Below are 450,449 nucleotides of genomic sequence, written 5' to 3' on the forward strand. Positions count from 1 at the left end.
AGGCACACCGGCGATGCTATTGGACGAGCGAGCGCACATCCCACACCCATACGCCGCCGGTGTATTGCGGCTGGACGTCGAGCAGCTCGGTGACCGTGCTGCGCAGGGCGACGGTGTTCTTGCTCGGCGGAAGTACCACGACGTCGGCTTCCCAGAAGCTCATGTCCTGCGCCGCCTGGCTGCGCTGATCGGCGGTGATCTCGGGGACGGTGCCGGAGTCGTAGACCGAGCCGAGCAGCAGCGCCGTCGGGCGATCGACGGCACCGTACTTGGCGACCTTCTCTTCCTGATCGCTCGGTCCGACGAAGTATCCGGCGGCAAGCGTGAAGCCCATGTCCGCGTCCATCTGCCAACGCAGCGGCCGGGCGTCCTCGGGCCGTGGGAGAGGGACGGTGACGACGGAACCGTCGTCGACGTAGTTCTGCCAATCGCCGTCGGCGAAGAACCGAGGTGTGGGGGATTTGTCGACGGTGACCAGCGGCGTCGGGATCAGCGGAACGAGGGCGAGGGCGAGTCCGGCGATCCAGAATGCCGGCAACGGCCGTAGTCCGTTGCGGAACGTCCGATCGGTGGCCAGGACGAGCAACAGAGCCAGCGCAGGGACCGCGCCGAGGGCGAAGCGGGTCTCGAGGACGGATTCGACGAGTGGGTATTCGGCGAGTTTCGTCCACGGCAGGGTGATGCCGGTGTCGTTCTTGCCGATCATCAGCGTCGCGCCGAGCGAGAGCACGCTCATGACGATGGCCGTGGCAGCCGCGGCTCTGGCGCAGGCAACACGCCACATCCACACTGCCGCCACGAGGCACAGCACGAGCAGCGGCCAGCCGAAGTAGGCGTTCTCCTCGGTGGCGTTGATCCGTACGTTCTGCCCCGGGGTGGCGACGCCACCGATGGATTGCGTCGGGAACTGGAACAGGGCTTTGGCGTCGTTGCCCATCGGGCCGTGTTCGAGGAAAGAATACGACTGCGGTCCGAAGAACTGCCACCACAGCGGCAACGCGACGATGGCCAGCGCGATGCTCGCCGACACCGCGAGTCGGGGTACGGCATTGCGGACGGCCGGCCACAGGGAACGCGGCCGGGACAGGTAGTAGACGACGGCGAAGATGGCGAACGACATCGCGAAGATCAGCAGCGGTTCCTCGCCGAGCAGGATCTGCAGCGCGACGATCAAGCCGAGTCCGACGGTGTTCTTGGTGGTTCCGCCGCCGTGTGCGATGCGGGTGACCAGCATCGCGATGACCGGGAGCAGGAACAGCACCACGAAGTTGGGGTGGCCGTTGGCATGGGAGATGGCACCGGGCGCGAAGCCGCACAGTGCGCCGCCCATCGCGGCGGCACCCTTGGACGCGTTCAGCTGACGCGAGAACAGCCAGTACCAGGCGAACGACGTGCCGGCGAGACCGGCGGTGAGGGCGATCGCCCAGGTGACGGTGGGTCCGAACAACAGCGTGATCGGAGCGAGCGGGATGGAGATGCCGAACATCGCCGTGTTCGCCATCAGATTCACCCCGAGCGGGTAATTCTGCAGGTCACTGGACAGTGGATTGTCCAGATGCGCGACGGCATGGGCAGCGACGGAGAAGAACCACTCCCACATCGTCTGGTCCTGGCCGCTGTTGTAGAGGTAGCCACCGTTCAGATTGCGCCACTGGCCCTGCAGGACGTACACGGCGGCGATCAGAAATCCGACGGCCGCCGCGAGGTCGCCACGCCCGACGCCGGAGTGTCGAGCCGGTGCCGTGGTCGGCCGCCGCTCGAGAACGCTCTGGTCGTGGGTGGTCATCGCGTCGAGGTTACAGAAAGATCACGGTCGGCGAAAACTCGAACGTGCTGGGTCACACCGGCTTGAGTGCGACGCCGCCCCACCCGTATGTACAGATCAGTCACCGATCCAGGTGGCCACGTTCGTCACGTCTGCCCGTTCGGTTCGGAACGAGTTGATCGGGTGCTCCAGGTCGGCGTATCCGAACGAGATGCCGAGCACGATGCGCCGGTGCTCCGGTATGTCGAAGTAGTCGTGCAGAAAATCGGAGTACGACGCGAGGGCGGCCTGTGGGGCGGTTGCGATGCCGAGGCTGTGTGCGCTGAGCAGAAAGGTGTTGACGTACAGACCGCAGTCGATCGCTCCGTACTCGCCGAGATCGGCCTCGGTGGTGATCACGGCGACGTGTGGCGCATCGAAGAAGTCGAAGTTGCGGAGCATCTGAGCAAGGGCACGCGGATCCCCCTTCTCGATGCCGACACTGTCGTAGAGCTGCAGTCCGCACGCACGGCGACGGTCGCGATAGTCGCCGGCGTACTGGGTGGGGAAGGGGATGTCACTCTGCACGGGGCCGCCGCCGCGGACGTGGTCCTGGAGTGTCCGGCGGAAGCGGTCTGTCCCTACCCCTTCCGTCACGATGACCTGCCACGGCTGGGTGTTGCACCACGACGGTGTGCGCTGGCTCAGCGCGAGCACACGCTCGATATCGCCGCGTGGCACTGCATCCTGCCGGAACTGTCGGCACGTCCAGCGTTCTTCGAGAATTCCGGCGAGTGCCGAGAATTGCTGCCCTCGATCGTCTGTCACAGCGTCCATGTACACCCCTGGTCTCATTTCGAGACTACAAAGTAGCAGCAATAGTCTCGTTTCGAGACTGCTGGGTAAGGTCGACGGTATGCGTCACGCGGAGCTGGCCGATGTGCCCTGCTCGATTTCGAGGTCTCTGTCCGTTCTGGGTGACCGGTGGACACTGGTGATTCTGAAGTGGTCGTTCGCAGGGGTTCGCCGTTTCAACCACTTCCAGAGCGCCATGGGGATCTCACGAAGTCGGCTGCAGGATCGACTCGACCGCCTCGTCGAGCACGACATTCTCTCCAAGGTGCAGACCGATTCCACCTACGCGGAATACCGGCTGACCCGCAAGGGTCACGACATCTATCCGATTCTGATGGCCTTCAAGGACTGGGGCGACGCGTACATGGCACCCGACGGTGTCCCCGTGCACTACACGCACCGCGACTGTGGGGGCAACGCACACGTGAGGCTCGAGTGTGACTCGTGCGGCGATGAGATCACGGCTCGTCAGGTGCTGCCGGCGCCTGCCGCGGGTAACCCGCTTGCGCCGTGACGTACTCGGCCTGCGGCCGCGGTCTCGATCCGGCGCGCGCAGCGATTATGCAGTGCGTACGACCAGTGCGAAGGGCCCGATATCGGTCACCGTGAAGCGTGGATCCTCGAACAGTGACTCGGGGAAGGTGACGGTGTAGCGCCGCACATTCGGATCGTTCGGGTAGACGTCCTCCGCCAGTCTCAAGGTGTAGCCGTCGGCGCCGCGGCGGAACAGGAAGGCGTCGGGGGCGCGCCACTGGCTGGTGTCGAGCGCCTCGATCATCTGGTCGGGAGTCTCGAGCTCGGTCCACCGCTCGATGGCGTCGGCCCGCTGATCGAACTGCGCCAGTGGATTGGCGTAGTGCGACGTCAGTCCTTGGAATCCGAAGTACGGGTAGTAGCTCAGGAACGAGGTGTCCGCAGTGAGCAAGACGGTTTCGTCGCGCGGTCGACCGGTCTGTTCGGTCAGGGCGTCGTCGACCTCGCGGTAGTACGAGACGGCGCTCGGCGGACGCATATCGGCACGGTTGCCATCACCGTCGGTGTCGGAGTACGCGACGGTGATCTCGCTCTGCAGTACCTGGGGGATGTTCTGCGCGAAGGCCATTGCGCCGATGGTCGCGACGACGACGGCAGCGATGCGGAACTTCGGGGGCTCGTTGATGGCCTGGTAGATCGCGTGGCTGCCTTCGAGGAATCCGAAAACGCCTGCGCTGCCGAGCAATACGATGAGAACCGCTTCGAGTCGGAACGAGAGCAGTGTGGTGCCCGCAGCCGTGGCTGCCATCGACAGCAACGTCCACAGGTAGACCGCCACGACGCCGACTCCGAGTGCCTGTGCTCGACGCGACGACGAGAAACGTACTGCCACCCATACCGTTCCGATGAGGCACAGAATGCCCATCATCGAGAACTCGAACATCGGGAACGGAAGCGTTGCACCGGATTCGGGCAGGTAGTGCAGTGCGGTGCCCGATGTGGACGGTGCGCCGCGGAGGAAGTCGACGAGATACGGCAGCCATACCGTCGCCGCTATGAGGCCCGAGATGACGGCGATCGCAGCCACTTTGATTGCGATGGGAATCAAGGCCCGCCAGGTCTTGCGCTCGCGGTAGGAGAGAACGGCGGCGAACAAGGCCATCAGCACGACGGTGAACGCGGCCAGACCCAGGTACAGGGTGTAGAACGTCGCGGCCAGACCGAGGAACAGGCCGGTACCGATTACCGCTCCCCAGCCGCCTGCTGCGCGTCCCCCCGTGGGGATGAATGTCCCATTCTTGCCGTCTGACCGACTGAATGCCACATTGATCCCGACGGGCCGATGCAACGCGCCCCAGGCCAGGAGCAATGCCGGGGCGAACAGCAGCACGATGACGGCGCTGTAGGCCTCGGGGGAGGCGTAGGCGACGACCAATGCAGTCGTGACAGCGCTGACGGCGACAGCCCAGTCGCTGCGGATCAGGGCCTTCCACAGTACGAAAGCGACCACCGACGTGACGGCAAGCAGTCCGATTGCGTACGGCTTGAACACTTCCCAGCCGTCCATACCCAGCAGGTTGCCGACCCGTCCACCGAGCCAGAACCAACCGGCGGGGTAGAAGGGTGGGATGTCGGCGTACGTCATGTCGCGCAACGACGCCGAATCCGTCAGACGCGTCAGGTATTCGGTGCGAAACTCCTGGTCGACGGAGATGCCGAACAGGTACAGCTTGGTTGCCGCCAAGGGCATTCCGAGGGTGACGGTGACGAAGCCGGACAGCCCGACCCACGCCGAGACTCGAGCGATCCACGGCCACTTGCGTATTCGGTACAGGCAGATCGACGACGCGAACAGAGCCGCGGCTACCACCTGGCCCAAAGTTGTCAGAGCGCGAGTGACGTTGGACGAGTTGAACGCCGGCCACTGAACCAGTGAGAAGGCGTACAGCCCGACCGTCGCCACCACGACTGCGACGAGCGCACCGAGAACGATCTCCCCGACGGCAGAGGCGGTTCTGCGAGCCGGTGCAACCCCGTCAGTCATCGAGATCAGATGGGCAGCTTGCGGAAGATCGGCCGCGGCACGTGTCGCAGCACCATCATCACCAGACGCCACGGTGCGGGAGTCCAGATGAGCGGGGTGCCCTTGCGCGATGCATTCACCGCGAGCTTCGCGATGACCTCCTTGTCGACGGTCATCGGCGCTTCCTTGACGTGGGCGCTGAACTTGGTGCGCACCATGCCCGGACGAACGACCGTGACCCGAGGACCGAACTCGCGCAACGCTTCTCCGAGTCCGAGGTAGAAACCGTCGAGACCGGCCTTGGTGGAGCCGTAGACGAAGTTCGAGCGACGGACCCGCTCGCCTGCCACCGAGGACATGACGATGATGCGGCCGTACGCCTGCGCCTTCATCTTCTCGCCCAGCAGTACGCCGACCGACACGGATGCGGTGTAGTTGATGTTCGCGGCCAGGACGGCCTTGCGCTGGTCCTGCCAGAGCTGCTCGGCATCGAAGTCGACGGCGAAGGCGACGATCGCGACGTCGACGTCACCCTTGGCCCAGGCCGCGTCGATGACCTTCGGATGCGACGCGGTGTCGAGTGCGTCGAAGTCGATGACGTCCACGGACTTCGCGCCCTTGGCGGTCAGCTGTGCAACGGCACTCTCGCGCAGCGGATCGTTGGGCAGCGCAGCGAGAACGACGCGTGCCGGAGACTTCGACAGGTACTCCTCGGTGATCGCGAGACCGATCTCGCTGGTGCCACCCAGAACGAGAATCGTCTGTGGGTTACCTACGGCGTCTATCGTCACAGCAGCTCCAGCCTTCTGGCCATATCGGAGGCGAAAACGCCTGTGGGGTCTACAGATCGACGAACCTTGATCCATTCGTCGATCCGCGGGTACATCGAGTGGAACGTCTCGGCGTCGGTGCGCGAATCCTTCGCGGTGTACAGACGACCGCCGAACTCGAGCACACGCTTGTCGAGTTCGCGGACGAACTCGTTCAGGCCCGGCTTGATCGGGAAGTCCACGCAGATGTTCCAGCCTGGAATCGGAAAGCTCAGTGGCGCTTTGTTTCCCGGCCCGAACAGCTTGAACACGTTGAGGAACGAGTAGTGCCCCGACTTCTGGATGTCGACGATGATCTTCTTGAACTCGTCGACGGCCTCCGGCGGCACCACGAACTGGTACTGCAGAAATCCCTTGGAGCCGTAGGCGCGGTTCCACTCACTGAACATGTCGAGTGGGTGGTAGAACGCTGTCAGGGACTGAACCTTGTTCCGATAGTTGCCGGCCTTGCGGTACCAGGCCTCGCCGACGGCGGAGAACGTGTACTTGTTGGCGAGCCCGTTCGGAAAGATATCGGGGAACTTCACGAGCGGCTTGGCGTTGAAGCGCAGCGGATCCTTCTGCAGCTTCTCGGGAAGCTGGTCGAGGCGCGCCAACGATCCACGTGAGAGAGCTGCGCGGCCGAGCTTGGGGGGCGGAGCGACGGCGTCGAACCAGGCGCTCGAGTAGTCGTAGTTGTTCTCACTGCCGTCGCTGTGCAGGGCAATGGTCTCGTCGAGGGTGCTGGTGACGTCGCCGTCGGCGATGAAGTAGGCCGTTTCCGTGGGCGTCATCTCGATCGTCGCGCGCAGGATGATGCCGGTCAGGCCGTTGCCGCCGACCGTCGCCCAGAAGAGCTTGGCGTTCTTGCCCGTCGGCGTCAGGTGGCGGATCTGACCGTCCGCGGTGAGCAGTTCCATCGAGCGGACGTGGTTACCGAAGCTGCCCGCGCTGTGGTGGTTCTTGCCGTGGATGTCCGTGCCGATCGCTCCACCGATGGTGACCTGACGGGTACCAGGAAGCACCGGAACCCACAGACCGAACGGCAGTGCAGCACGCATCAGTTGGTCGAGGTTGACGCCACCGTCGACGTCGACGATGCGCGTCGACGCGTCGATGCTGTGAATGCCGTTGAGGGCATTCATGTCGATGACGAGTCCGCCGGAGTTCTGCGCGTTGTCGCCGTAGGAGCGGCCGAGGCCGCGGGCGATGACGCCGCGTCGGAGGTAAGCCGGCTTGGAGTCGTTCTGCTCGGCGACCTGCTTGACCGCGTTCGCGATGAGCTCGGGGTCGGAGGTCGAGAGCACCTCGCCGGTGGAGGGCGCAGTGCGGCCCCAACCAGTGAGTGTGCGGGTCTGCGTGGGTAGCGGCGCAGTGTTCCCGGCCTGTGGTTCCAGGGGGAAGAGTGCGTCGTCGGCTGTCGTGGACATCGCTCAAGAGGGTACCCGCATTGCGATAGCAGCTAATGTCAGTCCTCGTGTCCACCCCTGATCGCTCCATCGAAGACGGCTCCGGGAACGACGACTGGTCGCCCGAGGACGACGAGCTGCAGCATCACGTCCCGCTGCCCGTCGAGCTGCCACTGACCGAGAACATCGCCGACGCGGCCCTCGATCTCAAGACGCAGGTGGTGCGGTTCTTGGCGACGGGTGTGCTGTCGGCGATCGTCGATCAAGGCGTCAATCTGATCCTGCATTTCGTGTTCGGCGTCGGGGTGACTCTGGCCAAGGCGATCGGGTTCGTGCTCGGCACCACCACGGCGTATCTGATCAACCGTCGGTGGACGTTCAACGCGGCACCGTCCCGGGCCCGGTTCCTCGCCGTCGTCGCACTGTACGGGGTCACCTTCGCCGTCCAGGTCGGCATCTACACCTGGCTCTACCAGGTTCTTCCCGACGGCTTCTGGTACGCCAACGTGGCTTTCGTCGTCGCGCAGGGAACGGCGACGGTCATCAACTTCCTGGTGCAGCGGTTCGTGATCTTCAAAATTCGGTAACTGTTGTGGGGCGCTGAGTTTCCTTGATCCCGGGCCGAAGTCCTGGTTCAATATGGCCTCAGGAGGGGAGTATCCCCCAGCAGCATCGTCGTCACCACGGCCCGGCAATCCGGGCCCGGCGAGCGGCCCACGTCGGGCGGGAGAGACCTCCAGTTCACAGAACTGGAGGTTGTCATGTCCGTTCCATTTTGGGCTTGGGTGGCAGTACTCGGCTTCATCGTCGCCATGCTTGCGGTCGATTTGTTCGCCCATCGGCGAGCACACGTCATCGGAGTGCGCGAAGCGGCTGTCTGGTCCGGTATCTGGGTCGCTTTCGGCGTTGGATTCGGAGTACTGATCTGGGCCACCGCCGGTGCCGAGTTCGGCCAGCAGTACTTCGCCGGCTACCTGATCGAGAAGTCGCTGGCGGTCGACAACGTGTTCGTGTGGGCCATCATCTTCACGTATTTCGCGGTGCCCAGGGAGTTGCAACACCGCGTCCTGTTCTTCGGCGTACTCGGTGCGCTGGTCTTTCGTGGCATCTTCATCGCCGGGGGATCTGCCCTCATCGCCAGCTTCAGCGCGGTGCTCTACCTCTTCGCTGCCTTCTTGATCTTCACCGGATACCGCATGGTGCGTCAGCGCAACGAGCATCTCGATCCCGAACAGTCTCGTACGCTGCGGTTCTTCCGTCGCTACGTTCCCATGACCGACGCGTTCTACGGGCAGAAGTTCGTGGTGCGCATCGGGGGCGTTGCGTTGGCCACTCCGCTGTTGGCGGTGCTGGTCCTCGTCGAAGTCACCGACATCGTCTTCGCTGTCGATTCCATCCCGGCGATCTTCGCCGTCACCGACATCCCCTTCCTGGTGTTCACCGCCAACGCATTCGCCATTCTCGGACTGCGGGCGATGTACTTTCTGCTCGCGGACCTGATGCACCGATTCGTGTACCTGAAGGTGGGACTGGCGTTGGTCCTCATCTGGGTCGGCATCAAGATGGCACTCAAGGTCGACGTGTTCTACATCCCCACCGCCGTCTCGCTCGGTGTCATCTCGTCGATTCTCGCGATCTCCGTGATACTCAGTTTGCGAGCCACCCGAGGGCAGGATGCGCACCCGCAGGTCGACCAGTCGGCGTCTCCGTTCCGGACGGCGACGGAAACGGAACTTGCTGCGGCTCAACCTTTGTGGAGCACGCGCGGTCGACGGAAAGACCGTCTGTAGCCTTCGCATCGGGTGTTGGGGCGACGCCGCACAACCGCGGTGTCGCCCCAACAACGACCAACTCAGAAGGTGGGCAGGTTTCCTGCTTCGAGGGCTTCGGTGAGGGTGGGGGCGGCTTTGTCTTTGGCGGAGAGCTCGTAGGTGAGAGGCGATCCGTCGCGGCCGGTGGTGGGCCAGTCGATGCCCAGGGCGGGGTCGAGGGGGTTGATGTCGCGGTCCAGTGCCGGGGTGTATTCGAGGCCGCACAGGTACATGACGGTGGAGTTGTCTTTCAACGACAAGATGGCGTGCCCGAGGCCTTCGGAGAGGAACACTGCTTTGCGGTCGATGTCGTCGATCAGCACGCTGTCCCATTGCCCGAACGTCGGGGAGCCGACGCGTAGGTCGACGATGACGTCGAGGAACGCTCCGCGGGCGCAGGTGACGTATTTCGCTTGCCCGGGTGGGTTGGTGGTGAAGTGGATTCCGCGCAGCACGCCGGCGGCGGAGACCGAGCAGTTCGCCTGCTTCAGATCCAGGGCTCGCCCGGTCGTTTCCTCGAAGAGACTCGCTTTGAACCATTCGAAGAACACGCCGCGGTCGTCGCCGAACTGGCGTGGGGTGTATTCGTAGGCGCCGGATATTTTCAGTTCACGAAAGGTCATCTGTTTCCTCGGTCGATCAGGTCGAGCAGGTAGCGGCCGTAGCCGGATTTGACGAGTGTCTCGGCGCGGGCGCGTAGTTCGTCGTCGGTGATGAATCCTCGTCGCCAGGCGACTTCTTCGGGGGATCCGATCTTGAGTCCTTGGCGTTGTTCGATGGTGCGCACGTAGTTGGAGGCGTCGAGGAGGGAGTCGAAGGTGCCGGTGTCGAGCCAGGCGGTGCCGCGGGGCAGGACTTCGACCTGGAGGCGGCCGGCGTCGAGGTAGTGGCGGTTGACGTCGGTGATCTCGTATTCGCCGCGGGCGGAGGGTTGCAGGTCGCGGGCGATGGCGATGACGTCGTTGTCGTAGAAGTACAGGCCGGGGACGGCGTAGTTCGATTTCGGGGCGGCCGGTTTCTCCTCGAGGGAGATGGCTTTGCGGTTGTCGTCGAATTCGATGACGCCGTAGGCGGTGGGGTCGGAGACCTCGTAGGCGAAGACGGCTCCGCCGTCGATGGTGTCGAAGCGTGAGAGTTGGGTGCCCAGGCCGGGGCCGTAGAAGATGTTGTCGCCGAGCACCAGGGCGGCGGAGTCGGTGCCGATGTGCTCGGCTCCGAGGACGAAGGCTTGGGCGAGGCCGTTGGGTTCGTGTTGGACCTGGTAGGTCAAGGAGATGCCGAATTGGGAGCCGTCGCCGAGCAGGCGCGTGAATTGGTCGGCGTCCTGGGGTGTGGTGATGATGAGGATCTCGCGGATGCCGGCGAGGATCAGGGTCGAGAGTGGGTAGTAGATCATCGGTTTGTCGTAGACCGGGACCAGCTGTTTGCTCACTCCCATCGTGATCGGATGAAGCCGTGAGCCCGTGCCGCCCGCCAGAATGATTCCCCGCATGAGCCCGAAGTCTTCCAGACCCTCCGATCACCCGCTCGGTTGTGTCGGCCTTCACTCCCACGGGATTCGATAGGGCTGAGACGGGGCTTCGGTCGTCGATGTCGGCCATTCCGACGGCCACACGATCAGCGGATCGGCTGTGAGCTCGTCCACCTCCGGAGGCAGCGGATTCGCGTCCACCTGGATTCGTTCCCAACTGCATTCACCCGACGCGACGCGGCGTGCGTAGTGGATCAGGTCGGCCGACGCTCGCGGTGAGGACGCCACGCGGGCCAGTAGTTCCGTTGTGACGGTCCGGGTTTTCAGGTCTGCGTTCGAGGCGCGTGTACGCATGGCTTCGAGCTCTACGCAGGTTGCCATCAGTCGGTCGTAGGCAGCGCGGGCGTGCGGAGGCAGGGACTCGATCATGCGTCCCTCCATGGTTCGTCGCCGGTGCCGACGGAGAAGTCCTCGTCCGGTGTGTCGAGTACCGGTCGGATATCCGCGGTCTTGCCCGCTTCGACGGCTTGCTTGCCGTCGTCGAGGAGGTCGTTCAGCGGTCGCAGTGTGTCGTCGATCTGCTGGCCCACCTGGCCTTCGGGGTCGCCGAGCGCGTCGAGGAACCCGCCGAAGTCGTCGACCACCTGCTCGATCTTCACAATGAGATCCTTGGTCAGATCCATTGCCGTCAAGCATATTTCGATGATGCTCTCCACCTGCCATGCAGTGCCGACCACCGGCACTTTCTTGAGCACGACCTTCAACGCACCGCGGGCGTTGTCGAGGGCCACTTCGGACTCGAGCAATTCGACGATCTTGCGGACCACTGCCAGCGCTGCGCCACGAAGTTGCTCGGCGATGGCTGTACAGATTGCGGCGATCGTTCGGCCGGCATGCCCTTCCCATCGCATTGCGGCGAGTTGTCGGTCGGCATAGTCGGTGAATGCCTGTGCGGCTGCACCGTTCCAGTGACCGTCGACGCGACGTACTCCTGCAGCCAACGACTCGGCTGCGGCTTCCATGGCGTCGCCCGCAATCTGGTACGCCTGACCGATTCGACGGATTTCGTTCCAGTTGCCGGTGACAGGAATGGTCGCTTCGCGTAGCGGACTCCACCCGGAGAGTTCGAAGATCGTTCGGTCGATCTCGCCGAGCCACTCGGAGGCATCGGCGAGCACGTCGCGGATGTCGTCGATGGCGGGATTGGTTGGAGGATAATCGATTCCGTGAGGATGACCGTAGTCAGCGGCACCGTCGAATTCGTCTACATGCCCGGCCGCGGCGTGATCCGAACTCCCGCGGTCGCTGCCGGGTAGCGGTGGCACAGATGTGTGGGCGTTGAGCAGGTCGCAATTCTTTCGATCTTGATCGGCATACAACCAGGCAGCTTTGTTCAGCTCGGCCCCCATCTCGCCGCAGTTGGCCGACAGGTGAACGTGTCGGGTGCGGGTCATCTCTTGGAAGCGCGCGATATACGGACGCAGCTTCTTCAGAATCTCTCCGACCACGTTCTCGCCGAGGCCGGCGTTGTCGAGTAGATAGTGGTGACTGGCCAGGGTATCGGCACCGATGCGATCGAGAAGATTACCGAGACCGGCGATTTCGGATGTTTTCGCCGCGAGCTGTTCGGTCATTCCGCCGAGCTCTTCCGTAGTGAGGAGATGAGGTCTTCGACGTCTTCGTCGGTCAGTGCGTTCTCGACATCACGGTCGGCAAGCACGACGAAGACCGCGACCTCTGCGGTGGCGAAACCGGTAGTCGTGACGACGTCGAATGTCGCGCGGGGAGGAGGGCAGTACGGCGAATCCGGTATGTCTTCCACCAGGGCTGTGTAATGGACAGCCGGAGCTCCGTCGATCTGCAGATACTTGGGGTCCCCGATCCGAACGGTGGGTTCCAAAGACCCATCTTCGTTGGTGAAGATCATCGACGCTTTCTGCACTTCTCGATAGGCGAGGACAGTCAAGTCACCGGCACGGCGACCGGTCATTCCGCTGATTGCCGAAGACTCGAACTCACCGCCTTCGCAATCGAATCGACCGTGAAGACCCATTGCGCCGTACGTTGCGGTCGACCCGTCCTCACCGACCCACTCCGAGAATCCGTCGTTCCAATTCTCCCAGTCAGCCGGAATGTCGTAAGTCCACCCGAACTTGGTGGCGATGGGCTGCGGCTGCCCGTCGGGTACCTCGATTTGCGGTGGCGGGCGTTCCATCGACGGAAAACCCGGCGGCAATGGCGGCGGCACTGTCGTCGAGCCCGTGGGTCTGGGTGACACCGGTGGCAGAGTCCGTACACCCTCGTACGGTTCCGGCACTTGCGGAGCCAGCTGCGGAATTGCCCACATGAGCCCGAACAGCAGCGTTATCAGTGCCGCGAGACGGACAAGAATTTTTCCCAGACCCATTGACGTACTCCCCCCGAAGTCGAACAGAAGCTAGCACGCGCGCCCGACAAGAACGGCCCGCACGACCCTCCACCGGTAAAGTGCCTGTTCATGAGAATTCTCGTCACGGGTGGGGCCGGGTTCATCGGCGCGAACTTCGTACATCAGACCCTCGCGCAGCGTCCCGACTCCCAGGTCACCGTGCTCGACAAGCTCACCTACGCCGGCAACAAGGCCTCCCTGGACCCCGTTGCCGATCGCATCGACTTCGTGCACGGCGACATCGCCGACGCCGATCTCGTCGACCGACTCGTCCGCGAGACCGATCTCGTCGTCCACTTCGCCGCCGAATCCCACAACGACAATTCGTTGACCGACCCGTGGCCGTTCGTGCACACCAACGTCATCGGCACCACCACGTTGCTCAACGCGGTCCGCGAGCACGACGTCCGCTACCACCACATCTCCACCGATGAGGTCTACGGCGACCTCGAACTCGACGATCCGGCGAGATTCACCGAATCGACCCCGTACAACCCGTCGAGCCCGTACTCCTCGACCAAGGCGTCGAGCGATCTGCTGGTCCGCGCGTGGACCCGATCGTTCGGGGTCCGTTCCACCATCTCGAACTGCTCCAACAACTACGGCCCGTATCAGCACGTGGAGAAGTTCATCCCGCGTCAGATCACCAACATCCTCAGCGGCTCACGCCCCAAGCTCTACGGCGCCGGGCAGAACGTGCGCGACTGGATCCACGTCGACGACCACAACAGCGCCGTCTGGGCCATCATCGACGGCGGCCGCATCGGCGAGACCTACCTCATCGGAGCCGACGGCGAAGCCAACAACCGCACCGTCCTCGAAGCGATCCTCGAAGAAACCGGCAACGCACCCGACGCCTTCGATTTCGTCACCGACCGCCCCGGCCACGACCTGCGCTACGCCATCGACTCCACCAAACTCCGCACCGAATTGGGTTGGACACCAACCTATGTCGACTTCCGCGCAGGGTTGAAAGCGACCGTCGACTGGTACCGCGACAACGAGCAGTGGTGGCGACCGCAGAAGGACGCCACCGAGGCCGTCTATGCGACGAAGGAGTCCGTACTGCCTTAGCTGCTGCGCGACATCCGATGTCGCAGCAGCAGGTACACGGCGCGCCGCATGAACGAGGTCATGAGTGCCTTGGCGTTGCCGATGCGAACGTCACTGTCGGACAACAACGTCGGGTCGCTCGCCTGGAGGGAGCGGTGGAAGTCGGCGGCCTGACGGGCCTGCTGGGTGGCGAGCTCGACGCTCCACTGTCCCGAGTTGATGCGAAACGACGCCAGCGGCTGGGGAATGGCAACGATGTCGCCGCGCAGCGCTACGGCGATGAAGGTGGCCTGGTCGATCAGGTACGGATGACTGTTGTCCCACAGTCCGACTGCGCGCAGTTCCGAGAGCTTCATCATGACGCCGCCGGGTTCACCGAAGATGTTGGCTCCGGCCCGAACTGCTGTTCTCGCGGCCACTCGACCCGACGTCTTTCCCTGTAGTCCGCCGAGTCCGCGCGCGGCGATGACGGTTTTGCTGTTGGCGTCGATCAACGTGCGTTGCGCGGCGACGAGTACCGCGGTCGGATGGGCGTCGAAAGCCTGTACCTGGGCGGCGAGCGCGGTGCGGTGGATGGTGTCGTCACCGCACACGAGTTTGATCAGCTCGCCCGATGCTTCCTCGGTGACGCGATTCCAGTTGGCCTGTGCCCCGCCGCCCGCGGGTGTGGTGAGGAGTCGAATGCGTGGATCGTCGTACTTCTGGGCAACGGCCAGGGTGCCGTCGGTCGACGAGTGGTCGGCAATGACCAGCTCGAAGTCCGTGAACGTCTGGGCGAGAATCGAATCGATGGTCTCGGCCAGGTATTCGGCGTTGTTGTACGCCGGGACGACGACGGATACTCGGGGTGTCATGGTGTGGGGTCCTGGCTCTTTCTGCGAAACGAGAAGTCGCGGTAGCCGAAGAAGCTGACGACTGCCATCACTGCTGTGACGACCAATTGGGAAGGGATGGGCGGGAAGTGGAACACCGAGACGGCGAGGGTCATCAGTGAGATGTTGGCGAGGAACGCTCCGAAGTTGACCACGAAGAACCGGAGCAGATCTCTGAAGAAGTGCCCGCGAACGCGAAACACGAGGTAGCGATACATCGCGAATGCGCACAGTACGTTGCAGAGATACCCGAGCACGATGGCGGCGTGGTAGCCGTATCGCTCGCCGATCAGCAACTGCCACACGATGAACCATGCGGTGCCCAGTGCGGTGTTGACGCCGCCGACGAGCAGAAATGCGATCTTCTGATTCTTGACGATGCGCATCAGTGGTCCCGGTGCACCGTTCATGCCGGCCGGAGGCGCGGGAGTCTGCGGTTCGGTCATCGGCCCACCGCCAGTGCCTGACGCGTCGCGAACAGGGTCGAGGCGATACCCGCAGGCAGTGTGCGGTGGGTGCGTCGATCGATCTGCGGCCAGACGGTCGACCGCAGTCGTAGGTCGCGTCCTTGGAACGCCGCGAGGGGAGAGGCGGCAAGCACTACGTTGGGGCGTCGACGAAAGACCGTTCGGCAGGCGCCGAGAATGGAACCGATGGTGACGGCCTCACCCGAGGCGAAGATCTTGACGGTCGGCGCGATACGTCGTTCGGCGGAGACGGCGAGGGCGTCGGCCACCATTTCGGCGGCGTCGCTGACGTAGAGGTAATCGCGCAGGGTGTCCATGGGGACGTAGATCGACACCGGTGAGGCCATCAGGTATCCGCGGCACAGGTGCGAGATCAACCCCTGAGGTTTCGCGAGATTCTGTCCCGGGCCGTAGAGGTTGGCGAACCGGCCGACGACAACGTTCACCCCGGTGCGGATGCCGAATTCGGTCGCGACCGACTCGGACTGCAGTTTCGCGAAACCGTAGTCACCCAACGGGATCGGCGGTGTTTCTTCGTCGTGGGGGGCTCCCGGTGCGCCGGCGTAGACGCCTCCGGCAGACGACGCGAGAAACACCGTTCCGGTGTCCGCGCGGTCCGCAGCGACGGACTCGACCCGGGCCAGTACGGTCCGGATCAGATCGTTCTCTTCGGCGAATTGTGCTGCGCTGGTGCCGTTCACGCCGGCTCCGGCGGCCCAGACGACGTTCCACGCGCCGGTCCGGAAGGAGTCGAAGAAGGCCGAACAGCGTTGTAGCAGAGTTTCTTCGGCCAGTGATCGGTCGGACCACGGGATTGCACTGGTGTGCACGTGATGTCCGCGTCGTCGAGCTTCCCGCGTCACCGATGCGCCGAGCAGTCCGCCGCTGCCGACGACCCAGGTGTGCGTCGCGTTCACGCCGGCGGTGCGGGATCGGTCGATGGTTCGGTGCGTCCGAGCGGCCCGTTTCCAGGGTCGGTCACGATCAGGTAGGGCGGCTTGCCCATGGCGGTCTTGACGTTGACGCCGACGTACTCGGCCACCACTCCGAGTGAGAACAGGGTGGCTCCGAAGCCGAACAGCAGGATCACCATCGTCGATGCCCAGCCTCGCACTTCGGCACCGGAATCGAAGACGAAGTACGACACCAGCACGTAGGCGACGAGAACGAGGCCCAGTAGCGCGAAGGCGATGCCGATGAAGGACACCAGTCGCAGACCTTTGGTGCCGCTGGAGAGCACCATGCGCCAGAAGTGCGACAGAAGCGTCCGCAGTCGGTATCCCGATCGACGGTCCACTTCTTCTCGCAGGGCCACCGGGCTCGTCGTGACGTCGCCTGCAATCCACCCGAGTGCGATGTCGAGGTATGCCTCGGAGCCGGCGTAGGCGGCAACGGATCGACCGACTTCGCCGAGGACCAGGCGGTAGCTCTGGTAGTCGACGGTGTTGTCTCCGGCCAGAGCCTTGGCGATGAGCCACTTCGCTCCGCGTGATGCGGCGTTGCGCCAGAGTCCGTGCGGTGCGACGTTCGTCGGCTTGGCGTAGACGACGGTGGATTGCCGGTCGAGGGCGGTATCGAGCATGCCGCCGATCGCGGCCGGGTCATGCTGGCCGTCCTCGTCCATCGTGACGATCCACTCGCCGCCGCTCGATGCCATGCCGGCGAGGGTGGCGGGGTGTTGGCCGAAGTTACGACTGAGCCACACGCCACGAACGAACGTATGCGCCTCGGTCAGCTGCCGGATCACGGCTGCGGAGTTGTCGGGTCCGTGGTCGAACACGAGGAGAACTTCTTCGACGATCATCGGCCGCCCGAGGGGCGTGTGGGTGACCTGCGTCAACGGGATGATCTCGTCCATCAGCGCGCTGAGCGTCCGTTCGCCCTGGTAGACCGGAACCACGATGGAGATGCGGTCCGGAGCAGCAGCGTCGGACGTCACGAGGTCTGACCCTATCTGCTGGACGTCGTACTGCCGAACTCCGGCGCGGAGGGGCGTCGACGTCGTCGAACATCGAGTACGACCAGGCCGATCAGCACCATCACCCCACCGGCCATGGCAGCGAGTCCGAGTCGTTCACCGGGCGGCCGGAAGGTGAGTTCCAGGTCCGCTGCGTCGGTGCCGGGCGGCAGGTCGACGTACAGGAAGATATCGGCCAGGCCCTTCGTCTGCAGCGGCTCACCGTTCAGAGTGGCGGTGTAGCCGGGCCAGGCCAACCGCGAGAAGACGACGCTGCCACCGGCGGGCGCGGAGACGGTGACGTGCTCGGAGTCCGCGTCGGACGAGATCGGGTCGGCGGAGGCGTTCACCGTCGCTACGACGCGTCCCGACGCGGCAGGAATCAATCCATCGACGCGTTCGAGGACGTAGACCTGCCGAGCGGAGTCGGGGGTGGGCGCGGTGACCCACTGCCAGCCTGCGGGCGCGGCCTCCCTCTCGGCCAGCGGATACTGCAGTTTCTGCAGTACGACGCGGTCGAGCTGCATCAGATCGGCATAGGTCTTGCCGGTGTACGGCTCGATCTCGAAGAGCCGGTCGAAGGCGTCGGTGCAGGTCGAACCCTCGTGCTCGAAGCACAGCAGGTTTGCGAAATCGAGGTAGCCGACGGGGGTGTAGGCGTTGACGTAGTCCAGGCCCATCACCTTGGCGGAGTTGCCGTAGACCTGCGAGTGCCACGGCAGTTGCGGGTCGTCGGGCCCGTCGGCTTCGGTCTCGGTCAGCGCACGACTGCCGAGCTGCAGCGTCGAGCCCTGCCACTGCGGGAACTGCGCCTTGGCCTCGGACTGCGAGGTGGGGAGCCACCATTTGGCGAACGGCGGTTGGTATCCGGCCACCTGGTACATCGCGATCGGCGCGATCGTGACCAGGATGAGCGCGGCGGTGGCCCGGGTGGAGAAGCGGTGGGCGAGCAGCAGGGCGAGTGCGCCGACCAGCAGGATCGCGAGCGCAGCAACGATGTGGCGGCCGAAGAACTCCGGACCCGACGAGCCGGCACGCAGCAGCAACACCAGCGTCAGCAGGCCGGCGGCGAGCAATCGGGGCCGCAGCTTGTCCAGAGTTCCGTATCGGCTGATCAGGGTGACGACGAGGATCAACGCGACGATGGCGACGAAGGGGAGGATGCGCGCGGGCCAGCGGATGGGGCCGATGTCGCTGGGGCCCGCGGTGAAGACCAGCGCGAACGCCAACAGAATCAGTGGTGCGGCCAGCTCACGCAAGGCCGCGGGCACCCGACGCCACGCGATGAACGCGAGCGCAGGGACGAGGAACCAGGCGATGTAGGTGACCGGGGCTTCGGTGGTCTCGCCTGCCCACGATTCGATGCTGGTCACGGCCGTCGGGATGCTGGCGGTCAACGATTCCGACCACGGTGCCGTCAGGAAGTTGTCGTTGAACGTTCCCTCGTCACCGCTGCGCCAGGTGACCGCGGAGGTCAGTACTCCCGGCAGGAAGGTGACGGCCCCGCAGGCTGCCGCGGCGATGCCGACGCTGCACACCTTCAGCGCCGGAGGCCACAGGCGCTGGAACAACCGTTCGCCGATCGCGACCGAGCCGATCATGACGCCGGCCATGACCGCGGCGTGGACGTATCCCACGCTGATGGCCAGGTAGAGGAACACGAACGGCACGACGGGACCGCTGTGGCCGCGGGCGTACTTCACCGAGCTCGCCCACGCGTTGGTGATGTACGCGGTGCCGATGAGGGCCGTCACCCACGAGGTGTTCTCGAAGAAGAGGGTGAAGCCGACGAACGGTGCGCTTGCGCCTGCGACGGCGGCCCAGTTGGCGCGTGCCCCGTAGACGAGCGCGACGCGGTACACACCCCAGGCCAGCAGGATCGAGAAGCCGAGTTTGACGACCGTCGCGAGCAGGACCAGGTTGTCGATCGAGGGCGAGACGTAGTTGATCGCCATCTGCACCGGGTTCCACAGTCCGCCCTGGCCTTCGACGGGATAGTTGCCCGCCATCCACTGATCGAGCACGAGGGACGGGAAGTGACCGTCGCGCATGATGCGCCCGAGTTGAAGCCAGTTGGGGATGGCACCGGATTCGGTGTCGTCGATGTAGAAGAAGCGAGGGTCGACGCTGAGCACCAAGAGATAGCCCAACACGACGACGGCAGCAATTGCCGCTCCCCAAACGAGGCGCTCTCGTCTGCTGTCGGGCAGGGAGCTGCTCGCGATCTGGGTATCCGTGGTGGGCAAGGGTCAACTCCGTGAGTTCGGGCAAAGACACCCGACTGTAGCTGTCGTCTTGCTCCCGAGCCGAAACGCCGACGCATGCACCACGCAGATGTCCGCAGGAAAGCGGCTATTGCGAGTGACCACTCTCTAAGTTATGGTTTCGTCATTCTATGACGGAGGTCACATGAACCCGAACATTCCTTTCGATGTCGTCATCGCCGGCGGAACCGTGTACGACGGATCCGGCGGCCCGGGAGTTCGGGCGGATGTGGGCATCGTCGACGGCGTCGTGCGGGCCGTGTCGTCCACTCCTCTCGAGCCGAGCGCGACGACCGAGGTGGTCGATGCCACCGGCAAGTGGGTCACGCCGGGCTTCGTGGACGTACACACCCATTACGACGCAGAGGTGTTGGTCGGGCCGGGTCTCGAAGAATCCGTCCGGCACGGGGTCACGACTGTTCTCCTGGGCAACTGTTCGTTGTCGACGCTCTATTCCACTCCGGTCGACATTGCGGACCTGTTCAGTCGGGTCGAGGCGCTGCCGCGCGATCATGTGCTCAAGGCAGTCGATGCGCACAAAAATTGGAACAGTCCCGACGAGTACATCGCAGCCCTCGAGCGCCTGCCTCTCGGGCCCAATATTGCTGCATTGGTGGGTCATTCGGATCTACGGGCGCATGTCATGGGGCTCGACCGCTCGACCGACCGCAGTCAGAAGCCCACCCGCGAAGAATGGCGTGCCATGTCCGACGCGCTCGAGAAGGCGCTCGATGCCGGGCTGCTCGGAATGTCGACCATGACGAACCCGTGGGACAAGTTGGACGGCGATCGATACCGGTCTCGTTCGTTGCCGTCCTCGTATGCGCGGTGGAGCGAATTCCGTTCTCTGCACAAGATTCTGCGTCGACGCGGTCGGCTGTTGCAGAGCATTCCGAACCTGAACACCAAGTACGACATGTTGTTCTTCCTCGCCTCGGCCACCGGGGTCGGCCGCACTCCGCTCAAGATCTCGCTGCTGGCGGCGGCCGATGCCAAGGCGTCGCCGTGGATCCATCGCGTCTTCGGCCCGCTCGCCCGGATGGTCAACGGCCCGGGCAAGGGGCAGTTCCGCTGGCAGCACCTCCCCACTACGTTCGACGTGTATTCCGACGGCATCGATCTCGTGGTGTTCGAGGAGTTCGGCTCGGGCCGCGCCGCGCTGCATCTGCGAGAAGAGTTGGGCCGCAACGAGTTGCTGTCCGACGAGGCGTACCGCCGCTGGTTCCGTGCCGACTTCGAGAAGAAGTTCAGCTCGCGCGTGTGGCATCGGGACTTCGCCGACGCCGAGATCACCGAGTGCCCCGACGCCTCGGTCGTCGGAAAGAACATCGCGGAGGTCGCGGCCGAACGTGGTGTGCACGTGGTGGACGCGTTCCTCGATCTGGTGGTCGAGCACGGCCGAAAGTTGCGCTGGCACACGACGGTTGCCAATCACCGCAAGCGGCAGATGGACAAGCTGATCAATCAGCCCGGGGTGACCGTTGGTTTCTCCGATGCCGGCGCTCATCTGCGCAACATGGCGTTCTACAACTTCGGCATTCGGTTGCTGCACCGCGTGCACGACGCGCGAAACGATCGCCGGCCGTTCATGACCGTCGAGAAGGCCGTGCACAAGCTCAGCGGCGAACTGGCCGACTTCTACGGTGTCGACGCCGGGCACCTGCGGGTGGGGGACCGTGCCGATATCGTCGTGATCGACCCGGAGGGCCTGAACGAGGATGTCCTGGCCTATCGCGAGGAGACCATGCCGGAATTCGGTGGCCTGAGCCGCATGGTCAATCGCAACGACCGAGCGGTCACCGCCACTCTGGTCGCGGGCCGAGTGGTGTTCTCCGGCGGCACCTTTGCGCCCTGGTTCGGTGTGTCGGAGCGGGCCGGTAGCTTCCTGCGGGCAGGCACTCCCACCGCCCCGCGACGCCGGGAGCGTGTGTGAGTGGCGAGTCAACAACAGCGCCGAACCGAGACCATCGGAAAACTGCTCGACGCGACTATCGCATCGTTGTGCGAGAAGGGTTACGCCGCAACCAGTGTCAGTGAAATCGTCAGCCGGGCCGGGGTGTCGTCCGGGGCCATGTTTCGGCATTTCGACACCAGGCTCGACCTGATCGTCGCCGCAGCCGACGAGGTTCGTCGACGTCAGTTCGAGGAGTTTCGCCGCGGCCTGTCCGGTTTCGGCAGTGCGTCCATCGAGCACTGTCTCGAACTGCTCAGAGCAGCGTGCCGCGCCCCGATCAACGGGGCCTGGTACGAGCTGTTGACCGCCGCCCGCAGCGACGACGAGCTGCGAGAGAGACTGCAGCCGTTCACCGTTCGATATCACGAGCAGATCGCCGAACTTGCTCGTGCGCTTCCCGTTGCCGGCGTGATCGATCCGCAGCATCTGGAAACGGTGGTCTTCAGTGTCGTCCACCTGCTCGACGGCGAGGCGTTGGCAGCCGTGGTTCATCCGCAGCCCGAGCAGGAAGCCATGCGGCTGAAGATGATTGCCCACCTGCTGCGCGGCGGCGCACTGCATGCCCTGACCGACGCGGGATGACCCACTGGACGGTACGCATCGCCGGTGCCGAGCTTCCCGTCTTCGAATACGGGGACCCGGCGGCTGAGTCCACAGTGCTGCTGGTGCACGGCTATCCCGACAACCGTCACGTGTTCGATCCGCTGATCACCGCGCTGGGTGACGCGGTCCGGGTGATCGCCTACGACACACGAGGCAGCGGAGCGTCCGTGCTGGAGCCCGCGGCAGACGTCGCCATCGAGCAGCTGGCGCGGGACGCCTTCGCGGTGGTCGAGTCGATTCCGGGCCTCACCGGCAAGGTGCACGTCTTCGCCCACGACTGGGGGTCGGTCCAGATGTGGGAGGCGATGGCCTCGCCTCGGGCGAGCACCGCATTCGCGTCGTACACGTCGGTGTCCGGGCCCAGTCTGGATCATCTGCGGCAGGTGGCGCGGGCGCGGTCGGTCCGGCCGCATCGGTGGCCGTCACTGGTGGGACAGTTGGCCAGGTCCTGGTACGTCTTCGGGTTTCACGTGCCCGTCCTGCGATCGCGAGTACCGGCTCTGCTGGCCCGACTGCAGGCCGAGGGCGAGCCGACCCCGACGGCGGCCGACCAACAGCGCGGCATCGCGCTGTACCGGGCCAACGTGCTGCGGCGTGTGCTCCGTGGACCCGATCCGCGGTGCTTCGTCCCGACCACCGTGGTGGTCCCGACACACGACCCGATGCTGTCGACGAACCTCACCGAGGGTCTCGATCGGTGGATCCCCGACCTGCGCGTCGTTCACGTCGAGGCGGGCCACTGGTGGCCGTACACGCACCCGGCCGACGCCGCTCGGGTGCTGCTGGAGAGGGTGCGGGAAGGGGAGTAGGTGGCGGGCAGTGCGGCGAGCGTCGGACGGATCGGCCGTGGGCTGTGCAACCATGGTCAGTGGTCTTCTTCTCGGTACGGCCACACCTGTGATCGCTCGAACTGTCACTACTCGAACTGGATGGGGTATTTCTCGGTATGGACGGCACTGCTCTCGATCGTCTCGGTTCCTCGGACGTGCCGGCTACCGCCGGCGGTGACGACACGGCCGAACTGACAGTTCAGAGGCTTCTGTTCGACGGCCCGTCGCCCCTGGTCAGCGCAGACATGTACAGCGAGGTCCGCAAGGGCAACGCCGAGCGCACCCGCACCGGTGTCCGGATCGCCAAGCGCAGCGTCGTACATACCAACAGCTACTTCGGACGGTTCCCGGCCAGCTACTGGCAGCGGTGGACCACCGTCACCGAGGTGGTGTTCCGGGCGACCGTCGCCGGTGCCGGCCGGATCGATCTGGTGGCCACGGACTACAAGGGTCACGAGCGCACGATGGCCAGCACAACGGTCGATTCCGCGAACGCGTCGACTCAGTTGGCCGTTCCCGTCGCCACCACGCAGTTCCTCGACGGCGGCGCACTGTTCGTTCGTTTCACCACGACGTCGAGCGAGCTGTCGGTACAGGACGCGGAGTGGACCGTCGCCGCTCCCGAGAAGTTGCGACCCACCTCGGTGGTGATCTGCACGTTCAACCGCGCCGACGACTGCGCCAACACCGTCGCAGCAATGGCCGACGACCCGATCGCTCTGCTCGGCGTCGACAACGTCTACGTCGTCGATCAGGGCACCGATCAGGTGCAGACGCGCGAGAAGTTCCAGCGCGTCGCGGCCGAACTGGGCGACAAGCTCGTCTACATCACGCAGCCCAACCTCGGCGGCGCGGGCGGATTCACTCGCGGGCTCTACGAGGTGCAGGGCAAGGGCGGCGATCCGGCCAACGTGATCTTCATGGACGACGACGTGCTGTGCGAGCCCGAGGCGATCGTGCGCATGAACTCGTTCGCAAACATGACCGTCGAGCCGGCGATCATCGGCGCCCAGATGCTGTACCTGCTGCACCCCGACCGCGTGCACGTCGGTGCCGAGGTGGCCAACCTGCAGAAGCTCGAGGCCGGAGTCCACGTCAAGAACGCGGTATCGGACAAGAGCGCATTCAAGCGCAAGCGTCAGCAGGACGTCCGCGTCGACGCCGGATACAACGGCTGGTGGTCGTGCCTCATCCCGTCGGAGATCGTCGGGCAGGTCGGCTACCCGTTGCCGCTGTTCTTCCAGTGGGACGACATCGAGTACGGATACCGTTCGCGCGCAAACGGATTCGCCACCGTCACGCTGCCGGGCGCAGCGGTGTGGCACGCCGACTTCGCGTGGAAGGACTGGGACGAGTGGCACCGCTACTTCAACCTGCGCAACGGCATGATCACCGCCGCCCTGCACATCGAACTCGACGGTAAGACGCTCGCCAAGCAGCTGTTCACCGACCTGCTTCGCTACCTGGTGTCGATGCAGTATGGCATGGCGTACACGCTGATCAAGTCCGTCGAGGACTTCCTGGCCGGTCCGGAACATCTGCTCGACGGCGGCATGGACGCGGCCGGTTCCATTCGGCGCGAGCGCGCAGCGTACGGAGAAACCAAGCGGCACAACGCCAACGACGTACCGGGGGTGCGTCCGGCCGACATGTTCATCACCCCGGCCGGCCCGCACCCGAAGAAGAGCATGGAATTCGCCGTGCTCGCCAAGCGCGTCCTCAACCAGTGGCGCGGCACGGTGGATCCGGGCCCCGTTTCCATCTCGGCCGACGACGCGCACTGGTGGCACGTCTCGCTGTTCTCCCACGCGATCGTCACCGACCGCTCGCAAGAGGGCGTCCGAGTTCGCAAGCGCAACAAGGCACATGCCGTCGAGCTGCTCAAGCGCGGGGTGTCGGCACTCAAGCGTCTGCGCACCGAGACACCCGCCGTGGCAGCGTCGTACCGCGCCGCCGTCCCACAGCTGACGAGCCGCGAGAACTGGGCTCGTCTCTACGGGCAGTAGCTAGTTCGACCGGACCTTGGGTGCCGTGCGAATCCGTACGACGACCTGTTCGTTGTCGGCGGTGTACCCGAGGTAGTCGAATTCGGTGCCGGTGCGTGCGACGAATTCCGTCCACGCCCGGTACTCGTGGTTGCGCCAGCCGGGGAAGTTGAAGTACTCGTCGAACACGATGACGGTGCCCACTGCGAGTCGATCGGCCACGAGGTCCAGCACGGTGACCGTCGACGAGTACAGGTCGGCGTCGAGGTGCAGGAAGGCCAATTTCTCGTGGTGGCCCTTCAGGAATCCCGGCAGCGAATCCTCGAACAGCCCCGGGACGATCTGTGCGCCGGGCACTTCGGGGATCGTGTCCTGCTCGAAGAGTCCCTTCGGAAAGCCCGTACGCCAGGTCTCGGGTAGGCCGGAGAACACGTCGAATCCGGCGACGACGGTGATGTCCTTACGCGACGCCAATTCCTCGGCGATGATCTCGAGCGTCGTCCCGCTGGCCACTCCGAACTCGAGCGCCATGCCGCGGATGGAGACCTCACCGAGTGCGAATCGCAGCGTGGCGTGCGGCCGCAGGAAGGTCGGGGCCTCCGGCATCATCTCTTCGGCGAACTCTGCGCTCTGGGCGGCGGCTTCGACGTCGGAAGCGTACGGAATGTCGCGACGCATCCGCATTTCGAGACCGCGAATGAAGGCGTGCAAATCGTCGATCTCACGTCGTTGACGTTCGAGGACGTCGAGCAATTTCGCTTGCTGATCGCTGGTCTGCTCGGCCAGCTGCGCGGTCTGCTGCGCCAGAACCTCACCGATTGCTCGTTGAAGTTTTTCTCGAGCCGACGACTTGATGCGATCCGCGAGCTTCCGAGGTTCCGTCATGGGCACACGGTAGCTGGTGAGGACGCGTTCGCAAACACGTCAGGGCTTGCGAAAGTGCTCTCGACGGCCGAGTCCGCGCAACCGGAACCACTCCGCCAGACCGCGAGGATTCCTGGTGGTGATCAGGAAGAACCAGGTGAAGCGAATCCACTCCTGCGGCAACAGCTTTCGCATACCAGGCTGCGACATCAGGTAACCGCGGTTGCGGTAGGTGAAGTACCGCTTGGTCGCATCCTCCGGGTACTGCGTGTGCATCCGCCCACCGAGGATCGGCTTGAACTCCTCGGCCCCGTTCGGGTGCACGTACGCGGCCGTGAGACACGTTCCGAACTTCAGGCCCGAGCGCTGCAATCGGCGGTGTACTTCCACCTCGTCGCCGCGCACGAACAGACGCAGATCCGGCACGCCGACCGCGTCGATCGTCGACGCCTTGAACAGTGCTCCGTTGAACAACGATGCGATGCCTTCGAGCAGATCGTCGTCCGGATTCTCCGGGTCGATCAACTCCGAGCGAAGACGACGCCACTCGACGCCGCGTCGCAGCGGAAACGCCAAGCGATCCGGATCCTCGATGTCACAGACGACGGGGGAGACCTCGTCCAGTCCGTGCGCGAGCGCGCAGTCGTAGAGGGTCTCGAGCACCTTCGGGCCCTCGGGGCGGCCGTCGTCGTCGGCGAGAAACACCCAATCCGCACCGAGCGAGAGCGCATACAGAATGCCGAGCGCGAATCCGCCTGCGCCACCCAGGTTGTGCTGCGAGCCGAGGTACGTCGTCGGCAGGGCCGTCGACCCCACCAACTCACGCACGGCCGGCTCGTTCGCATTGTCGACGACGACCAGATGATCGAGCGGACGCGTCTGGGCACCGATCACGTCCAACGACACAGCCAACAACTCACGCCGCTTGTGCGTGACGATGACCCCGACAATCTTGTCAGGCATCGGTTTGCCCATCAGGTCCGTCTTCCCGCTCGATCTCTTTCAGGATCTGCGCGACGTGGTCTCCGGCGTCGTCGCCGTCGTATGCCCTCACCACGTCCTCGATGCCGCCCTGCTGGCGAATCTGGCCGTGATCGATCCACATCGCGGTGTCGCACAGCTGAGCCAGGAATTCGTTGGAGTGGCTGGCGAACACCAGGATTCCCGAGCGCTTCACCAACTGCTGCAGTCGGTGCCGGGCCTTCTTCATGAACTCCGCGTCGACGGCACCGATGCCCTCGTCGAGCAGCAGGATTTCCGGGTCGATGCTGGTGACGACGCCCATCGCGACGCGCACCCGCATACCCGTGGAGTAGGTGCGCAACGGCATGTCGAGGTAGTCACCGAGTTCGGTGAAGTCGGCGATCTCGTCCATCTTCGCGAGCATCTGCTTGCGCGTCTGGCCGAGGAACAGGCCGCGGATGATGATGTTCTCGTAACCGGAGATCTCCGGGTCCATACCGACGCCCAGATCGAACACCGGCGCGACGCGGCCGCGAATGGTGGCGCTGCCTCGCGTCGGCTCGTAGATGCCCGAGAGCAGCCGCAGCAGCGTCGACTTGCCCGCGCCGTTGTGACCCACCAGTCCGACGCGATCGCCGTCCTTCAGGTTCATCGTGATGTTCTTGAGGGCTTCGACGACGACGACGTCGGAGGAGTTCCGGTCGATGGCACCGCCGGCTTTGCCGAGAAATGCCTTCTTCAGTGACCGCGTCTTGGCGTCGAAGATCGGGAAGTCGACGCACGCGTCATGGGTATCGATGCTGATGGACAACTGCTGACCCCTAAACCCAGTAGGGCACGCGGGCCCGGTACTTCTTGAGAGCGAGAATGGCCAGCGCCCATCCGACGACGGTGAACCCGAGCACGATGTACCAGTGGTACGCCTGCTGGTCCTCGCCGATCAGAGGGGCGCGGATGATGTCCAGGTAGTGGAAGAGCGGGTTGATCTCGACGAGCTTGGCGCGTTTCGCGGCCTCGCCGCCCATCTGCACGAGTCCCGATGTGGTCCACACGATCGGCGTCATGAAGAACATCAGCGTGACGAAGCTGCCGAGGATCGGGGCGATGTCGCGGTAGCGGGTGGCGATGATGCCGAAGAGGATCGACACCCACACCGCGTTGAGCAGAATCAGGACCAGCGCCGGAATCGCGAAAATCACGGTCCAGTGCAGTCCGCCGGGCGGCCAGAAGATCGCGATGATGATCACGTAGATCAGCAGGTTGTGGCCGAGCAGCAGGAGCTGACGCCACACCAGGCGATACACGTGCACGCTGAGCGCACTGGGCAGCTGCTTGATCAGACCCTCGTTGGCGACGAAGACGTCTCCGCCCTCGAGAATCGCGGCACTGATGAGGTTCCAGATGATCAGGCCGACCGTGACGTGCGGCAGGAACTCGCGCAGATCGATGTCGAGAAGCACCGAATACAGCAGGCCCATGGCGATGGCCTGCACGCCGGTGGCGATGGTGATCCAGAACGGGCCGATCACCGACCGTCGATAGCGCTGCTTGATGTCCTGCCAGCCGAGATGCAGCCACAGCTCACGCTGGTTGAAACCGGTCCGCAGATCGCCGAACGCGCGCCGATAAGTCTGTGAGTCCGAAACCGGAGCAGGCATCTGTTCTCCTGCCTCGCTCTCGGGATCCTTCGCTGGTGCCGACACGACGGTCGACACTACCTGCAATCGACCATGCAGCTCATTTTGCAAGCGTGTGTGTGGTGTTACAGGTACTGGCCGGTACCGCTGCCGTGGCCGCCGCCCGGTGTGGGCATGACACCGGGAGGCAATGCGCCTTGACGCATCTGCTCGAGTTGGGCCCGTGCGGCCATCTGCTGAGCGAAGAGTGCCGTCTGGATGCCGTGGAACAGTCCTTCGAGCCAGCCGACGAGCTGAGCCTGCGCGATCCGCAGTTCGGCGTCGGTGGGCACGACGTCCTCGCCGAACGGCAGCACCAGACGCTCGAGCTCGTCGCGCAGCTCCGGGGCCAAGCCCTGCTCGAGCTCCTGGATGGACGATTTGTGGATTTCCTTGAGCCGGTTGCGGCTGGCGTCGTCGAGAGGTGCCGCGCGCACTTCTTCGAGCAGCTGCTTGATCATCGTGCCGATGCGCATCACCTTGGCGGGCTGTTCCACCATCTCCGAGAGGTCCGATCCGTCGGACGACTCCTCGTTGGCCGCCGAGCCGGAAGCGCGGGCTGCAGCAGCGGTGGCTTCCTCGCGGCTCAGTGCGAGTGGCTCTCCGTTGGGGCCGATCACGACGACATGATCGCCGGGTGCATTGTTCGACTCGGATTGCGTCATGCATCCATCTTTACGCGTCGCCTGCCGTTGCGCGATCGACAGGGGCGATTATCCTGGTTCGGTCGTTCGCAACCGGGGTGTCAGGAGGATCGAAGCGTGCGTTGTTGGCTGCCGTTCCCTGGGGAAACGGGACGTGAAACACACCCTCGGCGGGTCGGCGCTTAGAGTGTCCGGCATGGGGTACGACGTCGCACGGGTCAGAGGGTCCATTCCCTCCCTCGGCGACGGGTGGATTCATTTGGACCCTCAGCTGGGAATGCTGATTCCGGATCGCGTGTCGACGGCCGTCTCCACGGCGTTCCGGCACAGTGCGTCCAATCATTCGGCCGGCAACATTGCCGCCAAGCGGAGTGCTGCTCTGCTCGAATCCGCCCGCGTCGCAATCGCAGATCTGGTCGGTGCCTATCCGTCCGGGGTGGTCATCGGACCGGACCGGGCGACGCTGCTGTCGTGGCTCGCCGATTCTCTGAGCTCCCGGCTCGGGCTGGGAACCGGCCTGGTGCTCTCGCGTCTGGACGAGGAAGCCAACGTCGCGCCGTGGCTGCGGGTCGCCAGCCGAACCGGCGCACACGTGCGCTGGGCCGAGGTCGAGATCGATACGTGCGAGCTGCCCACGTGGCAGTTCGAGGAACTCATCACCTCCACCACCCGGCTCGTCGCGGTCACCGCGGCGTCGCCGATCGTGGGTAGCGCTCCCGACGTTCGCGTCGCGGCCGATCTGGTCCACGAGGTCGGTGGACTCATCGTCGTCGATGCCGCCGGAGCAGCCCCCTACGCACACGTCGACATCAAGGAACTCGGAGCCGACGTCGTCGCGATCGACGCGGCCGCGTGGGGTGGGCCGTCGGTGGGTGCGCTGATCTTCCGCGATCCGACACTGCTCGACCAGTTGCCGTCGATGTCGCTGAACCCGTCGGCGAAGGGGCCCGAGCGGCTCGAGGTCAGTGGTCATCAGTACGCGCTGCTGGCCGGTGTCGTGTCGTCCATCGACTACCTGGCCAACCTCGACGACGCAGCGACGGGCACCCGACGTGAGCGGCTGGAGCTGTCGATCGGGTCGCTGCAGCACTATCAGGATCGGCTCTTCGAGCATCTGATGGCTGCGCTCGCCACCCTCGACCACGTCATGGTGCTCGGCACTGCGCCCACGCGTATCCCGACCGTCAGCTTCACCGTCGACGGTATGCCCGCGGTGAAGGTGTCCGAGCAACTTGCGCAGGCTCGAATCGGCAGCGTCAGCGGGGTCCACGGTGGCAGTCGTCTGCTCGACGCCCTGGGCGTCAACGACGAAGGTGGTGCCGTCACCATCGGACTCGCTCCTTACACCACCCGGTACGAGATCGATCAGCTCGTGAAAGCTCTCGCTGCGCTCGCCCTGTGAGAGCGGCTGCGCCGCACGTGCACGGAACTTCGTAGCCCACTACGAAGTTCCACGCACGACCCTCGGACGCACATCACTGCACGCGCAGGATGACCTTCCCGATCGTCTCGGCGTCGTCGAGCATCCGATGGCCTTGTGCTGCTTCGGTTATCGGGATTTCGGCATGCACGACGGCGGTGACGCGGCCCTCGGAGATCATCGGCCACAGGTGCGCGGTCATGTCGGCGACGATGTCGGCTTTGCTCGACGGTCCGGTCTCGGGGCGTCCACGCAATCCGGCCGCGTGTACCGAGCCGCGCTTGGCGAGGAGCTTGCCGAAGTTCAGCTCCCCCTTCACTCCTCCCTGCATTCCGATGGTGATGACGGTGCCGTCCATGGCGAGGGCATCGAGGTTTCGGTCGAGGTATTTTGCGCCCATGTTGTCCAGGATCAGGTCGGCTCCGTGATCGTTTGTCTGTGAACGGATTTCGGTGACGAAGTCTTGGTTCTTGTAGTCGATGAGGATGTCTGCACCGAGGTCCGCGCACATGTCCAGCTTGTACTTGGATCCGGCGGTCACGGCGACGGTGACGCCCATCTGTTTCGCGACCTGGATTGCGTGCGTACCGATTCCGCTGCCGCCGCCGTGGATCAGCAGTACTTGGCCCGAACGCATGTGCGCATCCATCACCAGGTTGGACCACACCGTGGACGCGACCTCCGGAAGTGCTGCTGCCACATGGAGATCGAGGCCCGCAGGGATCGGGAACAGCTGGGTGGCAGGCACGGCGACCTGCTCGGCGTACCCGCCACCTGCCAGAAGCGCGCAGACCCTGTCGCCGACGTTCCAGCCGCTGACGCCGTCACCGAGCTCGGAAATGATTCCCGAGCACTCGAGACCGAGGATCTCGCTGGCACCCGGGGGCGGCGGGTAGTTGCCCTGACGCTGCATCAGATCGGCACGGTTGACGGCGGTGGCGGAGACGTCGACGATCACCTGTCCGCGGGCCGGTCGTGGATCGGGAACCTCGGTCCACTCCATGACGTCGGGATCGCCGAATTCTTTCAGTGTGATTGCACGCATGCATCCATGATGCGCCACCGCTGTCGCAGGCGCTTTACAGGTCCCAGAGGTTGATGCCGAAGTCGCCGGCGTGACTGTCGATCTGTTCGAGTTCGGCGTCGGAGAAGTCCAGATTGTCCAGCGCCGCGACGTTGTTCTCGAGCTGCTCGACGCTCGATGCGCCGATCAGTACCGACGTCACTCGCCGGTCGCGCAGCGCCCAACTCAGTGCGAGCTGCGCCAGTGACTGACCGCGGGCCGACGCGATGTCGTTCAGTGCGCGAAGGTGCCCGATATGGTCGTCGGTGAGCCAGTCCGGGTTCAGTGACTTGCCCTGTGCTGCGCGCGAATCCGTGGGAATGCCGTCGAGGTACTTGTCGGTGAGCATGCCTTGGGCGAGGGGAGAGAATGCGATGACGCCTGCGCCGATCGCGTCGAGGGTGCCCAGCAGTTCGGGCTCGATCCACCGGTTGACCATCGAGTAGCTGGGCTGATGAATCAGCAACGGAACGCCGGCGTCGGCGAGCAGATCCGCCATCTTCTGCGTGCCTTCGGGCTTGTACGAGCTGATGCCCGCGTACAGGGCCTTCCCCTGTTGAACGGCGCTGATCAGCGCGCCGGCTGTTTCTTCGATGGGGGTGTCGTGGTCGGGGCGGTGGCTGTAGAAGATGTCGACGTGGTCGAGTCGCATGCGCGCCAACGATTGGTCCAGTGAGGACAGCAGGTACTTGCGGGAGCCCCCGAAGCCGTACGGGCCGGGCCACATGTCCCATCCCGCTTTGCTGGAGATGATCAGTTCGTCGCGGTAGCCGGCGAAGTCCTCGGAGAAGATGCGGCCGAAGTTCTTCTCGGCGCTTCCGTACGGCGGACCGTAGTTGTTCGCCAAGTCGAAGTGGTTGATTCCCAGATCGAAGGCGCGACGAAGAATCGAGCGCTGCTTCATCAGTGGAACGTCGTCGCCGAAGTTGTGCCACAGGCCCAGCGACACCGCCGGCAGTACCGGCCCACGCGATCCCACTCTGCGATACGACATGGATTCGTAGCGATCGGCGGCGGCAACGTACGGAGGGTCGATGTAGGGATCTGTCATAACTCGACCCTAGGTCTCATCGGCGAATCGGACCCCGAACCACGGCAAGCTACTCGTGAGTAGATTTCCTGCCTAAGATGACTCGCGTGACGGCCGAATTAGCCATTGGTCCCGGGGGGGACCCGCAGTGGCTCGACACTGCGGAAATGAGAGCTTGGCGTGCCTATGTCGACGGCGGTCAACGATTGATGGAGGTATTGAACAGGGATCTACAGGACAAGCACGACCTGTCGATGGCGGAGTACCGCATTCTGGTGATGCTGTCCGAGGCGGACGACGGCTCCATCCGCATGAGCGAGTTGGCCGACGGGGTTCTATCCTCCCGAAGTCGCCTCACCCACCAGATCAGGCGGATGGAAGTCCAGGACATGGTGCGCCGCAGTACCTGCGCGCACGACGGCCGTGGCGTCCTCGCCGTCATCACCGAGGAAGGTCGACGACGACTGACGGAGGCGGCACCCACGCACGTCCGCAGCGTCCGGCAACATCTGGTCGATCTCCTCACCCCGACCGAACTCGAGGTCCTGGGCGACATCTTCCAGAAGGTGGACGCCGCAATAGACGCATCGGCAACCCGACCCCGACGCTGACAGACCGGCAACGAGGGGCGATTGGGCCGGTGCCGCCCCGGCCGTTAAGATCGCACACGGAAGCGTGGCAGAGCGGCCCAATGCACTCGCCTTGAAAGCGAGAGACGTGTAAAAGCGTCCGGGGGTTCAAATCCCTCCGCTTCCGCCATATGTCGATTGATCGAGCCCGGTCCGCCCGCGAGGGTGGGGCCGGGTTTTATCGTGGTGCATTCCTGTCGTCTGCCTCACACGCCGAACCGACGTCAGCGCTCGGTGTATCGCCGGATCCAGCTCGATAGCCGCCCACCCCGGGTCTGCTGACGCCCATCTAAATCAACCGAAGAACGAGACAATCGATCAATGAAACACACTGCGAAAGTCCGAGTTTCGGATAGTGAGATGCGATTGGCCCAGCAAGTCTCCCTGGATTTGATCTGGCCTCCCAGCGGTGTTCCAGGATTCGTGTATTTCGGCGACGGAGGAGCACTGATCAAGACTGGAATCTCGGGAGGGTTCGTGAGCGTCGAGCTAGAAGTGCTCGGAAGTGAACCTGATCTGAATCTCGCCCCGTGGGAAGACGTCGACGAGGGTGACCTGGCAACCAAGGCCGGAGGCATACGTCTGTCAGCAGGTATGGAGGTCACGAACTGGATACCCGGAGGCAACGAGGGCCTGACGGCTCGACATCCAGCGCTCCACCGGGTTCGGGTCAGCGCCGCAGGCAGAAGCAAGAACCGCGACTTGGTGATAGTTGGCGATGGACCTGTCGAGTCGTACTCGATCGAGATCTGGCCGGTGTCATCCGTATCGGCATCGACCGTCCGCAAGCGCTCGTCGGGCTGTTAGGGCTCGGAGTATTTTGGCTCACAGCCTGGGTCGGTGTGGGACTTTTCCATCGACGCAGATGTCGAGTGCTCGCAGGAAGGCTGCCGACGGGCTGGCATCAATACCGGTTCAATGGGTACTACCTGCCAATGAGCGAAGCAGCGCGGCGCAACGACGGCGACAACGAGGGGCCTCTGGAAGAGGAGCTCGAGGAGAGTTTCGACGCTGTCGTCACCGAAGGTGGTGAGCGATTGCACCGCACCGTACGCACCGTGCTGATCACCGGACTCTTCGGCGGACTCGAGGTCGCTCTGGGGGTGATGGCGTACCTGGCGGTGCTGGACGAGACCGGCAGTCACCTGCTGGCGGGCCTGGCGTTCGGAATCGGCCTGGTGGCCATCTATCTCGCACACGGTGAGCTGTTCACCGAGGATTTCCTGATGCCGATCGCAGCGATTGCGGCCCGCAACGGCACGCCTGCGCAGCTTGCGAAGTTGTGGGTCGGGACGCTGCTCGCGAATCTGCTCGGCGGTTGGTTCGTGATGTGGTTGATCGCGCACGCGTTTCCGCAATGGCTCGAAGTGTTGTCCGAGTCGGCGCATCATTTCGTCTACGCACCCTTGGATCTTCAGTCGATCTGCCTCGCTGTTCTCGGTGGCAGCACGATGACACTGCTGACCCGCATGCAGCAGGGAACCGAATCCGACGTGGCGCGGATCATCGCCGCCATGGCGGCGGGTTTTCTGTTGGCCGGATTGCAGTTGTTCCACTCGGTCCTGGATTCCCTGCTGATCTTCGGGGCCATCCACGCAGGAGCGGATGTGAGCTACCGCGAGTGGATCGAATGGTTCGGATACACAGTGCTGTTCAACATCATCGGCGGCGTCGTGTTGGTCACGGCGCTGCGCTTGGTGCGCACGAAGGAACTCGTGAAGTCCGAGCGTGACCAGAATTCTGAGTAGTGATCGGAGCCGAGAGTCATGGACTTCAGTTCTGCACCCAACGCTCCAGGCTGCGCCGAGTCTCGAAGCGTCGTACAGCTTTCGAGATCGGGTCGATGAATTCGATTGCACTGGCGAGTAATTGGAGTGGAGCTGTGAAATCGTCGACGGCTCGGCCGGTTGCCGTCGGGTAGAGATCGTCACCCAGGATGGGGATGCCCAACGAGTTCATGTGCAGACGTAGCTGGTGGGTTCGTCCCGTCGACGGTGTCAGCCGGTACCGTCCGATGCCCTCGCGGTGGTCCAAGAGTTCGACGACGGTGTGCGCGTTGGGTTCTCCGGTCACTTCGCGTGCAGTGAACTGGCCCTTGTCCGAGACGATTCGACTGCGTACCTCGGTAGGCAGGATGAGCGACGGTTCGTAGGCCGCGATGGCCTCGTACTCCTTGCGGACCTTCCGATCCTGAAACAACGTCTGATACGCCCCGCGAAGTGTCGGATCGACGACGAACAGCACCAGGCCGGCGGTGACGCGATCGAGTCGATGAGCAGGCACCAGCTGCGGAAGGCCGAGTTCGAGGCGCAGGCGCACCAGCGCGGTCTGCAGAATATGGCCGCCGCGCGGGATCGTCGGCAGAAAGTGCGGTTTGTCGATCACCAATATGACGTCGTCCTGGTGCACGATCGAGATATCGAATGGCACAACGGTTTCCGTCGGCAGGTCGCGGTGGAACCAGACAGCCTCGCCGGGGACGTACGGCGCATCAGCGGATACAGGCCCGCCCATGTCGACGACCTCACCCGCAGCGAGCATCTCGTCGATGCGTCCCGGCGAGATCCGTTGCTCGGTCGCCGTCAGGAACTCGCGGACGGTGGGCCATTTCCCGTCCTCGGGCATTCGGACGCGTGCGGGGTCGAGACCGTAGCGCTTCGCCAGGGGCGGTTGCTGGCGTCGTCTCACCGAGCGAGCGTATCCGCCCGCCGAGATCGCACTTGTGCAGACAATCGAAAGTGATTCACCTACACAAGTGCGAACTCGCTACTCGCAGCCGATGCCGTCGTTGTCGCGGTCGAGGTGGGGGCCGTAGCCGTACTCGTCGCGGTAGACCGGTGCAGCTCCGGCGTCGCGGGCGGCGTCGCAGTTCTGGTACTGGAACCCACCGTTGGGCCGGGGCGCGGGGGCGGGTGCACCCTGCGGTGCGGGCGGGGGAGCGAAAGCAGGCGGCGGCGGAAGGATGCAGAACTGAGCCGAGCCGGCACCGCACAGGAAATCGGTGATCGGATCCGCCGAAGCGAGGGCGGGGGTGGTGACCATGGCTGCCGCAGCGATCGCGCTTCCGATGCCGATTCTGACCAGCAGATTCTTCGTCTTCATGTTGCTCCAATTCGAGGGGGTGCGATGGAGCTTCCTCGACGGATCCTTGAACTGTCAACGAAGTCATTCGCGCGACCGACAGCCGCGCTGAGCAGGGCGGCACCGAAACGCGCAGGGTCGACGCGTTTGGAAACCGTCACGAGCGCGTATTTACGAACGTATGAGCGAAAACGAGCAGGTCAACCAGAACCCCGAGAAGGATCCCGACGACTGGGTCACCGGCGACGAGCCGATGACCGGTCCGCAGAAGAGCTACCTGAGCACCCTCGCTCAGGAAGCAGGGGAGGAAGTTCCCGACGACCTGAACAAGGCGCAGGCATCGGAAATGATCGACAAGTTGCAGGGTGAAACCGGCCGCGGTTGAGCCTGCTCCGTCAGAAGTCCACTCGATGTGACATCGACCCCCGAAAAGTCCACCGAATGTCACATTGAGTGCCTTCCGAAGCACCTCCCGGTGGCAGCATCCGACCAGGTAGACCGTTATTTCTTCGGTACATGTAACAAAGGATTACGCAGACTTTTGTACCCGGGATTTCGCGGCTACTGTGAGCGGACCCACAGCCCTCGGCGTGTCTGCGTCGCGGTGGGTACGTTGTGGAACGGATGTTGTTTGTGTTGCGCCCGCGAGGGTGCGCCTGGGGAGGATGGCAGATCAGATGCACCGTCGTGTGTTGGCAGTAGCGGGGGCTGCGCTGGCTGTGTCCTTGCTGTCGTCGGGTATCGCCGGAGCGCAGCCGCTTCCGGGTACCGGCAGTGCCGATGGTGGCGGGGCGGCACCTGGCATACAGGCGCAGTCGTTGCCGACGGCAGCGGCTCGTATCGACCGAGTCGACATGTTGACTCCGCGTCGTGCGGCCGTGTGGGTCGATTCGCCGGCCATGGGTCGGGCGATTCAGGTGCAGGTTCTTCTTCCGGCCGCGCAGGCCGTGTCCCGTCCGACGCTCTACATGCTCGACGGGGTCAGTGCCGGCAAGGAATCCGATTACAAGGAAAGCACCTGGACGCAGAAGACCGACATCGTCGATTTCTTCGCCGACAAGCAGGTCAATGTGGTGTTGCCGGTCGGTGGATCGAGTAGCTACTACACCGACTGGAATGTGCCCGACCCCGTTCTGGGCGTCAACAAGTGGGAGACGTTCCTGACGGCGGAGTTGCCGCCGCTTATCGACGCGCGGTTCTCCGGTAACGGCACCAATGCCATCGGCGGTGTGTCGATGGGTGCCCAGGCCGCGATGGATCTCATCACGCGTCACCCCGATCTCTACACCGGAGTGGCCGGTTTGAGCGGGTGCTACGACAATTCGCAGAACAACCTCAAGGACGCCGTGCGCGCCACGGTCGCCACCAACGGCGGCAACGCCACCAACATGTGGGGCGAGAACGCCGACGCGAAGTGGATCGAACACGATCCGTCACGCAACGCAGAAGCCTTGCGCGGCAAGGACGTCTACGTGTCCGTCGGCACCGGCCTACCCGGCCCGTACGAGCTGGGCCCCGGCGGCGGTGGTGTGCAGGAGGCTGCGATGGGCGGACCGCTCGAAGCTGCAGCGCTGTACTGCACCACGCTCTTCGACACACGCCTGCGCTCGATCGACATACCGGCCACCTTCACCTACCGCCCGTACGGCATTCATCAGTGGCCGTACTGGCAGGACGATCTCCGTGAATCCTGGCCGACGCTCGAGCGCGCGCTAGGACTGTAGAGCGAACTTCAGAAACGCGTCGTTCTCGTGCGGGTCGCCGATGGTGACCCGCACTCCGTCGTTTCCGTAGGAACGCAACAGCACGCCCTGTTCGGCTGCGCCCGAGGCGAATTCACCCGAACGCTCGCCCAGCGGCAGCCAGATGAAATTGGACTGGGATACGCCCACGTCGTAGCCACCCGAGACCAGGGCGTCGCGTACTCGATCACGTTCGGCGATCAGCGCATCGGTCCGGGCCAGTAATTCGGCCGAGGCTTCGAGCGACGCGAGAGCCGCCTGCTGAGCGATCGTGCTGACGGCGAACGCAATTCGAACCTTCGACAGTGCCGTGATCACCTCGGGATCGGCCACGGCGTAGCCCACCCGCAGACCCGCGAGGCCGTACGCCTTCGAGAACGTCCGCAGCACGATCACGTTGCGCCGACCGCGAGCGATCTCCACCCCATCGGTGTGATTGCCTGCCGCGTCGGGCCGGGTGTACTCGAAGTAGGCCTCGTCGAGGACGACGAGGACGTTCGGCGGTACCGCGTCGAGAAAGGCCACGAGCTTGTCGCGCTGAACGACGGTTCCGCTCGGGTTGTTCGGGTTGCAGACGAAGATGAGTCGGGTGCGCTCGGTGATGGCGTCGAGCATCGCGTCGAGATCGTGCACGTGGTCCGACGTCAGCGGCACCTGAACGGGCGTCGCTCCCGTCACCCGGACGATGATCGGATAGGCCTCGAACGAGCGCCACGCGAAGACAACTTCGTCGCCGGGGCCACAGGTGATCTGGACGACCTCCTGGCACAACGCGACCGAGCCGTTTCCGGCGGCCACGTTCTCCGGAGCCACTCCGAGCTTCTTCGCCAACGACTCGACGAGCGCTGTCGCGCGGATGTCGGGGTAGCGATTGACGCCGCCGGCTGCTTCCGCGATTGCCTCACGGACACTCGGCATCGGGCCCTGTGTCGTTTCGTTACTCGCCAGCTTGATCGCACCGGGAAAGCTGCGGCCGGGTACGTAAGCGGGGATGGCGTCGAGGTCGGGGCGGATGTGCACGGTCACGTCAGTCATTATGCGCCGACCCTGTCGGTAGTCGACTTCTGCCTGTCCGCGTCAAAGCTGTGCAGGACGGCCGCGATCGTCCTATCTTCGTACAGTATGTCGGGAACTTTCAGCGACTTCGCAGTCCTTCGGTCCGCCCCCGCGCCCACAGTCGGCGCGGACGACGAGGTGGATACGGCCGCATCGAAACCCGTCTCGCAGGAGAAAGTGCCGTTGACGGCCGTCGAGCCCGATGGGTCACCGCGCGGCGGGATCGTCGTGTTGCACGAGGCCAGGGAGATACCCGAGTCGCTGAAAGATCTCCTGCGCGCGCTCGCGTTGGAAGGGTGGCTGGCGGTAGCGCCGGACCTGTTCCATCGGGGGCACGGCGACGACAAGGAAGTGTTCGGCGACGACCTCTTCGCCGATTTCGACGCCACCTCCGACTGGCTCGTCCAGCGCGGGGTGTACTCCGATTGCATCGGCGTCATCGGATTCGACGATGCCGGAACGGCCGCGTTGATCGTGGCCACCAGCCGTCCGGTCGGAGCGGCGGTCAGTGTCGCCGCAGCAGGGATCGTGGAGCCGCTCAATGCGGACGCCATCGCATTGGTCGACGCCGCGCCCAAGCTGCAGGCGCCGTGGCTCGGCCTCTACGGCGAGAACGACCCCCACACCCCACCCGAACACATCGAAGCCCTTCGCGATGCCGCCACGCGCGCCTCAGTGGCCACGAACGTCGTCAGCTACTCCGGTGTGGAGCATCGCGCCGATCATCCTCGGGAACAGCCGGGCAGCAGCGACGACACCGACCCCGCCGAGGCCGCTCTCGTCGATGCGCAGACGCGCATCTTCGACTGGTTCGACAGCTTCATGCGTTGACGAGCAACAAGCATCTTTTACGCGAACGCCGCGCGAACCTGGGGCGTCGACCAGCCGTTTTGCCTTCTGGCCCCAGCCGTGTGTAATCTCTTTCCTCGGCGGTCCGAGAGGGCCGGCAGCCTAGGAGGCGTGCCAGAGCGGCCGAATGGGAGTCACTGCTAATGACTTGACCCTTCACCGGGTCCGGAGGTTCAAATCCTCTCGCCTCCGCCACGCTGATCCGCAAGGATCGGCACGTCGGTTCTTCGGAACCGACACAACTGAACATGCGCCCGTAGCTCAACGGATAGAGCACTTGACTACGGATCAAGAGGTTAGGGGTTCGAATCCCTTCGGGCGCACAATAAAACATCCCCCCGCCAGCATAGATGCAGGTGGGGGGATGTTCTCGTTGTAGGGCAAACAGGCCCCACGACACGGAATCGACACGGAATGGATTGAGTAGCCATGACCGCAGCACAACCGAATGACCCGGTACGCACAACCGAGGGCGGCGAAGCGGGAGCAATGCGCAGCGAGGATGCCGGCGCGATCAACGTCGAGGTATTCGCTTGGGCAGCCGAGAAGAACGCAGACGGAAGCAGGGATCGCGTCATCATGCGATTTACCCCATCGCACGCGCGGAACCTCGCCGCACAGATCCTCGGCAGTGCCAAGGCCTTAGAGAAGGAAGTGCCCGGCCGCTGACGGTGGCCGGCGTCGGTCTGGGGGTGGCTCTGCGGATGAGGCCGCCCCCATCTGCCTGTCGTCCTGGTAGTCGCACGACGGTGCCGCTGATGGTTAGGCGTGGGGGTGTGACGGCGAGGTCGATGTCGGCCCAGCGGATTGCGAGTACTTCTCCGATTCGGACGCCAGTAGCGAACAGATGTCGGCGAAGTCGAGGAGGCCGGTTGTGCGGGGGCGGCCGGTGTTGGGTGCTGCTTCTCAGAGTCGGATGCGTTCGCGGAGGGCTCTGAGTTCGTCGAGGCCGATGGCTCGGACGTTCTTCTTGCTGCCGGGGATGGTGGCGATTTCTCGGACGGGGTTGGTGGGTGGGGCGTCGTGGCGGACGGCTATGCCGAGGATGCCGGCGAGGTCGACTTTGATCCGTCGGGCTTTGGCGGGGTGTTGGGTGGCGATGCTTTTGACGTGGCGGTCGATGCGGCTGGTGGTGCATTCGCGGATTCGGAGGTTGCCGATGGCGGGGGCGATTGTCTTCTCGATATCCAGGCGGTACTGCTCGATGGTTTGAGGGAAGCGTCTGGCGTCTTGGCCGATTTCGACGCTTTGGCGGGCAACGGACCTCAAACGCGCCGAACAGCCGCAGTGGCTCGCGCGCAGCCGCATTCCCGCGCCGCCACCAGCCTCCTCGTCGGCGACGAAGGCATCGGCAAGTCGCTGTTCTGGACCTGGCTCGCTGGCCACATCACCAATGGCACACCATCAGACGACTTCGGCATCCCCGCCCGAGCGCCGCAAGACGTACTCGTCATCGTCACCGAAGACGAGTGGTCCACCACCGTCCGGCCACGTCTCGAAATCGTTGGCGCAGACTTAAACCGCATCACCGTCGTCTGCGCCGACGCAGACGGCTCCGGCGCATCGGTATTACCCCGCGACATGCACGTCCTCACAGCCAGCACAATCCGGCCTGCACTCATCGTCATCGTCCCCGAGAAGGCGAACAGCGCAGGCAAGGTCGACGCCACCCGATTCCAGATCACCGCCTCTAACTACTTCGCACCCACATCCGACGAAGACGGATGCGTCCCCCAGCTGACCCCGCTCGGCGACAGCGGCCAGACCATGCGCAAACACCTCGCAGACGCACACGCTGAAGTGACAGGCGAGGACGGTGAAGATGAAAGGGCTATGCCGTGAAGTGGCTCCGCCAGTACTTGGAGCTCGAAGGACCGGAGGTTCGCTCGGCCGACGTCAAGCGTGAAGCGCGCAACGCTGGTATCCCCGAGCGCACCCTCGCGCGCGCCCGAAAAGACCTGTCAGTCAATGTCGGCTACTACGGATCTCCACCCATCACGAAGTGGTCCCTCACTGAGATGACACTGCGAAGCACGGCCTAGTGCGCACCCGGCCTGGGTTCCGAACAGTCCCGCCAAGAGTCCTACTTCTAGACGATTATCGCGCCCCTACGGCCGCTCTTCTCCTCCTCGGGTGCCGGATCTTCGACACGCAACCAGTGCCCGGGGCCGAACACCGTCACCACGACGCCTGGCTCAGTCACTATGAGCGAACCCGAGGGGTCCAGCCGGTAGACACTGTCCTCGAATACGGTGGTGCCCCACCCGCTACGACCTTGCACGGTTACTTTGAACTTCTTCTGTTCTGTAGTCATACCGCCCAGTCTGACAATGGGCACCGACAGGTAAACGGACTGTTGGCCTGCTTTTACGCTGAGTCGTGCGCCACACGGTCCGTGAGCATGTGGGTTTTTCGAGCGACGGACCTGGGCATACCAGTACTTATCGGCGGGAAGTAACGCGAAATACAGCACGGTCGATCAAATAGTTACTTAGGCTGTCGCGATTGTCGCTAGGCTTGTCGTAGTCATGACATACAGTTCCGCCACGTCACACTCACTTCGCCCGTATCCAAACTCAACACCACTACTTACTTGCACCACGTACCCAAGCGCCACGCACCCAGATCTGAGGAGGTCGATTCCATTGCCGAACGCATGTGACGTCGCCGCACACATCCTCAAGGCGCAACCTGCCGGCTCGATGTCAGCTCTTCGGTTGCAGAAGCTTGTGTACTACGCACAAGCATGGAATTTGGTGGCGCATGACGAAGCCCTCTTCGACAACCGCATCGAGGCGTGGCAGTACGGGCCGGTTGTTAACGACGTGTATCAACTGCACCGTAGGCAAAACACAGTCACGGTCGCGGACCTGGAACCATCCTGCTCTCAGGAACCGCTGAGCGAGGAACAGGCAGCGTTGGTCGACGCCGTCGTCGAATCATTCCGCGACATGTACGACTCGACCATCGTCGATGTTGTTCACGGAGAGTCCCCCTGGGCGACGGCCTGGAAGTCACGCAATGAGGGATACGACGACGTTATTACTAACGACGCCATGAAGCACTTCTACGCGCAACTCTCTGCTACACCGGCAGAGCGTCGTGGTCGGTCTCGCGTGCCCAAAATACCGTGTTCCCGCGTCACGTATGTCTCAAGCGACGAGCTGGACGCCATCGATAGTGCAGAAGAGCAAGACCTCACTGCGTTCCTGATGGCGTTGACCAGCGCGCGCAAGCGCGAATGATCCCTTGGACGGGGATCGAACCACTAGCTGATACCCATCACCTTGACGACTTCACTTGCGGTAATGGGGACATGGACAAGTGGTTTCGAGGTTCCGCCCGAGATGCTATGACGCGTGGGTCCTGCACCACCTCTGTGTTGGTCGATGACGACCGTGATGTCGTTGGGTTTTTCGCACTCGTGAACGCGACCCTTCGGACAATGGATCTAACCCGCAAGCTTGGGGGCACGGGCACGGATCCCAGCAAGTCTGACGTTCACTCCTCCTTGCTTATCGCACGACTCGGGTTACACGACAAGCACCGCAAAAAGGGCTACGGGGTGGGTGTTGTTCTTGAGGCAATCGCTATGTGCGTCCAGATCCATCAGACCGGGGCGGCGACGCGGTACATCATGATCGACGCCAAAGACGAGGGGCTGGCCGAGTGGTATGCGTCCGCCGAGATCGGCTTCACCCGTTTGAGCGCCGTACCGTTGCGCCTTGTCATGAAGATGTCTGAAGCCGTGCGTCGCGTTGAAGCCGCCCGATCGCTCTAGAAATTCTGGCCGCCCAACAAGAATGGGCTGACAATCCTCATGTCATGGCCCCACGGCCTCCCCTTCATCCCAACCGGGCCCGGCGCAACCATCATCTACGCATCCACACCGATGGCCGCAGCGATGAACCTTCTCCCCGGCGCAGCCCTCACCGGCAACCCACCCCTCATACCCACCAATCCCAGCACACCCGGCCGCATCTACTGACGAGGCACTCGACCCTCCTGAAACGCTCGCGCCTGCAATCGCTACCGCGATCGAGGCGTCAAACCATCAGCAGCGTGGGCCACCGGGAACCGCTTCCCGTGCTCCAACACCGCGAGCACCGCCTTGATCTCTCCTATCGCCCAATTCAAACGACGCTCCCGAGCCGCCAACTCAGCCTCACGCCGATCTAACGCCTCCGACTTGTCGACGGACGAAACCGACGACTGATGCAGCGTCGCCACATCAACCCCCAGAAACTCCGCCACATCCACCCGACGCCACTTCAACGGCGACGTCGGCCCACCCAACTTCAACGCCCTCGAATACAGCGGATGATCCCGATTCCCACGAATCGTCTGCGGAGCCACACACAACGAATCCCCAAGCTCCCGAATCCCCATCAACGCCGGATTCGCAGTCACCGAACCGCCAACATCGACGCCGCCCACGCCAACACGATGCCTAAGCCCAAGGACACAGGACCGGCCCATCGCACCCACGCGCTCGGTTCCTTCGCCGCCTTCGTGTACCCGATCACCTCATCGAGGCGGACCCAAGCAGCCCGAGCACGCATATCGATCTCAACCATCGGCGCGATCATCGACGCCCAAATAGGGTCACCACTCGCCAACTCCAAGGCATGCGGCCCCGCATCATCAGGAATCTCGTCGTACACCTTCGAGATCGTCCGCAGATTCCGCTCGAACACAGCATCCCGCTGGTGTGCCCTCCGCAGATCCCGCACCACCAAACCAACACCCACCAACTGGAACACCCCAGCCACGCTATACAGCCAGAACAGACCCGCGTTCGACCGCACGAGATCCCACATATCCACCACGGCACCCTTTCTCGTAGACAAGTCCGAGCGACATAGTCAGGTAACGTCCCGGAAAGACGAAACCCGGCCTGATTCCAGCAGGCCGGGTGTCGCGTCTTAGGCGAAGAGCTGGGGCCTATTTGCGGCCCTTCCGTACAAGGTCACGAGCAGCCGCATCGTTAAGCATGGCACCAGTCTGCTTCTCGTACTGACGCTTTACATCAGCCATCGCAACCGACTCACTACCACCCGACGGCACCTTCACCTCTGCCGTTTACCGCTTCTCCAAATCCCGCATCGCCTTCGCATTCAGGGTGACCTTTGGAGCCATAGCGCAACCACCTTCCGTAACCGGGCCGACTTTCTGTCGACCACCAGTTCGATACAACAGCCGAACATCGACAAACCACCCAAAGCCCCTCGGCGTGTCGCCAACCAAGCCACCAGTTGGCGCAACTGGCAAAACTGGCATAACTACAGGTCACAGAGTGATGCCAGTGGCACAACTAGAACAGAAAGAACACAACTAGCTGTGCCAAACACCGACACTTGGCACAACCCCATGACCAGCAAATATGCCAGCTGTGCCAGCTACGCCAACCAACAGACGCATGGACCGAAACCCACCGAAACCTCGGTGTCTGTTCGGGTTGCTAACGATGGTGAAATGATGCGCACGGGCTGTTGACCCGTGACATGTTTCCGACACGGAATTAACTACTTCTGTCCGAATCCAACTGAATCGTTCTGGGGCGATGATCGGGCGTTTTTCCTGGCAGAGTGCTGGATGGTAAACGTACTTGAAGTGACTCGAAGAGGCTGCTTGCTAACAAGAGGTTAGGGGTTCGAATCCCTTCGGGCGCACAGAAGAAGAAGCCCCGAATTGCAGCGATGCGGTTCGGGGCTTTTTCGTCGAGTATCCGAGCTGCGGCCGGCTCGGCATCTGGTTTGTCTAGAACTCGATCCCGAATTCTCGGATTTTTCGGTAGATCGTGGCCCGTGACATTCCGAGGGCATCGGCGGCGGCCTGTTTGTTCCCACCGTTTTCCTCGAGGCTGCGCACTATTGCGTCTCTGTTCATTGCCTCTATCGGGGTGAGGGTTCTGCGGCTCACCGCTCGGACGGACGGTGGCAGCTTGTCTGCCTCGACGACCCCTGAACGTTGACTCTGCACGACCTCCTGGAGCACGTCGCGGAGCTGTCCGACATTGCCGGGCCAGCTGTATTTGGTCAGCTGGCGGACCGCAGCCGCCGACAGTGACAGCTCCTGACCGCGACTGACTTGGCGCAGTAGGTAGGGAATCAATTTGTGGAGGTCTTCGATGCGGTGTCGAAGGGCGGGTACGTGCACGGTGTGGCCGAAGAAGGGGAGTATCAGGGCCTCGCTTCCGGCGCTCTGCGTACAGGTTCCGATGGTGGCTCCCATCCATCCGGCGTGTTCGCGCCCCTGAATCAGGCTCGCGATCTCTTGCTGGACAGAGTTCGGAACCAGGTCGAGGTCGCGAATGATGACGCTGAATTCGTCCTGTTCGATCTCGGTTTCGAGCGCCCGCATCCCTGCGTCCCCGTCGGCGAGTTCGGCTGCGGTGACGAAGTGTGTGCGACTGGAAATATGCTGTTGCGCCGCAGCTTTGAGGACCGCGAATCGGCCCGAGCCGGATTCGCCTGCCACCACGGCCCATTCGTGCCTGCGGACGCACTGCGACACGTCTCGGGTCGCGCGCCTCCACGATGCGCTGTCTCCCACGATGCCGGGCAGCGACCTGATGCCCTCGATGGCTATCGTCGCCGGACCGGCTGTGTCGTTGAGGTAGGCGTGGTACACCGCCACGCCGTGTCGAGGCGCAAGGGCGTCGTCGTGGAACGGCGACAACCTGACGGTCTGCCCACCGGGCAGGGTCAGCAGATACTTGCTGTTGTCGGTGTGGACGCTCAGATCGACTGCGTGCTCGAGCAAGGCGGCTTGGTCTTGCGGGGTGAGGGCATTGCGTAGCTTGCGATTGAGTAGGACGATGTCGTCGCCGAGTGCCAGAACTCCGACCTGTTGGGATCGCCGGCACGCTTTGAGATAGGTGTTGAGCAGAGCGGTCTGCTCCTGACTCGATTGAGACAGCAGTCGACCTTCGATCTGTGCCGTCGCCGATTGCGCAAGTGTCACCAGGAGTGGAGCTCCGTCGTCGATCCACCCGGTCACGTCGAGAACTCCGACGACGAGGCCGGATATGGGATGAACGATGGGGACGCCGGCGCACACCAACCCGCCCAAGCTCTCGACGTAGTGTTCGGCTCCGTAGACCAGAGTCGGTTTGCGAGTCTCGAGCGCTGTGCCGATGCCGTTGGTTCCGGCATATTCTTCCGAGTAGCTGAAGCCCGGTGCGAGATTGACGTTGTCCAAGTTGTCCAACAGTGGCTTGCTACCGGCCACGCGGTCCAACACCACACCGTCGGCCGAGGTGAGGATCACCGAAATCGGCTCGTCCACCAAACCTGTTGCGAGCTGGCGAAGTACGGGCGCTGCGGCGACGACGAGAGGGCTGTCCAAGTCGGGTTCGCGAACGAAGGGCAGGTGCAGAATGTCGGGTTGGATGTTCAGTGCGCGCGATCGTTCCCACGAGAACGAGATCTGGTCTCGGACCGCGTCGTCGAACTCGTTCTCTACGAAGAACTTGTCACGCGCTCTCGAGAGATCGCGTGCGCCCTGTCTTGCCAAAGCCGCCACCTACCCACAACAATCGAGGAAACTCAATTACCGCCTGCGCGTGAATGATTCGGCGTAGGTGTTCTGCGGGGATCGAGTCTACCCGTCGAAAAGCGTGGCGTCTGCGGTTTTTGACACTCGGTTGCGGCAGGCGCCTCGGGGCCGATATGAATGCCGGTCAGAACTCGCAGCACGACTCGAAGGTCGTGATCGGTCAGCTCGCCGCGCGGATCCAATGAGGACATCATGGTTGTCTCCTTGGTGCGTCTCGGGGATCGGCGTCCTCACTGCGATGCCGACCCCCGAGTAGCGTGAAACTCGTTGGGTTTCAGTAGATGTTCGAGGGGCGGACCATTCCTTCGGCGAGATCGCCGAATCCGGGGGCCATGATCGCGCCCGGGTTGCCGAATACCTCTTCCACCACTGCGGTTTCGGTGGTGATCAGCAGCGCTGCAATGGAAGCCGCACTTTCGAGCGCCGCACGCGTCACTTTGAAGGGATCGATCACTCCGTCGTCGAACATGTCTCCGTATTCGCCGGTGAGCGCATTGAAGCCATGGCCCAGTGGCAGTCCGGACACGATCTCCACGACGTCGTCGCCTTCGTAGCCGGCGTTGATGGCGATCCATCGAAGTGGTTCGGTGAGCGCTTTGCGGACCACTTCGGCACCGATCGCCTGGTCTCCGGTCAGCTCCAACTCGCCGAGGGCGCGATGGGACTGCGCCAACGCGGTACCCCCGCCGGAGACGATCCCGGATTCCAGAGCTGCTCGAGACGCTGCCAGGGCGTCCTCGACACGCAGCATGCGTTCCTTGAGCTCGACACTGGTGGCCCCGCCTACCTTGACCACGGCCACCCGGCCGGTCAGTCGTGCGATCCGCTGCTCGAGGCTGTCCCGGTCGCCGTCGATCTTGGAGCGCTCGAATTGCGACTCGAGCTGAGCCACGCGCGCGTCGAGCAGCTTGGGATCGCCCCGGCCGCCGACAATGGTGGTCGAGTGCTCGGTGACGGTGATGCGGTCGCACGAGCCCAGTTGGTCGAGCGAGACCTCGAACAGTTCGAGGCCGGTGTCCTTGGCGATGACCTGACCCCCGAGTGACACGGCCAAATCTTGGAGTTCTGCGACGCGGCGATGTCCGAAGCCCGGTGCTCGCACCACGACGGACAGCATCGTGTTGTGCATGTTCCCACCGACCAACAGCTGCAGCGCCGGTCCATCGACGTCCTCGGCGATGACGACCAGGGGACGATCTGCTCGCTTTGCGGCTTCGATGCTCGGCATGATGTCCTGGACCTGATTGATCTTCTTGTTGGTCAACAGAATGACCGGATTTTCGTGGACGGCTTCTGCACGCTCGTGATCGGTGATCATGTAGCCGGAAATGAACCCGTGATCGAACTCGATGCCGTCGACCACGTCGACCGACATCCCGAGAGTGTCGCTTTCCTCGGTGGTGACGATGCCCGACTTACCCACGTACTCCACGGCTTTGGCCACGCACTGGCCGATGGCGTCGTCGTCGCTGGCCGCCAGTGTCGCGATGCGCTCGAGGTCTGCATTGCCGACCACCTCGACGGCTTGAGCGCGCAAGGAATCGACGACGGCCGAGACTGCGGTCTCGATGCCTCGGCGCAGACGCATCGGGTTGGCACCGGCGTCCACTGCTCGCAGCCCCTCCCGCACCATCGCTTGGGCGAGCACGGTGGCAGTGGTGGTTCCGTCGCCGACCACTCCGTTCGTCTTCATCGCCACCTCTTTGACCAGCTGCGCACCCATGTTCGCAAACGGGTTGCTGAGCTGAATCTCTTTTGCGATGGTGACGCCGTCGTTGGTGATAGTCGGTGGGCCCGTGAGCTTCTCGAGCACGGCGTTGCGCCCCTTCGGGCCCAGAGTCACCTTGACCGCGTCGGCGAGTGCGTTGACGCCTTGCTCCAGTAAAGCGCGCGCCTCGGTGTTGAACCGTAGTTCTTTGGCCATGACGTATTCCCTTCGAGTGGTGTGATGTGCGGTCGGTTCGGTTCACGGGGTCAGAGCGTGGACTGTCCGGACGAATGTCGAAGCCCTCTTCGTTCTTCCGGCATCATGGGTTTGCCGCTCTCGTCCACGAAGACGCGACTGTTGGGACAGATGCTCAGCCCGAGTGCGCTCCGCCGTCGCAACAACGCTGTGGTGTGTGTTTCGCCTCTGATATCGCGGAGTGTCAGGGAACGAACACGATCGGTACCTTCTCCGGTGCGAGCCAGATGCTCAGCGATCGAACGATCCAGAACCGCGAAGTATGCTTCGAGACAGGCAGTCTCGTGTTGGTCGACGTCGGTTTCGTACATCTTCGAATCTCCCACTCGTGTCGGTTCGGGGCTGCGCATCGATGGCCGGCGCTCGATCGGCCGAAGCGAGGTCAGGGCCGTTCGGCGAGATCGAACCCGATGTACTTGGCGGCGTCCTCGGGGCTGGCGAAGAGCATCGTCTTGTCGTCGAGGTGCACCATGCGGCCGTAATGCGTCGAGCTGATCTCCTCGAAGACCGACCCGTCGAATTCCTGGCCGAGTGCATCGGTCAGCTCGTCGTAGTCGAACGAGAGGAGTTTCGTGCCGTCGACGCGGATCATCGAGGGATACTCGGTGAGCTCGACGCCGTCCTTGTCACCCATCACCTCGGCAACCACACGTCCGACCGGCGTGTTCATCAGCGTCACGCCGCACTTGTTGGAGAACTCCGTGTCCGATCCGAAATGCATGGTCATAGTGCCAACTCCTGCGGGATGTCGAGGCCGAGTGATTCGAGCAGAACGGTGAATTTGGCGATCGCCGCGTCCAAGCTGGTCGCGAACGTCACGGCCTTGTCCGCGGGCTGCGACCAGATGGGTTGCAATGCGCGTGCGGCGGCGAGACATCTCGGTACCCACAGCGACATCCACTCGCCGAACAGTGCGCGATTGGCTTCGCCGTGTTCCGGGTCGTGTGTGAGCAGCTGGAACAGCGTCCGGGTGTAGTTGAGGTCGCGGTCGTAGTCGTGCTCGCCGGTACCGACGATGGTCGGGGTGATGTAGTCGCCGTTGCGGGCGGAAATCTGCATCACCAGTTCGGTGCGGAACAGGGAGCCGACGAGCTGCTCGAAGACGATGTTGGTTGCGAAGAGCAATTCGCACCAATCCGGTACAGCCGTAAGCTGTTCCACGACCTCACGTGTCGGCTGCCACTCGGGTGCGCTCTTCCACACCTCCATGTGGGCCGAACCGTCGAAGGAGACATCGGCTTCGGACAGATCGAGATTGAACAATGCGAGATCCTGTGCGAACCGCATCTTGTGGGCGGCGTTCACCGCAACGGCCGTGTTGATCATGTTCGTCGGCCCCGAACGCTGAATGGACGTGAACACATGCAGTGCCAGTCCATTTTCCGCGTGCATCCACGCCCCGACGTTCCGCTCGATGAACTTCAGCCACGGAGTGTTCCAGCCGGCGTAGGCACGGGCCCGCTTGGCGTTGCTCAGACACAGCTCGACCTGATGCACGACCGCGGAATTGTTGCGGAAGATCGTCTGGTCCCATTCTTCGTTGGGATCGAGAAATTGGTGCCAGTTCGAGGATTTCGCGACCGTCCACTCCTGTGGGTAACCGCCCGGGCCGTCGCCGAAGCCGTAGATCCACCCTTGCGTGAGGTGCCGATCCGGGTCCGGCTGAACGTCGACGGTCACGTCCTCGTACATCGTGGCCCGACGTTTGGCCGGTGTGTAGTAGCTGTACGTACGGCTCCTCGAACTGGGGAACTCCTTGGCTCCGGCCTCGGAATCGGTGAATTCGATTGTGGGGAAGCTGCGTTGCTTCGGCTCCGTCGTGGCAGTCGAGTCTGTGGTGGCAGTCATGTCTGGCCTCTCGGTTGAGGTAGGGGCTGGTGTTCGTGGTGCGCGTGCCCGGTCTCGGCGGTGAACTAGTCGAAGGCAGGGCTGGTGAACTTGTCGAAGAAGATCTGGTCCGTCGGCGTTCCGCACACGTCGAGGAGGTCCAACGCAGCGTCGACCATCGGGGGAGGTCCGCACAGGTAGACCTCGGCTTTGGCGATGTAGGGCTCGAGACGACGTACGACGTCGGTGACGTTTCCCTCTTCGATCGACAAGGATCCCGAGGATGCGACTCCCGCTGCGTCGGATACGCACGCCACGAAAGTGAAGTCGACCAAACCTGCACCGAGGGAGATGATCTCGTCGACGTAGAACAAGTCGGCCGGGGTTCTCGCGCCGTAGTAGAAGTGCACGGGACGGGTGTTGCCGGACTCGCTCATGTGCCGGACCAGCGACAGGACGGGTGCCATGCCGGCACCACCGCCGATGCAGACCACCGGCAGGACGTGACCGTCCTTGAGGGTCGAGGAGCCGTACGGGCCGGTCAGGGAAATGCTGTCGCCGACCGAAATTCCGCCGTCCAGCAAGGCTGCGAATACGCCGCCCGGATATTTCTTGATGAGGAATTCGACCTGGTTCGGCGTAGACGGTGTCGACGCCATGGAGAAGGATCTGAACTCGTCGGTGCCGGGGATCTGCAGATCGGCGTATTGGCCGGGTTTGAACTCGAACACCTCGGGCTCGATCGGTTCGAGGCGTAGGGCCACGATGTCGGCGGTGACCGACTCGACCGAGACTACGCGGGTGGTGACGTTCTGAATCGGAATTCCACCGAGTAGTTCGTCTTCGTCAAAATTGAGCAGCTCGATGGTGCAATCACTGTAAGCCTTTGTGCGACAGAGTAGTACGAAACCCTCGTCCTGTTCTGCCTCGTTGCACGCGAAAGTGGAGTGGCCCTCCATCTGAATGTCTCCGTCGAGAACGAACGACTTGCACGCCGAGCAACGTCCTTCGCGACAGCCGTGCATCAGGTGGATTCCTTGTCGGAAGGCCGCGTCGAGAATGTGTTCGTCCTCTCGGACTTCCATCTCGATGTCGACCGGGTCGAACGTGATTCGGTGTGTGTCGGCCACGAGGGGTTCTCCTGAATCGAAAGAAAGTGATCGTGCTGGATGCGGTGGGCAGCGCCCGTGATCGGCCGCTGCCCACCGAGTCTGTGATCAGGCAGGCATGGTCGCGCCGGCTCGGTACGCGGCGATGTGTGCGTTCCGCTCCGATTCGGTCATCTGGTTCAGCAACACGTTCGGGCTCTGGAAGGTGTTCCCGCGGACATCGTCGAGTGTCCACATCTTCTTCGGATCCAGATCGAGATGTGGCTGACCGACGAGCGTCTTGCCGTCGTCGCGGACGTAGCCGAGATCGGAGACGATGTCGGCGAGATCCTTGCCGTGGTGCAGTGTCTCCCATTCACGGAAACCGGTGAGACGACCCATGTTCGGCGTCTCCTTGCCCTCGTACTCGCCGCGGAAGGCAACTGCGTCGGTCCAGTAGCACGTCTCCGAACAGTAAGTGCGCCACTGGTTGTCGACCTTCTCGACCACCATGTCCTCGCGGATGAGGGCCGGCACCATGCACGTCCAGCAGCGGTGCGGGTACTGGTAGCCGACGTCCTCGAATGCGATCGGCTTGTTGATCCCCGGGTACGCGAGCCGGTTGTACTCCTCCCACCACTTGCCGTACTTGCTGTACCAGCCGGGGTACTTGTGCTCGAACCACTCGAAGTCCGTGTCGGTCATGGTGTCGATGCGCCAGTAGTTGACCGGCCAACCGGTGGCGAAGAATCGCGCGACCTCGTGCACGTAGCCCTTGTTCGTGATCCGGTTCCACGCTTCTTCGACCAAGTCGTGGGGGATCGTCAGGCCGTACTTCTCGAGCGGGATCAGGTAGCTGCGGTAGTAGTCGTCGTAGATCCACCGCTGCCACATCTCGGCGTAGCTTTCGCGGTCCTTGCGTCGATCCTTGGTGCCGTACTCGATGAAGGTGCCGATGGCCGCGTCGACGACGCAGTGGTTGTTCCACCAGGCGTAACGCAGATCGCGTTCCAGGAGCGGACGATTCCGCTCGTCGGCGAGGGCCATGAGCAGAATCGAGTACCCGTTCGAGATGTGCCGTGATTCGTCGGATTGCACCGAGTGGAACACCGTCGGCAACAGGTAGTCGCCGTTGGCGGCGGCCTCGTCCGGCATGGCCACGAACAAGGTGTTGGTGAACGCCGTCTCCGCCACCACCGTCAGATAGATATTTGCCGCCGTGATGGCATCACCGGTGATGAAGCCCTCGCCGAACTGCCTGCCGATTGTGCCCGCATAGTTGTTCGCGAACGCCTTCTCGGTCATATCGAAGCCGGCCGGGTCGATGTAGTTGTTCATGTACAGCTTCTTGAGATTCATCTGAATCGTCGAGTGACGCACCTCGTCGATCATCTGAACGGCAAGACCGTTGTGGATCTCGGGGTTCGGCACGGCGTCGATCGCCATCGGCATCGCACGGGCCGCCGAAATCTCGGGGAACGGAATGATCGAGAGGAACAACTTCTGCCACTCGAGCCAGCGTTGCTGGACCTGGCGGAACATGTTGCCGCGAATGGCACCGTCCATCGCGCCGTACACGCGGTTGTCCTTCTCCTCCTCCATGGGGAAGTAGGACCGCATGATCTGCTTGAGTGGGTCCTTCTTGGGTGCTTTCTCGAACGTGTAGTCCGTGCCGAAGCGAGTAGCAGGGGTAGCGAACGTGGGTTCCCACGTCAGCTCCGAAATCTTCGCGTGTGCCTTGGTAAGGCTTTGCCTACTCAATGTGCGCCTCCTGGATGCGAGGTCGGCAGGGGTTGTCGACCTTCTCGGGAAGATGTGCACATGATTGAACACCGTGATCTACGTCTCATCCGTCTCAGTTTGAGATTTGTGGCACTCATTGTGCGGCCTGGTAGACGGCGTAGAGATCGGTCGAAAGTGCACCCATGGAAACAAACCGAACGTAAGGTGTGGTTGTCTTGCCGAGGAGGGCACGTGAGTTTTGGATCAGGCAGAACGGCGACTGTGAGCGAGTCGGATGCTCAGGCTTCGCCGTTGTTCATCCCGCTGTTGTTCATCTCGGTGCTCTTCGTCGGTGCGTTGCCGTTCTACGTTCGGCAACCGGTCGTCGGCGGTGAGTCGGTGTCGGGTCCGGCGTGGTTCGGCGGTGCGCACCTCGTAGAACCAGCAGCCGATGTCTACTGGCTGTGCGCTCTGTCGGTGTGCATCGGGGCCGTCGCGGTCTACTGCGTGTGGAGCGAACGTCGATCGGGCGTCGCCATGCATGTTCGGCTGTGGCTCGTTGCGAGTCTCGGATTGTCGAGTGCAACAGCAGTTTTCGTGCAAAACGGAATGATGTTCTACGTGGGTAACATGACGATTCGAGGATTGTTGCGCCCTTACTGGCGATATCGATCGCGGTCCTGGTGTGGGGTGTCGGCCTGCGGTCGCGGTTGCTGGTGGCAATCGGTGTTGTCGCCGTTGCTGCGAGTCTGGTGTCCAACCTCTACAACGTCGAGAATCTCGTGCCGCGGGAGTGGGCACTGGACCCCCGCTTCGGTCTGTGGCCGAACATCGTGCTGACCGCAGCGGTGTTCGCGGTCGGAGCAGTGGGGTCGGGGTTTGCCGAACGGTCCCGGCGGTAAAGCCTGCAACGCAGCGTGACCCGGGCGATGGGGGTCGTCGCCGGCGGTGGACACTGGCAGGATGGCCAGCCCAGGTGACCCGAAGTCGGTGTGGACGACAGTCTCGGTGATCGTCGGCACCGTGGCAGCAGGCGTCGTAGTCGCCGGTCTTCTCCACGATCCGCAACCCGACGCCGTGTCGATACCCGGCTGTGCGGAGGTCATTCAGCCCGAGGACATGCAGAGAATCAACTACGCCATTGTCGGACCGGATTCCGCCCCGGCGGGGTTCGACGCAGCAGCCAAGTCGGCCGCTTTGGCGCGAGCCCTTCCCGCCGGGACCACGGTAGAACCCGATGCCATGTTCCCACCGCTGACATTCGACTTCAACGCCTCTGCGTACGGGCGTATCTCGCTGGGCGGAGCCGTGGGTGACCTGAACGTGAGGCTGTCGACATCCGACCAATCTGCCGGTCCATGTTTTGCCGGTTACGTCGATGAGCGTCGGACACTGAGTGACGGCACAGTCGTCGATCTGAGATCATCCGAAAGAGGCAGTCGCGTAGAGGTATACGGGACCGACGGCAGCATCGTCGATGTATCCGCCGACCCTATGTTGACGGTCCAGCAAGTGACCGACATTGCGATGACGCCCGGTCTTCGCTGGAATTCCTAGGCCCCTTGACCGTCGTACCTTGCACGCCGGTGTCGGCACTGCCCCAACAAGTCCGACCCCGCCGCAATGTCTGCGACGGGGTAGGGCACATTCGCGTGTATCTACGCGCGGGCGACCAGCTTTCCTGCGATTCCCGACAAGATTTCGGTCGGCCTCTGCTGCTCACCCTGCTGAGCACCCAGCACCACGAGGGTTCCGGTCAGGACCGGCAATGCCCACTGGAGGTACTTCAATTGCTTCTGTGCTGCGGCGGCCTCGCGTGGGGTGCCTGCTGACGGCTCGGTTGCCGAATCGATCGAATGGCCCTGAGCCTTGGTCGTTTTCGCGCCGAGAACGCCGCTGTACGCGGTGGCGGCGAGGGCGGCCCCGGTAACGGCGATCTTCAAGTTGGTGTTGGCGGTGACACCCTGCTGATGACGAGCACGACCGCGGTTGGCCATGAGTATGCCTGCGCCGCCGATGAGATGTGCACCGATGGCCGCGGCGTTGTCCGGAGCCCATTTCGCCCACCCTGCCGCGGCAACCTGTGCGCGGTCTCGCGGATCCTGCACCGCAGTGGCAGCACCGTTGACGCCCACGGCACCCATGAGCGAGCCGCCGAACCAGGCAGCAGCACCGAGATCGTGTAGCGAACGGATGAGGGTATTTCTGTTGGACATTTGAGGATCCTTCGGTTGTGTGCGCTGCTCCGATCGCGAAACGCGCGATATAACAGAGGTTTTGGCGGCCGCGTGAACGGCTCCTTGTCCATCGGTTACCCGCGTGAGCAGTTTCCACACCTGGGCCCCGCGCCGATTCGCGTTGGAATGCTGGTCGTTCCAGCCCTATTGCTGTCGTACCGGGGGGGCTGAGGCGTGTTCAGGTTCGATGGCGCGAAAAGTTACCCGCCGATCAGAGGAGGCGGGGTGTGCTCGTACATCTCGCTGAATGTCGCGTCGTCCAATGTCATCACGTGATTCGATGCAGTGACGACCATCCAGCTACCCACGTCGGCGATCACGTGCCCGATCTCGACCGCGCCACCGTAGTTGGCCGCGTCGAGTCCCTTGGTCTCGAGCCAGGTCACGACGTCGTCGGCGTTGGTTCCATCGACGCGGACCGCCTCCACCGGAGAACCGGTGTAGGCCCGTGGAGTGGAGCCGGTTCTCCACCGTTCGTAGTTACTGTTCACCACGGATGCGCCCTCCTCGCTCTTCGGCTCCGACGGCGTTCATTGCGCGTCGTCCTCTTCCTCGCCTTCCGCCTGATCCGGTTGCGTGCCGGCGTTCTGCGTGAGGTTGGCCGGGTCCGCATCCGGATCCTGGCCGGGGTCGTATGGGTCCGTCGAATTCTGTGGACTGTTTTCACTGGTCATACTGCAGCTCTACCCGCGCGGAACGTGCTCGAGCGGCACTCGGTCGTTTGATTCGATCCGGACCGGATATCTCGATGTCGAGGTAAAGCCACCGACTTCGTCACCCGAAAGGACCGACCGTGAACGACACCGCCGATCGACTGCAAGCTCTGTACGACAGCACCCCCGATGCACGACTCGTTCTGGTGGAGGGCGAACTCGTGCTCGATGTCCCGGAAAAGTCCGGCGACGAGTCGCAGGACGACGTCGCTGTTGTTGTTGTGACCCGAGCAGCGTTGACGGAGCGTCTGCAGGACGCCGGCGGCTTCTCCCGCGCGGCGTTGGAAGACTTCGCCCCGGTCGTCGATGACATCGCTGCAAAGTTGGGCGCATGAGTTACCTGCATTCACCCCGTAGCGAGAACCGACACAGCAGGGGGTGAATTCCATGTCCGTCCTAGATCTCGCGCGACGCAGTCGAGATGCGCGGCGCGCTGACGACAGCAGATTCTCCGAACTCCGCACTGTATCGACGCACTTGCTGGGTCTGCCTTTTCGCGGCCTCTCGGCCGTGCGGAACGCCCGGGCTTTTCATCCGGACGGGGTGAGTTTCAGTGGCTCCCTCGAACGACTGTTGCCGGACCGATACGGAATCCCGTTGCGTTCCTGCGAGGTGACCGTGCGAATCTCGAAGGGGATCGGTATTCCCGCAGGCCTCCCCGATGTCGCCGGGGTAGCGATCCGGGTCCCACCGCTCGAGGTCGGGGCAACCCCGTGGGATCTGTTGCTCGCCGGCTCGGCGACCGGAGTGGTAGGACGTATGGTGCCGTGGCCGTCGACGTCGTGGAACGACGCGCATCTGTCGTCTCTGATGCCGGTGAAGTACCAGGGCAGGATGTGGTGGTTGCGTGCACGGCTGACCCGCCCGCAGATGAACGGGATGAGCGTCGCGGACGTTCGACAAGCGATCGACGACCACGGTGTGAGCCTGGTTCTCGAACATGCTTGTGGTACAGCTGCGTTCGAGCCACTGGCCGTCGTTCACTCGACGACAATTCTGCAACCGTCCGAAGAGATCGACGCGTTCGATCCGGTGATGAACAGTCCTGCGTCGGTGCGCCCCCAGCCGGAGTGGCTCCGCAACCTGAGACTGTCGGCGTATCGCAATTCTCGCGCAGGGCGAGGTGTCGACAACGTCCGCAGAGGCGACAGAGGACGTCCCACCTGAGTGAACGAAACACATCGGCAAGCCTCTGCCGATGTGTTTCGTCCTCGAACTCCCGTCAGGCGTTCAGAGCAGTGAGCCGACCAGTCCGCCGTCCAGAACGAGGCTGCTCCCCGTGCACCACGACGACTGCTGCGATGCGAAGAACGCGACCGCCGCTGCTACTTCCTCCGGTGTGCCGTAGCGCCCTTGTTTGTCGGCGATGAGGGTGTCGAACCCTCCCTCCGGTAGCCCCAGAGCTGCCTCGAATTCGGGGGCTGCCGTGGTGACCAGGGCGGTGTCGATGAACCCCGGCAGCACAGCGTTGACTCGAACACCCTGCGCTCTGAACTCCGTTGCGGCGGTTTCGGTCAGATTTCTCACCGCGGCCTTGCTGGCGGCGTAGGGCGCGAGCAGCGCCGAACCTGCCGTCGCGGTGATCGAGCTGATGGTGACGATGGAGCCGCCGCCGGATGCTGCGATCGAGGGTGCGGCATATCGGATGGTCAGGAACACGCCATCGAGGTTGACTGCGGTGGTGCGCCGCCAATCGGCGTACGACATCTGTGCGATCGCTCTGACCTCGCCGACGCCGGCATTCGGAATTGCTATGTGCAGGTTGCCGAAGTGTTCGACGGTCTGCTCGACGAGAGATCGAACCTGATGCTCGTCGGTGACGTCTGTCGCGACAGCGATCGCACCGTCGATCGACGACGCCACCTGGCGAGCGGCGTCGAGATCGATGTCGGAGACGACCACCTGTGCACCGTCGGAGGCCAGTCGCCGCGCGATGGCGGCACCGAGGCCTGCCCCGGCACCGGTGACGAGTGCGACCTTGCCGTGGAGAGATTCGTCGATTGGCATTGTGTTCGGTCCTTCCGTGGGAAAGCAGAGGTGGTGCCTTCTCGCTGACGACAGAGAAGACGAAAGGGTATTGCTGTGTCGCTGTTTCAGCGCTTAAGAAGGTCATCCAGAGCTCGTCGCGCTGCATTCAGTCCCGCCATGCCGTGTGCACCGGGTCCGGGGGGAGTTGCCGCCGAGCACAGATAGAACCCCGGCGTACCCGTGCGGTACGGGTCTCGGCCGGGCCGTGGTCCGAGGAGCAATTGTGTCGGTGACGACGTACCGCACAGAATGTCGCCGCCGACGAAATTCGCGTTTCCTTCGGCGAAGCTCTGCGGAGACGTGTTGACGGTCTCCACAATTCGCGAACGCAGGCCCGGTGCGAACTGTTCGATGCGGTCGATCACGACGTCGGTGACATCGTGGTCGAGGCCGGCGGGAACATGGGCGTATGCGTACAGCGGTACGACGTCTCCGTCCGCGCGCTGAGGATCTGCGACAAACTGCTGCCCGACGAGGACGAACGGCCGATCGGGCATTCGTCCTGCAGCAACGGCCGCCTCGGCTGCGATGGTGTCCTCGGCGCTACCTCCCACGTGCACAGTGCCGGCCTGCGCGACCCTGGGGTCGGTCCACGGGACTCCACCGCGCACCGCGAGGTCGACCTTGAACGCAGCCGGTCCGTGCCGAAACCTGTTGTAGGAGCGACGTGTACGCACCGGCAACTCTGTGCTGAGAATGTCCGACACTGCCGACGGACTCGTGTCGAAGATCGTGATGTCCGACGTCGGCAGATCTGCTCGCGAGCGCACCCTGGTCGAGGTGTGCACGACGGTGCCCAGGTCGAGGAGTGCGGAGTGCATGGCCTGTGAAATCGCTGCGGTTCCGCCCGCCGCCACCGGCCACCCGTTGTGGTGGCCGGCGGTCAGAATTCCCACTCCGATTGCGGAGGAGAACACTTCGGTCAACGGCCGCATCGCGTGTGCCGCGGCTCCGACGAACAGTGCGCGCGCCTGCGGAGTGGAGAACATCCGTGACAACAGTGCAGCGGGCAGCGCAGTCGGCGCACCGAATCTCGCCAGCAGCAGTGGGTGTCGGGGTAGGTGCACGACCGGTCCGAGTAGGTCTGCGGACAGTCTGTCGTACGACGACGACGGTTGTCCGAACAGTGCCTTCCATCGTTTGCCGTCCGCACCCAGGCCCACAGCAGTCTCGTTTACCGATTGATGGAGCAGCGCTGCCGCGTCGTCGAGAAGCGGATGTGCACAATCGATCTCGGGCCACCGCCACGTCAGTCCGTGTTGCGCGAGACCGGCGAGGGCAGGTGAACCCACCGCCATCGGATGGAAACCGGCACAGTGATCGACGAGCAGATCGACGGTGGTGAAAGGCCGGTGGCTACGGGTGCCGCCGCCGATCTCGCTCTCCGCCTCCAGCACGGTGACGTGTATGCCGTCGCGTGCCAGAGCAAGTGCAGCGGCAAGCCCGTTCGGGCCGCTGCCCACTATCGTCGCGGATCGCGTCATGATGTCGATTCTCCAGCACCGGCCGTCGCTGACGACGCCTCTGGTGCCGAGTGTCGAGCGGTTGTCGAGTCTGCGCGACGCCGCCACGTCACCGACATGGGGATGGGGCCGTCGGGTAGCCACGGCTGGGCGGACACCGCGTCGTCGACGTTCCACGTACCGGTTTCGATCACGCCGAGGGCGGCATCGATGAGTTTGTAGGACTGCGTCTTTCGATGGATGGGCTGCGATTCGACCCACGCCACCACGAGCTCGCCCGGCTCGAAGTTGCAGCGTCGCTGAATCGCTGCGATGAGGGAGGCGTCGTGCAGGTGGCCGTCGCCGAAGTTGAAGCCGAGAATCGAGTTGCAGGCGAATTCGCCTTCACGCACCGTCCATCGATCGATGTCGGGAACGTTGCGGATCAGAAGCGAGAACAATCCGCGACCCTGACTGTGCATCGAGCGCCATGCGATGGTCTGTTGCATCGTGATCTCGGCGACGGCAGGCGGGTAACCCATGGCTTCGAGCTGTCGTACCTGATTGCGGGTGGGGCGCACGATCTGATCGAGCTTGTCCTCGGCACCCGGTGCGAACGCCCACAGACCGGAGGCCCAGTTGCCCGCGTACTGGCGCATCGAGGGCGTGAAGGCCACGAGGTCCGGTCGTAGGTTGCCCAGAACCGGGAAGAAGAACAAGCACACCAGCGCTGTCGCCACGAACCACGGGGAGGCGTCGAAGATCGAGAATCCCTGTCCTGCAGGATGTCCGACGAAGAGGAACACCGCTGTGTAGGCGAACAACAGATTCCACTCCAGCGGCACCGCCAGCGGGAACGTCGAGATGATGAACAGGTGGAATGCCACCATGAGAAGTGCTCCGACGAGTGCGACGGTCGTGTTGGTGGTGAGCAGCAACACGACCGGTACTGCGATCTCGACGGTGGTGCCCAATACGTGCGCGATCAACTTGGCCGTTGCCGAGGGGCGAATGTCGTCCGGGAAATTCCGGTAGTGCTTACGCCTGGCCCAGCGCGTGGGAATGCAGGGGCTGTTCGAGACCATGGGCGGAACGACGTTGGCGAAATGCGCACCGAATTTCGAGATGCCGGCCCCGACCCACACCGAGAAGATGAGCAGTTTCAGTCCGACGACGAGGTCGACGATGGCGTTGTCACCGAGGATTCCCACGAGACCGAACAGGACTATCGCAGGACCGTACTGCTCGGCGCGGGCAGCGATGAAGATGGTCTTGTCACGAAGGCCCACAACGATGGTGAGCAAGACCGGCGCGATCGCCCAGCGTGGATCGACGAGGTTGCCGATGCCCTCGGGCAGGATCGAGGCAAATGCACCGGGCGGTGTTCCGGGCGCGATGACGGGTACGAACAGACTCACCAGGAGCGCGAGATACAGCACGACGTCCAGCGGCGTCCTGGTGTCACCCGAGGTGAACGGCACCTTGCCCGGCCACGGAGGCATCCGCACAGTCCCCGGTTTCGCCCAGAACAGGATTCCGCCTGTCATCGGCTTGAACTTGCCGGCGATCGGTCCCCATGACCCCGCGAGTCCGACGGTTTCGAGCAGCATCGTCCAGTAGACCAACTTCTGGTAGACGATCATGTCGTCCCACCACGAGTCGACGTCCCACGGCATCCCGACGCCGGAAGTCAGTGTTGCCAGAGTCAGGCCGATCCCGATGTAGAGCACCAGAAGCTTGACGACGTAGGTGGTGGGGATGACCTTCGGCGAGCCGAAGCCGTAGTCGACCCAATGCAGTGCAAGGGTTTTCACTCGTTCCAGCAGGGGCCGGTCGAGGAAGGTTTCGAGGTCGACAGGTGGAAACTGTCCGTTCTTGAATCCCATGAGTGAGCTTTCTGTAGCGAGCGCTGAGGATGAAGGAGCAGGAGTCAGCCCTTTCGCCCGAGGCTCGGGTCGCGGTGACGCAACCATCGGACTGTGTCCTGCACCACAGAAAGCTACGGGGTTCCTATCGGCGGTCCCAATGGTTCGCCGACCCGAGGCTCACCTTCGTTTTTGTGACGCCGACACAAAGTGCACACTCAAGAGAGGATCCGAGCCCCGAGCCACTGACATGCGGTGAGGGCAACCTCGACGGCGAGTCGGTCGTCGGACAGTGGCCGGGGGAGCAGCTTCTCGGCGTTGTCGACGCGGTAGCGAATCGAGTTCTTGTGCATCGTCATCACCGCAGCCGCCGCGGAGAGGCTCCGTTCGCACGCGAGGTAGATCCGCAACGTGGTGCGCAATCGTTCGGCATGTGTGGTGTCGGCGGCCAACTGCGGTCCCAACACGGTCAGGACCCAGGCCTGCAATGCCGACGGGTCGCGAGCGCACAGGTCCACCACGGCCAACCCGGGGTCGTCGTAGCGTTCGATCGTTCGTCCTCGGCCACCCAGAACGGCCACGTGATGGGCGCGCTGAGCCTGCCGGTGGGATGTGACGAACCCGGCCGCGTCGAGTCCGATGGCCCCGGCCGCCAACAGGGGTGCGTCCTCGGTCCGCGGTCGAGTGTTGATGCGATCGAGAACGACGGCGAGATCTGTGTCGTTCGATGGAATCTGAATCCATCCCCACGCGGTAGCGCCGTCGCGTCCGACCACTAGGGGAGGGGCCGGACTGTCCAAGTCCGCCGCCAGAGCGCGGATGGTGGTGGTGAACCTGCGCATCCGGTCGCCGCGAACGGCGGACTCGCCGACCCAGGCCACGACGGCCAGGTGTCGTCCGCGCAGTCGGTACCCGGTCACTCGCTCGACGACATCCACCGACCCCTTGCCGTTCAGGAGATCGAGTACCGCATCGAGTCGAGCATTCTCGCGGTCCGCCAGCCAGGACTCCCGCTCGGTCTCGTACACCGCGGCCACCCGTTGCGAGATCCAGTCGATGTAGTCGAACACCGAATCGACGATCACGCGGTGCGCTTCCATCCGGACCGGGTCCGGCGCGGCCAGCGACATCGAGGTCTCGAACGCTCGATCGAGCAGAAATTGCTGTCCGAGTCGATAGGCGCGAACCAAGGCATTGACCGGCACGCCCCACTGAGCCAGGCGGCGCGCATATTCGATGGCCGCCGCCGGCGGCTCGAATCCGGCACCGCCGATGTCGTGCTGCAGAGCGTGCAGGATGGTGTCGACGTTGCCCTCGATACTCGATCCCAGCAGCTCGATCAGCGATGGTTCGTTGTTCAGTTCCGTGATGCGCGACGCGAGTGTCGTGCGCATCTGCGCCACGACATCTGCCAGCCGGGCATTGAGGTGCGCGGCAACCGCGGCCACGTGAGTGCGCACCGCCTCGGCGGAGGCGGGCGAGATGTCGGCAGGTGTCGGCACGGGTGTTCCTTTTCGTTTCGGGCTACAAATAATCCGCGGGTTTTTGTGCTGCTGGACCGAAGTCTTTCAAATGGGCAATCCGTAACCTACGTCACATGCTGCCAATTCTCGACGCCTCCTCGCCGGTTCTGCAGGCCATGTACCGCCGGATCGACAACGACCCGGACGGCGCGTGTCTGTCCGACGACTCCACTCGGTTGAGCAATGCCGAGTTCGGGCTCGAAGTCGACTCGGTTGCCGCCGAACTCGTCGACGCAGGGGTGGGAGCGGGTGATGTGGTTGCAGTCTTGCTCCCGAATCGCATCGACATCATCACCACGATGTTCGCGGCATGGGTGCTGGGAGCAACGTTGACTCCCGTCAATCCCGCACTCACCGACGACGAGGTGCGCTATCAACTCGAGGACTCGACCGCCCGCGTGCTCGTCGGTAGCGAGCGAGCCTGCACTCTCGGACGCGCACAGGGTATTTCGTTCATCGACGTGGATTCTCGCGCCCGTCGTCCCCGGACGTCGCAGATCGACGGCACGCATCGTGGAGCGGGGCCTGCCGACAGCTCGGCCCCTGCCTTGATCGTCTACACCTCGGGAACGACGGGGCGACCGAAGGGCTGTGTGCTGACTCATCGCAACGTCGACCGGATGAGCGCCGCGATCGTGACGGCCTGCGAATTGACCGATGCCGATACGAGCCTGTTGGTACTTCCGCTTTTCCACTGCAACGGACTCGTCGTCGGCTCGGTCGCTCCGCTGCGAGCCGGCGGACGTGTGCACATCGCCCCACGTTTCTCGCCGGACACGTTCTGGGACAACGTGGAGACTGTCCGGCCCACCTACTTCTCCGCAGTGCCCACCATGTACTCACTGTTAGCGGACCGCGGATCGACCGACCGCGACATCTCGTCGCTTCGATTCGTCATCTGTGGAGCGGCGCCCATGCCTGCCGGCCTGATCGCGTCGTTCGAATCGATCTTCGGCGTGCCGGTCGTCGAAGGGTACGGCCTGTCGGAATGCACTGTGGCGGCAACGATCAACCCGCCGAACGGGATTCGAAAGCCGGGCACGGTCGGCATCGCGCTACCCGGTATCGACATTGCGATCGATACACCCGACGGTCCGAGCTCCCTTCCTGGCCGGACCGGTGAAGTGTTGGTGAGCGGCGAGACGGTCATGCAGGGATACCTGGGCCTGCCGGACGTGACCGCAAAGACCATTCGAGAGGGGTGGTTGCACACCGGCGACATCGGAGTCCTCGACGAGGACGGCTATCTCGTCTTGGTGGATCGACTCAAGGACATGATCATTCGCGGCGGCGAGAACATCGCGCCGAGCGAAATCGAACATGTCCTGCAATCCCATCCCGACGTCCTGGAAGTGGCCGTCGTCGGCGAGGCGCATCCGGTCTACGGGGAGGTGCCCGTCGCACACGTCGTGGCACGAGCCGGTCGCAGTATCTCGGTCGACGAGCTGGACGCGCACTGCGCGCGGAGCCTGGCCAAGTTCAAGCGACCGAGTCGGACAGTCGTCCACGACGCTCTACCGAAGAACTCCGTCGGAAAGATCGCGAAAAAGGAGCTCGGCGCGTAGTCCGACCCGGCCCGCCGCTACCGGGCGGGACGGTCGCGGTCACATGGACGAGGCCGCGAAGGTCAGGAACACGACGAACAATCCGATGCCACCGAGCGCCGCACCGATCACGGCGTCGCGACCGTTGGACGCGTCGCCCTCGACTGCGCGGCCGAGACCGATCCAGCCACTGACCACCGCGATCACTCCGGCCGGGATGGTCACGAAGTCTCCGACGAACGGCACGAACGCGCAGACGACTGCGACGATGCCCGCAATCAACGCCAGGTTTCCGGCTCCGTCACGGAACATCGACTGGGAAGCGGACTTACGTTTCACCGAGTCTCCAATCGAGTGCAGCGCGAACGCGGCGATCGAACCTGTCAGCGCGGGTAGACGATGATGCCGACTCCATAGTAGATACCCAACGGATCTTGGCGTCGGCAACTTGTCACCTGCTGTTTCGGTCCCTACGTGCGAAGACCGGGTCGGCTTGGGAACGGCGGGAGGTGATCCAAGACGGGTCGAGCACGTTTTCGATAGTGGTGCAGAGGGATTCGTCGAACACGACTACTCGATCGGCTATTCGCCACTCGTTGTCCCGTCTTTCGAGGCGGTCCACGTATCGGCATTTCACGGTCGTCAAGACCTGCGTCGACGATCCGATCTCGGGTTCTTGCCGCAAGTAGCACAGGCAGTAGGACTCGACGTCGGCCACCTGTTCGCAAGGTTTCAGATCGATGATGACGTTGGTTATGAAGTGCATCGAGCTGTCGATGGTTCGATGACGAAGCTCGATGTCCTCGATCAGACCGTCGATCGTGCCGATATAGCCCCCGTGGTGGTCGACGGCGTCAGGGAAATAGCACCTTCTCAGGCTCTCGAAGTCCTTGCGGTCTACAGCCCGGGCGTATCGATACAGCACCTCGGTGATCGCCACTCGGTCTTCACTCGACATCAGCAACCAGCTTTCAACTCGTTGGTAATGCGGTGGTAGATCCCGCCGGAGGTCAGGCCACCGTCGACGACAATTTCTGTGCCGGTAATGTATTGCGATGAATCCGACAGCAGGAACGCGACCGATTCTGCGATTTCTTCGGCGTCGGCGACGCGCCCCGCGGGTACCGATTGCAGGCTTGTCTCTACGAAAGCCGTTGAGCCGGAATGCAGTAATGGTGTGTCGACCAGGCCGGGGTGGATCGAGTTAACTCGAACTCCGTATTCGGCGAACTCGAGTGCTCCTACCTTCGACAGGCCACGCACCCCCCATTTGCTCGCGCCGTATCCCGCTGCGAAATAGCCGAGCATCCCGGCGATCGAGGACACGTTGACGATAGAGCCACCGCCACCCTGTTTCAGAAGTGGCGCACAGGCTTTCATTCCATAGAATACCGAGCTCAGATTTATGTTCATGACGCGGCGCCAGTCGTCGACGGTCGTCTCCTCGATCCCAGCTCGGTGACTGACACCGGCGTTGTTGACCAGTCCGTCGAGGGCACCATCGGATGTCTCGATCGATTTCGCCAGTTCGGTCCACGAGTGCGGTTCGGTAACGTCGAGCTGATAGAACTCCGCTCGGCCACCGGCATCGATGATGCCCTTCACGACGGCGTCACCTGTGGCCGTGGAGATGTCGGTGACCCAGACCTTTGCTCCCCGGGCTGCGAGCATCTCCGATTCGACGCGGCCCATGCCGCTCCCTGCACCGGTGACGACGATCGTCTTGTTCTCGAAGTTCATACGAGGGGGCCTCTCACTCGGTTTTCAGTTCGGTCCCCTTCGTCTCGGTCACGAAGAAGACCGTGGCGAAGGTGACGACGGCGCAGAACACGAAGTAGCCGGCGGGTGCGAGCGGGTTTCCGGTGAGCGAGATCAGGTACGTCGCGATGAAAGGCGCTGTGCCACCGAGCAACATGTTGGTGGTGTTGTTGCCCAATGCCAGACCGGTGTACCTCACCGATGTCTTGAGCATTTCCACGTACGTCACGTACGAGGCACCGTTGACGACGGATACCGCGATGAACAACACCGACTGTCCGACGACGGCCTGCCACAGTGTGCCGCCGGCCATCATCATGAACATGGGGACACCGAGAACGATGGCTGCGAAGCTACCCGCGAACAGAACGGGCTTCCGGCCGTACCTGTCGGCCATGTAGCCCGAGATGGGCAGGGTGATCACTCCGAGAACCAAGGCGAGCGAGGTCGACAGAAACGCTGCCTGCGAGGTCTGGCCGCCCTCGGTCCTGAGGTACGTAGCAGCATAGACCGAGGCGATGTAGTAGCCACCCGTGATGAGCGCGCCGAGCAGGATGATCTTCACGACGCTGCCGCCGGAGGTGCTCAGTAGCTCCGAGATAGGAAGCTTCTTCGTCTCTCCCTTGTCCTCGAGTTCCTTGAATTCCGGAGTGTCGTCGAGACGGTTCCTGATCCAGATGCCGACGCCGCCGATCACGAGGCTGAGAAGGAACGGGATTCGCCATGCCCAGGACAGGATCTGTTCGTCGGTGAACACCGAGTTCAGTGCCAGCGCGCAGAGTGAGGCAAGCAGGGACCCGATATATGTTCCGGTGTTGACCATCGACGTCTGGGTCGCTCGCCACCGTGTCGGCGCGGACTCGGACACGAATGCGTTCGCGCCTCCGAGTTCACCACCGGCAGCGAATCCCTGAAGGCATCTGCACAGGACGAGAACCGAGGTGGCCCAAACTCCCAGCGTGACGTACGTGGGGAGCAGTCCGATTCCGGCGGTTGCGATCACCATCAGCAGGATGGTCCAGGACAACGCATTCTTGCGGCCGTACTTGTCGCCTATGTGTCCGAAGAAGATTCCGCCTGGAACTCGCAGGAAGAAGGCGACGGCGAACGCCGCGAAGGTACCGAGAAGTGCGGCCGTCGGATCGTCGGAGACGAAGAACAGCGCGGCGATGGTGGTGGCCATGTAGCCGTAGATGCCGAAGTCGTAGTACTCGACGACGGTTCCGACGACGGCGGCTCGGATGACGGTCAAGGGAGATTGTGGCGGGTTCGTCCCGGGGGTTCGTGCGTCCGACTCGGGCTGCGCGGCGCGATCGTTCGTAGTCATCGGTGTCCTCGAGGTCAGGGGGTCAGGCCGTCAGCGGCTGAGCGTCGACGGTGTGAAGGGCAGCGTTTCGACCGGCAATCCGGCCCATGGTCAAGGCATTCGCCACAGCGTTGCCGCCACCGACGTACCGCTGCCCGAGAACTCCGGCTCCAGCCTCGCCTGCGGCGAACAGGCCGGGCACGCGGGTGCCACGTGTTGTCAACACAGCGGAATCGGAATCGATCTCCAAACCTGCATGTGTGCAGACCAATTCGGCGGGAAGGATGCGTGCGGCATAGAAGGGGGCGGTCCCGATGGGTTCGGGATTCGATGTGCTGCCCTTGTTCTTCAATGTCCGATGGCGAAGAAAGTCAGGATCCTCGCCATGGGGCAGATGAGCATTCCATCGCTCGATCGTGAAATCGAGAGCTCTGGCAGGCACGGCCATGAGCTCGGCCAGCTCCGTGAGGGTGGCTGCGCGAAGCGTTCGGCCGGAGTCTGCCTCGTCCTGGATGCGATCGGGTGCCCAATCAGCATATCCTGCAGGAAGATTCTGCCGTGCGTGATCGTCGAAGACCATCCACGCCGAGCCGCCCTGGGCCTCGATGATTCCAGTCGAGACCGCATACGAGGCGTCTTCGTCCATGAATCGACGTCCCGCGGCGTTGACGTGGATGCGTGATTTCGGGGGAAACCCGGACTGCCAGTGGTGGTAGCGCTGAAAGTAGACGGTGGGCAGCATGAGTCCCCATCCGTCACCGGTTACCGACGCGTCCACCGATTGCGCGTAGCGAAGATGGTCACCGCGACTGCCCTCGGCTGCAACGACGAAAAGTGAGGAACCCGCGCGGTTGGCAGCCGGGTAGTGAATATCGACAAGCGCTGGGTCTCGGGCAAAGCCTCCCGAGGCCACGACCACTGCCGCAGAACGGAGTTCGACGTCATCGGCAACGACTCCCACGACCCGCTCTTGCTCGATCAGTAGCGCTTGGACACGGGTGTCGAGAACAACCTCGATTCCGTGCCTGCGCCGCGCGGCGTCCAGAACCTGAACGAGGCCGAAGCCCTGGTCTTTCGGAACATGGCCTCGCCAGATGTCCTCGACGCCTGCTTGGCTCAAACCTGGTTGGTGTGCGTTGCCGGATATCCGGGCGGGAATGTCCAATCCGAGTTCGAGCAGCCACTCCAGTGTCGGTCCTGCCTGCTCGCAGAAGGTCCGGATCAGACCGGGTTTGAGCATCCACTGATTGAGATCCATGTAGTGCTGGAAGTACTTCTCGGCGCTGTCGTCGATCCCGAGTGCGCGCTGAACGCTGGTCGCTGCCGCAGTGAACAATCCGGCCGACAGGGCCGTCGATCCGCCCAGTTCCTTGCGAGCCTCGAAAAGAATGACGGATGCGCCGTTCTCGGCCGCTGTCACAGCGGCTGCGAGCCCCGCGCCGCCGCCACCGATGACGATGACGTCGTAGTCGGTGTCAGACATGACGTGATCCGCCGTCGACCGCAATGCTGTGTCCGGTCACGTAGCGAGCACTGTCCGACAGGAGGAACAGAAGCGGCCCGAAGACTTCCTCCGGTGCTCCCAGTCTGTGCAAGGGAACCGAATCGAGTGCTGTGGCGAGCGCTGCCGGATCTTCCTGCACCCACCGAGTCATTTCGGTGTCGATGTAGCCGGGTGCGATGGAGTTGACGCGAATGCCGAGGTCACCGAACTCGACGGCGAGGGACTCCGTGAGGTGAGCAACTGCTGCTTTGGACGTGCAGTAGGCGCCGCGGCCCTTGCGGACACGAAGTGCGGACACCGAGGACATGTTGACAATTGCGCCGCCCCCGCGCATGTGGCGAGCCGCTGCCTGCGAACCGAACAGCACACCTTCGACATTCACGCTGAGCGTGGCACTCATCTGCTCCGGGGTGATGTCCGCTGCGTACGCGAACGGGAAGATCCCCGCGTTGTTGATCCAGAAGTCGATCCGTCCGAATTCGGCAAGGGCAGTTCGGGCGAGGGTTTCGTGATCGTCGGAGACGGTGACGTCGGCTCGAGCGCCGATGATCGTGCCGGGCTGCTCGACCAGCGAGTCGGTGACCAGCTCCGTAGTGAGTTGCTCGGCTGTCTCCTTCATCCGAGCGTCGTTGATGTCGGCACCGACGACGTGTACACCGCGCGCCGCAAGTCCCTTGGCGAACACCGATCCCATTCCCTGGGCGGCCCCAGTGACGACAGCCACCTTGCCCGACAGTTCGGGGTAGACCGCAGTCATCGTGCGATCGACGACGCGTCCTGGATTGGGGTTGTTCATGGTGTTCTCCTCATGCAAAAGATCTCGATCGGGTTTACGAAGCGGTGTGTGGGGACACCTTGCGGTGGCCGGAATCACTGTGCGATAATCGCACGCAGTGTGCGATTCATATCGAACTGTAGGTGGTCCACCTCACACTCGTCAATAGGGGGCGACTCATGACCAATGCCGATTCAGGTCGCAGGGACGGCACGGACGCCGTGTCCATCGATTCAGGTATGTCGAAAACGCTGCACCACGGCCTCGCCGTGCTCGAGCTCCTGGCCGAACATCCGAACGGCTTGTCCATCACGGAGATCGCCGACGGAATCGGTGTGCACCGCACCGTCGCTCACCGTCTGGTCCGCACCCTCGAGGCTCATCGTCTGTGCCGGCGAGACGATTTCAAGCGAATTGCTCTCGGGGCCGGGCTCGTGGCACTCGCGGAACCTGTCGAGCAAGATCTGCGGACCGTGGCGCGCCCCGTTCTCGAAGAACTGGCAGACCAGTTGGGAGCGACTGTCCATCTCGTGGTTCGCGAAAATGCAACGGAAGTACGGGCATTGATGGTCGTAGAGCCCCGGGGCGCGAAAGTGCACGTGGCATTTCGTGGGGGGCAGGTCGATCCGATCGACCGGGGATCCGCCGGCCTGGCAATGCTCGCGTCATTGCCTGCGGCGGATGGGGAACGCGCAGAAGTGACGAAGGCACGACGCGTCGGATATGCGGTCACCCACGGCGAAGTGATTCCCTCGGTCGGCGGGGTATCCGCCGTGGTGCCGGGTCACCGCGGGGACGCCGTGGCGAGCGTGGGTGCGTCGGTGTTCGAGATCGACGACGAAGAGCAACTCGGTGCGGCCGTCGTCGCTGCGGCGGCGCGGTTGGGGCGTCTGCTTCGTTAGCCGGTGGTTGGGAGTCGTGTCAGGCGTCGTCGCGAGACACAGTCCTGTATTGGATGCGCCACCGATCGTCCACTCTTACAACACGATCCCGGACCGACGTGAATCGGAGGAGCCGGGTCTCGCCACCACGCGGTGTTGCCATAATCTGGAGGTAGCAGTCGACTGTCAGTTCGTCGACGCTCACGAGATCGACGGCAATGTTCGTGATGACGTGCCGATGCCTCTCGTTCGCCTCGGCCGCGCTGTCGAAGAAGCGTTGGGCGAAGGCGGTCAGCTGGTCGCTACCGACCTGGGGCTCGGGGTAACTGGGCGAATCGAAGACGCCGTCTGCGGTGAATGTCTCCGCCCATTCCGTCGCACGTCCGGAATCGATTGCGTGGCTCTGCCTGCCGTACAGGAGTTGAACATCGGCAACGGTTGTCGAGTCGGGATCGGGCATAGACGGCTCCTTCGGTGCGCTATTCGCACGGATGGTGCGTATAGGTGCGACGTTACGTTTCGGTCCGTTCGGCCGTCGAGTCAGGGGTGCCCTCACGCGGTGGCGACCTCGTTCGTGGCCGCCGTGGATACCACCCGTACCGCCGTGCTCGCGACCTCGAAACATATACCGGCTCCAACGAATTCGACGTCGAAGACCCAGGTGAGTGAGGTTGCCCCGGCACTCGCGAGCGCATCGGCGGTGGTGCGGGCGTGGGTGATGGAGGCGCTGCGGGTCGACACGTCAGGTTCGGTCTTTAACGGCCTGGTCACGGAGGATATCGATCTGAAGGTCGGCGAACGGGTGGTGCGGCTTCATCGAAACACGCTGAGAATGCCGAACATTAATGCCGTTCATGCCCTGAGTGGGCCAACATTCGATACTGCGAGGCTACTGAACGCGCATGGGGCAGTAGTCGATTTAACAAGGTGATGCGATTCGGCAAGGGCCCGAGGTCTTGCCCGGGGAAGTCGTTCGCGTTGTCGATGATCGCCGTTTTCGTCGCCGCGTTCCTGCGTGCGTACCCGGACGCTCACCTCGACCCGACGCAGTACGACAACCGCTACCCGATCCATACGTCCTCCGAACACGGCCTGTAAGTCGAACTTCGCACATGACCCGAATGGTCAGGGGTTGGGCGTGCTCTTGCGAACGCGGTAGTTGTGCCATGCCTGTGCCGCCAGGGGTGCCCCGATCAAGACGCAGGCGATGATCGGCAATGAAATCGGCCACGGAATCGACAGGTTGTTCGCCGCCAACAGGGCACCGGACAGCGCCATCGACGCGCCGACAGTCTCCAGTAAGTCGACCTTGCGCGGCCGGACCGGCGGGAGTCCCATCCACGGGATGCGTCGACCGGCGTTCTCTCGCGACACCCGTCGCGCCGCCGCGACGGAGAGTGCGGCTCCGACGACAAAAAGGCAGACTCCGGCGACGACGGCCCAGTCGTGACCTCCGTCGATCCACATCGACGCCAGGTACAGCGCCGGGCCGCTGATATAGGCACCCCACACCTTCCATCGAGGTGCAGCCTCGCGCTCGTCCCGTTGCACGTCGACCGGCCGCATCGGCTGCAGGGGCTCCATGTCTCGACCCTCCCATACCGCGGCTCTTGACCGGTCCCTGCGACTCACCGTACCCTGACCGACAGTTGATATATCAGAATCGCAGCGGCCCGCCGAACCGAGGAATCGAAAGTATGACCACAGCGCTCAAGATCGACGGAACCGCGGTCAGCGCGATCGTCAAGGACGATCTGCGATACCGCGTCGAACGGCTCGCCCAGCAGGGGATTCGGCCCGGTCTGGGCACGATTCTGGTGGGCGACGATCCGGGTAGCCGTTCCTATGTCGCGGCGAAGCATCGCGACTGCGCCGAGGTGGGACTGCATTCGATTCAGGTCCGGTTGCCTGCAACCGCGAGTCAGCAGGAGATCGAAGATGCCGTGCACGCTCTCAACGAGGATCCCGAGTGCACCGGGTTCATCGTTCAGTTGCCGCTGCCCTCGCACATCGACACCCATCGGGTGATCGAGCTGATCGATCCTCGCAAGGATGCCGACGGGCTGCATCCGACCAATTTGGGTCGGCTCGTACTCGGCATGGACGGGCCGCTGCCCTGCACCCCACGCGGGATATTGGAACTGCTTCGGCACCACGATGTTCCGATCACCGGTGCTCGCTTCTGCATCATCGGATGTGGAATCACGGTGGGTCGTCCGCTCGGCTTGATGCTGACGCGTCGCAGCGAACACGCCACCGTGACGATGTGTCACGAGGCGACGGTGGACACCGCCGCGCACACTCGGGCCGCCGACGTGGTCATCGCGGCAGCGGGTGTTGCGCATCTGGTGCAACCGGACTGGATCAGTGCCGGAGCCACGGTGTTGTCGGTGGGAATCACCCGTACCGTCGAGGGCATCCTCGGCGATGTGCACCCCGGCGTCGAGCACATTGCGGGGCGGCTCAGTGGAGCCACCGGCGGGGTCGGGCCGATGACCAGGGCGATGCTGTTGACGAACGTGGTGGAGTGCGCGGAGGCCGCTCAGGCCGAGGGGATGAAGGACTCCCGATAGCCCATTTTTTCGCTGATCTCGGCGGCGGCGGCCAGCACGTCTGGGACGATGGCCCGCATTCTGGTCTCGTCGAAGCGGTAGACCGGTCCCGAGATGCTCAGCGCGGCGGTCGTCTTGCCGGTGTAGTCGAGAATCGGGGCTGCGATGGCGTTGAGTCCGGTCTCGAACTCTTCGACGACGACGGCGTATCCGAGGGATACCGCAGCATCGAGTTCGGCAGTGAGACCGGCTTTGGTGGTGAGCGTGTGCTCGGTGTACCGGTGGAGGTCGAGTCCGTCCACGACGTCCTGACGCGTATCGGAGTCGAGGGCAGCCAGCAACACCTTGCCGCTCGCGGTGGCGTGCAGCGGTGTCTGCTCCCCGATCCAGTTGTGGGTTCCCACCGAACTCGGCCCGCGGGCCTGGTCCAGGTGGACCGCTGTATTGGACCGCAGCACAGCGATATTGACCGTTTCGCCGAGCTTGCCGGCGAGGCGTTCACAGACCGCGTGGCCGTATTCGGTGATCTCCAGACGCTCGGGCACGGCCGCCGCGAGCCGGAGGACTCCGAGGCTGAGCCGGTACTTGCCGCGATTGTGCGTCTGCATCACCATGTCGTGTTCTTCGAGCGACGCCAGCAGCCTCGACACCGTGGATTTGTGCACACCGATCTCGGTGGCGATGGCGCTCACGCCGGCCTCTCCGAGCCGTGCCACGACCTCGAGCACCCGAAATGCGCGGTCGACGGACTGGACGCCACCCTCGGGGGCACGTGTCGAATCGTCGCTGGCCACCCCCGCGACTATACGTAACAGGCACTTGGCCGTGGTGTTGCCCCTCGAAGCGTGGCCCGAGTCGGCGATCTAGATGACGGCGCGCACCGCGTCGTCGAACTCGGTCACGTGTGCTCGGGCGATGGTCGCGGCCTTCTCGGCATCCCCGGCCGCGATGGCGCGCAGCAGCTCGGTGTGCGTCCCCACATGGTCGGCCAGGGGAGGCAGACGATCCATGAACAACCAGAAGATTCTCGTCGCGAGATTGTTGTAGCGAATCAATGCGTCTTCGAGAACCGGGTTGGCCGCCAGCCGGTAGACGGTGCGATGCACTTCGGCGTCCCAGTTGATCAGGTCGTATTGGCTCGGCGGCGTCGCCTCGAACTTCTCGGTGCGGTCGGCCATGCCCAGCAGAACTTGGCGTTGGGTTGCGGTAGCCGCGGTGGCGGCCTTCGCTGCGGCCAGTGGCTCGAGCCGCTGGCGGATTTCGGAGATGTCGCCCAGATCGGCGACGTCGATGGCCGTGGCAAAAGTGCCGCGGCGGGCGTGCGAGATGACGAGGCGCTCGTACTCGAGCCGCTTGAGAGCTTCCCGTACCGGCGTGCGTCCAACGCCCAGCTCGGCGGACAACGCCGATTCGACGACGGCCTCACCCGGCTTGATGGTCAGCATGATCAGTTTGTCGCGGATAGCCGAGTAAGCGACGTCGGCCATCGTCGCTCCGGGTTCGCCCGGCACCCCCGACGATCCGGGGGCGCCCGGCGATGCGACCTCGACACTCATGGTTACCGATCCTATCGGCACCGAGTGCGGGGCAGCGTGCGGTCAGGCCTCGATGCGGTTCTTCAGCCAGTCGTGGAAGATGCCGATGTGGTGTTCGCTGCCCACCAGCACTCCGCCGTCGCGGTACTTACGTGAGCTCATGGCGGGCTGGCAGCGTTCGCACGCCTCGAAGTCCTGCAGATTGACGCGGTGGAACAACTCCACCGATTTCTGCAGATCCCGTCCCGATGCGACGACGCCGGGCAGGTACAGCCAATCGCATTCCACCAGAGTGCGATCGGCGGCAAGTGGATACATCCGATGGATGATCACGTGATCCGGGACGAGGTTGACGAACACCTGTGGCCGGACGGTGATGGCGTAGTAGCGCCGGTCCTGTTCGGGTGCGATTCCGGGAATGGAGTCGTGTCCCTCGGAACCGTCGAGCGTGAATCCCTTGACGGATTCCCCGAATTCGGCCCCGTGGCCCACGTAGTACTGGGCGGCGTAACCGTCGGCGAATTCGGGAAGTACCTCGGTCAGCTCGGGGTGGATGGTGGCGCAGTGGTAGCACTCCATGAAGTTCTCGATGATGAGCTTCCAGTTGGCCTTGACGTCGTAGCTCACGCGGCGGCCGAGACCGAGGTCTTCGATCTTGTAGCGGTCGATCGACTCGACGTCGCCGAGTCGATCACGGATGTCCTGCACGACAGTGGTATCGAAGGAGGCCGGATTGTCGCTGAGATTGACCCAGACGTACCCGAGCCATTCCTCGACCGACACCGACGCCAGGCCGTAGCGAACCCGATCGATATCGGGCATCTTGGTGAGATTCGGTGCTGCGATGAGCTTTCCGTCGAGATCGTAGGTCCAGGCGTGGTACGGACACTGGAACGATCGCTTGACTTCGCCCTTGTCCTCCATGCAGATTCGAGCACCGCGGTGCGCGCACACGTTCAGGTAGGCCTTGATCGCCCCGGTTCGGGTGCGCGTCACGATGACACTTTCGCGGCCGATCTGCACGGTGCGGAAGGCACCGGGCTTGTCCAGATCGGCGGCACGGACCGCGCAGATCCACAGTTCCTCGAAGATCTTCTCCTGCTCGAGCTCGAAGATGGCCGGATCGGTGTAGTAGCGACCGGGAAGGGTGGAGATGAGGCTTTCGGGCAGGGGAAGGGAGGTTGCGGGCGGCGTGGTGTCGGGAATGGTGGTCAAGGGGTCCTCCGTACGTGGCCGATCTTGTGGATCGGTGACGAGACGTCAACTGGGGTAATGGAATACGACGGGTGGAGCAGCGGCCTGGGTGATTTCAGACCGCGCGAGCGGGAGCCGAGAGCTGTCGGCGCCAGCGGGTGAACAATCGAACTTGATTGACACCGAGTACACCGACCGGAAGTCCGTCGGATCGATACACGGCGAGGAAACTCCCGAGTTCGGGCGAACCCTCTTCGATGGTGCATTCACTGTCCGGTCCGGCGGTGCCGGCGAACTGAATACGTGACCCGTACTGGTCGGACCAGAAATACGGAGGTTTGACGTGTTGGCCGCCGTAACTGCCCGAGAGCAGGGTGGCCACTGCAACGGTGGGTCGTTCGGACGCCCCGGCCCAATGCTCGACGCGTCGGTGGACGCCGGTCGAATCCAGCCATGCGGCGCAGTCGCCGACTGCGACCACTCCGGGTACGGCGGTCGCGCCGCCGCCGTCGCACAGGATTCCGTTGCCCAGCGCGAGTCCGCTGGTGCCGAGCCAGTCGATGTTCGGAATGCCGCCGATGCCGACAACCACGACGTCGGCGTCGAGGAGTCGGCCGTCCGCGAGGCGAACGCCCGTCACTCGGTCGGTGCCGGTCAGGCCGTCGACGGCGATTCCGCAGATCAACGTGGTGCCGTTGTCGCGGTGCAGATTTCCCACCGCGCTACCCAATCGTGCACCGAGTGGCCCGGCGAGCGGTGACGGGGCGGCTTCGACGATGGTGACCTCGAGGCTCAACTTCCTTGCGGTGGAAGCTACTTCGGCTCCGATGAAGCCTGCGCCGATGACGACGAGACGTGCGCCGGGCGTGAGATCTGCACGCAGCCGGTCGGCGTCGTCGATCGTACGCAATACGTGCACACCGGTGAGGTGATCGGTACCGGGAAGCGATCGCGCGCGTGAGCCGGTGGCGAGTACGACGCCGTCGGAGGTCAGCTCGGCACCGTCGTCGAGAGTGACGGTGCGACGCGATGGATCGAGGGCGGTGGCCGTGCGGCCCAGAATCCAGGTGGCGTCGAGGTTTTCGTCGTCGGGTTCGAGGGCGAGAGTGCTCACGTCCACGTCGCCGGCGAGGTATTCCTTCGACAGGGGAGGGCGGTCGTAGGGTCGATGGCTCTCGGCACCGACGATGGTGACGGAGCCGTCGAACCCGGCCGCCCGCAGTGCACGCGCGGAGCACAGGCCTGCCAGGGAGGCTCCGACGATGGTGACGCTCTTCATGAATGTCCCTCGGCGGCCAACCGGCTGCGAACGTCGGGAGGAAGATTGGGGGCCGCGGTGCTGAGCTCTACGTAGACGACGCCGTCCTCGACGACGACGGTGTGCGTGCGGACAGGCAACTTGGCGGGCGGAGCGTCGACAGCACCGGTACGCAGGTCGAAGGTGGACGCGTGGAGCGGGCATTCGACCGCGCACCCTTCGAGCCAGCCGTCGGCGAGCGACGCGTCCTGATGCGTACAGGTGTCATCGATCGCGAACAGCTCACCGTCCTCGGTGTGGAACACCGCCACGGGAGGGGTGGTGTCGACACGCAGAGCTTCGCCGCCGGGGAGATCGGCCAAGGAACACACCTTGAGCATTCGGATCCTTTCTGTATCGCTATGCGGAACACGTCTTACTTCCCGCAACAACAGTGTGAACATCGCCACAAGAGTGTGTCAATAGGTGACGGCACTTTTCATACACGCGAAACACGACGTAACCGGAACCGGACAAACCATGCGTTGTACCAGCTGAGCAGGTGGTTAGCCCGTGCAATGACATGCGTGGCCGGTGCCGCATCCGCCCGACTCGATGATGCCCCCGACGTCGGAATACGTCGAGGGCACCATGAAACAAAACGCTACCGACGGGTAAAGAGGCCCACTTTGATATATCAGAGGTGTCGAGCCGCAGCGCACGGGCTCGAGTCACCGGAAGCGGCCACCTTCTCGACCCGCAACTGCCCACTCACAGGACCACCACCGAACGCAGCACCGTGCCCTGATGCATCTTCTCGAACGCCGCCTCGATATCACCGAGACCGATCCGTTCGGTGACGAACTTCTCGAGCGGCAACCGGCCCTGCTCGTACAGATCGACCAACATCGGAAAATCCCGCTCCGGTAGGCAATCGCCGTACCACGACGACTTCAACGACCCACCCCGGGAGAAGAAATCGATCAACGGCATCTCGACGGTCATCTCCGGCGTCGGCACCCCGACGAGGACGACGGTCCCGGCGAGATCGCGGGCGTAGAACGCCTGCTTCCAGGTTTCCGGGCGGCCGACGGCATCGATGACCACATCCGCCCCGAATCCACCGGTGAGCTCTTGGATGGCCTCGACGGCATCGACCTGCGAGGCATCGACAGTGTGGGTGGCGCCGAGTTCGAGAGCCCAGTCGAGTTTTTTCTTGTCGCGGTCGACGGCGATGATCGTCGATGCCCCCGCCAGGCGGGCCCCGGCGATCGCGGCATCGCCGACACCGCCGCACCCGATCACGGCGACGGAATCCCCGCGGGAGACGTGGCCGGTGTTCATCGCCGCACCGAGTCCGGCCATCACCCCGCACCCGAGCAAACCCACGACCGCCGGATCGGAGTCCGGGTCGACTTTGGTGCACTGGCCTTCGTGGACGAGGGTCTTGTCGGCGAACGCCCCGATCCCCAACGCCGGGGAGAGTTCGGTGCCGTCGGCGAGAGTCATCTTCTGCGACGCATTGTGGGTGTCGAAGCAGTACCAGGGGGTGCCTTTCTTGCAGGCTCGGCATTCCCCGCACACCGCACGCCAGTTCAACACCACGAAATCGCCGACCTCGACATGAGTGACAGCGTCGCCGATGGTTTCGACGGTGCCTGCGGCTTCGTGGCCGAGCAGGAACGGGAACTCGTCGTTGATGCCGCCCTCGCGGTAATGCAGATCGGTATGACACACCCCGCACGCGGCGATGGTGACCACGACATCGTTCGGGCCGGGATCGGGAATGGTGATCGTCTCGATCGAGACGGGCTCGCCTTTGCTCTTGGCGACGACGGCGCGGACCTGCTGCGGCATGGTTGGTACTCCTGAGTGAAGTGAAGGAGCGGCGTTCAAGGCCGCCGACGGTGGTGGAATAGGCTTAATATATCAGTTACCGGACAGTATCGAATGTTAAAAGCGAGTATCGAATTCGGACAACTTTTGGCATTTGAAATTGCGTAGATGCTGTTCAGAGGCGTTGTCCGTTTCGAAAATCCGTGATGAACGCGTCGAAATGACCAGCCATCTATTGACATAGACCCTGGGTCGGCTCAGTCTTGTTCGAGTCCAAACAAATCGTAGTTGCGCAGAGAGCAACGAGTCGCGCACCTATCCGACCACCCACGCTGCGTGCACGGGCGACACACCTATTCGGCGAGAGCCGGAGGGAGAACGATGTGACAACGAACAGCAAACCCCGGGGCGACAAAACTCGCGTCGATGCACCCGAGAAACATGCCCCTCATCATTACGGCCCCCTCGAGGTCTACCACCACGGAGAGGAGGGCAAGCCGCGCACCGACAAGGTGGTGTTCGGTATCACCGCCGCCATCGTGATCGCGATTCTGGCATGGGGCATCCTCGGCACCGAGAACATGAAGTCCGTCAACGCGTCGGTACTCGACTGGGTCGTGACCAACGTCGGCTGGCTGTTCATCTTCTCGGCCACCGGGTTCGTGATCTTCGCGCTGTGGCTCGCGCTCAGTCGCTACGGAAAGATTCCGCTCGGCAAAGACGGTGAGAAGCCCGAATTCAACACCGTCAGCTGGATCGCAATGATGTTCAGCGCCGGCATGGGAATCGGATTGATCTTCTGGGGAGTGGCCGAGCCCCTCACTCATTTCGTCACCCCGCCGCCCGGAATCACCGATTCCACAGTGGGAACGGCACTCTCGACGGCCATCTTCCACTGGGGACTGCACCCCTGGTCGATGTATGCGGTGGTCGGATTGTCCATCGCCTACGGCACCTACCGGATGGGCCGCAAGCAGCTCATCAGCTCCTCGTTCATTCCGCTGATCGGTCGCCGCGCCGAAGGCCCCATCGGCAAGGTCATCGACATTCTGGCGATCTTCGCCACGATGTTCGGCACCGCGGCATCCCTCGGCCTCGGCGCACTCCAGATCGGTTCCGGTATCGAGGTTCTCGGCTGGGTCAACCAAGCGGGGACGCTTCTGCTCGTGGCTGTCGTCGCCATCCTGACACTTGCGTTCGTGGCCTCGGCAGTGTCCGGGGTTTCCAAGGGAATTCAGTGGCTGTCGAACATCAACATGGTGCTGGCTCTCGTGCTTGCGATCTTCGTGTTCGTCGCGGGCCCCACGGTCCTGATCCTGAATCTGCTGCCCACCACTCTCGGCGACTACGCCGCGCACATCGCCGGCATGTCGGCGCGCTCGGCGGCATCCGGTGGCCCCGAGACCGAGTCCTGGCTTTCGTCCTGGACGATCTTCTACTGGGCCTGGTGGATCTCGTGGACCCCCTTCGTCGGTATGTTCCTCGCTCGCATCAGTCGCGGCCGCACCATCCGCCAGTTCGTCATCGGCGTCATTCTCATCCCTACGTCGGTGAGCTTGGTCTGGTTCTCGATCTTCGGTGGAGCGGCAATCGGCGAGCAGCAGAAGGGAACAGAGGATCTGGTGGCCCTGGGCAAGCCGGAGTCGCAGCTGTTCGCGGTTCTCGACCACTTCCCGTTGGCCGGCATCTCGTCGGTGTTGGTGATGGTCTTGGTGGGCATCTTCTTCGTCAGTGGTGCCGACGCTGCCTCGATCGTGATGGGCACGCTGTCGCAACGGGGCACCCTGGATCCGTCCCGTGGGGTCGTCGCCTTCTGGGGTGTCGTCACCGGCGGCATCGCGATCCTGATGCTGTGGACGGGAGGTTCGGACGCCCTCAACGGGTTGCAGACGATGACCATCATCGTGGCGGCACCGTTCGTGCTGGTGATGATCGGTACGTGTGTCTCGCTGTACAAGGACGTCACGAACGATCCGTTCATCGTCAAGAACCCCAAGGCCCCGCCGAAAGTCAAGGCCGGCAAGTGAAGTGAGCGATGGTGCGGGACGTGAAACTATGCGTCCCGCACCATCGGTATTTCGGGGGTTGACCACATCCATCCCTGCCCATACTCTTGATATATCAATCTCTGGTTAGTTGTCGTGCAGGCCGTGGACCGCTTCGGCCGAGCTCCATCTCTCCACCCCGATACGGAAGGACCACCATGGGTTCACCGAGAGTTGTCATCATCGGCGCCGGCATAGTCGGTACCAACGTGGCCGACGAGCTCACCGCACGCGGTTGGGATCGCATCACCGTGCTGGATCAGGGGCCGCTCCCTCTCACGGGTGGATCCACCTCGCACGCACCGGGTCTGGTGTTCCAGACCAATGCATCCAAGACCATGACCGAACTCGCCCGATACACGGTCGAGAAGTTCATGGGCCTCGAGGTGGACGGGCAGTGGTGCTTCAATCAGCTCGGCGGCCTCGAAGTGGCCACCACCGAGGAGCGACTGGCCGACCTGCATCGCAAGCAGGGCTGGGCCACGTCCTGGGGCATCGAAGGATCGGTCATCGACCCGTCCGAATGCGCCAAACTGCATCCGCTGATCGACCGTTCGCGAGTTCTCGGCGGTCTGTACGTCGAGACCGACGGTCTTGCCAAAGCGTCCCGTGCCGTCGTGGCACTCACCCGTCGCGCAGAATCGCGCGGAGCGGTGTTCCGTGGTTCCACCAAGGTCATCGGAATCGAACAGACGGGTGGCCGCGTCACAGGTGTGGCAACCGACAACGGCGTCATCGAGGCCGACATCGTGGTGTCCTGCGCCGGCTTCTGGGGCCCCGATGTGGGCGAACTGGTCGGCATGAAGGTGCCGCTGCTGCCCTTGGCGCACCAGTACGCCAAGACCGATCAGATCCCGGAACTGGTGGGACGCAACACCGAAGCGGCCGAGGCCGGCATGCCCATTCTTCGTCATCAGGATCAGGACCTGTACTTCCGCGAGCACGTCGACCGTCTCGGCATCGGAACCTACGCGCACCGCCCGATGCCCGTCGACACCAAGACCCTGCCCGGCGGAGACGGTGTGTCCGACGAGGCGATGCCGTCCATGCTCGACTTCACGCAGGAGGACTTCGCCCCGTCGTGGGAGCAGTCCAAGCTCCTCTTGCCCTGCCTCGAGACCGCCAAGATCGACCACGGCTTCAACGGAGTCTTCTCGTTCACCCCCGACGGCGGACCGCTGCTCGGTGAATCCCCGGACGTCAAGGGCTTCTGGATCGCCGAGGCCGTGTGGGTGACGCACTCGGCCGGAGTCGGCCGGGCCATCGCACAGTTGCTGGTCGACGGACGCTCCGAGGTGGAGCTCCACGGATGCGACGTCAACCGCTTCGAGGATTTCCAGCTCGATCCCTCGTACGTCAGCGAAACCTCGCAGCAGAACTTCGTCGAGATTTACGACGTGCTGCATCCCTCGCAGCCGCGGTTGTCCCCGCGTGACGTTCGGGTCAGTCCCTTCAACGCGCGGCAGCATCAGCTCGGTGCCGTGTTCCTCGAAGGCGGCGGGTGGGAACGCCCGCACTGGTACGAGGCCAATGCCGATCTGGTGCACCAGCTTCCCGCCGAGTGGCAGCCGCCCGAGCGCGACGAGTGGGCGTCGATGTTCCATTCGCCCATTGCCGCGGCCGAGGCGTGGAAGACCCGTACGTCCGTCGCCATGTACGACATGACCCCGCTCAAGCGGCTACGCGTACGCGGACCCGGTGCGCTGGCACTGTTGGAGGGATTGACGTCCGGCAAGATGGACAAGTCCGTCGGGGCCGTCACGTACACGCTGGCTCTCGACGAGAAGGGCGGCGTCCGAAGCGATCTCACCGTGGCGCGGTTGTCTGCCGACGAGTTCCAGGTCGGAGCCAACGGCAACCTCGACTTCGATTACCTCCGCCGTGAAGCACCGAGTGACGGCAGCGTCACCGTCGACGACATCACCGGATCCACGTGCTGCATCGGCCTGTGGGGTCCGCATGCCCGCGAGGTCGTCGAGAAGCTCACCCAGGACGACTTCTCGAACGAGAACTTCAAGTACTTCCGCTGCAAGCAGGTTCGTATCGGGGGAGTGCCCGTCACGGCGATGCGATTGTCGTACGTGGGCGAGCTCGGGTGGGAGCTGTACACCACCGCCGATTACGGCCAGCGACTGTGGGACATGTTGTGGCAGGCCGGTTCCGAGTTCGGGATCATCGCCGGCGGGCGCGCTGCATTCAACAGCCTGCGCATGGAGAAGGGCTACCGGTCGTGGGGTTCGGACATGACCACCGAGCACAATCCCTACGAGGCAGGTCTCGGCTTCGCAGTGCGCCCCCAGAAGGGCGAATTCCGCGGCCGCGACGCCGTACTCGAGATGTCCGACGACACCGTCTCCAAGAAGTTGGTCTGCCTGAAGATCGACGACGGCACGTCGGTGGTACTCGGCCACGAGCCGGTCCTGGTGGACGGCGAACCCGCCGGTTACGTCACCAGCGCCTCGTTCGGGCACACCGTCGGTGCGCCGATCGCCTACGCCTGGGTTCCTGCCGGTAGCGCAGAACCCGGTGCAGCAGTACAGATTCGATACTTCGATCGGCTCGTGTCCGCCACCGTCGTGGCCGAGCCCCTCGTCGACCCCGAGATGGCCAAGATCCGCAGCTGACGACCCACCAGTACCAGGAGATTCGATGACCGAGAACTTCACCCTCACGCTCAGCTGCGGCCAGCGGCCGGGCATCGTCCGGGCCGTCAGTGCGTTCCTCTTCGACAACGACTGCGACATCGCCGAACACCAACAGTTCGACGACTCCACGGACGGCTCGTTCTTCCTTCGCACCTCGTTCGTGGCCAGCGGTGCCACCGACATCGAGAAGCTGACGGACAGCTTCCGCGAGGTGGCCGACCGATTCGCGATGACGTACACCTTCAACGGCTGCAGCCAGCCGCGCGTGCTCGTCATGGTGTCCAAGATGGGACATTGCCTCAACGATCTCATCTTCCGTTGGCGCTCACAGAATCTCGGCGGCGAACTGGTGGCCGTGGTGAGCAATCACGAGGTGCTGCGGCCGATGGCCGAGGCTGCCGGGCTGCCGTTCGTCCACGTTCCCGTCACCCCGGGAACCAAGGCCGAGGCCGAGCAACGCCTGCTCGACCTCGTCGCCGAGTACGAGGTCGACCTGGTGGTGCTGGCCCGCTACATGCAGGTGCTCTCCGACGAGACGTGTCGAGCGCTGCACGGCAAGGCGATCAACATCCATCACTCGTTCCTGCCCGGCTTCAAGGGCGCGAAGCCCTACCACCAGGCATTCGACCGGGGCGTCAAGCAGGTCGGAGCGACGGCGCACTACGTCACCCCCGACCTGGACGAGGGCCCGATCATCGAGCAGCAGGTCATTCGTATCGACCACACTCACGACCCGTCTCGTCTGGCCACCGTCGGACAGGACGCAGAGGCACTCGCACTCTCGCGAGCGGTCCGCTGGCACTGCGAGAATCGCGTCCTGCTGCACGGACACCGGACGGTCATCTTCAGCTGAGCCGACACGCACGAGGGGCCCGTACCGAATCGGTACGGGCCCCTCGACGTTGTGTGGCGGTGGAGAAAGTTCTCGGCCTCTAGCACTCCACGAAGTTCACCGGCACGTTGATCGCGAGGCCGCCGCTGGAGGTCTCCTTGTACTTCGAGTGCATGTCGGCCCCGGTGGACCGCATCGTCTCGATCACCTGGTCCAGGCTGACGCGGTGGGTACCGTTGCCGCGCAATGCCATCCGAGCGGCGTTGATAGCCTTGCCTGCCGAGATGGCGTTGCGTTCGATGCACGGAATCTGCACCAGTCCGCCGATGGGGTCGCACGTGAGACCGAGGCTGTGCTCCATCGCGATCTCGGCGGCGTTCTCCACCTGTTCGGGTGTGCCGCCCAGTACCTCGGCCAGACCGGCTGCGGCCATCGACGCTGCCGAACCCACCTCGCCCTGGCAACCCACTTCGGCACCGGAGATCGACGCCATCTCCTTGTAGAGCGATCCGATCGCGCCGGCGGTGAGCAGAAAACGCACTGTGCTGCCGTCGGGATCGGCGACCCCTGCCGCGGTGTAGCGGGTCGCGTAGTGCAGCACGGCCGGGATGATGCCGGCTGCGCCGTTGGTGGGTGCTGTGACGATTCGTCCGCCCGACGCGTTCTCCTCGTTGACGGCGAGTGCGACGAGATTGACCCAGTCCTCGGCGAATTCGCTCGAACGGTTCGGATCCTCGGCATCGAGCCGCAGGAACCAGTCCCGTGCTCGACGCCGCACTCCCAGGGCGCCGGGAAGGTAGCCGTCGCGGGAGATGCCGCGAACCTCGCACTCGACCATGACGTCACGGATGTGCAGCAACGCGTCCCGAATCTCCTCGTGTGTGCGGCGTTCGAGCTCGACCTCGGTCATGACGTCACTGATGCTGCAGCGCCGACGTTCACAGAGCTGAAGTAGTTCCTTGGCCGACGCGAATCCGTTCGCGGAGGCGAGGGGTGCGACGGCCTCGACGCTTTCGGCCTCGGTCACCACGAAGCCGCCACCGACGGAGAAATACACCTCGCTGTGTAGTTCGGTCGAATCCGTTGCGCGGGCAGTCAGTTTCATCCCGTTGGGGTGGAACGGCAGTACCGTCAACGGACGCAGCACGATGTCGTCGACCGCCAGGTCGATCTCTCGGTGACCACCGAAGACGATTCGGCCGGTGGCCGCCATCGATGCCTGCCGTTCTTCCATGACCTCGGTCGTGATGGTCTCGGGCGCATGGCCTTCCAGCCCCAGCAGTACGGCGGTCATGGTGCCGTGGCCGGCTCCGGTCGCGGCCAACGAGCCGTACAGATCGACCGCCAGCTCTCGAACGTCGTCGAACGCAGACATGGTTCGCAGATCGTCGACGAATCGGGCGGCCGCGCGCATCGGTCCGACGGTGTGCGAACTCGAGGGGCCGACTCCGACGGAGAAGAGGTCGAACACACTGATGGTCATGAGGTCGTCCGCACTGCGCCGGTCGGCTCGCGCATGGTCAGGTCGTCGAACGACGAGGCCGCGGGAGTCAGGACCGCGAACAGCCAGCCGGCACCGAGCGGATCGGCAGCGACGAGCGACGGGTCCTCGCGCACAGCGGGGTTGACGATCGTGACCATGCCGCTCGCCGGGGCGTACACCGTGACCGAGCCGGCGGAGGTGTGGATAGTGCCGCACGCATCACCGGCGGCGAGCACGGTACGTACCGACGGAAGATCGACGCCGATAATGTCGACCGCGTCGGCCAACGCTGCCGGCGTCACCCCCACACGGCTCGGAGTCTGGGCCGGTGAACCGAACGGGTCGACGGCCATCCAACCGTGCTCGGCGCTGAAGAGCCGACGGGCGGAGGAGAGGGATGCGGTCATGAGGTGGCCTCGGCATTCGTCGTGGATTGACCTGGGTGTGAGGGCAGTACGTCGAGCGACCGCACTGCCCGCATCACGGCCAGTGCGTCGATGGTGGCGGCGACGTCGTGAACCCGCAGGAGTGACGCCCCGTTCTGGGCCGCGAAGATCGCGGCGGCGAGTGATCCGGCGAGTCGGCCGTCGACCTCTCGTCCGGTGATGGCACCGATCATGCCCTTCCGCGACAGACCCGCCATGATCGGTCGCCCGGAAGCGGTGAGCGCCCGAAGGCCCTGCAGCAGTGTCAGATTGTGCTCGAGAGTCTTTCCGAATCCGAATCCGGGATCGACCAGGATGCGGTACGCCGGGATTCCGGCTCGGATGCATTCGGCAGCCCGGTCGTCGAGGAACTCGCACACCTCTGCGGTGACGTCGCCGTAGCGAGGGGAATTCTGCATCGTCGACGGCTCGCCCAGCATGTGCGTCAGGCATACCGCAACGTCCAGTTCGGCAGCTGCGGCGAGTGCGCCCGGAAGACGAAGAGCACGAACGTCATTGATGACGCTCGCCCCGGCGCGTACAGCCTCTCGCATCACCTCTGGCCGTGAGGTGTCGACCGACAGCGGTGTCGAGGTAAGTCTGGACAGGGCGTCGATCACCGCTACGACTCGTTCGATCTCCTCGTCGACGGTGGGTGGGGTTGCCCCCGGCCGGGTCGACTCACCGCCGATGTCGAGCAGTTCGGCACCCTCGTCGACCATCGACAGCGCATGCGCCACAGCACGATCCGAGTCCAGGAACATGCCACCGTCGGAGAACGAATCCGGGGTGACGTTGACGATCCCGCAGACGACGGGATGTGAGGTCGTCAACCGGGTCAGCAGTCGGTCGCGGGCATCGGCTGACCGGGTTGCCGTGGAGACGGTCGTGAGCACTGTGGTCACCTGTTCTCTCGCGCTAGTCCAACGGGACGATCAGACGTCGGTGTATTCCTCGGCCGCGTCGGTCAGCCAGGCTGCGAGATAGCGTGCGAACGACGAGCGCACGAGGATACGATAGTCCGTTCCGGTGTCGTCACAGGCAATGAGAATCATGCCTGCCATCGCCAGCATGGTCTGTACCGTCGACCCGGCCGGGAAGACGCGAGGGTGCAGATCGATCGAGCACCCCTTCGCCAACACGTCGCGGGCCCTGGAACCGCTCAGCCGCAGACTGGTTCGCTGTGCGGACACATCGGTTGCCGCACCGCGATGCTCACGAACGGCCGAGCCGAGACGGTGTTCGAGTTCGACCGGATCGAGGCCCGCCCCGATGATCAGCCACTCCTCCGGGCCGAGCCAGATCGCGGTGGTGTTCGCGCCCTCGGCAACGCGTCCGGGGCCGGGCAGCTCCGTGCCGAGCTCGGTCGAGGCAGCGGCACCGCCCGGCCCGCTCGGGTCGACCCACAGGTCGATCCCGGCCAGGAACGGCTCCTCCACGATGCGGACAGCAGACGAGTCCGGCAGAACTGTTTCTGCGAGTGGGCTTCTGGCGGCGAGTCGGTCAGCCATCACGGCGGTTACCTTCCGGGTCGACGAGTACGGAGCCGGTGACTTCCACGGCGACGAGGGTGTCGCCCACCGGGACGTGCAGGATGTCGCCGAGTCGGTCACGCCCGGCCTCGAGCAGGGCCAGCCCGAACGGCCTGCCCAATTCTGCGCTGGCGTAACTCGACGTGACGTGGCCGAGCATCGGAACCGGAAGCTCGGGGAGGACGCCGCTCTCGGAGTGCTCGATGATCTGCGAGCCCTCGGGGAGGACGGTCTCCCGATCGACGGGCAGGAGCCCGACGAACTGCTTGCGCAACGGGTTCCGGTTCTCGGCACGGTCGAACGAGCGCTTTCCGATGAAGTCGAGCTTCTTCTTCGATACCGCCCAGCTCATACCGAGGTCCTGTGGGGTGACGGTCCCGTCGGTGTCCTGGCCGACGATCGGGTAGCCCTTCTCGGCCCGCAGCACGTGCATGGTCTCGGTGCCGTAGGGGGTGATGCCGTACTTCTCGCCCGCATCGATCAGCCGCGACCACAGTGCGTGGGCGTGCCAAGAATCGATGTTCACTTCGAAGGCCAGTTCACCGGAGAAGCTGATGCGCGCCACGCGTACCGGCACACCGTCGACCGAGGCGTCACGCCAGGCCATGAACGGGAACGCCTCGTTGGAGACGTCGAGCTCGGGGAAGATCTCGCCGACGAGGTCGCGGGAGCGCGGTCCGACGACGGGGAACGTGGCCCACTGCTCGGTCACCGACGTCAGCCGAACCGCGAGGTGCGGCCATTCGGTCTGCAGCCACTCCTCCATCCAGTCGAGCATTCCTGCTGCGCCGCCCGTGGTGGTGAACACCTGGAATCGGTCGTCCGCCAACCGCATCACGGTGCCGTCGTCGATCACCATGCCGTCGGCACCGCACATCACGCCGTAGCGAACCATGCCGACCTTCAAGTTGCTCATCATGTTCGTGTAGAACATGTCCAGCACCACACCGGCGTCGGGGCCCTGTACGTCGATCTTGCCCAGTGTCGAACCGTCGAGCATGCCGACGCTCGCACGCACGGCCGCGCACTCGCGGAGCACGGCGTCGTGCATCTCCTCGCCGGCTAGCGGGTAGTAGCGGGGCCGCTTCCACTGTCCGACGTCCTCGAAGACCGCGCCGCGGGCGACGTGCCAATCATGCACTGCAGTAACCCGTTCCGGGTCGAAGGCCATGCCGCGGTTGCGGCCGGCCAACGCCGCGAACGCCACCGGGGTGTACGGCGGTCGGAAGGTGGTGGTGCCCAGGTTCTCCACCGGCTTGTCGAGCAGCTCCGCCACGATGCCCGAGGACACCACACCGGAGGTCTTGCCCTGATCGTGCGCGGTGCCGATCGTGGTGTAGCGCTTGATGTGTTCCATCGACGACATGCCTGCACCGACGGCGCGGACCAGATCGGCCACCGTCGCGTCTCGCTGCACGTCGACGAACTGGCTGTCGGCTCCGAAGTCGTCGCGCACCCGCCACAGCACCAGTGACTCGGTGATCGGCACGGATTCGGGTGCTGGAGGCGGTGTTTCGGTGATGTCGAAGCCGAGACGGGTCAGCACACCTGCCGCGGCCGAGTTGCCGTCGCGGAGGCATCCTGCCAGATCGAACACTCCCGAGGCCGATCCGGCTACGCTGATGCCCTCGACGTCGTCCGCCGGGACGAACGCACCGAGTTCGCCGTCGTAGCGCAGCTTTCCGCGGGCCTGGCTGAACAGGTGGACGGCGGGGTTCCAGCCACCGCTGACGAGCAGTACGTCGCACGCCACGGTGTCGGTGGCACCGTCGGCACCGGTCACCAATGCATGAGTGACGCGGGTGTCGCCGCGGGTGCCGGATACGACGCTGCCGGTGCGCACCTCGATACCGCGCTCGCGGCACGGGCCGAGCCAGTGTTCCGGTGCCTCGGAGCGGGCATCGACGATGCGCGCGATGCGGACCCCGGCGTCGTGCACATCGACGGCTGCCTTGTACGCGCTGTCGTTGGTGGTGAACACCACGGCCTCGGTTCCTACCGTCACGCCGTAGCGATGCAGGAACGTACGTGCACTGTGCGCCAACATGATTCCGGGTCGGTCGTTGTCGGTGAAGACGACGGGCCGCTCGTGGGCGCCGGTGGCCACCAGGATGTGACGCGAGCGAATACGCCAGACTCGCTGACGGCTCAGCGCTGCAGGAGCTTCCAAGCCCAGGTGATCGGTGCGACGCTCGAGGGCGAGCACGAAGCCGTCGTCGTAGGAACCGAACGCGGTGGTGCGGCGCAGCAACGTCACGTCGGGGAAGGTCGACAAGTCGGCCACCGCGTCGGCAACCCAGTCCAGGGCCGGCCGTCCGTCGATGACGTCGTCGGAGCCGAGCAGGGAGCCGCCGAATTCACTCTGATCGTCGACGACGACCACGCGAGCGCCACTGCGGGCGGCGACCAGAGCGGCCGTCAGACCGGCCGGGCCGGCGCCGACGACCAACAGGTCGGCGTGGGCGTGCGTGGCGTCGTACTTGGCGGAGTCGGAGATCTCGGCGAGACGCCCCTGTCCGGGGATGCCCCGAGCGACCAGGCCGTCGTACAGCTCGATCGTCGTGGCGAGCAGCATCGGCTCGGGGAACGGCTCCTCGATCTGTACGAGTCCGCCGGTGTCCTCGGCCCATGCAGCGGTGAATCCACGGGGCCTGCCGAGCTTGATGCTGGTGGTCACCTGATGAATACCGTTGGCGAGCAACGCAGATGCCAGCGTGTCGCCCGGGTGGCCCTGCAGGGCCGAGCCGCCGAACGTGAAGTCGAAGGTGCTCGTGCGGTCGATGCGGCCGCCGGATGCGGTGCGGAATGCGGTCATGGGTTCACCGGCTTCGGGTCGTCGAGGCGATAGACACTGTGGATTCGATAGGTGGCGGTGTCCCGCACGGCGTTGAACCAACGCCGACAGCCCGCGCTGTGGCTCCACCGTTCCGCAAAGAGCCCCTTGGGGTTGTCGCGGAAGAACACGAAGTGCGCCCACTGTTCGTCGGTCAGAGCCGAGGGATCCTCGGGGTAGGCGATGTGCGCCTGGCCGCCGTAGTGGAACTCGGTCTCTTCTCGACTCCCGCACCACGGGCATTCGATCAATTGCATTGCCACTCCAAGATTTCTCGTTCGGGTGCTGCGTGTGTCGGGGCGGAGAAACTAGTGAGCCACGCCTGCGGCACCGTGCTCGTCCACCAGCGCGCCGGTGACGAATCGGTCCAGACTGAACGGTGCGATGTACTCGTGGACCTCGTCGTTGGCGATGGTGTCGGCCAGGCACCAACCGGCACCGGGGGTGGCCTTGAATCCGCCTGTACCCCAACCGCAATTGAGGAACACGTTGTCGAACGGCGTGCGTCCGACGATGGGGGAGGCATCGGGGCAGACGTCCACGATGCCGGCCCAGGTGCGCAGCAGGTGCGCGCGAGCGAAGACGGGGAACAACTCGACTGCAGCTGCCATCTGCCGTTCGATGATGTGGAACGCACCGCGCTGGCCGTAGCCGTTGTAGGAGTCGACGCCCGCACCCATCACCAGTTCGCCCTTGTGGGCCTGAGAGACGTACACGTGCACGGCATTCGACATGACGACCGTGGGATGCACGGGCTCGAGCAACTCCGAGACGAGGGCCTGCAGCGGATGGCTCTGCAGCGGAGTCTTGATGCCGAGCATGTCCGTCAGCGTCGAGGTGTGCCCGGCTGCGCACAGCGCGACCTGGCCGGTGGCGATGTCGCCACGCGTGGTCTTGACCCCGGTGACGCGGTTGCCGTCGGTGGTGAAGCCGGTGACCTCACAGTTCTGGATGATGTCGATACCGGCCGCGTCGGCGCGTCGGGCAAATCCCCAGGCGACGTAGTCGTGCTTGGCGATGCCGGCGCGTGGCTGGTACGTCGCACCGAGCACCGGGTAGCGAATGTCGCTGGAGATGTTGACGATCGGGCACAGCTTCTTGACCTCGTCGGGGTCGACCCACTGAGCGTCGATGCCGTTGAGTCGGTTGGCCTCGACGCGTCGCACGCTGTCGCGCACGTCCTGCAGACTGTGCGCGAGGTTGAGGACGCCGCGCTGGCTGAACAGGATGGGGTAGTCGAGGTCGTCGGCGAGCCCTTCCCACAGCTTCAGCGAGTGCTCGTAGATGCGCGCGCTCTCGTCCCACAGGTAGTTGGACCGGATGAGGGTGGTGTTGCGCGCCATGTTTCCGCCGGCGAGCCACCCCTTCTCCAGCACAGCCACATTGGTGATGCCGTGGTTCTTGGCGAGGTAGTGCGCGGTGGCCAGGCCGTGTCCGCCGCCGCCGATGATCACGACGTCGTACGACTTCTTCGGCTCGGGGTTGCGCCACAGGAAGTCCGGGTGGTCGGGCAGATGTGCGCCCGGAGGGGTTACGGGGGCGGTCATCGGTAGCCTTCCGTCAGGTCGGAGTAGAGGGGGAACTGCGCGGCGACGGCTTCGACCCGGATTCGCAGTGCATCGAGTCCGCGGTCGTCGGTGTCGGGACGCAACGCGTGGGCGATGACGTCGGAGACCTCGGCGAAGGCCGTGGCGTCCAGGCCGCGGGTCGCGAGGGCCGGGGTGCCGATGCGGACTCCGGAGCTCACCATGGGTGGCCGTGGATCGAACGGAACTGCGTTGCGGTTCACGGTGATTCCGACGTGATGGAGTCTGTCCTCGGCCTGCTTGCCGTCCAGTTCGGACTTGCGCAGGTCCACGAGAACGAGGTGGACGTCGGTGCCGCCCGAGACCACGTCGATGCCTGCGGCTGCTGCGTCGTCGGTCAACAGTCGATCGGCCAAGATCTTCGCGCCTTCGAGGGTGCGCTGCTGCCGTTCCCGAAAGTCCTCTTCTGCAGCAAGTTTGAAGGCGACGGCCTTGCCGGCGATGACGTGTTCGAGGGGCCCGCCCTGCTGACCGGGAAAGACCGAGGAGTTGAACTTCTTCGCCAGCGCGGCGTCGTTGGTGATGATGACGCCGCCGCGCGGTCCGCCGAGCGTCTTGTGCGTCGTCGAGGTGACCACGTGCGCGTGCGGTACCGGTGACGGGTGCAGTCCGGCGGCGACCAGGCCGGCGAAGTGCGCCATGTCCACCATCAGGTAGGCACCGACTTCGTCTGCGATGCGGCGGAATTCGGCGAAGTCGAGGTGGCGCGGGTAGGCGGACCAACCGGCCATGATCAGCTTGGGACGGTGCTCGTGGGCGAGGCGCTCCACCTCTGCCATGTCGACGAGATGGTCGTCTTCGCGGACGTGGTAGGCCGAGACGTCGTACAGCTTGCCGGAGAAGTTCAGCTTCATGCCGTGCGTGAGGTGTCCGCCGTGGGCGAGTGCGAGACCGAGAATCGAATCGCCCGGCTGCAGCAGTGCCGCCATGGCAGCGGCATTGGCCTGCGCACCGGAGTGCGGCTGCACGTTGGCGAACGACGATCCGAACAAGGCGTTGAGCCGGTCGATCGCGAGTTGCTCGATGACGTCGACGTTTTCGCATCCGCCGTAGTAGCGCCGGCCGGGGTAGCCCTCGGCGTACTTGTTCGTCAGTACCGAACCCTGCGCCTGCATGACGGCCAAGGGTGCGAAGTTCTCGCTCGCGATCATTTCGAGGGTGTTCTGCTGGCGGCCGAGCTCGGCACTGATCGCGCGGTGCACCTCGGGGTCGAGATCGGCGAGTACTCGGTTCGTCACGCCTCTCGGGTGCGGTGCCGTCGCTGTCGGTGCGAAGTCCTGCGTCAAGATGGCCGCCCTTCTGGAAGATCAATGATCTGGAACTGATATATCAAGATGCCAATAGAGTAAGATCACAAAGCAGAGCCGTCAAGGGCGGGGCGTCGACCGGGAGTGAGCAGACAAGATGACGATCGAAATTCAGCCGGTGATGGATGCAACGCAGTTTGTCGGAACCAACGCCGATCGAGCCTACGAAATAGTGCGTGAGCAGCTGATCATGTTGGAAATTCGTCCCGGTGAACCGATCAACGACGACCGCCTGGCCGAGCAATTGGGGCTGGGGCGCACACCGATTCGTGAGGGTCTGAAACGACTCGAACGTGAGCGCCTCGTCGTCGCGTATCCCCGACGCGGAACCTTCGCGACCGCCGTCGACATGACCGACCTGGCCAACATCTCGGAGATCCGCAAGCAGCTCGAGCCGGCGGCCTCGGCTCGTGCGGCGCGGACCGCGACACGGGCGGCTCGAGACCGGCTGGCCGAGCTCGCGGCCTCCATCGCGAGCATCGACGACACCGACGATTCACGCGAGGTGCTGCGCAAAGATGTTGCGGTGCATCGAGAGATCTATCGGGCGTCGGGCAATCCTCACCTCGAAGACATTCTGGTCAGCCTCGACGCGCACGCCACGCGCATCTGGTGCCTGTTTCTCGACCGACTGCCTAACGTGGCCGGCCATGTCCGTGAGCACGTCGTGTTGCTGCAGGCGATCATCGACGGCGATGCGGACACCGCGGCCGAACTGACCCTCGAACACGTCACCGGCTTCGAGAACGCCATCAGGGAACTGCTGTAGTCGCAGCTGCGATGCGCTCGGCCGCACCGCGCAATGCGGTCGAGATGGCATACATCGCCGGGGTGTACTGACGCCTGGCGAGTGACGCGATGTAGATGACGCGCGTCGGTACCCGATCCGTGTCGGGGAAGTCGATGGTGGTGACGTCGGGTCGATGGTGAATGACCGACAACCCGGGCACCATTGCGATGCCGACACCGGCAGCCACCATGGCCTCGATCTCCTGATAGTCGTGTGCCTCGTAGACGACGTCGGGCTCGAATCCTGCTACGCGACAACTGCGATAGAGAACTTCGGCAGCCGGGTGGTCGTTGCTGCGGATGATCCATCGTGCGTCACGAAGATCGTGCAGCGACACATCGTGCTGCACCCGATCGTCGTCGATCGGCAGCAGCAGCACGGTCGGGTCTTCCATCAGCGGCTCGAGTGACAGTGATCGTTCGGCCTCTTCCGTCCAGGCATAGCTCCACAGCAGCGCCAGGTCGATTTCGCTCGAATGCAGCATGTCGAGCAACTGCGGGCGCACCGCCGATCGCACGCGGACGTCCACACCGGGCCATCGTGAGTGATAGTCCTTCAGCGCGTCCGAGAGCAGCGACGCGCTGACCGTGGGAAACGAGCCGAGTCGAACCGAACCGCGTTCGAGCCCTCGGATCGCTTCGAGGTCGCCGCTCGCGGCGCGCATCTCCCGTCGAAACAGCCGGGCGCGGCTGGTGAGGATTTCGCCGGCTTCGGTGAGTTGTACGCCGCGTGGCAGGCGGGTCAACACCGGTTGTTTGATGCCGTGTTCGAGTTTGCTGATGCGTTGGGACGCCGCGGAGGGCGTCATGTTCGCTCGTTCGGCACCTGCGGTCAGTGAGCCGGCCTCGGCGATGTCGAGAAGAAGAAACAACGTCACGACGTCGAACGTGTGGTTCATACGGATATCTTTCAGCTCAGCTAAACGACCAGGTAGCAAAACGATATTGTCCTAAAAGGCCGGCGTCAATAATGTGACAGGGACAACGTTCGAGTGCGGATGTAACCGAGCACTTACCAGCCACCTGAAAGACGCCCATGACCTCCATCGAGATCCTCCCGCTCATCGCATTGGTTGCGATGTTCGTGATCGCAACCTTCTTCCCGATCAACATCGGCATCCTCGGCTTCATCGGTGCCTTCGTGGTCGGGTACTTCGCACTGGGATTCGACGACAAGGAAATCCTGAACGAGTTCCCCAGCTCGATCGTGTTGACCATCGTCGGCGTCACCTACTTCTTCGGTATGGCCAAACGCAACGGCACCATCGATCTGTTGGTCAACAGCTGCATCAGAGCGGTGCACGGCCGGGTGACGGTCGTTCCGTGGGTGTTCTTCTTCGTCGCCTCGGTCCTGACTGCACTCGGTACCTTCAGCCCCGCCGCGGTGGCGCTGATCGTGCCTGCCGCAATGGCGTTCGCAGCTCGAACCGGCATGAGCCCGCTGGTCATGGGCATCATGGTGATCAACGGTGCCCATGCAGGCGCGTTCTCCCCGATCTCCGTCTCCGGTGTACTGGTTCGCGACATCGTCGAGAACAACGGCCTCGCCCTGAACCCGTGGACGCTGTTCTTCGCCAGCTACGGCATCAACCTGCTGCTCTCGGTGCTGACGGTTGTCGGCTACGCAGCCCTGGCCCGCATGAAGGGCTTCGAGTACACCGCAACGGGGTCCACCGATCCCGCTCCCGGTAGCGGCCCCGTCGGCGGAACGCCGGTCAAGACGTCCGTCCCCACCGGCGGCGGTACCGGCGGCGGCAGCTCGGCAGGCGGCAGCACCCAGGTGCTCACTCGTCCGACCACAACTACACTGGTCGACGCCCCGGCCCCGGTCACGTTCGTCCAGAAGCTCACGCTCTTCCTCATCGGCGCACTCCTGGTACTCGTTCTCGTACTGCACCTGCCGATCAGCTTCATTGCCATCGGAGCCGGAGCGGTTCTGGCGTTCACGGATCTGAAGAAGCAGAACGAGGCCATCGCAGACATCAGCTGGTCGACGGTTCTGCTGGTCGCCGGCATGGTCACCTACATCTCCATCCTGCAAGAAGTGGGCACCATCGATCACCTGGCCGAAATGGCGATCACCATCGGTGCTCCGATCATCGTGGCCATCGTGCTCTGCTACGTCATCGGCATCACCTCGGCGTTCGCGTCCTCCACCGCTCTGCTGGCCGCCGTCATTCCGCTGGCCATGCCGCTGCTGGGAACCGGTGCACTGCCGGTCGTCGGAGTCGTCGCTGCTCTGGCCATCTCGGCCACCGTCGTCGATGTCTCGCCCTTCTCCACCAACGGTGCGCTCGTGCTGGCCAACGCGCAGAACATCGAGCGCCCGCGCTTCTACCGTCAACTGCTGCTCAATGCAGGGATCGTCGTCGCTATCGCGCCGGCCCTGTGCTGGTTGATCCTGGTGGTCGTGCCCGAGCTGTTCTGACCGGGACGCTTGCGTTAAGCGCTCCTGCACGGCCTGAACATATTTCGTAATTGTGCTTGACCATCCTCTGTCGCAGGGTGGAAGCATCGGATCCTGATCGGAAGGCACACCAGATGTTCACTCTTCGTGGAACGTGGATGCGTGGAGGCACCAGCAAGTGCTGGCTGTTCAACGCGGTCGACATCGACCCGTACATCGCCGACGCCGGCGGTCTCGACAACATCCTGACCGCGGCCTTCGGATCGGGTGACCCGCGTCAGCTCGACGGGGTCGGGGGCGGCAGCTCCACCACCTCCAAGGCCGCCATCGTGCGACGCTCCAGCGCAGCCGGTATCGATGTCGACTACCTGTTCGCTCAGGTCGCCATCGAGAACCGCACCGTGGAGTGGGGCAGCAACTGTGGAAACTGTGCGACGGCAATCGGCCTCTACGCCGTGCAGACCGGTCTCGTCGCCGTGGACGACCACGTCACCGTGGTCCGGATGCGCAACGAGAACACCGGCGCAATTCTGGCGGCGGAGATTGCGACCCCCGGCGGACGCATTCCTGCCGAGGGCGACGCGTCCGTCCCCGGCACCACGGCTCTCGGCGTCCCGGTGGGGTTGACCTTCACCGATCCGGCCTCGGATCGAGTGACGATGCTTCCCACCGGTGCCGAGGTCGATCGAGTCGCTCTCGGCGGCAACGAGTTCCGCGGAACGTTCGTTCGGGCGGGCGCACCCGCCGCATTGTTCGACGCCGCCGATTTCGGATTGACCGGGTCGGAGCCCAACGATGTCGTCGCCGCTCACGTCCCCACTCTGATCGCGCTACGCCGACAGGCCGCTCTGCGGATGGGGCTGAGCAAGCCCGAAGAACCTGTTTCGCATGCCATTCCGAAGGTCGGGATCGTCGGCCCGCCGCGGGAGTACGTGACGACGACGGGTGAGCACGTTGCCTCCGCCGACTACGACATCTCGGTACGCATGCTCTCGATGATGGCTCCGCACCCGGCGATCGGACTGACTTCCGCGGTGGCCGTGGCCGCAGCGGCGACGGTCATCGGTGGGGTCGTCACCGCCAACGCAGGGTCCGGCCGTCCAGGAACAATTCGGATCGGCACCGCCGCGGGAGTGCTCGAGGTCGACTACACGGTGGACGGCAACGGGTTACTTCAATCGGTCACCCTGCACCGCGCAGTGCGACGCATCGCCACCGCAGACCTCTTCGTAGTGCCGATGCCGGCTCTGGTCGGTGCGCACGCGTTCTGAGCAGCTTCCCTCGTGCGCGTTTTGCGTACCTGGAGGCGCGCAAAACGCGCACGACGGTAGCTACACACCACCGAGGACCGCGTCGACCAGACTTTCTGCGTAGACGCGGTCCTCGGTGTCGCCTCGATCGGCATCGGTGTGATGCGAGAAGATGACATGGCTGAGAACCGCTCCTGTCACCAGTTCGAGAATCCTGGTGGTATCGGCCGACTCGGGTAATTCGCCCCGTTTCTGGGCTCGGTGCACGATCAGCCGGGCCGCAACCAGTCGGCTTCGGTTGAGTGTGTCGATCATGTGCCCGAGTAGGTCGGGGTGCACCCGCGCATCGAGGGCGACGCGCAGGCTGACGAGACCGGCCGTTCCTCGGTAGCCCTGCAGAAGCTGCACCGCCAATTCGACGAGATCCGCCCGCAGGTTGCCGAGGTCGATCGGTGTCGCGAGCGGACTTCGAGCTTCGAGCGCATCGACGACCAAGGCCCCCTTCGATTCCCAGCGTCGGTAGAGCGCCGCCCTGCCGACGGACGCGCGGCGGGCAACGGCGTCGAGCGTGAAACCCGACCAGCCTTTCTCCCAGTAGACCTCGAGCACTGCGTCGTAGACGCGGTCCTCCAGATCAGGATCACGCGGCCTACCCCGTCGGCTCCTGGTTTTGTCGGTCACCCAGGGATTGTGACACCTACCCGGCATTGCGGACAATCTGTGTCTGTAATAGGTTCCCGGTCATGAGTTCAGTACGCCACGAGGCGTCGACGGTGGATCCGAGACGTGTTCCGGTGATCGTGGCTATCGGTGAGACAAGCGGCCGCGGCGAACCCATGGGCGTCGAACCCATGGAACTGATCACGCGCGCTGCCACCGAGGCACTCCAGGATTCGCCGACGTCGGAGCCGTGGATTCGCAGAGCGGACAGCATCACGTTCTGCCACATCGCCAGCTGGGCTTACGCCAGTCCCGCCGCTGCGCTGGCCCGTAGATTCGGTGCCACCCCCACAGATGTGTTCGACGCGCCGATCGGTGGCCAGTGGCCCGCGCGCCTTCTCGATCGCGCAGCCTCGCGCATTGCGTCCGGGGAGTCGACGGTAGCGGTGATCGCGGGCGGTGAAGCGCAGGCCTCGATGGGTGCCTTGGTCAAGGCCGGGCGAGAGCCCGTGCGGGATGGGGGATGGAGCGCGGACCCGGGAGGTCCGCCCACCTTCGACCTCGATCAACTCGGAAGTGCCGCAATGCAAGACGCCGGACTGATCACTCCGGTTCGGATCTATCCCTTGTTCGAGAGCCGCTTCAGATTCGAGGCCGGACTGGATCCGGAGTCTCGACTGGCCGAGTGCAGCGACCTGTATGCGGAGTTTTCCGTTGTCGCCCAGAAGAACCCGTACTCGTGGAACGGGCGAGTGCGGACGGCTGCCGACATCGGCACGCCGTCGCCGAAGAACCGCATCGTGTGCGAGCCGTATCCGTTGTCGATGAACGCCATGCCCTTCGTCGACCAGGCAGCGTGCATCGTGGTGACCAGCTTGGCCGAAGCCCGAGAACGCGGTGTTCCCGAGGGCGACATCGTGTTCGTCTGGGGTGGTGCGGGTGCCGAGGATTCGGTCGACATTCTCGACCGCAGCGATTTCGGCCGGTCTCCAGCGATGGAGGATGCGATGGACCGAGCCTTGCGCGCCGCAGAGATCGGAGTCGAACAACTCGACGCGGTCGACGTGTACAGCTGCTTCCCGATCGTGCCGACCCTCGCCACCCGACACCTCGGAACGCCGAAATCATTGGTACCCAGTGTGACCGGTGGTCATTCGTCCTTCGGTGGTCCCCTCAGTAGTCATTCGCTGCATTCGATCACCGCATCCGTCCGCGAGATTCGCGGCGGCAAGAACTGCGCACTGGTGCACGCGAACGGTGGCTATATGACGTATCACCACTCGGTGCTGCTCGGTGGCGACCAGCACCCACAGGGCTACGTAGGAAATCCCGAACCCGCAGTGCTGACGCCGGATTCACCGCCTCGTGCACCTGTACAGGACGGGACTCTCGTGGTGGAGACAGTGTCCGTCGAGCATTCTCGGCAGCAGGAACCGAACCAGGCGTTCCTCGTCGCGAGAGACGAACGCGGACGACGCGTCGCCGCACAGACGGCACCCGGGGACACGGCCAGCGCCCGTGCGCTGTCCCTGTATCGAACCGACCCGGCACGCGAAATCATCGGGACCACAGTCACTGTCGACACCATCGAGGGGAACATCCGTGTCCGAAGCAGCTAGCACCGAACCTGTCGTACTGACCAGGCGGGAAGGTCACGTACTCGTCGTCACCATCAACCGACCGCGAGCTGCCAACAGCATCGACGCCCGCGTGCACACGTTGCTCGGGGAGGCGTGGGAGTCCGCCGAGGCAGATCGAGACATCCGAGCCATCGTCCTGACCGGCGCGGGATCGGCGACTTTCTGTGGCGGTGCCGATCTGAAGGCCCTCGGCACCGGAGGACCCGGCGCGGTGACCCCGCCCGAGACCGAGCACTGGGGGTTCGCCGGCATTGTGCAACACCCGATCTCGGTCCCGGTCATCGCGGCCGTGAACGGGTCGGCGATGGGAGGAGGAACCGAGATCGCGCTGGTCTCGGACATGGTCGTCGCGTCGGACACGGCAGTGTTCGGCCTGCCCGAGATCCGGCGTGGTCTCATCGCTGGTGCAGGTGGCGCTTTTCGGCTGATGTCCGCGGTGCCGGAACACATTGCCCTGGAGATGATCTTGACCGGACAGCCGATCTCCGCGCAGGAAGCCGCACGGTGGGGATTGGTCAACAGAGTTGTGGCCCCGACCGAGGTCCTCGACACCGCCCTCGAACTCGCTCGGCTCTGTGCTGAAGGCGCTCCGCTGGCGGTGCGCGCATCCAAGCGTCTGGCCCGACGTATCACCGACGGTGCCATCGCGCACGAGAAAGATTCGTGGGCACAGAACCGTCAGGAATTGGATCGACTCACCACCACGCAGGACGTCGTCGAAGGAATCACCGCATTCCTACAGAAACGCGATCCGACATGGACCGCGCAGTGAACGCACGGCCGTGAGCGTGGGAAATCCAAGCTTTACTCAGGCGGTTGCAGTGCGGGAGGCACCGTCGAAAGCCGAGTGATCCTCCCGCAGTGTTCCTCTATCGGGCAGTGACCTGCTCGTGCTCGTCGCTTGTGGGATTCTCGGTCCAGGGATTGGCTTCCCAGGCGAAATTCAGTCCGAAGACGACGCCCGCACCGACCAGAACCATCGATGCGGCTCGCCAGAGCGGGATGTCCCCGCCGACGCCCCAGAGAATTGCCAGCGCGACGATGGCACCCACGACCGGGCTCAATATCGCGCGTGTGGTGGCGTTCATGAAGTGCCTCCTGATTGTTGTCGTCCGGGCGGCTCGTTCGAGGTCGATTGAGCTCTCCGTTACGTACCAGAAGTAACGATAATGGAGCCGAAGGTTCCACGCACCCGCGTGGTCGGCTTTCGCAACCAGGCGCTCGAGCCCGCGAACAGCTGCTGGGCCGAAAGCGGAATGGAAGGCCGAGGGGCCAGTAGCTACGTACCCAGGTTCTGTGATCGCATGACCCCATACGTACCTCGACATCCACCCGACTGATCACCGTGATCGCGGCGGCAACGTTGACGGCAGGCGTCGCGTGCTCCTCGACGACCACTACCGAGCCACCGCAATCCGCAGCGAGTACATCTCGGACCACGACCGATCAGGCCATGGCCGAACAGTCATATTCTCAGCTCGAGGCGAGGGACAGCGCTCGGCTCGGCGTCAGCGCACTCGATCTCACGTCCGGATCCATCCAGAGTTATCGCGGTGACGAACGTTTCGCGTTCTGCTCGACGTTCAAGGTGTACGCCGTCGGTGCCGTACTCGCTGCCGTCGACGCAGGCAGGCTGCAGCTGACCGACACCAGAACAATCGCCGCAGAGGACAAGGTGCCCGAGTCGGCCGTCGATTGGGCACCCGGCTCGGTCGTCACCCTCGCAGATCTCGCCTCCGCAGCGTTGACGAAGAGCGACAACACATCCGGCAATCTGCTGATACGTGAAGCAGGTGGCACAGCGGCGCTCACCGACTTCGCGCGATCGCTCGGCGACACCGAATTTCGCCTTGATCGCACCGAGCCGGAGTTGAACACGGCCATCCCGGACGACCCTCGGGACACCACAACTCCGAACTCGATGGCCGCCGGCTACCGGACCCTGCTCGACGGCGACGCACTGACGCAGGCATCACGACAGCAGTTGCTGGACTGGATGGCGGGCAACCAAACCTCCACGGCCCGCTTCCGCGCGGGCATTCCCCCGCAGTGGACGTCGGCCGACAAGACCGGAACCGGTAGCTACGGTGTCTCCAACGACGCGGGTCTGGTGCTAGGACCCGAAGGTCAGAAGATTCTGCTCGTCGTCCTCAGTGCTACGACGTCGGGTGCGGAGGACTCACCGGCCATGAACGCCCTTGTCGCCGATACGACTCGGACGGTCGTCGAACAGCTGGATTGACGTCAGTTCTCGGATCGGCGGACGGCGTCGACGAGGGGTACGAGGTCCGGTTCACGTGCTGCTTCGTCGAGGGCCTCACGCAGGGCCGCGTCGTTGGTCGGCCGCGCTGCCTCGAGCAGAGCCAGGCCTTCGTCACTGACGTCGGTGTAGATGCCGCGGCGGTCGGTGGGGCAGAGGTACCGGGTGAGCAGCCCGCGGTCCTCGAGGCGGGTGACCAGACGGGTCGTTGCACTATGGCTCAGGACGACGGCGTCGGCCACCTGCTTCATCTGCAGGTGTCCGCCCACCCCGTCGTGCTGACGTGCCAGGACGTCGAGCAGCCAATACTCGCGAGCGCTGAGGTTGTGGCCGGCCTGCAGAGCCTTCTCGATGCGGCTCTCGATGCGACCGTGCAGGACCGACAACGCCAGCCAGTTCTGGGCCAGCGCCGTCAGGGCGGGGTCCTTCGCCGTCATTGCTGCGCCTTCCGTGCCGATGCTCGTACAGCCACCGTACAGCGCCTGCCGTTAATCGGCGTCTGCAACTACATCGGTCGGCGGGCGACGATGCGTCGAGCATGCGCCAGCACCGGTGCGTCCACCATCTGACCTCGGAAGGCGAACACCCCGCGATTGTGCTCGACGGCGTCGAGTACGGCTGTGGCCCAGTCCATTTCCTCGACCGTGGGCGCATAGGCCTCGCGAATGACGGGGATGTGGCTGGGGTGGATGGCCACTTTGCCGTCGAAGCCCACGGCTACAGCGTCGTCGGCCTCGGAGCGCACCCCGTCGAGATCGGGGATGTCGAGGTAGACCGAATCGAGCGCGAACAGTCCCCGCGCCTTGGCGGCCAGCAATGTCTGCGATCGAACATGCTGTGCGACATCGCGGTAGCGGCCGTCGCCCAGTCGACTCGAATTCCCGCCCATCGCAGCGACCAGATCCTCGGCACCCCACATGGCACCGATGGCATTGTCGGCTGCGAGTGCGTCGAACACCGTCATCGCCCCGAGGGGGGATTCGATCAGTGCGACGACATTCAGTGAGGCCAGAGCTGTTATCTGAGCGGCAGATTCACACTTGGGCAACATGACGGTCGTGTACTCGGTGCGCTGCAACGCGTCGAGGTCGGCGGCCTGGTCCTCGGTGCCGTGTGCATTGACTCGAACGATGGTGCGCGACGGGTCCAGCGGTGTCGACACCACGGACTCGCGAGCGCCGGCTTTGTCCGCGGCACCGACAGCGTCCTCGAGATCCAGAATGACGACATCGGCTCGGGCCGCTGCCTTCTCGTATCGCTCGGGTCGATCAGCGGGACAGAACAGCCACGCCGGGCCAGGGGGAATCCAGGTCATGACGCGTCGTCCTCGGGTCGCATCCGGACGAGAGTCTTGCGGACGGCAATCGCTACGACGTCACCGTGTTGATTTCGACCGGTGTGGGTGAACGTCACGATTCCCTCGCCGGGGCGGGACTTGGATTCGCGCTTGTCCGAGATCACCGTCTCCGCGTAGAGGGTGTCGCCGTGAAACAGCGGCTTCGGGAAGGAGACCTCGGAGAAGCCGAGATTGGCGACAATCGTGCCCTGGGTCAGCTGCGTCACCGACAATCCGACGAGGGTGGACACGGTGAACATCGAATTCACCAGCCGTTGACCGAAAGATGTTGTCTCACTGTAGGCGGCATCGAGATGCAGGGCCTGGGTGTTCATCGTCTGTGTGGTGAACGATGTGTTGTCGGCCTCGGTGATGGTCCGTCCGGGGCGATGTTCGTAGACGGTACCGAGCTTCATCTCCTCGAACCACAGGCCGCGTTGCCGAATGCGCTTGTCGCTCATAGCCCCAGGCTCCGCGCGATGAGCATCAGCTGAACCTCGGTGGTGCCTTCACCGATTTCGAGGATCTTGCTGTCGCGGTAGTGACGGGCGACGACATATTCGTTCATGAACCCGTAGCCGCCGTGAATCTGCGTCGCGTCGCGGGCGTTGTCCATCGCAGCCTCGGAGGCCACGAGCTTGGCGATGGACGCGGCCTTCTTGAAAGGCTTGCCCGCCAACATCAGTGCCGCCGCGTCGTAGTACGCCGTCCGCGCGGTGTGTGCGCGTGCCTCCATGCGGGCGATCTTGAACGAGATCGCCTGATTGCGGGCAATCGGAGCGCCGAATGCCTCGCGCTCCTTGGCGTACTTGACGCTCTCGTCGACGCAACCCTGAGCCGCACCGACCGATACGGCAGCAATGGCGATCCGGCCCTCGTCGAGGATGTGCAGGAAGTTCGCGTACCCGCGGCCTTCCTGGCCGAGCAGGTTCTCCTGCGGGACTCGTACATCGGTGAAGCTGAGCGGGTGTGTGTCCGAGGCATTCCAGCCGACCTTGTTGTACGCCGCTTCGGCCACGAACCCGGGCGTGTCGGTGGGCACCAGGATCGACGAGATCTGCTTGCGTCCTGTTGTCTCGTCGACGCCGGTCACAGCGGTGACGGTCACGAGTTCGGTGATGTCGGTGCCGGAGTTGGTGATGAACTGCTTGCTGCCGTTGATGATCCAGTCACCGCCGTCGCGCTTGGCGGTGGTCTTGGTGCCGCCCGCGTCGCTACCGGCACCCGGCTCGGTCAACCCGAAGGCAGCCAGTGCCTTGCCTGCAGTGAGCTTGGGCAGCCACTGCTGCTTCTGCTCGTCGTTGCCGAAGCGGTAGACGGGCATGGCTCCGAGCGAGACGCCTGCCTCGAGTGTCACCGCGACGCTCTGATCGACCTTGCCGAGCTCTTCGAGTGCCAGGCACAGGGCGAAGTAGTCGCCGCCCATGCCGCCGTACTCCTCGGGGAAGGGCAGACCGAAGAGGCCCATCTCGGCCATCCCTGCGACCACCTCGTACGGAAAGGAGTGCTCGGCATCGTGTTTCGCCGAGACCGGCGCGACGACGGTGCGGGTGAAGTCCGCCACGGATTTGACCAGTTGCTGGTATTCGTCGGGCAGATTGGACGACGACAGATGTTCGGTCATGACTTGTCCTCTTCGGTGTCGGTGGGAACGATGCGGGCGAGGACCTGGTCGACGCGGACCTGATCTCCTACTGCGACTGTGAGTTCGACGGTGCCGTCGATGGGCGTGGTCAAGGTGTGTTCCATCTTCATCGCCTCGACGACGACGATGGCCGTGCCTGCGGTGACGGCGCTGCCGGAGGTCGTTCCGATCGCGATGATGGAACCCGGCATCGGCGAGAGGATCTCTGCGTCACCGGACTGCGTGTCGTCCTCGCGCACATTGGGTTCGGCGATTCGATCGATTCTCCAGGTGCCGCGTGAGCTGGATACCCAGGTGGACGATTCGTTTCGGGCCACGGTCATCGACTCGCGTCGATCGTCGAGAACGAGGTCGATGGAATCCTCGATAGCGGAGGCTCGCAGTCGGCGCGGTTCTTCGTCGTCGTCGACGACGACCGTCGCCGCATCGAGTGTCCCGGTGATGGACACGTGCGCGGTTCGAGTGCCGGACGTCAGCCGGAGCTGGAACGGTGCGTGCGCTCCCACCCGCCATCCCGACGGCATTCCCCAGATGTCCTGGCCCGCCTCCTGCCACGTGTCGAGCCAGGCGACGGTGGCTGCGGCGATCATCGCCTCGTCCGGGGCGTCGGCGGCAACGAAATCCTCGACGCGGCGGTCCAGTAGGCCGGTGTCGAGATTGCCGGCACGGACCTCGGTGTCGGCGAGCAGGAATCGAGCGAACTCGGTGTTGGTGACGACGCCGAGTACCGAGGTATCGGCCAGGGCACGATCCAGGCTGCGCAGCGCTGTGCTGCGATCGGGGCCGTGTGCGATGACTTTCGAGAGCATGGGGTCGTAATTGCTGCCCACCTCGGTGCCGACGGCGAGACCGGAGTCGACGCGGATGCCCGTGCCGGTGGGCTCGCGCAACCCGACGACGGTGCCGCCGGTCGGGAGGAATCCGCGGCCGGGATCCTCGGCGTAGACGCGCGCCTCGATGGCGTGTCCGGTCAGTCGAATATCGTTCTGACTCAGCGTCAGTGACTCGCCGGCGGCGATCCTGACCTGCCACTCCACGAGGTCGATGCCCGTGACCATCTCGGTCACCGGGTGTTCCACCTGTAGTCGAGTGTTCATCTCCATGAAGAAGAAGTCATCGGGGTGGTCGGCGGAGACGATGAACTCCACGGTGCCGGCACCGGAGTAGTCGACGCTGCGAGCGGTGTTGCAGGCAGCCTCGCCGATACGCGCTCGGGTCTGCGCGTCGAGCAGTGGGGACGGCGCTTCTTCGATGACCTTCTGATGGCGTCGCTGCAGGCTGCATTCGCGCTCACCGAGGTGGATGACGTTGCCGTGACCGTCGGCGAGGATCTGCACCTCGATGTGCCGGGGCCGCAACACGAATCGCTCGAGGAACAGCGTGCCGTCGCCGAACGAGGAGGCCGCCTCGCGGCGGGCACTGGCCAGCGCGGCAGGCAGATCCTCGGCGCGCTCGACCAGACGCATGCCCTTGCCGCCGCCACCCGCGGACGGTTTGACCAGGACCGGGAATCCGACGTCGGGTGCACCGGCGATCAGGTCGTCGTCGGATAGTCCCGGTCGCGAGATGCCGGGTACAACCGGGACACCGAAGGCGCTGACCGCGGCCTTGGCGGCGATCTTGTCGCCCATCACCTCGATGGCCTTCTCCGGCGGCCCGAGGAAGGCGATTCCGGCTTCGACGCAGGCCGCAGCAAAGTGGGAGTTCTCCGAGAGGAAGCCGTAGCCGGGGTGAATTCCCTGTGCGCCGGTGGCTTTCGCGGCGGCGATCACCTTGTCGATGTCGAGGTAGCTCTCGCGTGCGCTGGCAGGGCCGAGTCGTACCGCGGTATCGGCTTCGCGGACGTGCCGGGCGTCGGCGTCCGGATCGCTGTAGACGGCGACGGTCCGAATGCCCATGCGGCGCAACGTTCGAGCGACGCGTACCGCGATCTCACCGCGGTTGGCGATCAGAATGGTGTCCAACATCGTGGTCATCTCTCTCACATCCGGAAAACGCCGTAGGAGACCGGCTCGAGCGGCGCATTGGCGCATGCCGAGAGTGCCAGTCCGAGAACAGTTCTGGTGTCGGCGGGGTCGATGATGCCGTCATCCCACAGCCGGGCCGTCGAATAGTAGGGGTTGCCCTGACCTTCGTACTGATCTCGAATCGGTGCCTTGAAGGCCTCCTGGTCTTGCTCCGACCACGGATTACCCGACGCATCCAGTTGGTCACCTCGGACGGTGGCAAGGACGGACGCGGCCTGTTCACCGCCCATCACCGAGATTCGCGCGTTCGGCCACATGAACAGGAAGCGCGGGGAATACGCTCTGCCGCACATGGAGTAGTTGCCTGCACCGTACGAGCCGCCGATGACGACGGTGATCTTCGGAACGCGGGCGCAGGCCACTGCGGTGACCATCTTCGCGCCGTGCTTGGCGATGCCGCCGGCTTCGTAGTCTCGGCCGACCATGAAGCCGGTGATGTTCTGCAAGAACACCAGTGGGATGCTGCGCTTGTCGCAGAGTTCGATGAAATGCGCGCCCTTCATCGCAGATTCGGCGAACAGCACACCGTTGTTGGCGATGATCCCGACGGGATGGCCGTGGAGGCGGGCGAATCCGGTGACGAGTGTCTTGCCGTATTCGGCTTTGAACTCGTCGAATTCGCCTGCGTCGACCACCCGGGTGATCACCTCTCGCACGTCGTACGGGGTGCGTGGGTCGGTGGGGACTACGTCGTAGATCTCGCTCTGGTCGACGATCGGGTCGCGGGTGGGAACGACATCCCATGGCCGCGGCGTGCGGGGCCCGAGGGTGGAGACGATCTTCCGGGCGCGGCGCAATGCGTCGCGGTCGTCGTCTGCCAGATGGTCGGTGACTCCGGAGACCTTCGAGTGCAGGTCTCCGCCACCGAGTTCCTCGGCGGTGACGACCTCGCCGGTCGCAGCTTTCACCAGGGGCGGGCCGCCGAGGAAGATGGTTCCCTGATTCTTGACGATGATGGCCTCGTCGCTCATTGCAGGCACGTATGCCCCGCCCGCGGTGCAGGAGCCCATCACGGCGGCGATCTGCGCAATTCCCTTGGCGCTCATCGTCGCCTGGTTGAAGAAGATGCGTCCGAAGTGGTCGCGGTCAGGAAATACCTCGTCCTGACGCGGCAGGAATGCGCCACCGGAGTCGACGAGGTAGATGCACGGCAGTGTGTTCTGCAGGGCGATCTCCTGCGCGCGCAGATGCTTCTTCACCGTCATCGGGTAGTACGTGCCGCCTTTGACGGTGGCGTCGTTGGCAATGATGATGCACTCTCGACCGGCCACGCGACCGATGCCTGCGATCACGCCTGCCCCGGGGCACTCGTCGTCGTACAGGCCGTTGGCAGCCAGCGGTGCGATCTCGAGGAACGGGCTACCCGGATCCAACAGCTCGTCGACCCGGTCGCGGGGGAGCAGCTTGCCGCGGGCGATGTGCCGTTCCCGGGACTTCTCGCTACCGCCGAGTGCTGCCACGGCGAGCTTCTGGGAGAGCTGCTGCGTGAGTAGCTGATGATCTGCGCGGTTGGCAGCGGTATCGATCGCCATGAGATGCACGCCTTCAGGGGTTGGACGTCGGTGTCACACAGGGTTCAGTTAATGGTTGATAACTGACATGATAGTAAACTACGATTAACCGAGAGTCCAGGTTCGAGGGGGTGGCAGTGCAGGAGATCGAGGTCAAGCCGGCCACTGTGCGTGAGCAACGCAAAGCCGAACGTCGGCAGCAACTGCTCGATGCCGCGGCATCGCTGTTCGCCGAACGCGGGTTCGCGTCGGTGCGGCTCGAGGATCTGGGTGCAGCCGTCGGCATCAGTGGACCGGCCGTCTATCGCCACTTCCCGAACAAGGAGGCGGTGCTCGTCGAACTGATGGTCGGAATCTCGGAGTATCTGCTCGACGGCGGTCGCGAGGTGGTCGGCTCGCGGAAGGTCGATGAGGAGACGGTGTCGGCCCTGGTCGACTTCCACCTCGACTTCGCTTTCGAGACACCGGCTTTCATTCGGATTCAGGATCGCGACCTGCAGAGCCTCCCTGAGGGGGCGCGACGCAAGGTGCGCCGCATGCAGCGCGAGTACGTGGAACTGTGGGTGGCGACCCTGTGTGCCGTCGACCCGGAACTGAACGAGGCCGATGCGCGCACCACGGCGCACGCGGTGTTCGGACTCATCAACTCCACGCCCTACAGCGCGGGCCGCACGCCGTCGCGCAATGCTCGACCGGTGCTTCGAGCAATGGCATTGGCGGCATTGGGGGTATTGCACTGATCTCAGCGCCCACAATTCGACTACGTAAGCGGGATTCCGCCTGCAGATACGAATAGTGGGCGCTGAGGTCACCTCTGCGCCGCGCACAGGAAGAGCAAATCGTCGTTATCGGAGACAATGATCGACATGACGACCCAACTTTCGCCCGTCGAGATCGGCCGACGGCAGAGTCGATTCACTCGTGACGAGGTGCCGCGACTGCTGGCGATGGCCGGCTTCATCGCCGCTCTGCATGTGATCGGTTGGGGGCTGTTCACCCACTACGACTCGATTCCCAGCATCCACGGCCTCACCGGAGCCGACGGCACTCTCGTCTACGCAGGAGCCGGCGTACTGGCGTACACCCTCGGTCTCAGGCATGCGTTCGACGCCGATCACATCGCCGCCATCGACGACACCACCCGCTTTCTGCTGCAGAAGGGTAAGCGGCCGTTGGCCGTCGGGCTGTTCTTCTCGCTCGGGCATTCGACGGTCGTGTTCGTCTTCGTCGCTGCGATTGCGTTCGTCGCGTCGCAGGCGACGGCGTTTCAGGACGCGTTCGCCGGGGTCGGCGGCATCATCGGCACGTTGGTGTCGGGAACCTTCCTGTACCTCATCGCCGCGCTGAACATCGCGGTCCTCGCCGGCATCGTCGGAGTCTGGCGGCGCGCGAAACGCGGTGACGTCACCGAGGCCGGGCTCGACGAGCTGTTGGCCAAGCGCGGCTTGATGAATCGACTGTTCCGGGGCCGCTACGACAAGATGATCAACCATTCGTGGCAGATGTACCCGCTCGGCTTGCTGTTCGGACTCGGTTTCGACACCGCGACTCAGGTCGGTCTACTCGCGATCGCCGGCACCACCGCTATCGCCGGCGGGCTCCCGCCGATGGCCATCATCGCGCTGCCGGTCCTGTTTGCGGCGGGCATGACGACGATGGACACGATCGACGGCATCTTCATGTCCAAGGCGTACGGCTGGGCGTTCGTGACACCGGTCCGCAAGATCTACTACAACATGACGATGACGGGCCTGTCGGTCTTCGTTGCGTTGGTGATCGGGACGGTCCAGCTGCTGACGCTGCTTGCCGAGCAGTTCGAGCTGACCGGTGGCCTGTGGGACGCACTGGCCGTCATCGACCTCAACCTCGCGGGCCAACTCGTCGTCGGCACGTTTTTCGTTGTCTGGATCGGCGCGGTCGTGTATTACAAGGTGGCGCGCATCGACGAACGCGGTGGCGCACACTCGAACGCAACGGAGACCCAGTGATTGCTCGTCGTCGGATCGGTGCCCTTGCTGTAGTTACGGCGCTGGCGTCGAGCATGGCTTCTGGCCTGCTGACCGCCCCTGCCTCCGCAGCGCCGACGATCACCCAGAACATCGGCGATGTCGTCTCCAGTCGCGCTCTACCGCAAGAATTCTGGATCCCCGGCTCGTCCTCGGCCGAGGTGCTCACCTACGTCACCACCGACACGTTCGGCGAGAAGGCCCTGAGCACCGGCACCGTCTTCCTTCCTCAGGGCACTGCGCCCGAGGGCGGTTGGCCGGTGATCTCGTGGGCTCACGGCACCTCCGGGCTCGGTGACTCGTGCGCGCCCTCGGTCGCGGGACCGGCGCTGGCCGAACGAGATCTGCCGTACCTCGGTAACTGGCTCGCGCAGGGCTACGCCGTTGTGGCCAGTGACTATGCCGGCCTCGGCACCGAAGGATTGCAGGCATATCTGGACGGGCGGACCACGGCGCACAACGTGGTCGACATGGTGAAGGCAGGCCGCAACTACAGCGATCAACTCTCGCGCAAGTGGGTGACGGTCGGTCAGTCCCAGGGCGGCGGCGCAGCGATCTACACCGCGCGCTACGCGACCGAATTCGGTGGACCGGATCTGGACTATCGCGGCGCAGTGGGCACCGGGACTCCCGCGTACATCGAGAAGCTCGTCTCGATCGGTGGACCGGGGATGCCGCCGGTGGCGCTCCCGGCCGGTCTGACCGCGTACGTCGCGTACATCGCTGCTGCTCTTCGCTATTCGCACCCCGAGCTAGGCCTGGACAATATCCTCACTCCCGCCGGAAAGAAATACGCGGATCTGGCCGAGACGGCCTGTGTCGCGGACCTCGAGGAGCAGCTCGAGGGCGTCAAGGTCGGTGATTTCTTCACTGCGCCGTTGACCAGCCTGCCGAATTTCACCGCAGTACTCGACGACTACATGGCCATGCCCGAGGCCGGCTTCGACAAGCCGTTCTTCGTGGGCCACGGACTGCGGGACACCGACGTCCCGTTCCCGACCACCGCCGCCTACGTCGCCAGGCTCACCGCCAACGGTCAGCCGGTGACGTTCCGGCCCTACGACGCCGATCACAGCGGAGCGCTCGTCCAATCACAGGCCGACACTATTCCGTTCGTCGCAGGGCTGTTCCGCTAGGTCACCGGTTGCTTGGTGGGCAGTCCGTACGCCCGGGCGGTGAACTTCTCGAGCACGGTGCGCGGCAGCAGTCGCTGCGCCATGAACACCGCGGGAGCGTTGCTGCCGACGGAATAGAGGGGTCGAGTCTTCTTGTCCTCGACGGCTTTCAGGACCGTCTCGGCCACGGTGTCCGCGGAGATACCCTGTGCCTCTTTGGCGTCGAGGTGCGAGATCACCGTTGTGAAGTCGCGGAGGTACGGTGAATGCGGTCCGCAGTACTTCGTGCGGCGGGCGGAGAGTCCGGTGGCGATGGAGCCGGGTTCGACGGTGGTGATGTCCACCCCGTAGGGCGCGAGCTCGAAGCGGGCCGCCGTCGAGAAGCCCTTGATCGCTGCCTTGGTCGCGGCGTACGACGAGCGATAGGCCAACGGGAAGCTGGCCAGCATCGAGCCGATGTTGACGACCTTGCCCCGACGGCGTTCGCGCATCCCCGGCAGCACGGCTTGCATGAGCTCGACGGCACCGAACACGTTGAGCTGGAACAGCCGGGTGACCGCCTCGATCGGGAGTTCCTCGACGGGGCCGCACTGGCTTTCGCCCGCATTGTTGATCAGAACATCGATCTCCACGCCGGCAAGTCCGTCGACGAACGTCCGGATGGAGTCCGGGTCGGTCAGATCGAGATCTCGGTACTCGACCCCGGGGATGGGGTCGACCACGGTGGAACAACTGCGGCTCGTGCCGATGACGCGGTAGCCGCGAGCGAGCAGTAGTTCGGCGACAGCTTGGCCGATACCGGACGTGGCTCCGGTGACAAGTGCGGTGTTCATCTACGCCTCTTCGTTGCGGTGTTTCTGGTTCTCGGGGTGGCGACTGCCGCCGTGGGAGTGGTTCGATCGATTCGTCGCAACCTGGTGCTCGGAACTCGGGTGTGCAAGGCCGGCACCGACTTACCCGCCGCCATGACGGTTCGGTCCGGTCGTACGACAGCCGCTACCGCGTGACCGCGCCGTAACCACAGTCCGAGCTCGGAGGAGGCCGCGACCTCGACGACGACAGCGCCACGACGATCGACCTCGCGTCGCTGTTCGACGGTCAACGGGGTCGTCGAGACGAAGAGAAACTGTCCCGGCGCGATGCTGTCCAGTCGGGTGCCGTTGTCCAGGGAGCTGTTGGGGCACAGCGCGCCTACCACCGAACGGATCTGCGCGGCCGGACGCCGGACGAAATCGGAACGGGTGAGCGGAGGAGTGGCGCTGTCGGACACCTTCGCTCCGATGAGGGGCAGGTGGCCGAGAGCCGGTGCGAGCGTGGTGCGCAGAATTCCGGTCAGCTGACTGCCGCCGGTCATCGCCCAGCCCATGGCGACGGCCATCCGAATCATGGTTGTGGCATGGGCCTTTCGCTCGATTTCGTAACTGTCGAGTGCCGAATCGGAGACGTGCCCATCCAGGGCCCCGACGATCTTCCAGACCAGGTTGCGCGCATCGCGCAGACCCGCGCCCATTCCCTGTCCGATGAACGGTGGAGTCAAGTGCGCCGCGTCGCCGAGGACGAACACGCGTCGATCCCGCCAGCTATCGGCGACCTGCGCCCGAAATGTGTACTCGGCGCTCCGAATCAGCTCCATCGAGGGGTCGTCGACGTGCCGCAGCCACGGCGCTATGAGCGGCCGGACGGCGGCGAGATCCTCGAACTCGTCGAGGGTTTCGCCGTCGAGCATCCGAAATTCCCAGCGGTAGCGGGTGGAACCGATCCGCATGTACGTGGCGGACCGTTCGGAGTCGCACACCTGGTGAACGCCGTCCCATTGACCGAGTTCGGCATCGGTGGCGATATCGATCACCAACCACCGTTGCGCGAACCCGAGGTCCTCCATCTTCGACCCGATGGACCGGCGCACGATGCTGTTGGCACCGTCGCAGCCCAGTACGTAATCCGCGGTCACCCAGTGTGGGGTTCCGTCCTCGGTGGATGTGTACGACACTCGGGCGGCATCTTTCAGGTTCTGCACGTCGGTGATCTCGCACCCGCCGCGCATCTCGATCGTGTCGTATCGGGCGACGTGCGTGCGCATGAGGCGCTCGAGGTCCGGTTGATCGAACATGTTCGCCTGGGGGTAGCCGTGCGGTCTGTCGTCGGGATCGCGCTCGAACTCGGCCAGGGTGCGCAGATTTTTGGTGCACAGTCGCAGCCCGCGGCCGGGACGTGAGATGCCGGCGAAATCCTCCGCGACACCGATGTCGTGCAGAATTCGGTACACCTCGTCGTCGAGATGTACTGCGCGCGGCTGCGGATAGACGTCGGCCCAGCGATCGAGCACCAGGCAGGGGATGCCGTACTGCGCCAACAGCAGAGTGGCCGTCATGCCCGTCGGGCCGGATCCGACGATGACCACCGGGTGGTGGGTGCCGTCGGATCCGCGTTCGGTCATCGGTACGAGACCCGGGTGCGCTGCACTCCCAGGTCGAGGGATCCGTCGGGGGTGGAGCACGTCAGTTCGAGAACGTCGCCGTCCTGCAGGAAGTCGGGATTCTTGGCCTGCTTCTTGAAGAACACCTTCCACTTGAGCGCCGGCGGGATCAGAGATCCGATCATCTCGATCGGCTTGGCCGGAGCCTTCAGCGCAGTACCACCGGGAGTGCCGGTGAGCAGCAGATCGCCCGCGTCGAGCCGCTGGAAATTGCTCAGCGCCTTCAGCGATTCGACGGGACGGTAGATCATGTCGGCCACGGTACTGTCCTGTCGCACAGTCCCGTTGACGCGCAGTGTCAGAGTCAGCTCGCCGAACCGGTCGAATTCTCCGGCCTCGAGAAGGAGCAGTCGTGGGCCGACCGGCGTGAACGTGGGGTACGACTTGCCCTCGTAGAACTGGGTTTTCGGTAGTTGGACGTCTCGCGCAGACACGTCGTTGGTGATGACGAGTCCGGCGACGTACTCGGCCACGTTGGTGGCGTCGACCTTGGTGCCGACGGTCAGCGTCTTGCCGAACACGAGGCCGATCTCGATTTCGTAGTCGAGGAGTTTCACGTGCGTCGGCTTGACGATGTCGTCGGTGGGGCCGCTGATCGAACCGGACGTCTTCCGAAAGAACGTCAGTGGCACCGTGTCGGGGTTCATTCCCGAGTCCTTGACGTGCGAGACGAAATTGGTCATGTTCGCCACTACCCGGCACGGTGCGGTGACCGGGGAGAGGAGCGAAAGCGTCTCCACTGCAACCACATCGGTGCCGGTACGCGCTGCGTCCACAGCGGCGCGATCGGCGAGAAGCTCGGCGGTCGTGGTTGCCGACGTGTCGATGCGCGACGCCCCGGCCGGGGTCTCGACCCACCAGGCGTCGGCGGTGCGTAGTACAGCGATGCTCATGAGGAAGCCACTTTCATCAGGCCACGAAGGCGTTCGGTGTCGAACTCGTTGTCGGTGCGTAGGGAGGACAGGATCGATTTGAGCTCGTACAGAGAGGCTTTGCTCGGGGCGATACCGAGAAAGTCCTTCGATGCCGTTGGGCCCCACTGGGCGAGGCCGGATGCCGTCATCGGTGCCCAGCCAGGTTCGAGCGAGCTGTCGAACATGTCGCCGTCGCTGAAATGCTCTACCAGGAAACCGTCGGGATCACGCCAGTAGTCGAAGATCTGACTGCCCTGGATGTGTCTGCCGATGCCCCAGGAGTGCTTGTACCCACGCTCGGTGAGGAATTCGCCACCGGCGGCGATGGCGTCGATGTCGGTCACCTGGTACGCCGAGTGCACGTAGCGGTTCGACGGGCCGAGAGTCATGGCGAGAGTGTGGTGATCGGACGGGATGCTGCCCCGATCGCAGCGGATGAAGCTCATCACCGGTCCGCGGTCGCGTTGGCCGTCGTAGTAGAGGAAATCGCTGACGATCAGACCCAGGTGGTGCAGGTACCAGTTCAGGTTCTCCAGGTAGTCCACTCGCTGCAGCACCACGTGCCCGAGCCGTTGGACGCGCGCGGGCTGACGCGGGGGCCTCTGGGTGGCGTTGATCCGGTTGCGTGGATCGCCGAAGTTGTAGGTGTGCGCGTCCTGGCCCGGGAGTTCGGGATGTTCGGTGTAGCCCGACACGATCTGCACAGGCTGCCCGCCCGGATCGGTCAGAGTGACGGCGATGCCGCCGAGTGTGTCGGGTAGCCGGTGCACCTGCTGCCCGGTGGCATCGGCGAGGCGGACGACGTCGGCGTCCTCGGCGGCAGCGAACGCCGCGCCGACGAACCGCGTTCGTCTGCCGCGTCGGATGATCACGCACGGCGACCCGACGTGCGTGCCGCGCAGGTGAATCTCCTCGGACGTGCGCAGTGAGACGGTGAAACCGAACGCCACCGCGAATGCCTCGGCCTTGGCCAGGTCGGGTTTGCGGAACTCGAGCCACGCGATGTCGCGCACCTTGATGATCGGGTCGGCGGCTTTTCCCGGGTGTTCGCCTGGAAGCGCGCCCTGATCCACATGCATGTTCTTGTGGCCGTCGACGTCGTGTCCCATCAGCCCTCCCTCGTTGGTGACACTATCGTCACCTATGACTAATCGGTCAGTCAAGAGTGTTGACAAATTCGTCAGCGGTGAGGAAGGGTCAAGGCGGCGACAAATGCACTCAGGAGTAGGGACCATGACCGAAACCCCGAATCGCCTCGAGCGACGCAAAGCGCGCACGCGCGGTGCCCTGATCTCTGCCGCGCAGAGCTTCATAGCCCGCGGCGAATTGCACGTGCCGATTGCCGAGATCACTCAGGCCGCAGACGTCGGCATGGGGTCGTTCTACAACCATTTCGAGAGCCGAGAGCAGCTGTTCCAGGCTGCGGTCGACGGTGCCCTCGAGCTGTTGGGCATCTACCTGGACTCGTTGAGCGACGACGAGGACGATCCCGCAGAAGCGTTCACCCGGTCGTTCCGCATCGCAGGCCGACTGTTCCGGCAACAACCGGATCTGAGCCGAGTGCTCATCCACTCCGGGCCGGAGTTGATCACCTCGAAGCACGGTCTCGGTCCGCGGGCCTCGCGCGACATCGAAGCCGGAGTACTGACCGGGCACTTCCGCGTGCAGGACACCCAGCTGGCTCTGGCTCTGGCAGCGGGGGCACTGCTGGGCATGGGGCAACTACTGCTCGAACAGCCGGAACGTAGCGACGTCGATGCCGTCGACAACATGGCGCACAGCGTGCTGCTCGCCCTCGGAATGTCCGATGCGGATGCGCGCGAGCTGTGTTCGCGAACCCTGCCTCCGCTGGACGCGGTTCCCAGCGTCGACGCGTAAGGGGCCCGTCCGGGTGTCAGTGCGCCCGGCTGTGTTCGAGGTCGCGAATGATATCGCCGACTGCGTTGTCACGCAGTAGCTTCCACTCCAGGATCGGGTTGAGGATCCCACGGAACCAGAAGTACGGTGCCCACACTGCAGGGGCGATCAGCCGTGCTCGACGCGTACGGACCGCGTCGACCAGGAGGTCCGCCGCCCGTGGGGACGGGAGTCGACGGCTCAACGGCCAGGGGAGAAAAGCACCGATCCGCTGGCCCATCGGATCGTTGTCGAGGGTGTGGCGCGCCAGATCGGTGTCGACCACCCCGAAGTACGCCAGACCGGCCGATGCACCGACCGCGGCGAGTTCGATGCGTAGCGCGCGGCCCAGTTGTTCCACGGCGGCCTTGCTGACCATGTAGGCAGACCCGCCCATGCCGGGAGTGAATGCAGCACAGGACGATACGAGCAGAATGTGCCCACCACTGGTCACGATCTCGTCCGCCGCGGCGCGGACGATGGTGAGCACACCGCCGAAGTTGACCGCCATGACGGAGTCGAACACCGCGCGGTCGACGGTCCTGATGGTGGCAGGCGGCGGTGTGATGCCGGCGTTGGCGATCACGATGTCGATCCCGCCGAAGGCGCGCACCGTCGCCTGCACGCACTCCGTCATCGCCTCCGGATCCGTGACGTCCCCGGTCAACAGCAACACCCGTGCAGCGCCCGCCGCGTCGGTCGGGAAGCGAAGATCCACCACTGCCACGGATGCACCGGCGGCCACCAGTTTTGCTACGGTCGCGGCACCGATGCCGCGTGCACCGCCGGTCACCAGTGCGACCTTGCCGGTGAGGTCCATGTGGTTCCTCATGCGGACTCCTCGGTGACGGCGAGTGTGCCCGGCACATCGACAGTGGCACTGCGGCAGGAATAGTGGTCGAGTTCGATGGCCGACATACGACGGGTGAAGTTGCGTACCGAACCCGGCCAGTAGGTGACGTTGCGGCCCGATGGGCTCAGGTAGTAGCTGCTGCACCCACCCGAGTTCCACACCGAACCGGCCAACCGTTCGTCCGTGTAGTCCGCGAATTCCGTCTGTGCAGTGCGGGTGACGTCGATTGCGGCCAAGCTTTTGTCGTCCATCGCCCGCAGTGCTGCGAGAACGTAGTTCACCTGTGCTTCGATGGTGACGACCTGCGAGGTGTACACCACCGAGTTGGGGCCGAGCACCATGAAGAAGTTCGGAAAGCCGTGCACCGTCGTCCCTCGATACGACGACATCTCTCCGTCGGGCCAGGTCTGCGCCAACGACCGACCGCCACGACCGACGATGCGCCGAAAGCCTGAATGCCCGGCGACGGTGAAACCTGTTCCGAGAACGATGGTGTCGACCTCGTGGACCGTTCCGTCGGTCGTGACGACGCCCTCGGGCACGACGCGGGAGATGGCGGTGGTCTCGACGGTGACGTTGTCGCGGCACAGGGCGGGGTAGAACTTGTTCGAGAACGTCGGCCGCTTGCAGCCGAATGTGTAGGTGGGAGTCAGCTTCTCGCGGAGTACGGGATCCTTCACCTGTCTGCGTAGGTGAGCCCGGCCCAGTGCGGTCAACGGCGTCAGCAGGGCGCGGTGCCGAATCAGGCCGGGTACCAGAGCTTCCTGGAACAGATCGAACGTACGACGCATGGCGCGCTGAGCCGCCGGAAACTTCCTCAGCGCGGATCTGCCGGACTCGGAGATGGGACGGTCCGGGTGGGGAAGGATCCACGTGGGCGTGCGTTGAAAGAGCGTCAGATGTGCGGCCGACGGAGCGAGTCGGGGTACGAACTGCACCGCCGATGCGCCGGTGCCGATGACGGCGAGACGCTTACCCTCGGCCGAATGGTCATGGTTCCAGCGGGCCGAATGAAAGACGTTGCCTCCGAACGATTCCAGACCGTCGATACTGGGAGTGGCGGGTTCACTGAACGGGCCGAGGGCTCCGATCAGAATCCGAGAAGTCCATGTTCCGCCGCTCGTTCGCACGATCCAACGCGCCCGGTCGTCGTCCCACGTCGCGTCGAGCACCTCGTGTCCGAACCGGATTCGATTCCGGATACCGAACCGGTCGGTGCAGTCGTTGAGGTACTGCTCGATCTCGGGCTGCAGTGGATACAGGCGGGTCCAGTCCGGGTTGGGTGCGAACGAGAACGAATACAGCGCCGAGGGAATGTCGCACTGGGCGCCGGGATAGGTGTTCACGTGCCACGTCCCGCCGACCGCACTGTCACGCTCGAAGATCAAGAAGTCGCCGCGGCCTTCCTGTTCGAGCCTGATCGCAGCTCCGAGACCGCCGAAGCCGGCACCGATGATGGCGACGTCGATGTGCGCCGCGGCAGAGTCGTTGTCGGTCATGATGTGTGGCTCCTTCTACAGATCGAGAACGACGACGTCGCCGTCGACCGCGGCGCGTGACACGCACAGGGTGAGTGAGTTCTCGCGTTCGATGCTGCTCAGCACGCGATCGCGATGGTCGACGCGTCCGCCGGTGAGGCCGACGACGCAGGCACCGCAGAAACCTTGGCGGCAGGAGAACGGCTGATCGGGACGGACTCGTCGGAGGGCGTCGAGGGCGGTCTCCTGTGCGCCGACTTCGACGGTGTCGCCGGACCGTGCGAGCTTCAGCACGAACGGACGGCCGTCGACCACGGGGGCGGGCGCGAACAGCTCGGTGTGGAACTCCCGAACCGCGGTACTTCGGGTGGCCTCCTCGCGCAGCCGGCGCGAGAGTGCCGCGGGGCCGCAGACGTACAGGGCCGAGGATCCCGTCCCGAGATCGACGATGTCCGACGGACTCGGAAGTCCTTCCACGTCATCGGTTTTGATGATCACGTGACCGCGGGAGGTGAGCGCGGACTGCTGCAGTTCGGCGACGAACGGCAGGCTCGCACGAGATCTTCCGTGGTAGTAGAGGGTCCACCGTGTGCCGTCGGCGACGGCACGCTCGATCATGGACTGAATGGGCGTGATGCCGATGCCGGCCGCGACGAACAAGTAGTGCTCGGCGGCGGCCATGGGAAATGCGTTGCGGGGTCCACGGACTCGGAGGGTGTCTCCTGGAACGAGACCGTGTATCTCGGTGGAGGCCGTGCCGCCGGGGATCCTGCGGACACCGATGCGATACCGATCTCCTCCTGCCGGCCGACCTGCGAGCGAGTACTGCCGAACCGAGCCGGCCGGTGTGGTCACGTCGATGTGTGCACCGGGCAACCAGGTCGGCATTGCGCTCCCGTCGCTGCGACGCAGTAGAAGTGAGCGCACGTCCTCGGCCTCGTCGACGATCTCGTCGATGGTGGTCTCGAATTCGTATCCGATGCATCGGCGCGGTCGCGCCGGGGAGAGGGCGGTCACGACGGACGAGTCGGTGACCAGTCTTGCGTACACCCGAGACGCCGCAGCGATGGCTCGGAGGCCACGGCCGGGGTCGGTCACCGTGATCTCACCCAGATGGCTGTGCCTCGAGGCTGTTTCGGTGGTCACTGCTGTGCCGCCAGTGCCGCGGGTGACGTCGCCAGGTATCGCACGGCCTTGTCGATGTCGCCCATCTTGGATGGGTGAAAACCCGGTCGGATGTACAGGGCGAGTTGGACGAACAGAAACGACAGGCCAGGTATCAGTTGCTTGCGGGATGCTCGTGCGAAGGCGAGAGGCCAGGGGGTGCGAAGTCGGCGCTTCCCGGTGCGCGGGGTGGCTACCGAGTTCTTGTACAGGTACGCGGCGGTGCTGAACCAGAGCACGGCCAACCCCGCGCTGGCTATCACCGCGGTGCGGGCGCGGCGAAACGCACCCCCGTCGACGTACTGGAATGCGTCGAAGGCAACGTTGCGGTGTTCTAGTTCCTCGGCCCCGTGCCAGCGAAGCAGGTCCAGCATCGTCGGATCGACACCGAGGCGATCGAATTCGGTGTTGTCCAACAGCCATTCGCCCACTACTGCGGTGAAATGTTCGGCTGCGGCGTAGATCCCGAGGCGCTCGTTCAGCCACGCTTTGCCCGCGCGGCCGGTGAGGCCGTGATCGCCGAACACCACGCCCACCGCGAATCGAATGCGCTGCAGGATCGGCTCGATGTCGACTCCGTGCGCGACGAGGTACGTACGAAAGCTCTCGTGCGAGGACGCGTGCGTGGCTTCTTGTCCGACGAAACCGACGACCTCCTCGTGCAGTCTGCGGTCGTCGATGTACGGAAGCGCGAGGGCGAACACATCGGCCATCGCCCGTTCGCCCTCGGGCAGCACCAGGTGCATCACGTTCCAGAAGTGCGTGGCGTACCACTCGTGCGGAATGTACTGCAGCGGAACGCCGGTCCAGTCGAACGTCACTGCGCGGGCCACGATCGCGTAGGACTCGTCCAGGTGGCGCGCGTTCGGGTCGATCGCTCGGTCACGAGACATTCGAGCTCCATTCGTCGAAATGCTGATGAGGTGATGCTACATAGCAACAGATAGTGTTGCAATGTTGCATTCAATCATCGAGGGTGCCGTTAGGATCGGACGATGCATCCAGACGGTGACGACGGGCCGATCCTCGATGCCGCGTTGGAGTTGTTCGGCGAGGTCGGCATCCCCAGAACGACCATCGGGGACGTAGCCAAGCGCGCCAAGATCAACCGGGTGACGGTCTATCGCCGCATCGGATCCAAGGACGAGCTGGTGCGCGCGGTCATGGCACGTGAGTCGACGAGACTGTTCGTCGCGGTGGCGGCAGCGGCCGCCGAACAATCGTCTCGGGCGGATCGTGCCGCGCACGGATTCGCGACGACGATCGAGTCGGTGCGAACCAATCCCGTCCTGCTCAAGATGTTCGACTCCGAGAGTGCGTTGGTACTCGAACAGTTGACGACCAATGCGTCGACCCTGCTCGCGTCTGCAATAGACGCTGCCGCCCAGATCGCCCGGGGAGGGCTGGACTCGGACAGTTTCGCGGTACCCGACGCCCCGGAAATCGTGGTCCGCGTCGTGCATTCGATTCTGCTGACTCCGGCAGCCGGCGCTGCACTCGAGACGTACGACGATCTGCTGGCCTTCGCGCACCGGAGCATCGTGCCGTTGCTTGTCGGCGGTGACCACCGCGGCTAGAAGTTAGGCTAGGCTGCCCAGTTATGCCTCGATTCTTCGTGTTCCACGGCCGTGCAACCGGCCGGATGAGACGTTCCGCCTCTGCTGGGCTGTACACGCTCGTCGGCGCACTCTCTCTGGCTCTGGTCGGATGCTCGAGCGCCACGTCGGAACCGTCCGGTCCAGCCGAGGCCGCCGGCACCAGGACGGTGCAGGACTACTTCGGCTCGGTCGAGGTTCCCGAGCGACCCGCCCGGGTCGTCGCCGCCGACCCCATCTCACTGGCACTGATGCTGTCGCTCGAGGTGAATCCCGTGGCCGCGTCCTTCAACCCGCTGGCGCTACCCGCGCACGTCGACGAGCGCATCGGCGACATCGCGAACATTGCGGGTGAGGGTGGCGGCTTCGATCCCAACGTCGAGGGAATTCTGGCTCAGGACCCCGACCTGATCGTGGTGGTCGCCGGGTACGACGGCGAAGGCGAGAAGGCCTGGAACAAGGAGATCTACGACAAGCTCGCGGCCAGCGGAGTGCCGACCTACGGCTTCGCCTACAACGACGGGGTGTCGCTCGAGGATGTCTCGCACGGGGTAGCGGCCGTAGGGGATGCGCTCGGAAAGCAGAGCCAGGCAACGGACCTCATGCAGGGGCTGGCCGATCGCATGGCCGCGCTGAAGCAGCGGGTTGCCGACGCGGGCCTGGCCGACAAGCCGGTCTCCGCTGTTCGATTGAGCGAGCGTGGGGAGTACTCGATTCGCGTCGGCACGGGTGAGAGCATCGCCTTCCGCGGTGTGGGCATGGCGCAGCCCGAGGGCCAGCAGGATCCCAGTGTGTTCCGTATCGACATCACCGACGAGACGCTGAACATTCTGAACTCCGCCGACACCCTGTTCGTGTACACCGACCAGGGTGCCGACAGTGAACGGGACGCGATCAGTGCTGCACCGCTGTGGTCGACACTGCCTGCGGTGCAGCAGAATCGGGTGCACTGGGTCTCGGCGAGCGTGTGGAATTCGTCGGACCCGATCGGCCTGAACAGGATCATGGACGACATCGAAACGATGTTCGTCGAGCCGGCAGAGCAGAGCTGAACGCCCTGTCATGGCCGGTCGACGTGACGAGGGTGGATATCTCACCGCACGGGTAGTCCAATCGAAACGATTGTCACCGTCGCTGATTCGCGTCGTGTTCGATGCTTCCGCTGCACGCGGGTTCGAGTCGAGCGGAGTGCCCGACGAAATCGTGCACCTGTACTTTCCGGCCGACGGAGAGGACGTACCGCCCGAGATGACCCGACGCGACGGCGTTCTCGCGCACCATGACGACGTGGTTCGTGAATGCCGCAACTACACCGTCCGGTGCTGGGACGAGAACCGGATCACGATCGACTTCGTGGACCACGTCGGCGGCGTGGCCGCGGACTGGGCTCGCTCGGCCGAGCCGGGTACGGCGCTGGGGATGTGGGGAACACGGTCGTGGTACGAGCCGCCCGCCGACACGGAGTGGATGTTGTTGATCGCCGATCTACCGGGGCTACCCGCTCTGTGCCGTGCGCTCGAGCAGCTGCCTGCCGAACTGCGCGCGCATGCGATCGTCGAGGTGGCTCACGACGACGACGTGTTAGACGTTCGATCGGCGGCCTCGGTGACGATGGACTGGAGGGTGGCCGGAAACGGGCGCGCACCATCGCAACTCGACGATGCTGTGCGCACGTTCCGAGTTCCGGCAGGAAACGGGTACGTCTGGTTCGGCGGGGAGGCGTCGGCGGGTAGAGGCGTACGTAAGTACTTCCGCTGTGAGGTCGGCTTCCCTGCTAGCCGCATGGCCATCGTCGGCTACTGGCGAGACGACAAGGAAGCATGGATCGAACGCTATGAGAGAGTGGCCGATTCACTGATCGACGACTACGAGCGCATCGCGTCCGCTGGCATGGGTGAGGCCGAGGCCGAGATCCACTGGGACGAGATTCTCGAGCGCGCCGGACTGTGACTCAGGGACTCGTCGGACGAGCATTCACCGTCGCGTGATCACAGAACTGCGTCGGCCGATTCCTTGGCCACGTAGGCGTCACGCAGGTCGCGCTTGAGGATTTTGCCTGCCCCACTCATGGGGAGAGCGGTGACGAACTCGATGGTGCGCGGAGTCTTGTACCCGGCAACGTAGCTGCGGGTGTGCTCGCGCAGTTCGGCGGTAGTGGGTGAGAGCCCCTCGGCCAGAACGACACACGCATGTACGCGCTCGCCCCACTCCTCGTCGGGCACACCGATCACAGCGCAGGCCAACACTGCGGGATGCAGGCTCAACGCGCTTTCCACCTCGGCGCTGTAGACGTTCTCTCCGCCGGTGATGATCATGTCCTTGAGACGATCGACGACGAACAGGAAGCCGTCGGAGTCGAGGTAGCCGACGTCGCCGGTGTGCATCCATCCGTCACGAACGGCAGCTGCAGTCTCTTCCGGCTTGTTCCAGTAACCCAGCATCACGTGTCCACCGCGGACACAGATTTCGCCGACCGCGCCTGTGGGCATCTGCTCGTTGTCGGGTCCGAGAATCTGGATCTCGGAGTGCGGGGCCGCACGTCCGGCCGAGCCGATGCGTTTGCCCACATGGTGTTCGGGCCACAGCAGCGACGCGACCGGCGCAAGTTCCGTCATGCCGTAGGCCTGCGTGAGGCGGGCCTGTGGAAGCCTGGCGAGGGTCCGCTCGAGAACACCGGCGGAGATGGGGGATCCTCCGTAGAGCACACGGCTCAGTGACGAGGTGTCGAACTCGCTCAACGTGGGGTGGTCGACGAGCAGCTGAATCATGGTGGGAACCAGCAACACATCGGTGACGGAGTGCTGTGCGATCGCGCCCAGTACCGCTGTCGGTTCGAAGAACGGAACCATGACATGGGTGCCACCGAGCATGACCTGCCCTACCCATGCAGCCAGATCGGCGAGGTGGAACATCGGTGCGGCGTGGAGCAGTACCGACGCATCGTCGAGCAGCTGTCCGGTGGCCACCGTCCCCAGGCCGGACGTCACCAGATTCGCGTGGGAGAGCATGACGCCCTTGGGGAATCCGGTGGTGCCGCCGGTGTAGAAGAGGCCGGCCAGGGCGTCGCCGCTGCGTCGTACATCGGGGACGGGATCGTGGGATGCCACCAGGTCCTCGTACGAGACCATGCCGTCGGGGGTGGAACCGTCCCCGCAGTAGACGACGGTCGCCAAGTCGGGACACGACGCGCGTAGAGCCGGAACCATTGCGCCGAAGGTGTCGTCGACGATCAGAACCTTGGTCCGAGAGTCGTTGAGTGCATACGCAACTTCGACGGGTGACCACCGAATGTTGACGGGATTGAGCACGGCATCGGCCCACGGGACCGCAAGCAGGTACTCGGAGTAGCGGTCACTGTTGAACGCCAGCATTGCCACTCGATCGCCGCTCTGGACTCCGACGGAATGCAGACCGGCCGCGAACCTCGCCACACGATCGATCTGTTCCGAGAAGGTGCGCACGCGATCGCCGAACACCGTTGCAGCGCGATCTGGCGTGGTGACTGCGGAGCGATGGAGGCCTTGAGTGAGATACATGGCGAGGTCCCTTGTGCGAGAGGGGGCGCGGTACGCCCGAGTGAATACGGCCACAGTTCCACCTTGTTGGCGTGGTGTCAATAGCGAAGTCGTGGGTGATGGACGGGATGTGAACCGTGAAAAGGATTGCCCAGCTACCGTTCTGGGGCGTTGTCGAGAGAGCGTGCGGTGGAGAGAACGGTGACGAGCACGTCTGTCAGAAGTGTTTCCACCTGGTCCCGGGTCAGCGTGCCGCGCACCAGCCACTCGCGACCTGCCGCCTTCACCATGCCGCCGAACGCCCGCACTGCCGACGTTGCGATGCGTCTGTCGCCGCGGTGTGTCTCGAAAGCCGTTGCGTCCAAGACGCGCTCGGCGGCAAGGTCGTCCGCCTCGTCCAGAATCTGCGCCACCTGTTCGTCCACGCCCGAGCCGCTCGCCACCGACACCCACGCCGTTCCGTGTGCCTCGATGACGCCCACCAGCCAGTGCACACTCCCGCGAGCCCTCTCCTCGACCGAGCCCGTGGGCAAGTGCACGTCCTCGATCGGCGGCACGGTGACCAGGAAACGAACACACTCGAGGTACAGATCCCGTTTGCTGCCGATGTAGTGATGAATGAGCCCGCGTGCAACACCCGCAGCCGCAGCCACGTCGGCCATGGAGACCTCGGCGTACGGCTTGTCGCCGAACAAGCGAACGGCGGCGGCCAGGATCTGGGTCCGTCGCTCGTCCGGTTCCAGTCGATTCCACTTGGGTGTGCTTGCAGCCGGCATGGTTGTCATGATCGCACCGAACCGAGCGAGCGCGATCTCAGAGGTACCGCTCGGTGCGCGCTCGCAGCGATGCCGGTACGACGAACCTGTCGCCGTATCGCGCCCGCAACTCGTCGGCTCGGTGCACGAATCCCGGGAGACCGCCGTCGAACTGATTGACGAACTGCAGCACACCGCCGGTCCAGGCAGGGAAGCCGATACCCAGAATGGAACCGATATTGGCGTCGGCGACGGTTCGGAGAACGCCCTCGTCGAGGCATGCGACCGAATCCAGCGATTGGGCGACGAGCATGCGATCCATCATGTCCTCGAACGGAATTCCGTGATCAGGGCGGTGGTAGTGCTCCACCAGGCCCGGCCAGAGCCTGACCTTGCTGCCGTCCTCGGCGTACTCGTAGAACCCGCGCCCCGCCTTGCGGCCCGGACGGTCGAACTCGTCGACGAGGCGATCGACCAGGGCGTACGAATTCGAGACGATCCAGGGGCGACCGTCGGCGCGAGCGGCCTCGGCCATGCCCTCGCGGATGTGCCGCGACAGGGTCAACGAAATCTCGTCCATCAGAGCCAGTGCGCCGGACGGGTAGCCGGCCTGGAGTGCGGCCTGCTCGACGGTGGCCGGATGCACGCCCTCCGCGACCAGCGAGATCGCCTCGTCCATGAATCGGCCGATGACGCGGGTGGTGAAGAAGCCGTGACTGTCGCCGACGACGATGGGTGTCTTGCCGATCAGGCGGACGAAGTCGAATGCGCGGGCAAGAGCGGAATCACTGGTGTGTTCTCCCACCACTATCTCCACCAACGGCATCTTGTCGACGGGGGAGAAGAAGTGCGTGCCGATGAAGTCGCCGGTCCGCGAAACAGACTGCGAGAGTGCGGTGATGGGGAGGGTGGAGGTGTTCGAGCACAGCAGCGCGTCGGCGGTCAGGTACTTGTCGACGTCCTCGAAAGCACCCTGCTTGACGGCGGGATCCTCGAACACTGCCTCGACGACCAGGTCGCAACCCTCGGCGTCCGCCGCGTCGGAGCTGGGGGTGATGAGCGCGAGCACCGCATCGGCATCGACCTGGCTTGCGCGGCCTTTCGCGACAGCTTTACCGAGAACCGAACGTGCATGACTCTTCCCGCGCTCGGCGGATTCGATCGAGACATCACGGAGGATCACCGGAACCCCGGCCGAGGCGACGACGTAGGCGATGGCGGCACCCATCATTCCGGCCCCGATCACCAGCACTTTCTCGGGAACTCGATGTGGTTCGGCCGGAGGGCGGGAAGCGCCTTTGGTGATGGAGCCGAGATCGAAGAACATCGACTGGATCAGGTTGCCCGAGATCGGCCCGCAGGCGAGCGACGTGCAGTAGCGGGTTTCGACGAGCGAGGCGGCGTCGAAGTCGAGTACCGATCCTTCCACTGCCGCGGCAACCACTGCGATGGGGGCAGGCATCGGCGCGCCCTTGACCTGTTTACGCACTGTTGCCGTGAGTGCCGGCAGCTGCGCGGCCACAGCCGGTGCTGACGCCGTACCGCCGAGGATCGTGAATCCCGCCCTGTCCCAGGGCTGGAGGGCCCCGGGATTGGCGGTGATCCATGAACGTGCCTGCGCCATCATCTGCTCGTGGGTGTCGACGACCTCGTCGATGAGTCCGAGTTCGAGGGCCTGCGCCGGCCGATATCGCTGGCCCTGGCCCACCACCTGTGTCAGAGCCTTGACGATGCCGAACATCCGAACCGTTCGGGTGACGCCACCGGCCCCGGGCAGCAACCCGAGGGTCACCTCGGGCAGCCCGAAGCGAGCCTTGCTGTTGTTCAGCGCAATTCGATGGTGGCAGGCCAGGGCGATCTCGAAGCCGCCGCCGAGTGCGGTGCCGCCCAGTGCGGCCACGACCGGCTTGCCGAGCGTCTCGAGCCGCCGAAACTTGTCCTTCGTGAAATCGAGCGCACCTGCGATGGCTGCATGGTCGGACGGACCGGCGTCGCGCAGCAATTCCAGGTCGCCGCCGGAGAAGAACGAATCCTTGCCCGACGTGACGATGATGCCGTCGAACGCATCGAGGTTGGTCTCGAGCCAGTCGACGGTGCGCTCGAGCGATTCACCGAATGCCGCGTTCATGGTGTTCGTGGAATGCGCAGGATCGTCGATCGTCAGCACGACGATACGGTCTAAGCCGATCTCGCCGGTGATGGTGGAAGTGTGCAGTGCGGCTGGGCTGTTCATCGGATCCTCGGGTCGGTGCGGGTTCTACAGAGAGCGAGAGATGAGGTCTTTCATGACTTCGTTGGCACCGGCGTAGATGCGGGCGATGCGACCGTCGACGAACATGCGGGCGATGGGGTATTCCTCCATGTAGCCGTAGCCGCCGAAGAGTTGCAGGCAGCGGTCGACCACCTCGAATTGCCGATCGGTGGTCCAGTACTTGACCATCGCGGCCGTCGTCACGTCCAGTGAACCCGAAATATGTTGGGCCACTGCGTCGTCGACGAAGGTGCGGACGACGCGTCCGATGGTGGCGCATTCGGCGAGCTCGAACTTGGTGTTCTGCAGGTCGAACAGTGTCTTGCCGAACGCGTTTCGTGTCTTGGTGTAGTCGACGGTCTGCTGGACGGCGGCCTCGATCATCGCGGCCGCAGCGATACCGCAGATCAGCCGTTCCTGGGGAAGCTGCTGCATCAACTGCGCGAAGCCGCGACCTTCTTCACCCAGGAGGTTGGCAGCCGGAATACGTAGACCGTCGAAGCTGAGTTCTGCTGTGTCCTGGCCTTTCTGGCCGATCTTGTGCAGTACCCGGCCGCGGTGGAAGCCTTCGGTGTCGTCGGAGACCTCGGCCACGAGCAGCGATAGCCCACGGGCTCCGGCGGCCGGATCGGTCTTGGCGGCGATGATGATCAGATCGCAGTGAGCTCCGTTGGAGATGAACGTCTTTCCGCCCGTGACCACGTATTCGTCCCCGTCGCGCACCGCGCGGGTGGTGATGCCCTGGAGGTCGGATCCGGTGCCCGGTTCGGTCATCGCGATCGCGCCGATCCACTCGCCGGAGCACAGCTTCGGAAGCCAGCGCTGCTTCTTCTCCTCGGGCGCGTACGCAAGGATGTAATGCGGAACAATGCCGCTGTGCACACCCAACTGCATGGCCGAGTCGCCTGCGCGGACCTGCTCCTCGAACAGCACCGCCTCGTGGCGGAAGTCGCCGCCGCCTCCGCCGTACCGCTGGGGTATCGACATTCCCAGGAGTCCATGGTTGCCCGCACTCCGGTAGACCTCGCGGCTGGGGCGTCCGGCCGTCGCGAATTCCTCGCGGTGCGGCGCGACCTCCTTCTCGAAGAAGCTGCGGGCGAGCTGTCGGACGTCGGCGAGCTCGGTGGTGACGTCGTCGGTGCGGTCTGCGAGTGCAGTCATGGAGGGTCCTCGGGTCGGAGCGTACGACGCGTTGTTGGCGCTTTGCCAATAACGATGCACCGACGTGGCCACGGATGTCAACCATGTGCTGTGGCGGGTGAGTTCTCTAGCTGTCCGCGGAGCGGAGTAGCGCTACGTCCGAGACGAGGCGGATGTGCTCGGCCATCGCGCGTCCGGCCTCGATCGAATTCTGTTGTCGCACAGCGTCGGCGATGCGGCGGTGGTGTTCCAATGAAGTCTGCGGACGGTTCGACTGCGACAATGATTCGATTCGAGTTTCGCGGATCAGGCCGGCGATTTCGCCCATGAGGCGGGCGAGTAGCGGCGAGTGTGCGGCCTCGGTGATGGCGTGATGGAACAGCTCGTCGCCGGAGTCGCCGCGATTTCCGTCGGTGATCTCCGAGGCCATCACCGACAGGGCGTGGTCGATCGCCGCCATTTCGGCGTCGCTGCGGCGGATTGCGGCGAGCTCGGCGAGTTTGACCTCGAGTGCCTCACGGGCTTCGATCACCTCGGGCAGGCGATCGGCGTGCTCGCGCAGGGCGCGAATGGCCATGTCCCCCACGGGCCGTCGCACGAGTACCGCTCCGTCGCCGTGGCGCACGGCCAGTATGCCCTGTACTTCGAGTGCGACGAGGGCCTGACTCAGTGAGGCTCTGCTGACGCCGAGGTGACCCGCCAGTTCACGCTCGGGCGGGAGTCGATCGCCGGGCTTCATGTCGCGATCGGCGATGTGTTTGCACAGCTGCTCCACGATGACCTCGTACAGCCGTGGTCGGGTCACCGGGCGAATTTGCTCAGCCACTGTGTCACTCGCTCTCTGCTCCTCTGGACCCCCACCTTAACCGTCGGTAGGCAGTGGCCCGGGTCATAGCAACTGTTGACAAGTGATCCACTTCACTGGTTCAGTCTGTAAAGACTCAGTGGCTAGTCCAATTGGCCACGGAACCCGAGCGCCCGCTCGGGGGACAACCTCAGACGAACCGGAGACCTTCGATGTCGACCGAGTTGATACCCATCATTGCGCTCGTCGTCATGTTCCTCGCTGCGACCGTGTTCCCGGTGAACATGGGCGCGCTGGGGTTCGTGGCGGCGTTCTTCGTCGGAACCATTGCCGTGGGCATGGGCACCGACGACATCATCGCCGGCTTCCCGAGCAGCTTGTTCCTGACGCTCGTCGGTATCACCTACCTCTTCGCGATCGCCCAGAACAACGGCACGGTCGACCTCCTGGTCCGCGGTGCGGTGCGGCTGGTCGGTGGCCGGGTCGCCCTGATTCCGTGGGTCATGTTCGGTATCACCGGCGTGCTGACCTCAATCGGAGCGCTGGGACCGGCAGCCGTGGCGATCGTCGCACCGATCGCACTCGGCTTCGCGGCGCGGTACAAGATCAATGCCCTGCTCATGGGCATGATGGTCATTCACGGCGCACAGGCGGGCGGGTTCTCGCCGATCAGCATCTACGGCGTCACGGTCAACAACATCGCTCAGAAGGCGGGTCTGGTCAACAGCCCACTCACCTTGTTCCTGGGCAGCATGCTGTTCAACGCGGCAATCGGTGCGTTGCTGTTCATGTTCCTGGGCGGACGTGCACTTCTCGGACGTAGCGTGCACGACGAGGACGGCACCCGCCCCGAGGGAGATTCGGGCGGAGTAGGCGGGGGCGGCTCGAGAACTGTCATGCGCGGATTCGGATCGTCGACGCCCAAGCCGTCCGGTCAGACGGTCACGGTCGAGAACGCGCCACCCCTGGCCACCGCCGTCAAGGCCATCACGTTCGATCAGATCCTCACGCTCGTCGGGCTGGCCTCGCTGGCGTTGTTCTCACTCGTCCTCGATCTCGATGTCGGCTTCGTGTCGATGACGGTCGCCGTGGTCCTCGCCCTGGCGTCGCCCAAGGCTCAGAAGGGTGCGATCAACCAGATCAGCTGGTCGACGGTACTGCTCATCGGTGGCGTGCTGACGTTCGTCGGCGTGCTGCAGGAAGCCGGCACGGTCGAGTACGTCGGTGATGCGGTTGCCGGCATCGGTATTCCGCTGCTCGTGGCTCTGTTGCTGTGCTACATCGGTGCCATCGTGTCGGCGTTCGCGTCGTCGACGGCCATCCTCGGTGTCACCATCCCACTGGCCGTTCCGTTCCTGCTCGCCGGCGAGGTCGGTGCCATCGGTGTCATCGTGGCCCTGTCCATCGCCTCGACGATCGTCGATGTCAGTCCCTTCTCCACCAACGGCGCTCTGGTGCTGGCCAACGCCCAGGACATCGATCGGGACGTCTTCTACAAGCAGATCCTGAAATACAGCGCGTTGGTCGTCGTCGTCGGCCCGTTGATCGCCTGGGCGGTACTGGTCGTGCCCGGCTGGCTCTAGCTCTCGAGCTGCGCGGACGTCCGAGAACTCGATCTTGACTTCCCCGCGGATCGCTGGTCCAATGAAATTGGCTAGGCCACTGAGTCAATATGCCAATTGCCACCCCTCATCGCTTTCGACGTAAGGATCAATTCGATGCCCCTCAACACGACAGGCAGAACCGGACCGCTCGACGGCACCGTGGTGGTGGATCTGACGCGCGCCCTGGCCGGCCCGCACGCGGCGATGATGCTCGGAGATCTCGGCGCGGACATCATCAAGGTCGAGACCCCCAAGGGCGGCGACGACACCCGGGTGTGGGGCCCGCCTTTCGTCACCCCGCGTGACGCGGAGCGCGAATCGACGTACTTCCTTTCGGCCAACCGCAACAAGCGGTCGATCGCGCTCGACCTCAAAACCGACGATGGCCGAAAAGCGTTGGAGCGCATGATCGAACGCGCGGATGTTCTGCTCGAGAACTTCCGCACGGGAGTGCTCGATCGGCTCGGCTTCTCGCCCGAGCGCATCGCTGAGATCAACCCGCGCACGGTCGTGCTGTCGATCAGTGGATTCGGACACGACGGCCCCGAGGGTGGCCGGTCCGGCTACGACCAGATCGCTCAGGGCGAGGCCGGGTTGATGTCGTTCACCGGCTCCGGCCCCGACGATGTTCAGCGCGTGGGGGTTCCGATCGCGGACCTGCTGGCCGGAATGTACGGAGCCTTCGGCGTTCTCGCTGCGCTGCGCGAGCGCGACCGCACCGGCCGCGGCAAGGTGGTTCGAACGTCGTTGCTGGCCAGCGTCGTCGGGGTGCATGCATTCCAAGGCACCAAGTGGACCGTCGCAGGCGAGATCGGTGAGGCGCAGGGCAACCACCACCCGTCGATCTGTCCGTACGGCCTCTTTCCCACTTCCGATGGAGCCGTGCAGATCTCGGTAGGCAGCGAGGGTCTGTGGCATCGCTTCTGTGAGGGCTTCGGTATCGATCCCGACCTCGAGGGCATGGCGACCAACCCGCAACGCGTCGACAGTCGGGATGACGTCGTCGAACTCGTGTCCAAGATCTTCCGCACCTACGAGACCGAGCCGTTGTTGGCACTTCTCGACGAAATCGGTGTTCCCGCAGGCAAAGTGCGTAATGTGCAAGAAGTGTACGAGTGGGAGCAGACCAAGTCTCAGGGCCTGCTCATCGACGTCGAGCACGAGACGCTGGGCACGGTGACCCTGCCCGGGCCGCCGCTGCGATTCTTCGAATCCGACGGCACGGAGGTCACCGAGAACCGGCATCTGGCACCGCCGGTTCTCGGAGCCGACGACGAACTCGTCCGCGACTGGTTGAAAGAAGCGGTCCGATGACGAGGATGACCGCGCTCGAACTCCTCGATCTGGTGATCGATCCCGGAAGTTTCGAGTCGTGGGACAGCCCGGCTGCCGACTACGTCATCGACGACGAGTACGCGAACGAACTGGCTGCGGCGCGTGAGAAGACGGGTCTCGACGAATCCGTTCTCACCGGATCCGCGACCGTGCGCGGACGCACGGCGGCAATCCTGTTGGGCGAGTTCGCCTTTCTGGCTGGATCCATCGGAGTGGCCGCCGGTGAACGTTTGGTCAGCGCGGTGCACCGATCCACCGCCGAGCGGCTTCCACTGCTCGCGTTGCCGACCTCGGGTGGAACGCGCATGCAGGAGGGCACCGTCGCGTTTCTGCAGATGGTCAAGATCACCGCGGCGATCACCGCACACAAGGCGGCGAATCTGCCGTACATCGTCTATCTGCGGCACCCCACCACCGGCGGCGTCTTCGCATCCTGGGGATCGCTCGGTCACGTCACCGTTGCCGAGCCCGGTGCGCTCGTCGGATTTCTCGGCCCCCGTGTCTACGAGGCGTTGTACGACGCGAAATTCCCCGCCGGCGTGCAGACCTCGGAGAACCTGCAGGCGCACGGACTCATCGACGCCATCCGTCCGCCCGAGCAGCTCGGTGAGATCGTCGACCGGGCACTACGCATCATGACCGACGTGCCGTCGTGTCGCGTCCGGCATTCCGATGCCCTCGAGTGGGAGATCGAGGACGTGCCGGCATGGACCTCGATTCTGGCCTCGCGCAGGAGCGATCGGCCGGGGGTGCGCGAATTGCTGTTCAACACAGCGGCAGACGTGTTACCGCTCAACGGAACCGGTCAGGGCGAGTCCGATCCGGGCCTCATTCTGGCGCTCGTCCGGTTCGGCGACATGCCGTGCGTTCTGCTCGGCCAGGACCGGAGGAGCCAGACGACGAAGACGCCACTCGGCCCCGCGGCTCTGCGTGAGGCCCGACGCGGCATGCGGCTGGCGCAGGATTTGAAGCTTCCCCTCGTCACCGTCATCGATACTGCAGGCGCAGCGCTCTCCAAGGAGGCGGAGGAAGGCGGCCTGGCCGGCGAGATAGCACGGTGCATCGCAGATATGGTCGACCTCGAAACCCCCACGCTCTCCTTGCTGTTGGGGCAGGGAACCGGCGGCGGTGCCCTTGCGTTGGTGCCCGCGGATCGAGTTCTCGCTGCTCAGCACGCCTGGCTCTCGCCGTTGCCGCCCGAGGGTGCCTCGGCCATCGTGCATCGCGACACCACCCACGCCGCCGAGATGGCGACCAAGCAGGGAGTGCGCTCGCTCGATCTCTTCCGGGCCGGTGTCGTCGACATCATCGTTCCCGAGTTGCCCGACGCCGCAGACGAATCACAGCAGTTCTGCGATCGAGTGGGCGCGGTATTGCACCGAGAACTTGCCGAGCTGATCGCTCAGGACCCCTCGATGCGGATGATCGCGCGCGAAAAGCGTTTCAATCGAATCGGTTTTGCGGCTGCCGCTGTGTGATATCCGCCGAGCTCGAAGTTATGGACGGATTTCAGGCCGAATGTGTCCATAACTTCGAGTTCGGCGAGAATCAGGACTCGAGCCAGGCGGCGAAAGTAGTAGTGGACAGTTCGGCCCCATCGCCTGGAACCAGTTCACGGCCGTGCAACAGTGCGCCGAAGTACGGAGCCTGGTCGTCGGCGACGACGGTTCTGCTGTCGCCGCGTGCCTTCAGACCTCTTTCAACGAACTCGTTGAGCCCGAACGCTTCCGGGCCTCCGATCTCGATCGTCTCGTTACGCGGTGCCTCGAGAGCGACACGAGCGACAACGGTCGAAACGTCGTGTGCCGCGATCGGCTGGACGAGACCCGAGCTCAACCGGACTTCGTCGCCCGTCGTCGCGCCCTGTGCGATGGCGGAGAAGAACTCGAAGAACTGCGTTGCGCGCACGAGGGTGTACGGAATCGACGATGCGCGAATCAGTTTCTCTTGAGCCACCTTTGCGCGCAAGTAGCCGCTGGCGGGCAGTCGGTCGTTGCCGACCACGGACAGTGCAACGTGGTGCTGCACGCCCGCACTCGCTTCGGCTGCGAGGATGTTGGTCGTCGCGCGTGTGAAGAAGTCCAACACGGCCGCGTCCTCGAACGACGGTGAATTCGAGACGTCGACAACGATATTCGCACTGACGAGAGCATCGGCCAGGCCCTCGCCGGTCAGAGTATTCACACCGGACTTGGGCGACGCCGCTATCGCATCGTGACCGTGCTCGGTCAACATGCTCACAACTGCAGAACCTATGAGGCCGGTTCCGCCGATGACAACGATCTTCATGAGAATCCTCTCTTCGCCGCAGGAGGGGTGCCTGCGAGACGAGCCGGTCAACTCTTGTCTGCTGCCGGTCGCAGTGTTGACAGGGCAGCGCTCCGATCTGTGACACCTAGCGCGGCAGCGCGTGCAGCTTGTCCGGATTCATCACCCACAGGACGGTCCCGATCCCGTCCTCGGTGGCATCGATCGTCAGCAGCGTGGTCACCGTCGACTCACGAACGATCAGTACGGCAGCCCTTCCGTTGACCTGGATGAACGACGTCGTGGTTCCTATCCAGAAATGCGAGGAGAACGCCGCAACGAATGCGGCGACTCGGCTGCGTCCGACAATGGGTATTCGGGCTGCAGCCTTCACCTTGCCGCCGCCGTCGGACAGGCTCACTACGTCCTGCGCAAGAATCTTTTCCAGAGCGGCCAGATCGCCCCCCTTGGCTGCGGCGAGAAAGGCGTCGAGCAGTCGATGATGGCGGTCGGAATCGACAGGGGTCGGACGAGCGTCGGCCACATGTCTGCGGGCGCGCGTCACCAGTTGACGCGCGTTGGCTTCGGTTGTCTCCACTATGTCGGCGATCTGGCCGTACGGATAGTCGAATGCTTCCCGGAGAACGTACGCGGCTCGCTCACGAGCCGGAAGTCGTTCCAGCACAACAAGAACGGCAAGCTCGACCGTGGCGTCGTTGTCTGCCACCGTCGCCGGATCGGCTCGGGTGTCGATCGGTTCGGGCAGCCACGGGCCGACGTACGACTCCCGCCGCACCCGCGCCGACTGCGTGACGTTGATGGCCAGGCGTGTCGTGACGGTGGTGAGGAAGGCGAGTGAATTACGGACGGTGGTGCGGTCGGTGGCGTGCCACTTCAGCCAGACATCCTGCACCACATCTTCGGCCTCGGCGGCGCTGCCCAGCATGCGATAGGCAATCCCGAACAATCGCGGGCGTGCCAGCTCGAATGCGGCGGTGCCGTCGTCGGTCATCGGCCTGGTCTCACTCTCTGTCTCGTGGGGACACTATCGTCCTTGGGGTGGCTGGCAATGCTCGGGACCCCGGAGTCTCGGTGGCTGCGCGCCTGCTGGCCCTGCTCGGTGTGTTCGACGAGAAAGCTCCGTCGCTGACCTTGACCGACCTGGCCGCCGGTGCCGACCTACCCATCGCCACTGCGCATCGGCTGGTGCGAGAACTGGTGGAGTGGGGCGCGTTGGTCCGGGGCGACGACGGGCGCTACGTCGTCGGTAGGCGGTTGTGGAAGCTGGGCTTGCTCGCACCCGATCAGTCCGATCTCCGCGATATCGCGTCACCGTTTCTGCACGACATCTACGGAGCGACCCTTGCGACGGTGCACCTGGCCATCCGCGACGGGTGCGAAGTGCTCTATCTCGACAGGTTGGCCGGCCACGCATCGGTTCCCGCGGTCAGTCGCGTCGGTGTTCGGCTGCCGCTGCACGCCACCGGCGTCGGCAAAGTCCTGCTGGCGTACGCGCCGCGGGAGGTGCAGGAGCAGGTGATGCGCTCCCTGGATCGCCTCACCCCGTACACGGTGACGCATCCTGGGCAGCTGGAGAGCGAGCTGCGTCGAGTGCGTCGCGAGGGCTTCGCGCAGACGGTCGAGGAGATGACACTCGGTGCGTGTTCGGTGGCTGTGCCGGTCCATGCCGGCGACAGTGTGGTCGCCGCATTGGGAATCGTGGTTCCCAAGCTGGGCCGCGATCGAGTGAGACTGGTTGCCGCACTTCAGGTTGCGGCCCACGGGATCGGACGAAGTCTTGGCGGGTAGTCGGCCGTTTTCACTGAGTGGAAGTGCGGTCTTGTTCGGGTCGAGATCCCGGGGTCTACTGCTTGCATGCGTACACAGGTTGCCATCATCGGTGCAGGGCCCGCGGGTCTGCTGCTGTCCCACCTGCTCGACGAGCAGGGGATCGACTCCATTCTGATCGAGTCACGTACTCAGGAATACGTGCTCTCCCGAATCCGGGCCGGAGTCCTCGAACACTCGACGGTCCAGTTGCTCGACGAACACGGGCTCGGTGAGCGTCTGCACCGCGAGGGCGACGAGCATCGAGGCATCTACCTGCAGTGGCCGGAAGAGCGGCACCACATCGACTTTCGAGATCTCGTCGACCGGAGTGTCTGGGTGTACGGGCAAACGGAGGTCACCAAGGACCTCGTGGTGGCACGCGAGAAGGCCGGCCAACAGATCTACTACGACGTCTCCGATACCGCGTTGCATGACGTCGAGTCCGACGCACCGTTCGTCACCTTCACCGATGCGTCGGGCAGCCCGGTGCGGATCGATGCCGACGTCATCGCCGGCTGCGACGGTTCCTTCGGGCCGAGCCGGGCGGCCATGCCCGATTCGGTGCGCAACACCTGGGAAAGGGTCTATCCCTACTCCTGGCTCGGGGTGCTCGCCGATGTCGCCCCCTCGACCGACGAACTGATCTATGCCTGGCACCAGGACGGCTTCGCGATGCACTCGATGCGGTCGTCGACGGTCAGCCGGCTGTATCTGCAGGTACCGAACGGAACCGATATCGACACGTGGTCCGACGACCGCATCTGGGATGCGTTGGCGTCCAGGCTCGGTCACGGTCAGGACGGGTGGACTCTGAACCCCGGACCCATCACCGAGAAGAGCGTGTTGCCGATGCGCAGCTACGTGCAGACACCGATGAGACACGGCAACCTGTACCTGGCCGGCGACGCCGCACACATCGTGCCGCCCACCGGGGCGAAGGGTCTCAATCTCGCGGTAGCCGACGTGGCTCTGCTCGCGCCTGCCCTGGCGCAGAAGCTGAAGGGGAACGATTCGCGGGCCGCAGACAGCTACAGCGACGACGCCCTTCGACGCGTCTGGCGCTGCACGCATTTCTCGTGGTGGATGACGACGATGCTGCATACCGGCGACGACCCCTTCGACGCGCAATTGCAACTCTCGCAACTGAAATGGGTGGCGTCCAGCGAGGCGGGTGCCATGGGACTGGCGGAGAACTACGCCGGATTGCCGATCGGATTCTGATCGGCGGGCGGCGTGTGTACCGCAATGATTTGATCGCTCCGACTTATCAATGAGCTGCAAATAGGTCTTTGTCATCAATGGATTGCGGGCTTACTGTGGGCAGGGTCACGCCTGAGCGTGGTACGAACCGACAGGAGGCACTCGATGGAACTGAGGCATCTTCATCAGTTCGTCGCCGTGGCCGAGACCTGTCACTTCGGTCAGGCGGCCAAACGTCTGCATCTGGCGCAGCCGGCGTTGTCTCAGTCGGTCCGACAGCTCGAGGCCGAACTGGGCGTCACCCTGCTCACCCGAACCACGCGTCAAGTGAGCCTGACTCCGGCGGGGGAGTTCTTCTACCGCGAGACCGTCCGCAACCTCGACAATCTCGAACGCAGCAACCGCGGTGTCCGACGCATCGCCGATGGCCGGTACGGGTTGGTACGTATCGGCTTCACCGGCACGGCGGCATTCGATCAGCTGCCGCCGATCGCCCGTGCGATCAAGCAGCGCCTTCCCGGGATCGCGCTCGAAATTCACGGGGATCTGTTGACCCCCGCTCAGGTGGAGGGATTGCGGTCGGAGCAGCTCGACGTCGCGGTTCTGCGGCCACCCGTGGCAGGTGACGACCTCGTCGTACGCACCATCACCACCGAGTCGCTGCTGCTTGCGGTGCCCGTCGATCACCGGTACGCCACCGAGGCAGCGCTCGGTATGGCCGACCTCATGTACGAGGACTTCGTGATGTACGCGGACACGCATTCGGTGATGAACGACGCCGTGGTGCGTAGTTGTCGCGCAGCGGGTTTCAGTCCTCGTCGTGAACACGAAGCCCCGGACACCTCGGTTCTGCTGGCGCTCGTCGCGGCCGGGTTGGGTGTGGCATTGGTTCCCGAATCCGTCCGCGCTCTGCAGTTGAACGGCGTCTTGTTCCGCGACATCGCCGGAGCGAGCACGATAGACCTGGCATTGGCGTGGCACCGCGACCGACCGTCGGCACTCGTCGATGCGCTGGTCGCAGCGTTGGAGGACGCGGGAGTGCTCCCTCCGCTCGAACTATCCGTACCGCCTGCTCAGTCGAAGGACACGTTGTGAAAATCGTTTCTGTGGAGGCTATCCCGTACTCGATTCCGTATCGAAAGCCGCTGAAGTTCGCCAGCGGCGAGGTCGATGCCGCCGACCACGTTCTCGTACGCGTTCATACCGACGACGGTGTCGTCGGAGTCGCCGACGCTCCGCCTCGGCCGTTCACGTACGGCGAGACCCAGCGCGGGGTGGTGGCGGTAATCGAGACCCTGTTCGCGCCGGCCGTCGTGGGACTGCCGCTCACCTCGAGGGAGGTGGTCAATGCCAAACTTGCTCGTACAGTGGGTAATCCGGTTGCCAAATCTGCCGTGGACATGGCCATCTGGGATGCGCTCGGGCAGACACTCGACCTACCCGTTACCGAACTCCTCGGCGGCTACACCGACCGTATGCGGGTGAGCCACATGCTCGGATTCGACACGCCTGCAGCGATGGTCGACGAGGCGAGTCGGATGCGAGAGACATACGGCATCGGAGTCTTCAAGGTCAAAGTCGGGCGAAGGCCCGTAGAGCTCGACACCGCCGTGGTCCGCGCACTGCGAGAGGGGCTCGGTGAGACGGTCGAACTGTACGTCGACGGCAATCGCGGATGGACCGCTGCCGAATCTGCGCGTGCCATGAAAGAGATGTCGGATCTGGGGCTCACTCTTGCCGAGGAACTGTGCCCGGCCGACGACGTCCTCGGGCGTCGTTGGCTGGTACAGCAACTCGATGTTCCGTTCGTTGCCGACGAATCGGCGACGACCCCGTCGGAGGTCACTCGCGAGATCCTCGGTGGGTCCGCAACGGCCGTCAGTATCAAGACCGCTCGCACCGGATTCACCCGCTCGCTCCGCACTCATCACCTGTGCGAAGGGCTCGGTGTCGACGTGGTGATGGGAAACCAGATCGACGGCCAGCTCGGCACAGCCTGCACCGTCGCCTTCGGCGCGGCCTTCGACCTCACCTCACGCCGAGCAGGCGAGCTGTCGAACTTCCTCGACATGAGCGACGACCTGCTGACCGAAAGCCTCGTCATCCGCGACGGCGAACTGCACGTACTGCCGGGCTCGGGCCTCGGCGTGCGTATCGACCCCGACAAACTCGCGAAATACCGCACCGACCACTGATCTTCAGCCCCCAAGAACGCAACTGTGAGCCAAGGAGTTCTCCATGAGCATCGACCACGCACCCTCGACGGAATCCGCTACCGAGGTGGCCACCGCAGCCGCGTCGGGGGCGAACGCCACCGAGCGTTTCACCTCCGACAAGCAGGCAGCCGCCGACACCCCGCCGGAGCGAGTCAGTCTGCTTGCTCGACAGGTCATTTCGGCAATCCATGACACGATTCGCGAACACAAGGTCACATACGACGAGTACAACGCCCTCAAGGCCTGGCTGATCAACGTCGGTCAGACCGGTGAGTGGCCGCTGTTCCTCGACGTCTGGGTAGAGCACGTCGTCGAAGAAGTTGCCGGCGAAACCCGTGAAGGCAGCAAGGGCACCATCGAAGGTCCGTACTACGTTCCAAATGCCCCGGAACTCGGGTCGGCCGCGATCCTGCCCACTCGCGACGGCGAACAGGGCACACCGCTGCTGTTCCAAGGTCAGGTCACGAGCGTCGACGGTAGCCCGCTGCCGCATGCGGTCATCGAGATCTGGCACGCCGATTCCGACGGCTTCTACTCGCAGTTCGCGCCCGGAATCCCGGAGTGGAATCTGCGCGGCACGGTCACGGCAGACGATCAGGGCAACTTCTGGATCCACACGATGAAGCCCGCCCCGTACCAGATCCCGACCGACGGGGCCTGCGGCAAGCTGATCTCCGCGGCCGGCTGGCACCCGTGGCGTCCTGCACACCTGCACCTCAAAGTTGCGGCTGCCGGGCATCAGCAGATCACCACCCAGCTCTATTTCCCGGGCGACGCACACAACGACGACGACGTCGCCAACGCCGTCAAGCCCGAACTGATCCTCGATCCTCGGGAAGTCGACGGCGGCCAAGAAGTGACGTACAACTTCGTACTCGACAAGGGCTGAGCCATATGCTTTTTGCCGTGAAGATGCACGTCGCATTGCCGCAGGACCTCGATGCGGACGTACGAGCGGACACCCTCTCCAGGGAGAAGGCGTACTCGCAGCAACTGCAGCGGGATGGGGAGTGGGTGAGCATCTGGCGCATCGTCGGCCAGTACTCCAACCTCAGCATCTTCGATGTCCGGGACAACGAGCGGCTCCACGAAATCCTGTGGAATCTCCCACTGTTCCCGTACATGACGATCGAGGTGTCCCCGCTCGCGCAACACCCGTCGGACATTTCCGCGGGGTGATCGACCCCGCCGAACTCGAAGTTGGGGACGGAATATCCGCAGAATCCGTCCCTAACTGCGAGTTCGCGGGAAGATCCGGTCGACGACGCGTTCGGCGATCAGCTCATGCGTCGACTGGTCGGGGTGCAGCCTATCCGGCAACGGGTGGTCCTCGACATCGTTGTCTCCGTACAGTTCTCGGCCGTCCAGGTAATGAAGGTGGGGGTCCGCGGTGGCGCGCTCGGACACGATGCGGGCGAGTTCCTCGCGGATCACGGTCAGAGTCAGCTTTCCGGCACGCACCTCGGCGGGATCACCCGTCGCTGCGAATTTCACCGTGCCCGATGCCAAGGCCGCCGGATCGAATGCACCTGGGCCGGGGGTGTTCTCGTGGATGGGGCACAGGAGCGCGGAGATCACGAACAGTGGGGTGTGGGGGTGACCATCGCGGATGGTGTCGAGAAATCCGTGCACCGCGGAGGTGAATGCGCGTAGCCGCATCACGTCGGAGTTGACGAGGTTGATTCCGATCTCGAGGCTGATGAGGTCGGCGGGCGCGTCCCGAATGGCCGTCGCTACGAAGTGATCGAGCAGTGCGCTTCCGCCGAAACCCAGATTGCGCAGTTGCACACCGGCTGTCGCGGCGGCGAGGGCCGTCCAGGTGGTGCTGGGCCCTGTGGCGTTGGACCCCTGACTGATGGAGCTGCCGTAGTCGATCCAGATCGGTCGGGTGTCGACGACGGGTGAGACAGCGGCGTCGGTACGCAGCGCGACCAGCTCGATGATTTCGTTGTGCGGCAACCAGATTTCGACGTGTTTGTCGGTTGCGGACAGCCCGGAGAACCGCGCGACACCAGTCGGCTCGACCTGATCGGTGACCGACCCCGTCGCCATGTCGATGGTCGTGGTGATGCCACCCGTCGTCGAAACGCGCTCGATGAGGACGCCGTCGATTCGCAGGTCGAACAGCCCGGCCGGCCGCGGCGGGAGGCCCAGGAATGTGCGACGGGTCGCCACCGCCTCGATCTCGATGATGGTGGCGGTCGTGGTGAAGACCAACCGAACTCCGGACGGCTGAGATTCCGCCATCGTGAGCTGGGGGTCGGTGAAGCGCTGACGAGCTGCGCGTGGCAGGCGATGAGGAAGCACGCCGTTGTCGGTTCGTTCCAGCTCGGCCGCGCCGTGCAGAAGTGTGTCGGAGATGTCGGTAGTGATCATGGTGGTCTCGATCTGTGGAGTGTCGGGCTGAGGTAAGGGCAGCTGGCGCACCTGCCTTCCTATATGAACCGTATATTTGCCTAATGCATTTAGGCAAACCGTTTCGCACACGGATTGGCCGCACGTAATTAAGGTGGCCACATGCGCATCGACGAGTATCGGACGTACGACGGCCTCGGGCTGGCCGAGTTGGTCTCCACAGGCGATGTCACCCCGCGTGAACTTCTCGATTGCGCACTGGAGCAGGCGAAGTCGGTGAACCCGGGTCTCAACGCGATCGTGCGCCCGATGCGCGAGGAGGCCGAGCAGCGGCTGGCCGGAACGCTGGAAGGCCCGTTCGCCGGGGTGCCGTTTCTGATCAAGGACCTGTCGCAGGATTACGCGGGGCTGCCCACGTCCAGTGGTTCGCGCGCACTCACCGAGCTGCCGATGCCCGAACACGCGACGGTGGTTCAGCGCTGGCTCGACGCCGGCCTGGTCATCTTCGGTAAGACGAACACCCCGGAGTTCGGTGCCAAGGGAATCACCGAGCCGGCAGTGTTCGGCCCGGCTCGAAACCCGTGGGACCGCAGCAGAACTCCCGGTGGTTCGTCGGGTGGCTCCGCCGCGGCGGTCGCGGCCGGGATCGCGCCGGTGGCGGGAGCGAACGACGGCGGCGGCTCGATCCGCATTCCGGCGGCCTGCTGTGGACTCGTCGGGCTCAAGCCCGGCCGCGGGCTGGTGCCGTCGGGACCGACGTTCGGCGAGCCGATGCACGGGGCCGCAGTACAGGGCGTGGTGTCGAGATCGGTCCGCGACACCGCCGCGATGCTCGATGTACTCGCCGGTGGTGAGCCGACGTCGGGATACTCGTCGACGCCGCCGCCCGACGGGTTCCTGTCTCGGATGGACACCGACCCGCGGCCGTTACGGATCGGCATGTACGCCGCGACCTCGGTGAATCCGTCTCCGGCCCCGGAGGCGATCGCTGCGATGGAATCGGCGGCAACGACGCTCGGCGAACTGGGCCATACCGTCGAACTCCTCGAGGCCCCGCCGTTCGACGACGCGGCGCTCAACCGCGAATTCCTGCTCGCCTGGTTCACGTACCTGGCGTGGGAAATGGAAGAGGTCAAGCGCAGAACCGGGTGCGGTGACGACGCATTCGAGCGGGACACCCGAATCATGGCCGCGCTCGGCCGATCCGCGAGCGGAGTCGACTACCTCGATGCGGTGGAGGGACGACACGTGCACGTGCGGGCCCTGGCCACCTACTTCGAGACGTACGACCTGCTGCTGACCCCGACTCTGGCCGAGCTGCCCCCGAAGATCGGGGCGTTCGAGCTCGCGAAGCCGCTGCAGTTGGCATCGGACTTGCTGTTGCGCAGCCGAACTGCGGGAATGCTCAAGTACACCGGCATCGTGGATCAAATGATCGACGAGAACATCTCGTGGATCCCGTACACCCAGACCGCCAACGTCACCGGGCGTCCCGCCCTGTCCGTTCCGCTGCACTGGACGAGCTCAGGTCTGCCCATGGGCGCACACTTTCTCGCCCCGCTGGGCGGGGAGGGGCTGCTCGTCCAACTCGCAGCGCAGTTGGAACGAGCAGTGCCCTGGGCTCATCGCTACAGCGACATCGGCTGACAGCTACATCAGCTGACAGACATCGACACCGGCTAGCGGGTCGCTCCGAGCTGGACCTTGCCTGCGATGCCGGACGGACGCTGTCGCACGGTGCCGTCGACGATGTCGACGACTCCGCCTGCCCAGTCGGGATCGGTGTCGGCTGCGGCCTGAGGATCGGCGTGTGCGTCCGTACCTTCCTCGGCTGCCACCGTGATGGAGCGTTCCAAGGCCTCCCGCACACTGAGCAACGTCGTATCCGGTTCTGCGAACACGTCCGTCGCGGCATTACCGCGTCGCACGACCATGTCGTGGGTCAGGCTCTCCACCAAAGAGATCACGGTGCCGGGCGGCATCGCGGTGATGACTGCGACCGCGCGGCCGACCAGCCCCGTCGGCAGCAGTGGCACCGGAATCTGTGCTCGGCGCAGACCGGCGACGCTGCCGTACGCCTGCAGGAGTTCCGGGTAGCTCATCGTCTCGGTGCCGCCGATGTCGAACGATCCGGGACGGGCTGTATCGCCGAGGGCGCGGGCGATGATGGCGACGACGTCCACGACGGCGATCGGCTGCACCTGCCTCCGCATCCACGTCGGAATCGGCGTCACCGGCAGTCGCTCGGTCATGCGTCGCACCAACTCGAACGACGTCGATCCGGAACCGAGGATGATGGCGGCCCGGAGGACGGTGGCATCGACGGAACTGTCGAGGAACGCCTCCTCGACCTGCAGCCGTGAGCGCAGGTGATCCGACAGTGGAGTGCCGTCGTCGGGAATCAGACCGGACAGGTAGACGATTCGTTGGAGCCCGTTGCGTTCCGCGGCAGCGGCCATCGACTGCGCGGCGTGGCGATCCTTCTCGACGAAATCGCCCTCGTCCATCGAGTGGACCAGGTAGACCACCGCGTCGACGTTCTCGGTAGCGGAGTCGAAGCTGTCGTGGTCGTCGAGGTCGAAGTGCACAGCCGTCACGTGCGCACCCCAGGCGAAGCGCGACTTCTTCTTGGGGTCACGCATCGCGGCGTGTACCTCGTGGCCCTGTTCGAGAAGCACGGGGATCAGCCGAGATCCGATGTATCCGGTTGCGCCGGTGACCAGCACTCGCATGAGATTCTCGTTTCTGTAGACAGGGGTCATACCCTGTCCGGGCAGTCTCACTCCCCGCTTCCGGTGCCGGATGACACACTGTGCAGGTGAGTGCGCGCATCAGGAACAACGTGAAAGTCGTCGGAGCTGCCGACGGCCCGGTCGTGATGCTGGCGCACGGCTTCGGCTGCGACCAGACGTTGTGGCGAGGCGTCACCGAGATCCTGGCTTCGCGATTCCGGATCGTCCTGTTCGACCACGTGGGGGCCGGGGCATCGGACCCGGCGGCCTGGGACGCCGAGAGATACGCCCACATGAGCACGTACGCCGCCGACATCGTCGAGATAGCGCAGGAACTCGACCTGACCGACGTCACGTTGGTCGGTCACTCGGTGGCGTCGATGATGGGGGTGCTGGCCGCCACCGCTGCGCCCGATCGATTCACCAAGCTGATTCTGCTGACTCCGTCCCCCCGGTACATCGACGACGGCGACTACCGCGGCGGCTTCAGTGCAGAGGACATCGAGGAACTGCTCGAATCGCTGGACAGCAACTACCTCGGCTGGTCCGCATCGATGGCATCGGTGGTCGTGAACGCACCCGATCGACCGGAACTCGAGAACATGTGGACCGCGAGCGTGTGCCGAACCGATCCGGCGTGCGCACGGGTGTTCGCCCGCACCACCTTTCTGTCCGACAATCGGGCGGATCTGCCTGGAGTACCGGTGCCGACGTTGATCATCGACAGTGCGCGCGACTCGCTCGCACCGCCTCAGGTCGGCCGGTTCGTGCACGAACAGATCCCGGGGAGCGTCCGCATCACGCTCGACGTCAGTGGCCATTGCCCGCAGATCACCGCACCCGAACTGACGGCCGAGACCATCGCGGACTTCGTGAGACCGTCGTGATCGATGACCTCGACGTCGAGGACCTGTACGAGAATGCGCCATGCGGGTACCTGTCCGTACGCCCCGACATGCGGATCGCGCGACTGAACTCGACGCTGGCAACCTGGCTGGGCTTCGAGGTCGACGCGCTGGTCGGCACCGACTTCGGGGAGCTGCTCACCGTCGGTGGACGCATTCACTACGAGACCCACTTCGGGCCGATGCTGTTGATGAACGGCAAGCTCGACGGCATTGCACTGGACCTGGTGACGGCGGATCGTCGACGGCTGCCGGTGTTCATCACGGCGAACGTCAAGATCGACGCAGCGGGCCGGCCGGTACTGATCCGCATCACGGCGCTCGACGCTCGCGATCGCCGTACCTACGAGCGCGAATTGCTGCAATCACGCACGCGTGCAGAACTGTTGGCCAAGACGCTGCAGCGGTCGCTGTTGCCGCCCGCACTGCTACCGCCGTCGGGGATGACCGCCGCGGCGCACTACCGGGCAGCGTCCCGCGACGAGGTGGGTGGCGACTTCTACGACCTGTTTCCGTTGTCCGACGACTGCTGGGGCTTCTTTCTCGGCGACGTCTGTGGCAAAGGTGCATCGGCGGCCGCTGTGACGTCGCTGACGCGGTACACGTTGCGCGCGGCAGCGGTGTACGACGAGAACCCCGTCGCGGTGATGCAGAATCTGGATTCTGTTCTGCGGCAAGAGTTTCGGGACGCCAATGCGCAGTTCTGCACCGCAGTCTTCGGCATTCTGAGCCGAACGGACACCGGATTCGAGGTATCGATGGCCAGTGGCGGGCACCCCCCACCGCTGGTCCTTCGTGCCGACGGAACCGCCCACTACGTGCCCATGACGGGCGGCCAGCTGATCGGAATACTTCGGCACGCTCGCTTCGTTCCGGCGACCGTCACGCTCGAAGCAGGGGACACCCTGATGCTCTACAGCGACGGTCTCACCGAAGCGCGAGTCGGCCGGGGCCGATACGACGACGACGGTGCCCTGCTGGAATTCGCGACGGCGCACGCTCCGGCGACTCCGGCAGCGATCGTCGACGATCTGCGGTTGCTGCTGCGCAGCTTCGGCGACGGGCTGGCCGACGACGCCGCCGTGATGGCGCTGGGCGTATCCCCGGGCCCCGACTCAGTCGAGAGCAGCGAGGGCTGACGCCAGGTCGGCGTGCAGGGTGAATTCCTGATCCAAGCCCATCAGCTTGATGGGCCGGCTGGTGGTCGGTCCGTCGGCGACGACCGAGAACGACAGGGACTCTCCGTGATCCTGTTGCGCCGTCGCGAGAACGGTCATGGCCGCCGAGGCCAGGAACGACACTCCGCTCAGGTCGACGATCAGTGCAGCCGGGCCGGTCGCGGTCTGTGCGGTGATGGCCTCGGACAGTGCCGGCGCGGTGGTGACGTCGAGCTCGCCCGCTACCGAGATGACGGCCGCGCGCCCGTCGTTGGAGGACTGGATCGAGAATCCTGCGGCGTTCGTGTCGACTGGCATCTGTACTCCTGAATCGTTACCCGCCGCGCTCGTCGACGGGGGATGCGGACCATTCAATCAGGCGGTGTCAGCGGAGCGTGACCTGAGTTCCTCGAAGCGCAGGCGCGCCCACCGTCGTGGTCCAGGAGGGGACGGCCTCCGGTGCGATTCCGGTGGCACCGCCGTAGATGACGGCCAGGGTCTGCTGCTCGGTGACCGAGCCCGCGTACGAGGCGGGAACAGGAGAGAGCTGCGGAGCCGAGAGCACCGGGATGTTCTGTTCGCCCGGGTTTCTGGTCGGTACCTGGTACGAGCCGTCGTTCATGGACCCACCCGGATACTGCGGGAAGTACTCGCCCGCATTGCGGTCGAGGGGGGTGTAGCAGCTCGGTCCGCGGGTCTGCTCGAACAACCGCGGCTCGTCCTGGTTCGGCAGGTATCGACCCTTCGGGTTGACGAACGGCATCGAGACGTTGATGCCGGGATACTCGTCGCCGACGCCGGTGACGATTCTGCCGCGACGGGCCCCTTCGGCGAACTGCGCGACCGTGCAACCCAGGGCGGGCGAGAACTCGGCCAGCACTTCGAGTGCCTCGCGCGAATTGGCGGCGAGACCGATCAGCTGCGTCGAGTTCGCCTCGAGAAAGCCGGCCGTCGTATTCGAGGCGGATGTCACCGACGTGTACAGCGTCGCGAGCGCGGATTGCTTCTCGACGACGGTGTTGCCGGTGGTCCGCAGATTGTCCAGAGCGCTGACCAACTCGGGAGCTGCATCGGCGTAGGTCTGGGAGAAGTCCGCCAATCCGCGTAGGTCCTGCTGGATGGCGGGGAGTTCGGTGTTCAGTCCGGAGAAGATGTTCTCCAGTCGATCGATCGTCAGGCCCAGCTGTTCTCCGCGGCCGCTGAGCCCCTGTGCCAGTGCGCCGAGGGTGTTCGAGAGATCCTGTGGCGGCACGGCTTGGAGCAACGGCAGCAGGCCGTCGAGCAATTGCCCCACCTCGATGGCATTTCCGCTGCGATCCTGCTTCAGCACGGTGCCCTCGGTGATGGGCGAACCGGGCTTGCCGTCCGGCGGAATCAACGCGACGTACCGCTCACCGAAGAGAGTCTTGGGCAGCAGGCGAGCCGTGACGTTCGAGGGGATCATCGGCGCTTTGTCCGGCTCGATCGCCAGTTCCGAGGTGACGACGCCGTCGGTGGTCGTAGCCGATCGGACCTCGCCGACGATCATGCCGCGCACCTTGACGTCGGCATTGCGGGGCAGCGCGTTGCCGACGCTGTCGGTCTCGAGGGAGACGGTCACGACGTCGACGAAGGTCTTGTTGTACGAGGTGACACTCCACCCGACGAACACCACGATGAGCACGACCAGTCCGATTCCGAGGAGACGGTTCTGCACCGGCGAAGGGGCGCCGGTCATGCGACGGTCTGTGCGACAACAGCAGTCATGACGCGAACCTTAGTGCTACATAGAGTCACACTTACTGCTCCGACGCCCCTTCTGAGATGCACCTATCAGTGCCCGGGTGATGCGATACAGATCACACACAGTCGGTGTGTCAGTCTGCGATCAGTTGCGTCGACGAGAACCAGCCGTCTCCGCCGCGTTCGCGCTGACGACCGATGACGTATCGGCCGGGTGCAATTCCGGTGGCCCCGTGTTCGGGGTGAATGAGGTAGGCGGTCTCCGAGTTGCTCAGGATGCCCAGAGCGAGGCGTCGAACGTCGTGCACCGGACTCGACCACGTGCATCCGCGGCCGTCGGCGACGAGGCTGTGCGGATTGCCGCCCGCCGCACTGCGGAGTAGTTCGATGCCGGACAACGGCACGGTCTCGTGTCGTGTCCGTTCGGTGGTGACGACGATGTCGTCGAGTACGGCGAGCGGGACGACGATCAGATCTCCCTGGGCCTGCGACCCGTTGACGACGGGCACCGATATCTCCTTGTCGAGGTAGTCGAAGACATCCAGACCGGTGCGGTCGGTGAGAGTGGACAGCGTGATGTTCGAGTTCATGGGGTCACCTGTGGTTGGTCGTTGGGGTGGGTAGTTGTGGTGTGGGTATCGATGGACTTCGTGCGGAGTCACGTACGGCGGAGGAGCCGGGCGTAGTCGGCTCCGGCCAGACCGTAGGTCCAGCCTGCCGCGTCGATGGCGGAGGTGAAGGCGGCGGGGACCCGCAGGCCGTAGCGGCGACGCCGGCCATCGCGTTCACGGGAACCGTTGACGGCGAGCAGAATTCGTCCCCCGTCCTGCCAGCCCTCCGGTGCTGCGTACAGCTCCAGGGTGCAGCCCGGGTTCCCCGGATCCTGGCCGGCGTCGACAAGACGTAGGCCCGCCTGCTCCAGATAGGTGTCCCAGCCGATTCGTTCGATGGCGCTTCGTCGCACTTCGACGTTGCGTTCGACAGTGATGCGGTCGACCGTCGGGTCGCGGATGACCCAGCTCGGAACGACGGTGCCGCTCAGTACGTGGACCGCGCTGCCGTCGGCGAACTCCACGGCCGGCCCGTCCGAATTACGCAGTCGCACTTCACCGTGCGGCGAATCGGGCAACGGTTCGACGTGTACTGCGGTGGGCCGTTCGGCCATCACTGCGATGTTCTCGAACGCCCACCACCACCCCGTCGACTCGATGAGGGCGGTTTGGACGTCGAGTAGTTCGACGTCCTCGAAAGAGAACCGGGCGAGGCCGTGGCGACGGAAAGCGTCGTAGTAGGCGACGCGATGGGCTTCTTGTTGGCCGTACCAGGTGATGGAGCCGACCGGGCGGGGAGTGGTCGTGCGGATGGCAGTGGCAATTCCGTCGAACAGGCTGGTGTGCAACGACGCACGGACGGTCCGGTCGATGATGGGATCCGGGCTGATCCCGGCGAGGGCCGCCTCGATCGGGGTACCGCGGGCGACGATGCCGCGGACTCGAAAGTCGTTGCTGCCGTTGGTTGTGCTCCACCGGTCTTCCCGCGGCCATTCGATGTGGCGGCGCTCGATGATGCGGTCCATGCGGTGTCGGGAGTCGGACAACATGGTCGCGATCGCGGCGTCCACCTCGGTGCCGGCGGTGGATATCGACGGTGTTCTCGCCAAGTGTCTGCCGGCGATGAAGGTCGCTGCAGCCCGAGGCGACGGCACCCAATGGAACTCGGGCTCGTCGAACCCGGCAGATCGATACAGTTGTGCCACAGCATGTTCCGCGACAGGTCTGTCGGCTGGGCCGGCTTTCAGTCCGTAATCGAGCCACCGGTCGCGTTGCGCACAGACCGCGCGGATGTCTTCGGCGTAGGAATCGGGATCTTCGGAGAATGTGCCTCGACGGGGGAATGTCGACGGCATCGGCACGGCGCTCACTTCGGTGAGGCGGTGTCCGCCTTTCCTGTTGTCATGAACCAAGAGTGACACGAGATTCGGCCGAGCGCAAGGGTTGCCCACGTGCGCGGAAGTTCGTAGCAGGGGTCGAGTTTCCACTCACATGGGTCAGCGCGAGCGCAACACCAATTTCGCGGCGCTGATGTCGTCGATCACCAGATCGGTGATCAGGCCACCGCGCAGTGCGGCGGTCAGGGCGTCGAGTTTGGACTCTCCCGCCACGATGGCGACTCTGCGCGGGACGGCCTTGAGTCGGTCGAGGCTCGGCCCACTCGATCTGTCGTTCAACGCAATTCGGTTGTAGCTGCCGTCGGATCGGAGGAACACCGTGGCGATGTCGCCGACGACGCCGTCACGTTGCAGCTCGGCTCTGTCCTCGCGTTCGAGATAGCCGGCGCTGTAGACGTGACTCGGAACGGCTCCGCTCATGACGCCGATGCTGAAGACAGCGAGGTTCATGCGATCCTGAAGTTCGAGCACGCGCCTGATGCTGCGCTCGCGCCACAGGTGCTGCCTCGTTTCCGGGTAGTCGAAGAATGCCGGGACCGGAAATCCCTGTGCCGCAGCCCCGTACGCGTCGGCGAACGTCCGGATGATGTCGGTGGCATACGAGACACCCGTGGTGCGCATATTGGCCGCCCCGTTCAGTTGCACCACGCTCGAGTTGTGGGTTCGTTTGGGGGCGAGCTTGCGGCTGACGGCGCTGACGGTGGTTCCCCAGGCGACGCCCATCACCATGTCCGACTCGAAGAACGATGTCAGCAGTCGGCCGGCGAAGGTCGCGACCCGATCGAGACGCTGCAGTTCGTCGACCGTCTCCGCGACCGGCACCACGTGTGCACGAATGTCGTACAGATCGGCGAATGCACGCTCGATCCGCGGTGCCTGACCGAGTGGGGTGGAGATCTTGATTTCCACCAGTCCCGACGCCCGCGCGAACGTGATGAGTCGTGAGACTGTCGAACGAGATACGCCCAGCTCACGGCCGATGGCCGCCATCGTCATGTCCTGGAAGTAGTACAGCCGCGCCGCCTGGGTGGCATGGCCGGTCCGCAGGTCGGATTCGGGAGTGATGCCGGTGTCCGTCACCGGCACCAGTGTACGACCGAATTGCACATATGTGCATCAGCTGTGAAACGCAGTGCAGGCCGTCTACCGTGGCAAATGGCACGCAATGTGGCGTGTATCACTGACTGTGTGGAGGCTGAAAGATGGCACGTAAGGAACCGGAATGGGGGCTACCGGCGCACATGGCCGCGGAGTTCGCCGGAACCATGATTCTCATTCTGTTCGGTGTCGGCGTCGTCGCTCAGGTGGTCTCGGGTGGTGAGTCCGGCAGCCTCGGCGGTCACGACTCGATCGCCTGGGCGTGGGGGCTGGGCGTGATGTTCGGTATCTATGTCGCGGGCCGTATCACCGGCGCGCACCTCAATCCCGCGGTGACCATCACGTTCGCACTCTTCCGAGGATTCAGCTGGAAGATGGTTGCGCCGTACATTCTCGCGCAGACCGCAGGTGCCTTCGTGGCCGCGCTGCTGGTGCGCTGGAACTACAACGACATGATCAACGCGGTCGACCCCGGGCACACCACCGCCACCCAGACCATCTTCTCGACACTGCCCGGTAACGGGACACTGCCGGTGAGTGTGTCCTCGGCGCTGATCGACCAGATCATCGGTACCGCCATTCTGCTGTTCCTCATCGTGGCCGTGACCGATTCGCTCGGCACCGCACCGATGGCCAACATGGCTCCCCTGATCGTGGGCCTCATCGTCGTCGCCATCGGATTCGCCTGGGCCACCAACGCCGGCTACGCGATCAACCCGGCTCGAGATTTCGGACCTCGCCTGGCGTCGTACATCACGGGCTACGGTGGAGCGTGGCGAGATCAATACGGCGGCCTGTACTTCTGGGTGCCGATCGTCGGACCTCTCGTAGGTGGACCGATAGGAGTGTTCCTGTACGACCTGTTGATCGGGAAGAACCTACGCAAACAAGAAGGTTCGACGCCCGAGCCGCCATCACGACTCCCAGCAGACACCCAGACCACAGGAGAGAAGCCATGACCGAGTTCGCAGGAAAGTACGTCGCCGCGATCGATCAGGGAACCACGTCCTCACGCTGCATGATCTTCGATCACGCGGGCACCGTCGTCGCCGTCGATCAGAAGGAACACCAGCAGATCTTCCCGCAGGCCGGTTGGGTCGAGCACGACGCGTCGGAGATCTGGGACAACGTGCGCGCCGTCGCGGCCGGTGCCATGGCCGCAGCGGATCTGACGCGCGAGGACATCGCCGCAGTCGGTATCACCAACCAGCGTGAGACGGCACTGGTGTGGGATCGCGAGACGGGCAAGCCGATCTACAACGCGATCGTCTGGCAGGACACCCGTACCGATCGCATCGCGACCGCACTCGGCGGCGGTGATGCCAACAAGTACACCGCCAAGACCGGTCTACCGTTGGCCACCTACTTCTCCGGGCCGAAGATCAAGTGGATTCTCGACAACGTCGACGGTGCACGGGCCAAAGCCGAAGCGGGAGAGCTGTGTTTCGGCAACATGGACACCTGGGTGCTGTGGAACATGACCGGCGGAACCGACGGCGGATTGCACTACACCGATCCGACCAACGCGTCGCGCACGTTGCTGATGGATCTCGACACCCTGCAGTGGGACGAGGGCATCTGCGCCGACATGGGCATTCCGATGTCGATGCTGCCCGAGATCAGGTCGAGTTCCGAGGTGTACGGCACCGGCCGTGAACGCGGACCGTTCCGCGGTGTGCCGATCTCCGGAATTCTGGGCGACCAGCAGGCGGCCACGTTCGGACAGGCCTGCCTGTCTCCCGGTGAGGCCAAGAACACCTACGGCACAGGCAATTTCGTGCTGCTCAACACCGGCACCGAGAAGGTCATGAGCAAGAACGGCCTGCTCACCACCGTCTGCTACAAGATCGGCGACCAGCCGACGGTGTACGCGCTCGAAGGCTCGATCGCGGTGACGGGTTCGCTCGTGCAGTGGCTGCGGGACAACCTCGGCATGATCTCCTCGGCTGCGGACATCGAGACCGATGCGCGTTCGGTGGACGACAACGGCGGCGCGTACTTCGTGCCCGCGTTCTCGGGTCTGTTCGCTCCGCACTGGCGTGCCGATGCTCGCGGTGCCATCGTGGGATTGACGCGATTCGTCAACAAGGGCCACCTGGCCCGTGCCGTACTCGAAGCCACCGCGTACCAGACGCGTGAGGTCATCGAGGCCATGAACGCCGACTCCGGCGTCGACCTCGAGGTGCTCAAGGTCGACGGCGGAATGGTCGTCAACGAATTGTTGATGCAGTTCCAGTCCGACATCCTGAACGTCGACGTGGTGCGGCCCGTCGTAGCCGAAACCACCGCTCTCGGAGCGGCATACGCGGCAGGCCTTGCCGTCGGGTACTGGGCGAGCGAGGACGACATTCGCCAGAACTGGGCCGAGGACAAGACATGGACACCGTCCATGGACGAAGACCAGCGGGCAAAGCTGTACGCCGGCTGGAAGAAGGCAGTGACACGTACTCTCGATTGGGTTGATGAAGAATGAGTTCCACCACAACGGCTTTGAGTCCAACCGCGCGCGCCGAGGCGATCGCACGGATGGAAGCCGAAGAGCTGGACATCCTGGTGATCGGCGGCGGCGTCGTCGGCGCGGGAACGGCTCTCGACGCGGTGACGCGTGGTCTGAAGGTCGGACTGCTCGAAGCACGCGACTATGCGGCCGGCACGTCCAGTCGCTCGAGCAAGCTGTTCCACGGCGGTCTGCGGTACCTCGAACAGTTCAACTTCTCGCTGGTGTTCGAGGCCCTCAAAGAGCGCTCGCTCGTGCTGAACACGTTGTGCCCGCACCTCGCTCGGCCGGTCCCGTTCATCTATCCGCTCGAAAAGGTGATCGACCGTCCGTACGTGGGGCTCGGTATCGGCGTGTACGACGTCATGGGTGCCGGACGCGGCGTACCAAGTCATCACAAGCATCTCGGTAAGAAGAAGACGCTCGAATCCTTCCCTTCGGGTAAGCGGTCGGCGATTCGCGGTGCGGTGAAGTTCTACGAGGGCCAGGTCGACGACGCTCGGCACACGATGATGATTGCGCGGACCGCGGCCGCCTATGGGGCGTTGTGCGCCAACAGCACTCGCGTCACGGGCTTCCTTCGGGAGGACGACAAGGTCGTCGGTGTCGTGGCGAGCGATCTGGAAACGGGTCGTTCGTTCGAGGTGCGTGCCAAGCAGGTCATCAATGCCGCGGGTGTCTGGACCGACGAGGTCCAGCAGATGGTCGGCGGGCGTGGGCAGTTCCAGGTTCGCGCATCCAAGGGCGTGCACCTGGTGGTGCCCCGCAACCGCATCAACAGCGCCACGGGCATCATCACGCGCACCGAGAAGAGCCTGCTCTTCGTCATCCCGTGGGGAAGCCATTGGGTCATCGGCACCACCGATACCGACTGGAAGCTCGATCTCGCTCACCCGGCCGCGAGCCAGAGCGACATCGACTACATCCTGGGGCACGTGAACAAGCTGCTGGCCGATCCACTGGACCGCGCCGATGTCGTCGGGGTCTACGCAGGTCTGCGGCCGTTGCTGTTCGGAGAATCCGACTCCACCAGCACGCTCTCCCGCGAGCATGCGGTGTCCAGCCCGGTGCGAGGACTGACCGTCATCGCCGGTGGCAAGTACACCACCTACCGCGTGATGGCCAAGGACGCAGTGGATGCTGCGGTGCACGGGCTCGAACGCACAGTGCCCAAGTGTGTCACCGAGAACATCCCACTCGTCGGGGCCGACGGCTACCTCGGGGCGTACAACTCCCGCAATCTGACGGCCGAACGCACCGGCATGCGGGTCTCACGCGTCGAGCATCTGTTGGGTCGGTACGGCACCTTGATGGGTGAGGTGCTGGATCTGATCGACGCCGATCCCGAACTCGGGAAGCCTCTCGACAGCGCACCGGAGTACTTGAAGGCCGAGGTCGTCTATGCCGCGAGTCACGAAGGCGCGCAGCATCTCGAGGACATCCTCACCCGGCGCACCCGCATCTCCATCGAGGTTCCCGATCGTGGTGAAGCAGCAGCCGAGGAAGTGGCTCGGCTGGTGGCTCCGATTCTCGGCTGGGACGATCAGCACCGGGCCGAGGAGATCGAGCACTACCGTCTTCGTGTTCTGGCGGAACGGGATTCACAGCAACAGCCCGATGACGAGACCGCCGACGCGGCCAGGCTCGGGGCACCGGACGTGCGTGCCGGGGTGAGCTGACCCACAGCGGTTCGGTGAGGTAGCGCCGCAGGGTCGGGATCGGTGGTTGTGTTTTCCGATCCTGCGGCCGCGTTCCTCGTCACGCTGCGCGACGAGCTGCAGTGGAACTCGTCTGTCTTCCTGGGCGCTACGAGCCGTTCATGTCGATGCTGGACGGTGAAGGGCATGCAGCTCACCCGTCGATCCCTCCTCAGATATGCCGCTCTCGGTGCCGCTGCCACGCCTGTCCTGGCGTGCAGCCCGGCGTTGGTTCGCACCCGGCCGATGCTGACACACGGCGTCGCCAGCGGTGATGTGCGTGCCGACGGAGCGCTGGTGTGGGCACGTTCCGATACTCCGGCGACGATGATCGTCGACACGTCCGCGACGGACTCGTTCTCCTCGGTGAGGACGATGCGCGGGCCACTGCTGACCCCGCAGTCGGACGGCACGGGAGTGCTGCGCCTGACCGGATTGCCTGCGGGACAGAAGGTTCATTACCGCGTCACGCTCGAGGGCGAGGACGGCGCGACGTCGGAACCCGTCACCGGAATGTTCTCCACAGCTCCTGACGGCCCATCCGACATCCGCCTGTTGTGGGGTGGCGACACCGCAGGCCAGGGTTACGGCATCAACCCCGACATCGGCGGTATGACCATCTTCTCGGCGATGGCCGACAGGCAACCGGATCTGTTCCTGCACAGCGGCGATGTGATCTATGCGGACGGCCCGCTCGAGGAGCGCGTGACACTTCCCGACGGCCGAATCTGGCGAAACACCATGAGCGAGGCCAAGTCCAAGGTCGCCGAGACGCTCGACGAGTACCGCGGCCAATACGCCTACAATCTCACCGACGACAACTACCGCCGCTTCAATTCGTCTGTCGCCCAGATGGTCCAGTGGGACGATCACGAAACCGTCAACAACTGGTATCCCGGTGAGATCCTCGACCTGGAGCAATACACGGTGAAGGATGTGGACCTGCTGTCGCAGAGAGCGTTGCAGGCGTTTCACGAGTGGTTGCCCATCGCGCCCACAGAAGCCGTCGACGGCCGGGTGTACCGCAAGATCGCCTACGGGCCGCTGCTCGACGTCTTCGTCCTCGACATGCGCACGTACAAGGATGCGAACGGTGCGAACACTGCTGCGTCAGGGGAGATCCTCGGCTCGGCGCAGCGTCAGTGGTTGATCGCGGAGCTGTCCCGCTCCACCGCGACGTGGAAGATCATCGCGAACGACCTGCCCCTCGGACTCGTCGTTCCTGACGGGAAGGACGCGCAGGAAGGCGTCGGCAACGGCGACCCCGGTGCGCCGCTGGGTCGTGAGACCGACATCGCGCAGGTGCTCACCGCGATCGACCGGAACGACGTCACCGGCACCGTCTGGCTCACCGCCGACGTGCATTACACAGCAGCGCATCACTATTCGCCGGAGCGGGCGGCCTACCAGGAATTTCGCGAGTTCTGGGAGTTCGTCAGTGGGCCGCTCAACGCCGGCGCGTTCGGCCCCAACGACTTGGACGGCACCTTCGGCCCGGAGGCAGTGTTCGTGCACGCGCCACCGGAGCCGAACGCGTCGCCACTCGACGCGTTTCAGCATTTCGGTGAGGTGCGCATCGACGGGGACTCGCGCGATCTGACCGTCAACCTCTGCGACGCGACCGGGGCCGTGCTGTTCACGAAGGTACTGCCTGCCGCCTGATCGCTCGGGTCCGTCGGGGTCAGGTCGGCGAGAGCGACTGCACTCGAACGGACATCGTCCGCCGTACCGACAGCGGCCCCGCCGTCCTCGTCCGGCCCGACGGATACATCGCGTGGGCCGGACGCTCCGAATCGGAGGAGTGGCTACAGATTCTCGAACAATGGACCGATCAGCCCTGCAGCAACGTGAACGAATGCTCGCGAATCAGAATGGACGGCCCGCCCGCCTCGTACGCCTGATCCGGATCACTCGACGTCGACTGACTCCACTTGCCCTCTGGCAGCGTGAATTCGACTGTCGCAGGTGAGGCGTTGACCATCCAGGCGAACGCAGCGTCTTTCTCGCCCGCACGCATCAGGATGAGAATGCTGTGTGCGTTGCCGTCGGACCAATCCTCGTCGACCATCTTTTGACCGTCGGCGCGGTAGAAGTCGACCGTATCGGGTCCTGCCCCGTCCTCCTCGGAATCGCTGTCGTGCCGGAACCAGGTGGGACGCAACGCCGGATGCTCGTCGCGCAGCGAGATCAGTTGGGTGGTGAAGTCGACGAGATCCTGATCGACCGTGCTCCAATCGAACCAGGAGACCTCGTTGTCCTGGCAGTACGCGTTGTTGTTGCCGTTCTGCGTTCGGCCCAGTTCGTCGCCGCCGAGGATCATCGGGACGCCGGCCGAAAGGAGCAGTGTGGCAAGGTGATTACGCTGCTGGCGGGCGCGGAGTGCGTTGACGCCCTCGTCGTCGGTCGGGCCCTCGGCGCCACATCCCCACGAACGGTTGTCGGATTCGCCGTCCTGGCTGTCCTCGCCGTTCTCCTCGTTGTGCTTCTCGTCGTAGGAATTGAGGTCGGCCAGGGTGAAGCCGTCGTGGGCGGTGATGAAGTTGACACTCGCCAAGGTTGGGCGCCGGGTGCTCTCGTACACGTCGGGGCTGCCGGTGACACGTTGCGCCAGAGCGGACAACGCGCCGTCCTCGCCGCGCCAGAAGTCACGAACGTCGTCGCGGAACTTACCGTTCCACTCCGACCACCGGGCCGGGAACCCGCCCACCTGGTAGCCCTGGGTGTCCCAGGGCTCGGCGATGAGTTTGACCGGCGCGAGCGTCGGATCCTGGTGTACGAGATCGAGGAACGCGCTGTGGACGTCGAGGCCGGAGTCCTGACGGGTCAGGGTGCTCGCGAGATCGAAACGGAATCCGTCGACGTGCATCTCCGTGACCCAGTACCGCAGCGAGTCCATGATCAGGCCCAGCGCCGCGGGATGTCCGACGTTGAGGCTGTTGCCGGTGCCCGTGGTGTCGTAGTAGGCGCTGCGGTCGTCGTCGACGAGTCGGTAGTGCGAGCCGTTGTCGATTCCTTTGAGCGACAACGTCGGTCCCAGGTGGTTGCCCTCGGCTGTGTGGTTGTAGACGACGTCGAGGATGACCTCGATACCGGCCTCGTGCATCGCCTTGACCAGTGCCTTGAATTCGTCCACCTGACCGCCGGTGTCGCCGGTGCTGGCGTACTCGTTGTGCGGGGCGAAGAAGCCGATGGAGTTGTAGCCCCAGTAGTTTCGGCGGCCCTCTTCGAGCAGGTGTGAGTCCTGGACGAACTGATGAATGGGCAACAGCTCCACTGCAGTGACGCCGATACGCTTCAAGTGCGCGATCGCGGCGGGGTGGGCCAGCCCGGCGTATGTTCCTCGAATGTCCTCGGGAACATCGGGATTGGTGGCAGTGAAGCCCTTCACGTGGACCTCGTAGACGACGGTCCGGTCCAGTGGAGTGCGCGGTGCCTCGTCGCCGGTCCAATCGAAGTTCGATTGCACTGCAACGGAATACGGCATGTGCGGTGCGGAGTCCTCGTCGTTGCGGGTCTCCGGCTCTGCATGCAGATGCGAGAACACCGACTCGTTCCAGTCGACCTGGCCGGTGACGGCCGTGGCGTACGGGTCGAGCAGTAGCTTCGCCGGGTTGTGACGCAGTCCCGAGGCGGGATCCCACGGGCCGTCGACGCGGAGACCGTATCGCGTTCCCGGCGTGACATCGGGCACCAGATCGTGGAAGACGTGACCGGTGCGAAGCGTCAACGGTGTTGTACTGCGCTCTGTTCCGTCGTCGTTCATCACGACGACGGACACCGAGTCGGCTGTTTCGGAGTAGACGGCGAGGTTGGCACCGTCGTCGGACAGACGCGAGACGCCCAGGGGATACGGGAGACTGGATGAGGTGGGCATGAGCGGTCGATTACCCCCGGCGCAGGTGAGCGAAACGCTTGCCCACCTGGCGCTCGGATAGAATCGACGAGGAGTTTGCGCCCGTCCTTGACCTACGGCCGCATGTGACTAAGGACGAGGCCATGAATCCCGCAGTACCCGATCCCGGTTCGGCTCGGCTCGACGAGCTGTTTCCCGGTGACAATGCCACCGAGGCTCGGTTTCGCGAGCTGGATTGGAGCTCCACGGAGCTGGGACCGGTGGAGCAATGGCCGTACGAATTGATCGCGGCCATCCGCACGGTCATCCCGTCGACCATCCCGATGTTGATCTGGTGGGGGCCGCACCTGGTCCAGATCTTCAACCACTCGTACACCGATTTTCTCGGTGACAAGTTTCCCGCCGCCGCAGCGCAGCCGGCCAGGGACTGCTGGGCAGAGATCTGGGACGAGATCGGCGCATTGGCCCATCAGGTCGTCGACGGCGGCACTGCGGTGCACGGTGCTCGCCAACGGTTCATGATGAATCGGTACGGGTTCCTCGAAGAGACGTACTGGACCTTCTCGTACAGTCCGATTCACGGTCCCGAGCGCGCGGTCCTCGGCGTGTTCGTCGCGACGTCGGAGGTCACCCAACAGCTGCTCGGCGAACGCCGCATGCAGGCGTTGCTGAGTCTGGGCACGCTGACGGGCAACGACACCGACGGTGCCGTGGACATCTGCCGTGCGGCAGTGGGCGTGCTCGCGGCCGAAGCGTCGGAGTTCCCCCTCGTCGCCGGTTACCTCCGCGAAGATCTGAATGCGGACGGCCCGGTGGAGTGTGTCGTGACCGGCGGCGACGCCGGGTACGACGCTGCGACGTGGGAGTGCGCCGACATCTCTCGCGTTGCCGACGGCACGGTCGCCTGCGCGACCGTGCAGGTGGACGGCAACGTTCCGCAGGCCGTCGTCGTGCCGTTGACGATGGCCGGTCGGGTACAGCCGGTCGGGGCGCTGTTGATCGGAGTGAGCAGCCATCGGGTGATCGACGATGCCTTCACCTCGTTCTGCGTCGTCGTCGCCGAACGCCTGTCCACCGCATTGACGGCCTCGCACGCGTTCGAGATGGAGCGCAGCCGGGTGGCGGCCTTGGCCGACGCCGATGCTGCGAAGACTCGGCTGCTCGAGAACGTCGGGCATGAATTCCGCACCCCGCTGACGCTGCTGACGGGCCCGCTCGATTCGGTACGCGAGAACGCTGCTTCGGTGCTGGATGCGAACGACCGCGAATCACTCGACGTCGTTCATCGCGCGTCGATGCGGCTGCGCAGGTTGGTGGACGACCTGCTCGACATCGTCAATGCCGAGGCCGGCCGACTCGTCTCTCGACTCGAGCCGGTGAACCTCGGCTCGGTGACACGCGATTGCGCGACGATGTTCTCGGCCGTCGCGTCGGCGCAGGGGCTCGAGCTCGTCGTGGATGCGGCCGAGGACGTCGTGGTCCTGACCGACGCCGAAATGTGGTCGAAGGTGGTATTCAACCTCGTCGCCAACGCCGTCAAGTACACCCCGGCCGGACGGGTGTCGGTTCGTCTGGTCGCGGACGAGACCACCGTTCGGCTCGTGGTCGCAGACACCGGACTGGGAATTCCGGCCGAGGACCTGCCTCGAATCTTCGACCGGTTCCACCGCGTCGAGAGAGAAGGCGCGCACAGCATCGAAGGGTCCGGAATCGGGCTTGCCCTGGTGACGGACTTGCTGACCGCCTTGAACGGGCGCATCGACGTCGACAGCGACGTGGGCCGGGGGACTACCTTCACCGTGCAGGTGCCGCGGTTGCCCGCAGAAGCTGCCGCTGTCGATCGACCCGGCGCTCCGGCCGATCCGATCTCGGCGATCTTCCCCTCGATCGAGCCCGTTCCCGAGACGACCGATCGCGCCGACGTCCTGCTCGTCGAGGACAACGTCGACATGCGCAACTACCTCGCGCGCCTGCTGACCGACGAAGGGTGGTCCGTCTCGACAGCGGGGGACATCGAGACCGCTCTCGATCGTGCCCGAGCGATGCTGCCGGGGCTCGTGCTCTCCGATGTCATGCTGCCGGGGCGCAGTGGTCTCGATCTGGTGGACGACATCCGCGGCGACGCCGATTTGAGGCGAGTACCGGTCATCTTGCTGACCGCTCGTGCGGGAACTGATTTTGTGCTCGACGGACTCGGACGCGGTGCCGACGATTACATCGTCAAGCCGTTCCACGACCGAGAACTCGTCGCGCGCGTTCGCGTGCACCTCGAACTGTCACGGATGCGCGAGCAGCTGATCGCCGAGAGCGGCAATCAGGCCGCGACACTGCGTACGGCGCTCGAGACCCGCGGCACGATCGGCCGAGCCGTCGGCATCCTCATGTCGGTGTACCGCATCGACGCCGACGCCGCGTTCACGCAATTGACCGAACTCTCACAGAACACCAACCGCAAGACGCGGGATCTGGCCGTCATGATCGCCGACGACTTCACCGCAGGCCTCGCCCGCGAGCACTGACCGGGCGGTCAGTGGTTGCGGCGGTAGTTCTCGCGTTCGCGTTCGAGTTCCGCCGTTTTCTTCTCGCTTTTCAGGTCGGCGGGCAGTCCGTGAATCTCGAGACGACGGGCGCGGTTCTGGTCCATGTATGCGGCGGTGTAGAACAGCGCGAGCAGCAGGGCCAACAGGACCATCGAGGCACGTAACCAGATCGCGCCGGGAAAGAGCACGAAGAACCCGATGAAGATGGGAAGGAACGGGATCATCGAGCGCAGGATGTGACGCGGTGTCGCGCCGGGGCCGACGAGGTCGCGTCGAACCCAATCCTGCATGGGGTCGGGGAGTTTGCGGCCCAGGACGGCGTAGCCCAACCATTGGCCGGCGTTCGGACGGGTGCGCTGGGGTCGTGCGCTCATGTCAGTGCTCCTGCTGCGATCGCCGCGTCGTTGACGCGAGTGAGGACGCGGCGCAACTGCTCCAGTTCGTCGAGTGACGCACCGAGTCTCGCCACGACCGCGGATGGAATCTTTTCTGCCTCGGCGCGGAGAGCGGCTCCGGCGGGGGTGAGGGATACGAGCAGAATGCGCTCGTCTTCCGTGCTGCGTGTGCGAGTGAGCAGGCCCATCGATTCCAGACGCTTCAGCAGGGGAGACAGGGTGGGCGAGTCGAGTTGCAGCGCTGAGCCGATCGCTTTGACCGACATCGGCGACTCGCCCCACAAGGCCAACATCACCAGATACTGCGGATGGGTCAGGCCCATCGGTTCGAGCAAAGGCCGATACACCGACAGCACAGCCCGGTTGGTGACGGCCAGGGCGAAGCAGACCTGGCGATCGAGCGCGAGTGGATCCTCGGTGGTGGTCACGCTGGCCAGAGTATCAGAATTGATTAGTGCACGAATTGTTCGTGTGCGACTCAAAGGGCGAAAAAGGGCGGAGGTACAGGTTCGCCACCTCGATCGGGTATCGAGTCTGCGTCAGTGGTGAAAGTTTGCCCACAACGTGTTACCGGGCGCGCAATTGTGCAATGCTGCACCTCGATTCACCCTTACCGTGATAATCCCGAGAGGATCGCCATGCGTCGCCGACGCATCTCCACCACTGTCTTCGTCGCAGCGTTGTCCCTGTCGATCGCCTCGGGAGGTATCGCATCCGCCGAGCCGGCTGCCCCCTCCGCCCGCATCGTCGACACCGTCCTGACATCCGACACGCTGCGCACGCTGAAGGTCGACTCACCCGCTATGGGGGCCGTCGTCGAAGTGCAGGTGCTCACACCCGCGGCGAAAAGCGGACCGCGTCCGACGCTGTACATGCTCAGCGGCATCGGCGAAGAGGATCCGCACAACAGCATGTGGTTGCGGAAGGGGCAGGCAGCGGAGTTCTTCGCCGACAAGAACGTCAACGTCGTCCTGCCGTTGGCCGGGCCAGGAAGCTTCTACACCGACTGGCAGCGCGACGACCCGAAACTCGGCCGCTACCAGTGGGAAACGTTTCTCACCGAGGAACTGCCTCCGCTGATCGATGCGGCCGTGGACGGCAACGGCCGCAACGCGATAGCGGGACTGTCGATGGGCGCACAATCGGCGATGATGCTCGCCGCACGTAACCCGGATGTGTACTCCGGCGTGGCGTCGTACAGCGGCTGCTTCGCGTCCGCCGAGCCGTTGGGCCAGGCCAGTATTCGAGCCATCGTCGGGGCATTCGGCGGCAATGCCGACAACATGTGGGGCGGACCCTTCGATCCTGCGTGGGCCGAACATGATTCGGTGGCCAACGCCGAAAGTCTGCGCGGTACCGATGTCTACGTGTCGGTGGGAACCGGAGCACCCGGACGACACGAAAGCTTCGACACGGCAGCGGGATGGGACAGGGTGGTGGTCGGTGGCCTCATCGAGGTCGGGTCGAACTACTGCACACACCGACTTGCGGATCGGCTCGGCCAGTTGAACATTCCTGCAACGTTCGACTTCACCGAGACCGGAACGCACTCGTGGCCGTACTGGGTGGAGCAGCTACCGAAGAGTTGGCCGACCCTCGCCGGATCCCTCGGTATCTCGGGCTGACACTCGGTATCTCGGGCCGATTGCTCAGTGGGTCCATGGGCAGTCGAGAGGCTTCGTCAGGCCGAGGTGCTTCTCGACTCGCGTCACCGACTCGTCTCGGAGACGGCCGTAGATCCGGTACGGGTCGTGCAGGGTCCGTCCCAGAACGCTTTCCATCGCCTCCGCATCGAAGGCTGCCGCGGTGTTGTCGGAATTGCGGGTGCCGTCGGATTCGAGATTGGACCTGAAGATGCCCGCCGCCGACTTGGGCAGGAAGTCCTCGTACACGATCGGGTCGGCCGCGAGAACACCCGACCTGACCAGATCGACGAGGCCACCGTCCCGGTCTGCAGCGGACGGGTTGGTCCCGGTGACTCGAAAGGTGAAGTAGGCGAGGTCTTCTGCCATCCACTGTGTCTCGTCGTCCGGCACCAGCGACGACCACAGTGCGGACGCGTCCTCAGGTTCCTCGGTATCGAGTCGATCCAGATACTCGTCGTAGCGACGTCGTCCGAGTGCGGTAGCTGCCGCGCCCCTGGCTTCGACCTCGCCGAACCGCACCCGCAGATGGCCGGGTTCGACGTTGCCGTTCTCGTCGAGAAACATCCGCTGCTCGTCCAGCGCTCGGAACGACGTCTGGCGCAACAACAATCCAGGACCGGACGTACGAGGAGGCCCCTGGATGGTGTCGATCATTGCCACCCCGCGCTCTCCCATACGGCGATGCAGAAGATCGATGTCCAGAACCCTCGGTGTCAGATGATTGATGTGGGTGGAGGAGACACCACCGATGTCGGCGGCCACCGCCGAGACTGCCTCGAGTTCGCGATACCACGCTCTGTCGACAGGGTCGGTCGACAACGCGAACGCCGCCGTCGCGAGGTCCAGAAAGGTAGCGGACTCCTCCGCTGCGAGGCCGTTGCCCCTCTCGCACGTGGCTGCCAGCTCGAGCAGTAGCGGAGGGAACAGTGTTCTGCGGTCGAGGAATTCCGTCAGGCGACGGCCGAGATCCGGGTCGAAGAACCGTCGATCCGACGCCACCAGCATCGAGGTGAAGATCCGGAACGGGTTGATCGCCAGCTCGGCCGGATCGATCGGCCGGAACGCTGTCGACACCACCGGAATCGAACTCGACGCAGTGTCACGCAGATCGTAGAAACCCACCGGATACATTCCCATGGCACCGAATATCAGTGCTACCTGCGACATCTCACGTGCATTGCCGACACGAATCGCCCCGTGTCGCTCGGCGGTGACGCGATCGATGGAGCCGAAACGTTCCGCATCGGCACCCACGTTGCGCATCGTCTCGGCATTGATCGACGCGGTGACATCCAACAGCGTCGTGTACGCGGGAACCTCCCGCCCGTACAGAGCCGACAGACGAAGGGCGAACTGCGCTCGCAATTGCGTCGGTGTCACGTTCACCACCTCATACTGCGCCTTTCGGTGCCGACACGGAACCCGTTCGGCTGTCTGCTGCCTTCTCGCGACTGTGCGCATCTACCGCACAATGTGTGCGCGATCACACAAGACCGGCACGTTCGCCCGGGAGCAGTCTGGAGCAGACATGCGAGAGGTGCCTGCACACGGCACCGAGAAGGAGCGAAAACACATGACCGCAGTACAGGAATCGGCCGCACCGTCGCTGCCGACCGGCACCGCCACCGAGCTCTACATCGCGGGGCAGTGGCACGGCGCATCCGACGCAGGCACGTTCACCGACATCGATCCGACGACGGAACAACCCCTGGCGGAGATTGCCGCAGCCACCGCGTCGGACGTGGACGCAGCAGTGCGTGCGGCCCGTGCCCAGCTCGGCGGCGAGTGGGGTGCAACGCCCGGAGCGGTCCGCGGACAGCTCCTCAATCGAGTTGCGGACCTGATCGAGCGGGACGGGGACCTGCTGGCGACGTTGGAGGCCCTCGACGTCGGGAAGCCCGTCGGGCAGCCGGCCATGCTCGACATACCCAATGCCGCAGCGACGTTCCGGCACTTCGCCGGGTGGGCCGACAAGATCACCGGAAGTTCCATCCCCACTGCGGGATACTTCGGTCAGCCCACGCACTCCTACACCGTGCGTGAGCCCGTCGGCGTGATCGGCATGATCGTCCCCTGGAACACACCGTTGATGATCGCCGCGTGGAAGCTGGCCCCGGCACTGGCCGCCGGAAACACGATGGTGGTCAAGCCGCCGGAGGATGCGCCGCTGTCGATTCTGCATCTCGCTCGACTCATCGCCGAGGCCGGAATCCCGGCGGGGGTGGTCAATGTCGTTCCAGGACTGGGCGATGTGACCGGTGACGCTCTGGTCGGTCATCCTGATGTCGACAAGATCAGCTTCACCGGCAGCCCTCGAGTCGGCAAGCTCATCGCGAAGAAGGCCGCCGACACGTTCAAGAGGACGACGCTCGAGCTCGGCGGCAAGTCTCCGCAGATCATTCTCCAGGACGCGGACCTGGAGGCCGCGATCAACGGCACCGCGATGGGCCTGTTCTTCAACCAGGGACAGGTGTGCGCCGCCGGTACCCGTGTGCTGGTGCACCGTTCGCTGTACTCCCAGGTGGTGGACGGATTGTCGGCGGCTGCGTCCGCACAAGTTCTCGGCGACCCGTTCGATCCGTCGACGACGATGGGTGCGCTCGTCAACGCGACCCAACGCGACAGTGTGCTCGGCTACATCCAGGCCGGACGCGACGGCGGGGCTCGTGTGGCCGCTGGTGGCGGTCGACCCGACCGCGCCGGTTTCTTCGTCGAGCCGACCATCTTCGCCGATGCGAACAACGACATGAAGATCGCCCAGGAGGAGATATTCGGGCCCGTCGGAACGGTCATCCCGTTCGATACGGCGGACGAGGCCATCACGATCGCCAACGCGACGACATACGGTCTGGCCGCGTCGATCTGGACTCGTGACGTGTCGCGAGCGCATTCGTTGGCCGGGCGGGTTCGATCCGGCGCGGTGTGGGTGAACGGATGGGCGGCCATCGATCCCGCCCTGCCGTGGGGTGGCATGAAATCGAGTGGCACGGGACGGGAATTGGGTTGGGCTGGAATAGAAGCCAACACCGAAGAGAAGGTCGTCACCGTAGTTCTGTAGCCCGACTCCCGCGTGCAGCAACGAAACAGCAAGGACTGACATGCCGAAGAAATCGACCGACTACCTCGTCGTCGGAGCAGGATCAGCAGGAAGCGTCATCGCCAGGAGGCTCCTCGACGCAGGCCACACCGTCCACGTCATCGAGGCCGGTCCCGTGGACACCGATCCGGCGATCCACTCACCGCAGGGCTGGCCGACGCTGTTGGGCGGACCGCAGGACTGGGGACTGTTCACCACCCCGCAGAAGCACGCCAACGATCGGCGAATCTTCTGGCCACGCGGACGCGTTCTCGGTGGCAGCTCGTCCCTCAACGGAATGATCTACGTACGTGGGCATTCCAGCGATTACGACGGGTGGGCATCGGCCAGCGGCGACGCCGGATGGTCGTGGGAGAACGTGCTGCCGCTGTTCAAGCGTTCGGAGTCACACGAACTCGGTGCCAACGAGTTTCACGGCGGCGACGGGCCACTGCCGGTGTCGATCATGGGTACCCCGCACCCCTTGGCGGCGGCGTTCGTCGACGCGGCCGTCGAACATGGTCACAAACTGATCGACGACTTCAACGCCGACGAGATGGTCGGTGCCGGCTACAACCACACCACCACGCGCGACGGTGAGCGGATGAGCGCCTGGAAGAGCTTCGTCGGCCCGGTGCTCGACAATCCCGACTTGACGGTGACCACCGGTGCTCTCGTGCACCGAGTGGTGCTCGAGAACGGCCGAGCGGTGGGCATCGAATACAGCCGCGGAGATGGCGAGCTGGAGCGAGCGTTCGCCGATCACGAGGTCATCCTGTGCGGCGGAGCCCTCGGCTCTCCGAAGACCCTGCTGCTCAGTGGAATCGGGCCGTCCAGACATTTGGCTGAACTGGGAATCGACACCGTCGTCGACCTGCCGGGCGTCGGCGAGAACCTGCACGACCATTTGCTGCTCAGCAACATCTACGAGTCCCTCGAGCCGCTCGCAGCCGGTACCAACAACCTGCTCGAAGCGCAGCTGTACGCCCGCAGTACCGGATGGGCCGGCGCTGCACCCGATTTGCAGCCCCTGTTCATGCACATCCCCTACCCCGCCGACGGATACCCGGTGCCGGAGAACGGCTACACGATCGCTCCGGGAATCGTGGCTCCGCGTTCACGCGGCACGCTGCGATTGGCGTCCTCGGATCCGAATGAATTGCCGCTGGCGGATCCGAACATCCTGGCCGATCCGTACGACCTCGAAGCGATGGTCGACGCGGTGGAGATCTGCCGGGAGATCGGTGCCTCCGATGTCTTCGCGCCGTGGCGTAAAGCGGAGGTGGTACCGGGACCGAGCGCCCGCACCCGCGACGACCTGCGGGCGTACGTCCGACAGACTGCCGGTACGTACCACCACCAGGTCGGAACCTGCAAGATGGGAGCCGAGTCGGACTCCGATGCCGTTGTCGGAGCCGACCTTCGGGTCCGCGGGGTCGATGGATTGCGGGTGGCGGACGCGTCGATCATGCCCACGGTGCCGTCGGGCAACACCAACGCGCCGTCCATCATGGTCGGTGAGCGGGCCTCGGATCTGATCCTCGGAAAGTAGTTCGTGGTCGGGTGAGGGCGGCGTGCGCTCTCACCCGGCGCGGTACTCCCGCGGCGACATGCCGTACGTCTCCTTGAACAGCTTCGAGAAGTTCGAGGAATCGATCAAACCGTGACGCGCACAGACGGTTCCGATACTGTCTGCGGCGAAACGAGGGTCACGCAGGTCGCGGTGGCACCTCTCCAGACGCCTGGATCTGATCCAGCCGGCCACCGTGCGACCGTCCTGCTCGAAGAGCTTCTGCAAGTAACGCGTCGAAATATGCAGGTGCGCAGCGAGAGACGCCGTGGACAGTGTCGGATCGGACAGCTGAGATTCGACGAGACTCTTGGCCTCGATCAGGAGTGTGGATCCCGGCGCATCGTGGGGAGCCGCGTCGTCGAGAGCGGCGCAGAGCAAATCGAGGACGGCGTTCTCGAGCATCGGTGTCGTCGGCAATGTGCCGTCGGCGGCGTTGCGACGCAAATTGAACAGGAACGGCGACACCAGCGCGCCGACGCCGTGATCGCCCTCGATGCGACGCGCGGCAACGGTCGTCAAGTCACGGGAATCGATGCGGAGCGCGTCGCGTGGAAACATCACCACGAACATCTCGAAGTCCCCGGCGAAGTGCAGATCGTAAGGGGCACTGGTGTCGTAGACCGCGAAGTCGCCAGGATGGAGCACGGCCTCGCGCTCGTTCTGGACGATCGTGCCGCACCCCGTCAGTTGCAGACCCACCTTGATCGATCCGGGGTCGGACCGCCGGATGGTCGCGCGTGTGCGCCTGACGTCGACCTCCCGGCCGGTCACCTCGCTCAGTTGCAGCGCCCCGAGCGTCGACGACACCAGCGTGCCCTGGAACGACGACGGCCCGGTGGACACAGCGTCGAGCGGCACGAACGCCGTCGAGACGTTCTCGCGCCATTGCTCGAAATCCTGTGCCACCGGGCTCATGTCATACGGTCGGACGGTTGTCGATCAGACGACGGGCCTTACCGATGGAACGCTCGAGGGCCGCCGGTGCAACGACGTCGACCGCGACGCTGACGCCGATCCGGTCCTTGACCAGCTTCTTCAGCGTTGCTGCGGCAATCGGATGCGTGTCGAGCGCGGCATCGGGTCGGGCTTCGACGAGGACGGTCAGTGAGTCCATGCGTCCGGCTCGCTCGAGCACGCACTGGAACTGCGGTGCCAGAACGGGAACCGTCAGGATCAGCTCCTCGATCTGCGTCGGGAAGAGATTGACTCCGCGCAGAATGATCATGTCGTCGGTGCGGCCGGTGACCTTCTGCATCCGACGCATCGTGCGAGCCGTGCCCGGTAGCAGTCGCGTCAGATCGCGCGTGCGGTAGCGGATGATCGGCATCGCTTCCTTGGACAGGGACGTGAACACCAATTCACCCTCCTCGCCGTCGGGCAGAACCTCGCCGGTCACCGGGTCGATGACCTCCGGGTAGAAATGATCCTCCCAGATGTGAAGTCCGTCCTTGGTTTCGACGCATTCCATCGCGACGCCCGGTCCCATGACCTCGGACAGGCCGTAGATGTCGACGGCGTCCATGTCGAGAGTCTTCTCGATCTCCTTGCGCATCTCCTCGGTCCAGGGCTCAGCGCCGAAGACGCCGGTTTTCAGCGAGGTCTTCGCCGGGTCGATGCCCTTCTTGACCATCGCGTCGACAATCGTGAGCATGTACGACGGCGTGACCATGATGGCGTCGGGCTCGAAGTCCTCGATGAGCTGGATCTGACGATCGGTCATGCCACCGGACATCGGAATCACCGTGCAGCCCAGTCGTTCTGCGCCGTAGTGCGCGCCGAGTCCGCCCGTGAAGAGACCGTAGCCGTAGGCCACGTGCACCTTGTCCGAGGGCTTGACACCACCGGCCCGAAGGCTGCGCGCGATGAGGTCGGCCCAGTTGCTGATGTCGTTCGCGGTGTATCCGACGACGGTGGGACGGCCGGTGGTGCCCGAGGACGCGTGGATGCGCGAGACCTTGTCCTGCGGCACCGCGAACATGCCGAACGGGTAGTTCTCCCGCAGGTCCTTCTTGGCGGTGAACGGGAACTTCGCCAGATCCGACAGATCTTTCAGATCGGTCGGATGCACCCCGGCGTCGTCGAATGCCTTCGTGTAGTGCGGAACGTTGTCGTACGCGTGCTGCAGCGACCATCGCAGGCGCTCCAACTGCAGCGTGGAAATGCGGTCCCGAGAGGCGAACTCGATGTCGGGGGTATCGGTGGGGGCGGACAGCACACTGGTCATGATCGGTCTCTCGTGGTCTCAGGCGTCGAAGTCGACGGTGACGGTGTCGCTGAGTGGGAAGGTTTGGCAGGTGAGCACGAAGCCGGCATCGACCTCGTTGTCTTCCAATGCATAGTTACGACGCATGTCGACCTCTCCGAAGGTCACCTTCGCGCGGCAGGTGCCGCACACTCCGCCCTTGCATGCGAAGGGGAGGTCCGAGCGCAGCTGCTCGGCCGAATCGAGAATCGACTCGTCCTGCGGCAAAGCGCCTTTCACCTCGCGGCCATCGAGGATGATCGTGACCTCACTGCTGGGGCCGGTGATACCGGGCTCGCGGTGCTGCTCCTGCGGCGGCGGTACGTCGTCGACGTAGAACAGTTCGTGGTGAATGCTGCTCTTCGCGACGCCGAGTTCCTTCAGAACGTCCTGGGCATCGTTCACCATCCCGAACGGACCGCACAACCAGAAGTGGTCGATGTCCGGGGTTGCGACGACGGTGTCGAGTATCTCGCGTAGCCGGCCGGCATCGAGCCTGCCGCTGAACAATTCGACTTCCCGTGGCTCGCGAGACAGCACGTGAATGACGTCGAATCGACTGCCGTACTGATCCTTCAGGTCGGCGATCTCCTCGGCGAACATCACCGTTCGCGTCCGTCGATTGCCGTACAGCAGAACCACTTCGGAGTCGGGATTCGCCAGAACGGACGCCGCAATCGACAACATCGGGGTGATACCGGAACCGGCGGCGATGAGCACGTGCCTGCCGGCCTGGGCCGGATCGGCGTGAAAGGTGCCGCTCGGGCCCTGCACGTCGATGCGGTCGCCTGCTTTGACGTCGTGAACGAGCCAGGAGGAGAACAGACCGTCGGACACCTCACGGACACCGACGCGGGGACGCGCACCCGCCGGGGCGCAGATGGAGTAGGAGCGGCGGTGCTGGACGCCGTCGACGGTGCGGCTGAGCATCAGTGACTGGCCCGGTCGAAAGTCGAACTCTTCGCGCAATTCTTCCGGGACGTCGAACGTGACGGCAACGGCGTCGTCGCAGAGCGATTCCACGTCGGCAACGGTCAGTGAATGAAAAGGTTTGTTGCGTACATTCTTCTGAACGGGCTCGGCGGTGACGGTCATCAGATTTCCTTCACGTGGTCGAAGGGCTCCAGGCAGTCGTCGCACCGGTACTGGGCTTTGCAGAGGGTGGCGCCGAACTCGGACGTGAGCCGGGTGTTGCGCGAGCTGCACTGCGGGCAGGTGAGCTGACGGGGTTTGACGGTCAAGGTCAGCGGCACCGGGCCGGATGTACGTTCCGGGGCCGGACCCGGAGTGGAGTAGCCGGTCTCGCGCAGCTTGCGCAGGCCCTCCTCGGAGATCCAGTCGGTACTCCATGCCGGCGTCAGGCTGGTGACGATCTCGACATCCGCGTAGCCGTGGTCCTGAAGCTTGTGAGCGATGTCGTCCCGCATCGTCGCCATGGCGGGGCAGCCGGAGTACGTCGGAGTGATCGTGACGAGCACGCTGCCGTTCTCGCGTACCTCGACGTCGCGCAGGACGCCGAGGTCGTCGAGGGTGAGCAGCGGCATCTCCGGATCCATGACGGTAGCTGCGATTTCGCGTGCGGTTCGTTGAAGTGTGGTCACCAGACTCCCTCCGGATGGGCCCTCGCCACGACCTGCATCTCGGCGATCAGTGGACCGAAGGCCTCGGTGTGAATGCCGCGACGACCACCGCGGCCGCCGATGGTGCCCACGGACTTGCCCTCGGGTGCCTCCAGCTCCGCGGCGTGCAGCACCTGTGCGAGAACCGAATCGAACTCGTCGCGAACATCGCGAGGGTCGACGGCGACACCGACCTTCGCGAGTGCGATCTCCTCGTCCGTCGGGATGAACAATTCCGAGACGTACGGCCAGATCCGAGTCACGGCGTCGCGGACGCGTCGCTTCGATTCGTCCGTGCCGCAGCCCAGGGTGACGACCCAGCGTGCCGCGTAATCGCGATGGTACGTCAGCTCTTTGACGCCCTTGTTCGCAACTGCGGCAAGGACGGGATCACGGGATTCCTGCAGGCGGGTGAAGACGGCGAGCCGCCACGTCGAGAACACCAGCAGCCGAACCAGCGACTTCGCGAAGTCGCCGTTGTCGAGCTCGGTGAGCCGAACGTTGCGGAAGTCGGCCTCGTCGCGAAAGAACGCCAGCGCATCCTCGGCGGGTGCGGGTGAAGTGTCCGAGATGAACGGCACCACCGTCGGATCGGCTTTCGCGGCGCGGGCCAGTAGCAGCCGGGCCTGGCCGAGGAGATCGAGGCCGACGTTCGCCAGCGCCACCTCTTCTTCCAGTTCCGGTGCGCGAGTGCTCCATTCGGCGAGGCGCTGGGAGCTGATCAGCGCATCGTCACCGAGCATGAGGCAGTACGCGGCAAGGGCTTTCAGGTCGACGTCGTCGGGAACGGTGGTATCGACGCCGGCGAGTGGGTCGTCGAAACTCGTCCCGAATGCCCACTGCCCGTGCGAGTCCTCGTCGACGAGGCCCTCGTAGGCGCTGTCGTGATCGGTCATGAGTGCTTGTCCTCTGGGAGTGTGGGTCTCACATGTGGGGAACGTTGTCGGGGATCTCGTAGAACGTCGGGTGGCGGTAGACCTTGTCGCCACTCGGCGCAAAGAACGGATCCTTCTCCGACGGTGAGGACGCGACGATCGAGTTGGACGGAACCACCCAGATGCTGACGCCTTCGTTGCGGCGGGTGTAGACGTCGCGAGCATGCCGCAGGGCCATGTGGTCGTCGGCGGCGTGGAGTGATCCGACGTGTACGTGGTTCAGGCCGCGCTTGCCGCGGAGGAACACCTCGTACAACGGCCAATCGGCTTTGACCGCTTCCCTTTTCGGCTCGACCGGAACACCCTCGGTGGGCACTGCGCCGTGGCCGCCCTCGGCGGTGAACTGGGCCTCTTCAGGGCGTGTCATGATGCTGCGTTCCTTTCGGCGAATGCGGTTGCGGCCTCACGGACCCAGGCTCCGCCGTCGTGGGCTGCTCGACGGTTCGCGATGCGCTCGACGTTGGAGGCGCCGTTGCCCTTGATCACCTGCATGAATTCGGACCAGTCGGGCTCACCGAAATCGTGTGACTTGCGCTCCTCGTTCCACTTCAGGTCGGGGTCGGGGAACGTGACTCCGAGTGCCTTCGCCTGCGGGATCGACATGTCGACGAAGCGTTGGCGCAGTTCGTCGTTGGTGTGGCGCTTGATGCCCCACTTCATGGACTGCTCGGTGTTGGGGGACTCGTCGTCCGGCGGGCCGAACATCATCAGTGCCGGCCACCACCATCGGTTGACGGATTCCTGGACCATGGCACGCTGTTCGTCGGTGCCGCGCATCATCGTGGCCAGCAGCTCGTAGCCCTGACGCTGGTGGAAGGATTCTTCCTTGCAGACACGGATCATCGCGCGCGCGTAGGGCCCGAAGCTGCTGCGGCACAGCGGAACCTGGTTGCAGATCGCTGCGCCGTCGACCAGCCAGCCGATGGTGCCCACGTCGGCGTACGTCAGGGTGGGGTAGTTGAAGATCGAGGAGTACTTCTGCTTGCCCTCGATGAGCTTGACCGTCAGGTCGGCGCGGTCCGCTCCGAGGGTTTCGGCAGCAGAGTAGAGGTAGAGGCCGTGACCGGCTTCGTCCTGCACCTTGGCCATCAGGATCGCCTTGCGGCGCAACGACGGTGCGCGGGTGAGCCAGTTGCCCTCCGGCTGCATGCCGATGATCTCGGAGTGCGCATGCTGGGCGATCTGGCGGATGAGCGACTTGCGGTAGCCGTCCGGCATCCAGTCGCGGGGCTCGACGCGCTGCTCGTGGGCAATGGTCTCGTCGAACCCGTCCTGCAGCGTTTCGGTGGACAGGGTGTTTGACGTGGTCATAAGTCCTACTTTCATTACCGAATGATCGGTTGGTAACCAGTATGCATCGAAGTGACCCCGGGCACAAGAGCGGCTTCGCCGCACGTGCGTGAAAGTTCGTAGCAGGGGTCGAGTTTCCACTCACATGCCGACGAAGGAGGCTCTCTTCTTCGCGAGGAAAGCATCGACGGCGGCCTTGTGGTCGGCGGTCTGTCCCAGAGCGGTCTGCGCCTGCGCCTCGCGGTCCAGGGCGTCGGACAGTCCGGACCGCGCGATCAGTGATTTGACCTGCTTGTACGCCAGGGTGGGTCCCGCAGCGAGCGTTGTGGCCAGCGTGCGCGCGGTCTCGAGAACGTCGGCATCGTCGACGACGCGATGCACCAGACCCCAGTCGAGAGCCTGCGCAGCGGTGACCTTGTCTCCGAGCAGCATCAGTCCCGCGGCCCGGCTCGCGCCCAGTGCGTCGACCAACGTGTAGCTCAACCCCGAGTCGCTGGCCAATCCGATGCCGGTGAACGCCGTGGCGAACGACGACTTGGTGCCGGCGACGCGGATGTCTCCGGCGAGTGCGATCCCGAGACCCGCACCGACACACGCGCCGGGGATGGCCACGACGATCGGCACCTCGAGCGCTGCGAGCCCTCGGATGACCGGGTTGTAATGCTCACCGACGGTATCCATCGCCGTGGCCGGGTCGGCTTCGAGCGCGGTGACGTGCTCGCCGAGGTCCTGGCCGACGCAGAAGTTCTTGCCCTCCGCGGTGATGAGCACCGCGCGCACACTGGGTGCGGCGGCGTTCTGCACTGCAGACATCAGGCCGACTTTCGTCATGACGTCGAGGGCGTTGTGTGCCTCGGAGCGCGCGAGGGTGATGGTCGCCAGGCCGTCGGTGACGTCGAACCGTACCGTCATGCGTTCGTCCAATCGTGAAAGCCGCGACCGGACTTGCGTCCGATGTCGCCGCGAGCAACCATGTCTCGCAACAACTGCGGGGGAGTGAACCTGTCGCCGAGGGTCGACGCCAGGTGTTCTGCGATGGCGAGCCGAACGTCCAACCCGACAAGGTCGGTGGACCGCAACGGCCCCATCGGATGCTTGTAGCCGAGTTCCACGGCGCGGTCGATCGATTCGGCGTCGGCGACGCCTTCCTCCAACATCCGGATGGCCTCGAGCCCGAGGCAGACGCCGAGCCGCGAGGTCGCGAAGCCGGGGGAGTCGTTGACAAGAACCTCGGTTTTGCCGAGCAGCGACACCCACTGTTGCACTCGCTGCACGACGTCTGCAGAGGTGGCCGGGGCGCGCACGATCTCGACGAGGGTCGACGCCGGAACCGGGTTGAAGAAGTGCATCCCGATGAAGCGGCTCGGATCGCTCAATGCTGCGCCGAGTTCCGCGATGGAGATCGAGCTCGTGTTCGACGCGATGACCGTGTCGGGCCCGGCGATCTTGTCGACGAGAGCCAGTACCTCGACCTTGAGCGACGGAATCTCGGGCACCGCTTCGACCACCAGGTCCAGGTCGGCAGGAAGATCCGAGGGGCCGGCGACGGTGGAGACCCGGGCGAGAATCGCAGCGGGGTCCTCGCCGAGCTTGCCGCGCTCGTGCGCCCGGTCCAGCCCGGTCGAGACTCGTCCGAGGGCTGCAGTCTGGTCGGCTGCTTCGGCGATGACGACGCTCGAGCCGAGGGCCGCGAACACCTGGGCAATACCTGCACCCATGCGGCCACCACCGACAACAGCTACTTTCACAGGAACTGTCATTTCTTCTTCTCCAGAAATGCCGTCATCCGGCGTTGTTTGTCTTCGGTCTCGAACAGAACAGCCTGCGCGATGTCGTCGGCCCACGGGTGCGAACCGGGTGCATCGAGAATCCTTTTCGTCAGCTTCAGGGCCAGTGGGGCTTGTCTCGCAATGCGATCCGCGAGGGAATGCGCTGCAGTCAACGGCTCGTCGACGACGTCCAGCACCAGGCCGCACCGAAGTGCCACCTCTGCGTCCAGTGTCCGGCCACCGAGAAGCACCTGCTTCGCTACGGACACGCCCACCAGCGTCGGTAACCGGTAGCTGGCCCCGGCGGCAGCCATGATGCCCAGTCCCGGTTCGGGATTGCCGAACACGGCCGTCGGCGACGCGATGCGAATGTCGCAGGCGTAGGACAGTTCGGCTCCGCCGCCGAGCGCGTATCCGCGGACGGCTGCAATCGTCGGCAGGGGGAGTGCGGCGATGCGATCGAACAGGTTTCGGTTGATGCCGCGCAGTGCGTCGTCGCGAGTGCGGGCCCGCAACTGGTTGATGTCGGCACCGCCGGCAAAATGCTCGCCTGCTCCGGTCAGGATCACGATCCTGGGATCCTGCTCCACGAGCGCGCACACCTCGTGCAGCTCGCCGATCATGTCGGAATCGATCGCATTGCGCTGCTTCTCGCGACTCAGGGTGACAACAACGCGGTCCGCTAATTCCTCCACGACAAGCGTATTCACGGTGCCTCGATCAACATCGACACGCCTTGCCCGACGCCGACGCACAGTGTCGCGAGCCCACGGGAGGCCTTCTCGCGTTCCATCCGGCCCAACAGCGTCAACAGAATTCGAGCACCCGACGAGCCGAGAGGGTGTCCGAGGGCGATGGCCCCGCCGTCGGCATTGACGATGTTCTCGTCGAGCTTCAGCTGGCGGATGACGCCGAGGGACTGTGCGGCGAAGGCCTCGTTGAGTTCGACGGCACCGAGGTCGTCGATCGACCATCCCGCGCGAGTGAGCGCCTTCTGCGTGGACGGGACCGGCCCGAGTCCCATGATGTGGGGCGCGATGCCGGCGCTCGCGCTGGTGACGATGCGTCCGCGCATCTCGAGGCCATACTTGTTCACGGCTTCTTCCGAGGCCACCACCAATGCCGATGCCCCGTCTGTGAATGGCGACGAGGTGCCGGCGGTGACGATGCCGTCCTTGCGGAAGACGGTCTTCAGGGTGCCGAGCTTGTTCAGAGTGGTTCCGCGGCGCGGCGTCTCGTCCTCGGTGACATCGCCGTTCTTGGTCGTGACGGGCACGATCTCGTCGGCGAAGCGTCCGGCATCCTGGGCGGCGACGGCACGCTGCTGACTGCGGAAGGCGAAGGCGTCGGACTCTTCACGGGTGATGCCCTCGCTGAGCGCGACCTCTTCGGCGGTCTCGCCCATCGACAGGGTGATCTTGGGGTCGGTGCCCGCGTCGTGCGCTGCGAAGGTCGGGTTGGTGAATCGCCAGCCGAGGGAGGTATCGAAGATCTCGCCGGGCTTGGCCCACGCCGTCCCGGGCTTGGCCATGACCCATGGCGCGCGCGTCATGGACTCGACGCCACCGGCGACGATGATGTCGGCCTCACCGCTGCGAATGGTGCTCGCGGCGTTGGCCACTGCGGTCAGTCCGCTCGCGCACAGGCGATTGACGGTATATCCCGGCACCGACTGGGGCAGACCTGCGAGCAGAACCGCCATTCTGGCCACATCGCGATTGTCCTCGCCTGCCTGGTTGGCCGCACCCAGAATCACCTCGTCGATTCGATCGACGGGTACGCCCGCTCTGCGGACCGCTTCGGCCACGACCAGCCCGGCGAGATCGTCGGGGCGCACCGAGGCCAGGGCACCGCCGTAGCGCCCGTGCGGGGTACGTGCGCCGGCCACGAGAAATACTTCGCCCACTTCGAAACTCCTTCGTCGGTTGCGTCATTAATAACCGAACATTCGGTCGTTTGGCAAGGTCTGCTGCCCGTGGTGCTGTGGAATCGTCCGCCGACTGCGAAGATGTGGCAATGACAACCGCACGCGTGCCGCGCAAGACCGGACAGCCAGGGCGGCCGGGATACGACCTGGATTCCCTCTTGGCCGTGGCGGTCAAGGTCTTCAACGACCGTGGGTACGACGGCACCAGCATGGAGATTCTGGCGAAGCGGCTCGGTATCACCAAGTCGTCGATCTACCACCACGTATCGGGCAAGTCCGAGTTGCTCGAACTCGCGCTGTCGCGGGCTCTCAATGCGCTGTTCGCCGTGACGACCGAGGATCGGGCGACCACCGGGCGGTACATCGACCGGCTCGAATACCTGGTGCGTCGCAGCGTCGACATCTTGTGCGCGGAGTTGCCCTACGTGACGCTGCTGCTGCGGGTGCGGGGCAACACCGACGTCGAGCGGCGCGCTCTCGCCCGCAGGCGCGAATTCGACACGTTCGTCACCGGGCTCGTCGTCGCCGCCGCCGAGGAGGGCGACCTGCGTCCCGGTGTCGACCCGGCTCTGGCGTCCAAGCTCGTCTTCGGCACGGTCAACTCGCTCATCGAGTGGTACCGCCCGCGCACCGGCGGATCCGTCGAGGAATTGGCCGACGCCGTGGTCGCGCTGACCTTCGACGGCTTGCGCCGCACGTAGCAACGCAAGTCTTGACTTCTCGGCGTTCGGCGGCGATGGTAATTACCGACCGAACGTACGGTGAGATGGAGGCGTTGTGAGCAGACTTCTGGAAAGCTATGCCCAGGGCACGTGGTATTCCGCGACCGACGAGGGAACGCCGCTGATGAGCGCCGTCGACGGCAGTGAGATCGCCCGGGTGTCGTCCAGTGGTCTCGACGTCGCAGGCATGGTCGACTACGCCCGCACCGTCGGAGGGCCCGCGCTCGCAGCCCTGACGTTCCACGAGCGTGCAGCCCTGCTCAAGCAACTGGGGCTGACGCTGCTGGCCGGCAAGGAGGAGTTCTACCAACTCTCCCGGCACACCGGAGCCACCACCCGCGATTCCGGCGTGGACATCGACGGCGGTTTCGGCACCGTGCTGAGCTATGCGAGCAAGGCTCGACGTGAACTCCCCAACGAGACGGTCTACCTCGACGGCGCCATCGAGCAGCTCGGCAAGAAGGGCACTTTCCTCGGTCAGCACATCTACACCTCCCGGCGCGGCGTCGCCGTGCAGATCAACGCGTACAACTTCCCCGTCTGGGGCTTCCTCGAAAAGCTGGCACCCGCGTTCATCGCGGGCGTGCCCTCGATCGTCAAGCCCGCCAGTCAAACTGCGTACCTGACCGAGCTTGTCTTCCGTCGGATCATCGAGTCGGGGTTGCTGCCCGAGGGGTCGGTTCAGTTGCTGTGTGGCAGTGCCCGCGGTGTCCTCGACCACCTCGGCGGCCAGGACTCGGTGGCCTTCACCGGATCGGCCGATACCGCTGCAACCCTGCGCTCACACCCCAACGTCGTCGGCGAGGGACTCCATTTCACGGCGGAAGCCGATTCTCTCAACGCGTCCATCCTGGGTTCCGATGTGTCACAGAGTGATCCGGAGTTCGATCTGTTCGTCAAAGGTGTCTTCACCGAGATGACATCCAAAGCCGGCCAGAAGTGCACGGCCATCCGCCGCGTGCTGGTGCCGCAGGACTCGGTCGAACCCGTCATCGAGGCGCTCAAGGCCAAGCTCGACAAGGTCGTCGTCGGTGACCCGCAGGACGACGGCGTCACCATGGGTGCACTCGCCAGCATCGACCAGCGCGACGAGGTCCTCAAATCCATTCGTGGACTGATCAAGTCAGCCACCGTCGTCTTCGGTGATCCCGAGACCGTGGATTCACGGCCCGGTGCCTTCATGGCACCGGTCCTGTTAAAGGCCGGCGACAAGAGCGCACCCGAACCGCACGAGATCGAGGCATTCGGGCCCGTCTCCACCGTCATCGGTTACGACAGCACCGCAGACCTGCTCGACCTCGTCGCCCGCGGAAAGGGCTCTCTGGTCGCATCTCTGGTGACCAAAGATTCGGCCATCGCGCGCGAGATCGTCCTGGGCATCGCTCCGTACCACGGGCGCATCCTGGTCCTGAATTCCGAGGACGCCAAGGAATCGACCGGTCACGGTTCGCCGCTACCGGTACTGGTGCACGGCGGACCCGGCCGCGCAGGCGGTGGTGAAGAACTCGGCGGTATCCGCGGCGTCCTGCACCACATGCAGCGCACCGCAATTCAGGGAACCCCGGACGTTCTGACGGCCATCGGCAACAAGTGGGTGACCGGCGCGAAGCAGACGACCGGCGACGTGCACCCGTTCCGCAAGAACCTGGGCGAGCTGAAACTGGGCGACACCATCATCGGTGGCCCACGACAGGTCACCCGCGCCGACATCGATCACTTCGCGGAATTCACCGGCGACACCTTCTATGCACACACCGATCCCGAAGCGGCAGCCGCCAATCCACTGTTCGGCGGCATTGTCGCGCACGGTTACCTGGTGGTTTCGCTGGCCGCAGGGTTGTTCGTCGACCCGGCCCCTGGCCCCGTCCTGGCGAACTTCGGCGTCGACAGTCTGCGCTTCCTGACGCCGGTCAAGGCCGAGGATTCGTTGACTGTGACGCTGACCGCCAAGCTCATCACTCCGCGTCAGAGTGCCGATTACGGCGAGGTGCGGTGGGATGCAGTGGTCGTCAACCAGGACGGCGATCCCGTAGCAACCTACGACGTGCTCACCCTGGTCGCGAAGCCCGAGGCCGCGTCATGAGCGTACGAGTAGCCGTCTGTTACGGGATGCCCGAGGACACTGCCGCATTCGATCGTCACTACGCAGAGGTGCACGTGCCCCTCGCGCGTGCAGTCCCCGGTTTGGTCGATTTCACCTGGGGCACCCTCGATTCGCTCGCCGATTCACCGCCGCCGTACTACGCGATCGCCAGCCTGTACTTCGCGGACGAGGCGTCGCTGAAGGCAGGATTGGCTTCGCTCGAGATGAAAGCGGCAGGCAAGGACCTGCGGAACTTCGCAACCGGCGGCGTCACAATGTTCACCCAGAACGAGCAGTCGGTGCTGCAGCCGTGAGCGATTCGCCTATTGCGCGGGAGATGTTCGAGGTCGACGCCGCGTCCCGCAAGCTCGGTATCGAACTGATCGAGCTGTCACCCGGTCACGCGAGAATGTCGATGGTCGTGACCGAGGACATGGTCAACGGTTACGCCATCACACACGGCGGATACGTCTTCCTGCTTGCGGATACGACGTTCGCTATGTCCTGCAACTCGCACGAGGATTCGGCCGTCGCTGCCCGATGCGACATCCGGTACCTCCGTCCCACGAAGGTCGGTGACGTCCTCGTCGCCGACGCCGTCGAGCGTGCGAGGTTCGGCCGCAACGGTATCTACGACGTGTCGGTGACGTGCCGAGACGAGCTGATCGCCGAATTCCGAGGCGACAGTCGCACGATAGCGCGCTAGCGATCCGGCACGTGGAAGTACTGTGAGTCGGTGACCACTGCAGACCTGTCGGCGCTGGCAGACGCCACCGCCACTGCGGTGGGTGGTGCTGTGTCGGTGATGGATCCGCAGGGCTATGTGGTGGCGTATTCGTCGGTGCCGGGGCAGCCGATCGACGACGTGCGACGCGACGGCATTCTGGGCAAGCAGGTCCCGGCTCGATACATGGTGCATCACATCGATCCGGACTTCCGGCGCAGCTCGACCGTGCACGTCGTCGATGTGGCCGGTGCGCTACCGCGTCTGGCAGTGGCGGTTTCGGTCGACAGGGAGTACCTCGGCTCCATCTGGTGCATTGCGTCCGGTGTCGGCATCCGTCCGCCGGCCCCTGCGGCAGTGGCTGCATTGACGCGTGCGGCCGCAGCTGCAGTGCCGTTGTTGTCGGCTCGACATCATCCGGCCGATGCCGACAATCCCAGGGTGCGTGCGTTACTGACCGATCCCGAGGTCGTCACTACGCCGGGAAAGCGCTACGCCGTTCTGGCCGCAGAAGTGGAGTCGCCGCGAGCGCAGAAAATGTTGGTGCAGCTCGCTGGTCTGCTGCAGCTCACGTTCGGCAACGCGGGCGACTCCGGATGCATCGTCGACGGGAACACCGTCCTGCTGGTGGTGGAGTCCGACGACGAACGCGCATTCGCTGCGGAGGCAGAGGAGGTTCGACGACGCGCAGAGGCGGCCTTCGGTGCTGCGGTGAGCTTCGCGATCGGTGGCCCGGACGCCCGTCCCGCGATAGCGCTCAAGCATGCTCACTGGGTACTCGACGCGATCGAAACGGGCGCACAGACAACGACATTCGAGCATAATCGCGTATCGGTCACTCTTCGGAGAGCGGGTGAGGCGCTGTCCGAGGTGTCGCTCGCCTTGCCTGCCGTCGAACGGATGCTGTCCTGCGATGCCTCGGAAGGTACGGAATACGCTGCGACGGTGCTGGCGTTGTTGGCACACGAATCCAACGTCGCTGCCGCGTCTGCGTCGCTGTACCTGCACCCCAATACCTTTCGCTACCGACTCCGGCGTACCAAGGAGTTGTTCGGTCTCGATCTCGACGACGTGGACACCCGTTTACTGGTGTGGATGTCGCTGCGGCTCACGATCGGGCGGTGAGGACCTTCCCTGGGTTGAGCAGGTAATGCGGGTCGAGCAGTTCCTTGATGCCGCGCTGCAGTTCCGCTGCAACAGAATCGAGTTCGGTCTCGAGAAGATCGCGTTTGAGCAGGCCGACGCCGTGCTCACCGGTAATGGTCCCGCCCAGAGAGAGGGCGAATGCCGCGATCTCGTCGAACGCGCGGTGTGCCTTGACCAACGATGACGGGTCCATCGGGTCGACGATGACTGTCGGATGGATGTTGCCGTCCCCTGCGTGGCCGACGACGCCGATGACGATGCCGATGCGCTCGGCGATGCGTCCCACCTCGTCGATCATCGTGGCGAGCTGCGAAATAGGAACGGACACATCGTCGACCAACGGTGAGCCGAGACGCTCGAGTGCCGGGTACGCCAGTCGACGGGCCTGCACGAGCTGCTCCGATTCGACCTCGTCCTCGGCAACGGCTACATCGGTTGCCCCGGCTGCGGTGCACAGTGCGGCGATGGCTTCGAGCTCCTGCACAGAGCCTGCGCCGATATCGGACTGAGCGATCAGCACGGCCGCGGCGTCGGTGCCGAAGTCCATCCGGGCGTACGCGTCGATCGCGGCGATGGTGGTGCGGTCCAGCAACTCGAACAGGCTCGGAGTGATACCGGCGGCCCGGATCTGCGTCACCGCTTCACCGGCCGCGACAGTCGACGGGAAGGTCGCGGCCATGGTCAGCGGAGTGGCAGCCGGAAAGTCGAGTCCTACGGTTGCTTCGGTGATGATTCCGAGTGTGCCTTCGGATCCGACGAACAGTTCGGCCAGGGAAAGCCCGGCCACGCCTTTGACGGTGCGTCGACCGACGAACGTGGCGCGCCCGTCGGCGAGTACGACGCGCAGACCACGGACGAACCGTGCTGTGACGCCGTATTTCACGCAGCACAGACCGCCGGCGTTGGTGGCGATGTTGCCGCCGATGGTCGACGCCTCCCAGCTGGACGGGTCGGGGAGGTACGTCAATCCCTGCTGCAGGGCAGCATCTTTCAGCTCTTTGTTCGTGACACCGGGTTGCACGACGGCGGTGCGGTTGACGACGTCCAACTCGACGATCTTGTTCATCCGCCGGGTGTTGAGGGCAATGGCTCCGACGCTGGCGTTCGCGGCTCCCGCCAGGCCGGTCAATGCGCCTTGCGGTACCACGGGAATGCGATGTGCCGATGCGATTTTCATGATCGCCTGTACGTCCGATTCGGTGCTCGGTAGCACTGCCGCCAGGGGTAGGGCGGATTCGCACAGAGCGGCGGCGTCGTGCCGGAAGCTTTGCAGGATGTCCGGGTCGGTCACCACCGCGTCGGCGCCGAGGGCGCGCATCAGTTCGTCGATGACCGGCGAATGGAGAACGAGGGTGGTCGGAGCAGCCATGGATTCGAGTATGTCGGGTGGCGCTGTCGATGTCTGCGTCGTTTCGGACGAAGCACGAGGTCTCGATCGGTAGTTTCCGACGAAGTGTGGGCAGGGCCTTGTTATGCACGCGACCACCTTGACAAACTACGGTGGCGCCGGTCACAGTAATTACCGACCGAATGGACGGTGAGTTTTATCCGGTTCGTCGGTTACCTGAATCCGCCGCTGTTCATACCCCACGTCACTCCGAACTGTCGCTCGCTCTCACGAGCGCCGGAGCCCGAACGAAACGAGATCGTCGATGACAACACAGGTCGAGACGCCCACCGGGGTGTCGCGTGAGCATCGCCGCGCCGCGATGGCCAGCATGGTCGGAACCACCGTCGAGTGGTACGACTTCTTCATCTACGCGCAGGCCGCGTCGTTGATCTTCGCTCAGCTGTTCTTCGCGCCCATGGGCTCGTCCGGACAGCTGGTCGCCTACGTGACCATCGGTATCAGCTTCGTGTTCCGTCCTCTCGGGGCCATCGTCGCGGGGTACTTCGGCGACAAGATCGGTCGCAAGAAGGTCCTCATCGCGACCCTCACCCTCATGGGCGCGGCCACCGTCGGAATGGGACTGCTGCCCACGTACGCGACCATCGGCATCTGGGCTCCGATCATCCTGATCGTGTTGCGCATCCTGCAGGGATTCTCGACCGGCGGCGAATGGGGCGGCGCGGCATTGATGGCCGTCGAGCACGCGCCGAAGGGCAAGCGTGGAATCTACGGTGCGGCAACCCAGATGGGTGTTCCTCTCGGCATGCTCATTGCGGTGGGAACGTTGGCACTGTGCACCGGTTTGCTCAGCGAAGAGCAGTTCGAGGCCTGGGGCTGGCGTATCCCGTTCCTCATCAGCTTCGTGCTGATCCTGGTCGGCTTCTACATCCGACGCCGCGTCGAAGAGACCCCGGTGTTCAAGGAGCTCGCAGAACGCAAGGAGCGCAACCACACTCCCGTTCGTGCACTGTGGCGTACCAACAAGAAGCAGGTCATGCTCGCCGCGCTGTCGTTCGTCGGCAACAACGGCAACGGTTACATCATCGTCGGTGGCTTCATCGTCGCGTACTCGACGAGGGAGCACGGGCTCGCACGTGTGGACGTGTTGGTGGCCAGTCTGTTCGCGGCTCTCGTGTGGGGTGTGTTCACCCTGCTCGGTGCGTATCTGTCCGACCGCTACTCCCGGACCGCCATCATGAACCTGGGCAACGCGTCGATGGTGTTGTGTGCCATCCCGTTCTTCCTGCTCGTCGATACCGGTGAGCTGCAGTGGATCTACGTGGCCCTCGGACTCTTCGCCGTCGGACTCGGCCTCGCCTACGGACCACAGCCGGCGCTGTACGCCGAAATGTTCCCCGCAGCAGTCCGATTCAGTGGAGCATCCATCGGCTACGCCATCGGCACCGTGCTCGGTGGAGCCTTCGTCCCGACGATCTCCGAGGCACTGTTCAAGGGAACCGGTACCTCGATGTCGATCTCGATCTACCTGATGATCCTGGCGGCGATCTCGTTCATCGCGACCTCGCGCATCAAGAACCGACGCGACGAGGATCTGAACGTCTGACCCAACGACGACGACAGCCCCGCAACCAGCCGAGTTGCGGGGCTGTCGTCGCGTATGTGGCCCAGACGGTGTTCGCTCCGCGTGAGCTCAACTGACCTGTGGTGCAGCCTCTTTGCCCCATTGCTCGAGTGCGACAATTGCGTCACGCAGGGCGAGACCTCTTTCGGTCAGCGCGTACGCGCGAGTGTTGTGCCGAAGGGGGAGACGGGTCAACACTCCTGCCGTTTCGAGTTCGCGCAGCCGGGTAGCGAGCATGTTCGTCGGCACTCCGAGGTCGCGCTGCAGATCGCCGTACCGTTGCGGTTCCTCGAGCAGTCGCTCGACAATAAGAAGTGCCCACCGGGCACCGACGATGTCGAGGGCGGCGGCGAGGTCGCTCATTCGGCCGTATCGGTGTCCGGCTTCATCCAGAACGGCGAGTAGTGGTAGCCGTCGAGGTCGTCGAACTGCCGTTGATACATGAAGGCGTAGTCATCGATGTCTCCGATGCGTCCACCGGCAGCACCGGCCCGCTCGGTGAGCTCGTCGACCGCCTCGCGACTACCGAGGTCGAACGAGACGGTGACCTTCGACGGGGTGTCGGGTCCGCCGATCAGCTCCTCGGTGCCACCCACGCTCGCATACATCTCGCGGCTTCCGAGCATGACGTACTGCCCCGGTGTGATGGCGAAGCACGACACGTTGTGGTCGGACATCTCGGGGTTGAGCGTCCAGCCGAGGGCTGTGTAGAAGGCGGTTGCGCGCTCGACATTCTCGACGGGACAGGTGATGAACAGGCTCATGCAGTGATACTTGCAAAATGCAAGCTGGCAGTCAAGGGTCGTGCCCGCTGACCGTTTGGCATGTCACCGTGTTGGCCTCGAGTAATCGATGATGCAGTTTCAGTGGGAGAGAGTGAGTACGGCTTTCCCTCCGGGCAATTCGCGTCGCCTCATCAGTTCGATGACATGAATGAGTTCCGACCAGTCGACGCTGTACCCGGGTGTCGGATCGAGGCGGCCGTCGGCGGCCAAGCCCACGAGCAATTCGAGGTCCTCGCGTTCGGGGTACGCGACTGCATACGACATGTAGTTGGTGATCGTTGCGCCCTCGTGACCCATGAACGAGAACACATCGAGCTCGGCCTTGCTACCAGAACTGTTGCCGATCATTACCAGCGTGCCACGGGGTGCCAGCACGGACAGTGCCGCTTCGAGTACTGCGCCGCCAACTGATTCGATAATCAGATCGAAGGGACCTGATGCATCCGACGGTGTAGTAGTGACCTCGGTTGCTCCGAGTTCGATCAGTTCGCTGGCTTCGTTCTCGCCGGCTGTCGTGGTCGCTGTGACCGACGCACCTGCGGCACTTGCCAATTGGATCTGAAATCGACCCACGCCGCCGTTGGCGCCGGTGATCAGGACCTTGCGTCCCAGGAGGTCGCCACCCATACGCACAGTGCGTAGCGCGGTCAGCCCCGCCATTGGTAGAGCGGCAGCGATGTTGGTGCCCAACGTATCCGGGAGGACTGCCATTCGGTCGGTGCGCACGGCTGCGAGTTCGGACCATCCGGCTCCGTCGACCATTCCGACAATGGGTGTGCCTGCTTTGGGTCCGCTCCCGTCTGCGGCCGCATCGATCACGACGCCACTGATGTCCTGGCCGGGTCGCCAGCCGTGGCCCCTCGCGGCCATGAGGGAGAGTTCCCCGCGGTTGACAGAGAACGAATGGATCTGCACGAGAGCCTCATCGGCGGCCGGCTTCGGATCTTCGGCTTCGAGGCGTTGGATGGGAGTATCAGAGTCAGGGGTGTTGATCGTCGTGTACATCGGCGTATCCGATCTCGTCGTGTGGTCACACCGCGAGGGTGTGAATCTGTACGACGACGAGTCAACGCCGATCCGTCGGTGTGAACCAGAATCAATTCGTGCACTCAGCGTTCACGAAAAACAATCGGAGGTCAGATGCGGGCGCACGCTTCGGCCAGGGCGTCGACGAGTGTGGTCCGTTCTCGTACCGCCAACCACATCTGCACGGCCATGCCAGGATCGGTCACGGGCCGGAAGGTGACGCGTTCGGTCGACAGCGCTTGTGCTGAGCCCTCGTACATCGCTGTCCACGATGGTGGTCCCGAGCCGAGTTCGAGCACTGTCGCTTGTAGATCTCGGAATGGAACTCCCGTGGCCGGCTCGAACCCGGCGTCCGCACAAGCACGGAGCACGGTGGCGGCGAAGGCGGGGTTCTGCTCGGACGGAATCAGACGCAGCGGAAGGTCCGCCAGATCAGATAGCGTGAGATCGGGTTTGGAAGCCAGTGGGTGGCGCGTGGGAATCGCAACGACGATCCGGTCGAACCACGCCGGAGTCATCTCCAGATCGTGATCGTTCCTGGGCAGGCGAACAAGTGCGGCGTCGAGTGCTCCCGAACGAACAGCGTCGAGTTGCTCCCACACCTGCCCGATTTCCAGTGTGACGAGCAGATCGGGAAACTGAGTTCCAAGGTGGTCCAGCACCAGATCGACGCGAGTGCCCGAGCCTCCAGCTATCCCCAGTCGCAGGTGTGGTGGCCCGTCCGGCTCATCGGAGCGAGATTGCACAGTCGCCGCGGCGTGTGCCACCGCGTCGAGCACTGCATGAGCCTCCGGGACCAGCCTGCACCCGGCGGGGGTGAGTGTCACCTGACGTTTGGACCGGTCGAACAACGGCTGACCCAGCTCGTGTTCGAGTCTTCGAATCTGTTGACTGACCACGGCCTGGACCACGTGCAATCGTTCCGCCGAACGGGCGAAATGCAGTTCCTCGGCGACCACTAGAAAGTATCTGAGCTGCTTGATCTCCATGTCGAAACCGCCCCCTGCTCGGACCCCGCGTTCATAGAACCTACCGATCAGTATCCATTGTGTCCTGCTCGTCCGCCGGATGGAAAGACATCGACCACCAATGCTCAGCTATGCGCGTGCAACGGCCTACCCGAGAGCGCCATCATTGCCTCACCGAATGCTTCGTTCTGAGTGGGGTGGGCGTGCACGAAGCTACCGACCTCCGATGGCAGTGCTTCCCATGCCACCGCGAGTTGTGCCTCGCCGATCAATTCGCCCACGCGGTCACCGACGAGGTGGACACCCACAACAGGGCCGTCCTCACGTGCGCGAATAACCTTGACTCCGCCCGCGGTGGCGAGGATGCGGCTCTTGCCGTTGCCGCCGAGGTCGTAGACCACAGAGGTCACGGTGCCGTACTTTTCCTCCGCGGCCTTCTCGGTGAGACCGACCGACGCCACCTCCGGATGCGAATAGGTCACGCGCGGAACGAGATCGCCGTCGATACGTGCCGGCGCAAGTCCGCCAATGTGTTCGGCAACGAACATGCCGTGCTGGAATCCGCGGTGAGCCAACTGATATCCGGCCACGATGTCGCCGACGGCATAGACGCCGTCTGCGGTGGTGAGCAGATTGTCGTCGACAGAGACGAAGCCGCGTTCGGTGGCGATGCCTTGCTCGGCCAGCCCGAGGCCATCGGTGCGGGGGCCGCGTCCGACGGAGACGAGCACGAGATCCGCCGAGAGGGTGTCTCCGGAGGACAGCGACACCGCGACGTCGTCGGACGACTCGGTGACTGTCTCGACCTTGGTGCCGGTACGAATGTCGATGCCGCGCTTGCGCAGAGCCTTGGTGAGCTGCTTCGAGGACCATTCGTCCTCACCCGGAACGATGCGATCGAGTGCCTCGACGACGGTGACCTTGGCTCCGAAAGATGCCCAGATACTGGCGAATTCGATACCGATGACACCGCCGCCGAGCACGACGACAGACTCGGGGATACGGTCGAGCGACAGTGCACTGTCACTGGTGAGCACACGTGGGCCCAGTTCCATACCGGGGATGGTGCGCGAATACGACCCGGTGGCGAGAACCAGTGAAGCCCCGGTGATGCGTCGCCCATCGACTTCGACGGTGCGAGGACCGACCAGCTGACCACGGCCCGAGACGATCTCGATTCCCGGACGTTTCAACAAGCCTTGCAGTCCGGAATACAAGCCTGCGACCACACTGCGCTGATAGCCCAGTGCCGCAGGCATATCCACACCTGTGAGCGATGCCGTGACGCCTACGTGCGCCGCACCGCGGACCGCGTCGGCCACCTCGGCGGTGTGCAGCAGAGCCTTGGTGGGGATACATCCACGGTGCAGGCATGTGCCGCCGAGCTTGTCCTCCTCGACCAATGCGACCGTCAGGCCGAGTTGCTCGGCGCGCAGGGCGCAGGAGTACCCACCTGATCCGCCACCGAGGATGAGAACGTCGACGTCGCTCATCGGACGGATCCCAATGCAACGACGGGGTTCTCGACGAAATCGGCCACGGTGCGCAAGAAACCACCGGCCACTCCGCCGTCGCACACGCGGTGATCGAACGCCAATGACAGCTGCGCAACCTTGCGGACGGCCAATTGGCCGTCGACCACCCACGGGCGGTCGATGATGCGTCCGATGCCAAGGATCGCGGCTTCGGGATGGTTGATGATCGCGGCCGAGCCGTCGACCCCGAAAACTCCGTAGTTATTCAGCGTGAATGTTCCACCGCTCAGCCGGGCTGCGGGCAGGGAGCCGGTTCGCGCGAGTTCGGTCAGCTCGGCCAGCCGCTCGGAGAGTTCCTTCAGGTCGGCCTTGTCGGCCTGCGGCACAACGGGAACCATGAGTCCACGATCGGTCTGCGCGGCAATGCCGAGTCCGACGTTCTCGTACCGCAGGATCTCGCCCGCGGCGGTGTCGACGGTGCTGTTGAGCTCGGGGAACTTGGACAGCGCGATCATCGTCAGCTTTGCCAGCACCGCTAGCAGCGTCACCTTCACGCCGTCGATGGATGCGTCGAGGTCACGTCGGGCTTGCAGCAGAGCCGTCGCGTCGACGTCGACCCAGACGGTCGCCTCGGGAATTTCCGCACGACTGCGAGAGAGTTTATCGGCGATGGTCTTACGAATCCCGGTGATCGGGATTCGAGTGACGCCCTCGGCGCTGGGAGTGCTCGAGGACAGTGCCCGTTCCACGTCCGCGCGGGTGATGACCCCATGACTGCCGGCGACATCGATAGACGCCAGATCCAACCCACCTTGCAGCGCCATGCTGCGAACGATGGGGGAGAGCACCTTCGGTGCATGTGAGTGGAAATTCGTAGCCTGGGTCGAGTTTCCACTCACGTGCGGAGCTCTTTTTCGACGGCCGGTCGGGCCGTGTCCCGTGCCGTAGCCGATCAGCACATTGCCCGAACCGGCGCGTTCTTCCTCGCGGTAACGCTCGTGGGCAGCAGGCGTATCGGCGACGGCACCGCCGGTGATGCTGATCAAGGGTGCGCCGACGGCGAGTGAGGTGCCCTCGGCCGCATGCAGTTCGCCGACAACACCCTCGAAGGGGCAGGGTACCTCCACGGACGCTTTGGCCGTCTCTACTTCGACGACGACCTGATCGATGGTGACGGTATCGCCGGGCTTGACCTTCCACTCCACGATCTCGGCCTCGGTCAGTCCTTCACCGAGGTCGGGGAGCAGGAATACCTGCATGCTCATACCGTGACCGCCTTGCTGAGGTCGGGCGCGTCGTTCCACTGCAGTCGGTCGATGGCATCGAGAACACGGTCGGCGGACGGCAGGTGAAAGTGCTCGAGTTTCGGTGCCGGGTAGGGAATGTCGAGTCCGGTCACCCGTAGTACCGGCGCGTGCAGGTGGTGGAAGCAGCGCTCGGAGACGCGCGAGGCGATCTCCGCGGCGACGCCGGAAAACCCCTGCGCTTCCTGAATCACGATGCAGCGTCCGGTCTTCCGTACCGAGGCTGCGACGGTTTCGTCGTCGAACGGATTGATCGACCGCAGATCGATCACCTCGACGCTCCGGCCGTCCTCGGCTGCGAACTCTGCGGCCTGCATGGCCACCGACACGGTGGGTCCGTAGGCGAGAAGCGTGACGTCGGTACCGGCACGACGCACGACGGCGGTGCCGATCGGCTCGGTCTTGGTCAGCTCGATGTCGTCCTTGGAGAAGTACAGCCGCTTCGGTTCGAGAAAGATCACCGGATCCGGATCGGCGATGGCATCACGCATCAGCGAGTACGCGTCGGCGACGGTGGACGGCGAGACGACTTTCAGGCCCGGGGTGTGGGCGTAGTACGCCTCGGACGAGTCGCAGTGATGTTCGACGCCGCCGATACCTCCCGCGAACGGGATGCGGATGACCATCGGCGCGGTGAGTAATCCGCGAGTTCTGTTGCGCAGCTTGGCAACATGGGACACGATCTGCTCGAAAGCTGGGTAGGCGAAGGCGTCGAACTGCATCTCGACGACGGGCTTGTAGCCCGACATCGCCATCCCGATCGCGAATCCGACGATGCCCGACTCCGCGAGCGGGGTGTCGAAGCAACGATCGTCACCGAAGTCTCGGGTCAGTCCGTCGGTGACGCGAAAGACGCCGCCGAGCGTGCCGACATCCTCGCCGAAGACGACGACCTTCTCGTCCTCGGTCAACGCGTCGCGCAGGGCGGCGTTCAGGGCTCCGGCCATGGTCATCGTGGTCATGACAGTTCTCCTGCTGCGATCTCGGCGGCGACCCGGTTTCGCTGTTCGATCAGGCCGGGGGTGGGGGAGGAGTAGACGAACCGGAACAGATCCTCGGGGTCGACGTCCTGCTCGACGTTCATGCCCGCGCGAAGTGCCGCGGCATCGGCGTCGGCCGATACCGTCATCTGTTCGCGCAGATCGTCGGTGAGCAGACCCTGGGCTTCGAGGTAAGATTCGAGGCGCGAGAGCGGATCTCGGGCCAACCACCCTTCCACCTCGTCTGCCTTGCGGTAGCGCGTGGCGTCGTCGGCATTGGTGTGGGCGTCCATGCGGTAGGTGTGCGCCTCGACGACCACCGGTCCTTTGCCTGCTCGGACGTACTTCACTGCCTCGTCCATCACGGCCATCATGGCGATCGGGTCGTTGCCGTCGACCTGCTCGCTGCCGATGCCGTAGCCGACACCCTTGTGCGACAACGACGGAGCTGCAGTCTGACGCGCGAGGGGAACGCTGATGGCGAAGCCGTTGTTCTGCACCAGGAAGATCACCGGAGCACGAAACACCGCGGCGAAGTTCAGGGCCTCGTGGAAGTCGCCCTCACTGGTCGCTCCGTCGCCGCAGAACGCGAGGGCGATGGTGTCTCGTCCCTGCTTGGCCTCGGCGTAGGCGAAGCCGGTCGCGTGCAGCAATTGTGTTGCCAGAGGCGTGCATTGCGGGGCGACCTTGTAGGCGGTGGGGTCGTAACCGCAGTGCCAGTAGCCGGCGAGCATACCGAGCAACTCCACCTGGTCGACGCCTCGCGCGGCGAGAGCCATCGAGTCACGGTACGTCGGAAACATCCAGTCCTGCTCACCCAGGCAGAGGGCGGCCGCGATCTGGCAGGCCTCCTGTCCGCGCGAGGACGGGTACACCGCGAGCCGACCCTGCTTGGTCAATGCCGTTGCCTGCTGGTCGAATCGGCGACCGTGGACCATCGATCGGTACATCTCGAGCAAGCGTTCGTTCGACGGGTGTGCGTAGCGGGCGGCACTGTCCACGCCCGTCCCATCGGGTGCGAGGTACTGCACGGGACGATCGGCAGGCATGAACTGTTGGTAGGACGTTGCCGGAACCTTCTCGACGGTCGTCATGGGGCACTCTCCTGAGATCGGCTTGTAGGGCGATTCTGGCCGATTCGGTGAGGAAGAAGTCCGCTGGTCGTAGAATTGCAGACACATGGCTACCGATCGCGACGTAGACATGAAATGTGTCCGACCGGCGCACTGAACCACGAGGTAGGAGCGGACGAATGGACGACGTCTCGAGACGTGTGGAATTGGACGACACGGATCGTCGCATCCTCGCCGAGCTGACTGCCGACGGGCGGGTCTCGATGCGGGTGCTGGCCGATCGTTTGAATCTCTCTCGGGCACATACCTATACACGGGTGGACAGGCTCAAGGATGCGGGTGTCATCGAACGGTTCACCGTGCAGGTGGATCACGCGGCGTCCGGGCTAGGGACCTCGGCGTTCATCGCGTTGTCGATCCGTCAGGATTCGTGGCGCAGTGTGTCCGAGGGGTTGCGGTCGATGGAATTCGTCGACCACTTCAGTTTGCTCGGAGGGGATTTCGACGTGCTGGTACTCATCAGGACTCCCGACAACGAGAGTCTGCGGCAAGTCGTGCTGGAGGGCCTGCAATCGCTCGACGGCGTCCGGGCGACGCGCACGTGGTTGATCTTCGACGAGGACCGAGGTGGTCTGGGACGAACTGCGCCGCCCACCGAACGCTGACAGTGGGCGGCGTCGTTCGGGGTACGGGTCAGAAGTTGCCGCGAGCGTCCTGCTCACGTTCGATGGCCTCGAACAGTGCCTTGAAGTTTCCGATGCCGAAGCCGAGCGAGCCGTGGCGTTCGATCATCTCGAAGAACACCGTCGGGCGATCGACCAGCGGCTTGGTGAAGATCTGCAGTAGGTACCCGTCCTCGTCTCGGTCGACGAGAATTCCGCGCTTCTGCAACTCTTCGATCGGCACTCGGACCTTACCGATACGGGCTCGCAGTGCGGGATCCTCGTAGTACGAATCAGGAGTGGCGAGAAATTCGACGCCCGCCGCGCGCAGCGCATCGACCGAAGACAGGATGTCGTTGGTCGCCAGCGCCAGATGCTGTGCGCCCGGGCCGCGGTAGAAATCCAGGTACTCGTCGATCTGTGAGCGCTTCTTCGCGATGGCCGGCTCGTTCAGCGGGAACTTCACTCGGTGGTTGCCGTTGGAGACGACCTTGCTCATCAAGGCCGAGTAATCGGTGGCGATGTCGGCCCCGACGAACTCGGCCATGTTCGTGAAGCCCATGACGCGGTGGTAGAAGTCGACCCACTCGTCCATTTTACCGAGCTCGACATTGCCGACCACGTGATCGAGAGCCTGGAAGATGCGCTTGGGAGCGCCTTCCGGTCGCTGCAACGTCGACGTGCGTGGCGCATAACCGGGTAGGTAGGTGCCGGTATAGCGGGAGCGGTCGACCAACGTGTGTCGGGTGTCGCCGTAGGTCGCGATGGCCGCGGTGCGGACCGTGCCGTGCTCGTCGGACATGTCGGTCGGCTCTTGTAGGACGCGCGCGCCCTGGGCTCGCGCATGCTCGATGCATCGGTCGACATCGGGTACGGCCAGCGCGATGTCGATGACGCCGTCGCCGTGGCGCGTGTGGTGTGCCACCAGTTCGCTGTCGGGGTCGACGGCTCCCTTGATGACGAAACGCACTGCGCCGGACTTGAGCACGTACGCGTGGTGGTCACGTTGGCCGGTCGTCGGGCCCGAGTACGCAACGAGCTCCATGCCGAAGGCGGACTGGAAGAAGTGCGCGGTCTGCGTCGCGTTGCCGACCACCCACACGATCGCGTCCCAGCCACTGACCGGGAAGGGGTCGCGCTTGTCGTCGTACTCCACGAGTCCGACGAGCTGTCGAAGCTGATCGGCGTCGAGATCGGCGAGCTTCTCGTCGTCGTTGAGGATGTTGTCGAGGCTCATGAAAGCTCCTGGTTGGTCCGAGTGAGGCACACTGTTCCGCCCAGCCCAACATCGCGGTGCAGGGGAGTCAATCGACGCCTGAATAGCTGTCCGTGCTGTGCAGATAGGGCAGGTTGTTCCGCACTTTGCTATACGATTCGTATAGCAAAGTGGAGGTGCGTCATGGAATCGACGTTGGACGAATTGGACCGGGCGATGCTCGCTGCGCTGCACGACAATTCGCGGATCGGCGTGCTCGAGCTGTCGCGAACGCTCGGTGTTGCACGTGCGACTGTGTCGGCCCGCCTGCAGCGATTGGAGGACAGCGGTGTCATCACCGGCTATCAGCCTCGAATCGGTTTGGCAGCAGCCGGTTACGGCGTGCAGGCGTTCGTCACATTGGAGATTGCCCAGGGTGCACTCGGTGACGTCGTCGCCGTCCTGGAGCAGATACCCGGAGTGTTGGAGGCATTCGCGACAACCGGCGTCGGCGATGTGTTGTGCCGGGTCGCCGCGGCGTCTCATGACGATCTGCAGCGGACGTTGATCGCGCTCAATCAATCTCGCACGATCGCGCGGTCGACCAGTGTTGTCGTACTCTCGGAATTGGTCGAGTTCCGGGCACTGCCACTGCTCAACAGCGCCGAGTCCGATCGAACCCCCAGAGCCCCCGCATACAGACGGACGCGCGAGTGATAGGCCTCAGGCCGGAACGATCCGGCCACGTACGTCGCCGAACCCGATGCGCGCACCGTTCGGCCCCGGAGCGCTGGCGGCGATAATGACGTCGTCGCCGTCCTCGAGGAACGTCCGGGTCTCCGATCCGAGTGACACCGGTTCCTTACCACCCCAGGTGAGTTCGATGAAGGCACCGCGCTGATTCTTCTCGGGTCCCGAGATGGTGCCCGACGCGAACAGGTCACCGGTTCGGGATGTCGCGCCGTTGCTGGTCTCGTGAGCCAGCATCTGGGCCGGCGACCAATGCATCGAACTGTACGGCGGACGGGATACGACGTGGCCGTTCCACGTGACGGACAGATCGATATCGAGTGCCCAGGAACGAGATTCGCGGAGGTGTTCGAGTGGCGCGGGGTCCTGAGTCGGCGTCGACACCCGAGCCTGTTCCAACGCGAGCAAGGGGACCACCCACGGTGAGATGGACGTCGCGAAACTTTTGCCGAGGTTCGGGCCCAGCGGCACGTACTCCCAGGCCTGGATGTCGCGAGCAGACCAGTCGTTGACGATGACGGCACCGAACACGTGCTCGGAGAAGTGATCCGGCGAGATGGGGCCATCTGCCGGAATGCCGACGACGAAGCCCATCTCGGCTTCGATGTCCAGTCGCCGACTCGGACCGAACGTGGGTGACGCCTCGTCGGGTGCCTTGCGTTGACCGTTCGGACGCTTGACATCTGTACCGGACACGACAACCGTCCCTGCCCGGCCGTGATACGCCACGGGCAGGTGCTTCCAATTCGGTAGCAGCGGTTCGGCATCGGGACGAAAGAGTCGACCGAGATTGGACGCGTGGTGCTCGGACGCGTAGAAGTCCACGTAGTCCGCAACTTCGAACGGCAGGTGCATCGTGACGTCGGAAACCGAGACGATCGCTTCCGCGGTGGTCGTGTCACTGACGATCATGGCGGTGACGGACTCGCGGACCTCGACCCACCGACTGCGGCCGCGCGCCATGAAAGCATTGAGGCTGGGCGAGGCGAAATCCGAATCGTTCAGAGCGACAAACAGATCGATCACATTGTCGCCGTAGCGGACTCCGACTCGAGCGTCCGAACCAGGAGTACTGAAAATGCCGTAAGGAAGGTTGTCGATTCCGAACTCGGAGTCGGCGGGGATGTCGATGTGCGTCATGAACGGCGCGCTCCTTGGTTCACTGAGGTGGGACGAGTCCGAGGCGGACGAGGTCGTCCAGGGGTTCGCGGATGCTGCAGGTGCCGAACGATGCGAAGGCGCGTTGACCCTCGATCCCGGCGACGAGACCGGCGAGGACGTCGGCGTCCCGGATTGCCAGGATCTTCTCGAGCTCACCGACGCGTGCGCCGCTGTGTGCGGTCTGCGCCGCGAGGATCACGTTGAGGAAGCCGTGTTGCTCGAAACCGTTGTGGGGATCGGTGTTACGGGCGGCATGGTGCAGACCCGCGGTGGCTTTGAAGTGGACCTCGCGTTGTGCCGCCTCGTAGATGGACGCGGCAAGCTCCCGCTCGTCCGGGTACTCGTCGGCCGTGACGCCGCCGGTCCTGAATTTGGCGCGATACCCGAACTCGTCGACTGCGTCGAAGATGTCGTCTCGTCGGGAGTCTCGGGGGATTTCGACATAGATGTCGATGTCCTGAGTGATGTTGCGCAAGGCGTCGATGTTCGTGCCGTCGGGTACGGCCACTTCGACGGCAACGACCGTCACGCCGGCGGTGCGGTCGGCGACCCGCAGGCCTGCCTCTACGCTGCCCGGGCCTGCAGGTGCGGTCAGCGCGACCTCCATCCGAGCGCCCAGGACGAGCTCGTTCACCCGGTCCATCGGAACGACCAACGGGCCGACGAGGTCTGCGAAAGAACTCGCCCGGTACTCGAGATGTTGTGCTGCAGCAACATCGAGTGGTGCATTGCCGGGAGGGAAGGCAGCGGCGTCGTCGCACAGGCGATGGAAGAACTTCGGGATCATCGGTTCGGCCCCCGGCCTGCCCACGTCCACGCGTACCCGGTGTCCTCGCACGCGAGCGCTCCTTCACCGAGTTCGAGGGGGCGGAAGGTATCGACCATGACGGCCAGTTCGTCGAAGAACTCGGCACCGATACTGCGTTCGTAGGCACCGGGTTGCGGACCGTGAGCATGACCGCCCGGATGCACCGAGATCGATCCCTGGCCGATTCCGGAACCCTTGCGGGCCTCGTAGTCGCCGCCGACGTAGAACATGATCTCGTCGGAGTCGACGTTGGAGTGGTAGTACGGCACCGGAATTGCTAGCGGGTGGTAGTCGACCTTGCGCGGAACGAAATTACAGATCACGAAGTTGGCCCCCTCGAATGCCTGATGCGCAGGCGGCGGTTGATGCACACGGCCGGTGATCGGTTCGTAGTCGGAGATGTTGAACGTGTACGGATACAGGCAGCCGTCCCACCCCACTACGTCGAACGGGTGTTGCGGGTAGACGTAGCGGGTTCCGACGATGCCCGTCGAACCACGGTGCTTGACAAGCACTTCGATGTCTTCGCCGTCGGCGAGTAGAGGCTCGGTGGGGCCGTGCAGATCGCGTTCGCAGTAGGGAGCGTTCTCGAGCAACTGGCCGTACTTCGACAGGAACCGCTTCGGTGGAGCGATGTGACTATTGGCCTCGATGGCGTAGGCGCGCAGGGTGCCGTCGGGAATCCAACGGTGCGTCGTCGCGCGCGGAATGAGCACGTAGTCACCCTGCCGTGCCTGCAGCGCCCCGAACACCGTTTCGACGGTGGCAGAACCGGATTCGACGTAGACCATCTCGTCACCGATCGAATTGCGATACAGCGGAGAGGCTTTCGAGGCGACCACATACGAGAGTCGAACATCGGCGTTGCCCAGAACGAGGCGTCGGCCGGTGGCGACGTCGGTGTCCGCCACCGTGGATTCGGGAAACAGCTCGTGCAACTTCAGGTGCCGCGGCACGAGCGGATGGTTGGGCGTCGTCGATTGATCGGGGAGGTCCCAGACCGTGGCATCGACGATGGCCGACGGTATGTGGCGGTGGTACAGCAGAGACGAGTCCGAGGAGAAGCCCTCTTCGCCCATCAGCTCCTCGTAATAGAGGTTGCCGTCGGGAGTTCGGTGCTGGGTGTGCCGCTTCGGCGGAACCGATCCGAGCTGCCGGTAGTAGGCCACGTGCTCTCTCCTGAGTTCTGTCACCGCTTGTAGTAAAGACATTAACTACTTTGACGTGATCTACGCAACCTTCAGTTGCGCCCCCGTACGTCGAACTGGCTGCGGTTGGTGATCAGTTTGGTCAACAGCATCACCAGGATTCGCTGTTCGGGTTCGGTGAGTGCGCTGGCCCATGCGTTCTCCCGTTCGTTCTGTTCGGCGAACGCCGCGACCATCTCATCGTGCCCCAGCGCGGTCAGGGCGAGGCGCACCGAACGTCCGTCCTTCTCGTCGGGCGTGCTGGCGAGCAGGCCGCCGGAGATGAGTGTCTTGGACAGGTTCGACACTGCGGCGCGGCTCATGCCGGTCAGTTCGGCTGCTCGTCGCGGCTCGATCGGGCCGGCGAGCCACGTGACGAACATCAGCCGAAACGATGACCACGACCAGCCTCTGGGGCGATGAACCGTCGACTCGAGGTCGTACGTGACGATGTTCGACGCTCGGTTCAGTGTCAGCAGAACCTCGGTGGCCAGCTGATGCTCGAACCCGTACTCCCGGGCCAGTGTGTTGTTGGCAGTGTCGATGAACGACCAGAAATCGGGCTCGGGTGCGTCGGTCACGGATTCACTGTAGCCACGATCTCATCTGATCAATACCTGTATCACTTCAGTATGCGCAATTCATGTCTCATCCCGGAGGGGTCATGATGGACCCATGAGCTCGAAGAACCTGTTCGGCGGCCCCCGCACCCTGCTGATCGTGGCAGCAGTGGTCATCGTGATCGCACTCGTCGCTGCCGCCGCGACCCTGATCGTCCGCGCCGTGCTCGGACCGCCTGAGGGGGAGAACAAGTTCGAGATCCAGGGTTACTCTCTCGTACAGGTCGATCCCCAGGTCAGCGAGCTCGCGCTCGCCACACGCTAGCCGACTCTGCACCGACCTGCGGGTCGTGTGTCTGCTGAAAATTTCGCCCGCCGCGCGCGAATGTGCGCAGCGGGTACCTCGTGTTCGGGAACAGGCTCGCCGATCCACTCGCAGTCCCGTACGAAGATCATGTTCGACGCCACCGCGTCGGCGCTGTGATCTTCCCGCAGTGGGCCGGAAATTCGGCCGAGGAAGTACTCGCCGTGCTCGGTTCGTGTCCAGACGAAAGATCCGTCCGCGACCTGCTCGAAACGCTCGACCCGTCGTAGCGAGCGTTCGTCGTTCGCCGACATGCCGCAGAGTCCGTAGGTGAGGGCACGCTCGACGCCATTCGGCATCGGGGCGCGATAGACGGCGTCCGGCATACAGCCGAGAGTATCGATGCTGGCCGGAATGCCCAATGGGTGCTAAGTTGAAGATTCAACTTAGGTACTTCGAAGGACCCGCCATGACTTCTGTGATGAACCCGCCCGTCGCGGGTGCCGCATTCGATGCGTTTCTCGCCGACGCAGCACCCGCGAGCCGGTCGCAGCAGATGTGGACCCCACACGACGGGCCGATGCCCGCGCTGTACATCAGTCACGGTGCACCCCCGGTGTTCGACGACGCGCTCTGGATGAACGAACTCTTCACCTGGTCGCAGTCGATGCCCAAGCCGAAGGCGATCCTGATCGTCAGCGCACACTGGGAAGAGGCCCCGTTGAGCCTGTCCGCGACGGCTGCGGCGACACCACTCGTCTACGACTTCGGTGGATTTGCCCAGCGTTACTACTCGATGGAATACCGGACTCCCGACGCTCAGGCGCTGGCTGCACGGGTGGCCGCGGCCATTCCGGCGTCGGAGAACCTGCATCGGCACACCGCGCGCGGACTCGATCACGGTGCCTGGGTGCCGCTGAAGGTCATGTATCCCTACGCCGATGTCCCGGTTCTGCAATTGAGCCTGCCGACGCACGCCCCCGATCGGCTGATGGCGATAGGCGCTGCGCTGAAGGAACTTCGGGCCGAGGGTGTGTTGGTCATCGGTTCCGGGTTCATGACCCACGGACTGCCGTTCCTGTCCCGGGAGAATTTCGCTACGAACACCGTGCCGACGTGGTCCGAGGACTTCGACCTCTGGGCTGCCGACGCCTTGTCTCGCGGTGACGTCGGGACTCTCGCCGACTTCCGCAGTGCCGCACCGGGAATGCCGTACGCGCACCCCACTGTCGAACATTTCACGCCGTTGTTCGTCACCCTCGGTGCCGCCGAGAATCCGGAAGCTCCGGTGACGACGGCCATCACCGGCTTCCAGTTCGGTTTGGCGAAGCGATCTTTCGCCGTCGCGTGACGAACGGGAACTAATCCGTGCAATTGGGCTCGATTCAGTTCTGAATCTTTTTCGGTTTGGGGATTGTTATCCACGCCACTTCGCTCTACAGTTCTGAGCACCATCTCGGACATCGGTGTCCAAGATTGTCGGATGCGCTGTACGAAATGTCGCCGGGCGCGCGTCCTGTGGACCCCGTTGTCCGGCGCGAAGGAGTACAGCCGTGTCTTCTGCCCGATCTTGGACGCTGCGGGTAGCGATCGGTGTGGCGACCGTAGCCGCCGCCGTTGCCGCTACGACCAGCCCCGCTTCCGCTGCACCCGATTCCAGCGGTCCGGCCGGTGTGGAGGTTCAGCCGCCTCTGCCGCCGCTCACGTGGCCGAAGATTCCCGAGTTCGACACCGACTTCTACCTTCCTTCCTCCGACGTGGTGGCAGCGGCCGCGCCGGGCCAGATCATCGCCGCACGGCCCGTCGAGCTGGCTACTCTGAACGTGATTCCCACGCAGGTCGACGCCTGGCAATTGTCGTTCCGGTCCAACAACGGGCGCGACGAGCCGATTGCCGCCGTGACCACGGTCATCAAGCCGCGGGGAGTGCCTGCGGCACCGCGTCCGTTGATCTCCATCCAGGTAGCCGAGGATTCTCTCGCGGCCTACTGCGCTCCGTCGTACGCGATGCGAGCGGGTGCCATCCCCTGGCCGGTGACCGGCGCGGTGACGTCGGGCGCTCAATTCCTCGAAGTGCAGGCGGCGTTGGCGCAAGGATGGGCGGTGTCGGTACCCGATCATCAAGGCCCGAACAATTCGTTCGCCGCCGGGCCGGTCGCCGGTCGGATCACACTCGACGGCATCCGAGCTGCCGAGAATTTCGCGCCGATGCAGTTGGCCGGGGAGGCCACCAAGGTGGGGATGAGCGGCTACTCCGGTGGCGCGATCGCCACCGGGCACGCAGCAGAACTGGCCGAAAACTACGCCCCTGAGCTCGATATCGTCGGAGTCACCGAGGGCGGCACCCCGGCCGAACTCGGGGCATTGGTCGACAACGCGAACAACACCCTGGGATCGGGCATCGTCGCCGCCGGCATCATCGGTGCCAGCCGCGAGAGTCCCGAGTTGGCCGCCTTCATCGACGAACACGTCGACCCGTTCGGTAGAACGTTGTTCGCGGCCAAGGACAACCTTTGTGTCGGCTACTCGTCGGCGCTGCTGCCGTTCGTCAACCTGAAAGGCTTGCTGCACACCGACGGCGACCCGATCCAGCAACCGGTGGTGAAGAAGGCCCTGTCCGCGATGCAGCTCGGCCGCACCACTCCGAACATGCCGCTCTACGTCTACCATTCCAACCCGGACTGGCTGGTGCCGATCGGGCCGGTCAACGCGATGGTCGAGTCGTACTGCAGCCGTCTGGGTGCCGACGTCACGTACACCCGCGATCATTTCAGTGAGCACATCAGCTTGGAGCTGATCGCTTTTCCGAGTGCGGTGTTGTGGATGCGCGACCGATTTGCCGGTGTTCCGGTGGAACCGGGTTGCCGGACGAACGATGTCGGCTCGATGGCGCTCGACACGCGTGCACACCCGACGTTCGTCGCGGCCGTCGGCGAGAAAATCGCCGGATTGTTCGGGAAGCCGATCGGGTCGTGATGGAACCGATCAGCGGGGCTGCGAGCGGTGCGTCGCCTGTAGACTCCCTCGGTGACTGTCGCCGATGATCAGGGCCGCATCTACGCCGGACGATCCTCCGCTGTTCGGAAAGCCGATCGACGAGCTCGGTTCTTGCACGCGGCTATCGAGGTCATCGGGGGACGCGGGTACGCCGCCACCTCGGTGGCGGACATCTGCGCCGCGGCCGGCCTCGCGCGCAGTCAGTTCTACAGTGAGTTCGCCAACCGTGAGGCGCTGCTCGTGGACGTCTACGACCTGATCCAAGACGACGCGCTGGCCGCCGTCGTCGCCGCACTCGACGAGCAGGTCGACCGCGACCGTCGCTCTCTGGTCGTCGCAGCGATGACGGCCCTGGTCGGATCGATCGGTGGTGACCCACGTCGGGCGCGCATCTCTTATCTGGAGATGCTGGGTGTCAGCGATGCCGTCGAACAGCATCGGACGCGCCGTCGTGCGCAGTGGGTGGAGTTCTTCGAGAACACCCTGCGCTCGGAAGTCGGTTCCGATTTCGTTCCCCCGGGTGGATACCGCTTGGCCGCAACGGCATTCCTCGGTGCGCTCACCGAGATCGTCTCCGACTGGTCCCGCACTGCTCCGCCTCGTCCACCTATCGAGCAGATCGTGGACACGATGGTTGCCGTCCTGGCAGCGTTCGTTCCGGACCTGAACTGAACTGCAGCCGGCCGCGCAATACAGTGGACCGATGACAGACGCCACCGGTCCGCTCGCAGGCCTCGTGGTCGCGGACTTCTCTCGTGTGCTCGCCGGACCGTACGCGACGATGATGCTCGGCGACATGGGCGCAGACGTGATCAAGATCGAGCGGCCCGGCAGCGGCGACGACACCCGATTGTGGGGTCCGCCGTACGATTCTGCCGGTACCGCAACGTATTTCAACTCGGTCAATCGGAACAAGACGTCTCGGTTCATCGACCTGCAGTCCGAGAGCGGTGTGGCCGAGGCCCGTGAGATCGTCGCGGGCGCAGACATCGTGATCGAGAACTTCCGCGCCGGAACGATGGACCGGCTCGGTCTCGGCTATTCGGCTGTCGCGCAGACGAACCCTGGCCTGATCTACTGCTCGATCACCGGTTTCGGTACCGGCGGCGGTGCTGCTCTTCCTGGATACGATCTGGTGGTCCAAGCCGTCGGCGGGCTGATGAGCGTCACCGGCCCCGACGCATCCACGCCGACGAAAGTGGGCGTGGCGATGGTCGATATCGTCACCGGTCTGCACGCGCTGAGCGGAATCCTTGCCGCACTGCATCATCGATCGAACACCGGTGCGGGTCAGCGGGTGCACACCTCGCTGATGGCGTCGGTACTGTCCGCACTCAGCAATCAGTCGGCGGCCTACCTCGGGGCGGGCACCGTGCCGGTTCCAATGGGCAACAAGCATCCGTCGTTGGTGCCGTACGAGGTGTTCGAGACCGCCGATCGACCGCTTGCGTTGGCCGTGGGCAACGATCGGCAATTTCAGGCGCTGGTCGACGTGCTGGGTACCCCGGATGTGGCTGCGGATCAACGCTTCTCGTCCAATTCTGCTCGCGTCGAACATCGAGATCAGTTGGTCGACATCCTGAACTCGGCGTTGCGGACGCGTACTGCGGACGAATGGTATCGAGAACTGATGGCCCGCAACGTTCCCGCCGGGCCGGTCAATTCCATCGAGGAGGCATTCGCGTTCGCGCAGTCGTTGGGTCTCGAACCACGCATCGAGGTTCCCGGGGCAGTGGCCGAGGGCGTCCGAAATCCAGTGGATTTCTCGGCGACCCCGGTGAACTACCGGCTGCCGCCCCCGCCGGCCGGCTGAGCCCGTGCGTGGTGGTCCTGCAACTTGTGCTCCACTCCAGGGCTCGAGTCGGCGAATCCCCGGCATGCAACCTCTTCAGTGGAGCAATAGTTGCAGAGGCAGTAACTCGCTGCGCTAGTTCAGCGCCCACTTCACCGACACGGACACGCTGACGGTCTGCTGTCCCGGTTCGATGGGCACTGCCGTGTCGAACGAAGCGGAGTCGCGAAAGCTCGTCGGCTGTTCCTGACCGGTGATCGACTCGGTGATCGACAGAACGTCACCGAGTTCGCCGCCTGCGAGCGACGCATACTGCTCGGCGCGATCGCGGGCGTCGGCGAACGCCCTGGACCGGGCATCGGTGATCAGCTCGGAATCGTCGTCGATCTTGAACGAGACCCCGGAGATTCGGGTCGCGTTGCCACCGGCGGAGGTGGCGTCGCCCAGGACTGCAGACGCCTTCGACAGGTCGCGCACCGTGACCTGCAACGTGTTGGTGGCCTGATATCCGGAGATCGCCGAGGTGCCGCCCGGCAGAGCTCCGGAGTACTGCGGATCGATCGACACCTGCTGCGTCTGAATGTCCTCGCGTGCGACGCCGGCGGCAATCACTGCGTCGGTCACCTCGGTAACCGCAGCATTGGCCTGTTCGATGGCGGCAGTGACGTCCTCGGCTGTGGCCTGAACGCCGATCTGAGTCGTCAACGTGTCCGGTGCACCCTGGACTTCGCCCACTCCGTTGACGTTCACTCCGGGAGGTCCGTCCGGGGACGTGGCCGCTGGACTGCTGCAGCCTGCGGTCAGGGCCACGGCCAACACCAGGGCCGATGCGCACGATCCGATCGTCCATCGATTTCGGTTCACCGCCGTAGTGTCCACCATTGCAGGTGAATTGGGAAGGCTCAGGTCTTGCGATACTCGGCGTCGAACGTCACGGTCACCTCGTCTGCCACCTTCATGGCTCCGAACATCTGCGAATACGGCGTGATCTTGTAATCCGTTTGACGCACAGTAGTTTCGGAACCGATCTGCCATCTGTCGCCGGAGTCGGTGACGTCCACGTCCACGGTGATCTCCTTCGAGACACCGTGTATCTCGACTGTTCCGGCCAACCGATATCCGGCGGCGACGGCAGTGATCTCCTCCGAACGAAATCGAATTGTCGGGTATCGGTTGGCATCGAAGGTCTTGAGTGCGTTGGCTTTTGCCACGATCTTCTCCGGCCCGATCAGCGGTGTCAGTCCGCCCTCACCGTGGATCACCTCGAGTGAGCCGACCTCGGCGGTCAGTGACACCGCGGTGGGGGCGTCCCCGGACCACTCGACCGTCGCGGTCCAGGAGGTCACCGCAATCGTGAGTCGATGCCCCATCTTGGATGCCCTTCCGGTGACATCCGTCCTAACAGCCAACTGCCCGCCGTCCGATGCGTCGAAAGCCCAGGTCTCGGTGGTCATCTTCGCGACTGTAGACGCGCGGCGGCCCGGCAGCTCACCGAAGCCGACAATGGAGGCTTAGTGTGAAGGAATGTTCTCCAATTCTCCTCGAACATTCGTCGCCGACGCCCTCCGCGGCTTCGTGGCCGCCACCGACGACGTCACCTGGCACGCCGATCCCGGATTCCTCACCCGTCGCTATCGCATCTCCGACGGTCAAGTCGCGCTGCTGTCCGGTGGCGGATCGGGCCACGAGCCGATGCATGCCGGATTCATCGGTCGCGGCATGCTCACCGGCGCGTGCCCCGGCCTGGTGTTCACGTCACCGAACGCCCTCCAAGTACACGAGGCATCCAAGGCCGTGGACTCCGGCGGCGGAGTGGTGCACATCGTGAAGAACTACACCGGCGACGTGATGAACTTCAAGATCGCCCGAGAGTTGTTGCAGGAAGACGGTATTGCGGCCGATGTTGTTCTCGTCGATGACGACGTGGCCAGCGAGAGCGAGGACGGCCCGGGTCGCCGTGGCACTGCCGCGACCATCGTCGTCGAAAAGGTGTGCGGCGCAGCGGCAGAACGCGGCGACAGCCTGCAGGCGGTGGTCGCGCTGGGGCGTCGAACAGCGGAGAACGCGCGCAGTATGGCGGTCGCATTGAACCCGCCGACGCTACCGGGTGCCGACGGGCCGTCGTTCGAATTGCCCAAGGAGGAAATCGAACTCGGCATCGGTATCCACGGTGAGCGCGGCACCGACCGGGTGTCCCGGCTGCCTGCTCAGGAGGTCGTCGAGAAGCTGACCGACCCTATCGTGAGCTCGCTCGGATTGAACTCGGGCGAATCGGTGATCGCCATCGTCAACGGGCTCGGCGCAACGCATCCGCTCGAACTGCATCTGCTGTTCGGGGAACTCTCGGAGTACCTCGCGGGTAAGGGCATCGAGATAACCCGCTCACTCGTCGGAAGTTTTGTCACCGCGCTCAACATGGGCGGAGCGTCCATCACTCTGGTGCGCGCCGACGACGAGATGCTCGAACTCTGGGACGCCCCCACCGATGCGCCCGGTTGGCCCAACGCACAGAGCCAAGGCGCGAAACCGGTGGGCGAGCGCGGCGCATTCGGGCCGACGTTCTCGCCGTCCGACACCGGAGAGAAGTCGGCATTCGTCTCGGAGTGGATCGGGTCGTGGGCCCAGCGGGTACTCGACGAGGAGCCCGCGCTGACCGAATTGGATCGCAAAGCGGGCGACGGCGACTTCGGAACCAACATGGTGGCCGCACTGGAACAACTCGACCTCGACGCGATCAAGGAAACCTACTCGGCAGCAACGGTATTCGAAGCCGTGAGCGAGGCCTACCTCGGCCACGCTGGCGGTACGTCCGGCGCACTGTTCGGTATCTGGTTCCGCCAGTTCTACCGAACGATGCTCGAATCCGAGTCATCTGCCGCGGCCGTCGCAGCGGCCGCGCGGGCCGGACTGGACAGCATCACCGAACTCGGTGGAGCCCGCGTGGGCGACAAGACGATGATCGACGCCATTGCCCCGGCTGTCGACGCGCTCGAGAAGGACGGCGGCACCCTGCAGGATGCCGCCGACGCCGCGAATACCGGAGCCGAATCGACCAAGGACATCACCGCCAACCGGGGCCGCGCCAGCTATGTCGGTGAGGCCGCGCGAGGCGTCGTCGACCCCGGTGCGTTGGTCATGGCCTGGTTCTTCGAGGCAGCAGCTAGTTCTACTCCAGCGAGCTGAGAAACACCGCCGCGATCGCTTCGAGGCCGGCCTGATCGTCGGCGTCGAAGCGATCGGGTATCGGGCTGTCCAGATCGAAGACACCGATCAGTTTCTCGCCCTGGTACAGCGGAACGACGACCTCGGAGCGAGTGTTGGCATCGCACGCGATGTGGCCGGGAAAGGCATGAACGTCGGCCACTCGCTGTGTCTCGCGGGTGGTCGCGGCAGCGCCGCAGACCCCTTTGCTCAGCGCGATCCGAACACAGGCAGGCTGGCCCTGGAACGGGCCGACCACCAGTTCGGTGCCGTCGAACAGGTAGAAGCCGACCCAATTGACCTCGGGCAGAGCGTGATAGACCAACGCGGAAAGATTGGCGGCGTTGGCGATCAGGTTGGATTCCTCGTAGACGAGGCCCCTGGCCTGCTCGGCGAGCTGCTGGTACTGCTCTGCCTTGGACCCGTTCAGTGCTGTCGCGGTGAAGGACATGCGCCGAGTCTAAGCGCACACCCCAGCACCACCAGATACGCCGACATCCCGCCCACCTGCACCCGCTGAGCGATGCCGAGGCCGTGATCGCCAGGAAGGTTGTCGGCGATCATCAGCCACGCCGTGGCCAGGGCCGTGACGGCCAGCACCGCGACACCGAGCGTCCGAAGCAGGGGATAGGCCCGATAGCGGAATGCGGCGAGCGTGAACGCGATCATGACCGTGAAAATCGCGAACACCGCGATGGTGCTCGTCAGAGCGTGAAGATGATGAAGCTGTGGGAACAACCCGCTGGGCTCGATCGGACAGCTCGGATCATCGGCGGCCACACACTCGAGTGGCAGTTTCGCGTCGGCGATGGTGGCGATACCGAAGATGCCCGACGCCACCCAGCCGGTGACGACGAGCCGTCGGCGAGGGCTGACGAGGAAACCGAGCACGGCGGCGAGGATCATCAGCGAACCCGTGACCACGTCTGCGGTGGAGAAGAATTCACGATACGGCTGATCGCGGGCATCGAGTTCGCTGAGGAACGACCGGGCCGGGTCGAGCCCGGTGTCGAGGAAGAATTCGGCCACCCACGCGGAGTACAGCACCCCGGCGAGGATCAGAAACACCACCGCGATTACTCGGCGGATATCCACACCTTCGGTTTTCGAGCGCACCGACCAAGGCTAACCAGTGAGCTCGTCGGCAGCTGCCACCGCCAGCGCGACGGCGGAGTCGCAGTCGTCCGCCATGACGGACAGCTCGGGAACCGTGCGGGCGTAACGCGCGGCCGAGTCCTCGTTATCGGGCAGGCCGAGAACGGGGTTGCCCAACACGATGTCGGCCGAACACACCGAATCCGAGTCGCGAGTCTCGACGGTGTAACCGCCCTGCCGGATCTTCTCGCGATCTGTCGAACGCAAGTCGCTGTCGTCGTAGGTGAGCGCGACGTCGAGCAGTACCAGGTTGTCCTCGAACGTTGCCGACGACGCCTCGAAGTGGCAGCCGTACGGATCCGCGGCAGGGTTCCAGCGGTCGACCGTCCAGGTCTCGGGCAGATGCTCCAGAACGCTGCACGGATCCTTCGTGGCCAACGGCAGGTTGTACCTGGAATCGGCACGTAGTGGTGGATCGCTCACGAGGCCGAGTGCGGTCTCGGTGACGGATTTCGCTGCACTGCAGGCGTCTCCGTCAGCAAGATAGACGTCGATCGTGGCGAAACTACGACCCGATTCGGTGAGCACATCGTCCATGGGCCCGGAGGTGGTGCCATCGAACTCGTCGCGAAGCGGGAAGCTGACGCGACACGTCCCTCGGGAGGCGTCGTCGAGGTACACCTGTTCGTCTCCGATCGTGACTTGCTCGAAGTTCGGGTCGGCCGGCGTCGGCTGGTATCCGTTCAGCTTGATCGACACGGAGTCCGTGGCGTCCGATCGCCCAGGGTTGACTTCTGCCGAGCAGCTACTCAGTTCGCCGTCCGGTCGGAGCTGCACCACGGTGCCGAGGGCGGTGAGGTCGTCCTCGGTGAGGAAGCCGCAGGGATCGAGGCTGCGGACGAAGGCCGCCGAGTCGGCCAGATAGCGGTCTGCCTCCGACATCTCGAATCCGTACCGGTTCTGCTCCGTCGGCGACGCACTGCCGGCGGGGAACGCGCTGCCGAGCAACACCACCGCGCATCCACTGGTCGATACCGACATCGCCGCTGCCATCGCCGCAAGCACCCAACTTTTACGCACTGTCCTCATCCCCCGACTCGAATCGACCGATCATCAGGTTGGACGCGCGGGGAGTGCTGTGGGTTTCAGTCGGTCACTATCGGATCTACAGCAAGATCATCGACGACGCGTTGGGCGGCGACGACCGGGTCCTCGTGTTCCCAGATCCGCACGACGCGCCAGCCTTCCTCGATCAGGCGGGTGTCGGTGTCGCGGTCGCGGGCCACGTTGGCAGCCAGCTTGTCGGCCCACCACTGGGCGTTGTTGCGTGGTTTCGTCGCGTGGACGGGGCAACTGTGCCAGAAGCAGCCGTCGACGTAGACCGCCACTTTGCGTCGGGGAAACACCAGATCTGCTCGACGCCGCATGCCCTTCAGCGGAGCACGGTCGACGAAATAGCGCAGTCCTCGTCGGTGCAACTCACGACGCAGCGCCACTTCCGGTTTGGTGTCGCGGCGACGCTGCTTACTGAGCCGTGCACTGGTTTTCGCGTCGGTGACGAGACGTGTCGCGCTCACACCGACACTCGTTGCGTGTACCCACCCATGCGCTCGAGGTGGGCGTCGAGGTCGTCGAGAAAGCCGTCGGCGAAGCGGAGGTTGCCGGCTCGCGCGCGCTTGAGGAACCCGGCCGTGGCTCGCGCCGACAGCAGGGTGGAGTCGTCCAGGAAGTCGATCAGGTCCTCGGGCGGTTCGTGCACCGGTATGGTCGACACGGTCACCTTGAAGCTCGCGCGGTCTCGGCCCCACGCGGCCGCGGGCCAGGCCTGACCGGGCAGCAATGCGGTGTCGCCTGCGACGTCGTAGGGCTTCGGGTCGTCGAGTGCACCGGCCACCCACGACGCCATCCGCACACTGACGGCATTGCCGACGAGCTTCCAGCGATGCCCGGTACGCACTCCGGCGCGCTCGACCGCGGGCAGCGTCCAGTCCGGATCGAACCCCTGCAGCCGCTCGGCCCCGATGATGCCGGGCGTGACGATCTCCCCGGACGGCAACCGCACGGCCGGCGGACTGGCGATGCCGAGGGACGAACCGCCCTTGAGGGTGGGGACGGCGTTGACGGCCCAGCCCAGTCCGCGGGTGCCCTCGGTCCAGTAGAAGCCGCAGGGCGCAGTACTCGGATCGCCGTCGGGCAACGGCCCGGCATCCTGCGAGAACAGCACCTCACGCGGATCGTCGGTGCGCGAGGCCAGCATCACCACGCGCTGTCGACGCTGCGGCAACCCGAACGCACGGGCGTCGACGACGCGGTAGGCCCACATGTAGCCGAGGTCCTCTAGCGCGTCGGTGATGTGTCGCATCGCTGCGCCACGTCCGAGTTGCAGCATGAACGGCACGTTCTCCATCAACAGCCACCGCGGGCCGCGGCGACGTGAGACCAGCCGGAACACCTCGTCGACCAGCCCGGAGCGAGCCCCGGTGATGCCTGCGGTCCGTCCGGCCTGGGAGAGGTCCTGGCAGGGGAAGCCGGCAGCAACGAGCTCGGTGCCGGTGGGCAGGCTGCGCAGCGTGGTGACGTCGGTGTGCAGCGGAACGTTCGGCATGCGCGCCGACAGCACCGCGCCGGCACCCGGATCGATCTCGCACAACAGCTGAGTCGTCCACCCTGCCTCGGCCAACCCCAGCTCGAGCCCGCCGATACCGGCGAACAACCCGACCATCGACCGTGTGCTCACGTGTGCCCTTCTCTCGCCCGACGGGTTCACGTTACTCGAGACTCGGTGTGCTGAGCGTCGGTCGAACTTGACCTCGACCGTGCTCGAGGTTCCACACTGGAATGCGCGCCGCCGAAAATCGGTTGGAAACTGAGCCTGAGCAATGAAATCATTCGGGCACCGCAATAAGGAGAACAACACGTGTCCACGGGTGTGCTCGACCCCGAAGCCCCAACCGTCGTTGAGTCGAACCCGAATGCTGCGCGGACACCCACGTCGCTGCAGCGTTTCGCGCCGTTCCTGGCCCCGTACAAGTGGTTCTACATCGGCTCCATCGTGGTCTCGCTCATCGCTACCCTGACCGGCCTCGTCATTCCGCTGGTGATGCAACGCGTCATCGACGGGCCCATCGCCGACCGCAACTTTTCCGCGGTGTGGTGGCCCGCGGCGCTGATCCTGCTGCTCGGCACCATCGACGCGGCCGGCATCTGGGTGCGTCGATACCTGGTGTCCCGCCCGTCGAGCCAATTCGAGATCAGTGCTCGGGCAACGGTATTCGACAAGCTGCAACGGCTGTCGGTCGCGGCGCACGAGAGTTGGGAATCGGGTCAGCTGCTCTCCCGTGCCATCGCCGATCTCGGGTCGCTGCGCCGGTTCATGGCGTTCATCGGCCCGTTCATCATCATCAATGCCGTCACGCTCGTCGTGGGTATCGGCGTATTGCTCGTTCAAGCATGGCAATTGGGTCTGATCATGTTGGTGACATCGATTCCGTTGGTGATCGCCTGCACCAGGTTCGAGACGCTGTACCGCGTCGTCGCGCGTGATGCTCAGGACCAAGCGGGTGACGTGACGACAACGGTCGAGGAGTCCATCCAGGGCATCCGTGTTCTGAAGGCGTTCGGGCGAAGTGCGCACTTGGGCAAGCAGTTTCTGCGTCAGGCCTACACTCTTCGCGGCACCGAGCTGAAGAAGGTGCGCTATCTCGCGATCATCTGGGCGGTGATCGTCGGACTGCAGCCGATCACCATCGGCGCGATTCTGGCCGTGGGGACCTACTCGATCGTGCAGGGCACGATGACGGTCGGCACGCTCGTCGCTGCCATCGCCATCGTCACGTTCCTGCTGTGGCCGATCGAATCCTTCGGATACCTGCTGGCGGAGTTGAACAACGCGCGGACCGCGGCGGATCGTTACTGGGAGATCATCGACACCCCGGAGACCGTGACGGATCCGGACAACCCCGTCGAATTGCCCGACAAGATCCGTGGCCGAGTGCAGTTCGACCGCGTCGGATTCACCTTTCCCGACGCGTCCTCGCCGCTGCTCACCGATGTCAGTTTCGTCGTCGAGCCGGGGGAAACCGTTGCGCTCGTCGGCAACACCGGCAGCGGAAAGACGGCACTGACGAACCTCGTTCCTCGTTTGTTCGACGCCACCGAGGGCACCATTTCGATCGACGGTATCGACGTGGCGTCGATGCGGCTGGCCGATCTGCGCTCGATCGTGTCGGTGGCGTTCGAGGATCCGGTGCTGTTCTCGGCCAGTGCGCGAGAGAACATCGCGCTCGGCTCTCCCGATGCATCCGATGCCGAGGTCACCGAGGCGCTGGAGATCGCGCACGCAACGGAATTCGTCGACCGGCTGCCGTGGGGCCTGGCCACGCGCATCGGTGAGCAGGGTATGAGTTTGTCGGGCGGGCAGCGGCAGCGACTCGCATTGGCCCGTGCGGTGCTGGGCAAGCCGCGGGTGCTGGTGCTCGACGACCCGCTCTCGGCACTCGACGTGGACACCGAAGCGAAAGTGCAGAAGGAATTGCGGCGCGTGTTGGCGCATTCGACGACGTTGCTGGTGGCTCACCGACCGTCGACTGCAGCGTTGGCCGACCGGGTGCTGTATCTGGAGAACGGAAGAATTGTGGAGCAGGGAACGCACGAGGGACTGCTGGCGTCGTCGCCGCGGTACCGCGACGTCATGGGGTCGATCCATGGCTGAGCAGACCGCAACCGCAGACTGGCGGGGAGTGGGCGGCGAGGACTCGGAGGTCGACGCCACCGGAAACCTGGTGCTGGCCGGACGTTCTCGGCGGTTGCTCGCCTCGCTGGTGCGCCCGTACAAGAAGCAGGCCCTGCTGTCTTTCGTCATCATCCTGATCGACAACATCACCTATGTGGCCGGCCCGCTGTTCGTCGCCTACGCCCTCGATAGCGGCGTCGGTGCTGCCGGACAGGGTGATTGGGGTCCGCTGCTGTGGGCCGTGGGCGGATACACCGGCTTCGGCCTGCTCGGAATGTTCACCACCTACGCGTTTCTCACCGTCTCGGGCCGGCTCAGTCAGAACATTCTCTACGACCTGCGTGGACGCGTGTTCGACCACGCGCAGAAACTCAGTCTGTCGTTCCACGAGAAATACACGTCGGGACGGTTGATCTCGCGGTTGACCAGTGACGTGGAGTCGTTGCAGACACTGCTCGAAAGTGCGCTCAACGACGCGTTGACGGCCATCCTGTCGATGGTCTCGATTGCCGTCATCCTCGTGTATCTCGATGTTCCGATGGCGATGATCGTGCTCGCCGGCTTCGTACCGCTGGTGCTCGTCACCCGGTGGTCACAGCGACGCCAACGCCAGGGATACCGTCGAACACGGGTGGCGATCGCGCGTGTGGTGGTTCATTTCGTGGAGTCGATGGGCGGAATCCGTGCCGTACAGGTCTTTCGGCGTGAAGGTCGCAACGACGCGATTCTCGAGACCGAGGACTCGGAGTACCGGGACGCCACCACCGCGGCCCTGCGCGGCATGGCGAGCTACACCGGAATCGTTCGGTGGATCGGCAACGTCACTCTGGCGATCATCCTGGTGTTCGGTAGCTGGCGAGTGATCAACGGCCACATGGACGTCGGCGTGCTCGCCGCGTACGTGCTGTACCTTCGCCGGTTCTACGGCCCACTCGACGAGCTGGCGATGGTGTTCAACGCCTACCAGTCGGCCGCGGCTGCGCTGGAGAAGATCTCCGGCGTACTCGAGGAAGAGTCGTCGGTGGTTGCCCCGAAGAACCCGGTGTCGATCGGAACGGTGAAGGGAGACATCACGTTCGACGACGTGCACTTCTCCTACGGCACCGAGCGCGTCGTGCTGCCGGAGTTCTCGCTGCACGTGCCGGCGGGTCAGGTGGTTGCCATGGTCGGTGCGACCGGAGCCGGAAAGTCGACGTTGGCAAAGCTGTTGGCGCGCTTCTACGATCCGACCGCCGGATCCGTGCGACTCGACGGCATCGACATGCGCGACATCTCCGACGAGGACCTGCGCCGCAACGTCGTCATGGTGACACAGGAATCGTTCCTGTTCTCCGGCTCGGTGGCCGACAACATCCGCCTCGGACGTCCCGACGCGACGGACGCCGAGGTCCGCGCTGCCGCCGAGGCCGTCGGACTGACCGAGTTCATCGCCTCGCTCCCCGAAGGGATCGATACCGACGTGCGTAAGCGCGGAGGCCGATTGTCCTCGGGCCAAAGGCAATTGGTGGCCTTTGCGAGGGTGTTCCTCGCTGCGCCGTCGGTGATCGTGCTCGACGAGGCGACGTCGAGTCTCGACATCCCGAGCGAGCGGTTGGTGCAGCGCGCACTCGAAACGATTCTGCAGGGCCGGACGGCGTTGATCATCGCGCACCGCTTGTCGACGGTGGCCATCGCGGACCGCGTCCTCGTCATGGCGGACGGCAACATCGTCGAGGACGGAACCCCGGCGGACCTCATTGCGGGAGAGGGCCGCTTCGCACACCTGCACGAGGCGTGGGAGGACTCGCTCGTCTAGGTCCAGGGGGTGATCGGCGGCTTGACCCACATGATCTTCTCGTCGGCGTGCTGGGGCGTCGCCCCGTCGTGACCCGGGTGCTCGGCCGCCCAGGCGGATTTGCGGTCGAGCAACTCGGCCACGATGGTCCACGTTTCCATCGTGCTCGGTGGATGCAGGTCCGCTGCGCGGGCCAGTTTTCGACGGGTGGCGTCGGGAAGATCGAGCAGTTCCGCGCCGCTGATGCCGCGCTCCCAGACGTAGCGCGCCAGAGCGGTGGCCTTGTCCTGTCGGCTCTTCGCGGCCTGCTCGGAATGCGCGAAATCGAACTGGCCGCCGCCTGGGTTCCCTGTCGTCACGGCCATCACCTTAGTAATCGTGAGCGAAATCGACAGGGCCCGGCCGCTGTAAGGCGTCGCACACGGTGGCGGGCCAGAAGTCGACGTCGACGGGGGTCAGCCGAGGCCGAGCGCAGCATGAACGGCCGGGTCGGTGCAAAGAAAAGTCGCGTCCGCTTGTTCTACAGGGGGCCCTGTCGCATACCGTAGGACCCGTGATCACTCAAGCATCGGGTGCAGAGCACGTCTCCGTTCCCGCAACCGCCACCACCGACGCGAAATCCTGGCCCTCGATCCTGACGTGGCGAGCGCACGACGTTCCCCGCATGGAGTCCGTGCGGGTCCAGCTTTCCGGCAACCGCATCAAAGCTGCCGGACGCATCATCGGTGCCGCCTGCAGTGATCATCCCGCGTTCAGTGCGTCGTACGACCTGGTGACCGACGAATACGGCGTCACCAAGAGGCTCTCGGTGCGCACCTCGCTCGCGTCGGGCGACCGGCAGGCCTCGGTCAGCCGCGACGACGAGGGCTACTGGATGGTGGAGAACTCCGCCAACCACCAGCGCTCGACCTACAGCGGTGCCCTCGACGTCGACATGGTGCTCAGCCCGTTCTTCAACACCCTGCCGATCCGACGATTCGGTCTGCACACCCAGGTCCAGGACCTCGAGGTGCCGACGGTCTACGTCAACCTCCTCGATCTGAGCATCCAGGAAGCGACCTTGACCTACAGCAGCGGCGCGCACGGTATCCACGTCATCTCGCCGGTCTCGACATCGTCGGTGACGGTCGACGCCGACGGCTTCGTCGTCGACTACCCCGGACTCGCCGAGCGGATTTGACGCACGACGCCACCGCGTCGCCCCGCGTCCTGCAGGTTCTCGCGCCACCCCGGCTCGCCCGGGGTGACGTCGGTGATGTCGAATCGCTGATGCTGCTCGTACTGCAGTCGCGCCGCATGTCCGGCGTCGACCAGCGTTTCGGTCGAGTGCTGGTCCAATTTTTCGCGCGCTGCGGTGAGCGCATGCAGCGCCTCGTCGAGCGCGGTCCGTAGCGCGGTCGAGTTGCCCTCGGTCATCGCACGGACGAGAGTCGGTGCCGAGGACGCCACCCGGGTGCCGTCTCGAAACGACCCCGCGGCGAGCCCGAGCGCCAACGGCCCGCCCGCGGCCCCGACGATCGCTAACGCCTCGGCCAGCAGATGCGGTAGGTGCGAGATGCGGGCGACGGCACTGTCGTGCTCGACGCTGCCGGCCGGAACGACCACCGAACCGCAGTCCAGGGCCAGCTGGGCCACCCGCACCCACACGTCCGCGTCGACACCGGGGTCCGTGGACACCACCCAGACAGCGTCGGCGAACAGTGCCGGGTCCGTCGCCGACCAGCCCGAGTGGTTGGTACCCGCCATCGGATGGCCGCCGACATAGCGGGCCCGTAGTCCGCGAGCAGCGACGGCCGCGGCAACCTCGGCCTTGACACTCACCACGTCGGTGATCGGGGCGGCGGGTGCGTGCTCGGCGATGGCCTGCAGCACGGAGTCGACGGCAGGCATCGGAACGGCGATGACGATCAGCGCATCCTCATCTGCAGCCCTGGTCAGAACGGTTGTCAGATCGGTGCCGACGTCATAGCCATCGTCCGCAGCCCCGGCAATCGCGTCGGCCGATCGGTTCCAGCCCCACACCCGGCGACCGGCGTCGTGCGCCGCCCGCAGAATCGACCCACCGATCAGTCCCAGACCGAGAACGCACACCGAAGAAGAAGTCACCCGATCAGATTGGCACAGGTGGGTGACTTCCAAGGGAGGTGGACTTCGAATACCGGCACCTACCGGACTACCGTTGCGCACATGGCCGCACAGCGCGCGAACAACAACCGTGCCTCCGCATCGGAGTACGACGACCTCGAAGGATTCGGCGTTGCAGTTGTCCGAGAGGACGGCAAGTGGACCGTGACGCCACTGTCCGACGACGCACTGACCAGCCTGTCGGCAGCAGAGACCGAATTGCGTGAACTACGCAGCTCGGGAGCGGTGTTCGGACTGCTCGACGTGGACGAGGAATTCTTCGTCATCCTGCGTCCCGCACCCAACGGCACCCGCCTACTGCTGTCCGACGCGGTCGCCGCCGTCGACTACGAAATCGCCGCCGATGTCCTCGACGCACTCAACATCGAGATCCCCGACGTCGACCCCGACGAACTCGACGACATCGAACCCTACGAGGAAGGCGACCTCGCTCTCCTCGCCGACCTGGGCCTGCCCGAGGCAGTCCTGGGCATCATCGTCGCCGAGACCGACGACTACCCGGACGAACAACTGCAATCGATCGCCGAGCGGCTGGGCTTCGAGGACGAATTCGCCGCAGCGGTGAACAAGCTGCGGCGGTAACCGATGCCGCTGCCCGACGCGGACATGATCCGCGCAGCGCTGTCGGCCGCAGCCGAGTCATCGGACGCCGACGTCCCCGTCGGAGCCGTCGTGTACGACGCGTCGGGACGTGAGATCGCGCGAGCCTGCAATGCGCGGGAGGCGTCGGGCGACCCCACTGCGCACGCCGAAGTGCTCGCATTGCGTCGAGCAGCCGCCGTCCACGGAGATGGCTGGCGACTCGAAAACTGCACTCTTGCAGTCACTTTGGAACCCTGCACGATGTGCGCCGGTGCCCTCGTTGCTGCCCGCGTCGGCACCGTGGTGTTCGGAGCCTGGGAACCGAAAACCGGGGCCGTCGGCTCGCTGTGGGACGTTGTCCGAGACCGTCGACTCACCCACCGCCCACAGGTGCGCGGGGGAGTGTTGGAAGCCGAGTGCGCCGAAGTGCTGACGCAATTCTTCGCCCGTCAGAGATAACGATCTCGTCACGGGGTGGCCGGAACGTCCAACATTGGGGAGGGTGGAGGGCAGGGCGCAACGCTGCGCTCCGAACTTGCGAAGGAGACACTCATGGGACTCGACGACAAGATCTCGAACAAGACCGAAGACCTCGGCGGCAAGGCAAAAGAAGCCGCAGGTTCGGCAACCGGAGACAGGGACCTCGAAGCAGAGGGCAAGGGCGATCAGACCTCCGCCGCATTCAAAGACGGTGCCGAGAAGGTCAAGGACGCGGCCTCGAACATCAAGGATAAGCTCACCGGCAAGTAGTTGCCGGAGTGCAGCCTGCGGAATGACCCAATGGATGCGCTCTGAGCAGGCGATTTAGCCTCAGGCCGTCATTCCGGTACAGTCTTCTGCGGTGGCGTGTCCGAGCGGCCTAAGGAGCACGCCTCGAAAGCGTGTGAGGGTTCACCCCCTCCGAGGGTTCAAATCCCTCCGCCACCGCCAAAACTCCCCACCCGATCCGTCGGGTGGGGAGTTTTTTTGTGCGCGGGGTGGGGTGGCTGGGTGTTGCTCAACAAACGCGTGCGCATTTGTCAGACGCGAGCGTATTTGCCACCGATTCGGGGTCTACTTCGCGCGCACCTGGCAAACGCGCGCGCGTTTGCGGGATCACCAGGGCCCGGGCGGGGTGGGGTGGCTGGGTGTTGCTCGGCAAACGCGCGCGCATTTGTCAGACGCGAGCGAATTTGCCATCGATTCGGGGTCTATTTCGCGCGCACCTAGCAAACGCGCGCGCGTTTGCGGCGGTAGAGGGGCGGCGACCGACTCAGACGCTCAGCATTGCCCCGCGCCCGCGGCGTCGAGTCCCCGCAGAATTTCGCCTTGATCGGCCTCGGGCACCGTGGACCAACTCGGCGCGGTGGTCATTTCGCTGCGCAGACCCTCGACCGACTTCGCGCGATCGGAGATCCCGGTTTGTTCGAGTGCATCGATGGACGGCAGAAACTGGGTGCAGGTCTGCTGGTACAGCGCTTCGCCGGTGACGCCCGAGGTTGGGGCATCGGGTTCAGCGGCAGGCGGAGCCTCGGGGATCGGAGTGTCGGCAGGAGCGGGTGCCGGTGCGTCGAGTGTGGTGCTGGCGGGGACTGTTGTGGAAGCCGCGGCAGACGTCGTCGTGCTGGCCTGAACGGACGTGGTCGACGCGTTCTCGGTCGACGCGTCGTCGCCGCATCCGGCTACCGAGGTGGCCACGATCAGCCCGAGCAATCCGGTCGCGATCTTTCGTTTCATCGCCACTGTGTACCACCTGCGGCTCAGAGCAGTGTCTGCGCGCGCCCGGTGATGGTGCTCAGTGCGGTGGACCAGGCGATGTGCTTGGGGTCCAGGAACGCTCCGTGTCCGGCTCCGGGCAGTACGACCAGCTCGGGGTCCGTGCTACCTGCGCGGGTGGCGGCGTCGACGTACACGCGGCTCTGGTTCACCGACACGGTCTGGTCCGCATCACCGTGCAGCGCGGTCAACGGGACGTCGAGCGGGAGGTATTCGATGGGGGAGGCGATCTTGTATCGACCGGGAACGTCGTTGGGCATGCCGCCGAGGAATGCGGGCACGAACTTGTCGTTGCCGATGTTCGCCGCCCGTTTCATGTCGAACACCCCGGCCATGATGGTGGCACTGCGCGGTCGGATTCTGGGGTCCGCTCCCGGCGCGTCGATCGGCATCAGGTGACGCGCAGCGACCCACGCGGCCAGCTGTCCGCCGGCCGAATGTCCGGCGACATGCACTCGATCGAGGTCGAGTCGCCCGTCGGCGGCGTTCTGTACGACGGTTGCCAGTGCCTCGGTGGCGTCGTCGACGTCGGTGAGGGTGTTGGCCCAATTGTTCGGACCGCGCCGATACTCGACGTTCCACACGGCGATGCCTTGGTCTGCGATGGCCTTGGACATCTGCTGGAAGTACGACAGATCGAGGTTCTCCTGCCATCCACCGCCGTGGATCATCACCACCACAGGCAGTGACGTCGCAGTGTTGGCAGGGAGATACAGGTCTCCGATGTTGTCGGGTTGGTACCCGTACTTCAGCCGGATCGGATCTCCGGTCGGTCCCGAAACAGGTTGCAGTGCAGCCGAATACGTCTCTGCTGTGCTCGGTGAGGATTTGGTGTCCGTGGAACTGCAGCCGACCAGCGTGACAGCGAGCAGGCCGGACAGGAAGTGGCGACGATTCACGTGCCCTGAGCCGTCCAATCGAGCAGCTCGGACAGCGACCAGGTGTTGATGACGCGATCGGCGGGAACGCCTTGGGCTTCGGCGCGGACACAGCCGTAGCCCTGCCAGTCGAGCTGGCCCGGTGCGTGTGCGTCGGTATCGATGGAGAAGAGGCAGTCGCGTTCGAGGGCGATGTCGATCAGGCGCTCGGGCGGGTCCTGGCGTTCGGGCCTGGCGTTGATCTCCACCGCGGTGCCGAACTGTCGGCATCCCTCGAACACCACCGGGGCGTCGAACGTCGACTCTGGCCGCTTTCCCCGGCCGCCCTCGACCAGTCGGCCGGTGCAGTGACCGAGTACGTCGACGTGCGGATTCGCGATGGCGGTGACCATGCGTTTCGTCATCGCCACAGAATCGGCCCGCAGATTCGAGTGCACGCTGGCCACCACCACGTCCAGCTCGGCGAGCAATCCCTCGTCCTGATCCAGCGAGCCGTCGTCGAGGATGTCCACTTCGATTCCGGTGAGGATGCGGAACGGCGCGAGTTGCTCGTTGAGCTCGGCGATGATGTCGAGTTGTTTTCGCAGACGCTCAGCGCTGAGCCCGTTGGCGACCTTGAGCCGCGGTGAATGATCGGTCAGCGCGCAGTACTCGTGCCCGAGGTTCTTGGCGGTGCGCATCATCTCGTCGATGGGGCTGCCGCCGTCGGACCAATTGGAGTGGGTGTGCAGGTCGCCTTTGAGCGCTGCCCGTAGTGCGTTGTTGCCGATGGGTTCTGCGGCATCGCGTTGCTCCGCCAGGTAGTCCGGAACGTCCTGGGTCAGCGCCTGCCGGATGATCAGCGAGGTCTTGGCACCGATTCCGGCCAACGACGACCAGCTGTCCGCCTTCTGGTGCTCGGATCGTTGTGAAGGAGAGAGTGATTCGACGACATCGGCGGCTCGGCGGTAGGCCTTGACGCGATGGGTGTCCGAGCGCGAACGCTCGAGCCAGAAGCCGATCTCACGAAGTGCCTCCACCGGATCCATGAACTCCATTGTGCCTGGCACCACCGACACCTGCGCACGGGGTAATCGGACAAAATTCTCAGGGAGTTGCCAGGTCGCTCACTCCCCATGGGCTTGAAGCTGCAACTATCATCGTCGGTCATGACCAAGAAATGGTGGACAGTCGGCGTCGTGGTCGTAGTGCTCGTGGCCCTCGGGCTGTATCTCGGCCCCAAGATCTACGCGTCCTTCCAGGAGGACGACGCTCCGGCGGCGACCGTCGACACCTCCGGTGCGCAGGCCGCCACCACCGACGATCTGAACGGCACCTGGACGGTGACGGCAGGCGATGCGTCGAACAAGACCGCGGCCGGCTACACCGTCGACGAGGTGCTCAACGGATCGGACGTGACCGTCGTCGGGTCGACGCCCGAGGTGAGCGGCTCGGTGACCGTGGCAGATAATTCGTTGACCGCCGGTGAGGTTGTGGTGCAGACCAATTCGATCACCACCGACAGTGACCGTCGAGACGGTCAGTTCCGCGGCAACATCTTCGACACCGCGACATATCCGACGGCGACGTTCACCATCGACCAGCCCGTCGACCTCTCGTCGTTGCCCAAGGACGGCACCACCCAAACCGTCACGGCGGAAGGCACATTGACGCTCAAGGATCAGACGCGTCCGGTGTCGGTCGAGATGGAGGTGCTGCAGTCCGGTGACACGCTCATCGCGTCGGGCGCAATCCCGACGACGTGGTCGGACTACGGCATCGAGCCGCCGTCGCTCGGATTCGTGACCGTCGAGGGCTCGGGAACCGTCGACTTCCTGATCAATCTGAGTCGGCAGTAGCCCGTTCTCGTGGGGCCGCCGGTGTCCATCCCGGCGGTCCGACGACGTATCCGACGCGTTCCCTCCATGACCTCGATGCCGCGACATCTCGTGCGATGTTGCGGTATTCGTGTGTTTGGAGCGTCCAGATGTTGAACGTGTCGACGGGTTTGGTCAGTCCGTAATTCGGTCGCTGCACTTCGTCGGCGTAGCTGCCGAACAGGCGGTCCCAGACGATGAGGATGCCGCCGTAGTTCTTGTCGAGGTACTGCGGATCGCGACCGTGATGAACGCGGTGGTGAGAAGGCGTGTTGAAGACGAACTCGAACGGTCGCGGCAACTTGTCGATCCGCTCGGTGTGTACCCAGAACTGGTAGACGAGATTGATCGAGAAGCCCACGAACACCATCCACGGTGGCATCCCCAGCAGCGGCAGCGGCAGCCACATGATGATCTCGCCGCTGTTGTTCCACTTCTGCCGCAGCGCCGCGGCGAAGTTGAAGTACTCGCTCGAATGGTGAGCCTGATGGGTCGCCCAGATCAGTCGGGTTCGGTGTGCGATGCGGTGGTAGCCGTAGAACAGCAGATCGACGCCCAGGATCAGGATGACCCACGTGTACCAGGCATCGGCGGGTAGATGCCACGGCGCGATGTAGACGTAGATGGCCGTGTAGCCGATCAGGGCCAGCGCTTTCCACGCAGTCGTGGTTGCGATCGAAACCAAACCCATGCTCAGGCTCGCCCGTGCGTCCCGGGCCGAATAAGCGCCGGGGGTTCCGTCTTCGAGTTTCTTCGCCGCGATCCACTCGATCGTCAGCAGTAGAGCGAACGCGGGGACGGCCAGGGCAACCGGATCCCGCAGCGGTTCGGGTAGCGAGTTCCACGCCGATGCGAGTTGGTCCCTCATGTGACGGCCTTCCGTGCGTGACACTGCTGGTCGAAGTGTAACGCCAGTATGGTGATCGTAGTCTCGAGACGTGAAAATTCGTAGCCGCCGTTCCGGGGATATGGCGTTCTGTGTTTCCGTGTTGGCCGCCGTGCACGAGGCAGACGGGTATCCCGCACTGTGGCCCGAGGATCCGGCCGCCTGGTTGCACTCGGCAACGCAGGTCGCCGCATGGGTAGCGGAGTCGAATGACCGGATCGTCGGCCACCTGGCACTCGACCTGGTCGACGACGGGCTGATGGTCTCGCGATTGTTCGTTCGTCCCGAGTGCCGGGGCACGGGCGCAGCCGCGGCCTTGTTGGACGCCGCAGTGGCGTATGCGGCAGAACGGTCCGTTGCTATCGAACTGGACGTGGAGCAGGGCTCGGCTGCGGCGATTGCGTTCTACGAGAAGTCGGGTTGGATCAGGACCGGTACCGCGCCCGCGGACTGGGTGTTGCCCGACGGGCGCAGAGCCGTCGAACATCGGTACGTACCCGGTCGCTAATTTCCTATCGAAATGATAGGAATTGAATCGTGCACATCACGGCGAAAGCGGACTACGCGGTGCGGACTCTCGTCGAGCTCGCCGCGGTCGGCGGCCGAGCACCCGCCAAGGCCGAGGCGCTTGCCGCCGCTCAAGGGATACCGCACAAATTTCTCGAGTCGGTGCTCTCCGACCTGCGTCGCGCCGAGTTGGTGCGAAGTAGAAGGGGACCCGACGGCGGATACTGGCTCGCGCGGGAGGCGTCGAACATTTCCGTCGCGGACGTGATGCGTGCCGTCGAGGGGCCGCTCGCATCGGTGCGCGGGCAACGGCCCGAGGATGCGCAGTACGCCGGTCCCGCCGAGCCGTTGACGCGGGTGTGGCTGGCCGTCCGGGTCAATCTGCGTGCGGTTCTCGAATCCGTATCGCTGGCGGACATCGTCGACGACGACCTCCCGGATTTCGTCGGAGAGCTGATCAGCGAGCCGACCGCATGGTCCCGTCGATGACCTGAGTCACAGTCGGCCGCAGATGTGGCGCGGTCGTCAATATTGCACAGCTCTGCAAACTTGCCGAGCTGTGCAACTTCCGTATGTTGGACAGGGTGACCACCCCGACCGGCCTTCGCGATCAGAAGAAGGCAGCCACCCGCGACGCCCTCGGCATTGCCGCAGTCCGTCTGGGAAAAGAGCACGGACTCGATGCCGTGACGGCCGACGCCATCGCACACGAAGCCGGAGTGTCGACCCGAACGTTCCACAACTACTTCTCCAACAAGGAAGAAGCGGTACTCCACAACATCGAGGCCTCGGCTCTGGAATGGTTCGAGCTGCTCCGCGCCAGACCCGAAGCCGAACCCATCTGGGATTCGTTGCAGCACATCGCCGTCAACCTCGTCGCCGACCCCGGCCGCGACCTCGACGACACATTCGCCGCAGCACGACTCATCGAGGCCAACCCGGCGCTGATGGCACGCAAGCTCGAAATGCACCACTCGCTCACCCGCAAACTCGGCGAGGCAATCGCTGAGCGCACCGGAACCGATATCGATTCCGACCTCTACCCCAACCTGCTGCAAATGGCAGTCGGCGGTGCCGTGACCGCCGCACTGAACCTGTGGATCAACGACCCCGGCGGAGAGAACACTCCGAAAGCGCTTGTGGAGAACGCATTTCAACAACTCCGCGCCGGAATCCCCGAGCCTGTGGGTCATTCCGCAGGCTCCACTCCCGCGCCCGAATCTCGCCAGCACGTATCCGATAACAACCGAGGAGCCTGACAGTGGCCACCTATCTGTACCGAATCGGCAGATTCGCCTACCGCCGCAAGGGGGTCGTCCTCGGCCTCTGGCTCGTCATTCTGATCCTGGCCGGAGTGGGCGCAGCCACGCTGTCCGCGCCTACCGTCAACTCGTTCAGTATCCCCGGAACGCCTGCTCAGGCTGCATTGGATCTGCAGAAGGAACGATTCGGCGGAGCCGAGGATCCCCTTCAGGCCGTCAACGCCGAGTACGTGTTCCAGGCACCCGACGGTCAGTCGCTCGATACCCCGCAGTACACCTCGGCCATCGACGCCACGATCGCCGAGATCGAGAAGGTCGATGCGGCCAAGCCGGCGGAAGGTGCTCCGCCGCTTGCCGATCCGGTCGAGGCGAACAAGGCCATCGTGCAGCAGTACACCGACGCAGCCGCCGAGGCAGGAACGCCGGCCGACAAGGTGGCAGCCGACGCGGCAGCCACGTCGCCGTTGAGCCCCAACGGCAACGTCGGCACCGTCACGGTTCCGATCAACGTCGAGCTGGCCGACGTCACCGACGCGATTCGCAGCGATCTCGATGCCGCGGCGCAACCCGCGCGTGACGCAGGACTGACCGTCATCCTCGGTGGCACCGTCGCCCAGGAGAACCCGTCGCCCGGTGGAAGTTCGGAGATCGTCGGTCTGGCCGTCGCCGCCATCGTGCTTCTCATCATGTTCGGCTCGGCCGCCGCTGCCAGCCTGCCGCTGATCACCGCGATCGTCGGTATCGGTATTTCGAGTCTGGCCATCACGACGGCCTCCGGGTTCGCGAGCCTGTCCTCGTTCACGCCGATTCTCGCGATCATGATCGGTCTTGCCGTCGCGATCGACTACTCGCTCTTCATCCTCGCGCGGTACCGGCACGAGCTCACGCTCACCGACAACCGCGAAGAAGCAGTCGGTCGAGCGGTCGGTACCGCCGGATCGGCCGTCGTGTTCGCCGGCGCGACCGTGCTCATCGCCCTCGTCGCCCTGCGCGTCGTCGGCATCCCGTTCCTGTCGCAGATGGGTCTGGCAGCAGGCTTCGCGGTGTTCATCGCGGTACTCATCGCCCTGACGTTCCTGCCTGCCATGCTGGGCGTCTACAAGGGCAAGGCCTTCGCGGGCAAGCTCAAGTTCGTCAACACCACCGACCCGGAGGACCCGAACGCAACCCCCACCAACGGTCTTCGGTGGGCACGGTTCCTGGTCAAGAAGCCGATCCTCGGCCTCGTCGGAGGCATCGTGCTGCTCGGTGTCATTGCGGGCCCGACCACCGGGCTGTCTCTGGCTCTCCCGTCGATCGCCACCTCGGACCCGTCCACGCCTGCCCGTCAGGCCTACGACATCACCGAAAAGGCATTCGGGCCGGGACGTAACGGACCGCTGCTCGTCATCGCCGACGCGTCCGACGTCGCCGAGGCAGACCGCACCGCGTCCTTCGGCAAGGTCATCGAGACGATCACCGCACAATCCGACGTCACGAATGCGCAGATCGTCGCCGTCAACCCGGCGGGTGACACCGCGCAGATACTCGTCACCCCGTCGAGCACACCCAACAGTGACCAGACGAAGGCGCTCGTGACCAACCTGCGCGATGCCGAGAGCGGATTGCAGGAAAGCTCGGGCGTCTCCTACGGAGTGACGGGCGAAACCGCGATCGGGATCGACATCTCGGAGCGGCTGCAGAGCGCGCTGATTCCGTATCTGGCCGTGGTCGTCGGACTGGCGTTCGTGCTGCTGATGCTGGTGTTCCGCTCGATTCTGGTGCCGCTGACGGCAACGGTCGGGTTCCTGCTCAGCGTGCTCGCCACCTTCGGTGCGACGGTGTTCATCTTCCAAGAGGGCGGGCTCGGCATCATTTCCAACCCGCAGCCGATCGTCAGCTTCATGCCGATCTTCCTCATCGGTGTGGTGTTCGGCCTCGCGATGGACTACCAGGTGTTCCTCGTCTCGCGCATGCGTGAGGAGTTCGTGCACGGCGCGGCCGCCAAGGACGCCGTCGTCAACGGCTTCAAGTACGGCGCACGCGTGGTCACCTCGGCAGCGGTCATCATGATCTCGGTGTTCGCCGCGTTCATCGCCGAGCCGGACTCGTTCATCAAGTCCATCGGCTTCGCATTGGCCGCGGCCGTCTTCTTCGACGCGTTCGTCGTGCGTATGGTGCTGATTCCGTCGGTGATGGCGCTACTGGGCGACAAAGCCTGGTGGTTGCCGAAGTGGCTGGACAAGATCCTGCCCAACGTCGACATCGAAGGGGCCAAGCTGAAGACGGCCCCGGAGAAGCGCGCGTAGTACTCGCGTCGCAGCTGAGAGGCCGAAGATTGCTCGTAATACTCGAAACGGAGAGACTGTTATCCATGTGTACGAGTAATCTTCGGTCATCATGCTGATCCCCCTTCTGCGTAGGTTTCTCGCCCCGTACAAGCTGCCGATTCTCTGCTTGGTGCTGCTGCAGCTGATCGCCACCCTCGCCGCGTTGTTCCTCCCGAGTCTCAACGCGGACATCATCGACAACGGTGTGACCGTCGGCGACACCGGCTACATCCTGTCCGCCGGCGGCGTCATGCTGTTGATCTCGGCAGTACAGATCATCAGCTCTGCCGCAGCGGTGTTCCTCGGTGCACGCACGGCCATGAGTGTCGGACGCGACCTTCGCGGAGCAATCCTCGAACGCGTCGGGACGTTCTCCGCCCGCGAGGTCGGAAAATTCGGTGCTCCGTCACTGATCACGCGCAACACCAACGACGTGCAGCAGGTGCAGTTGGTGATCATCATGGGATTCACCATCGTGGTGATGGCTCCCATCATGTGCATCGGCGGCATCGTGATGTCGCTACGCGAGGACATCGGCCTGTCGTGGATCCTGCTCATCGCCGTGCCCGGCCTCGCACTCGCGATGGGCCTGATCATCGTTCGTATGGTGCCGGCCTTCCGCTCCATGCAGAAGCGCATCGACGCGGTCAATCGCGTACTACGCGAACAGATCACCGGTATTCGCGTCGTGCGGGCGTTCGTTCGCGAACAGTTCGAGGTCGACCGTTTCGGCGCAGCCAACACCTCGTTGACCGAGACGGCACTCAAGGTCGGCCGGCTGATGGCCCTGATGTTTCCGACCGTCATGCTCATCAGCAACGTCACCAGTGTCGCCGTCATCTGGTTCGGTGGTCATGCCATCGACAACGGCACGATGCAGATCGGTTCGCTCACTGCGCTTCTGAGCTACATCATGCTCATCCTGATGTCGGTGATGATGGCGTCGTTCATCGCGATGATGGTGCCGCGCGCATCGGTCTGCGCCGATCGCATCAGCGAGGTTCTGGCCACCGAATCCTCGGTGGTGTTGCCCGAGAATCCCCGGACGTTCGTGTCCTCACCGGGCACGGTCGAGCTCGTCGGGGCCGAATTCTCCTATCCCGGAGCCGAATACCCGGTGCTGTGCGGGGTGAATCTGACTGCCGAGGCAGGCAAGGTCACCGCCATCATCGGCGGCACCGGATCGGGTAAATCGACTCTCGTCAATCTGATTCCACGGCTGATGGACGTCACCGGCGGCCAGGTGCGGGTCGGCGGTGTCGACATTCGCGAACTCGATCTGGACCTGCTGCGATCCGAGATCGGATTCGTGCCGCAGAAGCCGTACCTGTTCTCCGGCACCATCGCCAGCAATCTGCGGTACGGCAAGGCCGACGCCACCGACGCGGAACTGTGGGAGGCGCTCGAGATCGCCCAGGGAGCCGACTTCGTGCGCGCGATGCCCGACGGCCTCGAGACTGCCGTCGCGCAGGGCGGCACCACCGTGTCGGGCGGGCAGCGTCAACGACTGGCCATTGCCCGGGCGCTGGTACGCAAACCCAAGATCTACTTGTTCGACGATTCCTTCTCCGCTCTCGACCTCACTACCGACGCGAAACTGCGTGCGGCGCTGCGGCCGGTGACGCGAGATGCATGCATGATCGTTGTGGCTCAACGGGTGTCGACCATCGTCGACGCCGACCAGATACTCGTGCTCGACGACGGAAAGCCGGTGGGCGTGGGTAACCACGAGCAACTGATGGCCACCTGCCCCACCTACGCCGAGATCGTCGACTCGCAGCGGCAAGTTGCAGGTGCACTGTGACCGACACCGACACCACCAAGGATTCCGCAGCCAAGCCCTCTTTGGAGAAGAAGAAGGGCGGCCGCGTCGCGAAGGCACTGCCGGCCACGAAAGCCAAGAACTTCAAGGGCTCGTTCAAACGCGTCATCGGTTTGCTCGCTCCGGAACGATTCCTGCTGAGCCTCATGCTCGTGCTGGGAATCGTCAGCGTCGTCCTCAGCGTCGCTGCGCCGACCGTCCTCGGGCATGCGACCAACCTCATCTTCAACGGAGTCGTCGGCGGAGATCTCGAACCGGGGCAGACGAAAGAACAAGCGGTCGACGGCCTTCGGGCCGCCGGTAACGACACCGTCGCCGATCTCGTCTCGGGCATGGACGTGACGCCCGGTGCGGGAATCGATTTCGGTGCCGTCGGAACGGTGTTGCTCTGGGTTCTCGCACTGTACGTAGTGTCTGCACTGCTGGCATGGGCTCAGGGCTACATCCTCAACATCGCGCTGCAGCGTCGAATTCTGTTGCTGCGCGGCAGCGTCGAGGCCAAGGTGCATCGCCTGCCGCTGCAGTACTTCGACAACAATGCCCGAGGCGAGACGCTCAGCCGCGTCACCAACGACATCGACAACGTCTCGACCAGCCTGCAGCAGACACTGAGCCAGCTCATCACCGGCATCCTGACCGTGCTCGGCATCCTCGGCGTGATGATCTGGATCTCGCCGTTGCTCGCTCTGGTTGCGCTGCTGACGATCCCGGCCTCGTTCCTGGTGACCGCGCTGATCGCCAAGAGGTCGCAGCCGCACTTCGTGGCGCAGTGGAAGCACACCGGCAAGCTCAACGCGCAGATCGAAGAGACCTACACCGGCCACGAGATCGTCAAGGCGTTCGGCCGCCAGGCGGAGGTGGAACGCGAGTTCGGTGACCGCAACGAGAAGCTCTTCCAAGCGGGCTTCCGGGCGCAGTTCATCTCCGGTCTGATCATGCCGATCATCATGTTCCTCGGAAACATCAACTACGTCGTCGTCGCCGTCGTGGGCGGTCTTCGCGTGGCGTCGGGAACACTGAGCCTCGGCGAAGTGCAGGCGTTCATTCAGTATTCGCGGCAGTTCACGCAGCCGCTGTCGCAGGTCGGCGCGATGATCAACCTGATTCAGTCCGGAGTCGCGTCCGCCGAACGCATCTTCGAGGTGCTCGACGCCGACGAGGAAGACCCCGACGTCGTTCCTGCGTCCAGCCCGACGGAGCGCCGCGGACGCGTCGTGTTCGACGACGTCTCGTTCAGTTACTCGCCGGAGCAGCCGCTCATCCAGAATCTGTCGCTCACCGCGGATCCGGGACATCTGGTGGCGATCGTCGGACCGACCGGTGCCGGCAAGACCACACTGGTCAACCTGATCATGCGGTTCTACGAGATCGATTCCGGCCGAATCACACTCGATGGCGTCGACACCCGCAAGATGACGCGCGACGAGTTGCGTTCACGAACCGGCATGGTGTTGCAGGACACCTGGTTGTTCGGCGGCACCATCCGCGACAACATCGCCTACGGTGACCCGACCGCCAGCGAGGAAGAGATCCTCGAGGCGGCTCGGGTGAGCTACGTCGACAAGTTCGTGCATTCGCTGCCCGACGGATACGACACGATCATCGACGAGGAGGGCAACAACGTCAGCGCCGGTGAGAAGCAGCTCATCACCATCGCCCGTGCCTTCCTGGCCAAGCCGCTGATCCTGATCCTCGACGAGGCCACCAGCTCGGTGGACACTCGCACCGAGCTGTTGGTGCAGAAGGCGACGGCAGCGCTGCGCAACGACCGCACCAGTTTTGTTATCGCGCATCGTCTCTCGACCATCCGTGACGCCGACACCATCGTCGTGATGGAAAACGGCAGCATCGTCGAGCAGGGCAATCACGAGGAATTGCTCGAGGCCAAGGGTGCGTATTACCGGCTTTACAGCAGTTAGGCGGCTGGCGCCGCACGTGAGTGGAAAATCGTAGTGGGCTACGAATTTCCACTCACAAGCGGCGAAGCCGCATACTGACGCGGTGAGTTCTTCCAATTTCGGCTTCGATATCGGCACCCGGCTCGACGGTGAGCTCGGCCGCACCGGCACCATCCACACCCCGCACGGCGACATCGCCACCCCGGCGTTCATTGCGGTGGGGACGAAGGCGACCGTCAAAGCAGTGCTGCCGGAGGCGATGAAGGAACTCGGCGCTCAGGCGGTACTGGCCAACGCGTATCACCTGTACCTGCAGCCGGGCTCGGACATCGTCGACGAGGCCGGCGGCCTGGGCAAATTCATGAACTGGGACGGGCCCACGTTCACCGACAGCGGCGGCTTCCAGGTGATGTCCCTCGGTGTCGGGTTCAAGAAGGTCATCTCGATGGACGCCTCACGGGTGGAGTCCGACGACGTCATCGCCGAGGGCAAGGAGCGATTGGCCCACGTCGACGACGACGGAGTCACGTTCAAGTCCCATCTCGACGGCTCGAAGCATCGATTCACTCCCGAGGTGTCGATGCAGATTCAGCATCGGCTCGGCGCCGACATCATGTTCGCGTTCGACGAGCTGACCACGCTGATGAATACCCGCGGGTATCAGGAGAAGTCGGTCGACCGCACCCAGGCATGGGCGAAGCGATGCGTCCTCGAACACGAACGCCTCACCGTCGAACGTGCCGACAAGCCGTACCAGGCGCTGTTCGGAGTGGTGCAGGGAGCGCAGTACGAGGACCTGCGACGCAAAGCCGCGCACGACCTCGAGACCATCACGGGGGACACGGGCCGTGGGTTCGACGGCTACGGAATCGGCGGCGCACTCGAGAAGCAGAACCTCGGCACCATCACTCGGTGGGTGAACGAGGAACTGCCCGAACACAAGCCGCGGCACATGCTCGGTATCAGCGAGCCGGACGATTTCTTTACCGCCATCGAGAACGGCGCCGACACCTTCGATTGCGTCAATCCCTCACGGGTAGCGCGCAATGCGGCGATCTACGTGCCGACGGGCCGCTTCAACATCAACACCGCCAAGCATCGGCGCGACTTCACCCCGATCGACGAGAACTGCGACTGCTACACCTGCGCGCACTACACCAAGGCGTACATCCACCACTTGTTCAAGGCCAAGGAGATGCTCGCCTCGACGCTGTGCACGATTCACAACGAGCGATTCACGGTCAAGCTGGTCGACGACATCCGTGCTTCTATCGAGCAGCAGCGATTCACCGAGTTCAAGACGGAGTATCTGGGCCGGTTCTATGCGTCGAAGACTGCCTGAGCTGATCCTCCAGCTCCGAAATGCGCTGCAGTAGTTCGGTTTCCCGCTCGGCAGCTTTGCGCTGGTACACCTCGGACAGGTCCGCGAGATACGCCGCGTCGTAGCGCGGGATGATGCTGCGCGTGCAGTTCCAGTCGAATGCCTCGACATCGATGACGACGCTGCGTTCGCAGGTGGCGGCGACGGTCAGGTCACCGATCTTTTTGAGTCGCTCCAGTAGTTCGGGATCGTCCGCGGCCTCGATCGTACGTGCCCGTCCGTAGAGCTTGAGTCGTTGCCGCAGAGGGTAATTCACGAGGAAGATCGCGACGCGGTCGTCATGGTCCAGATTGGCTGCCGTCACGTACTGATGGTTGCCGGCGAAATCGGCGAAACCGAGAGTGTGGTCGTCGAGTACCTGCAGGAACCCCTTCGGCCCACTTCGGTACTGGATGTAGGGCCACCCGGACTCGGTGACGGTGGCGATCTGGAACTGATCCAGGGCTCGGATCATCGCTTTCTCGCGATCGTCGAGCGGCATCGGGCCGTCGTCGGGTCGCTCGGTCTGCGAGCCGTAGGCGGTGTAACTGCCGTCGACCTGCTGCCGCGCAATCGCGGCAGGTCCGAACATCAAGTGGTGATAGTGGTTGTTCGGCGGCACGTACCGACCCTACGACAATCCGGCCTGTGTGCCCCTCGTGGGAATCGACGTGTCAGAGGCCGCCGCAATAATCCGATACGCCTGATGTTGGGGAATCACGCACAATGGACCAGTGTCCATACAAGACTTACGTGGCAGGAGGTGATGACGACGACCACTCAGTTCGAGTTTCGTTTGAAGAACATCGACGCACCCGAGGGCGAGATGGACGCCGACCAGCTGATCGCACTTGTTCAAAGTCTGAAAGCGGTCGCAATGAACATCGGTCGGATCGAGACCGATGCCGACCGACTGGGGCGCGCGCCCGCACGAGTTCATCGCGTCGCGAATTTGGTCGTCGGGCTGGCTCCCGGCAGCACAAGACTGCTTGTTCGTCGAGCAGGCGCTGGTTCGACCGCATTGGAGTTCGATCTGGCGGATGAGAGAGCTTTCGACGACGAGTTCGAGAGATTGGTCATGTCGATCGGCTTGGATGAGCGACCGGATTGGGTGAATGACTCCCTGTCGAATGCGGCGGGCGCGTTGGCTGCGGCGCTTCGACACGCCGCCCCAGAAGTTGAGTTCAAGGCCGATGGGCAACTGCGCCAAGCGTTCACTACCGCTGAATTGCGTTCTGCCACGTGGGAACTCCCTACAGAAGTATCCTCCGCGCCCACTGTTTTCGTCGGTCGCCTGTACTCCGCGAATCTCCACACGCATCGTCTGCAGGTGCAGGACGATGTCGGCAATCAAATCGCGCTTCCTGGCGTGGCTGAGGATGAAGAAGTCGGTCCGCTGCTCGGCAGATACGTAATGGTGACCGGTTCCCCGGAATCCGGTGCGGATGGACGAGTAGGAAGGCTGCTGAACGCGACGATTATTGCACTTCCTGATCCGATCGCTCCGGGGTTGCCCGAACCGGCATCTCTAGGAGAGATACTCGTTGGTGCTGCCGGCCTGGAACCCGGCGGAATCGACGGCGTGAGCGACGACGAAGCTGATGCGTTCTTCGGCGCAATTGGCCTATGACACTTCCGTCGGGTTCGGGAACCGTACTGATCGATACCGATGTGTTCAGCATCTTGTTCATCGACCCGACTAGAGCTGCGAATCGTGGTCTTCCTGTCGATAGACTGCGCGCGCGACTGGCAGGGCTCCAGATCGTCATCGCGTTTCAGACGCGGGCGGAGGTGCTCGCTGGTGCTTTGTCGGCGAACTGGGGTGAACGCAAGATCGCCGGCGTCGAGGCAAAACTCGATTCAGCCCCTACCGTCTCCATCGACCGCGAGGTCGTCAACGCGTATGCAGCTCTGACGGCTGAGTGCAAGCGGACGGGCCACGCGCTTCACGCCAAAGTTCACACCGGCGATCGCTGGATTGCTGCGTGTGCAATATCGAAGGGTGCGCCGTTGCTCAGCCTCGACGGGATCTATTCGGGGGCTCCGAACTTGTCCGTTCTCAGTCCATGAGGCTCGGCTCCCACGAAAGTCCTGCCTGCTCGTTGCCTCCCGCCTGAAAGGCAAGATCCTCCACTATCCCGCAGCCTCGAGAATGTCGGTCAACGCGTCGATCAGGGCCACGATTCGGGCCGACGGCGGCCTACCGCGCATCGTGTGAATTTCGGCCCGGCGCTGAGCGAACACCGGATGCACGAGGGGGATGTACGTCAGGCCCGATTTGCGGTCACCACCCAGGTCGCTGACGAGTGCGACGCCGTCGCTCGAGCGAGCGAACTCCAGTATCGGAGCCAGCCGTTCGCATTGCAGACCGACGTGGGGTGAGAGTCCCTCCAGACGGATTCCGGCGTCGAACAATTCGCGTTGACTCGATCCGGTGGTCGACAGAGCGAGGGGATACGTGCAGATATCGGCCAGATCGACGCTGGCTCGGTCGCTGAGCGGGTGGCCGGGCGCGACGACGGCGCAGATGGGCACGGTGACGGAATGTTCGACCGTCACGTCGGTTCGGCGACCCAGCGAGAAGGTGACCGCGACGTCCGCGCGGGCATCGACCACCCGTCGGCTGGCCTCGTCCGGCCCGACCACGTCGAGGGTGAACGTGACCGACGGGCGAGTCCGATGGACCGACGCCATGGCCCGTGGGACGACGGACTGCGAGAAACCTTCGGTGCAGGCGACGGTGACGCTGCCGTGTTCGGTGGCGTCGACGCTGCGTATTTCGGCGATGAGAGTGGACGATTCCACTTCGTGTCTGCGCGCGTGGGCGAGGAGCCGATGGCCCGCTTCGGTGAGCGTCATTCCCCGGGCATGTCGTGCGAAGAGTGGCACTCCGATGTCACGTTCGAGCTTGGCGATCTGTCTGCTGACCGCCGACGCGGCCAGATGTTGCGTTGCGGCCGCCTCGGTGACGGACCCGGTTCGCGCTACTTCGCAGAAGTACGTCAGCGCAGAGGGCATCAGATGCAACGACATCACCCCTTCTTTCACAGCACTGTCACGGCGGTGACACGCGATTGTCATGGAGCTCATGTCGGTCCTAGCGTTGCTTCTGAGGCAACGCAGGGAGCGTCAATCGGCAATGGTGTAGACGGTATCGGGCTCGCTACTGTCAGGCGAACACCAGGCCGACGACGAGGGAGATTCGATGAACCGCGAGCATGTGATCGCGCAGGCCCAGGACTTCTACGATTCGGGTGCGTTCCATCGTGAACTCTCCGAGCTCGTGTCCGTCCCCTCGGAAAGTCAGTCGACGGCCGGCCGAGTTGCGTTGTCGGCATATCTCCAGGATCTGCTCGTGCCGAGGCTCGAGGCACTCGGGTGTGCAGTCGAGACCTATCCCAATCCGGTCGAGGAGGGTGGTCCCTTCCTGATCGCCACCCGTCACGAGGCCCCCGAACTGCCGACCGTGCTCTGTTACGGCCACGCCGACGTGGTTCTGGGCATGGCCGAGGACTGGTCGGACGGATTGTCGCCGTGGACTCTCGTCGAGCGGGACGGCCGGCTCTACGGGCGCGGAACGGCCGACAACAAGGGTCAGCATCTGGTGAACCTCGCGGCACTGCGGACGATTCTCGACGTCCGCGGATCGTTGGGATTCAACCTGACGCTGTTGTTCGAGACCGGTGAGGAGATCGGCTCACCCGGACTCGAGCAATTCGTGTCGGATCACCGAGGCGAACTCGCTGCCGACGTGCTGATCGCCTCGGACGGACCACGCCTCGACGCCCAGACGCCCACACTGTTTCTCGGTGCCCGTGGGGGCGTGGACTTCGACCTCGTCGTCGACCTACGTGAGCGCGGCTACCATTCGGGCAACTGGGGCGGACTGCTCCGCAACCCCGCGACCACCCTGGCCGGTGCTATCGGGACGCTTGTCGACGGACACGGCCGTATCCAGCTCGACAGCCTCGTGCCCGAGCACATTCCCGAGTCCGTCGTCGATGCGCTCAGAAGTATCGAGGTCGGACGCACCCCGGGTGATCCGGTGGTCGACTCCGGCTGGTCGGTGACCGAATTGTCGCCTGCAGAGCGGGTTTTCGGGTGGAACACTCTCGAAGTGATCGCTATGAACGCTGGCAACATTCTCGAACCGGTCAATGCGATTCCGGGCCAGGCGCGAGCGCGGTTGCAGCTGCGGTACGTAGTCGGGACCGACCTCGACGATCTCGGCGTGCGGCTACGACGACACCTCGACGCGCATGGTTACCCGATGGTCGCCGTTGAACTCGGCATCTCGTTTCCTGCGAGCCGAACGGACCCGAACGACCCCTGGGTTCGCACGGTCGCCCAGTCGGTCGAGCGCACAGTCGGTTCCCCAGTCACCGTGCTGCCCAACATCGGTGGGTCCCTGCCCAATCACGTGTTCACCGACACCCTCGGAATTCCGACGGTCTGGATGCCGCACTCCTACCCGGGATGCCGTCAACATGCACCCGACGAACACATGCTGGCTTCCATCGCTCGTGAAGGTCTCGCGATGGCCGCCGGCCTGTTTTACGACATCGGCAATGTCGCCGGTGGTCATGACGCACCGCTCGAATCCGCCAGCGCCTCGCGCTCCTGAACACCACCGGAGAAACCGACATGTCCACTGCACACGTTCATCGAACTCCCGATCGTGACGACGCGGGTGAAGCCGTTGTGTCCGTGAAGAATCCGGTCCGCGCCATCGCTGCCGCGACCATCGGCAACGCTCTCGAGTGGTTCGACATCGCCATCTATGCGCTGTTCGCCATCTACATCGGGCAGAACTTCTTTCCCTCCGCGGACCCCGGCGTGCAATTGGTGCAGACGTTCGCGGTCTTCGGGGTCTCGTATCTGATTCGCCCCCTCGGCGGACTGATCCTCGGCTCCTACGCAGACCGGAAAGGGCGAAAGAAGGCTCTGGTGATGAGCATTCGCCTGATGGTGCTCGGCACCGCGTTGATCGCCTTCATGCCCAACTACGACGACATCGGCATCCTCGCCCCGATCGGCATCATCGTCGCGCGCCTGATTCAGGGTTTCGCTGCGGGCGGCGAATTCGGCGCGGCCACATCCTTTCTCGTCGAACAGAACGGCAAGCGCCGCGGATTCTTCGGCAGCTTCCAGTTCGCCAGCCAGGGACTGGCTACGCTGATGGCGGCCTCGTTCGCCGCCGGATTGACCGCGGTGTTGTCCGAGGCCAGCATGGTCGACTGGGGTTGGCGAGTGCCGTTCGTCTTCGGGCTCATGGTGGGCCCAGTGGGATGGTTCATCCGACGCCACGTCGACGAATCACCGGCCGTCGTCGCCGCGTCGGACACCCCGAAATCGCCTGTGCGCGATCTGTTTCGGAATCAGTGGGGCGGGATTCTCATCGCCGGCGGTGTGCTGGTGGTGTCCACTGCGCTGAACTTCATCCTGCAGTACCTGCCGACCTTCGGTATCAAGCAACTGGGACTGAACAATTCGCTGTCGTTCGTCGCACTGATGATTACCGGCGTCATCCTGACGGTGGTGACACCGTTCGTCGGCCAGCTGTCCGACAAGGTGGGACGCATCAAGATCATGTTGCCGTCGGCGATCGCGATCGGCGTCAGCGTCGTCCCGCTCTTCATGTGGCTCATCGCGGTGCCGTCGTTCCTCACCCTGGCGCTCGTCATGACCGTGCTCGGATTGCTGAAGGCGCTGTACTTCGGTGCGCTGCCGTCGGTGATGTCCGACGCGTTCCCGGTCCATTCGCGGGCCACCGGCCTGTCGTTCGGATACAACGTCACCACGGCGATCTTCGGTGGATTCACTCCGACCATCGCGGCCGCTCTGGTGGCCGCGACCGGTCAGGCGGTGTCCCCGGGCTACTACATCCTGGCGGTGTCTCTGGTCAGCATCGCTGCGCTGATCGGTGCCGTACGGATTCGCGGCATTCGCTAGCTTACAGATGTCTAGCGGTCGGCATGTTGATGTAATACGCTGATCTCATCAGCCCACCACCTCGAGGACGATCCATGAGCGTCGAAGCGAACACCCGGAAGATCGAGAAGAGCGTCGTCACCGATTTCAGTGACCGCATGAGCTACGGGTCCTACCTCGACCTCGATACGCTGCTCAGCGCTCAGAAGCCGGTGAGCACCCCCGAGCATCACGACGAACTGCTGTTCATCATCCAGCACCAGACCACCGAGCTGTGGCTCAAGCTGGTGCTGCACGAGACCCTCGCCGCGCGAGCCGCATTCGATGCCGACGACATCGGTACCGCACTCAAATGCGTGGCCCGGGTGAAGCACATCCAGAAGACGCTGACCGAGCAGTGGTCGGTACTGGCCACTCTGACGCCGACGGAGTACTCGCAGTTCCGCGACTTCCTCGGCAACTCCTCGGGGTTCCAGTCGTATCAGTACCGGGCCGTGGAGTTCGTGCTGGGCAACAAGAACGCGGGCATGCTGACGGTCTTCGAGTCCGATCCTGCTGCGCATGAGCTGCTTTCGACCCTGTTGCGCGAGCCCAGCCTGTACGACGCCTTCTGGCGGTCGTTGGCGCGGCAGGGGTACGACGTACCGGCATCGGCCCTCGACCGTGACGTCACTGCGGCGTACACGTTCAACGAGGACCTGATGCCGCTGATCAAGTTCGTCTACGAGAACCACACCGAACATTGGGCGGTGTACGAGGCATTCGAGGAGCTCGTCGACCTGGAGGAGAACTTTCAGCTCTGGCGCTTCCGCCACATGCGCACGGTGCTACGCACCATCGGAATGAAGAGCGGGACGGGAGGGTCGAGCGGTGTCGGGTTCTTACAGAAAGCACTCGAACTCACGTTCTTCCCCGAATTGCTCGCTGTGAGAACGGAGATCGGTCGATGATGGAACGTGCAGTCGAACTCGATAACAAGGACCCGCTCCGGAGCTATCGCGACAAGTTCCTCGGTAGTGACGACCCGTCGATCACCGCATATCTCGACGGAAACTCGCTGGGCCGGCCCACCAAGGCGAGCGTCGAACGCATCAATGCCTTCATGACCGACGCCTGGGGTGGACGCCTGATCCGCGGCTGGGACGAGCAGTGGTTCGATCTCCCCGTCACCATCGGCGACGCCCTGGCCGACGCCACCCTCGGGGCAGCGCCCGGGCAGACCACCATCGGCGATTCGACGACGGTACTGCTGTACAAGCTGGCGCGGGCGGCGATCGCCATGCGGCCCGGCCGCACCGAGATCGTCATCGACCGCGACAACTTCCCGACCGACCGATACCTGCTCGAAGGTATTGCGGCCGAGATGAATATGACCCTGCGATGGATCGAGACGGACCGCCGCGGAGGCATCGAACCGGAACAACTCGCCAAGGTGGTGGGGGAGAACACCGCCCTGGTGGTGATCACCCACGTCGCCTACCGCTCCGGCTTCCTTGTCGACGTGGCCGAGGCGACGCGTATCACGCACGAAGCCGGCGCACTGATGCTGTTGGACGTGTGCCATTCCGTCGGTTCGGTGCCGCTCGAATTCGATTCGTGGGGAGTCGATCTGGCAGTCGGGTGCACCTACAAGTACCTCAACGGAGGTCCGGGATCGCCGGCCTTCGCGTACGTGCGCAGTGATCTTCTGGCCGACTTCGTGCAGCCGATCTGGGGCTGGATGGGCCGGGCCGATCCGTTCGAGATGGCGCAGGGTTACGTTCCGGCACAGGGTATTCGACGCGTCATCAGCGGCACGCCATCGGTGTTCGGGATGATCGCGATGCAGGACACCATCGAGATGATCGCCGAGGTGGGTATGGACGCGATCCGTGCGAAGTCCGTTGCGCTCACCGAGTACGCCCTCGAACTCGTGCGCGAGATGCTGGTACCGCTCGGGGTGGAGATCGCCTCACCCGAGGATTCGAATCGGCGCGGTGGTCACGTCACCATCGACCATCCCGAGTTCAAGGCCATCACTGCTCGGATGTGGGAGCAGGGTGTCATCCCGGATTACCGAGCGCCACACGGTATTCGGCTGGGGTTGAGCCCGCTGAGTACCTCCTATCGAGAGGTGTACCTGGGTATCGTGGCGATTCGTGACGAACTCCGCGCCTAGCACCGCCGGGGCCATCCTCGACGACTTCGAGTCTCGTCCAGGTAGCGCCACCTCTTTGGTGCGCACGGTGCTCGGAGCCTACGTTCGGCCTCTCGGCGGGTGGTTCGCCATCGCCGATTTCGTCGTCTGGATGGACACGCTGGGAGTGCCACCGGAGAGCACGCGCATTGCGGTGACGAGGTTGAAGAAGAAGGGCGTCGTCGAATCCGCCAATCGTGAGGGCCGCACCGGCTATCGGATCACCGAGCAGGCCGACGCAATGTTCGCTCGGGGAGACGGCCGGATCTTCGGCTTCCGGCGGATGGCCGACGGCGATCCATTTCGGTTGATCTCGTTCACCATTCCCGAGACGCAACGGGCGGCTCGGCACCAGCTGAGGCGTCGGCTCACGTCGATAGGTTGTGGGACCGTCTCACCAGGATTGTGGATCGCGCCCGAATATCTCGCGGCGGAGGCCATTGCCATCGTCGAGGCGTTGGAGTTGTCGCAGTACGTCACGACGTTCGTCGCGTCCGAGGTCGCGCCTCCCGGCACGCTGCGCGAAAGTGCTGAGCAGTGGTGGGATCTCGCCGGAATTGCCAATCGGCATCGGGCATTTCTCGACGCTTTCGACGGCGGGTCGCCGGCGCGGAACCCGCGCGACGCGTTTGTCACATTCGTGCCGTTGCTCGACGAATGGCGCGTCATTCCCTACGTCGACCCGGGTCTTCCGCCGTGCATGACGCCGGAGGACTGGCCGGGCACCCGGGCCGTCGCCACGTTCGAGACGGCCCGGGAGCGCTACTTCGATCTGAGTATGGAATGGGTCGCGTTCTAGCGATCCTGGTACGACGGCTCGCGCTTTTTGATGTACGAGATGACGCGGTACGTGATGGGCATGACGATGACCTCGGCCAGCGTCTTCCACAGGAATCCGACGATGACGTAATTGATGAAGTCGGTCCACGTGGTGATGCCGATGACTCCGGCGGCGATGGAGCAGAAGATCAGGGTGTCGAAGAATTCGCCGACGATGGTCGAGCCGATCAGTCGCGCCCACAGGTGCTTTTCCTTGGTGCGTTCCTTGATCTTGACCAGCACGACGGAGTTGAGGAGCTGCCCGACGGTGTACCCGGCGAGACCGGCGAGGACCAGTCGGGGGACGACGCCGACGACGCTTTCGAGCGCGGCCTGGTTCTCGTAGAACGAGGCAGCGGGAAGTTCGATGGCGATCCAGAAGCACACGGACGTGAGCAACAGGGAGCCGAATCCGAGGTAGATCGCGCGGCGCGTGGCTTTGAAGCCGTAGACCTCGCTGAGCACGTCGCCGAGGATGTAGGCGAGGGGGAACAGAAAGAATGCGCCGTCGGTGTTGATCGGCAGGATTTGGAACGGTCCGAGCATGACGTCGGACGAGGCGAAGAAGGCGACACCTTTGCTGGCGGCCACATTCGAGATCAGCAGCGTCGCGACGAACAAAGCGACGATGGTGGGGTAGTAACCCCGGCTGATGTGAGCGAACGTGGCCTGCCCAGACTCGGCGCCGCCCTCAGGGGCGGTGTGTTGGGTAGTAGTCACCTGACAATCCAAGCACCGAGACGACGATGGGCGCGAATCCCAGGGTGGGGGATTCGCGCCCATCGAGGCGGATTACAGGTCAGGCGACGTTGCCACGCACCGTGACGCGGTAGGCGTAGGTACCGGCGATGATCGTGATCGGAATGCTCGCCAGCAGGCCGATGCCGAGGAGGAGACCGCCGACGATGTTGATGCCGACCAGGGCGAGTGCGAGCACGAAAAGGGTCCCACCGTTCGAGGCAATCGCCTGAGCGCTCGCCTTGATAGCGGGAATCGGCTCGTCGCCGCGGTCGATGACGAACTGGAAGGTCCACCACGTGAAGAACGTGATGACGATGCCGGGGATGATCAGCAGGACGAAGCCGATGCTGGTTGCAATGCCGACGAGGATGCCGGCGATGATGACGGCGGCAACATTGCCGAACTGGAAGAAGGACCCGAACGCGGGCTTGACCCCGTCCACCTCATGCAGCGCGCCGCGAACGAGTGCCGCCTGGATGAGGAGTGAGACGACACCGATGATGACGCTGAAGATCAAGCTGAAGACGATGTTGTTGGAGCTCAACACGTAGTTCAGTACGACCTGGATGACCGCGGCGATCAGGACGATGCCGACCCAGACGAGTGCGTTCTGCTTGAACTTCTCGAATCCGTAGCCGATGGCCGTTCCCACGGACAGCTGCGTCGGCATCGGCGAGTTACCGAACGACGGAGGCGGCGGGTAGTTGCCCTGTGGGGGCGGTGGGTAGCCGCCGGGTGGCGGATAGCCGCCTTGCTGGGGATAGTCGCCGGGAGGAGGCGGGTAGTTCCCGGGCGGTGGGTAGTTGCCTTGCGCGGGTGGTGGGTAGTTGCCGGGTGGTGGATAGCCGCCGCCCTGCGGCGGGGGATAACCACCGGGGTTCTGTGGATCCTTGTCGGGGTCGTAGCCGCCTGAGGTCATGGTGTCCTTCTCCCTCGGGATAAGTTTGTCGCGGTCACTGTACGTCCGATTCGTGCGCAGTTGGGTTCTGTGGCGTTGCGACGTGATCTCGATTTTGTCAGGGCGTTCAGAGATTCGAGGGGTCGAACACCCACGGTTCGCGCGGTACCAGCCTCGGCTTCCACCGCTCCAGCAGTTCCTCGGCGTTCTTCACGTCCGGTACACCGAGGGAAGCGGTGATGAGCGCCCACGCATCGGGCCGTTCGCGCAGTGTGACCGCGCCGTCCCGTTTGGCCAGACGCTTGCCCTCGACGTTCAGTGCGAGGGGGACGTGGACGTACGTCGCGGGTGTCAGGCCCAGGAGTTGAGCGAGGTAGCCCTGCCGTGGCGCGGACGTGAGAAGGTCGTCTCCGCGCACGATCTGGTCTACGCCCTGCGCGCCATCGTCGACGACGACGGCGAGGTTGTAGGCGGGCACACCGTCGGATCGACGCAGGACGAAGTCGTCGACCTGGCCTCGAAACAGGCCGTGCAGCTGGTCGACGATGGTGAATTCGGTTGTCTGCGAACGCAATCGGATGGCGGGTGGGCGGTCCTTCGCTGCTCTCTGGTCGGCGGTCAGATTTCGACACGTGCCGGGATATGCGCCGTCGGGAGCATGGGGCGCGGATGCGGCCTGCAGGATTTCCCGACGCGTACAGAAGCATTCGTACGTCAGCCCGGCGGCGGTGAGCGTGCGAATCGTGGCGTCGTAGCTTTCCCGACGCTCGGATTGCCGCATGATGGGCCCGTCCCAGTCGATGCCGATTGCCGCGAGGTCGTCGAGTTGACGTTGCTCCGAGCCGGCTTTCACCCGATCGAGGTCTTCGACGCGCATCACGAAGCGCCGGTCGCTGGAGCGGGCGAAGAGCCAGGCCAGCAGTCCTGTGCGGAGATTGCCGAGATGGAGATCGCCGGAGGGACTGGGAGCGAAGCGTCCGGCGGGCATGGGAACAGCTTAGTTTCAGGGTGTTCATAACTGACCAACCGATTGCGGTATCGGGGTATCGGCCGCGAAGACTTCGGTAGGTGCGGGGCGGCAGTGGCTGACGGGCCCAGGTCGGCTGGGTTGGACCCATGGTCGAGGCTTGCCGGTTCCGCGGTTCTTTCGGCGGCCTTGGTTCGGGTAGGGCGTCGACTTCGGCGTCGACCGATTGTATTGTGCCGGTTGCTTTTTGTCTGCCCCGGATCACGTAGCGGTACACGTATGCAGTGTCGCAACCTTGACAACCCTGACCGAGCGTCGGATGATGCGGGAGTCGATCGACAACGACAATCATGTTCAACAATGGAAGAAGGTATGCGTAATGTCCAACTTCACCGCAACCGATATCGCAGGCGCTCCCACGACGAGCGCACTGCAGGGTGCGACCACGAACTCGATCGTGCACAATCCGTTCGCCTTCGAGGAGATCGAGTCGTCGGCTGCGCAGAGCGCCCCGCAGAGCCCGACCACCAATTCGATCGTGCACAATCCGTTCGCCTTCGAGGACTGACACACGTTCGTGGACAACTGAACTGACACCGAACTACTCACGCCTGTGATCGCGGGCCCACTCTGACGGAGCTTGTCATGCCAAGTATTGCCGCCGGACATCATCTGTATCCGGCTGTCGACGGCACCTGGTTGTGCTCGAGACCGGGAGATCGCTTCGTCCGCCTCAGCGGGCCACCTCATGTGGTGAAACTCCTGCAGGAGTCGGCTCACATGGGGAGGGAAATCGATTTCGACTCGCTCGGCGACGATGCCGACCTGACTCGGCAGCTCATCGCACTACTGGATGAGCGCGGCATTCTTGCGGAGGAGTCGACAGCTTCATCTGTATCGACGGCGTCGTCTGTTCTCGTCGACGGAGACACTCCGATCGCCGAGGCGGTGGCTTCTCTGCTCGAGGACTGCGGCGATGTGACGGTGGGGATTGCAGACGAGGGCTCGGTGTCGACGGCGGACGTCGTGGTCAGCTGCGCTACATGGCTGCCCGACGCCCGCTGGTCGCAATTGCAGAACTGGTGCACTGCCCACCGAACGGCATGGCACCGCTGCCACGCCGAAGGCGAACGCTTCTTCATCGGTCCGCTGTGGTCACCGGCATCGAACAATGCCGACTACCACGACGTCCGGGGTCGCCGTCTCGCCGCGTCCGGTGTCGCCGACCAACTCCTCGATCATTGGCGCTACCTCGACGATCCCCACTCGATCCTGCCTCCCGTTCGGTGGCCCCACCGCAGCGGTATCGCCGTCGTCGCCGGTGTCATCGCCGCCGAGGTGCGCGCATACCTCGCAACGGGCGACACTGCGATCGGCTCGGTGCAACTCGACGTCGACCCGGCATCGGCGCACATCGTTCATCATCCCGTTCTGCCCATCCCGTTTCGGCGCAGCACCGCTACGCTGTGACGAACAGTCCACGATCGCAGCACAACCTGCGCGTGTCGAACGGCGACGGAACGTGTTGCGTCGCAGACATCTACCTTCCCGAGCCAGGATGTTTCCCGGCCACCGCTGTCATCACACGCACGATGTACGGACGATCGCACCACCGCTCCGAAGGCCTCGGCTGGGCGCGCAACGGCTTCGCCTACGTCGTCGCCGACGTACGCGGACGGTACGACTCCGACGGAACCTTCACTCCCTACCACTCGGAACGAGACGACGGCGCAGCACTGGTCGACTTCGTATGCGGTCAACCATGGGCGAACGGCGGCGTCGTCGCATACGGCGGCTCCTACTCCGCCTACACCGCATGGGCGATGGCCGTAGAACGCCCGATCGCGGTCCGGGCGGTGGTGAGCCTGTGTCCCTCGATGGAACTCGCTCGCACCAAATTCGACCCGTCCGGCATTCTGCGCCTGTACGAGCACCTGGGGTGGTGGCTGCAGCACGGCGACGCCCGGGTGAGCCGAACGGACATGCCGGGCAATGCTTTACCCGACCTCGAGTCGTATCTCGCACTTCCGGTCAAGCAGCTACCCGACACCACCGGGGTGCACCTCCCGACGTGGGGCGGGGTACTCGATCGAGGCCCGGACCATCTCGACGACCAACGCATCACCGACAACGAACTGGCTGAATTGACGGTGCCTTCGTTTCACGTCGGAGGGTGGTACGACCTGGTGACCGAGACGTCGATCGCCCATTTCGACCTTGTCGGTTCCAACGTCGAACCCCGCCCGGCCCGGCGGCTGATGATCGGGCCGTGGACCCACGAGCTGTTCGTCGATCCTTCCGGCCGCCACGGCCCGGTCGCGTCGATCGAGTGGGGGAAGATATGCGTGCAGTGGCTGCATTCGGTCCTCGGGCACCGCGCCGCCGAATCCAGATCGGCGTCCGTGTCGATCTTTCACCGGGGGGTCGATACGTGGATCGACAACGAGACACGCGCAGAACCGGAATCGTCGATCCTGCTGTACGCACACGACCGTCGCCGGCTCGAACCCGCGCCCCAGTCCGGCTCAGCCGCACTGTCTTTCGAGTACAACCCCGACGACCCGTACCCCACCATCCCCGCCCACCACGACCGCAGTGCTGTCGTCCGCAGTGACTTCGTCGACTTCACGACCGGCCCGCTGGCAGCCGACCTGCACATCGACGGCATCCCAGAAGCACACCTGACCGCATCGACCACAGCACCGGAAGCCGACTGGGTCGTGCGGCTGCTCCACCGCAGCGCCGGCGGTTCGCTGCACCAAATCGGCTACGCCGTCGCGGTGACCGGTGCCAGCGCCGACGCCGTGCGCGTTCCTCTCTCTCGCACGGCTGTACATCTCGAACGCGGGTCGGAGCTGATCCTGCACATCACCGGCAGCGACTTCCCCGCCCTCACGCGGAACTTGAACAGCGGCAACCGCTACATCGGCACGACAATCGAAAAGGCAACGCAAACAGTGCATGTCGGTGCCACCCGTGCCTTCGTGCGTCTCCCTATCCGACAGGAAAAGCAATGAGCGTTCACGGATCGAGCCTTCATGGATCCCGGCTCGGCGTCCTCACCGGTGTGGGTCCGCTCGAACGAGATGTCGAGCTGCCCAGTGCGTGGGTGGGCTACCGCGCCCATGTCGCATGCATGGATCGGGTCGTCGACTGGGTCGCCGACCCGATCGGCTTCGGTGCCTCGTTCGGAGATCACGGAGCGGCACGTGGTGCCGCGATAGGGGAAGCCGTCGAACGGTACTGCGGCAATGCTGTTCCCCCGCATCTCGACCGTGCGAGCTACCGCGAACTGCGCGCCCGCGGAATCGACGCGCTCGATCCCGGCACCTTCGCGTTGTACTCACCCGAGCAATACGCAAGCCGTGGTTTCCCGTTCGTACCGTTCACGGCCGATACCCCTGTCGAATGGGTCGAAGGCGTTGACATGCACGACGGCCGGGCCGTACGAGCCCCGGCAGGATCGGTCTATCTCAACTACATTCGTGGCTCCCGCACGTTGGAGCCGCCGCTGCACTCGTTGATGTACTCCGGTATCGCCACCGGTACGAGCCGGCAGCGGGCCGAGCAATCCGCCATCGAGGAGCTGCTCGAGCGCGATGCCACAACGATCTGGTGGGCCAGCGGTACCGACGCTCACCGACTCGACGACGGGGGACGGGTCATAGGCCAGATGGGCTGCCCCGCCGAAGGATTCGACCTCGACGTGACTTTGATTCACATCCCGTCGCAATTCGGTGTGCCCGTCGTCGGGGCACTGGTCCGCGACCGTGCCCGCGAACTCGTCGCCTTCGGCAGCGCCTGCCGCGCCACCCCGCATGCCGCTGCGACGAAAGCGCTCGTCGAAGCGCTGGGATCGATGCAACTCTCCCGTCAACTCGCCGACCCGGACAGTGAGACCTGGCAGTCCGTCCGTACCGGCGCGATGCCAGACCACGTCTTCCTTCCGTACCGCGCGGATCGCAACTACCTCGACGCGGCCGGAAAGAACTTCCGCAACCTGGTCGACCTACCCGCCGTCGCACAGCTCTACCAGGACCGGCGCATGCAGGCCGGCACCGCGCTCCTTCGCCTCGAACCTCGCGACCGGGTCGCGATGGACGAGATCCCCGCGGTCACGGGCTCGGTGCGGGAAACCTACCTCGCTGCGCTCGCACGCCACGGCATCGACGCGGTCGTCGTCGATCTCACCACCGACGACATCGCGCAATCCGGTCTGACGGTGGTTCGAGTGCTGACACCCCAACTGGTCGGCAACGGCCCGCCGGCATTCCCGCTCCACGGGTCGCCGCGTCTACTCGAGGTACCCACCGCTCTCGGGTGGAACGTGCACCCGCGCAACAGCTCTGACCTGGTCAGAGTCCCCCTACCGCTTGCCTAGTATTGCTTGCCCTGTGACCGACTGCAACGAGAAGGAAGACATGTACGACGCGTTGGTCGACCCCCGGTTCGGAGTTCTCACCCGACTGGACCCCCGCTGCATTCCCGAGCACTTTCCCTCCTCCTTCGCCCTGACCCACTCCCGTATCAGCGACATCAGCCGATTCAGCGACTGGCCGGCGGACAATTCCGGAGCCGGCTACGGCTTCGGCTCCCCGGACCGCGTGCTGGGCGCAGCAATCGGCGAAGGCGTCGAACGGTACTGCGGCAACCTCGTTCCGGACGGCCTCCGCCGCGGCAGCTACCTCTCTCTGACCGCCGAGGGTGTCGACGCTCTCGACCCCGCCACGGTGTGCCTGTACTCCGCCGAACAGCATGCGGCACCGCGCTTCCCTGCATCCGAGTTCACCGGAAGCCTCGACGTCGAATGGATCGACGGCACCGACCTCTCGACCGGGAGCTCGGTGTGGGTGCCGGCGTCACTGGTGTGGCCCTCGTACTTCGGATCGCGCACACGCCCGGTGGACGAGGACCGCCCGCTGACGAACCCGATCGTCCAGGCAGGTCTCGCCGCGGGCCCCAGCAGTGAATTCGCCTGCTGGGGCGCACTATGCGAAATACTCGAACGTGATGCGATGACACTGTCCTGGTACGGCGGACAAGGCGTTCACGAAGTGTCCGTACCGACGTGGCTACGCCAGTTCGCGAGGGGGCCACAGGGGCGACTCGACACTCGTTTCTATTCGTTCACCACCGAATTCGGCATTCCGGTACTCGGGTCTTTGGTGCATGACCGCTCGACGGAATTTCTGACGCTCGGGATGGGTGTGGGAACAGACGCGGTGCGCGCTGCGGAAAAGGCATACGCCGAAGCCCTGCAACTCCAACTGTTCGTCTCCGAATACGACGACCCGACCTCGGCTTATATGCAGGCAGCGCAGTCACCGACCAGCCCGCTCAAACCCTGGCGCGCTGACCGCGCCTACGGAATGTCCTATCGAAGCGATCGGCGCGATCTGGTCGACTACGTCTGCCACCTCCAGATACACCTCGATCCCGAAGTGCAAGAACAGTTCCGTCGTGAACTTGCCGCCGCCACAATCGGTTCGGTCGACCTGTCGGACCTCGACACGGCCGACGCCGCACCGACAACCGACCGAATCGCGGCATTGGTCAAGGTCTTGAACAGCGCTGGGCACCGTGTCGTCGAAGTCGATGTCACCACCGCGGACGTGAGAGCGGCCGGACTACACGTAGTTCGGGTCGTTGCCACCGGGCTGTATTCGAGCTCGCCGATCGGCCTTCCGTTCCTCGGCGGGAGCCGTATGCCTGCTGCTGTCGCCGCCGCAGCCGCCGCGGGCACCACGCTGCCGACTACGCCCCTCCCACACTGAGACCAACTCCTACACCGACGATTCTTCCAGCCCGGTGATGCGCGGCGGCCCAACAGCCACCAGCATCGTCACTATCGCCGCAGCATCGAGTCCGAGCACCGATTCCGCCGCCGGATCGGAAAAACCCGAGACTGCGCAGCACGCCATGCCCATCGCTGTGGCGGTCAAATACAGATTCTGGACCCCGATGCCGGCATCGACGTGCACCGTGCGGTAGTGGCGCGGTGGGTATTTGGCCAGCGCGACATCCAGCCTTGCAGTCAGAGCGAGGCTCGCCGCCGGCAACGCCGCGAACTCGCTCTGGGCGTACAGCTCGGCCAGTGCAACGGCAGGGTCCACCGCGGACACGAGCTGCAAAGAGTGATCGGCCATGTCGTATCGGTAGATTCCCGGCCGGATGCCGGCGATGCGGGTTGCGAACAGGAACGTGTCGCGGGTGCGGAGGCCGCCTGCGGTCGGTGCCACGCTCAGCGGGTATTCGCGGTCGCCGTAGGCCTCGATCCGGCGTCCGAGTCCGAGCGCAGTACCGAGCAGGGTTCCGACCGAATCCACGCTCAGTTCGCCACTCGGGTCGAAGTCGTACCGCGAACGCCGGGCGTGGACCAGCGCTGTGAACGGCGAGTCGAGTGTGCGTGGCTTCGGGAGGTGAATCCAGGCACCGTTTCGATTCATGGGTCTCTGAGTCGGCGCAGGATCGACTGCGCCGTTGAGCCGATCGTGAATCTCCCTGAGAGAGGCGATCTCCGTGTGCATCAGGGTCGGCTCCTTCACCAGTACGCACAGCCCGAGGTGTCGTCTCCGCACTGTGTTCGCTACAGTATCGACACTGATTGTCATTAACAACTAGCTGTCGGGATGTAGACCTGATGAAACGATCGCCGGCCACTGCGGTGCGCAGCACGGGCGCACCGCCCTTCGCCTCGCCCCAACGCTTTCGCGTGTTGCTGGCGATCTCGGGCTTCGCCATCGTGGTCATCGCGGTGGCGTCGGTCAGCATCGGCGCTGTCACCATCGGACTCGGAGACATCTGGGGTTCGGTCGCCCAACACCTCGGCATGGCGGGCACGCACACCTCGACACCGGTCAACGATCAGATCGTCTGGCAGGTCCGCGTCCCGCGCACAATTCTCGCCATCGTCGTCGGCGCGGGTCTGGCGATAGCGGGCGTGGTCATCCAAGTCGTTGTGCGTAACCCGTTGGGCGACCCCTACCTGATCGGGATCGTGCCGGGCGCGAGCCTGGGCGCAGTTATCGTCATCGTCTTCGGCGCCGGGGTACTCGGCGGCGTATCGCTGTCCGCGGCTGCCTTCATCGGCGGCCTCCTGGCGTTCGCGCTGGTGTTCGTCCTCGCCCGCCGCGGAGGGCAATGGCCACCGACCCGGCTCGTGCTGGCAGGGGTCGCCGTCGGGTACCTCGTCTCCTCGTTCACGTTCTTCTTTCAAACCATCGCCACTCCCAATCAATCTCAGCGCGTGCTGTTCTGGAGTCTCGGTTCGATCGCCGGAGCATCGTGGGCGAGCCTGCTGCTGCCCGCGATCGTCATTGCGGCGGCCACGACGTGGCTGATGTGGAACAGTGCCCGTCTGAACGCCCTGGCTTCCGGCACCGACCTCGGCTACTCCCTCGGCATCGACGTCGCGCGATTCCAAATGACGCTGATGGTGGTGGTGTCGGTCCTGACAGGCGTCATCGTTGCCGAAGTAGGCGGTATCGGGTTCGTCGGCCTGGTCATCCCGCACATAGCGCGACTGCTCGTCGGTGCCGATCACCGCCGCGTCGTCGTCACCGCAACACTGCTCGGCGCATGCTTCCTACCGCTCTCGGACATCGCCGCCCGCGTGCTCCGCGCCCCCGCCGAACTTCCGATCGGGGTGGTCACCTCGGCCATCGGCGCTCCGTTCTTCCTGTACCTGCTGGTCTCCTCCGGGCGGACGGCGAGGGCTCGATGAAACTCGACGCACAGGGCGTCGCCGTCGCCATCGACGGCACCAAGATTCTCACCGACGGCGTAATACACGCCGAATCAGGCTCGATTGTAGGACTTCTCGGACCGAACGGCAGCGGAAAGTCGACGCTGCTACGCACGCTCTACCGGGCCCTCATACCCTCAGGTGGAACGATCGTGCTGGGCGAGGACGACCTTCGCCGCCTCAGCGCTCGTGAATCGGCGACCAGGACTGCGGTTGTCCTGCAGGACGATTCACCGGAATTCGAGTTCACCGCACGGGAGATCATCGAACTCGGACGCATCCCGCACAACACCGGTCTGCGACGCTTCGGCGCGGTCGATGTCGCCGCAGTGGACGCCGCCGTGATGGCCGCCGGGATCGCGCACCTCGTCGACCGTCAGATCTCGACCCTGTCCGGCGGCGAGCGGCAACGCGTCTTCGTAGCTCGGGCCCTCGCGCAACAAGCTCCGATACTGATCCTCGACGAACCCACCAACCACCTCGACATCTCGGCGCAGCTCGACCTCCTCGAACTGCTCACCGCAACCGAAGCCACCGTTGTCGTCGCATTACACGACATCGACCTCGCTGCCGCCTACTGCGACAGCCTGTTCGTCATGAAATCCGGTGCCCTCGTCACCCACGGAACTCCCACCGACGTCTTGACAACGGACATGCTTCGCGAGGTCTACGGCGTCGACTCGGTCATCGCCGTCAACCCGATCACCGGCCGACCCTGCGTCCATTTCGGACCCGCCACCTCGCACCGCCCATCCACCGCGAGCTGCACCGCTACTCAACCCAATTTCGACACCCGCACCGAAAGTAGCCAACCATGAAGATCGCCGTACGAACCGGAACTTGCGTCGCCGCAACCGTTCTCCTACTGTCCGCCTGCTCGAGCGGACAGGCCGAACCCACTGCCGCAGGCACCGAGACCGACAGCGGCACCTCGGCATACCCGGTGACCGTGGCCAGTTGCGGCGTCGACTACACCTACGACGCCCCACCCGAGCGGGTACTCCTCGGAGCTCCGGGAGTCATCGCCACGCTCGATGCACTCGGCGTCGCCGACAGCGCGATCGGATACACCAACGGCAGTTACGCATTCGACGGACTCGACCGATTCTCGGGCCTGACCTCCAACACCGACGACTATGCACCCTCACGCGAATTCCTTATCGGGGCCTCACCGGATCTGTTCCTGTCCAACGACCAAGGGCAACTCGGCGGCCAAGGATCGGCGAGCTCCGATGACCTGACCACTGCAGGCGGCAACCTTTACGTCCTCGGCGAATACTGCCAGAACACGCCCGCGCCCACGACAATCGACGCGGTCTACACCGACGTGGACAACCTCGGCACCATCTACGGCGTCCCGGACAAAGCCGCAGAGGTCGTGACCTCGCTGCGCGATCGCGTCACCGCAGCACGAGCGAAGAACACCGACAGTGCGCCGCTGTCGGCAGCAGTTGTCCAGAGCTTCGACGGTAAGCTCTATGCCTTGAGTGGGTCTTACTACAGCGCAGTGGTCGACGCACTCGGCATGACCAACGAATTCGCCGACATCGACGGCAATTTTGCCGAAATCACTCCCGAAGCAGCCTTGAGCGCTGCACCCGACGTCGTCCTGGTGCAGTACGCCGGATCGGAAGCGGACGCCGCGGCCGCCGTGACAGATATATCGGCTCTGCTCGCGAACTCACCAGCGGTGCGGAACTCCCGGGTGTACCCGCAGAACGAAGCCGACTTCCAGGCTGCCGGAGTCCGCATCGTCGACGCCATCGAGAACACCGCGGACAACGTGTTCGGCAAGTGAGCTCGACGACCGCTCGGACGTCGCTGGGGGCCGCGTTCCGGCTGATGGTGCTCGCGCGCACCGTCGCATGGTTCGGAACTGCCGTCGCGTTGGTCGCCTTCCCGCTCGTCATCTACCGCACCACCGGAAGTGCCGCGGCCACTGCGCTTCTCACCGCTGTCGAATCGGCACCGTACCTGCTGTTCGGGCTGTTCGCCGGTGCCGTTGCCGACCGCTGGCGGCGTCGCCCGACGATGGTCGTCACCGCGCTAGCCGCATGCGCTGCAACGGCATCCATACCGACTGCGTATTGGATGGCGACTCTGTCGACGGCACACGTGTTCGTTGCAGCGTTCGTCAGCGCCGCCGCTATGGTGTTCTTCGACGCCGCCGGCTTCGGTTTGCTGCCCTCACTGGTGCCACGCGCTCGACTGGCCGACGCGGTCGGGCGACAAACTGCGATGGCAACTGTCATCACTATGGCCGGGCCCGCATTGGGTGGTGTGCTTATTGCCGCATCCTCGCCGTTCGCCGCGCTGGCCCTCAACGCGGCCACGTTCGCAGTGACCGCGATCCTGCTTCTGTGGGTACGTGAACCCACATCAGCGCCGCGGACGGAACAACCCCAATTGTGGCGCGATATCGCCAACGGGGTGCGCTTCGTCTACGGTCACCCACTTGTCCGCCTGCTCACCCTGATCGGGACCGGCAACAGTGTGGCCGGCGGCATCATGACCGGCCTGCTCGTCGTCACCGCCGTCGAGCGGTACGGTGTCGACGAGGACGGCGGCGAGTTGGGTCTGTTCTTCGCAGCCCTCGGAGTTGGAACCCTGATCTCGACAGTATTACTACCGCGCCTGTCCCGAAAGTTCACAGCTGGGACGATCGCCATCGCCGGTTTGCTCGTACAAGCAGGCGCGATCAGCGTGTGGATTCTGGCCACCGAACCGGTGCTGGGAGTGTGCGCGTTGGTGATCTTCCAAGCAGCAGCATCGACGGTGATCATCAACGGCATCACCGTCCGCCACCTGGTGACCCCGGACGAACTTCAGGGCCGCGTCAACACCACGGCCCGAATGCTGGCGTGGGGCGGACAACCCATCGGTGCCGGCCTCGCCGGAGCCCTCGTGGGTCCGATCGGCCTGCCCGCAACGCTGTCGCTGGCAGTCGGCGTCATTGCGGCCAACGCCCTGTTCGCGTACCTGTCCTCGCTACGAGCCGTCAGCACACAACTCCACTCGAACAGCCGTTGAGGACCGGACAGGCAGAAAGACGGCTGTGAGAACGGTCAGACCTCGATCGCGAGCCCTGACGACCGGGTTCGAAGACCCGGCCTGCGACACGTCGGATCGAACACCACAAGGGGTAGCTATTTCACCTTACGGCGACCGGTGCGCCCGATCTGCCGACCATCTCAGCGGTATGGGGACTTCGGCCGGCCCCGGACTGCGAGAACTGCGAACAGCCACATCTTCGACCTCAACCCGTGACAAACCTCGCCCCACCCGGAATCTGCAATCCCACGGCGTCCCCGACCCGCACAGCAGATCCCGCCGCCAGCTCCACCTTCAGCACTGTCGATCCCACCGTCACATCGGCGATGCTGCGAAATCCGGTAGGCCTCGAGGCAGAAACAACCCCACGAATCCCGTTGTCATTCAATGTGATCAACTCATGTCGAAGCAGTAGCACGGCACGCCCAGCCGGCAAAGAAACTCCTTCGACCTCCAGCTCCCCGAGCTCGGAGCGATGCACCCCAACCCCGTCCCACTGCCCCTCGATTTCGTTCATCCCACCCATCAGTCGCGACACTGCGAGCGTGCTCGGACGCGTGTAGGCCGTCGCGATATCGGAGTGATGTTCCAGTCGGCCGTCGATGAGTACTGCGACCGAATCGGCCAGCACCGCCGCTTCCTGCTGATCATGGGTGACGAGCAGCAGAGTCTGATCCAACGTCGAACGCAATTCGCGCACCAGGTCGTGCATTTCGGTGCGCAACACCGGGTCGAGCGCACTGAAGGGCTCGTCCAGCAACAACACTCGCGGTGAACCGGCGAGCGAACGCGCCAACGCCACCCGCTGGGCCTGCCCACCCGATACCTCGGACACCGCACGATCTCCAATGTCGCCCAGATGCACCAGGTCGAGGTACTCCCGGGCCCGCTCGCGCGACCGCTTGCGACTCTCCCCGGCAGCGCGGTAGGCGAAGCCGATGTTGTCGAGAACAGACATGTGCGGGAACAACATCGGACGTTGAAACACCATCCCGACGCCGCGGTTCTCGGCCGCAACGCCGTTCACCTCGCGGCCGTCGATGCGCACCGTGCCGGCAGTGGGTGAATCCAGTCCCGCGATGATCCGCAGTGCCGTGCTCTTGCCCGAACCCGACGGCCCCAGAATCGCCGTGCAGGATCCTGGCGGCACGGTGAGATCCAACGAATCCAGAGCCGCAACCGATTGACCGGCATGCACTTTCGTGAGTTCGTGAACGGACAGTTCGACGCTCATCGTGCACTCCTACGACGCAACCGGGCCAGCATGAGCACCAGCAACAGCGGCGGCACCACGGCGGCGACCGACAATGCAGCCACCACCGAATCGTTACCGGTGCCGGCAGCGAAGGAGGCGACGAGAATGGGCACAGTGACCAGTCTGCCGCCACCGATCAACAACGTGATCACGTAGTCGCTCCACGCGACGAGGAACGCGAGCAACGCCGCACCCGCCAACGCCGGAGCCAACAGCGGAATGCGAATACGCCGCAGCACCATGGCATTCGACGCACCGAGAGTGCGTGCCTCCTCCTCGTAGCCGATGTCGTACGCGCCGAACGCCACTCGCATCAGATACGTCGTGTACGGAATGGCCGCGACGGTCAGCAACGCGATCACTGCCACCGTGCTCGGAATGCGCGAGCGCAGCACCAGAACATCGAGCCCCAATGCCACGGCGAACGGGGGCAGGGCCAGCGGTGCGAAGAGAATGCCGGCCACCACAGCGGGGAAGCGCACAGTCCCGTTCACCAGGGCACGAGCGGCCAACGCGCCCAATGGTGTTGCAATGGCGGCGACGGCGAGAGCGAGCAGGGTCGACCGCACGAAAGCATCGACGCCCCCGGCACCGAGGGCGCTGCGGACGCCGTCGAATCCCCATTCCTGCGGAACCGAACCGGGAAACGACCAGCGGTTGCTGACGGCCCACAAGACAATCGGAATCAGCGGCAGCAGGAACCACAGGACCAGGACGGACCTGCCGACAGCGGGAAGAACCCTGTTCACTTCCACCTTGTTCATTTCCACGCTGCCGATCTGCGCAGATAGTGCAGTGCCACCGCGGCCACGACCACCGTGAGAGCGGTGGCGATCGTCGCGGCAGCAGCTGCCTGCGGACGCGTCTGAAGATCGATCGACGTGAACAGGCGAATCGCCATCACCGACAACGGTTCCGGATACGGGCGACCCAGTATGCGGGCCACCTCGTACGAGCCAACCGTGTAGGCGAACGCGATGGCCGCCGACGCGATCAGTGCGGGCCGAGCCAACGGCAGCGTGACCAAACGGAGCCGAGCCCACCGGCCGGCGCCCAAGGTCGCGGCCGTCTCGTCGAATGCCGCTACACGGGTGGCGAGAGTCCCGGCCACGACAACGGCCACGAAAGCCGATTCTTTCCAGGCATATTCGGCGACGACGGCGATCCACCACTTCCCACCGACCAACTCCGGCCAGCCGCCGTCGGTCATGCCGAGAATGCGGGGCAGCATGCCCGAATCCGCCAACAGCAATGCCATCGCGGCGGCACCGATCAGGTGCGGCACCGTGATCGTCAACCCGGCAGCGACCAACGCGGCGCGTCCACCCGACAAGGCCGTCAGTGCCGCGGCAAGCCCGATCACCGTGGCCAATGCCGTCGAGACGATGGCAATCGACAGCGTCAGCACCACCGAGCGCCATAGGTCACCGCCCAGAGCGGAGTACGCGTCGACCGATAGTTCGGGGGTTCCGACCAAAGGCATCAGACCCAGGCTCTGCAGCACCACCGTTCCGAGACCGCCGCCGACGACGACAACGACCAAGACGACGGCGGGGAGGACCGCCGCTGTGCCGCGAAAGCTCCTCGTGGACGCGCTCACTGACCGGCGAGCACGCTTCGACGCCAACCCTCGTCGACCGGCGAGACCCAGTCGGCTGACAGTTCTGGATGCGCGTTGGCCGACAGCTCTTCGTAGGACGGCAGAACCGTCGAACTCGGCAACGCCTCGAACCTGGCGCGGGCGTCATCGGGCAATCGGTCGATATCGAGCACGGTGAACTGGCCCCACACTTCCGGCGTCGCCTTTGCGAGTTGTTGCTCGGGCGACAACGCGAGATTGGCAACCACCTGCGCCGCGGCCGACTTCCCCGACGTCGACGGAATGGCAAGGAAACTCGCATTCCCGACGGTTCCCTCGTCGAGAGTCAGGACGCGGGTCTCCGGCGGGAAGGTGCCGTCGGCGACGAGTTTCGGGAGGGTCGCGGGGCCGTACGTCATAGTCATGTCGACCTGACCTCCGGCGTAGAGGGCGTCGAGCTCGGACGAGGACTGCGGATACGTCGTTCCTTCGCGCCACAATGACGGGGCGAGCTCGTTCAACTGATCGAACAAAGCCGGGGCCAGGCGATCGTAGGAGTCCTGATCGAACTGAGCGGGAACCTCGTCGACGCCGCCGGATTCGTTGACCAGTGCCTCGCGCACAAACACCGAGCCGGTGAAGTCCGGGGGAGCGGGATAGGTGAAGCGGCCCGGGTTCGCGCGCGCCCAGTCGAGGACGCCGTCGAATGTCGTTGGCGGATCGGGGATGGCTGCCGCGTTGTAGACCAGGGTGAATTGCGCTTTGTGCCAGGGTGATTCGCAGTTCTCGACCGGGGTGCCGAAGTCGTCGAGCAACAGCGGATCCTCGGGATCGGTCAGTTCCATGTTCGGCAGATTCTGCGTCCAGCCGCACAGCCATGCCCCGGCCTGCTTGCCGGTGCCGAAGTTCGCGCCGTTGACCCACACCAGGTCCACCTCGCCGTCGGTGACCCCGGCCTGCCGCTCGGACAGGATGCGATTGACGGCATCGGTCGTCGATTCCACCGGCACGCGACGCAATGTGACGCCCTCCGCGGCGGCCGCGGGGGTGAGCACGTCGTCGACGTAGGCATTGCCCTGCTCGTCGCCGCCGTACATCCACAGCGAGACGGTCTGTCCTTGCGCCTGCTGTTCGATCTCGCTCCACGACTGCGCCTCGGCAATCGGTGCTTCCGAATCCGGCGCAGCACAGGAGGTAAGCAGCAGCCCTGCGCTCGCCGCAATCGCCACTGCGCACCGTACTGAACGAATCACCCGGGGGCCTCCAGATCAACCGAAGCAGCCGTCGTCGACGCTGCCCTCACCACCGTAATCGGTCGAATGCGACAACCGCTGAACACGCGGGCACACCGGCCGTGTGCACAATGGATCGTGAACCGTCGGACGAGAGGCACACACCGTGACGCAGGACCGCCCGACGCGTAGTCGCCGCGGCACGACCCTGAAATTGCTCGCGGCTGCCGTGATCGTCATCGCTGTGGTGATCGTGCTGAGCACCGTCGATCTTCCCGATCCGTCGTTCATCCGCGATCGCGTGGCGTCGGCCGGGCCCTGGGGCATCGCGTTGTTCGTCGTGCTCTATGCCGTCCTGTCGGCTACCCCGTTCCCCGCCAGCACGTTGACCATCGCGTCGGGACTGCTGTTCGGGTTGGCGGTGGGCGCGACCGTCGTGGTGTTCGCTGCCACCGCGGGGGCATATCTCGGGTACTGGGGAGCGCGGGCGCTCGGCCGTGGACAGGTGGCCTGCACCGAATGGGACAGGCTTCGCCGGCTCGACGCCATGCTCGGGCGACGGGGACTGCTGTCAGTACTGCTCGTGCGACTGGTGCCGCTGCCGTTCTCCCTGGTCAACTACGCGGCCGGAGTCAGTGCCGTGGGGCAACGTGACTACGTGGTGGGCACCATGATCGGCATCGTGCCCGCGACCGTCGCCTACACCGCGCTCGGTGCCTACGGAACCTCACCGCTGTCGTGGCCGTTCGCCATCGCACTGCTCGCGGTGCTGGCGATCGCGGCCGGCTCGGCCCTGTTGGCACGCCGTCTGGGACTCACCGGTGCAGCCGAATGATCGACAGCTTTCTGCGCCGACACCTCGAAGGCCCACTCGATCGCTGTGCCCGCGCACTCGACCGCCCCGCGATCACACCCGACCGCATCACCGCCGCAGGACTCGTATTGGGCCTGGGTAGCGCACTCGCCGCGGGCCTGCAATTCTGGTTGCTCGCGTTGGTGTTGTGGATCGTCTCCCGAATCGCCGACGGGCTGGACGGGCCTCTCGCGCGTAGGCGTTCCACTACGGGCGGTGCCGGCGGATTCTTCGACATCACCGCCGATTTCGTGGTCTACGGAACGACCGTGGTGGGCGTTGCGGTCGGTGCCTCGGCCGCGTACGACGCCCCCTGGTGGCCGTTCCTGCTGGTGCTGTTGGCGTACTACATCAACGGCACCGCATTTCTTGCGTTCTCCTCGATCGCCGAACGCACCGGTCGCACCATCGACGACGGCCGTTCGCTGTCGTTCCTCGGAGGGTTGGCCGAGGGAGCCGAAACCATTGCAGTACATAGTCTGTGGCTGCTGTTGCCCGGCATCTCGTGGCAGATTGCGGTGGTCTGGGCGGCGGTGGTCGCGGTGAGCTCCACCCAACGGATCATCGCCGGGTATCGCGCCCTCTCCTGATCCACCTGCCCCGGACCTTCGCCAGTGCGGCCGTTGCTCGGGAAATCACCGGAGAACCCAACTGCGCCTTCACGTCCGCGATCGCTGCGTTCCACGGCCCGTCGTTGTACGTCGGATACGGATGGGTGGCCCCGGCGATATCGCGGGTACGCAGGCCCTGCTCGATGGCGATGATCAGCTCCCCGATCGTCTCGCCCGCTCGCGGTCCCACCACGCAGGCCCCGACGATGCGACGCTTGGCGTCGAGCACCAGCGTCGTCGATCCGTTCGTTGCACTCTCGGTGACGGCGCGATCGACGTGGTGGTGGTCGAGTGTCTGCAGCCGCAACCCCCGCTGACGCGCAGTCCGCACATCGATTCCGGCCGAGGCGATCTCGGGATCGGTGAACGTCACCCGCGGAGTCCCCGTCGTACTCACTTTTCGGTTCAGGCCGAGCGCCGCGTTGCTCGCGGCCAGGCTGCCGTGCACACCGGCAGTGTGGGTGAACTGCGGATGGCCGGTGAGATCTCCGGCTGCCCAGATGCGTGGGTTGGTGGTCCGCAGATGCTCGTCGACCCGCACGAATCCGTCGTCGTCCACTTCCACACCGGCCCTGTCCAGCCCGAGCGAAGCGGTTTGTGGGGTCCGTCCGGTGGCGACAAGCACTCGGTCGAAGTCGAGCTCGACACCCGAGTCGGTAGTAGCCGAACCGTCGTCGATGCGCACGACGGCGGTGGAGGTCAGGACGCGCACGCCCTCGTCGGTCAGGGCCTGCGTCAGTATCGACGAGGCCTCAGGGTGCTCGCGGGGAAGGATCGTCGCTGACCGTCCTACAAGGGTGACGTCGGATCCGAGACGCGAGAATGCTTGCGCCATCTCGCAACCCACCGACCCGGCACCGACGATCAGCAGTCGCTGCGGTAAGTCCGTCAGTTCCCACAGGGTGTCGCTGGTCAGGTAGTCCAAGTGCTCGATGCCGTCGATCGCCGGTACTGTGGGATGCGCGCCGGTGGTCACGATCGCCTGGCCGAAATGCAGTAACCGCGCACCGACGCTCACCGTGTTCGGCCCGGTGAAGATCGCGTCGCCGTGGATCACATGTACTCCGGCCTCGGTGAGTGCCTCCGGTGAATCGATCGGCGCGATCTCGGCGATCGACCCGTGCACGTGCTGCATCACGCGTGCAAAATCCACGCGCGGTGGCTCGGTGACGATGCCGAACCGGGACGCGGATCGAACCGTCTGTGCCACCGAGGCCGCCGCGAGCAGGGCCTTCGACGGCACGCATCCGGTCCAGAGGCAGTCGCCGCCGGTGCGGTCCCGCTCGATCAATACGACGCGAACGCCGAAGCCGGCCGCGGTCTTCGCTGCCACGATGCCGGCGGTGCCGCCACCCACCACGACCACATCGGCGCGGCTCTCGGGCACACTCGAAGACGAACGACGAATTCCCATACCTCCCACTATGCCCGCGCCTTGGAGACACCCGAGATGAGACGACCGACCAAGTACACCTTCTCGGCGCGCCTGTACGACGTGATCTCCGCCGAATGGCCGGTGTATCGAGCCGGACGGGAGGCGGCGTTCGAGCTGATGAATCTGCCTGTGGGGAGCCATGTTCTGGATCTCGGCTGCGGGACGGGGCTGAACTTCGCAGGATTGCAGCGGATGATCGGCCCGACCGGATCGATCACCGGAATCGACGCCAGCCCGCAGATGCTCGAACAGGCCCGGCTTCGAGCTGCCCGCGCGGGGTGGATGAATGTCACATTGATCCCCGCCGACGCCACCGCCCTGACGTCCGCCGATCTGGGGGAGCAGGCCCCGTTCGATGCGGCCCTGAGCACTTACGCGCTGTCACTGATGACGCCATGGCAGGCGGCCCTCGAATCGATGATCTCGGCTACACGGGTGGGCGGCGTCGTGGCCGTCGTCGACATGCAGCGGCCCGTCGGACGAGCAACTGCGTGGACGCCGCTCGCGAAGCTTGCGTGTCGACTCGGAGGGGCGGATATCGAGGCGCATCCGTGGACAGCGATGACGCCACTGCTGCAGGATCTTTCGGCCCGCGCTGTCCGCGGAGGCCATATCCAGATTCGCGTCGGGACTGTCAACTCTGGCTCGGCAGAGCCGAGTTCATGAACGGTGGCGTCGAACGGCTCCTCGTCGCGCGAGGTCTGCCTCGTCGAACGGCGATCGAGTCAATTAGTGCGGCCATACCACCAGCGTCCGCGCATCGGGTGCATCGTCACCCGGATATCCGATCGAGCCACTCGGCCAACAACTGCCGCTCCGAATCGCTCAGTACGTCGATGTCGGAAATCGAGGCTCGCAAGGCAATCGCTGCACCGTGCGCAGAGCTTTCGGGATACCGAGGTGTGTCGACGACGATGTGGCGCATGACTGCATCGAACAGCTCGTCGGCGAGTCCGACGTCTCGGCGATCGTGCTGTGTGCCGAGGATGGTCAGGACAGCACCCGTACCCGCGGCATGAATGAGCTCCACCGCGCGCTGCTCGGTGACCCGAAGTCGGCCGGTGCGGGCTATCCGGCGAATCCGTGCCGCGAGAACGGCTTCTCCTTCCCGGACCGCGGGAGAATCGGGCACTCGAGCAGGGTCGCTGAGCAGAGCGAACAAGGTTGGGTTGGCGATCCCGAACTCGATCTGTGCGCGCCATCCGGTTCTCAGATCCTCCACGGGGTCACCGTTCTCGGCGAGCTCATTGTCTGCGATCTCGGACTTCGTGGACACATAGGTGGCCATGACATGTTCGGCGACGGCGTCGAGCAGACCATTCTTATCCCCGAACAATCGGTAGATGGCCGGTGCTTGAACCCCGGCCGACTCGGCGACGCCGCGTGTGGTCACCGCCCCAGGGCCGTTTTCTTGCAGAAGCCGAGCTGCGGCATCGACGATTCGTCGACGTGTGCTGTCTCTGGTGCTCGTCGACGAATCCTTCACGTATCGACGATAACGCACTGTTGCTATCGTTGTGTTTCCGGTGTTAGCTTTTATCTAATTCCATTGATAACAGGAGGTCGTCATGATCGTCATCACCGGAGCTACCGGGGCATTGAACGGTGCCACCGTCGACCATCTACTCGAACTCGTTCACCCCTCGGAGATCGCCGTCGCGGTTCGCGATGTGGCTCGGGCGCAGCGCTTTGCGGATCGTGGCGTGCAGGTGCGTCGAGGCGATTATGACGATTCGGACTCGCTGACGACGGCGTTCGACGGGGCAGACCAGGTGTTGCTCGTCTCGTCCAGCGATCCCGGGGCCGACGCGACAGCGTTGCATCGCAACGCGATCGACGCGGCGGTCGCCGCCGGTGCCGGGCGCATTCTCTATACGAGTCACCAGGGCTCGGGGCTCGACAGTCCGTTCAAGCCTGCGCGCGATCATGCTGCGACCGAGCAGATGTTGGCCGACAGCGGTGTGGCGTGGACGTCGTTACGCAACGGCTTCTACGCACACAGCCTCGATTTCGTCATGGGCGATTGGCGCGAGACCGGCGTTGTATCCATACCCGTGGACGGCCCTGTTTCGTGGACCGACAGAGCGGATTCGGCGGAAGCTGCCGCCGCGATACTCACGTCGGATGGCGCATACGAGGGCCCCACGGTGTTGACGGCCCGCGATGCTCCGACAATGACCGAGGTAGCGGCCATCGCGTCGACAGTCGTGGGTCGAAAGATCGAGGTATCGATCGTGGGTGAGGAGCAGTGGGTCGCCGATCGCGTGGCTGCAGGTGCGAACGAGTTCATGGCTCGCTTCACCCTTGGCATCTTTCTCGCCGCCCACGACGGCCGATTCGCCGGTACCGACCCGCTGTTGGGCGAACTGCTCGGTCGCGAACCACGAACTACGCGTGACTTTCTCGTGTCGAGTGAACGCGCGACGTGACATAGCCGTGCCCGCCGCCGTTGCCTTCAGTTTATCGCTGAGTTGGGGGCTTGCGGCAAGACCCAGTCGGTGGTGCACACTCTTCCGGCTACCGACACGGAGGAATTTCTATGGCAGACATGGCCGACACACCGGAGCGATTTCGCGTGCACGAGTCCGGTGCCTACTTTCATGGCACGAAGGCCGATCTGAAGGCCGGCGATTTCTTGTCTCCCGGCTATCGCTCCAATTACCGTCCCGAGCACATCTCGAACTACATCTACATGACCAAGGTGCTGGACGGTGCCGTGCTCGCGGCCGAGATGGCCGTCGGCGAGGGGCGTCCTCGGGTCTACATCGTCCAGCCGACCGGCAGTGTCGAGGACGATCCGAACGTGACGGACAAGAAGTTCCCCGGCAATCCGACTCATTCCTACCGCAGCGCGGAACCGGTACGCATCGTCGAAGAGACGTCCGAGTGGGTCGGGCATTCGCCCGAATATCTGAACCGGTTTCGTGAAGGTTTGGAGAAGTTGAGGCAGACGGAAACTGCGGTTCTCTACGACTAGCCGGTGAGTTTTCGCTCGTACCGGGGTCCACCCCAGCATGACGACACAGACAGTTTCCGTTCCCGGTGCGACCCTGACGTACGACGTGATCGGCGAACTCGAGCCCGGGGTCACTCCCTTGGTGCTGATCGGCTCACCGATGGATGCGAGCGGGTTCGGGACGTTGGCATCGCACTTCCGCGACCGAGTGGTCGTCACGTACGACCCGAGAAATGTCGGACGCAGTCGACGAGACGACACGACCGCCGCGGTCACCTTCGGCCAGCATGCCGACGACCTGCACGCAGTGCTCACCGCCGTCGGCCATGGGCCGGTCGATGTATTCGCCTCGAGCGGGGGTGCGGTCAATGCGCTGGTACTCGTCAGCAGATACCCGTCCGACGTTCGGATGTTGGTGGCCCACGAACCACCCGCCGGAGGCACCCTGCCGGACCGCGAGAACATCGCGACCGTGTGCGCAAAACATGGTGGCCGCATACGACGCTCACGGCCGCGGTCCGGCCATGGCCCAGTTCATGGCGTTGCTCATGCACGCAGGCCCCATCGACAACACGTTCTTCGATCGCCCGGCACCGGACCCGGCGCAGTTCGGCCTCTCGGCCGAGGACGACGGAACCCGCGACGACGCCCTGCTGTCCAACATGCGAGGCGGCGGAGTCGATTTCGCGCCCGACGTCGACGCAATGCGTGCTGCTCCCACCACGGTCGTGATCGGAGTCGGCGAAGAATCCGGCGGTCCCGAGGACGGTCACATCGCCGCTCGCGCAGCATATTCCACTGCATCGACCCTCGGATCGGAGCCGATCGTCTTTCCCGGTGGCCACTCGGGCTTCCTCGGCGGTGAATTCGGTCAGATGGGAAAGCCGACCGAATTTGCCGAAAAACTTCGGAAAGTATTGAGCTGAAGAAGCTTTCGTCCTACAGAACCAGGAGCAATCATGGGCCTCATCACGTTGGAGCTGTTCGCCACCCTCGACCTCGTCGCGCAATCACCCGGAAGCCCAGAGGAAGACCCCGAGAACTTTCCCTTCGGCGGCTGGCAGGCTCCTCTGCTCGACCAGGTTTCGGGGGCGCAGGTCGCCGCCGCTTACGAGGGCACGGATGCGCTCCTGCTCGGGCGGCGCACCTACGACATCTTCGCCGCGTACTGGCCGCACCAACACGATTCGTTCGCAACGTTGTTCAACACGATCCCGAAATACGTGGCCTCCCGCGGCACACCCGATCTGCTGTGGAACGGTTCGACCCAGCTCGGACCGGACCTGGCCGGAGCCGTGCGTGAGATCCGAGATCGACACGACAATATCAAGGTGGTCGGAAGTCTCGATCTGGTGCAGACCCTGTTGCGCGAGAAGCTCTTCGATCGACTCGATCTGTGGGTGCATCCCATCCTTCTCGGAGTGGGAAAGAAGGTGTTCGCCGACGGCACCGTGCCCAGCAATCTGACGCTGCTCGAGCCACCGGCCGTCGACGGCAAGGGCACCGTCTACCTGCGGTACGGCCTCGACACCGGGACCCCGGACGTCGGCAACATGGACGACGTACTGACCGACTAGATCGGAGGGCAATTCACTTCTTCTGCCGTCGGCTCCCGCCGTGCCAATCCTGTTGCACGCCAACCTCGTCCTCCGTCACCCCCAGTGCCTTCAACTGGGGGAGTTCACGCATGCTGCGCTTCATCTCGGCAAATCCAGGGAATCGTGCGAGTCCGATCACGTTGTCCCACAGCGGTACTGCTTCTTCGTCGCTGGGTAGTCGGCTGATCACCGGGCCGAAGAATGCGACACCGTCCGGCGGCTCGAAAGCGATGATGGGTGTGCCGACGTCCTTTCCGGTCAGCGACAGTGCATGATCGGTTTCGCCCCGGATCTCGTCGTCGATCGTCGAATCATCCAGTGCTGCAGTGTGATGGGTGGGCAGCCCGACTTCCTCGAGGATCGGCCCGAGGAATGCCGCGGTGCCGCGATGTCCGTGGCTCGCTGCGTCGTCGGGCACGATCTCGGTATCGAATATGTGGGTGCCGAGCGCCTCGTACAGCGGCCCGACAGCGTCCGACCCATGCTCACGACGAACAGAGGCAGCGGCCCGCAACAGTCGCAGACCCGCGGTGTGGCCGGCCTCGTACTCGGGTGGGAAATGGGCGTCGTAGTCGATATGGGAGTTGAGCAGGCGAAGCGAGATGAACCGCCAGTCGACGGTGTAGTCGCGCTGGGCCTGAACCTTGCGAACCCATTTGCTGGTCATCCACGCGAACGGGCATACCGGATCGAAATAGAAATCGATATCGGACATCAGGGGACTCTCCTTGTGGGGCGTAGGTTCCGTGCGTTCATTTCTCACCCAGCAGAGCCGAGCGTTGTTCGGTGACCACCGCACGAATTGCGTCGATCACCGCCGACACTTCGGGTCGTCTGAGAGTTTCGGTGCGGGTGACGAGCCAGTAGGTCAGGGTCACCGCGATGGCGTCGGGCAGGATTCGTTGCAGGTCGGGGTGTCGGTCGGCCATGAAACACGGCAACAATCCGATGCCCGCCGAGGCTCGGGTGGCCTCGACGTGGACGAAGACGTTGGTCGACGTCACCGATTCGCGCATCGTCGGAGTGAAGTTGGGGGCCAGATCCAGATCGTCGACGTGCAGCATCGAGTCGATGAAATAGATGAACGGATGCGCGGCGAGGTCGGCCGGCACCTGCGGTGTGCCGTGCTCGTCCACGTAGGTCTGCGACGCGTACAGACCCAGCACGTAGTCGCCGAGTCTGATGGCCTCCGCCCGATGCACCTGCGGTTGTCCGACGACGATCTCGATGTCCAATCCGGACCGTTGCCTCGACGCACGTCTGGTGGTCGCGACGATCTCCACCGACACCAGCGGATGGGTGCGTTGCACGCGAGCAGCCGCGGGAGCTGCGATGTAGGCACTGAAACCGTCCGTGGCCGAAATGCGTACGACGCCCTTCAGCGCACCCGCGTCGCTCGAGACCAGCGTCTGCAGCGCGTTTTCGACGGCCTCGGCAGCGGCGAGTGCGCCGTGCCCCAGTTGGGTCAGTTCCCAACCTCCGCCGGCGCGGGTGAGCACTCGTCCGCCGAGTGTGTCCTCGAGTGCGGCGATGCGTCGGGAGATGGTCGTGTGGTTGATGCCGAGGTCGTCGGCAGCGGAGCTGTAGCGTCCGGTTCGACTGACGGCGAGCAGGACCAGCAGGTCGTCGGCACTGGGAACCTTCCCGTCACCGCGTGTCATGTGTGCAGTTTTGCAGATCGAACCTGCGTCCATGCCTCTTGCGCAGAAAAAGATCTGCACCAATACTCAGACCAACCCCGCTACATGTGTGGTCTGTCACAAACACGAGCACGCAGTGCCGAGCAACACAGGAGAAGCTATGAGCGTCGACCGACCGCTGGCAGAAAGGTCCGAGCCGGACCCCGATGCCACCCCCACGGGCCTGAAGAAGGTCGTCGGAGCATCGATGGCCGGCACCATCGTCGAATGGTACGAGTTCTTTCTCTACGGAACCGCCGCCACACTGGTGTTCAGCAAGATTTTCTTCGCGGCCGGAACCAGTGAGCTCGACGCCATTCTCGCGGCCTTCGTCACCTACGCCGTCGGCTTCGTCGCACGACCCTTGGGCGGCATCGTCTTCGGACACTACGGCGACAAGTACGGCCGAAAGAAGCTGCTGCAGTTCAGCCTCGTCCTCGTCGGTGGTGCCACGTTCCTCATGGGCTGCCTACCGACATTCGAGGCCATCGGCTACTGGGCACCGGCACTGCTGGTCACCCTGCGATTCATTCAGGGCTTCGCCGTCGGCGGCGAATGGGGCGGCGCGGTTCTCCTTGTCGCAGAACATAGTCCGAACAAGAGCCGCGGATTCTGGGCCAGCTGGCCGCAGGCAGGCGTGCCCGCCGGTAACCTCCTCGCCACCGTCGCACTGCTCGTCCTGACGACAACCCTGTCCGACGAAGCGTTCCTCAGCTGGGGCTGGCGCGTCGCGTTCTGGCTCTCTGCCGTCATCGTTTTCGTCGGCTACTACATCCGTACCAAGGTCTCCGACGCCCCGATCTTCCTCGAGGCACACAAGCAGGCCGAGGTCATCAAGGCCGCGTCGTACGGCGTCTTCGAGGTCGTGAAGCGTTACCCGCGTGGCGTATTCACCGCGATGGGTCTGCGCTTCGGTGAGAACGTCATGTACTACCTCGTCGTCACCTTCTCCATCACCTACCTCAAGGTGGAGGTCGGCACCGACACCAGCACGATCCTGTGGTGGATGCTCATCGCCCACGCGATCCACTTCTGCACGATTCCGTTGGTGGGCAGGCTCGCCGACCGCATCGGCCGCCGTCCGGTGTACTTCGCCGGTGCCCTCACCGCGGCAACGTGGGGCTTCTTCGCCTTCCCGATGATGAACAGCGGCCATAACGTCGTCATCCTGCTGGCCATCATCATCGGCCTGATGTTCCACGCCTTCATGTACGCCACGCAGCCGGCCATCATGGCCGAGATGTTCCCGACGCGGATGCGGTATTCCGGTGTGTCCCTCGGCTATCAGGTCACCTCGATCGTCGCCGGCTCGCTGGCCCCGATCATCGCGGTGAAGCTGCTCGACATTTACGGCTCGTCCGTCCCGATCGCGGTGTACCTGGCCGTGGCCTGCGCGATCACCGTGGTTGCCGTCGTCGTAGCCAGGGAGACAAAGGGACTGGCGCTCGAAAGCATCGACATCGCCGACGCCAAGAACTTGGCCACCGAAGCCGAGCTGGCCAAGGCCGGTCTGCTCGATCCGAGTGTAAAGCGGTGACCGACCTGACCGGACGCTCCGCCCTCGTCACCGGGGGAGCGTCCGGTATCGGGGCCGCCTGCGCGCGTGAGCTCGCCGGCCGCGGTGCCCGCGTCACCATCGCCGACGTGAACGACGTCGCAGCAAAGGAATTGGCAGCCGAGCTCGAAGGCGAGGTGTGGTCGGTCGATCTGCTCGACACCGCCGCACTGGACGACCTTCGGCTCGACGTCGACATCCTCGTCAACAATGCGGGTATCCAAACCGTCGCACCGATCGTCGACTTCGACCCCGGCGCGTTCCGCCGCATTCAGACGCTGATGGTGGAGGCACCGTTCCTGCTGATTCGTGCGGCGCTGCCTGGGATGTATGCACGCCGGTTCGGCCGAGTCATCAATCTGTCGTCGGTGCACGGACTGCGGGCATCGGAATTCAAGGTCGCCTACGTCACCGCCAAACACGCACTCGAAGGACTGTCGAAGGTGACAGCCCTCGAAGGTGCCGCGCATGGCGTGACGAGCAACTGCGTCAACCCCGGATACGTCCGCACACCGCTGGTCGAAAAACAGATCGCCGATCAGGCCAAGGCGCACGGGATTCCCGAGAACGAGGTACTGGAGAAAGTTTTGCTGACCGAGGCCGCCATCAAGAGACTCGTCGAACCGGCCGAAGTCGCCTCGCTGGTGGGATGGCTGACGTCCAAGAACGCAGGCATGGTCACCGGGGCGTCGTACACCATGGACGGTGGTTGGTCGGCTCGTTGAATTCGGTGCCGCCCGTCTGCTGCGCCCCCCACTTTGGGATCAATGTGGGTTTCAGTCGCTCAGATTGCAACAAAGTCGCATTCATCCGGATCGGGTCGCCGCACCCCACCGGATGAATGCGGCTTTGTTGCACTCAGACGGACTCGAACGCCCATTGATCCGGAGACGGGTGGGCTGATCGGGAGACGGGTGGGCGCGAGCCGGAGCACCCCTCCCCGAACAGCAAGAAGCCCCCGTGACGTGTCACGGGGGCTTCTTTGGCGGAGGATAGGGGATTTGAACCCCTGAGGGCGTTAACCCAACCCGCGTTCCAGGCGAGCGCCATAGGCCACTAGGCGAATCCTCCGTGGGGGAGCTTACCCGGTTACCCCCACCAACTCCCAAATCGGGAGGCGCGAAGGGTGGTGATGCGTTGCTCGACGGGAGGCGGCTACACTTCCTAACGGATCCCGCGCGGCGCGCATCCTGTGAACTCCCCCAGGGCCGGAAGGCAGCAAGGGTCAATGGGCTCTGCCGGGTGCGCGGGGTCCCCTTTATTTCAGTGACATAGACACTGTCCGGGGAACCCAGTCACCGAGAGGCCGCTCCGCATGCCAGCGCAAACCCAGTTGGGTCTGATGAACCATGAGGAGCTCGCCTCCGAGCACGAGCGGCAGAGCGCGAAGTACACGCAGCTCAAAGCCGAGAATCTGAAGCTGGATCTCACCCGCGGCAAGCCGTCGCCCGAGCAGCTCGATCTCGCTGCCGAGCTGCTGACGCTCCCCGGCGCGGACTACAAGGACGGCAACGGCACCGATTGCCGCAACTACGGTGGCCTTGCGGGTCTGCCGGAATTGCGTGCCATCTTCGGTGAACTGCTCGGCATCCCGGTGAAGAACCTGGTGGCCGGTAACAACGCCAGCCTCGAAATCATGCAGGACCTCGTGGTCTGGGCTCTGCTGCACGGGCTGTCGGATTCGCCACGCCCGTGGTCGGCGGAGCCGAACGTTCGCTTCCTGTGCCCGGCCCCCGGCTACGACCGTCACTTCGCGATCACCGAGAGCTTCGGCATCGAGATGATTACGGTGCCGATGGGTCCCGACGGACCGGACGTGCACGAGATCGCCAACCTGGTGGCGTCGGATCCGCAGATCAAGGGCATGTGGGTGGTGCCGAACTACGCCAACCCCACCGGAGCCGTCTACTCGGAGGAAGTCGTTCGCGCGCTGGCCACCATGCCTGCTGCTGCGCCTGATTTCCGTCTGTTCTGGGACAACGCCTACGCGGTGCATCCGCTGACCGAGGAGTTCGCGCCGTCCTATGACGTCATCGGGATGGCGGCGGAGGCAGGTTTCCCCAATCGTGCGTTCGTGTTCGCGTCGACCTCGAAGGTCACGTTCGCCGGTGCCGGGGTCAGCTTCTTCGGCAGTTCCGAGGAGAACCTCGCGTGGTATCAGAAGCACCTCGGTAAGAAGAGCATCGGCCCGGACAAGCTCAACCAGCTGCGGCACCTGCGTTTCTTCGGTGACGCGGAGGGGGTGCGGGCTCACATGGCCAAGCATCGCGAGATTCTGAAGCCCAAGTTCGCGCTGGTGCAGCAGATCCTCGAGGACCGGCTCGGTGCGTCGAAGATCGCGTCGTGGACCGAGCCCAAGGGCGGCTACTTCATCAGTCTCGATGTGCTCGAAGGCACGGCTGCGCGGTCGATCGCGCTGGCCAAGGATGCCGGAATCGCTCTGACGGCCGCCGGCTCGGCCTTCCCGTACGGAAAAGATCCGGAAGACAAGAACATTCGCCTGGCCCCGAGCTTCCCGTCGCTCGGTGAGCTGGAGAAGTCGATGGACGGCGTCGCAACCTGCGTTCTGCTGGCCGCGACGGAGAAGCTGCTCGAAGGCTGAACGCATGTGAGTGGAAACTCGTAGCAGGCTACGCGGTTCCACTCACATGCGGCGAAGCCGCTCTCAGTGCCGGACGACAACCGCACCTTCGGGGGCCGAGGGCAACGGCCCCTTCTTCAGGAGCGTGGCCGAGAGCACCGCGCCGAGCAGGAAGATGCCCGACGCCCACCAGAAGGTGGTCGTGTAGCTGGCGATCTCGGCATTGGCCTGCAGCAGAGCCGCATCGGTTGCCGTTGCCATGTTGGTGCTGACGTAGCTGGTCGCGGCGTTGGCTGCCACGGTGCTCAGCAGTGCGGTACCGATCGAGCCGCCCACCTGCTGCATGGTGTTCACCGTCGCCGACGCCACACCGGAGTCGTCTGGGGCGACGCCCGAGATTGCGCCCTGCATGGCCGGTGCCATGGTGGCACCGAGTCCGAGACCCATGATGATCAGGCCGGGCAGGATGTGCGTGACGTAGCTGCTGTCCAGATCGATCTGGGTGAGCAGTCCCATACCGATCGACGCGACGACCAGGCCGGTTGTCATCAGGATGCGCGGTCCGAACCGGGGGAGGATCAGTGCCGTCGACAGTGTCGCGGTGAGGATCAGCGACGCGATCATCGGCATGAACGCGAACCCGGTGGTGATCGGGGTGTACTTCAGGGTGCTCTGCAGGTAGTAGGTCAAGAACAGGAACACCGCGAACATGCCTGCTCCGGTGACGAACACCGCGAGGAAGGATCCGGCCCGGGTGCGGTCCAGAACGATGCGCAGCGGCAGCAGAGGGTGTTCGACGCGATTCTGGATGGTCACGAAGACGGCGAGAAGAACGACACCTGCCGCGAGGAAGCCGAGGGTGACGGGGTTGCTCCAGCCGTCGGACTCGGCGTGGGCGAAGCCGTAGACGATCGAGAACAGCGCAGCGGAGACGGCGATCGTTCCGGGGATGTCGAGCTTGGGTCGGACGTCGACCTTGTGCTTGGCCAGGAACAGGAAGGCTCCGACGAAGGCGAGCGCAGCGAAGATCAGGTTGACGTACAGGCTCCAGCGCCAGTTGGCCCACTCGGTGAGCATGCCGCCGAGCAGTAGACCGAGTGCGCCGCCGCCGCCGGCGATGGCACCGAAGATGCCGAAGGCCTTGGCGCGTTCCTTGGTGTCGGTGAAGGTGGTGGCCAACAGTGACAGGGCCGCGGGTGCCAGCAGTGCACCGAAGACGCCCTGACCGGCGCGGGCTGCGACGAGCATGCCGAAGTTGACGGCCGCACCGCCCACTGCCGACATCAGCGCGAAGCCGACAAGGCCGATGAGGAAGGTGTTACGTCGACCGAAGAGGTCGCTCAAGCGTCCACCGAGGAGCAACAGGCTGCCGAACGCGAGTGCGTAGGCGGTGACGACCCAGGAGCGGTCGGCGTTGTCGAAGCCCAGATCGAGCTGGGCGGCGGGGAGTGCGATATTCACGATGGTCGCGTCGAGCACGACCATGAGCTGGGCCAGTCCGAGAGTGGCGAGAATCAACCAGCGATTCCGGTGCGCACGCTCGTCCGCCGGCGTCGTGGTCGACGTTGCGCCGTCCACGTTCTCCGATGAAAGGGTGGTCATGGTGTCCTCGGTTCGACTATGCGGAGGTGTATCCTCCGGTTGTAGGGCAAAGGTAGCAGCTAAGTGGAGGAATGTCCTCCGCTTATCGGGTGAAACGGACATCGAATGAGTGTGAGAGCGGACACAGCGGCATCGAAGCCCCTACGGGCGGATGCCGAACGCAACCGACGCCGCATCGTGGACGCGGCTCGCGAGCTGTTCGCTTCCCGCGGTATCGACATCACGCTCGACGACGTCGCCGCACACGCCAAGGTGGGCGTCGGCACCGTCTATCGCCGCTTCTCGTGCAAGGAAGAGCTCATCGACGGCGTCTTCGAGCAGCGCCTCGAAGGAATGCTCGCCAGTGCCGAACGCGCCCTCGAAGCGGAGGATCCCTGGAGTGGGTTGGTGGGCTTTCTCTCGGACGTATGCGAGGAAATGGCCTCCGACCGCGGGCTCGGTGATGTGGTCCTCGGGTCGGACGAGGGGTGCCGCGGCATCGCGGAGATGCGCCGACGGATCGATCCGTTCTTCGCGAAAATCGTCGATCGCGCCCTCGAATCCGGTCAGCTGCGTCCCGATGTGGCCGTCACCGACTTCTATCCGGTGCTGGGGATGATCGGCTCGACCGTCGAGTTCTCCAGTCATGTCGATCCCGCGAACTGGCGTCGGTACTTCACGGTGCTGCTCGACGGCCTGCGCGGTGATTCGGTACCCCGATCGGAGCTCCCCGGACGTCCCTTCACCGACGACGAAGTGGATACGGCGAAGGCGGCCATGCACGGTCGCCGCCGCTGACTGGTGATTCGTCCAACTTCGGTCTGTACGTTGTGTGCGCCGTCACGTAAGGTGCGTCACGGTAAGTGCTACGCGGGGTAGCGCACACCTGGCAGCAGGTGTTCAGACGTTGGGGGTTCGATTTGCGTTCGACGCGTGTCTTCGGTTCGGCCGTGGCAGTGATGGCAGTGTTCATGGGGGTGACTGCGCCGGCCGTGTCGGCAGCACCGTCGACGGGTTCGACCGTCGAATCCGACTTCTACATTCCGCCGAGCCCGCTGCCTGCCGGCGCGGCGGGCGACGTGATTCGTTCCGAGCCTTCGCATCTCGCGCTGTCGGTGCCGGGCATCGGCGGCACCCTGCCGGGTGAGGCAACCCGAATCATGTACCGCAGCACCGATTCCAACGACGACGCCAACGCTGTCACGGGTACCTACATCGACCCGGCCGCGCCGTGGACCGGTCCGGGGCCGCGCCCGCTCGTGGTGTTGGCACCGGGAACGCAGGGGCAGGGCGATCAGTGCGCGCCGTCCAAGATGCTCAACAACGTCATCACCTACACCCCGCCGCTCGGATTCATGGTCGAGTACGAGGTACTGGCCGCGTATTCGCTTCTCTCCCAGGGCTATGGCGTCGTGATCACCGATTACGAGGGTCTCGGCACGCCGGGCGCGCACACCTATGTGAACCGCGCGTCCGAGGCTCATGCCGTGCTCGACGCGGCCCGCGCAGCTCAGCAGCTGCAGGGCACCAAGATCTCCGGCGACGGCCCGGTCGCGGCCTACGGCTACTCGCAGGGCGGCGGAGCTGCCGCAGCGGCGGCCGAGATCGCCGACGAATACGCCCCGGAACTCGATCTGGTCGGCACCTACGCAGGAGCACCGCCCGCGGATCTGAAGGCGACCCTCGAGCAGGTAGACGGCACCATCCTCACCGGCGTGATCGGCTACACCCTCAACGGCCTGCTCAATTCCGACCCCGGTCTGCAGCCGATCGTCGACGAGAACATCAACGACGCAGGCAAGGCCATGCTCAACCTGGTCGCGAATCAGTGTGTCGGAGAGACGATTCTGAACGTCGGGCTGCACCGCACCAACGAGTACACCAAGACCGGCGAGCCGCTGTCGGTCGTGCTGGACAGGTTGCCCGTCGCGCAGGAAATCCTGGCCAAGAACAAGATCGGCGAACGTACGCCGAATGCCCCGGTGCTGATCCAGTCCGGTACCTCCGACGACATCGTGCCCCACGGTCAGGCCGTCGAACTGGCCGGCGACTGGTGCGGCAAGGGTGCAACAGTGCAGCTCAGTTCCGCGCAGGTCCCGGCTATCGTGCCGGGTTCCGGTGCCGGGCATCTGATCCCGGACATCCTCGGTCTCGGCGAAGCTCAGAGCTGGATCAAGGATCGCTTCTACGGAGTGCCCGCCCCGTCGAATTGCTGATCGGCAACCGATGATGGAACGGCCCGCGCTCACCGAGCGCGGGCCGTTCGGCGTTCCCTCCCATGTCGGCCATCGGTTCGTGTTCAGCAGGCATGACCGACGTCACACCGTCGAGTTCTCCAACGAGCCCACAGCGGTGTGAGGGTGTAGAAGGATGCGCAGCAGGGTACTGCCCTGCAATGCCCTGAGGTTGGGCTGTCGAGCGGTTGGGGTGAGTGAACATGCGGGACAGTTACACGGAGGCGCTCGACACGTTGGCGTCGGAGCTGTCCGAAATGTCGAGAATCGCGGAACGAGCGATGGCTGACGCCACGCGCGCGCTGCTCACCGCCGACATCGTGCTCGCCGAGCAGACGATCGAGTACCGCGAAGAGATCGACACTCTCGCCGTCGAATGGGAACACGAGGCCTTCGCCTTCCTCGCTCGACAGTCACCGGTTGCTCACGATCTGCGCCGTGTCGTATCCGGGATCAACATCGTGGCCGACCTCCAGCGCATGGGTGGACTTGCGGTGCACATCGCCGAGTTGGCCCGCCGCCGTCACCCCGCACATGTGCTGCCGCCCGAGGTCGAGGGCGTGTTCACCGAGATGGGTCGGGTAGCCATCGCTCAAGCGGAGGCGACCCAACGAGTGCTCGAGACGCGGGACGCCGAACTCGCCGCGAGTCTGCGAACGCAGGACGAGGAGATGGACGCACTGCACCGCAGCCTGTTCATGTTGACCTCCGCGCCCGACTGGCCGCACGGTGTACCGGCCGCCGTCGACATCACGTTGCTCGGCCGCTTCTACGAGCGGTATTCCGACCACACCGTCGAGGTCGCGAAACGGGTCATCTTCCTGGTGACCGGAGCTCGCCCCACCGACGAGTCTTAGTCTGCGAGAACCGCTCGGAGATGGCAGGATCGGCACGATGAAACGTGACGTCTCCGCGTACCTCGATGTCGATGTGACCGAGGCCAGCACCCTCGAGTTCCAGATCGCGATCGCGCCGCATCCAGGAACCGAAGTGTGGGAAGCACTCTCGTTCACACTCGACGGCCAGCCCGTCGAAGCGCAGGAAATCAGCGGCGCGCACGGCACCCGCATCCACAAGCTGCACGCCGACGTCGGCAAGCTCGAAGCGTCGTACTCGGCGACGATCTACGGCAACACCGACCCGGCACCGGTGTCCGATTACGACCTGTCGCTGTATCTGCGGCCGAGCCGCTACGCCGAGGCAGACAAGTTCTTCGGTTTCGCAGCAACGGAATTCGGCTCGTACCCGCCGTCGGAGAAGCTGCTCGCCGAGGTGTCGTCCTGGGTGGGAGCTCGGCTGAGCTACGTTCCCGGAAGCAGCGACCCCATCGACGGCGCCGTCGACACCCTCCTCGCCGGTGCCGGAGTGTGCCGCGACTACACCCACCTCGTCGTCGCACTGCTCCGCGCAGTGAACGTGCCCGCTCGACTTGTGGCCGTGTACGCGCCGGGCTGCGATCCGATGGACTTCCACGCAGTTGCCGAAGCCTTCGTCGAAGGACAATGGCGAGTGGTCGACGCCACCTGCCTCGCGCCGCGATCGACCCTGGTGCGCATCGCAACCGGACGCGACGCAGCCGATACCGCATTCCTCGACAATCACGGCGGATCGATCATCCTCAACAGCGCCGTCGTCGGAGCCGTCGTGGATGGGCCGCTGCCCTTCGACGACATCACCCAATTGGTGTCCATCACCTGATCGGGTCGCTACTGCCGGACATGGCAGGATCGAGCCCATGTCTCGCACTCTGAACCTCGTCGGCGATCCGGAGGCCGATGCATTGCTCGCCGAGGATCCGTTCGCGCTGTTGATCGGCATGCTTCTAGATCAGCAGGTGCCGATGGAATCCGCCTTCGCCGGGCCGAAGAAGCTCGTCGACCGCCTCGGTGATCTGAAAGTCGATACCGTCGCCGACGCCGATCCGGACGACTTCGCCGCATTGTGCGCGCAGACCCCGGCCGTGCATCGTTTTCCCGGCTCGATGGCCAAGCGCATCCAGGGACTCGCCGCATTTCTCGTCGAGAACTACGACGGCAAGCCGCAGGAAATCTGGACCCGCGACGACCCCGACGGTGCCGAGGTTCTGAAGCGTCTCAAAGCACTTCCCGGCTATGGCGACCAGAAGGCGCGCATCTTCCTCGCGCTGCTCGGCAAGCAGATGGGCGTGACGCCCGACGGGTGGCGAAAGGCTGCCGGAGCGTACGGCGACGAGGGTGCACGTCGATCCATCGCCGATGTCGTCGACGAGAAGTCCCTGCTCGAGGTACGCGAATTCAAGAAGGCAGCGAAAGCGGCAGCCAAGAACAAATAAGTCTGTCGGTGCCCGTCGGTACGTTGTGGCAGAACTTGCACCGGGGGGACGAGATGACCGAGACGATCGGGACGTACGAGGGGTGGCTGGCCTCGCTCGACGAGGACGCACTGACGGATCTGCTGCGACGTCGACCGGACGTGGCAACCGACCCGCCACCCCGCTCGTTCGGGTTGCTCGCGCAACTGCTCGGCTCGCCCTGGCGGGTGGCGGCGTTACCTCGAAAACTCGACAGAGGTGCGCTCGACCTGCTCGAGTTGTTCGCGCTCATGGAGGATCTCAGCCGCGCCGAGATCGGCCACTGGACGGGCGAGGGAATCTCGAACGAGACGGCGCATATCGATACGGCCCTGAACACGCTGATGGCCTACGGCCTGATCTGGCCGCACACGGCAGAGGGCTCGGACGCGGTCGAGTACCGCCCCGTCGATCTGTCCGGCGTGTTCTCGCACCCATTCGGTCTTGCCCGTAGGCAGCGAAAGTTGTTCTTGCACTGCGCCGTCGAGCAGGACCGACCTGCTTTGTTGACCCGCCTTGGAGTCGACTCCTCGCTCGATCGAGCCGAACGCGCCGACGCCGTCGCGGCCGCGATGACCCCCGAACGTATCCGAGCCTTGTTCGACGACGGCCCGCCCGAGATGCGAGAGATGTTGTCTCGCTTCGTCGATGGACAACCGGCGTCATTGATCTTCGATGTGCCGCCGACCGCAGGTACCGCCGCCTTCGAGCGCGGATTGCTGTATCGATTGGACGGGCATCGCGTCGAGATGCCGTTGGAAGTGAGCATCGCGCTGCGAGGAGACGGGTGGCGATTGCCCATCGAGCTCAGGCCGCCGGAATTCGCCACTCGTGTTCTGTCGCACAATGACTCGCGGCGAGCGCGCTCCATCGCCTTGCTGCAGTTCTGTGAGCACACGCAGGCGTTGTTGACGGCAATCGACACCGATGGCCTGGCAATGATGAAGACCGGTGGCATCAGCACCAAAGAACTCCGTGCGCTGACTTCTCGTCTGGGATTCGCCGACGAGCATCACACCGCGTTGATGCTGATGCTGGCGCGCGAAGCCGGGTTGCTCGCCGACCGGGGAAAGACCGGCGTCGCATTGACCTCGACCTACGAAACCTGGTCGACGAGCTCGCGATCCGAACAGGCGGCAGCATTGTTGGCCGCGTGGTGGTGCTCGCCCTTCACGCCGACCCACCGGGTGCCTCGATCCTCCCAGAAGACCGCGCCGGTACTCAAGAAGATGCTCGACGATCCCGCGGCCGCAGACGTGCGTTCGACTGCCTTGGCGGCTCTTCTGCGCCTCGGCGGATCCGACAGCCCGACGCCGGTGTTGTCCGATCCCGACGAATTCGCCCGCTACCTCGAGTGGCATATTCCGGTCGTCTCGACGAGCGCCGGGTTTGGCCACGTGCGCGCACTCTGGGCCGAGGCCACCCGCCTCGGAGTTCTGGTCGACGGCGCACCGACCGATCTGTGCGCCACCCTGACGGACTTCCGAGTGGGCCGAGACGGCGATCCGCGCCAGATCGCCTCCGCGCTGGCAACGCAGCTACAAGATATGGCCGAATGGGTGCCGTTCTCGGTGCGCCTGTTGCCCGATTCGACCGCAGTGGTCACCGGGCCGCCGAGCACCGAGGTGGCGTCGATACTCGGTGCGGCCGCGCAACCCGAGTCGCGGGAAGTGGCGTCGGTCTGGCGCTTCACGCCGGCGACGATCCGCAACTTCTTCGACACCGGTGGTACCGGTGAGGAGTTGATCGACGCCCTCGCCGAGATGGCCGACACCGACGTTCCCCAAGCCCTGGCCTATACGATCCGAGACTGTTGGCGCACCTACGGCGCACTGGCCGTGCGCAAGATCCCGTGCGCCATCGTCTCCGAGGACGTCGTACTGCTGACGAACATCGAGACGGACGAGGCATTGGCGGTGCTGCAGTTCCAGCGGCTCGCGCCGACAGTCCTGATCAGTTCTGCCACACCCATCGACACTCTCGCGGTGCTGCGCAGGCACGGATACTCCCCGGTGCGGCACTCCGACACCGGTCGGCTCGAGCTGGACAGCGCGACCAGGGTCCGCGCCAACACCACCCGCATCTCGCACCCCGCACCCGCAGCACCACGTCGACGCGAATCACGCGAGCTCGCACGGCTGCTGCAAGCAGGCGACCCCGGCACCGTCGACGACGCACGGGTGCGTTCCGCGCTCAGCCGGCACAGCAGACTGCTGCCACGGGAGCTCGATGCGCTGACCGACGCCGCAGCGCGCGGCGCACCCGTCTCGATCGACTATCAGAACTCCAAAGGCGCAATCGTGCGGCACGCGATCTCGGACGCGCTGCAGGACGGCAACTGGCTACTCGCGCTGTCGACGTCCACCGGCAGCCGGGAAAGCTTCGCGATCATGAACATCAGAGCGGTGTCCGCCGGTCCGCACTGATGCACGATGCAACTCTGTCGTCGGTCGCCGGTACCCTTTCGGGCGTGGCCCTCTACCGGAAGTACCGTCCCGCGACGTTCGCCGAAGTCGTCGGTCAGGAGCACGTCACCGAACCGATCAGCGTGGCGCTCGATTCCAACAGAATCAACCACGCCTATCTCTTCTCAGGCCCTCGTGGCTGCGGAAAGACGTCCTCGGCACGCATCCTCGCCCGATCGCTGAACTGCGCCGAAGGACCGACCTCCACCCCCTGCGGTGTGTGCAACTCCTGCGTCGCACTGGCACCGGGCGGGCCCGGCAACTTCGACGTCGTCGAGATGGACGCAGCCAGCCACGGTGGCGTCGACGATGCACGCGATCTTCGAGACAAAGCCGTGTACGCCCCGGCCGAGTCGCGCTACGTCATCTTCATCATCGACGAGGCGCACATGGTCACCCCGGCCGGCTTCAACGCGCTGCTCAAGGTCGTCGAGGAACCGCCGGAGCACCTGGTCTTCATCTTCGCGACCACCGAGCCCGAGAAGGTGCTCCCCACCATCCGCTCGCGAACCCACCACTACCCGTTCCGACTGCTCGCGCCGTCGACGATGCGCGGCCTGCTCGAGAAGATCTGTGGTCAGGAACAGGTACCGGTCGAGGACGCGGTCTATCCACTCGTTATCCGCGCGGGTGGCGGTTCTCCGCGTGACTCGCTGTCGGTCATGGACCAGTTGCTGGCCGGAGCCGGACCGGAAGGCGTCACCTACCCGCGAGCTCTGTCGCTGCTCGGCGTCACCGACGTCGCGCTGATCGACGAGGCCGTCGACGCCCTGGCCGCGGGAGACGGCGGCGCACTGTTCGGCACCGTCGACAAGGTGATGGACGCGGGCCACGACCCACGTCGCTTCGCCATCGACCTCCTCGATCGCATGCGAGACCTGATCCTGATGAAGGCCGTACCCGACGCCGGTGAACGTGGCCTGGTCGACGTGCCGGGCGACGTCCTCGAACGGCTCCGCGACGAGGCGGACCTGCTCGGCTCGGCGACGCTGACTCGCTACGCCGAAATCGTGCACTCGGGCCTCGGCGAAATGCGAGGGGCCACCGCGCCGCGCCTGCTGCTCGAAGTGATGTGCGCACGGATGCTGCTGCCCTCGGCTTCCGATGCGGAATCGGCGGTGCTGCAGAGGCTCGAACGCGTCGAACGTCGCCTGGACGTCACCCTTCCTGCCGGTGAGCAGGCGGCAGTGGCACAGGCAGCCGCAGACCCGACACGACCACAGCTGCCCGCGACCGACGAGCCTGCACCCTCCGGCCCGCCCCCGGTGAACAAATTCCAGCGACCGTCCCAGCGACAGCCGGCCGCCGAGTCCGCACCCGCGGCACCAGCATCGGCCCCGGCTCCGGCACCTGCGCCTGCGCCTGTCGCGGCACCCGAACCCATGGCGGTCCCGGAAACGTCTCCGGTGCCCGAGCCTGCAGCTCCTGAGCCAGCTCCCGCACCCGAGCCAGCTCCCGCACCCGAGCCGGCTCCGACACCCGAACCAGCTCCGACACCCGAACCAGCTCCGACACCCGAACCGGCTCCGACACCCGAACCGGCTCCAACACCCGAGCCAGCTCCGACACCCGAGCCAGCTCCGACACCCGAACCGGCACCCACACCCGAACCGGCGCGCGAGCCCGCACCGGTCACGACTTCCGCTGCAGCGCAACAGCATTCGGAAACTTCGCTGTCCCATGAGGATTTTCCGCCGGAGCCCGAGGACGAGTACGGACCGGAGCCCGAGCCGGTGTACGAATCCGAGCCCGAGCCTGTCGCGGCACCCGCGGCGGCCTCCAACGAGCCGGATGCGGCGGCCGTCCGCGCGGTGTGGTCCGAGGTGCGAACCAAGGTACGAGAGCGAAGCAGGACCGTCGAGGTGATGTTGTCCGGTGCGTCGGTACGCACCGTCGAGAACGGCACCATCACACTGGGCCACGATTCGGCACCGCTCGCGAAGCGACTCGAAGAACCCCGCAACGCCGACGTCATTCGGGACGCGTTGCGTGACGTGTTCGGCGTCGAATGGTCGGTGGTCTGTCTGGTGGGTGCTGCGGCACCACCGGAACCGTCATCAGCAAAAAAAGATGAACCGGCAGCGAAACCCGCGTCGCTGCCGAAGTTCTCGAGGCCGAGCCAGGCAGGGGCTCCCCGTCCGACGTCGGACGGTTTCGGTTCAGCGGGCGATGGATCGGACGCAGATATTCCGATGCCCGAGGCCCCGGACTATCCCGATGATCCCGAGCCGGTAGGTCCGCCGCCTCCGGAGACGCCGGAGGACGAGGAAGAACTGCTCAAGGCCGCGGCCGAACCCGCGGACCCGTCGGTTCGTCGGGACCCGGAAACGGTCGCCATGGAGCTGCTGGTGAGCGAACTCGGAGCGGTACCGCTCAAGGAGATCTGAGGCTCAGGCGAGCGTGAGATCGTCGGTGTCGACGAATACCAGTCGGCCGCTGTCGAGAGCGACGGCCCAACGCTTGGCGACGGCCCAGTCCCGCGAGGTGCTGTCGGTCGCTTGGACTCCGAAGTCGTCGACGATAGCGCCGGTCTCGTAGGCGTCGGATCCAGAACTGTCGGCTCCGGACTTGTCGTCGTTGCGAGTGCGTACCTTGACGCGAGCGCCCACGGTCGGTTCGTTGTCGGTTTCCATGGTCGGTCTTCTTTCGCCTTCGGTCGATCTGACGCATCGTAATTTCCCATGACGGGGTCGTTCAAACCTGAACCGCATCGTGGGTCATGCGAAACGCTCGTTTCGGTCCTTATGTCGGATCGGTATGCCAACTTACTGTGGCATGAGCTGAGGTCTGTCATGGCCTCGCACCGACGCGATCGGCCGGCACGGCGATCGCGACAAGATCGAGTATGTGGAAGGAACTGCGCGCTGTGACTACAGAGGCATTCATTTACGAGGCCATCAGGACTCCCCGAGGTAAAGGAAAGAACGGCTCCCTGCATTCGGTGAAGCCGATTTCCTTGGTGACCGGGCTGATCGACGAGCTCCGTCGACGTTTCCCCGACATGGACGAGAACCGAATCTCCGACCTCATCCTGGGCGTGGTCTCGCCCGTCGGAGATCAGGGTGCCGACATCGCCCGCACGGCCGTGCTCGCAGCCAAGATGCCCGACACCGTCGGCGGCTTCCAGCTCAACCGCTTCTGCGCGTCGGGCCTCGAGGCCGTCAACCTGGCCGCGCAGAAGGTGCGCTCGGGCTGGGACGAACTGGTCGTTGCCGGCGGCGTCGAGTCGATGTCTCGCGTGCCGATGGGCAGTGACGGCGGCGCATGGGCCATGGACCCGGCCACCAACTACGACACCTACTTCGCCCCGCAGGGCATCGGTGCCGACCTGATCGCCACCATCGAAGGATTCACCCGCGAGGACGTCGACGCGTATGCCGTCCAGTCCCAGGAGCGCGCCGCAGCGGCGTGGTCCGGTGGCTACTTCGCCAAGTCCGTCGTTCCGGTCACCGACCAGAACGGTCTGCTGATCCTCGATCAGGACGAGCACATGCGTCCGGGCAGTACCGTCGAGTCGCTCGGCAAGCTGAACCCGGCATTCACCGGTATCGCGGCCATGGGCGGATTCGACGACGTGGCGCTGCAGAAGTACCACTGGATCGAGAAGATCGATCACGTCCACACCGGCGGAAACAGCTCCGGCATCGTCGACGGCGCAGCCCTCGTCCTCGTCGGCAGCGAGCAGGCGGGCAAGGACCTGAACATGGTCCCGCGCGCCCGCATCGTCGCGACGGCCACCAGTGGTGCCGATACGACGATCATGCTGACCGGACCGACCCCGGCGTCGAAGAAGGTTCTCGCCACCGCCGGCCTGACCGTCGACGACATCGATCTGTTCGAGCTCAACGAGGCGTTCGCTTCCGTGGTGCTGCGTTTCCAGAAGGATCTGAAGATCCCGAACGAGAAGCTCAACGTCAACGGCGGCGCCATCGCCATGGGCCACCCGCTCGGTGCCACCGGAGCCATGATCACCGGCACCGTGCTCGACGAGCTCGAGCGCCGCGGCGGCCGGTACGCCTTGATCACCCTGTGCATCGGCGGCGGCATGGGCGTTGCCACCATCATCGAGCGAGTCTGAGGTAGAACGATGTCTGACAACATGATTCAGTGGGACCAGGACGCCGACGGCATCGTCGTTCTGACGATGGACGACCCCAACCAGGGCGCCAACACGATGAACCAGCTGTACAAGGACTCGATGGGCGCGACGGTCGACCGCCTCGAGGCCGAGAAGGACAGCATCACCGGAGTCGTGCTGACCTCCGCCAAGAAGACGTTCTTCGCCGGCGGCGATCTGCACACCCTCATCGAAGCCAAGCCCGAGGACGCCCAGCGGGTGTTCGACGAGGTCCAGGAAGTCAAGGGACAGCTGCGTCGGCTCGAGAAGCTCGGCAAGCCGGTCGTGTCCGCCATCAACGGTGCGGCACTCGGCGGCGGACTCGAGATCGCTCTCGCAACGCATCACCGCATCGCGGCCGATGTTCCCGGCGTGCAGATCGGTCTGCCCGAGGTCTCGCTCGGCCTCCTGCCCGGCGGCGGCGGCGTTGCCCGCATCACGCGACTGCTCGGCATCCAGACCGGCTTCATGACGGTCCTCGCTCAGGGCACTCGGTTCCGTCCGGCCAAGGCTCTCGAAATCGGTCTGGTTCACGAATTGGTCGGCAGCATCGACGAATTGGTGCCCACCGCCAAGGCATGGATCAAGGCCAACCCCGAGGGTGGCGTCGCACCGTGGGACGTCAAGGGTTACAAGATCCCCGGCGGCACGCCGTCGAACCCGAAGCTCGCGCAGATCCTGCCTGCCTTCCCGTCCAACCTGCGCAAGCAGATCAAGGGCGCACCGATGCCGGCTCCGCGCGCGATTCTCGCTGCGGCGGTGGAGGGTGCGCAGGTCGACTTCGACAATGCGTGCACCATCGAGTCGCGGTACTTCACCGAGTTGGTCACCGGTCTGGTGTCCAAGAACATGATTCAGGCGTTCTTCTTCGACCTGCAGGCGATCAACGCCGGTAAGTCTCGTCCCGACGGCATCGAGAAGACCACCTTCACCAAGGTCGCGGTTCTCGGCGCAGGCATGATGGGCGCGGGCATCGCGTACGTGTGTGCCAAGGCCGGAATCGACGTGGTGCTCAAGGACGTTGCGATCGAGTCGGCGCAGAAGGGCAAGGCGTACTCCGAGGCCATCGAGGCCAAGGCACTCTCGCGTGGCAAGACCACCCAGGAGAAGTCGGACGCTCTGCTCGCACGCATCCACCCGACCGCCGATGCCAAGGACGTCGAAGGTGCCGACCTCGTCATCGAGGCCGTCTTCGAGTCGGAAGAGTTGAAGCAGAAGGTCTTCCAGGAGATCGAGGACCTCGTCGATCCGACGGCGCTGCTCGGTTCCAACACCTCGACGCTGCCCATCACGAGCCTCGCTCAGGGCATCAAGCGTCAGGAAGACTTCATCGGCATCCACTTCTTCTCACCCGTCGACAAGATGCCGCTGGTGGAGATCATTCGCGGCGAGAAGACGTCGGATGCGGCCTTGGCCAAGGCATTCGACCTGGTGCAGCTCATCAAGAAGACGCCGATCGTCGTCAACGACAGTCGTGGATTCTTCACCTCTCGCGTGATCGGTACGTTCATCAACGAGGCCATTGCGATGCTGGGCGAGGGCGTCGAGCCGTCGACCATCGAGCAGGCCGGTCTGCAGGCCGGTTACCCGGCTGCGCCGCTGCAGCTTTCGGACGAGCTCACGCTCAACCTGATGCAGAAGATCCGCAAGGAAACCTACGACGCCATCAAGGCTGCCGGTGGAACGCCTCCGGAGGATCCGGCCGGCGAGGTCATCGACAAGATGGTCGACGAGTTCGAGCGTCCGTCGAAGGCCAAGGGTGCGGGCTTCTACGAGTACGAAGACGGCAAGCGCGCCGGCCTGTGGCCCGGACTGCGTGATGCGTTCAAGTCGGGTTCGGCGGACATCCCGTTCGAGGACCTCAAGGAACGCATGCTGTTCATCGAGGCCATCGAGACGCAGAAGTGCTTCGACGAGGGTGTCCTGAATACCACCGCCGACGCCAACATCGGTTCGATCTTCGGCATCGGCTTCCCGGCATGGACGGGTGGCGTGCACCAGTACGTCGTCGGCTACCCGGGTGGTCAGGCCGGATTCGTCGCTCGCGCGGACGAATTGGCCAAGAAGTACGGAGAGCGCTTCCAGGTTCCGGCCTCGCTGCGCTGACCCCATGTGAGTGGAAACGCGTAGCAGGCTACGAGTTTCCACTCACGTGCGCGTAGCGCTGTCACCCGCGATGCGCGATCAACCTCTCGGCGCCGTCTGTGAATTGTTGCTTCATCAATTCGCAGGCGGCGTCGATGTCGTTTCGAATCAGGGCCGCGATCAGCTCCTCGTGATTGCGCACGGCTGCTCGGCCCCAGTCACGGTCGGTGGCGTAGAGACGGGTCGGGGTATAGCGGGTGGCGTTGTTGAGAAACCACGCCAACTTGGCCGACTCGGCCAGACGGTTCAGCACACGATGGAACTCGAACTCGATGTTCTCGACGTCCTCGGCCTTGCCGTTCTCGACGGCGACCGACAGTGCGTCGGTGAGCTCGGTGAGTCGATCCAGTTCGACCTCGGTGATCTTCGGTGCCGCCCGGCGCACGAGTTCGACCGCGATCTCACCCTGCAGCCAGAAGATGTCGACGATGTCGCTCGGCGTCAGCGCAGACACCACATAGCCGCGGTGGGGGACGAGCTCGACGATGCCCTCACCGCGCAAGGTCAGTAGCGCCTCACGCACCGGGGTGACGCTGACGCCCAGCTGGGCTGCGGTCTCGTCGAGCCGGATGAAGTCTCCCGGACTCACCTCTCCGGACATCACCAGGTGCCGGACGTGGCTGGCGACTTCCTCGGACAACTGCGGCCGTCGCCTCAGAGCCGTCCGCTTGTCTGCCATGTCGAAAAGCCAATCACACCGCGGGCTTGGTCCGGAGCACAACCTTCGCGACGGGTTCGACGACGCGGGCAGCAATCGGCCCCAGGATGGCCATCAGCAGCACGTACGCCGTCGCCAGGGCCGCCAGTTCGCCTTCGACAGCTCCCGCGGCGACGGCCAGTCCGGCGATGACGATGGAGAACTCTCCGCGCGCCACCAGAGCCGCACCGGCGCGTAGTCGTCCCGGCCTGCCGATTCCCTGCCGACCTGCTGCCCACCAGCCCGTCGCGATCTTGGTCGCGGCGGTGGTGACGGCGAGTACGACGGCCCAGCCCAACACGGGCGGGATGGTCGACGGGTCGGTGCCCAGACCGAACACGACGAAGAACATCGCAGCGAACAGGTCGCGTAGGGGTTCGAGGACGCGGGTCGCGTTGTCGGCCGTCGACCCGGAGATCGCGATTCCCAGCAGGAACGCACCGACGGCCGCCGAGACCTGCAGTTCCGACGCGATGCCGGCCACCAGCAGGGCGGACCCGAGGACTTTGAGCAGCATGACCTCACGGTCGGGACTGTCGACGATCGCCGAGACGAATCTGCCGTATTTCAGCGCGACGACCAACACGAAGGTGATGACGAACAGTGAGATGCCGAGGGCTTCGAGTCCGCCGAGGAAGCTGACTCCGCTCAGGACGGCGGTGAGGATCGGGAGGTAGATGGCCATGGCCAGGTCCTCGAACACCAGGATCGACAGCACGACCGGGGTTTCGCGGTTTCCCAGTCGGCCCAGGTCGGTGAGAACTTTGGCAATGATGCCCGACGACGAGATGTACGTGACGCCGCCCATCACGAGCGCCCCGACTCCGCCCCAGCCGAGCAGCAGCGCGACGACGGCACCGGGCGCGAAGTTGAGGACGATGTCGACCAGACCGGCCATCCACGATCGACGCAGGCCGGTGACGAGCTCGGTTGCGGTGTATTCGAGGCCGAGCAGCAGCAACAGCAGGATGACGCCGATTTCGCTGGCGATCTCGCTGAACTCGTCGATGCCGCCGAGGTTGACGAATCCGCCGTTGCCGAAGGCCAGTCCGCCGAGCAGGTAGAACGGGATGGGGGAGACGCCGATCCGGCCGGCGAGACGAGCGAGAAGTCCGAGAACGAAGAACACGGCACCCAGCTCGGTGAGGGCGAGCGCGCTCTCGGCCACGGGTCAGCCCCGACTGATCTCAGGCATTGCCGAGCAACTTGGCTGCTGCGTCCAGTCCGTCCGCGGTGCCGACGGCGACCAGCAGGTCACCTGCGGCGAGCGTGAAGTCGGGGGTGGGTGACGGTTGTACCTGGCCGGCGCGCATGACAGCGACGACGGATACTCCGGTCTTGGTGCGCATGGCGGTGTCGCCGAGTGTGCGGCTGACGAACCGTGAATTCGCGCGAATGGGGAGCTGACGAGTGTTGATTCCGGGGAGATCGCGATGCTCTTCCCCGAGCTGAGCAATGAGTTGCGGCGACCCGAGCAGATTGCCCAGGGCCGCCGCTTCCTCATTGCTCAGGGTGATGGACGCCTGCGTCGCATCGGGGTCGTCCTTGCGCGAAACGATCAACTCGTTCGCGCCGTCCTTGCGGGTGATGACGCCGATGCGGCGCCCGGAAGCGAGGGCAAAATCTTTCCGCACCCCGATTCCGGGCAGCAGGGTCACTTCGACGTTCATGGTCGAAATGCTAGCCCTGCAGGCAACGCGTTATCGCAGGATCAGGCGTGGAGCCTGCAGGAACGACCCGTGAAAATGTGAATCAGGATGCGACGGCAGCGAGCAGCGCTTCGCGCTGGTTTGCGCCGAGGCCGCCGATGCGGCGCGTATCTGCGATGGACAGCTGCTCGAGCAGCTGTGCGGCGCGCACGGATCCAACGCCCGGCAGGGCCTTGATCAGCGCGGACACCTTGGTCTTCTTGACGATCTCGTCGTTCTCCGCCTTGGCGAGGACGTCAGCGACGCTCAGTTCGCCGGACTTGACGGATGCGAGCAGCTTCGACCGCGCAGTGCGTGCCTCGGCCGCCTTGGCCAGCGCCGCGGTGCGCTGTTCCGGTGTCAATACTGGTAAAGCCATGGCCTGTTCTCCTCGATTGTGGTGACCCGTCGCTCGTTGACAGGTCTCGACCCTCTTGCATCGTGCCTGGTGGCTCTTCCAATCTAACCGAACAACACGGGTGTCATTCACGGTCGAACCACCGAACCTCCCTCGCCAGGCTACGTCCTATCCGATTCGGGGTGTGCCCCGACCAGCACTTCGGCCTTCCGGAGCCGGTGTGTGCTGGGTGTTCGACGCCTCGAGCCGGCTCGGTCGGGAGCGGTCGCGTGCGTTTTTCGATGGGCGACGTCGAGTGCCGTGCCGCGGGTTACGGGCAGCGTACCCATATCCGAACGGTCGGTCGGATTGTTATTCTGGCGGCATGATGCGCACCCGAGGACTGCTGGCCGGACTGGCCGCGTCGATGCTCCTGCTCGTCGGCGCGGGTACCGCGGCCGCTGCTCCGATCAACGTTCCGTGGTCACCCGACGACGCGCTCGATTCGGAGGTCAGCTTCGAGTCCGGCGGCGTCACCTTCTACGGCAGCCTCCGCATGCCGGTCGGCGACACCCGCGGCGTGGCCTTGGTGCTGCCGGGCAGCGGGCCGACCGATCGCAACGGGAACTCGGGTGATCTGCACCTGAACACGACCGCATACGTCGCCGACGAGTTGTCCCGACGCGGTATTGCGAGCCTGCGGTTCGACAAGCTCGGGAGCGGCCGCACCGGGCTGGCCGGGGTGGATCCGAACAACCCGCCCGGCTTCGATGCGCAGGTCGACAATGCCGCGGACGCACTGGCTTTCCTGCAGCAGCGCACCGGTGTCGGGGCGGATCGCACGACGGTGATCGGGCACAGCGAGGGCGCACTGACGGCACTGCGCCTGGCCGATGCCGACAGTGCGGCGTTCACCCATGTCGGCCTGCTCGAGCCGTTGTCCATCCGCTACCTCGACCTGCTGACCGCGCAGGTCGATCGCAACATCGGCGAGGCCGTGGCGGTCGGCCAGTTCACCGAGGAGCAGGCCGCGTCGTCGCGGGATCGCTTCGCCCAGGCCGTCGCCGATATTCGCGCGGGACAACCGCTGTCTGCCGAGCCCGACCCGATCGTCGACGGTCTGGGACTGCGGCAGAGCGCCACCTTCCTGCGGGAAGCGGATGCCACGGACCCGGCGGATCTGGCTGCCGCGCTACCGGACTCGTACTCCTCGTTCCTGACCTGCTCGGACAAGGACCTGAACGTGTCCTGCGGCCAGGTCGAGAACGTGCGAGTGGCCCTGGGCCACACCGACCTCCACTTCGCGCACTTCGCCAACAGCTCGCACATGCTGGGCGAGCTCGGCCCGCTGCCCGCCGATCCGAACACTGCCCTGGCACCGCTGCCGCTCTCGGGGGAGTTTCGCGATGCGTTCGGGCGGTGGGTGGACGGACTCTGACCCGTCGAGTTGGCAGTTACGTCGTCGCTACCGGACAACCGCGAATCGGTGATGCGGCCTGGGTGCCCAGATCTTTCGGGCTGTACCCGACGGGATAGCCGGGGTAGGTCTTGTTGCCCGCGTCGGCTGTCGTGCGTGAGTGTTTTCTCGAGGGCAGGAAACGCTCCACGCGGGCCTTGGTCCGCAGCGCCCGCACCGCGGCCCGTTCCAGCGTGGGTGAGCCGGCGGGGAAGCCGAATGCGTTCGCCATCCGATCGTCGAGCAACGCGAACACGCCCTGCCGGACGGCCGGGGTGAGCGCGGCGGGAAACCACGAGCAGTAGAGATCGAGGGTGTAGGTGCCGATGCGACGGTTGTCCTCGCTGAAGCGGAACGTTCGTTCTTCGTAATCGAGCTTGAACTGTGCGAACTCGGTATACGACTCTGGAATGTCCTTGATGCCCATGCGTTTACCCACTTCGCTGTAGAAGTGGAAGGTCGCGAGCCGCTCGTGGGGATGCAGACGACGCCACCCGTAGGTGTCGATCCATTCGATGGGCTCGTAGATGAACGTCGTGAGCACGTACAGCATGTCGTCGTTGGAAATGTCGTACTGGGCGTGCATTCGATTGACCGTCCGCAGTGACTGACGACCTCGTTCGGAGTCGTATCCGTGCTCGACCATTTCCGACATCAGCAGCGAGGTGTCGTCGTACCGCTTCTGCGGTCGCTTCTCGAACTCGCCGGTCCGGGCCAGCAGAGCGGAGATCGTCGGCACGCAATACGTTCGGAACAAGGCGAATTCGAGGGCCCGCTGATAATCCCAGGGGAACTCGTACCCCGCGGTGATCCGGTGAATGGTGTGACAGTCGCGGACCGGGTCGAGTTCCTCGACGCGGCGCAACCACCCGTATCGACCCCGACCCGGCGCGATGTCCATGGTCAGCCTCGTCCGTGGCGAAGTTTGAGCGCCAGCACCGAGAGCTTCATGTTTCGTGCTTTGCGCTTCATCGTCAGCAGATCGATCGGTGCCGCGAAGCCCTGCACAGTCAGTGATTTGACGGTGCTGAATTCACGAAGACCGTCGTCGCCGTGGATGCGCCCGAAGCCCGAGTCGCCCGTTCCGCCGAACGGTAGGGCCGGGACGCCGGCGAAGCCCAGCACCGAATTGACCGTCACGACACCACAATCGAGCTTCTCGGCGGCGCGTCGCCCGACCGCGGTGTCCTTGGTGAACACCGATGCACCCAGACCGTAGGAGGACGCGTTGGCACGGGCGATGGCCTCGTCCAGGTCGCGGACCTTGTTGACGACGACGGTGGGCCCGAACGTCTCCTCGGTGATCGCGGTCGAATCCTCGGGAACGTCGGTGAGGACGACGGGGTCGATGTACGGCCCGTGCAGTGAGTCGAGACCTCCCACCAATGCCGTGCCGCCCTTGGCCAACGCATCCTCGATCTGGCCGCGGACGATGTCGCTCTGCTTGCCCAGCGTCATCGGGCCGTAGGACGAGGTCTTCGATCCACCGGGCTTCAATTCCTTGACCGCCCTGGTGAATTCGACGACGAACCGGTCGTACACCGGGGCGGCGACGTAGATACGTTCGACTCCGGCGCAGGTCTGCCCGGCATTGCCCATCGCGCCGAACGTCGCGAACTCCACGGCCGCAGGGATATCGGCGTCGGCGTCGACGAGCATCGCGTCCTTACCGCCGCACTCGGCGATCAGTGGCGTCAACGACTTCGCGCAGGTGGCCATGACTTTCTTGGCCGTCGCGGTCGAGCCGGTGAACGCGATCTTGTCGACGCCGGCTTCGACCAGGGCGGTGCCGGTGGAACCGTCGCCGGTGATCGTCTGGAACACCGGGTGGGGAGCGGCGAGCGACTGCCACTTCTCGGCCAACCAGACCCCGACACCCGGAGTGAGTTCGCTGGGCTTGAAGACGACGGTGTTGCCTGCGGCGAGGGCGTACGCGATCGACCCCATCGGCGTGTAGAGCGGGTAGTTCCACGGCCCGATGACGCCGACGACGCCGAACGGGCGGTAGCTGACGTAGGCCTTCTGGTTGATGGCGAGCAGACCCGATCCGACCCTGCGCTGTTTCAGGGTCTTGCCGGCGTGGCGCGCCGCCCAATCGATGTGTTCGACGCCCAACATGACTTCCAGCAGGGAGTCCTCGTCCGGCTTGCCGGTTTCGGCGGCGATGACGGCGGCGAGGCTCGCGGCGTCGCGGGCGATCGCGGTCTTGAATTCGAGGAGCCACCGCTTGCGGCCCTCGAATCCCTGCGCGTCCCACCACCGGGCGGCCGAGCGGGCGCGGGCCACGGCGATCTCGACCTCGGCGCCGTCGGCGATCGGGTACGTGGCGAGTGCGAGACCCGTTCTGGGATCGAGGCTTTCGAAGGTGCTCTCGTTCGTTCGTTCGATCTGGTCCGTCACGGGCTCTATCCTCCAGCAGATCGCATCACATATATTTGATGTGATTCAATGTTGTCCAGGACACACTATGCGCCCGCCACCGTTGCAACAACCCCCGCAGCCCCGCTGTGCAGGAGATGTGGAATGAGCCTCGATCTCACACGCACGGCGTCTTCGAAACAGCCGATTGCGCGACGACCGCAGCTGTCCGAGGACGTCGCAGTGAGCATCAGCCGAAGGATCGTCGCCGGTGCGCTGAAGCCGGGGGCGTTCGTCCGCATCGACGAGACCGCAGCCGAGTTGGGAGTCAGTGCCACCCCGGTACGCGAGGCGCTGGTGTCGTTGCGCGGCGAAGGGTTGCTCGAATCGGTCCCGCATCGGGGCTACCGCGTTGTCGAACTGACACGGCAGGACATCGACGACATCTTCTGGTTGCAGGGCACGATCGCCGCGGCCTTGGCCGAGCGGGCATCCCGCCGGGTCACCGCGGAGCATCTCCAGCAGTTGACCACCCTCAACGACGACCTACGCGACGCCGTGACACGCACCGACGCCGATGCCGTCGAACGGTGCGAGTTCGAGTTTCACCGCGCCATCAACAAGATCGCAGGCGGCACCACATTGGCGTGGTTTCTGCTCGGTGCCGTCAAGTACACCCCGACGCATCTACATGCGTCCGACACCGACTGGGGACGACGGGCGGTACGCGGCCACGAGGAATTGATCGAGGCGATGCGTCGAGCCGATCACCGGGCCGCCGGTGAACTGATGCGACATCAGTTCACCGACGCAGCGACCCTGGTTCGATCGTTCAGCTGAGTCCGCTCAGCTCAGGTGATGCGGCTGGGGGTGCGACTTGTGCCCCTCGTCCGAGCCCTCGTTGTCCTGATGACCGTTCGACGTGCCCTGCGCTCCTGTTCCCGCCGGAACCATCGAGATGATCACCGACTTCGAAGTAGGGCAGTTGCTCTGCAGCGCAGTCGAATCCAACGGAATCAGCGGATTGGTCTCGGGGTAGTACGCAGCAGCCGACCCACGCGGGGTGTCGTACTCGACGATGCGGAACGACGGCGCGCACCGTTCCACGTCGTCGTCGTCCCACTTGGTGACGAGATCGACCATGTCGCCGTCGCGGAAGCCGAGCGTCGAGATGTCTTCTCGGTGCACGAAGATGACGCGTCGGCCGTTCTCGATTCCGCGGTAGCGATCGCTGAGGCCGTAGATCGTCGTGTTGAACTGATCGTGGCTGCGCAGCGTCTGCAGAATCAGATGGCCGGACGGAACCTGCAGCACGTCGATCGGCGAGACGGCGAATTCGCCCTTGCCGCTCTTGGTTTCGAACGTCCTGCTGTCGCGAGGGGGATGCGGAAGGACGAAGCCGCCGGGTCGTCGAACATTGACCTCGTACCCTTCGCAACCGGCGACGACGCGCGAGATGTGCGTGCGAATGTTGCGGTAGTCGTCGCGGAAACCCTTCCAATCGAGACCGTATCGATCACCGAGTGTCGCCTCGGCGATTCCGCTGACGATCGCGACCTCCGAGCGCAGGTACGGGCTCGCGGGCTTCAGCGGTCCTCGTGACGAGTGCACCGAGCAGGTGGAGTCCTCCACCGAAATCCATTGCTCACCACTGGCTTGCACGTCCTTCTCGGTGCGTCCGAGGGTCGGCAGAATGAGAGCCGTCTCGCCGCACACGAGATGCGAACGGTTGATCTTCGTGGAGATCTGCACGGTCATGCGCATCTTGCGCAGCGCCTCGAACGTGACGTCGCTGTCGGGCGTCGCCTGTACGAAGTTGCCGCCGAGGCCGAGGAAGAAATGGGCCTTGCCGTCGCGCATGGCGCGGATCGAGTCGACGGTGTCCAAGCCGTGCTCACGGGGCGGCTCGAAGTCGAACTCCGCCGCCATGGCGTCGAGGAAGGCCACCGGAGGGCGCTCCCAGATGCCCATCGTTCGGTCGCCCTGCACGTTCGAGTGGCCACGGACGGGAAGCAAACCGGCACCGGCCTTACCGATGTTTCCTTGCGCGAACGCGAGATTGGTGACTTCCTTGATGGTGGCGACGGCATTGCGATGCTGCGTCAGACCCATCGCCCAGCAGAAGACGGTGGCCTTGGAGTCGCGCAGCATCTCGGCGGCCTCGGTGATCTGCTGCATCGACAGACCGGTGACCTCGGTGACGAGATCGAAATCGACCTCGGCAACGTGTGCCTTCCACTCGTCGAATCCGACGGTGTATTCGCCGAGGAATTCGTGATCGAGGGCGTCCCACTTCACCAACAGCGCCCCGAGGGCCTGGAACAGAGCGAGGTCGCCGTTGAGCTTGATCGGCAGGTGCAGATCCGACAGATCGGTACCGGGACCGACCATGCCGCGCGGGGTCTGGGGGTTCTTGAAGTTCAGCAGTCCCGCTTCGCGAAGGGGATTGATGGACAGAATCTTTGCGCCGTTCTGCTTCGCCAGCTCGAGGGCGGAGAGCATACGCGGGTGATTCGTGCCGGGATTCTGGCCGGCCAGGATGATCAGTTCGGCGTTGTGAACGTCGTCGAGCGTGACGCTGGCCTTGCCGATGCCGATGGATTCCTGCAGCGCGATGGACGTCGACTCGTGACACATGTTGGAGCAGTCGGGCATGTTGTTGGTGCCGAACGACCGAGCGAACAACTGGTAGATGAACGCGGACTCGTTGGACGCACGACCCGAGGTGTAGAAGATGGCCTCGTCCGGGCTGGCCAGGCTCTTCAACTCGTCGCCGATCAGACGGAACGCATCGTCCCATTCGATGGGCTCGTAGTGGCTGCCGCCGGGGAGCTTGATCATCGGATGCGTGATGCGGCCTTGCTGACCCAACCAGTGTTCGGTGTGCGCATCGAGCTCGGCAATGCTGTGCTGCGCGAAGAACTCCGGAGTGGCTCGCGTCGTCGTCGCCTCCTCGGCGACGGCCTTGGCACCGTTCTCGCAGAACTCGGCGGCGTGCCGATGACCCGGATCGGGATCGGGCCACGCGCAGCTCATGCAGTCGAAGCCCTCGGCCTGGTTCAGCTTGAGGAGCGTCTGCGCGGTGCGCTTGGGACCCATGTGTCCCAGCGCGCGCTTCATCGACACCGCGACGGCGGTGGCACCTGCCGCATGGGTCTTCGGCTTCTCGATGTCGAGCTCGGCCTCGTCGACGTCGCTGTCGGTGCGTCTCATGCGGGTCCCTTCGTTGCGTTACCCCCGCCCTCGACCATAGCCGTAGGCTCAGCCGGCGAGGAGTGCGGTCACCAAATCCACGTACTGCTGTTTCGCCGAATCCTGGCTCGTGCCTTCGAGCTTCGCCCAGGCATCGAACTTTGCGCGGTTCACCATGTCCAGCCGTCCGGGACGCTTACCCGTCACGTCTCCGATCGAACCTTGCTTGAAGAGCGAGTACAGGCGCAGCAGATCGTCGTTGCTCGGCTTGGACGTGAGCTTCTTGACGTCAACCTGCGCATCGGCGAACGACTGGTCGAGATCGGACATGAACGAGCTCCTTCGGCTGTAGGTGCCGTCATCCTTGCACGGCGGCCTGCTCGAGGATGCGTATACAGTGCGCGACCAGAGCGTCGCGAGTGGCGTCGAGGGTGCCGTCCAGAAAACCGATGAACAGAGCCGTCAACGCGCCGACGGTTCCGACGGCGACGAGCTGCCGGTCGGCGGACTCGGGTAGCCGGGCACGAACCAGTTCGACGAACCCGGGCAGCAGGTCGAGTCCGCGTCGGCTCAGCGCAGGTTCGGCCAACGGAGCGATCAGCAGCACTCGTCCCATCCGAGGCTCGTCGACGACGATTTCGACGAACGCCCGGACGGGCGCGGCCACGGCGTCCTCCGGTGATGCTCCGGCGACGGCGTCCTCCAGGGCCTCCTGCGCTCGGGCCCCTACCCAGGCGTAGACCGCGCGAACGAACGTGTCGCGATCGGTGAAGCTCTCGTAGAAGTAGCGCTCGGTGAGTCCGGCTGCGCGGCACACGGCGCGGACGTTGACCGCGGGTCCCTCCTGCGCGCCGAGGAGTTCGATCCCGGCGTCGAGCAACGCGTCGTATCGCTTGGATCTGCGCTCTTCCAACTGTTGACTACGCATGTTGTCGAGGCTACTCTGACAACATGCGTAGTCAGTTCGATCGACCCGTCCCACTCGGTCCCGACTCGCTCACCTGGAAGTACTTCGGTGACTGGCGCGGGATGTTGCAGGGCGTGTGGGCGGGGTCGATGCAGAACATGCACCCGGGCCTCGGAGCGGGCGTCGAACAGCATTCGACGTTCTTCGACGAGCGATGGCAGCGCCTCTACCGATCCCTGTATCCGATCGGGGGAGTGGTGTTCGACGGCGACCGCGCCGAGGAAACCGCCCGCCAGGTTCGCGGCTACCACAACGACATCAAGGGAATCGACTCGAAAGGGCGCACGTATCACGCCCTCGATCCCGACACCTTCTATTGGGCACACGCGACGTTCTTCATGGGCACGGTGCTCACCGCCGACCGTTTCATGGGCGGACTGACCGAAACGCAGAAAGTGCAATTGTTCGACGAGCACGTGCAGTGGTATCGGCTCTACGGCATGAGCATGCGATCGGTGCCCGAGACCTGGGCCGAATTCCAGAAGTACTGGGAGCACATGTGCACACACGTGCTGGAAGACAACATGGCTGCACGTGGAGTACTGGATCTGTCCGCGCTCGGCCCGCCGCCGTATGCCTCCTGGCTGCCGGAACGAGGGTGGGCCGTGCTGCGCAGACCGGTGGCATCGTTGTTCGTCTGGATCACCGTCGGGCTCTACGACCCGCCCGTCCGGGAGCTACTGGGATACACGTGGTCGGAGCGGGACGCACGACGGTTCGCGGTGTTCGGCAGGGCGGTGAACCTGGCGTTCGGGCTGGTGCCGCGTCGTCGCCGACTCCATCCGCGCGCCCGAGCCGGCTGGGATCGTGTCGCGGGCCGCAGGCCGGAATCGGCTCCTCTGGTGCACACGCCTGCCCGCAATCTGCCGCCGGCGCAGCGTCGCTCGCACCCGTCGCACTACAGCCCGAAAGTGTAAGTTTCCGGTCTCCGGGTACGACGCGGGTATGTACAACGTCAGAACTGGCAGCGGGTCGCCGCTGGTCCTCGTCCACGGGCTCGGGTCCTCGTACCGCAACTGGGATCCGATCGTCCCGGCACTCGCGGAGCACCGCGAGGTCATCGCCCTCGATCTCCCCGGGTTCGGACGGACACCGCCGCTGGCCGACGTGTCCATCGCGTCGTTGACCGATGCCCTGCGCGCGTACCTCGACAGCGAGGGATTGTCCGACGCCGATCTCGTCGGCAGCTCGATGGGCGCGCGGATGGTCGTCGAGCTGGCTCGGCGGGGTCACCGGGGGTCGATGGTGGCCCTCGATCCGGGCGGCTTCTGGAACGACCGTCAGGTCAAGGTGTTCGGGGCGACCATCACCGCATCGCTGGCGTTGATGAAGCGGGCGCAAGCGCTGGTGCCCTTCCTGGCCGGGAACCCGATCACCAGAACCGCTGCACTGGCGCAGTTCTCGGCCGCGCCGTGGAAATTGCCGAGCGGACTGGTCGAACGGGAGCTGAAGGGCTTCTCTGCCAAGACTTCACCCTCGCTCGACGCCGCTCGCAAGGCACTGATCCACGGGCCCAAGCAGCAGGGTGCCCCGAAAGGTTCCCTGCAGGGGTCGCTGCTCATCGGCTGGGGCCGTCAGGACAAGGTGACGACGCCCAGCCAGGCAGAGGTGGCAATGCAGCGTTTCCCCGACGCCACCCTGCACTGGTTCGACAAATGCGGACACTTCCCGCACTGGGACCAGCCGACCGAAACCGTCCGAGTCATCCTGCGGGCGACCGGTCGCTAGCTCCCATGTGAGTGGAACTTCGACCCCTGCTACGAAGTTCCACTCACAAGGCTCAGCCGTTCCACCACGGACGCAGAGGTACGTCGGCTTGACCTATCGGTCCCAGCTTGACCGCTAGAACCTGGTGCAGCTGAACGACATTGCGCTCGAATCCCAGACGGGACCCGGCCATGTACAGGCCCCAGACACGGGCTGTTCCCTCGCCGGCCTCGGCGACGCACGCATCCCAGTTGTCCACCAGGTTCTGGCACCACCCGGCGAGGGTCAGCGCGTAGTGCTCGCGGAGGTTCTCCTCGTGCCGGACCTCGAGGCCGACGTCCTGGATCTCGGTGATGATGTGACCCGATCCGGTCAGCTCCCCGTCGGGAAAGACGTACCGGTCGATGAAGCTGCCTGCCTTGGCGTGCGCGCGGTTGTCGGGCCGGGTGATCGAGTGGTTCAGCAGTCGACCACCGTCACGCAGCTTGGACTGGATGAACGTGAAGTACGCCGGGTAGTTGCCGACACCGATGTGCTCGGTCAGCCCGATCGACGAGATCGCGTCGAAATTCGTCTCGGGCACGTCGCGGTAATCGGAGAAGCGAACCTCGGCGAGGTCCGACAGCCCCTCGTCTTCGATGGCCTTCTGTGCCCACGAGGCCTGCTCCTGCGAGAGAGTCACACCGATGACCTGAACTCCGCGTCGCGCTGCGTAGCGCACCATCGAACCCCAGCCGCACCCGATGTCGAGCAGCCGATCACCGGGCTGCAGACCCAGTTTGTCGAACACCAACCGATACTTGTTCTCCTGCGCGGCCTCCAGAGACTGCTCGATGTTCTCGAATGCCGCACAGGTGTACGTCATCGAGGGACCGAGGACCATCTCGTAGAACCTGTTGGACACGTCGTAGTGGTGGTGGATCGCTTCGGCATCGCGTGTCTTGGAATGCCGCAGACCCTCCGCGATGCGACGCCACCGTGGAATCGCCTCCTGGGGCGGAGGAGCGATGGGACGCAGCACGTCCCAGCCGAGCGACCGAGCGATCGAGGTCAAGGTCATGGCCGATGGGCGGCGGAAATGGAGCTCGTCGCCCATCAGCGCGAGCAGTTCGTAGGGATCACCGGGATGAACACCGGTGGCCTCCAGGTCGCCGGAGACATAGGCGCGGGCCATGCCGAGATCGCCGGGAGCTGTTGCGAGATAAGTGGTTCCGCGTGGGCTCTTGAGGTTGAGGCCGATCTTGGCATCCTCGGGGCCGGCCACGCTGCCGTCGTACGCGGTGAAACGCAGGGGAATGTTGCCGTCGGAGATCAGCTCGAGGATCTCGGAGATCTTGAGTTTCTGTGGCCCGTTCACCGTGCGATTGCCGGAGTCCTTGAACGTCGTCATTTGCGCTGCACCGCCTTCGAGTACAAATCCAGCAATCGGGATTCGGGATCGTATTTTTTCTTCAGTTCTCTGTATTTCTCGCCGCCGTAGAGAACGGCGAATTCATCCTCGGTGTAGTAAGCGTCCGAGTACAGCGATTTATGCCCCTCGAACTCGGTGACCTTCTTCTCGATGGCGCGGTTCGCGGCACCCTCGGGTCGACCGGGCACGATCGGCACCGACGACCAGAAGCCGATGTTGACGTAGGTGCGCTTGGGCTCGAGCGGGTACAGCGGCCACGGCCGGGATGGATCGGCTCCGGGGGCGGCCGGTTCGCGAAGACGCAAGGGGCACAACCACAACGGCTCGATCGGAATCTCGTCGAGAAACCAGCGTACGAATCCGGCGGTGTGTTCGATGGGAACCTCGACGTCCTGTACGACGCGTTCGCGCGGCGGATTTCCCTTGCGCTTCTCGAGTCGATCGGCGATGTCGTACTTGCGATCGAGGCCGATCAACTTCCAGTAGAAGCTGCTGCGGCGGTACTTGCGCGGCCAGAAGCGTCGGATCCGGGGGTTCTGGGTTCCGAACGCACGCGAGCACCAGAACCAGTCGGTGTCCCACCGCCATAGGTAATCGTGGATGGTGAGCCGATCGGTCTTCGGAGTGTCCGACGAATGCTGGATCGAGCGGTAGAAGATGTCGGCACCGGTGTAGTCGCTGACGGGGCCGGGCTCATCGGTCTGGACCCCGAGAGTGAGGTAGCTTTCGTCGGCGCTGAAGACGACGCCGTCCAGGTACTGAACTTCGATGCCGTCGTACTCACGCCGAGCGACGATGGTGTCCATCGTCGTTTGAAGCGTGTCCAGATCGTGGAATCGCAAGTGGCGCAGGGCAACGAACGGAAGTACCGGCTCGAGTTCGATCTTCAGCCGCGTCGAGTAGCCGAGAGTGCCGTACGAGTTGGGAAAGCCCCAGTACAGGTCCGCGTGCTCGCCCTCGGGTGTTGCCGTGAGGATCTCACCGCTACCGGTGAGGACGTCGATCTCGAGTACCGACTCGTGCGGAAGCCCGCTGCGGAACGACGTCGACTCGATGCCGAGTCCGGTGACCGCGCCGCCGAGGGTGATCGTCTTGAGCTGCGGAACGACGAGAGGGGCGAGGCCGTAGGGCAGCGTCGCGTCGACCAGATCCTCGTACGTGCACATCCCCGCCACGTCGGCGGTGCTAGCCGCGGCATCGACGGTGACGACCTTGCTCAATCCCGAGACGTCGAGTCCCGGCGTCTTCGAGGTCGTCCTGGCCCGAAACAGGTTGGACGTCTTCTTCGCCAGACGCACCGTCGCGTCGGTCGGTATTGCGCGATAGCTGCGAAGCAACTTCTCGACACCCGACCGATGCGCTGCGTAACCGCTCTCCCTCGGTTCTGGCCGTCGTCCGAGAAGAGCATTCACTGAAGCCACGAGTAGACGCTATATCTCGTACTGCTCGGTATCCACCGAAGCTGCCGACGGTCCGGTGAAACTTCACGCAACTGTTGTCGAATCGGCCGGCTAAAACAGAACTATTCGGACAAATGGTTGCATCATGCATGTGTTTTTCGATGACGATTGATCGTATGTGAACCACCTCACACACCCTCGGCGGCAGTGCCGACATCGGGAGCGACGCGAGGCAGGATGGACAACGCAACCCCAATCGACTCGAAGGAGAACGTTCTCGTGGCTCAGGTCAGCGCATCCAGTTCCGCCACCATCGCCACCACACCCGATCAGGTGCTCGCCGCGCTCGCCGACTACGAAACCGTGCGGCCCCGCATCCTTCCCGAGCAGTATCGCGACTACCGGGTGGTGCAGGGCGGACAAGGCGGCGGCACCGTGGCCGAATGGACCCTGCAGGCCACCGAGAAGCGAGTGCGCAACGTGAGCGCCTCCGTCACGGTCTCCGGCTCGACCATCACCGAACGCGACGCCAACTCCTCGATGGTCACCACCTGGACCGTCGCCCCCGAAGGCAACGGGTCCGTCGTCACCACGACGACCGAGTGGGCGGGTGCCGGAGGAATCGGCGGATTCTTCGAGAAGACGTTCGCGCCCCTCGGATTGAAGAAGATCCAGGCCGCGACCCTCGACAACCTGCGCCGCGAGTTGATCTAGACCCGCTCGAAATCCGGCTCTTCGATCAACGCCAACGTGCCGACCACCACGGTGCGCATCGACCACAGAAACATCCCGTCGGGTCCACGGTCGATCGTGTCGTAGGCCCCCGGCAGGGTGTCGAGGTCGGTGCGCGCCGCGATCGCGTCGTCGTACTCACGGTCGCGGCGATCGGCGTTGTACACCATCTGCGCCAACGCAAGTGCATGTTCGCTGACGGTGATGACGGCCCACGTCGCCTGCTTGGAAGTCAGTTCGTAGCGCACTCGATATCGGGTCTGCACGGTGTCGGCCATGCGCAGCGCGTCGACGGAACTGGGAGTCAGTCCGATCAGATACTCGGCGATGCCCGGGTTCTCGAGTACGAGCACCCGCAACGCGGACGAGAGTCCCAGCAACGCGTCGTGCATCGACTCGTCGTCTCCGGGGAGCGGCGGCGACCAGCGTCGCAGGATCTCCTCGGCGACCAGGGCCTTGAGCGCGGTCGGGCCGTCGATGTTGTTGTAGATCGCGACGATCGATACGCCCAGCGCGTCGGCGACCGACTTCACCGTCACCTTGGGCAGCGTCAGCGCGATGCCTGCCTCTGCCATGGTTTCGGGAGTCACTCGGCGCTTGCGAGGGGTCGAGCTCGCCGGCGCGTTCATGCCCTCAGGCTACGTCGGCTCAGAACTGACGGAACGTCAGTCGAGTGTCGAACCCGATCGTGCGGCCGAACGTCTTCCGACACCGTGCGACTACGCTGGAGCTCGCTTCGACCCACGCGAGAGGACGGCACAGTGCAACCCGGTGAACAGCCCGACATGGCCTCGATTCTGCAGCAGGCTCAGCAGATGCAGCAGCAACTGATGGCAGCACAGGCGGAGATCGCCGAAACCGAGGTCACCGGTCAGGCCGGCGGCGGACTCGTCGTGGCGACCGTCAAGGGAACGGGCGAAGTGGTCGGACTAACCATCGACCCCAAGATCGTGGATCCCGACGACGTCGAGACACTGCAGGACCTGGTGATCGGTGCCATCGCCGACGCGTCGAAGGCAGCGCAGAACGTAGCGAGCGAGAAGCTCGGCCCCCTCGCAGGCGGTCTCGGCGGCGGCTCCCTCGGACTACCCGGCTTCTAGGCGAGACGAGTGTACGAAGGTCCCGTACAGGATCTGATCGACGAGCTGGGAAAGTTCCCCGGAGTCGGTCCGAAGAGCGCTCAGCGCATAGCATTTCACCTCCTGGCCGTCGAGCCACCCGAGGTCGATCGCCTCATGCGCGCGCTGCAGCGCATCCGCGACGGCGTGCAGTTCTGCATCGTCTGCGGGACCGTATCGGACAAGGAACTGTGCCGAATCTGCGCCGACTCCCGACGCGACAGGTCCATGATCTGCGTCGTCGAAGAGCCCAAAGACGTTCAGGCCGTGGAACGTACGCGCGAATTCAAAGGCCGGTACCACGTACTCGGCGGAGCGCTCGACCCACTCAACGGAGTGGGCCCCGACCAGCTGCGCATCCGAGAGTTGTTGACCCGCGTGGGAACTCAGGACGACGGCGTCGACGTCACCGAGGTCATCATTGCCACCGACCCCAACACCGAGGGCGAAGCAACGGCTACGTATTTGGTGCGGATGATGCGCGATTTCCCCGGTCTCGCCATCACCCGTCTCGCCTCCGGCCTGCCGATGGGCGGAGACCTCGAATTCGCCGACGAACTGACACTCGGCCGAGCTCTCACCGGCAGGCGTCGTATGTGAGAGCGGCTTCGCCGCACGTGCGTGGAAGTTCGTAGCAGGGGTCGAGTTTCCACTCACGACCCCGTCTATCCACAGCCTGTGGATAGATTCTGACGCGGTCACCGTAAACCGGCCATCCTGAGATACATGAGGACGAGACCGGCGGGTGCCTGGCAGCGACTACTGGACGATCAGCACGGAATCATCACCACGAAACAAATGCACGAGAACGGGGTCAACAAGGACTCCATCGACCACTGTGTGGAAACCGGGCAGTGGCTCCGGGTGTTTCGTGGAGTCATATCGGTGACCAACGGACCGCTGACTCGTGAGATGCAGCTGTCGGCGGCATTGTTGTTCGCGGGCCGGGGAGCGTTGCTCAGCCACACCACCGCCGCTGAGGAGTGGGGGTGGCGGCGGGTCAGTTCTGGGCCGGTTCATCTCACCGTTCCCTACGGGTGCTCGGCAATCAGCAGGCCGCCGACAATGCGACACGCCAAGCAGAACTTCACGTCGGAGAGCAATGAACAAATTCATCCCGGCGTGATCGTGCACCGTTCCCGAGCCATGAGCCACATCGGCGTCGAGACGAATCCGGCGCGAACGAGCGCTGCCGACACGGTGCTGGATCTGACAGTCGCGGAACCGTCGTCGAGGCAGGCGGTGATCACGCTGGTTTCAGCGATGTCATCGGGCGGCGTGAACGTCGCGGCAATGACGCGCAAGATCGAGGTCCGACGGCCGATGCGCTACCTGAAGGCGATTCTGCATACATTGGCTCTCATGCGCGACGGGGTCCATTCTGCGCTGGAGCACCGCTACGTGCTCGATGTCGAACAGGCGCACGGACTTCCGGCCGGGAAGCGACAGGCACCGGTCTTCGTCGACGGCCGTCAACTCTTCGAGGACATTCGTTACGAAATATGCGACCTCATCGTCAGGCTGGACGGCCAGGCTTTCCACTCCGCCAAGCAGCGGCGTTTTCGCGATCGACGACGCGACAATGCCGCGGAATTACGAAACCTGCCGCGGCTGATGTACGGCTGGCACGAAGTGACCGAAGACCCGTGCGGTGTGTACCGCGAAGTCCGCGAGGTGCTGGTCAGAGAGGGATGGAACGACGCGTCGTACCCCTGTGAACGGTGCACGTCGTGAGTGGAAAATCGTAGTGGGCTACGAAGTTTCACTCACGTGCGGCGGAGCCGCTCCCTGCGGAGTTGCGTGACCTCGGGGAGGTCGAGGGGAGCGAGAGTAGTGCCCAGCGCCCGACCGAGTAGGTAGTCCGCCAACTCCGGGTTTCGGGCGAGTACCGGCCCGTGCATGTACGTGCCCAGCACCGAACCCTGTACGACGCCTTCACGTCCGTCGCCGACACCGTTACCCACCCCGTGCGTGACCTTGGCGAGCGGTGCGGCATCAGGCCCGAGTGTCGTTCCGCCGCGATGATTCTCGAATCCACTGAGCTTCTGGGTGAGACCGTCGAGCGTGGGTTCGGTGACGACTTCACCGATGGATCGGGTGGCCTGGGGCGCGGTGGTCACGTCGAAGAGAGAGATGCCGTCTACGCGTTCGCCTGCGGAGGTCTCGTACCAGTGCCCGAGCACCTGGATCGCGGCGCAGATCGCGAGTACCGGCACACCGCGAGCAGCTGCGTTCTGCAGGCCCGGGTATCGGGTGAGGTGACGCGTCGCGAGGCGCTGAGCCGAATCCTCCGCTCCACCAAGGGTGTACACGTCCAACGAATCCGGGACCGGATCGTTGAGCGTGATGTGCACGACCTCGGCGTCGATGTCGCGCATCCGCAGTCGCTGGCGGAGAACGAGGGCATTGCCGTTGTCGCCGTACGTGCCCATGACGTCGGGCAGAACGAGGCCGATCCGAACGGTGGACTCAGACATCCTTGGTCTCCCGTGCCAGTGCGCGACCGAGATCGCGGAACGCGGTGTAGTTGGCCAGCACTTCGACGCGTCCCGGCGGGCAGGATGCGATGGCCTGCAACGGATCTGCGATGGTGGTGTGCTGCGAACCGGCATACAGCAGGCGGACGCCCAGGTCGGTCGCGCGTTCACCGGCCGCGACGACAGCGACGTCCTCGAAGTGCTCGAAACGCACGTCCCACAGCCACGACAGGTCTTCACCGTCGGGAATCTGCCCGTTGACGGCGATGACGAGACCGTCGCACGTGGGATCGATCATCGACAGTGCTTCCTGCCAACCGGCAGGATTCTTGGCCAGAAGCATTCGGACGGAATGCGATCCGTACTGGACGGTGGAGTAACGCCCGGCCACCTCGTCGACTCCCGATGCGGCAGCGACGGCGTCGGCAGGCGTTGCGCCGAGAGTGACGGCTGCAGCCACGGCCTGAGCTGCGTTGCCGCGGTTGGCCTTCCCCGGCAGCGCCAATGTCATCGGTAGAACGAGCCCATCGGGGCCGTAGAGATTCTCGTCGTCGAGCCACCAATCCGGCGTCGGACGCTTGAAATCGCTTCCGGTGCTGTACCAGTGCTCGCCGTCCCAGACGATGGGTTCGCCGGTACGCGGGCAGCTGACGGAGTCGCCGGCCCAGCCGCCGCCCGCGGCGACCCACACGACGTTCGGCGCATCGAATGCCGCCGAGGTGACGAGGACGTCGTCGCAGTTGGCAATGACGACGGTGTCGGGATGACGGGCCAACCCGGCGCGCAGGGCTCGCTCGATCATGTTGATCTCGCCGACACGGTCGAGCTGGTCGCGGCTGAGATTCAGCAGAACGATCGCCGCGGGATCGACGGCGTCGGATACGTGGGGGACGTGGAGTTCGTCGACCTCCAGGGCCGCCAGCTCCGCGTCGAAATGAGCGTGCAATGCCGCGACGATGCCGGCATCCATGTTGGCTCCGTCGGCCTGGGTGGCGACGTCGCCGAGAGTGGCCAGTGCGGCTGCCGTCATCCGCGTCGTGGTCGATTTGCCGTTGGTGCCGGTGACGATGACGGTGCGTCGCCCACGGCCAAGGCCGCCCAGAATGGTCGGATCGATCTTGAGCGCGACCAGACCACCGATCATCGAGCCTTTGCCTCGGCCCGCCTTGCGGGACGCCCACGTCGCCAGCTCCGCCGCGCGTAATGCCACGCGGCCGCGGGCGCCGATACGTCTGCGCTCACCCAGTTCAGCCATCCGCCGAGTCTGGCACAGAAGAGCGTGCAGTTTCACGTCGACGCTTGCTACCCCTCGCTCATTCCGCACGCTCCACTCCCGCCCTCATACCGGTACTTTCTCCAGAACTGGGGTCGGCTTCCTGGCAGCCATTCCGCCCAGGCAGCCGCCGATGACGATCGCTCCGCCGAGCAGGGCCAACAGCGACGGGGTTTCGTCGAGGAACGCCCAGGCACCCGCGATACCGACGACGGGAACCAGCAGCGAGAACGGTGCGACGAGACCGGCCGGGTTGCGGCTCATCAGGATGCTCCACAGGCCGCTTCCCATGATCGTGGCGGGAATCACGATGTACGCCAACGCGACCAGACCGGGCCAGCCCTGCGATCCGAACGAGTCGGCCAGCGCGTGCCAGCCCGTGCTCGGGCCCTCGACGACCGCCGACAGCGCCAACATCGGCACCGGCGGGATGACGGTCATCCACAGCATCAGTGTCATCGGGGAGTTGGATTTGGCCAGTCGGTTTCCGAGATTGCCGAAGGCCCAGCCCAGACCGGCGAGCAGGGTGAGGACGACAGGCAGCAGGGTGGCGTTCTGGGCGCGATCCCACCCGATGAGGACCATGCCGAGGACGGCCACACCGATGCCGATTGCCTGCCTGCGGCTCACGTGTTCGCGTAACAGCAGCGCGCCGAGAATGACGGTGAACGGAGCGGACGACTGCAGGACGAGCGACGCCAATCCGGTGGGCATGCCTGCCGCCATCGCCGCGAACAGGAAGGCGAACTGCAGGAAACCGAAGCCGAAGCCGTAGAGCAACAACCATTTCAGGGGCACCTTCGGTCGCGGAACGAACATCACGACCGGAACTGCGATGACCAGAAAGCGCAGTGCCGCGAAGAAGAAGGGCGGAAAGTGGTCGAGCCCGACGCGGATGGCGAGGAAGTTCAGTCCCCACAGAACGGCGACAGTCAGTCCGAGGAGGCGGTCGCGTGTGGTCATGCCATTTATCGTGACGGGTGCAAACAATCAGCACAATCGAATATATCCGCACCAACAGTTAAGATTTTCTGTATGAATGTGGAGCGGCTCCGGATCCTCGCTGAGCTTGCCGACCGCGGGACCGTTGCATCGGTCGCCGAGGCGATGTCGATGACTCCGTCGGCGGTGTCTCAACAGCTCAAGTTGCTGGCGCGCGAGGCCGGCGTGACATTGCTCGAACCGGACGGGCGCCGGCTGCGCCTCACCGACGCCGGGCGGGCACTGGTACTCAGAACCGACGAGGTTCTCGCTGCCCTCGCCCGCGCCACAGCAGAAATGGATCGTTATCGAGCGTCTCCGCGGGGACGCGTCCGAGTTGCCCTGTTCCCGTCGGGTGCGGCACTGCTGCTGCCCGGGGTCCTGACGCGGTTGGCGGACTCGGACGTCGACATCGATGCGCGCGACGAGGACCTGCCCGCATCCTCGGTGCCCGAGCTACTCGCCGATTACGACGTGGTGCTCACCCACCGAGACGACAGGGCTCCGTCGACGGCGGGTCCACGGATCGAGGTGACGACCCTGATGCGCGAGCCCATCGATCTGGTGTTGCCTCTCGATCACGCACTGGCGCAGCAAGGCTCGATCGATCTGCGAGACCTGATCGACGAGCGGTGGATCAGCGTTCGCGGCGGTTTTCCGGTCGACGACGTGTTGCTTTCCGTGGCCTCGGTGACCGGAGTTCAGCCGCGAGTTGTCCAACGCATCAACGACTTTCGAGTGACCGAAACACTCGTCGCGGCCGGGCACGGAGTGGCGTTGATGCCGCGCTACGCCGTTGTGCATCCGGGCCTGGTACGTCGAGAGCTCGCCGGCGTTCGAGCCGGGCGAATCTACGAACTCGCGACGAGGATGGATGCGCGGCGACTACCCGCGATCGCCGCTGTGCTCGATGCGTTCGGAGCGGAAGCGACGTTCAGGACAGCGCTTTGGCCTTGAGCGTCGTGAACTCGTCCTGATCGATGGTTCCGTTGTCCAGCAACGCCTTTGCGTGTGCGATCTCTTCGGACGCAGATCGACCGGCGACGTGCTTGATGTACTCCTCCTGCTGGTCCTGTGCGTGCTGCAGGGCGGCAACCTGACGCTTGGCCATGTTGCTGCCGTTCACGATGAGGTAGACCAGCGCGGTGAGGAACGGCGCAACGATGAGGAAGAGCACCCACAGGGCTTTGACGAACCCGGATGTCTTGTGGTCCCGAAAAAGATCTCCGATGATCGAGAACATCACCATGAGGTAGGCCACGAAGGCGAACCCGACGATGAGAAGCCAAAGAAAATCCCAGAAAGAATCCATGGCGAACTTCCATTCTCTAAGGTGCCCCGGCGGCTGATTCAGTGTGGCATTTGCGGCACCCCGTGCACACGGGTCTTTGGTCCCTTTCGTCGACCGGAAATCCCAGTGAGCCCCACGTCGACCGCGCCCGCTTTCTTTTCGTGAGGGCCCCACAACGCAACACGCCGCCCACCCCGAAAGGTGAGCGGCGTGTCGTCGAGCAGCGAAGTTACTTCAGCGCGCGGTTCACGGCCGAGACCACAGCGCGCAGTGACGCTGTGGTGATCGAGGTCGCGATGCCGACGCCCCAGACTGTGGTGGCGACACCTGCAGCCGAGGTGACCGAGGCTTCGACGTAGGCGGCGGCCTGGGCGTCGTCGCCTGCGGACAGTGCGTGCTCGGAGTAGTCGAGGACGCTGACGTCGTAACCGATGGTGGACAGCGCGTCGACGAACGAGGCGAGTGGTCCGTTGCCGGAGCCGGAGATTTCCTGCTCGACGCCGTCGACCTTGACCGTGGCGGTGATGGTGTCGGTTCCGCCGTCGATCTCGGCAGCCTGTACCGACTGCTTGATGCGCTCGAGCGGACGGATCGGCGTCAGGTACTCCTCGGCGAAGACGTCCCACATCTCCTTCGGCGAGACCTCGCCGCCCTCACCGTCGGTGATGCGCTGGACTGCCTGGGAGAACTCGATCTGCAGGCGACGCGGCAGGTTCAGCCCGTGATCGGACTTCATGATGTACGCGACGCCGCCCTTGCCGGACTGCGAGTTGACACGGATGACGGCCTCGTAGGTGCGGCCGACATCCTTGGGGTCGATGGGCAGGTACGGCACCTGCCAGGTGATGTCGCCGATGTCCGAACCCTGTTCGTCTGCCGTGACCTTCATGGCATCGAGGCCCTTGTTGATCGCGTCCTGATGGCTGCCCGAGAACGCGGTGTACACCAGGTCGCCGCCGTAGGGGTGGCGCTCGGCGACGGGCAGCTGGTTGCAGTACTCGACCGTGCGGCGAATCTCGTCGATGTTGGAGAAGTCGATCTGCGGATCGACGCCGCGGGTGAACAGGTTCAGGCCGAGCGTGACCAGGCAGACGTTGCCGGTGCGCTCACCGTTGCCGAACAGGCATCCCTCGATGCGATCGGCACCGGCCTGGTAGCCCAGTTCGGCTGCGGCAACACCGGTTCCGCGGTCGTTGTGCGGGTGCAGAGACAGCACGATGCTGTCGCGACGATCGAGGTTGCGGCTCATCCACTCGATCGAGTCGGCGTAGACGTTCGGCGTCGCCATCTCGACGGTGGCCGGCAGGTTCAGGATCAGAGGCTTCTCGGGCGTCGGGTCGATGACGGCGGTGACCGCGTCGCACACCTCTTTGGCGTAGCTGAGTTCGGTGCCGGTGTAGGACTCGGGGGAGTACTCGTAGCGCCAGTCGGTATCGGGGAACTTGGCTGCTTCTTCGAGTACCTTGCGAGCACCGTCGGTCGCGATCTTCTTGATGACGTCACGATCGGCCCGGAACACCACTTTGCGCTGCAGGATCGACGTCGAGTTGTAGAAGTGCACGATGACGCTGCGAGCGCCCTCGCACGCGACGAACGTGCGCTCGATCAGTTCGGGACGGCACTGCGTCAGAACCTGGATGGTGACGTCGTCGGGAATCGCGCCGTCTTCGATGATTTCGCGGACGAAGTCGAAGTCGGTCTGGCTGGCGGACGGGAAGCCGACCTCGATCTGCTTGTAGCCCATCCGGACCAGCAGGTCGAACATCCGGCGCTTGCGCGCGGGGCTCATCGGATCGATCAGTGCCTGGTTGCCGTCGCGCAGATCGACGGCACACCACTGCGGCGTCCGGTCGATGATCTTGTCCGGCCAGGTGCGGTCGGGGAGGGTGACGGGCTCCACTTCCTCGGCGAACGGCCGATAACGGAACGTGGGCATCGAGGAGTTCTTCTGGGTGTTCCACGCAGGCTGGTCGCTGGGCGCGGGCCGTGAGGGCGGGGTGATGGTGCGGGATCCCGAGGTGAATGCGTCGGCTGGTGACATGGTCTTCGTCTCTCCGTACAGATCAGAGCAATGGTGTTCGACCGGCGCAACGAACCCCGCGACGGGAAGCCAGTCTGGTCTCAGACCCCGTCGCGGCTGTTAAGAAGGAGAGCTCGCAGCATGGGGTGAGTGTACTACCGCAGACCGACCGCCTACCCCAGGGTTCGGGAGTCGAATTTTCCGGTCACGGTGTCGTGCCTGCGCTGCCACTGATCGATGTCGTTCGGTCGTCCGACATCGTCCCCGGTCCAACACCGTGCGAGCAGTTCGTATCCGAGATGATCGACCTCTGCATGCCGATCCCAGACTCGATGCGCCCAGCGGCGATCGTTGTGCGCCGCTTCGGCTCCCGCGAGCGCGGCACCGACCAGCTCGAACTGGACATCTCGTCGTAGCTCCATAGTGGCTGACGCCGAAGCTTTTTCGGTTCGGAGGGCCGTCAACAATCGGTCGGTCAACTCCAGAACCCGCCGATCGGACCACAGCAGCGCGCGCCGAAAAGCGCCCGGTAACAACAACCACAGCGCCGCGAAGGCAAGGGCGACGCCCACCGCGGTCTCCACCACCCGATCGACGACGATGCCGCCGAGCGGAGCGCCCGGATGCGAGATGGTGCCCATCAGTAACGCGAGTGGGGTGATGAACGTGACGGCGAGACCGTAATTGCGCGCCACACTGATCTCGATCGCGAACTGCAGCACCATCAACACCACGATCACCGCGAGACCGGTCAGCGGCGAAAGATAGATCGCCGAGAACAGCACCACTCCGGCCAGCGTTCCGCCGAGCCGCTGCATGCCGCGGTACGTCCCGTGCACACGATCCGGCCCCTGCTGGAGCACCAGGACCGCGCCGAGGATCGCCCAATCCGGCCTGCTCAAACCCAGCGCCACACTGATCCCGCCGGCACCTGCCGCCGCGCAGAACACCCGGATCGCCGTGGACGCCGCGTGCGAATCTCGATGCAACGACCGCCTCAACCGATACCCGATGCCCGGACGAGCCAGCGGCAGCTGATCTCGTGGCGATTCCACCGCACTTTCCGGATCCGGGACTGCACCGGCGCGCGCCCTCGTGGCAGCCGCAAACGCGAGATGGGCGTCGAACAGGGTCTGTACCAGCGCGGGGCGCGAGGTCCCGCGCGTCGACCCGGCCTCGTACACCGCGGCCCACGCCGCGTGCAGACGCGAGGCGGCGGTGTGCCGATCGACGACGGACGCCGTCGGCGATGTCGTGTACTTCTCGATCGCCGCCACGGCCGCACCGACGGCGGCCCGTTCGGGACCCCTCGGGTCACGCACCATCCCGGACATCGCGACCACCAGAGCCGACGCCACCCCGATCGCCGCGCACACGGCACCGCGGGTCGCGCTGATGTCGGCGGCAGGGAGGTACGACGCCACCGCGCACACCAGCACGAAGAAGAAGGCTCCGGGCGGGCCGAGTCGCAGCGCTGCCACGACGTAGACCGCGACGAGAGCGAGAACCGACAACACGGTCACCGGGATCATCCGCGCCCACCCGGTCTCGCCGAAGTCGAGGGCGAGCCGACCGGCCGTCGCGCCCAGCCACACCGAGGCCACCAGGGCGGCCCCTGCGGTCAGGACTACCCACCAGCGCGATCGATAGGGGCGGCCTTCGCCGTAGATCACCGCAAAACTGCCGGAGACCACCAGTAGTGCCTCGGTGTGGAATCCGAGCAGCCACGCCAGGATCGCCGGAACACCGAACGCCAGCGCCGAACGCAGTCCACCGGGCCAGCGCCGGCCGACGGCGGGGAGCCCGAAGAGCACCTTCAGGCCTCGAGCCGGCGGTGGTGGGAGATGTTCGGGAACGGTCACTCGAACATGTTAAGGCAGGCGAGAGGCCCTAAAGTCCCAGCTCGGAGCTACCCGGCCCACTGCTCGGGGCATTCGCTCGGTAAGGTGACCCGCGGACAATCGAACGATTGTCGGCTATCCAGCGGAGGTAAAACGCGTGGCTCTCATCGTCCAGAAGTACGGTGGATCGTCGGTGGGGACCGCCGAACGTATCCGACGCGTCGCTGAACGAATCGTCGAGACCAAGAAGGCGGGCAACGACGTTGTCGTCGTCGTATCGGCGATGGGCGACACCACCGACGAACTGCTCGACCTGGCACAGCAGGTGTGCCCGGCCCCGCCTGCTCGCGAGATGGACATGCTGCTCACCTCGGGTGAACGCATCTCCAACGCGCTGGTCGCGATGGCCATCCACTCGCTCGGCGCCGAGGCACGGTCGTTCACCGGTTCCCAGGCAGGCGTCGTCACCACCAGCGTGCACGGCAACGCCAAGATCATCGACGTCACCCCCGGCCGCGTCCGCAGCGCACTCGACGAGGGGTCGATCGTGCTCGTCGCCGGCTTCCAGGGCGTCAGTCAGGACAGCAAGGACGTCACCACGCTCGGTCGTGGTGGGTCCGACACCACCGCCGTCGCGCTCGCCGCGGCCTTGAACGCCGACGTCTGCGAGATCTACACCGACGTCGACGGCATCTTCACCGCAGACCCGCGCATCGTTCCCAACGCACGCCACCTCGAGACCGTCTCGTTCGAGGAGATGCTCGAAATGGCAGCCTGCGGCGCGAAGGTGCTCATGCTGCGCTGCGTCGAATATGCCCGTCGCTACAACGTTCCCGTTCACGTGCGCTCGTCGTACACCACCAAACCCGGAACGATCGTCTCCGGATCTATGGAGGACATTCCAGTGGAAGAAGCAATTCTCACCGGCGTCGCACACGATCGCAGCGAGGCGAAGGTCACCGTCGTCGGTCTGCCCGACACACCGGGCTACGCCGCCAAGGTCTTTCGCGCCGTGGCCGACTCCGAGATCAACATCGACATGGTGTTGCAGAACGTCTCCAAGATCGACACCGGCAAGACCGACATCACCTTCACCTGCCCCAAGGCCGACGGTCCGACGGCCGTGGAGAAGCTCACCAAGCTGCAGGCCGATATCGGCTTCGCGCAGGTGCTCTACGACGACCACATCGGCAAGGTCTCGCTCGTCGGTGCCGGTATGAAGAGCCACCCCGGCGTCACCGCGACGTTCTGTGAGGCCCTCGCCGACGCCGGCATCAACATCGATCTCATCAGCACCTCCGAGATCCGTATCTCGGTGCTGTGCAGCGACACTCAGCTCGACGACGCCGTGCGCGCACTGCACGCCGCCTTCGATCTCGGCGGCGACGAAGAAGCCGTCGTGCACGCAGGAACAGGACGATAGCCATGACCACAGTTGCAGTCGTAGGAGCCACCGGCCAGGTCGGTGCCGTTATGCGAACCCTGTTGGAGGAGCGCAACTTTCCCGCCGACACCGTTCGATTCTTCGCCTCCGCACGCTCGGCGGGCAAGAAGCTGCCGTTCCGCGGCGAGGAGATCATCGTCGAGGACGCGTCCACCGCGGACCTCACCGGTATCGACATCGCTCTGTTCTCGGCCGGTGCCACGCTTTCGCGTGAGCAGGCACCGCGATTCGCTGCCGCAGGCGCCACCGTCATCGACAACTCGTCGGCGTTCCGCAAGGACTCCGATGTGCCGCTGGTGGTCAGCGAGGTCAACCCCGAGGCCGCGAAGAACCCGCCCCGCGGCATCATCGCCAACCCCAACTGCACCACCATGGCCGCCATGCCGGTGCTCAAGGTGTTGCACGACGAAGCCGGCTTGCAGCGGTTGATCGTCTCGAGTTACCAGGCGGTGTCCGGTAGCGGACTCGCCGGCGTCGACGAGCTCGCCACGCAGGCACGCGCCGTCATCGACGACGTCGAAAAACTGGTGCACGACGGTTCGTCGGTCGATTTCCCGGCCCCGAACAAGTACGTCGCGCCCATCGCTTTCAACGTTCTGCCGCTGGCCGGCGCGTTGGTGGACGACGGATCCGGCGAGACCGACGAGGACCAGAAGCTGCGCAACGAATCGCGCAAGATCCTCGGACTGCCCGACCTGCTGGTCAGCGGAACGTGCGTGCGTGTACCGGTCTTCACCGGGCACTCGCTGTCGATCAACGCCGAGTTCGCTTCACCGCTGTCAGTGGAACGCGCTCGTGAACTGCTGGCCTCCGCACCGGGTGTCTCGCTGGTCGACGTACCGACGCCGCTGGAAGCTGCAGGCAAGGACGACTCCCTCGTCGGCCGCATCCGCCAGGATCCGGGCGTCCCCGAGGGCCGCGGACTCGCGCTGTTCGTCTCGGGCGACAACCTGCGTAAGGGTGCCGCGCTCAACACTATTCAGATCGCCGAGCTCCTGGTCTGAGGTCGTGCGCGTTGTGTGTCCCCAGGGGTACGCACAACGCGCACGACGGTCAGTTCAGGCGGTGACCTTCGGCGGAGGCGTCGAAGATGTGCGCATGGGCTTCGTCGATGCGGACGTGAACGCGGTCGCCCTTCTCGGGCGGGCTGCGCCAATCGGCCCGAGCGACAATGGTTTCGGTCCGGCCGTTGATGTCCGCGCGGCCGAACACGAAGGCCTCGGAACCGAGCTCTTCGACGACGTCGATCTCGAGAGCTATTCCGCTGCTTGCGATCTCGATGTGCTCGGGACGAATGCCGAACATCACCTCGGTCGCGGAACCGAGCGTCTGACGTGGGACCGGGACTACCTGATCGGCCAGGCGGACGCCGCCGTCGGTGACCGGAGCGCGGAACAGATTCATCGACGGTGAGCCCATGAACCCGGCGACGAATGCGTTGACCGGGGTTCGGTAGAGCTCACGCGGGGTGGCGCACTGTTGCAGCACACCACCTTTCAGGACGGCGACGCGATCACCCATCGTCATGGCCTCGACCTGATCGTGCGTGACGTAGACCGTCGTCGTGCCGAGCCGACGCTGCAACTGAGCGATCTGCGTCCGCGTCTGAACCCTCAATTTGGCGTCGAGATTGGACAGCGGCTCGTCCATCAAAAACACCTGGGGCTGCCGAACAATGGCGCGCCCCATGGCAACTCGCTGCCGCTGGCCGCCGGAGAGCGCCTTGGGCTTGCGGTCCAGGTACGGCTCGAGGTCGAGTAGCTTGGCGGCCTCCTCGACGCGAGTGCGAATGTCCTCCTTGTTCGCCTTCGCCAGCTTGAGCGCGAACCCCATGTTCTCCGCGACGGTCATGTGGGGGTACAGCGCGTAGTTCTGGAACACCATCGCGATGTCGCGATCCTTGGGTTCGGAATTGGTGACGTCCTTGCCGCCGATGAGGATGCGTCCCGAGTTGACCTCCTCGAGCCCGGCGAGCATCCGGAGCGACGTCGACTTGCCGCACCCGGAGGGGCCGACCAGAACGAGGAACTCACCGTCCTCGATGTGCAGATCGAGCTCGTTCACCGCGGGGGTGTCGGAGCCGGGAAAAAGCCTGGTCGTGCGCTCGAAAGAGATTGTTGCCATGACGAAATAGATCCCTCCACCGGCAGGAACGTGCCGGACGATCCGAGTGTGGGGTGACGGCGGGAGCCGACCAGCACATAGTATGGGCCCCATCACAACCAGGAGGAAGGTGGCCGGGTGAGCGGCTCCGTGTCCAGACGCACCGCCCTACGTGGGCTGGCGGCGGCCGCAGTGGCAGCCGGAGCAGCAGCGATACCCGTGGCGTCGACGACGCGTCGAGCACTGGCCGACGACTTCCTCCGCGGGCAGAGCCCACTGCTGTTCCATTCGCCGCCGCTGACGCCGTTCCGTGACGAGCTACCGCGGTTGCCGCTGATCAGCGGTACCGAGATCTCCCTGGACGCGCACAGCGCCACCCACTCGTTCCACGCCGATCTCAGGCCCGCGCCTACGTTCGGCTACGGCCAGTGCGACTACCTCGGGCCCACCATCGAATCGCAGCAGGGCCAGCCGTGGACGCTGAAGTACTCCAACACCACCGCAGGCAACCCACTCGCCGCCGACGTAGACACCTCGCTGCACGGCATGAGCGAGATGGATCGCACGATGACGCCGACGGCACTGCACCTGCACGGTGCCGTCACCGAACCCGCGAGCGACGGGCACTCCGAGATGCTGGTGCGCCCGGGTGAGTCGATGACGCACAACTTCTCGGGTCTGAACGACGCCGCCGGACTCTGGTACCACGACCACGCCATGTCCATGACACGTATCAACGTGTACGCGGGCCTGCTCGGGATGAACCTCGTCCGTGATCGGTGGGACACCGGCACATCCGACAACGCCCTCGGTCTGCCCTCGGGCGAATTCGAGTTGCCGTTGGTGCTGCAGGAAAAGATCATGAATCCAGACGGCAGCATGAGTATCCGCTCCAATATCACTGTGCCGCAGGGTAAGTGGGAGGGCGGCGGTACCGGCGACGTCGGCGTCGTCAACGGCAAGATCTGGCCGACGATGGAAGTGGCCCGGGGCATGTACCGGCTGCGGCTCGTCAACGCCGGGTCGTACAGCGTGTGGAACCTCTTCTTCACCAACAAGTTACGATTCTGGGTCATCGGAAACGACGGTGGATTACTCGACGCACCGGTGGAGACCACCAGCATCCGGCTCGCACCCGCCGAGCGCGCCGACATCCTCGTCGACTTCGGAGCCGTCGAGGCAGGGGCGTTGGTCGAGTTGCTCAACGACGAGCCGCCGCCGGCGCAGGCCGCGTCGCTCGGAGCCGTCCCGATGCCGATGTTCTGCCAGTTCCGCGTCGCGTCCGCGGTGGGGTTCCGGGGTGGCATGCCGTCGTTGCTGCGCGGGGGAAAGGGGCAGCCGGATCTGTTGCCCGCGTTGCCGACACCCACTTTCTCGCGCACCGTCACCGTCAACCAGCCCTCCGGTGGGCTGAACCTCGACATGACGCTGATGAACCTGAACAACCTGCGGTACTCCGACCCGGACATCGAGATGCCCAAGCAGGGCACCGTGGAGATGTGGAACATCGTCAACACGACGGTCGAGCCGCACCCAATTCACCTGCACCTGGCGCACTTCCGGACGCTGGGACGCATTCCCATCGACCTCGCGGCATACCAACGAGACTTCCCCCGGCCGACGTTCGGCACCAAATGGGCTCCGCCGGTGGAAAAGTTCCTCACCGGCCCCTCGGTGCCGCCGGCCACCTGGGAAGCCGGGTGGAAAGACACCGTCAACACGTACCCGGGCACCGTCACCCAGATTCTGGTCCGATTCCCGACGGCGGACGAACTCGGCTTCGATCCCGACGCCACGTTCGCTGGACCGGCCGCACACCACGGCGGTCACGATATGAGCGGTCACGACATGCCGGCTGCGGGTCCGTCCGAACTGCAGGGGTACATGTGGCACTGCCACATGCTCGACCACGAGGACCACGAAATGATGCTGCGGTACCGCACCGTCGCTCCGTGACGCACGACCCCGAACGTGGTTAGGGTCGCGAGTTGGTTGTGTTCGCCGTCAGGTCGGCCCACACTGACCGTGCCGTGTAAGGCAATGACCGTGCTCGGTCGGTCTTTCTGCCCGTCGGCTGACTGCGACGACTGAACGGACCCAGGCCATGACCAGCGGAACGAAATCCGACCCGTGGGCTCTCACCACCGCCCCCGGCACCTCGGCGTACACCATGTACCGTGATCCCGACCACGAGCCACCTGCCCTCGTGTGCCAGGTGGGGTCGACGACTCTTCGATACCGCATCGAGGCAATCGAAGACCTGCACGGTTGGCTCACCGAACGTGGCGACTGGGTGTTACTCGGTGCCGCTGACGAGAAGAAGCCGGCAGCGCCGGACACGGTCGAAGCGTGGGGGCGCTCGCCGGACAACCCGGTCGGTGGTTGGTACGGGCTCAGGAACGGATACCGCGGCCGCTTCGGCATGTATCTGCCACCGCTACTCGAAGAGCTCGGCCTTGCAGAGCTCACCCACAATGCGCGGAACAACAGCATGCGCGCCTTGTAAGGGGCTCGTTGAAAAAGTCTGTCGGTGGGTGGGTATAGCTTTCGTGGTGTGAAGACATGGGGGGATGTGTTCGAGCTCGGGGACCAGGAATTGGTCTCCGAGCTCGCCGATGTGACCTCCCTCGAAAACGCTCTCGCAGCAAAGAGATTGACGTTGCTCGCCGAGATCGACCGACGCGGCTTGGCGATGAAACTCGGGCACTCGTCCGTCACCCGCTGGTACGCCCGATCGATACGGATCACCGACGGATCCGCCGCCCGCCAGAACGCACTGGGGTACTGGCTGTTCGATCACCCCACCGTGCTCGACGCCCTCGCCGACGGCCGCATCCATGCCGCACACGCCGCCGCCATCGCCGAGGGATACGACGTCGCGCTGGTGGCCGACCCGACGTTGGATCAGGAGCGCCGCGACGGAATTGTCGCCGAACTCCTCGACACCGCGATGCGCAACACCGCGGGGCAGGTGACCTCCCGCGCGCAGGCTTTGGCGCATGCGGCCGCGGACGACGCCCGAGCACGACACGCGGAAGCCGAGAAACAACGCCGAGAGAAAGAACAGCAGGAACAGGAGCGTCGCGCCGCCGACACCGCCACGTCCTCCGACCGACACGGCGACCCGACACCGGATCCGGAACCGCCTGCGCCCGAGCCTGTTCCGCCGACACCTGCACCGCGACCGGTGTCGGAGAACTCGGCACTGAACCGGTTCGACCTGCACCCGCTGGCCAACGGCCGCTTCCAGGTCGGTGGCGACATCGACCTGTTGCTCGCCGAGAAGCTGCTCACCGCTCTGTCGCCGTTGACGGCACCGCGACCAGGTCCCGGCGGGGAGCGCGACCCACGCAGCCCGTCGAAGCGCCGGGCCGATGCACTCGATCAGATCCTCGACCGACACCTCCGCGGCAGCACTCGTGGGTCGGCGGGCGGGTCGCGGGCGTCGGTGCACCTGATCGTTCCCCTGCGGGACTTGCTCGCCCACGGCGCAAACAAGCAAACGGTCAGCACCGCAACGGAATCGGGCGACACCGGTACGGGCGCGGGGAGCTCCTCGAACGGCGGCGACAGCAACGGCTCGCGTCCGCATGGAGTGGCTCGAGGGGATATCGCTGCTCACGGCGAAGCGGCATCCGGATGTGGTGGTGCCGTGCAGAAATGTGTCCCCGAGCCGGGCGACGCGGACTGGCCGTTCCACCTCGACTGGACCGGGCCCATCAGTCGCTTCCTCGCCGAGCTGGTCACCTGCGACGCCGACCTGACCCCCGTCATCGTCGACCACCACGGCGTACCACTCGCGCTCGGACGAACCACCAGACTCGCCTCCGACGACCAACGCATCGCCCTGACCATCCGCGACACCTGCTGCGTCATGTGCGGCCGCCCCGCACAGTGGTGCCAAGCCCACCACATCAGATTCTGGGAACACGGCGGCCCCACCGACATCGACAACCTCGCGCTCGTCTGCGGAGAATGCCACCGCCTCGTCCACCACGGCGACTGGCAGCTGCTGATGGGCGACGACGGACACCCCTACGCCATCCCACCCGAATCCGTCGACCCCAGACAGGAACCCCTCCCCAGCTACCACCGACGAAAACAACGAGCAGCCTGACTCCACGCCGACAGCGGTCCAGCCGATCTATCGGACGGGAGGTACAACCGTGCGGTAGTGCGCCGCGATGTCGCCGGGGGTGGTGAACCAGACGCCGTCGTTGTTGGCGGTCAGGTGCTCGAGTGCAGCACGGAACCGTCGCAGTCGGTAGGGCTGTCCCGTCAGGAAGGTGTGCACGGAGATCGCGAGCACCACCGGTTGCCTTGCCGAGTTCTCCTTCAGCTCGTCGAAGCTTCCGATGATGTTGTGCTCGAACGCTTCTGCGGTCTGATGGTGATGGACGAACATCGGCAGATCGTTGATCTCGTGGGGATACGGGACGCTGAGCAGTGGGCCGCCGCGGGTCTGTAGCCACACCGGTTGGTCGTCGACGGGCCAGTCCAAGGTGTACTGGTAACCGCGCTCCGCGAGGAGGTCCTCGGTGACGCGGCTCGGGTTGGCGCCGGGGCTCATCCATCCTCGGGGCGGCGCTCCCTCGTGTCGCTCGATCGCGGCGGTGACATCCTCGATAGAGCGGCGTTCGGCGTCCTCGTCCTGATCGTTCGGTTGCACGGCATTCGTTCGGCCGTGTGCGACGACCTCGGCGTCGAGTGCTCGGAACGCCGCGGTCAGCTGCGGAGCGTGCTCGTACACCTCGGTGTTGACCAGCAGTGTCGGCCGAATTCCGTACTGCTGCAATGTCTCTGCGATGCGGAAGCCGCCGACGCGATTGCCGTATTCGCGCCAGCCCCAGTTGTACGTGTTGGGTTGGTCCATCGCGGGCGTGTAACCCAGGCCGGGCTGCCCGTCGTCATACGGAAAGTGCTCGCAGTTGACCGCGACATACACCGCGAGACGTGCGCCGCCCGGCCACTCGAACCGAGGCCGATCGACGATGGGGGAGTACTCGAAGCGGCCATGCGAGGGGAGAGCCATGGCCGGGGTATTGCCCGCGGCGAGTCGGCACAAACTGTCGGTCAGTCGGTGTGAGTCGCGACGTCCACCAGGTGGGCGATCTGCGGGTCCCGTGGCTCGAACACTCCGATTGCCGCCAGCTGCGGTGCCAGCTCTTTCAGCGTCGCGATCAGTTCGTCGTGAGCCTCGGTCCCGGGTTCCACGTCGCGGAGCGCGTGCGCATTCGCGACGAACGCCGCCACGGTGCCTTTCCTAATCCGGAGTCCGTCGAACGAGGATCATTCGTTTGAAGTGCGTCCTGGGGACGCACCGAATTGCCGGTCACGGTGGATCTCTTCCGTCGACGTGAGACGTGCCCGCCCCCCCCTGGAACGTGGGTGTGCCCGATATCCGCGCGACGATTGGCTCTCGCGATGGCGGGGTCTTCGCTCGAGATCGGAGTGATGAGCGCAGTTGCGACAAAACTTAAAGTCAGGCTGGACTGTTTGTTGTTTTGACGCTACTGTGCGAAGTGTGACTACCGACACAGAGCTCAGCGACGGCGCGCCTACCCCGCGCCGCACGCAGGCCGAACGCACCGCGGGGACCCGCGCAAAGTTGCTCGATGCAGCCATCGAGTGCCTCGTCGAGCTGGGTTTCTCGAAGACCAGCACGCAGGAGATCGCGCGGCGTGCCGGAGTATCCCGTGGAGCGCAGCTGCACCACTTCCCGACCAAGGAGACGTTGGTGACCGCTGCCGTCGAGCATCTCGTCGACCGCCGCCTGTCCGAGATTCTGGAAGCCGAGCCCGATCCGGAACGCGGACCCGAGATCCTCGTCGACGCGTTCTCGGGCCCGCTGTTCTATGCCGCGCTCGAGCTGTGGGTCGCGGCACGTACCGATCCGGCTCTGCACGAGGCAATGGTTCCGCTCGAGCGCCGCGTCGCCGAGGCCATCCAGAGCGGCGCTCAGATCGTCATGGGTAGCCGCATGTCCACCGAGTCCATCGAGCTCAGCGTCGAGCTGGCACGCGGGCTCGCTGTATCGGCTCTGTTCCGTACCCCCGAAGCCGACGCGCAGCTGCGCGGACGGCTCCTCCCCGTCTGGTCCGAAAAGGTGATGGACTCGTGAATTCTGCACTGCCCCAACAAGTCGACGTGCTCGTCGTCGGAGCCGGTTTCGCCGGCCTCGCCGCGGTGGCGAAGATCCTCGCCGCCGATCCGAGTGCCGACGTGACCGTCATCGAGCGAGCGTCGGAGGTGGGCGGCACATGGCGGGACAACACCTACCCCGGGTGTGCGTGCGATGTCCCGACGTCGTTGTACTCGTTCTCGTTCGCGCCGAGCCCGAAGTGGAGTCACACCTTCGCGCGCCAACCGGAGCTGTTCGACTACCTCCAATCGGTGGTCGAGCGGCTGAACGTGCGGGATCGCATCGTCACCGATTGCGAACTGCTGTCGGCCGATTGGAGTGACGCGGACCAGCGGTGGACCGTGCAGACCTCGAAGGGCGCGGCGAGCGTCAGAGTTCTCATAGCTGCCACCGGCGCACTGTCGACGCCGAAGATCCCGGACGTCCCGGGCATCGACACATTCCAGGGAACTGTGTTCCACTCCGCGACGTGGAACCACGAGCACGATCTCACCGGAGAGCGCGTCGCCGTGATCGGCACTGGAGCGTCGGCGGTGCAGTTCGTGCCCGAGATCGTCGACAAGGCCCAGCGGCTCACCGTCTTTCAGCGCACACCCGCCTGGGTAATCCCACGTCTGGACCGCACCATCGGCCGGGTCGAGCGGACTCTGTACGAGAAGGTCCCCGCGGCTCATCGCGCGGTTCGCGGCATCATCTACGGGTACCGCGAGGCATACGTGACCGTGCTGGCCGACAACCCGTGGATGTTGCCCGCCGTCAAGGCATTCGCGAAGGCCAATCTGAAGCGTCAGGTCAAGAACCCGACGAAGAGGGCGGCTCTGACCCCCGACTACGCACCCGGCTGCAAACGTCTTCTGCTGTCCAACGATTGGCTGCGGACGCTGGATCGACCCGACGTCGACTTGGTGACATCGGGCCTGACGTCGGTGACCGAGAACGGCGTCGTCGACGCGTCGGGCCGCAACTACGAGGTGGACACCATCATCTTCGCGACGGGGTTCACCCCGACCGAACCGCCGGTGTCGCATCTGTTGCGCGGCAGCGATGGTCGTACTCTCGCGGAGCGCTGGGGCGGTAGCCCGCAGGCCCACCTGGGTACCACCGTCGCCGGGTTCCCGAATCTCTTCCTGATGTACGGCCCCAACACCAATCTCGGGCACAGTTCGATCGTCTACATGCTCGAGTCGCAGGCCAATTACGTCGTCTCGGCGCTCAGCGAGATGCGGGACCATCATGCAACCGCCGTCGAGGTATCCGAATCCGCTCAGCAGCAGCACAACTCGTGGGTCGACTCTTCTCTCGACGGCACAGTCTGGAATGCCGGCGGCTGCTCGAGCTGGTACCTCGACGCCAACGGACGCAACTCGACGATGTGGCCCACGTACACGTTCCGGTTCCGCAACAAGACGCGAACGTTCGACACCTCGAATTACCGACTCGTCTCCGACACCCGTGAATCAGACAAGAAGGCGGTTTCCGCATGAGCGACTACGACGTACTGATCATCGGCTCCGGGTTCGGCGGGAGCGTCGCCGCGCTGCGGGCCGTCGAGAAGGGCTACCGGGTGGCGGTGCTGGAATCCGGCCGACGGTTCGCCGATCACGAATTGCCCAAGACCAGTTGGCGTTTGCGTAAGTACCTGTGGGCTCCGGCGCTCGGCTGCTACGGCGTCCAACGTATCCATCTGTTGCCCGACGTGCTGGTGATGGCGGGGGCAGGCGTCGGCGGAGGCTCGCTCAACTACGCCAACACGCTGTACCAGCCGCCGACGAAGTTCTTCGAGGACCCGCAGTGGGGTGCCATCACGGACTGGAAGCGTGAACTGAATCCGTACTACGACCAGGCGCGTCGGATGCTCGGGGTCGAGACGAACCCGACGATCACTGCCTCGGACAAGGTCATGAAGGAGGTCGCCGAGGACATGGGCGTGGGCGACACGTTCACCTCTACTCCGGTGGGCGTCTACTTCGGTGACCGTGGCAAGACTGCACCCGACCCGTTCTTCGGTGGTGCCGGCCCGGAGCGGACCGGGTGCACCGAGTGTGGTTCGTGCATGACGGGTTGCCGCGTCGGCGCGAAGAACACCCTCGTCAAGAATTACCTCTACCTCGCCGAACGTGCAGGCGCACACATCCTTCCGCTGACGACCGTCGTGGACGTCCGCCCGAACGGCAGCGGCTACGACGTCGTGACGCGCCGCACCGGCGGCAAGCTGCGCCGCAAGGAGAAGACGATCACCGCCGATCAGGTGGTCTTCTCGGCCGGCACCTACGGAACGCAGAAGCTCATGCTCGCCGCGAAGGAGAAGGGCTCGTTGCCGCGGCTGTCGAACAAGATCGGTTCGTTGGTACGTACCAACTCCGAGGCCGTACTGGCCGCAACGGCGCGCGGACGCGAGGTCGACTACCACGAGGGAGTGGCGATCACCTCGTCGTTCCACCCGGACGATCACACGCACATCGAACCGGTGCGATACGGCAAGGGCAGCAACGCGATCGGGCTGCTGCAAACCGTTCTCAGTGACGGCGGCGGCAAGGTGCCGCGGATTCTCAAGACGCTCGGAGTGGCGCTGCGTCACCCCGGCGCGGCGGCCCGCAGTCTGTCGGTCCACAGGTGGTCCGAACGCACCGTCATCGCTCTGGTGATGCAGACCGACGACAACTCCCTCGAGCTGGGCTCGAAGAAGGGGCCGTTCGGGCGTCGACTGACGAGTCGGCCCGGGGCGGGCGATCCCCCGCCGCAGTGGATTCCGCAGGGGCACACGGCCATCAGGTTGCTCGCCGACAAGATCGGCGGCGATCCGGGCGGGTCGATCGCCGAGATCGTCAACATTCCGATGACCGCGCACTTCCTCGGCGGCTGCGCCATCGGTGATTCACCGAACACCGGTGTGATCGACGGCTACCAGCGGGTGTACGGGTACGAGGGCTTGCACGTGCTCGACGGGTCTGCCGTCAGCGCCAACCTCGGCGTCAATCCGTCTCTGACCATCACCGCGCAGGCCGAGCGGGCAATGGCGTTGTGGCCCAACAAGGGTGAGCCGGACCGTAGGCCTGCCGTCGGCTCGGGTTATGTCGAGGTGGCACCGGTTCAGCCGTCCAACCCGGTGGTGCCGGTGACCGCGCCGGGCGCGCTGCGCCTGCCGCTGACCGTCGTGGGGAGGGACTCCTGATGTGGAGCGTCGCCGAGTCGGAGACCGAGCGCACCGATTGGCCGGTCAGCCCCGCAGCGCCGTGGCCGGCGAACGTCCGGGCCACGATCTGGTGGCATCGCGCCCGGTCGTCGGATTTCGCTCCCGCCGGCGCGAAGACGTTGCCGATCACGATGTGCATGGTCGTCGACTACATGACGTCACCCGTCGGTCCCTACCGCGAGATACTGGCGAGCCCGGTGTTGCGCCGGGACGTCGGAAAGATTCCGCGCATGTCGGTGCCGTTCATCGCCGTCGATTCCGCGACGTCGGTGCACGGCGGCAGGACCAACTGGCATCTGCCCAAGGTGCTGGCCGAGTTCGACGGCGACGTGCTGAACAAGGCCGGGGTCAGCGGTGGGGACTGGTCGGTGCGGACCGGCTCCCGCGGCTTCGGGCCCGCATTTCCGATGCGCGGATCGATCGGGTTCGCGCAGCCGGTGCCCGGCGGATCGGCTCTGGGCGTCGCGAGCTTGAAGGGGAAAGCCAGGTTGGCCCGAGTGCAGGTGGATGCGTCGGGGCCGACGCTCGATCGCTGGATGCCGTCGGGCACGTATTTCGGGTTGCAGATCGTGTCGGGTTCGATGCGGACGGGTGAGGCGCGGCTGGTGCCCTGACGGCAATCCTTTTCTTGACTTAGTACAGATTGATGGCATGCTGGTGGTCGAGCTCGAGGGTTTATGCCGCGTGAGTACGGGCATTCCCCATGAGAATCCGGCCGCGCCCTCGGCCGCACAGATTTCGTCCGGGACAGCCCTCTCGGACTCGATACAGCCATCAGGAGGCTTCGTATGACCAAGCCGACCACCAGCAAGCCCACCACCAGTAACTCGGGAATCCCCGTAGCCAGCGACGATCAGTCGCTCACCGCCGGCGCACAGGGCCCGATCCTGCTGCACGATCACTACCTGATCGAGAAGATGGCGCAGTTCAACCGCGAGCGAGTCCCGGAGCGCGTCGTGCATGCCAAGGGCGCGGGCGCGTTCGGCGAGCTCGAGATCACCGGTGACATCAGCAAGTACACCAAGGCGAAGGCGTTGCAGCCCGGCGCGAAGACCGAGATGCTGGCACGGTTCTCCACCGTCGCCGGCGAGCAGGGTAGCCCCGACACCTGGCGTGATCCGCGCGGCTTCTCGCTGAAGTTCTACACCGAGGAAGGCAACTGGGACCTCGTCGGCAACAACACGCCGATCTTCTTCGTCAAGGATCCGATCAAGTTCCAGGACTTCATCCGCAGCCAGAAGCGCATGCCCGACTCCGGTCTGCGTGACAACAACATGCAGTGGGACTTCTGGACCCTCTCGCCCGAGTCGGCGCACCAGGTCACGTGGCTCATGGGTGACCGCGGCATCCCGAAGTCGTTCCGCCACATGGACGGTTTCGGTTCGCACACGTACCAGCTCATCGCCGAGGACGGAACGAAGACCTGGGTGAAGTTCCACTTCAAGACCGATCAGGGCATCGACTTCCTGACGCAGGACAAGGCCGACGAGGTTGCGGGTACGTCACCCGACCACCACCGTCAGGACCTGTTCGGGTCCATCAAGAACGGCGACTTCCCCAGCTGGACCCTCAAGGTCCAGCTCATGCCGTACGACGAGGCCGAAAACTACAAGTACAACCCGTTCGATCTCACCAAGGTCTGGTCGCAGAAGGATTACCCGCTCATCGAGGTCGGCAAGATGACCTTGAACCGGAACCCGGAGAACTTCTTCGCACAGATCGAGCAGAGCTCGTTCGAGCCGTCCAACACCGTGCCCGGCATCGGCTTCAGCCCCGACAAGATGCTGCTCGGCCGCGTGTTCTCCTACGCGGACGCGCATCGTTACCGCATCGGAGCGAACTATGCGCAGCTGCCGGTCAACGCCCCGAAGTCCGAGGTCAACTCGTACTCCAAGGACGGCAACATGCGGTACTCGTTCAACTCTCCGGAGACGCCCGTCTACGCGCCGAACTCCTTCGGCGGTCCGTCGGCGGACACGAACAAGTACGGCGACGACGGAGCGTGGGACTTCGAGCCTCGCTTCGTCCGCACCGGCTACATCGAGCACCCCGAGGACGGCGACTTCGTCCAAGCTGGAGCCCTCGTCCGCGAGGTCATGGACGATGCGCAGCGCGAGCGTCTGGTCGGGAACATCGTCGGACACGTCCTCAACGGCGTCAGCGAGCCGGTTCTGAGCCGAGTGTTCGAGTACTGGACCAACGTCGACCCCGAGCTCGGCAAGAAGGTCGAGGAAGGTGTTCGGTCGCAGCAGAACGAGACCGCTCCCACCACCGGTGCCGGCGCGATCGACGATCCTGCCGACGAGGCCGCCAAGGTCTGATCCGGACGTTCCTAGGATCGGCGTCACAACGACGCCGATCCCGGAACAACCGGCGCGGCGCCGCCGTTGTGCAATACAGACGGAAGCACAATAATGGCGTGCGATGCACACCGTCGTACAACGGCAGGGAGGCCACATCATGACGAACCCCATCACCAGCACCCTCGACGCAGGTCAGCAGAAGATCGCGGGCGACGCTCTGCAGGGCACCGTCGTCGACCTGATCGATCTCTCGCTCATCGCGAAGCAGGCGCACTGGAACGTGATCGGCAAGAACTTCCGGTCCGTGCACCTCGAGCTCGACGAACTGGTCACTGCTGCACGTGAATTCACCGATCAGGCGGCCGAGCGCGCCACCGCGATCGGTGTCAGCCCGGACGGCCGGGCAGCCACCGTCTCCTCGACGGCCGGAACCAAGGGCTTCGGTGCCGGGTGGACCCAGGACAGCGAAGTGGTGCCGGCCATCGTCGACAACATCGCTGCCGTCGTCGACCGGCTGCGTGGACGCGTCGCCGATACCGCGGAAGCCGACCCGGTGACGCAGGACCTGCTCATCGCCATCACTGCTCGGCTCGAGCAGCTGCACTGGATGTGGCAGGCCCAGGCCAGCTGAAACCTGAATTCGATGCGGGCCCCTCACCGGTGGTGAGGGGCCCGTTTTGTTTGCGTGTACAGCCCATGGGTATTCGTACGCCCATGTCTGAAAGTGCTCCGAAGGTCGACGCGGTGTTGTTCGATATCGACGGCACGCTCGTCGATTCCAATTACGTCCATGTCGACGCGTGGTCCCGCGCGTTCCGCGATGCCGGGCACGAGGTGTCGTCGTGGCGCATTCATCGCAGTATCGGGATGGACGGGTCGAAGTTGCTGGAGGCGTTGGTCGGTTCGTCCGACAGCGCGCTCGCGCAGGAAGCGAAAACCCTGCACGGGGAGTACTACGCGGCCGCGTCGCAGACCTTGGAAATTCTGCCGGGTGCACGGGAGCTGTTGGCAGAGCTGAACACTCGCGAGGTCACCGTGGTGCTCGCGACGTCCGCTCCGGAGTCCGAGCTGTCGACGTTGCGTGATCTGCTCGAGGTCGAGGATTCGGTAGCGGTGGTGACATCCGGCGAGGACGCCGAGGTGGCAAAGCCGGAGCCCGACATCATCGGTGTTGCGCTCGAGCGCGCCGGCGTCGACGCCGAACACGCGATCATGGTGGGAGACAGCGTGTGGGACATCGAATCCGCGGGCCGGGCAGGGGTGCGGGCCATCGGCGTGCTGAGCGGCGGTATCTCACGCGCAGAGCTGCTCGACGCGGGTGCGGTGGCAGTGTTCGACGACCCGGCCGATCTGCTGGAACACCTCGCCGAGAGCCCGATCCTTGCCGGCAAGGCAAGTGCTTGAGCAACTTCCGAAAGCCTTGTCCGAGGGTCGACGGGTACGTCCCCATCGAAAGTTACGGCGCGATCGGTGACGGCCGGACCGTCGCGATGATCGCCGACGACGGCCGCATCGATTGGTTCCCGGTACCGAATCTCGATTCGCCACCGCCGTTCGCCTCGCTGCTCGACGCCCCGCACGGTGGGTACATCGAACTGACGCCCAGAGGCGAGTTCACCGTCGAGCGCGAATTCGTGCCCGGCACAAACGTTCTGACCACCACGTTCCGCACCGACGGCGGTACGGTCCGAATCACCGACTCGCTCAACACAGGTGTGGCCGGGCGATTGCCGTGGGTGGAGTTGGCGCGCCGCATCGACGGACTGGACGGAACAGTGGACATGACGTGGTCCGTCGCACCGGGGACGATGCTCGGTATCGCGTCGCCGTGGGCGTACGACACCGAGCACGGAACCGTCCTGCGCGTCGACGGATTGACGCTGGCAGTCCGGACTTTGGGGATCGAAGACGTGCAGCTCGCGGATCGCGACATCAGCGGCATCTTCACCACGCGCTCGGGTTCGCGTCACGTCATCGGTGTGGTCGGAACCGAGAACGAGCCACTGCCTCTGCCGGATCCTCAACACCTCGACGAGGGCATCGACCGGACCATCGACAATTGGCGCGTCTGGTCGGACGAGTTCTCGTACGAGGGCCCGTGGGCGAAGCACGTCGCTCGCAGCGCGTTGGCGTTGAAGCTGTTGCTGCATAGCCCATCCGGTGCTATCGCGGCGGCAGCGACCACGTCACTGCCCGAGAATCGCACCGGTGGCAAGAACTGGGACTACCGCTACGCCTGGGTTCGCGACGCCGCGTACACCATTCGGGCGCTGCAACGGTTCGGTCTGCGTGAGGAAATCCATGCGGCGGTCGCGTGGCTGTTGAAGGTCATTCGAGTCAACGATCCGTTGGTGAACGTGTTCTACACCCTCGGCGGCGAATTGCCGGGCGGCACAGAGCAGCCCGACGTGCCCGGCTGGCGCGGCATCGGACCGGTGGTCAACGGCAACGCCGCGGCGGACCAACTCCAGCTGATGATCTTCGGAGACCTGTTCTCGATCATTCGGCAGTACGTGGACGCGGGCAACATTCTCGACGCGCAAACCGGTCGGCTGTTGGCGACCATCGCGGACGAGGCCTGCGACTCGTGGCAGCGCAAGGATGCCGGTATCTGGGAGCTCGAGGTGGAGCAGCACTACACGAGCTCGAAGCTGGGGTGCTGGCAGGCACTGGACTGCGCGGTGCACCTGGCCGAAGCCGGGGAGATCCCGGGCATACCGGATCGGTGGAAAGCCGAGAAGGAGTGCATACGGCGGTACATCGAAACCGAGTGCTGGTCCGAGGAGCGGCAGACATACCTCGCGTACCCGGGAGCCGACGGGCTCGACGCGTCGGTGCTGTTGGCAGCGGAGATGAATTTCGATCGCGGAGAACGTATTTCGGCCACGATCGATGCGCTCGGCGAGGAGCTCGGTGCCGGGCCGTTGATGTACCGCTACAGCGGAGTGGCCGAGGAAGAGGTCACGTTCGTGGCCTGCGCGTTTTGGCGAGTGTCGGCGCTGTCGTGCGTCGGCCGAGACGACGAGGCCACGGCCCTGATGGACCAGTTGGTGGAAATGTCCAACGACGTCGGGCTGTACAGCGAGATGATCGATGCTTCGGATGGGTCGTTTCTGGGTAACTTCCCGCAGGGCTTGAGCCACCTGGCCCTGGTGAATGCGGCGTTGACCATCGCGCGTTCGCACGACGCCACAGCCTGACAACCGACCTCTAGCGCAAAGTGGGATCGAATGGATTTGGGAATCGACGGTAGAGCCGCACTGGTGACCGGAGCCGACTCCGGCATCGGGTGGCACACTGCGAAGCTGCTGCTGGCCGAGGGCGTCCGTGTGGTCGTCAGCGACAAGGACCAGAGTTCGCTGGACGAAGCCGCCGCGAAACTCGGTGCAGCGGAAGGACAGCTGTTCGCGTTCGCCGCGGACGTGACCGACACCGAGGCCGTCGAGAACCTGGCAGTGCGCACGCAGCAGGCCGTGGGCGACATCGACATTCTGGTGCAGTCCTCCGGCGTCACCGGCGCTCAGGGGCTGTTCCACGAGATCGACGAGGAAGGGTGGCGCTCCACCCTCGACATCGACCTCATGGGCCCGGTCCGCCTACTGCGCGCGTTTCTCCCCGCCCTCCGGCGCGGTGGATGGGGGCGCATCGTGCTGTTGACGTCCGAGGACGCCGTGCAGCCGTACGACGACGAATTGCCCTACTGCTCGGCCAAAGCCGGAGTTCTGGCTCTGGCCAAGGGGCTTTCGCGCAGCTATGCGTCGGAGGGCCTGCTGGTCAACGCGGTCTCCCCGGCATTCATTCACACCCCGATGACCGACGCGATGATGGACAAGCGAGCCGAAGAGAAGGGCACCGACAGAGACGGTGCCATCGAGAGCTTCCTCGACGAGGAGCGCCCGTACATGGAACTGGGACGCCGCGGCGAACCCGAGGAAGTGGCCTCGGTGATCACGTTCCTGTGCTCGGACCGCGCGTCCTTCGTCAACGGATCCAACTACCGAGTCGACGCCGGTTCCGTCGCAACAATTTAGGAGAACAGCATGACCAATTTCGGATACACGTTGATGACCGAGCAGAGCGGTCCCAAAGAGCTGGTGAAGTACGCCGTCGGAGCCGAGAAGGTCGGCTTCGACTTCGAGGTCAGCAGTGACCACTACTCGCCGTGGCTCTCGTCCATGGGCCACTCTCCTTACGCGTGGACCACTTTGGGTGCGGTCGCGCAGGCCACCGAGCGCGTCGAGTTGATGACGTACGTGACGTGCCCGATCATCCGGTACCACCCGGCCGTCGTCGCCCAGAAGGCGGCGACATTGCAGATCCTGGCCGACGGACGTTTCACCCTCGGCCTCGGCAGCGGCGAGAACCTCAACGAGCACGTCGTGGGTGAAGGCTGGCCGTCCATCGACAAGCGACAGGACATGTTCGTCGAGGCACTCGAGATCATCCGCGCACTGCACGCCGGTGGCCTGGTCACCTACGAGGGCAAGCACTTTCGCGTCGACTCGGCTCGGATCTGGGACCTGCCCGAGGGCGGCGTCCCGATCGGCATCGCAGCCGGCGGCGAGAAGGCCGTGGCGAGGTTCACCGAGTACGGCGATCACCTCATCGCCACCGAGCCGGATGCGGATCTCGTCAAGGCGTGGTCGGACAACCACGAGGGCCCGGCGCGCTCCATCGGCCAGATCCCCATTTCGTGGGATCCCGACAAGGATGCCGCCATCGATCGCGCACACGACCGCTTCCGCTGGTTCGCCGGCGGCTGGGCCGTCAACGCGGATCTGCCGACGACGGCCGGTTTCGCCGGTGCGACGAAGTTCGTCAGGAAAGAGGATGTGGCCGACACGATCCCGTGTGGACCGGACCTGGACGCCATCGTCGAGGCCGTGAAGCCGTACTGGGAGGCCGGTTACACCGACATCGCGCTGGTCCAGGTGGGCGACGAAACTCAGGAGCGCTTCCTGGCCGAGGCGGCCGGCCCGCTGTTGGAGAAGCTGCGCGCTGCGTCCAGCTGAGCACACACGAGAAGACCCCGATCGAGACCATCGATCGGGGTCTTGTCGTTGTGCGGCAGTGCTACCGAGCCAAGCGCGGCAGGTTCTTCGAGATGCTCGACGTCAACGCCTTGCCGACGATCGCGGCGAGACCGGGGATCGGGGCGTCGAATCCGATTGTGTAGTCGAGTTCGGTACCGCCGTCAGTGGTGGGGGTCAGCTTCTGCACACCCCAATGACCGCGTAGCGGGCCACCTTTGGTGATGCGGTACTCGATGAGGGTGTTCGGCTCGGAGACGGTTGTGGTCTCCTCGAACGCGGGGAGTGGCCCCAGCTTCAGGCTACGAGCCGATCCGACGCCGTTGCGTGAGGTGTCTCCATCGCGCACCCGGCGGATCTTGGCCAGGAACAACGGGCCGAGGTTCTCGTGTTCGGACAGCGCCGCGAAGACGACGTCGGGAGACGAAGCGAACCGATGGGTGACATGAACGCGGGTGGGGGTCGGCATGCCTCACAGTAGCGCCGATCAGGCAAAGAAAAGGGACCCGCTCGACTGAATCGAGTGGGTCCCTTTTCGTGGTCCAACTGTCGGGGTGGCGGGATTCGAACCCACGACCTCTTCGTCCCGAACGAAGCGCGCTACCAAGCTGCGCCACACCCCGTGTACCGCTGGAGAAGTCTAACTCACGACTGCCTCAGAACGCGAAACGCCCTCGTCGGAGACGTCCTTCGGGCCCTTTCTGGGGGCAGGAGTGAGCGTGATCAGGGTTGCTTCGGGGCGGCAGCAGAAGCGGGCAGGCGCGTACGGCGATGTCCCGAGACCGGCCGACACGTGGAGCTGCGTGTGCGCACCCCACTTGGACGGACCCTTGACCCGGGAGCGATCGATCTCGCAGTTCGTCACCAGCGCACCGTAGAACGGCAGGCACAGCTGGCCGCCGTGGGTGTGCCCGGCGAGGACGAGGTCGTAACCGTCCTGCGCGAACTTGTCCAACACCCGGGGCTCGGGGGAGTGGGTAATGCCGAGGCGCAAATCCGCCAACGGGTTCGGCTGGCCCGCGATGGTGTCGTAGCGATCGCGCTTCAGGTGCGGATCGTCGACGCCCGCCGATGCGATCCGGACTCCGGCGACCTCGAGTTCGCGGCGGACATGCGTCACGTCGAGCCAACCGCGTTCGGAGAACGCAGCCCGCAGATCACGCCACGGCAGCGACTCGCCCGTCGTGCGCTTGTGGTTCTTGTCGAAGTACCTGAAGGGGTTCTTCGGCTTGGGTGCGAAGTAGTCGTTGCTGCCGAACACGAACAGCCCTGGACGCGACAGCAGCGGCCCGAGAGCCTGCACGACGCTGGGAACGGCGCGTTGGTGCGACAGATTGTCGCCGGTGTTGACCACGAGGTCGGGTTCGAGGCGGTCCAGTTCGCGGAGCCAGTTCTGCTTCATCCGCTGGCCCGGCATCATGTGCAGGTCGCTGATGTGCAGTACTCGCAGCGTCGCGGAGCCGGGTTCGAGCACCGCCATCGACGTCTCACGGAGCGTGAACGCGTTGCGCTCGACGAGGGTGGCGTAGCCGATGCCCAAGGCCGCAGCACCCGCCGTCCCGATCACCGAGCTCTTGAGCGGTGCCGCTCTGACGACGTCGCGCGTGTGCTCGGCAACCGACCGCAGTTGCGTGGAAGCGCTGCGCAGTTGCGCCGAGGTTGGCAGTAACGAGGAACTGAAGTGAACGGCCACCCAGTCCACGATACGGCAGCAAGCCGATATGGACGCGCGAGCCGACGGCTGGGCCGCGTAGCGTTTCTGCCATGTCCGAACTCAAGGCCCGTATCCGAACCGACCTGACCACAGCGATGAAAGCGAAGGACAAGCTCCGGCTGGCAACGCTGCGCATGATCCTCGCCGCCATTCAGACCGAGGAGGTCTCCGGCAAGGAGGCCCACGAACTGACCGACGACGACGTCCTGAAGGTGCTGGCAAAGGAATCGAAGAAGCGCGGCGAATCGGCCGAGATCTACACGCAGAACGGCCGCGGCGAACTCGCCGCCAACGAGCACGCCGAGGCGCAGATCATCAACGAGTATCTGCCCACTCCGCTGACCGACGAGGAACTGGCCACCATCGTCGATACCGCCATCGCCCAGGTCGCCGAAGTATTGGGCGAGCGACCGGCCATGAAGCAGATGGGCCAGGTCATGAAGATCGCGTCGGGACTCGCTGCCGGTAAGGCCGATGGATCCCGCCTGTCGAAGGCCGTCAAAGACCGCCTGTAGTGCGCTCCGCGCAGTGGTGCGGTTATGTGCCCCAGGAGGGCCGTAACCACACCACTGCCGCAGGCACTAGCGAGGAGCGGTGAGCCCGGGGATCGCCGGTATCTGGATACCCGGCGGCAGGTCCGGTATCTGGATACCCGGCGGCAGGGCAGGGGCCGGAGCCGGTGCCGGGCGAACCGATCCGTCACTGACGTAGATCGTGATGTTCGATCCGGGAACCGCACTGCCCGACGGTGACGTCGACACCACGGTTCCGCGCGCAGCCTGATCGGCCGTCGTCACCGCTGTCACCTGGAAGCCCGCACCCTGCAGCGTGGACGTCGCGGACGACTGGCTCTGGCCGGTGACGTCGGGTACCTGTCCGTTGGCCGAACCGCGGACGTACTTCTGATCGACCGGTGGAAGTTGGACGGGCCCGTAGTTGGTGGCGATCGGGCTCATCGCGTCGAACCAGGTTCTCGCGGGTTCGTTACCGCCGTACAGGTTTCCCGAACCGCAGGGCCGAAGCGGGAACGAGCAGATCTCGCTGGGCGTCGGTGAGTCGCCGTAGGTGTACACGGCGGCGGCGTAATTGTTGGTGAACCCGAGGAAGCCCGAGGATCGGTTCGACTCGGTGGTACCGGTCTTGCCGGACATCGGCAGGTTCCAGCCGGCCGAGGCAGCGGCGGACGCGGACGTGCCACCTGCCTGGTCGTCCTTGCTCATAGCGTTGGCGAGGGTGTTCGCCAGACCGGGTTCGACGACCTGCTCGCAGGCCTGGTGAGCGACGGGGACGGGCTTGCCGTCGCGGTCGAAGATCGAGTCGATCGGGGTCGGCGGGCACCATTTGCCACCGGAAGCCAAGGTCGCGGCCACGTTGGACAGCTCCAGCGGGTTCACCCAGGTGGGTCCGAGGGTGAACGAGCCGAGGTTCTGACTCTTCTGGAAATCGGCCATCGACTGCTCGGCACCCGAGGAACCCGGGTCCGTGTACGAGCGCAGGCCGAGACGGACGGCCATGTCGACCGTCGGCGTGACGCCGACGGACTCGATCAGCTTGACGAAGGCCGTGTTGGGGGACTGAGCCAGCGCGTCGGTTATGGACAGCGCGGGTGGGTAGTTGCCCGCGTTTTCCACGCAGTAGGTGGAGGCCGGGCAGTTACGAGCACCACCGTCGCCGACGCCCTTGACCTCCACGCGCTTGGGGACCTGCAGCGTTGCGCTGGTGCCCAGTCCGCGTTCCATGGCGGCGGCCGTGGTGAAGATCTTGAAAATGGAGCCGGCTCCGTTACCCACGAGGGAGTGCGGTTGCGGCTGCACGGTCTCGTCGGCGTCGGCGTTGAGGCCGTAGGTGCGGCTGCTGCCCATCGCCAGGACGCGGTGCTGGTCCTGGCCCGGGGCGACGACGTTCATCACCGTCGCCACGCCGTCGAGCGAGGGGCTGGTGTTGCTGACCAGGGCGGACTTGGTGGAGTTCTGGACCGCGGGGTCGAGCGTCGTGCGGATGAGATACCCGCCCTTGTCGATCTGCTCCTGGCTGATTCCGGCCTGAGCGAGGTACTGCAACGCGTAGTCGCAGAAGAATCCTCGGTCTCCTGCCGCGATACAGCCGCGGGGCAGGGTCTGGGGGACCGGTAGCACGCCGAGGGGCTCGGCCTTGAGTGCGGTGAGCTCGGCCGCACGCTCGGGGAGGTTCTGGATCATCGTGTCGAGCACGGTGTTCCTGCGCTCGATCACACCCTCTTCGTTGGTGTACGGGTTGAGGGCGGAGCTGGACTGGACCATGCCGGCGAGCATCGCGGCCTGGACGGCGCTGAGCTGGCTGGCATCGATGCCGAAGTACGTCTGAGCCGCGTCCTGGATGCCGAACGAGGCATTACCGAACGGCACCAGGTTGAGGTAGCGGGTGAGGATCTCGTCCTTGGTCAGTTCCTTGTCGAGGGTCAACGCCATCCGGATCTCGCGGATCTTGCGGGCGGGCGTCGTTTCGATGGCGGCGCGTCGCTCGGCGTCGGTCTTCGCCACGACCAGCAGCTGGTAGTTCTTCACGTACTGCTGGTCGATGGTCGATGCACCCTGCTGGACCTGGCCGCTGGTGGTGTTGGTCAGGAACGCGCGCAGCGTGCCCTGCCAGTCGACGCCCTGGTGCTCCGCGAAGCGCCGGTCCTCGATGGAGACGATGGCCAGCTTCATCTCGTTGGAGATCTTGTCGCTCGGTACCTCGAAGCGGCGCTGTTCGTACAGCCACGCGATCGGGTTGCCGTTGACGTCGGTCATCGTCGAAACAGCAGGTACGGCACCCTCGACCAACTCGGCCGAGACGTTGTCGACGGTATCGGCGGCGCGGTTGGACGCGAACCCGAACCCGCCGGCCAAGGGGAACATCACGCCGGCGAGCAATGCACCGGCGAGTGCTGAACATCCGGCGAGCTTCGCCACGGTTTTTCCAACTGACACAGAGCACAGCGTACGTGTGCCTCGTTCGGATCGGCAGTGCCCCGCATGCGTTGTGCGCTGCGCCCCTGCTCGGGACGCCCGTACCAGAAATGTGACCTCACCGTCTTGCATTCGGGGCCGGGTTTACCTAAATTATGAGCACAGTGTGATTCGCATAACACTTGATAATGAATGTGGGGCAGCTCCTAGAATTTGTGCTTCGACACCGAGGTACAAACTGCTCGGAGCCTCCAGGACGCCCAGTGAGGGCGACCGAGACGTAAAGGGGATCCGCCATGCACACGACAACCGCGCCGACGCGACTCGATGTAGAGGAAGCAGAAGCACGTATCGCTTGGGTGTCACACGCTCGGTGCAAGGGCACGGATCCGGACCAGCTGTTCGTCCGGGGTGCAGCGCAGCGCAAGGCCGCGACCATTTGCCGGCACTGCCCGGTTCTGATGCAGTGCGGTGCGGATGCCCTCGACAATCGCGTCGAGTTCGGTGTGTGGGGTGGCATGACCGAGCGTCAGCGCAGGGCACTGCTCAAGCAGCACCCCGAGGTCGACTCGTGGTCCGAATTCTTCGAGACCCAGCGTCAGCAGCAGGCGGCGATCTGACCGCCTGCCGAAACGGCCGATCAGCCTCTGCGGGTCAGCTGGTCGGCCACCGCGCGTAGTGCGGCGAGGTCGGAGACCTCGAACGGCAGGGACGGAACACCGACGATGGGCACGCGGGGGTGCGCGCCGGTGAAGCGTTTGAGCAACCGCACCTCGCGCGCCGCCGTCACCGCGCGTTGAGCGTGGATACGCAGCACCGCAGCAGTCAGTTCGGCACCGGGGTCGTCGATTCTGTCCAGGAGATCGGCGGCAGTGGCCGCGTGATCGGCCTGCACCGACGACAACGTCGGATGCGTCCGATTTACCACCAGTCCGGCCAGCGGCATGTTCTCGGCGGAGAGTCGCTCGACGAAGAACGCGGCCTCGCGCAATGCGTCGGGCTCGGCGGCAGCGACGACGAGGAAACTGGTGCCGTCCTCGCGGAGCAATTGGTATGTGCGCGTAGCGCGTTCGCGGAACCCGCCGAACATCGAATCCAGCGATTGCACGAAAGCCGAAGCGTCGGACAGCATTTGGCTGCCGATGACGGTCGAGACGCCGCGCATCGCCAGGCTCATCGCGCTGGTGACGACGCGGGTGATTCCTCGTCCGGGAGCGGTCAACAGCCGGATGAAACGACCGTCGAGAAACGACCCGAGCCGTTGCGGAGCGTCGAGGAAATCCAACGCGTTGCGCGACGGCGGAGTGTCCACCACGATCAGATCCCACGACGCGTCGAGGGACAGCTGCCCCAGCTTCTCCATCGCCATGTACTCCTGCGTGCCCGAAAAGGACGACGCCACAGTCTGATAGAACGGGTTGGCCAGAACCTGCGCCGCCTTTTCCGGCGTCGAATGTTCGATGACCATCTCGTCGAACGTGCGCCGCATGTTCAGCATCATCGCGTGCAGTTCGCCCTTGGCGTCGGCACCCAATTTCACCGGCTGCGGGCTGTTGTCGAGGTCGCCGAGCCCGAGGGCCTGGGCCAGCCGGCGAGCCGGATCGATGGTCAGCACGACGACACGCCTGCCCTGTTCGGCGGCACGCAGAGCCATCGCCGCTGCGGTGGTGGTCTTCCCGACACCGCCTGCGCCGCAGACCACGACGATTCGTGACGCGGGGTCGGTGAGGATGCGGTCGACGTCGAGTTCGGTTGCTGCTGGTCGAGTCATCGGACACCCTGTTCTGCGAGCGTGGCGGCGAGCTCGTACAAGCCGCCGAGGTCGACGCCGTCGGCCAACATCGGCAGCGTCATGCGTGCGACGTCGAGTTCGTCGAGTTGTGTTGCGCTCTCCACCTGAGCGGACAGCGTCGACGCGTGCTCGATCGATTCGGTCAGGAGACCGGCGAAGTCGGCCTCGGACAACGTGATTCCGGTCTTGGCCAGACCCTCCTGAATTGCGACGGCATCGATCTCGCCCTCGGCGATGGGTTCGAGGGAGTCGGCAGGCAGGTACGTCGGCTCGGTGCGGTTGACGATCACCGTGCCCAGGCGGAGGTCGGCTGCTTCGAGCTCGCGTACCGCATCTGCCGTCTCCTGCACCGGCAATGCTTCGAGCAGGGTGACCAGGTGCACGACGGTGTCCGACGAATGCAGCAACCGCACCACGCCCTCGCTCTGCGAGCGGACCGGGCCGCCCTTGGCCAGGTCGGCCATGGCCTTGGTGACGTCGAGGAAGTTTCCGATGCGGCCGGTGGGCGGCGAGTCGACGACCACCTCGTCGTACGCGCGGTTGCCCTTCTTGTCGGTGCGCACCACGCACTCCTTGACCTTTCCGGTCAGCAGTACGTCACGCAGGCCGGGCGCGATGGTCGTCGCGAACTCGATGGCACCGATCTTGCGCATCGCGCGGCCGGCGAAACCGAGGTTGTAGAACATGTCGAGATACTCGAGGAACGCGGTCTCGATGTCGATCGCCAGCGCGTAGACCTCGCCGCCGCCGTCCGCCGAGGCGACGCGGGTCTCCACCGGCGGGAGCTGCGGCACGTCGAACAGCTGCGCGATGCCCTGCCTGCCCTCGACCTCCACCAACAACACTCGCCGGCCACCCGCGGCCAGCGCCAACGCCAGCGCGGCAGCGACCGTCGACTTACCGGTACCGCCCTTGCCGGACACGAAATGCAGCCGCGCGGCATCCGCCTTCGCCGGCCATCCCTCTTGCTTCGATGTACCCACGCCTCGACCATATAGAGACGCGATGCCGGTCGTCCGACAGAACCGAGAATCACCCGATCGCAGTGACGCACCCCTCGTACTCCGGTGGGCGATAGGCTTCGAGTCATGAGCGAAAAGATCATCTGGGAGTACTTCACCGCACCGGTGCTGATTCACGCCACCAAGCAGATTCTCGACAACTACGGCTCCGAGGGCTGGGAGCTCGTGACGATCATGGCGGGACCGAACGGCGGCGACACACTGGTCGCGTACTTCAAGCGTCCGAAGGGCTGACGCCGTGGCGAACTGGAGCGAACGCCTCTCCGAGCTGGGCATCGAGCTGCCCGACGTCGTTCCGCCGCTGGCCGCGTACGTCCCCGCCGTACAGGTGGGTTCGCTCGTCTACACCTCCGGTCAACTGCCGATCGTGGACGGAAACCTGACGTCCGTGGGCAAGGTGGGTGCCGACGTGTCGGCCGAGGACGCCACGGCAGCTGCGCGGATCTGTGCGTTGAACGCGCTGGCCGCGGTGCATGCGCTGGTCGGTATCGATTCGGTCGCACGCGTGATCAAGGCCGTCGGCTTCGTCGCTTCCGCGGAGGGCTTCACCGGTCAGCCCGGTGTCGTCAACGGAGCCTCGAACGTCATCGGCGAGATTTTCGGTGACGCAGGCAAGCACGCCCGCTCGGCCGTGGGTGTCGCCGAACTTCCGCTCGGTGCGTCGGTGGAAGTGGAGCTCATCGTCGAACTGCAGTAGTCGACGTCCCATGAAGTGCACCGCAGGTCTCGTCGACTGCGGAACGCAGCAGGTCGGCATACACGGCGTGATCGGGGACCGTCGTCGGGCAGGCCGTCACACAGACGGTGACGACGTCCCCGTATCCGTACACGGCGTGGGTGATGCTGCAGCCCGGGCTCAGCGATGCGACCCCCGCGCACAGGGTTGCCCGGCTCGACCCCAACTCGAGGTCCAGACCGGTTCGATTGACGCTCGTCACCACGGTATGGCTGGTGACACGCTCGGGCGTACCGCTGCGAGGCGCGACGAGCCGAGCGCGGCGACCGAAGCCGAGCAGTAGAGCGGCGGGGTAGAGCTCGGCCGACCGGGTGGCGTCGATGTGGCGGCGATCGTTCACGCGTTCACGCTGCAGGTTGAGCGCGTGCGCCACTGCCGATGCTCGGTCGGGCACGTCGGTGAGCTCGGGATGCAGATCGACGGCAGCCGGGACGGTTCGGTTGACGGCAGGCCAGGCCGCCGACGTCTCGATCGCGGTGGGCACTGTGGCGCGGATGCGGGTGCCGACCCTCTCTCCGTGCGCCGCGAGATACGTCGACAACGCCGCTCCGACGGCGGTGAGTGCGGTAGCCGTGACGGTGGCCGGCCCGCCCGTCCACTGCGACTTCGGGAACTGCAGGACGTGCACCGCTCTCGTTTCGTCGGGATGGGCGTTGACGCGCGTGGGTTCGACCGGTGCGGGGGCAACCAGCTCCCCGGTCCGCACTGCGTCGAGATACGTCTGCTGTGCCCGCCCCATCCGCCGCTGCGACCGCGCCCAGCGGTAGGGCAGGAGCGCCGTCGCAACGACCGCATCTCGCACGCGACGTGGACGAGAGACGGCAGGGTCGTCGGGGAACGTGACGTTGTCGGTCGGCTCGTCCGGTCCGAAGAGAGCTCGAACGATGCGGGTACCGACCGACCCGTCGGACAATGCGTGGCTGACCTGAACGATCACGACGGTGGCCGCACCGCGGATACCGTCGACGCCCGACAGGCCCCGGCCGACGTGCACGGTCCATGCCCGCGTCGTCGCATCGACCGGAACGCACGCGCGTTCGGCCAGAAACGAATTCAGTGTGTGACGACCGTCGGAGAGATCGTGGTCGACCACGTGGTCACGAGGCGGCGTCGGGTCCCTGATCCATCGGGGGTACTCCAACAGACCCACCGCATCGCCGATGCGAATCTGCAGTCTCGGAACGAATCGAGCGCGTCTCTCGACGTGGGCCACGACGTCGTCGAACGTCGGTGGCTCGTGGTCCCCCGAGTCGAAGACGAACGTCGTGTACTGGTCCATCGAGCGATGCGGGGCCGAGGTGTAGTGGAACATCGCATCTTTGACGTCCATGGTGGTCACACGATCAGGGTGCCCACTCCCGCGCCCGATCAATCACCCTCTGCAAGTGCAGTCCTCGGTGCACCGAGCATTCGTGGTCGACACCCGATTCCACCGATTCGAGGAACTCGTCCAGCAGTACGGCGTAGCAGTCGGTCGACGACGTGGATCGGTCGGTGAAGGTGTCGACCCCGGCGGGTCCGGACAGCTCGATCCGCATGAGCGACGGCATGACCGGTGTCCGCAGCGACAATTGGACGGTGCTACGCGCGCCGCCCTCGTGTTCGAGCAGAACGGTCCAACTGTCCGACGCCACGTCGCGGTGCGAGTAGGCAACGCGCGCAATGGTTCCCAGTGCCGCGTCGAGGAGATCGAAGACGTGTGGCCCGATGTCGAGGATCGCCCCGTCGTCGTGTCGCCACTGCGATTCCGAGTACGCCCCGCCGAGAGTGGCGCCGGAGAACCAGGTTCCGGAGCCGGCTGCCCAGGGGCGGCCCGCTGTCGAGGCGAGGAATTGCCTTGTCTCCGGGGCGAATCGGAGTGTCAGAGTCACCATCGAACGAACTCCGGCGGTGGTGACGGCCTCGGCCAGTTCCTCGGCCTCTGCCACGGTGGCGGCAATGGGCTTGTCCAGCAACACATGCTTGCCTGCTCGCGCGGCGCGGAGGGCGAACCCGGCTTGCACAGCCGGTGGAACCGCGAACGCCACCGCGTCGACGGCATCGAGCAGGGCGTCGAAGGACTCGCAGACCGGTGCACCCAACTCGGCCGCGGCGTCCGGTCTGCGTGCCCACACTCCGGTGAAGTCCACTCCCGGATGAGCGAGCAGCGAGGGGGCCTGAGTCTTGCGAGCCCAGGGGCCGGCACCGACGAGTCCGATCTTCATATGCGTCGACGTTAGTCGTCGTCACCGGTCCTGTTCCACCTCGAGAACAGTGGGCGTCCTACAGTGTTTCAATGGCCGACTCGAACTTGACGCATCCCGCCTACGGACTGGTCCGGCACGTGACGCCCACGGCGTCGGTTCTACTCGCGGAGAACCCGGGCAAGATGACGCTCGACGGAACGAACACGTGGATTCTGCGGGCACCGGGTTCCGAGGAATGTATCGTCGTCGACCCGGGTCCGAAGGACAAGGCCCATCTCGACGCCGTCGCCGCGTCGGGCACGGTGGTGCTGACCCTGGTGACCCATCGCCATGCCGATCACACGGCGGGGTTGAAGCGGTTTCACCGCAAGACAGGGGCACCGGTGCGGGCGGTGGGGGAGAAGTTCCTGCACGGCGGCGGTGAGCGGTTGGCCGACGGCGAGGTCATCGATGCGGCGGGTCTACGGATCCGGGTGCTCCACACACCCGGCCACACGGCGGATTCGGTGAGCTTCGTGCTCGACGACGCGGTCCTGACGGGAGATACGATCCTCGGCCGCGGCACCACGGTGCTCGACCCGAAGGACGGCTCGCTCGCGGACTATCTGAATTCGCTCGATCGACTCGAGGCCGCCGGTGCGGGCAAGACGGTGTTGCCGGGGCACGGGGCCGATGTTCCGGATACCGCCGAGGTGGCGCGACTGTATCGCGCTCACCGTCGGCAGCGGCTGGATCAGGTGCGGGCGGCGTTGGCCGAGATCGGAGACGACGCCAAACCGATGCAGGTGGTGCGCCACGTCTACTCGGACGTGGACAAGAAGTTGTGGCCGGCTGCGCGGATGTCGGTCAAGACGCAGCTGGCCTACCTCAGGGAGAACTAGCTAGCGAGCTCGGCGAGCCAGGCGCTCGGAGTCCGAGATCAGTACGGACTTGCCCTCGAGGCGCAGCCATCCGCGGTGTGCGAAGTCGGCCAGTGCCTTGTTGACGGTCTCGCGCGACGCTCCGACGAGCTGAGCGATCTCTTCCTGCGTCAGGTCGTGGGTGACGCGCAGCGATCCCGCTTCCTGGGTGCCGAAGCGCTGGGCAAGCTGAAGCAGCGCCTTGGCCACGCGTCCGGGGACGTCGGTGAAGATGAGGTCGGCCAGGTTGTTGTTGGTGCGACGCAACCGGCGAGCCAGGACGCGCAGCAGCTGCTCGGCGATCTCGGGGCGCTGATCGATCCAGTCCTTGAGAGCCGCGCGGTCCATGCTGACCGCGCGCACCTCGGTGACCGTGGTGGCCGAGGACGTGCGAGGGCCGGGGTCGAAGATGGAGAGCTCGCCGAACATGTCCGACGGTCCCATGATCGTCAGCAAGTTCTCGCGGCCGTCGGGGGAGCGTCGCCCGAGCTTGATCTTGCCGGAAACGATGATGTAGAGCCGGTCTCCGGGCTCACCCTCGTTGAACACCACGTGTCCCCGGGGGAAATCGACAGGCTGCAGCTGCTTCGTCAGTGCCGCAACCGCAGAGGGTTCGACTCCTTGGAAGATGCCGGCCCGTGCCAGGACGTCGTCCACTTGCGCTCCTTTTGGGATGTCGGCGATGCGGTGACCCGCACCCCCGAAGGCGTCTGTACACACTCGTCTCACCACCGAATCGCGCTGCGATTCAGGCGTCGATGCCGATGCAATGTTCAAACACAACAATTACCTCAGGGGAGTCTACTTCGACTCGGCCGAAACCGAGTGATCGACGCCACCACAGGTTGCCAGAGGAACGGTACGTCTGTTCGCGTTCACCGTAAATTCATCCGAATGCGGACAAATGGGTGCTCAACTGGCCCGTTGGTCGACCATGCCGTCGCGCGTGTCGATCGTGCGCGGAGGAGTCTGGTGACGCTTGCGGGTGTTGAACCGAGCCAGGGCGTGGGGGAAGCCCTCGTTCGCCAGTGTGGCGACCTCGGACTTGCTCGCCTGATCGAGGAATTCCTCTACTTCGTGCTCCCGGACGCCGAGCTTGCTGAGCCGGAACTCGACGCGCTCCATCGCGAGTGCGAAGAGCATGAGTAGTACCGGAAAGAGCACCACGGCGAGTCCTTGCATACCGGCCAGTTAACACCGAAAAGGTCTCGATACAAACACAGCTCGGCGCGCTCGCGTAGTTCGTTACGCATTCTTGTCCGTACAGTTGTGGCGTGGAATCGACAGCCCCGAAACGCCCCGACGTGCGCAAACGCGAGGAGACGCGACTCGGCCTCGTGCGGCGGGCCCGGCGGATGAACCGAACGCTCGGGGTCGCGTTTCCGCACGTCTACTGCGAACTCGACTTCACCACGCCCCTCGAACTCGCCGTCGCGACCATCCTCTCGGCGCAGTGCACCGACAAGCGCGTCAACATGGTGACTCCGGCCCTGTTCGTGAGATACCGCACAGCTCGCGACTATGCCGAAGCCGACCGCACCGAGCTCGAGGAGTTCATCCGAACCACCGGCTTCTACCGCAACAAGGCCAACTCGCTGATCGGGCTCGGGCAGAAGTTACTCGAGAACTTCGACGGCGAAGTCCCCGCATCGTTGAAGGACCTGGTGACGTTGCCCGGCATCGGCCGCAAGACGGCCAACGTCGTGCTCGGCAACGCGTTCGACGTTCCCGGCATCACCGTCGACACCCACTTCGGTCGGTTGGTACGGCGCTGGCAGTGGACCGAAGAAGAGGACCCGGTCAAGGTGGAGCACGCCGTCGGCGCGCTGATCGAGCGGAAAGAGTGGACCGTGCTCTCCCATCGCGTCATCTTTCACGGTCGACGCGTCTGCCACTCCCGCACGCCGGCGTGCGGGGTGTGCGTCCTCGCCAAGGACTGCCCGTCGTTCGGCCTCGGCCCGACCGATCCAGCGACCGCTGCCGCCCTGGTGAGAGGTCCCGAGACCGATCATCTGCTCGCTCTCGCCGGAATCGTGTCGTGAACAAGGCTGCACTCCGCTGGTCTCTGGTCGCGCTCATTCTCGTCGTCGGGATGGTCTATGCCCTCTGGCCACGCAATGAATCTCCGGCAACGCAGCGCGCCGATGGTCCCGGTCTGGGGCAGCAAGGACCGTCGACGGCCGAGCGTCGGGCCGCCGATACTCCCGAGGCTCTGGCACCGCTGCGGCAGACCGCCGGTCTCGACGCATGTCCGACGCCGTCGGGCGCTGCAGCAGGACCGTTGACGGGCATCACCCTCGAATGCATCGGCGACGGCTCGTCGATCGACCTCGGCCAGGCTCTGGCCGGGCGACCCGCACTGCTCAACATCTGGGCCTACTGGTGCGGCCCGTGCGCGAAGGAGTTGCCTTACCTGCAGCAATACGCGCAGCGGGCGGGTGATGCAGTCACGGTGTTGACTGTCCACAACGATGCCAACGAGTCCAACGGGCTGACCCGTCTGGCCGAGTACGGCGTCACGCTGCCCGGCGTTCAGGACGGTGCCGGACGCGTCGCCGCGGCGACGGAAGCGCCGAACGTGTTGCCCGTATCCGTTTTGATATCTGCGGATGGCACTGTCGCCAAGGTGCTGACCGAACCCTTCACAAGCGTCGACGACATCGCCGACGCAGTCCGCGAGAACCTCGGAGTCGCGTCGTGAGCGCACCCGAGTGGCTCGGGCGCATGCTCGACGTCGCCGGCAGCGAAAACGGACTGACCGACACCACCGGCATCAACCCGGTGCTGCAACGACAGGCGCAGCCGGCCGATCGAACCCGCTCGGCGGCGGTGTTGGTGCTGTTCGGTGGTCCGGCTGCCGCCGATCCGACCGCGCCCGGTGGGCTGCCCGCCGAGGCCGACGTTCTGCTGACCCAGCGGGCGTCGACCTTGCGCGACCACAGTGGGCAGATCGCCTTCCCCGGCGGTGCCACCGACCCGGGTGACGACGGGCCCATCGGAACGGCGCTGCGCGAGGCCCAGGAAGAAACCGGTCTCGACCCGGCCGGCGTCGTACCGCTCGCGACGATGCCCGGCATCTACGTGCCGCCGTCTCGATTCGATGTGGTTCCCGTGCTCTCGTACTGGCGGAGTCCAACCCCGGTCCGCGTCGTCGACGCCGGCGAAACCGAGCGCGTGGTGCGAGTTCCCCTGCGCGAGTTGCTCGATCCGGCCAACCGATTCCAGGTGCGTCACCCCGCCGGCTACCAGGGCCCGGCCTTCTCGGTGCAGGGAATGCTGGTGTGGGGATTCACGGGCGGTATTCTGGCGGGCCTGCTCGCTGTGTCGGGCTGGGAGTCCGAATGGGACACGGGGGATATACGCGATCTGGAGGCCAGCTTGACTGCGGTAGGAGCGAGGCTCGATCGGTGACGGGTTCAGGGTGGGTCGATATCGCGGTGCTCGCCGTCGCGCTGCTGGCGGCGACGTCGGGATGGCGACAGGGGGCGGTGGCGTCGGCGCTGGCGTTTCTGGGAGTCGTTCTGGGTGCCGTCGCCGGAATTCTGGTGGCACCGCACGTGCTCGAACACGTCGACGGATCACGCACGAGGGTGTTCGTCGGTATCGCGTTGATCGTGGTGTTGGTGATCGTCGGTGAGGTGGCCGGCATGGTTCTGGGTCGTGCGTTGCGCAGCGGAATACATTCGCGCTCAGCCAGATCCGTGGACAGCACGATCGGGGCAGGTCTGCAGGCCGCGGCCGTGCTCGCTGCCGCATGGTTGCTCGCCATTCCGCTGACGTCCTCGTCGCAGCCCGAGGTGGCCAGTGCCGTGCGTGGCTCGACGGTCCTGGGCAAGGTCGACGAGGTGGCACCCGAGTGGCTGCGTCAGGTGCCCAAGGAATTCTCGGCGCTGCTCGACACGTCCGGGCTGCCGGACGTCATCGGTCCGTTCGGACGCACTCCGGTCGCCGACGTCGCTGCTCCCGACTCCGGGATCGCCGCAGGCCCCGTCCCGATAGCGTTGCAGGCGAGCGTCATCAAGATCAACGGAATCGCCCCGAGTTGCCAGAAGGCGCTCGAGGGTTCGGGTTTCGTCGTCGGGCCGGATCTGGTGATGACCAACGCCCACGTGGTGGCCGGTACCTCCGAGGTGACCGTCGATTCTCCGGACGGCCCTCTCGACGCCGACGTCGTCCTCTTCGATCCCGAAGAAGATGTTGCTGTGCTTCGTGTTTCGCAGCTGCAAGCTCCGGTGTTGCCGTTCGCGCCGAACCCTGCCGAATCCGGATCCGACGCCATCGTGCTCGGCTACCCGGGTGGCGGTCCTTACACGGCGAGCCCAGCGCGCATTCGCGAGATCATCAACCTCAGCGGACCGGACATCTACCGCACCGGAACTGTTCAACGCGAGGTCTACACGGTTCGTGGATCGGTGCGGCAGGGCAATTCCGGTGGGCCACTGGTCAATTCGAACGGTGAGGTACTCGGTGTGGTGTTCGGTGCCGCCGTCGACGACCCCGATACCGGATTCGTCCTGACCGCAACCGAGATCTCGGACGAGCTTGCCCGCAGCTTCGATGCGCCGGTCAGTGTGGGGACCGGCGACTGCATCGTCTAGCGACGGGACGTCAGCTTTTCAGCGCGACGCGCAGGATTTCCTCGGACACCACGTCGGGGGCCTCCTGGTGCACGTAGTGCCCGATGTCCCGCACTGTTCGACGCGTCAGCCCCGGTGCCCAGTGCCGATCGCGATCGAGGGTGGTGGGTAGGACGTACGGATCGAGGTCACCGCTGATCTGCGCGACGGGGATCGAGGTCTTCACGTCGACGGCGTCCATGAAGCGTCGGCCCTCGGCGCGGAACTGGCTACGGAACGCCCAGCGCTGATATTCGAGGGCGCTGTGCGCGGCCCCGGGAATCCGGATGGCCGAGCGCATCTTGCCTGCGGTATCGGCGAAATCGTCGGTGCGCTGCCACTGCGACCCGGCGCGGCTGCGCATCAATTCCTCCACTGCCGCGCCCCCTCGGCGCGTCAGCAGCTTCTCGGGGCGCAGCGGAACTTGATACCGAACGAAGTGCGGCAGCAGAGCACCGCGCTGTTCGGAATCCTTCAGCACGGCGCGGCGCAACGAGATCGGGTGCGGTGCATTGATCAGGACCATCGAGCGGACCATTCGCGGATGCAGAGCCGAACTCGCCCAGCACACCAGGCCGCCGTCCGCATGGCCGACGAACGTCGCATGTGGGTACCCCAGTGCGCGAACGAGACCGACGATGTCGCCGGCCAGGGTCCATCCGTCGTAACCACGTGGGGGCTTGTCGGAGTCGCCGTAGCCGCGGAGGTCGACTGCGACCGCTCGCACTCCGGAACTCGCGAGCGCGTCGAGCTGGTGATGCCAGGAGTACCAGAAGTCGGCGAAGCCGTGCAGCAGCACCACCAGTGGGGCGTCGGGAGCATGCTCGCCGACCTCCACGGTGTGGAACCGGATTCCATTGGCATGGATGTCGCGATGGATCCACTGTCCCGGGTAACGGACCGTGGACGGATCGGGATGATTCATACTGCTCGACTCGCCGGGCGTCGTCTACTTCTTGTAGCCGGGGATTCCGGGAATGCTGTCGTGCTGGTTGGGCAGCACGGTCGACGCCTGCTTGAGGGAGTCGATGGTCTTCTCGGGCTTGCGCAGTTTCTTGACCCTGCGGTAGCCGAGGAACCCGAACAGGCCGGCGACCAGCACCATGAACACGAAGACGATGAGGAACGAGGCCCATCGGTAGAGCCACACGTCGAGGAGCTCGGCGGCGAAGAAGAAGAAGAAGAACGAGCTGAACAGCAGCACCGTCAGCGCGACGATGAAGAAGACGCTGCCCTGCAGACCCTTCTTGACCTCGCCGGTGACCTCGGCCTTGGCGAGGGCAACCTCGGCACGCACCAGCGTCGAGACCTGAGTCGTGGCGTCCTTGACGAGGTTTCCGATGCTCGCGCTACCGGGTGTGCGGGCATCGACATCGGTGAGAGGTATCGACGAAATCGTGTTCGGGACGCCGTTGCCGTATCCCTTGTCATTGCTGACGCTCAACTCTCGACCCCTTGTAATCGCTGTGCTCGGTATTGCGGTGATCGCTCTGCTCGGTGTTGCGGAAGATCGTATCGACAGTAGTGCCTAAGTAGCAGATTATCTGTCCCGCGGCGGCTGAGCGACGCTCGGCCCGTCGTCGGTTACCTCTCCGCCCGTCGCGACAAACACGGGAATGTTGCACGAATCGGCAACGAACGGCCCGGGGGCGTGAAATTCTCAGGTGTTCATCAGGTAATTTTCAGGGAACTTTCCCCTTCAGGAGCACTCGTGAGTTCACCCCACGCCGTCACGGACGACGGCGCAATTCCCGCACCTCAGGTGCCTCGGTCCCGAATCGTCATCGCCTCGATGGTCGGTACGTCCATCGAGTTCTTCGACTTCTATATCTATGCAACGGCCGCAGTGCTCGTCTTCCCCCGCCTGTTCTTCCCCGCGGGCAACGACACGACCGCGCTGCTGGCGTCGTTCGCGACGTTCGGTTTGGCGTTCGTCGCGCGACCCATCGGCTCGATTCTGTTCGGCCACTTCGGTGATCGCATCGGACGCAAGGCCACCCTCGTCGGGTCCCTGCTGACGATGGGTGTCGCGACGTTCGCGATCGGGCTCCTGCCGACCTACGCCGCGGCGGGTCTGTGGGCACCGGCCCTGCTGGCGCTCATGCGCTTCACTCAGGGCGTCGGCCTCGGCGGCGAATGGAGTGGTGCGGCGTTGCTGGCCACCGAAACCGCGAAGCCGGGCAAGCGAGCCTGGGCGGCGATGTATCCGCAGTTGGGTGCGCCGATCGGCTTCTTCTTCGCCAACGGCATATTCCTGCTCATCGTCATCGCGACCGGCTACGACTCCGCGAACTCCGGCACCGACCATGCGTTCCTCACGTGGGGCTGGCGCATCCCGTTCCTGCTCAGCGCGATCATGGTGATCATCGGCCTGTACGTCCGCCTCAAGCTCGAGGAGACGCCGGTGTTCAAGCTGGCAGTCGAGCGCGGCCAGAAGGTCAAGACCCCGTTGGCCCAGGTGTTCAAGACGAGCTGGCGTCAACTGATCATCGGCACGTTCGTCATGCTCGCCACGTACACGCTCTTCTACATCATGACGACGTGGGTGGTCAGTTACGGAACAGGCAAGGTGGCCGACGTCAACGGGCCCAAGCTCGCGATTCCGTACACGGACTTCCTGGAGCTCCAGCTCATCGCGGTGCTGTTCTTCGCGGCGCTGATCCCGGTCGCCGGGCTGCTCGCCGACAAGTACGGCCGCCGCCCCACGCTCATCGTCATCACCGCGGCGATCGTGCTGTTCGGTCTGTCGTTCCACTGGTTCGCCGACCCGTCGTCCGCGTCGGCAGGCAAGATGCTGGTGTTCATGTGCGTCGGCCTGGGACTGATGGGCCTGACGTTCGGGCCCATGAGTGCCGTTCTGCCGGAACTGTTTCCGACGAACGTGCGCTACACGGGCTCGGGAATTTCGTACAACACCGCGTCGATCCTCGGTGCCGCAGTGGCTCCGTTCATCGCAACCTGGCTGGTGAGTTCCTACGGCGTCGGCTGGGTGGGCGTCTATCTCGCCATCGCCGCTGCGCTGACCCTGATCTCGCTGATCATCATGAAGGAAACGCGAGACCAGTCGCTCGACAGCGTCTGAGCGGCTGCGCCGCATGTGAGTGGAACCTCGTAGTGGGCTACGAGGTTCCACTCACATGGGAGCGCTAGCGACCCTTCTTGATCGCCTCGAACACCTTCGGGTCGACGAGAGTGGAGACGTCACCGAGTTCGCGGCCCTCGGCCACGTCACGGAGCAGGCGGCGCATGATCTTGCCCGACCTGGTCTTCGGCAACTCCGGCACGATGGAAATCTCTCGTGGCCGCGCGATCGGCGAAATCTCCTTGGAGACTTGAGCTTTGAGTTCGGCGATCAATGCGTCGCCGGTGTTCTCCTCGCCGCCGCGCAGGATGACGAACGCGACGATGCCCTGACCGGTGGTCTCGTCGGCGGCACCGACGACGGCAGCCTCGGCGACACTGTGATGACTGACCAGTGCCGACTCCACTTCCGACGTGGAGATGCGGTGGCCCGAGACGTTCATGACGTCGTCGACGCGGCCGAGGACCCACAGGGCACCGTCTTCGTCGTACTTGGCACCGTCACCGGCGAAGTACCAGCCTTCTTCGGCGTAGCGGGACCAGTAGGTGTCCTTGTAGCGGTCCATGTCGCCCCAGATCCCGCGGAGCATCGCCGGCCACGGCTCGGAGAGAACGAGGTATCCGTTGCCGCCGTTGCCCAGTGGCTTGGCGTCGTCGTCGACGATCTTGGCCGAGATACCGGGCAGCGGAGTCATGGCCGAGCCGGGCTTGGTGGATGTGACGCCGGGGAGCGGAGAAATCATGATCGCGCCGGTCTCGGTCTGCCACCAGGTGTCGACGATCGGTGCGCTGCCGCCGCCGACGACGTCGCGGAACCAGCGCCAAGCCTCGGGGTTGATGGGCTCGCCGACGGACCCGAGCAGGCGGATCGAGGACAGATCGTGTGCCTCGGGAATCTCCTTGCCCCACTTCATGAATGTACGAACTAGGGTGGGGGAGGTGTAGTAGATCGACACCTTGTACTTCTCGATGACGTTCCAGTGCCGGTGCTCGTCGGGCGAATTGGGCGTGCCCTCGTAGACGACCTGGGTGGCGCGGTTGGAGAGCGGTCCGTAGACGATGTAGGAGTGCCCGGTGACCCAACCGATGTCGGCGGTGCACCAGTAGACGTCCGTGCCGGCCTTGTGGTCGAAGACGTTGTGGTGGGTGTACGAGGTCTGTGTCAGGTAGCCGCCGGAGGTGTGGATGATGCCCTTGGGCTTACCCGTCGTACCCGAGGTGTAGAGGATGAACAGGGGGTGCTCGGCCGGGAACGGCTGCGCCTCATGCTCTTTCGACGCTTTCGCGACGGTCTCGTGCCACCACAGGTCGCGTCCCTCGGTCCAGGCGACGTCGGAGTCGGTGCGCTTGACGACCAGAACGTTCCGGATGGAGGCGGCTCCGTCGACGGCTTCGTCGACGGTGTCCTTGATGGGGGCTGGCTTGCCGCGTCGCCACTGGCCGTCGGTGGTGATGACGAGTTTGGCTTCGGCGTCGTCGATGCGCGAGCGCAGTGCGGTGGCCGAGAACCCGGCGAAGACGACCGAATGGGTCAGGCCGAGGCGTGCACAGGCGAGGATCGAGACGATGGCCTCGGGGATCATCGGCATGTAGATCGCGACGCGGTCGCCGGAGACGAGGCCGAGTTCGGTCAGGGTGTTGGCCGCCTGGCTGACGTCGGCGAGCAGATCGGAGTAGGTGATGTCGCGGCTGTCGCCGGGTTCACCTTCCCAGTGGATGGCGACCTGGTCGCCGTGGCCGTCGAGGACGTGGCGGTCGACGCAGTTGTAGGCGACGTTGAGCTCGCCGTCGGCGAACCATTTCGCGACGGGGGCGTCGGACCAGTCGAGTACCTCGGTGAACGGGGTGTGCCAGTGCAGCCGGCGGGCCTGCTCCGCCCAGAACGCGAGCCGGTCCTTCTCCGCGGCGGCGTACAGATCTGCCTGAGCGTTCGCCTGCGCCGCGAACTCGGCCGAGGGTGCGTAGGAGGCAACCGCGGTCTCGTCGGTTCCGGAGGTACTGGTCGTCATCTCGAATAGCTCTCTTTCGTCCGATGCTTTTCGCCCATGAAACGGCACTCACTAGCCGGTCTCGAGCCCCTAGTGAGGGTAGTCACATGTGATGGCGATCGCACCGTTGCAATCGGCTGCAACCCCTTGATCTGCGGTGATCGGTTGTTTCCGCACGATGGACGGTCATCGCCGTCGTCGGCGGGAGGCTGTCTCGGCGGCTCTGCCCGCACTGTGGGAAATCGACTTGCCGAAACGTTTCGATCATGTTTCCGACTTACTCGCCGGTCAACAAAACCCGGGGGAGTTCACATGTTCGTTTCAGGATGTGTCTAAAGTTCGTTCCATCAGATCGTTGGTACGGCTCACAGGCCGTGTCTTGCGGTCGCCCACGAATCCCCGGGCGTCGCGCCCGAGGAACTGAGCACGGACGACCCCGTGTTCACATCTGGATGGAGGATTTCCTTGCGTAAAACACGCATCGCGTCAGCTGCAATCGCAGTTGTCGTCGGAGCGGCGCTGGTGACGGCGTGCTCTTCGAGCGATTCGACCGGCGGCGGAGGGTCAGGAGACGGCTCCGGCATCATCAACGCCTGGAGCGGTGAGCCGCAGAACCCCTTGGTGCCCACCAATACGAGCGAGAACACCGGCGGACGTGTCGTCGACTCGATCTTCGCCGGCCTGGTGTCCTACACCCCCGAGGGCGGTGTAGAGAACGAGGTCGCGGACTCGATCGATACCACCGACGGCCAGAACTACACCGTCACGTTGAAGGACGGCTGGCAGTTCACCGACGGCACGCCGGTCACGGCCAAGTCGTTCGTCGATGCCTGGAACTACGGCGCACTGTCGACCAATGCGCAGCTGCAGGGATCGTTCTTCGATCCGATTCAGGGCTACGACGAGGTCGCAGCCGAGAACCCGACGGTGCAGACCATGTCCGGTCTCAAGGTCGTCGACGACAAGACGTTCACCATCGAGCTCAAGCAGCCCGAGGCAGCGTTCCCCGATCGTCTCGGCTTCGCCGCGTACTACCCGCTGCCCGAGGTTGCGTACCAGGACATCGCCGCGTTCGGCGAGAACCCGATCGGCAACGGCCCGTACAAGTTCGCCCAGGAGGGCGCTTGGCAGCACAACGTGCGGATCGACCTGGTCACGAACCCCGACTACGCCGGTAACCGCAAGCCCGCCAACGGCGGCGTGAGCTTCATTCTGTACAGCAACCTCGACACCGCATACACGGACCTGCTGTCGAACAACGTCGACGTTCTCGACAACGTTCCGGCCTCGGCCGTCACCACCTTCGAGTCCGATCTTCCCGACCGCACGGTGAACCAGCCGTCCGCGTCGATCGAGACGTTCACGATTCCGGGCCGCCTCGCGCACTTCGGTGGTGAAGAGGGTGTGCTGCGTCGTCAGGCGATCTCCAAGGCGATCAACCGCGACCAGATCACCGAGCAGATCTTCAACAAGACCCGTACCCCGGCCAAGGACTTCACCAGCCCGGCCATCGACGGCTGGACCGGCGATCTCTCCGACGTCGGAAACGTCGAGTACGACCCCGAGGGTGCCAAGGCTCTGTGGGCCCAGGCCGATGCCATCGCGCCGTGGTCCGGAACGTTCTCCATCGCGTACAACTCCGACGGTGGACACCAGGAATGGGTGGATGCGGTCAGCAACAGCATCCGCAACACGCTCGGCATCGAGGCGCAGGGTGCGCCGTACCCGACGTTCGCTCAGCTGCGTACCGAAGCCACCAACCGCACCATCGCGACCGCCTTCCGGTCGGGCTGGCAGGGTGACTACCCGCAGCAGTACGGCTTCCTGGCACAGAACTACCAGACCGGTGGCAGCTCCAACGACGGTGAGTACTCCAACCCCGAGTTCGACCGTCTGCTCCGCGAGTCCGCAGGTGAGACCGACAAGACCAAGGCGCAGGAGCTGACCAACCAGGCTCAGGAAATCCTGCTCAACGACCTGCCCGCAGTGCCGACCTGGTACCGCAACGCAGCGAGTGGTTGGTCGGAGAACGTCACCAACGTCAAGATCGGTTGGGACGGAATCCCCATCTACAACCAGATCGAGAAGAACTGATCACGTTCGCTCCACTGCTGTAGAGACCGAGAAGGGCGGTAGGTCTTCCACCTACCGCCCTTCTCGTGTGCTCGCTCACTCCCGTATCTACGTTCGACGCCCCGCTGCAGCTGATCCTTGCGCCTCTGCGGTGACGTCCACCTTCCTCCAAAGGAGGTGATCCGATGCTCTGGTACATCGGACGCCGATTACTTCAGATGATCCCCGTGTTCATCGGGGCGACATTCTTGATCTATGCCATGGTCTTCTTGCTGCCAGGAGACCCCATCGCGGCATTGGCCGGAGACAAGGCGATCAGTCCCGCCGTCGCCGACCAACTGCGCGCCCGCTACAACCTCGACCAGCCGTTCATCGTGCAGTACCTGCTGTACCTCAAGGGCATTTTCACGTTCGACTTCGGTATGTCCTTCTCGGGCCGCCCGGTCAGTGAAGTTCTCGTACAAGCGTTTCCGATCACCGCGAAGCTCGCCTCGATGGCCCTCGTGATCGAGGCCGTGTTCGGCATCGGCTTCGGTCTCATCGCGGGTCTGCGCAAGGGCAAGCTGTTCGACTCGACGGTCCTCGTCGTCAGCCTCGTCATCATCGCCGTGCCGATCTTCGTCATCGGCTTTCTCGCGCAGTTCTTCATCGGTATCAAGTGGGGTTGGGTGCCGCCGACAGTGGGAGGCAACACCAGCTTCACCAACCTGTTGCTGCCGGCATTCGTACTCGGAGCCGTCTCGTTCGCCTACGTGGTGCGGTTGACGCGCACGTCGGTGGCCGAGAATCTCAGTGCGGACTTCGTGCGGACGGCGACGGCCAAGGGGCTCTCGCGTAACCGGGTCGTCAACGTGCACGTGTTGCGTAACTCGCTGATTCCCGTCGTGACGTTCCTCGGTGCAGATCTGGCCAGCCTCATGGGCGGCGCGATCATCACCGAAGGAATCTTCAACATCAACGGAGTCGGCGGCACCATCTACCAAGCCGTCATCCGCGGTGAGGCACCGACCGTCGTGTCTTTCGTGACCGTGCTGATCGTCGTCTATCTGGTCGCCAATCTCATCGTCGACCTTCTCTATGCCGCGCTCGACCCGAGGATTCGCTATGTCTGATCCCATCACCCCGAAGAGCGTCGACGCCGATCGCGCTACTCGCCAAGCACGTTTCGTCGAGGCCGACGAGGTCATCGACGTGTCGCAGACCGACGCTGTCGTCATCGACGACGCACCCGCCAGCATCTGGTCGGATGCGTGGCGGAACCTGCGCACGCGTCCGATGTTCATCGTCTCGGCCATCATCATCCTGGCCGTCATCGTGGTCGCAGCCGTGCCTGGCCTGTTCACCAGTACCGATCCGCGCTTCTGCGATCTGCAGTTCAGCATGCAGGGCCCGGGATCCGGACACTGGTTCGGTTACGACCGACAGGGCTGCGACATCTACTCCCGGGTGCTGTTCGGTGCTCGGGCGTCCGTGCTGACCGGAGTCGGGGTCACGTTCCTCGTGCTGGTCATCGGCGTCGTGTTCGGTGCTCTGGCCGGCTTCTACGGCGGCATCGCGGACTCGTTGCTCTCACGGATCACCGACATCTTCTTCGGCGTTCCGCTGATTCTGGCGGCCATCGTCCTCATGCAGCTGTTCACCGATCGCACGATCTTCACGGTGATTCTGGTGTTGGCGTTGTTCGGCTGGCCTCAGATGGCTCGCATCACTCGCGGTGCAGTGCTGTCGGCGAAGGGCAACGACTATGTAATGGCCTCGCAGGCTTTGGGTTTGACGCGACTGCGAACTCTGATCAGGCACGTACTGCCGAACGCGATGGCACCGATCATCGTCATCACGACGATTTCACTCGGTACGTTCATCGTGGCCGAGGCGACGCTGTCGTTCCTCGGCATCGGACTGCCTCCCACCGAGGTCTCCTGGGGCGGCGACATCAGTGCCGCTCAGGTCACCCTGCGACAGGGCTCGACCATTCTCCTCTATCCTGCTGCAGCGCTGGCAATCACGGTGCTCGGCTTCATCATGATGGGTGACGCCCTGCGCGACGCCCTCGACCCGAAGGCGAGGAAGCGATGACGGATCCAGCACGCATCGCAGTGGAGCAGCCCCTGCTCGACATCCAAGATCTCGAGGTCTCGTTCCGGTCCAACTCCGGTGCGGTCCCGGCTGTTCGCGGAGTATCGCTGACGGTCTACCCGGGGCAGACCGTTGCGATCGTGGGCGAATCCGGTTCCGGTAAGTCGACCACCGCGCACTCGATCATCAACCTGCTTCCCGGAACCGGCACGGTGACGGCGGGGCGCATCCTGTTCGAGGGCCGTGACTTGGCGCAGGCCAAGGAGAAGGATTTCGTCGACATCCGCGGCAGCCAGATCGGCCTGGTTCCTCAGGACCCGATGTCCAACTTGAACCCGGTGTGGAAGATCGGCTTCCAGATCGAGGAGGCCCTCGCTGCCAACGGCATCGCCAAGGGTAAGGCGGCGCGTGTTCGGGCAGCCGAGCTGCTCGAAGAAGCGGGCCTCAGCGATTCGGAGAAGCGGGTCAATCAGTACCCGCACGAGTTCTCGGGCGGTATGCGTCAGCGCGCGCTCATCGCGATCGGGCTTTCGGCACGTCCGAAACTACTGATTGCCGACGAGCCGACGTCCGCTCTCGACGTGACCGTGCAGCGTCAGATTCTCGATCATCTCGAAGGTTTGACGAAGGAACTCGGCACCGCGGTTCTGCTGATCACCCACGATCTGGGCCTGGCTGCCGAACGAGCCGAGCACCTCGTCGTCATGAGCAAGGGACGGATCGTGGAATCCGGTCCGGCACTGGAGATCCTGCAGGACCCTCAGCATCCGTACACGCGCAAGCTCGTCTCCGCCGCGCCGTCTCTGGCGTCGCAGCGACTGAAGTCGTCGGTGGTGCGCAAGGACATCGTCGAGCATGCCAAGCAGGTGGCGGTCGAGGCCGTCACCGAGGAGACCGACTCGGCATTCGAGCCGGCCGCGGACACTGTGCTCGTGGTCGAGGGGCTGACCAAGGAATTCAAGCTCCGGGGCGGCAACCCGTTCAAGTCGTCCGTGTTCACGGCCGTCAAGGATGTGTCGTTCGGAGTCGCACGCGGTACCACCACTGCGATCGTCGGCGAATCGGGTTCTGGCAAGTCGACTGTGGCACAGATGGTTCTGGGACTTCTCGAGCCCACTGCAGGTTCGGTGAAGTTCGACGGCCGCGATGTGTCGGGGTTGAACAACAAGGACGCGTTCGCGTTTCGTCGTCGAGTGCAGCCGATCTTCCAGAATCCGTACGGGACGCTGGACCCGATGTATTCGATCTTCAGCACCATCGAGGAGCCTCTGCGCACCCACAAGGTGGGGTCGAAGTCCGAGCGGGAAGCCAGAGTCCGTGACCTGCTGGACAAGGTGGCACTGCCGTCGTCGGTGATGCGCAGGTTCCCCAACGAGCTGTCCGGCGGCCAGCGGCAACGTGTCGCAATCGCTCGTGCGTTGGCCCTCGAGCCCGAAATGGTCATCTGCGACGAGGCAGTGTCGGCTCTGGATGTGTTGGTGCAGGCGCAGATCCTGTCTCTGCTCAACGACCTGCAGGCCGAGCTCGGGTTGACGTACCTGTTCATCACGCACGACCTCGCGGTGGTCCGTCAGATTGCTGACGACGTGCTCGTGATGCGCAGCGGCGAGATCGTCGAGGCGGCGTCGACCGATGCCGTCTTCGACAATCCGCAGCAGGAGTACACCCAGAAGCTGCTCGCAGCCATTCCGGGTGGCTCGGTGCGGCAGGGGCGAAGTAGAGCGTGAGGTGAGGGGGTACCGTCGTCTGTCGTGACGGACCCCCTCGCCCCGCTGCTGGAATTGCCCGGAGTTGTCGATTCCGCCGAACGGGCACGCGATGCCCTCGGTGCCGTGCATCGGCACAAGGCCAATCGTCGTGGGTGGCCGGCGACCGCGGCCGAGGCCGCTGTTCGGGCGGCTCGTTCGTCCTCTGCGCTGGAGGGCGGTTCGATGGATTTCCCTCGCGAAGGCGAGGAGGGCGACCCGATTCTGGCGGGTGCGCTGCGAGTGGCCGCTGCTCTCGACGGTGACGCCCTGCAGAACACGTTGTCGACGTGGAAGCGCGCCCCACTGCAGACGCTGGCCCGCCTACATCTGTTGGCCGCCGCGGATCTCGTCGACGACGCTTCCTCGCTCGGTCGGCCGCGCACGGACGCGGGCATCGGCGAGCGGCTCGATCTGCTTGCGCAGTTGGTGACGGGTGGAACTTCCGCGCCGGCTCCGGTGATCGCGGCAGTCGTGCACGGTGAACTGTTGACGCTGCGGCCTTTCGGAACTGCCGACGGCATCGTGGCGCGTGCTGCATCGAGGTTGGTGGCCGCATCGTCGGGATTCGATCCGCACAACCTGGGCGTGCCCGAGGTGAGCTGGATGCGTCGAGCGAACGCGTACCGGGATGGAGCTGCCGGGTTCGCCGAGGGTACGGCGACGGGAGTCGGCAGTTGGGTGATCCTCTGCCTAGGAGCATTCGAAGCTGGTGCGGCAGAAGCGACTTCGATTGCCGAAGCTGCACAGTAGGAGTTGTGCACACGTAAAAGGGCGGCGATGCCGACTTGCGTCGACGTCGCCGCCCGTTAGCACGGAGCGCCTGGTTACCAAGCGTGCACAGGTGGGCTGTGATGGACTACCACGTGGCCTCGGCGAGAACTCGACGGTGATGAGGTCATCCCTGCAACCGGTGCAGGGTTCTTGCTGATCACCCACGAATATCGCAGGCCCACAGCGCTTCTGCCATTAGGTGGCAAGCTCCGCGTGGGTGCCGGTGTCCGTGCTGGGAATCGCGGTCGGGAGAAGCGAACCTTCTCTTCCGGTTCGTTCTTGGCCTTCCGTTCTTCCGTACGTCATTTGTACCCCGTGACGCCGCTCACATCAAGGGTTTGGGCTCATCGTTTTCTGCGGAGTAGTCCGTAGGTGATCGCGCCGGCCGCTATTGCGCTGAAACCTGCTGCAGCACTGGCTACTACGGTCTTCCCGGACGGATTCGGAATGCGGGAGCGCAGTGAAACGGGGTTCGAGAATGTCAGAATCGGCCAGCCGAGGGACGAGGCCTCTTTGCGGAGTGCGCGGTCGGGATTGACGGCGGTGGGGTGGCCGACCGCCCGCAGCATCGGCACGTCGGTGATCGAATCCGAGTAGGCGTAGCTCTTGGATAGGTCGTAATCATGTTGTGCCGCCAGGGACTTCATGGCGTCGACCTTGCCCTCGCCGTAGCAGTAGAAGTCGACCTCGCCGATGTACTTGCCGTCGACGGTCACCATCGTCGTGGCCATGCTGTGGTCGGCGCCCAGCAGTTCGGCGATGGGATGCACGATCTCGTCACCCGACGCCGAGACGACCACCACGTCGTGTCCGCGGAGCTTGTGGTCCGCGATCAGATCGGCCGCTTCGGCGAAGACGAGGGGGTCGACGATGTCGTGCAGGGTTTCGGCCACCACTGCTCGCACCTGTTCGACGTCCCACCCGGCGGTCATACCGGCGATGTGTGCGCGCATGCGTTCCATCTGGTCGTGATCGGCACCGGAGAGCAGGAACAGGAACTGCGCATAGCTGCTCTTGAGTACCGCTCGCCGGTTGATCAGACCTTGGTCGAAGAACGGCTTGCTGAAGGCCAGAGTGCTGGACTTCGCGATGATCGTTTTGTCGAGGTCGAAGAAGGCGGCGACGCGCGCTGCGCGTCGGCCGGCGGGGGCGTCGTCGGTGTCTGCGCTGAGGGTCACGATTGTCACCATAGTGGCCGGTGGTGACCGGTGGATGTCGCGCAACTTCTCTTCTCGACTCGCTCCGAACAAGTCCACAAATTGAGACGGTTGAACTTGCAAACAAGGACGTCCACGGGTGTAGTATTTTCCACGAGCCCGGTTCATTCCGGGCGGTGTTCAGCCCGACCCCCCGGGGCTGAACCAGACGACCCTCGCCTCCTCCCCCCCCCCTGGCGAGGGTCGTCCTCTTTTTCGGGGTAGGCCGAAAACTGGTACCGCGGTACCGGTATTCATCCACAGGGGCCGATCTATCCACATTTCCCCAAGTCGCGCGCCGCGCGAGCGGATTCTCGCGCACGCTTGGGTCCATGAAAACGGATCCGATTTCACGGCGGACGAATGCGAACGCGTCGATGTCGATCGACCATCACGGACTGCGTCAGGACGTGTATCGAATCGCCGCAGCCGCGGATTGTGTTGTGGAAGAGCAGAACTTACTGGTCGGTATCGGATCGGCGCGCCCGATTTGGGAATTCCCAGGAATTATTTTGATCGATTTTTCTTCTGCCGAGTCGGCGCTCGCAGGCGGATTTCCGCGGCGGCCCGGCGTCATTCTGGTCACGGCCGCCTCGCCGACACTCGACGATTGGCGGACGGCCACAGCGCTCGGTGCCGAACACGTGGTCTCGTTACCCTCGGACGAGGACACGCTCGTTCGCATTCTCGGTGAACCCGTCGCCACATCGCCGGGCGGCGGTGGCGTCATCGTGGTCGTCGGTGCCCGCGGAGGTGCGGGTGCCTCCACGTTTGCGGCGGCGCTGGGCCTGTGCAGCAGTCGCACGGGGCAACGCACGCTCGTAGTAGAAGCCGACCGGTACGGCAGCGGCCTCGATCTGCTGCTCGGCTGGGAGAACGCCCCAGGTTTGCGATGGTCCGGCCTCGTCGTCGAGGGCGGGCGAGTATCCGGGGACGCACTCCACGGCGCGCTGCCGTCGAAGAACGGATTGTCGGTACTGGCACTCGGGCGAACCGACGACCGGCGAACCGGACTCTCGGCCGTCGCCGCGGCGGCTGTGCTCGACGCAGGGCGCGCTGGAGGCGATCTCGTGGTGTGCGACGCCCCGCGCCAATCCGGTGACCTCTCGGACGCCCTGTACGCCGCAGCCGACCTCGTCGTACTGGTGCTGCCTGCGGAATTGCGGGCCGTGACGTCGGCAGAAGCAGTAGCGGACGAGATCTCGAGTCGCAATGCGAACGTCGGATTGGTCGTTCGTGGGCCGGCACCCGGGGGACTACGGGCCGCGGACATCGCCGCCGCCCTTGACCTGTCGCTGCTGACGTCCATGCGGGCCGAGCCTGGATTGGCCGAGCGTCTCGAGCGTGGCGGGCTTGCTCTCGGCCGCCGCTCACCGCTGGCGGCGGCGGCCACCGTGGTCCTCGATACCTTCGCGCACAAGCCCGGTGGTCAGCGGTGGGCCGCATGAACGCAGTCGTCACCGCCGAATTGCTCGACCGCGTACGAGAACGGCTCGCTGCTTCGGCACAGTCTCCGGTGCCCGCCACCGTTGCCGCGGCCATCCGCACCGAGGCAGGGGGAGTCATCGGTGACACCGATATGCTTGCGGCACTGCGTATTCTGCAGACAGAGCTCACCGGCGCAGGCCCGTTGGAGCCGCTTCTGTCCGAGCCAGGGGTGACCGATGTGCTGGTCACGGCGCCGGATCAGGTGTGGATCGATCGCGGTAGAGGCCTGGAACGCACCGGAGTCCAGTTCGCCGACGAAGCCGCGGTCAGGCGGCTGGCGCAACGGCTCGCTCTCTCGGCCGGTCGGCGATTGGACGATGCGCAGCCGTGGGTCGATGGCCGATTACCCGGCGTCGGACAGGGAGTCTTCGGGGTCCGTCTGCACGCGGTGCTGGCACCGGTGGCGAGCGGTGGAACCTGCCTGTCGTTGCGAGTGCTCCGCCCGGCCACCCAGGGACTCGCCGCGCTCCGGGCGTCCGGTGCGGTGACCGAGGAGGGCTACGATCTGCTCGCGCGGATTGTGCTCGCGCGCTTGGCGTTTCTGGTCGTCGGAGGTACCGGTGCCGGGAAGACCACTCTTCTGGCTGCTCTGCTGGGCGAGGTCGACCCAGCCGAACGAATCGTCTGTGTGGAGGATGCGGCCGAGTTGGCTCCGGCGCATCCCCATGTGGTGCGTCTGGTGGCCCGTGCTCCGAACGTCGAAGGTGTGGGCGAGGTGTCTGTTCGGCAATTGGTTCGCCAGGCACTACGGATGCGACCCGATCGGCTCGTCGTCGGTGAGGTGCGCGGGGCCGAGGTGATCGACCTGATGACGGCGCTCAACACCGGGCACGACGGCGGTGCCGGAACCATCCATGCCAATTCGCCCTCGGAAGTACCCGCTCGGCTCGAAGCCCTTGCCGCACTGGGCGGAATGGGTCGCGACGCCTTGCACAGTCAACTCGCGGCGGCCGTCCAGGTCGTCCTGCACGTCCACCGGAGCGCCGACGGCACGCGCAGATTGCGGGAGATCGGACTGGTGGAGGTGGATTCGACGGGTCGTGTTCATATCGTGCCGGCATGGTCCGCTGATTCCGACGCCGTGCCCGGGCAGCGCGGGCTGCACGAACTGCTCGCTCGGCGCTGTGGCGAGATGCGATGACGGCTGCACTGTGTGTCCTGGCCGCTGCATTTACGCTGTGGCCCAGCCGCTCTCGCCGACTACCGCGCCGCGGTCGAGTTGCCGTCGGCGTTCCTGGGTGGGCGTTCCCTGTGGCTGTAGCGTCGGTGTTGGCCGTGGGCATGTTCTGGATCGGCGGTCCGTGGGGCGCGGCGGCTCTGTTCGTGGCGGGCGGTACCGGATGGTACCGACATGGCCGTCGCACCGTACGCGCCCGTCGGACGGCCGAATTGGATTGGTTGGCAACCGGAGTCGAAGTGGTCATCGGTGAACTGCGGGTCGGTGCGCACACGGCGACGGCCGGCGAGGTGGCTGCGGACGAGTGCAGCGGGATCGCCTCGGAGGCGCTGCGCGGTGCTGCGTCCAGATCGCGACTCGGTGGACGCGCTGCCGACGGGATAGCCGCGTCGGATCCACTGTTGAACCCCGAACTGGACCGTTTGGCGGCGGCGTGGCGGGTGGCCGACGAACACGGCCTCGCACTCGCCGAGTTGCTCGACGCCGTGCGCGAGGACCTGCTCGGACGTCGGCGATTCCGGGAACGAACCGAGGCGTCGCTGGCAGGGGCCCGCGCTACTGCATTGGTGTTGGCTGGACTGCCCGTCCTCGGGGTCGCGCTCGGACAACTGATGGGGGCCGATCCGCTGCGCATACTGCTGGGCGGCGGGCTGGGCGGAATTCTGCTCCTCATCGGCACCGCACTCGGCTGCGCAGGTCTGCTGTGGACCGATGCGATCACCGGCAAGGTGACGACATGACGTGGGCGATCGCACTATGTCTGGCAACGGCATTGGTCGTCGTCCCCGCTGCCCGTGGTGGTTTGTCGCGGGTGGAGGTTGCGGGGCTGTCGACGGTAAAAGCGGTCGACGACTCCGGACCCGATCCGCTCGCGGTGGCGACGACGTTCGACCTTCTCGCTGCGTGTCTGCGTTCCGGACTCCCGATCTCGACTGCCGCGGCGGCCGCAGCCCACTCCGCTCCGCCCGCATTCGGTGTCGCTCTGCGCAAGGCCGCCGATCTGCTCGAGCTGGGGGCCGATGCAGCGACGGCGTGGGACGCAGTGGCGAAGGATCCTGAGACCGAGGCGCTGGCACGGATGGCGCGACGATCCGCCCGGGCCGGGTCGTCCATGGCGTCGGCGATGACGGAACTGGCTGCCACCCAACGAACTCGGGCCGAGGACGCGTCGGCGGCAGCGGCCGAACGGGCCGGTGTGCTGATCAGCGGACCGCTGGGCCTGTGCTTTCTGCCGGCCTTCATCTGCCTGGGCATCGTCCCCGTGGTGATCGGCCTTGCGGGCAATGTTCTGGGCGGCGGTCTGATGTGACCGCCGAACAACGAATCGTCCGGTGCGGACACGCCGCGCCGGAATACTGGGAGGGGAAGCGTCATGATGGGGAATGCACTGCAGCAGATCAAGACTCGAATCGCATTGTTCGGTGTGGAGGACGACGGTATGTCGACCGCGGAGTACGCGATCGGCACCATCGCCGCCGCGGCATTCGGCGCGGTGCTCTACACGGTGGTGACGGGGGACAGTATCGTGACCGCGCTGACGGGGATCATCGATCGAGCGCTCAACACAGCCGTCTGATTCCGGGCGGTGAGGACGGGGCTGTGACGGTGGAGGCGGCGATTGCCGTCGCGTCCATCGTCGCAGTGATCGTGGTGTGTATCGGTGCGATCGTGTCGGTGACGATGCACATCGGGTGTGTCGATGCCGCGCGGGAAGCGGCTCGATTGGCGGCGAGAGGCGATGCGACCAGGGCTGTGTCGGTAGGGGAGCGGGTTGCGCCGGAGGGTGCTCGGATCACGGTGCGCGAAGACGGTGAATTCTTCGTCGCGCGGGTGGAGGTGGAGAGTCCGCTCCCGGGACTGACGTTGTCGGCGGAGGCGGTTGCTGCTGCGGAACCGGTTGCAGCGGAATGAAACCAGGTGTGCGTGATGACGAGGGTGGGGCGACGGTGTTGGCGGCACTGGCGATGTCGGCGTTGATCGCCGTCGTGGTGATGGTGATGCACGTCGGGTCGGCGGTTGGCGCTCGTCATCAGGCGCAGTCGGCTGCTGATCTCGCTGCATTGGCCGGTGCGGGGGCCCTCGATCGTGGGGTGGCCGATGCGTGTGAGACGGCGCGGACATTGGCGGCGCGAATGGGAACGGAGTTGCGAGAGTGCATGATCGAGGAGTGGGACGTGATCGTGACGGTGGGGCAGCCGGTGTTCCTCGGGCGCTTCGGAATGTCCGACGCCATCGCGACGGCGCGGGCGGGGCCGGAGTGACCGGACGCCCGCCCGCCGGCCGCCCGCCGCCCGCCCGCCCGCCCGAATCCGCAAACGCGCGCGCGTTTGTCAGGTGCGAGCGGAATCGCCCCGTTCGAGCCGGCGAATTCGCGCGCGTTCAGCGAATGCGCGCGCGTTTGCGGTGAAACCCGGCCTCGACCCCCGTCCGAGGACCCGAACCCGTGGCCGATACGTCGCCCCCGGCCTCGAACCCCGGCATCGACGGTCCGTCCGCAGCGGTCAGCGCGGCGTGAATGCGGCGGCACCGGACTGCAGAGGGGCCAACCGAGTGAGTTGCGTGACGTGTTCCGGGGTCAGTTCCGCGAGTGAATTGACCTGCAGCAGTTGCATGGTGCGGATGATCTCCTCCCGCAGGATGTCGATCATGCGGTCGACGCCCGCGCGGCCACCGGCCATCAGGCCGTACAGATAGGCCCGGCCGACGAGCGTGAACGATGCTCCCATTGCGATGGAGGCGACGATGTCGGAACCGTGCATGATGCCCGTGTCGACGGCCACCTCGAAGTCGGAGCCGACCTCGCGGACGACCTGCGGCAGCAGGTGGAAGGGGACGGGAGCCCGATCGAGTTGTCGGCCTCCGTGATTGGACAGAACGATGCCGTCCACACCCAGTTCGGCCAGACGCGCCGAATCCGCCACCGATTGAACACCTTTGACGACCAGCTTGCCAGGCCAGATTTCGCGGATGACGTCGAGGTCCTCGAACGAGATGGAGGGATCCATCGCTGAATCGACCAGCTCTCCGACCGTGCCGCCGGTCGAGGTCAGCGACGCGAATTCCAGCTTGGGCGTGGTGAGGAAGTCCCACCACCACCATGGACGAGGAATGGCGTTGGCGATGGTCGACGCGGTCAACTGCGGCGGAATGGAGAACCCGTTGCGTTTGTCTCGCAGGCGAGCTCCGGCGACCGGTGTGTCGACCGTGAACAGGAGGGTGTCGAAGCCAGCTTTCGCGGCGCGTTCGACCAGACCGAACGAGATGTCGCGGTTACGCATGACGTAGAGCTGGAACCAGTTTCGGCCGTTCGGGTTGGTGGCCTTCACGTCCTCGATCGACGTGGTGCCCAGAGTCGAGAGGCAGAACGGGATTCCCGCAGCGCCGGCGGCAGCAGAACCGGCGTATTCACCCTCGGTCTGCATCAGGCGAGTGAAGCCCGTCGGTGCAATGCCGAACGGGAGCGCGGACGGCCCGCCGAACACCGTCGTCGAGGTGTCGACGTGGGAGACGTCTCGCAGGATCGAGGGGTGGAATTCGACGTCGCGGAAGGCCTGCCGGGCCCGGGACTGCGAGATCTCGGCGTCGGCGGCACCATCGGTGTAGTCGAATGCCGCGCGCGGGGTGCGGCGACGGGCGATGGTGCGGAGATCGTCGATGGTCAGTGCCGCGCTGAGGCGTCGTCGACGCAGGTTCAGATCGGGCTTCTTGAACGAGAGCACCTCGCGCAGGTCGGTGGCTTTCGGTATCTGCCGGGCAATGGGCATGCGTTGTCTCGATTCTGTGGGCTGATCCTCTCCCCACCACACTACCCGAGGTGTTAGCAACGACAAGCAGGGTGGCGCACCAGTTCGATCCAAGCCTTGAACGCGCGCGCGTTTGCGAAAAATGACTGGTAGTCCCCGCGAAACCCTGGCAATTTTGCGCGCGCATGGCAAGTGCGCGCGCGTTTGCGGCGAACCCCACTCGGTACCCAGCCACCAGGTTCCTGACTGCGAGATCGGCCGGCTCATCCCTCGCGAGTGACGGCCGCCAACACTGCGGTCAGCACTCGAACGGCACCCTCTTTGTCCAGGGGGTCGTTACCGTTTCCGCATTTCGGTGATTGCACACAGGACGGGCAACCGGTCTGACATTCGCAGGAGACGATCGCGTCCTTGGTGGCGGCGAGCCAGTCGGCGATGGCCACGTGTCCGCGGTCTGCGAAACCCGCTCCGCCGTCGTATCCGTCGTAAACGAAGACGGTCGGGAGCCCGGTGTCGGGGTGTAATGCCGTCGACACTCCACCGATGTCCCATCGATCGCAGGTCGCGACCAACGGCAGCAAGCCGATGGCGGCGTGCTCGGCGGCATGCAGTGATCCGGGGAATCGCTCGAACGGAACACCGCTGTGCTCCAACAACTCCGGGGTGATGGTGTACATGACGGCGCGGGTGTCGAGGGTCTGGGCCGGCATGTCGAGTTCGATGGAATCGAGGACCTCTCCCGACGGGAGGCGTCGAAGATATCCCACCACCTGATGGGTGACGTTCACCTGCACCAGCGCGACGCGGACCTCGCCGTAGTCGACGGATTCGTGCACCGCCGTGATGGCGATGTCGGTGATCTCGCGGGCCGAGGTGTTCCACTCGGGTTGTTCGGCATGCACCAGCGCGAGGCCGGCCTCGAGATCGAGCTCGTCGACCACGAAGGACTCGCCCTGATGAATGTGCACCGCACCGGGATGTGCAGTGGCAGGGGCACGTCCGCCGTCGACTGTGCCGAGCATGCGGCCGGACTCGCCGTCGACGATGGCGACCTGCACGCCCGTGCCGCCGCGAATGTTGACCGCACCGTGTGGAGACAGCTGCTGCCCCTCGGGGGTGATGAACCACCCGTGAGGACGCTTACGCACGTAGCCCTTCAGCTCGAGCTCTTCGAGTACCGATTCCGCGCTCAACGCCTCGGCCTCGGCTAGGGTGATCGGTAGTTCGACTGCAGCGCAAAGTAATTGGGGAGCAAGAATATACGGATTGGTCGGGTCGGTGACGGTTGCCTCGACCGGCTTGTCCAGCAGGGCCGCCGGGTGATGCACCAAGTAGGTATCCAACGGATCGTCGCGCGCGACGAGTACCAGTAGTGAGCCCTCCCCGCGTCGTCCGGCACGCCCACCCTGCTGCCAGAACGAGGCGACGGTGCCCGGGAAACCGGCGACGATCACCGCGTCCAGACCGGCGATGTCGACGCCGAGTTCGAGGGCGTTGGTGGTGGCCACTCCCAGCAGGGTGCCGTCGGAGAGGTCGCGTTCGAGTTTGCGACGATCCTCGGCCAAATAGCCTGCGCGATAAGCGGCGACGCGTCGGACCAGTTGCGGATCGACGTCGGCGAGAATTCTCTGGGTCCCCAACGCAGTGACTTCGGCTCCGCGCCTGGACCGTACGAACGCGAGTGTCCGTGCACCCTCGATCAACAGATCCGCCATGATGCGCGACGCCTCGGCCCCCGCCGATTTGCGTACCGGCGCACCGTTCTCGCCGGTGATCTCCTTGAGCAGCGGCGGTTCCCAGAGTGCGACGGTACGCGCTCCGTGGGGCGAGCCGTCTTCGGTGATCTCCTCGCAGGGCGCTCCGATGAGTCGACTGGCTGCGCGTCCCGGCTCCGAGGTGGTGGCACTGGCGAGAACGAACACTGGAGACGCTCCGTAGCGCGCGCAGAGGCGTCGCAACCGACGGAGTACCAGGGCGACGTTGGAGCCGAAAACACCACGGTAGTAATGGCATTCGTCGACTACCACGTAGCGCAGGTTGCGCAGGAAACGCGACCATCGTTCGTGCGCACCGAGAATGCCTACATGCAACATGTCGGGATTGGTGAAGATCCAGCGCGCATTGGTTCTGGCCCACTGCCGAATCTCGATCGGGGTATCGCCGTCGTACGAGCTGGGAAACACCTCGGCGAGATCGTCTGACAGCGAACGTAACTCGTCGGTGATCGAGATGGTGGTGCGTAACTGATCGGCTCCGAGGGCCTTGGTCGGTGCGAGATACAGAGCCGTCGCCCGGGCGTCGGCGGCCAGCGTCGTCAGGATGGGCAGCTGATAGGCCAACGATTTGCCCGACGCGGTACTCGTCGAGAGCACCACATGACTGCCCTCGGCGGCGAGCGTCGCGGCCCGGGCCTGATGCGTCCACGGTTGTGCGATGCCCCGAGAGGTGATCACCTGCACCACTTCCGGGCCGACCCACGACGGCCATGGTGCAAAGCTGGACGATCGAGCCGGCAACTCGGCGACGTGCGTGACGGGGCCGTCGTCGGCGGGGGTACCGGCCAACACTCGATCCAGCAGCCGCTGCCCGTAACTCCGGACATCCGCACCGTCGTGCGGATGCTTCTCGCTCACTGCCGGTCTCCATACATTCGTTCGATCTACTGGCCGCCCATTCGGGCTTACTGGGTCGTTCCGCAGGCTCCACTCCTGCCTAGGCGCGACCTGGGGTCCTCATGCTATCGCGGACCCGAAACGAGCGGCTCGAGCCCTGGTGAGAGCCGCATTCCACCCGTCCGGCGTTGTGTGTTGTTACAAGACGGGCAATTTGTTCGAAAAGGGTCGGTTTTCGACTGTTGCGAACGCGGAGTTCATGGTTCACTTGACGCGGTCGCAGCTTCTGTGTTCGTTCTACGCTTCGCAGGATCTTATGTTGCGGGCGCGGTACTGGGAGAGCTCGTCCATCAGGGGGAATCCTGAGGGGGATTCGTACAAGTGCAGCGGTCGGAACCGGCCCGATGGATCGAAAGTGCGCTCCATCGAATCCGGTGTTAGAAAGAGAAGGAAAAGCATGGCACAGGGAACTGTGAAGTGGTTCAACGCCGAAAAGGGCTTTGGATTCATCGCACCAGAAGACGGCTCCGCTGACGTTTTCGTTCACTACTCCGAGATCCAGGGCAGCGGCTTCCGCACCCTCGAGGAGAACCAGCGCGTCGAGTTCGAGGTCGGCCAGGGCACCAAGGGTCCTCAGGCAACGGGCGTTCGCGCAGTCTGATTCTTTTCTCTTCGGAGACGAGAACCTTCATCCCCCTTTCTCGATCGGCCGTGAAAAGCCGTTCGAGAAAGGGGGATGTTTCGTTCGTGGCGAACCACCAGGAAGAGTCGAAAGCAGTGTCTGCCGGTGTCGATGTCCTAATGTCCATGCTGTGAACCAGCTGTCCTTCTTCTCTGCCGAGTCGTTGCCGCCCGCGGTGACCGATCTCAGCGGACTGCTGGCTGCCACCGGCCATGTCGTCACGTCCTCGGGATCGGCACGCATCTCTGTCGTCGTCGACGCGCAGTGGCGAGCCGATGCCATTGCCGAGTTGATCGAACAGTGTGGTCTGTCGGCAGAGCTGGGGCGGTCCGAAGAAGACCGTCCTCTCGTGCGCACCGCGTCGGTTCCGGAACTGTCCGCGTTGGCGTCGTTGTGGACCAAGGGCGCGGTGAAGGCCGTGCCTCCCGGGTGGGTGCCCGGTTCTCGGGAGTTGCGGGCATGGGTGCTCGCGTCGGGGCGTCCCGAGGCGGAGGGGGAACGCTACGTACTCGGCCTCGATCCGCACGCGCCGGAGACTCATGCGGTCCTCGCTCAATCGTTGATGCGCGCGGGCATCGCGCCGACTCTGATCGGCACCCGCGGGTCCAATCCCGGCCTTCGAATCACCGGCCGACGTCGGCTGTTGCGCCTCACCGAGAACGTCGGCGAGGCTCCTGCGAATGTGGACGCACGTACCAATTGGCCCCACGCTGAGTAGGAAGATGAATGACTGATCTGCGAGTATTTGCTCGACGTATGTCAGTCTGTTAGGAGTGGGGCAGGCAAATCTGCTTGTGAAAACGCACTAGGGAAGGTTCGGCAGCAAGGTGGCAGCACGTAACAACGGCTCGGGGGACAGCTCCGCCGAGCCGCGTCGTCTGGTCATCGTCGAGTCTCCGACCAAGGCCAAAAAGATCGCTCCCTACCTCGGGAGCAACTATGTCGTCGAGGCCTCCGTCGGCCATATCCGCGACCTTCCTCGTGGTGCTGCCGACGTGCCCGCCAAGTACAAGGGCGAGCCCTGGGCACGTCTGGGCGTGGACGTCGACCACGACTTCGAGGCCCTCTACGTCGTCTCGCCCGAGAAGAAGGGCAAGGTCGCAGAGCTCAAGAGCCTGCTCAAGGACGCCGACGAGCTGTATCTCGCCACTGACCCCGACCGCGAGGGTGAGGCCATCGCCTGGCATCTCCTCGAGACCCTGAACCCCAAAGTCCCGGTTCGACGCATGGTCTTCCACGAGATCACCAAGCCGGCGATCCTCGCGGCCGCCGCCGATACTCGCGACCTGGACCAAGACCTCGTCGACGCACAGGAAACCCGCCGCATCCTCGACCGTCTCTACGGCTACGAGGTCAGCCCGGTGCTGTGGAAGAAGGTCATGCCGAAGCTGTCGGCAGGCCGTGTGCAGTCCGTGGCCACCCGCATCATCGTCCAGCGTGAACGCGAGCGGATGGCATTCCGTAGCGCCGAGTACTGGGATATTTCTGCCACCCTCGACGCCGGGGCCGAGGCGAGCCCGCGGAGTTTCGGAGCTCGGCTGGTCAACGTCGACGGCAATCGCGTCGCCGCCGGCCGCGACTTCGGTCCCGACGGCAAGCTCAAGACCGAGTCGGTCACCGTTCTCGACGAACCGCATGCCCGACGCCTCGCCGACGCTCTCGAAGGCGTCGACCTCACCGTCGCGTCCGCCGAGGACAAGCCGTACACGCGTAAGCCGTACCCGCCGTTCATGACGTCGACGCTGCAGCAGGAGGCCGGCCGCAAGCTGCGGTTCAGTTCCGAGCGGACCATGCGTGTCGCGCAGCGTCTGTACGAGAACGGCTACATCACCTACATGCGTACCGACTCGACGTCGCTGTCCGCGTCTGCGGTCTCCGCGGCACGGGCGCAGGCGACCGAGCTGTACGGCCCGGAGTACGTGCACCCCACTCCGCGGCAGTACACCCGCAAGGTCAAGAACGCGCAGGAGGCGCACGAGGCCATCCGCCCCTCGGGTGACGTGTTCCAGACTCCCGGTCAGCTGCATTCGGCGCTGCAGACCGACGAGTTCCGGCTCTACGAGCTGATCTGGCAGCGCACGGTCGCGTCGCAGATGGCAGATCTGCGCGGCACCACGCTGACGCTGCGCATCACCGGAACCGCCGGTACCGGCGAGGAGTGCACGTTCTCCGCGTCGGGTCGCACCATCACGTTCGCGGGCTTCCTCAAGGCCTACGTCGAGAGCGTCGACGACGAGGCAGGCGGTCAGACCGACGACGCCGAGTCGCGTCTGCCCGCGTTGAAGACCGGCCAAGCAGTGACGGCCACCAAGCTCGATCCCGACGGTCACACGACCAACCCGCCTGCTCGATTCACCGAGGCGTCGCTCATCAAGACGCTCGAAGAGTTGGGAATCGGTCGGCCGTCGACGTATTCGTCGATCATCAAGACGATCCTCGACCGCGGTTACGTCTACAAGCGTGGCAGCGCTCTCGTGCCGTCGTGGGTGGCGTTCTCGGTGATTGCGTTGCTGGAAGCGCACTTCGGGCGTCTGGTGGACTTCGACTTCACCGCAGGCATGGAAGACGACCTCGACGCGATCGCGGGAGGCCGTGAGCGGCGCGGAGATTGGCTGCAGAGCTTCTACTTCGGCGGCGAGACCGGTGCCGAAGGTTCGGTGGCGCGCTCGGGTGGCCTGAAGAAGATGGTGGGCCAGAACCTCGAAGACATCGATGCGCGCACCATCAACTCGATTCGTCTGTTCGACGACTCCGAAGGACGCGAAATCCATGTGCGCGTGGGCCGTTACGGTCCGTACCTCGAGCGCATGGTCAAGAACGACGATGATCCGGACGGCGATCCGATCAGCCAGCGCGCCAACCTGCCCGACGACTTGCCGCCGGACGAGCTGACGATCGATTTCGCCGAAAAGCTGTTCGCCACACCACAAGAGGGCCGCAAGCTCGGTGTGGATCCGCTGACCGGCCACGACATCGTGGCGAAGGAAGGCCGTTTCGGGCCCTACGTCACCGAGATCCTGCCCGAGCCGGAACCCGAACCCACGCCCCCCGAGCCCGACATCGTCCCGGTGCCGTCCGGCAACGACGGTGATGGCGGCGGTGGCGTCAAGACTGCGGTGAAGAAGGCCGCGGCCAAGAAGGCACCGGCCAAGAAGGCTGCCGCGAAGAAGGCCACCGGCCCCAAGCCGCGCACCGGTTCGTTGCTCAAGTCGATGGATCTGGCGACGATCACGCTCGAGGATGCGCTCAAGCTGCTGTCGTTGCCGCGCGTCGTCGGTGTCGATCCCGAGTCCAAGGAAGAGATCACCGCGCAGAACGGCCGCTACGGCCCGTATCTGAAGAAGGGCACCGACTCTCGCTCGCTCGCCGACGAGGATCAGATGTTCACGGTCAGTCTCGAAGAGGCTCTGAAGATCTACGCCGAGCCCAAGCGTCGAGGCCGTCAGGGTGAGGCCAAGCCGCCGCTGCGGGAACTGGGCGTCGACCCGATCAGTGAGAAGCCGATGGTGATCAAGGACGGTCGATTCGGACCGTACGTCACCGACGGCGAGACCAACGCAAGTCTGCGCAAGGACGACGAGGTCGAGACGATCACCGACGATCGCGCGTCGGAGTTGTTGGCGGACAGGCGTGCTCGTGGCCCAGTAAAGAAGAAGGCACCGGCCAAGAAGGCCGCTGCGAAGAAGGCTCCGGCCAAGAAGGCTGCTGCGAAGAAGGCTCCGGCCAAGAAGGCTGCAGCCAAGAAGACCGCCACGAAGACGACGGCGGCCAAGACGACGACGAAGAAGGCTGCTGCCAAGAAGGCACCGGCGAAGAAGACCGACGGCGAGTAGCTCTCGAACTCGAAGTTGTGGATGGAATCGGCAGCAATTACGCCCATAGCTTCGAGTTCGGCACTGTCCGGGAACAGTGCGCCGGGAACAGTCGGTCCCAACCGTTAGGGTTGCCAGCATGGCGGGTGTGTTCGATCGTTTGGTCGGTCAGGAAGATGTCGAGGCCGATCTGACGGCTGCAGCGGTGGCTGCTCGTACGGGCGTCGACTCGTCGGCGATGACGCATTCGTGGCTCTTCACCGGCCCTCCCGGGTCCGGGCGTTCCATCGCCGCCCTGTGCTTCGCTGCGGCGTTGCAGTGCACCACCGAGGGCACTCCGGGGTGTGGGCATTGTCAGGCGTGTTCGACGACGATGGCAGGCACTCACGGCGATGTGCGACGCGTCATCCCGGAGGGTCTGAGCATCAGTACCAAGGAGATGCGAGACATCGTCTCGGTCGCGTCGCGTCGGCCGAGCACCGGTCTGTGGCAGGTGGTCGTCGTCGAGGATGCCGATCGACTCACCGAGGGTGCCGGAAACGTGCTGCTCAAGGTCGTCGAGGAGCCGCCCGCTCGGACGGTGTTCCTGTTGTGCGCTCCGTCGGTCGATCCGCAGGACATCTCGGTGACGCTGCGCTCGCGCTGCCGGCACGTCTCGTTGGTGACGCCCACAGTTCCGGCCATCGCGCAGGTGCTGCAGACCCGCGACAAGCTCGACGCCGAGACGGCGGAATGGGCCGCGTCGATCAGCGGCGGCCATGTGGGCAGAGCACGCCGACTCGCGACCGACGAGGACGCGCGGGCGCGACGCAAGCGGGCACTTGCCCTGGCGTCGGCCGCGGCCCGTCCCAATCAGGCGTACCTCGCAGCCGAGGAACTGGTGAAGGCCGCCGAGGACGAGGCCAAGGAAATGAGTGCCACTCGTGACGAGGCCGAGACCGAGGAGTTGCGCACGGCCCTCGGAGCCGGAGGCACAGGTAAGGGCGCAGCCGGAGCATTGCGTGGCTCGGCCGGAGTGCTGAAGGACCTGGAGAAGCGGCAGAAGTCTCGCGCCACCAGAACCGGCCGCGACTCGCTCGACCGCGCGTTGATGGACCTGGTGGGCCTGTACCGCGACGCGCTCGCGCGTTCGTACGGCTCGACCGCGACGGCTACGCACCCCGACATGGCCGAGCAGGTCGAGCGAATGGCGAAAGCCGTACCGCCCGAGGCTCTGCTGAAAAGCATCGAGGCGATCCTCGAATGCCGAGAGTCGTTGGCTGTCAACGCAAAACCGAAATTTGCCATCTATGCGATGGTGGCGACGCTCGGCGACGTGCTGCGTTAGTCCTTCGCTTTTTTCCGCGCTCGCGAAGCGCGAAGATTGGCGACATTGCCGCACGTCTTCACGTCGTGCCAGACGCCGCTGTTGTTGCGGGAGCGGTCGTAGAAGGCAGATCCGCATGCCTCGTTCTTGCATCGCTTGAGTCGTCGCCACGTGTCCGCTTGTTGGGCGAGAAGCACTTCGGACCACATCTTCGACGCGATGTAGTCGGCCCCGGTGCCGGTCGGCATCAGTCGTACGGTGCCGTCGTCGCCCGGTACGAGTTCTGCTCGGACGGCCGGACGCGTGGGCAGGTCGCCGGCAATGGCCGCTTCGACATCCGAGCGCAGAGCTCGCAGCGTGGCCGCATCGTCGTCCGACAGCGTGGTCTCCCATACGAGCGATGCTTCCTTCCCGTCCGCTAGGAGGTCGGGGAGGCCGTACGCGTCGATGGCTCGCGTGTTGAGCAGATTCTGAACCACCTGCAGTCCGTCGGGTGCCGGTGCGAGGTGAAAGCGCTCCGTCGGCGACTGTGACATAAGTGAACAATATTTGACTATGTCGGACTGGTCAACTACTACTGACAGAGTCAAAAGCATTTAACATCTGTCGTAAGGGTGAGTTCGATGGTGTCTGTTTCGGGAGCAACGGTATTGGTGACCGGCGGTCAGCGCGGTCTGGGCAAGGCGACGGTCGACGCATTGCTCGAGCGTGGGGCAACGAAGGTGTACGCGACTGCGAGGAGCCCGCGAGAGGACTCGGATCCTCGGGTGGTTCCCGTTGCTCTCGATGTCACCGACGCGGATTCCGTTGCCGCACTTGCCGATATCGCATCCGATGTGTCGATCGTCTTCAACAACGCCGGCGCTCCCGGAACGACACCGTTGCTGACGACGTCGATCGACGACATTCGCGCGGTGTTCGAGACCAATGTCTTCGGCGCGCTGCGAATCGCGCAAGAATTCGCTCCGATACTGAAGGCAAACGGCGGCGGGGCGTTGGTCGACATTCACTCGGTGCTGTCGTGGCTCGGCGGTGCAGGTGCCTACGGGGCATCGAAGGCGGCGATCTGGTCGGCCACCAACTCGCTCCGGCTCGAGCTCGCACCGCAGGGAACCCTCGTTGTCGGGGTGCATCTCGGGTACACCGACACCGACATGATCGCCGAACTCGACGTCCCGAAGAACGACCCACGCGACGTGGTGCGCCAGGTGCTCGACGCCCTGGAGGCCGGGGAGACCGAAGTGCTCGCCGACGACCTGACCAGGCACGTCAAGACGATCCTCAGCGGGCCTGCGGAAGGACTCGGCCTCGCGGGCTGACCGTCAGGGAGGGCGATTTTCGTTTCGACCCGATGCTCCGTTAGACTCACCAACGCCGAAAGGCACGCCGCCTTAGCTCAGTCGGTAGAGCATTTCACTCGTAATGAAAAGGTCAAGAGTTCGATTCTCTTAGGCGGCTCAGACTCAGCCCCTCACCGATACAAATCTGTGAGGGGCTTTTTCGTATCCCGCTCCGGTGAGCATCGGACCCGTCAGCCTCGCGGACCCCGCGACATCCATCACCGAACGAACAGGAACACCCACATGATCGACGCCGTCATTTTCACCAACTACTCCGACACCGAAACCCCCGTCCGAATCAGCACCATCGACGGACACCAGCATGTCGGCAAGATCGGGGCCGTGGACAACAACGATGAGGACGGTGGCTTCATCACCGTCGCCCTCACCGAGGTCCCCACAGGGTCCCCCTACGTCACCGTCGTCATCGCTGTCGACGCGATCACCGCCATCGAAAGCTGAACCGCAGACACCCTGGCCTTCCGCACCACCGTCGACGGGCACACTGGACGAGGTGTTCGCCTCCCTCGCCCCGGCTCGTCGTCGTCTTATGTACGTCGTACTCGCTCTCGTCCTGATCGGTCTCGTCGTAGCCGTGGCGGCCTTCGTCGCATCACGCCTCACGAGCGACCCCGTTGCGAGCGTCGACCAGTCCGTTCCCGGCCCGGTGCTGCTGGTCCCCGGGTTCGGCGGATCCACCGATGCTCTCGAGGTGCTCGCGGCGGAACTACGGGAGAACGGCCGCGACGCCACCGTCGTGGCTCTGCCCGATGGTGGCGTCGGCGACCTGACCGCACAGGCGCAGACCCTGCGCGACGACGTCGACGCGGCTCTGACTCGGACGGGAGCGACCTCGGTCGACGTCGTCGGGTACTCCGCCGGCGGGGTGGTGGCCCGGATCTGGGCCGCTGACCTGGGCGGTGCCGAGCAGGCTCGACGCATCGTGACCCTGGGCTCCCCGCACCACGGCACCCAGGTGGCGGGTCTGGCTGCCCAGGTCCTACCCGACCGGTGCCCGATCGCCTGCCAACAGCTGGCCCCGAACAGCTCCGTGCTGGCCGGCTTGAACTCGGGCGACGAGACGCCGGACGGGCCGCAGTGGGTGTCGATCTGGACCGAACTGGATCAGGTGGTGACCCCGCCGAACTCGGCCCAACTCGACGGCGCGATCGACATCCCCGTCCAGAGCGTGTGCGCGGACTCGGCCGTCGACCACGGAAACCTGCCCCGTGATCCTCTCGTCGGCGCGATGGTCTCGGCCCAGTTGGACGGCAGCTCTACCGTCGAGCTCGGCGCAGCCGACTGCAGCCGTCTCAGCTCGTGATGTCCTTGGTCGTGAAATTCGCCCACGCGGCCCCCAGGAGCACGACGACGTAGACGCCCTGCAACCCGACGCCGCGCACCAGGTCCCGCGTCGGCACCGGGTCGCGGAAGAGATCGACGAAGGCCAGCCAGTACCGCGTCGGAAGGTACGGCGCGATGGCGTCGGCGGCGTCCAGCGTCAGCAGTAGCGAGCTGGCGATGAGGAAGGCCAACGCGCCCAGCGTCGCCGCGAGTGGCGAGTCGGTCAGGGTCGACAGGAACAGCCCCATAGCGGCAACTCCGAGCATCGACAGGGTCACGTAGAGCACGGCGATGACAGTGCGCACGGCGACCTGTTCGTCGGTCAGTACCGTGCCGGACACGCTCGAGACGCCGGCCAACGATGTGGTGTCGAACAGCGTCGTGCCGACGAAGTATGCGACGGCTGCCACGATGACGACGGCCAGCAGCACGAACGCGGCCACCGAGATCAGCTTCGCGACCAACAGCTTCGTTCGTCCCACCGGGCGGGCCAGCAGGTAGCGGAGGGTGCCGGCCTGGGCCTCCCCGGCGACGGAATCGCCGGCGATGACCGACACCGCGACGGGCAGGAACAGCGGGAGCACGATGGCGAGAGCGGCGAGTGGGAAGAGCTGGCCGTTCGTGGTCACCGCGGACAGGAAGGCAGGTCCGTCGCCGGGGCGCGGACCGACGTCGGTGAGTGCCAGCAGGCCCGCGACGATGGTGGGCAGCAGGTTCAGCAGGAGGATGACGACCCAGGTGCGGGGTCGGCGAAGCATCGCGCGCAGTTCGACGCCGATCATGCGGTCACCTCCGATCGGACGGAACCGTCGCGAGGGCCAGCAGGACCGTCGATTCGGTCCGCGCTGGCACCGGTGACCGCCAGCACCGACTGCTCGAGGCTCATCTGCTGCGGGCTCAACTCGCTCACCCGGACGCCGCCTTCGACGAGCAGTTGATTGAGCAAGGCCGGATCAGGGTGTTCGATCACGAGCTGTTGCCCGTCGCGCTCGAGCACGGTGGCGTCCTCCACATCGGACAGGACCGTCACCGCGTCGGCGGGGTCGGGGGTACGCACGAGCACTCGGCCGGTGGGTTGTTGGAATGCAGAGAGCTGATCCTGCAGAACGAGGCGACCTCGATCGAGTACTCCCACGCGGTCGCACAATTGCTCCACTTCGGCCAGCAGGTGGCTCGAGAGGAACACGGTTGTGCCCCGGGAATGCAAGTCCAGCAACAACTCTCGAATCTCGAGGATCCCCTGTGGATCGAGGCCATTGGTCGGCTCGTCGAGTATCAGCAGCTCGGGGGTGCGCATGAGCGCCGCGGCCAAGCCGAGGCGTTGCCGCATGCCGAGCGAGTACTGCTTGACCGGCCTGCGTCCGACCCCGGCGAGGCCCACCTGCTCGAGGGCCTCGCCGACGCGGGCGGTCCTGGTACGCCGGGAACCACCGGGGCCGGCCGCGTCGAGCAGCGTGAGGTTCCGGCGTCCGGAGAGGTTGGGGTAGGCGGCGGGGTTCTCGATCAGCGCACCCACCCGCGGCAGCACGCTCCTGCGTCGTCGCGGCATCTCCTCGCCGAGCACCTGCATCTGCCCGGAGGTGGCCAGGACCAGCCCGAGCAGCATCCGCACGGTCGTCGTCTTGCCGGAGCCGTTCGCGCCCACGAAGCCGTAGATGTCGCCGGCGCGTACGTCGAGGTCGACGCCGTCGACGGCCCGCACCGATCCGTAACGCTTGGTGAGGCCGGTCGTGCGGATCATGTGGCTGCTCCTTCGAGCTGCTGGGCGGCGGTGGCCAAGGTTTCTGCGGTGACGGTGCCGGAGAGCAGATATCGGCGGCGGTCTCCGGCGGGCTCGGTGATCAGGACGTTCAGCGGTCCGATCGACAGCGCCACGCTGTCGCCGGTCACGACGGCGCCGGGAGCGGCCCGCAACTGGTCGACGAGCCCGCGCGCGGCGCGACGCGGCAGCGGAGCGGCGATCAGCTCGGTCACGCCACGGCCGTAGATCCCGACGGAACCCGGTCCGTCGCGGTCCCGCAGATCCAGTCCGGACAGAGTCGACGGAAGACGGGGAGAGTCGATCCCGTCGGCGAACGAGGCGATGTCGAGACCGTCCTGCTGCTGCACATCGGTACCCGGGGGCGGGACGAATCGGACGGTGTCGGCATCGGGCATCTCGGGTGAGAAGTCCAGGAACGCGGTGCTGACAACAGGGCGAGCGGCCCCGCCGGCGAGCACGTCGACCTGCAGTGGCAGCCCGCTGTCGGGGTCGGCCCACACGTCGACCTCGGTGATGGTGCTCTGAGACTCGGCGGGGACGAGCCGCAGGCCAGGGGCGTCCCGGCCGGCGATTCGGCGGGTCGGCAGCCGGGTGACCTCGTCGGTGGTCGCCTCACTGAGCAACCGCTGCCCGAGCTCCGGCGGCAGTAGGTCGGCCTCGCGCGGCAGACGCAGGCTCGGTTCGGGGACCGGGTTTGCCACGGCCGTGTTCTGTTCGTAGTCCCATCTCCACAGCAGAGCCGGGGACCGGTAGAGACCGCGTTCACCGGCGAGGCGGACGGTGTCGACGCGAAAGCTGTCCGGGGCGCGGTACCAGGCGCGCAGGGTCGTGGTGTCGCCCAGCAGATCCGGTAGGCCGCCGAGTCCGTCGGTGACCGGCAGGGTGACGCCGCCAACGGCCTGGGCGTAGCCCGAATACGGTGTTGCGGTGGAGGACTGGACCCGAGACAGCAGTTCCGCCGCACCGATGTCCGACGCGGCGACGGGCAGGCGCTCGATCACCGAGGGCGCGGCGACGAGCACGGCGATGCCGAGCACCACCGCCAGCCACCGCCACTGTCCACGCACCTCATCGACCGTACGGACGTAGCCGATGTGCCGCATGTGCGTGGTACAAAACTCGCGGCTAGCGGACGAGCACGAACTCCGCGAGACCGTAACTCACACCGTTGATCTGGAGCTCGATCGAGTGCGGGCCGGGGTAGTACTTGCGTGTGGTCAACGTTCTGAACGAGTGTCGGCGCACTACCTCGATGCTCTCTCCGGGCGCGACTGTCTTGGTCGTCAGCTTGAACGTTTTCCCTGTCACTCCGCCGTTCGCTTTGGTGTGGTGCACGACGTAGTCGATCGCGATCTTTGCGGGCTCGACGCCGACGTTGCGAATTTTCGCGGTGAATCCCAGGCTCTCGCCGATCTGCAACTCGGTCACGTCCACGGCAGGGCCCGTCACCTCGAGTTCGGCCGGGGAGAAACCCAATAACGCGAGCGCGTCGGTGTTCCCCTTCTTGATCACCGTCCGAAGCGCATGGCGCGCAAGCCGGTCGGTGTTGGCGTCCGGCTCGCCCAGCCACCGTGCCGCGGTCCCGACGACGACATCCGGGATGTCTCGGCTGAAGTCGTTGAGGTGGTTGGCAACCGACCGCCGAACGTAGTCGCTGTCGTCTCGGTACAGCCTGTCCAGAATCGGCACGGTCACGCCGGGGCGCGCAAGTATTTCGGGCACTCTCACCGACCACGGCAAGTACGGTCGAGTGCCTTCCGACGCGAGGCGGCGAACGTGTTCGTCCGGTGATTGCGTCCACTCGGCCGCGATGGCGAGAGCCCGATCCAGATCGGTTCGGAGGAAGGTCCGGATGGCGAATTCGGAGGTCAGTCGGCCGGTGAGCTCGGCGAGCAAGGACATCCCGTCGTCGAACGCGGTCGCAGTGCGCTCGTCGACGGCCTTCGATGCGACGGCGCTGGTCACGGGCCAGACCGACCAGCCTCGAAAGTCGGGATCCGCAGCGGCCAGTCGGATGGTCCGAGCGAACTGGGCGTAGTCGCCCGGCAGCCCTGTCAGTAGCGCGTCACGCAGCAGGTCGGCGCGGGCTCGGAGTGCGAGTGGAGCCAACCCGTCCGACGACTCTCGAAGCAACGACAAATCCGCTTTCGGAGCAGCCGTACGAATGGTCCGAAACAGCGTGTGGGCTGCGTCCGGACCGAGTAGTTCATCGGCGAAGGGCATGGGAGCTTCTTACCCGACGCATCGCGTTCGTTCGGAGGCGGACCGAAGGTCCGGATTATTCGGCGAAACACCCGATTCTCGACTGCCTGAACGGCAGCAGTGTAAAAAGAACTGCGATTACCTTCGCGAAACACAATGTGCTGAAACGCTGGTCAATGCGGGTTTTCGGTGGTGAAGTATCGAATTCCGGTCTCGGTCCGATCATTCTGTGCAACGCGCTACGAACCTGGGGGGTCGCATCGTGCTCGTCGTCGACTCGAACCGACTCGTGAGCCCGGTGTACCGAGCCGATGAGCGATCGCGGTGAGCGGGTGGCTCTGGGTGGTGATCCTCAACGGGATCACCGCTGCTGCGTACTCGGGGATCGTGCTGCTCATCGTCCGAGGGCTGTTGCGAACCGGGCAGTTTCGTAACAACCGGCTCGCGGTCGCCACCGCCGCGATCTTCACGACGTGTGCCGCCCACCATTTGATCCATGCGTGGCATCTGACGGCCGGGCTCGGCACTCACGCATCGCATCTCGGTACCGATTCCGGCATGGGACCCCTGGACGCGATGCGGGAGTCGATGGGCGGGACCGTCGACGTGATGGTGGCGGCCTCGACGGCACTCGCCGGCGTCGTCTACCTGGGGATGCGCCGCTTCTACGGACCGTTGCTCCGCTCACCTGCGATGTTCGACGACGCGAGCGAGGCCCGGTATCGGCAGCTGGCGGCGAACCTCCCGCACACGTCGGTGCTGGTCGTCGATCGCGACCTGCGATTCATTCTCGTCGAAGGTGCCGGACTGCTGGCGGAAGGATACGACCCGCGGCGGATGGAGGGGCAGCTGCTGCAAGACACTGTCCCGCCGGAGGTCAATGCCCGGCTGAAGCCGTTCTACACAGCGGCCATCGATGGGGAGGAGTCGTCCTTCGACTCCGTAGGTTCCCGGACGGGTGCGATCTTCGCCGTGAAGACCAGACCTCTGCGCGATGACACAGGTCGAATCGTCGGCGCGATGGTGCTGTCCGAGGACGTCACTGCCGAGCGTGAGGCGCGCGCCGAGCTCGAGCAGGCGCGCGCGTTCCGTGATGCGGTGCTGACGGCATCGCCGGACGTCACCATCGTCACCGATGTCGAGACCGGGACCGTGAAGTGGGCCTCGCGCAACGTCAGGTCGTTGTTGACCGGGCCGAACCAGGACGGCTCACCCGGCGACACCGCCGCCCCCGAGGACGGGTTGGAGTCGGTGGTGCCCGAGGACATCGACGTCGTCCGGGCAGCGGACCGGGACGCTGCCTCCCTGCCGGATGGGGAGAGCGTCAGCATCCGGTACCGGGTGCGTGCGGCGGACGGCTCGCACCGGCGCTGCCGCGGCGGTGCTGTTCTGCGATTTGGACGGGTTCAAACGAATCAACGACACCGGCGGCCATGCGGCCGGTGACGCCGTGCTGGTCGAGGTCGCTCGCCGATTGCGTTCGGTGCTGCGGGCCGAGGACTCGATCGCCCGCGTCGGCGGCGACGAGTTCGTTCTGGTCCTCGATGCGTTGCCTGCGGAGAACGGGACAGGCAAGCCTGCGGGCGGCGCGCTTGCCGCACAGGTCGCCGAACGAATCCGGACGGTACTCGCAGCGCCCATCGCGTACGGAGGCCGTGAGTACGTGGTGTCGGCAAGCGTCGGGATGGTGTTGGTCCGCCGGGGCGTCAGTGCTCAGGAAGCGCTGCGCGATGCGGACTCCGCGATGTACCGGGCGAAGCAATTGGGCAAGGACCGAATCGAACTGTTCGACGACGCGCTGCGGGTGCACGCGATCGAGCGTGCGTACATCGAACAGACCCTGAGGGACGCGCTCGATCCTGATCGGGTCGGTTCCGCGACGTTCGGTGTGGCCTACCAACCGGTCTACGATCTCGGCAGTCGTCGACTGGTCAGTTTCGAGGCGCTCGCTCGCCTGCGGGACAGCACGGGCACAGCGATTTCACCCGACAGATTCATCCCGGTGGCCGAGGACACGGGACTCATTTCCGATCTGGGTGAGCGCGTGCTCGACGACGCTCTCGGCACCCTCGCGCGGTGGCGATCCGAGAACCCGCCTACCTCCGCGTCCGACGCGCCCGTCACGATGGCCGTGAATCTCAGTGCCCGACAGGCTCAACACGTCGACATTTGTGCGGCAGTGGAAACAGCCCTCGAGCGGCATCGCATGGCTCCGGGGGACCTCGTTCTCGAGCTCACCGAGTCCGTGTTGCTCGATTCCGGCTCGTCGGTCCTGCGTCAGCTCGGCTAATTACGCACACTGGGTGTGGGAATCGCCATCGACGACTTCGGAACGGGCTTCGCGAGCCTGCGATACCTCGCTACGCTGCCGGTGAGCGCTGTGAAGTTAGACCGGTCCTTCACGTCCAGCATTACCAGTGACGCGACGAGCAGCAGCATCGTCGGAGCAATCATCAATCTGGCCCGCGATCTGAAACTGGGCTGCGTGGTCGAGGGCATCGAAACTCTCGACCAACTCGAAGCGCTGCCCAATTCTGTTCAGGGACAGGGCTATCTGCTGGGCAGGCCTGCCGAGATCGCGTCGGATACCTGGAATCCCTGAGCCTCACCGCGGGGTTGCCGAGGCCCGTCGAGCCAGGGTTGCCACTCCCAGTAGAAGTACCAGCACCAAGGCCGCAAGTCCGGTCATGGCTGCGGTTGCGGACATCGAGAGGGTGGCGATTCCGATTCCCACGGCCGGAATGCCCAGGCCGAGGTATGCGATCAGGAACAGTCCGGCCAAGGCCTCGCTTCGTTCGGCCGGTGCCGCCATCGCGGCGACGGCTCCCACTGCGGCCTTGAACAGGACGCCCGCCCCGATTCCGGCCACGACGCCGCCGACCAGGAATGTCGGCAGGCTCAGGGTGTGCATTCCGATCACCAACGCGATCAGACCGAGGGCTTCGGCCGAGATGCCGAGTGAGAGTTTCGCTGTGCTCGACATGCGACTGGTCATCGTCTGCGCGAGCGCTGCCGTGCCGAACACCGCGAACACGGTGGCACCGCTGAGGGCGCGGGACGGATGGTCGAGTGTGCCCGCCACGAATCCCGGTGCCACCGAGGTGAACACACCGAACACTGCGAACGACGCGAAACCGGCTGCGGCAGCGGCGAAGTACCCGGCGCGATCACCGTGATCGGCACTGATTCGCTGCGGGCGATAGGCGGGCCGCTCCGGCATTTCGGCCACGGTCTCGGGTACCAGCGCGACACCGACGACAGCGACGACGATCAGTACCGCGAACACGAGATACGGGGTGTGCAGGGGAGCCGCGACGAACTGCGCCAGGAACCCGGCTACCAACGGCCCGACGCCGAGTCCGCCGATGTTCGCTGCGGTGGAGACCTTCTCGAATCGCTGGCCGGACGCGGTCGGCCGGTGCGTGGAATGCAGCTCGTGCAGGTAGGCCGTAGCGGTCGCGGTGAGTGCTCCGACGCCGAGTCCGGTGATGAGCCGTGCGACGAGCAGTAGAGGAAGTGCAGTGCCGCTGAGGAACATGACCGCAGCCACCAATTCGAGCAGCAACGCGGCGATCAAGACCTTCTTCCGGCCCACCCAGTCCGAGACATGTCCGGCCAGAACAAGACTGACGATCACGCCGACGGCGTAGGCCGCGAACACGATCGTGACCATGAACGTCGAGAAGCCGTCACGCACCTGATAGAGCGGGTACAGCGGGCTGGGCACGGTGGAGAACGCCATCGCGGTGAGGAATGCCGCCGCAACCACCCAGAAGCCGACGCCGTGTCGACGAGTCGAGGTCGGTGAGTGAGTCTGTTCCGGCGGAGCGGCGGGCAGGGTGTCGTGGGACATGTCGTTCTCCGAAGTCGGTGTTGTTCGTTCGGATACGACTGTCCTCGGACTCGACGATCACGTCCAACGAAGAAAAACGCTGACAACTATCTCGATATGCGATCATCGACGGATGGAGCTGCGCCACCTCGAATACTTCGTCGCGGTCAGTGAAGAACAGAACTTCACCCGTGCCGCTGCCCGTCTGCATATCGTTCAATCTGCGGTTTCGGCGGCGATCAAGTCCCTCGAACGAGAACTGGGTGCATCGCTGCTCGATCGCAACTCCAAGCGTGTGCTGCTGACCGAGGCCGGCCGGGCTCTGCTTCCCCGTGCTCGGGTGGTACTCGATGCCGCTCGCGATGCCCGTGATGCGGTCGACGACGTTCGAGGCGGCCTGCGCGGCACCGTCAGAATCGGCACGTTGACCTCGATCAAGCTGATCGACCTTCCCGGTCTGCTGGGCGAGTACCACCGCCGGTTTCCGCACGTCCAGCTCATCACCGGCGCAGCGCCGTCGGGCACTCAGGGGTTACTCGAATCGGTGGCAGACGGCCGACTGGACCTCGCGTTCGTCTCCGACTCCGGCCGACGGCCCGCCGGGATCGACGTGCGAGAACTCGCGTCGTCGGTATTGGATCTGGTGCTCCCGTCGGACCACCCCCTGGCCGAACGAGAGTCCTTGACGCTGGACGACATTGCACCGTACGACTTCATCGACTCGCCGATCGGCTTCGGAAATCGCGCGGTGGCCGACCGCGCGTTCGCCGACGCGGGATTGCAACGACGCGTGAGCATCGAAATCACCGATATCTCCACCGGCGTTGCCTACGTCCGCAACGGCCTCGGGATATCGCTGCTACCCCGGTTCGTCCTGACCGAGCGGAGCGGTGTGGTCGTCACCACGGTGTCGAAAGTGGATCTGACGTGGCCGCTCGCGGTTGCGACCTCGTCGACTCGCGCTCCGAGCGCGGCGGTACGTGCCCTGCTGGGCGTGCTCGACGAATTTCTCGCCTGAGCTGCGGTAACCGGGAAGCATTGCACGCTGCGACGCGTTCAACACGAGTAATGGATGATCTTCTGGTTGCCCCCACTCGACTCTGGACACCCTCGCGTGTCCTGGTCACCAAGTCTGCGTCCGAGTTACCCCACACCGCGGAAATTCTCCGTCGGTGCGAAGCAGCAGGCGTCGCCGACATCGACATTCTGTCCGGTGACCGCCTCACCGGACTGCGTGGTGAGTCCGAGCGCGAGACCTACGCACGAGCCAAGTCGACGATGGCCGTGGTGGTCGCTCCGCCGAGTGTGCTGAAACCGCAACCGATTCCGCCGAGCGCGGACTGGCGGATCGACCTGGCGAAAGGATGCCCGGCGCATTGCCAGTACTGCTATCTCGCCGGCTCGTTGTCTGGTCCGCCGATCACCAGGGTCTTCGCCAACCTCGACGACGTGTTGGCCGGTATCGGCACTCACGCAGGCCGCGGTTCCATCACCTCCGGCACCGATGAGCGCGGGCACGAAGGCACCACATTCGAGTTATCCTGCTACACCGATCCTTTGGGGATCGAACACGTGACGGGCTCTCTTGCCGAGGCCGTTCGCAGAGTGGGCGCGGGCGTGTACGGGGACGACGTATCGCTGCGTTTCACCACCAAGTTCGACGACGTCCGCGAGTTGGTGACGCTCGACCACGGCCGCCGAACGCGAGTTCGGCTGTCGGTCAACGCCGATGACATCGCTCACCGCTTCGAGGGCGGCACGGCACGTATGCCGGCTCGGATAGAAGCTCTGCGGCAGTTGGCACTGGCCGGTTACCGAGTGGGGTTGACGATCGCGCCGATCATGCCGATCCCGCAGTGGCGCGAGCAGTACGGTCGATTGCTCGCGAACGTCGCCGACGCGTTGCGCGATGTGCCCGATCTCGATCTGACCGCCGAAATCATCACTCACCGCTTCACGCCGTCGAGCAAGGATGTGTTGTTGAGCTGGTATCCGGGAACGAAACTGGAGATGGACGAGGGCGCGCGCACAGCGAAGAGAAACAAGTTCGGCGGCGTGAAATACGTCTATCCGAAGGACACGATGGCCGAGATGCGCAGCTGGTTCGTCGACGAACTTCGCGACGTTCTGCCCGACGCGCAGCTGCTGTACTGGACGTGAACCGTCACAGGGCATCGAATCGGTCTCGCGCTCGGTCGATGTCGTCCATGTGCGTGCTTGCCCACGCCAGCAGGACGTCGACGGGAGTTCGAAGTGTTTTGCCCAGGGGAGTGATTCGATATTCCACTGCCACCGGGCGGGTGCTCAGCACCGTGCGTTCGATGATTCCGTTGCGTTCGAGCTTCCGCAGCGTTGCGGTGAGGGACTTCTGAGTCACCTCGGGAATCCCGCGGCGGAGATCGTTGAATCGGCAGGGGCGCTCGCACAATTCGTTGAGTACTTGCAGTGACCATTTGTCGAGCACCTGATCCAACAATTCGCGGTGCGGGGCAGTGATCGTGAGTTCTGCGGTGCCGTCGGCGGTATCGGTCATGAAACCAGGTTCCCTTGAAGTGTCCTTTGTGTACCAGGTATCAACGTTATACCTGAATTTCTACGACGAAGGACCAACCATGAGCGTCACTCGATTCACCCCGCCCGGAATGATGCAACCCACCCCGTATCACCACGTGGCGGTGGGTCAGGGTTCTCGACACATCCACGTCAGCGGTCAGATCGCCCGGAACGAGGACGGGTCGGCCATCGATACCGACGACCTCGCCGGTCAGGTTGCGCAGGCGCTGCGCAATACCGCGATCGGATTGACCGGTGCAGGAGCAACATTCGAGGACGTACTGCGGCTGACGTTCTACGTCACGCACTGGGCTCCCGAGCTGATCGGTGAGTTCATGGACGGCGTCACGCGCGTCGCCGACGAGATCGGACTGCCGACTCCCATGCCGCCGGCGTCGTTGATCGGAGTGGATTACCTCTTCGAACCGGACGTGCGGGTAGAGGTGGAAGCAACCGCGATTCTGGACTGAATCCGCGGATAGGCCGGTGACTTCTCGGCGGTGCAGAGGTCGATACCGGCAAACCCACCCGACCTCTGGAGTGACATGGCGATTCTGACCTACAACCTGCATGTTTCCCTCGACGGCTACATCGAGGATCCCGACGGCAGCCTCGACTACTCGATGCCCGACGAGGAATCGCATCGGTTCTCGAATCGACAGACCGTGGAGACGAGCGTCTTTCTGTTCGGACGGCGGCTGTACGAGGCCATGGAGGACTACTGGACCGACCCGGAACGGGCGGCCGGCGACCCCGTCGAAGCCGAATTCGCCGAGCTGTACAAGGCAACTCCCCGGGTGGTCTTCTCGGACACCCTCACTTCCGTGCCCGACGGTTGCCGGCTGGTCCGTAGTGCCGACGCCGTCGCGGAGGTGGAGCGAATGAAACGGGAGACCGAGGGCACGTTGGCCGTCGCCGGCGCGTCGTTGGCCGCATCGTTGTTCGACTCGATCGACCAGTTCGAGCTCATTGTCGTCCCGACAATCCTGGGTGGTGGAAAGCCGTACTTCCCCGTGGGGCACCGACTGAACCTGGTGCTGGAAGAGCAGAGGCACTTCCCTACGTCGGGCTGGATGTATCTGCGGTACAGGGTGGTTCGGTAAGCGGACCTGTCGTCCGGCCCGATCGCGCAGAATGGGCTCATGACATCCGGTGATCGTCGTCAGTGGTGGACCTTGCCCGCGCACCAGCGGTGGCTCGACACAGAATCGGCTCGGCTCCTCCGGTTCGGTAGCTCGCTCGAGCATCCTGCCGGGGGAGCGGCGTGGTTGAACGACCGCGGACATCCGGACCTGAGACATCCGGCCCTGACCTACATCACTGCTCGGATGGCGCACGTGCATTTCCTGGCCTCGATGCAGGGGTATCCCGGGTCTCGTAGGAAAGCCGATCGAGTGTTCGACGGTCTACTGACGACGTTGCGGGACAGCACGAACGGCGGGTGGTTCGAGTCCAGCGCCGACGCCTCGTCCCCCGACGCGACGAAGACGGCCTACACGCATGCCTTCGTGGTGTTGGCGGCAGCCGCAGCCGCAGCGGCGGGACACCCCAGTGGACGGGGGCTTCTCGACGAAGCCCTCGAGGTCGTGGATCGGCGATTCTGGGACGAGAACCACGGCATGTGCGCAGACACCTGGAATGCGAGCTGGACCGCGCTCGACGGTTATCGCGGTATCAACGCCAACATGCACATGGTCGAGGCACTGCTGGCGGCGGCCGATGCGGGTGCGCCCGAGGTCTGGCGGAGCAGGGCAGTACGCATCTGCGACAACGTGATCGGCTGGTCACAGTCGAACGAGAATCGCATTCCCGAGCATTTCACTGCGGAATGGCAGCCGATGCTCGAGTACAACAGCGGCGACACCGCAAACCAGTTCAAGCCGTACGGAGCAACGGTGGGGCACGGTTTCGAGTGGGCTCGGCTGCTCGTGCAGGCGAGTCTCGTGGCCTACAGCCCTTGTGGCCACGATTACATTGCCGCCGCCGCGTCGCTGTATCACCGCGCGGCGCAGGACGGATGGCAACCCGGCCCGTCGCCCGGCTTCGTCTACACCACCGACTGGACCGGGCGACCGGTAGAGACAGAGCGTCTGCACTGGGTGTTGTGCGAGGCGATCGCGGCCGCCGCGACACTGGGTCGTCGGACCGGAGAAGAGCGCTACGACAACGACTATCGCACTTGGTGGGACATTGCCGCCGACTCCTTCATCGACCTCGTCGACGGCTCCTGGCATCACGAACTCGACGCGGACAACAGGCCCGCAGCCACGGTGTGGAGTGGAAAGCCGGACCTGTACCACGCTGTGCAGGCGACATGGATCAGCCGAGGTGTGAACAGCTCGAGTATGGTGGCGGCGCTGCTGGCGGACTCGGCCTGAATGGCCGCATCGGACCAAAACCGTCCGTTGGGTATGTAGTGTCGTCTCGTGCGCGAAGGAAGAAGACACAACGCCGTCATCGACGTATCGGTCATCGTCACGGTGGTCGCACTCGGTGTCGTTGCGGCCGGACTGCTGCATTCGCCGGAAAGTGAACTGCCGCCCGGAAATGCCGTGTCATCCGGGGAGGCCGCGCGCGACGGTGACTACTCCATCGTCTCCGAGCCCGTCGAGTATCCGGTCGACATTCCGGGGTGCTCCGAGGTCGAGCCGCCCCCGCCCAGTGAGGATGGGCGCCTCATCTCGGTCATCGGGAGTCAGGCTCGGTCCTACGACAATCCTGCCTACCCGTGGTTGACCGCGAGCAAGGCAGGAGCGATGACCGACGCCCTCGTGGGCGCACTTCCAGCGGATGTCACCGTGAAGTTGGCCGCCCCATCCCAGTCGCTGACCTTCCAACCGGTGGACGACTTCGGCGGTAATGTGCCGGAGGGCCTCGAGGCAAGCACCAGTGCCCGCGGCGACCTGACTCGCGCGGGGGTGTCTGCGTTTGCCAGCGTCGATGTTCGACCGTCGTCGACGGGGATTCCGGCCTGTGTCGCAGGCGTTCTCGACGCCCGCACCACCGAGCCCGACGGAACGGTGGTCGATACCGACGACAGTTGGTACGAGATCGGTGGTGACCGCACGAACAGTCGCAGAGCGACGGCGTATCACCCGGACGGAACTCTGGTCACCGCGAATCTGAGTACTACCGTTGGTCCCGAATTTCCCTTGGACACATCCGAGTTGACCCGAATCGCGGCGCTGCCGGGCCTCCGAGTCGCTTCGCCTGCACCGGCGGGAAGCGCTGCGCCGCGCCAGGATTGCTCGGTCTCGCTCGCAGGGGAGGCGACAGCGGTGGATATCGACGAGGTGTCCTTGGACGCCGCGAACGAGGCGTTGACGACAACCTGGCAGGCGCTACCCGATGCGCCCGTCCTGAACCGGCCGATCGGGTCGCTGGTACCCGATCGCACGGGCAGGGGTGCCTGTACGGACATCGACGTAGTGAACTCCGATGTAGCGCTGTCGATTTCCGTATCCTCCGGCGCGGCACTCCCGGTGGCGAGGGACCCCTACGATCCGGAGAATGCGTACGGTCCGGTTGTGGAGCTGCGAACATTGCCCGACGGTTCGGTGCTCGAATCGTACGACGTCGATCTGTCGAGCAGTATGACCGCGGAGGACGGAACCATGCGGTTGGCGAGGTCGGTCACGCTGACGCGACCGTCCGGCGTGCAGGTGTCGGTTCGGTCGACGGCGGATTTCGTTCCTGGCGGGGGCCGTTCGACACGGCCGGAACCGCTGCCACTCGAGCTACTGGATGCAGTGGCCCAAGCTCCGATCACGGAGTGGCCGTGAAGGATTCGACGACACGCACTGTTCTCGCTGCAGCCGCGGTGATGGTGGCAGTGGTATCCGTCGCCGCGGCTGCGGTCGTGCTGGTGAATGTGGACGTGTCCGTAAAGCCGTCGATGGACGATGCAACGACGTCGGCGTTCGACGAGATGCCGACGTTCTCGGAGGAGACGGAGACAATTGAGGCGCCGGCTGGGCCGGCGCTCGAGCCCAGCTGGCGGATCGACGCAGAGACCGTCTACGGTAGGCAATTCGCTGCATTCCGTTCGCCGACCGCAAGTTTGACGTTCGATCTCGGGGTCACGGGCGTGATCGACGCCGGCGATGTTCTCGTCACCGCAATGGGCCTGCCGAATCCACGGTCGTCTTCGCTCGATGCAGTCGAGTTCGTGGCCCTCGATGCCGACGACGGCAGTGTGCGATGGAAGGCGTCGCCCGGAACAGTCGACGTATGCGCGAGCGTTCCCGTTCAGAGCGAGATCGTCTGTCTCGACACGTATTCCGATGTGCAGTCCCTCGTCACTATCGGTACGAACGACGGGGTGGTGAAGCGGATACCGGTCCCCGAGGACTGGTACGTCTACGCGATCGAGAGCGACGGGACATCGGTGCTGTTGTTGGAAGGCAGCCCTGAGGATGGCGAATCCGTGTTGCACGGCGGGTCGGTGAATGCACTCGACCGAATGTGGACGCTACCGATCACCACATCCATGGGGTGGGAGGGCCTGAGTGGCACAGTGATTCACACGGCCGACGGGCGAGGCGTCGTCACGATGGGCGGGGAGGCGACATTTTTCGATCCGACCACCGGAGCACCCGTCGGGGGTCTCGACATGACCTCGGATGACACCGTCGTCGACTCCACCGGCGCTACTGTGTGGGAGTTGCCGGATCCGTTCGATACGGACAAGGTCATCGGCAACACTCGTTATTCGATCGACGGTCCGGCGTATGTCGCAACCACGGATTCCGGTGACGTGCGGTGGCATTGGACCATCCCGGCTGGGTCCGATGGGTTCACCGACAGCGGCACTATCGCCCAGACGCTATCGGGTGTGTTCTTCCTCGGAACCGATTCGATGGTTCGTCTCGAATCGGTTCCGAGTTGACGCCGAGCAGCACTACCGTGCGGCAGTGCTATTCCCGGTGCGGAGTGCGCTCACCGGTGTTCGGGTCCACGTCGAACAGTTGATCGGTGTTGTCGGGGGAGTAGACGACGGTGTCGACTTCCCGCGCGCGTCGTCGGGCACCGTCGCGAACGGCGAAGAACGCTGCTGCGAACAGTACGACCACGGTGATGCCGGCGACGATCGCCCATCCCTCGAAGCCGCCCGCCAGAGCCGCGATCAGACCGCCCGCGGATGCGATTCCGGCGAAGATCAAGATGACGGCCAGCATGTTCTCGACTGCACGTGCCCAGCTCGTTTTCGAAGGCCTTTTCTCGACCATGGGGATGTTCCTCTCGCTAAGTTCCGTCGCCGAATACCCGAAACCCGGTCGTCTAAGCCCTGCGGTGCTACTGGGCCTTGCGTGCGCGGTACGCGGCGACCGCCGCGCGGTTGCCGCAGGTGGTGCTGCAGAAGCGGCGAGAGCGGTTTCGGGAGAGGTCGAGAACCAGCCCGTTGCAGTCCGGATCGGCGCAGACGTCGAAACGAGAGAGCTCGTCGGCTCGGATGACGTCGATCATGGCCATCGCGGTCTCGACGACGATGCGGGTTGCCAGTGGACTGTCGTCGGCGACGGCATGGACGTGCCAGTCGAGAGTGTCGTGCCGGACCAGTCGGGGCAGGGCCGAGGATTCGGCAAGCAAGCGGTTCACCTCGAGCACGGCATCGTCTCGACTGCTGGTGAGCAGTGATCGCACGGTCGGACGCAGTGCCCGCACCGCCTCGAGCTCGGCGTCGTCGCCGTCGAACCGTCCGGAGTAGCCCTGGTCGGTGAAGAACTCGGCCAGCTCCTCGCGGGTGGTCAGCGTGTCCGGGTCTTCGGCGGAATTGACCAATGCCACGGCGGACAGAAGCGACAGTTCTGCGTCATGAGCAAAAAGCATGTTGACACCTTACCAATTCACTCCCTACTGTCACATGTCATGACGGCTTACACTCATGACGCGCTGGTGGATCGCGCAGCTGCACACGACGCTGCGGCACGGTCGCGTCGACTCTCGGGGCTCGGGTTCGCGCTCCTGTCCGCGGCATCGTTCGGGCTCTCCGGCTCACTGGCCAAAGGCCTGCTCGATGCCGGCTGGACCGCCGGTGCCGCCGTGACTGCGCGCATCCTGCTCGCGGCAGCGGTGTTGCTGATTCCGTCGATTCTCGCGCTGCGTGGACGCTGGGGCCTGTTGGTCAAGAATTGGAAGCTGCTCGTGGCCTACGGTGCCTTCGCGGTGGCCGGTTGTCAGCTCGCGTTCTTCAACGCCGTCGGCCGAATGGACGTGGGTGTCGCACTGCTCATCGAATTCACCTCGCCCGTAGCCGTCATCGGCTGGATGTGGTTTCGGCACCAGCAGCGTCCGGGCCGGCTGACGCTGGTCGGTGCGCTGTTGGCCGCAATGGGGCTGGTACTCGTTCTCGACCTGATCTCCGGCGCGGACGTCGACAGCGTCGGCGTGCTGTGGGCGCTCGGTGCGATGGCGGGAGCCGCCGTCTACTGGGTGCTCTCCGCCGACGAGAGCAACGGCTTGCCGCCGATCGTGCTCGCCGGGGGCGGTCTGCTGGCAGGTGGACTCATTCTGCTCGCCGCTGGGCTGGTCGGCATCGTCCCGTTCGCGGCTCCGCTGACCGACGTCACGTTCGTCGATGCCGTTGTGCCATGGTGGGTTCCGATCATCGGTCTCGGTGTGGTGACCGCCGCTCTGGCGTACGTGCTCGGAATTGCAGCCGGTCGACGCCTCGGCTCGCGGCTGGCGTCGTTCATGGGTCTGATGGAAGTTGTTGCGGCGCTTGTGTTCGCGTGGCTGTTGCTCGGCCAGGCTCCGGGACCGATCCAATTGGCCGGTGGCGCACTGATTCTGCTCGGTGTCGTCGTCGTCAAATCAGGTGAACGCGTCACCTCGGACGAACCTGTGGAGCCGCTGCAGAGCAGAGCATGACAGCTGCTCAGCCGTCGACGCGTCCGAATACGACGGCGGCCAGAATGGTGTGCGCGCTGGCGATCACGGAGTCGAGAGGTTCGCGTTCGGGGGACAGCAACCATTGCTGAGCAATGGTGAGTACCGCGCCCACCAGGCCCATCGCCAGCGTTTTACGGTTCGGCCCGGCCAGGCCACGGCTGGACCCTACGGTGTCGGCGACCTGTAGCACCGTCGCCGAGAACGAGGTGGTGGTCTTGCGGTACAACGCGTCGACGGTGGGGGATACGCCGAGGATTTCGACGAAGGCGATACGAGCGGATTTCGGCTGCTCGGCGACGAACGTGAAGAATCCGGTCAGGGCTCCTCGGAGCACCTGTTCGCTGGACTCCGTTTCCGACGCCGCTCCGGCGAGGATGCTCTCGCGCATCGCGTCGGTAGCGCGGGCGTAGGTGGCCATCAGCAGGTCTTCGCTGTTGGTGAAGGACTCGTAGAAGTAGCGCTTGGTCAGGCCCGCTTCGGTGCAGACTTTCTCCACGGTCGCCGTTCGGTACCCGGTGGTGCCGAACACTTCGACGGCGGCATCGAGCAGGCGGGTTCGACGCTCCTGCTGCCGCTGCTGCGGGGGAGCTCCGCGATACGTCCTGCCGACGTCACTGTGATGGGTAGTCACAGACAGATCTTGACACCGCTCGGTATCAGATGCAAAGTGTTCGCAGGAATGCATCTCGATCGAGGGGGAGACATGGCGTCATCGACGCTCCGGAACAAGGTCGTTCTGATCACCGGCGCGGCACGAGGAATCGGTGCCGAGACCGCACGTGCGTTGGCAGGTCGTGGAGCCAAGTTGGTACTCGTCGACGTCGACGAGGCCCCGCTGCGGGAGGTCGCGACGCAGCTGAAGGCCGAGGCGTTCGTCGCCGACGTCCGAAATCTGGACGACATGCAGCGCGCCGTCGACGGCGGCATCGCGGCCTACGGGGGCATCGATCTGGTGCTCGCCAATGCGGGAATCGCCAGCTACGGATCCATCCTGCAGGTGGACCCGGCCACGTTCCAGCGCGTCATGGACATCAACGTGATGGGCGTGTTCAACACCGTCCGCGCGGCCTTGCCGTCGCTGATCGAACGCAACGGCTACATCCTCGTCGTCTCCTCGCTGGCCGCGTTCACCCCGTGCCCCGGCTTGGCCGCGTACAACGCCAGCAAGGCCGCAGCCGAGCATTTCGCCAATGCGCTTCGGCTGGAAGTGAACTACCGAGGAGTCGACGTCGGCTCGGCCCACATGGCCTGGATCGATACCCCGATGGTCCAGGACGCGAAGTCCGATCTCACGGCCTTCCAGGATTTGCTCGCGGTACTGCCCGGCCCCCTCGGGAAGACGATGACCGTCGAGCAGTGCGTGGATGCGTTCGTCGACGGCCTGGCCAAGCGCAAGCGCCGCGTCTACGTACCGCGGTGGGTTGGTGCGGCGTCCTGGTTCAAGGCCGTCATCACCTCGCGCGTCGGCGATCGCAGCATGTTGGCGCACGTGCCGACGATCCTGCCCAAGATGGACGAAGAAGTAGCGCGTCTCGGTAGGTCCGAGAGCGCACGCAACAAAATCAGCTGACCCCCCACCGAAGGAATCGTTGCTCATGACTGCCGTACTGACCACCCCCGAGGTCGATGTCCTCATCATCGGTGCCGGCCTGTCCGGGATCGGTGCCGCGCGTCACCTCGGCCACGATCTGCCCGGGAAGACGTACACCATCCTCGAAAGCCGCGGGGCGATCGGTGGCACCTGGGATCTGTTCCGCTATCCCGGTATTCGCTCCGATTCCGACATGTACACCCTCGGGTACAGCTTCAGGCCGTGGACAGGAGAGAAGTCCATCGCCGACGGTTCCGACATCCGTAACTACATCGTCGAAACCGCACGAGAAGCGGGTGTGGACAAGCACATTCGATACCACCACAAGGTCGTCGCCCTCGAATGGTCGTCCGAGCAGCAGTTCTGGACGGTCACGGCGCAGCGCAGCGACACGAACGAGACCGTCACGATCACCGCGTCGTTCGTGTTCTCCTGCAGTGGTTACTACAACTACGACAAGGGTTTCAGCCCGGAGTTCGTCGGCCAGGAGAACTTCGGTGGGCAGGTGATCCACCCGCAGCACTGGCCCGAGGATCTGGATTACGCGGGCAAGAAGGTCGTCGTCATCGGCAGCGGTGCAACGGCGATCACGTTGGCTCCCAACCTCGCTCGTGAGGCCGAGCACGTGACGTTGCTGCAGCGCTCGCCGAGCTACATCCTTTCGCTCCCCTCGAAGGATCCGATTGCGCAGACACTGCGGAAGCGTCTGCCGAAGAAGTTGGCGTACAGCGTGACTCGGCTCAAGAACGTGTCGATGGCCATGTTGATCTTCACGTTGAGCCAGAAGTACCCGGAATTCATGAAGAAGCGGATCCGGAAGATGCAGGAGGGCTGGCTGCCGAAGGGGTACGACCTGGACACCCACTTCACCCCGTCGTACAACCCGTGGGATCAGCGCCTGTGCCTGGTGCCCGACAACGATCTGTTCCGCTCGATCCGCAAGGACGAGGTCTCGATCGTCACCGATCACATCGACAGCTTCACCGAGACCGGCCTGAAGTTGAAGTCCGGCCAGCACCTCGACGCCGATATCGTTGTCACGGCAACGGGATTGAACCTGTCCGCACTCGGTGGCGCGACCTTCCGCGTCGACGGTAGAGACGTGGATCTGCCCAGCACCATGGCGTACAAGGGCATGATGCTCACCGGAATCCCCAACTTCGCTTTTGTCGTCGGGTACACCAACGCGTCGTGGACGCTCAAAGCCGACATGGTCTCGAACTACGTCATGCGCCTGCTCGCCCACATGGACGAGAACGGGTACAGCACCGTCGAGCTCGAACGCGACCCGTCCGTGGACGAAGAGCCGTTCCTCGATTTCGCCGCCGGCTACGTGCTGCGGGCCGTGGACAACTTCCCGAGGCAGGGCAGTGAAACTCCGTGGAAGCTGCGGATGAATTACTTCCGCGACCTGCCGGTTCTGCGGTACGGCAAGCTCGTCGACAAGGCGATGAAGTTCGGGCGGCCTCGATCGAAGGTCGCGGTCGCTTCCTGACGGGAATAGATCGAGTCCCTGATCGTTTGTTCCGGACATGAAAATTGGCATCATCGGAAGTGGATTCATCGGTGGAACGCTCGTGCGCCGGTTGACGGCGCTCGGTCACGAGGTTCGGTTCTCGAACTCACGAGACCCGGAGACTCTGGCGGAGCTGGCGTCGGAAACCGGAGCGACGGCGGTGTGGGCAGCGGACGCGGCGCAGGATGCGGACCTGGTCATCCTCAGCATCCCGCAGAAGAACGTGCCCGACCTCGCCGCCGGTATCGCCGGCGCACGCAAGCCCGGAGCGCCGATCATCGAAACGAACAACTACTACCCGCAGCAGCGCGACGGTCTGATCGAAGACATCGAAGGCGGCACACCCGAGAGCGTATGGGTGTCGCAGCAGCTCGGTGAGCCGGTGATCAAGGCGTTCAACGGAATTTGGTACAAGCACCTGCTCGAGAAGGGTGTTCCTGCCGGAACCGACAAGCGCATCGCACTGCCGATCGCCGGGGACGACGCAGAGTCGAAGAAGTTGGTGTTCTCGGTGATCGACGAGCTCGGCTTCGACCCGGTCGATGCCGGTTCTCTCGCCGAGTCCTGGCGTCAGCAACCGGGAACCCCGGTGTACGGCAAGGACTTCGGCGTCGACGACACGGTGAAGGCGTTGGCCGAGGCGTCCCCGGAACGCTCCGCGGAATGGAAAGCTTGAGCCGAGCTGCTGAACTACCTGACGCGACCCTCGCGGAGTGTGCGCTCCGCGAGGTCGCGTAGCGGCCCGGTCAGGGCCGAATCGCCGACCCGGCACGATTGCTCGCCCACCGACACGTTCCACACGAAGGTGTCGCGGGCCTGCGACTCGGCCGGCTCGGGTGGGGGCGGCTCAGCCAGGTACGGGCGCGCAGCCTCGACCAGCGACTGCCATTCCGGCTCGTCGGTCTCGACCACTCCGCGCTTGGACATTCCGGCGATCCCGCCGGTTCGCAGTACCTCGATGCGCAGGCTCATGCCCCTCGATCACACCCGATCGTCGCTCGGCTCCCGTGTTGACTGAACTCCCACGGTAGACCAACCGGTGGCCACGGCCCGTGCGACGTCGGAATCGGCACCGAATCGCTTCTGCGCTGCGAGCAGCGTCGCCGCGGAGAAACCCGCGAAGTCGACCGTCGGTGCCAGACCCCCGACAGTCATGGTGTCGAACCAGACCTGCCCGACGCGGTCCCACGCCGGGCCACCCAAGGTGGTTGCGGCGACGGCGAACGCGCGGTTGGGAATGCCCGAGTTGATGTGCACACCGCCGTCGTCCTCGGTGGTGACGACGAAGTCGTCCATGCTCGCCGGCTGTGGGTCTTTGCCGAGTACATCGTCGTCGTACGCGGTACCGGGCTCGAGGAGCGAGCGCAGCGCCTTGCCCTGCACCGCAGGCAGGAACAGACCTTCGCCGATCAACCACGACGCGTCCTCGGCGTTCTGCTTCGCGGTGTACTGCTCCACGAGTGCACCGAACACGTCCGAGATGGATTCGTTCAGTGCGCCGGCCTGGTCCTTGTATTCGAGCGGGGTGGTGTACTGCGTGAAACCGTGCGCGAGCTCGTGTGCAATGACGCCCAGAGAAACGGTGAAGCGGGCGAACACCTCTCCGTCACCGTCGCCGAACACCATGCGAGAGCCGTCCCAGAACGCGTTGTCGTAGTCCCGGCCGTAATGGACCGTCGCATCGAGGGGCAGGCCGCTGCCGTCGAGACTCGAGTAGCCGTACACCTCGTCGAAGAACGCATACGTGGCACCGAGGCCGTCGTATGCCTCGTCGGTCGCAGCATCGCCGGTGGGATCCTCACCCTCGGCGCGAACCTGCTGACCCGGGAGGTCGCGGGTCGCTTTCGCATCGGAGATGGTGCGTTCGAGGGTGCCGCCGGTCCGCGGTGCGATGGCGGTACGTGCCTGGACGACCTCTCTGCCCGCCCGCATCTCGCGGTCGGCCAGCAGAGTCGCGCGGGCACCGGCTCCCTGCAGACGCTCGAGCAGAAACGGTGGAACTACGCCATGCGAGTGGAGCCTGCGGAACGATCCGGAATCGGTATCTGTCGTCATGTGCGGTGACCCCCTAGGTCCGTTGCATGTGCGGTGATGATTCCCAGTGTGCCCGAGGGCACCGACACAATCGGCTCCACCGCACCGAGCTCACTCACGCAGCGTCGACAGATCGATGCTGTCCACCTCGCTCGGGGGACGCAGCGCGGTGACGGTCGCCCAGTTCCGGGCCAGCAGGGAGGCGTCGGAGTCGTCGTCCTCCGCGTGGATCTCGTCGAACCGGACGGTGACGAAATCTTCTCCGCGATCGCCTATTTCGGCCTGCACCGCGCCGTACCGGGCCAGCGAGGCCGGAACGATCCCGGCGAAATCCGACCGTGGAACGTCGGGAATGTTGACGTTGACGACGGCATCGACGGTCAGGTGCGAAATCATCCATGTCACCGCCAGATGCGCGACGTGTTCGGCGGTGTCCCAGTGCGACGGCCGGGTGGCGAGCGAGGACAGCGCCATGGCGGGAACCCCGTGCGTCAACGCGGTCAGCGCCGCGCCCACCGTGCCCGAATGTAGAACGGCCGCACCGGTATTGGGGCCGTGATTGATACCGGAGAGGACCACGTCGGGTGGATCGCCGAAGGCCCCTCGGGTGGCGAGGAACGCGATGAGGGCCGGTGAGGCCTGTACCGCATAGACCTCGACGCCGCGCAGCCCCTCGATCTCGGTTCGCTCGATACCCAGGTGATCGTCGACGCCCATCCCCGTCAGCGATGCACTGGCACCGCTGCGTTCCTCGTGGGGTGCGGCCACCACGACGTCGAGGCCGGCGTCGAGCGCGACCCGCGCCAGCAGTGCGATGCCTGCGCTGTCCACGCCGTCGTCGTTGGTGATCAGCGCCCTCATTTCTTGCCCGCCTTGCCGTACGGACGCACGTCGACCGATTCGGTGAGTCCGAGAACCAGGTCTTTTCGGCCGCTACCGAGGCCGCGGCGGGTGACGTTGGCAGTGCCCGCGCCGCCGCCCAGGCGGAGCGCCTCCGGCATCGACATCCCCTGAGCAATTCCGGCGGCGATGCCGGCGCTCATCGAATCGCCTGCGCCGTGGTGGTCGACCATCTGCAGACCCGGGGTGACGATCTCCAGCACGTCGCCGTCGACCAGCGCCAGGGCGGGGTCTCCCGCTCGGGAGATCACGACCACCTCGGCACCGTCGTCGTGCATCTTTCGCATGGCATCGATCAGGTGCTTCGGGTCCTCGGTCTCGGCTCCGCCGTCGGCGATCAGATCCTCGTGGCTGACCTTGAGAACTGTGAGGCCGCCGGCGAGGGCGGCCAGCATGGTGGGGCCCGACAGGTCCGCCACCACCGGGACGTCGAGCGCACGTAGGTCTGCGCACAGTCGCTCGTAGACCTCGGGCGGCACGATGTTGTCGGCGTGCGGACCGCCGAGAATTGCCACGTCGCTGCGGGCGCCGGTGGCAAGTGCCGCGCCGAACAGGTCGTCGAGCGCGTGCCTGGCCAGCGGCGGCGGATCGACCGTGGCCAGTACCTCGCGCTCTCCGCTTCGGCGATCGTGCACGTAGGAGCCGCTTTCCTGGCCGATGTCGACGGAGACGACGGAGATGCCCTCACTCTCGACGATGCCGCGCAGTACGGCACCGATCTCGCCGCCGAACACCCCGGCGAGTGTGACATCGAGACCCAGCACCGACGCCATCCTGGCGATCCAGTGGCCTTGCCCGCCCGCGTGCACGTGCAGTTCGGTACTGCCGTTGGGGGCAGCGTCGAGGGTCACCGTCAGTAGTGGGGACGGCGCGAAGACGAGCGCGCTGGGCGCGCGGGAGGAGGTGGACATCGTGAGCGAATGCCCGATATGTCAGGTCCGAAACAGCTACAACTCGAAAACGTGGACTCAGAATCGACGACGCAGGCGCATCCCGATGGGGCGTCCGTCGGGGTCGACGAACAGCCGGTAGGCGAGTGCGGCGAGTCGCTGCTGCCAGACGGGCGGCACCGTGATCTCGTGCATTCGCAGACGGCCGACGGGCCGGGGCTTCGCGGACGGGTTGCGGTGCCAGTTGTCCAGGGCCGTCGCGCTCGCCGAGACCACGTCGAAGAACTGCTGCGGGTCGACGAGGTCGGCGTCGTCGCCGTCGGCCCGCCCGAGGTGTTCGCGGATCAGTTCGAGTCTCAGGTTGCGCGCGTGGGTTCTGGCACCGTCGCCGAGGCCCGCTGGGTCGAGCGGTGCCCGATCGTCGCGCTGCTCGTCGACGATGGCCGCGGTCAGCTCCGAATCATGGGTCCAGGAGCGGCGATTGAAGTTGTCCGACCCCACTGCCGCCCAGACGTCGTCGATGATGCAGACCTTCGAGTGCACGTATACCGGTATGCCACGGTCGTTTTCGATGTCGAGTACCAGTACGCGGTCACCGCCGGCTGCGCGGATGACCCCGAGCGCCGCCGAGTGTCCCAGCAGCGCAGAGGGAATGGTCAAGTTACTGTCGTCGTCGAGGTGCTTGGGGACCACCACCACCAGCCGCAGGTTCGGCTTGCGGCGCAGTGCCGCGGCGAACACGCGCGCGACGTCGACGGACCACAGATATTGGTCCTCGATGTAGATCAGCTCGGTGGCACGGTCCAGGGCTTTGGCGTATGCGCGGGCAGCGCTGCGCTCGCCTCTCGTCGCGAACGGGTAGGCGGGGCGTCGACGCGGGTAGGTACGCAGCAGCTGAACCGAGCACGTGCCCTGCGGCTCCGGGGCGGCGGCAGCGGGTGGCAACTCCGACGGTTCACGCCTGACTCCGCGCAGGAAATCGGGAATGGCGTGCCACGGTAGACGCGAGAGCGCCGCGGGATCTTCCCAGCGTTCCCGGAAGACGTCCTCCACATCCCGGACTGCGGGCCCCTCGATCTGCACCTGAACGTCGTGCCACGCCGGAATCTCGCCGTACTCGGGAGGGAAGGGCCGCGAGACGGGATCGCCGAAGTGATCGGCGTCGTCGCGTCGAGCACGTGCCAGATCGATACCGCCCACGAAAGCGACGTCGGGCAAATCAGTCCTGCCGTACCGCACGACCACGAACTTCTGATGGTGGCTTCCGGTGACCAGCACGCGCTGGTCCAGAATGACCTCGCCGCCCGCCTCTTCCAGCCGCAGCGCGAGCTTGCGGTTCTTCGGACCGGTGAAACCGAGGGTTTCCATGTGGGAGCGCCACACCATGCCCTTGACGACGCCACCGCGGTGCGCGACGGCGGCCAGGGCATCCTCGACGGTCACGCCGTCGTCGGTGAGCAGCTGCTCCGGGTCCCCGCGCCAATCGGTGAAGAGCACCAGATCGTCGCGCTCGGTCTGCTCGAGGGCCCGTGCGAGTGCCGCGAAGTACGTCTTGCCGTGCACGAGGTTCTCGACGCGATTGCCCTCGGTCCAGGCCGAAATTCGGGTGTCGTCGTTGCCTCGCTCGGGCGCGGTGAGGAACCATGGGTGCCCCGGATCGAAACTGCGCTCGGGAGCTGTCAGAGCAGAGGTGGACCGACCGAATTTCTCGGCAACTCCGTCTACGACGCGCCGGATGCGCTGCACTATCACGATGGCATTGTTCCACCCGGTTTGAAGGCCACAGTGGGCGGGCACCCCGGCGATATGACTCAGGTACCCAACGTCACGCTCAGAAACGGCAAGCAGATTCCCCAGCTCGGTTTCGGCGTCTTTCAGATCGACGCCGACGAGACCGCGAAGGCCGTCGAAACGGCGCTCGAGATCGGCTACCGACACATCGACACCGCGCAGATGTACGGCAACGAGAAGCAGGTCGGCGAGGGCATTCGCAGCTCCGGCATCGACCGCGAATCGGTGTTCGTCACCAGCAAGCTCAACAACGGTTTCCACCGGCCCGACGACGCGCGCTCGGCGTTCGACAAGACGCTCAGCGACCTCGGGACCGACTACGTCGATCTCTTCCTCATCCACTGGCCGCTGCCCACCCGGTACGACGGCGACTTCGTCTCCACGTGGAAGACGTTGGAGGAGTTCGCCGCCGACGGCCGGGCCCGCAACATCGGCGTCTCGAACTTTCAGCCCGCTCACCTCGATCGCCTCGCCGAAGAGACCGAGACGGTCCCCGCGGTGAACCAGATCGAGGTGCACCCGTACTTCGTCAACCACGACGTGTGGGCCTACGGCCGCGAACATGCCATCCCCACCGAGGCGTGGTCGCCGATCGCTCAGGGCAACGTTCTCGACGACGCGGAACTGAAGCGAATCGCCGACGCCGCAGGCAAATCGGTTGCGCAGGTGGTGCTCCGCTGGCACATTCAGCGTGGCAACATCATCTTCCCGAAGTCGGTGACTCCGGAGCGCGTGAAGGCCAACTTCGACATCTTCGACTTCGAGCTGAGCTCGGCCGACGTCGATGCGATCACTGCACTCGACAAGGGCGAGGAAGGCCGGAACGGTCCGAATCCGGACACGTTCGACATGATTCCGGACTAGAACGTAACACTGTGGGCCCGAGCGTCTTCGGACGTTCGGGCCCACAGTGCTGTTCGGACGGCTGTCAGTGCTTCAGTGCTTCAGGGTTGATCCGGTGGCGGCGACGACCTGTTCGGTGGTCACCCCGGGTGCAAGTTCCACGAGCTCGAGCGTGCCGTCGCCGACGACGTCGATGACGGCCAGGTTGGTGATGATGCGGTCGACGACGCCCTGGCCGGTCAGCGGCAGGGTGCACGCGTCGAGGATCTTCGGATTGCCGTCGCGGTCGGTGTGTTCCATGACCACGATGACGCGTCGAGCCCCGTGCACCAGGTCCATCGCCCCGCCCATGCCCTTGACCATCTTGCCGGGGACCATCCAGTTGGCGAGGTCGCCGTTACGGGAGACCTGCATGCCGCCGAGAACGGCTGTGTCGATGTGGCCGCCTCGGATCATGCCGAAGCTCAGCGACGAATCGAAGTACGACGCACCGGGATTGACGGTGACGGTCTCCTTTCCGGCATTGATGAGGTTGGCGTCGACCTCGTCCTCGGTCGGGTAGGGGCCGGTGCCGAGGATGCCGTTCTCCGAATGCAGAGTGACGTTCACCTTGTCGGTGAGGTAGCCCGGGATCAGCGTCGGCAAGCCGATGCCGAGGTTGACGTATTCGCCGTCGACCATCTCGGCCGCTGCACGCTCGGCCATCCGGTCTCGGGTCCATCCTGCGGTCATGCTCGAACTCCTGAACTGACGGTACGCTTTTCGATGCGCTTGTTCTGTGGACCGGTATGTACGACACGTTGGACGAACACTCCGGGAAGATGCACCTGGGCCGGGTCGATTTCGCCCGGCTCGACGAGCTTTTCCACCTGAGCGATGGTGATCCTGCCCGCCATCGCTGCCAGCGGATTGAAGTTCATCGCTGTCTTGTCGAACACGAGATTGCCTGCGGTGTCGCCGATCTCGGCGTGCACCAGAGCGAAGTCGGCGTTGATCGCCTCCTCGAGCACGTAGCGTTTGTTGCCGAACACCCGTGTTTCCTTGGGCGGTGACTCGATCGAGACGGAACCGTCGACGTTGTAGCGCCACGGCATTCCGCCGTCGGCGATGGGGCTGCCGACCCCGGCGGGGGTGAAGAAAGCGGGAATGCCGGTGCCGCCGGCGCGGAGACGTTCGGCGAGCGTGCCCTGCGGTGTCAGTTCCACTTCGAGTTCGCCGGCGAGGTACTGCCGGGCGAACTCTTTGTTCTCGCCGACGTACGACGCAGTGACACGGCGAATACGTCCGGCTGCCAACAGAATTCCCAATCCGTAGCCGTCGACGCCGCAGTTGTTGGAGAACACCTCCAATTCGTCCGCGTCGGTGTCGGCGATGGCCTCGATGAGGGCATCGGGGATGCCGCACAGGCCGAAGCCGCCGACCGCGATGGTCGCTCCTCTACCGATGTCCGCCACCGCGTCGGCTGCGGAGTCGTAGGTCTTTCCTGTCACGTGAACTCCTGATGTGTTCGTTGAGCAAACGATGGGTCCAGTGAACTCGACCAGCGCGCATCGCGGCTGTTTTACGAAATTCTGCTCGAATGTCGAACATGAAGTGCGTCGGCGTTCACTCAGTGGACGTACAGTGGTGCGGTGACTGTGCTCGACGCCAACGCCGGCGTCATCGCCAAAGTGTGTGCTCTGCTGCGTGCCGCCAGTGCGGCGGAGGCGACCGGTACCTCGACCACCGAGTTGGCGAGGTTTGCTGGAGTTGCGCGCCCGACGGCTCATCGGCTGTTGACGGAACTGGCCGACGAGGGATTCGTCGACCGCGATACGGGAACCGGACGGTGGGCACTGGGACCGGAAATCTATCTCCTCGGCTCCATGGCCGCATTGCGCTACGACGTCACCGATCAGGCCCGAGATATCGTGCAGGACTTGGCAATGCGGAGTGGCGAGAGCGCGTTCCTGTCCGCGCGTCGAGGTGGCGAGACGGTGTGTCTGCTTCGGGTGGAGGGCAGCTTCCCGCTTCGGTCGCATGTGCTGTACGAGGGCATTCGATTACCGCTGGGTGTGGCCTCCGCAGGCTTGGCCGTTCTCGCTCATCTCCCGGACCGCGAGGTCGACGACTACCTCGACGGCGTCGATCTGGTGCCCGAGTGGGGAACCGATCATTCGGAGTCGGCGATTCGCCACCGAATCGAGCTGACGCGGTCCTCGGGCTACGCCGTCAACCCGGCGTTGCTCGTGGAAGGCAGCTGGGGACTGGGAGCAGCGGTGTTCGACCGCGGCCGCAGGCCGGCATGGGCGTTGAGTCTGACCGGTGTGGAAACGAGGTTTCGAGAGGACAGACGTCGGGAGTTGGGAAAGATGCTGCTCGACGCCGCGCACCGGCTCACCCTGCAGGTGGGCACCCGTCCCGATCCGATCTAGCCGTCCAGTTCTTCGAGAATGTCTGCGGCATCCTGACTTCCGCCGGCTGCCAGTCGCCGCAGTTCGTCGCGGTCCTCGCGCTCTCCGGCGCGTTCGACGAGCATGTCGACGGCGTCGCTGTTGCCGGCTGCGGCAATTGAACGCAGATCGTCGACGGTGCCCTGCTCCACCAATTCGTCGATCGCGTCCTGGTCACCGCCCGCAGCCCGTGCACGTAGCGCGGTCAGGTCGGATGGCGTGGGTTCGGTCATGTTCGGAGTCTAGGTCGCCGGTGCGAGGCGAGGAACGATCCTGACGTACGCGATCATGCCGATCAGCTCCACCAACGTCTGCGTCACCACGACCACTGCGGCGAGAGAAAGGGCCGGCGGCAGCGCGAGCGCCAGAGGCAGCACCACCAGCGAGTTCCGGGTCGCACCGGAGAAGATCAAAGCCCGGGTCGCGGGCACGTCCTGGCGGGTGACCCGAGCCGTCGCGAGTCCGACGACGGCCATGACGACCAGAAACGCGACGAAGATCGGCACTGCTGCTATCAGCTGAGATGCCTCGCTGCGGACTGCGTCGACCTGAGATGCGACGACGACTGCGAGGGTCGCCATCATGATCGGCACCATCGCCGCTGCCATGGCGTCCATGATGTGAGTGCCGAGGCGTGTGCGTCGTGCCGACCACTGCGTTGCCGCAGCCGATGTCAGTGGCAGCGCGATCAGTAGGACGAACGCCTCGACGAACGGTGCGACGTCGATGATCTTCACCAGGTCGGGTCCGACGAACAACCAGAGATACAGCGGCAAGAACGCGATCTGCAGCAGCATCAGCAACGGAGCAGCGGCGAGAAGTCGTTCCGATGCCGCCCCGGCCAACCCGCTGAAAACGATGACGTAGTCGATGCACGGAGCCAACAGCACCAGAAGTATCCCGACGAGCACCGCTTCGTTACTCGCAACGAACCGGGTCAGTGCGAACACGACGATCGGAACGAGCACGAAATTGAGCACCACGACGCTGAGCAAGAAATTCGTGTCGCGCAGCGATACACCGATGGCGGAGAACGGAACTGCGAGGAACGTCGCGTAGAGCAAGACGATCAGCACCGGATTGATGGCGATTTCGAATGCGGGAGCCGATGCCGGTGCCGCCAACCCGACAACAACTCCGACGGCCAACGCCAATAGGTACAGCGGGATCTGGAACTTCTCCAGCCACGCCACTGCCGAACCGGTCACGTGGTACTCGTCGGTGAAGTGTAGAGGGTGGGCACGTACCGAGGATAGGCGTTGTCGAGTATTCGGGGGATGTGGCTCGGGTGCGCGATCATCGCCGCGTCGGTCCGACGACCTGGGGTTCGACGGGTCCGGCGTTCTTGTCGGTGGGTCGGGATACTCTTCTTGCAGTTCGAACATGCGTTCTTGTTTCGATTCACTGGGGGGTGAAGAGATGGCGATACCGACAGTCTCGTTGGATGCGTTGACCGCCGCTGCGCGAGAAGAGAATCGGCTGGCGGCTCGCAAGATTTCCGCGTGCTACTACGTCCATCGGAGCTGGATCACTCTCGACACCAAGCACAAGCACTACAGCCGGTATGGGCGCACCGAGATGGCGGTGGCGTTGGGGTGTTCGGCGACGGTCGCCGAGGCGTATGTCTCGGTCGGGGTCGCCCTGCACACTCGACTGCCGCTGGTGAAGAAGGCATTCGAGGCTGGGGAGATCGACCTCCCGCGAGTGAGGGTGGTGTGCCGGATCCTCGACAACCTCTCCGACGACATCGTGAAGTCGGTCGAGGACGAGATCGTCGAAGCAGCCCGACGGTCGTCACCGGGGCCGCTGGAGAAGGAGATCTGGGACATTCTTCTGCGGGTCGCGCCGGAGGAAGCAGCTGCACTACGCGAGTTCGCGAAGAGGTTCCGCAATGTTTCCTACGCCCCGGCTGGGGAGTTGGCGCGGATCCGAGCAGAATTGACCGCCCCCGAAGCCGCGGCCGCATGGCAGCTCCTGGAGGAAATGGCCGACACGCTCTGCCCGAAAGACCCACGCGGCAAACAAGATCGGCTGTGTGACGCCTTCATGGCGCGGATGCACGGAGAACCCCGGCTGGTATGCCTGTGTCAACGAGCGGACTGCCCGAAGAAAGACGCAGAGCTGCCGGATCGTCGGGTGCCGTTGACGATGGTCACTGTCGATATCGCGACGCTGATCGGACTGTTGGCGAATCCGGCGTACCTGGCCGGGCACGGATCCATCGATCCTGATCTGGCGCGGGAGTTGGCCCGCAACAGTCAGTGGCAGATCCTGCTCACCGAAGCGGTGACGCTGGCAGAGAAACTCGGACTGGCAGTGCAGAACCCGGAAACCGGGGACTGGGAACAACGCTCGTCAGAAACAACAGCCGAGCCGAGTGCGACAGAGCCTGACGCGACACAAACCAACGCGGCAGAGCCCGACGCGACACAATCCAACGCGGAACCGAATTCAGCGAAACCGGATACGCGAGTATCGCGGACGGATACTGGCACTGGCACTGGCACTGGCCCTGGCACCGCAACGAACACAGCAGCGCCGCTACCGTCGATACCGCCACCTTCGGTACCGCCACCGTCGCTACCGGACCCAGGACCGCATCCCGGCGCAGGGCCGGGCCGGGGTTCGGGTTCGGGTTCGGGTTCGGTTGCAGCAGAATCGCATTCGACGCCAGACCCGACACCGCCTGAGCCGACCGAATACGACGAGACCCAGCACCGGCAACGACGTCGGAGTGCCTTGGCGTCCTCTGCAGCCCTGTTCTGTACTCACACACCCGTCGGCAGGGGCACACGGCACAGCTCTGCCCTCGATCTATCCTTGGCGTTCCGCCCCAACAACCCGACGCTGCGCCCCGCAGGCTGTACCGCACAGCGGACTTCCTCCGGCATTTACCTCGGCAATGCATCCCTTGCCGCAGCTCTGGAAGCCGCCATCGCCGCCGACCCCACTCTCGGCAAGTCCGTCGGGCGCGACCCCCTCACCGACCGAGCCCTGATCTACCGACCCGACGCCCTCACCACCACCGCCGTACGACTACGCGACCGCCACTGCCGCTTCCCCGGCTGCCACAGACCTGCCGAACGCTGCCAACTCGACCACATCATTGCCTTCGATCACGCCAATCCCCTCGGCGGCGGCTGGACGACGGTCAACAACCTCCAATGCCTCTGCGAATACCACCACAGCGTCAAGACCGCCGGCTATTGGAAAGCGGTCATGCTCCCCGGTGGTGCCATCCTATGGACCTCCACCTCGAAGACCACCCGAATCACCCTGCCCGCCAACGGAACAGCCGTACCCATCATCGGGAACGACCTCCGGCCGTACATACCCACCAAACCCAAACGATCCGGCATCGTCGCCTACCCCGACCCACCGGACAACCCGACACCGACACCGCAGCCGGAGCCGAACGACGAGGAAGACGACACAGCACCACCGTTCTAGGCGCGTGCCCAAAACGATGGTGCCGGTGCGAGATGACGTGGTGGAGCTGTAAGCGCTAGACCAGGTTCCGAATGTGGTCGCGCGTGAATTCGATGCGCTCGTCGACGCGGCCGTCGCCGACCTTGTTCACCCACTCCGGATCGGAGAGCAGCGCGCGTCCGACGGCCACCAGATCGAACTCGCCGTCCTGGAACTGGCCCGCCAGCGCGTCCAATCCCGTCACACCGGAGGCCGCGTCCTCCGACCATGCCGAGGTGAACACCGAATCGAGGCCCACGGAGCCGACGGTGATGGTCGGAACGCCGGTGAGCTTGCGCGTCCAACCGGCCAGACCGAGCTTGCCGTCCACTCCGTCCAGTTCGGGGAATGCCGGATCCCAGTGCCGACGAGTCGAAGCATGCAGTACGTCCACGCCTGCGTCGACCAGCGGCGTGAGGACGCGATCGAGTTCGGCCGGGTTCTCTGCGAGTCGAGCGTCGAAGTGGTTGCTCTTCCACTGCGAGAAGCGGTACACGATGGCAAAGTCCTCACCCACCGCGGCGCGGATCGCAGCGACAACCTGTGCGGGGAAGCGGGTGCGGGCCTCCAGAGATCCGCCGAATTCGTCGTCACGCACATTGGTTGTTGCCCAGAGGAATTCGTCGAGAAGGTAACCGTGAGCACCGTGCAGTTCCAGGCCGTCGAAGCCGGTGTTCTTCGCGTTGACGGCAGCCTGAACCCAGTGCGAGGTCAGTTCGTCGAGATCGGCGTCGGTGAAGGCGCGCCCGACCGAGGAGCCGTCGAGAGCGATGCCGGACGGGCTGACGGTGGTGACGTCGGGGAACAGGCGTGGCTCGGTGCCGCGCTCGACCCCCAGGTGCCACAGCTGGGGGATGATCGCGCTGCCCTCGGCGTGGACCGCATCGACGACGCCCTTCCATCCTTCGAGGCTGGCGTCGCCGTAGATCCTCGGTACGCGGGTGTGCGGTCCTGCGGCGGGGTCGGGGATGTACGTACCCTCGGTGATGATGAGGCCGGTGCCGCCTGCTGCACGTTTGCGGTAGTACTCCGCCACGTCCGGGCCGGGGATGCCGTCGGGCGAGAACGCCCTCGTCATCGGCGCCATGGCGAAGCGGTTACGCAGCTTCAGCGACTTGACCTCGAACGGCTCGAAGAGCCCGGCGGTGGACAGGTGCGGTGTTGTCGTTGCAGTTTCGGTCACGCCTGCGCACAACCTGGTCGGACTCCGAGCTATTCCCCCTCCCGGACTGTAGCGTCGAAACACTATGAGCCAGTCGCCGCTGATATCAGCTTCCGAATTGCACGGTCTGTTCGAGATGGGTCGCGGCCCAGTGGTCCTGGACATTCGGTGGACTCTCCAGAACGGTAGCGACAGAGCAGGTTACGAGGCGGGGCACATCCCGACCGCGCAATTCGTCGATCTCGGTACGGAACTGGCGGCACCGCCGGACGACGGGAGTGGAGCCAGCAGGAACGACCCAGACGATCGTGGTCGCCATCCGCTGCCTGATGCGGACACGTTCGTCGCGGCGATGCGGGGAGCCGGAGTCGGCGACGATTCCGCGGTGGTGGTCTACGACGCGGGCCCGGCAACTGCGGCTGCGCGGGCCTGGTGGTTGCTCCGCTACTTCGGCCACCGGGATGTGCGCGTCCTCGACGGCGGGTTCGCGCGATGGGTCGACGAGGGCTATTCCGTCGGCACCGAGCCCTCGATCGTGGCGGCCGGATCGTTCACGGCGCGGCCACCGCTGGCCCGGGTCCTCGAGGTCGAGGACGTGCTGGCCTTCGCCCGCGAGAACGTCCTGCTCGACGCCCGCGCACCCGAGCGATTCCGCGGCGAGGTCGAGCCAGTCGATCCTGTGGCCGGCCACATCCCCGGGGCGGTCAACAGGCCGACGACCGACAATGTCGATTCCGACGGGCGCTTCCTGCCCCCGGAGGTACTCGACGGCGCATTCGGTGGACTCGTACCGAAGGGAAAGGACGTCGCCGTCTACTGCGGCTCGGGCGTAACCGCTGCACATCAGGTTCTCGCACTGGAGTTGGCAGGCATCGACGCGGCGTTGTATCCCGGCTCGTGGTCGGGTTGGATCACCGATCCGACGCGGCCGAGGGCATGACACACCGGCGCTGAGCTGGCAGTTCATCCAATCAGGGTTGAACTTGAATCTGACTTCAACTATACCTGGGGAATGAAGGTTGCAGGCAAGGTCGCCATCGTCACCGGAGGTGGTGGCGGAATCGGCGGAGCCATCGCCGCCAGACTCACCGAACACGGAGCCCGCGTCGTCGTCTCCGATGTGGACGAGTCCACGGCCCGATCCGTGGTCGACGCCATCGAGCGGGACCGGCCGGGCACAGCCGTCGCTGCCGCGGCCGACGCGTCGGACATCGGAGATATCGAGCGGCTGATCGCGGTCGCCGAAGAGTCGTTCGGTCCGGTCGATCTGTATTTCGCCAACGCCGGCATCAGCGGCGCCCCCGGGCTCGACGCCAGCGAACAGGACTGGGACCTGTCTTTCGACGTCAACGTGCGCGCACACATCCGCGCTGCGCAGCTGTTGGTGCCGGGTTGGCTCGAACGTGGTGAGGGCTACTTCGTCAGTACGGCCTCCGCAGCCGGCTTGCTCACCCAGATCGGTTCCGCCACATACGCGACGACCAAGCATGCTGCGGTGGGGTTCGCCGAATGGCTCAACGTCACCTACGGCAATCGAGGCATTCGCGTCAGCTGCCTGTGCCCGATGGGCGTCAACACCAAATTGCTCTACGAAGGCCGCGAATCGGGAGATGCCTTGGGAGCGGCCGCAACTGCTGCGGTACTGAGCGCGGGTGCTGTGCTCGAACCGCTCGACGTCGCCGACGTGGTGCTCGACGCGATGGACCGGGAGCAGTTCCTGATCCTGCCCCACGAGAACGTACTGGACATGTACCGCAACAAAGGTGCCGATTACGACCGGTGGTTGCGCGGCATGCGCCGCTACCAGGACAGCTTGCTCGACAACCAACAGGGGAACTGAACGTGGCATTTTTCGAGACCAGCGACCGCGCAAAGAAGTACGAGTCGGATCTGTTGGAGTTCATGGACTCTCACGTCTATCCGGCGGAGGCGGTGTACGAGCAACAGATGCTCGACGCCGGTGACCCGCACTTCCATCCCCCGATTCTCGAGGACCTGAAGAAGGAAGCGCGCTCGCGTGGACTGTGGAATCTGTTCCACCCGCACCCCGAGTGGGGCCCCGGCCTGACCAACCTCGAATACGCTCCGCTGGCCGAGATCATGGGCCGCAGCCTGCTCGCCCCCGAAGCCTGCAACTGCAACGCACCCGATACCGGCAACATGGAGGTGTTCACCCTCTTCGGTACCGACGAGCACAAAGAGAAGTACCTGAAGCCGTTGCTGGACGGTAAGATTCGTTCGGCCTTCGCGATGACCGAGCCCGACGTCGCCAGTTCCGATGCCACCAACATCGCAATGAAGATGGACCGCGACGGCGACGACTTCATCCTGAACGGGCGCAAATGGTGGACGTCGAACGCGATGCACAAGAACTGCAAGGTTCTGATCGTCATGGGCAAGACCGATCCCGAGGCAGCAACGCACCGGCAGCAGTCGATGCTCGTCGTGCCCATCGATGCGCCCGGCGTCACCGTGCTGCGCAACCTGCCCGTCTTCGGCTACGTCGACCGCGAAGGGCACGCCGAGGTGCTCTTCGAGGACGTGCGGGTGCCGGCGAAGGACGTGCTGAAGGGGCCGGGTGAGGGGTTTGCGATCAGTCAGGCTCGACTGGGGCCCGGCCGCATCCACCACGCGATGCGGACCATCGGTGTTGCGGAGCGAGCGCTCGAATTGCTCTGTCGCCGTGCGGTTTCACGGGTGACCTTCGGCAAGCCGGTCGCCATGCGTGCGAACATCCAGGACTGGATCGCCGAGGCGCGCATCGAGATCGAGAAGACGCGGCTGCTGACGTTCAAGGCCGCCTACCTGATGGACACCGTCGGAAACAAGGAAGCACGCACCGAGATCGCCGCGATCAAGGTCGCTGCGCCCGAGATGGCGCTGAAGATCATCGACCGCGCCATTCAGGTGCACGGCGGCGGCGGAGTCAGCAACGACTTCCCGCTGGCGATGATGTACGCACACGTGCGGACGCTGCGGCTCGCCGACGGTCCCGACGAGGTGCACAAGATGTCCATCGCGAAGATGGAGTTGCGCAAGTACATGTGAACGTAGCCACCTCAGGAAGGCCAGCGTCGGTCTGGGAGCCGTGGCTGGCTAGTTGTCGGGCGGCCAGGACGGGTCGCGTCCGATGAAGGCCATCAACCTGTCCTGGGCGGACGCGTTGTCGTCGACGTCGACGGCGGGGCCGAACTGCCCGCTCTCGCGGAGCACGCGGTCCATCGGTTTCATGGCGATCAGCGCTGCGGCGCAACGCTCTTCGCCGAGATCGGGTTCGCGTCCCAGGGCTTTGGCCAAGTCCCAGGTGTGCATCCACACATCAGCGGTATAGAACCGGTCGATCGCGTCTTCGACCGGCATGTCGCCGATGTGCGGGTTGCTCAGGATGCGGCCCGCGGGGGCGTCGAGGATGGCTTGGATGTCGGCGACGTGTCGCGCCCACCCGGCGGCAGGGTCGCGCGCCACGTCGAGCTCGGAGAGTTCGACACCCTCGACACCGCCGAGGAAACCACGTGACCAACCGACGAGATGTTCGACGACACCCAGCGCGTTCCACTCCGGTACCGGACTGGGCCGAGACCACGCGTCCCCGGAAACGGAATCGACCAACGCCGTGAACGCGGCAGCGTCCCGTGCATGCTGTGCAGCCGGTCCCGTCAACAGTGCATCGAGTTTCTCGTAACCCTCCCTGACTCCCACATCCATTCCGCTGGAGAGCATCCCGTCTCGGGTTGCGAAGTCGGACAGGACGCTCAACACCCTCAATCGCGTACCGCCGTCGTCGCGGGCCCCGAAAGCCATGGTCTCGAGGGCGACCGAATCCGGATCGCCTTCGTAGGTGAAGGTCCACACGATCCGCTCGTTCGCGCGAACCTCGTGGAAGCTGCCGAAGAACGACGCGATCTCTTCGCCGTCGCGGTCGTTCGCGAACGACCATGCGCCGCCGGTTCGTGCGTCCCACGCGATGATTCGCGTCGTCACCGACCGTGGGCCTACCCACTGCCGATACAGATCGGGGTCGACGTGTGCGCGGAACACCTGCTCGGGCGACGCGTCGAACTGCCTGATGATCTCGATGGTGGGTACTTTGTCGTCCGCTACTATCTCGGTTTCGTGCTCGGTCATGACACGTCCTTCTGAGAGTCGTCTTGTGTTACAACGTGATCCAGCAGGTCGTCGAGTCGGCGGTAGCGCTGCTCGGCCTCCTGGCGATAACGCTCGATCCACTTCGCCATCAGGCCGAACACCTCCGCATCCAAGTGCACCGGTCTGCGCTGGGCGTCTTTGCTGCGCGTCACCAGCCCGGCATCCTCGAGCACCTTCACGTGCTTGGAGACTGCCTGCAGGCTCATGTCGTACGGCTCGGCCAGTTCGCTGACGTTGGCGTCGGCACCCGCAAGCCGAGCAACCATGTCACGCCGGGTGGGGTCCGCCAACGCTGCAAAGGTTCGATTGAGCTGCTCGATCCGGTCGTCCATGGTCACTCACCTCCTCGGATACAGCAAAGATATGCCCCTCGAGCTGTGTAGTCAACCAATTGGTTTATAAAGGATGATTCGGTGCCCTACGCTCGACTCATGAGCTTGGGTGACGATGTGGTGTCCGATCTTGTGTCTCTCGACCCGGGTCATCCGGTGCGTGTGGCGGTCGATGGGGTGACGGCATCGGGAAAGTCGACGTGTGCTCGGTGGCTGGCCGAAGCCGTTGTGGCGCAGGGTCGATCTGCCTTGCATGTCACCATGGACGGCTTTCATCACCGGCGAGCCCATCGGTATCGGCAGGGTCGAGCATCTGCTGCGGGCTACTACGAAGACGCATACGACTTCGGGGCGCTGATTTCCCATGTGTTGGATCCTCTTGGGCCGAACGGGAGTGGGTGTATTCGGCGTCGAGTGATCGATCTGGCGTCTGACGAATTGGTCGAGGACGCCCCTGAGTACGTTCCCTCGGATGCAATTCTCGTCGTCGATGGAACGTTCTTGCATCGGCCACCGCTACCGGACTATTGGGATTACTCGATCTTCGTCGACACGCCCTTCGATGTCGCGAGGTTGCGCGGAATTGCGCGTGACGCCGATGCGCTGGGTGGTGCACAAGCGGCCGGCGACGCGTTCGATCAGCGCTATCACGCTGCTTGCCGGATCTACTTGCGCGAGGTGGGACCTCGTGAAAAAGCAACGCGAGTGATCCCCGGGATTGACAGCCTGTTGTCAAAAGCGAATGATTGACAGCATACTGTCAATCGACGTGAGGACCGTTCCATGATCACCGTTGCGCTGTATGCCACCGACACCATGGCTGATTGGGAGTACGGCTACCTCATCGCCGGGCTCGCGATGGCCCGCGAGCAGAATCCCGACGCCAACCGGTTGCTCGTCGCATCGGAGTCGGGGGAGGCGGTGACGACGATGGGCGGCCTGAGGATTACCCCCGACGTCGCGTTGGCCGATCTTCCGTCCGTCGACGCGCTGATTCTGCCCGGTGCCGGCACGTGGGAATCCGCTAACGATGCAGCTTTGGAGTTGGCCGCCGAACTCGTGGCAGCGGGCACCCCGGTCGCAGCAATCTGCGGGGCAACCTACGGGCTTGCTCGGACCGGCCTGCTCGACGGCCGGCCACATACCTCGAATGCCGCCGAATTCCTCACTCAGGCTGCGGAATACCGCGGAGCGGAGCATTACCGTGAGGAGAAGGCAGTGTCCGACGGCACCGTCATCACCGCGGGAGCGACCGCACCGATCGAGTTCGCCAAGCTGGTGTTCGAGCGCCTGGACGTGTTCCCGCAGCCCATCATCGACGCTTGGTACGGGCTCTACACAACGGGGGAGCGCAGATTCTACGACCAGCTGACGGGCGCATGAGCGGACGAACGCCGGAGGGGGACGCGCTCACCGAGGTGGTCCTGCCGGTCTTCGAGCTCAACGGCGAATTCCTCGCTGCCGCACAGGGCATCACCGAACCGACAGGATTGACGCCGGCCTGGTGGCAGGTTCTCGGGGCCACTCTCGACGAGCCGCTCTCGGTGGCCGATATAGCGCGACGCGTCGGTCTGGGTTTGGCGCGGCAAAGTGTGCAACGAACCGCAAACCTGTTGGTGGACAAGGGCTGGGCCGTCTACATCGAGAATCCGAACCACAAGCGAGCGAAGCTCCTCGAGCCCACCCCGAAGGGACGCGAGACCGTAGCCGCTCTGCGAGATGCTCAACACGCGTGGTCGGACGCGGTGGGCGCCGCGGTGGGTGAGGACGAATTGCGTGCTTTTGCACAGACTTTGGAGAAAATTGTTGCGGCATCCCGCGCCTACCGTGGTGGCCGTGCATAATTCGGGGATGTCAGCGCTCGCGATCGTTCTTTCCGGACTCCTGGCCGGTTTGCTCTCGCAATCCGACGGGGTCGATATCTTCGGCGACACCAGCGTCGGGGGTGTGGTGTTCTCCAGCGGCGGAGGGGGAGTCGCCGTTGCAGTGATTCTGGCGTCGGGTCTGGCTATGCTCGTCCGTCGGCGCAGTATTCTGGCCGGTCTGTCCATCGCTGCGGCCATTTGCGCCGGGGTGACGGCCCTGCTGATGCCCTCCGACATCGCCGAGGTGGTGGCAGGCGGAGTTCTGTTGGGATGCACTGTAGTACGGGCGAACGGTGTACGAGCTCGGCAAGCACTGTCGATCGGGTCGTTCCTCGTCGGACTACTCAGTGCAGGCGCGGTCGAGGCCTTGCAGCATCCGAGTATCCCGCGTCGCTACGCCGACTACCTCACCGAATCCGATATCGGCCCGCCGGTTGTCGTTCCGGTGCTGTGCGTACTGGTCGTAATTGCAGTGGCCTCGGCAGCTCGTGTCGACCGCAGCGACGACCATGCGCCACCGGAACGGAGCATCCGACCGGTCGGGGCGATACTACTGATCTCGATCGGTGGCTTGCTGCTCAATATGTTGTTCGTGCAGATGCTGTTTCGAGCTGAAGACGGCTTCGGTGGAAGCTGGTTCTTCGGCCTCGTCGTCGTACCAGTGTTGTTCGGTGCCGCCGCTCTGCTACCGGGTCGCGGAGGCATTCTTGTGCTCGCCGGGACAGCCGTGTTGCTCACCTCGACCACCACCGCTGGGGTGGGCATCGATGTGTCGGACGGTATCTGGGTGCTCGGGCTCGTGGCAATCACGGCAGTTGCGGTGACAGTGGGCGCGGCACTCGGGCTGCGCTGGGGTCGACCGATCGTCGGCTTCGCGACCCTGGCGGTGGTGTGTACGACCGCGCTGTTCGAGCGCCCCCCGTGGGACAACGTGCACTACGCGGCAAGTCTGGTGATCTTCCCGGCCGCTGCGGCCTATCTGTACGTGGCGTGCACGCCGGCTACTCCCACTCCCTCGCCCCCACGCCCTTGACCATCGGCCTCGCGGTACCGGTGGCGATCACGGTGCCGATGGTCGTCACCTACGGTTGGACTGCGTACACGCCGCTCACATCCGCCCTCCACCACTCGACGTGGCCCAGTGCCGAGCTGTGGCTCTCGACGGGCGCGGCAGTGCTAGCGGTGGTCCTGGCGGGTATCGGAACCCGGTTCCTCGGCCGTCGGCCACTTGTGAATTGATCACCGGAGTACCGTTTTCTCACATGGCTTACAGATACCTCGGAAACAGTGGACTGAAGATTTCGGAGATCACGTACGGCAATTGGTTGACCCATGGTTCGCAGGTGGAGAACGACATCGCGACCCAGTGCGTGCGTGCGGCTCTCGATGCAGGCATCACCACATTCGATACCGCCGATGTCTACGCCAACGGGGCTGCGGAAACGGTCCTCGGTGACGCATTGAAGGGCGAGCGTCGCGAATCGCTGGAGATCTTCACCAAGGTCTACTTCCCCGTCGGACCCAAGGGCCCCAACGACACCGGTCTGTCCCGCAAACACATCTTCGAAGGCATCGATGCCTCGCTGCGTCGCCTCGGTACCGACTACGTCGATCTCTACCAGGCCCACCGCTATGACGTCGAGACCCCGCTCGAAGAGACCATCGCCGCGTTCGGCGACGTCGTCCGTCAGGGCAAGGCCCTCTACATCGGCGTCTCGGAGTGGACGGCAGATCAGCTCCGCGCCGGCCAGGAACTGGCACGGCAGAACGGGTTCTCGATCATCTCGAACCAGCCGCAGTACTCGGCCTTGTGGCGCGTCATCGAGGATCAGGTGATCCCGACGTCCAAGGAACTGGGCATCTCGCAGATCGTCTGGTCACCCATCGCTCAGGGCGTGCTCACCGGCAAGTACCTACCCGGACAACCGCTGCCCGACGGTTCGCGCGCCAAGGACGACAAGGGCGGCGACAAGATGATCGCGCGCTACCTCGACGATCAGACGCTCACCCGGGTGCAGGCACTCAAGCCGATCGCCGACGGTCTCGGAATCACCATGGCGCAGTTGGCTGTTGCTTGGGTTCTGGCCAACGACAACATTTCCGCCGCGCTGGTCGGGGCATCGCGTCCTGAGCAGATCGCCGAGAACATCAAGGCGTCCGAGGTCACCCTGGACGCGGATGTACTCGCCAAGATCGACGAAGCCCTCGGCGATTCGGTTGAGCGTGATGCGGGCAAGACCGGCTCCCCGGAAGCCCGGTTGGTCTAGAGATTCGTCGCCCGGTCCACGTTTGACGGGGCGGAGCTGCGGTACTCGGCGTTAATGTGGACCATGCGCTCACCACTCCGTAATCGCAGCACCGCCCCGGCTCCCGCATCCCCAGCCCGGGTGGTGGTGGTCGGCGGCGGGTTCGGCGGCTTCTACGCACTGCGCAAGATGCAGAAGCTGTTGGGCCCGGACCGCGCCTCGTTCACCCTCGTCGCGCCCAACGACTACCTGCTCTACAGCCCGTTGCTGCCCGAGGTAGCGACCGGCGTGCTTGATCCGCGGGACATCGCAGTGTCGACACGACAGACGTTGCGGCGCACCAAGTTGGTGCTGGGGCACGTCACGTCCGTCGACTTCGAGAATCGACGCGTTCGTGTCGCCGGCCCCGACGGTGATTCGGAACTGGCCTGGGACAAGCTGATTCTGGCCCCGGGTTCGGTGACGAGGCAGTTCGACATCCCCGGTGTCGCCGAGCACGCACACGGTCTCAAGACCCTGAGCGAAGCGGTGTTCATTCGCAACCACGTGTTGAAGCAGTTGGATGCAGCCGACGAACTGCCCGACACGCCGGAGGGCCGCGCCGAACGCAAGGAACGGCTCACCGTCGTCGCTGTGGGAGCCGGCTATACGGGCACCGAATTCGTTGCGCAGATGCAGAATTGGATTCGCGGTATCGCTACCCGGTGGGCGACGGTCGACCCGTCGGACATTCGGTGGTTGCTCATCGACCTCGCGCCTGCGGTGCTGCCGGAACTGGGCGAGCGACTCGGCAAGGAAGCAATGGAAGTCCTCGCGGCTCGCGGCGTCGAGGTGCGTCTCGGGGTGTCGGTGGAATCGGCCACGGCGAACGCGGTGACGCTGACGGACGGCGACGTCGTACCGACACGCACCCTTGTGTGGGGAGCGGGCGTGGCTGCGAGCCCCCTCATCGCGCAACTCGATTTGCCGACCGAAAAGGGCCGGCTTGTGGTCAACCCCGACCTCACGGTCCCCGGCGTGGACGACGTCTGGGCCATCGGTGACGCGGCCGCGGTGCCCGATATCGCCGCCGACCCGTCGAAGCCGACGCCGCCCACCGCTCAACACGCGCAGCGGCAGGGCACAGCGGTGGCCAAGAACGTCGCCGCGTCCCTCGGTGTCGGCACTGCTCGACCGTACCGACACAAGGATCTGGGACTGGTCGCCGACCTGGGCGGATTCGACGGTGTGGCAAAGCCTTTGGGAGTGCCCCTCACCGGAGCCGTCGCGAAGTTCGTCGCCCGCGGTTATCACCTCTATGCCCTGCCCACCGCCTCCGCCCGGGTGCGCGTGGCCACCGATTGGCTGTACTCGACGGTGCTGTCCACCCGCGTGGTCAACCTCGATCAGGTGCGCTCCGAGGATGCGTTGATCGCCAAGGCGCAGGGGACCGGCGTGTACGACTAGGCAGCCATGTGCGCGGAAACTCGTAGCCCACTACGAGTTTCCGCGCACGACCGTCACCGAAGGTGATGCACCTCCTGCAGCCCGTAGACCGGGGTGTCGATGCCCTCGTAACGGGCCTTGATCTGCAGCGCCAGGTACAGCGAATAGTGGCGTGACTGATGCAGATTGCCGCCGTGGAACCAGAAGTTCTCCTGCTGCGTCGGCTTCCACATGTTCCGCTGTTCGCCCTCCCACGGACCGGGATCCTTGGTGGTGTCCGAGCCCAGACCCCAGCACTTGCCCACCTTGTCGGCGGTCTCCTGGTCGATGAGATCGGCGACCCAGCCGTTCATCGAGCCGTAGCCGGTGGCGTAGACGATGAGGTCCGCCGGTAGTTCGGTCCCGTCCTCGAGTACGACGCCGGTCTTGCTGATCCGCTCCACCTGTCCGGCAACGAGTTTGATCTTGCCGTCCGCGACGAGCTCGGATGCGCCGACGTCGATGTAGTAGCCCGAGCCGCGGCGCAGGTACTTCATGAACAGGCCGGAACCGTCGTCACCGAAGTCGTGCTGGAAGCCCGCCTGCTCTAGGCGATCGTAGAAGTCCTTGTCCTGCTCTGCGATCTGCTGATACACCGGGATCTGGAACTCGTGCATGATCCGGTACGGCAGCGACGCGAACGTGAGATCGGCTTTGGCCGTGGTCATTCCGGACTCCACCGCGCGCTCCGAGTAGAGATCGCCGAGAGCGATCTCGCACAACGAGTCCGACTTGACGATGTGTGTGGACGAGCGCTGCAGCATCGTGACGTCGACGCCCGTCTCGTACAGCGCCTTGCAGATGTCGTGCGCCGAGTTGTTGGAACCGACGACCACCACGCGCTTGCCGACATAGGCGTCGGGACCGGGGTGTTCGCTGGAATGGTGCTGCTCGCCCTCGAATTCGTCCATGCCGGGGAAGTTCGGCACGTTCTTCTTGCCCGACATTCCGGTGGCCATCACCAACTGCTTGGGCCGCAGGATCACTTCCTCGCCGTCGCGGTCGACGACGACGGTCCACTCCTTCGCGGTCTCGTCGTAGGTCGCGGACTTCGCGGTCGTCTTGCTCCAGTACGGAACCTCCATGACCTTGGTGTACATCTCGAGCCAGTCGCCGATCTTGTCCTTCGGCGCGAACACCGGCCAGTTCGGCGGGAACGGCAGGTAGGGCAGATGGTCGTACCAGACCGGGTCGTGCAGGCACAGTGACTTGTAGCGTCCCCGCCACTGATCTCCGGGGCGCTCGGCACGGTCGACGACGATCGCCGGGACGCCGAGTTGACGGAACCGAGCACCGAGAGCAATGCCGCCCTGCCCGCCGCCGACGACGAGGACGTACGGCTGCACGCTGTAGCCGAGCTCCTTCTCTTCCATCTCCTTCTTCTCGGCCCAGTTCTGGGTGTCGGCATTCGAGCCGTGCACGGCACCCTTGATGCGGGACTTGCCCTGCCGCTCCTCGTATCCCTTGAGTTCTTGCATCGTCGTCAGCAGCGTCCACGCCACGTCGTCACCGGTCTCGGCGTCCGTCGTCAAACGCAGATGTCCCTTGCCGCGGCTCGTCGCCGTCTCGAATGCGATCCACACCGAGACGACGCCGTCTGCTTCGTCGGGGGTCTCGGTGGTGTGAAATCCCGTCGGGTCGGTATCGGCGAGCCTTTCACCGAGCATGTCGGCGACGCCGTCCCGGCCCTCGACCGTCTTGAGGTTCCAGGTGAACGTGACGAGATCGCGCCAGAAGCTGCTGACGGCGAACATGCCGGCAACACGAGGAATATCTCGGGCGACCAGGGCGTCCTCGAACTTCGACAACCAGGCGTCGACCCGTTCCTGCGGGGTGTGCGTGCGGGTGATCGAGTCGGGCTCGATGGTCTGGGTCATGAAAACTCCTTGCGATGAAGAGGTGCCGTGTATGTGACCCAGCACACTCTCTTCGGAGAGCCGGGTCGAGAGTTGCAATGCGTTGCAGCGGCTCATGCCGGTGACAGCTTCTTCAACCCCAACGACTGGAATCCGACGACGTAGATCAACGTCCACAGCACTAACCAGTCGACGAAGCCCAGTGCGTTGCCGGAGATGCCGGCCGCGACGACGGGCTCGTGGAGCATGTGCTCGGCAAGAACGTAGTAGTAGGCCAGGAACGTGCCGATGGCCAGCGCGAAAGTCAGTACTGCGCGTCCCGCCGCCGGGAAGCGATTACCGAAGCCGTTCGCCCAAAAGATCATCCAGAATGCCCAGCAGACTCCGATCTGTGCCGGGAACTGGTTGATCACCGTACCGAGTTCTGCGGTCGCTTCCGAGCCGACGAGTAGCTTCGCGAGCGGAACCATCAGGAAGTAGATCGCCGTGCCGAGCGCAGCGTTGCCGACGGTGGCCGCCAGTGCGGTCCGTCCGCCGCCGCCGGCCAATTTCCAGGGCCAGTTGTCCAGGGTTTGGCCGGTCAGGATCACCGAGACGACGATCGAGTAGAACCAGCCGAGTGCGGTGTCCACGGACATCAGGGGATCGGTGGCCGAGAGCGAGACCGACGGCAGTCCGAACACGAAGTACAACGCGAGGGTCGGGACGGCGACGAATGCGATCTCGCACAGCCCGATCAGCGGCTGCTTCATGCTCAGCACGGTCCACGGCCAGTGCTGCCAGTTGAGGACCACCATGACCCACGTGCCGAACCCGAACAGCACGAACAGTGCGCCTGCGAAGTAGCCGAGCCCCCCTTCGCGGGAACCGGCGAAATCCGGATACAGCGCCCCGAGGCCGCTGCCGAGGAGCCAGGTGACGGCGACGGCGAACACCGCCGTCGAGCTCAGGATCGCGAGCCCGCGCATCGGTTGTTTCAGAGAGTCGAATCCGGCGAATTCACAATCGAATCCGATGAACACGATGAAGAGAATGGCCCAGAACAGCGCGGCGTTGAACGGCAGCGGATAGGCGTTCCAGGGACTGGTGGTGGGATCGGCGAGCACATACCAGGTCGCCAGCGACACGGCCATGACCACGGCGAGGTTGGCCAGTCCGAATATGAGCCAGTTGCCCTGTGCTGACGCCGTTTTCGGCTCGTCGAGGGGTCGGTCTGCGGTTGCGGTCATGGGGGTCTCTTCTCGGTGGGTCGACAGGGTCGCCGTCACTATGAGCTGAATCACAGCCCACCCGTCAGGGTTGCGGGAGGTTGCAGTGCGACCGATTCGATGCAACGCACTGCAACCCTGTCGGAAGTGGTCGTCGTCACATAAACCTGTGTGCATCCAATTCAGTCAGGAGTGAGAACCGATGCGTGCAGCTGTGTATTACGGCCCGAACAAGGTGGAGATCACCGACGTACCCGAGCCGAATCCCGGTGCGGGGCAGGTCAAGGTCAAGGTCGGGTTCAACGGAATCTGCGGAACCGACCTGCACGAGTACTACGCAGGCCCAATCTTCATCCCCACCTCGCCGCATCCGCTGACCGGCCAGGAGATGCCCCTGGTGCTCGGACACGAGTTCTCGGGCACGGTCACCGAGCTCGGCACGGGTGTCACCGGCATCTCGGTCGGCGATCGCGTGGCCATCGAACCGCTCTACCGCTGTGGACACTGCGGACCCTGCCGGGCAGGAAACTACAACATCTGCGCGCAGATCGGCTTCCACGGACTGATGTCCGACGGCGGAATGGCCGAATACACCGTGGTCCCCACGGACATGATTCACGCCCTACCCGACAACGTCTCTCTCGAACTCGGTGCCCTCGTCGAACCGATGTCGGTTGCCTATCACGCTGCGACACTGGGCGATCCGAAACCCGAGGACACCGCGATGGTGTTCGGTGCCGGCCCCATCGGTATCGGCCTGTGGTTCGCGTTGCGCGGTAAGGGACTCGACAACGTCTACGTCGTCGAACCGTCGCCGACGCGTCGCGCCTCGATCGAAGCGCTCGGTGCCAAGACCCTCGACCCGACGGCAGTCGATGTCCCCGCGTTCATCGCCGATCTGACCGACGGCAACGGGGCCGACGCCATCTACGACGCGGCCGGTGTGCAACCGGCCGTCGAGACCGCGCTGGGCTGCATCGGTGCTCGCAAACCGCTCGTCAGCGTCGCTATCTACGAAAAGCCGCTCACCACACCGCTGCAGAAGCTCGTCATGAACGAATCCCGCATCCAGGGATCGCTCTGCTACACCTCCGCCGATTACGAGGCCGTCATCGATCTGATGAGCCAGGGCCACTACGACACGACGGGCTGGGTGGACAAGATCACGCTCGACGGCGTCATCGACGACGGATTCGAGGCGCTGCATGCAGGCACGAAGATGAAAGTTTTGGTCGACCCCTCGACGGGTGCACCCGCATGAGCGCCGTGTTAGTGACGGGAGCCGGTCAGGGAATCGGACGGGCGATCGCGTTGCGGTTGGCCAACGACGGGCACGACATCGCGTTGGTCGACCTGGCCGAGGACAAGATCACCGGCGTGGCCGACGAGGTGCGTCGAACAGGCTCGAAGGCAACGACATTCGTCGCCGACGTCAGTGATCGCGATCAAGTGTTCGCGGCCGTCGAACATACCCAGCAAGCGCTCGGCGGATTCGACGTCATCGTCAACAATGCCGGTATCGCACAGGTCGCGCCGCTCGACGACGTCCGCCCGGAAGACACGAAGAAGATCTGGGCCGTCAACGTCGACGGGGTGCTGTGGGGGATTCAAGCTGCGGCAGCCACATTCAAGGCGCTCGGCCAGAAGGGCAAGATCATCAACGCTTCCTCGATCGCAGGCCACGACGGGTTCGCGATGCTCGGGGTCTACAGCGCAACGAAATTCGCAGTCCGGGCATTGACCCAGGCTGCGGCCAAGGAGTACGCCTCGGACGGCATCACCGTCAACGCGTACTGCCCCGGCGTTGTCGGCACCGACATGTGGGTGACCATCGACAAACGATTCGCCGAGCTGACCGGTGCCGCGGAAGGCGAGACCTACGACAAGTTCGTCGGCGGTATCGCTCTCGGTCGGGCGCAGACTCCCGAGGACGTCGCCGCGTTCGTCTCGTATCTCGCCGGACCCGACTCGGACTACATGACCGGCCAGGCACCGCTGATCGATGGTGGCTTGGTCTACCGGTGACCCCGCATGAACCCGCTTTGTGAGCTGGAGCACAATTGACAGCGATGACGCAGTCGACAGGCCCCGAACCTGCGCTGGCGGCCGGCGAAGACCCGCGCCGCTACGCGCAGATTCTCACTGCCGTGTACGACGCGACCATGACCGGCGGGAAGTCTCCCGCGCGTCCCCGCGAGGTCATCGGTGACTCCTGGCGGCGGTTGCAGACCCTCGGTATCGACCCGGAACTGGGCAACCCTGCCGAGAGACAGATGGACGCGTCCGATCTCGAGTTCAGTCGACGGGAATCGGGGTTGTTCGACATTCTGGACGACCTCGCCCGTGGCCTGGAATCGGTGGTGCAGGACGGCGACAACATTCTCGTCGTCGCCGATCGGAACGGTCGAGTGCTGTGGCGCAGCGGATCGACGTCGGTGCTCGACCGCGCCGACGGCCTCGGATTCGTCGAAGGGGCCAACTGGGCCGAGGATTCGGTGGGCACCAATGCCATCGGGACAGCATTGGTCTCACGCCGCGCTGTGCAGATCTTCTCGGCCGAACACTATGTGCGCAGCCATCATTCGTGGACCTGCGCCGGAGCCCCCATTCGCGATCCGCGCACCGGCCAGGTGCTCGGAGCCATCGACGTCAGTGGCCCGGCCAAAACGGTGCACCCCACCACCATCGCCCTGGTCGACGCCGTGGCGAGGTTGGCGGAATCGCAGTTGCGCGAGATTCACCGAACCACCCTGGATCGACTGCGTTCGGTGGCCGCACCGATGCTGGCGCGCCTGCAGTCCCCGGCGCTGGCCGTCGACGCGAACGGGTGGGTCGCGGCCGTCGAATCGGTGGCACTGCGCAATCGCATCCTGCTGCCCGAGGACCTCGCGACGGGACGCTTCTGGCTGCCGAGCCTCGGGGTGTGCGACTTCGAACCCCTGCCCGGTGGATGGCTGGTGCGACCCACTTCTCATGGTCGTTCCGCCGGCTCCACTCCTGGCGACTCGGCGGACTCGTTCGTCGCGGAGTCCGGTAACACGACGACGATTCGCATCGACCTGCGCGATTCGCAGAAGCCTCGTATCGAGGTGCGCAGCGAGGTGGGGGAGTGGACCCACGAGCCGACGCCCCGGCACGCCGAGATTCTGTACCTGCTGGCTATCCACCGGCAGGGACGCACCGCGTCGCAGATGGCTGCCGACCTCTTCGGCGACGACGGCCGCGCGATCACCGTGCGGGCCGAGATGTCGCGCCTGCGCAAGCACCTCGCCGGCATCATCTCCACCCAGCCCTATCGGCTGGACGAGTCGGCGACGGTCGACGTGATCACGCCGGCGGACATGAACAGGCTGCTACCGCATTCGTCGGCCCCCGCTATCCGGGCCGCACGGGGCTGAGCCGTAGCGCAGAATCGGGGAATGAACCGCCTCGCCCGCATCCTCGACGCGTCGGATCCCGGGCAGTTACGGCTGCGCGGTGCCTCGGCGACGACGCTGACGGTGTTGCTCGCGATGGTGGTCCTGCTGCTCGGTACTCGCGCCATCGGCCAGCCGGTGACCGTGGCGATGCTCGGCACCGTGGTGGCGATGCAGGCGTCGGCGTCGGTCAAGGACAAAGACCAGCACAGCCGGCTCGTCACCACCGCCCTGATGGTGCTTCCCTCCTCGGCGGCAGTGACGGTCGCGGCGCTGCTCTCGCGGCTCGGCGCGGTGGCCGACGTCGGATTCATCGCGGTGTTGTTCGCGGCCGTATGGGTGCGCAGATTCGGACCCCGTGGCACCGCGCTCGGCATGGTCGCGTTCATCTCGTACTTCTTCGCGTTGTTCCTTCAGGCGACCCCGGGGCAAGTGCCGATGCTGATCGCGGCGATCGTCGGCGGAGTGCTCATCGCTCTGTTCGTACGGGCGGTGGTCTTTCCGGACCGACCGATCGTGGAGGTGCGGCGGCTGCTCTACGCCATGCGAGCGGTATCGGAATCGGTGCTCGCGGCGGCATCGGCGCGTGAGGACCGTGATCTGGAACTGTTGCGGCGCAGGCTCGATCGGCTCGGAAACACCGCCCTGATGATCGACGACTGGCTCGACCGTCACGACGCGGGACAACTGCTCAGCGTGACGAGTACCGATCTGTCGCTTCGTGTGTTCGACGCCCAGATCGCCACCGAACAACTCGTCAGCTCACTGTGGGCTCTCGATCCGGCCAAGCCGTGGCCGACCGCACTGGGGCAAGCGACCACCGCGCTGGGATCGTGCCTGCAGAACGCCCCGTCCGCCGAGCAACTCAAGGCCGCCCGACGGTTGGCCGCCACGGCGGCCGAGCGCGCCGACCCGTCGACCCCCGCCGGTATCGCGACGGTGTCCGCGCAACGAGCGCTGCAGGCACACATCGCCATTCATCACATCACCACCAATGCGGTGGCTGTCACGTCGAGCCCTCGACAGGCTGCTGCCGAGCCGTCGGACAAGGACGAGCCTGCCGGCCTGAACCCCAGCACCAAGGCGGCAATCCAGGTTGCTGTCGCGACCAGCGCGGCAACGGTATTGGGGGAGTTGGTTTCGCCGGACCGCTGGTACTGGGCCGTGCTGACGGCGTTCCTGGTGTTCACCGGGGCGTCGACGCGCGGCGAGATTCTGACCAGAGCCGGCCAACGCATCCTCGGCACGATGGCGGGAGTGCTTGCGGGAGTGGTGATCGCGGCACTCGTCGGCAATCACCAATCCGTTCAGTTGGTGCTCATCGTCGTCTGTGTCTTCTTCGCGTTCTACCTGGTGACCGTCGCGTATGCGCTGCTGTCGTTCTTCGTCACCATTCTGCTCGCGATGCTCTACGGGCTGCTCGGCACGTTCAGTATCGAGGTTCTCGAACTACGAATCATCGAGACTGCAGTCGGTGGAGCCGTCGGTATTGCGTCCGCCTACTTCATCTTCTCGACCGGAACGCGAAAGACATTGGTGGACAAAGTCGATACGTATCTCGACCAATTGGACGCCCTGATCGACACCAGCGTCGAATCGGTGATCACTCCGGGAAATGCCACCGACCTCGTGGCGTCGACGCGCACGCTCGACAATGCGCTGAAGGAGGTCGTGACGGCGGGGAAGCCGCTCGTGCTCGGGCCGACGACCCGCAGCCGGCGAGGGGCGAAGCGATTACTGCGGGTGCTGACCGTCAGCGGCCGATCCGCCCACGCACTCGCGCGAGCCGGAGTGCTGGCGTCGCGTGCCGAACCGGAGTCGGCACCCTCGGCCGATACGGCCCACGCCCTGCGCGACGCTGCGGCGCTGGTGCGTGAGACCGCCCGGCACGTGGAGGCCGCGATCGCGGGCAAGCGGGTGGATCAGCCCGAGAAGGTCACCGACACAACGGTGTTGGACGTGTTGCTCACCAGTGCGAACTCGCCCGGGCCGGTGCGGGTCGCGGTGCGGGCGCTGAACATCATGAATCGGACGCTCGCGGACGTCCTGAGCCGGGCTTGACCTTCACACGGTGACAAGGTCTTGGCTGACGGCCATGATCGACTCACTTCGGCACCAGAACTCTTCTGTGCGGCTTCGGGCTGCGCTCGACATCGGAATATCGAAGAACCCAGAACTCCTCGACGCGCTGCTCGAGCGTTGCGCCGCCGAACCGGATTTTCAGGTTCGAGAGATGTTGACGTGGGCATTGATTCGTCTCCCCGCTGCGTCGACGGTGCCCAGGCTGATGCATGAAGTGCGCACCGGCGGCGCACAGGCTCGCAGTCAGGCGTTGCACACGTTGTCGAAGGTCAAGGACCGGTCGGCCTGGCCGGTGATCACCGAGCCGCTCATCTCCGACTCCGACGACGAGGTGGCCCGGAGCGCGTGGCGGGCGGCGGTCGTCCTGGTCCCCGGCGGCAGCGAGCAGTGGTTGGCGACGACGCTGTCCACTCAGCTGGGACGAGGCGGGCGGGAGTTGCAGCGCAGCCTCAGCCGCGCACTGGTGGAACTCGGGTCGGTGATCGAGCCGATGGTGCGCGCAGCCGCGTCGAGCAAGGATGTTGCTGTTCGCGCGCACGCACTGGCGACGGAGTCGCTGCTCCGAGACCCCGACAGCGGATGGGCACTGTTCGAGGCCCGGCGCGTCGATGCACTTGGCGCAGCCGACCCGACGGGGTGAAATAGGCAGATGTTGATCGGTGAGGTGGCGCGGCGGTCCGGGGTCAGCGCGCGCATGCTTCGGCACTACGACCGGCTCGGGCTCGTGCAGCCGACCTCGCGGACTGGCACCGGCTACCGCGAATACTCCCCGGCCGACGTTCGTCGCTTGTTCCACGTCGAATCGCTCCGGTCGCTCGGGTTGTCCCTGCACGACGTCGGACGCGCGCTGGACGATCCGAGTTTCGCGGCGACGGGACTCGTCGACGAGCTGGCTACCCGAGCCGAAGAGCGCATCGCGCGAGATAGCGAGCTACTGACACGTTTGCGCCGCATCGGAAGCGCCCGACCGGAGGACTGGGAGGACGTCCTCGGTGTCATTGGCATGCTCGGAGACCTGGACTCGGTGAGCGCGGGGAAGCGACAGTCGGCAGCGTTGTCCTCCGTCGGGGATCGCCCCATCCCGGCCGAGGCTCTGGCCGAGGCGGTGCTGCGCGAGCCCGCCACCAACGTCGCCGGCGCGCTGCGATGGGCACTCGCGCAGACCGGGAGCGACGCCGTCTCGGCGCTGCGGGAGGGCCTCGACTCACCGGATCCCGAGGTGCGTCGCCGCGCCGTCGATACCGTCGTCGAGATTCCGCATCCCGACGCCACCGAGGTGCTGCGGGAGGCGCTGGGCCACGAGGACGGGCAGATCAGACGCGTCGCGGCGCTGGAACTGGGTGCCCGAGGAATCGTCGACGCGATTGCGGTGCTGATCGAGATGGTCCACGAGGGTACGAACGATGTGGACGCGGCAGACGTGCTCGGTGAGCTCGGCTACGAAGACTCTACGGTCGCGGACCTCATGGGCGGGCCGAAAGAGGTCGCGGCACGACTACGGGTGACCCAGGCGCTGGCCAGCATTCCGGGTCCGGCGGCGGCGCAGGCTCTGCGCGAGCTGACTCAGGATGAGGACCGCTCGATCGCGCTGACGGCGACCTACCTGCTGGATCGGAGAGAGCGAGCCGCTTCGGTACCGTCGACGTCATGAAGGCACTCGGATTGCTCGCGGCACTGTCGATCACATTGGCCGCGACTGCCTGCTCCACCTCGACCACCCCGGCCGCACCCGCCGAGCCCGCTGCCGAGAACCAGGTGACCGTCGCCGACCGGATGTTCACACCGCAGTCTCTGACGATCACTGCGGGCGAGACCGTGACGTGGGTGTTCGCCGACCGCGCGATGGCACACAACGTCGTCGCCGACGACAAGTCGTTCCGCAGCGAACTGATGCAGTCGGGGCAGTTCACCCATACCTTCGACACCGCGGGCACCTACACCTACCACTGCACCCCGCACCCCGACATGACCGCGACGATCATCGTCGAACCGTGATGGACTGCTAGTCATGGCAACCCGGACGCGCTGCATCGCCGCACCTCTCGGCGTCGGCCTGGCCGCAGTCGGCGGTGCTGTGCTGCTGCACGTCCGCGATCCCCGAACCTCGACGTACCTGCCGTGCCCGTTCCACGCCCTCACCGGACTGTGGTGCCCAGGATGCGGTGCGACCAGGGCTTTCGGCGACCTCACTCGCGGAGACATCGCGGCTGCCGCGTCGAGCAACGTCGTGGCGGTGGTGCTCGGTGTCGTCGCGATCGGTGTCTGGGCCGCGTGGCTGCGAGCACGATGGACGCAGACGCCACTGACGCTGCCTCGTCCCAATCGCCCGACCGTCGTCGTCGGGGTTGCCCTATTGGTCTTGTTCACCGTGGTGCGCAACACTGCGTTGGGCTCCGCCCTCGCCCCGACCTCACATCCCTAGGAGGCTGCTGTGCTGCTGCAAATCTTCTCGATCATCGTGTTGCTGGGCGTGCTCATTGCGCTCATCCCCACGGCCCGACGCGTCTTCAAGAAGGGTGACGACGAATGAGCGACTCACTGCGAGATCGGGTGCGGGCGAAGCTGCTCGCCCAGATCGCCGACGACGGAGGCACGGCCGCCGAGCAGGCAGAGGGCGACGACCCCCGCCTGAACGCACTGCGCGACGACCTCGAAGCACTGGACGCAGCCCCCGACGGAGACCCGGTGATCGACGACATCGCCGCCAGACACTGGGTGCCCTGACCGCTGTCTCCCTCGCGACTCCCCTCGGGGAGTCAATGTGACATGTGGTGGCCTTTTCGACGGTCAATGTCACGTTGAGTGGACCGTCGGGATAGGTCGAGTTGGGTGGACTGCTGAGGCGCATCTAGTATCTATGTTGTGTCCGAGACGAGATCCGCAGCCGATACGGCGTACCTGACTGTCAAGGAGCTCGTCATTTCGGGGGAACTTCCCGGTGGTGAGCTCGTCAGTGAAGGGGAGATCGCGACGCGGCTCGAGATCAGCCGCACACCGGTCCGCGAGGCGTTCCTTCGCCTCCAGGTCGAGGGATGGATGCGCCTTTATCCCAAGCGCGGGGCGCTGGTCGTCCCCATCGCGGTGGGTGAGGCGGAGAGCGTCGTCGACGCGAGGCGATTGGTCGAGGCCGGCAGTGTTCGCGCCTTCGTCGGCGATGCGGATGCCCGCGCACGAGTGGTCGAGGCGCTACGCGACAACCTGCGAATCCAGGACAAGCTCGCAGTCGACGGCACCGCAGCGGAGTTCAGTGCCGCCGACGCAGATTTCCATCGGACCGTCGTCCGCGCCGGCAACAACCCGTTGCTCGACGCGTTCTACGACGGACTTCGCGAGCGACAGCGGCGGATGACCGCGGCATCCCTGACCCGTGATCCGGGTCAGATCTCCCGCATCGTCGACGACCATCGCAGACTCGCCGACCTGATCGAAGCCGGGGACGCAGACGAATTCGAGCGAGCCGTCGAACAACACATGCTCAGGGTGCACGGCTTGCGCACAGACAGAGGGGGAACACGATGACCGAGGCCATGATCGACGACGACGTCCGACAGACGACGGCCAGACGCTGGCTGTTGGTTGCCGTCGGCATGTTCGCCGTCGCCTGGGGCGGCAACGAATTCACACCGCTTTTGGTGATGTATCGACTCGACCACGGCTTCTCTGCCGTGGTGGTCGACACGTTCCTGTTCGCATACGTTCTGGGCATCATTCCGGCGATGCTGATCTGTGGTCCGTTGTCCGATCGACTCGGCCGACGCCCGATCATGTTGCCCGCGCCTGCAATTGCCGCGGCCGGGTCCATTCTGATCGCCCTCGGACCCGACAACGCCTACATGCTCTTCGGCGGGCGGGTGCTCAGCGGCATCGCGCTCGGAATCGGTATGGCCGTCGGCGGTAGCTGGGTCAAAGAACTCTCCGGTCACGACGCCACCGCCAAGCCCGGTGCCGGAGCGCGCCGCGCCGCGATGTCGTTGACGGCGGGCTTCGCCCTGGGAGCCGGCGTCGCCGGTGTGCTGGCGCAGTGGGCACCCTGGCCGACGCACCTCGCGTACAGCGTGCACGTGCTGATCTGCATCGCCGCGTTCGTCGGCATGCTGTCGGTCCCGGAAACACGCAGCGCCGCAGCCTCATCGGGGCGGAAAAGTCTTTTCGATGATCTCAGAATTCCGTCGGCGTCGCATCGACGCTTCCTGTTCGTCGTGTTGCCCTTGGCCCCATGGGTTTTCGGTGCGGCCAGCGTCGCCTATGCGGTGCTGCCGTCTCTGATGGCCGACGCGTTGGCCGACGAGCCCGGTGGCGGTTACCCCGTCGCCCTGTCCGCGGCGATGGCGGTGATCGCCCTCGGTTCCGGATTCGCGATCCAGGCTGTCGGGCGTCGGATCGACACACCCGCCAATGCCCGCGGCGCTTTGGTTGCGCTGTCTCTGTTGGTGGTCGGCATGGCTGTTGCGGCGTGGGCGGCGTCGGTGCTCACCATCGCCGCGGCATTGATCGCAGCAGCGGTGCTCGGGTGCGGGTACGGCATGGCACTCGTCTCGGGTCTGCAAGAGGTGCAACGCATTGCGGGCCCCGACGATCTCGCCGGCCTCACCGCTGTGTTCTATTCGCTGACGTATCTCGGCTTTGCGGTGCCCGCTGTGCTGTCGGCGCTGACCGAGACCTGGCCAGGGGTGGTCACGTATCCCATCATCTTCGGATTCGGCGCGGTGATGGCGGCACTGTGTGGCCTGGTGGTGCGATCGAAGACGTCCGCTCACCTGCCCTAGGGTCGTGCGCGTTGTGCGTACCTGGAGGGACGCACAACGCGCACGAGGGAGGGCAGGTGCTCATCCCGTTTGGTCCGACCCAGCTCGGGGTAGCCCTCAGCGCATGAATACGAACGGACGTGCTCCCGCCCGTCGGCGTCGTCGTGTCGGCTCCGATTCGATTATCGCTGCATGTGCGGCTCTTGCTACCGTCGGCGCTCTGGCCGGCTGCTCGAACGACCCGGTCATCGCGCAAGATACCGGCGCAGCAGAGGAGGCCGGCAGTATCGAGTTGCAAAGCGTCACCGTGCAAGCAGAGCTCACCGGTGCCACGCCCGACAGTTCCGCCTCGGCGTACGGAAACGCGAACCTGGAGTTCACAGCGGTGAACACTGCCGGGACAGGGACGGATCGCTTACTTGGAATAACTTCTTCCGCGGCGTCTGCGGTGACTATCGACGCCACCGCCGACCAACTCGTTATCGAACCCGCGACGTCTATCGCGGCCGGCCAACCGGTGGAAAACCTGGATGGTGGAGACGACGGAACCGACCAGCCGTTCACCGTGACTCTCGAGTTGACCGACGGAGAACTCGCGCCGGGAACTTCGATTCCTGTGACCTTCGAGTTCGAGCGCGCCGGTTCTCTATCTGTGGACGCCCCCTTCGATGTGTACGAGCCAGGAGAGCTGAGCGACACGGCACGGCCGCTACCTCCTGAGGTCACCCCCGCGCCGTGACGCACGCCGGTCGGAACCGAGCGGATCGCTGCGAGTCGGCCGGTTCGGCCCTAGGATCAGCGCCATCATGTTGCAGTCCTCGCGCACGGTCCCGCCGTATCGGGTGCCCCCGACAGCTTTGGTAGCTGTTGCCACGGTCTGGAATCGACGCGAAGCGTACTGGTTTCTCGTCGCGGTGATCGTGCCTGCCGCGTGCTGGTCGAGGTATCCCGCGCTGGTGCCGTACATGTTCGCGATCGTTCTGTTCGGGGCTCTGGTGTTTCGCTACCGACGGATCGCGTCGTGGGTGTCGATGCTGCGCTGGGGAGTGATCGCACACGTCGAGACCGTGGACACGGCACTGCGCGGCGATCGCAACCTCCGACTCGCACACGCCACCGGGTGGAATGTCCAACGGCGTTGGTACACAGGACCATTGACGGAATCCACGGTGCGCTATCGAGCGGGGGATGCGCGCGGGCACCTGTTCGTTCGGGGACTGCCGTTCACCACCGGTGTGGTGCTCGCGCACTCGAAACAACCGGCTTCAGCGATGGTCATCAGCGACTTCCCCTGCGATCTGCAACTGGACGGCACGGGACACTGGGCGGCAACGTTCCCGCAAGGATTCTGGCGACAGGCATCGGTGACGGTCGCGCTGTACGGCTACGCCGTGGCAGGCCTCGCGGTCTCGCTCGGGTATCGCTGACGACAATCGGCTCCCCAGACTCGGAAATATGCCTCTGATCGGAGGCACATTTCCGAAACCGGGGAGCCGATTGCCCGCCGGACCTACGGCAACGACGGCAATTGCGTGTCCACAAGCCATGCGTCCCACAGGGTTCGGGGGCAACCGAAGCGAGAGGCGAGGTCGGTGAAGTCGGCGGTCGCCACGGTGGAGTAGCGGTACTTGGAGGTCCATTCCTGGATCAGGCCGAAGAATCGTTCGTCGCCGATGGTGCGTCGCAGTGCGTGCAGGGCCAGAGCGCCCCGCTTGTAGACGCGGTCGTCGAAGATGCGGGCGGGCCCGGGATCGGTGAGCTGCAGATCCATCGCGAGCCCTCGCTGAATGGTGTGAGCTCGCTTGGCCTTGTCGTGAGCCGTTGCGCCGCCGGAGTTCTCGGCCCAGATCCATTCCGAGTAGCAAGCGAATCCTTCGTGCAGCCAGATATCTGCCCACTTGCCGAGGGTGAGGGAATTGCCGAACCACTGGTGCGCCAATTCGTGTGCAACCAGACGCTCGTAGTACCGGGAACCCGAACAGTGGTTCGCACCGAAGATGGACAGGCCCTGCGCCTCGACCGGGATTTCGAGATCGTCGTCGGTCACCACCACGGTGTACGCCGCGAAAGGGTAAGGGCCGTAGAGCCGTACGAAGGTATCCATCATCTGCGGTTGACGGCCGAAGTCGTGATCGAACTGCGCTCGTAGCCGCGGGGGCGTGATCGCGTTCATGGGCACCGGTCCCGGGCTCACGACGCGATGCTCGTACGGCCCGATCTGAATGGTCGCGAGATAACTCGCCATCGGCTCGGGCTGCTCGTACACCCACGTGGTCCGGCTGGCCCGGGTCTGCTTGCGTACCAACGTGCCGTTGGCCACCGCGTAGTACGGCGAATCGGTGGTGATGGTGATGCCGTAGCTGGCCTTGGACACCGGGTGGTCGTCACACGGAAACCACGACGCGGCACCGTTCGGCTGACTCGCGACGATCGATCCCTCGGTGAGCTCCTCCCAGCCGACCTCACCCCAGAAACCGTTGATGGGCTTGGGTGTTCCGCCGTACGCCACCGTGACCACCAGTGCCGCTCCGGACGCGATGGGCTTGGCGGGAGTGATCTTCAGCTTGCCCCGCTGGTGGCTGAACTTCACCGAACGTGACCCGTTGACCGACACCTTCGACACGTTCATCGCCGGGCCGAGATCCAACGCGAATTTCGACACCGTCGCCGTGGTGACCGCGGTGATCTTCGCTTTGCCCGTCAATCGGTTGCTCTCGACCTTGTACTCGAGGTCGAGTTCGTAGCGCGAGACGCGATAGCCGCGATTGCCGTTCTGCGGAAGATACGTATCGATCGGATTGTCACTGGAGTCGACGTCGAACACCGGTGCCACGAGCCTGTCCGGCATTGAAGATCACCCCTCGTTTCGGTCGTCGCGAATCCGCGGAAAGGGATCACCCTTGGCCCACGGCGCGATCGGATTGCCCTGCCAACGAGTATGCGCGGGAACCGTATCGCCGCGCATCACCAGAGAGGCAGGCCCCACCGTCGCACCATCACCTATACCCGATGCAGGCAAAGCGACACAGTGCGGTCCCAGGGTTGCGCCTCTGCCGAGATCGACGGTGTCCATGGACATGATCCGATCATGGAACAGGTGCGTCTGCACAACGCACCCTCGGTTCACCGTCGCACCGTCGGCCAACGTCACCAGGTCTGCCTCGGGGAGCCAGTACGTCTCGCACCACACACCTCGACCGATGTCCGCCCCGAGCCACCGCAGCCACATGTTGAGCACCGCGGTGCCCTCGGCAGCGCGCGCGAACCACGGTGCGGCGACGGTCTCGACGAACGTGTCGGCCACCTCGTTGCGCCAGACGAACGAACTCCACAGCGGATGATCGGTCTTGCCGATCCGGCCGACCCACAGCCACTTCGCGGCCGCCGACACAGCTGCAGCCACGAAGCCGGCGACGAGCAACACGACACCGCTGAGCGCGGCAGCGAGCCAGTAGCCGATCGAGTCGGCAATCGCGGTCAGTCCGAACAACACGCCGAGCCCGATACCGAACGTCACGACGACGGGAATCAGCCGGCACGTCTCTACGAGTGAACGGGCGATCTTCAACTTCCGAGGCGGGTCGAACGTGCGCGACGAGTCGGCACTGCCTGCCGCGCGGCGCAACCGGACCGGCGGACTACCGAGCCATGACGAGCCCGACTTCGCCTTGTCCGGAGTTGCCGACAGCACCGCAACGAGACCGTTCTTCGGGACGGTCCGCCCCGGTCCCGTCATGCCGGAGTTTCCGAGGAACGCCCGCTTGCCCACCTTGGCGTCGCCCAGGTGCATCCAGCCGCCGCCGAGTTCGTAGCTCGCGACCATGGTGTCGTCGGCGAGGAACGCGCCGTCGGCCACGGTGGTGAATTTGGGAATCATCAGCACGGTCGACGCCTCGACGTCCTTGCCGATCTTCGCGCCCAGCAACCGGAGCCAATGTGGTGTCAGCAGCGACGCGTAGAGCGGGAACAGGAAGGTGCGCGCCGAATCCATCAGGCGTTCGGTGGCCCACACCTGCCAGCCGATGCGGCTGCGCACGGGGTGGTAGCCGCCGACGAGCCCGATGCCGAGCAACCGCACCGCGACGAGGGTGATCAGCGCGAACACCGCCAACGACACCAGAGTGGCGACGGGCAGCATCACCAAGCCGCGCTCGAAGGCCCCCAGCACGGAGTCCGCGGTGTGAATCCACCAGCCCATCAGCACCAGGCTGACGCCGATGGAGAACAGGGCCATGCCGGAGAGGAACAGCGACGCGACGCCGTAGGCGAACACCCACTTGGTGGCGCGCGGCGGGGTCTCCGCCGGCCACGGATGATCGGCCTTGCCCACTTTCTGCGCGGGCGAGCCGGACCACATCTGGCCGGCCTTGACTCGTCCGACGACGGCGGAGCCGGCCGTCACGACCGCGTTCTTGCCGACCTTGGTGCCGGGCAGCAGCGTGGAGCGGGCACCGACAGTGGCACCCGCACCGATCTCGATGCCGCCGATGTAGACGAGGTCGCCGTCGATCCAATGACCGGACAGGTCGACTTCGGGTTCGATGGAGCAGCCGTCGCCGAGTTCGAGCATGCCGGTGACGGGCGGCAGGGTGTGCAGGTCGACGCCCTTACCGATCTTCGAGCCGAGAGCGCGCGCGTAGTAGACCATCCACGGTGCACCCGAGAGGTTGGACGCGCCACTGGCATCGGTCAATCTCGTTGCCGCCCAAAGCCTTATGTGCATGCTGCCGCCGCGTCGATATGCGCCGGGTTTCAACCCCGCCAGCAGTATTCGCGAGCCGATCACCGAGATGGCCATGCGCCCGACCGGGGTGATGAACAGGACGAACGCGAGAAGAATCCACCACCACGACAACGTCGGAGCCCACGGCACGTCGTCGAACCAGGCCATGACGTTGAACAGCAGGCCGAGCCAGGTGACCCACTGCAACCCGGTCAGCGTCGTCAACGGCACGGTCGCCAGAATCTGCGCCCACTGCGCGGTGCGGGACGTCGGTGCCACGTCGCGGGGGATTGCCTCCACGACAGGCTTCAGGTCGTCCAGATACTGTGCCAGAGAACCCAACCGCGGGTGATCGTAGAGCTGCGCGACGGTGATCTCGGGGAACCGCTCGCGCAGTGCCGTCACCAGCTGAGCGGCCGACAGTGATCCGCCACCGTTGGCGAAGAAGTCGGCGTTCTCGTCGTTGACCTGAGCGCCGAGGATGTTGGTCCACAACTCGGCCACCCACCCCGCGGTACCTCCGAGCGCCGACGCGCCCGCCATGCCGGGCAGCGGCCACGGGAGCGCATTGCGGTCGACCTTGCCCGAGGTACGTGTGGGCATCTCGTCGACCAGCGCGAGCCGCGGTACGAGCGCCGACGGCAACTGCTCGGCCAACAAGGCGCGCGCGGCCTCCAGGTCGAAGTCGGGATTGGTACTGGCGAGATATCCCACCAGAACCGAGTTGCCCGCAGCGGTCTTGCGGACTGCCGCGGCCGCGCCGCCGACGCCCGGAAGTGCTTGCAGCGCATTGTCTATCTCGCCCAGCTCGATGCGTCGCCCGCCGAGCTTGACCTGGTCGTCGGCGCGGCCCTGGAACAGCAGTCCTTCGAGCTCGAGCTTCACCAGATCGCCGCTGCGATACGCCCGGTCCCACCCGAGAGACGGCATGGGCGCGTACTTCTCGGCGTCCTTGGCCGGATCGAGATACCGGGCGAGGCCGACGCCGCCGATGACGAGCTCGCCCACTTCGCCGACCGCCACCGGAGTGCCCGAGGCGTCGACGACCGCCAGATCCCAACCGTCCAGCGGTAATCCGATGCGGACCGGACCTTTACCGTCCATGATGGACGCGCACGCGACAACCGTCGCCTCGGTGGGGCCGTAGGTGTTCCAGACTTCCCGGCCTTCGACGGCCAGCCGCTCGGCCAGCTCGGGTGGGCATGCTTCGCCGCCGAAGATCAACAGCCGCACCGCTTCCAGTGCCACGGCGGGCCACAGTGACGCCAGCGTGGGTACCGTCGAGACGACGCTGATGTCTCGGGAGACGAGCCACGGACCGAGGTCGAAGCCGGATCGCACCAGAGAGCGCGGGGCGGGTACCAGGCAGGCACCGTGCCGCCACGCCAGCCACATCTCCTCGCAGGAGGCGTCGAACGCGACCGACAGGCCGGCGAGCACTCGGTCTCCCGGCCCCAGCGGATCCTTCTGCAGGAACATCCGCGCCTCGGCGTCGACGAATGCCGCGGCGTTACGGTGGCTGACTGCAACACCTTTGGGGGTTCCGGTCGAACCCGAGGTGAAGATCACCCACGCGTCGTCCTCGGGTGTGGGCAGCTCGGGCACCGGAGTACCGGCACCCAGTTCGGGCGCATTCTGTTTCGGCGCGGTGCCGGCAGCGATTCCGCCCGCAGTGACGATGGCCGTCACCTGCGCCTCACCGAAGACCAATTCGGCGCGCTCTTCCGGATCGTCGGCGTCGACGGGTACGTACGCAGCCCCGACATCGAGGATCGACAGAATCGCGACATATAGCGAGAAGGACCCCGACGGCATCCTGATGCCGACGCGGTCGCCGCGCCGGACACCGGCGTCGGCGAGCCACTGGGCACCCTCGGCGATGTCGTCCAGCAGTTCGGCGTAGCTGACCGACACCGTCCCGTCGTCGATCGCGGGTGCATCCGGGAAGCGATCGGCGGTCTCCTGCAGTACGTCGATCAGTGTGCGGGCCGGCGGGGCAAGGGGCGAGCGGAGAAACGCGGCCGGAGCAGGTGCGATATCCGTGCTCGAACCCGGCAGATCGTTCTCTTGGTGCACAGGCAACCGGGTGTCCTTCTCGTTCGTTGGCAGATGACTCTTGTGGTGCTGGGGAAAGCAGCGCCGTTGGTTATCTCACGTTCTGTTTGCCAGCAGGTGAACGAGCGCGCCTTCCCACCGCGGAAATCCTACTGCTGTGTCGGAGCGATCCCCGGCTTGACAAAACCGTGGCGGGTTTGCCAGTGTCTTGACCACGGTCACGAGTACCAGCATCGAGCCCCGGCTTGCTGGTCGGCAACCCTCCTTCGCGGTGGGGTGCTCCGGGTGACGACCAGGCTGACACCGAACAATCGGTGCGGCAAGCGCGGACTCGTTCACGAATATCTTCCGTTGCGGGTCCCTCGAACGTGAGGGCTTGATCTGTCATGACGTCTGTACTTTCCCGTCCCTGCACTCCTTTTGCCCCTGTTTCCGGCACGGAGTTGCAGGTTCCGTTGGTTCACGGCGGCACGTGCACCTACGCCAATTTCGATTACGCGGCCAGCGCGCCTGCGCTGTCCGCAGTGACCGATCGGATCGCGGAGTTGCTGCCGTTCTATTCGAGCGTGCACCGCGGGGCCGGCTACGCGTCCCGGGTGTGCACCGCGGCGTACGAGAAGGCGCGTGAGACCGTGGCTGGATTCGTTGGTGCACAGACGAATTCAGTGGTCGTGTTCACACGCAACACCACCGATTCGCTCAATCTGTTGGCCGCGTGCGTGCCAGGGGATACCGTGGTGCTCGATATCGAACACCACGCCAACCTCCTGCCGTGGCGTAATCGCCGAGTGGTGGTCGCAGCATCGACGTTGGCCGAGACGCTCGCCCGGCTCGACGCCGAACTGGCTGCGAAACCTGCTGCGCTACTGGCCATCACGGGTGCATCGAACGTCACCGGCGAAGTGCTCCCCATCGAGCAACTGGCCGATCTCGCGCATCGCCACGGTGCCCGGATCGTCGTCGACGGCGCACAGCTCGTTCCGCACCGTCGAGTGGACATCGCCGCACTCGGTGTGGACTATCTGGCGTTCTCCGGTCACAAGCTCTACGCCCCGTTCGGCGCGGGTGTGCTTGTGGGAAGCCGTGATTGGCTCGACGCGGGCGAGCCCCACCTGGCCGGCGGCGGTGCCGTGCGCAGTGTGACGATCGAGCACACCGACTGGGCTCCCGCACCGCAGCGTCACGAGGCGGGAACGCCCAACGTGCTCGGTGTCGTCGCGCTGGCGGCGGCGTGCGAGGCCATCGCGTCGTTCGACGAGGACGCCGCGACGACACACGAGCGGGAATTGTCCACCCGATTGCGGGACGGGTTGGGCGCACTGAAGGGTGTCGAACTGCTGCAGGTGTGGGCCGACGCGCCCGACGTCGTCGGCATCGTCACGTTCACTGTCGCCGGCCACGACCCCGGTGAAGTGGCGGCGTACCTGTCGGCCGAACACGGCATCGGAGTGCGCGACGGAAAGTTCTGCGCCCACCCGCTGCTGCGCCGGCTGGGTCACGCCGACGGTGCCGTGCGGGCCAGTATCGGTCTCGGCAGTTCCTCGGCCGACGTGGACCGACTCGTCGACGCGTTGGCAGCGTTCGTCGAGTCCGGGCCGACATGGGCTTACGCCGAAGAAGCCGGGTGGTGGAACCCCGTACCGGACCCTCGTCCCTTCCCCGCCCTGGCCGACGGGGCCGCCGGGGTTGGATCCCCGTGCAGCCCCACAGGCAGTTAGCATGGCGTCATGACCGTGAGTGTCGTGTCGCGTGGCAATCGCCACTGGTGCAACAGGTATGTCGATCTGTGCCGCACTGCGTCCGGGTCGTGTTCGAGTTCGGCTCCGCTCCGACCGCATGCGCATCCCGACCGACGAATCAGGACCACCACTCATGTCGCACAATCACACCCGCATAGCCATCGAATCCGCTGACGTCTGGACCGAGCTGACCGCCGGGCCCGAGGTGAACACCATCAGAATCGTTGCCTCGGACCTGCGGGAAG

Annotated in this window: 439 protein-coding genes, 7 tRNA genes, 1 other RNA gene, 2 pseudogenes and 1 riboswitch (2 of these 450 only partly in view); of the genes and pseudogenes, 230 read left to right on the forward strand and 219 right to left on the reverse strand. The window is 64.7% G+C overall.

What is annotated here, in order from left to right; genetic code table 11:
* The 3 genes from RFA01S_RS02270 to RFA01S_RS02280 form a co-directional block, all read right to left on the reverse strand.
* Positions 1-6, reverse strand: partial view of an arabinosyltransferase domain-containing protein gene (locus RFA01S_RS02270; protein WP_238325101.1) — the start only. Its footprint begins 3,165 nt before the window's first position; only the first 6 of its 3,171 coding nucleotides appear in the window; it begins with the start codon at positions 4-6; the stop codon falls past the left edge of the window.
* Positions 7-16: 10 nt separating this feature from the next.
* A complete protein-coding gene (locus tag RFA01S_RS02275; protein ID WP_032407203.1) occupies positions 17-1,786 on the reverse strand; it encodes a glycosyltransferase family protein in 1,770 nt (589 codons plus the stop codon).
* A 96-nt stretch (positions 1,787-1,882) separates the two neighbouring features.
* Entirely contained in the window at positions 1,883-2,581 is a 699-nt protein-coding gene (locus RFA01S_RS02280; protein WP_052060681.1) for a nitroreductase, read from the reverse strand.
* Positions 2,582-2,660: 79 nt separating this feature from the next.
* On the opposite strand from RFA01S_RS02280, the gene RFA01S_RS02285 reads away from it, so the two are divergent.
* Positions 2,661-3,113, forward strand: coding sequence for a winged helix-turn-helix transcriptional regulator (locus tag RFA01S_RS02285; RefSeq protein ID WP_032407204.1), 453 nt, complete (start codon positions 2,661-2,663; stop codon positions 3,111-3,113).
* A 45-nt stretch (positions 3,114-3,158) separates the two neighbouring features.
* On the opposite strand, the gene RFA01S_RS02290 is transcribed toward RFA01S_RS02285, so the two are convergent.
* The 3 genes from RFA01S_RS02290 to dprE1 are packed head-to-tail and all read right to left on the reverse strand — an operon-like array spanning position 3,159 to position 7,335.
* Complete coding sequence (locus RFA01S_RS02290) at positions 3,159-5,117, reverse strand: galactan 5-O-arabinofuranosyltransferase (RefSeq protein WP_052060682.1); 1,959 nt, start codon at positions 5,115-5,117, stop codon at positions 3,159-3,161.
* Between the two features lie 5 nt (positions 5,118-5,122).
* The gene (gene dprE2, locus RFA01S_RS02295) at positions 5,123-5,887 is read right to left on the reverse strand and encodes a decaprenylphospho-beta-D-erythro-pentofuranosid-2-ulose 2-reductase (RefSeq protein ID WP_027494796.1); all 765 of its coding nucleotides are present in this window, start codon (positions 5,885-5,887) and stop codon (positions 5,123-5,125) included.
* Positions 5,884-7,335: a decaprenylphosphoryl-beta-D-ribose oxidase gene (dprE1, locus tag RFA01S_RS02300; protein WP_027494795.1), complete on the reverse strand. Its 1,452-nt coding sequence runs from the start codon at positions 7,333-7,335 to the stop codon at positions 5,884-5,886. Before dprE1 ends, dprE2 begins: the two co-directional genes overlap by 4 nt.
* Positions 7,336-7,382: 47 nt before the next feature.
* On the opposite strand from dprE1, the gene RFA01S_RS02305 reads away from it, so the two are divergent.
* Together RFA01S_RS02305 and RFA01S_RS02310 are read left to right on the forward strand one after the other, a co-directional pair.
* Positions 7,383-7,901 (forward strand): GtrA family protein, encoded by a 519-nt coding sequence (locus tag RFA01S_RS02305; RefSeq protein WP_080729430.1) that lies wholly within the window; start codon positions 7,383-7,385, stop codon positions 7,899-7,901.
* 174 nt (positions 7,902-8,075) lie between these two features.
* Entirely contained in the window at positions 8,076-9,104 is a 1,029-nt protein-coding gene (locus RFA01S_RS02310) for a TerC family protein (protein ID WP_032407205.1), read from the forward strand.
* Between the two features lie 62 nt (positions 9,105-9,166).
* Here RFA01S_RS02310 and RFA01S_RS02315 read toward each other — a convergent pair whose 3' ends face one another.
* The 5 genes from RFA01S_RS02315 to RFA01S_RS02335 are packed head-to-tail and all read right to left on the reverse strand — an operon-like array spanning position 9,167 to position 13,003.
* The gene (locus RFA01S_RS02315; protein ID WP_072691981.1) at positions 9,167-9,748 is read right to left on the reverse strand and encodes a dTDP-4-dehydrorhamnose 3,5-epimerase family protein; all 582 of its coding nucleotides are present in this window, start codon (positions 9,746-9,748) and stop codon (positions 9,167-9,169) included.
* Complete coding sequence (gene rfbA / locus RFA01S_RS02320; RefSeq protein WP_072691982.1) at positions 9,745-10,617, reverse strand: glucose-1-phosphate thymidylyltransferase RfbA; 873 nt, start codon at positions 10,615-10,617, stop codon at positions 9,745-9,747. The genes RFA01S_RS02315 and rfbA overlap by 4 nt, the downstream gene beginning before the upstream one ends.
* Positions 10,618-10,668: 51 nt before the next feature.
* Complete coding sequence (locus RFA01S_RS02325; RefSeq protein ID WP_032407938.1) at positions 10,669-11,025, reverse strand: hypothetical protein; 357 nt, start codon at positions 11,023-11,025, stop codon at positions 10,669-10,671.
* Complete coding sequence (locus RFA01S_RS02330; protein WP_032407816.1) at positions 11,022-12,230, reverse strand: WXG100 family type VII secretion target; 1,209 nt, start codon at positions 12,228-12,230, stop codon at positions 11,022-11,024. The genes RFA01S_RS02325 and RFA01S_RS02330 overlap by 4 nt, the downstream gene beginning before the upstream one ends.
* Positions 12,227-13,003 carry a DUF8017 domain-containing protein gene (locus RFA01S_RS02335; protein WP_052060794.1) on the reverse strand — a complete coding sequence of 259 codons (777 nt, stop codon included), beginning with the start codon at positions 13,001-13,003 and terminating at the stop codon, positions 12,227-12,229. Before RFA01S_RS02335 ends, RFA01S_RS02330 begins: the two co-directional genes overlap by 4 nt.
* 90 nt (positions 13,004-13,093) lie before the next feature.
* Here RFA01S_RS02335 and rfbB point away from each other — a divergent pair, with 90 nt between their 5' ends.
* Positions 13,094-14,098 (forward strand): dTDP-glucose 4,6-dehydratase, encoded by a 1,005-nt coding sequence (gene rfbB / locus RFA01S_RS02340; RefSeq protein WP_032407817.1) that lies wholly within the window; start codon positions 13,094-13,096, stop codon positions 14,096-14,098.
* Here the strand turns inward: rfbB and RFA01S_RS02345 are convergent.
* From RFA01S_RS02345 to RFA01S_RS02365, 5 genes are read right to left on the reverse strand one after another with little or no spacing between them, the layout of a single operon-like run.
* Positions 14,095-14,931: a glycosyltransferase family 2 protein gene (locus RFA01S_RS02345; RefSeq protein ID WP_032374163.1), complete on the reverse strand. Its 837-nt coding sequence runs from the start codon at positions 14,929-14,931 to the stop codon at positions 14,095-14,097. The two genes, rfbB and RFA01S_RS02345, sit on opposite strands and share 4 nt — an antisense overlap.
* Positions 14,928-15,395 (reverse strand): GtrA family protein, encoded by a 468-nt coding sequence (locus RFA01S_RS02350; RefSeq protein WP_032374162.1) that lies wholly within the window; start codon positions 15,393-15,395, stop codon positions 14,928-14,930. Before RFA01S_RS02350 ends, RFA01S_RS02345 begins: the two co-directional genes overlap by 4 nt.
* Entirely contained in the window at positions 15,392-16,333 is a 942-nt protein-coding gene (locus tag RFA01S_RS02355) for an NAD-dependent epimerase/dehydratase family protein (RefSeq protein WP_032392948.1), read from the reverse strand. The genes RFA01S_RS02350 and RFA01S_RS02355 overlap by 4 nt, the downstream gene beginning before the upstream one ends.
* Complete coding sequence (locus RFA01S_RS02360; RefSeq protein WP_032367283.1) at positions 16,330-17,325, reverse strand: glycosyltransferase; 996 nt, start codon at positions 17,323-17,325, stop codon at positions 16,330-16,332. The genes RFA01S_RS02355 and RFA01S_RS02360 overlap by 4 nt, the downstream gene beginning before the upstream one ends.
* Positions 17,326-17,366: 41 nt before the next feature.
* Entirely contained in the window at positions 17,367-19,619 is a 2,253-nt protein-coding gene (locus RFA01S_RS02365) for a hypothetical protein (protein ID WP_084819034.1), read from the reverse strand.
* Between the two features lie 163 nt (positions 19,620-19,782).
* Between RFA01S_RS02365 and RFA01S_RS02370 the strand changes: the two genes are divergently transcribed.
* From RFA01S_RS02370 to RFA01S_RS02385, 4 genes are all read left to right on the forward strand, one after another.
* Positions 19,783-21,570 (forward strand): N-acyl-D-amino-acid deacylase family protein, encoded by a 1,788-nt coding sequence (locus tag RFA01S_RS02370; RefSeq protein ID WP_032407818.1) that lies wholly within the window; start codon positions 19,783-19,785, stop codon positions 21,568-21,570.
* Positions 21,571-22,173, forward strand: coding sequence for a TetR/AcrR family transcriptional regulator (locus RFA01S_RS02375; RefSeq protein WP_032407819.1), 603 nt, complete (start codon positions 21,571-21,573; stop codon positions 22,171-22,173). It abuts the gene before it with no gap.
* Complete coding sequence (locus RFA01S_RS02380) at positions 22,170-23,003, forward strand: alpha/beta fold hydrolase (protein WP_032407820.1); 834 nt, start codon at positions 22,170-22,172, stop codon at positions 23,001-23,003. The genes RFA01S_RS02375 and RFA01S_RS02380 overlap by 4 nt, the downstream gene beginning before the upstream one ends.
* A 137-nt stretch (positions 23,004-23,140) precedes the next feature.
* The gene (locus tag RFA01S_RS02385; protein WP_032382981.1) at positions 23,141-25,030 is read left to right on the forward strand and encodes a glycosyltransferase; all 1,890 of its coding nucleotides are present in this window, start codon (positions 23,141-23,143) and stop codon (positions 25,028-25,030) included.
* On the opposite strand, the gene RFA01S_RS02390 is transcribed toward RFA01S_RS02385, so the two are convergent.
* The 5 genes from RFA01S_RS02390 to RFA01S_RS02410 all read right to left on the reverse strand — a co-directional run bounded on the left by RFA01S_RS02390 (position 25,031) and on the right by RFA01S_RS02410 (position 29,177).
* Positions 25,031-25,894 (reverse strand): TylF/MycF/NovP-related O-methyltransferase, encoded by an 864-nt coding sequence (locus RFA01S_RS02390; RefSeq protein ID WP_032366779.1) that lies wholly within the window; start codon positions 25,892-25,894, stop codon positions 25,031-25,033.
* Positions 25,895-25,933: 39 nt separating this feature from the next.
* Entirely contained in the window at positions 25,934-26,836 is a 903-nt protein-coding gene (gene glfT1 / locus RFA01S_RS02395; RefSeq protein ID WP_032407941.1) for a galactofuranosyltransferase GlfT1, read from the reverse strand.
* Positions 26,829-27,641, reverse strand: coding sequence for a galactan export ABC transporter ATP-binding subunit Wzt/RfbE (gene wzt / locus RFA01S_RS02400; protein ID WP_174557211.1), 813 nt, complete (start codon positions 27,639-27,641; stop codon positions 26,829-26,831). Before wzt ends, glfT1 begins: the two co-directional genes overlap by 8 nt.
* A gap of 16 nt (positions 27,642-27,657) precedes the next feature.
* Positions 27,658-28,494 (reverse strand): galactan export ABC transporter permease subunit Wzm/RfbD, encoded by an 837-nt coding sequence (gene wzm / locus RFA01S_RS02405; protein WP_169879405.1) that lies wholly within the window; start codon positions 28,492-28,494, stop codon positions 27,658-27,660.
* Between the two features lie 104 nt (positions 28,495-28,598).
* Positions 28,599-29,177 carry a bacterial proteasome activator family protein gene (locus RFA01S_RS02410; protein ID WP_032407822.1) on the reverse strand — a complete coding sequence of 193 codons (579 nt, stop codon included), beginning with the start codon at positions 29,175-29,177 and terminating at the stop codon, positions 28,599-28,601.
* A gap of 175 nt (positions 29,178-29,352) precedes the next feature.
* On the opposite strand from RFA01S_RS02410, the gene RFA01S_RS02415 reads away from it, so the two are divergent.
* Positions 29,353-30,558 carry a cysteine desulfurase-like protein gene (locus RFA01S_RS02415; protein ID WP_032366782.1) on the forward strand — a complete coding sequence of 402 codons (1,206 nt, stop codon included), beginning with the start codon at positions 29,353-29,355 and terminating at the stop codon, positions 30,556-30,558.
* A gap of 73 nt (positions 30,559-30,631) precedes the next feature.
* Here the strand turns inward: RFA01S_RS02415 and RFA01S_RS02420 are convergent, their stop codons facing one another.
* Positions 30,632-31,621: an NAD(P)H-quinone oxidoreductase gene (locus RFA01S_RS02420; protein ID WP_032407823.1), complete on the reverse strand. Its 990-nt coding sequence runs from the start codon at positions 31,619-31,621 to the stop codon at positions 30,632-30,634.
* A 34-nt stretch (positions 31,622-31,655) separates the two neighbouring features.
* Complete coding sequence (gene mgrA / locus RFA01S_RS02425; protein ID WP_027494771.1) at positions 31,656-32,690, reverse strand: L-glyceraldehyde 3-phosphate reductase; 1,035 nt, start codon at positions 32,688-32,690, stop codon at positions 31,656-31,658.
* 77 nt (positions 32,691-32,767) lie between these two features.
* On the opposite strand from mgrA, the gene RFA01S_RS02430 reads away from it, so the two are divergent.
* The 4 genes from RFA01S_RS02430 to RFA01S_RS02445 all read left to right on the forward strand — a co-directional run bounded on the left by RFA01S_RS02430 (position 32,768) and on the right by RFA01S_RS02445 (position 35,046).
* Entirely contained in the window at positions 32,768-33,280 is a 513-nt protein-coding gene (locus RFA01S_RS02430; RefSeq protein WP_052060795.1) for a MarR family winged helix-turn-helix transcriptional regulator, read from the forward strand.
* Positions 33,281-33,338: 58 nt separating this feature from the next.
* A tRNA-Ser gene (locus RFA01S_RS02435) sits at positions 33,339-33,428 on the forward strand.
* A 347-nt stretch (positions 33,429-33,775) separates the two neighbouring features.
* The gene (locus tag RFA01S_RS02440; protein WP_139278359.1) at positions 33,776-34,105 is read left to right on the forward strand and encodes a hypothetical protein; all 330 of its coding nucleotides are present in this window, start codon (positions 33,776-33,778) and stop codon (positions 34,103-34,105) included.
* Between the two features lie 128 nt (positions 34,106-34,233).
* Positions 34,234-35,046, forward strand: coding sequence for a formate/nitrite transporter family protein (locus RFA01S_RS02445; protein WP_032407944.1), 813 nt, complete (start codon positions 34,234-34,236; stop codon positions 35,044-35,046).
* A 25-nt stretch (positions 35,047-35,071) separates the two neighbouring features.
* On the opposite strand, the gene RFA01S_RS02450 is transcribed toward RFA01S_RS02445, so the two are convergent.
* Positions 35,072-35,986 (reverse strand): pseudouridine synthase, encoded by a 915-nt coding sequence (locus tag RFA01S_RS02450; protein ID WP_174557193.1) that lies wholly within the window; start codon positions 35,984-35,986, stop codon positions 35,072-35,074.
* Positions 35,987-36,064: 78 nt separating this feature from the next.
* Positions 36,065-36,400, reverse strand: coding sequence for an excalibur calcium-binding domain-containing protein (locus RFA01S_RS02455; RefSeq protein WP_027494767.1), 336 nt, complete (start codon positions 36,398-36,400; stop codon positions 36,065-36,067).
* Between the two features lie 160 nt (positions 36,401-36,560).
* Here RFA01S_RS02455 and RFA01S_RS02460 point away from each other — a divergent pair, with 160 nt between their 5' ends.
* Complete coding sequence (locus RFA01S_RS02460; RefSeq protein WP_027494766.1) at positions 36,561-36,764, forward strand: DUF3072 domain-containing protein; 204 nt, start codon at positions 36,561-36,563, stop codon at positions 36,762-36,764.
* Between the two features lie 292 nt (positions 36,765-37,056).
* On the forward strand, positions 37,057-38,103 hold the full coding sequence (locus RFA01S_RS02465; protein ID WP_027494765.1) for an alpha/beta hydrolase: 1,047 nt from the start codon (positions 37,057-37,059) through the stop codon (positions 38,101-38,103).
* Here the strand turns inward: RFA01S_RS02465 and hisC are convergent.
* Entirely contained in the window at positions 38,092-39,147 is a 1,056-nt protein-coding gene (gene hisC, locus RFA01S_RS02470) for a histidinol-phosphate transaminase (protein WP_032407945.1), read from the reverse strand. The genes RFA01S_RS02465 and hisC overlap by 12 nt on opposite strands.
* A gap of 96 nt (positions 39,148-39,243) precedes the next feature.
* Here hisC and RFA01S_RS02475 point away from each other — a divergent pair, with 96 nt between their 5' ends.
* The 4 genes from RFA01S_RS02475 to RFA01S_RS02490 all read left to right on the forward strand — a co-directional run bounded on the left by RFA01S_RS02475 (position 39,244) and on the right by RFA01S_RS02490 (position 40,695).
* The gene (locus RFA01S_RS02475; protein ID WP_032407826.1) at positions 39,244-40,008 is read left to right on the forward strand and encodes a dienelactone hydrolase family protein; all 765 of its coding nucleotides are present in this window, start codon (positions 39,244-39,246) and stop codon (positions 40,006-40,008) included.
* A 123-nt stretch (positions 40,009-40,131) separates the two neighbouring features.
* Positions 40,132-40,221: transfer RNA gene (locus tag RFA01S_RS02480), tRNA-Ser, on the forward strand.
* Between the two features lie 55 nt (positions 40,222-40,276).
* Positions 40,277-40,349, forward strand: a tRNA-Arg gene (locus RFA01S_RS02485).
* Between the two features lie 106 nt (positions 40,350-40,455).
* The gene (locus RFA01S_RS02490) at positions 40,456-40,695 is read left to right on the forward strand and encodes a hypothetical protein (RefSeq protein WP_052060796.1); all 240 of its coding nucleotides are present in this window, start codon (positions 40,456-40,458) and stop codon (positions 40,693-40,695) included.
* Between the two features lie 237 nt (positions 40,696-40,932).
* On the opposite strand, the gene RFA01S_RS28470 is transcribed toward RFA01S_RS02490, so the two are convergent.
* Positions 40,933-41,334 carry a phage integrase central domain-containing protein gene (locus tag RFA01S_RS28470; protein WP_052060797.1) on the reverse strand — a complete coding sequence of 134 codons (402 nt, stop codon included), beginning with the start codon at positions 41,332-41,334 and terminating at the stop codon, positions 40,933-40,935.
* On the opposite strand from RFA01S_RS28470, the gene RFA01S_RS02500 reads away from it, so the two are divergent.
* Both RFA01S_RS02500 and RFA01S_RS02505 read left to right on the forward strand, forming a co-directional pair.
* On the forward strand, positions 41,314-41,868 hold the full coding sequence (locus tag RFA01S_RS02500; RefSeq protein WP_032407827.1) for an AAA family ATPase: 555 nt from the start codon (positions 41,314-41,316) through the stop codon (positions 41,866-41,868). The two genes, RFA01S_RS28470 and RFA01S_RS02500, sit on opposite strands and share 21 nt — an antisense overlap.
* Complete coding sequence (locus RFA01S_RS02505) at positions 41,865-42,068, forward strand: hypothetical protein (protein ID WP_032407828.1); 204 nt, start codon at positions 41,865-41,867, stop codon at positions 42,066-42,068. Before RFA01S_RS02500 ends, RFA01S_RS02505 begins: the two co-directional genes overlap by 4 nt.
* Positions 42,069-42,115: 47 nt before the next feature.
* Here the strand turns inward: RFA01S_RS02505 and RFA01S_RS02510 are convergent, their stop codons facing one another.
* Complete coding sequence (locus tag RFA01S_RS02510) at positions 42,116-42,340, reverse strand: hypothetical protein (RefSeq protein WP_032407829.1); 225 nt, start codon at positions 42,338-42,340, stop codon at positions 42,116-42,118.
* 331 nt (positions 42,341-42,671) lie between these two features.
* Between RFA01S_RS02510 and RFA01S_RS02515 the strand changes: the two genes are divergently transcribed.
* The 3 genes from RFA01S_RS02515 to RFA01S_RS27625 all read left to right on the forward strand — a co-directional run bounded on the left by RFA01S_RS02515 (position 42,672) and on the right by RFA01S_RS27625 (position 44,014).
* Positions 42,672-43,271: a Panacea domain-containing protein gene (locus tag RFA01S_RS02515; RefSeq protein WP_162182898.1), complete on the forward strand. Its 600-nt coding sequence runs from the start codon at positions 42,672-42,674 to the stop codon at positions 43,269-43,271.
* Positions 43,272-43,471: 200 nt separating this feature from the next.
* Entirely contained in the window at positions 43,472-43,807 is a 336-nt protein-coding gene (locus RFA01S_RS02520) for a hypothetical protein (protein ID WP_139278360.1), read from the forward strand.
* 39 nt (positions 43,808-43,846) lie between these two features.
* Positions 43,847-44,014: a hypothetical protein gene (locus tag RFA01S_RS27625; RefSeq protein ID WP_155290492.1), complete on the forward strand. Its 168-nt coding sequence runs from the start codon at positions 43,847-43,849 to the stop codon at positions 44,012-44,014.
* 41 nt (positions 44,015-44,055) lie between these two features.
* Here RFA01S_RS27625 and RFA01S_RS02525 read toward each other — a convergent pair whose 3' ends face one another.
* From RFA01S_RS02525 to RFA01S_RS02565, 8 genes are all read right to left on the reverse strand, one after another.
* Positions 44,056-44,463 (reverse strand): hypothetical protein, encoded by a 408-nt coding sequence (locus RFA01S_RS02525; protein WP_139278361.1) that lies wholly within the window; start codon positions 44,461-44,463, stop codon positions 44,056-44,058.
* Positions 44,433-44,852, reverse strand: coding sequence for a hypothetical protein (locus RFA01S_RS02530; protein WP_139278362.1), 420 nt, complete (start codon positions 44,850-44,852; stop codon positions 44,433-44,435). The genes RFA01S_RS02525 and RFA01S_RS02530 overlap by 31 nt, the downstream gene beginning before the upstream one ends.
* 934 nt (positions 44,853-45,786) lie before the next feature.
* Complete coding sequence (locus RFA01S_RS02535) at positions 45,787-47,553, reverse strand: sigma-54-dependent Fis family transcriptional regulator (RefSeq protein WP_032407833.1); 1,767 nt, start codon at positions 47,551-47,553, stop codon at positions 45,787-45,789.
* Between the two features lie 307 nt (positions 47,554-47,860).
* A complete protein-coding gene (groL, locus tag RFA01S_RS02540; protein ID WP_032407834.1) occupies positions 47,861-49,510 on the reverse strand; it encodes a chaperonin GroEL in 1,650 nt (549 codons plus the stop codon).
* Between the two features lie 421 nt (positions 49,511-49,931).
* A complete protein-coding gene (gene mimD, locus RFA01S_RS02550) occupies positions 49,932-50,276 on the reverse strand; it encodes a propane 2-monooxygenase effector subunit MimD (protein WP_027494759.1) in 345 nt (114 codons plus the stop codon).
* A complete protein-coding gene (locus RFA01S_RS02555) occupies positions 50,273-51,397 on the reverse strand; it encodes an aromatic/alkene monooxygenase hydroxylase subunit beta (RefSeq protein WP_032366493.1) in 1,125 nt (374 codons plus the stop codon). The genes mimD and RFA01S_RS02555 overlap by 4 nt, the downstream gene beginning before the upstream one ends.
* 65 nt (positions 51,398-51,462) lie before the next feature.
* Positions 51,463-52,506 (reverse strand): 2Fe-2S iron-sulfur cluster-binding protein, encoded by a 1,044-nt coding sequence (locus RFA01S_RS02560; protein ID WP_032407836.1) that lies wholly within the window; start codon positions 52,504-52,506, stop codon positions 51,463-51,465.
* Positions 52,507-52,593: 87 nt separating this feature from the next.
* Complete coding sequence (locus RFA01S_RS02565; RefSeq protein ID WP_027494756.1) at positions 52,594-54,225, reverse strand: ferritin family protein; 1,632 nt, start codon at positions 54,223-54,225, stop codon at positions 52,594-52,596.
* 677 nt (positions 54,226-54,902) lie between these two features.
* On the opposite strand from RFA01S_RS02565, the gene RFA01S_RS02575 reads away from it, so the two are divergent.
* A complete protein-coding gene (locus RFA01S_RS02575) occupies positions 54,903-55,088 on the forward strand; it encodes a hypothetical protein (RefSeq protein ID WP_057474045.1) in 186 nt (61 codons plus the stop codon).
* 61 nt (positions 55,089-55,149) lie between these two features.
* Positions 55,150-55,743 (forward strand): hypothetical protein, encoded by a 594-nt coding sequence (locus RFA01S_RS02580; RefSeq protein WP_052060799.1) that lies wholly within the window; start codon positions 55,150-55,152, stop codon positions 55,741-55,743.
* Positions 55,744-55,844: 101 nt separating this feature from the next.
* Here the strand turns inward: RFA01S_RS02580 and RFA01S_RS02585 are convergent, their stop codons facing one another.
* The 3 genes from RFA01S_RS02585 to RFA01S_RS27630 form a co-directional block, all read right to left on the reverse strand.
* Positions 55,845-56,402: a hypothetical protein gene (locus RFA01S_RS02585; protein WP_032407839.1), complete on the reverse strand. Its 558-nt coding sequence runs from the start codon at positions 56,400-56,402 to the stop codon at positions 55,845-55,847.
* A gap of 221 nt (positions 56,403-56,623) precedes the next feature.
* Positions 56,624-56,917, reverse strand: coding sequence for a hypothetical protein (locus tag RFA01S_RS02590; protein WP_032407840.1), 294 nt, complete (start codon positions 56,915-56,917; stop codon positions 56,624-56,626).
* Positions 56,918-56,953: 36 nt separating this feature from the next.
* Positions 56,954-57,097: a hypothetical protein gene (locus RFA01S_RS27630; protein WP_167325892.1), complete on the reverse strand. Its 144-nt coding sequence runs from the start codon at positions 57,095-57,097 to the stop codon at positions 56,954-56,956.
* 119 nt (positions 57,098-57,216) lie between these two features.
* On the opposite strand from RFA01S_RS27630, the gene RFA01S_RS02595 reads away from it, so the two are divergent.
* Both RFA01S_RS02595 and RFA01S_RS02600 read left to right on the forward strand, forming a co-directional pair.
* Positions 57,217-57,471, forward strand: a complete 255-nt coding sequence (locus RFA01S_RS02595) for a hypothetical protein (protein ID WP_027494751.1) — start codon at positions 57,217-57,219, stop codon at positions 57,469-57,471.
* Between the two features lie 52 nt (positions 57,472-57,523).
* Complete coding sequence (locus tag RFA01S_RS02600; RefSeq protein ID WP_139278363.1) at positions 57,524-58,303, forward strand: phosphodiesterase; 780 nt, start codon at positions 57,524-57,526, stop codon at positions 58,301-58,303.
* A 63-nt stretch (positions 58,304-58,366) separates the two neighbouring features.
* On the opposite strand, the gene RFA01S_RS02605 is transcribed toward RFA01S_RS02600, so the two are convergent.
* The 4 genes from RFA01S_RS02605 to RFA01S_RS02620 form a co-directional block, all read right to left on the reverse strand.
* Positions 58,367-59,143, reverse strand: coding sequence for a glucose 1-dehydrogenase (locus RFA01S_RS02605; RefSeq protein WP_139278364.1), 777 nt, complete (start codon positions 59,141-59,143; stop codon positions 58,367-58,369).
* Between the two features lie 86 nt (positions 59,144-59,229).
* A complete protein-coding gene (locus RFA01S_RS02610) occupies positions 59,230-60,648 on the reverse strand; it encodes a phytoene desaturase family protein (protein ID WP_032407841.1) in 1,419 nt (472 codons plus the stop codon).
* Positions 60,645-62,492 carry a DUF3556 domain-containing protein gene (locus RFA01S_RS02615; RefSeq protein ID WP_032407842.1) on the reverse strand — a complete coding sequence of 616 codons (1,848 nt, stop codon included), beginning with the start codon at positions 62,490-62,492 and terminating at the stop codon, positions 60,645-60,647. The genes RFA01S_RS02610 and RFA01S_RS02615 overlap by 4 nt, the downstream gene beginning before the upstream one ends.
* Positions 62,493-62,689: 197 nt before the next feature.
* On the reverse strand, positions 62,690-63,973 hold the full coding sequence (locus RFA01S_RS02620) for a PucR family transcriptional regulator (RefSeq protein ID WP_052054898.1): 1,284 nt from the start codon (positions 63,971-63,973) through the stop codon (positions 62,690-62,692).
* A 95-nt stretch (positions 63,974-64,068) separates the two neighbouring features.
* On the opposite strand from RFA01S_RS02620, the gene RFA01S_RS02625 reads away from it, so the two are divergent.
* Positions 64,069-65,559 (forward strand): class I adenylate-forming enzyme family protein, encoded by a 1,491-nt coding sequence (locus tag RFA01S_RS02625; protein WP_081371249.1) that lies wholly within the window; start codon positions 64,069-64,071, stop codon positions 65,557-65,559.
* A 39-nt stretch (positions 65,560-65,598) separates the two neighbouring features.
* On the opposite strand, the gene RFA01S_RS02630 is transcribed toward RFA01S_RS02625, so the two are convergent.
* From RFA01S_RS02630 to RFA01S_RS02655, 6 genes are all read right to left on the reverse strand, one after another.
* The gene (locus tag RFA01S_RS02630) at positions 65,599-65,877 is read right to left on the reverse strand and encodes a hypothetical protein (RefSeq protein ID WP_307718859.1); all 279 of its coding nucleotides are present in this window, start codon (positions 65,875-65,877) and stop codon (positions 65,599-65,601) included.
* A gap of 112 nt (positions 65,878-65,989) precedes the next feature.
* Complete coding sequence (locus RFA01S_RS02635; RefSeq protein ID WP_032407843.1) at positions 65,990-66,496, reverse strand: nuclear transport factor 2 family protein; 507 nt, start codon at positions 66,494-66,496, stop codon at positions 65,990-65,992.
* The gene (locus tag RFA01S_RS02640) at positions 66,496-67,278 is read right to left on the reverse strand and encodes an SDR family NAD(P)-dependent oxidoreductase (protein WP_032407844.1); all 783 of its coding nucleotides are present in this window, start codon (positions 67,276-67,278) and stop codon (positions 66,496-66,498) included. Before RFA01S_RS02640 ends, RFA01S_RS02635 begins: the two co-directional genes overlap by 1 nt.
* 13 nt (positions 67,279-67,291) lie before the next feature.
* A complete protein-coding gene (locus RFA01S_RS02645) occupies positions 67,292-68,623 on the reverse strand; it encodes an MFS transporter (RefSeq protein ID WP_032407845.1) in 1,332 nt (443 codons plus the stop codon).
* A 22-nt stretch (positions 68,624-68,645) separates the two neighbouring features.
* On the reverse strand, positions 68,646-70,085 hold the full coding sequence (locus tag RFA01S_RS02650; protein ID WP_032407846.1) for an FAD-dependent oxidoreductase: 1,440 nt from the start codon (positions 70,083-70,085) through the stop codon (positions 68,646-68,648).
* A complete protein-coding gene (locus tag RFA01S_RS02655; protein WP_032407847.1) occupies positions 70,078-70,902 on the reverse strand; it encodes an SDR family NAD(P)-dependent oxidoreductase in 825 nt (274 codons plus the stop codon). Before RFA01S_RS02655 ends, RFA01S_RS02650 begins: the two co-directional genes overlap by 8 nt.
* A 218-nt stretch (positions 70,903-71,120) precedes the next feature.
* On the opposite strand from RFA01S_RS02655, the gene RFA01S_RS02660 reads away from it, so the two are divergent.
* Positions 71,121-71,783 carry an IclR family transcriptional regulator gene (locus RFA01S_RS02660; protein WP_235580035.1) on the forward strand — a complete coding sequence of 221 codons (663 nt, stop codon included), beginning with the start codon at positions 71,121-71,123 and terminating at the stop codon, positions 71,781-71,783.
* Between the two features lie 19 nt (positions 71,784-71,802).
* Here the strand turns inward: RFA01S_RS02660 and RFA01S_RS02665 are convergent, their stop codons facing one another.
* Positions 71,803-72,222, reverse strand: a complete 420-nt coding sequence (locus tag RFA01S_RS02665; RefSeq protein WP_032407849.1) for a nuclear transport factor 2 family protein — start codon at positions 72,220-72,222, stop codon at positions 71,803-71,805.
* Between the two features lie 99 nt (positions 72,223-72,321).
* On the opposite strand from RFA01S_RS02665, the gene RFA01S_RS27380 reads away from it, so the two are divergent.
* Positions 72,322-72,693 (forward strand): hypothetical protein, encoded by a 372-nt coding sequence (locus RFA01S_RS27380; protein WP_139278365.1) that lies wholly within the window; start codon positions 72,322-72,324, stop codon positions 72,691-72,693.
* Positions 72,693-72,740, forward strand: a pseudogene (locus RFA01S_RS28475) (hypothetical protein); the annotation flags it as partial. The gene RFA01S_RS27380 and the pseudogene RFA01S_RS28475, both read left to right, overlap by 1 nt.
* A gap of 147 nt (positions 72,741-72,887) precedes the next feature.
* On the opposite strand, the gene RFA01S_RS02680 reads toward RFA01S_RS28475, so the two are convergent.
* Entirely contained in the window at positions 72,888-73,346 is a 459-nt protein-coding gene (locus tag RFA01S_RS02680) for a hypothetical protein (protein WP_032407851.1), read from the reverse strand.
* A gap of 113 nt (positions 73,347-73,459) precedes the next feature.
* Here RFA01S_RS02680 and RFA01S_RS02685 point away from each other — a divergent pair, with 113 nt between their 5' ends.
* A complete protein-coding gene (locus RFA01S_RS02685; protein WP_027494744.1) occupies positions 73,460-74,335 on the forward strand; it encodes a bifunctional methylenetetrahydrofolate dehydrogenase/methenyltetrahydrofolate cyclohydrolase in 876 nt (291 codons plus the stop codon).
* Here the strand turns inward: RFA01S_RS02685 and RFA01S_RS02690 are convergent.
* The 6 genes from RFA01S_RS02690 to RFA01S_RS02715 all read right to left on the reverse strand — a co-directional run bounded on the left by RFA01S_RS02690 (position 74,305) and on the right by RFA01S_RS02715 (position 80,137).
* Positions 74,305-75,108 (reverse strand): IclR family transcriptional regulator, encoded by an 804-nt coding sequence (locus tag RFA01S_RS02690; protein WP_027494743.1) that lies wholly within the window; start codon positions 75,106-75,108, stop codon positions 74,305-74,307. The two genes, RFA01S_RS02685 and RFA01S_RS02690, sit on opposite strands and share 31 nt — an antisense overlap.
* Before the next feature lie 69 nt (positions 75,109-75,177).
* Entirely contained in the window at positions 75,178-75,870 is a 693-nt protein-coding gene (locus tag RFA01S_RS02695; RefSeq protein WP_202595042.1) for a GntR family transcriptional regulator, read from the reverse strand.
* A 42-nt stretch (positions 75,871-75,912) separates the two neighbouring features.
* Positions 75,913-77,064 carry an aromatic ring-hydroxylating oxygenase subunit alpha gene (locus RFA01S_RS02700; RefSeq protein WP_027494741.1) on the reverse strand — a complete coding sequence of 384 codons (1,152 nt, stop codon included), beginning with the start codon at positions 77,062-77,064 and terminating at the stop codon, positions 75,913-75,915.
* 94 nt (positions 77,065-77,158) lie between these two features.
* Positions 77,159-78,322 (reverse strand): NAD(P)/FAD-dependent oxidoreductase, encoded by a 1,164-nt coding sequence (locus RFA01S_RS02705; protein ID WP_174557194.1) that lies wholly within the window; start codon positions 78,320-78,322, stop codon positions 77,159-77,161.
* The gene (locus tag RFA01S_RS02710; RefSeq protein WP_027494739.1) at positions 78,319-78,681 is read right to left on the reverse strand and encodes a bifunctional 3-phenylpropionate/cinnamic acid dioxygenase ferredoxin subunit; all 363 of its coding nucleotides are present in this window, start codon (positions 78,679-78,681) and stop codon (positions 78,319-78,321) included. The genes RFA01S_RS02705 and RFA01S_RS02710 overlap by 4 nt, the downstream gene beginning before the upstream one ends.
* Before the next feature lie 370 nt (positions 78,682-79,051).
* Entirely contained in the window at positions 79,052-80,137 is a 1,086-nt protein-coding gene (locus RFA01S_RS02715; RefSeq protein ID WP_072691985.1) for an S-(hydroxymethyl)mycothiol dehydrogenase, read from the reverse strand.
* A gap of 362 nt (positions 80,138-80,499) precedes the next feature.
* Here RFA01S_RS02715 and RFA01S_RS02720 point away from each other — a divergent pair, with 362 nt between their 5' ends.
* The 3 genes from RFA01S_RS02720 (at position 80,500) to purU (ending at position 85,659) form a co-directional block, all read left to right on the forward strand.
* Positions 80,500-82,143 (forward strand): BCCT family transporter, encoded by a 1,644-nt coding sequence (locus tag RFA01S_RS02720; protein WP_080730000.1) that lies wholly within the window; start codon positions 80,500-80,502, stop codon positions 82,141-82,143.
* A gap of 176 nt (positions 82,144-82,319) precedes the next feature.
* A complete protein-coding gene (locus tag RFA01S_RS02725; RefSeq protein ID WP_032408347.1) occupies positions 82,320-84,785 on the forward strand; it encodes a GcvT family protein in 2,466 nt (821 codons plus the stop codon).
* 25 nt (positions 84,786-84,810) lie between these two features.
* The gene (gene purU / locus RFA01S_RS02730; RefSeq protein WP_032367897.1) at positions 84,811-85,659 is read left to right on the forward strand and encodes a formyltetrahydrofolate deformylase; all 849 of its coding nucleotides are present in this window, start codon (positions 84,811-84,813) and stop codon (positions 85,657-85,659) included.
* Between the two features lie 79 nt (positions 85,660-85,738).
* On the opposite strand, the gene RFA01S_RS02735 is transcribed toward purU, so the two are convergent.
* Genes RFA01S_RS02735 through glyA form a run of 8 tightly spaced genes read right to left on the reverse strand, consistent with a single transcriptional unit; the run spans position 85,739 to position 94,735 of the window.
* Positions 85,739-87,121 carry an L-serine ammonia-lyase gene (locus RFA01S_RS02735; RefSeq protein WP_032408348.1) on the reverse strand — a complete coding sequence of 461 codons (1,383 nt, stop codon included), beginning with the start codon at positions 87,119-87,121 and terminating at the stop codon, positions 85,739-85,741.
* The gene (locus RFA01S_RS02740; RefSeq protein WP_052060915.1) at positions 87,118-87,528 is read right to left on the reverse strand and encodes a glycine cleavage system protein H; all 411 of its coding nucleotides are present in this window, start codon (positions 87,526-87,528) and stop codon (positions 87,118-87,120) included. The genes RFA01S_RS02735 and RFA01S_RS02740 overlap by 4 nt, the downstream gene beginning before the upstream one ends.
* Positions 87,525-88,451 (reverse strand): dihydropteroate synthase, encoded by a 927-nt coding sequence (gene folP / locus RFA01S_RS02745; protein ID WP_230591096.1) that lies wholly within the window; start codon positions 88,449-88,451, stop codon positions 87,525-87,527. Before folP ends, RFA01S_RS02740 begins: the two co-directional genes overlap by 4 nt.
* A gap of 30 nt (positions 88,452-88,481) precedes the next feature.
* The gene (locus tag RFA01S_RS02750; protein WP_032408349.1) at positions 88,482-89,057 is read right to left on the reverse strand and encodes a sarcosine oxidase subunit gamma; all 576 of its coding nucleotides are present in this window, start codon (positions 89,055-89,057) and stop codon (positions 88,482-88,484) included.
* Positions 89,050-91,893, reverse strand: coding sequence for a 2Fe-2S iron-sulfur cluster-binding protein (locus RFA01S_RS02755; protein WP_032408350.1), 2,844 nt, complete (start codon positions 91,891-91,893; stop codon positions 89,050-89,052). The genes RFA01S_RS02750 and RFA01S_RS02755 overlap by 8 nt, the downstream gene beginning before the upstream one ends.
* Entirely contained in the window at positions 91,890-92,168 is a 279-nt protein-coding gene (locus tag RFA01S_RS02760; protein ID WP_027494732.1) for a sarcosine oxidase subunit delta, read from the reverse strand. Before RFA01S_RS02760 ends, RFA01S_RS02755 begins: the two co-directional genes overlap by 4 nt.
* Before the next feature lie 51 nt (positions 92,169-92,219).
* Positions 92,220-93,458: a sarcosine oxidase subunit beta family protein gene (locus tag RFA01S_RS02765; protein WP_027494731.1), complete on the reverse strand. Its 1,239-nt coding sequence runs from the start codon at positions 93,456-93,458 to the stop codon at positions 92,220-92,222.
* Positions 93,455-94,735 carry a serine hydroxymethyltransferase gene (glyA, locus tag RFA01S_RS02770; RefSeq protein WP_027494730.1) on the reverse strand — a complete coding sequence of 427 codons (1,281 nt, stop codon included), beginning with the start codon at positions 94,733-94,735 and terminating at the stop codon, positions 93,455-93,457. The genes RFA01S_RS02765 and glyA overlap by 4 nt, the downstream gene beginning before the upstream one ends.
* A gap of 166 nt (positions 94,736-94,901) precedes the next feature.
* Here glyA and RFA01S_RS02775 point away from each other — a divergent pair, with 166 nt between their 5' ends.
* On the forward strand, positions 94,902-95,573 hold the full coding sequence (locus RFA01S_RS02775; RefSeq protein ID WP_027494729.1) for a GntR family transcriptional regulator: 672 nt from the start codon (positions 94,902-94,904) through the stop codon (positions 95,571-95,573).
* Here the strand turns inward: RFA01S_RS02775 and RFA01S_RS02780 are convergent.
* Positions 95,557-96,492, reverse strand: coding sequence for a LysR family transcriptional regulator (locus RFA01S_RS02780; protein WP_027494728.1), 936 nt, complete (start codon positions 96,490-96,492; stop codon positions 95,557-95,559). The genes RFA01S_RS02775 and RFA01S_RS02780 overlap by 17 nt on opposite strands.
* 137 nt (positions 96,493-96,629) lie before the next feature.
* Here RFA01S_RS02780 and RFA01S_RS02785 point away from each other — a divergent pair, with 137 nt between their 5' ends.
* Together RFA01S_RS02785 and RFA01S_RS02790 are read left to right on the forward strand one after the other, a co-directional pair.
* On the forward strand, positions 96,630-98,021 hold the full coding sequence (locus RFA01S_RS02785) for an SLC13 family permease (protein WP_032373557.1): 1,392 nt from the start codon (positions 96,630-96,632) through the stop codon (positions 98,019-98,021).
* A 113-nt stretch (positions 98,022-98,134) separates the two neighbouring features.
* Positions 98,135-99,271 (forward strand): PrpF domain-containing protein, encoded by a 1,137-nt coding sequence (locus RFA01S_RS02790; RefSeq protein WP_032408518.1) that lies wholly within the window; start codon positions 98,135-98,137, stop codon positions 99,269-99,271.
* A 60-nt stretch (positions 99,272-99,331) separates the two neighbouring features.
* On the opposite strand, the gene RFA01S_RS02795 is transcribed toward RFA01S_RS02790, so the two are convergent.
* Complete coding sequence (locus RFA01S_RS02795) at positions 99,332-99,931, reverse strand: TetR/AcrR family transcriptional regulator (protein ID WP_032368726.1); 600 nt, start codon at positions 99,929-99,931, stop codon at positions 99,332-99,334.
* A gap of 62 nt (positions 99,932-99,993) precedes the next feature.
* Here RFA01S_RS02795 and RFA01S_RS02800 point away from each other — a divergent pair, with 62 nt between their 5' ends.
* Both RFA01S_RS02800 and RFA01S_RS02805 read left to right on the forward strand, forming a co-directional pair.
* Complete coding sequence (locus tag RFA01S_RS02800; RefSeq protein WP_238325186.1) at positions 99,994-101,529, forward strand: acetyl-CoA acetyltransferase; 1,536 nt, start codon at positions 99,994-99,996, stop codon at positions 101,527-101,529.
* The gene (locus tag RFA01S_RS02805; protein ID WP_032382313.1) at positions 101,513-102,322 is read left to right on the forward strand and encodes an enoyl-CoA hydratase/isomerase family protein; all 810 of its coding nucleotides are present in this window, start codon (positions 101,513-101,515) and stop codon (positions 102,320-102,322) included. Before RFA01S_RS02800 ends, RFA01S_RS02805 begins: the two co-directional genes overlap by 17 nt.
* A gap of 97 nt (positions 102,323-102,419) precedes the next feature.
* On the opposite strand, the gene RFA01S_RS02810 is transcribed toward RFA01S_RS02805, so the two are convergent.
* Positions 102,420-102,638, reverse strand: coding sequence for a hypothetical protein (locus RFA01S_RS02810; protein ID WP_027494722.1), 219 nt, complete (start codon positions 102,636-102,638; stop codon positions 102,420-102,422).
* A 257-nt stretch (positions 102,639-102,895) separates the two neighbouring features.
* On the opposite strand from RFA01S_RS02810, the gene bla reads away from it, so the two are divergent.
* Positions 102,896-103,792 (forward strand): class A beta-lactamase, encoded by an 897-nt coding sequence (bla, locus tag RFA01S_RS02815; protein ID WP_238325187.1) that lies wholly within the window; start codon positions 102,896-102,898, stop codon positions 103,790-103,792.
* Positions 103,793-103,794: 2 nt separating this feature from the next.
* Here bla and RFA01S_RS02820 read toward each other — a convergent pair whose 3' ends face one another.
* The 6 genes from RFA01S_RS02820 to RFA01S_RS02845 form a co-directional block, all read right to left on the reverse strand.
* Entirely contained in the window at positions 103,795-104,247 is a 453-nt protein-coding gene (locus RFA01S_RS02820) for a MarR family winged helix-turn-helix transcriptional regulator (RefSeq protein WP_032408353.1), read from the reverse strand.
* Between the two features lie 68 nt (positions 104,248-104,315).
* Positions 104,316-105,125, reverse strand: coding sequence for an HpcH/HpaI aldolase/citrate lyase family protein (locus RFA01S_RS02825; RefSeq protein WP_032408354.1), 810 nt, complete (start codon positions 105,123-105,125; stop codon positions 104,316-104,318).
* Positions 105,122-105,607 carry a MaoC family dehydratase gene (locus RFA01S_RS02830; RefSeq protein WP_032408355.1) on the reverse strand — a complete coding sequence of 162 codons (486 nt, stop codon included), beginning with the start codon at positions 105,605-105,607 and terminating at the stop codon, positions 105,122-105,124. Before RFA01S_RS02830 ends, RFA01S_RS02825 begins: the two co-directional genes overlap by 4 nt.
* Positions 105,604-106,770, reverse strand: coding sequence for an acyl-CoA dehydrogenase family protein (locus tag RFA01S_RS02835; RefSeq protein ID WP_032408356.1), 1,167 nt, complete (start codon positions 106,768-106,770; stop codon positions 105,604-105,606). Before RFA01S_RS02835 ends, RFA01S_RS02830 begins: the two co-directional genes overlap by 4 nt.
* Positions 106,767-108,767, reverse strand: a complete 2,001-nt coding sequence (locus tag RFA01S_RS02840) for an acetyl/propionyl/methylcrotonyl-CoA carboxylase subunit alpha (protein WP_032408519.1) — start codon at positions 108,765-108,767, stop codon at positions 106,767-106,769. Before RFA01S_RS02840 ends, RFA01S_RS02835 begins: the two co-directional genes overlap by 4 nt.
* A 5-nt stretch (positions 108,768-108,772) precedes the next feature.
* On the reverse strand, positions 108,773-110,350 hold the full coding sequence (locus tag RFA01S_RS02845; RefSeq protein ID WP_032408357.1) for a carboxyl transferase domain-containing protein: 1,578 nt from the start codon (positions 110,348-110,350) through the stop codon (positions 108,773-108,775).
* A gap of 116 nt (positions 110,351-110,466) precedes the next feature.
* Here RFA01S_RS02845 and RFA01S_RS02850 point away from each other — a divergent pair, with 116 nt between their 5' ends.
* From RFA01S_RS02850 to RFA01S_RS02860, 3 genes are all read left to right on the forward strand, one after another.
* Complete coding sequence (locus RFA01S_RS02850; protein WP_032393006.1) at positions 110,467-111,069, forward strand: SACE_7040 family transcriptional regulator; 603 nt, start codon at positions 110,467-110,469, stop codon at positions 111,067-111,069.
* Positions 111,070-111,195: 126 nt separating this feature from the next.
* Positions 111,196-112,317 (forward strand): Nickel transporter NicT, encoded by a 1,122-nt coding sequence (gene nicT, locus RFA01S_RS02855; protein WP_051365299.1) that lies wholly within the window; start codon positions 111,196-111,198, stop codon positions 112,315-112,317.
* Between the two features lie 53 nt (positions 112,318-112,370).
* On the forward strand, positions 112,371-113,471 hold the full coding sequence (locus RFA01S_RS02860; protein ID WP_139278367.1) for an alpha/beta hydrolase family protein: 1,101 nt from the start codon (positions 112,371-112,373) through the stop codon (positions 113,469-113,471).
* On the opposite strand, the gene RFA01S_RS02865 is transcribed toward RFA01S_RS02860, so the two are convergent.
* The 4 genes from RFA01S_RS02865 to RFA01S_RS02880 are packed head-to-tail and all read right to left on the reverse strand — an operon-like array spanning position 113,468 to position 117,949.
* On the reverse strand, positions 113,468-114,283 hold the full coding sequence (locus RFA01S_RS02865; protein ID WP_032408359.1) for an SDR family oxidoreductase: 816 nt from the start codon (positions 114,281-114,283) through the stop codon (positions 113,468-113,470). The two genes, RFA01S_RS02860 and RFA01S_RS02865, sit on opposite strands and share 4 nt — an antisense overlap.
* The gene (gene mhpA / locus RFA01S_RS02870) at positions 114,280-115,887 is read right to left on the reverse strand and encodes a bifunctional 3-(3-hydroxy-phenyl)propionate/3-hydroxycinnamic acid hydroxylase MhpA (protein ID WP_052060918.1); all 1,608 of its coding nucleotides are present in this window, start codon (positions 115,885-115,887) and stop codon (positions 114,280-114,282) included. Before mhpA ends, RFA01S_RS02865 begins: the two co-directional genes overlap by 4 nt.
* On the reverse strand, positions 115,884-116,819 hold the full coding sequence (locus RFA01S_RS02875) for a fumarylacetoacetate hydrolase family protein (RefSeq protein WP_032385875.1): 936 nt from the start codon (positions 116,817-116,819) through the stop codon (positions 115,884-115,886). Before RFA01S_RS02875 ends, mhpA begins: the two co-directional genes overlap by 4 nt.
* Positions 116,816-117,949 carry a VOC family protein gene (locus RFA01S_RS02880; protein ID WP_032408360.1) on the reverse strand — a complete coding sequence of 378 codons (1,134 nt, stop codon included), beginning with the start codon at positions 117,947-117,949 and terminating at the stop codon, positions 116,816-116,818. The genes RFA01S_RS02875 and RFA01S_RS02880 overlap by 4 nt, the downstream gene beginning before the upstream one ends.
* A 124-nt stretch (positions 117,950-118,073) precedes the next feature.
* Between RFA01S_RS02880 and RFA01S_RS02885 the strand changes: the two genes are divergently transcribed.
* Entirely contained in the window at positions 118,074-118,718 is a 645-nt protein-coding gene (locus RFA01S_RS02885; RefSeq protein WP_027494706.1) for a TetR/AcrR family transcriptional regulator, read from the forward strand.
* Between the two features lie 16 nt (positions 118,719-118,734).
* On the opposite strand, the gene RFA01S_RS02890 is transcribed toward RFA01S_RS02885, so the two are convergent.
* From RFA01S_RS02890 to RFA01S_RS02905, 4 genes are read right to left on the reverse strand one after another with little or no spacing between them, the layout of a single operon-like run.
* A complete protein-coding gene (locus RFA01S_RS02890; RefSeq protein WP_032385876.1) occupies positions 118,735-119,568 on the reverse strand; it encodes an SDR family NAD(P)-dependent oxidoreductase in 834 nt (277 codons plus the stop codon).
* Positions 119,565-121,088 carry a flavin-containing monooxygenase gene (locus RFA01S_RS02895; RefSeq protein WP_052060919.1) on the reverse strand — a complete coding sequence of 508 codons (1,524 nt, stop codon included), beginning with the start codon at positions 121,086-121,088 and terminating at the stop codon, positions 119,565-119,567. Before RFA01S_RS02895 ends, RFA01S_RS02890 begins: the two co-directional genes overlap by 4 nt.
* Positions 121,089-121,103: 15 nt before the next feature.
* The gene (locus tag RFA01S_RS02900; RefSeq protein WP_238325188.1) at positions 121,104-122,213 is read right to left on the reverse strand and encodes a PDR/VanB family oxidoreductase; all 1,110 of its coding nucleotides are present in this window, start codon (positions 122,211-122,213) and stop codon (positions 121,104-121,106) included.
* A complete protein-coding gene (locus RFA01S_RS02905; protein ID WP_027494703.1) occupies positions 122,210-123,124 on the reverse strand; it encodes a metal-dependent hydrolase in 915 nt (304 codons plus the stop codon). Before RFA01S_RS02905 ends, RFA01S_RS02900 begins: the two co-directional genes overlap by 4 nt.
* Positions 123,125-123,226: 102 nt before the next feature.
* On the opposite strand from RFA01S_RS02905, the gene RFA01S_RS02910 reads away from it, so the two are divergent.
* From RFA01S_RS02910 to RFA01S_RS02920, 3 genes are read left to right on the forward strand one after another with little or no spacing between them, the layout of a single operon-like run.
* A complete protein-coding gene (locus RFA01S_RS02910) occupies positions 123,227-123,808 on the forward strand; it encodes a TetR/AcrR family transcriptional regulator (protein ID WP_027494702.1) in 582 nt (193 codons plus the stop codon).
* A gap of 23 nt (positions 123,809-123,831) precedes the next feature.
* Positions 123,832-124,878 carry an ABC transporter substrate-binding protein gene (locus tag RFA01S_RS02915; protein WP_081371250.1) on the forward strand — a complete coding sequence of 349 codons (1,047 nt, stop codon included), beginning with the start codon at positions 123,832-123,834 and terminating at the stop codon, positions 124,876-124,878.
* A gap of 10 nt (positions 124,879-124,888) precedes the next feature.
* A complete protein-coding gene (locus RFA01S_RS02920) occupies positions 124,889-125,776 on the forward strand; it encodes a siderophore-interacting protein (protein ID WP_032408361.1) in 888 nt (295 codons plus the stop codon).
* Positions 125,777-125,814: 38 nt separating this feature from the next.
* On the opposite strand, the gene RFA01S_RS02925 is transcribed toward RFA01S_RS02920, so the two are convergent.
* From RFA01S_RS02925 to RFA01S_RS02945, 5 genes are all read right to left on the reverse strand, one after another.
* Entirely contained in the window at positions 125,815-127,362 is a 1,548-nt protein-coding gene (locus RFA01S_RS02925; protein ID WP_032408362.1) for an acyl-CoA synthetase, read from the reverse strand.
* 134 nt (positions 127,363-127,496) lie between these two features.
* Positions 127,497-128,126: a TetR/AcrR family transcriptional regulator gene (locus RFA01S_RS02930; RefSeq protein WP_307718860.1), complete on the reverse strand. Its 630-nt coding sequence runs from the start codon at positions 128,124-128,126 to the stop codon at positions 127,497-127,499.
* A 28-nt stretch (positions 128,127-128,154) separates the two neighbouring features.
* Positions 128,155-130,329 (reverse strand): 3-hydroxyacyl-CoA dehydrogenase NAD-binding domain-containing protein, encoded by a 2,175-nt coding sequence (locus RFA01S_RS02935; protein ID WP_032408364.1) that lies wholly within the window; start codon positions 130,327-130,329, stop codon positions 128,155-128,157.
* A gap of 24 nt (positions 130,330-130,353) precedes the next feature.
* The gene (locus tag RFA01S_RS02940) at positions 130,354-131,508 is read right to left on the reverse strand and encodes an acyl-CoA dehydrogenase family protein (RefSeq protein WP_032408365.1); all 1,155 of its coding nucleotides are present in this window, start codon (positions 131,506-131,508) and stop codon (positions 130,354-130,356) included.
* 106 nt (positions 131,509-131,614) lie between these two features.
* Positions 131,615-132,313, reverse strand: coding sequence for a FadR/GntR family transcriptional regulator (locus RFA01S_RS02945; protein WP_032384194.1), 699 nt, complete (start codon positions 132,311-132,313; stop codon positions 131,615-131,617).
* A gap of 191 nt (positions 132,314-132,504) precedes the next feature.
* On the opposite strand from RFA01S_RS02945, the gene RFA01S_RS02950 reads away from it, so the two are divergent.
* The 3 genes from RFA01S_RS02950 (at position 132,505) to RFA01S_RS02960 (ending at position 136,709) form a co-directional block, all read left to right on the forward strand.
* The gene (locus RFA01S_RS02950) at positions 132,505-133,875 is read left to right on the forward strand and encodes an SLC13 family permease (RefSeq protein ID WP_027494694.1); all 1,371 of its coding nucleotides are present in this window, start codon (positions 132,505-132,507) and stop codon (positions 133,873-133,875) included.
* Positions 133,876-134,010: 135 nt separating this feature from the next.
* Complete coding sequence (locus tag RFA01S_RS02955) at positions 134,011-135,210, forward strand: CaiB/BaiF CoA transferase family protein (protein WP_032408366.1); 1,200 nt, start codon at positions 134,011-134,013, stop codon at positions 135,208-135,210.
* On the forward strand, positions 135,207-136,709 hold the full coding sequence (locus tag RFA01S_RS02960; RefSeq protein ID WP_032408367.1) for a carboxyl transferase domain-containing protein: 1,503 nt from the start codon (positions 135,207-135,209) through the stop codon (positions 136,707-136,709). Before RFA01S_RS02955 ends, RFA01S_RS02960 begins: the two co-directional genes overlap by 4 nt.
* 70 nt (positions 136,710-136,779) lie before the next feature.
* Here the strand turns inward: RFA01S_RS02960 and RFA01S_RS02965 are convergent, their stop codons facing one another.
* Both RFA01S_RS02965 and RFA01S_RS02970 read right to left on the reverse strand, forming a co-directional pair.
* Positions 136,780-137,520 carry an SDR family oxidoreductase gene (locus RFA01S_RS02965; protein ID WP_027494691.1) on the reverse strand — a complete coding sequence of 247 codons (741 nt, stop codon included), beginning with the start codon at positions 137,518-137,520 and terminating at the stop codon, positions 136,780-136,782.
* Positions 137,521-137,626: 106 nt separating this feature from the next.
* The gene (locus RFA01S_RS02970; protein WP_032392891.1) at positions 137,627-138,490 is read right to left on the reverse strand and encodes an RNA polymerase sigma-70 factor; all 864 of its coding nucleotides are present in this window, start codon (positions 138,488-138,490) and stop codon (positions 137,627-137,629) included.
* 47 nt (positions 138,491-138,537) lie between these two features.
* Between RFA01S_RS02970 and RFA01S_RS02975 the strand changes: the two genes are divergently transcribed.
* The 6 genes from RFA01S_RS02975 (at position 138,538) to catC (ending at position 143,903) form a co-directional block, all read left to right on the forward strand.
* Positions 138,538-139,287, forward strand: coding sequence for an IclR family transcriptional regulator (locus RFA01S_RS02975; RefSeq protein ID WP_032408368.1), 750 nt, complete (start codon positions 138,538-138,540; stop codon positions 139,285-139,287).
* Between the two features lie 66 nt (positions 139,288-139,353).
* On the forward strand, positions 139,354-140,529 hold the full coding sequence (locus RFA01S_RS02980) for a 4-hydroxybenzoate 3-monooxygenase (RefSeq protein WP_032408369.1): 1,176 nt from the start codon (positions 139,354-139,356) through the stop codon (positions 140,527-140,529).
* A gap of 144 nt (positions 140,530-140,673) precedes the next feature.
* Positions 140,674-141,603 (forward strand): LysR family transcriptional regulator, encoded by a 930-nt coding sequence (locus tag RFA01S_RS02985; protein WP_032408370.1) that lies wholly within the window; start codon positions 140,674-140,676, stop codon positions 141,601-141,603.
* Positions 141,600-142,703 carry a mandelate racemase/muconate lactonizing enzyme family protein gene (locus RFA01S_RS02990; RefSeq protein ID WP_032408371.1) on the forward strand — a complete coding sequence of 368 codons (1,104 nt, stop codon included), beginning with the start codon at positions 141,600-141,602 and terminating at the stop codon, positions 142,701-142,703. Before RFA01S_RS02985 ends, RFA01S_RS02990 begins: the two co-directional genes overlap by 4 nt.
* Before the next feature lie 43 nt (positions 142,704-142,746).
* On the forward strand, positions 142,747-143,613 hold the full coding sequence (gene catA / locus RFA01S_RS02995; protein WP_032408372.1) for a catechol 1,2-dioxygenase: 867 nt from the start codon (positions 142,747-142,749) through the stop codon (positions 143,611-143,613).
* Positions 143,614-143,618: 5 nt separating this feature from the next.
* Entirely contained in the window at positions 143,619-143,903 is a 285-nt protein-coding gene (gene catC / locus RFA01S_RS03000; RefSeq protein WP_032385893.1) for a muconolactone Delta-isomerase, read from the forward strand.
* A 51-nt stretch (positions 143,904-143,954) separates the two neighbouring features.
* Here catC and RFA01S_RS03005 read toward each other — a convergent pair whose 3' ends face one another.
* A complete protein-coding gene (locus tag RFA01S_RS03005) occupies positions 143,955-145,151 on the reverse strand; it encodes an SGNH/GDSL hydrolase family protein (RefSeq protein ID WP_307718861.1) in 1,197 nt (398 codons plus the stop codon).
* Between the two features lie 90 nt (positions 145,152-145,241).
* On the opposite strand from RFA01S_RS03005, the gene RFA01S_RS03010 reads away from it, so the two are divergent.
* The gene (locus tag RFA01S_RS03010) at positions 145,242-146,726 is read left to right on the forward strand and encodes an amidase (RefSeq protein ID WP_032408374.1); all 1,485 of its coding nucleotides are present in this window, start codon (positions 145,242-145,244) and stop codon (positions 146,724-146,726) included.
* 32 nt (positions 146,727-146,758) lie between these two features.
* Here RFA01S_RS03010 and RFA01S_RS03015 read toward each other — a convergent pair whose 3' ends face one another.
* Positions 146,759-147,841 carry an NAD(P)H-binding protein gene (locus RFA01S_RS03015; protein WP_052060920.1) on the reverse strand — a complete coding sequence of 361 codons (1,083 nt, stop codon included), beginning with the start codon at positions 147,839-147,841 and terminating at the stop codon, positions 146,759-146,761.
* A gap of 56 nt (positions 147,842-147,897) precedes the next feature.
* Here RFA01S_RS03015 and RFA01S_RS03020 point away from each other — a divergent pair, with 56 nt between their 5' ends.
* Both RFA01S_RS03020 and RFA01S_RS03025 read left to right on the forward strand, forming a co-directional pair.
* Positions 147,898-148,698 carry an alpha/beta fold hydrolase gene (locus RFA01S_RS03020; protein WP_032408524.1) on the forward strand — a complete coding sequence of 267 codons (801 nt, stop codon included), beginning with the start codon at positions 147,898-147,900 and terminating at the stop codon, positions 148,696-148,698.
* Positions 148,695-149,855 carry a PP2C family protein-serine/threonine phosphatase gene (locus tag RFA01S_RS03025; RefSeq protein ID WP_032408375.1) on the forward strand — a complete coding sequence of 387 codons (1,161 nt, stop codon included), beginning with the start codon at positions 148,695-148,697 and terminating at the stop codon, positions 149,853-149,855. Before RFA01S_RS03020 ends, RFA01S_RS03025 begins: the two co-directional genes overlap by 4 nt.
* Here RFA01S_RS03025 and RFA01S_RS03030 read toward each other — a convergent pair.
* The 5 genes from RFA01S_RS03030 to RFA01S_RS03050 form a co-directional block, all read right to left on the reverse strand.
* Positions 149,832-150,191, reverse strand: a complete 360-nt coding sequence (locus tag RFA01S_RS03030; RefSeq protein ID WP_032400646.1) for an STAS domain-containing protein — start codon at positions 150,189-150,191, stop codon at positions 149,832-149,834. The two genes, RFA01S_RS03025 and RFA01S_RS03030, sit on opposite strands and share 24 nt — an antisense overlap.
* A 67-nt stretch (positions 150,192-150,258) precedes the next feature.
* Positions 150,259-151,590 carry an MCE family protein gene (locus tag RFA01S_RS03035; protein WP_032367861.1) on the reverse strand — a complete coding sequence of 444 codons (1,332 nt, stop codon included), beginning with the start codon at positions 151,588-151,590 and terminating at the stop codon, positions 150,259-150,261.
* Between the two features lie 139 nt (positions 151,591-151,729).
* Entirely contained in the window at positions 151,730-152,185 is a 456-nt protein-coding gene (locus RFA01S_RS03040; RefSeq protein WP_032408376.1) for a DUF8820 family protein, read from the reverse strand.
* A gap of 68 nt (positions 152,186-152,253) precedes the next feature.
* Positions 152,254-153,501 carry a DUF6745 domain-containing protein gene (locus RFA01S_RS03045; protein ID WP_139278368.1) on the reverse strand — a complete coding sequence of 416 codons (1,248 nt, stop codon included), beginning with the start codon at positions 153,499-153,501 and terminating at the stop codon, positions 152,254-152,256.
* A 141-nt stretch (positions 153,502-153,642) separates the two neighbouring features.
* The gene (locus tag RFA01S_RS03050; RefSeq protein ID WP_027494675.1) at positions 153,643-154,623 is read right to left on the reverse strand and encodes a sugar-binding transcriptional regulator; all 981 of its coding nucleotides are present in this window, start codon (positions 154,621-154,623) and stop codon (positions 153,643-153,645) included.
* Between the two features lie 122 nt (positions 154,624-154,745).
* Between RFA01S_RS03050 and RFA01S_RS03055 the strand changes: the two genes are divergently transcribed.
* The 5 genes from RFA01S_RS03055 to RFA01S_RS28480 all read left to right on the forward strand — a co-directional run bounded on the left by RFA01S_RS03055 (position 154,746) and on the right by RFA01S_RS28480 (position 160,736).
* Complete coding sequence (locus RFA01S_RS03055) at positions 154,746-155,600, forward strand: MIP/aquaporin family protein (RefSeq protein ID WP_027494674.1); 855 nt, start codon at positions 154,746-154,748, stop codon at positions 155,598-155,600.
* On the forward strand, positions 155,597-157,114 hold the full coding sequence (glpK, locus tag RFA01S_RS03060; RefSeq protein ID WP_032367858.1) for a glycerol kinase GlpK: 1,518 nt from the start codon (positions 155,597-155,599) through the stop codon (positions 157,112-157,114). The genes RFA01S_RS03055 and glpK overlap by 4 nt, the downstream gene beginning before the upstream one ends.
* Positions 157,111-158,817: a glycerol-3-phosphate dehydrogenase/oxidase gene (locus RFA01S_RS03065; RefSeq protein WP_032408378.1), complete on the forward strand. Its 1,707-nt coding sequence runs from the start codon at positions 157,111-157,113 to the stop codon at positions 158,815-158,817. The genes glpK and RFA01S_RS03065 overlap by 4 nt, the downstream gene beginning before the upstream one ends.
* A gap of 165 nt (positions 158,818-158,982) precedes the next feature.
* Positions 158,983-160,497, forward strand: a complete 1,515-nt coding sequence (locus RFA01S_RS03070; RefSeq protein ID WP_032408525.1) for an alkaline phosphatase D family protein — start codon at positions 158,983-158,985, stop codon at positions 160,495-160,497.
* Between the two features lie 53 nt (positions 160,498-160,550).
* Complete coding sequence (locus RFA01S_RS28480; RefSeq protein ID WP_327212954.1) at positions 160,551-160,736, forward strand: aromatic-ring hydroxylase C-terminal domain-containing protein; 186 nt, start codon at positions 160,551-160,553, stop codon at positions 160,734-160,736.
* On the opposite strand, the gene glgX is transcribed toward RFA01S_RS28480, so the two are convergent.
* The gene (gene glgX, locus RFA01S_RS03075; RefSeq protein ID WP_032408379.1) at positions 160,667-162,709 is read right to left on the reverse strand and encodes a glycogen debranching protein GlgX; all 2,043 of its coding nucleotides are present in this window, start codon (positions 162,707-162,709) and stop codon (positions 160,667-160,669) included. The genes RFA01S_RS28480 and glgX overlap by 70 nt on opposite strands.
* A 122-nt stretch (positions 162,710-162,831) precedes the next feature.
* Here glgX and RFA01S_RS03080 point away from each other — a divergent pair, with 122 nt between their 5' ends.
* The gene (locus RFA01S_RS03080; protein ID WP_032408380.1) at positions 162,832-165,207 is read left to right on the forward strand and encodes an ATP-binding protein; all 2,376 of its coding nucleotides are present in this window, start codon (positions 162,832-162,834) and stop codon (positions 165,205-165,207) included.
* An 8-nt stretch (positions 165,208-165,215) separates the two neighbouring features.
* Here RFA01S_RS03080 and RFA01S_RS03085 read toward each other — a convergent pair whose 3' ends face one another.
* The gene (locus RFA01S_RS03085) at positions 165,216-165,602 is read right to left on the reverse strand and encodes a DUF5313 family protein (RefSeq protein WP_027494668.1); all 387 of its coding nucleotides are present in this window, start codon (positions 165,600-165,602) and stop codon (positions 165,216-165,218) included.
* Positions 165,599-166,051, reverse strand: coding sequence for a MarR family winged helix-turn-helix transcriptional regulator (locus RFA01S_RS03090; protein WP_027494667.1), 453 nt, complete (start codon positions 166,049-166,051; stop codon positions 165,599-165,601). Before RFA01S_RS03090 ends, RFA01S_RS03085 begins: the two co-directional genes overlap by 4 nt.
* Positions 166,052-166,261: 210 nt before the next feature.
* Between RFA01S_RS03090 and RFA01S_RS03095 the strand changes: the two genes are divergently transcribed.
* The gene (locus RFA01S_RS03095) at positions 166,262-167,248 is read left to right on the forward strand and encodes an alpha/beta hydrolase (RefSeq protein ID WP_027494666.1); all 987 of its coding nucleotides are present in this window, start codon (positions 166,262-166,264) and stop codon (positions 167,246-167,248) included.
* Positions 167,249-167,272: 24 nt separating this feature from the next.
* Here RFA01S_RS03095 and hglS read toward each other — a convergent pair whose 3' ends face one another.
* Positions 167,273-168,658, reverse strand: a complete 1,386-nt coding sequence (hglS, locus tag RFA01S_RS03100; RefSeq protein WP_152530354.1) for a 2-oxoadipate dioxygenase/decarboxylase — start codon at positions 168,656-168,658, stop codon at positions 167,273-167,275.
* Between the two features lie 184 nt (positions 168,659-168,842).
* Here hglS and styD point away from each other — a divergent pair, with 184 nt between their 5' ends.
* Together styD and RFA01S_RS03110 are read left to right on the forward strand one after the other, a co-directional pair.
* Positions 168,843-170,327 carry a phenylacetaldehyde dehydrogenase StyD gene (gene styD / locus RFA01S_RS03105; RefSeq protein ID WP_032408526.1) on the forward strand — a complete coding sequence of 495 codons (1,485 nt, stop codon included), beginning with the start codon at positions 168,843-168,845 and terminating at the stop codon, positions 170,325-170,327.
* A 40-nt stretch (positions 170,328-170,367) separates the two neighbouring features.
* Complete coding sequence (locus RFA01S_RS03110) at positions 170,368-171,897, forward strand: GMC family oxidoreductase (protein ID WP_032408381.1); 1,530 nt, start codon at positions 170,368-170,370, stop codon at positions 171,895-171,897.
* Between the two features lie 30 nt (positions 171,898-171,927).
* Here the strand turns inward: RFA01S_RS03110 and RFA01S_RS03115 are convergent, their stop codons facing one another.
* From RFA01S_RS03115 to RFA01S_RS03165, 11 genes are all read right to left on the reverse strand, one after another.
* Positions 171,928-172,833 carry an AraC-like ligand-binding domain-containing protein gene (locus RFA01S_RS03115; protein ID WP_032392877.1) on the reverse strand — a complete coding sequence of 302 codons (906 nt, stop codon included), beginning with the start codon at positions 172,831-172,833 and terminating at the stop codon, positions 171,928-171,930.
* Position 172,834: 1 nt separating this feature from the next.
* Positions 172,835-174,142 carry a phenylacetate--CoA ligase PaaK gene (gene paaK, locus RFA01S_RS03120; protein ID WP_027494661.1) on the reverse strand — a complete coding sequence of 436 codons (1,308 nt, stop codon included), beginning with the start codon at positions 174,140-174,142 and terminating at the stop codon, positions 172,835-172,837.
* An 18-nt stretch (positions 174,143-174,160) separates the two neighbouring features.
* Positions 174,161-175,255: a 1,2-phenylacetyl-CoA epoxidase subunit PaaE gene (gene paaE / locus RFA01S_RS03125; RefSeq protein ID WP_032408382.1), complete on the reverse strand. Its 1,095-nt coding sequence runs from the start codon at positions 175,253-175,255 to the stop codon at positions 174,161-174,163.
* Complete coding sequence (gene paaD / locus RFA01S_RS03130; RefSeq protein WP_052055184.1) at positions 175,255-175,716, reverse strand: 1,2-phenylacetyl-CoA epoxidase subunit PaaD; 462 nt, start codon at positions 175,714-175,716, stop codon at positions 175,255-175,257. Before paaD ends, paaE begins: the two co-directional genes overlap by 1 nt.
* A 41-nt stretch (positions 175,717-175,757) precedes the next feature.
* Positions 175,758-176,675: a 1,2-phenylacetyl-CoA epoxidase subunit PaaC gene (paaC, locus tag RFA01S_RS03135; protein ID WP_027494658.1), complete on the reverse strand. Its 918-nt coding sequence runs from the start codon at positions 176,673-176,675 to the stop codon at positions 175,758-175,760.
* A 28-nt stretch (positions 176,676-176,703) separates the two neighbouring features.
* A complete protein-coding gene (paaB, locus tag RFA01S_RS03140; RefSeq protein WP_032373518.1) occupies positions 176,704-177,081 on the reverse strand; it encodes a 1,2-phenylacetyl-CoA epoxidase subunit PaaB in 378 nt (125 codons plus the stop codon).
* Entirely contained in the window at positions 177,078-178,025 is a 948-nt protein-coding gene (gene paaA, locus RFA01S_RS03145) for a 1,2-phenylacetyl-CoA epoxidase subunit PaaA (RefSeq protein WP_027494656.1), read from the reverse strand. Before paaA ends, paaB begins: the two co-directional genes overlap by 4 nt.
* Positions 178,026-178,145: 120 nt before the next feature.
* Positions 178,146-178,916, reverse strand: a complete 771-nt coding sequence (locus tag RFA01S_RS03150; protein ID WP_032367844.1) for an enoyl-CoA hydratase/isomerase family protein — start codon at positions 178,914-178,916, stop codon at positions 178,146-178,148.
* On the reverse strand, positions 178,913-179,764 hold the full coding sequence (locus RFA01S_RS03155) for a 3-hydroxyacyl-CoA dehydrogenase family protein (RefSeq protein ID WP_032408383.1): 852 nt from the start codon (positions 179,762-179,764) through the stop codon (positions 178,913-178,915). Before RFA01S_RS03155 ends, RFA01S_RS03150 begins: the two co-directional genes overlap by 4 nt.
* A complete protein-coding gene (locus RFA01S_RS03160; protein ID WP_032408384.1) occupies positions 179,761-180,483 on the reverse strand; it encodes an enoyl-CoA hydratase/isomerase family protein in 723 nt (240 codons plus the stop codon). The genes RFA01S_RS03155 and RFA01S_RS03160 overlap by 4 nt, the downstream gene beginning before the upstream one ends.
* Positions 180,480-181,679, reverse strand: a complete 1,200-nt coding sequence (locus RFA01S_RS03165) for a thiolase family protein (RefSeq protein WP_032408385.1) — start codon at positions 181,677-181,679, stop codon at positions 180,480-180,482. The genes RFA01S_RS03160 and RFA01S_RS03165 overlap by 4 nt, the downstream gene beginning before the upstream one ends.
* 110 nt (positions 181,680-181,789) lie before the next feature.
* Between RFA01S_RS03165 and RFA01S_RS03170 the strand changes: the two genes are divergently transcribed.
* From RFA01S_RS03170 to RFA01S_RS03190, 5 genes are all read left to right on the forward strand, one after another.
* Positions 181,790-182,401, forward strand: coding sequence for a TetR/AcrR family transcriptional regulator (locus RFA01S_RS03170; protein ID WP_032408527.1), 612 nt, complete (start codon positions 181,790-181,792; stop codon positions 182,399-182,401).
* A 76-nt stretch (positions 182,402-182,477) separates the two neighbouring features.
* On the forward strand, positions 182,478-184,505 hold the full coding sequence (gene paaZ / locus RFA01S_RS03175) for a phenylacetic acid degradation bifunctional protein PaaZ (RefSeq protein WP_032408386.1): 2,028 nt from the start codon (positions 182,478-182,480) through the stop codon (positions 184,503-184,505).
* Positions 184,502-184,819, forward strand: a complete 318-nt coding sequence (locus RFA01S_RS03180; RefSeq protein ID WP_032408387.1) for an EthD family reductase — start codon at positions 184,502-184,504, stop codon at positions 184,817-184,819. Before paaZ ends, RFA01S_RS03180 begins: the two co-directional genes overlap by 4 nt.
* A 23-nt stretch (positions 184,820-184,842) precedes the next feature.
* Positions 184,843-185,211 (forward strand): hydroxyphenylacetyl-CoA thioesterase PaaI, encoded by a 369-nt coding sequence (gene paaI / locus RFA01S_RS03185; protein WP_052060921.1) that lies wholly within the window; start codon positions 184,843-184,845, stop codon positions 185,209-185,211.
* A 30-nt stretch (positions 185,212-185,241) separates the two neighbouring features.
* Entirely contained in the window at positions 185,242-186,354 is a 1,113-nt protein-coding gene (locus tag RFA01S_RS03190) for a PucR family transcriptional regulator (RefSeq protein WP_032408389.1), read from the forward strand.
* Here the strand turns inward: RFA01S_RS03190 and RFA01S_RS03195 are convergent.
* A complete protein-coding gene (locus tag RFA01S_RS03195) occupies positions 186,338-187,744 on the reverse strand; it encodes an FAD-binding oxidoreductase (RefSeq protein ID WP_032408390.1) in 1,407 nt (468 codons plus the stop codon). The genes RFA01S_RS03190 and RFA01S_RS03195 overlap by 17 nt on opposite strands.
* Before the next feature lie 283 nt (positions 187,745-188,027).
* Here RFA01S_RS03195 and RFA01S_RS03200 point away from each other — a divergent pair, with 283 nt between their 5' ends.
* On the forward strand, positions 188,028-189,329 hold the full coding sequence (locus RFA01S_RS03200; RefSeq protein WP_027494645.1) for an MFS transporter: 1,302 nt from the start codon (positions 188,028-188,030) through the stop codon (positions 189,327-189,329).
* 87 nt (positions 189,330-189,416) lie between these two features.
* Here the strand turns inward: RFA01S_RS03200 and RFA01S_RS03205 are convergent, their stop codons facing one another.
* The 8 genes from RFA01S_RS03205 to pdhA form a co-directional block, all read right to left on the reverse strand.
* Complete coding sequence (locus RFA01S_RS03205; protein WP_032408391.1) at positions 189,417-189,710, reverse strand: winged helix-turn-helix transcriptional regulator; 294 nt, start codon at positions 189,708-189,710, stop codon at positions 189,417-189,419.
* Positions 189,707-190,111: a VOC family protein gene (locus RFA01S_RS03210; protein ID WP_032373306.1), complete on the reverse strand. Its 405-nt coding sequence runs from the start codon at positions 190,109-190,111 to the stop codon at positions 189,707-189,709. Before RFA01S_RS03210 ends, RFA01S_RS03205 begins: the two co-directional genes overlap by 4 nt.
* 99 nt (positions 190,112-190,210) lie before the next feature.
* Positions 190,211-191,137, reverse strand: a complete 927-nt coding sequence (locus tag RFA01S_RS03215; protein ID WP_032388021.1) for a zinc-binding dehydrogenase — start codon at positions 191,135-191,137, stop codon at positions 190,211-190,213.
* A gap of 131 nt (positions 191,138-191,268) precedes the next feature.
* The gene (locus RFA01S_RS03220; RefSeq protein ID WP_027494641.1) at positions 191,269-192,147 is read right to left on the reverse strand and encodes a LysR family transcriptional regulator; all 879 of its coding nucleotides are present in this window, start codon (positions 192,145-192,147) and stop codon (positions 191,269-191,271) included.
* 104 nt (positions 192,148-192,251) lie between these two features.
* Positions 192,252-193,619 carry a dihydrolipoyl dehydrogenase gene (gene lpdA, locus RFA01S_RS03225; RefSeq protein ID WP_032408392.1) on the reverse strand — a complete coding sequence of 456 codons (1,368 nt, stop codon included), beginning with the start codon at positions 193,617-193,619 and terminating at the stop codon, positions 192,252-192,254.
* Positions 193,616-194,866, reverse strand: a complete 1,251-nt coding sequence (locus RFA01S_RS03230; RefSeq protein WP_032408393.1) for a dihydrolipoamide acetyltransferase family protein — start codon at positions 194,864-194,866, stop codon at positions 193,616-193,618. Before RFA01S_RS03230 ends, lpdA begins: the two co-directional genes overlap by 4 nt.
* Positions 194,863-195,867, reverse strand: coding sequence for an alpha-ketoacid dehydrogenase subunit beta (locus RFA01S_RS03235; RefSeq protein ID WP_032408394.1), 1,005 nt, complete (start codon positions 195,865-195,867; stop codon positions 194,863-194,865). Before RFA01S_RS03235 ends, RFA01S_RS03230 begins: the two co-directional genes overlap by 4 nt.
* Positions 195,864-196,979 (reverse strand): pyruvate dehydrogenase (acetyl-transferring) E1 component subunit alpha, encoded by a 1,116-nt coding sequence (gene pdhA, locus RFA01S_RS03240; RefSeq protein ID WP_032408395.1) that lies wholly within the window; start codon positions 196,977-196,979, stop codon positions 195,864-195,866. The genes RFA01S_RS03235 and pdhA overlap by 4 nt, the downstream gene beginning before the upstream one ends.
* Positions 196,980-197,137: 158 nt before the next feature.
* On the opposite strand from pdhA, the gene RFA01S_RS03245 reads away from it, so the two are divergent.
* A complete protein-coding gene (locus tag RFA01S_RS03245; RefSeq protein ID WP_032408396.1) occupies positions 197,138-197,623 on the forward strand; it encodes an Lrp/AsnC family transcriptional regulator in 486 nt (161 codons plus the stop codon).
* 28 nt (positions 197,624-197,651) lie between these two features.
* Here the strand turns inward: RFA01S_RS03245 and hppD are convergent, their stop codons facing one another.
* Positions 197,652-198,857, reverse strand: a complete 1,206-nt coding sequence (gene hppD / locus RFA01S_RS03250) for a 4-hydroxyphenylpyruvate dioxygenase (RefSeq protein WP_032408397.1) — start codon at positions 198,855-198,857, stop codon at positions 197,652-197,654.
* Positions 198,858-199,019: 162 nt separating this feature from the next.
* Here hppD and RFA01S_RS03255 point away from each other — a divergent pair, with 162 nt between their 5' ends.
* A complete protein-coding gene (locus RFA01S_RS03255) occupies positions 199,020-199,532 on the forward strand; it encodes an Lrp/AsnC family transcriptional regulator (RefSeq protein ID WP_032367826.1) in 513 nt (170 codons plus the stop codon).
* 6 nt (positions 199,533-199,538) lie between these two features.
* Here the strand turns inward: RFA01S_RS03255 and fahA are convergent, their stop codons facing one another.
* The 4 genes from fahA to RFA01S_RS03275 all read right to left on the reverse strand — a co-directional run bounded on the left by fahA (position 199,539) and on the right by RFA01S_RS03275 (position 203,302).
* Positions 199,539-200,705, reverse strand: a complete 1,167-nt coding sequence (gene fahA, locus RFA01S_RS03260) for a fumarylacetoacetase (protein WP_032408398.1) — start codon at positions 200,703-200,705, stop codon at positions 199,539-199,541.
* A 19-nt stretch (positions 200,706-200,724) separates the two neighbouring features.
* Positions 200,725-201,564, reverse strand: a complete 840-nt coding sequence (locus tag RFA01S_RS03265) for a hypothetical protein (protein ID WP_307718862.1) — start codon at positions 201,562-201,564, stop codon at positions 200,725-200,727.
* Positions 201,510-202,703 carry a homogentisate 1,2-dioxygenase gene (locus RFA01S_RS03270; protein ID WP_032408399.1) on the reverse strand — a complete coding sequence of 398 codons (1,194 nt, stop codon included), beginning with the start codon at positions 202,701-202,703 and terminating at the stop codon, positions 201,510-201,512. The genes RFA01S_RS03265 and RFA01S_RS03270 overlap by 55 nt, the downstream gene beginning before the upstream one ends.
* A 71-nt stretch (positions 202,704-202,774) precedes the next feature.
* Positions 202,775-203,302, reverse strand: coding sequence for a MarR family winged helix-turn-helix transcriptional regulator (locus RFA01S_RS03275; RefSeq protein WP_032408400.1), 528 nt, complete (start codon positions 203,300-203,302; stop codon positions 202,775-202,777).
* Between the two features lie 94 nt (positions 203,303-203,396).
* Between RFA01S_RS03275 and RFA01S_RS03280 the strand changes: the two genes are divergently transcribed.
* The gene (locus RFA01S_RS03280; protein WP_032408401.1) at positions 203,397-203,606 is read left to right on the forward strand and encodes a hypothetical protein; all 210 of its coding nucleotides are present in this window, start codon (positions 203,397-203,399) and stop codon (positions 203,604-203,606) included.
* Here the strand turns inward: RFA01S_RS03280 and RFA01S_RS03285 are convergent.
* Positions 203,603-203,971, reverse strand: a complete 369-nt coding sequence (locus RFA01S_RS03285; RefSeq protein ID WP_238325189.1) for a GAF domain-containing protein — start codon at positions 203,969-203,971, stop codon at positions 203,603-203,605. The genes RFA01S_RS03280 and RFA01S_RS03285 overlap by 4 nt on opposite strands.
* Before the next feature lie 83 nt (positions 203,972-204,054).
* Between RFA01S_RS03285 and RFA01S_RS03290 the strand changes: the two genes are divergently transcribed.
* The 4 genes from RFA01S_RS03290 to RFA01S_RS03305 all read left to right on the forward strand — a co-directional run bounded on the left by RFA01S_RS03290 (position 204,055) and on the right by RFA01S_RS03305 (position 208,394).
* Positions 204,055-204,936 (forward strand): dioxygenase family protein, encoded by an 882-nt coding sequence (locus RFA01S_RS03290; protein WP_032408402.1) that lies wholly within the window; start codon positions 204,055-204,057, stop codon positions 204,934-204,936.
* Between the two features lie 202 nt (positions 204,937-205,138).
* Positions 205,139-206,560: a lipase family protein gene (locus RFA01S_RS03295; protein ID WP_032408403.1), complete on the forward strand. Its 1,422-nt coding sequence runs from the start codon at positions 205,139-205,141 to the stop codon at positions 206,558-206,560.
* Positions 206,561-206,611: 51 nt separating this feature from the next.
* Entirely contained in the window at positions 206,612-207,253 is a 642-nt protein-coding gene (locus RFA01S_RS03300; RefSeq protein ID WP_032368661.1) for a TetR/AcrR family transcriptional regulator, read from the forward strand.
* A 31-nt stretch (positions 207,254-207,284) separates the two neighbouring features.
* Positions 207,285-208,394 (forward strand): CaiB/BaiF CoA transferase family protein, encoded by a 1,110-nt coding sequence (locus RFA01S_RS03305; RefSeq protein ID WP_032408404.1) that lies wholly within the window; start codon positions 207,285-207,287, stop codon positions 208,392-208,394.
* Positions 208,395-208,508: 114 nt separating this feature from the next.
* On the opposite strand, the gene RFA01S_RS03310 is transcribed toward RFA01S_RS03305, so the two are convergent.
* A complete protein-coding gene (locus RFA01S_RS03310; RefSeq protein WP_228139300.1) occupies positions 208,509-209,237 on the reverse strand; it encodes an SIMPL domain-containing protein in 729 nt (242 codons plus the stop codon).
* Between the two features lie 38 nt (positions 209,238-209,275).
* Entirely contained in the window at positions 209,276-209,827 is a 552-nt protein-coding gene (locus RFA01S_RS03315) for a YceI family protein (RefSeq protein ID WP_032408405.1), read from the reverse strand.
* 70 nt (positions 209,828-209,897) lie between these two features.
* On the opposite strand from RFA01S_RS03315, the gene dhaL reads away from it, so the two are divergent.
* On the forward strand, positions 209,898-211,556 hold the full coding sequence (dhaL, locus tag RFA01S_RS03320; RefSeq protein WP_032408406.1) for a dihydroxyacetone kinase subunit DhaL: 1,659 nt from the start codon (positions 209,898-209,900) through the stop codon (positions 211,554-211,556).
* Here dhaL and msrC read toward each other — a convergent pair.
* Genes msrC through RFA01S_RS03345 form a run of 5 tightly spaced genes read right to left on the reverse strand, consistent with a single transcriptional unit; the run spans position 211,540 to position 215,391 of the window.
* Complete coding sequence (gene msrC, locus RFA01S_RS03325) at positions 211,540-212,025, reverse strand: free L-methionine (R)-S-oxide reductase MsrC (protein WP_032408407.1); 486 nt, start codon at positions 212,023-212,025, stop codon at positions 211,540-211,542. The two genes, dhaL and msrC, sit on opposite strands and share 17 nt — an antisense overlap.
* Positions 212,001-212,690 carry a DUF998 domain-containing protein gene (locus tag RFA01S_RS03330; protein WP_238325190.1) on the reverse strand — a complete coding sequence of 230 codons (690 nt, stop codon included), beginning with the start codon at positions 212,688-212,690 and terminating at the stop codon, positions 212,001-212,003. The genes msrC and RFA01S_RS03330 overlap by 25 nt, the downstream gene beginning before the upstream one ends.
* A gap of 9 nt (positions 212,691-212,699) precedes the next feature.
* Positions 212,700-213,758 (reverse strand): hypothetical protein, encoded by a 1,059-nt coding sequence (locus tag RFA01S_RS03335; protein WP_139278369.1) that lies wholly within the window; start codon positions 213,756-213,758, stop codon positions 212,700-212,702.
* A 56-nt stretch (positions 213,759-213,814) separates the two neighbouring features.
* Positions 213,815-214,246, reverse strand: a complete 432-nt coding sequence (locus tag RFA01S_RS03340) for a very short patch repair endonuclease (protein ID WP_032408410.1) — start codon at positions 214,244-214,246, stop codon at positions 213,815-213,817.
* Entirely contained in the window at positions 214,243-215,391 is a 1,149-nt protein-coding gene (locus RFA01S_RS03345; RefSeq protein WP_174557216.1) for a DNA cytosine methyltransferase, read from the reverse strand. The genes RFA01S_RS03340 and RFA01S_RS03345 overlap by 4 nt, the downstream gene beginning before the upstream one ends.
* A gap of 195 nt (positions 215,392-215,586) precedes the next feature.
* On the opposite strand from RFA01S_RS03345, the gene RFA01S_RS03350 reads away from it, so the two are divergent.
* Entirely contained in the window at positions 215,587-217,380 is a 1,794-nt protein-coding gene (locus RFA01S_RS03350; RefSeq protein ID WP_032408412.1) for an ABC transporter ATP-binding protein, read from the forward strand.
* Positions 217,373-219,196 (forward strand): ABC transporter ATP-binding protein, encoded by a 1,824-nt coding sequence (locus RFA01S_RS03355; protein WP_032408413.1) that lies wholly within the window; start codon positions 217,373-217,375, stop codon positions 219,194-219,196. Before RFA01S_RS03350 ends, RFA01S_RS03355 begins: the two co-directional genes overlap by 8 nt.
* On the opposite strand, the gene RFA01S_RS03360 is transcribed toward RFA01S_RS03355, so the two are convergent.
* Positions 219,193-219,534 carry a hypothetical protein gene (locus RFA01S_RS03360; RefSeq protein WP_230595149.1) on the reverse strand — a complete coding sequence of 114 codons (342 nt, stop codon included), beginning with the start codon at positions 219,532-219,534 and terminating at the stop codon, positions 219,193-219,195. The two genes, RFA01S_RS03355 and RFA01S_RS03360, sit on opposite strands and share 4 nt — an antisense overlap.
* Before the next feature lie 305 nt (positions 219,535-219,839).
* On the opposite strand from RFA01S_RS03360, the gene RFA01S_RS03365 reads away from it, so the two are divergent.
* Positions 219,840-220,355 carry a putative glycolipid-binding domain-containing protein gene (locus tag RFA01S_RS03365; protein ID WP_027494613.1) on the forward strand — a complete coding sequence of 172 codons (516 nt, stop codon included), beginning with the start codon at positions 219,840-219,842 and terminating at the stop codon, positions 220,353-220,355.
* Here RFA01S_RS03365 and RFA01S_RS03370 read toward each other — a convergent pair.
* Positions 220,328-221,299 carry a prephenate dehydrogenase gene (locus RFA01S_RS03370; protein ID WP_032408529.1) on the reverse strand — a complete coding sequence of 324 codons (972 nt, stop codon included), beginning with the start codon at positions 221,297-221,299 and terminating at the stop codon, positions 220,328-220,330. The two genes, RFA01S_RS03365 and RFA01S_RS03370, sit on opposite strands and share 28 nt — an antisense overlap.
* Before the next feature lie 63 nt (positions 221,300-221,362).
* Between RFA01S_RS03370 and RFA01S_RS03375 the strand changes: the two genes are divergently transcribed.
* The 4 genes from RFA01S_RS03375 to RFA01S_RS03390 all read left to right on the forward strand — a co-directional run bounded on the left by RFA01S_RS03375 (position 221,363) and on the right by RFA01S_RS03390 (position 222,832).
* Positions 221,363-221,902 carry a tRNA adenosine deaminase-associated protein gene (locus RFA01S_RS03375; RefSeq protein WP_027494611.1) on the forward strand — a complete coding sequence of 180 codons (540 nt, stop codon included), beginning with the start codon at positions 221,363-221,365 and terminating at the stop codon, positions 221,900-221,902.
* A 3-nt stretch (positions 221,903-221,905) separates the two neighbouring features.
* The gene (locus tag RFA01S_RS03380) at positions 221,906-222,361 is read left to right on the forward strand and encodes a nucleoside deaminase (protein WP_032408414.1); all 456 of its coding nucleotides are present in this window, start codon (positions 221,906-221,908) and stop codon (positions 222,359-222,361) included.
* Between the two features lie 93 nt (positions 222,362-222,454).
* A complete protein-coding gene (locus tag RFA01S_RS03385; RefSeq protein ID WP_027494609.1) occupies positions 222,455-222,652 on the forward strand; it encodes a CsbD family protein in 198 nt (65 codons plus the stop codon).
* A gap of 90 nt (positions 222,653-222,742) precedes the next feature.
* A tRNA-Ser gene (locus tag RFA01S_RS03390) sits at positions 222,743-222,832 on the forward strand.
* Between the two features lie 330 nt (positions 222,833-223,162).
* Here the strand turns inward: RFA01S_RS03390 and RFA01S_RS03395 are convergent.
* From RFA01S_RS03395 to RFA01S_RS03405, 3 genes are read right to left on the reverse strand one after another with little or no spacing between them, the layout of a single operon-like run.
* Complete coding sequence (locus tag RFA01S_RS03395; RefSeq protein WP_052060923.1) at positions 223,163-223,618, reverse strand: hypothetical protein; 456 nt, start codon at positions 223,616-223,618, stop codon at positions 223,163-223,165.
* Positions 223,619-223,641: 23 nt separating this feature from the next.
* Positions 223,642-224,556, reverse strand: coding sequence for an alpha/beta hydrolase family protein (locus RFA01S_RS03400; RefSeq protein WP_032408415.1), 915 nt, complete (start codon positions 224,554-224,556; stop codon positions 223,642-223,644).
* Entirely contained in the window at positions 224,553-225,563 is a 1,011-nt protein-coding gene (locus RFA01S_RS03405) for a PHP domain-containing protein (protein ID WP_032408530.1), read from the reverse strand. The genes RFA01S_RS03400 and RFA01S_RS03405 overlap by 4 nt, the downstream gene beginning before the upstream one ends.
* A gap of 120 nt (positions 225,564-225,683) precedes the next feature.
* On the opposite strand from RFA01S_RS03405, the gene RFA01S_RS03410 reads away from it, so the two are divergent.
* On the forward strand, positions 225,684-226,373 hold the full coding sequence (locus tag RFA01S_RS03410) for a YceI family protein (RefSeq protein WP_032408416.1): 690 nt from the start codon (positions 225,684-225,686) through the stop codon (positions 226,371-226,373).
* Here RFA01S_RS03410 and RFA01S_RS03415 read toward each other — a convergent pair.
* Positions 226,354-227,259 (reverse strand): sterol desaturase family protein, encoded by a 906-nt coding sequence (locus tag RFA01S_RS03415; RefSeq protein ID WP_032408417.1) that lies wholly within the window; start codon positions 227,257-227,259, stop codon positions 226,354-226,356. The two genes, RFA01S_RS03410 and RFA01S_RS03415, sit on opposite strands and share 20 nt — an antisense overlap.
* 70 nt (positions 227,260-227,329) lie before the next feature.
* Between RFA01S_RS03415 and RFA01S_RS03420 the strand changes: the two genes are divergently transcribed.
* The 7 genes from RFA01S_RS03420 to tgt all read left to right on the forward strand — a co-directional run bounded on the left by RFA01S_RS03420 (position 227,330) and on the right by tgt (position 236,417).
* Positions 227,330-227,785 (forward strand): GNAT family N-acetyltransferase, encoded by a 456-nt coding sequence (locus RFA01S_RS03420; protein ID WP_202902230.1) that lies wholly within the window; start codon positions 227,330-227,332, stop codon positions 227,783-227,785.
* Between the two features lie 29 nt (positions 227,786-227,814).
* Complete coding sequence (locus RFA01S_RS03425) at positions 227,815-228,273, forward strand: RrF2 family transcriptional regulator (protein ID WP_027494603.1); 459 nt, start codon at positions 227,815-227,817, stop codon at positions 228,271-228,273.
* 83 nt (positions 228,274-228,356) lie between these two features.
* The gene (locus tag RFA01S_RS03430) at positions 228,357-229,043 is read left to right on the forward strand and encodes a TetR/AcrR family transcriptional regulator (RefSeq protein WP_032408419.1); all 687 of its coding nucleotides are present in this window, start codon (positions 228,357-228,359) and stop codon (positions 229,041-229,043) included.
* A gap of 2 nt (positions 229,044-229,045) precedes the next feature.
* Positions 229,046-231,334 carry an MMPL family transporter gene (locus RFA01S_RS03435; RefSeq protein WP_032408420.1) on the forward strand — a complete coding sequence of 763 codons (2,289 nt, stop codon included), beginning with the start codon at positions 229,046-229,048 and terminating at the stop codon, positions 231,332-231,334.
* Positions 231,335-231,425: 91 nt separating this feature from the next.
* Positions 231,426-233,159 carry an ABC transporter ATP-binding protein gene (locus RFA01S_RS03440; protein ID WP_027494600.1) on the forward strand — a complete coding sequence of 578 codons (1,734 nt, stop codon included), beginning with the start codon at positions 231,426-231,428 and terminating at the stop codon, positions 233,157-233,159.
* A gap of 41 nt (positions 233,160-233,200) precedes the next feature.
* Positions 233,201-235,096, forward strand: a complete 1,896-nt coding sequence (locus tag RFA01S_RS03445) for an ABC transporter ATP-binding protein (RefSeq protein WP_032368744.1) — start codon at positions 233,201-233,203, stop codon at positions 235,094-235,096.
* A gap of 82 nt (positions 235,097-235,178) precedes the next feature.
* On the forward strand, positions 235,179-236,417 hold the full coding sequence (tgt, locus tag RFA01S_RS03450) for a tRNA guanosine(34) transglycosylase Tgt (protein WP_032408421.1): 1,239 nt from the start codon (positions 235,179-235,181) through the stop codon (positions 236,415-236,417).
* Here tgt and RFA01S_RS03455 read toward each other — a convergent pair.
* Complete coding sequence (locus RFA01S_RS03455; protein WP_032408422.1) at positions 236,371-237,027, reverse strand: pyridoxamine 5'-phosphate oxidase family protein; 657 nt, start codon at positions 237,025-237,027, stop codon at positions 236,371-236,373. The two genes, tgt and RFA01S_RS03455, sit on opposite strands and share 47 nt — an antisense overlap.
* 174 nt (positions 237,028-237,201) lie before the next feature.
* Here RFA01S_RS03455 and RFA01S_RS03460 point away from each other — a divergent pair, with 174 nt between their 5' ends.
* Together RFA01S_RS03460 and RFA01S_RS03465 are read left to right on the forward strand one after the other, a co-directional pair.
* The gene (locus RFA01S_RS03460; RefSeq protein ID WP_032408423.1) at positions 237,202-238,065 is read left to right on the forward strand and encodes a hypothetical protein; all 864 of its coding nucleotides are present in this window, start codon (positions 237,202-237,204) and stop codon (positions 238,063-238,065) included.
* Positions 238,062-238,505, forward strand: coding sequence for a PIN domain-containing protein (locus RFA01S_RS03465; RefSeq protein ID WP_032408424.1), 444 nt, complete (start codon positions 238,062-238,064; stop codon positions 238,503-238,505). The genes RFA01S_RS03460 and RFA01S_RS03465 overlap by 4 nt, the downstream gene beginning before the upstream one ends.
* Before the next feature lie 63 nt (positions 238,506-238,568).
* On the opposite strand, the gene RFA01S_RS03470 is transcribed toward RFA01S_RS03465, so the two are convergent.
* On the reverse strand, positions 238,569-239,525 hold the full coding sequence (locus RFA01S_RS03470; protein ID WP_202902231.1) for a LysR family transcriptional regulator: 957 nt from the start codon (positions 239,523-239,525) through the stop codon (positions 238,569-238,571).
* Between the two features lie 115 nt (positions 239,526-239,640).
* Here RFA01S_RS03470 and RFA01S_RS03475 point away from each other — a divergent pair, with 115 nt between their 5' ends.
* From RFA01S_RS03475 to RFA01S_RS03495, 5 genes are all read left to right on the forward strand, one after another.
* Entirely contained in the window at positions 239,641-241,059 is a 1,419-nt protein-coding gene (locus RFA01S_RS03475) for a M20 family metallopeptidase (protein ID WP_052060924.1), read from the forward strand.
* Positions 241,060-241,079: 20 nt separating this feature from the next.
* Entirely contained in the window at positions 241,080-242,387 is a 1,308-nt protein-coding gene (locus tag RFA01S_RS03480) for an MFS transporter (RefSeq protein WP_048316884.1), read from the forward strand.
* 74 nt (positions 242,388-242,461) lie between these two features.
* Positions 242,462-243,316, forward strand: a complete 855-nt coding sequence (locus RFA01S_RS03485; protein WP_032408425.1) for a tryptophan 2,3-dioxygenase — start codon at positions 242,462-242,464, stop codon at positions 243,314-243,316.
* Positions 243,316-244,524: a kynureninase gene (locus RFA01S_RS03490; RefSeq protein WP_032408426.1), complete on the forward strand. Its 1,209-nt coding sequence runs from the start codon at positions 243,316-243,318 to the stop codon at positions 244,522-244,524. Before RFA01S_RS03485 ends, RFA01S_RS03490 begins: the two co-directional genes overlap by 1 nt.
* Entirely contained in the window at positions 244,505-245,341 is an 837-nt protein-coding gene (locus tag RFA01S_RS03495; RefSeq protein ID WP_032408427.1) for a PaaX family transcriptional regulator, read from the forward strand. Before RFA01S_RS03490 ends, RFA01S_RS03495 begins: the two co-directional genes overlap by 20 nt.
* On the opposite strand, the gene RFA01S_RS03500 is transcribed toward RFA01S_RS03495, so the two are convergent.
* The 3 genes from RFA01S_RS03500 to gluQRS form a co-directional block, all read right to left on the reverse strand.
* Positions 245,338-246,081, reverse strand: coding sequence for a queuosine precursor transporter (locus RFA01S_RS03500; protein ID WP_032385952.1), 744 nt, complete (start codon positions 246,079-246,081; stop codon positions 245,338-245,340). The two genes, RFA01S_RS03495 and RFA01S_RS03500, sit on opposite strands and share 4 nt — an antisense overlap.
* Positions 246,082-246,160: 79 nt before the next feature.
* The gene (locus tag RFA01S_RS03505; RefSeq protein ID WP_072691987.1) at positions 246,161-247,021 is read right to left on the reverse strand and encodes a hypothetical protein; all 861 of its coding nucleotides are present in this window, start codon (positions 247,019-247,021) and stop codon (positions 246,161-246,163) included.
* A gap of 106 nt (positions 247,022-247,127) precedes the next feature.
* Positions 247,128-247,988, reverse strand: a complete 861-nt coding sequence (gene gluQRS / locus RFA01S_RS03510; RefSeq protein WP_032408429.1) for a tRNA glutamyl-Q(34) synthetase GluQRS — start codon at positions 247,986-247,988, stop codon at positions 247,128-247,130.
* Between the two features lie 358 nt (positions 247,989-248,346).
* On the opposite strand from gluQRS, the gene RFA01S_RS03515 reads away from it, so the two are divergent.
* The 5 genes from RFA01S_RS03515 to RFA01S_RS03535 all read left to right on the forward strand — a co-directional run bounded on the left by RFA01S_RS03515 (position 248,347) and on the right by RFA01S_RS03535 (position 253,741).
* A complete protein-coding gene (locus RFA01S_RS03515) occupies positions 248,347-248,535 on the forward strand; it encodes a streptamidine-related RiPP repeat protein (protein WP_048316866.1) in 189 nt (62 codons plus the stop codon).
* 77 nt (positions 248,536-248,612) lie between these two features.
* Entirely contained in the window at positions 248,613-249,437 is an 825-nt protein-coding gene (locus RFA01S_RS27635) for a hypothetical protein (protein ID WP_032364606.1), read from the forward strand.
* Positions 249,434-250,984 carry a CocE/NonD family hydrolase gene (locus RFA01S_RS03525; protein ID WP_052060926.1) on the forward strand — a complete coding sequence of 517 codons (1,551 nt, stop codon included), beginning with the start codon at positions 249,434-249,436 and terminating at the stop codon, positions 250,982-250,984. Before RFA01S_RS27635 ends, RFA01S_RS03525 begins: the two co-directional genes overlap by 4 nt.
* Entirely contained in the window at positions 250,981-252,348 is a 1,368-nt protein-coding gene (locus RFA01S_RS03530; RefSeq protein WP_032408430.1) for a YcaO-like family protein, read from the forward strand. Before RFA01S_RS03525 ends, RFA01S_RS03530 begins: the two co-directional genes overlap by 4 nt.
* 13 nt (positions 252,349-252,361) lie before the next feature.
* Entirely contained in the window at positions 252,362-253,741 is a 1,380-nt protein-coding gene (locus RFA01S_RS03535; protein WP_052060927.1) for a YcaO-like family protein, read from the forward strand.
* A 9-nt stretch (positions 253,742-253,750) separates the two neighbouring features.
* On the opposite strand, the gene RFA01S_RS03540 is transcribed toward RFA01S_RS03535, so the two are convergent.
* Positions 253,751-254,494 carry a SagB family peptide dehydrogenase gene (locus RFA01S_RS03540; protein WP_032408535.1) on the reverse strand — a complete coding sequence of 248 codons (744 nt, stop codon included), beginning with the start codon at positions 254,492-254,494 and terminating at the stop codon, positions 253,751-253,753.
* A gap of 113 nt (positions 254,495-254,607) precedes the next feature.
* Between RFA01S_RS03540 and RFA01S_RS03545 the strand changes: the two genes are divergently transcribed.
* From RFA01S_RS03545 to RFA01S_RS03560, 4 genes are read left to right on the forward strand one after another with little or no spacing between them, the layout of a single operon-like run.
* A complete protein-coding gene (locus RFA01S_RS03545; protein ID WP_081371253.1) occupies positions 254,608-255,690 on the forward strand; it encodes a FecCD family ABC transporter permease in 1,083 nt (360 codons plus the stop codon).
* Positions 255,687-256,529 carry an ABC transporter ATP-binding protein gene (locus RFA01S_RS03550; protein WP_072691988.1) on the forward strand — a complete coding sequence of 281 codons (843 nt, stop codon included), beginning with the start codon at positions 255,687-255,689 and terminating at the stop codon, positions 256,527-256,529. The genes RFA01S_RS03545 and RFA01S_RS03550 overlap by 4 nt, the downstream gene beginning before the upstream one ends.
* On the forward strand, positions 256,526-257,509 hold the full coding sequence (locus RFA01S_RS03555) for an ABC transporter substrate-binding protein (RefSeq protein ID WP_032408431.1): 984 nt from the start codon (positions 256,526-256,528) through the stop codon (positions 257,507-257,509). Before RFA01S_RS03550 ends, RFA01S_RS03555 begins: the two co-directional genes overlap by 4 nt.
* Entirely contained in the window at positions 257,506-258,741 is a 1,236-nt protein-coding gene (locus RFA01S_RS03560) for an MFS transporter (protein ID WP_052060929.1), read from the forward strand. The genes RFA01S_RS03555 and RFA01S_RS03560 overlap by 4 nt, the downstream gene beginning before the upstream one ends.
* A 226-nt stretch (positions 258,742-258,967) precedes the next feature.
* Here the strand turns inward: RFA01S_RS03560 and RFA01S_RS03565 are convergent, their stop codons facing one another.
* Genes RFA01S_RS03565 through RFA01S_RS03580 form a run of 4 tightly spaced genes read right to left on the reverse strand, consistent with a single transcriptional unit; the run spans position 258,968 to position 262,825 of the window.
* Complete coding sequence (locus RFA01S_RS03565) at positions 258,968-259,996, reverse strand: ABC transporter ATP-binding protein (RefSeq protein WP_072691989.1); 1,029 nt, start codon at positions 259,994-259,996, stop codon at positions 258,968-258,970.
* Positions 259,993-260,781: an ABC transporter permease gene (locus tag RFA01S_RS03570; RefSeq protein WP_052060931.1), complete on the reverse strand. Its 789-nt coding sequence runs from the start codon at positions 260,779-260,781 to the stop codon at positions 259,993-259,995. Before RFA01S_RS03570 ends, RFA01S_RS03565 begins: the two co-directional genes overlap by 4 nt.
* Entirely contained in the window at positions 260,778-261,617 is an 840-nt protein-coding gene (locus tag RFA01S_RS03575) for an ABC transporter permease (protein ID WP_052060933.1), read from the reverse strand. Before RFA01S_RS03575 ends, RFA01S_RS03570 begins: the two co-directional genes overlap by 4 nt.
* Positions 261,614-262,825, reverse strand: coding sequence for an ABC transporter substrate-binding protein (locus RFA01S_RS03580; protein ID WP_238325192.1), 1,212 nt, complete (start codon positions 262,823-262,825; stop codon positions 261,614-261,616). The genes RFA01S_RS03575 and RFA01S_RS03580 overlap by 4 nt, the downstream gene beginning before the upstream one ends.
* A gap of 169 nt (positions 262,826-262,994) precedes the next feature.
* Between RFA01S_RS03580 and RFA01S_RS03585 the strand changes: the two genes are divergently transcribed.
* Together RFA01S_RS03585 and RFA01S_RS03590 are read left to right on the forward strand one after the other, a co-directional pair.
* Positions 262,995-263,663: a TVP38/TMEM64 family protein gene (locus RFA01S_RS03585; protein ID WP_238325193.1), complete on the forward strand. Its 669-nt coding sequence runs from the start codon at positions 262,995-262,997 to the stop codon at positions 263,661-263,663.
* Positions 263,660-264,271: a CDP-alcohol phosphatidyltransferase family protein gene (locus RFA01S_RS03590; RefSeq protein ID WP_032408434.1), complete on the forward strand. Its 612-nt coding sequence runs from the start codon at positions 263,660-263,662 to the stop codon at positions 264,269-264,271. The genes RFA01S_RS03585 and RFA01S_RS03590 overlap by 4 nt, the downstream gene beginning before the upstream one ends.
* Here RFA01S_RS03590 and RFA01S_RS03595 read toward each other — a convergent pair.
* Entirely contained in the window at positions 264,243-265,679 is a 1,437-nt protein-coding gene (locus RFA01S_RS03595; protein WP_032408435.1) for a dihydrolipoyl dehydrogenase family protein, read from the reverse strand. The genes RFA01S_RS03590 and RFA01S_RS03595 overlap by 29 nt on opposite strands.
* 63 nt (positions 265,680-265,742) lie before the next feature.
* Here RFA01S_RS03595 and RFA01S_RS03600 point away from each other — a divergent pair, with 63 nt between their 5' ends.
* Complete coding sequence (locus RFA01S_RS03600; RefSeq protein WP_032408542.1) at positions 265,743-266,393, forward strand: class I SAM-dependent methyltransferase; 651 nt, start codon at positions 265,743-265,745, stop codon at positions 266,391-266,393.
* 106 nt (positions 266,394-266,499) lie between these two features.
* On the opposite strand, the gene RFA01S_RS03605 is transcribed toward RFA01S_RS03600, so the two are convergent.
* The gene (locus tag RFA01S_RS03605) at positions 266,500-267,213 is read right to left on the reverse strand and encodes a TetR/AcrR family transcriptional regulator (protein ID WP_032373951.1); all 714 of its coding nucleotides are present in this window, start codon (positions 267,211-267,213) and stop codon (positions 266,500-266,502) included.
* A gap of 82 nt (positions 267,214-267,295) precedes the next feature.
* On the opposite strand from RFA01S_RS03605, the gene RFA01S_RS03610 reads away from it, so the two are divergent.
* The 4 genes from RFA01S_RS03610 (at position 267,296) to RFA01S_RS03625 (ending at position 270,260) form a co-directional block, all read left to right on the forward strand.
* Complete coding sequence (locus tag RFA01S_RS03610; protein WP_032373952.1) at positions 267,296-268,156, forward strand: NmrA family NAD(P)-binding protein; 861 nt, start codon at positions 267,296-267,298, stop codon at positions 268,154-268,156.
* Between the two features lie 119 nt (positions 268,157-268,275).
* Positions 268,276-268,704 (forward strand): NAD(+)--rifampin ADP-ribosyltransferase, encoded by a 429-nt coding sequence (gene arr, locus RFA01S_RS03615; RefSeq protein ID WP_032408543.1) that lies wholly within the window; start codon positions 268,276-268,278, stop codon positions 268,702-268,704.
* A 139-nt stretch (positions 268,705-268,843) separates the two neighbouring features.
* The gene (locus tag RFA01S_RS28485) at positions 268,844-269,548 is read left to right on the forward strand and encodes an alpha/beta fold hydrolase (protein WP_371829091.1); all 705 of its coding nucleotides are present in this window, start codon (positions 268,844-268,846) and stop codon (positions 269,546-269,548) included.
* A 94-nt stretch (positions 269,549-269,642) separates the two neighbouring features.
* A complete protein-coding gene (locus RFA01S_RS03625; protein ID WP_032384115.1) occupies positions 269,643-270,260 on the forward strand; it encodes a dihydrofolate reductase family protein in 618 nt (205 codons plus the stop codon).
* A gap of 13 nt (positions 270,261-270,273) precedes the next feature.
* On the opposite strand, the gene RFA01S_RS03630 is transcribed toward RFA01S_RS03625, so the two are convergent.
* Both RFA01S_RS03630 and RFA01S_RS03635 read right to left on the reverse strand, forming a co-directional pair.
* A complete protein-coding gene (locus tag RFA01S_RS03630) occupies positions 270,274-270,996 on the reverse strand; it encodes a mycothiol-dependent nitroreductase Rv2466c family protein (RefSeq protein WP_032408436.1) in 723 nt (240 codons plus the stop codon).
* 37 nt (positions 270,997-271,033) lie between these two features.
* Positions 271,034-271,942, reverse strand: a complete 909-nt coding sequence (locus RFA01S_RS03635; RefSeq protein WP_094644222.1) for a LysR family transcriptional regulator — start codon at positions 271,940-271,942, stop codon at positions 271,034-271,036.
* Between the two features lie 139 nt (positions 271,943-272,081).
* Between RFA01S_RS03635 and RFA01S_RS03640 the strand changes: the two genes are divergently transcribed.
* Together RFA01S_RS03640 and RFA01S_RS03645 are read left to right on the forward strand one after the other, a co-directional pair.
* Positions 272,082-273,497: an MFS transporter gene (locus RFA01S_RS03640; RefSeq protein ID WP_032408437.1), complete on the forward strand. Its 1,416-nt coding sequence runs from the start codon at positions 272,082-272,084 to the stop codon at positions 273,495-273,497.
* Complete coding sequence (locus RFA01S_RS03645; protein WP_032408438.1) at positions 273,494-274,240, forward strand: 3-hydroxybutyrate dehydrogenase; 747 nt, start codon at positions 273,494-273,496, stop codon at positions 274,238-274,240. Before RFA01S_RS03640 ends, RFA01S_RS03645 begins: the two co-directional genes overlap by 4 nt.
* A gap of 258 nt (positions 274,241-274,498) precedes the next feature.
* On the opposite strand, the gene RFA01S_RS03650 is transcribed toward RFA01S_RS03645, so the two are convergent.
* Positions 274,499-274,586: transfer RNA gene (locus tag RFA01S_RS03650), tRNA-Ser, on the reverse strand.
* A gap of 95 nt (positions 274,587-274,681) precedes the next feature.
* Here RFA01S_RS03650 and ffs point away from each other — a divergent pair.
* Both ffs and RFA01S_RS03660 read left to right on the forward strand, forming a co-directional pair.
* Positions 274,682-274,776: signal recognition particle sRNA small type (ffs, locus tag RFA01S_RS03655), an RNA gene on the forward strand.
* A 54-nt stretch (positions 274,777-274,830) separates the two neighbouring features.
* Complete coding sequence (locus RFA01S_RS03660; RefSeq protein WP_032385968.1) at positions 274,831-276,117, forward strand: aspartate aminotransferase type Ic; 1,287 nt, start codon at positions 274,831-274,833, stop codon at positions 276,115-276,117.
* 63 nt (positions 276,118-276,180) lie between these two features.
* Here the strand turns inward: RFA01S_RS03660 and RFA01S_RS03665 are convergent, their stop codons facing one another.
* Positions 276,181-277,698 carry an MFS transporter gene (locus RFA01S_RS03665; protein WP_032408439.1) on the reverse strand — a complete coding sequence of 506 codons (1,518 nt, stop codon included), beginning with the start codon at positions 277,696-277,698 and terminating at the stop codon, positions 276,181-276,183.
* Positions 277,699-277,803: 105 nt separating this feature from the next.
* On the opposite strand from RFA01S_RS03665, the gene RFA01S_RS03670 reads away from it, so the two are divergent.
* From RFA01S_RS03670 to RFA01S_RS03700, 7 genes are all read left to right on the forward strand, one after another.
* A complete protein-coding gene (locus RFA01S_RS03670; RefSeq protein WP_032369276.1) occupies positions 277,804-278,475 on the forward strand; it encodes a TetR/AcrR family transcriptional regulator in 672 nt (223 codons plus the stop codon).
* Positions 278,476-278,636: 161 nt separating this feature from the next.
* The gene (locus RFA01S_RS03675; protein WP_032408544.1) at positions 278,637-279,893 is read left to right on the forward strand and encodes a lipase family protein; all 1,257 of its coding nucleotides are present in this window, start codon (positions 278,637-278,639) and stop codon (positions 279,891-279,893) included.
* 221 nt (positions 279,894-280,114) lie between these two features.
* Positions 280,115-280,768 carry a phosphate signaling complex protein PhoU gene (phoU, locus tag RFA01S_RS03680; protein ID WP_027494559.1) on the forward strand — a complete coding sequence of 218 codons (654 nt, stop codon included), beginning with the start codon at positions 280,115-280,117 and terminating at the stop codon, positions 280,766-280,768.
* 37 nt (positions 280,769-280,805) lie between these two features.
* Positions 280,806-281,609, forward strand: coding sequence for a transglutaminase-like domain-containing protein (locus tag RFA01S_RS03685; protein WP_045841454.1), 804 nt, complete (start codon positions 280,806-280,808; stop codon positions 281,607-281,609).
* A 37-nt stretch (positions 281,610-281,646) separates the two neighbouring features.
* A complete protein-coding gene (locus RFA01S_RS03690; RefSeq protein WP_027494555.1) occupies positions 281,647-282,222 on the forward strand; it encodes an HhH-GPD-type base excision DNA repair protein in 576 nt (191 codons plus the stop codon).
* Positions 282,223-282,275: 53 nt separating this feature from the next.
* On the forward strand, positions 282,276-284,666 hold the full coding sequence (locus RFA01S_RS03695; RefSeq protein ID WP_072691990.1) for a helicase-associated domain-containing protein: 2,391 nt from the start codon (positions 282,276-282,278) through the stop codon (positions 284,664-284,666).
* A gap of 44 nt (positions 284,667-284,710) precedes the next feature.
* The gene (locus tag RFA01S_RS03700; protein ID WP_032408545.1) at positions 284,711-287,092 is read left to right on the forward strand and encodes a DNA polymerase III subunit gamma and tau; all 2,382 of its coding nucleotides are present in this window, start codon (positions 284,711-284,713) and stop codon (positions 287,090-287,092) included.
* Between the two features lie 3 nt (positions 287,093-287,095).
* Here RFA01S_RS03700 and RFA01S_RS03705 read toward each other — a convergent pair whose 3' ends face one another.
* Positions 287,096-287,338, reverse strand: a complete 243-nt coding sequence (locus RFA01S_RS03705; RefSeq protein WP_027494552.1) for a hypothetical protein — start codon at positions 287,336-287,338, stop codon at positions 287,096-287,098.
* A 233-nt stretch (positions 287,339-287,571) separates the two neighbouring features.
* On the opposite strand from RFA01S_RS03705, the gene RFA01S_RS03710 reads away from it, so the two are divergent.
* Both RFA01S_RS03710 and RFA01S_RS03715 read left to right on the forward strand, forming a co-directional pair.
* Positions 287,572-288,783: an acetyl-CoA C-acetyltransferase gene (locus RFA01S_RS03710; RefSeq protein WP_027494551.1), complete on the forward strand. Its 1,212-nt coding sequence runs from the start codon at positions 287,572-287,574 to the stop codon at positions 288,781-288,783.
* A 9-nt stretch (positions 288,784-288,792) separates the two neighbouring features.
* Positions 288,793-290,928, forward strand: coding sequence for a 3-hydroxyacyl-CoA dehydrogenase NAD-binding domain-containing protein (locus RFA01S_RS03715; protein ID WP_032399301.1), 2,136 nt, complete (start codon positions 288,793-288,795; stop codon positions 290,926-290,928).
* Positions 290,929-290,989: 61 nt separating this feature from the next.
* Here the strand turns inward: RFA01S_RS03715 and RFA01S_RS03720 are convergent, their stop codons facing one another.
* From RFA01S_RS03720 to mihF, 4 genes are all read right to left on the reverse strand, one after another.
* Entirely contained in the window at positions 290,990-291,646 is a 657-nt protein-coding gene (locus RFA01S_RS03720) for a GntR family transcriptional regulator (protein ID WP_052060936.1), read from the reverse strand.
* A 13-nt stretch (positions 291,647-291,659) separates the two neighbouring features.
* On the reverse strand, positions 291,660-292,832 hold the full coding sequence (locus tag RFA01S_RS03725) for a cation:proton antiporter (RefSeq protein WP_072691991.1): 1,173 nt from the start codon (positions 292,830-292,832) through the stop codon (positions 291,660-291,662).
* 19 nt (positions 292,833-292,851) lie between these two features.
* A complete protein-coding gene (locus RFA01S_RS03730; RefSeq protein WP_027494547.1) occupies positions 292,852-293,334 on the reverse strand; it encodes a cation:proton antiporter regulatory subunit in 483 nt (160 codons plus the stop codon).
* 82 nt (positions 293,335-293,416) lie between these two features.
* The gene (gene mihF, locus RFA01S_RS03735; RefSeq protein ID WP_008712632.1) at positions 293,417-293,731 is read right to left on the reverse strand and encodes an integration host factor, actinobacterial type; all 315 of its coding nucleotides are present in this window, start codon (positions 293,729-293,731) and stop codon (positions 293,417-293,419) included.
* Between the two features lie 343 nt (positions 293,732-294,074).
* Between mihF and RFA01S_RS03740 the strand changes: the two genes are divergently transcribed.
* Positions 294,075-295,127, forward strand: a complete 1,053-nt coding sequence (locus RFA01S_RS03740; RefSeq protein ID WP_052060938.1) for an alpha/beta hydrolase — start codon at positions 294,075-294,077, stop codon at positions 295,125-295,127.
* Positions 295,128-295,143: 16 nt separating this feature from the next.
* Here the strand turns inward: RFA01S_RS03740 and RFA01S_RS03745 are convergent, their stop codons facing one another.
* A complete protein-coding gene (locus tag RFA01S_RS03745) occupies positions 295,144-296,046 on the reverse strand; it encodes an oxygenase MpaB family protein (RefSeq protein WP_032392800.1) in 903 nt (300 codons plus the stop codon).
* Between the two features lie 2 nt (positions 296,047-296,048).
* On the reverse strand, positions 296,049-297,566 hold the full coding sequence (locus tag RFA01S_RS03750) for an aldehyde dehydrogenase family protein (protein WP_370878754.1): 1,518 nt from the start codon (positions 297,564-297,566) through the stop codon (positions 296,049-296,051).
* Positions 297,567-297,668: 102 nt separating this feature from the next.
* Here RFA01S_RS03750 and RFA01S_RS03755 point away from each other — a divergent pair, with 102 nt between their 5' ends.
* A complete protein-coding gene (locus RFA01S_RS03755) occupies positions 297,669-298,343 on the forward strand; it encodes a GntR family transcriptional regulator (protein ID WP_052060940.1) in 675 nt (224 codons plus the stop codon).
* 6 nt (positions 298,344-298,349) lie between these two features.
* On the opposite strand, the gene RFA01S_RS03760 is transcribed toward RFA01S_RS03755, so the two are convergent.
* The 3 genes from RFA01S_RS03760 to RFA01S_RS03770 are packed head-to-tail and all read right to left on the reverse strand — an operon-like array spanning position 298,350 to position 301,623.
* Positions 298,350-300,716 carry an FdhF/YdeP family oxidoreductase gene (locus RFA01S_RS03760; RefSeq protein WP_032399298.1) on the reverse strand — a complete coding sequence of 789 codons (2,367 nt, stop codon included), beginning with the start codon at positions 300,714-300,716 and terminating at the stop codon, positions 298,350-298,352.
* Between the two features lie 48 nt (positions 300,717-300,764).
* Positions 300,765-301,025: an acyl-CoA-binding protein gene (locus RFA01S_RS03765; protein WP_032364582.1), complete on the reverse strand. Its 261-nt coding sequence runs from the start codon at positions 301,023-301,025 to the stop codon at positions 300,765-300,767.
* Between the two features lie 28 nt (positions 301,026-301,053).
* Positions 301,054-301,623 (reverse strand): TetR/AcrR family transcriptional regulator, encoded by a 570-nt coding sequence (locus tag RFA01S_RS03770; RefSeq protein WP_032408443.1) that lies wholly within the window; start codon positions 301,621-301,623, stop codon positions 301,054-301,056.
* Positions 301,624-301,646: 23 nt separating this feature from the next.
* Here RFA01S_RS03770 and RFA01S_RS03775 point away from each other — a divergent pair, with 23 nt between their 5' ends.
* Both RFA01S_RS03775 and RFA01S_RS03780 read left to right on the forward strand, forming a co-directional pair.
* Positions 301,647-302,579 carry an oxygenase MpaB family protein gene (locus RFA01S_RS03775; protein WP_032408444.1) on the forward strand — a complete coding sequence of 311 codons (933 nt, stop codon included), beginning with the start codon at positions 301,647-301,649 and terminating at the stop codon, positions 302,577-302,579.
* A gap of 28 nt (positions 302,580-302,607) precedes the next feature.
* Positions 302,608-303,390, forward strand: coding sequence for an alpha/beta fold hydrolase (locus RFA01S_RS03780; RefSeq protein ID WP_032408445.1), 783 nt, complete (start codon positions 302,608-302,610; stop codon positions 303,388-303,390).
* Positions 303,391-303,442: 52 nt separating this feature from the next.
* Here the strand turns inward: RFA01S_RS03780 and RFA01S_RS03785 are convergent, their stop codons facing one another.
* Both RFA01S_RS03785 and RFA01S_RS03790 read right to left on the reverse strand, forming a co-directional pair.
* Positions 303,443-304,759 carry a class I SAM-dependent methyltransferase gene (locus RFA01S_RS03785; RefSeq protein ID WP_032408446.1) on the reverse strand — a complete coding sequence of 439 codons (1,317 nt, stop codon included), beginning with the start codon at positions 304,757-304,759 and terminating at the stop codon, positions 303,443-303,445.
* Positions 304,756-306,201 (reverse strand): FAD-binding oxidoreductase, encoded by a 1,446-nt coding sequence (locus RFA01S_RS03790; RefSeq protein WP_052060942.1) that lies wholly within the window; start codon positions 306,199-306,201, stop codon positions 304,756-304,758. Before RFA01S_RS03790 ends, RFA01S_RS03785 begins: the two co-directional genes overlap by 4 nt.
* Before the next feature lie 258 nt (positions 306,202-306,459).
* Here RFA01S_RS03790 and RFA01S_RS03795 point away from each other — a divergent pair, with 258 nt between their 5' ends.
* The gene (locus RFA01S_RS03795) at positions 306,460-306,894 is read left to right on the forward strand and encodes an SRPBCC family protein (protein ID WP_027494535.1); all 435 of its coding nucleotides are present in this window, start codon (positions 306,460-306,462) and stop codon (positions 306,892-306,894) included.
* Here the strand turns inward: RFA01S_RS03795 and RFA01S_RS03800 are convergent.
* Positions 306,891-307,541: a hypothetical protein gene (locus RFA01S_RS03800; RefSeq protein ID WP_139278370.1), complete on the reverse strand. Its 651-nt coding sequence runs from the start codon at positions 307,539-307,541 to the stop codon at positions 306,891-306,893. The genes RFA01S_RS03795 and RFA01S_RS03800 overlap by 4 nt on opposite strands.
* Positions 307,542-307,673: 132 nt before the next feature.
* Between RFA01S_RS03800 and RFA01S_RS03805 the strand changes: the two genes are divergently transcribed.
* From RFA01S_RS03805 to RFA01S_RS03815, 3 genes are all read left to right on the forward strand, one after another.
* Positions 307,674-308,012, forward strand: coding sequence for a YbaB/EbfC family nucleoid-associated protein (locus RFA01S_RS03805; protein ID WP_027494533.1), 339 nt, complete (start codon positions 307,674-307,676; stop codon positions 308,010-308,012).
* A 9-nt stretch (positions 308,013-308,021) separates the two neighbouring features.
* Positions 308,022-308,630, forward strand: a complete 609-nt coding sequence (gene recR / locus RFA01S_RS03810; RefSeq protein WP_027494532.1) for a recombination mediator RecR — start codon at positions 308,022-308,024, stop codon at positions 308,628-308,630.
* A 126-nt stretch (positions 308,631-308,756) separates the two neighbouring features.
* Positions 308,757-309,764 carry a type IV toxin-antitoxin system AbiEi family antitoxin domain-containing protein gene (locus tag RFA01S_RS03815; protein WP_027494530.1) on the forward strand — a complete coding sequence of 336 codons (1,008 nt, stop codon included), beginning with the start codon at positions 308,757-308,759 and terminating at the stop codon, positions 309,762-309,764.
* A gap of 32 nt (positions 309,765-309,796) precedes the next feature.
* On the opposite strand, the gene RFA01S_RS03820 is transcribed toward RFA01S_RS03815, so the two are convergent.
* The 3 genes from RFA01S_RS03820 to RFA01S_RS03830 all read right to left on the reverse strand — a co-directional run bounded on the left by RFA01S_RS03820 (position 309,797) and on the right by RFA01S_RS03830 (position 312,743).
* Positions 309,797-310,507 carry a type 1 glutamine amidotransferase gene (locus RFA01S_RS03820; RefSeq protein ID WP_032408448.1) on the reverse strand — a complete coding sequence of 237 codons (711 nt, stop codon included), beginning with the start codon at positions 310,505-310,507 and terminating at the stop codon, positions 309,797-309,799.
* The gene (locus tag RFA01S_RS03825) at positions 310,500-311,762 is read right to left on the reverse strand and encodes a Mur ligase family protein (RefSeq protein WP_032400335.1); all 1,263 of its coding nucleotides are present in this window, start codon (positions 311,760-311,762) and stop codon (positions 310,500-310,502) included. The genes RFA01S_RS03820 and RFA01S_RS03825 overlap by 8 nt, the downstream gene beginning before the upstream one ends.
* 84 nt (positions 311,763-311,846) lie before the next feature.
* Complete coding sequence (locus RFA01S_RS03830; protein ID WP_027494527.1) at positions 311,847-312,743, reverse strand: EamA family transporter; 897 nt, start codon at positions 312,741-312,743, stop codon at positions 311,847-311,849.
* Between the two features lie 72 nt (positions 312,744-312,815).
* On the opposite strand from RFA01S_RS03830, the gene RFA01S_RS03835 reads away from it, so the two are divergent.
* Complete coding sequence (locus RFA01S_RS03835; protein ID WP_027494526.1) at positions 312,816-313,718, forward strand: LysR family transcriptional regulator; 903 nt, start codon at positions 312,816-312,818, stop codon at positions 313,716-313,718.
* Here RFA01S_RS03835 and RFA01S_RS03840 read toward each other — a convergent pair.
* The 3 genes from RFA01S_RS03840 to RFA01S_RS03850 form a co-directional block, all read right to left on the reverse strand.
* Positions 313,696-314,073 (reverse strand): SHOCT domain-containing protein, encoded by a 378-nt coding sequence (locus RFA01S_RS03840; RefSeq protein WP_027494525.1) that lies wholly within the window; start codon positions 314,071-314,073, stop codon positions 313,696-313,698. The two genes, RFA01S_RS03835 and RFA01S_RS03840, sit on opposite strands and share 23 nt — an antisense overlap.
* A 208-nt stretch (positions 314,074-314,281) precedes the next feature.
* Complete coding sequence (gene leuA / locus RFA01S_RS03845; protein ID WP_032408449.1) at positions 314,282-316,093, reverse strand: 2-isopropylmalate synthase; 1,812 nt, start codon at positions 316,091-316,093, stop codon at positions 314,282-314,284.
* Between the two features lie 152 nt (positions 316,094-316,245).
* Positions 316,246-317,934, reverse strand: coding sequence for an FUSC family protein (locus tag RFA01S_RS03850; RefSeq protein WP_032408450.1), 1,689 nt, complete (start codon positions 317,932-317,934; stop codon positions 316,246-316,248).
* A gap of 136 nt (positions 317,935-318,070) precedes the next feature.
* Between RFA01S_RS03850 and RFA01S_RS03855 the strand changes: the two genes are divergently transcribed.
* The gene (locus RFA01S_RS03855; RefSeq protein WP_027494523.1) at positions 318,071-319,336 is read left to right on the forward strand and encodes an aspartate kinase; all 1,266 of its coding nucleotides are present in this window, start codon (positions 318,071-318,073) and stop codon (positions 319,334-319,336) included.
* A gap of 2 nt (positions 319,337-319,338) precedes the next feature.
* Positions 319,339-320,361 carry an aspartate-semialdehyde dehydrogenase gene (locus RFA01S_RS03860; protein WP_027494522.1) on the forward strand — a complete coding sequence of 341 codons (1,023 nt, stop codon included), beginning with the start codon at positions 319,339-319,341 and terminating at the stop codon, positions 320,359-320,361.
* Between the two features lie 49 nt (positions 320,362-320,410).
* Here RFA01S_RS03860 and RFA01S_RS03865 read toward each other — a convergent pair whose 3' ends face one another.
* Positions 320,411-321,481 (reverse strand): ABC transporter ATP-binding protein, encoded by a 1,071-nt coding sequence (locus RFA01S_RS03865; protein WP_027494521.1) that lies wholly within the window; start codon positions 321,479-321,481, stop codon positions 320,411-320,413.
* 117 nt (positions 321,482-321,598) lie between these two features.
* On the opposite strand from RFA01S_RS03865, the gene RFA01S_RS03870 reads away from it, so the two are divergent.
* The 3 genes from RFA01S_RS03870 to RFA01S_RS03880 all read left to right on the forward strand — a co-directional run bounded on the left by RFA01S_RS03870 (position 321,599) and on the right by RFA01S_RS03880 (position 325,577).
* Complete coding sequence (locus RFA01S_RS03870; RefSeq protein ID WP_032408451.1) at positions 321,599-323,416, forward strand: multicopper oxidase family protein; 1,818 nt, start codon at positions 321,599-321,601, stop codon at positions 323,414-323,416.
* 148 nt (positions 323,417-323,564) lie between these two features.
* A complete protein-coding gene (locus RFA01S_RS03875; protein ID WP_032385994.1) occupies positions 323,565-323,966 on the forward strand; it encodes a DUF6855 family protein in 402 nt (133 codons plus the stop codon).
* 48 nt (positions 323,967-324,014) lie between these two features.
* Positions 324,015-325,577: an HNH endonuclease signature motif containing protein gene (locus RFA01S_RS03880; protein ID WP_255283964.1), complete on the forward strand. Its 1,563-nt coding sequence runs from the start codon at positions 324,015-324,017 to the stop codon at positions 325,575-325,577.
* Positions 325,578-325,604: 27 nt separating this feature from the next.
* On the opposite strand, the gene RFA01S_RS03885 is transcribed toward RFA01S_RS03880, so the two are convergent.
* Both RFA01S_RS03885 and RFA01S_RS03890 read right to left on the reverse strand, forming a co-directional pair.
* The gene (locus RFA01S_RS03885; protein ID WP_027494517.1) at positions 325,605-326,492 is read right to left on the reverse strand and encodes a polysaccharide deacetylase family protein; all 888 of its coding nucleotides are present in this window, start codon (positions 326,490-326,492) and stop codon (positions 325,605-325,607) included.
* A gap of 41 nt (positions 326,493-326,533) precedes the next feature.
* Positions 326,534-326,713, reverse strand: a complete 180-nt coding sequence (locus RFA01S_RS03890; RefSeq protein WP_027494516.1) for a hypothetical protein — start codon at positions 326,711-326,713, stop codon at positions 326,534-326,536.
* A gap of 262 nt (positions 326,714-326,975) precedes the next feature.
* Here RFA01S_RS03890 and RFA01S_RS03895 point away from each other — a divergent pair, with 262 nt between their 5' ends.
* The 10 genes from RFA01S_RS03895 (at position 326,976) to RFA01S_RS03940 (ending at position 338,110) form a co-directional block, all read left to right on the forward strand.
* Positions 326,976-327,581: a TetR/AcrR family transcriptional regulator gene (locus RFA01S_RS03895; protein ID WP_371128968.1), complete on the forward strand. Its 606-nt coding sequence runs from the start codon at positions 326,976-326,978 to the stop codon at positions 327,579-327,581.
* A complete protein-coding gene (locus RFA01S_RS03900; RefSeq protein ID WP_238325074.1) occupies positions 327,578-329,086 on the forward strand; it encodes a flavin-containing monooxygenase in 1,509 nt (502 codons plus the stop codon). Before RFA01S_RS03895 ends, RFA01S_RS03900 begins: the two co-directional genes overlap by 4 nt.
* Positions 329,083-330,774 (forward strand): GMC oxidoreductase, encoded by a 1,692-nt coding sequence (locus RFA01S_RS03905; protein WP_032373786.1) that lies wholly within the window; start codon positions 329,083-329,085, stop codon positions 330,772-330,774. The genes RFA01S_RS03900 and RFA01S_RS03905 overlap by 4 nt, the downstream gene beginning before the upstream one ends.
* Positions 330,774-331,409 carry a hypothetical protein gene (locus tag RFA01S_RS03910; RefSeq protein WP_032373787.1) on the forward strand — a complete coding sequence of 212 codons (636 nt, stop codon included), beginning with the start codon at positions 330,774-330,776 and terminating at the stop codon, positions 331,407-331,409. Before RFA01S_RS03905 ends, RFA01S_RS03910 begins: the two co-directional genes overlap by 1 nt.
* Before the next feature lie 174 nt (positions 331,410-331,583).
* Positions 331,584-333,116, forward strand: coding sequence for a catalase (locus tag RFA01S_RS03915; RefSeq protein ID WP_027494511.1), 1,533 nt, complete (start codon positions 331,584-331,586; stop codon positions 333,114-333,116).
* 139 nt (positions 333,117-333,255) lie between these two features.
* A complete protein-coding gene (locus tag RFA01S_RS03920; protein WP_027494510.1) occupies positions 333,256-333,729 on the forward strand; it encodes a Dps family protein in 474 nt (157 codons plus the stop codon).
* Positions 333,730-333,812: 83 nt separating this feature from the next.
* Positions 333,813-334,502 carry an HAD family hydrolase gene (locus RFA01S_RS03925; protein WP_032373788.1) on the forward strand — a complete coding sequence of 230 codons (690 nt, stop codon included), beginning with the start codon at positions 333,813-333,815 and terminating at the stop codon, positions 334,500-334,502.
* Positions 334,499-336,298 (forward strand): glycoside hydrolase family 15 protein, encoded by a 1,800-nt coding sequence (locus RFA01S_RS03930; RefSeq protein WP_032373789.1) that lies wholly within the window; start codon positions 334,499-334,501, stop codon positions 336,296-336,298. The genes RFA01S_RS03925 and RFA01S_RS03930 overlap by 4 nt, the downstream gene beginning before the upstream one ends.
* Positions 336,299-336,328: 30 nt before the next feature.
* Positions 336,329-337,129: an SDR family NAD(P)-dependent oxidoreductase gene (locus tag RFA01S_RS03935; protein WP_027494507.1), complete on the forward strand. Its 801-nt coding sequence runs from the start codon at positions 336,329-336,331 to the stop codon at positions 337,127-337,129.
* Between the two features lie 9 nt (positions 337,130-337,138).
* The gene (locus tag RFA01S_RS03940) at positions 337,139-338,110 is read left to right on the forward strand and encodes an LLM class F420-dependent oxidoreductase (RefSeq protein ID WP_032373790.1); all 972 of its coding nucleotides are present in this window, start codon (positions 337,139-337,141) and stop codon (positions 338,108-338,110) included.
* A 61-nt stretch (positions 338,111-338,171) separates the two neighbouring features.
* On the opposite strand, the gene RFA01S_RS03945 is transcribed toward RFA01S_RS03940, so the two are convergent.
* From RFA01S_RS03945 to RFA01S_RS03955, 3 genes are all read right to left on the reverse strand, one after another.
* Complete coding sequence (locus RFA01S_RS03945) at positions 338,172-338,597, reverse strand: SRPBCC family protein (protein ID WP_027494505.1); 426 nt, start codon at positions 338,595-338,597, stop codon at positions 338,172-338,174.
* A gap of 80 nt (positions 338,598-338,677) precedes the next feature.
* Positions 338,678-338,751 (reverse strand) — tRNA-Pro (locus RFA01S_RS03950).
* 17 nt (positions 338,752-338,768) lie between these two features.
* Positions 338,769-339,695 carry a metallophosphoesterase gene (locus RFA01S_RS03955; protein WP_231578232.1) on the reverse strand — a complete coding sequence of 309 codons (927 nt, stop codon included), beginning with the start codon at positions 339,693-339,695 and terminating at the stop codon, positions 338,769-338,771.
* 197 nt (positions 339,696-339,892) lie between these two features.
* On the opposite strand from RFA01S_RS03955, the gene RFA01S_RS03960 reads away from it, so the two are divergent.
* The gene (locus tag RFA01S_RS03960; RefSeq protein WP_032373792.1) at positions 339,893-340,357 is read left to right on the forward strand and encodes a GatB/YqeY domain-containing protein; all 465 of its coding nucleotides are present in this window, start codon (positions 339,893-339,895) and stop codon (positions 340,355-340,357) included.
* Between the two features lie 66 nt (positions 340,358-340,423).
* On the opposite strand, the gene RFA01S_RS03965 is transcribed toward RFA01S_RS03960, so the two are convergent.
* Positions 340,424-342,775, reverse strand: a complete 2,352-nt coding sequence (locus RFA01S_RS03965; protein ID WP_032373793.1) for a penicillin-binding protein — start codon at positions 342,773-342,775, stop codon at positions 340,424-340,426.
* Positions 342,776-343,068: 293 nt separating this feature from the next.
* Between RFA01S_RS03965 and RFA01S_RS03970 the strand changes: the two genes are divergently transcribed.
* Positions 343,069-343,392: a WhiB family transcriptional regulator gene (locus RFA01S_RS03970; protein ID WP_008712729.1), complete on the forward strand. Its 324-nt coding sequence runs from the start codon at positions 343,069-343,071 to the stop codon at positions 343,390-343,392.
* A 20-nt stretch (positions 343,393-343,412) separates the two neighbouring features.
* On the opposite strand, the gene bagB is transcribed toward RFA01S_RS03970, so the two are convergent.
* Both bagB and bagA read right to left on the reverse strand, forming a co-directional pair.
* On the reverse strand, positions 343,413-344,543 hold the full coding sequence (gene bagB, locus RFA01S_RS03975) for an ATPase BagB (protein WP_027494500.1): 1,131 nt from the start codon (positions 344,541-344,543) through the stop codon (positions 343,413-343,415).
* Entirely contained in the window at positions 344,540-345,547 is a 1,008-nt protein-coding gene (bagA, locus tag RFA01S_RS03980; protein WP_027494499.1) for an ATPase BagA, read from the reverse strand. The genes bagB and bagA overlap by 4 nt, the downstream gene beginning before the upstream one ends.
* A 105-nt stretch (positions 345,548-345,652) precedes the next feature.
* Here bagA and sp36 point away from each other — a divergent pair, with 105 nt between their 5' ends.
* On the forward strand, positions 345,653-345,820 hold the full coding sequence (gene sp36, locus RFA01S_RS27390; RefSeq protein WP_072691993.1) for a Sp36 family protein: 168 nt from the start codon (positions 345,653-345,655) through the stop codon (positions 345,818-345,820).
* 4 nt (positions 345,821-345,824) lie between these two features.
* Positions 345,825-346,283: a RidA family protein gene (locus tag RFA01S_RS03990; RefSeq protein ID WP_027494498.1), complete on the forward strand. Its 459-nt coding sequence runs from the start codon at positions 345,825-345,827 to the stop codon at positions 346,281-346,283.
* Here the strand turns inward: RFA01S_RS03990 and RFA01S_RS03995 are convergent.
* Both RFA01S_RS03995 and RFA01S_RS04000 read right to left on the reverse strand, forming a co-directional pair.
* On the reverse strand, positions 346,264-347,652 hold the full coding sequence (locus RFA01S_RS03995; RefSeq protein ID WP_230595225.1) for a wax ester/triacylglycerol synthase domain-containing protein: 1,389 nt from the start codon (positions 347,650-347,652) through the stop codon (positions 346,264-346,266). The genes RFA01S_RS03990 and RFA01S_RS03995 overlap by 20 nt on opposite strands.
* 13 nt (positions 347,653-347,665) lie before the next feature.
* Entirely contained in the window at positions 347,666-348,526 is an 861-nt protein-coding gene (locus tag RFA01S_RS04000; protein ID WP_032406886.1) for a Gfo/Idh/MocA family protein, read from the reverse strand.
* A 71-nt stretch (positions 348,527-348,597) separates the two neighbouring features.
* Here RFA01S_RS04000 and RFA01S_RS04005 point away from each other — a divergent pair, with 71 nt between their 5' ends.
* Entirely contained in the window at positions 348,598-349,389 is a 792-nt protein-coding gene (locus tag RFA01S_RS04005) for an MBL fold metallo-hydrolase (RefSeq protein ID WP_032384056.1), read from the forward strand.
* Here the strand turns inward: RFA01S_RS04005 and RFA01S_RS04010 are convergent, their stop codons facing one another.
* Complete coding sequence (locus tag RFA01S_RS04010) at positions 349,390-350,064, reverse strand: Crp/Fnr family transcriptional regulator (RefSeq protein WP_027494494.1); 675 nt, start codon at positions 350,062-350,064, stop codon at positions 349,390-349,392.
* A gap of 255 nt (positions 350,065-350,319) precedes the next feature.
* Positions 350,320-350,589, reverse strand: coding sequence for a hypothetical protein (locus tag RFA01S_RS04015; protein ID WP_027494493.1), 270 nt, complete (start codon positions 350,587-350,589; stop codon positions 350,320-350,322).
* A 92-nt stretch (positions 350,590-350,681) separates the two neighbouring features.
* On the opposite strand from RFA01S_RS04015, the gene nth reads away from it, so the two are divergent.
* Genes nth through marP form a run of 4 tightly spaced genes read left to right on the forward strand, consistent with a single transcriptional unit; the run spans position 350,682 to position 354,005 of the window.
* Positions 350,682-351,449: an endonuclease III gene (nth, locus tag RFA01S_RS04020; protein WP_027494492.1), complete on the forward strand. Its 768-nt coding sequence runs from the start codon at positions 350,682-350,684 to the stop codon at positions 351,447-351,449.
* 50 nt (positions 351,450-351,499) lie between these two features.
* Positions 351,500-352,108, forward strand: coding sequence for a TlpA family protein disulfide reductase (locus RFA01S_RS04025; protein ID WP_052060608.1), 609 nt, complete (start codon positions 351,500-351,502; stop codon positions 352,106-352,108).
* Between the two features lie 23 nt (positions 352,109-352,131).
* Entirely contained in the window at positions 352,132-352,818 is a 687-nt protein-coding gene (locus RFA01S_RS04030; RefSeq protein ID WP_032364742.1) for an NUDIX hydrolase, read from the forward strand.
* Complete coding sequence (gene marP / locus RFA01S_RS04035) at positions 352,815-354,005, forward strand: acid resistance serine protease MarP (RefSeq protein ID WP_032364547.1); 1,191 nt, start codon at positions 352,815-352,817, stop codon at positions 354,003-354,005. Before RFA01S_RS04030 ends, marP begins: the two co-directional genes overlap by 4 nt.
* A gap of 10 nt (positions 354,006-354,015) precedes the next feature.
* On the opposite strand, the gene RFA01S_RS04040 is transcribed toward marP, so the two are convergent.
* Positions 354,016-354,948 carry an alpha/beta fold hydrolase gene (locus RFA01S_RS04040; protein ID WP_032406885.1) on the reverse strand — a complete coding sequence of 311 codons (933 nt, stop codon included), beginning with the start codon at positions 354,946-354,948 and terminating at the stop codon, positions 354,016-354,018.
* A gap of 24 nt (positions 354,949-354,972) precedes the next feature.
* Positions 354,973-355,467 (reverse strand): phage holin family protein, encoded by a 495-nt coding sequence (locus tag RFA01S_RS04045; RefSeq protein ID WP_027494487.1) that lies wholly within the window; start codon positions 355,465-355,467, stop codon positions 354,973-354,975.
* 267 nt (positions 355,468-355,734) lie between these two features.
* Between RFA01S_RS04045 and RFA01S_RS04050 the strand changes: the two genes are divergently transcribed.
* Positions 355,735-357,105: an MFS transporter gene (locus RFA01S_RS04050; RefSeq protein WP_027494486.1), complete on the forward strand. Its 1,371-nt coding sequence runs from the start codon at positions 355,735-355,737 to the stop codon at positions 357,103-357,105.
* A gap of 64 nt (positions 357,106-357,169) precedes the next feature.
* Here the strand turns inward: RFA01S_RS04050 and acs are convergent, their stop codons facing one another.
* The gene (acs, locus tag RFA01S_RS04055) at positions 357,170-359,113 is read right to left on the reverse strand and encodes an acetate--CoA ligase (protein WP_032406884.1); all 1,944 of its coding nucleotides are present in this window, start codon (positions 359,111-359,113) and stop codon (positions 357,170-357,172) included.
* Between the two features lie 444 nt (positions 359,114-359,557).
* On the opposite strand from acs, the gene RFA01S_RS04060 reads away from it, so the two are divergent.
* The 5 genes from RFA01S_RS04060 (at position 359,558) to RFA01S_RS04080 (ending at position 365,739) form a co-directional block, all read left to right on the forward strand.
* Positions 359,558-361,186 (forward strand): peptide ABC transporter substrate-binding protein, encoded by a 1,629-nt coding sequence (locus RFA01S_RS04060; RefSeq protein ID WP_027494484.1) that lies wholly within the window; start codon positions 359,558-359,560, stop codon positions 361,184-361,186.
* A gap of 164 nt (positions 361,187-361,350) precedes the next feature.
* A complete protein-coding gene (locus RFA01S_RS04065; RefSeq protein WP_027494483.1) occupies positions 361,351-362,277 on the forward strand; it encodes an ABC transporter permease in 927 nt (308 codons plus the stop codon).
* Complete coding sequence (locus tag RFA01S_RS04070) at positions 362,270-363,241, forward strand: ABC transporter permease (protein ID WP_072691994.1); 972 nt, start codon at positions 362,270-362,272, stop codon at positions 363,239-363,241. Before RFA01S_RS04065 ends, RFA01S_RS04070 begins: the two co-directional genes overlap by 8 nt.
* A complete protein-coding gene (locus tag RFA01S_RS04075) occupies positions 363,238-364,968 on the forward strand; it encodes a dipeptide ABC transporter ATP-binding protein (RefSeq protein WP_032406883.1) in 1,731 nt (576 codons plus the stop codon). Before RFA01S_RS04070 ends, RFA01S_RS04075 begins: the two co-directional genes overlap by 4 nt.
* 24 nt (positions 364,969-364,992) lie before the next feature.
* Positions 364,993-365,739 (forward strand): hypothetical protein, encoded by a 747-nt coding sequence (locus RFA01S_RS04080; protein WP_032364740.1) that lies wholly within the window; start codon positions 364,993-364,995, stop codon positions 365,737-365,739.
* A 365-nt stretch (positions 365,740-366,104) separates the two neighbouring features.
* Here RFA01S_RS04080 and RFA01S_RS04085 read toward each other — a convergent pair whose 3' ends face one another.
* Positions 366,105-366,950 (reverse strand): HAD-IB family hydrolase, encoded by an 846-nt coding sequence (locus RFA01S_RS04085; protein WP_205914341.1) that lies wholly within the window; start codon positions 366,948-366,950, stop codon positions 366,105-366,107.
* Positions 366,951-367,288: 338 nt separating this feature from the next.
* On the opposite strand from RFA01S_RS04085, the gene ssd reads away from it, so the two are divergent.
* From ssd to RFA01S_RS04120, 7 genes are all read left to right on the forward strand, one after another.
* On the forward strand, positions 367,289-368,404 hold the full coding sequence (gene ssd / locus RFA01S_RS04090) for a septum site-determining protein Ssd (protein ID WP_081371255.1): 1,116 nt from the start codon (positions 367,289-367,291) through the stop codon (positions 368,402-368,404).
* Positions 368,401-369,585 (forward strand): TadA family conjugal transfer-associated ATPase, encoded by a 1,185-nt coding sequence (locus RFA01S_RS04095; protein WP_174557198.1) that lies wholly within the window; start codon positions 368,401-368,403, stop codon positions 369,583-369,585. Before ssd ends, RFA01S_RS04095 begins: the two co-directional genes overlap by 4 nt.
* Positions 369,582-370,361 (forward strand): type II secretion system F family protein, encoded by a 780-nt coding sequence (locus RFA01S_RS04100; protein WP_032406881.1) that lies wholly within the window; start codon positions 369,582-369,584, stop codon positions 370,359-370,361. Before RFA01S_RS04095 ends, RFA01S_RS04100 begins: the two co-directional genes overlap by 4 nt.
* Entirely contained in the window at positions 370,358-370,930 is a 573-nt protein-coding gene (locus RFA01S_RS04105; RefSeq protein WP_032406880.1) for a type II secretion system F family protein, read from the forward strand. Before RFA01S_RS04100 ends, RFA01S_RS04105 begins: the two co-directional genes overlap by 4 nt.
* Positions 370,931-370,996: 66 nt before the next feature.
* Positions 370,997-371,197, forward strand: coding sequence for a DUF4244 domain-containing protein (locus RFA01S_RS04110; protein ID WP_032406888.1), 201 nt, complete (start codon positions 370,997-370,999; stop codon positions 371,195-371,197).
* Positions 371,198-371,220: 23 nt separating this feature from the next.
* Positions 371,221-371,532 carry a TadE family type IV pilus minor pilin gene (locus RFA01S_RS04115; protein WP_032392769.1) on the forward strand — a complete coding sequence of 104 codons (312 nt, stop codon included), beginning with the start codon at positions 371,221-371,223 and terminating at the stop codon, positions 371,530-371,532.
* A complete protein-coding gene (locus RFA01S_RS04120) occupies positions 371,529-371,882 on the forward strand; it encodes an Rv3654c family TadE-like protein (protein ID WP_032406879.1) in 354 nt (117 codons plus the stop codon). Before RFA01S_RS04115 ends, RFA01S_RS04120 begins: the two co-directional genes overlap by 4 nt.
* A 240-nt stretch (positions 371,883-372,122) precedes the next feature.
* On the opposite strand, the gene RFA01S_RS04125 is transcribed toward RFA01S_RS04120, so the two are convergent.
* Together RFA01S_RS04125 and RFA01S_RS04130 are read right to left on the reverse strand one after the other, a co-directional pair.
* Positions 372,123-373,385 carry an alpha-hydroxy acid oxidase gene (locus RFA01S_RS04125; RefSeq protein WP_032406610.1) on the reverse strand — a complete coding sequence of 421 codons (1,263 nt, stop codon included), beginning with the start codon at positions 373,383-373,385 and terminating at the stop codon, positions 372,123-372,125.
* A gap of 242 nt (positions 373,386-373,627) precedes the next feature.
* Positions 373,628-375,997: a DEAD/DEAH box helicase gene (locus RFA01S_RS04130; protein WP_052060533.1), complete on the reverse strand. Its 2,370-nt coding sequence runs from the start codon at positions 375,995-375,997 to the stop codon at positions 373,628-373,630.
* Between the two features lie 436 nt (positions 375,998-376,433).
* Here RFA01S_RS04130 and RFA01S_RS04135 point away from each other — a divergent pair, with 436 nt between their 5' ends.
* The 4 genes from RFA01S_RS04135 to RFA01S_RS04150 all read left to right on the forward strand — a co-directional run bounded on the left by RFA01S_RS04135 (position 376,434) and on the right by RFA01S_RS04150 (position 381,797).
* Positions 376,434-376,637 (forward strand): cold-shock protein, encoded by a 204-nt coding sequence (locus RFA01S_RS04135; RefSeq protein WP_005248460.1) that lies wholly within the window; start codon positions 376,434-376,436, stop codon positions 376,635-376,637.
* Between the two features lie 151 nt (positions 376,638-376,788).
* On the forward strand, positions 376,789-377,376 hold the full coding sequence (locus tag RFA01S_RS04140) for a hypothetical protein (RefSeq protein ID WP_032364537.1): 588 nt from the start codon (positions 376,789-376,791) through the stop codon (positions 377,374-377,376).
* Positions 377,377-377,485: 109 nt separating this feature from the next.
* A complete protein-coding gene (gene topA, locus RFA01S_RS04145) occupies positions 377,486-380,491 on the forward strand; it encodes a type I DNA topoisomerase (RefSeq protein ID WP_032406609.1) in 3,006 nt (1,001 codons plus the stop codon).
* 118 nt (positions 380,492-380,609) lie between these two features.
* The gene (locus tag RFA01S_RS04150) at positions 380,610-381,797 is read left to right on the forward strand and encodes a DNA polymerase III subunit delta' (protein WP_027494468.1); all 1,188 of its coding nucleotides are present in this window, start codon (positions 380,610-380,612) and stop codon (positions 381,795-381,797) included.
* Here the strand turns inward: RFA01S_RS04150 and RFA01S_RS04155 are convergent.
* A complete protein-coding gene (locus RFA01S_RS04155; protein ID WP_032406608.1) occupies positions 381,794-382,312 on the reverse strand; it encodes a CGNR zinc finger domain-containing protein in 519 nt (172 codons plus the stop codon). The genes RFA01S_RS04150 and RFA01S_RS04155 overlap by 4 nt on opposite strands.
* An 87-nt stretch (positions 382,313-382,399) precedes the next feature.
* On the opposite strand from RFA01S_RS04155, the gene RFA01S_RS04160 reads away from it, so the two are divergent.
* The 4 genes from RFA01S_RS04160 to RFA01S_RS04175 all read left to right on the forward strand — a co-directional run bounded on the left by RFA01S_RS04160 (position 382,400) and on the right by RFA01S_RS04175 (position 384,440).
* On the forward strand, positions 382,400-383,095 hold the full coding sequence (locus tag RFA01S_RS04160) for an SDR family oxidoreductase (RefSeq protein WP_032386610.1): 696 nt from the start codon (positions 382,400-382,402) through the stop codon (positions 383,093-383,095).
* A gap of 66 nt (positions 383,096-383,161) precedes the next feature.
* Positions 383,162-383,234: transfer RNA gene (locus RFA01S_RS04165), tRNA-Thr, on the forward strand.
* A 125-nt stretch (positions 383,235-383,359) separates the two neighbouring features.
* Positions 383,360-383,578 carry a hypothetical protein gene (locus tag RFA01S_RS04170; RefSeq protein ID WP_032364533.1) on the forward strand — a complete coding sequence of 73 codons (219 nt, stop codon included), beginning with the start codon at positions 383,360-383,362 and terminating at the stop codon, positions 383,576-383,578.
* A gap of 52 nt (positions 383,579-383,630) precedes the next feature.
* Positions 383,631-384,440 carry a lipase family alpha/beta hydrolase gene (locus RFA01S_RS04175; protein WP_052060532.1) on the forward strand — a complete coding sequence of 270 codons (810 nt, stop codon included), beginning with the start codon at positions 383,631-383,633 and terminating at the stop codon, positions 384,438-384,440.
* Here RFA01S_RS04175 and RFA01S_RS04180 read toward each other — a convergent pair.
* From RFA01S_RS04180 to RFA01S_RS04195, 4 genes are read right to left on the reverse strand one after another with little or no spacing between them, the layout of a single operon-like run.
* Positions 384,430-385,242: an ABC transporter permease gene (locus RFA01S_RS04180; RefSeq protein ID WP_027494448.1), complete on the reverse strand. Its 813-nt coding sequence runs from the start codon at positions 385,240-385,242 to the stop codon at positions 384,430-384,432. The genes RFA01S_RS04175 and RFA01S_RS04180 overlap by 11 nt on opposite strands.
* A complete protein-coding gene (locus tag RFA01S_RS04185; RefSeq protein ID WP_032406606.1) occupies positions 385,239-386,201 on the reverse strand; it encodes an ABC transporter ATP-binding protein in 963 nt (320 codons plus the stop codon). The genes RFA01S_RS04180 and RFA01S_RS04185 overlap by 4 nt, the downstream gene beginning before the upstream one ends.
* Positions 386,198-387,289, reverse strand: coding sequence for a LolA family protein (locus tag RFA01S_RS04190; protein ID WP_139278372.1), 1,092 nt, complete (start codon positions 387,287-387,289; stop codon positions 386,198-386,200). Before RFA01S_RS04190 ends, RFA01S_RS04185 begins: the two co-directional genes overlap by 4 nt.
* A gap of 58 nt (positions 387,290-387,347) precedes the next feature.
* The gene (locus RFA01S_RS04195) at positions 387,348-388,445 is read right to left on the reverse strand and encodes a DNA alkylation repair protein (RefSeq protein ID WP_032406605.1); all 1,098 of its coding nucleotides are present in this window, start codon (positions 388,443-388,445) and stop codon (positions 387,348-387,350) included.
* A 303-nt stretch (positions 388,446-388,748) separates the two neighbouring features.
* Here RFA01S_RS04195 and RFA01S_RS04200 point away from each other — a divergent pair, with 303 nt between their 5' ends.
* Positions 388,749-389,870, forward strand: a complete 1,122-nt coding sequence (locus RFA01S_RS04200; RefSeq protein WP_032406604.1) for a PAS domain-containing protein — start codon at positions 388,749-388,751, stop codon at positions 389,868-389,870.
* Positions 389,806-391,026, forward strand: a pseudogene (locus RFA01S_RS04205) (putative bifunctional diguanylate cyclase/phosphodiesterase). The gene RFA01S_RS04200 and the pseudogene RFA01S_RS04205 overlap by 65 nt, the downstream one beginning before the upstream one ends.
* Positions 391,027-391,029: 3 nt before the next feature.
* Here RFA01S_RS04205 and RFA01S_RS04215 read toward each other — a convergent pair.
* A complete protein-coding gene (locus tag RFA01S_RS04215; protein ID WP_032406603.1) occupies positions 391,030-392,277 on the reverse strand; it encodes an MFS transporter in 1,248 nt (415 codons plus the stop codon).
* Positions 392,278-392,389: 112 nt separating this feature from the next.
* Here RFA01S_RS04215 and RFA01S_RS04220 point away from each other — a divergent pair, with 112 nt between their 5' ends.
* Positions 392,390-393,274, forward strand: coding sequence for a LysR family transcriptional regulator (locus RFA01S_RS04220; protein WP_032373818.1), 885 nt, complete (start codon positions 392,390-392,392; stop codon positions 393,272-393,274).
* A gap of 50 nt (positions 393,275-393,324) precedes the next feature.
* Entirely contained in the window at positions 393,325-394,416 is a 1,092-nt protein-coding gene (locus tag RFA01S_RS04225; RefSeq protein WP_032406602.1) for a spore photoproduct lyase family protein, read from the forward strand.
* 4 nt (positions 394,417-394,420) lie between these two features.
* Here RFA01S_RS04225 and RFA01S_RS04230 read toward each other — a convergent pair whose 3' ends face one another.
* Complete coding sequence (locus RFA01S_RS04230; RefSeq protein WP_032406601.1) at positions 394,421-394,789, reverse strand: winged helix-turn-helix transcriptional regulator; 369 nt, start codon at positions 394,787-394,789, stop codon at positions 394,421-394,423.
* 79 nt (positions 394,790-394,868) lie between these two features.
* Between RFA01S_RS04230 and RFA01S_RS04235 the strand changes: the two genes are divergently transcribed.
* The 5 genes from RFA01S_RS04235 to RFA01S_RS04255 all read left to right on the forward strand — a co-directional run bounded on the left by RFA01S_RS04235 (position 394,869) and on the right by RFA01S_RS04255 (position 399,697).
* On the forward strand, positions 394,869-395,279 hold the full coding sequence (locus RFA01S_RS04235; RefSeq protein ID WP_027494441.1) for a RidA family protein: 411 nt from the start codon (positions 394,869-394,871) through the stop codon (positions 395,277-395,279).
* Between the two features lie 75 nt (positions 395,280-395,354).
* The gene (locus tag RFA01S_RS04240) at positions 395,355-395,912 is read left to right on the forward strand and encodes a dihydrofolate reductase family protein (protein ID WP_027494440.1); all 558 of its coding nucleotides are present in this window, start codon (positions 395,355-395,357) and stop codon (positions 395,910-395,912) included.
* A gap of 39 nt (positions 395,913-395,951) precedes the next feature.
* Positions 395,952-397,187: an AGE family epimerase/isomerase gene (locus RFA01S_RS04245; protein ID WP_032406600.1), complete on the forward strand. Its 1,236-nt coding sequence runs from the start codon at positions 395,952-395,954 to the stop codon at positions 397,185-397,187.
* Between the two features lie 48 nt (positions 397,188-397,235).
* Positions 397,236-398,591, forward strand: coding sequence for a hypothetical protein (locus tag RFA01S_RS04250; RefSeq protein ID WP_032406599.1), 1,356 nt, complete (start codon positions 397,236-397,238; stop codon positions 398,589-398,591).
* Positions 398,588-399,697: a hypothetical protein gene (locus RFA01S_RS04255; protein ID WP_032406660.1), complete on the forward strand. Its 1,110-nt coding sequence runs from the start codon at positions 398,588-398,590 to the stop codon at positions 399,695-399,697. The genes RFA01S_RS04250 and RFA01S_RS04255 overlap by 4 nt, the downstream gene beginning before the upstream one ends.
* A 28-nt stretch (positions 399,698-399,725) precedes the next feature.
* On the opposite strand, the gene RFA01S_RS04260 is transcribed toward RFA01S_RS04255, so the two are convergent.
* Together RFA01S_RS04260 and RFA01S_RS04265 are read right to left on the reverse strand one after the other, a co-directional pair.
* A complete protein-coding gene (locus RFA01S_RS04260) occupies positions 399,726-399,986 on the reverse strand; it encodes a hypothetical protein (protein ID WP_052053276.1) in 261 nt (86 codons plus the stop codon).
* A 118-nt stretch (positions 399,987-400,104) separates the two neighbouring features.
* Entirely contained in the window at positions 400,105-400,638 is a 534-nt protein-coding gene (locus RFA01S_RS04265) for a CGNR zinc finger domain-containing protein (protein WP_032406598.1), read from the reverse strand.
* Between the two features lie 39 nt (positions 400,639-400,677).
* Between RFA01S_RS04265 and RFA01S_RS04270 the strand changes: the two genes are divergently transcribed.
* The gene (locus tag RFA01S_RS04270; protein WP_032406597.1) at positions 400,678-401,679 is read left to right on the forward strand and encodes an EamA family transporter; all 1,002 of its coding nucleotides are present in this window, start codon (positions 400,678-400,680) and stop codon (positions 401,677-401,679) included.
* A gap of 7 nt (positions 401,680-401,686) precedes the next feature.
* Here the strand turns inward: RFA01S_RS04270 and RFA01S_RS04275 are convergent, their stop codons facing one another.
* Complete coding sequence (locus tag RFA01S_RS04275; RefSeq protein WP_032406596.1) at positions 401,687-402,331, reverse strand: TetR/AcrR family transcriptional regulator; 645 nt, start codon at positions 402,329-402,331, stop codon at positions 401,687-401,689.
* Positions 402,332-402,403: 72 nt separating this feature from the next.
* Between RFA01S_RS04275 and RFA01S_RS04280 the strand changes: the two genes are divergently transcribed.
* The 3 genes from RFA01S_RS04280 to RFA01S_RS04290 are packed head-to-tail and all read left to right on the forward strand — an operon-like array spanning position 402,404 to position 405,483.
* Positions 402,404-403,270, forward strand: coding sequence for an SDR family oxidoreductase (locus RFA01S_RS04280; protein ID WP_032364730.1), 867 nt, complete (start codon positions 402,404-402,406; stop codon positions 403,268-403,270).
* A 25-nt stretch (positions 403,271-403,295) separates the two neighbouring features.
* The gene (locus RFA01S_RS04285; protein WP_032406595.1) at positions 403,296-404,786 is read left to right on the forward strand and encodes a flavin-containing monooxygenase; all 1,491 of its coding nucleotides are present in this window, start codon (positions 403,296-403,298) and stop codon (positions 404,784-404,786) included.
* Between the two features lie 37 nt (positions 404,787-404,823).
* Positions 404,824-405,483 carry an NADPH-dependent F420 reductase gene (locus RFA01S_RS04290; protein WP_027494431.1) on the forward strand — a complete coding sequence of 220 codons (660 nt, stop codon included), beginning with the start codon at positions 404,824-404,826 and terminating at the stop codon, positions 405,481-405,483.
* Between the two features lie 14 nt (positions 405,484-405,497).
* On the opposite strand, the gene RFA01S_RS04295 is transcribed toward RFA01S_RS04290, so the two are convergent.
* From RFA01S_RS04295 to RFA01S_RS04315, 5 genes are all read right to left on the reverse strand, one after another.
* A complete protein-coding gene (locus tag RFA01S_RS04295) occupies positions 405,498-405,779 on the reverse strand; it encodes a protealysin inhibitor emfourin (protein WP_027494430.1) in 282 nt (93 codons plus the stop codon).
* A gap of 9 nt (positions 405,780-405,788) precedes the next feature.
* A complete protein-coding gene (locus RFA01S_RS04300; RefSeq protein ID WP_027494429.1) occupies positions 405,789-406,862 on the reverse strand; it encodes a M4 family metallopeptidase in 1,074 nt (357 codons plus the stop codon).
* Positions 406,863-406,952: 90 nt separating this feature from the next.
* Positions 406,953-407,702, reverse strand: a complete 750-nt coding sequence (surE, locus tag RFA01S_RS04305) for a 5'/3'-nucleotidase SurE (protein WP_032406594.1) — start codon at positions 407,700-407,702, stop codon at positions 406,953-406,955.
* The gene (locus tag RFA01S_RS04310) at positions 407,699-408,652 is read right to left on the reverse strand and encodes a 1-phosphofructokinase family hexose kinase (RefSeq protein WP_032406593.1); all 954 of its coding nucleotides are present in this window, start codon (positions 408,650-408,652) and stop codon (positions 407,699-407,701) included. Before RFA01S_RS04310 ends, surE begins: the two co-directional genes overlap by 4 nt.
* Positions 408,653-408,709: 57 nt before the next feature.
* On the reverse strand, positions 408,710-410,383 hold the full coding sequence (locus RFA01S_RS04315) for a phospholipase D family protein (protein WP_032406659.1): 1,674 nt from the start codon (positions 410,381-410,383) through the stop codon (positions 408,710-408,712).
* Positions 410,384-410,437: 54 nt separating this feature from the next.
* Between RFA01S_RS04315 and RFA01S_RS04320 the strand changes: the two genes are divergently transcribed.
* Positions 410,438-411,286, forward strand: coding sequence for an aldo/keto reductase (locus tag RFA01S_RS04320; RefSeq protein WP_032406658.1), 849 nt, complete (start codon positions 410,438-410,440; stop codon positions 411,284-411,286).
* Positions 411,287-411,358: 72 nt separating this feature from the next.
* Here the strand turns inward: RFA01S_RS04320 and RFA01S_RS04325 are convergent, their stop codons facing one another.
* Both RFA01S_RS04325 and RFA01S_RS04330 read right to left on the reverse strand, forming a co-directional pair.
* On the reverse strand, positions 411,359-411,997 hold the full coding sequence (locus tag RFA01S_RS04325; RefSeq protein WP_032406592.1) for a 3-oxoacid CoA-transferase subunit B: 639 nt from the start codon (positions 411,995-411,997) through the stop codon (positions 411,359-411,361).
* Positions 411,994-412,755 carry a CoA transferase subunit A gene (locus tag RFA01S_RS04330; protein ID WP_032406591.1) on the reverse strand — a complete coding sequence of 254 codons (762 nt, stop codon included), beginning with the start codon at positions 412,753-412,755 and terminating at the stop codon, positions 411,994-411,996. The genes RFA01S_RS04325 and RFA01S_RS04330 overlap by 4 nt, the downstream gene beginning before the upstream one ends.
* Before the next feature lie 141 nt (positions 412,756-412,896).
* Between RFA01S_RS04330 and RFA01S_RS04335 the strand changes: the two genes are divergently transcribed.
* The gene (locus tag RFA01S_RS04335) at positions 412,897-413,679 is read left to right on the forward strand and encodes an IclR family transcriptional regulator (RefSeq protein WP_238325062.1); all 783 of its coding nucleotides are present in this window, start codon (positions 412,897-412,899) and stop codon (positions 413,677-413,679) included.
* Here the strand turns inward: RFA01S_RS04335 and RFA01S_RS04340 are convergent.
* Positions 413,676-413,930, reverse strand: a complete 255-nt coding sequence (locus tag RFA01S_RS04340) for a hypothetical protein (RefSeq protein WP_032406590.1) — start codon at positions 413,928-413,930, stop codon at positions 413,676-413,678. The genes RFA01S_RS04335 and RFA01S_RS04340 overlap by 4 nt on opposite strands.
* 9 nt (positions 413,931-413,939) lie before the next feature.
* Positions 413,940-414,905: an arsenic resistance protein gene (locus RFA01S_RS04345; RefSeq protein WP_174557200.1), complete on the reverse strand. Its 966-nt coding sequence runs from the start codon at positions 414,903-414,905 to the stop codon at positions 413,940-413,942.
* Between the two features lie 211 nt (positions 414,906-415,116).
* Here RFA01S_RS04345 and RFA01S_RS04350 point away from each other — a divergent pair, with 211 nt between their 5' ends.
* Complete coding sequence (locus RFA01S_RS04350) at positions 415,117-417,147, forward strand: HNH endonuclease signature motif containing protein (protein WP_052060528.1); 2,031 nt, start codon at positions 415,117-415,119, stop codon at positions 417,145-417,147.
* A gap of 55 nt (positions 417,148-417,202) precedes the next feature.
* Here RFA01S_RS04350 and RFA01S_RS04355 read toward each other — a convergent pair whose 3' ends face one another.
* The gene (locus tag RFA01S_RS04355) at positions 417,203-418,348 is read right to left on the reverse strand and encodes an NADH:flavin oxidoreductase (RefSeq protein WP_027494415.1); all 1,146 of its coding nucleotides are present in this window, start codon (positions 418,346-418,348) and stop codon (positions 417,203-417,205) included.
* Positions 418,349-418,412: 64 nt separating this feature from the next.
* Here RFA01S_RS04355 and RFA01S_RS04360 point away from each other — a divergent pair, with 64 nt between their 5' ends.
* From RFA01S_RS04360 to RFA01S_RS04370, 3 genes are all read left to right on the forward strand, one after another.
* The gene (locus tag RFA01S_RS04360; protein ID WP_032364508.1) at positions 418,413-419,267 is read left to right on the forward strand and encodes a sulfurtransferase; all 855 of its coding nucleotides are present in this window, start codon (positions 418,413-418,415) and stop codon (positions 419,265-419,267) included.
* 72 nt (positions 419,268-419,339) lie between these two features.
* On the forward strand, positions 419,340-420,167 hold the full coding sequence (locus RFA01S_RS04365) for an SDR family oxidoreductase (RefSeq protein WP_027494413.1): 828 nt from the start codon (positions 419,340-419,342) through the stop codon (positions 420,165-420,167).
* Between the two features lie 62 nt (positions 420,168-420,229).
* Positions 420,230-421,375, forward strand: coding sequence for an acyl-CoA dehydrogenase family protein (locus RFA01S_RS04370; protein ID WP_371829092.1), 1,146 nt, complete (start codon positions 420,230-420,232; stop codon positions 421,373-421,375).
* A gap of 48 nt (positions 421,376-421,423) precedes the next feature.
* Here RFA01S_RS04370 and RFA01S_RS28430 read toward each other — a convergent pair whose 3' ends face one another.
* Complete coding sequence (locus tag RFA01S_RS28430; RefSeq protein WP_072691997.1) at positions 421,424-422,452, reverse strand: TIGR03086 family metal-binding protein; 1,029 nt, start codon at positions 422,450-422,452, stop codon at positions 421,424-421,426.
* Positions 422,449-422,805, reverse strand: coding sequence for an ArsR/SmtB family transcription factor (locus tag RFA01S_RS04380; RefSeq protein ID WP_032364507.1), 357 nt, complete (start codon positions 422,803-422,805; stop codon positions 422,449-422,451). The genes RFA01S_RS28430 and RFA01S_RS04380 overlap by 4 nt, the downstream gene beginning before the upstream one ends.
* A gap of 99 nt (positions 422,806-422,904) precedes the next feature.
* Between RFA01S_RS04380 and RFA01S_RS04385 the strand changes: the two genes are divergently transcribed.
* From RFA01S_RS04385 to RFA01S_RS04415, 7 genes are all read left to right on the forward strand, one after another.
* Positions 422,905-423,555, forward strand: coding sequence for a nucleoside/nucleotide kinase family protein (locus RFA01S_RS04385; protein ID WP_032364506.1), 651 nt, complete (start codon positions 422,905-422,907; stop codon positions 423,553-423,555).
* Positions 423,556-423,588: 33 nt separating this feature from the next.
* Positions 423,589-424,188 carry a DJ-1/PfpI family protein gene (locus tag RFA01S_RS04390; RefSeq protein ID WP_032369359.1) on the forward strand — a complete coding sequence of 200 codons (600 nt, stop codon included), beginning with the start codon at positions 423,589-423,591 and terminating at the stop codon, positions 424,186-424,188.
* Entirely contained in the window at positions 424,185-424,649 is a 465-nt protein-coding gene (locus tag RFA01S_RS04395; RefSeq protein WP_032364504.1) for a MarR family winged helix-turn-helix transcriptional regulator, read from the forward strand. The genes RFA01S_RS04390 and RFA01S_RS04395 overlap by 4 nt, the downstream gene beginning before the upstream one ends.
* 7 nt (positions 424,650-424,656) lie before the next feature.
* Positions 424,657-425,703 carry a hypothetical protein gene (locus RFA01S_RS04400; protein WP_032406588.1) on the forward strand — a complete coding sequence of 349 codons (1,047 nt, stop codon included), beginning with the start codon at positions 424,657-424,659 and terminating at the stop codon, positions 425,701-425,703.
* Positions 425,700-425,909, forward strand: coding sequence for a hypothetical protein (locus RFA01S_RS04405; RefSeq protein ID WP_032406587.1), 210 nt, complete (start codon positions 425,700-425,702; stop codon positions 425,907-425,909). The genes RFA01S_RS04400 and RFA01S_RS04405 overlap by 4 nt, the downstream gene beginning before the upstream one ends.
* A 23-nt stretch (positions 425,910-425,932) precedes the next feature.
* Complete coding sequence (locus tag RFA01S_RS04410) at positions 425,933-426,937, forward strand: aldo/keto reductase family protein (protein WP_032364502.1); 1,005 nt, start codon at positions 425,933-425,935, stop codon at positions 426,935-426,937.
* Between the two features lie 63 nt (positions 426,938-427,000).
* Positions 427,001-428,362, forward strand: coding sequence for an NAD(P)/FAD-dependent oxidoreductase (locus RFA01S_RS04415; RefSeq protein ID WP_048317293.1), 1,362 nt, complete (start codon positions 427,001-427,003; stop codon positions 428,360-428,362).
* A 53-nt stretch (positions 428,363-428,415) separates the two neighbouring features.
* On the opposite strand, the gene RFA01S_RS04420 is transcribed toward RFA01S_RS04415, so the two are convergent.
* Positions 428,416-430,257 (reverse strand): flavin-containing monooxygenase, encoded by a 1,842-nt coding sequence (locus RFA01S_RS04420; protein ID WP_032406585.1) that lies wholly within the window; start codon positions 430,255-430,257, stop codon positions 428,416-428,418.
* 92 nt (positions 430,258-430,349) lie between these two features.
* Positions 430,350-431,465 carry a hypothetical protein gene (locus RFA01S_RS04425; RefSeq protein WP_032406584.1) on the reverse strand — a complete coding sequence of 372 codons (1,116 nt, stop codon included), beginning with the start codon at positions 431,463-431,465 and terminating at the stop codon, positions 430,350-430,352.
* A gap of 181 nt (positions 431,466-431,646) precedes the next feature.
* Here RFA01S_RS04425 and RFA01S_RS04430 point away from each other — a divergent pair, with 181 nt between their 5' ends.
* The 13 genes from RFA01S_RS04430 to RFA01S_RS04490 all read left to right on the forward strand — a co-directional run bounded on the left by RFA01S_RS04430 (position 431,647) and on the right by RFA01S_RS04490 (position 443,114).
* Entirely contained in the window at positions 431,647-432,705 is a 1,059-nt protein-coding gene (locus tag RFA01S_RS04430) for a 2,3-butanediol dehydrogenase (protein WP_032364498.1), read from the forward strand.
* Complete coding sequence (locus RFA01S_RS04435) at positions 432,702-433,469, forward strand: acetoin reductase (RefSeq protein WP_032406583.1); 768 nt, start codon at positions 432,702-432,704, stop codon at positions 433,467-433,469. Before RFA01S_RS04430 ends, RFA01S_RS04435 begins: the two co-directional genes overlap by 4 nt.
* A gap of 44 nt (positions 433,470-433,513) precedes the next feature.
* The gene (locus RFA01S_RS04440; protein ID WP_032364496.1) at positions 433,514-434,842 is read left to right on the forward strand and encodes a GAF domain-containing protein; all 1,329 of its coding nucleotides are present in this window, start codon (positions 433,514-433,516) and stop codon (positions 434,840-434,842) included.
* Positions 434,843-434,863: 21 nt separating this feature from the next.
* The gene (locus RFA01S_RS04445; RefSeq protein ID WP_032406582.1) at positions 434,864-436,921 is read left to right on the forward strand and encodes an FUSC family protein; all 2,058 of its coding nucleotides are present in this window, start codon (positions 434,864-434,866) and stop codon (positions 436,919-436,921) included.
* A gap of 34 nt (positions 436,922-436,955) precedes the next feature.
* Entirely contained in the window at positions 436,956-437,582 is a 627-nt protein-coding gene (locus tag RFA01S_RS04450) for a HEAT repeat domain-containing protein (RefSeq protein ID WP_052060527.1), read from the forward strand.
* A 9-nt stretch (positions 437,583-437,591) separates the two neighbouring features.
* Entirely contained in the window at positions 437,592-438,593 is a 1,002-nt protein-coding gene (locus RFA01S_RS04455) for a HEAT repeat domain-containing protein (RefSeq protein WP_032406580.1), read from the forward strand.
* On the forward strand, positions 438,590-438,937 hold the full coding sequence (locus tag RFA01S_RS04460; protein WP_032369371.1) for a cupredoxin domain-containing protein: 348 nt from the start codon (positions 438,590-438,592) through the stop codon (positions 438,935-438,937). The genes RFA01S_RS04455 and RFA01S_RS04460 overlap by 4 nt, the downstream gene beginning before the upstream one ends.
* Positions 438,938-438,950: 13 nt before the next feature.
* A complete protein-coding gene (locus tag RFA01S_RS04465) occupies positions 438,951-439,364 on the forward strand; it encodes a DUF2752 domain-containing protein (RefSeq protein ID WP_032406579.1) in 414 nt (137 codons plus the stop codon).
* Between the two features lie 104 nt (positions 439,365-439,468).
* On the forward strand, positions 439,469-439,666 hold the full coding sequence (locus RFA01S_RS04470) for a hypothetical protein (RefSeq protein WP_027494394.1): 198 nt from the start codon (positions 439,469-439,471) through the stop codon (positions 439,664-439,666).
* Positions 439,667-439,804: 138 nt separating this feature from the next.
* Positions 439,805-440,461 carry a GntR family transcriptional regulator gene (locus RFA01S_RS04475; protein ID WP_032369373.1) on the forward strand — a complete coding sequence of 219 codons (657 nt, stop codon included), beginning with the start codon at positions 439,805-439,807 and terminating at the stop codon, positions 440,459-440,461.
* The gene (locus RFA01S_RS04480; RefSeq protein WP_045841410.1) at positions 440,458-441,708 is read left to right on the forward strand and encodes an MFS transporter; all 1,251 of its coding nucleotides are present in this window, start codon (positions 440,458-440,460) and stop codon (positions 441,706-441,708) included. The genes RFA01S_RS04475 and RFA01S_RS04480 overlap by 4 nt, the downstream gene beginning before the upstream one ends.
* 103 nt (positions 441,709-441,811) lie before the next feature.
* Entirely contained in the window at positions 441,812-442,426 is a 615-nt protein-coding gene (locus tag RFA01S_RS04485) for a copper chaperone PCu(A)C domain-containing protein (protein WP_032382177.1), read from the forward strand.
* 67 nt (positions 442,427-442,493) lie between these two features.
* Positions 442,494-443,114, forward strand: a complete 621-nt coding sequence (locus tag RFA01S_RS04490) for a hypothetical protein (RefSeq protein ID WP_032369376.1) — start codon at positions 442,494-442,496, stop codon at positions 443,112-443,114.
* 83 nt (positions 443,115-443,197) lie between these two features.
* Here RFA01S_RS04490 and RFA01S_RS04495 read toward each other — a convergent pair whose 3' ends face one another.
* Both RFA01S_RS04495 and RFA01S_RS04500 read right to left on the reverse strand, forming a co-directional pair.
* Positions 443,198-444,535, reverse strand: a complete 1,338-nt coding sequence (locus tag RFA01S_RS04495) for a M1 family metallopeptidase (protein ID WP_032364488.1) — start codon at positions 444,533-444,535, stop codon at positions 443,198-443,200.
* A gap of 6 nt (positions 444,536-444,541) precedes the next feature.
* Positions 444,542-448,486 (reverse strand): Pls/PosA family non-ribosomal peptide synthetase, encoded by a 3,945-nt coding sequence (locus RFA01S_RS04500; RefSeq protein WP_230595233.1) that lies wholly within the window; start codon positions 448,484-448,486, stop codon positions 444,542-444,544.
* A 195-nt stretch (positions 448,487-448,681) separates the two neighbouring features.
* Positions 448,682-448,797, forward strand: a riboswitch (SAM riboswitch).
* A gap of 54 nt (positions 448,798-448,851) precedes the next feature.
* Between RFA01S_RS04500 and RFA01S_RS04505 the strand changes: the two genes are divergently transcribed.
* Both RFA01S_RS04505 and RFA01S_RS04510 read left to right on the forward strand, forming a co-directional pair.
* Complete coding sequence (locus RFA01S_RS04505) at positions 448,852-450,183, forward strand: aminotransferase class V-fold PLP-dependent enzyme (RefSeq protein WP_032406578.1); 1,332 nt, start codon at positions 448,852-448,854, stop codon at positions 450,181-450,183.
* Positions 450,184-450,337: 154 nt separating this feature from the next.
* A protein-coding gene (locus tag RFA01S_RS04510; protein ID WP_032406650.1) for a hypothetical protein crosses the window boundary here: on the forward strand, positions 450,338-450,449 show its 5' portion. It continues 392 nt past the right edge of the window; 112 of the gene's 504 nt are visible here — the first part of the coding sequence; the start codon lies at positions 450,338-450,340; its stop codon lies off the right edge, out of view.

This window comes from Rhodococcoides fascians NBRC 12155 = LMG 3623, from assembly GCF_001894785.1.
GTDB classification, from domain to species: Bacteria; Actinomycetota; Actinomycetes; order Mycobacteriales; family Mycobacteriaceae; genus Rhodococcoides; species Rhodococcoides fascians.

Excerpts from the sequence above, each read along its gene's own strand:
- RFA01S_RS02275 (WP_032407203.1), bottom strand. The coding sequence starts at position 1,786 with ATGACCACCCACGACCAGAGCGTTCTCGAGCGGCGGCCGACCACGGCA.
- RFA01S_RS02280 (WP_052060681.1), bottom strand. The coding sequence starts at position 2,581 with ATGGACGCTGTGACAGACGATCGAGGGCAGCAATTCTCGGCACTCGCC.
- RFA01S_RS02285 (WP_032407204.1), top strand. The coding sequence starts at position 2,661 with ATGCGTCACGCGGAGCTGGCCGATGTGCCCTGCTCGATTTCGAGGTCT.
- RFA01S_RS02290 (WP_052060682.1), bottom strand. The coding sequence starts at position 5,117 with ATGACTGACGGGGTTGCACCGGCTCGCAGAACCGCCTCTGCCGTCGGG.
- dprE1 (WP_027494795.1), bottom strand. The coding sequence starts at position 7,335 with ATGTCCACGACAGCCGACGACGCACTCTTCCCCCTGGAACCACAGGCC.
- RFA01S_RS02310 (WP_032407205.1), top strand. The coding sequence starts at position 8,076 with ATGTCCGTTCCATTTTGGGCTTGGGTGGCAGTACTCGGCTTCATCGTC.
- RFA01S_RS02315 (WP_072691981.1), bottom strand. The coding sequence starts at position 9,748 with ATGACCTTTCGTGAACTGAAAATATCCGGCGCCTACGAATACACCCCA.
- rfbA (WP_072691982.1), bottom strand. The coding sequence starts at position 10,617 with ATGCGGGGAATCATTCTGGCGGGCGGCACGGGCTCACGGCTTCATCCG.
- RFA01S_RS02325 (WP_032407938.1), bottom strand. The coding sequence starts at position 11,025 with ATGATCGAGTCCCTGCCTCCGCACGCCCGCGCTGCCTACGACCGACTG.
- RFA01S_RS02330 (WP_032407816.1), bottom strand. The coding sequence starts at position 12,230 with ATGACCGAACAGCTCGCGGCGAAAACATCCGAAATCGCCGGTCTCGGT.
- RFA01S_RS02335 (WP_052060794.1), bottom strand. The coding sequence starts at position 13,003 with ATGGGTCTGGGAAAAATTCTTGTCCGTCTCGCGGCACTGATAACGCTG.
- rfbB (WP_032407817.1), top strand. The coding sequence starts at position 13,094 with ATGAGAATTCTCGTCACGGGTGGGGCCGGGTTCATCGGCGCGAACTTC.
- RFA01S_RS02345 (WP_032374163.1), bottom strand. The coding sequence starts at position 14,931 with ATGACACCCCGAGTATCCGTCGTCGTCCCGGCGTACAACAACGCCGAA.
- RFA01S_RS02350 (WP_032374162.1), bottom strand. The coding sequence starts at position 15,395 with ATGACCGAACCGCAGACTCCCGCGCCTCCGGCCGGCATGAACGGTGCA.
- RFA01S_RS02370 (WP_032407818.1), top strand. The coding sequence starts at position 19,783 with ATGAACCCGAACATTCCTTTCGATGTCGTCATCGCCGGCGGAACCGTG.
- RFA01S_RS02380 (WP_032407820.1), top strand. The coding sequence starts at position 22,170 with ATGACCCACTGGACGGTACGCATCGCCGGTGCCGAGCTTCCCGTCTTC.
- RFA01S_RS02385 (WP_032382981.1), top strand. The coding sequence starts at position 23,141 with ATGGACGGCACTGCTCTCGATCGTCTCGGTTCCTCGGACGTGCCGGCT.
- RFA01S_RS02390 (WP_032366779.1), bottom strand. The coding sequence starts at position 25,894 with ATGACGGAACCTCGGAAGCTCGCGGATCGCATCAAGTCGTCGGCTCGA.
- glfT1 (WP_032407941.1), bottom strand. The coding sequence starts at position 26,836 with ATGCCTGACAAGATTGTCGGGGTCATCGTCACGCACAAGCGGCGTGAG.
- wzm (WP_169879405.1), bottom strand. The coding sequence starts at position 28,494 with ATGCCTGCTCCGGTTTCGGACTCACAGACTTATCGGCGCGCGTTCGGC.
- RFA01S_RS02410 (WP_032407822.1), bottom strand. The coding sequence starts at position 29,177 with ATGACGCAATCCGAGTCGAACAATGCACCCGGCGATCATGTCGTCGTG.
- RFA01S_RS02415 (WP_032366782.1), top strand. The coding sequence starts at position 29,353 with ATGGGGTACGACGTCGCACGGGTCAGAGGGTCCATTCCCTCCCTCGGC.
- RFA01S_RS02420 (WP_032407823.1), bottom strand. The coding sequence starts at position 31,621 with ATGCGTGCAATCACACTGAAAGAATTCGGCGATCCCGACGTCATGGAG.
- mgrA (WP_027494771.1), bottom strand. The coding sequence starts at position 32,690 with ATGACAGATCCCTACATCGACCCTCCGTACGTTGCCGCCGCCGATCGC.
- RFA01S_RS02430 (WP_052060795.1), top strand. The coding sequence starts at position 32,768 with ATGACTCGCGTGACGGCCGAATTAGCCATTGGTCCCGGGGGGGACCCG.
- RFA01S_RS02445 (WP_032407944.1), top strand. The coding sequence starts at position 34,234 with ATGAGCGAAGCAGCGCGGCGCAACGACGGCGACAACGAGGGGCCTCTG.
- RFA01S_RS02455 (WP_027494767.1), bottom strand. The coding sequence starts at position 36,400 with ATGAAGACGAAGAATCTGCTGGTCAGAATCGGCATCGGAAGCGCGATC.
- RFA01S_RS02460 (WP_027494766.1), top strand. The coding sequence starts at position 36,561 with ATGAGCGAAAACGAGCAGGTCAACCAGAACCCCGAGAAGGATCCCGAC.
- RFA01S_RS02465 (WP_027494765.1), top strand. The coding sequence starts at position 37,057 with ATGCACCGTCGTGTGTTGGCAGTAGCGGGGGCTGCGCTGGCTGTGTCC.
- RFA01S_RS02475 (WP_032407826.1), top strand. The coding sequence starts at position 39,244 with ATGTCGGGAACTTTCAGCGACTTCGCAGTCCTTCGGTCCGCCCCCGCG.
- RFA01S_RS02490 (WP_052060796.1), top strand. The coding sequence starts at position 40,456 with ATGACCGCAGCACAACCGAATGACCCGGTACGCACAACCGAGGGCGGC.
- RFA01S_RS28470 (WP_052060797.1), bottom strand. The coding sequence starts at position 41,334 with ATGCGGCTGCGCGCGAGCCACTGCGGCTGTTCGGCGCGTTTGAGGTCC.
- RFA01S_RS02510 (WP_032407829.1), bottom strand. The coding sequence starts at position 42,340 with ATGACTACAGAACAGAAGAAGTTCAAAGTAACCGTGCAAGGTCGTAGC.
- RFA01S_RS02520 (WP_139278360.1), top strand. The coding sequence starts at position 43,472 with ATGGATCTAACCCGCAAGCTTGGGGGCACGGGCACGGATCCCAGCAAG.
- RFA01S_RS27625 (WP_155290492.1), top strand. The coding sequence starts at position 43,847 with ATGTCATGGCCCCACGGCCTCCCCTTCATCCCAACCGGGCCCGGCGCA.
- groL (WP_032407834.1), bottom strand. The coding sequence starts at position 49,510 with ATGGCCAAAGAACTACGGTTCAACACCGAGGCGCGCGCTTTACTGGAG.
- mimD (WP_027494759.1), bottom strand. The coding sequence starts at position 50,276 with ATGACCATGCATTTCGGATCGGACACGGAGTTCTCCAACAAGTGCGGC.
- RFA01S_RS02555 (WP_032366493.1), bottom strand. The coding sequence starts at position 51,397 with ATGACTGCCACCACAGACTCGACTGCCACGACGGAGCCGAAGCAACGC.
- RFA01S_RS02580 (WP_052060799.1), top strand. The coding sequence starts at position 55,150 with ATGGCCAGCCCAGGTGACCCGAAGTCGGTGTGGACGACAGTCTCGGTG.
- RFA01S_RS02585 (WP_032407839.1), bottom strand. The coding sequence starts at position 56,402 with ATGTCCAACAGAAATACCCTCATCCGTTCGCTACACGATCTCGGTGCT.
- RFA01S_RS27630 (WP_167325892.1), bottom strand. The coding sequence starts at position 57,097 with ATGACCAGTGAAAACAGTCCACAGAATTCGACGGACCCATACGACCCC.
- RFA01S_RS02600 (WP_139278363.1), top strand. The coding sequence starts at position 57,524 with ATGTCCGTCCTAGATCTCGCGCGACGCAGTCGAGATGCGCGGCGCGCT.
- RFA01S_RS02605 (WP_139278364.1), bottom strand. The coding sequence starts at position 59,143 with ATGCCAATCGACGAATCTCTCCACGGCAAGGTCGCACTCGTCACCGGT.
- RFA01S_RS02610 (WP_032407841.1), bottom strand. The coding sequence starts at position 60,648 with ATGACGCGATCCGCGACGATAGTGGGCAGCGGCCCGAACGGGCTTGCC.
- RFA01S_RS02615 (WP_032407842.1), bottom strand. The coding sequence starts at position 62,492 with ATGGGATTCAAGAACGGACAGTTTCCACCTGTCGACCTCGAAACCTTC.
- RFA01S_RS02625 (WP_081371249.1), top strand. The coding sequence starts at position 64,069 with ATGCTGCCAATTCTCGACGCCTCCTCGCCGGTTCTGCAGGCCATGTAC.
- RFA01S_RS02635 (WP_032407843.1), bottom strand. The coding sequence starts at position 66,496 with ATGTCGAGTGAAGACCGAGTGGCGATCACCGAGGTGCTGTATCGATAC.
- RFA01S_RS02640 (WP_032407844.1), bottom strand. The coding sequence starts at position 67,278 with ATGAACTTCGAGAACAAGACGATCGTCGTCACCGGTGCAGGGAGCGGC.
- RFA01S_RS02645 (WP_032407845.1), bottom strand. The coding sequence starts at position 68,623 with ATGACTACGAACGATCGCGCCGCGCAGCCCGAGTCGGACGCACGAACC.
- RFA01S_RS02650 (WP_032407846.1), bottom strand. The coding sequence starts at position 70,085 with ATGTCTGACACCGACTACGACGTCATCGTCATCGGTGGCGGCGGCGCG.
- RFA01S_RS02655 (WP_032407847.1), bottom strand. The coding sequence starts at position 70,902 with ATGAACAACCCCAATCCAGGACGCGTCGTCGATCGCACGATGACTGCG.
- RFA01S_RS02660 (WP_235580035.1), top strand. The coding sequence starts at position 71,121 with ATGTCGAAAACGCTGCACCACGGCCTCGCCGTGCTCGAGCTCCTGGCC.
- RFA01S_RS02665 (WP_032407849.1), bottom strand. The coding sequence starts at position 72,222 with ATGCCCGATCCCGACTCGACAACCGTTGCCGATGTTCAACTCCTGTAC.
- RFA01S_RS02680 (WP_032407851.1), bottom strand. The coding sequence starts at position 73,346 with ATGGAGCCCCTGCAGCCGATGCGGCCGGTCGACGTGCAACGGGACGAG.
- RFA01S_RS02685 (WP_027494744.1), top strand. The coding sequence starts at position 73,460 with ATGACCACAGCGCTCAAGATCGACGGAACCGCGGTCAGCGCGATCGTC.
- RFA01S_RS02695 (WP_202595042.1), bottom strand. The coding sequence starts at position 75,870 with ATGAGTGTCGAGGTCGCATCGCCGGGCGCCCCCGGATCGTCGGGGGTG.
- RFA01S_RS02705 (WP_174557194.1), bottom strand. The coding sequence starts at position 78,322 with ATGAAGAGCGTCACCATCGTCGGAGCCTCCCTGGCAGGCCTGTGCTCC.
- RFA01S_RS02710 (WP_027494739.1), bottom strand. The coding sequence starts at position 78,681 with ATGCTCAAGGTGTGTTCCTTGGCCGATCTCCCCGGCGGCGAAGCTCTG.
- RFA01S_RS02715 (WP_072691985.1), bottom strand. The coding sequence starts at position 80,137 with ATGCCGCAGCAGGTCCGCGCCGTCGTCGCCAAGAGCAAAGGCGAGCCC.
- RFA01S_RS02725 (WP_032408347.1), top strand. The coding sequence starts at position 82,320 with ATGGGTTCACCGAGAGTTGTCATCATCGGCGCCGGCATAGTCGGTACC.
- purU (WP_032367897.1), top strand. The coding sequence starts at position 84,811 with ATGACCGAGAACTTCACCCTCACGCTCAGCTGCGGCCAGCGGCCGGGC.
- RFA01S_RS02735 (WP_032408348.1), bottom strand. The coding sequence starts at position 87,121 with ATGACCATCAGTGTGTTCGACCTCTTCTCCGTCGGAGTCGGCCCCTCG.
- RFA01S_RS02740 (WP_052060915.1), bottom strand. The coding sequence starts at position 87,528 with ATGACCGCATCCCTCTCCTCCGCCCGTCGGCTCTTCAGCGCCGAGCAC.
- RFA01S_RS02750 (WP_032408349.1), bottom strand. The coding sequence starts at position 89,057 with ATGGCTGACCGACTCGCCGCCAGAAGCCCACTCGCAGAAACAGTTCTG.
- RFA01S_RS02755 (WP_032408350.1), bottom strand. The coding sequence starts at position 91,893 with ATGACCGCATTCCGCACCGCATCCGGCGGCCGCATCGACCGCACGAGC.
- RFA01S_RS02760 (WP_027494732.1), bottom strand. The coding sequence starts at position 92,168 with ATGCAATTGATCGAATGCCCGTGGTGCGGGAGTCGAGAAGAGACCGAG.
- RFA01S_RS02765 (WP_027494731.1), bottom strand. The coding sequence starts at position 93,458 with ATGACCGCCCCCGTAACCCCTCCGGGCGCACATCTGCCCGACCACCCG.
- RFA01S_RS02775 (WP_027494729.1), top strand. The coding sequence starts at position 94,902 with ATGACGATCGAAATTCAGCCGGTGATGGATGCAACGCAGTTTGTCGGA.
- RFA01S_RS02780 (WP_027494728.1), bottom strand. The coding sequence starts at position 96,492 with ATGAACCACACGTTCGACGTCGTGACGTTGTTTCTTCTTCTCGACATC.
- RFA01S_RS02785 (WP_032373557.1), top strand. The coding sequence starts at position 96,630 with ATGACCTCCATCGAGATCCTCCCGCTCATCGCATTGGTTGCGATGTTC.
- RFA01S_RS02790 (WP_032408518.1), top strand. The coding sequence starts at position 98,135 with ATGTTCACTCTTCGTGGAACGTGGATGCGTGGAGGCACCAGCAAGTGC.
- RFA01S_RS02800 (WP_238325186.1), top strand. The coding sequence starts at position 99,994 with ATGAGTTCAGTACGCCACGAGGCGTCGACGGTGGATCCGAGACGTGTT.
- RFA01S_RS02810 (WP_027494722.1), bottom strand. The coding sequence starts at position 102,638 with ATGAACGCCACCACACGCGCGATATTGAGCCCGGTCGTGGGTGCCATC.
- RFA01S_RS02820 (WP_032408353.1), bottom strand. The coding sequence starts at position 104,247 with ATGACGGCGAAGGACCCCGCCCTGACGGCGCTGGCCCAGAACTGGCTG.
- RFA01S_RS02825 (WP_032408354.1), bottom strand. The coding sequence starts at position 105,125 with ATGACCTGGATTCCCCCTGGCCCGGCGTGGCTGTTCTGTCCCGCTGAT.
- RFA01S_RS02830 (WP_032408355.1), bottom strand. The coding sequence starts at position 105,607 with ATGAGCGACAAGCGCATTCGGCAACGCGGCCTGTGGTTCGAGGAGATG.
- RFA01S_RS02835 (WP_032408356.1), bottom strand. The coding sequence starts at position 106,770 with ATGACCGAACATCTGTCGTCGTCCAATCTGCCCGACGAATACCAGCAA.
- RFA01S_RS02840 (WP_032408519.1), bottom strand. The coding sequence starts at position 108,767 with ATGACCACGATGTTGGACACCATTCTGATCGCCAACCGCGGTGAGATC.
- RFA01S_RS02845 (WP_032408357.1), bottom strand. The coding sequence starts at position 110,350 with ATGGCGATCGATACCGCTGCCAACCGCGCAGATCATCAGCTACTCACG.
- nicT (WP_051365299.1), top strand. The coding sequence starts at position 111,196 with ATGACGACCCAACTTTCGCCCGTCGAGATCGGCCGACGGCAGAGTCGA.
- RFA01S_RS02860 (WP_139278367.1), top strand. The coding sequence starts at position 112,371 with ATGGCTTCTGGCCTGCTGACCGCCCCTGCCTCCGCAGCGCCGACGATC.
- RFA01S_RS02865 (WP_032408359.1), bottom strand. The coding sequence starts at position 114,283 with ATGAACACCGCACTTGTCACCGGAGCCACGTCCGGTATCGGCCAAGCT.
- mhpA (WP_052060918.1), bottom strand. The coding sequence starts at position 115,887 with ATGACCGAACGCGGATCCGACGGCACCCACCACCCGGTGGTCATCGTC.
- RFA01S_RS02875 (WP_032385875.1), bottom strand. The coding sequence starts at position 116,819 with ATGAGCATCGCTGTACTACGCACCGCCGACGCCTGGTGGGTCGAGACC.
- RFA01S_RS02880 (WP_032408360.1), bottom strand. The coding sequence starts at position 117,949 with ATGGGACACGACGTCGACGGCCACAAGAACATGCATGTGGATCAGGGC.
- RFA01S_RS02885 (WP_027494706.1), top strand. The coding sequence starts at position 118,074 with ATGACCGAAACCCCGAATCGCCTCGAGCGACGCAAAGCGCGCACGCGC.
- RFA01S_RS02890 (WP_032385876.1), bottom strand. The coding sequence starts at position 119,568 with ATGAGGAACCACATGGACCTCACCGGCAAGGTCGCACTGGTGACCGGC.
- RFA01S_RS02895 (WP_052060919.1), bottom strand. The coding sequence starts at position 121,088 with ATGACCGACAACGACTCTGCCGCGGCGCACATCGACGTCGCCATCATC.
- RFA01S_RS02905 (WP_027494703.1), bottom strand. The coding sequence starts at position 123,124 with ATGTCTCGTGACCGAGCGATCGACCCGAACGCGCGCCACCTGGACGAG.
- RFA01S_RS02910 (WP_027494702.1), top strand. The coding sequence starts at position 123,227 with ATGCATCCAGACGGTGACGACGGGCCGATCCTCGATGCCGCGTTGGAG.
- RFA01S_RS02915 (WP_081371250.1), top strand. The coding sequence starts at position 123,832 with ATGCCTCGATTCTTCGTGTTCCACGGCCGTGCAACCGGCCGGATGAGA.
- RFA01S_RS02920 (WP_032408361.1), top strand. The coding sequence starts at position 124,889 with ATGGCCGGTCGACGTGACGAGGGTGGATATCTCACCGCACGGGTAGTC.
- RFA01S_RS02925 (WP_032408362.1), bottom strand. The coding sequence starts at position 127,362 with ATGTATCTCACTCAAGGCCTCCATCGCTCCGCAGTCACCACGCCAGAT.
- RFA01S_RS02930 (WP_307718860.1), bottom strand. The coding sequence starts at position 128,126 with ATGACAACCATGCCGGCTGCAAGCACACCCAAGTGGAATCGACTGGAA.
- RFA01S_RS02935 (WP_032408364.1), bottom strand. The coding sequence starts at position 130,329 with ATGAACAGCCCAGCCGCACTGCACACTTCCACCATCACCGGCGAGATC.
- RFA01S_RS02940 (WP_032408365.1), bottom strand. The coding sequence starts at position 131,508 with ATGACTGCACTCGCAGACCGCACCGACGACGTCACCACCGAGCTCGCC.
- RFA01S_RS02950 (WP_027494694.1), top strand. The coding sequence starts at position 132,505 with ATGTCGACCGAGTTGATACCCATCATTGCGCTCGTCGTCATGTTCCTC.
- RFA01S_RS02955 (WP_032408366.1), top strand. The coding sequence starts at position 134,011 with ATGCCCCTCAACACGACAGGCAGAACCGGACCGCTCGACGGCACCGTG.
- RFA01S_RS02960 (WP_032408367.1), top strand. The coding sequence starts at position 135,207 with ATGACGAGGATGACCGCGCTCGAACTCCTCGATCTGGTGATCGATCCC.
- RFA01S_RS02965 (WP_027494691.1), bottom strand. The coding sequence starts at position 137,520 with ATGAAGATCGTTGTCATCGGCGGAACCGGCCTCATAGGTTCTGCAGTT.
- RFA01S_RS02970 (WP_032392891.1), bottom strand. The coding sequence starts at position 138,490 with ATGACCGACGACGGCACCGCCGCATTCGAGCTGGCACGCCCGCGATTG.
- RFA01S_RS02980 (WP_032408369.1), top strand. The coding sequence starts at position 139,354 with ATGCGTACACAGGTTGCCATCATCGGTGCAGGGCCCGCGGGTCTGCTG.
- RFA01S_RS02985 (WP_032408370.1), top strand. The coding sequence starts at position 140,674 with ATGGAACTGAGGCATCTTCATCAGTTCGTCGCCGTGGCCGAGACCTGT.
- catA (WP_032408372.1), top strand. The coding sequence starts at position 142,747 with ATGAGCATCGACCACGCACCCTCGACGGAATCCGCTACCGAGGTGGCC.
- catC (WP_032385893.1), top strand. The coding sequence starts at position 143,619 with ATGCTTTTTGCCGTGAAGATGCACGTCGCATTGCCGCAGGACCTCGAT.
- RFA01S_RS03010 (WP_032408374.1), top strand. The coding sequence starts at position 145,242 with ATGCGCATCGACGAGTATCGGACGTACGACGGCCTCGGGCTGGCCGAG.
- RFA01S_RS03015 (WP_052060920.1), bottom strand. The coding sequence starts at position 147,841 with ATGACCCCTGTCTACAGAAACGAGAATCTCATGCGAGTGCTGGTCACC.
- RFA01S_RS03030 (WP_032400646.1), bottom strand. The coding sequence starts at position 150,191 with ATGCCAGTCGACACGAACGCCGCAGGATTCTCGATCCAGTCCTCCAAC.
- RFA01S_RS03035 (WP_032367861.1), bottom strand. The coding sequence starts at position 151,590 with ATGACCGGCGCCCCTTCGCCGGTGCAGAACCGTCTCCTCGGAATCGGA.
- RFA01S_RS03040 (WP_032408376.1), bottom strand. The coding sequence starts at position 152,185 with ATGAACTCGAACATCACGCTGTCCACTCTCACCGACCGCACCGGTCTG.
- RFA01S_RS03045 (WP_139278368.1), bottom strand. The coding sequence starts at position 153,501 with ATGCCGTCGACATTCCCCCGTCGAGGCACATTCTCCGAAGATCCCGAT.
- RFA01S_RS03055 (WP_027494674.1), top strand. The coding sequence starts at position 154,746 with ATGGCACGTAAGGAACCGGAATGGGGGCTACCGGCGCACATGGCCGCG.
- glpK (WP_032367858.1), top strand. The coding sequence starts at position 155,597 with ATGACCGAGTTCGCAGGAAAGTACGTCGCCGCGATCGATCAGGGAACC.
- RFA01S_RS03065 (WP_032408378.1), top strand. The coding sequence starts at position 157,111 with ATGAGTTCCACCACAACGGCTTTGAGTCCAACCGCGCGCGCCGAGGCG.
- RFA01S_RS03070 (WP_032408525.1), top strand. The coding sequence starts at position 158,983 with ATGCAGCTCACCCGTCGATCCCTCCTCAGATATGCCGCTCTCGGTGCC.
- glgX (WP_032408379.1), bottom strand. The coding sequence starts at position 162,709 with ATGCCCACCTCATCCAGTCTCCCGTATCCCCTGGGCGTCTCGCGTCTG.
- RFA01S_RS03080 (WP_032408380.1), top strand. The coding sequence starts at position 162,832 with ATGAATCCCGCAGTACCCGATCCCGGTTCGGCTCGGCTCGACGAGCTG.
- RFA01S_RS03085 (WP_027494668.1), bottom strand. The coding sequence starts at position 165,602 with ATGAGCGCACGACCCCAGCGCACCCGTCCGAACGCCGGCCAATGGTTG.
- RFA01S_RS03095 (WP_027494666.1), top strand. The coding sequence starts at position 166,262 with ATGCGTCGCCGACGCATCTCCACCACTGTCTTCGTCGCAGCGTTGTCC.
- styD (WP_032408526.1), top strand. The coding sequence starts at position 168,843 with ATGACCGCAGTACAGGAATCGGCCGCACCGTCGCTGCCGACCGGCACC.
- RFA01S_RS03110 (WP_032408381.1), top strand. The coding sequence starts at position 170,368 with ATGCCGAAGAAATCGACCGACTACCTCGTCGTCGGAGCAGGATCAGCA.
- RFA01S_RS03115 (WP_032392877.1), bottom strand. The coding sequence starts at position 172,833 with ATGAGCCCGGTGGCACAGGATTTCGAGCAATGGCGCGAGAACGTCTCG.
- paaK (WP_027494661.1), bottom strand. The coding sequence starts at position 174,142 with ATGACCAGTGTGCTGTCCGCCCCCACCGATACCCCCGACATCGAGTTC.
- paaE (WP_032408382.1), bottom strand. The coding sequence starts at position 175,255 with ATGACCGTCACCGCCGAGCCCGTTCAGAAGAATGTACGCAACAAACCT.
- paaD (WP_052055184.1), bottom strand. The coding sequence starts at position 175,716 with ATGGATCCGGAGATGCCGCTGCTCACCCTCGACGACCTCGGCGTCCTG.
- paaC (WP_027494658.1), bottom strand. The coding sequence starts at position 176,675 with ATGACCGATCACGACAGCGCCTACGAGGGCCTCGTCGACGAGGACTCG.
- paaB (WP_032373518.1), bottom strand. The coding sequence starts at position 177,081 with ATGACACGCCCTGAAGAGGCCCAGTTCACCGCCGAGGGCGGCCACGGC.
- paaA (WP_027494656.1), bottom strand. The coding sequence starts at position 178,025 with ATGACCACGTCAAACACCCTGTCCACCGAAACGCTGCAGGACGGGTTC.
- RFA01S_RS03150 (WP_032367844.1), bottom strand. The coding sequence starts at position 178,916 with ATGACGGTACGGTTCGACGTCACCGACGGCCTGGCGACCATCACCCTC.
- RFA01S_RS03155 (WP_032408383.1), bottom strand. The coding sequence starts at position 179,764 with ATGACAGTTCCTGTGAAAGTAGCTGTTGTCGGTGGTGGCCGCATGGGT.
- RFA01S_RS03170 (WP_032408527.1), top strand. The coding sequence starts at position 181,790 with ATGACAACCGCACGCGTGCCGCGCAAGACCGGACAGCCAGGGCGGCCG.
- RFA01S_RS03180 (WP_032408387.1), top strand. The coding sequence starts at position 184,502 with ATGAGCGTACGAGTAGCCGTCTGTTACGGGATGCCCGAGGACACTGCC.
- paaI (WP_052060921.1), top strand. The coding sequence starts at position 184,843 with ATGTTCGAGGTCGACGCCGCGTCCCGCAAGCTCGGTATCGAACTGATC.
- RFA01S_RS03195 (WP_032408390.1), bottom strand. The coding sequence starts at position 187,744 with ATGGCTGCTCCGACCACCCTCGTTCTCCATTCGCCGGTCATCGACGAA.
- RFA01S_RS03200 (WP_027494645.1), top strand. The coding sequence starts at position 188,028 with ATGACAACACAGGTCGAGACGCCCACCGGGGTGTCGCGTGAGCATCGC.
- RFA01S_RS03205 (WP_032408391.1), bottom strand. The coding sequence starts at position 189,710 with ATGAGCGACCTCGCCGCCGCCCTCGACATCGTCGGTGCCCGGTGGGCA.
- RFA01S_RS03210 (WP_032373306.1), bottom strand. The coding sequence starts at position 190,111 with ATGAGCCTGTTCATCACCTGTCCCGTCGAGAATGTCGAGCGCGCAACC.
- RFA01S_RS03215 (WP_032388021.1), bottom strand. The coding sequence starts at position 191,137 with ATGTACACGACGATCAACACCCCTGACTCTGATACTCCCATCCAACGC.
- RFA01S_RS03220 (WP_027494641.1), bottom strand. The coding sequence starts at position 192,147 with ATGGAGATCAAGCAGCTCAGATACTTTCTAGTGGTCGCCGAGGAACTG.
- lpdA (WP_032408392.1), bottom strand. The coding sequence starts at position 193,619 with ATGAGCGACGTCGACGTTCTCATCCTCGGTGGCGGATCAGGTGGGTAC.
- RFA01S_RS03230 (WP_032408393.1), bottom strand. The coding sequence starts at position 194,866 with ATGAGCATGCAGGTATTCCTGCTCCCCGACCTCGGTGAAGGACTGACC.
- RFA01S_RS03235 (WP_032408394.1), bottom strand. The coding sequence starts at position 195,867 with ATGACCACGATGACCATGGCCGGAGCCCTGAACGCCGCCCTGCGCGAC.
- pdhA (WP_032408395.1), bottom strand. The coding sequence starts at position 196,979 with ATGACGACCGTCGAGAAGGTTCCGGCAACGTCCTACCAACAGTTCATG.
- RFA01S_RS03245 (WP_032408396.1), top strand. The coding sequence starts at position 197,138 with ATGGACGACGTCTCGAGACGTGTGGAATTGGACGACACGGATCGTCGC.
- hppD (WP_032408397.1), bottom strand. The coding sequence starts at position 198,857 with ATGAGCCTCGACAACATCCTCAACGACGACGAGAAGCTCGCCGATCTC.
- RFA01S_RS03255 (WP_032367826.1), top strand. The coding sequence starts at position 199,020 with ATGGAATCGACGTTGGACGAATTGGACCGGGCGATGCTCGCTGCGCTG.
- fahA (WP_032408398.1), bottom strand. The coding sequence starts at position 200,705 with ATGACGCACATCGACATCCCCGCCGACTCCGAGTTCGGAATCGACAAC.
- RFA01S_RS03280 (WP_032408401.1), top strand. The coding sequence starts at position 203,397 with ATGAGCTCGAAGAACCTGTTCGGCGGCCCCCGCACCCTGCTGATCGTG.
- RFA01S_RS03285 (WP_238325189.1), bottom strand. The coding sequence starts at position 203,971 with ATGCCGGACGCCGTCTATCGCGCCCCGATGCCGAATGGCGTCGAGCGT.
- RFA01S_RS03290 (WP_032408402.1), top strand. The coding sequence starts at position 204,055 with ATGACTTCTGTGATGAACCCGCCCGTCGCGGGTGCCGCATTCGATGCG.
- RFA01S_RS03305 (WP_032408404.1), top strand. The coding sequence starts at position 207,285 with ATGACAGACGCCACCGGTCCGCTCGCAGGCCTCGTGGTCGCGGACTTC.
- RFA01S_RS03315 (WP_032408405.1), bottom strand. The coding sequence starts at position 209,827 with ATGACCACCGAGACCTGGGCTTTCGACGCATCGGACGGCGGGCAGTTG.
- dhaL (WP_032408406.1), top strand. The coding sequence starts at position 209,898 with ATGTTCTCCAATTCTCCTCGAACATTCGTCGCCGACGCCCTCCGCGGC.
- msrC (WP_032408407.1), bottom strand. The coding sequence starts at position 212,025 with ATGTCCTTCACCGCGACAGCACTGAACGGGTCCAAGGCAGAGCAGTAC.
- RFA01S_RS03335 (WP_139278369.1), bottom strand. The coding sequence starts at position 213,758 with ATGAGGACAGTGCGTAAAAGTTGGGTGCTTGCGGCGATGGCAGCGGCG.
- RFA01S_RS03345 (WP_174557216.1), bottom strand. The coding sequence starts at position 215,391 with ATGGTCGGGTTGTTCGCCGGTATCGGCGGGCTCGAGCTGGGGTTGGCC.
- RFA01S_RS03355 (WP_032408413.1), top strand. The coding sequence starts at position 217,373 with ATGGCTGAGCAGACCGCAACCGCAGACTGGCGGGGAGTGGGCGGCGAG.
- RFA01S_RS03365 (WP_027494613.1), top strand. The coding sequence starts at position 219,840 with ATGGAGTCCGTGCGGGTCCAGCTTTCCGGCAACCGCATCAAAGCTGCC.
- RFA01S_RS03375 (WP_027494611.1), top strand. The coding sequence starts at position 221,363 with ATGGCCGCACAGCGCGCGAACAACAACCGTGCCTCCGCATCGGAGTAC.
- RFA01S_RS03380 (WP_032408414.1), top strand. The coding sequence starts at position 221,906 with ATGCCGCTGCCCGACGCGGACATGATCCGCGCAGCGCTGTCGGCCGCA.
- RFA01S_RS03385 (WP_027494609.1), top strand. The coding sequence starts at position 222,455 with ATGGGACTCGACGACAAGATCTCGAACAAGACCGAAGACCTCGGCGGC.
- RFA01S_RS03395 (WP_052060923.1), bottom strand. The coding sequence starts at position 223,618 with ATGAAACGAAAGATCGCGACCGGATTGCTCGGGCTGATCGTGGCCACC.
- RFA01S_RS03405 (WP_032408530.1), bottom strand. The coding sequence starts at position 225,563 with ATGGATCCGGTGGAGGCACTTCGTGAGATCGGCTTCTGGCTCGAGCGT.
- RFA01S_RS03410 (WP_032408416.1), top strand. The coding sequence starts at position 225,684 with ATGACCAAGAAATGGTGGACAGTCGGCGTCGTGGTCGTAGTGCTCGTG.
- RFA01S_RS03415 (WP_032408417.1), bottom strand. The coding sequence starts at position 227,259 with ATGAGGGACCAACTCGCATCGGCGTGGAACTCGCTACCCGAACCGCTG.
- RFA01S_RS03430 (WP_032408419.1), top strand. The coding sequence starts at position 228,357 with ATGTTGGACAGGGTGACCACCCCGACCGGCCTTCGCGATCAGAAGAAG.
- RFA01S_RS03440 (WP_027494600.1), top strand. The coding sequence starts at position 231,426 with ATGCTGATCCCCCTTCTGCGTAGGTTTCTCGCCCCGTACAAGCTGCCG.
- RFA01S_RS03455 (WP_032408422.1), bottom strand. The coding sequence starts at position 237,027 with ATGTTCGGACCTGCCGCGATTGCGCGGCAGCAGGTCGACGGCAGTTAC.
- RFA01S_RS03460 (WP_032408423.1), top strand. The coding sequence starts at position 237,202 with ATGACGACGACCACTCAGTTCGAGTTTCGTTTGAAGAACATCGACGCA.
- RFA01S_RS03465 (WP_032408424.1), top strand. The coding sequence starts at position 238,062 with ATGACACTTCCGTCGGGTTCGGGAACCGTACTGATCGATACCGATGTG.
- RFA01S_RS03470 (WP_202902231.1), bottom strand. The coding sequence starts at position 239,525 with ATGAGCTCCATGACAATCGCGTGTCACCGCCGTGACAGTGCTGTGAAA.
- RFA01S_RS03475 (WP_052060924.1), top strand. The coding sequence starts at position 239,641 with ATGAACCGCGAGCATGTGATCGCGCAGGCCCAGGACTTCTACGATTCG.
- RFA01S_RS03480 (WP_048316884.1), top strand. The coding sequence starts at position 241,080 with ATGTCCACTGCACACGTTCATCGAACTCCCGATCGTGACGACGCGGGT.
- RFA01S_RS03485 (WP_032408425.1), top strand. The coding sequence starts at position 242,462 with ATGAGCGTCGAAGCGAACACCCGGAAGATCGAGAAGAGCGTCGTCACC.
- RFA01S_RS03490 (WP_032408426.1), top strand. The coding sequence starts at position 243,316 with ATGGAACGTGCAGTCGAACTCGATAACAAGGACCCGCTCCGGAGCTAT.
- RFA01S_RS03505 (WP_072691987.1), bottom strand. The coding sequence starts at position 247,021 with ATGACCTCAGGCGGCTACGACCCCGACAAGGATCCACAGAACCCCGGT.
- gluQRS (WP_032408429.1), bottom strand. The coding sequence starts at position 247,988 with ATGCCCGCCGGACGCTTCGCTCCCAGTCCCTCCGGCGATCTCCATCTC.
- RFA01S_RS03515 (WP_048316866.1), top strand. The coding sequence starts at position 248,347 with ATGTCCAACTTCACCGCAACCGATATCGCAGGCGCTCCCACGACGAGC.
- RFA01S_RS27635 (WP_032364606.1), top strand. The coding sequence starts at position 248,613 with ATGCCAAGTATTGCCGCCGGACATCATCTGTATCCGGCTGTCGACGGC.
- RFA01S_RS03530 (WP_032408430.1), top strand. The coding sequence starts at position 250,981 with ATGAGCGTTCACGGATCGAGCCTTCATGGATCCCGGCTCGGCGTCCTC.
- RFA01S_RS03540 (WP_032408535.1), bottom strand. The coding sequence starts at position 254,494 with ATGCACACGGAGATCGCCTCTCTCAGGGAGATTCACGATCGGCTCAAC.
- RFA01S_RS03545 (WP_081371253.1), top strand. The coding sequence starts at position 254,608 with ATGAAACGATCGCCGGCCACTGCGGTGCGCAGCACGGGCGCACCGCCC.
- RFA01S_RS03550 (WP_072691988.1), top strand. The coding sequence starts at position 255,687 with ATGAAACTCGACGCACAGGGCGTCGCCGTCGCCATCGACGGCACCAAG.
- RFA01S_RS03555 (WP_032408431.1), top strand. The coding sequence starts at position 256,526 with ATGAAGATCGCCGTACGAACCGGAACTTGCGTCGCCGCAACCGTTCTC.
- RFA01S_RS03565 (WP_072691989.1), bottom strand. The coding sequence starts at position 259,996 with ATGAGCGTCGAACTGTCCGTTCACGAACTCACGAAAGTGCATGCCGGT.
- RFA01S_RS03570 (WP_052060931.1), bottom strand. The coding sequence starts at position 260,781 with ATGAACAAGGTGGAAGTGAACAGGGTTCTTCCCGCTGTCGGCAGGTCC.
- RFA01S_RS03590 (WP_032408434.1), top strand. The coding sequence starts at position 263,660 with ATGATCGACAGCTTTCTGCGCCGACACCTCGAAGGCCCACTCGATCGC.
- RFA01S_RS03600 (WP_032408542.1), top strand. The coding sequence starts at position 265,743 with ATGAGACGACCGACCAAGTACACCTTCTCGGCGCGCCTGTACGACGTG.
- RFA01S_RS03610 (WP_032373952.1), top strand. The coding sequence starts at position 267,296 with ATGATCGTCATCACCGGAGCTACCGGGGCATTGAACGGTGCCACCGTC.
- arr (WP_032408543.1), top strand. The coding sequence starts at position 268,276 with ATGGCCGACACACCGGAGCGATTTCGCGTGCACGAGTCCGGTGCCTAC.
- RFA01S_RS28485 (WP_371829091.1), top strand. The coding sequence starts at position 268,844 with ATGGATGCGAGCGGGTTCGGGACGTTGGCATCGCACTTCCGCGACCGA.
- RFA01S_RS03625 (WP_032384115.1), top strand. The coding sequence starts at position 269,643 with ATGGGCCTCATCACGTTGGAGCTGTTCGCCACCCTCGACCTCGTCGCG.
- RFA01S_RS03630 (WP_032408436.1), bottom strand. The coding sequence starts at position 270,996 with ATGTCCGATATCGATTTCTATTTCGATCCGGTATGCCCGTTCGCGTGG.
- RFA01S_RS03635 (WP_094644222.1), bottom strand. The coding sequence starts at position 271,942 with ATGACACGCGGTGACGGGAAGGTTCCCAGTGCCGACGACCTGCTGGTC.
- RFA01S_RS03640 (WP_032408437.1), top strand. The coding sequence starts at position 272,082 with ATGAGCGTCGACCGACCGCTGGCAGAAAGGTCCGAGCCGGACCCCGAT.
- RFA01S_RS03660 (WP_032385968.1), top strand. The coding sequence starts at position 274,831 with ATGCCAGCGCAAACCCAGTTGGGTCTGATGAACCATGAGGAGCTCGCC.
- RFA01S_RS03665 (WP_032408439.1), bottom strand. The coding sequence starts at position 277,698 with ATGACCACCCTTTCATCGGAGAACGTGGACGGCGCAACGTCGACCACG.
- RFA01S_RS03670 (WP_032369276.1), top strand. The coding sequence starts at position 277,804 with ATGAGTGTGAGAGCGGACACAGCGGCATCGAAGCCCCTACGGGCGGAT.
- RFA01S_RS03675 (WP_032408544.1), top strand. The coding sequence starts at position 278,637 with ATGGCAGTGTTCATGGGGGTGACTGCGCCGGCCGTGTCGGCAGCACCG.
- phoU (WP_027494559.1), top strand. The coding sequence starts at position 280,115 with ATGCGGGACAGTTACACGGAGGCGCTCGACACGTTGGCGTCGGAGCTG.
- RFA01S_RS03685 (WP_045841454.1), top strand. The coding sequence starts at position 280,806 with ATGAAACGTGACGTCTCCGCGTACCTCGATGTCGATGTGACCGAGGCC.
- RFA01S_RS03690 (WP_027494555.1), top strand. The coding sequence starts at position 281,647 with ATGTCTCGCACTCTGAACCTCGTCGGCGATCCGGAGGCCGATGCATTG.
- RFA01S_RS03695 (WP_072691990.1), top strand. The coding sequence starts at position 282,276 with ATGACCGAGACGATCGGGACGTACGAGGGGTGGCTGGCCTCGCTCGAC.
- RFA01S_RS03705 (WP_027494552.1), bottom strand. The coding sequence starts at position 287,338 with ATGGAAACCGACAACGAACCGACCGTGGGCGCTCGCGTCAAGGTACGC.
- RFA01S_RS03715 (WP_032399301.1), top strand. The coding sequence starts at position 288,793 with ATGTCTGACAACATGATTCAGTGGGACCAGGACGCCGACGGCATCGTC.
- RFA01S_RS03720 (WP_052060936.1), bottom strand. The coding sequence starts at position 291,646 with ATGGCAGACAAGCGGACGGCTCTGAGGCGACGGCCGCAGTTGTCCGAG.
- RFA01S_RS03730 (WP_027494547.1), bottom strand. The coding sequence starts at position 293,334 with ATGAACGTCGAAGTGACCCTGCTGCCCGGAATCGGGGTGCGGAAAGAT.
- mihF (WP_008712632.1), bottom strand. The coding sequence starts at position 293,731 with ATGGCTTTACCAGTATTGACACCGGAACAGCGCACCGCGGCGCTGGCC.
- RFA01S_RS03740 (WP_052060938.1), top strand. The coding sequence starts at position 294,075 with ATGATGCGCACCCGAGGACTGCTGGCCGGACTGGCCGCGTCGATGCTC.
- RFA01S_RS03745 (WP_032392800.1), bottom strand. The coding sequence starts at position 296,046 with ATGGACATCGCGCCGGGTCGGGGTCGATACGGGTGGTTGCGCCGCGTC.
- RFA01S_RS03755 (WP_052060940.1), top strand. The coding sequence starts at position 297,669 with ATGAGCCTCGATCTCACACGCACGGCGTCTTCGAAACAGCCGATTGCG.
- RFA01S_RS03760 (WP_032399298.1), bottom strand. The coding sequence starts at position 300,716 with ATGAGACGCACCGACAGCGACGTCGACGAGGCCGAGCTCGACATCGAG.
- RFA01S_RS03765 (WP_032364582.1), bottom strand. The coding sequence starts at position 301,025 with ATGTCCGATCTCGACCAGTCGTTCGCCGATGCGCAGGTTGACGTCAAG.
- RFA01S_RS03770 (WP_032408443.1), bottom strand. The coding sequence starts at position 301,623 with ATGCGTAGTCAACAGTTGGAAGAGCGCAGATCCAAGCGATACGACGCG.
- RFA01S_RS03775 (WP_032408444.1), top strand. The coding sequence starts at position 301,647 with ATGCGTAGTCAGTTCGATCGACCCGTCCCACTCGGTCCCGACTCGCTC.
- RFA01S_RS03780 (WP_032408445.1), top strand. The coding sequence starts at position 302,608 with ATGTACAACGTCAGAACTGGCAGCGGGTCGCCGCTGGTCCTCGTCCAC.
- RFA01S_RS03785 (WP_032408446.1), bottom strand. The coding sequence starts at position 304,759 with ATGACGACGTTCAAGGACTCCGGCAATCGCACGGTGAACGGGCCACAG.
- RFA01S_RS03800 (WP_139278370.1), bottom strand. The coding sequence starts at position 307,541 with ATGAACGCGCCGGCGAGCTCGACCCCTCGCAAGCGCCGAGTGACTCCC.
- RFA01S_RS03815 (WP_027494530.1), top strand. The coding sequence starts at position 308,757 with ATGAGGACGAGACCGGCGGGTGCCTGGCAGCGACTACTGGACGATCAG.
- RFA01S_RS03820 (WP_032408448.1), bottom strand. The coding sequence starts at position 310,507 with ATGTCTGAGTCCACCGTTCGGATCGGCCTCGTTCTGCCCGACGTCATG.
- RFA01S_RS03825 (WP_032400335.1), bottom strand. The coding sequence starts at position 311,762 with ATGGCTGAACTGGGTGAGCGCAGACGTATCGGCGCCCGCGGCCGCGTG.
- RFA01S_RS03830 (WP_027494527.1), bottom strand. The coding sequence starts at position 312,743 with ATGACCACACGCGACCGCCTCCTCGGACTGACTGTCGCCGTTCTGTGG.
- RFA01S_RS03835 (WP_027494526.1), top strand. The coding sequence starts at position 312,816 with ATGAATGTGGAGCGGCTCCGGATCCTCGCTGAGCTTGCCGACCGCGGG.
- RFA01S_RS03840 (WP_027494525.1), bottom strand. The coding sequence starts at position 314,073 with ATGGATTCTTTCTGGGATTTTCTTTGGCTTCTCATCGTCGGGTTCGCC.
- leuA (WP_032408449.1), bottom strand. The coding sequence starts at position 316,093 with ATGTCACCAGCCGACGCATTCACCTCGGGATCCCGCACCATCACCCCG.
- RFA01S_RS03860 (WP_027494522.1), top strand. The coding sequence starts at position 319,339 with ATGACCACAGTTGCAGTCGTAGGAGCCACCGGCCAGGTCGGTGCCGTT.
- RFA01S_RS03865 (WP_027494521.1), bottom strand. The coding sequence starts at position 321,481 with ATGGCAACAATCTCTTTCGAGCGCACGACCAGGCTTTTTCCCGGCTCC.
- RFA01S_RS03875 (WP_032385994.1), top strand. The coding sequence starts at position 323,565 with ATGACCAGCGGAACGAAATCCGACCCGTGGGCTCTCACCACCGCCCCC.
- RFA01S_RS03885 (WP_027494517.1), bottom strand. The coding sequence starts at position 326,492 with ATGGCTCTCCCCTCGCATGGCCGCTTCGAGTACTCCCCCATCGTCGAT.
- RFA01S_RS03905 (WP_032373786.1), top strand. The coding sequence starts at position 329,083 with ATGAGCGACTACGACGTACTGATCATCGGCTCCGGGTTCGGCGGGAGC.
- RFA01S_RS03910 (WP_032373787.1), top strand. The coding sequence starts at position 330,774 with ATGTGGAGCGTCGCCGAGTCGGAGACCGAGCGCACCGATTGGCCGGTC.
- RFA01S_RS03915 (WP_027494511.1), top strand. The coding sequence starts at position 331,584 with ATGACCAAGCCGACCACCAGCAAGCCCACCACCAGTAACTCGGGAATC.
- RFA01S_RS03920 (WP_027494510.1), top strand. The coding sequence starts at position 333,256 with ATGACGAACCCCATCACCAGCACCCTCGACGCAGGTCAGCAGAAGATC.
- RFA01S_RS03925 (WP_032373788.1), top strand. The coding sequence starts at position 333,813 with ATGTCTGAAAGTGCTCCGAAGGTCGACGCGGTGTTGTTCGATATCGAC.
- RFA01S_RS03935 (WP_027494507.1), top strand. The coding sequence starts at position 336,329 with ATGGATTTGGGAATCGACGGTAGAGCCGCACTGGTGACCGGAGCCGAC.
- RFA01S_RS03940 (WP_032373790.1), top strand. The coding sequence starts at position 337,139 with ATGACCAATTTCGGATACACGTTGATGACCGAGCAGAGCGGTCCCAAA.
- RFA01S_RS03945 (WP_027494505.1), bottom strand. The coding sequence starts at position 338,597 with ATGCCGACCCCCACCCGCGTTCATGTCACCCATCGGTTCGCTTCGTCT.
- RFA01S_RS03960 (WP_032373792.1), top strand. The coding sequence starts at position 339,893 with ATGTCCGAACTCAAGGCCCGTATCCGAACCGACCTGACCACAGCGATG.
- RFA01S_RS03970 (WP_008712729.1), top strand. The coding sequence starts at position 343,069 with ATGCACACGACAACCGCGCCGACGCGACTCGATGTAGAGGAAGCAGAA.
- bagB (WP_027494500.1), bottom strand. The coding sequence starts at position 344,543 with ATGACTCGACCAGCAGCAACCGAACTCGACGTCGACCGCATCCTCACC.
- sp36 (WP_072691993.1), top strand. The coding sequence starts at position 345,653 with ATGAGCGAAAAGATCATCTGGGAGTACTTCACCGCACCGGTGCTGATT.
- RFA01S_RS03995 (WP_230595225.1), bottom strand. The coding sequence starts at position 347,652 with ATGGACGTCAAAGATGCGATGTTCCACTACACCTCGGCCCCGCATCGC.
- RFA01S_RS04000 (WP_032406886.1), bottom strand. The coding sequence starts at position 348,526 with ATGAAGATCGGACTCGTCGGTGCCGGCCCCTGGGCTCGCAAGACTCAG.
- RFA01S_RS04005 (WP_032384056.1), top strand. The coding sequence starts at position 348,598 with ATGGCCGACTCGAACTTGACGCATCCCGCCTACGGACTGGTCCGGCAC.
- RFA01S_RS04015 (WP_027494493.1), bottom strand. The coding sequence starts at position 350,589 with ATGCAAGGACTCGCCGTGGTGCTCTTTCCGGTACTACTCATGCTCTTC.
- RFA01S_RS04025 (WP_052060608.1), top strand. The coding sequence starts at position 351,500 with ATGGTCTATGCCCTCTGGCCACGCAATGAATCTCCGGCAACGCAGCGC.
- RFA01S_RS04030 (WP_032364742.1), top strand. The coding sequence starts at position 352,132 with ATGCTCGACGTCGCCGGCAGCGAAAACGGACTGACCGACACCACCGGC.
- RFA01S_RS04040 (WP_032406885.1), bottom strand. The coding sequence starts at position 354,948 with ATGAATCATCCCGATCCGTCCACGGTCCGTTACCCGGGACAGTGGATC.
- acs (WP_032406884.1), bottom strand. The coding sequence starts at position 359,113 with ATGACGACCAGTACCTCCGGAACCGACGAGACCGCGGTTGCCTCCTAC.
- RFA01S_RS04065 (WP_027494483.1), top strand. The coding sequence starts at position 361,351 with ATGCTCTGGTACATCGGACGCCGATTACTTCAGATGATCCCCGTGTTC.
- RFA01S_RS04070 (WP_072691994.1), top strand. The coding sequence starts at position 362,270 with ATGTCTGATCCCATCACCCCGAAGAGCGTCGACGCCGATCGCGCTACT.
- RFA01S_RS04075 (WP_032406883.1), top strand. The coding sequence starts at position 363,238 with ATGACGGATCCAGCACGCATCGCAGTGGAGCAGCCCCTGCTCGACATC.
- RFA01S_RS04085 (WP_205914341.1), bottom strand. The coding sequence starts at position 366,950 with ATGGTGACAATCGTGACCCTCAGCGCAGACACCGACGACGCCCCCGCC.
- ssd (WP_081371255.1), top strand. The coding sequence starts at position 367,289 with ATGAAAACGGATCCGATTTCACGGCGGACGAATGCGAACGCGTCGATG.
- RFA01S_RS04095 (WP_174557198.1), top strand. The coding sequence starts at position 368,401 with ATGAACGCAGTCGTCACCGCCGAATTGCTCGACCGCGTACGAGAACGG.
- RFA01S_RS04100 (WP_032406881.1), top strand. The coding sequence starts at position 369,582 with ATGACGGCTGCACTGTGTGTCCTGGCCGCTGCATTTACGCTGTGGCCC.
- RFA01S_RS04105 (WP_032406880.1), top strand. The coding sequence starts at position 370,358 with ATGACGTGGGCGATCGCACTATGTCTGGCAACGGCATTGGTCGTCGTC.
- RFA01S_RS04110 (WP_032406888.1), top strand. The coding sequence starts at position 370,997 with ATGGGGAATGCACTGCAGCAGATCAAGACTCGAATCGCATTGTTCGGT.
- RFA01S_RS04120 (WP_032406879.1), top strand. The coding sequence starts at position 371,529 with ATGAAACCAGGTGTGCGTGATGACGAGGGTGGGGCGACGGTGTTGGCG.
- RFA01S_RS04125 (WP_032406610.1), bottom strand. The coding sequence starts at position 373,385 with ATGCCCATTGCCCGGCAGATACCGAAAGCCACCGACCTGCGCGAGGTG.
- RFA01S_RS04135 (WP_005248460.1), top strand. The coding sequence starts at position 376,434 with ATGGCACAGGGAACTGTGAAGTGGTTCAACGCCGAAAAGGGCTTTGGA.
- RFA01S_RS04150 (WP_027494468.1), top strand. The coding sequence starts at position 380,610 with ATGGCGGGTGTGTTCGATCGTTTGGTCGGTCAGGAAGATGTCGAGGCC.
- RFA01S_RS04155 (WP_032406608.1), bottom strand. The coding sequence starts at position 382,312 with ATGTCACAGTCGCCGACGGAGCGCTTTCACCTCGCACCGGCACCCGAC.
- RFA01S_RS04160 (WP_032386610.1), top strand. The coding sequence starts at position 382,400 with ATGGTGTCTGTTTCGGGAGCAACGGTATTGGTGACCGGCGGTCAGCGC.
- RFA01S_RS04170 (WP_032364533.1), top strand. The coding sequence starts at position 383,360 with ATGATCGACGCCGTCATTTTCACCAACTACTCCGACACCGAAACCCCC.
- RFA01S_RS04180 (WP_027494448.1), bottom strand. The coding sequence starts at position 385,242 with ATGATCGGCGTCGAACTGCGCGCGATGCTTCGCCGACCCCGCACCTGG.
- RFA01S_RS04185 (WP_032406606.1), bottom strand. The coding sequence starts at position 386,201 with ATGATCCGCACGACCGGCCTCACCAAGCGTTACGGATCGGTGCGGGCC.
- RFA01S_RS04195 (WP_032406605.1), bottom strand. The coding sequence starts at position 388,445 with ATGCCCTTCGCCGATGAACTACTCGGTCCGGACGCAGCCCACACGCTG.
- RFA01S_RS04215 (WP_032406603.1), bottom strand. The coding sequence starts at position 392,277 with ATGTCCCACGACACCCTGCCCGCCGCTCCGCCGGAACAGACTCACTCA.
- RFA01S_RS04220 (WP_032373818.1), top strand. The coding sequence starts at position 392,390 with ATGGAGCTGCGCCACCTCGAATACTTCGTCGCGGTCAGTGAAGAACAG.
- RFA01S_RS04225 (WP_032406602.1), top strand. The coding sequence starts at position 393,325 with ATGGATGATCTTCTGGTTGCCCCCACTCGACTCTGGACACCCTCGCGT.
- RFA01S_RS04230 (WP_032406601.1), bottom strand. The coding sequence starts at position 394,789 with ATGACCGATACCGCCGACGGCACCGCAGAACTCACGATCACTGCCCCG.
- RFA01S_RS04235 (WP_027494441.1), top strand. The coding sequence starts at position 394,869 with ATGAGCGTCACTCGATTCACCCCGCCCGGAATGATGCAACCCACCCCG.
- RFA01S_RS04240 (WP_027494440.1), top strand. The coding sequence starts at position 395,355 with ATGGCGATTCTGACCTACAACCTGCATGTTTCCCTCGACGGCTACATC.
- RFA01S_RS04245 (WP_032406600.1), top strand. The coding sequence starts at position 395,952 with ATGACATCCGGTGATCGTCGTCAGTGGTGGACCTTGCCCGCGCACCAG.
- RFA01S_RS04260 (WP_052053276.1), bottom strand. The coding sequence starts at position 399,986 with ATGCTGGCCGTCATCTTGATCTTCGCCGGAATCGCATCCGCGGGCGGT.
- RFA01S_RS04265 (WP_032406598.1), bottom strand. The coding sequence starts at position 400,638 with ATGCTTTTTGCTCATGACGCAGAACTGTCGCTTCTGTCCGCCGTGGCA.
- RFA01S_RS04270 (WP_032406597.1), top strand. The coding sequence starts at position 400,678 with ATGACGGCTTACACTCATGACGCGCTGGTGGATCGCGCAGCTGCACAC.
- RFA01S_RS04280 (WP_032364730.1), top strand. The coding sequence starts at position 402,404 with ATGGCGTCATCGACGCTCCGGAACAAGGTCGTTCTGATCACCGGCGCG.
- RFA01S_RS04285 (WP_032406595.1), top strand. The coding sequence starts at position 403,296 with ATGACTGCCGTACTGACCACCCCCGAGGTCGATGTCCTCATCATCGGT.
- RFA01S_RS04290 (WP_027494431.1), top strand. The coding sequence starts at position 404,824 with ATGAAAATTGGCATCATCGGAAGTGGATTCATCGGTGGAACGCTCGTG.
- RFA01S_RS04295 (WP_027494430.1), bottom strand. The coding sequence starts at position 405,779 with ATGAGCCTGCGCATCGAGGTACTGCGAACCGGCGGGATCGCCGGAATG.
- RFA01S_RS04300 (WP_027494429.1), bottom strand. The coding sequence starts at position 406,862 with ATGACGACAGATACCGATTCCGGATCGTTCCGCAGGCTCCACTCGCAT.
- surE (WP_032406594.1), bottom strand. The coding sequence starts at position 407,702 with ATGAGGGCGCTGATCACCAACGACGACGGCGTGGACAGCGCAGGCATC.
- RFA01S_RS04310 (WP_032406593.1), bottom strand. The coding sequence starts at position 408,652 with ATGTCCACCTCCTCCCGCGCGCCCAGCGCGCTCGTCTTCGCGCCGTCC.
- RFA01S_RS04320 (WP_032406658.1), top strand. The coding sequence starts at position 410,438 with ATGACTCAGGTACCCAACGTCACGCTCAGAAACGGCAAGCAGATTCCC.
- RFA01S_RS04325 (WP_032406592.1), bottom strand. The coding sequence starts at position 411,997 with ATGACCGCAGGATGGACCCGAGACCGGATGGCCGAGCGTGCAGCGGCC.
- RFA01S_RS04340 (WP_032406590.1), bottom strand. The coding sequence starts at position 413,930 with ATGACCGAACCCACGCCATCCGACCTGACCGCGCTACGTGCACGGGCT.
- RFA01S_RS04350 (WP_052060528.1), top strand. The coding sequence starts at position 415,117 with ATGGCGATACCGACAGTCTCGTTGGATGCGTTGACCGCCGCTGCGCGA.
- RFA01S_RS04360 (WP_032364508.1), top strand. The coding sequence starts at position 418,413 with ATGAGCCAGTCGCCGCTGATATCAGCTTCCGAATTGCACGGTCTGTTC.
- RFA01S_RS04365 (WP_027494413.1), top strand. The coding sequence starts at position 419,340 with ATGAAGGTTGCAGGCAAGGTCGCCATCGTCACCGGAGGTGGTGGCGGA.
- RFA01S_RS04370 (WP_371829092.1), top strand. The coding sequence starts at position 420,230 with ATGGACTCTCACGTCTATCCGGCGGAGGCGGTGTACGAGCAACAGATG.
- RFA01S_RS28430 (WP_072691997.1), bottom strand. The coding sequence starts at position 422,452 with ATGACCGAGCACGAAACCGAGATAGTAGCGGACGACAAAGTACCCACC.
- RFA01S_RS04380 (WP_032364507.1), bottom strand. The coding sequence starts at position 422,805 with ATGGACGACCGGATCGAGCAGCTCAATCGAACCTTTGCAGCGTTGGCG.
- RFA01S_RS04385 (WP_032364506.1), top strand. The coding sequence starts at position 422,905 with ATGAGCTTGGGTGACGATGTGGTGTCCGATCTTGTGTCTCTCGACCCG.
- RFA01S_RS04390 (WP_032369359.1), top strand. The coding sequence starts at position 423,589 with ATGATCACCGTTGCGCTGTATGCCACCGACACCATGGCTGATTGGGAG.
- RFA01S_RS04395 (WP_032364504.1), top strand. The coding sequence starts at position 424,185 with ATGAGCGGACGAACGCCGGAGGGGGACGCGCTCACCGAGGTGGTCCTG.
- RFA01S_RS04400 (WP_032406588.1), top strand. The coding sequence starts at position 424,657 with ATGTCAGCGCTCGCGATCGTTCTTTCCGGACTCCTGGCCGGTTTGCTC.
- RFA01S_RS04410 (WP_032364502.1), top strand. The coding sequence starts at position 425,933 with ATGGCTTACAGATACCTCGGAAACAGTGGACTGAAGATTTCGGAGATC.
- RFA01S_RS04415 (WP_048317293.1), top strand. The coding sequence starts at position 427,001 with ATGCGCTCACCACTCCGTAATCGCAGCACCGCCCCGGCTCCCGCATCC.
- RFA01S_RS04420 (WP_032406585.1), bottom strand. The coding sequence starts at position 430,257 with ATGACCCAGACCATCGAGCCCGACTCGATCACCCGCACGCACACCCCG.
- RFA01S_RS04425 (WP_032406584.1), bottom strand. The coding sequence starts at position 431,465 with ATGACCGCAACCGCAGACCGACCCCTCGACGAGCCGAAAACGGCGTCA.
- RFA01S_RS04430 (WP_032364498.1), top strand. The coding sequence starts at position 431,647 with ATGCGTGCAGCTGTGTATTACGGCCCGAACAAGGTGGAGATCACCGAC.
- RFA01S_RS04435 (WP_032406583.1), top strand. The coding sequence starts at position 432,702 with ATGAGCGCCGTGTTAGTGACGGGAGCCGGTCAGGGAATCGGACGGGCG.
- RFA01S_RS04440 (WP_032364496.1), top strand. The coding sequence starts at position 433,514 with ATGACGCAGTCGACAGGCCCCGAACCTGCGCTGGCGGCCGGCGAAGAC.
- RFA01S_RS04445 (WP_032406582.1), top strand. The coding sequence starts at position 434,864 with ATGAACCGCCTCGCCCGCATCCTCGACGCGTCGGATCCCGGGCAGTTA.
- RFA01S_RS04450 (WP_052060527.1), top strand. The coding sequence starts at position 436,956 with ATGATCGACTCACTTCGGCACCAGAACTCTTCTGTGCGGCTTCGGGCT.
- RFA01S_RS04455 (WP_032406580.1), top strand. The coding sequence starts at position 437,592 with ATGTTGATCGGTGAGGTGGCGCGGCGGTCCGGGGTCAGCGCGCGCATG.
- RFA01S_RS04460 (WP_032369371.1), top strand. The coding sequence starts at position 438,590 with ATGAAGGCACTCGGATTGCTCGCGGCACTGTCGATCACATTGGCCGCG.
- RFA01S_RS04465 (WP_032406579.1), top strand. The coding sequence starts at position 438,951 with ATGGCAACCCGGACGCGCTGCATCGCCGCACCTCTCGGCGTCGGCCTG.
- RFA01S_RS04470 (WP_027494394.1), top strand. The coding sequence starts at position 439,469 with ATGAGCGACTCACTGCGAGATCGGGTGCGGGCGAAGCTGCTCGCCCAG.
- RFA01S_RS04480 (WP_045841410.1), top strand. The coding sequence starts at position 440,458 with ATGACCGAGGCCATGATCGACGACGACGTCCGACAGACGACGGCCAGA.
- RFA01S_RS04485 (WP_032382177.1), top strand. The coding sequence starts at position 441,812 with ATGAATACGAACGGACGTGCTCCCGCCCGTCGGCGTCGTCGTGTCGGC.
- RFA01S_RS04490 (WP_032369376.1), top strand. The coding sequence starts at position 442,494 with ATGTTGCAGTCCTCGCGCACGGTCCCGCCGTATCGGGTGCCCCCGACA.
- RFA01S_RS04495 (WP_032364488.1), bottom strand. The coding sequence starts at position 444,535 with ATGCCGGACAGGCTCGTGGCACCGGTGTTCGACGTCGACTCCAGTGAC.
- RFA01S_RS04505 (WP_032406578.1), top strand. The coding sequence starts at position 448,852 with ATGACGTCTGTACTTTCCCGTCCCTGCACTCCTTTTGCCCCTGTTTCC.